The sequence below is a fragment of the Streptomyces sp. NPDC017676 genome, from assembly GCF_044329325.1.
Classification (GTDB): domain Bacteria; phylum Actinomycetota; class Actinomycetes; order Streptomycetales; family Streptomycetaceae; genus Streptomyces.
On record NZ_JBIRJA010000003.1, the window covers coordinates 114,501 to 520,636 of the forward strand.

Sequence of the window (406,136 nt, forward strand, 5' to 3'; positions counted from 1 at the left end):
GCGGGCCGACGCGGGTGACACCCCGTGGAGGCGGGCGGGTCGACGCCGGTGACACCCCTGGGTACGGGCAGGTCGACGCCGGTGACACCCCTCGGCCCAGCCAGCTCGACGCCGGTGACACCCCTCGGCCCAGCCAGCTCGACGCCGGTGACACCCCTCGGCCCAGGCGGGTCAACGCGGGGACACACCCTGGGTACGGGCAGGTCGACGCCGGTGACACCCCTCGGCCCAGCCAGCTCGACGCCGGTGACACACCTCGGCCCAGCCAGCTCGACGCCGGTGACACCCCTCGGCCCAGCCAGCTCGACGCCGGTGACACACCTCGGCCCAGCCAGCTCGACGCCGGTGACACACCCTGGGTACGGGCAGGTCGACGCCGGTGACACCTGGACGCGGGCAGGTCGACGCCGGTGACACCCCTGGGTACGGGCAGGTCGACGCGGTGATACCCCTGAGCACTGGCGGGTTAACGCAGGCAACCCCCCAGGTCGGACCCGTTCTCCCCGGGAAAGCGCATACCGACCGGCCAGTTCGGTGAAAACGCCGCGCGGCCCGCGGCGCGCGAGTAGCGTGCGTGGCTCAGCTCCCCCACCCCCACCTCCCTGCGGTCCGCCGCCACGGACCCGAGCCGCGCAAGGAGCCCCGGGATGTCCTACGACCCGCCGCACCCGTCGTACTCACCGCACCCGCCCGAGCCGCCGTACCCGGCGCGGCCCACCTACCCCTGGCAGCCGCCCGCACCGCCCGAACCGGCGCGTCCGGTCCGCCGGGCGCCGCGCGAACCCCTCGGCCGGCACAGCGACCTGCGCATGCTGCGCAGCGCCTACCGCTGGCAGCGGCGCACCGCCACGCTCACCGCGCTGGGCTACTTCACGCTGTTCCTCGTCCTGTCCGCGTACGCGCCCGGCACCATGACGCGCACGGTCGCCGACGGCATCCCCGCCGGACTGCTGCTCGCCCTCCTGCAACTCCCCGTCACCTGGCTGGCGATCGCCCTGTACGAGCACACCGCGCGCCGGCACGTCGATCCGCTCGCCGACCGCATCCGCAGGCACGCCGAACTCGACGCGCGGCGCGGAGCGACCCGATGACGGCCGCCGCCGGTGCGGCAACCACCGGCTTCAGCGACTCCGCGCAGACCATGTCCCTGGTGGCCTTCTCCACCGCCGCCACCGTGACCCTGCTGCTGTGCGTGATGACCGGCCCCGACCGGGACGACCTGGACGAGTTCTACACCGGCTACCGCTCCCTGTCCCCCCTGCGCAACGGCCTCGCCATCGCCGGCGACTACATCTCCGCCGCCTCCGTCCTCGGCACCGGCGGAGTGATCGCCCTGTGCGGCTACGACGGCGTCGTCCTCGCCCTCAGCACGGCCCTGTCACTGATGCTGATGATGTTCCTGCTGGCCGAACCCCTGCGCAACGCGGGCCGCTTCACCATGGGCGACGCCCTCGCCCGCCGGCTGCCGGGCCGCTGCGTACGCATCACGGCCTGCGCGGTGACCGTCGCCGCGCTGCTGCCGCTGATGCTCGTCCAACTGGCCGGAACCGGGCAGCTGATGGCCTTCATCCTCGGCTTCACCAACGAGTCCCTGAAGACCGGGTGCGTCGTGGGACTCGGCCTGCTCATGATCGCCTACGCCGCGATCGGCGGCATGAAGGGCACCGCGCTCATCCAGATCCTGAAGATCGTGCTGCTGGTCGGCTCGGGCGCCGTGGTCGCCCTCCTGGTCCTGCGCCGCTTCGACTGGGACCCGGGCGCCCTGTTCACCGCCGCCGCGCGGCAGAGCGGCGCCGGGCCGGCCTTCCTGCGCTCCGGGCTGGAGTTCGGCACCACGCCCACGGGCCGCGTCGACATGATCGCCTCACAGCTGACCGTCGTCCTCGGCGTCGCCTGCCTGCCGCACATCACCATGCGCATGTACACCGCCTCCAGCGCCCGCCAGGTGCGCCGCTCGATGTCCTGGGCGGTGTCCCTGGTCGCCCTGTTCGTCCTCGTCATCACGGTGGTGGGGTTCGGCGCCACCGCCCTGCTCGGACGTACGGCGATCGCCACGGCCGACCCGCAGGGCAACACGGCGTACCTGATGGGCTCGCGCGCGGTGTTCGGCGCCGGCGTGTCGACGGCGGAGACCTTCCTGTTCACCCTGGTCACCACCGCGCTCTTCCTGACCCTGCTCGCCTCGGTGGCCGGGATGATCCTCGCGTGCGCCAACTCCCTCGCGCACGACGTGTTCGCCGCCCGGGTGCAGGAGATGCCGGCCCGCCGCGAGATGACCCTGGCCCGCGTCTCGGCGCTCGCCATAGGAGTGCCGACGATCCTGCTGGCCACCCTGGTGCAGCACCACAGCCTGCAGCCCCTGGTCACGCTCTCCTTCTGCCTGGGCGCCTCCGCCCTCGCCCCCGCCCTGGTCTACGGCCTCTTCTGGCGCCGCTACACCCGCAGCGGGCTGCTGGGCACGCTGATCGGGGGCTCGCTGACCGTGCTGCTGCTCATGCCGGGCACCAACCTCGTCTCCGGATCGCCCGTCTCCGCGTTCCCCGGCGCCGACTTCAACTGGTTCCCGTTCACCACCACCGGCATCGTCTCCATCCCGGCCGGCTTCTTCTTCGGCTGGCTCGGCACGGTCCTGTCGGGCCGCGCGAAGGCGGAACGGCAGCGGCACCAGTACGAGGCGGTGGAGGGCTGGATCCTGGCCGGGGCCGTCCGCAAGAGCAGTTGACGGGAGTGCCGGCGCGTTCCCGTGCGCCGGGCCGGACGGCTACTCCAGGACCACCCTGCCGGTCAGCGAGATGAGGGTGTCGCGCACGGAGTCCATGTGCGCCTGCATGTCGTCCCACAGCTCGCCGTGCTCGCGCAGCACCCGTTCCGTCTCCGCTGCGATGCGCTCCTCCTGCGCGCGCGCCTCGGCGATGATCTCCGCGGCACGCGCGCTCGCCTCCTCCGGGGAGCGGCGCTCGTACTCCTCGGCCTCCACGAGGGCACGCTCGGCCTCCGCCAGCGCGGCCTCGGCCCGGCTCGCCCGTTCGGCGTGCCCGGCGTCCAGCTCCGCCATCCGCTCGGCCTCCTCCCGCTCCGCCCGGGCCCAGCGCGCGGCGTGCTCCCGGGACTGCTCGGCGAGCATGCCGTCGGTGCGCCGGCGCGCCTCACGCAACTCCGCGAGCGCCTCCATGCGCCCCGACTTCACCGCGCGCCGGGCGCCCACGCGGATGCCCTCGGCCTCGGCCTGCACGGCGACGAGCCACTGACGGGCGCGTTCGTCGGCCTCCGCGCGGACCGCGTCCGCCGCCTCCCGCGCCTCCTCAAGTACGCGCTGGGCGTCCGCCTCGGCCCGCGCGACCTCCTCCGCGGCCTCACGCCGGGTGCGTTCCAGCAGGTCCGCCGCCTCGTCGAGCACGAACTGGTACAGCTTCCGGGCGCCTTCCCCGAGCGTTTCGTACGTCTGCGGCGGGAGCTCGGCGACGGCCTCGCGCAACAGCGCTGCCTCCGCCCCCATCTCCTTGGCGAGCACGGTCAGCCGGGCGGCACGCTCCCAGGCGGCGTCCCGGTCCTCGGACAGCGCCTCCAGGTACGCCTCGACCTGGTCGGGACGGTAGCCACGCCCCCGTACGGTCGCGAAGCCGTGCGGTGGCATCGATGCGCTGCTCACCCTGGGGACCCCTCTCCACCGGACCTGCACGACAGAATGATTTCGTGCATATCTTGATGGATCGGAAGTAACGGTTCATAACGCGACACTCCGCAGACACGTCGCGCCAACGCTCCGAACGGCCCCCTCACGGACCCGCGCCGGCGCCCCCACGGACAACGCGTCCACGCCCCCGCAGACACGCGCCGGCGCCCCCACGGAGAACGCGTCGGGCCCCGCACGCGCACGTGCGGGGCCCGTATGTTCACACCACCCGGCGGCCGGGCGGCCACCGCGCTACAACAGCCCGTCCCACATCTGCTCCAGCAGCACCGACCACCAGCTCTCCGGCGAACCGAGCGCCGCCGGGTCGAGGGCGGCCAGCTGCGCCTGGAAGTCGACGGTCCAGCGGCCCGCCTGCTCCTGGTTCAGCCCGTACCTGAGCCGCCACATCCGGCCCAGCAGCGCCAGACACCGGGTGAACTCCGGCAGCCCCGTGTTCACGAACTGCGGCGGCACCGGCGCACCGCCCGGTCCCGCCTCCACCGGCACGGCCACGATGTTCGCCGTCCCGTACTGCACACAGATCGCCTTGCCGAAGTCGGTACCCATGACGAGGTACGACCCCGCGTCCGCCGCCGCCCGCACACCGCGCTCCGCCGCCAGCTCCGCCAACGTCGGCACCGGGCGGCCCGGCTGCGCCTGCGCCCAGAAGAACGGGCCCATGTCCAGCGGCAGCCCCGCCACGACCAGGGTGTGCGCCACGATCGGCGGCACGCCCTGCCGGGACACCGCCTGCTGCTCGAACCGGAAGATCCCCGGCCCGAACGCCCCGGCCAGCTCCTGCGCGATCCCCTCCGGGGGCACCGGCGGCGCCGCCTGCACCGGCGGCAGCGGCGCCCGCACCGGCGCGGGCCGTGCGGGACCGTCTGCCACCTGGTGCAACTCGCCCTGGTGCGCCAGCAACTGCCGCATGCCCTGCTGCCGGCTCGCGTGGTCCGTGCCGTACGGCGCGATGCTCGCGATCCTCGCCTGCGGCCACTGCTCCCGGATCATCCGCGCGCAGTACGCCCCCGGCAGCTCGCACGACTCCAGCTCCGTGTGCAGCTCCAGCACCTGGTCCGGCGGCACGTTCATGGCCCGCAGCTCGTGGAAGATCTGCCACTCCGGATGCGGCGTCCCCGGCGCCGAACGCCGGATCAACTGCTGCTCGGACCCGTCCTGCGCGCGGTACCGCAGCACGGCCTGGTAACCCGGACCGACCGTCGGCTGCCCCTGCTGCGGATACCCGTACGCCGACCCCTGCCCGGGCATGGGCACACCCGGCGGCATCCCACCCGGAGGCATGGGGGGCTGGACACCGGGAGCACTGGGGGGCATGCCGGGGCCGCCGGGGGGCATGCCGGGACCCGGCGGCATGGGCGGCTGACCGCCCGGAGCGCCGGGACCCATGCCCGGGGCGCCCGGGGCGCCGGGAGGCGCGGGCGGCCGGGCGCCGGGGGGCGTGCCGGGGGTCCCGGGGCCGCCGGGAGGCATGCCGGGACCCGGCGGCATGGGCGGCTGACCGCCCGGAGCGCCGGGAGGCATGGCTGAGGCGCCCGGAGCCGGGGGCACACCCGGGGCGCCCGGCATGCCGGGGGCGCCGGGAGCGGGCGGCGGGGGCATGCCCGGCCCGGCCACCGGCGGAGCGGCCAGGACGGTCTCCGCGTGGTGCACGGCACCGTGAGCAGAGGAGGTTCCGGGGGTTCCGGGAGCGCTCGGAGGCTGCGGAGGCTGTGGGGCACCGGCGGCGCCCGGACGGACCGGGGCAGCGGCCGGGGGCTGGGGCGCACCGGGGTTCCCCGGGGCGCCGGGTGCTCCCGGAACGTTCGGCGCGCCACCCGGGGCACTGTGCATGCCAGGCGCGCCCGCAGTCCCAGAGGCACCGGACGGGTTCGGCATGCCCGGGACACCGGGAGGCTGCTGCCCCCCCGGAGCCGACGGCACGCCCGGAGCGCCCGGAGCACCCGGAGCCCCAGGGCCGCCGGACGGGTTCGGCGCACCCGGGGCGCCCGGAGGCTGCGGTGCCGGTCCACCCGGTCGGCTCGGGTCGGCCAGGACCGTGGCCGCGTGGTGCACACCGCCCGGCACCTGCGTCCCGTCCGCGTTCCCCTGACCGCCCTGCGCCTCGGGGCCCTCCGGGCCGAGCGACGGCACGAGCCGCGTCGGCACGTACCCGCCCGCGGGCGGGGGCGGTGTCGCCGCGCTCCCCGGGCGCGCACCCGGCGTGCCCGGGGCGCCCGGCGGCGGAGGCGGCGCGCCCACCCCACCGCGTCCCTTCTTCGGCGGAGCCGCCTTGCTCGTCGCGGCGTCCGCGATCTCCCCCGCGTTCGGCGCGAGCCGCCGCCCCGGCCCACCCGGGGCCGCCGCAGGCTGCGGCGTACCGCCCGGTGCCTGCGGATAGCCGTAGCCCGGAGCGCCGGGGCCCTGCGGATAGCCGTACGCCGGGGCGCCCGACGCACCGGCCGGCGCGGGGGGCGGAGGCGCAGTGCCCTGCGCCGGCGGATAGGGCGGCACGCCCGCCGGAGGGGTGCCCGGAGCCGGCGGAACGTGCGGATGACCGTACGCCGGCGTGCCCGGCGGCGGTGGGGGCGTGCTGCCCTGTCCGGCGCCCGGCGGCGGTGGCGGCACGCTGCCCTGCCCAGCGCCCGGAGATGGCGGCGGCACGCTGCCCTGCCCGGCGCCCGGAGGTGGCGGCGGCACGCTGCCCTGCCCAGCGCCCGGAGGTGGCGGCGGCACGCTGCCCTGCCCAGCGCCCGGAGGTGGCGGCGGCACGCTGCCCTGCCCAGCGCCCGGCGCACCCTGCGGGACCGGCGTCCCGGGCGCGCCGCCCTGCGCACCCGGCAGATCGAGCGCCGGCGCGACCGCCGTCGGCGGCAACTGGCTGCCGCCCGACATCAACGCGGTCGGCGCGTCCGGCGCGACCGCGGGCGGACGCGGCGCCTCGTCCGCGTCGCCCAGCGGCGGAGCGAACACCGTCGCGGGCAGCGGCACGGACCGGTCGTCCTCACCGGACCCGGCGTTCGTGTCGGTACCGGCCCACGGCGTGGCCCCCGCGGGCACATCCGCTCCCGTGGGCACCCCGGCCTGCGTCTGCGCCGGTCCGGCCCCACCGGAGGAGGCCGCGACACCCGAAGAAGGCACGCCCGAAGCCGTACCGCCCGCCGGCACACCGTCAGAAACCGAGCCACCGCCAGGCGCCGAACTCTGATCAGCGGACGGACCGGCACCCGGAACCGGCGAACCCGCCCCCTCCGTTCGCCGCTCCCCCAGCCCCAGCTTGTCCGCCGCCTCCTGCAACCACTCCGGAGGGGTCAGCAGGAACGACGTCTGGTTCAGGTCCAACCGCGCCTGGGCGGGCGCCGGCACCGCGTCCCGCGGCTCCTCCGCGCGGCCGTACTCCTCCTCGTACCGGCGGATCACCTCACCCACCGGCAGCGCGGGCCACAGCGTCGCCTCCCCGCTGTCCCGGGCGATGACCAGCCGCTGGCCGCCCGCGTCCGACCGCGGCCCCTCCGCCCGGTCCTCGCCCCACACCACGAACCCCAGCTCGAACTCCCGCACCCGCACCTCACGGTGCTGGTACGCGGGCACGTCACCGTTGATCCACTCCTCGGCGCGCTCCTGCGCCTGCGCGTACGTCACCATCGCTCGCAGCTCACTCCCCCACCGGACCGGAAGACGCCGAGCCGGAAGACACCGGGACGACACGGGCGAAACCGCCGTCCACCATCAGACGGGCCACCGTCTCCAACTCCGGCGGACTACCGGCCAGCCGGGACAGGAACACGTCGAAGTCGTCACCGCACGGCAGCAACAGACGCTCCACCCGCTCCGCCGGCGACCACGACGGATCCACGTCCCGCACATCGTCGTACGCGCAGAACCACACCGAACCGACCCGCTCGCCCTTCACCTTCACCGCGAGCAACCCGCCCTGCACGAAGGTCACCCCGAGGTAGTCCTTCGTCAGATGGTCACGCAGACACTTGTTCACGTACACCAGGTCATTGACCGCTGCCTCGTCCCGCACCGTGAAGAACGGCTGGTCCAGCAGCAGCCCCAACTCGGCGTCCAGCGCCGTGCCGACCGGCGCGCAACCGCCCGCCGCCTTCAGGAACGAGCGGTAGGCACCCGGCAACCGGTAGCCGAGGTCCTCCTCGACGCCCTGCACCTGCGCCTCCGTCACCGCCACACCCGACTTCGGCAGCCCGAAGTGCGCCGGCCGCGACTCCTGCAACGGCCGCGTACCACGCTTGCCGTGGTCCACCGGCGCCGTCGCCACCCCGCCGTGATGCCGCAGCAGCGCCTTCACCTCGACCGGCACCAGCTCCAGCCGCCGCGTACCCGCCACGTGGTGCCACGTCCAGCCGTGCGGCGTCGCCACGTCCGGCACCGTGTCCCACAACTCGTGCCCCGCCGCCGCCAACGCCGCGTTCGCCGACACGTAGTCCGTCAGCCGCAGTTCGTCGACCCCGAAACCCTCCGGCGGCTCGGCGATCTCCACCGCCACGCGCGCGTACGGCGAGAAATCCGGGTAACCCCGCTCATCGACCCGTACCCCTCTCGGGTGACGTGCCGCCCGGACCGGATCCGGAAAGTGCACGACCTGCCCGGCGTAGGCCGCGTTCGGCGGCGCGGCTGGTCCACCGGCCTGGCCGCTGGGCGGTGCACCCAGCCCGAGCCGACCTGTCGTCATGGCGGTTGCCCCCTGCGGCGTTCTCTCTGGCCTGAACGGCGGTGTCGATCGCGGACGGCGACAGCCTATGCGGTACGCCCACCCCGGTCACCGGCCCACCGCACCCCCACCCCCGCACCCGTCGGCCCCCACCGGCACCCCGGCCCCGCACCGTCGTGACCAGCCGTCACCCCACCGTCACGGACCGCCCGGACACGGGCGTGTCGCACCGCCCCAGCTTCCCCACCAGCCACGGCATTTGGCACCCTGTGTCCTTCGGGGGGATGCCCGGGGAGGGAAGAACGATCATGAACGCTCTGCAGACCGGAGGTACCGACGTGCGGGCCGGCGACCCTCGCATCGACTGGAGCAGCACCGACACACCCCCCGCCCCCACCCTCCGGCACCGCCGCGACGGCATCCTGCCCGCCGTCGCCGCCGCCCTCTCCGTCCGCGGCGCCACCCTCACCGGCACCGCCGCCCGCAGCGACCAGCCCCCGGCCCTGCACCCCCTCGTCCAGGACTTCCTCGACACCCTCACCAGCGACCAACGCGACCGCTTCACCGGCCGCTGCGCCGAGGCCATCCTCATCTCCCGGCACATCGCCGCCGCCGACGCCGCCCGCAGCAAACGCGCCGCCCGCAGACCCATGACCAACGGCGAAGCCCGCAAAGCCCTCAAACACGCCAAACTCACCGCCCGCCGCATACGCGAGGACGGCGACCCCCTCCATGGCAGCTTCGCCGCCCCCTGCCGCGCCTGCACCGCCCTCAGCGCCCACTTCGGCGTCCGCATCGTCGACCCCACCGCCACCGACGACTGACCCCCGGCGGCCACCGGCACCACCTGAACCACCAGCACGCACGACGATCGAAGGGCAGATGCACCCCGACCGCACCTCGACCACGCGCTTCCCCGTACCCGTCGACGCCGCCCTGCGCGCCGCCGGCTGGCAACCCGGACGCTGGGACATAAAGCAGGCCGAGATCTGGGCCGACGCCCTGCGCGAACACACCTCACCCGCCGGACACCGGCACACCGTGTTCCCCGCCGCCGTCGAAGCCTGGGCCGAATTCGGCGGCCTGAGCATCACCCCCGCCGGCCCCGGCCGCCAGATCGCCCCCGCCGGCCTCCACGTCGACCCCCTCCACGGCCTCCACCACGCCCGCACCCTCGGCGACCTCGGCCGCGCCCTCGGCACCGAACTCAGCCCCCTCGGCCAGGAGACCGACAACACCGCCCTCCTCGCCATCGACGCCGAAGGCCGCGTCTACACCATCGACCACACCGGCGACTGGTACCTCGGCCCCGACATCGACCACGCCCTCTCCACCCTCGTCACCGGCATCCAACCGGTCCGCCTCACGGCCGGCTGACACCCCGACACCCCCACCGCCGACCAACCCCCGGCGCACACCCCCACCGACCAACGCCCCGGGGCACACCACCGCCGAGCGACACCGCCCCGGCACGCCCCACCACCGAGCCGACGGGCACGCCACCCCGCCGACCGACACCCCGCACCCACCACCACCCACCGACACCGCCCCGGTACGCCGCACCCCGGGCCCCACCCCCGCGGCACCGGCGCCCCTACAGCCCGCCCAGCCCCGGCGGGTCGTCGTAGCCGGGATCGGCCGACCCCGACGAAGGCCACCTCGTCGCGTCCTCCAGACGCCCCAGCTCGTCGTACATCCAGCCACGAGCCGCCTTCCCCAGACGCACGGCCGCCTCCCCGCGCAGCCCGTCGTTCCCCTCCGGCGCCCACACCCCACTCGGCAACCGGGCCTCATGCGCGGCAAGCGCCGCCCGCCCCGCCTCCGACAGCCACCCGGACCCCACACCCTCATGACGATGAGCCCGCGCACCGGCGACCATCACCACCACCACGACCGCCAGGACGACCCACACAGGCCCGTCCTGCGCCGCCGCGACAGCCACCGCCGCCACCCCCAGCAACCCCGACACCCAGTGAGCCACCCACAACAGGAAGTCGGCCGCGTCGAACCCCCGCACCCGCGACGGACTGCCGTCGACCAGGCCACACTCCGCCAGACGGTCACCGACCGCCTCGATCGCCGGACGCCTCACCAACCGGTCCATCCGCCGCCACACCCGGCGCCGCGGCCGCACACCGATCACCCCGATCACAGCCGCCTCCACCGCGTCCCGCGGCACCGCATCAGTGATCGTGACCACCCGGTCCCGCACCGACAACCGCCCGCCCAGCAGCATCGACGCCATCGCCGTCCGCGCGACGTACTGACCCCGGCCCGAGAGGAACGCCACCTCGTACAGACCCAGCTCCACACCCTCCGGCCACACACCCACCGGCGCCTCCACACAGCGCCGGTACGCCCGGCGGAAGAACCAGCCGGCGACCCCCGTCACCACACAGCACAGACCGAGCAGAATCCCCCACGCCACCGCTCCCCCCTCGGCCCCGGACACGGAAACCCGGCGACCCGCCCCCTGTATGCCCCCGCCACGACAAGGTCACCCACCCCTACGCCGGGATCACCGCCGACACCCGGAAACCCCCCGCGTCCGTCGGACCCGACACGAACACCCCGCCCAGCGCCACGACCCGCTCCCGCATCCCCACCAGACCGTTCCCACCCGACGGCAACCCCGCCGCCGACGCCGACGCCGGCTCCGGCGGCGGCTCGTTCTCCACCTGCATCGCGATCTCCGACACCCGGTGCGCCAACCGCACATGCGTCTTCGCACCCGCCGCGTGCTTGTGGACGTTCGTCAACGCCTCCTGCACCACCCGGTACGCCGTCTGCTCGACCTCCGCCGCATACGACCGCACCTCCCCCTCCACCGACAGATCCACCACCATCCCCGCCGCCGCCGACTGCCCGATCAACTCGTCCAGCTCCGACAGACACGGCCCCTCCACCGCCCCCTCCGCCTCGGCCACCCGGGAAGCCGCCGCCGCGGCCGCCTCCCCCACCGCCACCAACGGCGCCGACGCGGCACGCCGGCCCGCGTCCTCCCCCGCCCGCAGCACCCCCAGCATCTCCCGCAACTCGGTCAACGCCTGCCGCCCCATGTCCCCCACCAACGCGGCATTGCGCACCGCCTTCTCCGGGTCCTTCCGCGCCACCGCCTGCAACGCCGCCGCATGCACCACCATCAGACTCACCCGGTGCGCGACCACGTCATGCATCTCCCGAGCGATCCGCGTCCGCTCCTCGTTACGCGCCCACTCCGCCCGCTCCTCCGCCCGCTCCGCGAGCAACTGCAGCTCCCGCTCCAGACTGTCCGCCCGCTCCCGCAAGCTCTCCATCAACCGCCGCCGCGCCCCCACGTACAGCCCCAGCAACACCGGCGGAGCCGTCAGCCCCAACGCCGTCGTCACCGCCGCGAACGGCACGAACCAGTCACCCAGCGTCAGATCCCCGCGCGACATGTCCTGCCGCACCCGCACGAACGTCACCACCGCCGTCCCCAGCAGCGACATCCCCGACAACGCCCCGATCACCCGCCGCGGCAGCTCACACGCGGCCAGCGTGTACAGACCGACCACGCCCATCAGGAAACCCATCTGCGCGGGCGTGATCGCGATCGCCACCAGCACCACCGCGATCGGCCACTTCCGGCGCACCAGCAGCACCGAACCGGCGACCAGACCGAACACGATCCCCACGGACGCCGGAATCCCCGCGTCCCGCGCGAACGGAACCCCCTCCGCCGCGCACTCCACGGCGGACACCAGCGCCAGCGCCCCGTCGAACACCGCACTGCGCCGCCTCACCCACCACCAAGGGCCGGTCAGCGCCCTCTCGTGGTCTTCCCCCGTCATGGTCATGCGTCCAGCCTACGGGCGAGCGGTGCGGCATTTCCGGTGACTTTCGCCTACCACCACACGCCACACTCCGTAACCGAACGACCTCGAAACCACCCGCTATCCCTCGAACTGGTGAACCTCCCCCGTTCGACCCCGGAACCCCCCATTCCGTCCGGACGGTATGCGTATGGCACATTCACCGGGCAAATACGCCGACTTTGAGGGGCTCAGGGAACAGGCCGTGGCACTCCGCCGGGCCGGCCGCAGCCTCCGGCAGATCCGCGACGAGCTGAAGATCTACAACAACGACATCCTCAACCGACTGGTGAAGGGCGAACCACCGCCGGAGTGGACGATGCGCCCGAGGGCCAAGGACGACCTGCGAGCACGGGCACGAGAGCTACGGCTCCAGGGCTGGACGTACGACCAGATCGAGGCGGAACTGGGCTGCTCGCGGAGCTCCGTGTCGCTGTGGGTGCGGGATCTGCCGAAGCCGGAGCGGCGACGAACCCCCGAGGAAGCCGCAGCCATCGCCCGCAAGGGCTGGCAGGAGAAGCTGCGCATCCGGGACCACGAACGGCGGCGGACGAAGGAAGAGGCCAAGCGGTCGGTCGGCGGACTGTCGACGCGCGAGCTGTTCCTGGTGGGCGTGGGCCTTTACTGGGCCGAGGGCGGTAAGGACAAGCCGTACGACCGCCGGGAGAACGTCGCCTTCGTGAACAGCGACCCTGGAATGATCAGGGTCTTCCTGGCGTGGCTCGACCTGCTTCAAGTAGAGCGGAAGCGCCTGCGGTTCACCGTGATGATCCACGAGAATGCCGACGTGGACGGAGCCGAGCACTACTGGGCCGACCTGGTCGGCGCTGACCCCTCCATGTTCAACAAGACGACGCTGAAGAAGCACAACCCGAAGACGGTGCGCAAGAACACCGGCGACGACCACCGCGGCTGCCTCGTGATCAAAGTCCTGAAAGGCGCCGACTTGTACCGTCGCATCGAAGGCTCTTGGTACGGCATAGTGGAGGCCGTGCACGAGGCCGATCAATGAATTCGGACATAGTGCACCAACTATCCCGGATCGTCTAAGGGTAGGACAAACGGTTTTGGTCCGTTGAATGAGGGTTCGAATCCTTCTCCGGGAGCTCACAGCACACAAAACCTAAGTTCGGGTCCTGACCGGTAACACCACCGTCAGGGCCCGCACTCATGTCCCCCTCAACCCACCCCGGTATCCTGCGGCTGTCACCCCCACCCACCCACAGCCGAAGGGCAACCCCGTGAGCGCCATTCGCCCGGCCGCCGTCGTCGTTCTCGCAGCGGGTGAGGGCACCCGTATGAGGTCGGCCACACCGAAGGTCCTGCACGACATCTGCGGCCGTTCCCTGGTCGGACACGTACTGGCCGCCGCACGTGAGCTGGACCCGCAGCACCTCGTCGTCGTGGTGGGCCACGCCCGTGAGCAGGTCGGCGCGCACCTCGCCGAGATCGATCCGGCCACCAGGACCGCCGTGCAGGCGGAGCAGAACGGCACGGGGCACGCCGTGCGGATGGGGCTGGAGGAGCTGGGCGGGTCCGTCGAGGGGACGGTCGTGGTCGTGTGCGGGGACACCCCGCTGCTCACCGCCGGCACGCTTCGGCGGCTGACCGAGACGCACGGCGCCGACGGCAACGCCGTGACCGTGCTGACCGCCGAGGTCCCGGACGCGACCGGTTATGGCCGGATCGTGCGGGACGAGACGACGGGTGCCGTCACGGCGATCGTGGAGCACAAGGACGCGTCCGAGGCGCAGCGGGAGATCCGGGAGATCAACAGCGGTGTGTTCGCGTTCGACGGGCAGCTGCTGGCGGACGCGCTGAAGAAGGTGCGGACGGACAACAGTCAGGGTGAGGAGTACCTCACGGACGTGCTGGGGATCCTGCGGGAGGCCGGGCACCGGGTGGGGGCGTCGGTGGCGGCCGATCACCGTGAGATCGCCGGGATCAACAACCGGGTGCAGCTCGCCGAGGCGCGGCGGATCCTGAACGACCGGCTGCTGGAGCGGGCGATGCTGGAGGGGGTCACGATCGTCGACCCGGCGACCACGTGGGTCGATGTGACGGTGACCTTCGAGCGGGACGTGGTGGTGCATCCGGGGACGCAGCTGACGGGGTCGACGCGGCTGGGTGAGGGTGCCGAGGTGGGGCCCAACAGCCGGCTGAAGGACACCGAGGTGGGTGCGGGGGCGCGGGTGGACAACACGGTGTCGGACGGGGCTGTGGTGGGGCCGCAGGCGTCCGTGGGGCCGTACGCGTATCTGCGGCCGGGGACCCGGCTGGGTGCCAAGGGAAAGATCGGGACGTACGTGGAGACGAAGAACGCGTCCATCGGTGAGGGTACGAAGGTGCCGCATCTGTCGTATGTGGGGGACGCGAGGATCGGTGAGTACACGAACATCGGGGCGGCGAGTGTGTTCGTGAACTACGACGGTCAGGACAAGCATCACACCACGGTGGGGTCGCATTGCCGGACCGGTGCGGACAACATGTTTGTGGCTCCTGTCACGGTCGGGGACGGTGCCTACACCGCTGCCGGGTCGGTGATCACGAAGGATGTGCCGCCTGGTTCGCTGGCCGTGGCCCGTGGTCAGCAGCGGAATATCGAGGGTTGGGTGGCTCGGAAGCGTCCGGGGAGCGCGGCGGCGAAGGCGGCCGAGGCGTCGTCCCGGTCGGGTGGGAACGAGGACTGACCGGAAACGCGTGCGCCGAACACGGCGTAACGTGATAAGTGCACTTCCGCACGTGTGCACCCTGCACCCTTACCAGCTGATTCGGCCTCTCACGCCCAGCCGAGAGGTCGCCGAGCAGCCGGCTGGCTGAGACAACCTCTGAGGAGACTGTGCTGTGACCGGGATCAAGACGACCGGCGAGAAGAAGATGATGTTCTTCTCCGGCCGCGCCCACCCCGAGCTTGCCGAGGAGGTCGCCCAGCAGCTGGGTGTCGGGGTCGTCCCGACGAAGGCCTTCGACTTCGCGAATGGTGAGATCTACGTCCGTTACCAGGAGTCGGCTCGTGGTGCGGATTGCTTCCTGATCCAGAGCCACACGGCTCCGATCAACAAGTGGATCATGGAGCAGTTGATCATGATCGATGCGCTGAAGCGTGCTTCGGCGCGGTCGATCACCGTGATCGTGCCGTTCTACGGTTACGCGCGGCAGGACAAGAAGCACCGGGGTCGTGAACCGATTTCGGCGCGTCTGATCGCGGATCTGATGAAGACGGCGGGTGCGGACCGCATCCTGACGGTGGATCTGCACACGGATCAGATCCAGGGTTTCTTCGACGGCCCTGTGGACCACTTGTTCGCGCTGCCGCTGCTGGCGGACTACGTGGGTGCGAAGGTGGACCGGGAGAAGCTGACGGTGGTGTCGCCGGACGCGGGCCGGGTGCGGGTGGCGGACCGGTGGTGTGACCGGCTCGGTGCGCCGCTGGCCATCGTGCACAAGCGTCGTGACAAGGACGTGGCGAATCAGGTGACCGTCCACGAGGTCGTGGGTGAGGTCAAGGGTCGTGTGTGTGTCCTGGTGGACGACATGATCGACACGGGTGGCACGATCTGTGCGGCTGCGGACGCGTTGTTCGCGCACGGTGCGGAGGATGTCATCGTGACGGCGACGCATGGTGTGCTGTCGGGTCCGGCGGCCGATCGGTTGAAGAACTCGCGGGTGAGTGAGTTCGTGTTCACGAACACGCTGCCGACGCCGGGTGAGCTGGCGGCGGATCTGGACAAGATCAAGGTGTTGTCGATCGCTCCGACGATCGCGAGTGCGGTGCGTGAGGTGTTCGAGGACGGCTCGGTGACCAGCCTCTTCGACGAGCAGTGAGGTTTCTGCACTCACTTCCGCACTCGCTTCCGCACCCCCTTGCGCATCCTCTTGCGCACCGGTAGGTGATCGTTTTGGGTACGGCCTCCCCCTCCGAGTAGACTGCTGCAGTTGCTCGGCGAGGGAGGCCGTACTCGTGTACGGCGGTCCGTTATCGACGCGCTCTTCGTAGCAGGCCGTTCGTGGCCGGGTGACCACGTCCGTTCCGAGTTCCTACGAGGAGTGATCCACATGTCCGAGGTGAAGCTCAGCGCCGAGACCCGCACCGAGTTCGGCAAGGGTGCGGCCCGCCGCATCCGCCGTGACAACAAGGTGCCCGTCGTTCTGTACGGCCACGGCTCCGACCCGCTGCACCTGACCCTGCCGGGCCACGACCTGCTGCTGGCGCTGCGTACGCCGAACGTCCTGATCTCCCTGGACATCGACGGCGAGACCAACGAGCTGGCGATCCCGAAGGCCGTGCAGCGCGACCCGCTGAAGGGCTTCCTGGAGCACGTCGACCTGCTGCTGGTCAAGCGTGGCGAGAAGGTCACGGTCGAGATCCCGGTGCACGTCGAGGGCGAGCTGGCCCCGGGCGGCAACCTGCTGGAGCACGTCCTGGACGCGCTGCCGGTCGAGGCCGAGGCCACGCACATCCCGGAGCAGGTCACCGTCTCCGTCGAGGGTCTGGCGGCCGGTGCCTCCATCCACGCGAAGGACATCACGCTGCCGAACGGCGTGTCCCTGGCCGTGGAGGAGGACGCCGTGGTGATCCAGGTCCTCCAGGCCCAGGCCGAGGAGACCGAGGGCGAGGCCGCCGAGGGCGAGGAGGCGGCGGAGGCCTGATCCTCCCCGTCGTCATCATCTGGTCAGCCGCCGCCTCCCTCGCCGGGGGCGGCGGCTGGCGCGTATCAAGGAGACATGGACGTGACCACCGCCGCCAGTGATCCCTGGCTCATCGTCGGGCTCGGCAATCCCGGGCCGGAGTACGCCATGAACCGGCACAACATCGGGTTCATGGTGGCCGACCTGCTCGCGGAGCGGATCGGGGGGAAGTTCAAGCGGGCGGGCAAGGCGCAGGCGCAGGTGCTGGAGGGGCGGATCGGTCCGGCGGGGCCGGGGAGCCGTCGGGTGGTGCTGGCGAAGCCGATGTCGTACATGAACCTGTCCGGTGGTCCGGTGAACGCGCTGCGGGACTTCTACAAGGTTCCGGTGGGGAACGTCGTCGCGGTCCATGACGAGCTGGACATCGACTACGCGACGCTGCGGCTGAAGCTGGGCGGCGGTGACAACGGGCACAACGGTCTGAAGTCGATGACGAAGGCGATGGGTGCGGACTACCACCGGGTGCGGTGCGGGATCGGCCGGCCGCCGGGCCGGATGCAGGTGGCGGACTTCGTGCTGAAGGACTTCTCGTCGGCGGAGCGCAAGGAGCTGGACTGGTTCGTGGACCGTGCGGCGGACGCGGTGGAGTGTCTGGTGACGGAGGGGCTGGAGCGGGCGCAGAGCGCGTACAACTCCTGACTTGTCCTGGCTTGGTCCCGCCGGGAGTTGACCGGCCGTAGGGGTATGGCCAATGATCCCGGCCATGCCTGCCTCAGCCAGTACCGCTCGTCAGGCGTCCGTGTCCGCGTTGCGGTTCGGGCGGGTGGCGGCGATGGGTGCGCTCGCCGCGCTGATTCTGTTCGCCGGGGTGCGGGGGTCCTGGGGGACCGCCCAGCACGTGATGCTGGCGAAGGGGCGTGAGTCCGGCACGGTGACGGTGACGCGGTGTGCCGGGGAGACCTGTGCGGGGCCGTTCACGCCGACGTCGGCGGGGGCGCGGCCACGCGCGCGCGTGGAGATCGGGAAGTCGGTGGCGGTGCGTACGGGGGCGACCTACGCCGTGGTGCTGAAGCCCGGTACCGCGGAGGCCGTGCGGTCGGGTCCGGCGGGCGTCCTGTACGCGTGGGTGCCGTTGGGCGGGGCGCTGCTGCTGGCCTCGGTGGTGGTGGCGGGCGGGATGCGGCTGGCCCGCGTGGCGTGGGTGCTGGGGCTGTCCGGCGCGGTGCTGCTGACGGCGGCGTTCGCGGCGGTGCAGTGAGACGAGGCGAGAGGGTGCCCCCGGGGTCGTAGGACCTCGGGGGCACCCTCTTCCGCGAGCGGGTCAGCCGGTGTTGCGCAGGCCCGCCGCCACGCCGTTGACGGTGAGGAGCAGGGCTCGGGAGAGCAGCGGGTCGGGGTCGGTGCCGGCCGCGGCGGCGTCGCGCTGCCGCTTGAGCAGGGCGACCTGGAGGTAGGAGATGGGGTCCAGGTAGGCGTCGCGGATGGCGAAGGTCTGCTTGAGGACCGGCTGGGCGTCCAGGAGTTCCTGCTCGCCGGTGACGCGCAGGACTTCGCGGACGGTCAGCTCGTGTTCGGCCTTGATGGTGTCGAAGACGTGCTTGAGCTCGTCGGGGACGAGGGTGTCGACGTAGTGCTGGGCGATCCGCAGGTCCGTCTTGGCGAGGGTCATCTCGACGTTGGAGATGAAGTTGCGGAAGAAGTGCCACTGTTCGTGCATCTCGCCGAGCACGGTGTCCAGTCCGGTTTCCCGCAGCGCCTTGAGGCCGGAGCCGACGCCGAACCAGCCGGGCACGATCTGCCGGGACTGGGTCCAGCCGAACACCCAGGGGATGGCGCGCAGACCGTCGAGCGAGACGCCCGAGCCGGGGCGGCGGGAGGGCCGCGAGCCCAGGTGCAGCTCGGCGAGCTGGTCGACGGGCGTGGAGGCGAGGAAGTACGCCGGGAGGTCGGGGTCCTCGACCAGGCGGCGGTAGGCGGCGTGGGCGGCGTCGGAGACGACGTCCATGGCCGCGTCCCAGCGGGCGAGGGCCTCGTCGGACTGGCGGGGGGCGGTGTGCAGGGCGGAGGCCTGGAGGGTGGCCGCGACGGTCAGTTCCAGGTTCTCCCGGGCGAGGGAGGGGATGAGGTACTTGTCGGAGATGACCTCGCCCTGCTCGGTGACCTTGATCTCGCCCTCCAGGGTGCCCCAGGGCTGGGCGAGGATGGCGTCGTGGGAGGGGCCGCCGCCGCGGCCGACGGTGCCGCCGCGGCCGTGGAAGAGGCGCAGGCGTACGCCGTAGCGGTGGGCGACGTCGCGCAGCCGGCGCTGGGCGCGGTGGATCTCCCACTGGCTGGTGGTGATGCCGCCGAACTTGGAGGAGTCGGAGTAGCCGAGCATGACCTCCTGGACGTCGCCGCGCAGCGCGACCAGGCGCCGGTAGGACGGGTCGGAGAGCATGTCCTCCAGGATGGTGTCGGCGGCCTTCAGTTCGTCGGTGGTCTCCAGGAGGGGGACGATGCCGATCTTGGCCCAGCCGGCGTGCAGGTCGAGCAGTCCGGCCTCGCGGGCGAGGACGGCGGCGGCGAAGACGTCGTCGGCGCCCTGGCACATGGAGATGATGTAGGACTCGACGACCTCGGGGCCGAAGACCTCCAGGGCCCTCTTGACGGTCTCGAAGACGCCGAGGGTCTTGTGCCCGGCGGCGTCGACGGGGGCCGGGGTGGGGGCGAGCGGCCTTCTGGAGCGCAGTTCCTTGGCGAGGAGCCTGGCGCGGTAGTCGCGGGGCATGTCGGCGTAGCGCCAGGACTCCTCGCCGAGCCGGTCGAAGAGCTGGCCGAGGGCGTGGTGGTGGGCGTCGGCGTGTTCACGGACGTCCATGGTGGCGAGCTGGAGGCCGAAGGCGGCGAGGGTGCGGATGGTGCGGGCGAGGCGGCCGTCGGCGAACAGGCCGCCCCGGTGCTCGCGCAGGGAGGCCTGGATGATGCGCAGGTCCTTCAGCAGTTCGCCGGTGCCGAGGTAGTCGCGGCCTTCCTCGTGCGGGGTGCCCTTGGCGAGGCGCTGCTTGGTGTTCTCCAGCTTCTGCCGGATGCAGGTGGCCTTGAGCCGGTAGGGCTCCTCGGCGTTGAGGCGCTTGTAGCGGGGGCTGATCTCGGGGAGCAGCTCCAGGTCGGTCTTGAGGGAGTCGAGGAGTTCCTCGGTGGCGCCGGTGTAGCGGATGGAGTTGGAGAGCAGTCCGCGCAGTTCGTCGATCATCTCCAGGGCGTCGTTGATGCCGTGTTCGTGCTGGAGGATGAGGACGTCCCAGGTGACCTGGGGGGTGACGTTGGGGTTGCCGTCGCGGTCTCCGCCGATCCAGGTGCCGAAGGTGAGGGGGCGGGTGTCGTCGGGGAGCTTGACGCCGACGCGTTCCAGTTCGGCGGTCAGGTCCTCCAGGACGTCTCCGACGGCGTCGGCGTGCAGCTCGTCCAGGTAGTAGATCGCGTTGCGGGCCTCGTCGGCGGGTTCGGGGCGTACGACGCGCAGTTCGTCGGTCTGCCAGACGAGGTCGATGTTCTCGGCGAGGCGGACGTCGTGGCGGCGGCGGTCGGTGTCGAGGACGGGGGTGTCCAGGAGCGCGGCGATGCGCCTCAGCTTGTTGAGGACGGACCGGCGCGCGGCCTCGGTGGGGTGCGCGGTGAAGACCGGGCGGACGTTGAGGTTCTGGACGGTCTGCTTCAGGTGCTCGGGGTCGGCGTCCTTGAGCCGGTCGGCCGTGCGGGCGAGCAGGCCGCCCTCGGCGGCGCGCCGGGCGCGCAGTTCGCGGCCGCGGTGCACCTGTTCGGTGATGTTGGCGAGGTGGAAGTAGGTGGAGAAGGCGCGGACCAGCTTGGCCGCGGTGTCCAGTTCGGTGCCGCGCAGCAGCTCGGCGGCGGCGTCACCGTCTTCGCGGGTGAGGCGGCGGACCTTCTCGACCAGTTCGAGGAGCTCGGGGCCTTCCTGCCGGACGAGGGTCTCCCCCAGGAGATCACCCAGCCGGCGGATGTCGGCGCGCAGCTCGCTGCTGGTCGTGGTGGTCTGGTCGTCGGCACTGCTCACAGGTGCGGCTCCTTGCAGTGTTGAAGCTCGTCTGGGAGGGAACCCGGCCGGCTGCCACACACGGCGGGTGCCGCATACGGGCCGGAGGGTCCGGGAAGGAAACTTCAGCGGACCGCGCTGTCCGACCGAGTCCAAGGATAGGTGGCCATGTGGACGCGCAGGCTCTGGGGCTCTTGCCGCCGCGCGACACGCTGCCATACTTACGATGCCGTAGGTTACGGAACCGTAGGGAAGCACCGTCGCCTCCCGTACGGTCGCCGCGGCCCGGCATCTGCCTCGACCATCGACCCCACAGGGGACGCGCATGACCTCAAGTTCCGATGTGATCGAAGAAGCCCGTAAGGCCACCGACACACCCCCTCCCTCCGCCACGCTGGGCGGCGAGCAGAAGCGTTCGATCGAGCAGATCACGCTGCTCCTGTTCATCACCGTGCCGTTCCTGGCACTGGTGGCGGCCGTGCCGCTGGCCTGGGGATGGGGGGTGAGCTGGCTCGATCTGGGCCTGCTGGTCTTCTTCTACTTCCTGGGGTGCCACGGCATCACGATCGGTTTCCACCGGTACTTCACCCACGGTTCGTTCAAGGCGAAGCGGCCGCTGCGGATCGCGCTCGCGATCATGGGTTCGCTGGCGGTCGAGGGTCCGCTGGTGCGCTGGGTGGCCGATCACCGCAGGCATCACAAGTTCTCCGACGCGGAGGGCGACCCGCACTCCCCGTGGCGGTTCGGCGAGACGCTTCCGGCGCTGATGAAGGGCCTGTGGTGGGCGCACATCGGCTGGATGTTCGACGAGGAGCAGACCCCGCAGGACAAGTACGCGCCGGATCTGATCAAGGACCCGGCGATGCGGGCGATCTCCCGGCAGTTCGTGCTGTGGACGGCCGTGTCCCTGGGGCTGCCGCCGCTGATCGGCGGTCTGGCGACGATGTCCTGGTGGGGCGCGTTCACCGGATTCTTCTGGGGTTCACTCGTCCGGGTGGCGCTGCTGCACCATGTGACCTGGTCGATCAACTCGATCTGCCACGCGGTCGGCAAGCGGCCGTTCAAGTCGCGGGACCGTTCGGGCAACGTGTGGTGGCTGGCGGTGCTGTCGTGCGGCGAGTCCTGGCACAACCTGCACCACGCGGACCCGACGTCGGCGCGGCACGGCGTGATGCGCGGCCAGATCGACTCCTCGGCCCGGTTCATCCGTATCTTCGAGCTGCTCGGCTGGGCGTACGACGTGCGCTGGCCGTCACGCTCGCGTATCGATTCGCGCCGTGACACCGGGGAAGGCGGCTCCCGGCGCCGGGGGGAGACGGCCGAGGCGGCATGATTGACGCCGTGGCGACCGACTCCAGCAGCACCTCAGGCAACGAAAAGCAGCGGCGGACCCGCCGGACCCGTATGACCGGTGCCGAGCGCCGCCAGCAGCTGCTGGAGATCGGTCGCACCCTCTTCGCCGCCAAGGGGTTCGAGGGCACGTCGGTGGAGGAGATCGCGGCGAAGGCCGGGGTGTCCAAGCCGGTGGTGTACGAGCACTTCGGCGGCAAGGAGGGGCTGTACGCGGTGGTCGTGGACCGCGAGATGCGGCGCCTGCTGGACATGGTCACCAGCTCGCTGACGGCCGGCCACCCGCGTGAGCTGTGCGAGCAGGCGGCGTTCGCCCTCCTGGACTACATCGAGGAGTACACGGACGGTTTCCGCATCCTGGTCCGCGACTCCCCGATTCCCCAGTCCACGGGCTCCTTCGCGTCCCTCATCTCGGACATCGCCACCCAGGTGGAGGACATCCTGGGCCGCGAGTTCAAGTCGCGCGGCTTCGACCCCAAGCTCGCTCCCCTGTATGCCCAGGCGCTGGTCGGCATGGTCGCACTGACCGGGCAGTGGTGGCTGGACGTGCGCCGCCCGAAGAAGGCGGAGGTGGCGGCCCATCTGGTGAACCTGGCGTGGCACGGCCTGGACGGCCTGGAGCAGAAGCCGCGCCTGATAGGGCACCGCAAGAGCTGAGCGCCCAGCGCGCCGGCTTCCAGCCGGTTGCCGACGACGGTCCTCGCGCCGGGCGCGGCGAGCCGGAGCGCTCAGCCCTCCTTCACGGCCACGGCGAACAGCCTCCTGAACGGCAGGACCGTGCCGTACGGCGCGCTCGGGTACGCCTTCCGCAGCAGGTCCCGGTACTCGGTGAGGAACGTGTCGCGGGCCTGGGGGTCGTCGGCGAGGGCGGTCAGGGCGGGGCGCAGGCCGGTGCCCTTCACCCAGTCGAGGACGGGGTCCTCGCCCTGGAGGACGTGGAAGTACGTCGTCTCCCACACGTCGGCCGCGCAGCCGAGGCGGGTGAGGCGGTCCAGGTAGGTGGCGGGGGTGTGCACGGAGTCCGTGCGGCGCAGGACGCCGGCGAGGCGGTCGCGCCAGCGGGGCGTGCCGGCGAGGTCGCGCATCAGGGCGTGCAGCGGGGCGTCGATGTTGTGGGGGACCTGGAAGGCGAGGGTGCCGCCGGGGCGCAGGGCGGCGATCCAGTCGGCGAAGCGGTCGGCGTGGCCCGGCACCCACTGGAGGGTGGCGTTGGAGACGATCAGGTCGTACGGCTCCGTGGGCGTCCAGGTCCGCACGTCGGCGTGGGCGAAGTCGAGCCGGCCACCTCCGGCCGTGGGCCCCTCGTGGTCGACGTGGGCCTTGTCGAGCATCTCGGGCGAGTTGTCGTAGCCGGTGATGCGGGCGGTGGGCCAGCGGCCGGCGAGCAGGGCGGTGACGTTGCCGGGGCCGCAGCCGAGGTCGGCGATGCGGGGCCGGTCGCCGGGGAGGGCGGGGATCCGGGCGAGGAGGTCGGCGAAGGGCCGGGCCCGGTGCCCGGCGTGGCGGAGGTACTGGGCGGGGTCCCAGCTCGGCGTCGTCATGCTCCCACTGTCCCCGCCAGTTTCTCTCGATGTCAAGAGACTCGACATCAAGAGACTTCACATCGACACAACCACTACACTGATCTCCATGGAGGACGAGGTCGATCGGCTGGTCGCAGCGTGGCGCCGGGAGCGTCCGGACCTCGACGTGGAGCCGCTGGAAGTGCTCAGCCGGGTGAGCCGACTCGCCCGGCACCTCGACCGTGCCCGCCGGCTCGCCTTCGCCGAGCACCAGCTGGAGCCCTGGGAGTTCGACGTGCTGACCGCGCTGCGGCGCGCGGGCACGCCGTACCAGCTCTCCCCCGGCCAGCTGCTCACCCAGACGCTGGTCACCTCGGGCACGATGACCAACCGCATCGACCGGCTGGCGAAGAAGGGCCTGGTCGAGCGGCTGCCCGATCCCAGCGACCGGCGGGGCGTGCTGGTCCGGCTGACCGACGAGGGCCGCGACCGCGCGGACCAGGCGCTGGCGGGGCTGCTGGAGCAGGAGCGGGCGATCCTCGCCGAGCTGTCCCGCGCCCAGCGCGCCGAGCTGGCCGGCCTGCTACGCCAGCTGACCGCCCCGTTCGACAACATCCCCGGTTAGGTCCACCGGGCCCACCCCGGCCCGCCGGGCCAGCGCGACGGCGGCCAGCGTGGAGTGGACGCCCAGCTTGCCGAGGACGTTCTGCATATGGGTGCGGACGGTGTGCGGGGAGAGGAACAGCCGCTCGGCGACGGCCTTGCGGCCGAGGCCCGCGACCATGCAGCGCAGCACCTCCCGCTCGCGCGGGGTGAGGGACTCCACCAGCCGCTCGCTCTCGGTGCGGTGCCTGCGCGCCGCCGTCAGCTCCTTCAGCACGCCGGTGAGCAGCGCGGGCGGCAGATGCGTCTCCTCACGCAGCACCCCCCGGATCACCGTCAGCAGCCGGGACAGCGAGCAGTCCTTGGCGACCCAGCCGGACGCCCCCGCCTGGAGCGCGAGGGCCGCGCGGCGCGGGTCGTCCTTCTCGGCGAGGACGACGATCCGTACGGCCGGGTGGGTGGCCCGGACCCCGGTGACGAGCGAGATCCCGTCGACCAGGCCCTCCTCGTCGCCCTCCTGCACCGGCACGGCCGGGCGGACGCCGGGCAGCCGGCCGCCCAGGTCGGCGTCGACCAGCAGGACGTCGTAGCGCCGGCCCTCACCGGCCGCGCGCTCCAGGCAGCGCAGCGCGGCCGGGCCGCTGCCGGCGGCGGAGACGTCGACGTCCGGCTCGGCGGCCAGGGCGGCGGCGAGCGACTCGGCGAAGATGCGGTGGTCGTCCACGACCAGGACTCGGATGCGAACCATGTAACCCCCTTCCCCAGGCTCCGCATGGAGCAGGGGATACCCAAGGTCCGGAGAGCTCCGGAATCGGTTGGTCCGGAAAAGCCCGGAAAGGATCCGGAGAACGACGACCGGCGCGGGTACGGCACCCGCGGACCGGGGACGCGCGCCGCACGGCCGCCGCCGTTGCGGACACTGCTACCCCCACCGCGGGCGCCGTACCCGCCTGTCTCGCCCCCTGAGCGGCACCGGCCCCCACCGGTGCTGCTCCACAGAGTACGGATGGGAGCACGCAGCGGAAGGCGAATTGCAGAACTGGCCGTCCGACGCGTTTATGGTGTGCCGCATGTTTCGTATTGAGGCGGAAGTCGACAAAGAGCGACGTGATCTGCTCCGCGCACGGCTGTGGGACACCAACACGGCGGCGTCCCCGGTCCTGGCCGCACTGCGCGGCACGCCCGGCGAACGCGAGGTGCCCCTCCACCTCTGGGCACTGGACACCGCCGGCGACCTGGCGGGCGGCCTGGTCGGTCACACCTGGACGACCTGGCTGCACGTCACCTACCTGTGGGTGGACGCCGCCCACCGCGGCGCGGGCCTCGGCACCCGCCTGCTGGCGGAAGCGGAACGCATCGCCACGACCGACCGCGGCTGCACGGGGTCCCGCCTGGAGACCTGGAACTTCCAGGCCCCGGAGTTCTACCGGAAACAGGGCTACGAGGTGGTGAGCGTGATCCCCGACTACCCGCCGGGGATCACGGAGTACACACTGACGAAGCGACTGGCCTGACGAAGGATCAGACGAGTCGCCGGGCCCCCGCCGAAGGGACCGCCTCGAAGACTCGTGGGGTCTTGAAGGCCGCCGCCGCGAAGGCCTCTTCGATCGCCTTGGTGAGGGTGTCGACGTCGGTCGCCTCCGCCAGGACGATCGCCGAGCCGCCGAAGCCACCGCCGGTCATGCGGGCGCCCAGGGCGCCGGCGGCGAGGGCCGTGTCGACGACCAGGTCGAGCTCCGGGCAGGAGATGCGGAAGTCGTCGCGCAGGGAGGCGTGGCCCTCGGTGAGGACGGGGCCGATGGCGCGGGTGTCGCCGGCGCGCAGCAGGCCGACGGTGCGTTCGACGCGTTCGTCCTCCGTGACCACGTGGCGGACCAGGCGGATGACCTCCTCCTCGTCACCGAGGCGGGCGAGGGCCGCGTCCAGGCCGTCGTAGGGGATGTCCCGCAGGGCGTCGACGCCGAGCAGGGCCGCGCCCTTCTCGCAGCCGGCCCGGCGCTTGCCGTACTCGCCGCCGCTGTGGGCGTGCTTGACCTGGGTGTCGACCACCAGCAGGCGCAGGCCCTCGGCCACGAGGTCGAAGGGGATCTGCTGCTGGGACAGGTCACGGGTGTCCAGGAACAGCGCGTGGCCCTGCTCGCAGCAGGCCGACGCCGTCTGGTCCATGATCCCGGTCGGCGCGCCGACGTAGACGTTCTCGGCGCGCTGGCACAGGCGGGCCAGCCGCCAGCGCTGCAGACCGAGGTCGTACAGGTCGTTCAGCGCCAGGGCGATCACGACCTCCAGCGCGGCGGACGAGGACAGGCCCGCGCCCGTCGGGACCGTGGAGGACAGGTGGATGTCGGCGCCGGTGACCTCGTGACCCGCCTCGCGCAGCGCCCAGACCACGCCCGCCGGGTACGCCGTCCACTCCCGGTCGGTCCCCGGGGCGAGGGCGTCCAGCCGCAGCTCCGTGATCGGCGCGGCCCCGCCCTCGACGTCCTGCGAGTGCAGGCGCAGGAGGCCGTCGTCGCGGCGGGAGACCGCGGCGACCGTCTGGTGCGGCAGCGCGAACGGCATGACGAAGCCGTCGTTGTAGTCGGTGTGCTCACCGATCAGGTTGACCCGGCCGGGCGCCGCCCACACGCCCTCCGGCCCGGCCCCGTACAGCTCGGCGAAGCGCTCCGCGACCTGCTCTGCACCCACTAGTGCTCCTTCGAGATGCTCTGCGCGAACTCCCACGCGTCCGCGACGATGCCCGCGAGATCCGCGCGGGTCGGGTTCCAGCCCAGTTTCTCGCGGGCGGTGTCCGCGGAGGCGACCAGGACCGCCGGGTCGCCGCCCCGGCGCGGGGCCACCACCTCGGGGATCGGGTGGCCGGTGACCTCGCGGACGGTCTCGATGACCTGGCGGACGGAGAAGCCGTTGCCGTTGCCGAGGTTGCAGATCAGGTGCTCGCCCGGGGTGGCGGCCCGGACGGCCAGCAGGTGGGCCTCGGCCAGGTCGGCGACGTGGATGTAGTCGCGGACGCAGGTGCCGTCGGCGGTCGGGTAGTCGTCGCCGAAGACCGAGATCGCCTCGCGGCGGCCCTGGGCGACCTGGAGGACCAGCGGGATCAGGTGCGACTCGGGGTCGTGCCGCTCGCCGTACGCGCCGTACGCGCCCGCCACGTTGAAGTAGCGCAGGGAGACCGCCGCCAGGCCGTGCGCCTGCGCCTCTCCGGTGATCATGTGGTCGACGGCGAGCTTGGAGGCGCCGTAGGGGCTGGTGGGCCGCGTCGGGGCGGTCTCCGGGATCGGGGTCTGCTCCGGCTCGCCGTAGGTGGCGGCGGTGGAGGAGAAGACCAGCTTGCGGACGCCGGCCTCGCGCATCGCGGCGAGCAGGGCCATGCTGCCGCCGACGTTGTTGTCCCAGTACTTCTCCGGCTTCACCACCGACTCGCCGACCTGCGAGAACGCGGCGAAGTGCAGCACGCCGTCGAAGGAGGGGTCGAGCCACTTGCCGGCGTCGCGGATGTCGCCCTCGATGAAGGCCGCGCCGGCCGGGACGCCCGCGCGGAAGCCGGTGGAGAGGTTGTCGAGGACGGTGACCTCGTGGCCGGCCTCCAGCAGGTGCTGGGCCACGACACTGCCGACATATCCCGCGCCACCCGTCACCAGGTACTTCATGAACTCGCTACCTCTCGCAGTCGCTCGGCCGCGCGCTCCGGCGGCACGTCGTTGATGAACACGCTCATGCCGGACTCGGAACCCGCGAGGAACTTCAGCTTGCCGGAAGTACGGCGGATGGTGAAAAGCTCAAGGTGGAGCGCGAAGTCGTCGCGCGTGACACCGTCGAACTCCTCCAGCGCGCCGAACGGGGCCTGGTGCCAGCCCGAGATGTACGGCGTCGGAGGCTCACCCTCGCCGAAGATCCGGTCGAAGCGCCTCAAGAGTTCCAGATAGACCTGGGGGAATTCTGTGCGGGCCGCCTCGTCCAGGGCGAGCAGGTCGGGCACGCGGCGCTTCGGGTACAGGTGGACCTCGTACGGCCAGTGCGCCGCGTACGGCACGAAGGCCACCCAGTGTTCACCCTCAAGGACGACCCGCTCGCCGGCGAGCTCCTCCTCCAGAACCGTGTCGAACAGGTTCGCCCCGCCGGTGGCCTCCTTGTGGGCGGCGAGCGAGCGCAGCATCAGCGCGGTGCGCGGGGTGGTGAAGGGGTAGGCGTAGATCTGTCCGTGCGGGTGGCCGAGGGTCACACCGATCTCGGCACCGCGGTTCTCGAAACAGAACACCTGCTCGACGGAGGGCAGATGCGACAGCTCCGACGTGCGGTCCGTCCACGCGTCCAGCACCAGCCGTGCCTGCTCGGCGCTCAGGTCCGCGAAGGAGGCGTCGTGGTCGGAGGTGAAGCAGACGACCTCGCAGCGCCCGGAGTCGCCGGCGAGGGAGGGGAACCGGTTCTCGAAGACGACGACGTCGTACGAGGAGTCCGGGATCTCGCTGAGCCGGTCGCCGCGGGTGGGGCACAGGGGGCACTCGTCGGCCGGCGGGTGGTAGGTGCGGCCCTGGCGGTGCGAGGCGACGGCGACGGAGTCGCCGAGCAGCGGGTCGCGGCGGATCTCGGACGTGGTGACCGTACGGTCCAGCGGGCGCCGGTCGACCGCGTCGCGCACGGTGTCGTCCCGCAGGTCGTAGTAGATCAGCTCACGACCGTCGGCCAGCCGGGTCGAGGTCTTCTTCACGCCGGACTCCTTGTTCGGGCCCTACGGGTGTGTCCGCACCCAATCACTCAACACAAACAAACATAACAGACCACAAGTCCACAACTCCCCGGTCGATCACAATCAAACAAAGAACACCAGCTGAAGTGTTCAAATATCGAACACGGCGGCGTAGGTTCCGCTCTGGATCAGTTCGCGCAACGAAGCGAGTTCTCATGCAAACCCCCACATACGCCCCCACCTATCTGGCGGCGGAGCTACGACTCCCCACCAACTGGCTGGACTACACGATCCTGGCGATCTACTTCGTCGTCGTCCTGGGCATCGGCTTCGCGGCCCGGCGCTCGGTCAAGACGAGCCTCGACTTCTTCCTCTCCGGACGCTCGCTGCCCGCCTGGATCACCGGCCTCGCCTTCATCTCGGCGAACCTGGCGGCCACCGAGATCCTCGGCATGGCCGCGAACAGCGCGCAGTACGGCGCCTACACCGTCCACTGGTACTGGATCGGCGCCATCCCCGCCATGGTCTTCCTCGGCCTGGTGATGATGCCCTTCTACTACGGCAGCAAGGTCCGCTCGGTCCCCGAGTTCCTGCTGCTGCGCTTCGACCGCGGCGCCCACCTGCTCGCGTCGATCCTGTTCGCATTCGCCGCCATCCTGATCGCGGGCGTCAACCTCTACGCCCTCGCGATCGTCGTCGAGGCCCTGCTCGGCTGGCCGCAGTGGGTCGCCATCGTCGTCGCCGGCGCGTTCGTCCTCGCGTACATCACCCTGGGCGGCCTGTCCTCGGCGATCTACAACGAGGTCCTCCAGTTCTTCGTGATCCTGGCCGCGCTCATCCCGATCACGATCCTCGGTCTGAAGAAGGTCGGCGGCTGGGGCGGCCTGACCGACAAGCTGACCGCGACGCACGGCGCCGACTTCACCACCGCGTGGGGCGGCACCGGCATCGGGCACGCCAACCCGCTCGGCGCCAACTGGCTGACCATCGTCCTCGGCCTCGGTTTCGTGCTCTCCTTCGGCTACTGGACCACCAACTTCGCCGAGGTGCAGCGCGCCCTGTCCGCGAAGAACCTCTCGGCGGGTCAGCGCACGCCGCTCATCGCGGCCTACCCCAAGATCTTCATCGTCTTCCTGGTGATGATCCCGGGCCTGGTCGCCGCCGCGATCGTGCCGAAGTTCGGCACCTCCGGCTCCGGCTACCAGTACAACGACGCCATCCCCTTCCTGATGCAGGAACTGCTGCCCAACGGCGTGCTCGGCATCGCCGTCACCGGTCTGCTGGCCGCCTTCATGGCGGGCATGGCGGCGAACGTGTCGTCCTTCAACACCGTGTTCACCAACGACATCTGGGCCAAGTACGTGGTGCGGGGGCGTGAGGACGGCTACTACGTCCGCTTCGGCCGGCTGATCACCGCGATCGGCGTCTGCGCCTCCGTCGGCACGGCGTTCCTGGCGTCCTCGTTCTCGAACATCATGAGCTACCTCCAGACGCTGTTCTCCTTCTTCAACGTGCCGATGTTCGTCGTCTTCATCGTCGGCATGTTCTGGAAGCGGGCGTCCGCGAAGTCCGGGTTCTGGGGCCTGCTCGCCGGCACCGTCACCGCGATGGTCAACTACTTCGTCCTCTACAAGAAGGGCATCATCTCCATCCCGACCGACCAGGGCGCCAACTTCGTCTCCGCCATCGCGGGCTTCGTCGCCGGCGCGGTGGTGATGGTCGCGGTGTCGCTGTTCACCAAGCCGAAGCCGGCGGAGCAGTTGCAGGGCCTGGTCTACGGCACCCGCTCCCCCGGCATGTCCGAAGCGCCCGCCGAGGGCGACGACGCGTGGTACCGCAAGCCGGCCCTGCTGGGCTGGGGCGCGGTCGTGCTGGCCGCCGTCTGCTACATCCCGTTCTCGTTCTGACGCGGGAGGATCGAGGAACCATGACTGAGCATCCTGACCACTCCGAGCAGCCTCGTCGTCCGCTGCACTACACCGAGCAGGACGTCCTGCGGGAGGTCTCCGAGCTGGAGACCAAGTCGGCGACCGCGGCGCGCATCTTCGACCTGCGGCGCATCATCGGCGGACTCTTCGTGGTCTACGGCGTCATCGTCACGATCACGGGGATCACCGACTCGCAGGCCGCGATCGACAAGGCCGAGGGCGTGAACATCAATCTCTGGACCGGGATCGGCATGCTGCTCCTGGGCATCTTCTTCCTGGCCTGGCTGAAGCTGCGGCCCACCCCTCCGCCGCTTCCTCCGGAAGGTCTGCCGGAAGAGAAGGATTAGGTCCGGGGCCGACAGGCCGTGTCCCGACTGCGGGCGCGTGGGGGCTGGTCGCGCAGTTCCCCGCCGGGTGCCTGTCGGCCGGGGGCCATAGCACCGTAGGGGTGCGGGCCGTCCCCGGCCGCGGGCACGTCGTGGCTGGTCGCGCAGTTCCCCGCGCCCCTTCGGGGCGCTGCCCCGGCAGGGACGCCTAGTCGGCGGGCGCTTCCCGCAGGGGGCCCGCGCGGTCCAGGAGGCCCGTTCGGGCTGCCAGGGCCGCTGCCTCCAGGCGTGAGCCCACGCCCAGTTTCATCAGGACCCGTTGGACGTGCGTACGCGCCGTGCTCGGTGCGATGCCCATGCCCGCCGCGATCCGGCGTGTGTCCTCCCCGTCGGCCACCCGCACCAGCACCTCGACCTCACGGGGCGTCAGCATCTCCAGAAGCCGCTGGGCCTCGTCATCGGGTTGTGCGGCGGGGTTCAGCAGTTCGCTGAAGGCCCCCTGGAGCAGTTGCGGCGCCACCGCCGCCTCCCCGGCCCGGGCCTTCATGATGGCCCGCTCGACGCCCTCGATCCGCTCGTCGTGCCGGACGTACCCCGACGCCCCCGCGGCGAAGGCCGCCGCGATCCCGCGCGGTGACGGCACGGGGCCCAGCACCAGCACCGCCACCTGCGGACGTTCCCGCTTGATCTTGACCACCGGGTCGAAGATCCCCGGCTCGGCCGGTGCCGCCGTGCCCAGCAGGCACACCTCCGGCGCCCGCGCGATCACGAGGTCCGCCGCGCCCGCGGCCGGCGCCGCCGCGGCGAGCACCCGGTGACCGCGCAGCTTAAGCGCGGACGCCAGCGCCTCCGCGAGCAGCCGATGGTCGTCCACGACCATGAGCCGCACTCCCATAGAGCAACCCCCCAGTCCCCCGGGCACCCCCGCCCTTCATGCCCCCGGAAGCTACACGCTTGTTCGACGTCGCGCTGCCCCTCTTCATGAGAAGTGCCCCGGATCGATGAAATCCGGGGCACTTCTCGGCAAGTCACTCATTCGGGTGAGGCCGGCGGATCAGCCGTCCGTGCCGAACGCCATCACGAGGTACTCCTTGCTGTACGACGACATGTCCCGCTCCTTGGCGAACACGGCGGACATGTACAACCGGCCCTTGCCGAAGCGGAGTTCCGCGTACTCCGGCAGCAGGTTGACCTCGGAGTCCCGCACGCTCTTCGTGGACGGGTTCTCCAGCAGCTTGGTCACCTTGAACGAGCCGCTGTCGATGCTGACGACCTGGCCGCCCTTGTTGTACGGCGGCGCGTCGTAGGCGATCAGGTTGCCGCCGTCCATGCGCAGCGGGGAGAGCGTGTAACCGTCGCCGGCCTCGGCGCGCCGGCCGGTCGGCTTGCCGGTCTTCAGGTCGAAGGCGACGATCTCGTTCGTCCGGGTGTACTCGCCCTCGCCGTCGTGCGCCTCCGTCATCAGGTACAGCATGCCGTTGCCCGCCACGACCTGCCGGCAGTCCTCGATGCGGTTGGTGCCGTCGCAGCGGCCCCCGTAGGTGTCGCCGGGCGCGGGGATGCGGGCGAGCAGCTTGCCGGTCTTGTCGTCGATGGAGAAGTAGTCCGAGACACCGCTGCCGTCGCCCGCGCTCTGGCCGACGTCGGCGGCGGCCACCAGCGGGTCGGTGGAGACGATGGACGCGTACAGGACGCCGTCCGGCATCCTGTACTCGGAGATCACCTTGCCGCTGACCGGGTCGATGGTCTGGATGTTGAGCTGCGGGTCGTCGTACTCGCCGCACTTGCGCACCGCGACCAGTCTGGCGCCGCCGCCGTACCCCTCGTCGTAGCAGGTGTCGTCGGGCTTGGGCTGCCACAGCGTCTTGCCGGACTCGATGTCGAACGCGGCGCCGCCGTCGGAGCCGCCGACCGCGACGGTGTGCTGGGCGACCGTCACATTGGCGAACATGACGGGGTGGTCACCGGACTTGACCGACTTCGTCCACAGCTTCTTCCCCGCGGTGAGGTCGATCGCGGCGATCTGGCTGCACCCCGCGGAGGAGCCCTTCTCCGGCATCTTCGGCTGGAAGGCGATCGCCGTCCGGCCCTCGTCGTCCACGTGCTCGCTGGCCGCGCACACCGGGCCGGGCAGCTTGATCGTCCACAGCTCGGTGCCCTTGACCGGGTCGTAGCCGACGACCTTCGCGATGCCGCTCTTGGCGTACACCGTGTCCGTCAGCCACGAGCCTTCCACGCTGACCGTGTCGTCCGCCTTGGGCAGCGGCACCCCGAACAGCAGCCGGGAGGACGGGTCGGCGGGCGCCTTCTCCTTGCCGCCGCCTCCGGTCGTGCCCCCGGAGCCCTTGTCGTCGTTCGAGCCGCCGGTGCCGCCACCGGAGGACGCGGTGTCGTGCCGCTTGCCGTCGTCACCGGAGGACTTGGAGTACCAGATGCCGCCGCCGATGATCAGCGCGATGGCGACGACCGCCGCGACGACGATGAGCAGCACGGCGTTGTTCCGCCCGCCGCCGCCCGCCCCCGGCTGGGGCGCCATCGGCACGGTCGGCGGCTGACCCTGGCCCGGATGACCCGGATAGCCGTAACCCGGCTGCATGCCCTGCATGGGCTGCGTGGGCTGGGCGTAGGGGTTGTGCGGCTGGGCGCCGTAACCGGGAGGCTGCGGGGCGGTGGGGGCCGGAGGCTGCTGGGCGTACGGGTTGTGCTGCGCGCCCGGGTAGCCGTAACCGGGCTGCGGGGGCGGGACCGGCGGATAGCCGTAGCCCGGCTGCGGTGGCTGCGGCTGCGGCTGGGGCTGGGGACCCTGGGCCGGCGGCTGGGAAGGCTGGGCCGGCTGCTGCGGAGGCTGGGCCGGCGGCTGCGGAGGCTGCGTCGGCTGGGGAGGCTGGGCCGGTGGCTGCGGGGGCTGCGCCGGCGGCTGGCTGGGCGGCTGGTTCGGGGGTGGCGGGGGCGGCTGGGTCATGGCGCGGGTACCTCGGTGACGCTCGGAAGGCCGTACGGCGGACGGGACTCGGGAAGGACGGGCCGCGACCGGCACGGGGGCCGGCCGCGGCGGTGCGCCCGGCTCAGTTGCCGAACGCCATCATGAGCTTCTCCTTCGAGTCGTCGTCGCCGGACAGCCGGCCCGAGGAGATGAAGAACCGCCCGTCGGCCCAGTCGACGACCCCGTCGTAGAAGGTGTCCTCGACCTCGGCGGCGCCCTGCGGGTTCTGCAGGAGCCTGGTCGTCCTGTGGGAGGAGCCGGTGACCGGCACCGACACCACCTGGCCTCCCGCGTCGTACGACGGCTGCACATACGCGATGAGCTTGCCGCCCTCGACCTTCACCGGCGCCATCGGCTGGTCCACCGGGGACTTGACCCGCCACTTCGCCTTGCCGTCGGAGAGGCTGATCGCGACGATCTCGTTGGCGCTGACGGTCGAGTCGGTGGGCAGGTAGAGCATGTCGGCGTCGACCGCCACGCCCTGGCAGCCCTGCAACTCGCGTTCGAGGACCGCCCAGCCGCAGCGGGGGGCGAACTTCTCGTTCACCTTCACCTCGGAGCGGAACTTGCCGTCCTTGGTGAACGTGGAGATGTTCCAGGCCTTCTTGTCCCGGTTGGTCAGGTAGACCACGAGCGGGTCGACCGAGTAGGTCCGGGTCACCTCCCAGCCCTTCTTGACCGTCTGGGTCCAGCGCACCTTGCCGGTGGCCGGGTCGAGTTCCTGGATCTCCTCGTGCTCCTTGGCGGTGCCGGCGCCGCAGGAGGCCACCTGGACCAGCCGGCCGGTGCCGCCCGCGAAGGCGGCCGGGAAGCAGGCCGCGCCGTACTTCTTCTTGTCGTACAGCTTCTTGCCGCTGTCGATGTCGTACGCCGTGCCCGACTGCGAACGGCCCACCATCAACGTCTTCCCGCTGACGGTCAGTTCGACGGTGAGCGCACTGTCGAACAGCCCGCCGTCGGCGACCTCGGTGCTCCAGCCCTTCTCGCCGGTGCGCAGGTCGAGCTGCTGGAGCTGGTTGCACTTGGCGCGGTCGCCGCCGCCGCTCATGTAGGCCACGACGATCTTGTCGGCGGCGGACTTCTGCGGGGTGACCGCGCAGATCTTCTGCGGGAGGGCGAGGGGTCCCCAGGCGGTGCCGCCGTCCGCGGTGCGGAACGCGAAGACCTGCTTGTAGGCCGCCTTCACCGCCGTGTCGCCCGTGATCCACATGCCGGGCGCGTCGGCGCCGGAGGCCGGGGCGTCCGGCGCCGGCTTGTACCAGAGCACCTTCGCCTCGCCGGGCTGACGGCCCTCGTTGAGGTTCTCCGGGTCCTCACCGCCGCCGGACGTGGTCGGCGAGGCGGTGGCGGAGTTCTTGGGGTCGTCGCTCTGCTGGGCGACCGGCTTCTTCTCGCCGCCGCCGCTGCCGTCGCCGGTGAGCGCGAACACCGTGCCGCCGATGACGAGCAGCGCGGCCACCGCGGCCCCGATGATCAGCGCGGTCTTCTTCCGCGAGGCCGGCCTGCCGTCGGAGGGCCCGCCGGGCACGGCGCCGGGCACGCCCGGGTACGGCGGCTGCTGCGGAGGGCCGTAGCCGGGCTGCGGGGTGCCGTACGGGCCGGGCTGCTGCGGGAATTGGTGCGGATAGCCGTAGGGACCGGGGGCGGAACCGTACGGGCCCGGCTGCTGGGGCTGCTGCGGATAGCCGTAACCCGGCGGGGGCTGCTGCGGAGGACCGGCGGGCGGCTGGGGCGCGCCGAAACCGCCCTGCGCCGGTGGCGTCTGGGGAGCGGGACCGAATCCGCCCTGCGCCGGTGGCGTCTGGGGGGCGGGACCGAATCCGCCCTGCGCCGGTGGCGTCTGGGGGGCGGGACCGAAGCCGCCCTGAGCCGACGGGTTCTGCGGGGCCGGGCCGAAACCGCCGGGCTGCACAGGCCGGTCCTGCGGAGGCTGGGCCCCCGGAGACTGGTCCTGCGGCGGCTGGTCCTGCGGCGGTCCGAATCCGCCCTGCGGCGGCTGGTTGGGCGGCTGGGTCATCAGCGCTCTTCCCCCTCGTTCACTGATTTTTAGCCACGCCCTGAGGTTCGCGACGGACTCAAGGTCGTTCTCAGACAGTTCTCAGACGGCTCTTTCTATCACCCGGTGCAGACAGCACACGGGGCCGTGTCCTCCCCTGTTCCCAAGGGACGACCGGCCCGTGATGCCCCCGTTACGCGCCTTCACGCCCCCTTCACGCGGCGCTCGCGCCCCCTCCGTGAGCGGGCGTGAAGGATCAGGCGTCCTCCGCCAGTTCCAGCCAGCGCAGCTCCAGTTCCTCGCGCTCCCCGGCGAGATCCCGCAACTGGGCGTCGAGTTCGGCGACCTTCGCGAAGTCGGTGGCGTTGTCGGCGATCTGGGCGTGCAGCTTGGACTCCTTCTCGGAGATCTTGTCCAACTGGCGCTCGATTTTCTGGAGTTCCTTCTTCGCCGCGCGCTGGTCGGCCGCGCTCTTCTCCTGTGTGACCGGCTTGGGTGCCGCGGCGGCGGCCTGCGCGGCGACCGCCTCCTCCATCCGCTGGCGCCGCTCCAGGTACTCGTCGATCCCGCGCGGCAGCATCCGCAGCGTGCCGTCGCCGAGCAGGGCGAACACCCGGTCCGTCGTCCGCTCCACGAAGAACCGGTCGTGGGAGATGACGATCATCGAGCCGGGCCAGCCGTCGAGGAGGTCCTCCAGCTGGGTGAGCGTCTCGATGTCGAGGTCGTTGGTGGGCTCGTCGAGGAAGAGGACGTTGGGCTCGTCCATGAGGAGCCGCAGCAGCTGGAGCCGCCGCCGCTCACCACCGGAGAGGTCCCCGACCGGCGTCCACTGCTTCTCCTTGCTGAAGCCGAACGTCTCGCAGAGCTGCCCGGCCGTCATCTCACGGCCCTTGCCGAGGTCGACGCGCTCGCGGACCCTCTGCACGGCCTCCAGCACCCGCCAGGTCGGGTCGAGTTCGGCGACCTCCTGGGAGAGGTAGGCCAGCCTGACGGTCTTCCCCACGGCGATGCGGCCACCGGCGGGCTGTTCCTCGCCCTCGGTCCGCGCGGCCTCGGCCATGGCCCGCAGCAGCGAGGTCTTCCCGGCGCCGTTGACCCCGACGAGGCCGATCCGGTCGCCCGGGCCGAGCTGCCAGGTGACGTGCTTGAGCAGCACCTTGGGCCCGGCCTGCACGGTGACGTCCTCCAGGTCGAAGACCGTCCTGCCGAGCCGCGAGGAGGCGAACTTCATCAGCTCGCTGCTGTCCCGGGGCGGGGGCACGTCCGCGATCAGCTCGTTGGCGGCCTCGACGCGGAAGCGCGGCTTGGAGGTGCGGGCGGGGGCGCCCCGCCGCAGCCAGGCCAACTCCTTGCGGATCAGGTTCTGCCGCTTGGCCTCCTCGGTCGCGGCGATCCGCTCGCGCTCGGCACGGGCGAAGACGTAGTCGGAGTAGCCGCCCTCGTACTCGTACACGTCACCGCGCTGCACGTCCCACATGCGCGTGCACACCTGGTCCAGGAACCACCGGTCGTGGGTCACGCAGACCAGCGCCGAACGCCGGTTCTGGAGGTGCTTCGCGAGCCAGGCGATGCCCTCGACGTCGAGGTGGTTGGTGGGCTCGTCCAGGACCAGCAGGTCCTGCTCCTCGATGAGCAGCTTGGCCAGCGCGATCCGGCGCCGCTCGCCACCGGACAGCGGGCCGATGACGGTGTCCAGCCCCTTCGGGAAGCCCGGCAGGTCCAGCCCGCCGAACAGCCCGCTCAGTACGTCCCTGACCTTCGCGTTGCCGGCCCACTCGTGGTCGGCCATGTCGCCGATGACCTCGTGGCGGACGGTGGCGGCGGGGTCGAGGGAGTCGTGCTGGGTGAGCACGCCGATCCGCAGCCCGCCGGAGTGCGTGACGCGCCCGGTGTCCGCCTCCTCCAGCTTGGCGAGCATCCGGATGAGGGTGGTCTTGCCGTCGCCGTTGCGTCCGACGACTCCGATCCGGTCCCCTTCCTGCACACCGAGCGAGACACCGTCCAGCAGGGCACGGGTGCCGTACACCTTGCTGACGTTCTCGACATTGACCAGGTTGACGGCCATTTCACTCCTGTGCGCGGGGCTGTTTCGACGCGCGGCTCCGCCGCGGGGGTCAGCCTTCTAGCGTAGGGCCTGCGGGGGTGAGGGCGGGGCGCGAGGGGGTTGTCACTCTTTGTGATGACGTGATCGGGAAAGGGCGGCTACGGTGGGAAGGCAGGCCGCAGGATCCCGTCCATGGGAGGAACCATGACCGCCGAGCCCGCAGAGCACCGCCGTCAGTGGCCGGTGCCACCCCTGGACGGCTACACCGTGGACGACCTGTTCTCGCTGCCGGATCTCCCGCCGCACACCGAGCTGATCGACGGGAGCCTGGTTTTCGTGAGCCCGCAGCGCTACTTCCACTTCGCCGCGATCCACCTGCTGGCGAACGGGCTGCGCAGCACCGTGCCGTCCGACTTGAAGGTCGTATGCGAGATGACGGTGGTATTGGACCGGCGTAACGGTCCGGAGCCCGACATCTCCGTGGTCCGCGCCGAGGCCGTCACCGGTCCGCGCCAGACCCGCTTCGAAGCAGCCGACGTCCTGCTCGCGGTCGAGGTGATCTCACCGGATTCCGAGGCTCGCGACCGCGACACCAAACCGCACAAGTACGCCGCAGCCGGCATTCCCCATTTCTGGCTGGTCGACATGGCGGGCCAGGATGACCACCCTGTCGTCCAGGTGTACGAACGCGGCGAGGCCACCGGTACCTACGCGTTGACAGGCATCTACCACGACCACGTCAAGGTGAGCGTCCCCTACGACATCCTCATCGACCTGACCACCTTCAACCAGTACTGAACCTGCTCAGAGCACCGTCGCCCCCGCCACCGGCCCCACCGCGGTCCGCACCGCCCGGCACGTCCCCGACCCCCGCAGGGCCACGGCCACCTTCTCCGCCGACTCGGCGTCCCGCGTGAGGAACGCCGTCGTAGGACCGGAACCGGAGACCAGCGCGGCGAGCGCACCGGCCCCGCGCCCCGCCTCCAGCGTGTCCGCCAGCTCCGGGAACAGGGACAGCGCGGCCGGCTGAAGATCATTGGAGACGGCCGCCGCCAGCCCCTCCACGTCCCCCTTCGCCAGCGCCTCCAGCAGCTCCGCCGACGCCACCGGCTCCGGGATCTCCCGTCCCTCCGCCAGCCGGTCGAACTCCCGGAACACCGCCGGGGTCGACAGCCCCCGCCCGGCCATCGCGAACACCCAGTGGAAGGTGCCGCCGACCTCCAGCTCGGTCAGCCGCTCACCCCGCCCCACCCCGAGCGCCACGCCACCGACCAGGCTGAACGGCACATCGCTGCCCAGTTCCGCGCAGATGGCGAGCAGCTCGGCGCGCGAGGCACCCGCACCCCACAGCCTGTCGCAGGCGAGCAGCGCGCCCGCGCCGTCCGCGCTGCCGCCCGCCATGCCACCGGCGACCGGGATGTCCTTGGCGATGTGGACGTGCACGTTCGGTTCGATCCCCCGGCGCGCGGCGAGCGCGATCGCGGCGCGCGCGGCGAGGTTGGTGCGGTCCAGCGGGACCTGGGCGGCGTCCGGGCCCTCGCAGGTGATCCGGAGCTCGTCCGCGGGGGTCACCGTGACCTCGTCGTACAGTCCGACGGCGAGGAAGACGTTGGCGAGGTCGTGGAAGCCGTCGGGGCGGGCGGCGCCCACCGCGAGCTGGACGTTGACCTTGGCGGGGACCCGGACCGTGACGCTCACTCGCCGCTCTCCTTGTGTTCCGCGATCCGTGCGAACTCCTCGACGGTCAGCGACTCGCCGCGCGCCTGCGGCGAGACCCCGGCCGCGACCAGGGCCGTCTCGGCCGCCGCCGCGGACCCGGCCCAGCCGGCGAGCGCGGCCCGCAGGGTCTTGCGGCGCTGGGCGAAGGCCGCGTCGACGACGGCGAAGACCTCGGCCTTGGAGGCGGTGGTCCTGATCGGCTCGGCCCGCCGGACGAGCGAGACGAGCCCGCTGTCGACGTTCGGTGCGGGCCAGAAGACGTTGCGCCCGATGGCTCCGGCCCGCTTCACGTCGGCGTACCAGTTGGCCTTCACGGACGGCACGCCGTACACCTTGTTGCCGGGTGCGGCGGCGAGCCGGTCGGCGACCTCGGACTGCACCATCACCAGCGTCCGCTCGATGCTCGGGAAGGTGTCGAGCATGTGCAGCAGCACGGGGACGGCGACGTTGTACGGCAGGTTCGCCACCAGGGCCGTCGGCGCGGGTCCGGGCAGCTCGGTGACGTGCATCGCGTCGGAGTGGACCAGCGCGAAGCGGTCGGCGCGGTCCGGCATGCGCGCGGCGATGGTGGCGGGGAGGGCGGCGGCGAGTACGTCGTCGATCTCCACGGCGGTGACGCGGTCGGCGGTCTCCAGCAGCGCGAGGGTGAGCGAGCCGAGCCCCGGGCCGACCTCGACGACCACGTCGTCGGGGCGGACCTCGGCGGTACGGACGATACGGCGGACCGTGTTGGCGTCGATCACGAAGTTCTGGCCGCGCTGCTTGGTGGGACGGACACCGAGCACCGCCGCGAGCTCGCGGATGTCGGCGGGACCGAGGAGGGAATCGGGGGTGGGGCTGCTCACGGGACAAGGGTACGGGGCCGTACCGGGCCGGATCGCCAGGTGCCCCGCGTCCCTGGGGGCGCGGGGAACTGCGCGGGCGACCACGACGTGCCCGCGGCCGGATGACGGCCTGTGCCGCACGGCGCATCCACACGGCGCATCCACACGGCGCACCCGCACGGCGCACCCGCTCGGACGCGCCGCCCCCTGCCCCCTACCCCCTACCCCCGCAGCCTCGCCCCGCAGTGCGGCCAAGGGCTCGCCCCCCGCCGGATGTACAGCTTCTTCGCCCGGGACGTCTGCTCCTCCGCCGAGGCGTCCTGGGGCCGGCCCTGGCCGCCGAGGCTCTGCCAGGTGCGGGTGTCGAACTGGTACAACCCGCCGTACGTCCCGGAGGGGTCGACCGCGTCGGACCGGCCGCCGGACTCGCAGGCGGCGAGCGCTCGCCAGTTCAGGCGGTCGGCGTCCCGTACGGAGGGCGGCCGGGGCTTGGTGCCCACCTTGATCACCTGCGCGCGCGGCTCCCGCACCACCTCCGACCGCTCGGGGCGCGGCTTCTGCCGTACCCCGTTGACGGTGCGCACGTAGTAGGTGGTCCGGCGCAGTCCCGGCTGTCCGGGCCGCGCGACGACCTCGGTGCCCCGGAAGACCGTGGGGTCCGCGGTCCGCTCCACCGCGAACGGGATCTGCTCCTCGTGGATCTCCCGGGTGCTGCTCACCCGCAGCACGGTCACCGTCTGCCCGTCGCGCGGGAAGCTGTCCGGCGGGACGGAGGTGGTGTCCTGGCCGCGCAGCGTGATCCCGGCCTCCTCGACGGCTTCCCGGACGGTGGCCGCGTTGGTGCGGATGGTGCGGGTCCGGCCGTCCGCCAGGACGGTGACCGCGCGTTCGGTGCGCACGTCGAGCGCGAGCCCGGCGCGTCCGATGGGCCGGGAGCGCGAGGTCGACAGATGCGCGCCCTCGGCGCGCACCCCCAGCTCGTGCAGCGCGCCCTCCACCGTGCGCGCCGTCGTCCACACCTCGCGCCGGCGGCCGTCCAGGGTGAGCCGCACCGGGCGCCCGTACCGCACGGCGACCGCGTCGCCGCTGGCGAGCGCCGTGCCGCGGCCGGGTGCGACCAGGTCGTGGGTCCCCACGCGCACGCCCTCCTCGGCGAGCAGCTCGCTCACGTCGTCGGCGAACGTGTGCAGGCTGCGCTGACTGCCGTCGACGCTCAGCTGGACCGCCTTGTCGTTGGCGACGAAGGCGGTGGTGCCGCCGGCCAGGAAGGCCACGACCAGCGCCTGCGGCAGCAGGCGGCGCACGGTGGAGTCCGGGCGCTCGCCGTAGCGGGCCCTGCGCCGGCGCGGGGCGGGCCCACCGCTCTCCTCGGGCGCCTCGGGAGCCGGCGTCTCGTGGGCCACCGTCCCGGGTGCGCCCGTCGTCCGCCGGGGCAGCGGCGGCGCCGGTTCGGTGACGAAGTACGCCTCTGCCTCGTAGGCGGGCCGGTAGGTGTCCTCATGGATGCCGTAGGGCAGCGTCTCCGCGGTATGGACGGAGGCGTCAGGGCCGTAGGGGTCGTACGTCTCGTACGGCGACGTGCTCACGCCGACACGCTCCAGGGGCCAGAGGGGTCCGGATCGGGCCCCCAGAACCTAGCGGAGCGTCGGTCACTCTCCAAAGCGACTCGACTACGCAGCGTCGTGACACGGACGGGCGGTCAGCACCCCGGGGCGGACGGTCACCCCTCTGACGGACGGTCAGTAACCGAAGGCCCGCGCGGTGTTGGCGGCGAGGGCCGTCGCCAGCGCGTCCTCGTCGGTCCCGCGCACGACGGCCATCGCGCGGACCGTGACCGGAATGAGATACGGGGCGTTGGGCCGTCCGCGGTACGGCGCCGGGGTGAGGAAGGGCGCGTCGGTCTCCACGAGGACCAGCTCCAGGGGGGCGACCGCGAGGGCGTCCCGCAGGTTCTGGGCGTTCTTGAAGGTGACGTTGCCGGCGAAGGACATGAAGTAGCCCTCGCGGGCGCAGATCCGGGCCATCTCGGCGTCGCCGGAGTAGCAGTGGAAGACGGTGCGCTCGGGGGCGCCCTCCTCCTTCAGGATCCTGAGGACGTCGGCGTGGGCGTCACGGTCGTGGATGACGAGCGCCTTGCCGTGCCGCTTCGCGATCTCGATGTGGGCGCGGAAGGACCGCTCCTGGGCGGCCTTGCCCTCGGGGCCGGTGCGGAAGTGGTCCAGGCCCGTCTCACCGACGCCCTTCACCTGCGGCAGCCCGGCCAGCCGGTCGATCTCGGCGAGGGCCTCGTCCAGCGCCGCGTCGCCGCCGGGCTCCCGGGCGCCCTGCCTCGACCACCCGTCCGGGTCGCCGTGGACGATGCGCGGGGCCTCGTTGGGGTGCAGGGCGACGGTGGCGTGGACGTTCTCGTGCGCCGCCGCGGTCTCGGCGGCCCACTGCGAGCCCTTGAGGTCGCAGCCGACCTGGACGACCGTCGTGACGCCCACCGAGGCGGCCTTCGCCAGGCCCTCCTCGACCGTGCCGGACTGCATGTCGAGGTGGGTGTGGGAGTCGGCGACGGGCACCGCCAAGGGCTGGGGCAGCGGCGGTGCCGCGTTCTTGTCGGCGTCCTTGCTGCTCTGACCGGCGTTCGAAGGCATGCTCCGATCCTACGGAAGGCGCACGCCTCCGACGGCCGGTGATCCGCTCAGCCCGCCTTGCGGTGGAACGGGTGCAGGAGGTCGGACAGGTGCCAGTGATGCGGCGCCCTGGCCTGCGCGGCCTGCGTGGGCACCTGCGGCGTCTCGACCGGGCCCGCCTGCGGCACGCGGTGGTGGTGCCGCTCGGCCGGGCCGCGCACCGCGGAGACCTGGCCCGCGCGCATGATCCGCACCACATGGCCGTCGCAGTTGTGGCAGGACGGCCGGCTCAGCGGCGACGGGACGACCTGGTCGTCGGCCACGTACAGCACGAACTCCTCCCCCTGCGCGTTCGTGTGGTGCTCTATCTCGTACGACTGCTCCCAGCCGTGCCCGCAGCGCATGCAGGCGAACGAGTACGACTCGTGAACGACGGCTGTGGCTGTGGCACGGAGGCCGGTCCGCCCTGCTATGTCACTCATGCCAGCTCCCTGTCGGACGGGTGCGTCCCTCTGGACGGGTGCGTCCCTTCGACCAGTGGACGCCTCCACCGGAGCGAATGCAGCAGGTCTGTCGAGTGTTGGAGGCGATTTGGACATCGCTTGCCAAACGGTCGCGAATGAGACGGCTGTGCTTTGCCATCGACGCCAGCCTTTTGCACCCCCATGGGGCGTGCGGAGGCGCTCCGAGGGGCGCGGGGGCCTACATGACGACCCGCCTCACCCGGCGGAGCGCTTGGCCGCCACCACCGCGTCGAACACGACCCTCTTCGGCAGTCCCGCCTCCGCCGCCACCGCCGCGATGGCCTCCTTGCGGCGCTCGCCGGCCTCCTCCCGGACCCGGACGCGGCGCACCAGCTCCTCGGCGTCGAGTTCCTCGGGCCCGGTCTCGGGCGCGCCCTCGACCACCACGGTGATCTCGCCGCGCACGCCCTCCGCGGCCCACCGCGCCAGCTCGGCCAGCGGACCGCGCCGTACCTCCTCGTACGTCTTGGTCAGCTCCCGGCAGACGGCGGCCCGCCGGTCGGCGCCGAAGACCTCGGCCATGGCGGCGAGGGTGTCGTCCAGCCGGTGCGGGGCCTCGAAGTAGACGAGGGTGCGCCGCTCGCCGGCGACCTCGCGCAGCCGGGACAGCCGTTCGCCGGCCTTGCGGGGCAGGAAGCCCTCGAAGCAGAAGCGGTCGACGGGCAGCCCGGACAGGGCGAGCGCGGTGAGCACGGCGGACGGCCCCGGCACGGCGGTGACCCGGACGTCCTGCTCGACGGCGGCGGCGACCAGCCGGTAGCCGGGGTCGGAGACGGAGGGCATGCCGGCGTCGGTCACCAGCAGTACGCGCGCGCCGCCGAGCAGCTCCTGGACCAGTTCCGGGGTGCGGGCGGACTCGTTGCCCTCGAAGTACGACACCACGCGGCCCTTGGGCGTGACGCCCAGTGCCTGGGTGAGCCGGCGCAGCCGCCGGGTGTCCTCGGCGGCGACCACGTCGGCGCCGGCCAGCTCCTCGGCGAGCCGGGGCGGCGCGTCCGCGATGTCGCCGATGGGGGTACCTGCCAGGACAAGGGTTCCAGTCACACCCCCATCCTCCCAGGAGATCCCGGGCCGCTTCCCCGGGATCCGGGGCCGGCCGCGGTGCGGCCGTGAGCGGGACGGAAACCGACCGTGTCCGGACCGGTACCGCGCATGCACGGGACTCGCACAGGACGTTTCCCTACGATGGCGCGGTGACCAGTACCGCGTCCTCCATGGACCTCCGGCAGGACCAGGCACCGCACGACCGCCGGCCGTCGTGGCAGCGTCGGCTGCGCCGATTCGGGTACGCGCCGGCCACGGACGCGCCCTCGGGTGACGTACGCGACCGGCTGGTGCCGCCGTACGCCGAGCCGAGCCCCCGGCTGTGGCGGGGGCTCGGCGTGCCGCCGCTGCTGGCCGAGCGGCTCACGCGCTGGTCGGGCTGGGGCGGGCCGCTGCTGGTGACGTTGATGGCGGGCGTCATGCGGTTCTGGCACCTGGGCAGCCCGCACGCGGTGATATTCGACGAGACGTACTACGCGAAGGACGCGTGGGCGCTCGTCCACCGCGGCTTCGAGGTGAGCTGGGACCGGTACGGCAAGACCGCCAACGACATGGTGCTCCAGCAGCACGGGCACCTGGCGATCCCCACGGACCCGGCGTACGTGGTGCACCCGCCGGTCGGCAAGTACGTCATCGGCCTGGGCGAACTGGTCTTCGGTTTCGACCCGTTCGGCTGGCGGTTCATGACGGCGCTGCTGGGCACGCTCTCCGTCCTGCTGCTGTGCCGGATCGGCCGCCGGATGTTCCGCTCGACGTTCCTCGGCTGTCTGGCGGGCGCGCTGATGGCCGTGGACGGCCTGCACTTCGTGATGAGCCGGACCTCGCTGCTCGACGGCGTGCTGATGTTCTTCGTGGTGGCCGCGTTCGGCTGTCTGGTCGTGGACCGGGACCGGGCCAGGGAGAGACTGGCCGCCGCGCTGCCGGCCGGACCGGACGGGCGGGTACGGCCCGACGAGCGGGTCGCCGACGCCTTCCGCTTCGGGTGGCGCCCGTGGCGCTGGGGCGCCGGTGTCATGCTGGGCCTGGCCGTGGGCACCAAGTGGAACGGGCTGTACATCCTGGCCGCGTTCTGCGTGATGACGGTCCTGTGGGACGTCGGCACCCGCAAGGTGGCGGGCGCGCGCCACCCGTACCTCGCCGTCCTCAAGTACGACACCGGTGCCGCCTTCGTGGCGACGGTCCCGGTGGCGCTGGTGGTCTACCTGGCCTCCTGGACCGGCTGGATCCTCTCCCCGGCCGACGGCACGGGCGGCTACTACCGCAACTGGGCGGCCACCGACGGCAAGGGCGGCACCTGGTCCTTCCTGCCGGACTGGCTGCGCAGCCTGTGGCACTACGAGCACGAGGTGTACAACTTCCACGTCCACCTGGACCAGCCGCACACGTACCAGTCCAACCCGTGGAGCTGGATCGTGCTGGGCCGCCCGGTGTCGTACTTCTACGAGTCCCCCTCCCCCGGCTCCGACGGCTGCCCGGTGGACGCGGGCCAGAAGTGCGCCCGGGAGGTGCTGGCGATCGGCACGCCGCTGCTGTGGTGGGCGGCCTGCTTCGCGATCCTCTACGTGCTGTGGCGCTGGGCGTTCCGCCGCGACTGGCGGGCCGGTGCCATCGCCTGCGGCATCGCGGCCGGGTACCTGCCGTGGTTCCACTACCAGGAGCGGACGATCTTCCTCTTCTACGCGGTCGTCTTCCTGCCGTTCCTGTGTCTGGCGGTGGCGATGATGATCGGCGCGATCGTCGGCCCACGGGGTTCCACCGACACCCGCCGAGTGATCGGCGCCTCGGCGGCGGGCGTCCTGGTCCTGCTGATCGCCTGGAACTTCATCTACTTCTGGCCCCTCTACACGGGCCAGGCCATCCCGATCGACTCGTGGCGGTCGCGGATGTGGCTCGACACCTGGGTCTGAGTCACGGTTTCGACAACTCCGGTCACAGGGGCGGCGCAACCGCTTACAGTGCTCCAACGACCTGTTTTGAACATGTTCAACAGGCTGAACGGGAGGGGAAGCGCGCCATGCGCAACGGGGTCAAGGCGGCCGTCATAGGCGGCGTGTGCGTCACGCTGCTGGGCGGTGCCGGGTACGGGCTGTACAACGTCGCGTCCGCGCTGAACGGCGACGACGGCCCGGGGGGCGCGGCGGCCGTGCGGACCGGTCCGCCCAGTGGCTCCGAGGTGAAGGAGACGACCGGCGCGTTCTTCACCGCCTGGGAGAAGGGCGACGCGACCGCCGCGGCGTCGTACACGAACTTCCCGGAGGCGGCCCAGGAGTTGCTGTCGGCCTACGGCGGCACCGCGCACATCGGCAAGGTGAGGATCACGCCCGGCCGGACCACCGGCGACACGGTGCCGTTCACGGTGCGGGCGACGGTGTCGTACGCCGGCGCCTCCCGGTCGCTCTCCTACCGCAGCGAGCTGACCGTCGTGCGCGGCGAGACCTCGCACCGCGCGCTGGTCGACTGGCAGCCCTCCGTCGTCCACCCGCGCCTGCGCAAGGGGGACACGCTCACCACCGGCGACTCGGCCGCCCCGGAGATCAAGGCCGTGGACCGCGACGGCAAGGTGCTCACCCGGGTGACGTACCCGTCCCTCGGCCCGATCCTGGACGAGCTGCGCCGGCGCTACGGCGACAAGACCGGCGGCCGGCCCGGGGTGGAGCTCGTGATCCGCCATCAGGCGGCGGCGGACGGCAGCCAGGCGGCGGACACCCCGCTGCTCACCCTGGCCAAGGGCAAGCCCGGCAGGCTCCCCACGACGCTCAGCGCGAGCGCCCAGGCGGCGGCCGAGAAGGCCGTGCTGAAGTACCCGAACTCCTCCGTCGTGGCCGTCAGGCCGAGCACCGGCGAGATACTCGCCGTCGCCAACAACCGCGACGACGGCTTCGACGCGGCCCTCCTCGGCGAACGCGCCCCCGGCTCCACCATGAAGATCATCAGCGCGGCGACCCTCATCGACAACGGCCTCACCACGGCGAACGGACCGGCGCCCTGCCCGCCGTCGGCCGTCTGGCAGAGCCAGACCTTCCAGAACCTCAAGGGCATGGTGCCGGACGAGCACGCCACCCTCGCCGACAGCTTCGCCCGCTCCTGCAACACGGCGTTCGTGAAATTCGCGGACGAGGTGAAGGTCGACTCCCTCACCCGGGAGGCCGAGGACCGCTTCGGGCTCGGGCGGAACAACTGGCAGGTCGGCGTGCCCACGTTCGACGGCCGGGTGCCGGCCTCCGGCGGCCCGGACACCGCGGCCAACCTGATCGGCCAGGGCCAGGTCCAGATGAGCCCGCTGAACATGGCGTCCGTCACGGCCACCGCGAAGACCGGCGCCTTCCACCAGCCCCTGATCGTGCCGCTGAAGCTGGACGGCCGCGAACCGGCCCGCGCGCGCGGGCTGTCGCCGGCCACGGCCCAGCAGCTGCGCACCATGATGAACCGCACCGCGCGCAGCGGCACCGCGGCCGGTGTGATGGCCGGGATGGGCGGGGACATCGGCGCGAAGACCGGCTCCGCGGAGGTCGACGGGGAGGCGAAGTCGGACAGCTGGTTCACCGGTTACCGCGACGACGTCGCCGCGGCGGCCATGGTCCAGGACGGCGGGCACGGCATCGACGCGGCCGGACCGATTGTCGCAAGCGTGCTACGGAACGCGGGCTGACGTCACCCGGGAAGACCGGGACTTTAAGGTGATTGCCGTCGTTGGGGAATGTGAGGGCTGCGGGGACCCTGGGAAAGGTGCGGAGGAACTGAGGCTGTGGGCAAGAGAAGGCGCGTCGCCGAGCGACGGAAGACCCGACCCGCCGTACTCGGCGGGATGATCGCCGTGGTGGTCGGCGGTGCCGGGTTCGGCGTCTACGCGCTGTACGACGGCGGTGCCGCGGCCGACGAGCGGTCCGCCGCCACGGCCGGCCACCGGGCCGTCAGGACCGGCCCGCTCGCCGCCACCGAGATCCGCACCGCCTCCACCCGCTTCCTGACCGCCTGGCAGCAGGGCAGGACCGACCGGGCGGCGGACGCCACCGACGACCCCGCCGCCGCCGGGAAGGCCCTCACCGGCTACACCAAGGACGCCCACCTGAAGGACGTCACGCTCACGCCGGGGACGGCGAAGGGCGCCGAGGTGCCGTTCTCCGTGAAGGCGACGGTGGCCTACCGGGGCCTCAGCAAGCCGCTGGCCTACAGCAGTTCGCTCACCGTCGTGCGCCGGGCGAGCGACGGCGAGCCGCTGGTCGACTGGCACTCCGCCGTGGTCCACCCGGAGCTGCGGGACGGCGACACGCTCGTGACCGGCGCGTCCGGCACCCCGCCGGTCAAGGCGCTGGACCGCGACGGCGGCGAGATCACGACCGCCAAGTACCCGTCCCTCGGCACGGTGCTGGACGGGCTGCGGGAGAAGTACGGCAAGAAGGCGGGCGGCACGGCCGGCGTCGAACTGCGCGTGGTGCGCGGCAAGGCGGCCAAGGACGCCAAGCTGTCCGACAAGACGCTGGTCGAGCTGAGCAAGGGCACCCCGGGCACCGTGAGGACGACGCTCAGCCCCGCCCTCCAGGCCGCCGCCGAGCAGCAGGTCGCGGGGCGCGCGCGTGCCTCGGTGGTCGCGCTGCGGCCCTCGACCGGTGAGATCCTGGCGGTCGCCAACAGCGGCCACGGCTTCAACACCGCCTTCCAGGGCTCCCTCGCGCCCGGCTCCACGATGAAGGTCATCACGTCGTCGCTGCTGATCGACAAGGGCCTGGCGTCGGTGGACAAGCCGCACCCCTGCCCCAAGACGTTCACCTACGGCGGCTGGAAGTTCCACAACGACGACGACTTCGAGATCAAGGGCGGCACGTTCAAGGCGAGCTTCGCCCGGTCCTGCAACACGGCCTTCATCAGCCAGGCGAAGAAGCTGAAGAACGACGACCTGACCAAGCAGGCCCAGCAGGTCTTCGGGCTGTCCATGAACAACTGGGCGATCGGCGTGCCCACCTTCGACGGCTCGGTGCCGGTGCAGTCGGCGGCGCAGATGGCGGCCTCGCTGATCGGGCAGGGCGGGGTGCGCATGAACCCGCTGAACATGGCGTCCGTGGCGGCGACCGTGAAGTCGGGCAGCTTCCACCAGCCGTACCTGGTCTCGCCGTCCGTGGACCACCGCACGCTGGCCACCGCCTCGCGCACCCTGTCGCCGAAGACCCTGTCCCAGCTCCGCGAGCTGATGCGGTACACGGCCGCGTACGGCACGGCCGCCGAGGCGATGTCGGGGCTCGGCCCGGACTACGGCGCGAAGACCGGCTCGGCGGAGGTCGACGGGCAGAAGAAGCCGAACGGCTGGTTCACCGCCTACCGGGGCGACCTCGCCGCCGCCGGCGTGGTCCAGGCGGGCGGGCACGGCGGTGACACGGCCGGCCCGATCGTGGCGAAGCTGCTGAAGCTCGGGAGCTGACCGGCCCCGCCCGGCCCCGGTCAGCTCCGTACGGGCTCGACGGTGTAGGTGCGGCGCAGGAACCGCACCAGGGTCTTCGACTCGAACTGCACCACTTCGACCCCGTCGTCGGTGTGGAACTCGACCACCGCCTGGACGCGCCCGCAGGGCCACACGCGGACGTCGCCGCTCTCTGCGGGCGCCCGCAGTCCCCGTTCGAGGAGCGCGCGGGAGAAGGTCCACTCGTGCGGTCCGGGAAGCCCGACCCGGACGGAGCGGGGATCGGTGTCCGGGTCGTACCGCAGCACGACGGGTACGGCCCCCGGGTCCTCCTCGTCCGTGACGATATGAGCGCGCGCGTACTGTTCGACCACAGACATCGGACCGCCCTCTCACGCACCGTGACGTATGCGAAAGCCGTGCATCCGCTTTCTCTCAAGAGTCGCACATTTTCCGGATCGCGCCCCGGTGGGAGACGAGACTCGGTCTCTCTTGCAAAAGGTTCGCAACAAGGGCCTAAAATCGTACGGTGCATGTACCTGACGGATTCATCGACGCCCCGACCTCCGCGGTCACCGGAGTGGTCGCCGCGGGCGCCCTCGCGGTGAGCCTGCGCGGCGCCCGCCGTGAGCTCGACGAGCGGACCGCCCCGCTGGCGGGTCTGGTGGCGGCGTTCATCTTCGCCGTGCAGATGCTCAACTTCCCGGTCGCGGCCGGGACCAGCGGCCACCTCCTGGGCGGAGCACTGGCCGCGATACTCGTCGGGCCCTACACGGCGGTCCTGTGCGTGTCGGTCGTGCTGCTGATGCAGGGCGTGCTGTTCGCCGACGGCGGGCTGACCGCGCTCGGCGTGAACATCACCGACATGGCGATCGTCACCACGGTCGTCTCCTACGCCGTCTTCCGCGGCCTGCTCGCCGTGCTGCCCCGCAAGCGGCGCTCGGTGACCGTGGCCTCCTTCGTCGCCGCGCTGGTCTCCGTGCCGGCCGCCGCGGTCGCCTTCACCCTGATCTACGCGGTGGGTGGCACCACCGACGTCTCCATCGGCAAGGTCGCCACCGCGATGATCGGCGTCCATGTGCTGATCGGCGTCGGCGAGGCGGTCATCACCGCGCTGACGGTCGGCGCGGTCATCGCCGTGCGCCCGGACCTGGTGTACGGCGCCCGCGGCCTGCGGCAGAGGCTCCAGTTGCGGGTGAACGGCGCGCTGGTGGACGCGCCCGCTCCCACGGCGCCCGTGGCGGCGCGCACCTCGCGGCGCACGCTGTGGGTGACCGGTCTCGTCACCTCCCTCGTCCTCGCCGGCTTCGTCAGCTTCTACGCCTCCGCGAACCCCGACGGCCTGGAGAAGGTCGCGCACGACAAGGGGATCGACAAGAAGGCGAAGGAGCACGCCACGGCCGACTCCCCGCTCGCCGACTACGGCGTCAAGGACATCTCCGACGCCCGCCTGTCCGGCGGCCTCGCGGGCGTGATCGGCGTCGGCGTCACGGTCGTCGCCGGCAGCGCGGTGTTCTGGGTGCTGCGCAGGCGCCGCAGCGACGACGTCTCTCCCGTGAACACCGGCGTCTGACGTGGGGGCGGGACACGCGCACCGGCTGTACCGGCACGGGCACTCGCCCGTGCACGGTCTGCCGCCGCACACCAAACTGGCCGCCGCGTTCCTGTTCGTGGTGGTCGTCGTGTCGACCCCGCGCGAGGCGATGTGGGCGTTCGGGGTGTACGCCGTGCTGCTCGCGGTCGTCGCGTACACCGCGCGCGTGCCCGCACGTTTCCTGCTCGGACGGCTGCTGATCGAGGTGCCGTTCGTCGCGTTCGCCGTGCTCATGCCGTTCGTGGCGGAGGGCGAGCGAGTGCACGTGCTCGGGCTCTCGCTCAGCGTGAACGGGCTGTGGGGCGCCTGGAACGTGCTCGCCAAGGGCACCCTGGGTGTCGCCGCCTCCGTGCTGCTGGCGGCCACCACCGAGCTGCGCGAACTCCTGCTCGGGCTGCAACGGCTGAAGCTGCCACCGCTGCTCGTCCAGATCGCCTCCTTCATGATCCGCTACGGCGACGTCATCACCGACGAGATGCGCCGGATGCGGATCGCCCGTGAGTCGCGTGGCTTCGAGGCGAAGGGCGTCCGGCACTGGGGGGTGCTCGCCAAGTCCGCCGGCGCGCTGTTCATCCGTTCCTACGAGCGCGGGGAGCGCGTGCACCTCGCCATGGTGAGCCGGGGGTACGCCGGTTCGATGCCGGTCATCGACGAGGTGACCGCGTCCGGCGCGCAGTGGCGGCACGCCCTGGCACTGCCCTGCGCCGCCCTCGTCGTCTGCCTGCTGGGATGGATGCTGTGATGGTTCCCGTGACTGCTTCTCTGGAGGTCTCCGGCCTCGCCTTCGCCTACCCGGACGGACACCAGGCCCTGTTCGGGGTGGACTTCTCGATCGCGCGCGGCGAGCGGGTCGCGCTCCTCGGCCCGAACGGCGCCGGCAAGACGACCCTGGTGCTGCACCTCAACGGCATCCTGGGGGGCGGCACCGGCACGGTGACCGTGGCCGGGCTTCCGGTGTCCAAGCAGCACATGGCCGCGATCCGGCAGAAGGTCGGCATCGTCTTCCAGGACCCGGACGACCAGCTGTTCATGCCGACCGTGCGGGAGGACGTGGCGTTCGGTCCGGCCGCCGCCGGTATCAAGGGGGCCGCGCTGGAGGATCGGGTGCACACCGCGCTGGAGCGGGTCGGGATGCGGGAGTTCGCCGACCGGCCGCCGCACCACCTCTCCTTCGGGCAGCGCCGCCGGGTCGCGGTGGCCACCGTGCTCGCCATGGAGCCGGAGATCCTGGTCCTGGACGAGCCCTCCTCCAACCTGGACCCGGCCTCGCGCCGCGAACTCGCCGACATCCTGCGCTCCCTGGACGTCACGGTCCTCATGGTCACGCACGACCTGCCGTACGCCCTGGAGCTGTGCCCGCGCTCCCTCATCCTCAGCGACGGCGTGATCGCGGCGGACGGCCCGACCGGCGCGCTGCTGTCCGACGAGGAGCTGATGCGGGCGCACCGGCTGGAGCTGCCGTTCGGCTTCGATCCGAAGTCCGTGACAATGGGCGCGTGACGAACGAGGACCCTGCCGTCGACGGCTCGCTGCTGCTCGACGACCAGTTGTGCTTCGCGCTGTACGCCGCCCAGCGGGCCGTGACCGCCGCGTACCGCCCGCTGCTGGAGGACCTCGGGCTCACCTATCCGCAGTATCTGGTGCTGCTGGTGCTGTGGGAGCGCGGCGAGACCAGCGTGAAGGAGCTGGCGCACGCCCTGCGGCTGGACTACGGCACCGTCTCGCCGTTGCTGAAGCGGCTGGAGGGGGCGGGCCTGGTGCGCAGGGAGCGTGCGGCGGACGACGAGCGCTCGGTGCTGGTCGCGTGCACCGGGCGCGGCGAGGAACTCCGGGAGCGCGCGGCGCGCGTACCCGGCGCGCTGCTCACGACCACGGGGCTCGGCCCCCAGGAGATCGCGCGGTTGCGCGAGGAGTTGTGGAGACTGACCGAGCGCGCCGACGCGGCGGCGGACCGGTACTGATGGCGGCGGCGGGCCGGTATTGATTCCCCGGCGGGCCCGTACTGATTCCCCGGCGGGCCGGCACCGGTCCGGCACCGAGCACGCGTTACCCGCGGTTGCGCACCCCTGCCGGACCCCCCTGACCTACCGGCCAGTACCTTGTGCACGATGTACTTGTGCGCCACTTGTTCCGGGGGAGGCCGGCCATGACCGAGGGCACCGCTGTCGACACGCGTCCGACGAAGATCATGTACGTCGCCGAGGCCACCGCCCACGGCGGCCGGGAGGGCCATGTCACCAGCCAGGACGGGCAGATCGAGCTGAGGGTCGCAATGCCTCCGGCGCTGGGCGGCGACGGCAACGGCACCAACCCGGAGCAGCTGTTCGCGGCCGGGTACAGCTCCTGCTTCCACAACGCGCTGATCATGGTGGGCAACCGCGAGGGCTACGACCTGACCGGCTCCACCGTGGCCGCGAAGGTCGGCATCGGCCCGAACAAGCACCGCGGCTACGGCCTCGCGGTCGCCCTCAGCGTCTCCCTGCCGGTGCTGGACGCCCAGGTGGCGGCCCGGCTGGTGGACGCCGCGCACGAGGTGTGCCCCTACTCGAACGCGACACGCGGCAACATCGACGTAACGATTCTGTTGGGCTGATCCCACCGAGGAATCGCAGGCGTCCACCCCGTGTTCCACCCACTGTCGCAGGAGACGGACGAGCGGAAGGGGCGGCGGGCGTGGACGTGAACGGCACTGTGGCCGAGGGCTTCGAGCCGGTCAGGGAGGCGTTCGCAGCGAACTTCACGCTGCTCGGCGAGCGCGGAGCGGCCGTCGCCGTCTACCGGGACGGACACCGGGTGGTGAACCTGTGGGCCGGCACCCGGGACGTGAACGGGACGGCTCCCTGGCAGCCCGGGACCGCGCAGATCGTGCGCTCCGCCACCAAGGGCGTCGCCGCGGCCGCGCTGCTGCTCCTGCACCAGCGCGGCGAACTGGACCTGGACGCCCCGGTCGGCACGTACTGGCCGGAGTACAAGGCGGCCGGCAAGGAGCACACGCGCGTGCGGGACCTGCTCGCGCACCGCGCGGGCGTGCCCGTGCTGGACCGGCCGCTGACCCCGGCCGAGGCCGCCGACCCCGACCTGGGCGCCGCCGCCGTCGCCGCGCAGGCGCCGGTGTGGGAGCCGGGCACGGACCACGGCTACCACGCCCAGACCTACAGCTGGCTCACCGGCGAACTGCTCCGCCGGGTCACCGGCCGCCCGGCCGGCGACTGGATCGCGGACGAGATAGCCCGGCCGGCCGGCGCGGACCTCTGGCTCGGCCTGTCGGCATCGGAGCAGGCGCGCGTGGGCCGTGTCGGCCCGGTGGACGCGCCCGAGACCGCGGGCGGCCTGAAGACCCGCCCCAAGCGGGCGGTGGCCGAGGCCTACGCCGACCCGGACTCGCTGACCCGCCGCGCGTTCGCCGCGATCACCCCGCTCCCCGACGAGAACGACCCCGGCTACCGCGCCGCCTCCCTGCCCGCCTCCAACGGCATCGCCACGGCCGACGGACTGGCCCGCTTCTACGCCTCGCTCATCGGCGAGGTCGACGGCGGGACCCGGCTGTTCACCCCGCGGACCACGGAGCTGGCCCGCACGGAGCAGTCCGCCGGACCGGACCGGGTCCTGGTGGTGGGCACCCGCTTCGGCCTCGGCCACATGCTGCACGGCGCCGCGTCCCCGCTGCTCACCCCGGGCTCCTTCGGCCATCCCGGACGCGGCGGCGCGCTCGGTTTCGCCGACCCGGACACCGGCATCGCCTTCGGCTACGTCACCAACGGTTTCCGGCAGAGCGTGACGGCGGACCCGAGGGCGCAGGCGCTGGTACGAGCGGTCCGCACGGCGCTCGCCTGAACCGCGCGCCCTCGGCGCACGCCGGCGCGTGTCACACGTGGATCGGGTGCGAGGTCCGTCCGGACGCCTGGTCGATCTCCTCGTGGGCCTTGGTCAGCAGTTGCATGGCGAGTTCGTTGAGGGCGCGGGCACCGGCGATCTCCTCGCCGACCCGGGGCTGGTTCGCGTCGACGTTGTGCCGGCTGGCACGGCCGTGGGCCCGCACCTCGGAACCGTCGGGCAAGCGCACCAGCGCCGCCGCGCGCGTGTGCTGATCGTCCTCCATGAACTCCATCTCGATGTGCCATCCCACAGCGGTGTGCATCATGACGACCACCTCCGAAAACCGCTGCTTCCAGGGTGCGCCACGGCACCCCGGCCCGTCATGTCGGCGCCGCCGCGCTAACCGGCCCGCAGCATCAGCCCGATCCCCAAGACCACCAGGCCCGCCGCCGCGATCCGGGGCGCCCCGAAGCGCTCCTTGAAGAACAGCGCGCCGATGGCCGCGCCGACGATGATGGACGACTCGCGCAGGGCGGCGACAGGGGCGAGCGCGGCCCGGGTCTGGGCCCACAGCACCAGGCCGTACGCGGCGACCGACAGCGCGGCGCCGAGGAACCCCAGGGCGGCGTACGGCCGGAGCAGCCGGACCGTGCCGGCACGCGCGCGTGCGTACAGGAAGGCGGGCAGCACCGCCCCCTGGACGGCCATGAGCCAGGCGATGTAGCCGAGGGACGTGCCCGAGGCCCGTACGCCCATGCCGTCGATGACGGTGTACGCGGCGATGGTCAGGCCGGTCGCGAGGGCCGCGCCGATCGCCGCCCAGTCGGGCCGCTTCCCGCGCAGCCCCCACAGCCCGACCCCGCTCAGCCCCAGGCAGGACACGGCGATGCCGGCGCTCGCCCAGGCGCCGGGCACCTCGTGCGCGAAGACGGCGGCGAGCACGGTGACCACGAGCGGGGCGCTGCCGCGCGCGATGGGGTACGCCTGCCCGAAGTCGCCCAGCCGGAAGGAGGTCATCAGCAGCGCGTAGTAGGCGATGTGCACGGCGGCCGAGGCGAACAGGTACGGCCATGCGGGGCTCGCCGGGAACGCGGTGAACGGTGTCGCCGCGAGCCCGATCAGCAGCCCGCCGCCGGAGATCAGGGCGAAGCCGACGAGCTTGTCGGTGATGCGGTGCGCGATGGCGTTCCAGCTGGCGTGCGTGACGGCGGCGAGCAGCACGGCCGTCGCGACCAGTGGCGTCACGCGCGCTGCTCGCGCACGTCCACCAGGGTGGCGCCCGCGTGGGCGACGAGTTCCTTCGGCTCGATCGGGAAGACGGTGTACGGCGTGCCGGCCGCCGCCCACAGCACGTCGTGGGCGAGCAGCGAACGGTCGGCGAGGACACGCGTGCGCGTGCGGTGTCCGAAGGGCGGCACCCCGCCGATGGCGTACCCGGTGGTCTCGCGCACGAGCCCGGCGTCGGCCCGGGTGACCTTCCCGGCCCCCAGCTCCTGCCGCACCCGCTCGACATCCACCCGCGAGGCCCCGTCCATGAGCACCAGCACCGGCACCCCGTCGGCGGCGAAGACCAGCGACTTGCAGATCTGGCTCAGCTCGCACCCGATGGCGGCGGCGGCCTCGGCGGCGGTCCGGGTCGCCTCGGGGAAGCTCCGGACCCGGGTCAGCAACTCCCCCAGTCCCGACTCCTCCACGGCGGCGGCGAAACGAGGATGAGCGGTCGTCGTCATACGCGCACGCTAGCGGGTCGCCGCGTGCCGGACGAAACGCATTCCGGCCGGGCGGGCGCCGGGCGGTGACGGTGACAGCAGAAAGCCGGTGAGGGTGCAGCCCCGTCCCCACGGGCACCCTCACCGGCGGCTCTGTGTCAGGAGCGGTACGTCAGGCGCGTACCAGCTCCTTCTCCTCCTCGGGGTCGGTGCGGGCGCGCAGGCCCTCGCCCTCCACGTCCACGTTGGGCAGCGCGCGGTCCAGCCACTTCGGCAGCCACCAGGCCCGCTTGCCGAGCAGGGCGAGGACCGCCGGGACGATGGCCATGCGGACGAGGAACGCGTCGAAGAAGACGGCGATGGCGAGGCCGAAGCCGATCATCTTGACCATCGACTCGCTGGAGCCGATGAAGCCGGAGAAGACGGCCATCATGATGACGGCGGCGGCGGTCACGACCCGGGCGCCGTGCTTGAAGCCCGTCACCACCGCCTGGCTGGGCTTCTCGCCGTGGACGTACGCCTCCCGCATGCGGGTCACGAGGAAGACCTCGTAGTCCATCGCGAGGCCGAAGACGACGCCCACCATGAAGATCGGCATCATCGACATGACCGGGCCGGTCTCCTCGACGTTCATCAGGTCCGACAGCCAGCCCCACTGGAAGACCGCGACCACGGCGCCGAGGGCCGCCATCACGCTGAGCAGGAAGCCGAGCGCCGCCTTCAGCGGGACCAGGATCGAGCGGAAGACCACGATCAGCAGGAGGAAGGCCAGGCCGACCACCAGGGCCAGATAGGGCAGGAGCGCGTCGTTCAGCTTCTGCGAGACGTCGATGTTCATCGCCGTCGAGCCGGTGACCAGGACCTTGGAGTCGGTCTCCCGGGCGATGTCCGCGCCCTTGTCGCGGATGGCGTGCACCAGGTCCTCGGTGGTGGTCGAGGACGGCTTGGAGTCGGGGACGACCGTGATCGTCGCGGTGTCGCCGGCCTTGTTGGGCGTGGCCGGGGTGACGGTGACGACGTCCTTCAGGCCCTTGATCTCGTCGCCGACCTCGGCGAACGCGGCCTTGGGGTCGGCGCTGTCCTTGGCGTCGACGACGATCATCAGCGGGCCGTTGAAGCCGGGACCGAAGCCCTCGGAGAGCAGGTCGTAGGCGCGGCGCTGGGTGGTGGAGGTCGGCTGGGAGCCGTCGTCGGGCAGGCCCAGTTCCAGAGAGGCGGCCGGGATCGCCGCCGCGCCGAGGCCGAGCACACCGAGCAGCAGGACGGCGACCGGGCGGCGGACGACGAAGCTGGCCCAGCGGGTGCCCATGTTGGGGCGGCCCGGCTTCTCCGGCGTACGGCCGCCGCCGAGCAGCTTGCTCTTCTGGCCGGCCGGCTTGATCCTGCGGCCGGCGTAGCCGAGCAGTGCCGGGATCATGGTCAGCGCGATGAGGACGGCGATGGCGACCGTGCCCGCCGCGGCGATGCCCATCTTCGTCAGCATCGGGATGTTGACGACGGACAGGCCGACCAGGGCGATGACGACGGTGAGGCCGGCGAAGACGACCGCCGAGCCCGCCGTGCCGACGGCGCGTCCGGCCGCGTCCTCGCGCTCGCGGCCCTCGGCGAGTTCGGCGCGGTAGCGGGAGACGATGAAGAGGGCGTAGTCGATGCCGACGGCGAGGCCGATCATCGAGGCGAGGGTGGAGGTGGTGGAGCCCAGGTCCAGGGCGCTGGCGAGCGCGGTGATCGCCGACACGCCGATGCCGACCCCGATGATGGCGGTGAGCAGCGGGAACCCGGCCGCGAGCAGCGAGCCGAAGGTGATGACCAGGACGACCGCGGCGACCGCGATGCCGATGATCTCGCTGGAGCCGGTCTCGGGGGTCGCGCTCAGCGCGTCACCGCCGATCTCGACGGTGAGGCCGGCGTCCCGTGCGTCCTGAGCCGCGTCCTTCAGGGCGTCCTTCGAGGAGTCCTCCAGCTCCATGCCGGAGACGTCGTACTTCACCGAGGCGTAGGCGATGGTGCCGTTCTTGCTGACGGCGTGCCCGGTGTAGGGGTCGGCGACGGAGGCGACCTCGGAGCCGCTGCGCAGCTCCTTGACGGTCTTCTCGACGGTCGCCTTGTTGACGGCGTCCGTCATCTTCTCGCCCTTGGGGGCCTTGAAGACGACCCGGGCGGTGGCGCCGTCGGCGCTCATCCCGGGGAAGCGCTGTTCCAGCAGGTCGAAGGCCTTCTGGGCCTCGGTACCGGGGATGGAGAAGGACGTGTTGCCGGCGGCCGGCGCGGAGGCGGCGCCCACCCCGGCGAGGGTGAGCAGCGCGACCCATATGAGGGCGACGAAGTGCCGTCGCCGGAAGGCGAGGCGGCCGAGTTTGTAGAGGAACGTGGCCACGGAGGCGTACTCCCGGTCAGTCGTTGGGTTCAGCTGGGCAGGGATGATCAGCCCGACGACGTGAGCGGTGACGTCAGGTGGTGGGCTTGCTGGGGAAGAGCGTCAGCTCGCGGTGACGCCGAAGGCGGGGAGGACCACGGCGTCGATGTACGAGAGGAGGAAGTCCTGCGTCGGCGGCTGCTCGTCGATCATGGTGCGGGCGGCGAACGCGCCGATCATCATGTGCATCGCGAATCTGATCGCGGGGTTGTCCGCACGGATCTCGCCCCGGTCGACCGCCCGTTGCAGCACGCGGCGGAACTCCGCCATCTCCGGCTCGATGAGGTGCTCCCGGAACGCCTTGAGAAGGTCCGGGTTGCCGTGCACCGCCATGGCCAGGCCCCGCATCAGCGCGGAGCTCTGTTCCATCTCGCAGTCGTCCGCACGCAGGGTGAGCGCGTGCAGGTCGCCCTTGAGGGAGCCGGTGTCGACGTCGCCGACCCGGCCCGGCTTGTTGTGACGCACGGCCTTGGCCACCAGTTCGGCCTTGCCGCCCCACTGGCGGTAGAGCGTGGCCTTGCTGGACCGGGTGCGGGCGGCCACGGCGTCCATGGTGAGGGCGTCGTAGCCGACCTCGCGGAGCAGGTCGAGCACGGCCTCGTACAGCTCGGCCTCTCGCTCGGGCGTGATCCGGCTACGACGTGTCGCCGCGACTGCTTCGGTCATGCCCGTCACCTTCCCGCTCCGGAGCTTCTTCTTCGTACATCCACGAAGATACCCCGTGCAGCAGCGAAACGAAACCGTTTCGTACGTGTGTTGGGTCACGGAGGTGAAGGGCCCGTAAGGAACGGGGCGGCGCGGACCCCATAAGTTGCCCGCGCCGTGTGACCGGAAAAGCATGGGGAGGTGAGCTATCTGCGCCTTCCCCACCTCAGCGGTGACCTGCTGTGCTTCGTCGCGGAGGACGACCTCTGGCTGGCCCCCCTCGACGCCCCGGGCCGCGCCTGGCGGCTCACCGCGGACCGCACCAAGACCGGCCACCCGCGCTTCTCTCCCGACGGCCGCCGGATCGCCTACACGACCTGGCACAGCCTCGTCCCCGAGATCCACCTCGTCGATGTCGACGGCGGCCCCGGACGCCAGCTGACGTACTGGGGCAGCGCCGACACCCAGGTCTGCGGCTGGACCCCGGACGGCGACATCCTGGCCGTGGCCTCCCACGGCCAGCCCTTCTCCCACTTCACCTGGGCCTACAAGGTCCCCGCCGACGGCGACCCGGGCGGGCGGCTGCCCTGGGGCCCGGTCGCCGACATCCAGTGCGCCGACCTCGCCGGCGAACACAGGACCCTGCTGCTCACCGGCACCCCGCCGCACGAACCGGCCTCCTGGAAGCGGTACCGCGGCGGCGCCATGGGCCGCCTGTGGCTGCACGGGCAGCGCCTGCTGCCGGACCTCGAAGGCCATCTGGCCTCCCCCATGTTCGTCGCCGGCCGGATCGCCTTCCTCTCCGACCACGAGGGCGTCGGCAACCTCTACTCCTGCGCCTACGACGGCACCGACCTGCGCCGGCACACCGACCACGACGCCTTCTACGCCCGGCACGCCGCCGGCGACGGCGACCGGGTGGTCTACCAGTGCGCGGGCGACCTGTGGCTGGTGGACGACTTCTCGCCGGGCGGCGTGCCGCGCAAGCTCGACATCCGGCTCGCCGGACCGCGCACCGGCCGCCGCCGCTACCAGGTGCCGGCCGCACAGAACATCGACGGCATCTCCGTGGACGAGACCGGCCGGGCCAGCGCGGTCGTCGTCCGCGGCAGCCTGTACTGGCTCACCCACCGCGACGGCCCCGCCCGTACGATCACCGACACGCCCGGCGTCCGGGTACGGCTGCCGGAGATGCTGGGCTCCACCGGGCAGGTCGCGTACGTCACCGACGCCGAGGGCGAGGACGCCGTCGAGATCGCCCAGCTGCCCCGCGCCACCGGCGACCGCGCGCCCCGGCGACTGGCCTCCGGCGCGCTGGGCCGGGTCCTGGAGATCGCCTGCGACCCCGAGGGCGAGCGCCTGGCCGTGGCCTCGCACGACGGGCGGCTGCTGCTGATCGACGTGCCGGAGGAGGGAGCGGCGGCGGAGCCGGAGGAAGGGGCGGCCGGGGCGGGCACCGGGATCACCGAGCTGATCCGGTCCGTCAACGGCCCCGTCCGCGACCTCGCCTTCTCCCCCGACGGCTCCTGGCTCACCTGGTCGCACCCCGGCGTCGGCCGCTCCCTGCGCAAGATCAAGCTGGCCCGCATCAAGGACCGGCTGGTCGTGGACGTGACGAACGGCCGCTTCGAGGACGAGAACCCGGTCTTCACCCGCGACGGCCGCTACCTCGCCTTCCTGTCCTGGCGCGGCTTCGACCCGGTCTACGACGTGCACACCGGCGACCTGTCCTTCCCGCTCGGCTGCCGCCCGTACCTGGTCCCGCTCTCCTCGGCGACCCCCTCCCCGTTCGCCCTGAGCCCCGAGGGCCGCCCGGCCGCCGGCGGGCTCGACCCGCTGGAGGACGAGGAGACCGGCGAGGCCGGCACGGTGACGGTCGAGGTGGAGGGGCTGGCGGACCGGGTCACCCCGTTCCCGGTGATCGCCTCCAAGTACTCCGGGCTGTACCCGGTCGCGGGCGGCGGTCTGGTCTGGCTGCGCTGGCCGATCTCCGGCGCGCTCGGCGAGACCTTCGTCAATCCCGCCGACATCAGCGGACGCCCGACCCTGGAGTACTTCAACATCGCCAAGGCGAAGAAGTCCGAACTCGTCGACCACCTCGACTGGTTCACGGTGAGCGGCGACGGCACCCGGCTGGTCGTCGTGGACGAGGGCGACCTGCGGGCGGTGCCGTCGACGGAGGTCGGCGACGCGGACTCGACCGTCTGGATCGACGTACGCCGCATCCTGCACCAGGCCGACCCGCCCGCCGAATGGCGCCAGGCCTACGACGAGGCGGGCCGTCTGATCCGCGCCTACTTCTGGGAGCCGGGCATGTGCGGCATCGACTGGGGCGCGGTGCTGGACCAGTACCGTCCGCTGGTCGAACGGGTCGCGTCCCCCGACGAGTTCGCCGACCTGCTCCGCGAGGTCCTCGGTGAGCTGGGCACCTCGCACGCCTACGTCACCGCCGCCCGCCGCAACGAGGGCCCGCCGCACTACCAGCGCTGGCAGGGCCTCCTCGGCGCCAACTTCGTCCGCCGGGACGGCCGCTGGGTGGTCAAGCGCATCCTGTCCGGCGACTCCTCCGACTCCAAGGCCCGCTCACCGCTGGCCGGCACGGGCATCCGCGAGGGCGCCGTGCTCACCCATGTCGACGGCCGCCCGGTGCACCCGGTGACGGGCCCGTATCCGCTGCTGGCCGGCTCGGGCGGTACGACGGTGGAGCTGACGTTCATCCCGTCCGAGGACGAGACCGGGCACACCCGCCGGGTCGCGGTCGTCCCGCTCGTCGACGAGCGGCCGCTGCGCTACCAGGACTGGGTGGCCAAACGCCGCGAGGTCGTCCGCGAGTTGAGCGGCGGCAAGTGCGGCTACCTGCACATCCCCGACATGGGCGGCTCCGGCTGGGCCCAGTTCAACCGCGACCTGCGCATGGAGGTGTCGCGGCCCGCGCTGATCGTGGACGTGCGCGGCAACGCGGGCGGGCACATCAGCGAACTCGTCATCGAGAAGCTGACCCGGACGATCCTGGGCTGGGACCTGACCCGGGACGCGGAACCGGTGTCGTACACCTCGAACGCCCCGCGCGGGCCCGTGGTCGCCCTGGCCGACGAGGCGACGTCCTCCGACGGCGACATGATCACCGCCGCCTTCAAGCTGCTGAAGCTCGGCCCGGTCGTCGGCCAGCGCACCTGGGGCGGAGTGGTCGGCATGACCGGCCGGCACCGCCTCGGCGACGGCACGGTCATCACCGTGCCGATGAACGCGGCCTGGTTCGACGCCTACGGCTGGTCCGTGGAGAACCACGGCGTCGCCCCCGACCTGGAGATCCTGCGCACCCCCCTGGACTGGGCGGAGGGCCGCCACGCCCAGCTCGCCGACGCGGTCGAACTCGCCCTGGAGCTCCTGGAGTCCAACCCGGCGGCGATCCCCCCGACCTACAGCGACGTCCCGAACAGGTCCCGCCCGAAACTGCCTCCGAGGGCGACTTGACGCCAGGGGACGCGCCAAGGGACGTGCTGCTCGGGGGCGCGGGGAACTGCGCGACAAGCCGCGACGCCCCGGCAGCCGACGCCACCACCGAACCACCCCGGAGGCCAACGCAGGGTGCCCTCCCGTAAGAAGGGCACCCCACGTCAACAGGCCGAGGCCGAGCAGCGGTCAGGCGTCGTAGTCCCGGTCGAACCGGTCCTCCATCTGCTGCTCCGTGTCCTCGATGTCACGGTGGTTCTGACCGCCCCGCTCCGGCGGCTGCTGGCCCTGACGGCCCTGCTGCTGGCCCTGGCGGCCCTGCTGCGGACCGCGCTGGCCGGCCTTCTCGCGGCCCTGGTCCATCTTCTCCTTGGCCTGGCGGGACTTCTCCTGGAACTGGTCCTTCATACCCATGTGGGTTCACTCCCGTGATGAGTGGGGGTCCGGCCCCGTCGGTGGGGCCTCGACCAGATTCACACGGGCGAACACGCCCTGCATGTCGATCAGTTACGGTGCGTAGCGCGGGCCGCCTCGTCAGCCGCCCCACCTGCGCCGACGAGCCCGGAACGCATGCCCTTCAGGCGGGGCGCGAACCGCTTCATCTCGCGCTGCCCGACCGTCCCGATGAGCCCCGGCAGATATCCGCGCACGCCCTGCATGCCGCGCAGCCACCACTGCCCGTACACGTGCGCCGAGCGCCGCTCGATGCCTTCCACGAGCCGGTCCACGGCGGGACCCAGCGGGTAGGTCTTGTTGGACGGCCACGGCAGCCGCTGCCGCAGCTCCCGCATGACGTCGTCCTGGTCGGCGCCGCGCACCATGTCGGTGTCGGTCCAGGACAGATACCCGACGCCGACGCGGACGCCCTGGTAGCCGACCTCGGCGCGCAGACTGTGCGCGTACGCCTCCACGCCCGACTTCGACGCGCAGTACGCCGTCATCATCGGCGCGGGTGTGATCGCCGCCAGCGAGGCGATCTGGAGCAGATAGCCGCGGCTCTCCACGAGCACCGGCAGGAACGCCCGCGCGGTCACCGCCGAACCGATGAGGTTCACCTCGATCACCCGCCGCCACGCCTGCGGATCGGAGTCGGCGAACGGACCGCCCGTCGCCACACCGGCGTTGGCGACCACGATGTCGACCTTCCCGAACCGCGCCTTCACCTCCTCGGCGACCCGGCTCATCGTCTCGTGGTCGGTGACGTCGGCGTACCAGTGGGCGCTGTCGCTGTGCAGCCGCCCGGAGACCTCCTTCAGCGCCTCCTCCTCCAGCCCGACCAGCGCCACCTTCGCGCCGCGCGCGGACAGTTTGCGCGCCAGCAGCTCACCGACGCCGCGCGCCGCTCCCGTGACGACGGCGACCTGCCCTTCGAGGCTGACCCTGCTCATGCGCCCTCCTTGATCTGCGCGGGGGTGGAACCGTGCTCGGGGACAGCCCCCGTGACATACGTGCCGACGAGTTCCCGGATGCGGGCGGTCACCGGCTCCGGGACCTCGACCGGGGTCATGTGGCCGACGCCGGGCAGCTCGGTGAGGCCGACGCAGTGCGGCAGCGCGGCGACCAGCGCCCGGGCGTGCACCGGAGGCGTGAGCCGGTCGGACGCGCCGTGCAGCACCGCGGTGGGCACGCTCAACCGCCGTACGCCGTGGTCGAGATCGAGCGCGGCGAGAACGGCCGACCACGCGTGGCGCGCGGCGCGCGGGCAGGCGTGCACGATCCGCGCGCACGCCTCCACCATGTGCGGGCCGGAACCGGCGCCCATCGTGGCGTACTTGAGGATGCTCCGCGCGACCGGTGTGACCGGCCCGAGGGGCGCGCGGGAACCGAGCACGCGCCCGGTGATCCAGGTGCGCACGCGCCCCGCGGGCAACGGCACCACGCGCGCCTGCGCGACCAGCCGCGAACTCCCCGTGCTGCACAGCAGGACGGCGGCGGCGTGGTCCCGGAAGCGGGGGCGCTCGGCCGCGGCCATGACCGTCATCCCGCCCATGGAGTGACCGACGACGAGCGCCTTCTCCCCGGGCCTCAGCGTCTGTGCGAGCACCGCTTCGAGATCGTCCGCCAGCGCCTCGGTGGTGCAGGCGGGGTTCGCGGGACTGCGCCCGTGCCCCCTCTGGTCGTAGGCGATCACCCGGTGGTCGGCGGCCAGGTCCCGTATCTGGGCCGCCCAGAACGCCGTCGAGCAGGTCCAGCCGTGGGCGAGGACGACCGGTGGCGCGTCCTCGGGGCCGTGCACCTCGACGTGCAGCCGCGCGCCGTCGGCGGAGACGGCGGTGAGGGTACGGGCCGGGGCGGGCGGGGCGTAGGGGCCGGAGGTGACGTGGACGCTCCGGCTCATGCGGCGGCCCCGCTCTTCCGGCCGGCCGGCCCGGCGCCAGGGCCGGACACCGCCGCGGGCCTGCGCAGGACGTCGTACTCCGCGAGGTCCACCCGCCGGGTGGCGCGCCGGAACTCGGTCGTCGTACCGGGCCAGATGGTGGTGTTGCGGCCGCTCGCGTCCAGGTACCAGCTGGTGCAGCCGCCGGTGCTCCACACGGTCCGCTTCATGCGCTCCTGCACCCTGTCGTTCCAGGCGTCGACGGCGGCGGGCCGGGCGTCGAGGGCGGTACGGCCGCCCAGGACGTCGAGCTGGCGCAGATAGTCCGCCATGTAGTTGAGCTGGGACTCGATCATGAGGATCATGGAGGAGTTCCCGAGGCCGGTGTTGGGGCCGATGATCGTCATCCAGTTCGGGAACCCGGCCGCCGAGGCGCCGCGCAGCGCCCGCATGCCGTTCTTCCAGGACTCCGCGAGCGTGATGCCCTCCGCGCCGACCACGCGCTCGGCGATGGGCATGTCCGTGACGTGGAAGCCGGTGCTGAAGACGATCGCGTCGACCTCGGCCTCGGTGCCGTCGGCCGCGACGAGCGTGGACCCGCGGATCTTGCTCAGCCCGCTGGCGACGACGTCCACGTTCGGCCTGGCCAGCGCCGGGTAGTACGCGCTGGACAGCAGGATCCGCTTGCAGCCGATGCGGTAGTCCGGGGTGAGCTTGGCGCGCAGGGCCGGGTCCTTGATCGCGCGGGCCATGTTCCGCTTGGCGAGCTGTTCGACCAGGCCGAGCTCGTCCGGGCGCTTCGTGAACGCCTGCACCTGCAGCTCCCGGATGCCCCACAGCAGTCCGCGCCGGACCTGGGCGGTGACGGGCAGCCGGCGGTGCAGCCAGCGCTCGGCGCCGCTGATGGCGCGGTCGACGCGGGGCAGCACCCAGGGCGGGGTGCGCTGGAAGAGGGTGAGGCGGCCGACCTGCGACTGGATGGCGGGGACGATCTGGATGGCGGAGGCACCGGTGCCGACCACGGCGACCCGCTTGCCGCGCAGGTCGTAGTCGTGGTCCCAGCGGGCGGAGTGGAACACCTTGCCCGGGAAGGATTCCAGGCCGGGGACGTCGGGGACCTTCGGGTCGGACAGCGGACCGGTGGCGGAGACGACGACATCGGCGGTCAGCGTGCCGCGCGTGGTCTCGATGGTCCACCGCAGGTGCTCGTCGTCCCAGGTCATCAGCTTGACCTCGGAGTCGAGACGGAGGTGCGGGCGCAGCCCGAAGAGATCGGTGACGTGCTCCAGATAGGCGCGGATGTGCCGCTGCCCGGAGAAGGTGCGCGGCCAGTCCGGGTGGGGCGCGAAGGAGAAGGAGTACAGGTGCGAGGGCACGTCACAGGCGCACCCCGGGTAACTGTTGTCCCGCCAGGTGCCCCCGACGCTGTCCGCCCGCTCCAGGACGACGAAGTCGGTGATTCCCTCGCGGCGCAGCCGCACGGCGGCCCCCAGCCCGCCGAACCCGGACCCGATCACCGCCACCCGTACATGCTCGTGCTCGGCCATCCCGAAGCCTCCACGCATCGCCTAGGAACTCTGCCAGTGAACACTGGCGCAATGGGACTGTAGAGCAGCCGCCTACTGAGCGGTAGGGGGCGGGCGAAGGAAAGTTACCGGCGGTACACCATAGGCTGCGGTCGTGGCAGAGGACGCGGAACACCCCACGGTCAGGCGCGAGTACCGCATGGAGGAACTGGCCCGGCAGGCGGGCATCACCGTGCGCACCCTTCGCTTCTACCGCGAACGCAAGCTCATAGGGCCGCCCCGCCGCGAGGGCCGTATCGCCTGGTACGACGACCACCACCTGGCCCGGCTGCGCACCATCGCGGCACTCCTGGAGCGCGGCCACACCCTGAACGGCATCGCGGAACTCGCGGACGCCCTCGACCAGGGCCGCGATGTCGCCGACCTGCTCGGCGTCGGCACCCCCACCGAGGAGGAGCCGGTCCGCCTCACCCCCGAGGAACTCGCCGCCCGCTTCGAGGGCGAGGTCACCCCCGAGAACCTGGCCGCCGCCCTGGAGCTGGGCTACCTCGGCACCGACGGCGACGAGATCGTCCACATCAGCCGGCGCCTGCTGGACGTCTCCTCCGCGCTGGTCCGCGAGGGCATCCCGCTCGCCGAGGTCCTGACGGCCGGCGCCCGCGTCCGCGAGCACGCCGACGCACTGGCCGAACTCTTCACCGACCTGATCCTGCGCCACGGCCCCGAGGAGGACCTGCGCCGCCTGCGCCCGCTGGCGCGCAGCGTGGTGGAGGCGGAACTCTCACTGGCGCTGGACCGGCGGCTGAACAAGCGGGACTGACCGGACGAGCGGTGCCGGCCGGACGAGCGGGCCTACAGGTCGTAGACGACCGTGACCGGCGCGTGGTCCGACCAGCGCTCGGCGTGCGTGGCCGCGCGCTCGACGAATCCCTTGACCGCCTTGCCGGCGAGGCCGGGCGTGGCGGCGTGGTAGTCGATGCGCCAGCCTGAATCGTTGTCGAAAGCCCGCCCCCGGTACGACCACCAGGTGTACGGCCCCTCCGCGTCCGGGTGCAGGGCGCGGACGACGTCGACGTAGCCGCCGTCCTGGGGGGCCAAGACGCGGTCGAGCCAGTCCCGTTCCTCGGGGAGGAAGCCGGAGTTCTTGGTGTTGCCGCGCCAGTTCTTGAGGTCTGCCTGGCGGTGGGCGATGTTCCAGTCGCCGCAGACCAGGACCTCGCGCCCGTCGGCGGCGGCCCGTTCGCGCAGCTCCTTCAGATGGGCCAGGAACTCGCCCATGAAGCGGACCTTCTCGTCCTGCCGCTCGGTGCCGACCTCGCCGGAGGGCAGGTAGAGGGAGGCGACGGTGACACCGGGCAGCTCGGCCTCGACGTACCGCCCGCTGCCGTCGAACTCGGCGGAGCCGAAGCCGACCCGCACCCGGTCCGGCTCGCGCCGGGTGTAGAGGGAGACGCCCGCGCGGCCCTTGGCGGCGGCCGGGGCGTGCACGACGTGCCAGCCGTCGGGCCGGCCGGCCTCCTCGGGCAACTGGTGCGGCTCGGCGCGCACCTCCTGGAGGCAGACGACGTCCGCGTCCGTCCCGGCGAGCCATTCCACGAAGCCCTTCTTCGCGGCGGCCCGCAGCCCGTTCACGTTCACCGAGGTCACAGTCAGCACCCGGGCACGATACCGGCACACTGGTCGGGGTCCGCAAAATCCGGGGGACCTCCGCCGACTGCATAGAAGTACGATACCCAGCATGAATATCCGCCGTGTTCGCTTCGATCACCCCGACGCCGTCAAGCTCAATGACGAGGTCCAGGAGGAATACCACCAGCGCTACGGCGACGGGGGCGATGCAACGGTCCTGGACGCCGCCGACTTCGACCCGCCCCGGGGCGTGTACCTGATCGCGTACGACGAGCGCGACCGCCCCGTGGCCACCGGCGGCTGGCGCAGCCAGGACCGCAACGAGGAGGGCAACGAGGACGGCGACGCGGAACTGAAGCGGATGTTCGTCGTCGCGGAGATGCGCGGCCGGGGCCTGGCCCGCCGCATGCTCGCGGCCCTGGAGGAGGACGCCCGCATGGCCGGCCGGGTCCGCATGGTCCTGGAGACGGGCACCAAGCAGCCGGAGGCCATCGCCCTGTACACCTCCAGCGGCTATGAGCCGTGCGCGAAGTTCGGCTACTACCGGCACCACGAGGAGAGCCTCTGCTACGCCAAGCGGCTCTGACCCCGGGGCGGTGAAGCCGCTGCCCCACGCCGCCGAGGCGGCTGTTCACGTCGCTTGAGCGGCTATCTTGGCGCCGGTGAGCAGCCAGCGCGTATACGCCGATCGCTTCCTTGGCGACTTCCGGGAGCTGGACCATGGCCGCCCGGGTGGGCCTTCCTTGGCCGCCTCGCTGCGGAGTGAAGGTGATCCGCACGAGGAGGACCTCGTGCGCCACCTACGTGCCGGGGCGCTGCTCGCCGCGAGCGGAGCAGCCGTCCGCGACGTTCTGAGCCCGACGAACGAGCTGATAGGCGGCCTTCACCTGCTCACGGATGGCGAGTGGTTCTGGCACACGGACCTCGCCCATTACGTCGAGCGGTACCACGTGCCGGTGGATGACCGTTTCGTCGAGCACGCACGCCTCCGCGGATGGTCCCCACCGCAACTGAGCGAGGCAGAGTTGATCCGGCTCGCAGACGCCTTCCTGGCCGGCATCGGGGAGCCTGGCGTCGAAGAGTGAGAGCAGGGTGATCATGATCACTCGCGCCGAAGCGGCTGCCGCCTGTCGTGCCGAAGCAGCTCCCGCCTCTCGGGCGGGGGCGAAGCGACGACGGGTGCGGTTGCTGTGCTTCGCTGCATCGCGACATGTCAAAGCCCCGGTCGGGAGATCCCTACCGGGGCTTTGAGCTGCGTGGACCTGAGGGGATTTGAACCCCTGGCCCCCTCGATGCGAACGAGGTGCGCTACCGGACTGCGCCACAGGCCCTTGCAACGAGTGAAACTTTAGCATCCCGATCGGGGTGCTTGGAAATCCGCTCCCTGACTGGTCAGGGCGGGGGTTTCCGGGGTGACCCGGGTCACTCGTTGGCCGCGCGCGGGCGGTCGCCGTCCTCGTACTGGTCGAAGAGCGGCGTGCGTCCGCGTTCCCGTGCCCGGCGGGCGGCGGCCGCGGCGGAAGCCCCGCCGCGCGAGCGGGTCCGGGCGTGGGGGCGGCCGTCCGCGGCCTTGTCCCCCTTCTTCTGCCCGGCCGCCGCCTCCGGATCGCGCGCCCCGCTCTCCGGCGCGTGGCCCGCCTCCTGCTCCGGCACGACCGCGCTGGACCGCGCCGAGCTCCAGGTGTCGGGCGCGCCGAGATCCACGTCGGAGGTGGCGCGCGGGGCGACGGGCGCGGTCACGTACGTCGGCAGCGGGACCGGCACCGGGTCCCAGCTGTCCCCGTGGCCGGGCCGCCGCTGCCGCTCGCGCTGCTGGTCGACCCACTCGGCGTGGTCGGTCTGCTCGACGAGGGCGCGCCGGTCGGCGGCGAGCGCGGACAGGCCGGTGCCGGTCTCGGTGGTCTGGCCCTCCTCCGGCTCCTCGGCGCCCGGTTCGGTGTCGAGGGACGCGCGCCGGCGTGGCTGGCGCTCGCGCAGGCGCTGGGCGGCGGCTTCGGCACGGCGCCGGTCCATCTGGTAGGCGAACCGGCGGCGCTCCTGCGCCCGCAGATAGGCGATGTACGCGCTGAGCAGCACGGCGGGCGCGCCGGGCACCCAGAGGAAGGCGAGGCCGCCGACGGCGGCGACGATCGCGCCGAGTGTGAAGGCGAGGAAGAGCACCACGGTGGTGCGCCGACGGCGCGCGAGTACCTTCGTGCGCCGGGCGCGTGCCGCGGCGGACTGCGCCGAGGGCACGCTCCGTGCTGCCGGTTCACGCTGCTGGGCCGGTGGGGTGCCGGACGCGGGCACGGGCTCGGGGGCGGGCCGGGACGCCGGGACGGAGGCGTGATCGCTCGCCGCTTCGGTGCCGCCGGGCGCCTCGGGCGCGTCCTCCGCGGCCACCTGACGGCGGGTCGGAGGCACGGCGAAGGCCCGGACGTCCACCGAGTCGGTGACGGCGTCCGGATCGACGGCGTCCGGCTCCCCCTCCTGGGCGGAGCGCGCCCGCAGGTCCCTGGCGTACCGGCGCTCCATACCCGCCCGTCCGGACAGCAGCCGGATGGCGGTGCTGAAGCGTTCCGTCGGACGGGCCTCGTTCAGCTCGTCCTGCCTACGGAGCCACATCGGCACCAAGTAGGCGGCCCAGGCCCCGACAATGACTGCGTAGATGAGGCCGCTGCTGCTCACGCTCACACCGTAGAGGGGTTTGCGTGAGGCCATCCGCCAATTGGGCCGGTGTGTCGCACGATCTGGCTCATATTTCCAGCATTTTTTGCGACCCTTGCGATCAGCGGACCACCGCAGCCGGGAATTCAGCGCCCCGAGACGGTCAACAGCCGATCATTTTCGAACACATATTCAATTCACTGACTCTCGGTGCGCTGGCTCCCGCGAGAGCGGGCCCGCTTCCACCGCGTGAGCAACCCGTCGGGCACCTCTTCCGCGGTGAGCGCGAAGACGAGATGGTCGCGCCAGGCGCCGTCGATGTGCAGATATCGCGGCCGGAGCCCCTCCTCGCGGAATCCGAGTTTCTCCACGACCCGCCGGCTCGGCCGGTTCTCGGGGCGAATGCAGACCTCGATGCGGTGCAGGCCGACGGTGCGGAAACAGTGGTCCACCACGAGCGCGACGGCCGTCGGCATCACCCCGCGCCCGGCCACCGCCTCGTCCACCCAGTAGCCGACGTGCCCCGAGCACATCGAGCCCCAGGTGATCCCGGCGACCGTCAACTGCCCGACGAGCTGCCCCTGGTACTCGATGACGAACGGCAGCATCCGGCCCGCGTTCGCCTCCGAGCGCAGATGCCGGACCATCTGGCGGTAGGTCGGCCGGTGCGCTATCGGTCCGCTCGGCGTGGGCGGCGGGATGGTCGCCTCCCACGGGCGCAGCCAGTCGCGGTTGCGCCGGTTCACCTCGCGCCAGACCCGCTGGTCGCGCAGCTTTATCGGCCGGAGGACGACATCGCCGTCCGCCAGTACGACGGGCCAGGAAGGGCTGTTCAGCTCGCACCCCCCGTACCGCCGGGTCTCGGGTGGTCACCGCCGCGGATCTGGTCGACGGCGTGGGTCAGCAGGGGCTCCAGCACGGCGAGGCCGTCACGCACCCCGCCGGTCGACCCGGGCAGGTTGACGATCAGCGTGTGCCCGGCCACTCCGGCCAGGCCCCGGGACAGCGCGGCGGTCGGCACCTTCTCCCGGCCGTACGCGCGGACGGCCTCCGCGATGCCCGGCACCTCGTGGTCGATCACCGCGCGGGTCGCCTCGGGGGTGCGGTCGGTGGGCGACAGGCCGGTGCCGCCGGTGGTGACGACGACGTCGTACCCGGAGGCGACGCCCGCGCGCAGGGCCGCTTCCACGGGGTCGCCGTCGGGGACGACCCGCGGGCCGTCGACGTCGAACCCGAGGCTCCTGAGACCGTCGGCGACCAGCGGACCGCCCTTGTCCGCGTAGACGCCCGCGGCGGCCCGGTTGGAAGCGGTGATCACCAGAGCACGGTAGGTCATGCCCTGCTCCAGTCGCCCGACTTGCCGCCCGTCTTCTCCTCCACCCGTACGTCCGTGATGACCGCCCCCTTGTCGACCGCCTTGACCATGTCGATCACGGTGAGCGCGGCGACCGTCACGGCGGTGAGGGCCTCCATCTCGACGCCCGTGCGGTCCGTGGTCTTCACGGTGGCCCGGATCTCCACGGCGTCGTCCGCGACCGACAGGTCCAGTGTCACACCGGACACCGACAACGGGTGGCACAGGGGGATCAGATCCGGGGTGCGCTTGGCGCCCATGATCCCGGCGATCCGCGCGGTGGCCAGGGCGTCCCCCTTGGGCACGCCCTCGCCGCGCAGCAGCTCGACCACGCGTGGTGCGACGAGGACCCGGCCGCTGGCGCGGGCGGTGCGCGCGGTCACGTCCTTCCCGGACACGTCGACCATGCGGGCCGCGCCCGCCTCGTCGATGTGCGTCAGTCGGTCCTGCACAGGGGCTCCGGGGGTCTCCCCCCGGGAAGGCTGGGTCATGGCTGTGGCGCTCCCGGTCCGGGCCCGGCGCGGTGCGGCGCGCGGGCCTGCTGTGCGCGACACGGTACCGCCAACCAGCGGGACTCAGCCGAGCAGGACCACCTCGACCTCGCTGCCGGGCTCGACGGACTCCATGTCCTCGGGCACGACGATCAGCGCGTCGGCCTGCGCCAGCGCGGCGATCAGGTGGGACCCGGCACCGCCCACGGGGACCACCTCACCGTCGGCGTACGTGCCGCGCAGGAACTGGCGGCGCCCCTTCGGCGAGCGCAGCGCCCCGTCGGCCTTGAGGACGGCCCGCGCGCGGGGCCGGTGGAGGTCCGTGACGCCCATCAGCGCGCGGATGGCGGGCCGCACGAACAGCTCGAAGGAGACGTACGACGACACCGGGTTGCCGGGCAGTGCCAGCAGCGGGGTGTGGTCGGGGCCGATGGAACCGAAGCCCTGGGGCTTGCCGGGCTGCATGGCGAGCTTGCGGAACTCCACGCCGCTGCCCGCCTCGTCCGCGTCCCCGGCGTACGACAGCGCCTCCTTGACGACGTCGTAGGCCCCGACGCTCACCCCGCCCGTGGTCACCAGCAGGTCGGCGCGGATGAGCTGGTCCTCGATGGTGGAGCGGAGGGTCTCGGCGTCGTCGGCGACGGCGCCCACCCGGTACGCGATGGCGCCCGCGTCCCGCGCGGCGGCGGTGAGGGCGAAGCTGTTGGAGTCGTAGATCTGCCCGCCGGCCAGTTGCTCGCCGGGCTGGACGAGTTCGCTGCCGGTGGAGACCACGACCACGCGCGGGCGGGGGCGCACGCGTACGGTGCCGCGGCCGATCGCGGCGAGCAGCGCGATCTGCGGCGGGCCGAGGACCGTCCCGGCCTCCAGGGCGAGGTCCCCGGCCTTCACGTCGCTGCCCTTGGCCCGCACGTGCGCGCGTGCCTCGGCGGGGCGGTACACGTGGACGTGGCCCTCGGCGCCCTCGGGGGCCAGGCTGCGCGCCCGCATGCCGCTGACCGGGCCCTCGCCGAGCCCGCCGTCGGTCCACTCGACGGGGACGACGGCCTCGGCGCCGGGCGGCAGCGGTGCGCCGGTCATGATGCGCGCGGCCTGTCCGGGGCCGACCCGCACCGGATCGGCCGCGCCGGCCGCGACGTCCCCGACGACCTCCAGGACGGCCGGGAACTCCTCCCCGGCACCCGCCACGTCCGCGACCCGCACCGCGTACCCGTCCATGGAGCTGTTGTCGAACGGCGGCAGGGACAGCGGCACCGTGACGTCCTCGACCAGGACGCAGCCCTGGGCGTCGAGCAGTTGCAGCTCGATGGGTTCGAGGGGGCGGACGGTCGAGAGGATGTCCTCCAGATGCTCGTCCACCGACCACAGGTCGTCCGGGCCGGCGGGGCGGGTCGCGGCGCTGCTCAAGATTGCTGCATCTCCTCGGCTACGTAACTGCGAAGCCAGGTCCGGAAGTCCGGGCCCAGGTCTTCACGTTCGCACGCGAGTCTGACAATGGCACGCAGGTAGTCGCCACGGTCACCGGTGTCATAGCGGCGGCCCTTGAAGACGACGCCGTGCACCGGGCCGCCGACCTTCTCGTCCTGCGCGAGCTGCTGGAGGGCGTCGGTGAGCTGGATCTCGCCGCCGCGGCCCGGCTCGGTCTTGCGCAGTATGTCGAAGACGTGCGGGTCGAGGACGTAGCGGCCGATGATCGCGTAGTTCGAGGGGGCGTCCGCCGGGTCGGGCTTCTCGACCAGTCCGGTCACCTTGACCACGTCACCGTCGGCGGTGGCCTCCACGGCCGCGCAGCCGTAGAGGTGGATCTGCTCGGGCGCGACCTCCATCAGGGCGACGACGCTGCCGCCGTGCCGCTCCTGGACCTCGATCATGCGCGCGAGCAGCGGGTCCCGCGGGTCGATCAGGTCGTCACCGAGGAGGACGGCGAAGGGCTCGTGGCCGACGTGCGGGGCGGCGCACAGCACGGCGTGCCCGAGGCCCCTGGGGTCGCCCTGGCGCACGTAGTGCATGGTGGCCAGGTCGCTGGACTCCTGCACCTTCGCGAGCCGTTCGGCGTCGCCCTTCTTCTCCAGCGCCGATTCCAGCTCGTAGTTGCGGTCGAAATGGTCCTCAAGGGGACGCTTGTTGCGCCCGGTGATCATCAGGACGTCGTCGAGCCCCGCCGACACGGCCTCCTCGACCACGTACTGGATCGCCGGCTTGTCTACGACCGGCAGCATCTCCTTGGGAGTGGCTTTGGTGGCCGGCAGGAACCGGGTGCCGAGGCCGGCTGCGGGAATGACAGCCTTGCTGATCCTGGGGTGGGACTGAGTCATGCCCGCAACCATATCCGGTGCCTTTGTGGGGAATCTGTGGCTCAGGTTGCTTGACCCTTATATGACCTGCATTAAGAAGGGCGCGAGGACGACCAGTGGAACACGACGGACGTACGGGCCAGCCTGACAAGCGCGCGTTTCGGCGAGAGTTCCTCGGAGTGAGGAACAGGTTGACGGCGGATGACGTCCGCGTGGCGGGCCTCGCGCTGGCGGAGCGCGCCCTGGAGCTGCCCGAGCTGGCGCGTGGCCGCACGGTGGCGGCGTACGTCTCGGTGGGCGGCGAACCCGGCACGCTCGCCCTGATGGAGGCGCTGCGCGCGCGGGGCGTGCGCGTCCTGCTCCCCGCGCTGCTGCCCGACAACGACCTGGACTGGGGCGAGTACGCCGGCCCGGACTCCCTGGCCCGGGTGCAACACGGCGGCAAGATGGCTCTTTTCGAACCCTCCGGTCCGCGTCTCGGCCCGGACGCCGTGACGGACGCGGACGTGGTCCTGCTGCCCGGGCTCGCGGTGGACGCGCGCGGGATGCGTCTGGGGCGCGGCGGCGGGTCGTACGACCGGGTGCTGGCCCGGCTGGAGCGGGCGGGCGCGCGTCCCCGGCTCGTGGTGCTGCTGTACGACACGGAGGTCGTCGCGCGCGTCCCGGCGGAGGCGCACGACAAGCCGGTGCACGCGGTGGTGACGCCGTCGGGAGTGCGCCGCTTCCCACTCGGCTGACCCCCTCCCTGACGCGGAACGGCCCTCCACGCGCGCGTGGGGGGCCGTTCCGTGCTCTGTGCCGGGTGGTCAGGGCTTGAGGACCAGGGTGTCGCTCGTGCTCTTGTCGACCGCCTTGCCGGAGAACGACCAGGGCAGCAGCTCGCCCTTGGCCCACTTGCTCGTCTGGTCCGTGTAGTGCGCGCTGAAGGCGTGCCCGGAGGCTCCGGTCAGGTTGATCCACTTGGACTTGTCGAGGTCGGCGAGGTTGACGACCATCCGCATGGACGGCACCCAGACCACGTTGTAGCCGCCGGCCGCGTTCCAGCCGGTCGCGTTCACCGTCGCCTCGCCGCCGCCGATCTTCCAGGGGCCGCGGTTGAGGAGGTACTGCAGGGCCTTGGGGCCCTCGGTGCCGAGCGTCTGGTTCTTCAGGAACAGCCGGTGCAGACGGCCCCAGCTCCAGGTGTCGATGTCCTTGCCGAGCTTGGCGGTCAGCTCCCAGCGGGCGTCGATCATGGCCCGGGCGAAGAGCTGGTCGCGGTTCTCGGCGGCGGGGCGGGTGCCCGACTTGGGCGTCTTCCACCAGTCGCTGTCCGGCTTGTCCATCAGGGTGCGCACGACCTCGAACCAGCGGTCGCCGCCGTCCGGCTGCGCCTGGTCGGCGTCGCGCTGGCCGCACTCGCGGACCTTGGTGTCGTCGTCCACCGGGCCGGTGCTGTCGATCTTGTCGACCCACAGGCACTGTCCCTTGACGCGCAGCTCCTTGGGGAGCTTGTTGCCGAAGGCGAGCTTGAGGATGTTGCGCCAGACGGCGTTGAAGTACGCGGCCGCCGCGGAGTCGGCGTCCTGGGTGTAGTCCCAGCCCTCCAGCAGCTTCTGCGCCTGGCGGACCTCGGGGTCGTCCAGGTTGATCTTCAGCAGCTTGGGCACCAGGAGCTTGGCGATCTCGCTGCTGTTGTCCAGCTGCATCTGCCGCATGTCGTCGGTGGAGACCTTGCCGCCGTCCTTGATCTTGGACTCGATCAGGTCGGTGATGCGCTGGCTGCGGGTGCCGTAGCCCCAGTCGGTGGTGAGGGTGTAGGGGTACTTGTCCGGGTCGATCACGGCCTGGTTGGCGGTGACGATGTAGCCGCGCTCCGGGTCGTACTCGTAGGGCAGTTCGTCCTGCTTGATGAAGCCCTTCCAGCGGTACTTCGAGTCCCAGCCCGGCACCGGGACGGCGCCGGAGTCCTTGGCGGTGCGGGTGGGGATCCGGCCCGGCAGCGTGTAGCCGATGTGGTTGTCCGTGCTGGCGTAGATCAGGTTCTGCGAGGGCACGTCGAACAGGGCCGCAGCCGCGCGGAAGTCGCTCCAGTCCCCGGCCCTGTCGAGGGCGAACACGGCGTCCATGGTCGTGCCCGGGTCGAGCGCGGTCCACCGCAGGGCGATGCCGTAGCCGTCGCCGCGGTCGGGCGCGGCGGTGTTCACGGTGGCCTTCTTGCCGACCTGGACGAGTTCGTCGTCACGGTCGGACAGCAGCGGCATCCCGTCCTGGGTCTGCCGGACGACGATCGTCTTGGCCGCGCCCCCGGCGACCTTGATGGTCTCCTCGCGGGTCTTGAACGGCCGGACCTTGCCGTCGTAAAGGTAGCCGTTCGCGCTCACCTTCTCCAGGTAGAGGTCGGTGACGTCGACGCCGGAGTTGGTCAGGCCCCAGGCGATCTTCCCGTTGTGGCCGATGATCACACCGGGCATGCCGGCGAACGTGTAGCCGCTGACGTCGTACTGGCACTTGCTGGAGACGGTGCGGCAGTGCAGGCCCATCTGGTACCAGACGGACGGCAGGGACGCCGACAGGTGCGGGTCGTTGGCGAGCAGCGGCTTGCCGGTGATGGTGTACTTCCCGGCCACCACCCAGGAGTTGGAGCCGATGCCCTGGCCGTTCACGCCGACGGCCGTGGGCAGGTCGTCCAGGGCGCTGTAGAGGCCGTCCAGCTGGCTCGTGAGCCCCGAACCGGTACCGGCCGAGGTGGAGGAGCCGGTGGTGCCCGTCGCGCCCTGAGAAGAGCCGGTGGCCCCGCCGGTCGTGCCGGCCGTGCCCTGGGTGCCGGTCGTGCCGGTCGTGCCGGTCGTGCCCTGGGTGCCGCCGGTCGTCCCCTGGGCGGAGCCCGTGCCGCCGCTCTGCTGGAAGGCCTGGGTCACCGCGTCGTACTGGCCCTCCTGGACGATCGGCTTGTTGCGGCCGTAGGGGTACGCCGGGTACAGGTCCTGGATCTGCTGCGGGCCGAGGCGGCTGGTCATGAGGGCGCGGTCGATCTCGTCCTGCATGTTGCCGCGCAGGTCCCAGGCCATCGCCTTCAGCCACGAGACGGAGTCGACCGGGGTCCACTTCTCCGGCTTGTAGTCGTTGGTGAAGCCCAGGGCCGCGTACTCCAGGGAGATGTCCTTGCCGTCCTTGCCCTGGAGGTAGGCGTTGACGCCCTTGGCGTAGGCCTGGAGGTACTTCTTGGCGGACGCCGACAGCTTGGTGTCGTACTCCTGCCGGGCGATCCGGTCCCAGCCGAGGGTGCGCAGGAACTCGTCGTTCTTGACCTGGCTCTTGCCGAACATCTCCGACAGGCGCCCGGAGGTCATGTGCCGGCGCACGTCCATCTCGTAGAACCGGTCCTGCGCCTGGACGTAGCCCTGCGCCATGAACAGGTCCTCGTCCGAGGACGCGTAGATCTGCGGGATGCCGTAGCCGTCCCGCTTGACGTCGACCGGCCCGGACAGGCCGTCGAGCTTGATCGAACCGGTGGTCTGCGGGAAGGAGGCGCGGACGGTGCTGATCGACCAGTACGCCCCGTAGGCGATGCCTCCGATGATGGCCAGGACCAGCACCAGCACGATGAGTCGGGCTTTGCGCCCCTTCTTCCTGCCGGACTTGACGGACGTGGCACCCGCGGTGGCGGTGTCACCCGTGGTGGCGGTGGTGTTGGGGGGCATCGCTGTCCTTGCTGTCCTAACGCGAGCGGCAGGTCGGGCTGTGACTTTGAATGAGCGCTGGAGCAACCATAGGCGCAGGGCCCTGTCCCGCTTGACGCGGAGTCGGGAACCAGCGCGTGCGAGCGTTCGATCTTGCCTCGCGAACGTCAAGAAATCGTCAAGAGTTAGGTAAGGTAACGAAGTAACCGGAGATCCGTGGGCCCGATCTCGGAGGAGGAACGCCCCCTGACTGTTCACCACCTCAACGAGCTCCTGCTCGTCTGCTCCGTCGTCCTGCTCGTCGCCGTCGCGGCCGTCCGGGTCTCCTCGCGCAGCGGGCTCCCCAGCCTGCTCGTGTACCTGGGGATCGGCGTCGTCATGGGCCAGGACGGCATCGCGCACATCCAGTTCGACAGCGCCGCGATGACCCAGGTCATGGGGTACGCCGCCCTGGTCGTGATCCTCGCCGAGGGCGGTCTGGGCACGAAGTGGAAGGAGATCCGGCCGGTCCTGCCGTCCGCCTCCGTCCTGGCGACCGTGGGCGTCGCGATCAGCGTGGGCGTCACCGCGGCGGGCGCGCACTACCTGGTCGGGCTGGAGTGGCGGCAGGCGCTCATCATCGGGGCGGTGGTGTCGTCGACGGACGCGGCGGCGGTCTTCTCGGTCCTGCGGAGAATCCCTCTCCCCGCGCGCGTGACGGGCACGCTGGAGGCCGAGTCCGGCTTCAACGACGCCCCGGTGGTCATCCTGGTCGTCGCCTTCTGCACGGCCGGCCCTGTCGAGCACTGGTACCTGCTGCTCGGCGAGATAGTCCTGGAGCTGGCCATCGGCGCGGCCGTGGGCCTCGCGGTCGGCTGGTTCGGCTCCTGGGGGCTGCGGCACGTCGCGCTGCCCGCCTCCGGTCTCTATCCGATCGCCGTGATGGCCATCGCCGTCACGGCGTACGCCGCCGGAGCCCTGGCGCACGGCAGCGGCTTCCTCGCCGTCTACCTGGCCTCCATGATCCTCGGCAACGCCAGGCTCCCCCACTGGCCCGCCACCCGCGGTTTCGCCGAGGGGCTCGGCTGGATCGCCCAGATCGGCATGTTCGTCGTGCTCGGCCTGCTGGTCACCCCGCACGAGCTGGGCGACGACATCGTGCCCGCGCTGGTCATCGGGCTGGTGCTGACCATGGTGGCCCGCCCGCTGAGCGTGGTGGTCAGCCTGGCGCCGTTCCGGGTGCCGCGGCCGGAGCAGCTCCTGATGTCGTGGGCCGGGCTGCGCGGCGCCGTACCCGTCATCCTGGCGACCATCCCCATGGTGAACGGCGTCGCCGGCAGCCGCCGCATCTTCAACATCGTCTTCGTCCTGGTCGTCGTCTACACCCTGGTCCAGGGGCCGACCCTGCCCTGGCTGGCCCGCACGCTCCGGCTGGGCGAGAAGGGCGAGGCCGCCGACCTCGGCATCGAGTCGGCGCCCCTGGAGCGGCTCCGGGGACACCTGCTGTCCGTCACCGTCCCCGAGGGCTCCCGGATGCACGGCGTGGAGGTCAGCGAGCTGCGGCTGCCGCCCGGCGCGGCCGTCACCCTCGTCGTGCGCGAGGAGAAGTCGTTCGTGCCGCTGCCCTCGACCGTGCTGCGGCACGGCGACGAACTGCTGGTCGTCGCCACCGACCCGGTCCGCGACGCGGCGGAACGGCGACTGCGCGCGGTCGCCCAGGGCGGCAAGCTGGCGGGCTGGCTGGGCACGGACGGCGACCGCGGCTGAGCCCTGCCGCAATCACAGGCGCCCGCTGCGGCGGTGCTCGGTTTCACAGGGACACGGGCCATGATCCCTGTAGTATGAAGGCACCCTGATCGAACCAACTCTGCCTGATGCAGAGCTGGCGCGACCGTATGGCGGCCGGAACATCCTCCGCGGAGGCACCGGTATCTACCGCAGTTCCGCGCAAGAGGACAGCTCTCGGCGCCCCCGCACGGGCGCGCTACCAGGCGGAAGAAAGGCACGGGCCGTGGAGTCCACGGTCACCACCGAGCCGGCGGAGAACCCGTCGACGCCGTCCCGCCCCGGATACGGACAGCTGCTGCGCACCCGCGGCGCCTGGACGTTCCTGCTCCCCGGCTTCGCCGCACGCCAGCCGTTCGCGATGCTCACCCTCTCGATCGTGCTGCTCGTCCAGCACACCACCGGCTCGTACGGCGCCGCGGGCGCCGCCGCGGCGGCCACCGGCGTCTCCATGGCGCTGTTCGCGCCGTACAGCGGCCGCCTCGCCGACCGCTACGGCCAGCGGGCCGTACTGATCCCCGGCGTCCTGGTGCACACGGTCTCCGGCCTGTCCCTGACGGCGCTCGCGCTGGCGCACGCGCCCCTGTGGGCGCTGTTCCTGGCCGCCGTCCCGACCGGCGCCTCCGTACCGCAGGTCGGCCCCATGGTGCGGGCGCGCTGGGGTGTGAAGCTCCAGGACTCGCCCCTGATGACCACGGCGGCGGCCTTCGAGTCGGTCACGGACGAGCTGACCTTCGTCGTCGGCCCCCTGCTGGCGACCGCGCTGTGCACGGCCGTCACACCGGCCGCGGGCCTGGTCACGGAGGCCGGGCTGACCCTCGTCGGCGGTCTGCTGTTCGCCGCGCGGAAGAGCACGCAGCCGCCGGTCTCCCGGGAGAGCGGGCACGCGCGCGTGCGGCACGCCTCCGCCCTGCGCGTCCCGGGCGTGCGCGTGCTGGTCGTCACCTTCCTCGGCATCGGCTCGGTCTTCGGCGGTATGCAGGTGTCGCTCGCGGCCTTCACCGAGTCGATCGGCGAGCCCGGCCTGAACGGCGTCCTGTACGGCGTCTTCGCCGCGGGGAACATGCTGTCCGGCATCGTCTGCGGCGCGGTCGCGTGGAAGACGGCCCCGCAGAAGCGCCTCGTGATCGGTTACACGGCGCTCGCGGTGGCCGCGTCCGCCCTGTGGACGGCGCACTCGGTGGTGCTGCTCGCCGCGCTCGGCCTGCTGGTCGGCATGTGCATCGCCCCGGCGCTGATCACCGGCTACACACTGGTCGAGGGCCTGGTCCCGGCCGGCGCCCGGACCGAGGCCTTCACCTGGCTGACCGGCGCCGTCGCGCTCGGCCAGGCCGCCGCCGTCACGGTCGCGGGACAGCTGGAGGACCGACTGTGGGACGGCGCCGGGTTCCTGGTGCCGATGGGCGGCACCGTGCTCGCGCTGGTCACCCTGCTGACGCTGCGGTCCCGGCTGGCCGCACGGCACGGGAACCGCACGGTCGCGCGTGGCGTCGGTCACCGCGTGCCGGTCACGGTGGACTGATCCCCGGGAATACGTCACTATGGACCGTCGTTAGCACTCATCGAGTGAGAGTGCCAGGAGGAAGACAGTGCCGACCTACCAGTACCAGTGCACCGAGTGCGGCGAGGGCCTTGAGGCGGTGCAGAAGTTCACCGACGATGCCCTGACCGTGTGCCCCAACTGCAACGGCCGCCTGAAGAAGGTGTTCTCCGCGGTCGGCATCGTCTTCAAGGGCTCGGGCTTCTACCGCAACGACTCCCGCGGCTCCACGTCGAGCAGCACCCCGGCGTCGAAGCCGGCCGGCTCGTCGTCCGACGCGAAGGCGTCCTCCTCGACGTCCTCGTCCTCTTCGTCCTCTTCGTCCTCTTCGAGCTCCGGCTCCGCCAGCAGCTCCGCCGCCTGACACCCCTCGTCCGGACCCTGCCGTCGCACGACGGCGGGGTCTTCGGCCTTCCCCGGCACCGGCTCCCCCGCGTCGTCGCGGCCCGCTAGTGTGCTGGTCATGGCCAAAGCAGAGATCGGCGTAATCGGCGGTTCGGGTTTCTACTCCTTCCTGGACGACGTGACCGAGGTCCAGGTGGACACCCCCTACGGGGCGCCCAGCGACTCGCTCTTCCTCGGGGAGATCGCCGGCCGGAAGGTCGCCTTCCTGCCCCGGCACGGCCGTGGCCACCATCTGCCCCCGCACCGCATCAACTTCCGCGCCAACCTGTGGGCCCTGCGCTCGGTCGGAGTACGGCAGGTGCTCGGCCCGTGCGCGGTGGGCGGCCTGCGTCCCGAGTACGGGCCGGGCACCCTGCTCGTGCCCGACCAGTTCGTGGACCGTACGAAGTCCCGGGCACAGACCTACTTCGACGGGCTGCCGCTGCCCGACGGCACCGTGCCGAACGTCGTGCACGTGTCCATGGCCGACCCCTACTGCCCCACCGGGCGTGCCGCCGCGCTGAAGGCCGCCCGCGGCCGGGACTGGGAGCCGGTGGACGGCGGCACGCTGGTCGTGGTCGAGGGCCCACGCTTCTCGACGCGCGCGGAATCGCTGTGGCACCAGGCCCAGGGCTGGTCGGTGGTGGGCATGACCGGCCACCCCGAGGCGGCGCTCGCCCGGGAACTGGAGTTGTGCTACACCTCGCTGACCCTGGTCACCGATCTCGACGCGGGCGCCGAGACCGGTGAGGGCGTCTCGCACGAGGAGGTGCTGCGGGTGTTCGCGGCCAACGTGGACCGACTGCGCGGCGTGCTCTTCGACGCGGTGGCGGCCCTCCCGGAGACCGGGCAGCGGGACTGCCTCTGCGTGAACGCGCTGGGCGGGATGGACCCGGGGTTCGCGTTGCCGTAGCGCGGGGCGCTTGGGGAGGCGTGGCGGGGCGGCCCAGCGGGGGAGGTCGAGCGGGGTAGGCCGAGGGGGCAGGCTGGGTGACGCGGGTGCGTGGCGCGGTTCAACGGGGGCGCGGCGCGCGGCTCAGCGGAGGTGCGGCTCAGCGGTGAGCGCGGCGCGCGGCTCAGCGGCGGGCGTGGGACGCGGCGCGGCTCAGCGATGAGGCCGGCGGCGAGGCGCGACTCAGTGGGTGGGGTGCGGCGGCGCAAAGCGACCTCACGGCGGCGCGGCGCGAACCAGCGGCGGAGCGCGGCGGCGCGGAACTGCTCCTTCGGGTGGGTGAGTTATCCACAATCCGTCCGTGATCCACCGGCCCCGGCGGGATCCGGCGCGAGGCGTCATCGTGGCATCGCAAGCCGAACTCCTCGTCGCAGGCGGTGACTCCCGTGCCCTCCTCATCCCTCCCGCTCCCACCCTCGCCCTCACTCCCGCTCTCGCCCTCCCCCTCACTCCCGCTCTCGCCCTCGTTCTCCCCCGCTCGCCCCTCGTTCCCGCCCCCGCTGCGGCCTCCGCGTCCGCTGGGCACGGAGGCCCCGCCGACCCGTGAGGTGCCCCCGTTCGATCCGGTGCGGGTGCGCGGCGGGCGGTACCGGCTGCAGCGGTTCCTACGGCATCGCGGGCGGGCGGTCGCGGCCGGGCTCGCGGTGACGGCGGTGGCGCTCGTGGCCGCGGGACCCCGGACCGGGGCGGAACCGCACGGCACGGAGCGGGCCCACAGCCATCGGGGAGCAGCGCCCGTACGACCCCGCCCGGCGGTCGAGGTGGTGACCGCGCCGGTCCGGATCGCCGACGCCGCCACGGTGCGCCTGCTGCGCTCGGGTGACCGTGTCGACGTGATCGCCGCGGAGGACCCGTCGGCCGGGGCCGGCGTCCGGGTGCTGGCGCGCGGTGCACGGGTGACGGAGGTGCCGCAACCGCCGGCCGGCGCGGCCGAGAGCGGTGCGCTGGTCGTGCTGTCGGTGCCGCGGCCCACGGCGGCCCGGCTGGTCGGCGCGAGCGCCACCGCGCGACTGGCGGTGACGCTGTGCTGAACCGGCTCGTACGCGCTCTCCGTGCCGTGGCCGGCGTCTGGGCGAGGGCCTCGATCCGGTTACGGCAGTGGACACGACATCCGCACCGTGCCGTAGGTTGCGGAGCGTTTCGTTCCACACCCTGTGCACGCGAGGAGAGTCCCCCAAGTGAGCGTGAAGAAGGATCCGGGCGTCTGGCAGGGCTTCAAGGCCTTCCTGATGCGCGGCAACGTCGTCGATCTGGCGGTCGCGGTGGTCATCGGCGCGGCCTTCACGAACATCGTCAACTCGATCGTGAAGGGGATCATCAACCCGCTGGTCGGGGCGATCGGCACGCAGAGCCTCGACAACTACAGCTCCTGCCTGAAGGACCCGTGCCGGGTGGCCGCGGACGGCACGGTCAAGAGCGGCGTGCCGATCATGTGGGGCTCCGTCCTCGGGTCCACGCTCAGCTTCCTGATCACCGCCGCGGTGGTGTACTTCCTGATGGTCCTGCCGATGTCGAAGTACCTGGCCCGGCAGGCGGCCCGGAAGGCGGCCCGGGAGGGCACGAAGGAAGTGGTCGAGGTGACCGAGCTGGAGGTGCTCAAGGAGATCCGCGACGCGCTGGTGGCGCAGCGCGGGGCCGGGCGCGACGAGCGCTAGCGGCGCCGCCCGCGGACCGCTCAGAGGTGGTGGGGCGGCTTCTCGTCCAGGAAGCGCTTCAGGTCGGCGGCGCTGTCGCCGTCCGGGCGCTCGCCCCACCCACGGTCGGTGTCGTCCGAGGACTGCTGGTCCAGCGGGTCGTCGAAGACGAGCGCGGGCTTCGGGTCGCGCGGCTCGGGTTCACGGGCGGTGCTCATGCGTCCAGGGTACGGCGCCCGCCGGAACCCTCCGGTCAGGGATCGCGCGGGGCCGGAGACCCCTCCTCCACCTGCGAAAGCCCGCACAAGATTTCAGGCCGGTTTTCTGCTGTGCTGGGAACCATGACGTCGAGTTCCCCTCCCACGCCCGCCCCCTCGGGCGCCCCGAAGCCCTCCGGCCCCCTGCGGCGGCTCACCGCCCGCGGACGCGACGAGGCGCACCGCGTCGCCTCCTCGCTGGAGCTCTTCTTCGACCTGTGCTTCGTCGTGGCCGTCGCGCAGGCGGGTGTGCAGCTGGTGCACGCCGTGGCGGCGGGCCACGCGGGCGAGGGAATCCTCACCTACGCGATGCTGTTCTTCGCCATCTGGTGGGCGTGGATGAACTTCAGCTGGTTCGCCTCGGCGTACGACAACGACGACGCCCTCTACCGGGTGGTCACCCTGGTGCAGATCGCCGGCGTCCTGGTGCTGGCCGCGGGGATCTCCCGCGCCGCCACGCAGCACGACTTCTTCCTGGTCTGGCTCGGTTATGTGATCATGCGGCTGGCCATGGTCTGGCAGTGGCTGAGAGCCGCGAGATCGGCGCCGGGCGCGGAACGGACCATGGCGCTCCGGTACGCGGGTGGCGTGCTGCTGTGCCAGATCGGCTGGGCCGGGCTGGTGGTGCTGCCGGAGCCGGCCAGGTCCTGGGTGTTCCTGGTGATGGTGGTCGCGGAACTGTGCGTGCCGCTCTACGCCGAGAGGGCCCAGAACACCTCCTGGCATCCGCATCACATCGCCGAGCGGTACGGCCTGTTCACGATCATCGTGCTCGGCGAGACGATCGCCGCGGCCACGGTGGCGGTGAAGTCGGCCGCGGACGAGCAGAACGCGCTGGGCGAGCTGCTGCCCATCGCGGCGGGCGGACTGCTGGTCGTCTTCTCCGCGTGGTGGATCTACTTCGTGGTGCCCATCCACGGCCACCTGCGCTCCAGCCGGCGGGCGTTCGTCTGGGGCTACGGCCACTACCTGGTCTTCGCCTCGGCGGCGGCGATCGGCGCGGGTCTGGAGGTCGCCGTGGAACAGGCGGTCGGCAAGGCGCACATCTCCACCCTGTCCGCCTCTGCCGCCGTCACCCTGCCGACGGCGCTGTACCTGCTGACCGTGTGGGGGCTGCACGCCCGGCACTTCAAGGCGGGCCTCGCCCAGCAACTGGTGCTGCCGGTCACGGCTCTGCTGGTGATCTGCTGCACCTTCCTGGGCGACTGGGCGGTGCTCGCGGCGGGACTGGTGTCCGCGGCCTCGGTGGCGGCCGGGGTGCTCCTGACGGCACGTACGACCGGCCGGGAGCACGAGGCGAGCACCGCCGCCACGGCCGGCTGACCTCACGGGCGGCGCACCGGACTGGGCCAGACTGGCGTCCATGACAGCTGACGCATTGACGGACGTCGCCGGGCTGCGCGTGGGGCACGCCACCCGGACCGGTGACGGGTGGCTCACCGGCACGACGGTCGTCCTCGCCCCCGAGGGCGGCGCCGTCGCGGCCGTGGACGTGCGCGGCGGCGGCCCCGGCACCAAGGAGACCGACGCGCTCGACCCGCGCAACGTGGTGCGGAAGGTCGACGCCGTCGTGCTGACCGGAGGCAGCGCGTACGGGCTCGACGCGGCCTCCGGGGTGATGGCCTGGCTGGAGGAGAGGGAGCGGGGCGTGCGGGTGGGGACGGATCCCGCGCAGGTCGTGCCGGTGGTGCCCGCCGCGTGCGTCTTCGACCTGGGGCGCGGCGGGGACTTCCGGGCCCGTCCGGACGCGGGGACGGGACGCGCGGCGGTGGAGGCCGCGGCGGCCGCTTCGCCGGGGGCCCGGGTGCCGCAGGGGTGCGTCGGCGCGGGCACGGGCGCCGTCACCGGGCGGCTCAAGGGCGGGGTGGGCACCGCCAGCACGGTGCTCGCATCGGGGATCACGGTGGCGGCACTGGTGGTGGCGAACGCCGCGGGCTCGGTGCTGGACCCGGAAACGGGGGTGCTGTACGGGGAGTTGTTCCAGGGACGGGTGGAGTATCCGGAGGCGGGGGTGCACGAGGCCGCGTGCCGGCGCCTGGACGAGGCCGCCGCCGGGAACGGCCCGGCGCCGCTCAACACGACGCTGGCGGTGGTCGCGACGGACGCGGACCTCTCCAAGGCGCAGGCGCAGAAGCTGGCGGGCACGGCGCACGACGGGATCGCGCGCGCCGTACGGCCGGTGCACCTCCTGCACGACGGGGACACGGTGTTCGCGCTGGCGACCGGCACCCACGCGCTGGACACGCACCCCTTGGCCCTCAACGACATCCTCGCCGCCGGCGCGGACATGGTGACGCGCGCCATCGTCCGGGCCGTACGCGCCGCCGAGTCGGTCGACGGGCCGGGCGGAGTGTGGCCGTCCTACGGGGAGTTGTACGGGAACGCGTAACGGTACGGCCCCGGGGGCGGGGTGGATTGTCGCGGTTCTGTCACGTGAGGGCGTTCAGGGGAGCGGGAGGGAACCTTCCCCGGCGTCGGCGCCCTCTTTCTTCACGCACTGGAACGGATCACGCACATCACACGAACTGGGAGCAGCCCGTGACAACGCCGGACATTGCAGCGCGGCGCGCACTCGGGGCCTGTGCCGCCCTGATGGTCGGCGCCCTCACCCTGACCGCCTGCGGCGGCAGCGCCAACGCGGACAACGGCGACGGCAAGGGGGGCAAGGACTCCCCGAAGACGTCGACGGCGAAGATAGCGATCTCGGCCAAGGACGGTTCGACGGGGGCGTCCATCAACGCGACCGGGGTGAAGGTCAGCGACGGCAAGCTGACCGATGTGAAGATGACCGTGGCGGGGTCGGGTCAGACCGTGCCGGGGGCGATGTCGGGGGACGGCCGAAGCTGGAAGCCGAAGGAGCAGCTGGAGCGCGGGACGAAGTACCAGATATCCGCGACCGCGAAGGACGCCGAGGGGCGCACGGCGGCGGCCAACTCCATCTTCACCACCGTCACCTCGGCGAACAGCTTCATCGGCACCTACACGCCGGACAACGGCACGACGGTCGGGGTGGGCATGCCGGTGTCGTTCACCTTCGACAAGTCGATCACCGACAAGAAGGCCGTGCAGTCGCACATCACGGTCAACACCACCAGCGGCCAGCAGGTGGTCGGGCACTGGTTCGGTGACCGGCGGCTCGACTTCCGGCCGCAGGAGTACTGGAAGGCCGGTTCCAAGGTCACGATGAACATCGACCTGGACGGGGTCCAGGGCGCCCAGGGCGTCTACGGGGTGCAGAAGAAGACCGTCTCCTTCACGATCGGCCGGTCGCAGGTCTCCACGGTCGACGTCCACACGCAGACCATGACGGTCGTACGGGACGGCCGGACCGTCAAGACGGTGCCGATCTCGGCGGGCAGCCCGCAGCACACCACGTACAACGGGCAGATGGTGATCTCCGAGAAGTTCGTGCAGACCCGTATGAACGGCTCGACGGTCGGCTTCGGCGGGGAGTACGACATACCGGACGTGCCGCACGCGATGCGGCTGACGTCGTCGGGGACGTTCATCCACGGCAACTACTGGTACAACAGGGGCAACCCGCCGTTCGGGCGGGAGGGCACCAGCCACGGCTGCGTCGGCCTCGCGGACGTGCAGGGGGCGCAGGGCGCCACGTCGGCCAAGTGGTTCTACGACAACTCGCTCGTCGGCGACGTGGTGATCGTGAAGAACTCCCCCGACACGACGGTCGCCCCGGACAACGGCCTCAACGGCTGGAACATGTCGTGGAGCGCCTGGACCGCCGGAAGTGCCGTCTGAGCGGCGGGTTTTGACAGGACGGCGGGCCGCGCGGGAACTTTTCGCGCGGCCCGCGCGTTTTCCCGGCGTACGTTTTCTCGGTTCCCGGACATGATGTCCGACCGAGGGGCTACGGTATGCACCCACAAGGTGACATGCAGCAACGCCGGGAGAAGCCTTGAGCGTTCCGTACGAGACCGCAGCGTACGAACCAGCCGAGTCGCCCGAGTCTCCTGAGGAGCAACTCGCGCGGCTCCTCGGGCGTGCCCTGAACTCCTTCGAGCTGCCCGACGAGGTGATGAGGCGACTCGACTGCGCGCTGGCGCACGACAGTTCGCTGCACTCCGCGTACCACAGCGCGGGGCTGCACCGGGAGACGTACCGGCACACCTGGCTGCTCGCCGACGGCTCGGCGGTCACGCTGTGGGAGCTGGTGCACAACCCCACGCCGGGCAGCGAGCCGGAGCACGAGGTGTACGTCGACGAGGAGGAGGTGCAGACCGCCACGGCACGGCTCGGTCTGCCCCCGGAGACACGGGACTTCGAGCTGCCCGGGCTGATGCGGCTGTGGGCGATCCCCGAGCCCCGGCACATGTTCGCCGCGGACGACTCGGCGGACCACGCGCGCCGGTTGCTGCGCCGCGCGGAGAACCCGGACCGGCCCGACGCGCGGACGGCGGCGCTGCTGGCGACGGCGACCGCGCACGAGATCACCCAGGCGTTCGGCCGGCCCGGGCGGGCCGGACGGACCGGGCTGAGCTACGCGCTGTACGAGCACGCCTTCCTGCTGCCGGACGGCACCGAGATCTCCCTGTGGGAGGTCGAGCACACGGCGACGCCCGACGGACGGCACATGTGCGAGGTCTACCTGTCGGAGGACGCCGCCCGGGACGCGATGGAGCGGCGCGCGGCCCGGCAGGGCTGAGGGTCAGCCGTTGGCGAGGTGCCGTACCAGGCCCGCGAACGCGTCCTGTTCGGCGGGAGTCAGCTCGACGGACTCCCGGGAGGGGCCGACCCGCGTCTGACTCGGCAGCGCCGGGAGCGGCGCGGTGGAGCGCCGTACGACCGTCCGGCGGCCGGCGCGGCGCAGCAGACGCATCAGAACGACGGCCCAGACGACGGCCGCCACGGCGAGGACGGCCACGCCGATCAGCTGGAGGGTCGGGGCGTGTTCAGGCATGCCTCCCAGTACACACCACGGTCCGGGACTTTGGTCCCGGACCGTGACGTATCTCGCAGGTGCCGTGAACAACTCACAGCGAACCAAAGGGACAAGGGGCAGGAGGGGCGGGGCGCCGCACCGTGGGCGGGGTGCGGCGGTCAGGCCGCTATCGGCTGCTTGGCCTCCTTCGGCGCGGTGGCCGCCGGCGCGGCGGGATCGGTGGCCGTGGCCCCGGGAACCGGCTTGCGCAGCCCCTTCAGGAGGACCACCAGGGCCGTGGTGACACAGACACCGGCCGCGATGGCCACCAGGTACAGGAACGGGTTGCCGATCAGCGGGACCACGAAGATGCCGCCGTGCGGGGCGCGCAGGGTGGCGCCGAAGGCCATCGACAGGGCGCCGGTGAGCGCACCGCCCACCATCGAGGACGGGATGACCCGCAGCGGGTCGGCCGCCGCGAACGGGATCGCGCCCTCGGAGATGAAGGACGCGCCCAGCACCCAGGCGGCCTTGCCGTTCTCCCGCTCGGTCTGCGTGAACAGCCTGCCGCGCACCGTGGTGGCCAGGGCCATCGCCAGCGGCGGGACCATACCGGCCGCCATCACCGCGGCCATGATCTTCATGGCGGAGTCGCTGGGGTCGGAGACGGCGATGCCGGCGGTGGCGAAGGTGTAGGCGACCTTGTTGACCGGGCCGCCGAGGTCGAAGCACATCATCAGGCCGAGCAGGGCGCCCAGCAGGATGGCGTTGGTGCCGGTGAGGCCGTTCAGCCAGTCGGTCAGGCCCTTCTGCGCGGAGGCGATGGGCTTGCCGATCACGACGAACATCAGGAACCCGACGATCGCCGAGGAGATCAGCGGGATCACCACCACCGGCATGATGCCGCGCAACGCCGCCGGGATGTTCAGCTTCTGGATCGCCATCACCACGCCACCGGCGATCAGACCGGCCGCCAGACCGCCGAGGAAGCCGGCGTTGATGGTGAGGGAGATCGCGCCGCCGACGAAGCCGGGGACCAGGCCGGGCCGGTCCGCCATGCCGTAGGCGATGTAGCCGGCCAGGACCGGGACCAGGAAGCCGAAGGCCACGCCGCCGATCTGGAACAGCAGGGCGCCCCAGCTGTCGGCCTGGGTCCACACGAAGTGGTCCATCACCGACGGCGCCTTGTTGATCTTGTAGCCGCCGATCGCGAAGCCCAGGGCGATGAGGAGACCGCCCGCGGCGACGAACGGGACCATGTAGCTGACGCCGGACATCAGCCACTTGCGGAGCTTGGTGCCGTAGCCCTCCGTGGAGTCGCCCGCGCGGTCGACCGGCGTACCGGCCGAGGCGTGCGCCGGGGCGCTCGCCTCGCCGCGCGCCGCCTTCTCGCGGACCTCCGCGAGGAGTTCGGCGGGGCGGTTGATGCCCGCCTTCACACCGACGTCCACGGTCGGCTTGCCCGCGAAGCGGTCCTTGTCGCGCACCGGGACGTCGTGCGCGAAGATCACGCCGTCCGCCGCCGCGATCACCGCCGGGTCCAGCCGGGCGAAGCCGGCCGAGCCCTGTGTCTCGACGACCACCTCGACGCCCGCCTCACGGCCGGCGTTCTCCAGGGACTCGGCCGCCATGTAGGTGTGGGCGATACCGGTCGGGCAGGAGGTGACGGCGACGACACGGAAGGGACGCTCGCCGGAGTCGGCGGGCTCCGCGGTGGGCGGCGCGGTGTCCGCCGCGGGGGCGCCCTCCGGGGTCGCGCCCCCGGTGCCCGCGCCCCCGGTGCCCGCGTCCCCGGTGCCCACGTCCGGGGTGTGCGCCGTCCTGCCCGCTGCGGCGCCGGTGGAGGCCGCCACCGGGGCCGCAGCGGTGTCTTCGGGGGTGTCCTCGGCGGTCTTCGCCGGCGGTGCCTCGTCGCCCCGGATCAGCGCCGCCGCCGTCTCCGGGTCGCCGACCGCCCGCAGCGCGGAGGTGAACTCGGCGTTCATCAGCTGGCGGGCGAGGGAGGAGAGGATCGTGAGGTGGGCGTCGTCGGCGCCGGCGGGCGCCGCGATCAGGAAGATCAGGTCGGCCGGGCCGTCCGCCGCGCCGAAGTCGACGCCGGCGGCGCTGCGGCCGAACGCGAGGGTCGGTTCGGTGACGTGGGCGCTACGGCAGTGCGGGATGCCGATACCGCCGTCCAGGCCGGTCGGCATCTGGGCCTCCCGGGCGGCCACGTCGGCGAGGAAGCCCTCCAGGTCGGTCACCCGGCCCTGGGCCACCATGCGCTCGGCGAGGGCACGGGCCGCCGCTTCCTTGGTGTCGGCGGACAGGTCGAGATCGACCAGGTCCGCGGTGATCATGTCGCTCATCGCGGGCTCCTATGCACGCGTATCGCCCGGGGAGAGGGGTGGGCGGAGGTGGGGACGGGGGTCTTGTGGGGGGCGGTGGGGCGGACGGGGACCGGCGGAACACCGCGAGGGGGGAATCGGTGCGGGCCGGCCGTATCGGGGGCGGGGGGCAGGTGGGGAGCGGTGGAGCGGTACGGGGCCGGCGCGACACGCCTCCCGCGACGGCCGACAGGAACGGGCGCGGGCCGGCAGGCGGACGCGGCGACCGGCGGGGCAGCCGGCCGGGGGCGGCCGAACGGAGCGGACGCACCCGCCGGAACAGATGCACCAGCCGGAACGGAGGCACCAGCCGGAACGGAGGCACCAGCCGGAACGGAGGTCCCCGCCGGAACGCGCGCGGGCCGGCCGGCGGACGCGGCGACCGGCGGGACAGCCGGCCGGGGGCGGCCGAACGGAGCGGACGCACCCGCTGGAACAGATGCACCAGCGGGAACGGAGGCACCAGCCGGAACGGAGGTACCGCGCGTGGTCGGCTCGTGTGCCGGAGCGTTCACTCCGCGCGCCACCGGAGCGGCCGAGGCGCGTGCCCGGGCTTCACGGGTGGCCGGAGCGAGTGTCACGCCGGCCGGAGCGGTCGTGCCCCGCGTGGCGGTCATGACGCCGGCTCCCTCAGTTCGCGGTCCACGGGGATGTCGGTGGTGACGGTCACCGCCGCGGGGTCCAGGTCGGCCGGGGTCGGCATCACGCTGCCGGGGAGCTGGACGGCGGCGGCGCCGTGGGCGACGGCGGAGGCGAGGGCGTCGGGCCCGGTGCCGCCGGCGATGAGGAAGCCGGCCAGGGAGGCGTCACCGGCGCCGACGTTGCTGCGGACCGCGGCCACGCGGGCGCTGCCGAACCAGGCACCCGCGTCCGACACCAGCAACTGGCCGTCGGCGCCCAGGCTCGCCAGCACGACGCGGGCGCCCATCGCGCGCACCTCCTCCGCCGCCTTGAGCGCGTCGCCCACGGTCGTCAGGGGGCGCGCGACGGCTTCCGCCAGCTCCTCGGCGTTCGGCTTGACCACGTCGGGCCGCGCGCGCAGCGCCTCCAGGAGGGCACGCCCGGAGGTGTCCAGCGCGATCCGGGCGCCCCCGGCGTGCGCCCGCGTGACGACATCGGCGTACCAGGAGGGCGCGAGCCCCCGGGGCAGGCTGCCGCAGCAGGCGATCCAGTCGGCGTCGCGGGACTGCGACCGTACGGTGTCCAGGAGCAGTTCCTGCTCGGACTGCGACAGCTCGGGACCCGGCGCGTTGATCTTGGTGAGGACGCCGTCGGCCTCCGCGAGCGCGATGTTGGAGCGGGTGGCTCCGACGACCGGAACCGGCGCGACCTCGATTCCCTGCGCGTGGAGCAGTTCGGCGACGAGCGCCCCCGGCGCACCGCCCAGGGGCAGCACCGCGACCGTGCGCCGACCGGCGGCGGCGACCGCGCGCGAGACGTTCACGCCCTTGCCACCGGGGTCCATGCGCTCGGTCTCGGCGCGGATGACCTCGCCGCGCTTGAGGGCCTGGACCTCGTAGGTGCGGTCCAGAGACGGGTTGGGGGTGACGGTGAGGATCATGCGCGCACTACTTCCGTGCCGCCGCGCTCGATGACGGCGGTGTCTTCGGGGCTCAGCCCGCTGTCGGTGATCAGCAGGTCCACGTCGCTCAGGTCGCCGAAGCGGGCGAAGTGCTCCTGGCCGTGCTTGGAGGAGTCGGCCAGCAGCACCACGCGCCGGGCGGCGGCGACGGCGGCCCGCTTGACCGCGGCCTCGGCGAGGTCGGGGGTGGTCAGACCGTGCTCGGCGGAGAAGCCGTTGGCGGCGACGAACAGCACGTCGGCGCGGATCTCGCCGTAGGCACGCAGCGCCCACGCGTCCACGGCGGCGCGCGTACGGTGCCGTACGCGCCCCCCGATCAGATGGAGCTGGATGCCCGGGTGGTCGGCGAGCCGCGCGGCGATCGGCAGGGAGTGGGTGACGACGGTGAGCCGCGCCTCCAGCGGGATGGCGGCGGCGACGCGGGCCACCGTCGTACCGGCGTCGAGGATCATCGTGCCCTCGGCCGGCAGTTCGGACAGGGCGGCCTTGGCGATGCGGTCCTTCTCGTCGGCGGCGGTGGTCTCGCGCTCGGCGAGGTCCGGCTCGAAGTCGAGGCGGCCGGCCGGGATGGCACCGCCGTGCACCCGGCGGAGCAGACCGGCCCGGTCGAGGGCCTTCAGATCTCGGCGGATCGTCTCCGCGGTGACCTGGAACTCCTCGGCCAGCGACAGCACGTCCACCCGGCCGCCGTCACGGGCGAGCCGGAGGATCTCCTGCTGCCGTTCCGGTGCGTACATGTCCGTTCGCCTCCGCCTCAGTATCCGACCGATGTCCGACCGCTTCCGGGTCATGCCCGAACGTGTGGTTTCAGCGGCAGGCTACGCCCGGATTTCCGGAAAGTAAACAGATTCGGGCTCAGCCTGGGCATGAACGGACTTCCGGATGGCTCCGGGTCGGCGTCCGTGTACCCCCGGCGCGGTCCAGGCAGCGGAAGGGCCCGGTACCGAACCGGTACCGGGCCCCTCGTCCTGCCTGGTCAGCGTGCCAGCGCGGGCTCCTTCCCCACCGCCGGCGCCTTCTCGGCCCCGCCCTCCACATGCTGGGCCGGACGCTTCGGCAGGGCGGACATCAGCAGGAAGATCGCGGCCATGATCCCGGCGACCCACCACAGCGCGTGCTGGAAGGCGTGCACGAAGGCCGGACCCACCTGGGCCGGGGTCAGCCGGTCCCCGATCTCCCCGAAGAAGACCACCGACACCAGCCCGAGCCCGAGCGCGTTGCCCATCTGCTGCACCGTGTTGATCAGCCCGGACGCGGAACCGGCGTGCTCGCGCGGCACCTCCGAGAGCACCGCGTCGGTCAGCGGGGCGACGATCAGGCCCATGCCGAGACCCATCACGACCAGCGGCAGGGCCATCTGCCAGGAGGCGATCGCGAGGCCGTAGTGGCGGGCCTCCCCCAGGTACAGCAGCACGCCCGCGCCCATCACCAGCGCGCCCGCCTGGAGCACCTTCCGCCCGAACCGCGGGACCAGCTGCTGCACCGACAGGCCGGCCGCCGCGGACACGGCGATCGAGAACGGAACGCCGGTGAGCCCGGCGCGCAACGGACTCCAGCCCAGGCCGATCTGCATGTACAGCGTCCAGACCAGGAAGAAGATGCCGAGCGCGACCCCGAAGACAGTCTGTACGGCGATGCCCGCGGCGAAGCTCTTCACCCGGAAGAGGGACAGTTCGACGAGCGGGGAACCGTCCCTGGCGGCCTTCCGTTTCTCGTACGACACCAGTGCCGCGAAGACGACGAGCGCGCCGGCCATGCAGAGGTACCCCCACAGCGGCCAGCCCAGCTCGCGCCCGCGGGTGAGCGGATAGAGCAGCATCAGCAGGCCCAGCGTGACCAGGGCGACGCCGACGAGATCCAGCTTCAGCGCCTTGGGCGCCTTGGACTCGGTGATGAAACGGCGGCCCAGCAGCCAGGCCAGGACGCCGACGGGGAGGTTGATGAGGAAGATGGGCCGCCATTCGAGGCCGAACAGGTTCCACTCCGTCAGGAGTGCGCCGAGCAGCGGGCCGGAGACCGCGCCGAGGCCGACGATCGCGCCGAACAGACCGAAGACCTTGCCGCGTTCGTGGGCCGGGAAGGTGGCGTGCACGATCGACAGCACCTGCGGCACCATCAGCGCCGCCATACCGCCCTGGAGGATGCGGGAGGCGACCAGCATCTCCGGGTTCACGGCGAAGCCGCACAGGGCCGAGGCGAGCGTGAAGCCGCCGATACCGACGAGGAACAGCCGCTTGCGGCCGTGGATGTCGCCGAGCCGCCCGCCGGTGATCAGACCCGCGGCGAAGGCGAGGGCGTAGCCGGCCGTTATCCACTGGATCTGGCTGACCGAAGCGCCAGCGCTGCGCTGGATGGACGGAATGGCGATGTTGACGATCGTCACGTCCACCAGGTCCATGAAGGCCGCGGTCATGACGATGGCCAGGGCGAGCCAGCGGGAGCGGTCGGCGGCCGGTGCGCGCAGCTCTCCGCGCCCCTGTGCGGTAGTGCTGTCCTTCGCGGTGGTGCTGTCGTGTGCGGTAGTGCTGTCGTTCGGGGTCATGGAGTGACCGTAGGACCGCATTAGGTCAGATCGTGTCCTAGTTCTGCGCCATGCTCGGACGCATGACGACGGACACTCCGGCCCGGCTGCTCCAGCTCCTCTCGCTCCTCCAGACCCCCCGTGAGTGGCCCGGCGGTGAGCTGGCCGAGCGGCTCAGGGTGTCGCGGCGGACCGTGCGGCGGGACGTCGACCGGCTGCGGGAGCTGGGGTATCCGGTGCAGGCGACGAAGGGCGCGGACGGCGGGTACCGGCTGGTGGCGGGCAAGGCGATGCCGCCGCTGGTGCTGGACGACGAGGAGGCGGTCGCCATCGCGGTGGGACTGCGGGCCGGCGCCGGGCACGCCGTGGCAGGGGTGGACGAGGCGTCCGTACGGGCCCTGGCGAAGCTGGAGCAGGTGCTGCCCTCCCGGCTGCGCCACCGGGTGTCCACGCTCCAGGCCGCGACCACGCCGCTGACCAGCGGGGACGGGCCGAGCATCGCCCCGGAGACGCTGACCGTGATGGCGTCGACGGTGGCCGGGCGGGAGCGGCTGCGGTTCGCCTACCGCGACAAGGACGGCAGCGAGTCCCGGCGGCTGACCGAGCCGCACCGGCTGGTGTCGACGGGCCGGCGCTGGTACCTGGTCGCGTACGACCTCGACCGGGCGGACTGGCGCACCTTCCGGGTCGACCGGGTGAGCGAACCGTCCGCGACCGGCGTACGGTTCACACCCCGGGAGCTGCCGACGGGGAGCGCCGCCGAGTTCCTGCGGCAGTCGCTCCACGGGCGGCAGGAGACGTACGCGTTCGAGGTGCGGTTCGCCGCCCCGGCGGACCGGGTGTCCAGGCGCCTGCCACGGTGGCTCGGAGTGCCCGAGGACGACGGCGCGGGCGGCTGCGTCCTGCGGGGCGCCACCGGCGATCCCGTGGAGTGGCTCGCGGTGCGGCTGGTGATGGCCGGCTGCGAGTTCGCGGTGCGCGGGCCGGGGGAACTGGTGGAGTGCGTGCGGGAGTTGGGGGGCCGACTGAGCCGAGCGGCCGACCGCGAGGCCGAGGCCGACCCTGACGCCGGCTCCGACTCCGGCTCCGGCTCCGGCTCCGGCTCCGGCTCCGGCTCCGGCTCCGGCTCCGGCTCCGGCTCCGGCTCCGGCTCCGGCTCCGGCTCCGGCTCCGGCGGGAGGGTGTAGGGCCGGCTCACCGGGATCCGAGGCACCTCACCGTTCCCGGCGCGCTCTACCGCTCCCGGCACGCCCGCCACGGTCCGGGACGCCCCCGTTCCCGGCACGCTTCACCGCGCCCGGCACGCCTCGCCGCTCCCCGGACCGTCGGGCCATCCCCGACCGCTCCCGTGCCCTCACCGCCCCCCGCCCGGGCCGGCCCCCTCGCCCCACTCGAAGGTCCGCAGGGCGCGCAGGTTCCGCAGGGCCAGGGCCGCCGGGCCGTCCGGGCCGGTGGGCGGGGTCGTCGTGGCGGCCCAGGACTCCACGGCCACGCGCACGGCGGCACCGGCCACGGCCGCGGCGAAGCGGAGGTGCGGGGTGAGCGAGGCCGCTCTCCCCGCCGCCTCGGCCCGCCTCACCAGGATCTCCGCCAGCGCCCCCTCCGACGTCTGGCACACCTCCGCCCATACCTTGCGCAGGGCCGGGCTGGTGTCGGCGAGGCGGACCAGGGTGCGGAGCCATTCCCAGGACGCGGCCGAGACGCCGAGGCCCGGGGTGAGGGTGTGGTGGACGGCGTGCTCCAGGGCCTCGGGGAGGGTCAGCTGGGCCGGGGCCGTACGGACCGCTTCGGTCCAGCGCTGGGCGCCGGCCGCGTAGAGGGGGGCCACCGCCTCTTCCTTGGTGGCGAAATAGCGGTAGAAGGTGCGCGGTGCGATGCCCGCCGCCTGGGCGATGTCCTCGGCGCGGGTGGCCCGCAGGCCCTGCTGGACGAAGAGGGCCGCCGCCGCCCGGGCGATCTCCATCCGGGTCTCGGCCTTCCTGCGTTCGGTGAGGGACACCGGTGCGGGGGCGGAAAACGGCTGGTGGGCGGTGCTGGGGGTGGTGCTCATCCGGGCAGGCTATGCCTGTGTGGCAGAATCTGCCATCCGGCGGTCCACCCCGGGGTTCAGGTACGGGGTGGGCCGCCTTTCCAGCAGGTCAGAGCCGGACACGACCCCAGTGGCCCCTCGCTTCCCCGCGTGCCCCGCTCTCGTGAGCCCCGCACGAGAAGAATCCGTGAGCCCCGCACGAGAAGAAGAACCCGTGAGCCCCTCATGAGCAGAAGCCGGACTCCGGCGCCCGGGGGGGATGGGCGCCGAAGTCCGGCTCGGGAAGGTCCCGGCGCCGGGGGGGGATTGCGACGGGACGTGGTTCACGTGGGCCGGCCGCGTGGGGTCGGCCGGGGCTGTGCGGTGGGGTGGGGAGTGCGGTTCCCGGGGCCGGCTCCTGGGCCCGGAAGGGTTGTTCCCTCGGGCCCAGCGGTTGAAGCGATGGGACGACGGCATGTTTGCGCCGTCTTTCGCCACCGGGCGTGCGCCCCGTGCACCCCCTGCGTCACGCCGCCGCGTCGAAACCGGTCTGGCGGGCCAGCTTCTTCAGCTCCAGCAGCGCGTGCTTCTCGATCTGCCGGATCCGCTCACGGGTGAGCCCGTGCTCCTTGCCGACCTCGGTCAGGGTGCGCTCGCGGCCGTCCTCGATGCCGTACCGCATCTTGATGATGGAGGCCGTGCGCTGGTCCAGGCGGCCGATCAGGTCGTCCAGTTCCTCGCTGCGCAGCAGGGTCAGGACGGACTGCTCGGGAGAGACCGCCGAGGTGTCCTCCAGCAGGTCGCCGAACTGGGTCTCGCCCTCGTCGTCCACCGACATGTTCAGCGAGACCGGGTCACGGGACCAGTCCAGGACGTCCGTGACACGCTCCGGCGTCGAGCCCAGCTCCGCGGCGATCTCGGCCGGCTCCGGCTCGCGACCGTGCTCGCGGTTGAACTCGCGCTGCACGCGGCGGATGCGGCCCAGCTCCTCCACCAGGTGGACGGGGAGCCGGATCGTGCGGGACTGGTCGGCGATCGAGCGGGTGATGGCCTGCCGGATCCACCAGGTGGCGTACGTCGAGAACTTGAAGCCCTTGCGGTAGTCGAACTTCTCGACGGCGCGCACCAGGCCGGCGTTGCCCTCCTGGATCAGGTCGAGCAGCGGCAGACCGCTGCGCGGGTAGCGCCGGGCGACCGCGACGACCAGGCGGAGGTTGGAGCGGATGAAGACGTCCTTGGCCCGCTCACCGGCGGCCACCAGGGCTTCCAGCTCCTCGCGGGTGGCGTCCGTCTTGGACTCCTCCTCGCCGTCGAGGACCTGCCGCGCGAACACACCCGCCTCGATGGTCTGGGACAGCTCGACCTCCTTGGCGGCGTCGAGCAGCGGCGTACGCGCGATCTCGTCGAGGTACATGCCGACCAGGTCGCGGTCTGCGATCTCGCCGCCATGAGCGCGAACACTGCTTGCCGAGTCGGCCGTCTCGCCGGTGGCGGACTGACGACGGGCGACGGCACGGGTTGCCATGCGTGCTCCCTTGCGATGGTGGGCTGGCGGGTGGTCCTGGCGAACGCTCGGCACTGAGGGGGGAGTCTCCGGGACTCGCTCACTCGCTCTCGCTCCGAGACTCTCACCGAGTGCCCTGCATCCGTGGGAAACAACGACTGGAATCCGGACAGAATTCCCAACCCGCCCCCCAATTTTTCTGATCATGCAGTACCCTGTCCGCCACACTGGGAGGCGAGATGCCGTCGGAACGTACTGAGGCGCAGGTCAGGCCGGGAATCGAGACGGACCTCGACGCCCTCACGGCGATCTACAACCACTATGTGCGTGAGACGGCCATCACATTCGACACCGCGATCTTCACTTCCGAAGAGCGCCGCCCTTGGCTGCTCTCCCACCCGGAAGACGGCCCGCACCGGCTGATGGTTGCCACGGACGCGGACTCACAGCAGATCCTGGGGTACGCCACATCCAGCCCTTACCGGCCGAAGCCGGCGTACGCGACGTCTGTGGAGACCTCGGTGTACGTCGCCCCGGACGCCGGCCGCCGCGGGATCGGTACGCTGCTCTACAGCGCCCTGTTCGACGCCCTGGCCGGGGAGGACGTGCACCGCGCCTACGCGGGCATCGCCCAGCCGAACGAGGCCTCCACCCGGTTCCACGAGCGCTTCGGCTTCGCGTACGTCGGCACGTACCGCGAGGTGGGGCGCAAGTTCGGCCGCTACTGGGACGTGGCCTGGTACGAGAAGAACCTCTAGCCCAACCGGGGCCTCTCCAGCCCGACCGTGGCCCCTGTAGCCCAGCCGGAGCCCCTCCAGCCCAACCGGACCGTCACGGCCCCGGCCGCGCCCTCGTGGCGCAGCGGGACCGTCCTCACCCGGCCGGGTTCCTCACCTGGTTCCCCACCTCATCCGAACTGCACCGACCGCTTCGCCATTCCCATCCAGAACCCGTCGATGACGGACTTCTGCGCGTCCAGCTCGCCGCCCGCCTCCGCCGCGCCCATCGTCACGAAGAGCGGGGCGAAGTGCTCGGTGCGCGGATGGGCGTAGCGGCCGGCCGGGGCCTTGTTCAGGAAGTCGAGCAGCGCGTCCCAGTCGCGGGCCTCCAGGGCCCGCCGCCCCCAGTCGTCGAACTCGGACGACCAGCTCGGCACGCCCCGGCCTGCGTACCGCAGGGCGGCCAGGTTGTGGGTGAAGAAGCCGGAGCCGACGATCAGCACGCCCTCGTCGCGCAGGGGGGCGAGCTTGCGGCCGATGTCCATCAGGCGCACCGGGTCGAGGGTGGGCAGGGAGATCTGCAGGACGGGGATGTCGGCGTCCGGGAACATTTCGACGAGGGGGACGTACGCGCCGTGGTCGAGGCCCCGGTCGGGGATGTCCTGGACGGGGATGCCGGGGGCGCGCAGCAGCTTGCGGACGGACTCGGCGAGCGCGGGGGCGCCGGGGGCGGCGTAGCGGACCCGGTAGTAGTGCTCGGGGAAGCCCCAGAAGTCGTAGACGAGCGGGACGGTCTCGACCGCACCGAGGGCGAGCGGGGCCTCCTCCCAGTGCGCGGAGACCATGAGGATCGCCTTCGGCCGGGGCAGGTCGGCGGACCAGGCGGCGAGCTGGCCGGGCCAGACGGGGTCGTCGGCGAGCGGCGGGGCGCCGTGGCTGAGGTACAGGGCGGGCATGCGCTCCTGGGCGGTGGCGGACATCGCGGCGGCTCCCGGTGCTCCAGATGCTCTGACTCTAGATGCTTTAACTCTCAAGCTCTCACGGAAACTCTACGCGCGACTTGTTCAAGTTTCAAGGAGCTGGCTCGTACAGTGGGACGTATGAACACGGCACCGGACCCCGCCGCCGCGCGGCACCGCTGGCTCACCGACGAGGAACAGCGCATCTGGCGCGCCTATCTGCACGCCACCACCCTGCTGGAGGACCACCTCGACCGGCAGCTCCAGCGCGACGCGGGCATGCCGCACATCTACTACGGCCTCCTCGTCACCCTCGCCGAGGCACCGCGCCGCCGGCTCCGGATGACCGAGCTGGCCATGAAGGCCAAGATCACCCGTTCCCGGCTCTCGCACGCCATCGCCCGGCTGGAGAAGAACGGCTGGGTACGCCGCGAGGACTGCCCCTCCGACAAGCGCGGCCAGTTCGCCGTCCTCACCGACGCGGGCCACGAGGTGCTGCGGCGTACCGCGCCCGGCCATGTCACGGCTGTGCGGCAGGCGCTGTTCGACCGGCTGAGCCCGGAACAGCAGAAGGCCCTCGGCGAGATCATGGAGATCGTCGCCGAGGGCCTCCAGCCCGACGAAGCGGGTGCGGACCTGCCCTGGCTCCGCTAGTTCAGCACGGGCCCGGCCGGACCGTACGGCCGGTCAGTGGGCCACCACCGGCACCGGGACCTCGTCCTCGACGCCCTCGCCCGAGGCCACCGGGGTGGCACCGGGACGACCGGCGTTGACGAAAGTGAAGGCGATCAGGGCGGCGACCGCCAGGATGCCGACGGCGAACCAGATCGCGGCGGTGTAACCGTGCACCATGCCCTGCAGCTGCACCAGCTGCTGCTGCGGCCTGGCGGTGGCGCCGGCGATGTGGTCCTTGATGTACGAGGTGGTCGCCGAGGCGGCGATGGTGTTCAGCAGGGCGGTGCCGATCGCGCCGCCCACCTGCTGCGAGGTGTTGACCATCGCCGAGGCGACACCGGCGTCCCGGGGCTCGACGCCCTGGGTGGCCAGGGACATCGCCGGCATGAACGCCGTACCCATGCCGAGGCCGAGCAGCACCATCGCGGGCAGCAGCAGGGCGGCGTAGGACGAGTCGATCTCCAGCTGGGTCAGCAGCAGCATGCCGATCGCGGCGACCAGGAAGCCGGGGCCCATGAGCAGGCGGGCCGGGACACGGGTCATCAGCCGGGTGCCGATCTGGGTGGAGCCGGTGATCATGCCGGCCACCATCGGCAGGAAGGCGAAGCCGGTCTTGACCGGCGAGTAGCCCTTCACGACCTGGAGGTAGTAGGTCAGGAAGAGGAACAGGCCGAACATGCCGATGATCGCCAGGCCGAGGGAGAGGTAGATACCGCCGCGGTTGCGGTCGGTCACCACGCGCAGCGGCAGCAGTGGGGCCTTGACCTTGGACTCCACGATCGCGAACGCGACCAGCAGCACCACGGAGGCGACGAACATCGACACGGTCACGGCGTCGCCCCAGCCGTCGGACTCGGCGCGGGTGAAGCCGTAGACGAGCGCGACCAGGCCGAGGGTGGACAGCAGGACGCCCGGGATGTCGAGCGGGTTGCGGTTGCGCCCGCCCTCCGGCTCACGGATGACGAAGTAGGCGCCGGCCGCGGCGACCACGGCGAACGGGACGTTCACGAAGAAGGTCCAGCGCCAGTCCAGGTACTCGGTGAGGAAACCGCCGAGGATCAGGCCGACGGCACCGCCGCCACCCGCGATGGCGCCGTAGATGCCGAACGCCTTGGCGCGCTCCTTGGCGTCGGTGAACATCACCGCGAGCAGGGACAGCGCGGCCGGGGCGAGCAGCGCGCCGAAGACGCCCTGGAGGGCGCGGGCGCCGAACATCATCGCGCCGGTGGTGGCGGCACCGCCGAGCGCGGAGGCGGCGGCGAAGCCGGCGAGGCCGAGCACGAAGGCGCGCTTGCGGCCCCACAGGTCGGCGATCCGGCCGCCGAAGAGCAGCAGACCGCCGAAGGCGAGGGCGTAGGCCGTGACGACCCACTGCCGGTTGCCGTCGGATATGCCGAGGTCGGTCTGGGCGGAGGGAAGGGCGATGTTCACGATGGTGGCGTCGAGGACGACCATCAGCTGGGCGAGCGCGATGAACACGAGCGCCTTCCAGCGGTTGGCGTCACCGCTCGCAGCGGCGGCGCCGGGAGCCTTGAGGGCTGCTTCGGACAAGATACCCACTTCGGGACTTCGTGACGGAGAAGTTCGGGACTTCGTGAAGGAGACGGTGACGAAAGGCGTGACGGAAAAATGACGAGAAAACGGAGTAGGACGGAGGGGTGAAGAGGCCGTGCTACGGAAGGTTGAGCGGCCGTTCCACGGAGGGTGGACCGGGTACGGGAGCTGAACTGATCGGTCGGTCGTCGGTCAGCAGTCGCGCAGCTCCCTGATGTTCACGGCCCGCCCCGGCAGGGTGGAGCGGCCGGGGGCCCGCAGACCGTCGAGGAACAGCTGCAGATGGCGGTGGACGAAGCGGTCGCCGCGCATGCAGTCCGTGCCGGCCGGGGGCCGGCTCAGCTGGGCCACGACGATCATAAGATCGCCGACCCCGACGTCCGGCCGGAGCTGTCCGGCCGCCTTGGCCCGGCCCATGACCTCCTCGACCAGCTGCTCGACGCGCTCGCGGGAGGCCTCCAGGTCGGGGTGGTGCTGGTCGAAGGTGCTGGACACCATGGGGCACAGCGCACTGATCCGCTCGTCGGCGGCGGTGTGCACGAAGCGCTCCAGGGCGGCGAAGGCGTCCCCGGTCTCCGCGAGGGCCAGCTCGGCCGCCTCGGCCGTACGGTCCATGACGGAGCAGACGACCTCGCGGACGAGGGCGTCACGGTCGGGGAAGTTGCGGTACACCGTGGCGTTGCCGACGCCGGCCCGGCGGGCGATCTCGTCCAGCGGCACGTCCGGGCCGTGCTCGACGAACATCTCCCGGGCGGCGGTGACGATCCGCTCCCGGTTGCGCAGCGCATCGGCGCGCGGCCGGGGCGCCTTGCGCACGGAGGGGGCGGTCGTGGCGGACACGGTGAACTCCTTGGGTCGGTCGGGGTGCTGCAGGTGGTGCGCCGTGGCGCATCCGATGTCTCGGCGACTCGGTGACGCTGTGTCGCGGTGACTCGGTGTGTCGGTCTCTCGGTGTCTCGGCGACGAACACTCGACGGTGAGCGTTCGCGCGCCGGGCGGGATCCGGGGAACCGGTCCCCGTTTCCGTCGGACACAGGGCTAAACGGGGAAACCATCCCCGGTTATTTCCCGCCCACCGAAAGAACCGGTGTGACCTGAGACACAACACCACCCGGTGGGATTCACCCCGCTGCGGCCCCGCTTTCCCACGATCGGTCTCCTCCAGCGCGCGCCCGCCGCCCCGCCGACACAGGGTGAGCGCAAGGGTGCAGCCGGAGACCGGCGGCTGCCGTGGCGCGAAAGGTCCCTGCATGCAGCCGCAGCCGCAGCCCCGCCCCCGCCGCCGCATACGCCCGCGCCGGGTTGCCGCCCTGTCGATGGTGACCGCACTGACCCTCGCGGTCAGCACCTCGGCCGGGACCGGGAACCTGACGGCGCCCACCTCCGCCGCGGGCCCCGACAACCTGGCCCGCAACTCCGCGCTCATACCCTGCATGATCCGTGGCGGCCTGGACGTGCAGATGACCGAGGGCGTGCCCACCCCGTCCGGCTACTCCCGCTCCACCGGCACCGTCCGCGCCCTGACCCTGATGGTGGACTTCCCCGACGCGCCCGGACCGGGCAGCGCGATGGACCGCTTCCACGAGTTCTTCCCGCAGACCCAGGAGTGGTTCCGCACCGCCTCGTACGGCCGTCTCGACTACCGCCCCGAGACCCCCGTCACCGCCTGGCTGCGCATGCCGAAGGCCTTCCAGGCGTACGGCATAGAGCGCGGCGCGCCCTTCGACCCCGGCTACCGGAACCTGGTCCAGGACATCGTGGCCGCCGCCGACCCGGCGGTGGACTTCCGCGACTACGACCTGCTGAACGTGCTCATCACCCCGAACGCCGGCCCCTCCGCGCTGGACACCGTGCTGTCCGTGACCTTCGCCGGGAACGACGACGCCCCGGTCGCCGACGGCGTCCGCATCTCCAACGCCTCCTTCGTCTACTCCCGCCAGGACGACGGCTCCGGCTCCTACTCCCGCACCGGCTACCGGGTACTGCCGCACGAGAACGGCCACACCTTCGGCCTGCCCGACCTCTACACCCAGGAGGGCGGGGGCGCGGTCGGGCACTGGGACATCATGAGCGAGGACTGGGGCGCCAACAACGACCTGCTCGGCTGGCACAAGTGGAAGCTGGGCTGGCTGGACGGCAGCCAGGTCGGCTGCGCGGCGGCGCGGGGCAGCACCGATTACACCCTGTCCCCCCTGTACAGGCCGGGCGGCGGAAAGCTCGTCCTGGTGCCGGTCACCGCGCGCAGCACCTACGCGCTGGAAGTCCGCGCACAGGGCGGCAACGACGAGGCGGTGTGCCGCCCGGGACTGCTCATCTACAGGGTCGACGGCACCGTCGACACCGGCCGCGGCCCGGTCACCGTCTACGACAGCCACCGCCAGAGCGGCGGCTGCACCCGCAGCCCCAACGTCCACGCCGAACTCTCCGACGCGCCCTTCGCCCCCGGCGAGACCTTCAAGGACCCCCACCACGGCATCACCGTCCAGGTCCTGAGCACGGACGAGGAGGGCAACTACCGGATACGGATCACCAGGGGGGCGGGAGCGGGGGTGGGGGCGTGAGGGGGCGGCCGGGGGTTGGTGATCGATGGTTGCCGGGCAGGCCGCGAGCCGGCTGACGCGGGGCGGGCACGGGACCGGCTCACGGCTGACCGGGAGGGGTTTACCGTAGGCGTGCCCCGATGGGATGCCGTACCGGAGAGACGATGCCCGCCATGACCGCAGTGGATGCCGAAGCCCGCGCCGGGGCCGGGACGCCGGCGGAGGCGGTCGGACCGCTGCTGCGGGGCGTCACGGTGCTACGACGGCTCACCGAGGCGGGCGGCACGCTGAGCCCGAGCGCGCTGGAACGGGCCACCGGCCTCGCCCGCTCCACGGTGGACCGGATCACCGGCACCCTCGGCCGCATGGGCTACGTCCGCATCGACGGCCGGGACGTCGTCCTCACCCCCCGCGTGATGGAGCTCGGCAACGCCTACCTGGCCGCCCTGCGCCTGCCCGCCCTGCTCGACGCGCGCGCCGACGCCCTCGCCGACGAGCTGGACGAGTCGGTGTCGCTCGCGGTCGCCGACCTCGACGGCATCCGCTTCATCCACCAGGCCACCCGCCGCCGCGCGCTGTCCGTCAGCTTCCGCATCGGCGACCTGCTGCCGGCCGAACGGACCGCGCCGGGCGCACTGTTCGCGACCGAGTGGACGGAACCGGACTGGACCCGCTGGCGGGAACGCCGAGCCCAGGACGCACGGGACGCGTCCTTCCCGGCGGTACCCCCCAGAGCGGAACCCACAGGCACCCCTTCCTCGATGGCCTCCTCCACGGCCTCCTCCTCCAGCTCCCCCTCGGACTCCTTCACGGACCGGGTGGAGCGGGCGCGCCGGGACGGCTGGGCCGTGGACGACCAGCTGATCGAGCCGGGCCTGGTCGCGGTGTCCGTACCGGTAAGGGACCCCGACACCGGCCGTGTGGCCTGCGTGGCGAGCGTGGTCAGCCACACCAGCCGGCACTCCGCGGCGGACCTGCGCACCAGCCTGCTGCCACGACTGCGTACGGCGGTGGAGGCGATGGAGACGGACCTGCGCACCGCACCCGCCCCCGAGCCCGGCCCGGCACCCGCCGGCCTGGCGACCTGGACCACGGCGTCCAAGCACGAACTCGGCCGGGACTTCGTGGAGTCGCTGGCCCGGGGTCTGACGGTGCTGACGGCGTTCGGCGAGGGCCGCTCGGCGCTGTCCCTGACGGAGGTGGCCCGCGCGACCGGCCTGTCCCGGGCCACCGCGCGCCGGGCGCTGCTCACCCACGAGCACCTGGGCCTGGTGGCGGCACACCCCGACCGCACCTTCACCCTCACCCCGCGCGTCCTGGACCTTGGCTTCCCGCCCCTGTCCCGGACGACACTCCCCCGCCTCGCCGAACCGCACCTGCGGGCCCTGGCGGACGCGGTACGGGAACCGACGGCACTGGCGGTACTGACGAGCGACGGCAAGGAGATCCAGTACACGGCCGGGGCGGGCACGAGCCGGGTCCTGACCGTACGGATCACCGTGGGCACACGACTGCCGGCCCCCGCGACGTCCCTGGGCCGCGTCCTCCTGGCGGACACCGCCGCCCCCCTGTCCCCCACGCTCACCGAAGTCCGCTCGCAGGGCTACGCCCTGGTCGACGAGGAACTGGAATCGGGCCTGCGGTCCATCGCCGTACCGGTACGGGACCGCACGGGCCGCACGGTGGCCGCCCTGAACGTCTCCACCCACGCGGCCCGCCGCACCCTGCGGGACGTCGTCGCCGATCTCCTCCCCGCCCTCCACGCGACGGCGGCCCACATCCAGCAGGACCTCCACACCGCGTCCCGCTTCACCCACGTCCCCCCGTCCTGATCCGGTACCCTGTGGACCAAGCGCCCACCAGGACGCCCACCCACGCCTTCGTAGCTCAGGGGATAGAGCACCGCTCTCCTAAAGCGGGTGTCGCAGGTTCGAATCCTGCCGGGGGCACAGAAAGAAGGGCCGGCCCAGGAGGGGTTTCCTCCCAGGCTGGCCCTTCGTCGTGTCCGGGGTCGTGCCACAGGCGTGCCACTACGGGCCTGTGGGTTCCTCCTCAGAGGCGCCCGAGGCCGCTCCCCCACCACCACGGATCATGGCGCCAAGCCGGTCGGCGATGGCCCGGTCACGGTCGCTGGTCATGTGCTGGTAGATCAGCGCGGCGCGCGAGCTGCTGTGGCCCATGCGGGTCATCAGCTCGCGGGTCCTGGCCCCAGCCGTGGAGGCGAGCGTATTGCCGGTGTGCCGCAGATCATGGAAATGCAGTTCGGCCGAGACGCCCGCAGCCTTCCGGGCCTTGACCCAGTCGTCCCGGAAGTTGCTCCGCCGCAGTTGCCCTCCCTGGGGGCCGACGAAGACGTGTCCGTCGCGGCCCGGGGCAGCGAAGTCCTCCAGGTGGCGCGTCACGTCGCCGAGCAGTTCGGCCGGGAAGGAAACGGTGCGAACCCCGGCCGCGGACTTCGGCGCCTTGTCGAAGAGCGGCCGTCCTGCAACTCAGCCTGAGCGCGGCGCACAGTGACAGTCAGCGCCTCCAGGTCGATGTCCCGGCGCCGCAAGGCCGCCAGCTCCCCGAACCGTAGCGTCGTGAAGGCTGCCAGGAGCACGAGCAGCCGGTAGCGCGACACGATGGAGTCGGCCACGGCTAAGACCTCCGCCACCGTGAGGACTGGCCGTTCAGGCACGTCGTAGCGGTCCGCGCCCTTGATGCGGCACGGGTTGCGCCGGATCAACTCGTCGTCCACGGCCGTGTTCATCAGGGCCCGCAGCAGCTGGTACGTCTTGACGACGGACGGCTCACCCACGCCGGCCGACGTGAATGTTGAAAAGCTCACCGTTGTGCGGTCCAGCGCTGACGCGGAGGCTCAACGCTACGATCTTGAGTTCACCACGAGGACGGCCGGAAGTTCGGCGCGACGGTAGGTGCCATCGCTGGGATGCCCTCGTGCACACGTGTGTGGGTCCAGGACTTTGAACCCGGGCTACGCCCGATGCCCATACCCCCGGACCATGAAAGCCGATCCGACGAGACCAGCCTGTCAAGCCAACCGCCAGCGTCTGACACCAACGGCTGACACCAACAAGGGCGGACGCCAGCGATCGTGGTCGAACGTTGACGGGCAGTTGGTCGAGGATCAGGCTGAGTTGACAGACGTCCTCGGGCCCCCTGACCGACCTGATAGGGATGAGGGCAGACCTCAAAGCCTGCGCGCCGGGACGACTCAGAGCACTGTGGGAGAACCGAGCGGGGCCCGACCCGGGCGCAGGAGGGCTGAGAGCCATGCATGCCCCTGCGTGCACGATGAGGGGGCCCACACGGGGAACAGGAGGGAAGTTCGCCTAGGCGGCAAGATTTCTGCTTCTCCGGGTGGGACGTAGCCCTGCGGCCACAGCGTCTTCAGAGTGTGGACGACGAACAGGATCTCGGATGAAGCACCGGTACGAAGAGGAATTCATGGCGTTCGCCGCTGCGCGATCCGCACCTCTGTTCCGCTCTGCATGCGTGCTCACCAGCGGTGATGTGCACCTCGCGGAGGACCTGGTGCAGGACACGCTGGGCCGGATGTATGCCAACTGGCGCAAGATCGCGCAGATAGACGACCCAGCGGCGTACACCCACACCGTCCTCGTACGGACCTACCTGTCCTACCGCCGCCGGCGGAGCAGCGCTGAGCAGCCAACCGGCGCCCTTCCGGACTCCGGTGCCGTCACCGAGCACGACACCACGCTGCGGGTCACGTTGCTCGACGCTCTCGGCCGGCTCTCCGCCCGGGACCGGGCCGTGCTGCTCCTGCGCTACTGGGAGGACCGGAGCGTCGAGCAGACCGCCGCGATCCTTCAGGTCCGGCCGGGCGCGGTACGCAACCAGAGCATGCGCGCGCTCGCCCGGATCCGGGACCTGCTGGGCCACGACCTGTCCGAACTCGTCAGCTCCTGACCCGGGTGCCGCGGCACCTACCCCGCCCTCTGCACCGACCCCTGAAACGCGGTGACCCGCCATGCCCATCGAAGAAGATTTCACCGAAGCCCTCCGCGCCACCCTCCTGACCGTCGAGCCTCCCAACACCCCGTCACTTGTACGGGCCGGTGTCCGCAACGGCCGGCGCAGGCGCCGCCGACGCGCCACCGCCGTCGGTGTGAGCGGAGCAGCCGTACTCGCGCTCGTCGGGCTCGGCGCGACGGTCATCCCCGGACTGCTGTCCGGCGGCCGAACAGCCGACCACACGCTCACCGGCCCGGCCGCCTCGGCCACAACCGGCTCGGCCACGGCATCCGCCACCCCGAAGCCGACCTTCACCGGCACACTGCCCGCCGACCGCGCCCTTGCCACCCTGACCACGCTGCTGCCGACCGGCCTGACCCATTCGAGCCCGCCCGGCGGCCGGCAGGCCGGGCAGCTGTGGGTAGACGACGGCCACGGCAAGTCGCTGCTCGAAGTACACGTCTCCCGGCAGGCCTCCACCACCGCGATCCGCAGCCACGTCTTCGCCGGCACTGCACCCCTGGCCGACGGCACCCTGATCAAGACCCGGCAGTCACCCCCCGGAACGGACCCCGGGCATCAGGCGGTGAACGTCCTGCATCCTGACGGGCTCTACGTCACCATCATGGAGTGGCAGGCACCGAGCCAGAGCGCCCCTTCGACCCGTAGCACGCCGATCCTGACACTGGCCCAACTGCAGGCCGTCGCAACCAGCTCACAGTGGCGGTAGCCCCCGCAGTGGCCGTGCGGCGGGCCGACACGATCACGGCCAGGTCACCTCGGTGACTGTCTGGCCGCGTCCACGCCCGCGCTGGCAGTGCTGTTGCGCTTTCAGCGCCGAACGGCATCGGGCCAGCGGCGCGAAGACGGCACTGCGCACGGCTCCCTGGACAGGCGTCCCTCGAAACGAGCCGCACCCATCGCAGCTCATGCCAGACACGTGCCAGATAGGGCGGGGAATCACGGGGTACAGCGGGGAAACCAACCCCGCTGCCGTCGGTCGCCGACACCGCTCGACTACACGCTGAACTACCCACGAACGAGCTGCGCGCCAAGGAGTGCCCCAGCGCCCAGGCGTTGAAAAGTGTTCAAACCGCCTAGCGCTTCGTAGGAAGGGTCAAAGCCCGTGTCGTTCGCTGATCAGGTCCAGGCACTCCGACTCCGCAAGCTCAAGATTCTCGATGATCACCGCAAGAAGACGCAGCAGCTAGAGCGCACTCTCAACATTGGGCTTGTGAAGATCGACAGGGAGATCGCACAGCTAGGAGACGCTAGCGGCAAGCTTCCCTGCCTGGTGCGCATCACTCCGGGTCCCGAACTGACGATCTGCCACTCCACGGACCATCAAGCGCATGCCGCAGGTCGATGCGATGGACGCGTCCCCGTACGCGTACCTGGGACGTTGCTCGGCATGTGACTGGAGGCGAGCCGCCAAGATGCACGGGGAGCGGCTAATCAAGGAGTCATAGGGCTGGCACGTCCCCAGGCTGGGCCCCCTGGGCCGTCCGGCGTCGCTCGCCACTGGCCGATACGACCAACGACGGCCACCAGGCGCAAGGACGTATTTGATGCGCTCCAGGTCAACCACGGAACCATCGTGTCAGCGAGCGTACGCGGTCGCCCTGTTCTGACATCTCTGAAGGCTCGAAGGGCACTCTCCCACGGCCCCGGATCATGGCACCGAGCCGGTCTGCGAGGGCGCGGTCCCGGTTGCCGGTCATGTGCGGTCACGGACAACGGCGGTACGGCCACGGCCCCGAAGATCGAGCACCAGGACCAGGACGCCGAGCACGGCCGGGGACTGGGCATGGTCGCCATATCGAGGCGACCGCTCCCCCGTGCGAGTTGACGGCTGATAACTTGCAGCCTGCCGCGTGTGCGGCGCGGGGAGGCGGCGTGGGTGGGGAGACTGTGCGGGTCGGTGGCCGACACGTGGCCCTGGACCAGGCGAGGCAGTGGATATGGCAGTACTTCGACGCTGAGGCGAACCGCGCGGCTGCGGTCGTCGCGAAGGGCAGGCCGTATGCGTTCCCGGTCTACGACCGGATGGACACCGGAAGCGGGCCGGACGAACTCAACGACGGGGACCTGCTGGCACCGGCGCTGCTGAACGTCGCACCGAAGCTCCATGCCGTCCTGAACCTCCAAGCCGTGCGCCCGGACCTGGAGGCAGTGCTCGCGGCGATCCCGCCGAGGCTCACGCTGCAGGATGCGGTCGCGTCGGGCTCGCACGCGGAGCCATTGCGCCGTATCGGCAGGCTGCTCGACGGCCCGGCACCGCTCCGCGGGGTGGGCGGGACGATTCTGATGAAGATCATGCACCGCAAGCGTCCTCTGTTCCTGCCGCTCTACGACACCCAGGTCTACGCCTGCTACTGCGGGCCCGGTGCTCAGTATCCGATCAAGAAGTCGTCCCAGCGCACCTGGGCGGAGTTCCTCCAGCTCTTCGGCGCCGCCGTGGCGCGCGACCTGGACGAGCAGCCGGATACGTGGAAGACGCTGATGGGATGCGTCCCGGACGACGTGAGCGTGTTGCGCGTTCTGGACGTCGTCGCGTGGAACCTGGGAGGCGGGGTCGGGCCCCATTCCCCTGAGCCCGCCGACACGAGCGACGGCCCGGAGCAGTGAGACGTGACCGACCACCCCGCCCCTGCGACGGAACCGCCGGCCCCGGTCACCGACCAGCAGATCCACGATGCCCTCCGGCAGGCGCTGCTCACGGTGTGGACACGAGAGTCGGACCTGGTGAGCGAGGGTGTGAACGAGCGCGCCGTCATCGCCCGCGTCGCCCTTGCACTGCAGGCGGCCGTCACGTCCTGGGGCGGGCAGTGGCGAGTGGACGTCGAGTACGACCGGTGGCATCACCCCGAGTTCGGGGTGATCAAGAAAGCTCTGTACATTGACGGCTTCGGCGCGGCGGACCGCAGGCCCGTGTATCCCGATCTGATCCTTCATGACCCCCATGGCCGCTTCGAAGAGCGCAACCTGCTCGCTCTGGAGGCCAAGCGCGGGCGACCCCGGCCTCGTGATCGCGACTTCGACCTCGCCAAGCTCCGCGCATACCTGCGTGAGCTGCATTACCGTCAGGCCGCTTACCTGGAGTTCGATGGCTGTGGCGGACCGCCCCGGCTGCAATGGTTCGAGCTGCGAGACGGCCGAGTTCACGCCGTCGCTGTCAAGGATGGTTGGCTGTGGGGCGTGGGCCCGGGATCGGGCGTGGATCCAGGAGCGGGCGTCGATCCAGGATCTCAGGAGGCCCTTCCCGGGTTGTGACGGCCGCTAGGCCGATGCCTGGACAGCGGATTGGCCTGCGCCTGAGTCTGCGCCTGCGCCTGCGCCTGCGCCAAAGGGACCGGTCACCGCCGACGGGGGAATCGTCAGCTGACCCCGTCCAGCATCTCCATGAGCTCGTCGCAGTACAGCTGGAACGTTCGCTGTTCCACCGGCGTCACCACCGACATGCGGTTGTGGACCATGGGGTTGCGGACCTTCGCCAGGAGGGAGAAGCGTTCGTTCCAGTGGTTCTTGTCCTTCTTCAGGAGGGGGCCGAAGAGGTCCCAGTGGGAGGCCATCAGGTCGTACAGGTCCCGTGGGTAGGTGAAGTCCAGGATGCGGGTGGAGCCCTGTGCGCCGAAGGACCGCAGCTCCCGGGCTCTCAGCTCCTCGCAGTGGTCGAGCATGGGGACCAGCTTGGGGCGGACCCTGCGCAGCTCGGCCGGCCAGTCGGTGCCGTACCTGCCCTCGAAGGCCGACTCGACCAGGTCGCGCACGCGCCGCTCGACGGCCATCCAGTTGTCCCAGTGGCCCAGCTTGCGTCCGATGAGCATGAGGTACTGCTGGAAGTGGTCGGAGAAGGCCCGGTACGACCCCTCGTGCACCCTGACCAGCCCCTGCTGGAGCAGGACCTGTGCATCGTCCGGGGTCACGACGAGCTGTGGGCCGAGGACGACCTCCAGCAGCGCTCGGAGCCGGCCGTCCGCGCGCAGCAGTTCTTCCAGGTCGCGGTAGTAGTACTGGAACTCCGCCGGCAGGGCGTGCGCCAGCGCCTCGATCTCGTCCAGGAGGCGGACGGGGCCGCCCCGGACCGCGCTGCACACCCGGTCCAGCAGCACGCTCGCCAGGTACGGGTGGCCACCGGTCAGCTCGGCCAGTCGGGCGACGGCCGCGTCCGGGTCCTCGTCCGGTGCGCGGCCCGGCACCCGGGCGGCGAGCGCGCCGAGTTCGCTCGTGTCGAAGCAGGTCAGGAAGAGGGAGCGGAAGATTCCGGCGAAGGTGGACTCGTCGGGGTCGGCCATGTCCACGATCTCCCTCAGTTCGCGCCGGGAGGTGGTGACGAGGCCGATGTTCCAGTCCAGGTTGTAGGCGATCTCCCGCAGTGCCTGGAAGGTGCCCGGCTGGGACTTGAACACGTCGCGGGCGGCGTCGAACTCGTCCAGGATCAGCACGACCCGCCATCCGCGCCGCCGTACCAGCCGGAGGAACTCCTGGGTCTCGCTCTGCGCCTGCGCCCAGGGCAGGCCGGGCTCCACGGCCCTCTCGTACGCCTGCGTGGTGCGCCGGTCGATCTCGTCCGACCGCTCGGTGAGCAGTTCCCAGACGTCGTCGGAGAGCCTGCGGAACACCTGCTGGATGCCGGCCTGGGTCCGTACGTTCATCCAGACGGGCAGGAGCCGGGGGTACGTCTGGCGGGCTTCGGGGCGCATGAAGACGTGGTAGGCCAGGCTGGACTTGCCGATGCGCGGCGGGCCGATGATGGCGGTGGCGCCGGCGGTGGACTGGGAGAGGACCCGCTCCCGCAGGATCTCCATGGGGCTGGTCCGGCCGACGTGGCTGTCGCCGTGGACGGGGTGGCCGACGGTGGCGAAGGGGTTGCCCGGAGCACCGGCAGCGCGGGTGCCGGTCGTGAGGGTGCCGGTCGTGAGGCTGGCGGGATCACCGGGTGCCGCGGGAACGGCTTCGCCGGCCGTCGCGGCGGCGGAGTCACCGGGGGTCCCGGCCGTCGGGTCTGTCATGGGCCCTACGCCTTCCTCTGCCAGAGCCATTCCGCGAACAGCCCCACCTTGATCCGGTAGCGGTCCTCGGACTCTCGGACGATCACGTCGCGGCGCAGCAGGTCCTCGATGACCCGCGGGCCCTCCGGCAGTTCGCGGGCCTTGCGGCCGTCCAGGTGGAGGTCGCGGCGGTGTCCCGACAGGCTGCCCTTGAGCACTCCCAGCACGGTCTCGTCCGACAGGTCGCTGACGTCCGCGTCACCGGGGGTGAGCAGGTTGTCGAACTGCTCCTGGAGCAGGGCCCGGTCCCCGCTGACCAGCGCGGCAGCGACGTTGTCCACGTCGGCGGGGCCGATCAGCGGCTGGCGTTCGGCGTTCATGTGGTGGACGAGCCGGTTGCAGAACAGCTGGATGTAGTAGGGGCTGCGGGCGGTCAGTTCGATGACGCGCTGCACCGAGTCGCCGCGGTACCGGCTCTCCCCGTTCTCCAGGGCGATCGGTTCGGTGATCAGCGCCTTCGCGGGCCCTTCGTCCAGGTAGGACACCGGCTCCTGCCGGGCCACCTGGAACTCGTTCGGGAACGCCTTGAGGAAGCGCGGCATCAGGTCGTTGCCGACGACCACGCTGCTGAACAGCTTGCTCTCCAGCATGGCCTTCCACGACTTCATGAACTCCCGTGGGAGATCACCGCGTTCGATGGCGCCGTAGAGCACGGTGAACTCGTCCAGCAGCAGCACCATCCGCCAGTTGCGGTAAGCGTCGCTCCGCTGCATCCGCCGCAGGATGTCCCGCACGTAGTCGTCGAAGTGGATCTCCGGTGAGCCGCTGTCGATGAACTCCCTCAGCATCGGCCGGGAGAGGTTCAGGCCCGGCAGTCCTTCGTCCTCCAGCTGTTCAAGACGGCGGAAGAACGCGTTCGCGATCTTGTACAGCAGGTTGGCATGGGTCAGGTTGGTGGCGAGTTCGCCCATGCTGAACTTGGCGGCGAGCACCGGTGGTTTGAGCGCCTGGTGCAGATGGTGCAGGACCGACGACTTGCCGACGCGCTTCTGGCCGTAGATCACCACACACTTGGCGTCGGTCCGCTCCAGGGAGTCCACGAGTATCTGGATCAGCGGCCCGCGGCCGTAGAACATCTCCTCGTCGTAGACGGGAGCGCCCTCGGCGTAGGGGTTGCGGATCGGCTTCCAGTCCTGGGAGTCGTTCAGCCGCAGCGGCAGCGTGCGCGCCTCGGTGACGATGCGCCGGTCGGAGCGCACCATGAACTCCAGGCTGTAGTGCAGCGTGAGGACCTGTTCGGCTATGGCGCGCGGTGTCACCACCAGCGGGAGCGTGCAGGTCTCGGTCTGCTCGTCGCGCAGGCTGTGGGCGACCGGTATCGGCTCGGCCACCGGCTGGTAGTCGTCCGCGTTGTCCAGCACGCGCAGCATCACGTCGACGGCCGGGCTGCGCCGGGGCAGGTTCTTGACGCTGAGCTGCACATGGATGGTGGACGCCGCGCTGGGAGCGTAGCTGGACAGCACCTTGGTCACTTCGAGGTCCGTCGGCTCGGCGGCCCGCTGGACGTCCCGGAAGTGACCGGCGAGCGCCCGGTCCAGCTTGGTCAGCAGCGGTACCAGGTACTCCAGGCTCAGGCGGGTCGGGTACGTCTCGATGGTGGCGACCAGCTCGCGCACGGCGGTGCGGATCTTGGACTCCAGCCGCTCCTGCTCCAGGTACGAGGGCTGGTCCAGGTAGCCGTGGATGTCCGCCAGGGTGGTGGCCACCTTCTTGAGGCGGTCGATGTCGAGCGGCGTGGTGGGCGCGAGGTCCCTCGCGCGCTCCAGCAGCTGCTGGTCCTCGGCGAGGGCCCCCAGGGGTTCGCTGCGGTTCAGGGGCAGCTGGAGCGACTGGCGCTGCGCGTCCAGCTCCTGGCGCAGTTTGCGCAGGGCCTGCTGCCACCGCTCCGCGTAGACGTCGTGGACGCTGGACGAGTTGGCCTCGCCCAGGTAGTCGCAGAGCTGTCCGAGCAGGATGTCCCTGATGTGTGCCACGCGGAAGGTGCGCGAGACGATCTCCCTGCGCACCCGGTCCGAGCCACTGGCCATCAGGCTGAGCAGGCCGAACGTCAGGGGCCGGTGCAGGCTCTCGTCCTCCAGCACCCATTGCAGGCACTTCTCGAACGTCGGGCGGGACTCCGGCTGCGGCGAGTCCGGGTCGAGGTACGACAGGACGTACTGCTTGACCTTCAGCTCGCCCATGTCGTCCCACCCGCCCAGCGCGACCGCTTCGGCGTAGTAGGTGCGCGTGACGTCCCCGGGCCGGCGCTCGGCCGTGCACAGATCGCCCATGGCCGCCCCGAAGCTGCGCAGCGACTTGCGGAAGCGGTCGTCCTCGGACTGGTTGAGGTCCCGCAGGATGCGGGCGGCCGACAGGTTGTAGGCGGCGCGGTCCGCGGACCGCCGCGATCCCAGCGTGCGGATCAGGTCGTCCAGCTCCTGGACGTCCCGCTCGCTGAGAGTGCCTTCCTGCACGCGGGCCGGGTTGACCCCGGCGTGTTCGCAGCGGTCCAGGTGCAGCAGGAGGATGGGGCTGATGGAGCCGGGCTGCTCCGGCTTCCAGTCGCTCTTGGCGAGCAGCTGGTCGATCTTGTCCCAGATGCCTGAGCGTTCGGCCTTCTCGACCTCTTCCCAGAGGCTGCGGAACTCCGGGTTGCGGGGACCGTGGTTGAGCAGGCGCTGCGCCGCGCCCTTCGCCCGCTCGGCGTCCCGGAGCCTGCGGTACAGCACGATCAGGCGCTTGAGCAGGCCGGTCCGGGTCTGCTTGGAGTGCTCCCGCTTCAGCAGGTCCTCCAGCAGGCGGGCGGCCTCGTCCCAGTTGCCCGTGTCGCTCAGGATCGTGATGATCATGTTCTGGTGCGGCAGGGTGTCCTGGACGACGACGCCCGGATCGCGCAGCAGCTCCAGCGCCTCGACGCTGCGCTTGTAGCGGTGCAGGCCCCAGGCGAGACTGCGCCGGGCCCGCTCGTTGTTCGGGTCCTCCGTCAGGGCCTGACGGTAGAGCTGCTCGGCCTTGGGCCAGTCCTTCTCCTGGGTGTCGGCGTGCTGTGCCCGTGCGTAGGCGGAGCGATGGCCCCGGATCAGTTGTGCCTGGGCCGTGCGCCTGGATGCCGGGCCGGCCAGTGTCCGCGCGGCCTTCTCCCGCTGGGCGGTCTCGGTGATCTCCAGCAGTTCGACGTGGCCGGGATGGCTCGCCAGGGCGTTCTGCGCGATTTTCAACGCGGCGTCCAGGTTCCCCTGGTTGAGCTGGTTGCGGGCGGCCGCCACATGCAGCTGGGGCTCTTTGGGGCCGGGTGCGGACCGGCCGGCCGGTGGCCGGGGCCCGGGGGTGTGGGGTACGGCCACGGCCTGAGCGGGTGCCGGCCCGCCGGGGGCCGGGTGCACCGGGTGCGTCCGAGGGGCGCCGGTCGCCGCGGAGGACGACGGCGTCCGCGGTGGGGTGGGGGGGCCGCCGTCCGCGCCCGGTTCGAGGGCCGTCAGGACCTGGCGGAGGTCATCGAGGGTGGGGGCCGGCGCGGACAGCAGCGGTTCCAGCGGTGCGGCCCGCTCCGGGGACACCCGGGACAGGAGGTACAGGCCGGCCCGGGTGGCCACCCACCGCTGCCCCGGGCTCTCCTGCTCCGCGGCGCCGAGCACCGGAGCCGCCGCGCCGACGTCGCCCTCCTGGAGGACCAGGGCGAGGAACAGCCGGAGCAGCAGATCGTCGCTGTGGTCGGCCGGGCTGTGCCGCAGCCCCTCACCGAGCGCCGTGATCGCTTCCCGGACGTGGCCGTTGCGTATCCGCAGCACCGCCAGGTCCCACACGTACCGGTTGCCGCAGTACAGGGCCTCCGTCATCCACGCCTCGGCCTGGCGCCGGGCCGCCTCCGTGCCGACCCGTTCCAGGAGCAGCAGTGCGGCGAGGTGGAACGCCGGTGGGTAGTCGCACGCGTCGGCGGCGGCCGCCAGATCACGTAACGCCCCCGGCACGCGCGACGGTTCGCCTAACTTACGGGCGGAATCCAGGCGGTTCTTGGCCCGGTTGATGTGCCCCTCGATCTGCTTGGCCTCGGTGTACCCCAGCTCGAAGTCCGGGTCGAGGCCGAACACCGGGGTGGTCAGCCGGGCTTGGCCGACATCCGTCGCGAACTCGGCCGCCAGCGCGTCCCAGGCGGCGGACAGCACCACGGGAGCGGGAGGCGGTGGCGGGTCCGGCGCTGCCGGTGGATCCGGCGCGACGGCCCTGGCGCCCGGCACGGCGGGGCTCATGGCCTCCACCTGCTCGATCGCGGTGGCCTGCAACAGGGTGGGTCCCGTTTCGGTGACGAGCACCAGGCTGTCGGGACCGACGGCCTCCAGACGCCCCCGAGCGGACCGTCCCCCGGAAAGATAGACCACGACATGCGTACCCACGGGGTACCACTGCTGGATCATCCCCAAGTCCACATGAGCACCATAGCCCAGCTCACACGTGGAGGAACCAGGAAGAACAGCGGAGAATCCGCGCGTGCACGGGATGCCCTCCCGGTGGCCCGCGACCTGCCGAACCACCCTCACGCAGACGGACGATCACCCGGTACGTCGGTGGGCGGACGCCGTCTCGCATCACCCCGGTTCCCGTACGGGCTCGGCGCTGGACCGGGCCGGGAGCGTGCATCACCCCGGTTCCCGCACGGGCTCCGCGCTGGACCGGGCCGGGACCCGGCCGGCGGCCGTAGCCAGCGCCAGCGTCATGCACAGCGAACCCGCCGCCATCGCGGTCATCGCCGTGGCCGGCGAGGTGAACTGGGCCAGCGCACCGGCCAGCGCAGCGCTCACGCCCTGGAAGGTCAGCATGCCGGCCGAGTGCAGCCCCAGCGCCTGGCCGGCCTGGTCGCCGGGGGTCAGGCTCATCAACCGCTCCTGCTGGACCAGGCTCGCGCCGAAACCGGCGGAGGCCACGGTCACGCAGACCACCGCCACCGGCACCGACGGGTGCGCGAAGAACACCAGGTACGGCGTCGCGAGCAGCAGCAGGAGCGGGGTGGCCAGCCGGCGCCGGACCGCGGGTGGCAACAGCCGGCCCACCGTCACGTCCCCGGCGAACATGCCGAGCGCGGCACACGCGAACAGGGTGCCGGCCGCGTGCGGGGCGTACGACACGTAGAGGGACTCGCAGCCGACGACCATGCCGTTGGGCAGCCACAGGCCCAGGTAGGTGAGGCGGCGCGGGCGGGACGACCACAGCTCGGCGTTGGCGCGCCAGGTCGCCGACGGGGAGGGGCGGCCCGTGGCCCGGGGCGGACGCGCGGTCAGGCCGAGACGCAGGACGAGCGCCGCCGTCAGGTACAGGGCCGCGGCCAACAGCAGACAGGCCCGCGGGGAGAGGGTGGCGAGCAGGGCGCCGCCGGTGGCGAACCCGGCGATCTGCATGAGCCCGCTCATCATGTTGAACAGCGAACGCCCGGGCAGGTAGCCGTCCTTGGCGAGGATCTCGTTCAGCAGGCCCCAGCGGACCCCGCCCCCGAGGGACGCGACCAGACCCAGGACCAGGACCACGGTGAACAGCGCGCCGAGCGGCAGACCGGGCAGCGCCTGCACCGCCGTGCCGGCGGCGAAGGCCAGCGAGATCGCGGCGAGGGTCGTGCGCGGGGGCAGTCGGTCGGCGCCGGAGAGCAGGAAGGTCGCGCCGAGCACCTGGGCGAGGGACGGGCCGAACATGCTCAGCGCCGACAGGAGGGGGGAGCCGGTCGCCCGGTGGACGAGCGTGCCGAGGGCGAGGCCGCCGACGGTCCCGGCGGCGGTCTGGGCGGCGGCGCCGAGGAAGAGCGGGGTGAACTCGGGGATGCGGAACAGGGGGCGGTAGCCGGTCATGTCCCGGAGTCTCGGGCGGGCCGCAGCGGGCTCGTTATTGTTTCGCCGTCGTGCGAAAGGTCCGTGTACGAAGGGTCCGTACACGAAGGATCCGTAGGCGGAAGGTCCGTACGCGGCGTACGAGGAGGCGCTCGTGGGGTGGTGGCAGCTCAACGCGGACACCCTGGCCCGGAGCCGGTTCGTCATCTCGCCGCTCGCCGAGACCTTCGCCGGGCTCAAGCTGCTGCACGCCGGGCGGGGGACGCATCCCGGTGAGCACTCCTGGCTGGGCACGCACCTGCCCGCCTACCGGGACAGGCTCGCGGCCGACCCGGTGACGGCCCGGCTGGTGCGGGCGGGGCTGGGGCGGGAGTGGATCGCCGACTTCCTCACACCCACGCCCCGCGACGGCGAGAGCCTCCGGGACGGGATCGCCCGCGTCCGCGCCACCCGGCCGGCGGACGCCCGCGCGCACCTGCGGCTCTCCCTGGCCGGACCGCTGCCCGTCGAGCTGGACCGGGACGACCTGCCCGAGCGGGCGGCCGTACTGCTGGAGTGGGTGTGGGAGGAGGCCGTACGACCGTACTGGGCGCGGCGCCGGCGGGTGCTGGAGGCGGATGTGGTGGCGCGGACCACGCAGGCGAGCCGGGGCGGCTGGGCGAGCGTGCTGGACTCCCTGCGGCCGGGCGGCACGCGGTGGCTCGGGGAGAACCGGTTCCAGATCAACCTGCACGAGTATCCGCCCCGCGAGATCTCCGGCGCCGAGCTGGTGTTCGTGCCGGTGACCGCGCAGCACACGGGCTGGGTCGCCTGGGAGGACGATGAGCGGTACGCCGTGGTCTACCCCTGTGATGGTGTCCTGGCCGGGGACGGCGACCGGGTGGTGCCCACCGGGCTGAGCGCGCTGCTCGGGCCGGGCCGGGCAGCGGTGCTGGTCCTCCTCGGCTCCCCCCTGAGCACCACCCAGCTGACCGCCGTGACCGGGCAGGGGCTGGGCTCGGTGGGCCGGCACCTCAAGGTGCTCCGGGAGGCGGGCCTGGTGACGCGACGACGGGCCGGGCGGTCGGTGCTGTACGCACGGACGGCGGCCGGCGACGTCCTGGTCGAGGCGGGGCAGGCGGCCGGCGACGTCCTGGTCGAGGCGGGGCGGGGGGCTCGGTGACGTGACGTACGGGGGCCGGTGACGTTTGCACCCGGGAGCCGGGGACGCGCTGGGCGCAGTCAGGCAGAGGAGGGGCCGGGGACGCGCTCGGCGAAGCCAGGCAAGGGAGCCGGGGACGCGCTCGGTGAGGCCGGGCGGGGGTGTGGAGAGGCGGCGGGGCTAGCATCCGGGCATGACGACTACTGAGCACAGCGGCTCCCCGCTGGACGTCGAGATCGAGGCCCTCCAGGGCGGCTCCGCGGATCTGTCGCGGTTCGCGGGCAAGGCCGTCCTCATCGTGAACGTGGCCTCCAAGTGCGGGCTGACCCCGCAGTACACCGGGCTGGAGAAGCTGCAGGAGCGGTACGCCGAGCAGGGCTTCACCGTGCTGGGCGTGCCCTGCAACCAGTTCCTCGGGCAGGAGCCCGGCACCGCCGAGGAGATCGCGGAGTTCTGCTCGGCGACCTACGGCGTGACCTTCCCGCTGACGGAGAAGGTGGAGGTGAACGGGCCGGGCCGGCATCCGCTGTACGAGCGGCTCGTGGGCTTCGCCGACGCCGAGGGGCACAGCGGGGACATCCGCTGGAACTTCGAGAAGTTCTTGATCGGCCGGGACGGTCAGGTCGTCGCGCGGTTCTCGCCGCAGACCGAGCCGGAGTCGGCCGAGGTCGTCTCCGCGATCGAGGCCCAGCTCGGCTGAGCACGGCTCGGGCCTCCCGGTGGCCCGGTGGAAGGCGGTGAGCCCTCTCGGCAAGGACGGCGACTGGTCGAGAGGGCTCTCCTGGTGGTGCGTGTGCAGTTGTTGTCCGGACCAGGGTCAGGGAGAACCCCTCACGCCTTGACCGAGGACACGAAGGCGTTCCACGCGTCGGCGGGGAAGGCCAGGATCGGGCCCTCGGGCGTCTTGGAGTCGCGAACGGCGAGTTCGGCGGCGGTGGGCGACTTGACCTCGACGCAGGCGCCGTTGCCCGCGGAATAGGAAGACTTCATCCACGTCTCCGAAGCGCCCTGAATCAGTGCCATGTCCACTCCTGTTGCGAGTTGCGGTAGTGCGGTTCACGCCAACCATGTCGTCTGACTGGCGTGATCGACGCTACCGGGCAACTGCGCGCCGCGGAGGAGTCGTTCACTCAACCGGATGGCATATTCCAGGTGAGCCTTCCATTGGAGTGGACCGGCGGTGTACGATCCCGCGCCCTGCGTGACAGCGCCTCAGTCCGCGTACAGCTTCGCCACGTCCGCGATGAACTTCCGGGACGCCTCCACGTTGAGGGACTGCGCCCGCAGATGCTCGTACATCACGGCGTACTTCTGCACGTCCTGCGCCTTCTCCAGGTACAGGTCGCTGGTCACGCCCTCCAGGTACACCACGCTGGAGTCGGCCGCGTCGGCGAACTCCAGGATCGCGTACTGGCCGTTGAGCCCCGGATGCGCGCCCACGTCGAAGGGCAGCACCTGCACGGTGACGTGCGGGAGCTGCGACATCTCGATCAGGTGCTCCAGCTGTTCCCGCATCACCAGCCGGCTGCCCACGACCCGCTTCAGCGCGGCCTCGTCGAGCACCACCCACAGCCGCAGCGGGTTGGCCTGGGCGGTGATACGTTCCTGTCGGCGCATCCGCACCTGGACACGCTTCTCGATCTCCGCGGTCGACGTCTCCGGCAACGCGCCCTGCACCAGCGCCTCGGCGTAGGCTCGGGTCTGCAACAGTCCCGTCACCAACTGGGGTTCGTACACCCGCAGCGACTCGGCGTCCGTCTCCAGACCGATGTACACGCTGTACGGGATGTCGCCGAAGGTGTGCCACCAGCCCTGCTGTCTGGAATCCCGGGCCATCTCCATCAGCGAGTCGACGATCCGCTGGTCCTCGACCTCGTACACCCCGCACAGATCGCGCACGTCGCGCTGGCTGATGCTCCTCCGGCCGTTCTCCAGCCGACTGATCTTCGACTGCGACACCAGCAGCCGCTCCGCCACCTCTTCGGCCGTCATGCCCTTGAGCTCACGGAGCCTGCGCAGCTCCTGGCCCAGCCGGCGCCGCCTGACGGTGGGATTGACATTGGACGCCACGGGACGCGCACCTCCGGCTGCCTGCCTGTTGCTTAACACTTTGCGTATCTGCTGTTGAGCAGACTGCCACCAAGGTGCTTTCTACCGCTGGGAAACCGTGGATATGCAGCCGGGGACGCGGTCGAGCGGGGCGGCGAGACCACAAGGGTCTCACCGCCCCGCTCGGACCTGCGGCTCCCGAACCGGGTCTGTAGGGCCGGGGTTGCGGCTCAGTGGGCCACGGCACGCGCCATGGACCCGCGACGCGGCTGCGTCGGGATCCCGCGCGCGGGTTCCGGCGCGGACCTGGCGCCGGGCGCGGCCTGCCGGCCGGCCGGGGCCGGGCCACGACGCGGCTGGGCTGCCGCCGCGCCGTTCTGCACGTCCATGACGGCGTGGGCGACGAGCCCGCCCATGGGGTCGTGCCGGATCAGATCCCGCAACCGGGACCGGGACGACCGGCCCTCGTTCCCGGGATACAGGTGCTTGCCGAGCCCGACGGCGTGCGCCAGGGCGGCGAGCGCCGCGGTCCGCGGGTCCGGCGGCACGCCGGTGCGGATCGCGGAATCCAGCCGGGAGCGGATCTCCCGGCTGATGGCGGTGTCCGTCGCCTGGTAACGCGTCGTCGGCAGGACCCCGCACATCTGGCCGGGTACGGCGGCGACCATGCCGCACCGCTCCAGATGCGAGAGGTAGGTCTGCCTGAGCCCCAGCCGGGGCCCGCCGATCCAGTGGACGGCACGCACGGGAGCGCCACGCCTTCGCAGCAACTCCAACGCGCAGTCCAGAGTCGGATCTCCTGTCGGCCGTGGCACCACCACGGCGATACGATCCCCGTCTGGGGCTATCCGTCCGGCCAGCGCCAGCTCCACTAGCTGTGCACCGGCCAGACCGAGGTCGAGCGACTGCGGCTGCGCAGTGGTACCCGTGGCCGGGTCCAGTGCGAGCAACAGAAGCTCCTCCGGAAGTGTTCTGCGGCTCCTGCCCATCCATGCCTCCCCGCGTGGATGAATGACAGGGTGACCCCTCTCACATTGGTCTGTCGAGGGTGCGTGACCGGTTCGTGAGGGAACCGGTAGGTATGTCGTTCTCGTCTACCGCAGGGGCCAAGCCCTCACACAGGACACTGGTACATGGTTCGGACAGGGCGCGCGCGTAGGCGTGCGGCGCATGGAGGAGGCATCGGTGGCGGGCGAGTCCCCCGACAGGTCGAAGCAGCGCGAGTCGTCGGCGGAACCGACGTCGGGGAGCGCGGGTTCGGTTCCCGAGGCGCGCGATCCGCGTCTCGCGGTGTCCCGCGAACGGAAGTCCTCGGGCGGCGACACGGCGACGAAGGTCCTGACGGTACGACCCGAAACCCCGACCTCGCGGGAGCAGTCCGCCGACCCCGAGGACACCGCCCTCCAGGCGGCGGTGTCGACCTGGGTACGCGAACCGAGCCCGGACGCACCTGCGAACGCCGACGGCACCGACGGCACCGACGACACCCACGAGAAGGGCGCGAAGGCTGACGCTCCGTCCGAGGGGGAGTCGGCCGACGCCGGGAACGAGGCGAAGGCGTCGTCCGGCCCGGAGGGCGAGACCGAGGGACCGTCTGACGCGGATGCGGACGCGGACGCGGATGCGGACACGGACGGGGACGGGGACGGGGAGACCGAGGCGGAGGCCCCTGCCGACGCGAAGGCCAAGTCTGACGCCCCGTCTGCCACGGACCGAGGGGACGAGGCGGACGCGGACGCGGAGAGCGGGGCGGACGCAGACGCAGAGGCGAAGAGCGCGGCGGAGGGCGAGGCGGCTGCGGGCGCGGCGGCTGAGGGCGAGGACGGCCCGGAGGCCGCCGACGGCGGGGACGCCCCACAGGGGCCACCCGCAGGCGACGACGAGAGCCGCACGGGTGGTGCGGGTGGGAACACGGACGCCGAGGGCGGAGCCGAGGCGGCGGACGGCGACGAGCCCCGCACGGAGCCCTCCGTCAAGGACACCGGCGCCAAGGACACCGCCCCCGAGGACACCGGCGCCGAGAACCCCGCCGCCAGGGACACCGGCGTGGACCAGCCCACCACCGTCTTCAAGGCCGTCCACCCCAAGACACCCCCCGTCGACCAGCCGACGACCATGCTCAAGGTCGGCGGCAAGCCGGAAGGCAAGCCGAAGACTCCCGAGTCCGACTCCGGACAGTCCGACCCCGAACGCACCAGCAAGTTCGTCGCGCTCAAGGACGACCTGCGCAAGCCGGCCGCCGGGGCCAAGACCCCGGACGCCACCACGCCCGTCCCGCAGGTCGGCCCCGAGCGCACCACCCAGCAGCCGCTCCCGCCCAAGCCCCCGCTGGACCTGCTGGCGGAGCTGACGAACACGCCCCCGCCCCCGGAGACCCCGGTCCGCACGCTCGTGCGGCGAATCAAGATCTGGACCCCGCTGGTCCTGCTGCTCGCGATCATCTTTGCGGTCGTACAGGCCGTGCGCCCGCTGCCGACGCCCACCCTCGCGCTCACCGGCAAGGACAGCTACACCTTCGCCGGCGACCGCACCCAGTTGCCCTGGCCCGGCGAGGGCCAGGGCTGGATGGACGTGGACGGCGTGGGCACGATGGGGCATTTCGGCAAGCAGACCCCCGTGGCCATCGGCTCGGTCGCCAAGACCATGACGGCGTACATCGTCCTCAAGGACCACCCGCTGAAGCCGGGCCAGGAGGGCCCGAAGATCAAGGTCGACCCGACGGCGGAGAAGGAGGGCGGCTACAACAAGGCCGGCGAGTCGACGCTCGACACCGTCAAGGCCGGTGACACCCTCACCGAGAAGCAGGCCCTGTCGGCCGTCCTGATCCCCTCCGCCAACAACATCGCGCGGCTGCTCGCGCGCTGGGACGCGGGCTCGGAGGCGGCGTTCGTCAAGAAGATGAACGCCACCGCCAAGGAACTGGGGATGACCGGCACGACGTACACCGACCCCTCGGGGCTGAAGGAGACCACCGTCTCCACGGCCGAGGACCAGGTGAAGCTGGGCCGCGCGTTCGTGAAGGTCCCGGCCCTGGTCGCGATCAGCAGCGCGGCGAGCTGGACGGACCCCTCCGGCAAGTTCTGGCCGAACTACAACGAGCTGCCGTACCGCATCGGCGCGATCGGCATCAAGACCGGCAGCACCACCGCGGCCGGCGGCAACCTGCTGTTCGCCTCCCGCAAGCAGGTCGGCGGGCAGACGGTGACGATCGTCGGCGCGATCCTCGGCCAGCACAAGCGGGAGATCCTCCAGACGGTCAACCAGGTCAGCAAGACGGCGCTGCTCGCCGCCCAGGACGCGCTGACCTCGGCGAAGATCGTGAAGAAGGGGGACGTCGTCGGGTACGTGGACGACCGGCTGGGTGGCCGTACCCCGGTCGTGGTGACCAAGGACGTCACGGCGGCCGGCTGGGCCGGGATGAAGGTGGAGCTGTCCTTCGCGTCCGGGACCGTGCCGCACAGCGCGAAGGCCGGCACCCGGGTCGGGACACTCACCGTGGGCGACGGTACGGCCGGTGCGGTGAAGGTCCCGGTGGCCCTCCAGAAGGACCTGACCGAGCCCGGTATCGGCGCCAGGCTGACCCGGCTGGGCTGACCGGCCGGGCCCGGCCGTACGCCCCCGCCCGCCCGGCCGTACGCCCCCGCCCGCCCGGCCCCGTCCCCCCCGCGCACCCCGTCATGGAGCCCCCACCCGGGAGCCCCGTGGCGGGGTGCGTGCTAGCGTCACGAATCGGGGCAGGTCGCCGGTCCCGGGACAGGGCCGCGAACTGGACGGAACGCGGCCGGGTACTCCGAGGGAAGCGGCCGAGAACAGAAGACGGGACACGGGGAGTGCCTTCAGGTGGCCACAGCGGAGCCGACACACGCCGACGACGCGGATCCGGGCCCGGGATCCGGCCCGCGAATACGTCTGTCCACGACTGACCCGGACCGGCGCGTCGCCGGGCCCGACGCCGGGGTGCGCCCCGGCGGACGCGCCCGGTTGCTCGCCGCCCTGGAACCGCTCCGGCAGCGGCTGCTCCGGCACCCCGCGCTGTCGATGACGGCGCTCTCGGGCGTGCTGCACATCATCTGGTTCTTCACGTTCGCGAACAGCGGTGGCGATCTCGCCGCGCAGGACGCGTGGGCGGAGTTCGTCGGCCGGCACCCGGACTCGGCGTACAACCTCGCCTGGTACGGCGGCATGCACCCGGTGTCGTACAGCGTGGTGTCGCCGTATCTGATGTCGGTCCTCGGTGTGCGGACGACGATGATGATCGCCGGGACGGTCTCGGCCGGTCTGCTGACGATGGTGCTGATCCGCAGCCGGGCGGTGAAGAACCCGCTGTGGGCCTCGCTCGCCGGGGTCTTCGCGTTCCTGTGCAACGCGATCTCCGGCCGGGTGACCTTCGGGCTCGGCACGATGTTCGCGCTCGGCGCGGTCGCGGCGGTGTTCTGCTGGCCGTACCGGTGGCGGTTCAAACGCTGGGCGAAGGCCCTGGTCGCCGCCCCGCTGGCGGCGCTCGCCACCATGGCCTCGCCGGTCGCGGGGCTGTTCGTGGGTCTGGTCGCGGTCGCCCTGTTCCTGCAGAAGCGACGGCCGGGCGCGTGGGCGCTGGGGCTGGCACCGGCGGCGGTGGTCGCGGTGTCGGCCTGGCTGTTCCCGTTCTCCGGCACCCAGCCGATGGGGTTCGGCTCGGTGATCATGCCCCTGTTGTACGGCCTGCTGTGCCTGTTCCTGGTGCCGAAGGAGTGGGTGACCGTCCGGCTGACCGCCGCCGTCTACAGCGTCGCCGTGGTCCTGGTGTGGCTGATCAGCTCGCAGATCGGGTCCAACATCTCGCGGCTGCCGATGATGTTCGCGGGCGCGGCCCTGATCGCGGCCCTGCCGTACACCGTGCCGAAGTCCCGCAAGTGGTACGTGACCGTGCTGGCCTTCCTCGGCTTCGCCGGCTGGATCGGCTTCAAGTCGGTGGACGACATCATCCACACCACCCCGGCGGCCTCCTGGGCGCGGGAGCTCGCCCCGCTGGTCAACGAACTGCAGAAGGTCGGCGCGGAGAAGGGCCGGGTCGAGGTGGTCCCGGCCCGCTCGCACCGCGAGGCCTCCGCGCTCGCGCCGTACGTCAACCTGGCCCGCGGCTGGAACCGGCAGGCCGACATGGAGCGCAACCCCCTCTTCTACGACGACACGCTCAACTCGGCGAACTACCACGAGTGGCTCCAGCGGTGGGCCGTGCACTACGTGGTGCTGCCCAAGGACAACCCGGACGGTGACGGCGGCGAGCGCGAGCGGCAGCTGCTGCGGCGCGGGATGCCGTATCTGAAGCAGATCTGGGGCGACGCGAACTGGCAGCTGTTCAAGGTGACCGATCCGGCGCCGCTCGCCGAGCCGAACGCGGTGGTGGACCGGGCCGAGCAGGGCGAGATGACGCTGCGGGTGAGCAAGGCCGGGCGGATCCTGATCCGGATCCCGTACTCGCCGTGGCTGAGCATCGTCGACGAGCACGGCAAGAGCCAGTCCTACGACAAGGTCAAGGCGTGCCTGATGGCGACGCCGGAGGACGTCGACGGGGACAAGTGGACCACGCTGCTCGCGCCGAGGCCGGGCACGTACCGGCTGGCCGCGCCGTACCAGCTGCCGCGCGGTACGCCGTGCCCCGACCAGCTGAAGAAGCCCTGACCGTCGGCGGAGCCGGGCGGCGTACGCGTCGGTGCCCGGCACCGCCGGGATGACCAGCGCCACCAGTTCCGCCCTGCCCGGTCCCGCCGCGGCCATGAGGACGTGGGTGCGTCCGTCGTCGCCGCGGGCGTCCCGGTCGAGCCGTTCGTCGATGGCGACCGTCCACCTCATGCGCTCGTCGTGGCGGCCGGCGCTGAAGGAAAGCGGGGGCGGGTCGGCGGTGTTCGTCGGGACGCGGTCGGCCGTGGCCGCGCCCGCGTCGACCCAACTCCCCCAGCGCGCCTGACCCGTTCACACTGATGAACATGGATCAGCAAGCCGAACAATTTTACCCTGACTTGACCTTACGCTTGCTTGTCGTGTTCACGTGGACGGACCCACGATCGGGCACATGAACAGTCTCGACTGGGCCGTGCTCATCGGCTACTTCGGTGTGATGGTCGCGATCGGCGTCTGGTCGCACAAGCGCGTGGACAACGTTTCCGACTTCTTCACGGCCGGCGGCAAGATGCCCTGGTGGCTCTCCGGCATCTCGCACCACATGTCGGGCTACAGCGCCGTGATGTTCACCGGGTACGCGGGCATCGCCTACACCTACGGCGTCACCTCCTTCATCACCTGGTCCTTCCCCATCGCGCTCGGCATCGCCATCGGGTCGAAGCTGTTCGCGCCCCGCATCAACCGACTGCGTTCCCGGCTCCATGTGGCCTCCCCGCTGGAGTACCTGAAGAACCGTTACAACCTGCCCACGCAGCAGGCGCTCGCCTGGTCCGGCATGCTGCTGAAGATCGTGGACGTGGGCGCCAAGTGGGCGGCCATCGCCACCCTGCTGTCCGTCTTCACCGGCATCTCGCTGAACCAGGGCATCCTCATCACCGGCGCGATCACCGCGGTCTACTGCACGATCGGCGGCCTGTGGGCGGACGCGCTGACCGAACTCGGCCAGTTCGTCATCCAGTTGCTCGCCGGCATCGCGATGTTCGTGGCCGTCGTGCTGAAGCTGAGCGACAAGAACATCGGCTTCTTCGGCGCCTGGGACGAGCCGGCCCTGCACGGGCACGGCAAGCCGCTGGTCGGCCCCTACGGCACGGTGTTCCTCCTCGCGTTCCTCTTCATCAAGCTCTTCGAGTACAACGGCGGCATGCTCAACCAGGCCCAGCGCTACATGGCCACCGGCAGCGCCTACGAGGCCGAGCGCTCGGCCCGGCTGTCCGCGGTGCTGTGGCTCGTCTGGCCGGTGGTGCTGTTCTTCCCGATGTGGATGTCCCCGCTGCTGGTCCACGCGCAGAAGCCGGACGGCTCCGACTCCTACGCCCTGATGACCGAACAGCTCCTGCCGCACGGCCTGTTGGGCCTCGTCATCGTCGGGTTCTTCTCCCACACCATGGCGATGTGCTCCTCCGACGCCAACGCGATCGCCGCCGTGTTCACCCGGGACGTGGCGCCGGTGCTGTCGGCCAGGGCACGGGGCTGGAACGAGCGGTCGGGACTGATCGCGGCCCGCGTCACGACGGTCGTCTTCCTCGGCCTGTCCATGGCGGTCGCGACCCAGGTCAACTCCCCCACCTTCAAGGACATCATCACCGTCGTCATCAAGTGGGTCGCCGGTCTGATGGGCCCGATCGCGATCCCGATGATGCTCGGCCTGCTCCGCCCGTTCCGCCGCTCCGGCCCGACGGCGGCGCTCACCAGCTGGGCGGCGGGTCTGCTGGCCTTCTGGCTGGTCAACTACCCCATCAACTGGAACGTCGACGGTGGCGTCCCGCTCCAGTACCAGGTCTCGATCCCGCTCGCGGTCTCCCTGGTCCTGTACATCCTCATCGGCTACCTCAAGCCGGAGGACACCCCGGCCCGCCTGGCCGTCATCGAGAAGGTCAACACGGACGGCGACGCGGTGGCGGCGGTACCGGTGCCGGCCACGGCGGGCGACGACGTGGTCGGGGCGCCGTAGGGTCCGCCGTCCGGGAGCGCGCTCACGCCCGCGGGTACCGCGCCAGCCACCCCGGTGACGAACCGGCCGGGCCGTGGAGAGCGGGGCCCTGGGTCATCTCCATCGCGAAGTCGTCGGCCAGTTCCAGGATCGTGGGACGGCCCTCCAGCTCGGCCAGCCAGGCCGGCGGGAGGGCCGTTTCGCCGTGCAGGGCGCCGAGCAGGCCGCCGGTGAGGGCGCCCGCCGCGGCGGAGGGGCCGCTCTGGTTCACCGCCAGGCACAGCCCGTGCCGTACGTCCTCCCCCACCAGCGCGCAGTACACGGAGGCGGCCAGCAGCCCGTCCGCCGTACCGTCGCCGGCCAGCTCCTCCACCCGGGCCGGGGTCGGCATCCCCTGCCGTACCGCGCCGAGGGCGTGCTGGAGGGCGTCGGAGACCGGCTGGTGGCCGGGGCGGACGGCGAGCAGCGCGAGGGCCCGCTGCACGGCACCGTCCAGGCTGTCGCCGCGGGCCAGCGCGTGCACGATCACGGCGTACGCGCCCGCCGACAGGTAGGCGATGGGGTGGCCGTGGGTCTGGGCCGCGCACTCCACGGCCAGCTGGACGACCAGTTGGGGTTCCCAGCCGACGAGGAGGCCGAAGGGTGCCGAGCGGGCGACGGCCTCCGGCCCCAGCTCCCCCGGGTTCTTCGGGGACTCCAGCGTGCCCATGGTGTCGTCGCCGAACCCGATGAGCAGCGCGCGGGTGGGGTCCCGGCGGGCGTACAGCCACTCCTCGCGGGCCAGCCAGCCGTCGTCCTTGCGGCGCTCGTCGGGACCCCAGTCCCGTTGGGTGGCCGTCCAGCGCAGATAGGCCCGGTGCAGATCGGTCGGCGGGTGCCAGGCGCCGGTGTCGCGGCGCACCTGGGCGCGTATCAGCCCGTCCACGGTGAACAGGGTCAGCTGGGTGTGATGGGTGACCGTGCCGCGCCGCCCGTGCCCGAAGGCCAGGTCCAGCAGCCCCTCACCGCCGTACGCGGCCCGGATCTCCGCGAGGGACAGGGGATCGGCGGGCCCGCCCAGCGCGTCACCCACCGCGGCCCCGAGCAGCGTGCCCCGCACCCGGCTCCGGAAGTCCTGCTGTTCGGCACGCCCCCAGACGGCACCGGCTGTCGCCCCCACCAGACCTCCCCTGGCACCGTCCGCCTGTACGACGCCCAGCACTTTGGCTTCCCTTCCCTCCCAGAGCAAGAGGGATTCCCGTCCGCCGTCCGGTACCCCGGCACGACTTCGGGAGGGTTCCTGGTTCATCGCCCGCAGCCCCGGCTCGCGGGGTCTTACGTGGGCTCCGCAGGCGTTTCACCTCTCCGCATGCCCTGCGGCGAGTTTACGTCCTTCCCTACGAAGGTTGATTTCAGCATTCTCGTCCCGATCGTGCGTAATCCCGCACGCACTACACGTCCAGGAACGGACATGCAACTGACGACGGCCCCTGGGGCCGGATATTTCCCCGCTGTTCAGGTTGGAGCACATCTGGGTGGAAGGGAACCACCGGGACACCTTGACGAAGCCGCGCCCGTAGCGCCCGCATTTGACTTCCAGGGCGTGTGAGAACATCCCCATGGACTGGTCATGGACAGGCTTTCCCAACCGGCCACGTCGCGTCGCCATGCCCTTCACGTTCAGGTCCTCCAGATACACCGCTTGGCTCTCGCGGACGCTTGTCGGCGATGCGCGCATGAATCCTTGCGACTGCCAGTTTGGCTTTACACCGGTTGCCGCCTCCCTTCTTGCAGCGAGACAAGTGCCGCTGAGCCCGACGAAGCTTCTTCTGCTGCCGTCGGAAGAACTCCGGTGAAGCGATCTTCCTGCCGCGCAGCACCGCGTAGGTGGACAAGCCCAAGTCAACGCCACTGTCCGTGGCTTCCGAATCCAGCGGGGGCAGCGGTTGTTGCTTCACCTCCACTACGAAGCTGGCGAAGTATCGACCGGACGAGTCCTTGAGGATGGTGACCGACGAGGGCTCGGCCGGAAGCGGCCGGGACCACTTCACCCGGACCTCGCCGATCTTGGCCAAGTACAGCGCACCGCCCTCGCGAATCCGGAAGCCGTTTCGGGTCAGTCGAATCGCCTGTCGGCCACTCTTCCCTCTTGTACTTGGGCGGCTGCACCCTGGGGCCCTTGCGATCTCCTCGCCGCCAAGCGAAGAAATTGCGGTAGCTCGCATGCAAGTCGGCGAGTGACTGCACCAGGACTACAGCCGACACTTCGGCCGGCCAAGACCGCTCAGGGGTCTTTTTGGCCAACGTCGTGACCATCTTCTGAAGCTCGTTGTCCGGGATGAACGGCTCACCCCACGCGTGGGCATCCCTCCGTGCACGAAGGCCATCATTGAAGACGACCCGAGCGCACCCGAATGATGCCGCCAGCAAGGGAATCTGGCTTGCCGTCGGGTAGACGCGGAGGTTGTAACGGAGCTTCACGGACGCGACTGTGGAACAGCGGCGACGAGCTGGTTGAGAGAACACCGAAAGAGGCCACTGTGACCGGAATCACGTCACCGGCGGCGGGAGCTGCCGGGTTGAAAGGAGGAGAGCTGGGCGCGCGGAGCTCCTTCGCCTCTCGCCCCGCACGTCGGGCTCTGGCTCAATTCACGTGGGAGAAGCCGGTGTTCGTCGGGAAGAATCCAGCCATGACCACCACCCCCACCCAGCACACCGGCCTCAGACTCGCCGCCGGTGTGCTCACCGGCATACTCGCCCTCTACATCGCCCTGGTCGCGCTCGGGAACATCACGGACTTCGGGACCAACCAGCAGTTCGTGCGGCATGTGCTGGCGATGGACACGACGTTCAAGGACGACGACCTGATGTGGCGGGCCGTCACCAGTACGGCACTTGAGGACACCGCGTACGTCCTCATCATCGTGTGGGAGAGCGTGGCGGCCCTGCTGCTGGTCCGGGGGACGTACCTGTGGGCGCGGCGGAAGGACGACCTCGCCCGGCGCTGGTCCACCTACGGTCTGCTGATGCTCCTGCTGCTCTTCGGCGCCGGGTTCATCGCGATCGGCGGTGAGTGGTTCGCGATGTGGCAGTCGAAGACGTGGAACGGCCTGGACGCGGCGACCCGCGTGTTCCTGCTCAGCGGTGTCGCGTTGATCGTCAACCAGTTGCCGGGACCGGTCCGGCGGGCCGACTCCGCGTGACGCGGGGCACACCCCGGGCGGGGGCGCGGGGCGGACAGCTGCGGCGGATCGCCGAGCGCCGGGCGCGGGCCGGCCGGGCGGCCGGGCAGCGGCCCCGGGCTCCGCTGGGCGCGCGCCGCCCCGGGTACCGCCCCAGGGCCCCGGAGCGGACCGGCGGTGCGGCGGGGGCGGGGACCGGTCCGGCGGCCGGCCCGGAGGGCTGGGGTCAGCGGGCGGGGCTCCTCGCGACGCTGCTCCCCGGGCTGACGGCGGTCGCCACCCTGGTGTTCACCTGGGTGTCCGTCACGCAGGTGTCCGAGGAGCTGACCATCTCGGAGCAGGGACAGATCGCGGACCGGTACGACAAGGCGATCGAGCGGCTGGACGACGACTCCGTCAACATCCGCAGGGGGGCGATCTTCTCCTTGCAGGGCATCATGGAGGACTCGCCGCGGAAGCAGCCGGCGGTGATCGACGACCTGTCCCAGTACATCCGCGCCCACGCGGCCAAGAAGGCGACCTCGGCGCAGAAGGCACCGGACATCCAGGCGGCGCTCTCCGTGCTCGGCCAGCGCGATCCCGCGCACGACGGGGGCCGGGCCATCGATCTGCGGGGCGTCCAGCTCGCCGACGTCGATCTCAAAGGGGCCGATCTGAGCGGTGCGCTGCTCGCCGACGCGGTGTTCTCGCGCGGTGACCTGGGAGGCACGAAGCTGTCCGGCGCGGACCTGCGGGGTGCCGCGCTGAGGCGGACGAACCTCCGCGGTGCCGACCTGTCCCGGGCGAACCTCTACAAGACGGACCTGCGGGAGGCGGACCTGACGGAGGCGGACCTGAGGGGGGCGGATGTGACCGGAGCGGAACTCACCGGGGCCGGCCTGGCGGACGTACGGGTCGACGGCGCCACGGAGTGGACCGGTGCGCACCGGCCGGAAGAGGATCTGCCGACGGCGACCGCGACCCCGGTTCCGCCGGACCGCACCACGCCGACCCCCGCTTCCGGGTGGTCGCGCGGGGACGCTACTTGACCACCGTGACCCGGGTGCCCTGGTCTCCGAAGGCCCACAGGGCGGCTCCGTCCTCCTTGTGGAGGCGGATGCCGCCCAGTTTCTGGCCGTTCGCGGGCGGGGGCGAGGAGCCGTCCAGGGCGTTGGAGAAGGCTATGTTCACGTCGGACACCTTGGTGAAGTACATGATGTGCTCGATCTGCACGCCGTCCGAGCCCTTGAGGGACTGCCTGCGCAGGGTGATCGAGTAGCGGCCGGGCTGCGGGCTCACCGTGCCCGGCCACACCGTGAACGTGCGGGTCGCCTTGCCGGTCGCGTCGACCAGCCAGACCCGCTTCTCGCCGAGCGAGTAGACGATCCGGCGGCCCTCGCCGGACTCGTCCGGCAGGGCGGGGGCGGACGGTGTCCTCGGTGTCAGGGACGCGTGGGGGCTCGCCGACGCCGACGCGGTGGGCCGGGTCACGGCGGCCGTGGGATGCGGCCCGTGGTTCGCCTGCACGGCGAGGGCGACGACGGCAGCGGTCGCCCCCGCCGTCAGGCCGGTGACCCAGGCCCACGAGGGCAGTCGGGCAGCCACGGGACGCATCTCCTCCGCTACGGGTCCCCCTTCTCAGCACAGGGGTCGGATCATCGTACTCAGTCCGTGGAGGGGGATCGGTCCGGGAGGCCGCTCAGTCCAGGACCGGCAGCAGCTCCGGCAGGTGGCCGTCGGACGCCTCGGCCGCCCGCTGCCGTTCTTCCGGTACCTCGCCGTAGAGGGTGGTGCGCGGCTTGGCGGGGCGGCCGGCCGCCTCCGCCACCGCGACCAGGTCGCGGACCGACTTGTACGAGCCGTACGAGGAGCCCGCCATGCGGGAGATCGTCTCCTCCATCAGCGTCCCGCCGAGGTCGTTCGCGCCGGAGCGGAGCATCTCCGCCGCCCCCTCGGTGCCCAGTTTGACCCAGCTCGTCTGGATGTTGGGGATCCAGGGGTGCAGCAGGAGGCGGGCCATCGCCGTCACCGCCCGGTTGTCCCGCAGTGTGGGGCCGGGCCGGGCGATGCCGGCCAGGTACACCGGCGCGTTGGTGTGGATGAACGGGAGCGTCACGAACTCGGTGAAGCCGCCCGTCTCCCGCTGGATCCCGGCCAGTGTGCGCAGATGGCCGAGCCAGTGCCGGGGCTGGTCCACATGCCCGTACATCATCGTGGACGACGAGCGGATGCCCAGCTCGTGCGCGGTGCGGATCACCTCGATCCAGGTGGCCGTGGGCAGCTTGCCCTTGGTCAGCACCCAGCGGACCTCGTCGTCCAGGATCTCCGCCGCCGTGCCGGGGATGGAGTCCAGGCCCGCCTCCTTGGCCGCCGTGAGCCACTCGCGGATCGAAAGGCCGGTCCGGGTCGCGCCGTTGACCACCTCCATCGGGGAGAAGGCGTGCACGTGCATGCCCGGGACGCGCTGCTTCACCGCCTTCGCGATGTCGAAGTACGCGGTGCCCGGCAGGTCCGGGTGGATGCCGCCCTGCATGCACACCTCGACCGCGCCCACCTCCCACGCCTGCTGGGCGCGGTCGGCGACCTGCTCCAGCGAGAGCGTGTAGGCGTCCGCGTCCGTGCGGCGCTGCGCGAAGGCGCAGAACCGGCAGCCGGTGTAGCAGACGTTGGTGAAGTTGATGTTGCGGGTGACGATGTAGGTGACGTCGTCGCCGACCGCCGACCTGCGGACGTCGTCGGCCACCCGGCACAGCGCGTCCAGCGCCGGGCCGTCCGCGTGCAGCAGGGCGAGGGCCTCGGCGTCGGTCAGCCGGGTGGGGTCGTCGGCCGCCGTGCGCAGCGCCTCGCGCACGTCGGCGTCGATGCGTTCCGGGGCCATGCCGGGGGCCGCCGCCTCCCGCAGGGCCTCCCAGTCGCCGTACACCTCGTCGAAGTCGGCCCGCCGGTCGCCGGTGCGTCCCTCGGTGTCGATGGACGCGTGCAGGTCCGTGCGGCCGGTGGCGGTGAACACCTCCTCCGGCTCCTGCCAGGGCCGGCCCGTGACCGGCGCGTCCGGCAGGGCGAGGCCCGTCTCCGGGTCGGCGAGGGCGGACACGTGCGGGCGCAGCCGCGGGTCCAGCCAGGGCTCGCCGCGGCGGACGAACTCCGGGTAGACGCAGAGGCGTTCGCGCAGTTCGAAGCCGGCTGCCCGGGAGCGCTCGGTGAGTTCCTCGATCTGCGGCCAGGGGCGTTCGGGGTTGACGTGGTCGATGGTCAGCGGGGAGACCCCGCCCCAGTCGTCGATGCCGGCGCCGATCAGCCGCTCGTACTCGGCGTCGACCAGGTTCGGCGGGGCCTGGAGGCAGGCCGACGGGCCCATGATGTGCCGGGCGACGGCCACCGTGGCGACCAGGTCGTCCAGTTCGGCGTCCGGCATGCCGCGCATCGCCGTGTCCGGCTTGGCGCGGAAGTTCTGGATGATCAGTTCCTGGATGCCGTGGTAGGCCCGGGAGACCTTCCGGAGCGCGAACAGGGACTCCGCGCGCTCCTCGTAGGTCTCGCCGATGCCGATGAGCAGGCCGGAGGTGAAGGGGACGGAGGAGCGGCCGGCGTCCTCCAGGACGCGCAGCCGGACGGCCGGTTCCTTGTCCGGGGAGCCGTGGTGCGGGCCGCCCGGCTCGGACCACAGGCGGGTGGCGGTCGTCTCCAGCATCATGCCCATGCTGGGCGCGACGGGCTTCAGCCGCTGGAAGTCGGTCCACGTCAGCACACCCGGGTTGAGGTGGGGAAGGAGTCCCGTCTCCTCCAGGATGCGGATGGAGATGGCGCGGACGTAGGCGATGGTGTCGTCGTAGCCGTGCGCGTCGAGCCATTCGCGCGCCTCGGGCCAGCGGTCCTCCGGCTTGTCGCCGAGGGTGATCAGGGCTTCCTTGCAGCCGAGGGCGGCGCCCTTGCGGGCGATGTCCAGCACCTCGTCGGGGGACATGAACATGCCGTGCCCGGCGCGGCGCAGCTTGCCGGGCACGGTGACGAACGTGCAGTAGTGGCACTTGTCCCGGCACAGCCGGGTGAGGGGGATGAAGACGCTCTTCGAGTACGTGATGATGCCGGGCCTGCCCGCCGCCTCCAGGCCCGCGTCCCGCACCCGGGCGGCGGAGGCGGCGAGGTCGGTGAGGTGCTCACCCCGCGCCTGGAGCAGTACCGCCGCCTCGGCGACGTCGAGGGCGACGCCGTCCCGGGCGCGTTTGAGGGCGCGACGCATGGAGTTCTCGGTGGGGCCGGTTCCGGAGGTCGCGGAAGTCGTCATCCCTTGAGCATACGTTCGCTTTGATCACGGTTGCGGGGCACTGTCCGGGAGGAGCGGGCCGTAGGCGTCGAGCGCCCGCAGCACCTCCGCCTCCCGGGCCGGCGGCAGCTGCACCACGACCTCCTCGATGCCCAGTTCGGCGTAGTGGGCGAGCTTGCCGGGGGTGGGCCGGACGGCGTACGGGACGACCTGGAGGGCGGCCGGGTCGCGGCCGGCGTCCGCCCACACCGAGCGCAGCACGGGCAGCGCTTCGGAGAGCCCGCGTCCGCCGATCGGCAGCCAGCCGTCGGCGTACTCGGCGATGTGCGCGAACAGCTTGGGTCCGGCGGCCCCGCCGACGAGCGTGCGGGGGCCGACGACCGGGCCGCGCGGCTTCTGCACGGGCTTGGGGTGGGCGAAGCTGGCCCGTACGGCGCCGAACTCGCCCTCGTACGCGGTCGGCTCCTCGCTCCACAGCGCGCGCATCAGCGCCATCCGGTCCCGGACCAGTTCCCGGCGGGTCCGCCAGGTGACGCCATGGTCGGCGGCCTCCTCCACGTTCCAGCCGTAGCCGAGGCCGAGGGTGAAGCGGCCGCCGGACAGGTGGTCGAGCGAGGCGATCTGCTTGGCGAGGTCGATGGGGTCGTGCTGGGCGACGAGGGTGATGCCGGTGCCGAGCGCCAGCCGCTCGGTCACGGCCGCCGCCTGGGCCAGGGCCACGAAGGGGTCGAGGGTACGGCCGTACTCGCGGGGGAGGTCGCCGCCGGCGGGGTAGGGGGTGGTGCGGTCGGCCGGGATGTGGGTGTGTTCCGGGAGGTAGAGGCCGGAGAACCCGCGCTGTTCCAGTTCGCGGGCGAGGTGGGTGGGGGTGATGGTCTCGTCGGTGAGGAAGATCGTGACGGAGATGCGCATGGGGCATCGTACCGACTGGTCGGTCGCTCGTCAGGGGTGCGCGCGTGTCCGGTGTGGCCGGTCGCGGCCGAGGCGCATATCGATACTGTCCCGCGCCCCTTCAGGCGCCTACCGTGGCCCTTGTGACGACCTTGCGCGGCACCTTGGCACCGGGTTCACCGGACTACGTGTACCTACCCTTCGAAGTGCCGCCCGGCACGGCCGAGTTGAAGGTCTCCTACACGTACGACAGACCCCCCGTCCCGCCCGGCACCCCCGGCAACGCCCTCGACATCGGGCTGTTCGACACGCGCGGTACCGAGCCGGGCGGGCGGGGGTTCCGGGGGTGGTCGGGCGGGGCGCGCGGCGAGTTCTTCGTACGGGCGGACGAGGCCACACCCGGATATCTCCCCGGGCCGCTGTCCCCCGGCACCTGGTACATCGCGCTCGGGCCGTACACCGTGGCACCGCAGGGGCTGTCGTACGAGGTGACCGTCACGCTGACGGAAGGGCCGGCCGGACGGACGCCCGAGGCCGTGTACCCGCCGGACCGGGCCCGGGGGCGGGGCCGGGACTGGTACCGGGGCGACTGCCACCTGCACTCCTGGTACTCCGACGGGCGCCGCACCCCGGCCGAGATCGCGGACCTGGCCCGCGCCGCCGGGCTCGACTTCCTCAACAGCTCCGACCACAACACGCACGCCTCGCACGCCCACTGGGCCGACGCGGCCCGTGACGACCTGCTGGTGCTGCTCGGCGAGGAGGTCACCACCAGGAACGGGCACGTCCTCGCCCTCGGCACCGAACCGGGCACCTTCGTCGACTGGCGCTACCGGGCCCGGGACGGCCGCTGGGCGCACTTCGCGCGGGAGATCCGGCGGGCCGGCGGTCTGGTCGTCCCGGCCCATCCGCACGCCGACTGCGTGGGCTGCGCCTGGAAGTTCGGGTTCGCCCACGCGGACGCCGTCGAGGTGTGGAACGGGCCCTGGACACCCGACGACGAGCTGGCGCTGGCGGCCTGGGACGCGGGGCTGGTGGCGTCGGCGCGGGGCGAGCGGGCGTGGCTGCCGGCGATGGGCAACAGCGACGCCCACCGCGCCCCGGACGTCGTCGGGCTGCCCCAGACGGTCGTCCTCGCCGACGGCCTGACCCGGGAGGCGATCCAGGAAGGGCTGCGGGCCGGGCGGTCGTACGTGGCCGAGTCACGGCACGTCACGCTGGCGTTCTCCGTGACGGCCGAGGGGGGCGGACGGGCCGGGATCGGGGAACGGTTGGCGGTCGCCCACGACACCCCGGTGACCGTCCGGCTGGAGGTGTCCGGGGCACCGCGCTGCTCGGTGCGGCTCGTCACCGACCAGGGCGTGCTGTACACCGGCGGACCGCTGCCGGTGTCCGGCGCGGGCACCGTGGAGTGGCGCACGACCCCGGACCGCGCGGCCTATGTGCGTGCCGAACTGCGCCACGAGACGGCGCTGGGCCCGGTACCGGGAGCGATGACCGCGTTCACCAACCCGGTCTTCCTGGGGCACTGAGGTGTGCCGGCCCGTGCCCCCGTTGCGATCAGTCGTGGCCCGGTGGAGGCTGGCATCCTCGTGCCGGGAGAGAAGAGGGGGGCCGGAGTCATGTCAGGCCGCGCAGACCGCAAGCACCGCGTCGTGACCAGCCTCCAGCGGTACGTCGCCAACCCGCTCAACCGGCGCCTGCCGTTCCAGACCCTGCTGGAGACCACCGGCCGGTCGTCCGGCCTGCCCCGGCGGACCCCGGTCGGCGGGCGCCGCGTCGGCAGCTCCTTCTGGCTGGTCTCCGAGTTCGGCCTGAAGTCCCAGTACGTGCGCAACATCCAGGCCGACCCCACGGTCCGCGTCCGCATCGCCGGCCGCTGGCACCACGGCACCGCCCACCTGCTCCCCGACGACGACCCCGTGGCCCGGCTGCGCACCCTGCCCCGCCTCAACAGCACGGCGGTACGCGCGTTCGGCACGGACCTGCTGACCGTACGGGTGGACCTGACGGACTGAGCCCTGTCACCCGTCGCCCGGCGGTCGACACCGACGCCGCAGGATCGCGGCGATCGCCGCCCCGCGAGGAGCTTGCGGAGAGTGTGTGAGGGCCTTGTGCACCTGGGCCCGACCCGCCCCGGTCGGCCGCGATCGGCTGTGATCGGCGTCTCCCACGGCTGACGCAACCGTCCGGAACAAGGCAAACTGACGGGGTTGTTCGTGATGCCGAGGGGGACGAACGCATGGACGGTGGGCCGCGAGTACCCGAGCAGCGGCGTGCCGGCTCCGCGCCCGTCGCGGAGCCCGGCCCGCTGCGCTTCGGCGTGCTCGGTCCGGTGCGGGCCTGGCACGGCGAGGAGGCGCTCAGCACGGGCTCCCCCCAGCAGCGCGCCCTGCTGGCCGCCCTGCTGCTGCGCGAGGGCCGTACGGCCACGGCGGCGGAGCTCATCGACGCGCTGTGGGGGCCCGAGCCGCCGTCCCAGGCGCTGGCGGCGGTGCGCACGTACGCCTCCCGGCTGCGCAAGGTGCTGAGCCCCGGCGTCCTGATCAGCGAGTCCGGCGGGTACGCGGTACGGGGCCTGCGCGAGGGCGCCCTGGACCTGGCGGTCGCGCAGGACCTGGCGGCGGAGGCGGAGAAGGCGCGGGGGACGGGCGACCTCGGCCGGGCCCGGTCACTGCTGAACCAAGCCCTGTCACTCTGGGACGGCGAAGTCCTGGCCGGCGTCCCCGGCCCGTACGCCGAGGTCCAGCGGGCCCGCCTGGAGGAGTGGCGGCTCGGCCTGCTGGAGGCCCGCCTGGACCTGGACCTGGAACAGGGCTGCCACGCGGAGGCGGTCTCGGAGCTGACGGCCCTGACGGCGGCGCACCCGCTCCGGGAGCGCCTGCGTGAACTCCTGATGCTGGCGCTGTACCGCAGCGGGCGCCAGGCGGAGGCTCTCGCGGTGTACGCCGACACCCGCCGCCTGCTGTCGGAGGAACTGGGGGTCGACCCCCGCCCGGGCCTCAGCGAACTCCAGCAGCGCATCCTCCAGGCGGACCCGGCCCTGGCGGAACCCTCGGCCCCGGTGACGGAACCGGCGGCGACCCCGGTCCGCCCGGCCCAGCTCCCGGCCTCCGTCCCCGACTTCACCGGCCGCTCCTCCTTCGTGTCGGAACTGACGGACGTCCTGTCCTCCGCGTCGGAGGCGGAGGGCCGGGTGATGGCGGTCTCGGCCCTCGCCGGCATCGGCGGCGTGGGCAAGACGACCCTCGCGGTCCACGTGGCCCACCGGGCCCGCCCGGCCTTCCCCGACGGCCAGCTGTACGTGGACCTCCAGGGCGCGGGCCCCCGCCCGGCGGAACCGGAGACGGTCCTCGGCTCCTTCCTGCGGGCCCTGGGCACGCCCGACACCGCGATCCCCGACTCCCTGGAGGAACGCTCCGCGCTCTACCGCTCCGTCCTGGACGGCCGCCGGGTCCTGGTCCTGCTGGACAACGCGAAGGACGCGGCGCAGGTGAGGCCGCTGTTGCCGGGGACGGAAGGCTGCGCGGCGCTGGTCACGTCCCGCGTCCGCATGCTCGACCTCGCCGGCGCCCACCTCGTCGACCTGGACGTCATGTCCCCCGACGAGGCGCTCGCGCTCTTCACGAAGATCGTCGGCGAGGAACGGGTGGCGGCGGAACGCGAAGCCGCGCTGGACGTGGTCGCGGCCTGCGGCTTCCTCCCGCTGGCGATCCGCATCGCGGCGTCCCGCCTGGCGGCCCGCCGCACCTGGACGGTCTCGGTCCTGGCGGCCAAGCTGGCGGACGAGCGGCGCCGCCTGGACGAACTCCAGGCCGGCGACCTGGCGGTCAAGGCCACCTTCGAACTCGGCTACGGCCAACTGGAACCGGCCCAGGCCCGAGCCTTCCGCCTGCTGGGCCTCGCCGACGGCCCGGACATCTCCCTCGCCGCGGCGGCAGCGGTCCTGGACCTCCCCGCGGAGGAGACGGAGGACCTGCTGGAGTCCCTGGTCGACACGTCCCTGCTGGAGTCGGCGGCACCCGGGCGGTACCGGTTCCACGACTTGGTCCGGCTGTACGCGCGGGCTTGCGCGGAGAGGGACGAGTGGCCGCCGGAGGAGCGGGAGGCGGCGATGTCGCGGTTGCTGGACTTTTACTTGGCTACGACGGCTGGTGTGTACGCGATCGAGCAGCCCGGGGACCAACTCATCGACAACCTGGAGCCCACCCGGTACCCGGGGCTGCGCTTCACCGAGGGAGAGGCGGCCCTCGACTGGTTGTACACGGAGGCAGGGTCGCTGCTGGCCTGCGTCCGCCAAGCTGCGGGAACGCAGAGGCTGCGGCGCGCTGTCGATCTGTTGTGGGCCGCCAAGGACTTGACCGAATCGGGAGCCAGCTCCTACCAGTACGAGATGACGGCGAGGGCCACATGTGAGGCCACCCGTGTCATGGGCGACGCCCCTGCAGAGGGCAGAGCACGTACGGTTCTCAGTGATGTGCTGCTGGTCTCCGGCCGTATCCAGCAGTCGGACGAAGAGGCTCGCATCGCCATGGAGCTCGCGGCCGGTGTAGCGGACGCCACCACCGTCAGCTGGGTGGCGAACAATCGGGGACTCATCTGCCTGCACCAGGGACGATTCGCTGACGGCAAGGTTTTCTTCGACCAAGCCCTCGAAGGCCTGAGGGCCGCGGGAAACCGGCCCTTCGAAGCCACCGTTCTCGGCAACCTGTCGCGCGCCTACCTGGGCATGGGCGACACCGTCAAGGCCGTGGAGATCGCACAACGCGGCCTCGCGGCGCACAGCGAGATCGGCCGGTCCGTGCGCCTGGCCAACAGCCACTTCGCACTGGGGGTCGCCCTGAACCAGGCCAACCGCCATGCCGAAGCGCTCCACGAGTTCTCCGAGGCCCTGCGCATCTTCAACGATCACCGGCAGCGCTTGTGGGAAGGAGTGACCAACTTCCGGATCGCGCAGGTGCATCTCGCCACGCAGCAATCCACACAGGCGGCCCAACACGCGGAGCTGGCCCTGAGCCTGGGCTGCATCGGTGGCGACCGGATGCGGGGGAACGTGCTGACGCTCCTCGGGCGAGCGCTCGGCGCACTCGGACAGGCGGACCGGGCCAGAGCATGCTGGCAGGAGGCACTCAACCTCTACGAACAGCACGGCGCGCCGGAGGCCGAGGACGTGCGTCCGCTCCTCACCGCCTCGTGCGACAGGTAATCAGCGCTTCGTCCCTGGCAGGACGTGCGCGTTCAGCGTTTGTTTATCGCTGCCCGGCATCGTCTTAGGCGTCAGACCGCCGCGTCGGGGGGCAGACGGTCTGACCAGGAGCCGAACCAGCTAATCTGCGGCTCCGAACGCCCGTTCGGCAGCCAACGGGGGAGCTCCGGACGGGCGTTCCTCAGTCGTCATCAAGCAGAGGAACTCAGGCCATGAGCGAGCAGAACAAGGACGCAACCGTCACGCCGCAGAACAACGCGATGCCCACGCCGCCGGCCACGGACGAGTCGATCACCACTCTCAACAACGCCATGCCCAGCGAGCCCGCCGCTGACGAGACGATCACCACCCTGAACAACGCCATGCCCGCTGGGCCTGCTTTGGACCTCAACGGTAAGTAACCCCATACGACGGGGGATCGGCCGCGGCGGCGCGGAGGGGGAGCCGCCGCGGCCGAGGCGTGTTCGGGCAAGATCCAGCCGTTCTGCGGCGGGAACTGTTCGAGTCCGTCGAACAACTGCCGACTCAGGAGTTAACGTCGGGTCCGCCGATGCCGGTTCGACAACGGGAGGACGCTATGACGCTCACCAAGAAGGTTGTGGCCACCGTGGCCCTGGTCCTCGGGGCCACCGCCGCTGCGGCGAGCCCTGCGCTGGCCGACAACGCCATGCCCGTGAGCCCGCAGGACAGCCAGGTCACGGTCGTCACGCCGCTGGACCAGCACGCCCCCTGACGAAGCACATGACCGATGAGGGGCCGGGCGAGAGCTCGGCCCCTCATCGTGTCACCCCTCCAACTCGCACCACACGGTCTTCTCCTCCCCCTGCTCCACACCCCACCGCACCGTCACCGCATCGATCAGCGCGAGGCCCCGTCCGGTCTCGTCGTCCTCCGTCGCGGGCAAGAGCACGGGGAGACTCCCCGGTTCGGGGTCGGTGACCTCGACGCGGATGCCCCCGCTGTCCGTCCGGGCCACCCGCAGCCGGACGCACACACCCTCCCCGACATGCCGGATCACGTTGCCCACGAGTTCGGTGACGCAGAGCTGGACGTCGGCGCAGGGCGCGTCCAGGTAGCGGCGGACGGTACGGCGCAGCCCTTGCAGTGCCTTCGGTACGGCGACCACCTCGACGTCCAGCGGCGGCCGGTTCGGCGCGCGTTCCTCACCCCGCAGCGCCCTCGCCAGCTTGCGCGCCGTCGCCGTGTTGCAGTTGCCGAGCGCGACCAGGCCGGCCGGGGGCTGGTACCTGCCCGCGAAGCTCGGCAGGTCCACCCGGAGGGAGGGCAGGGTGATGCCGCGCGCCGACAGCGCGTCACGCAGGTCGTCCACGCAGAGGGTGGTGTCGTAGACGGAGTTGGCCCGCTGGGCGGAGGGGGGATTCGGGGACGACACGGTTGCGTACGCCTTCCTGTGCTGCTCTCTGTGATGAAACGGCTACAGAGTGATGCCCACGCCGGTACCTTCTGAAGAGGTTTCGGCTGCGCAAGTGCATCTGGCAAACGGCGGTGACGAGTCATGCCCCCACGCAAGAACCCTGACGCCTCGGCGAACGTCCCCTCCTTCTACGGCGCCGAGTTGCGCTATCAGCGTGAGCTGGCGGGACTGACCTTGGAGCAGCTGGCGGAGGGCAGCTTCCGGGGCGTGCCGTTCCTCAGCCAGATCGAGCGGGGAGAACGGCGGATGCCGGTGGATCTGGCCCGGCACGTCGACAAGGTGCTGGGGACGGACGGGTTTTTCGAGCGGCGGTGTGAAGACGCGCGCCGGGCCCGGCAGTCAGGGCATGCGGAGTACTTCGCGGATGTGGCGGAGATGGAGCGGCACGCGGAGACGATCGACGACTGGGCTCCCATGCTCGTGCCGGGGTTGCTGCAAACGCAGGCCTACGCGGAAGCCGTCGTCCACACGTCGCTGCCCTGGCTGCCGCCCACGACCGTCGAGAAGCAGGTCAGGGCCCGGCTGGAGCGCGCGAGGATCTGGGACCGGGAGGAGCGGCCGTCGTTCTGGGCGGTGCTGCACGAGTCCCTCGTCCGCAAGCCCCTGCTGCCCCCGACGGAGATGGCTGAGCAGCTGGAGCACATCGCTCAGGTGATCCGCTCCACGCAGGGCGTTCTGCAGATCCTCCCGGAAACGGCGCACGCCCACCCGTTCATGATGGGCATGATGAGGGTGATGACCTTCCCGGACGCCCCGCCGGTGGCCTACACCGAAGGGCTCCACAATGGCCAACTCATCGACTATCCGGCGCTCGTGAAGGACTACCGCAGGTCGTACGATCTGCTCAGGGCCGCGGCACTACCGCCAGAGGCGTCCCTGGCCATGGTCGAACGAGCGGCGGAGGACTATCGAGATGGCAAGCACCGGGACTGACCTGAGCACCGCCGTGTGGCGCAAGAGCAGCTACAGCAACGGCAGCGGCGGCGAGTGCGTCGAAGTGGCCGACGCACACCCCAACCTCATCCCCGTTCGCGACTCCAAGAAGCCCCAGGACAGCCCCGTACTCCTCTTCCGTCCCCTCGCCTGGAGCACTTTCCTGGACTCCCTGAAGGGCTGACCCCGGTTGTCCACAGGGGCAAGCGGCAGGTCACGGTTTCTGTGATCTTGCCTGTGTGGCGTCATCCTCACCTCATGCGCCGTAAGGGCCGGTTGGCCTCCTCGGAGCCTGACACGGGTGCTGCGCGGGGAAGGCTGGACGCGGCTCCGGCACGGCGCCTGGGCCGAGCCGGGGCGCGACCCGGACCTGCTCGCTCACCTCCGGGCCGTCCAGCTCCGCGTACCGCGGCTCGTCGTGAGCCACGGTTCGGCAGCCTCCCTCTGGCGGATCGAGTTGCTCGGCGGTAGCCGCGACGCGCCGCTGGACTTCATCGACCCACACCTCAGTATTCACCGCCTGGGCAGCGGCGTACGCGTGCACCGGATGCCGCTCGGCACAGGTGACGTGGTGGAGAGGCAGGGGCTACGGCTCACCACCCCGACCCGCACGTGCGCCGACCTCCTCCGCCGCGGCCCGAGGGACGACGCGGTCGTCGCCGTGGACTCGGCCATGACGTACCGCAGGGTCGGGCGAGTTCGACGCGCACCGCTGATCAGGAAGGACGAGATCGCGGCCGCGCTGGGGAAGGCCTCGCAGGGGTCGGTCCGGGCCCTCGACTGGCTCAGGCTGACCGACCCGCGCGCCGGCTCCCCCGCCGAGACGATCGCCCGGCTGCGCATGTACGACGCCGACCTGCACCCCGAGAGCCAAGCCGAACTACGCACCCCGGACGGCAATCGCCGCGTCGTCGACTTCCTCTTCCGGGCGGCAGGGCTCGCGGTGGAGATCGAAGGGTACGCCTACCACGGCACCCGTGAAGCCCACCGCCAGGACATCGACCGCTTCAACCAGCTCCTGCGCTGCCCCGAGATTCGCAGCCTCCTCCGCTTCAGCGCCGAGGACGTTTTCCGGCGCCCTGCGTACATGGTCGCGGAGGTCAAGGCCACGCTGGCCTCTCTGACCGGCGATCCCAAGTGACCGTCGGGCCGCTCGCTTCTCAGCCAGCGTCGTGCTTCCACGGCCCGCGTCAGCACGGGGGAGAAGCGAGCGAGCGGCCCGGAAAAGAGGTGGCCCAGCGGTAACGGGCCTCGGGTCAGTTGGGTGGGCGCCGTCGGCAACGAGGCGCGAACGCGCCTCGTCGGCACGCCGGGCCGGTTGAGCGGCTGGCGAGCGGTGGGGTTGGGCGCGGCAGCGCCTCGCATGCACACCGGGTGGACCGGCGGCTGCGGCTTTCCCCGGAAATGCCGGGGAGCTCGGGGACTCCCTGGGGCGGCTCGCCTTGCCCGCTCAGACGGTGAGTGGCGGATTTGGGCCAGGAAGCGGGGCAGATCTGGTGGCGGCAGGGTCGGTGGGGGTGGCCCAAGTCCGCCAATCACCGGTCCCGCGGGACCTGAGGGGCTCGTGGGACGCCAGTCCGTCCCCGCTCCCGCCGCCCCCCAGAAGCCGGCCCGACGGCAAGCGGTCGGCGTCGGTCCAGGTCGTCCCTCCGGATCAGCTCGCCCCTCAGTAGGGGCGCCTGTCACGAGCGGGTCACCGTATGGCGACCGTCGCGGGCCGGGCGTAGCGTCTGCCCTGGGAGTGGTGGACGCCGTGCCGCTCCCCCGCGACGACGGCCGCCGTCCAGGCCCTTCCGTGTAACCGGTACGACGGCCGTCTCCCGCTCACGCGGTGCGCGCGGTGCCCGTGCCCTTCTCCGCGTCCAGCGCGTACACGCACCGGTCCTTGCTGCACGCGTACACCACGCCGTCCTTGACCACCGGGGAGCCGGTGATCTCGCCGCCGGTCGCCAGCTTCCAGCGCAGGCGTCCGTCGTCGGCCTTCAGGGTGTAGAGGAGGTGGTCGGTGGAGCCGAAGTGGATGCGGCCCTCCGCCACCGCGGGCGCGCCGACGACGTCGCCGCCCGCCTGGAAGCGCCACTTGGGGGTGCCGGTGACCGCGTCCAGGGTGTACAGGCCCTTGCCGCTGCCGACGTGCACGTGCCCGGCGGCCACCAGGACCGGTTCGACGGAGGAGCGGGCCTCGGTGGCGATGCGCCAGCGGTCGCGGCCGTCGGCGGCGTCGAGGGCGTAGACCGTGCCGAGGTAGTCGGCGAGGTAGACGCCACCGCCGGTGACGGCCGGGCCCGGGGCGAAGGCCGGCGGGCTCAGGAAGACCGCCGGGGCCTCGAAGTGCCAGCGGACCATGCCGCTCACCGCCTCGACGGCGAGGACGCGGGTGCCCGCAGAGACGTAGACGCAGCCGTCGGGGGCCGGGGTCAGCCGGACCGGGACACCGCCGCAGGAGGCCGCGTCACCGATGGGGTACGACCAGCGCTCCTCGCCGGTGCGGGCCTCCAGGGCGCGCAGCCGGGCGTCCTGCCAGACGTAGACCGTGCCGTCGTGCACGACCGCGCCCGCCTCCGGGGACTCGAAGTCGGTCTGGCAGCCGGTGATCTCCCACAGCTTCTGCCCGCTGGTCGCCTCCCATGCCTGGACGCCGCCGCCGCGGGTGCCGGTGACGACCGTGCCGCGGTCCGCCTTGAGGGAGTACACCCAGGCGTCCGTGGACAGCCGCCACAGGTCGGTGCCCTCGCGGGCGTCCAGGGCGAACAGGGTGGGGCCGTCGGAGGCGTGGATGCGGCCGTCCGCGACCGCCATGGACCAGGCGACGTCCCGGGTCTTGAAGCGGCGGCGGCCGGTGGCCACGTCCAGGGCGTGCACCTCGAAGGAGGTGACGTAGACCAGGTCGCCGTCGACGGCGGGGGTGCCCCACACGTCGTTGGACATGCGGAACCGCCAGGGGCGCCAGCCCGCCGCCGTCTCCGGGGGCTGCGGCGGTACGGGCGGTACGGCGGGGTCGGCGCCGGCCACGCCGGGGCGGGGCCGGGACCAGCTGGCCACCAGGCCGGCCTCGGGCGGGGGCGCCTTGACGGCGGCGGCGCGGGCGTCGGCGACCCGGGGGCCGGGGCCGATGGGCACCGGGGCGCCGGCCAGCCGGACCGGGCCGGTGTCGGGGGCGCCGGCCGGGACGGAGACCGCGGCGCTCGCGGGCGCCGGGACCGGTGGGTCGTACGGCGGGGGCGGGGGCACGGCCTGCCGTCCGCCGCTGCGCGGGCCGCCGGCCGGGGCCGGGGCGGGCTTGGCGGCGGGGCGTCCGCCGCGGCGGGCCTCGATGAGGGCGACCGCCTTCTCCGGCAGCCAGGCGGAGGCGGTGCCGCTGTCGTCGGAGCCGGAGCCGAACAGGTGCGGGGCGAGCTGGGCCTGGAGGTCGGCCGGGGTGGGGCGGCCGGTGGCCTCCATCTGCATGCAGGCCTCGATCAGCGGGCGCAGCTCGTCCGGCAGGCCGGTGAGGTCCGGGCCCTCGCGCAGCAGCATGAAGACGGTCTCGACCGGGTTGGCGCCGTGGAAGGGCGGGTGGCCGGTGGCCGCGAAGACGAGGGTGGAGCCGAGGGAGAAGACGTCGCTGGCGCCGGTGACGCTGCGGGAGTCCTTGGCCTGCTCCGGGGACATGTAGGCGGGGGTGCCGACGGCGACGTTCGTCATCGTCAGACGGGTGTTCGAGACCCCGGAGGCGATACCGAAGTCGATCACCCGGGGGCCGTCCTCGACCACGAGCACGTTGGAGGGCTTGAGGTCGCGGTGGACCAGCCCGGCGCCGTGGATGGACTGCAGGGCCTCCGCCACGCCGGCCGCGAGCCAGCGCACGGCCTGGGCCGGGAGCGGCCCGCACTCGTTCACTATCTCTTCGAGGGAGGGCGCGGGGACGTAGGCGGTGGCCAGCCAGGGCACGGCGGCGCGCGGGTCGGCGTCGACCACGGCCGCGGTGTAGAAGCCGGAGACCGCGCGGGCCGCCTCCACCTCGCGGGTGAAGCGGACGCGGAAGAGCTGGTCCTCGGCCAGCTCGGTGCGCACCGTCTTGATCGCCACGCGCCGGCCGGACGCCGAGCGCGCGAGATAGACCAGCCCCATGCCGCCGGCGCCCAGCCGGCCCAGCACCTCGAACGGCCCGATCCGCCGCGGATCGTGCTGCGTCAGCTGATCCACCACTGCCTGCCACCTCCCCGTACGAGCCGCGCCACTCTCCATATGTACGCGGCCGAAGTGCAGCGTCTCACCACCGCACCGCCATGGCGGCACGCACCCCGATTCTTCCTGGCCGGGCGGCTGGTTGCGAACCCGGTGACAATCAGGGTGTCTCACACTGAAGCATCCCAAAGGGGGCGCATCAGCGCTGGAGCAGTGCGAACGACGCCCCCTGATTGTCGGTGACGACGGCCACCACTCCGTACGACGTCCCGAAGGGTGGCGCCTGCACCCGCCCGCCGAGCCGGTGGACGGCCGCGAGGGAGTCCGCCAGGTCCGCGACCCGGAAGTGGACGAGGAAGTGCGGGGGCATCTCGGCCGGGAAGACGTCGGTGACCTCCGCGCGACCGAAGTCGGGCTCGGCGTCGGTGCCGAACAGGGCGTCGTGGAAGAGACCGCCGTAGAACGTGTTGGCCGCGGCGGTGTCCCGGGTGTACAGCTCGGCCCAGACGAAGGTGTTCGGCTCGCGCCGCCGCCCGAAGCCGCGATGGGTGCCGGCCTGCCACAGGCCGAAGACGGCGCCCTCGGGGTCGGCGGCCAGGGCGGCGACGCCCAGCTCGCCCACCGGGAACGGGGCCATGACCACCTGCCCGCCGGCCGCCGTGATCCGCCGGCCGAGGGCCCCGGCGTCCGAGGTCGCGAAGGAGACGGTCCAGACCGTGGGCATCCGGCCGTCCGTCTTGGGGGCCAGCGAGGCGACGGGGTCGCCGTCCAGCAGGGCCCACACGGAGGAGCCGTACGACTCCTCGAATGTCCACCCGAAAAGATCACCGTAGAACCGCTTGCCCGCCTCGACGTCGGGCAGCTGGGCGTCCACCCAGCACGGGACGCCCTCCCCGTAGGTCTCCTCGTTCGCGGATGCCCTGTTTTCGGCCATGTCGTCAAAGTAACCGGGTCGCGCGCACCGCGCAGACCAGGCACACCACCCCCGTTTCCCCCGTGCACCCCATTTGCAGTCGGCCGAATCGCGCCCAGATCACCCCTCGGTAAGCTGACGACATGACAGGACAAGTGCGTACCGTCGACGGCCGCGTGGCCGGCCGGCGTGGGCAGGCGACCCGGCAGAAGCTGCTCGACTGCCTCAGCGAGATGCTCAGCTCCTCCCCGTACCGGGACGTCAAGGTCATCGATGTCGCCCGGAAGGCGGGCACTTCGCCCGCGACCTTCTACCAGTACTTCCCGGACGTCGAAGGTGCCGTCCTGGAGATCGCCGAGCAGATGGCGACCGAGGGCGCGGAACTGACCGAACTGCTCGAAGGGCGCACCTGGACCGGCAAGTCGGGCTGGCAGACGGCGCAGGAACTCGTCGACGGGTTCCTGGAGTTCTGGCGCAGGCACGACGCGATCCTGCGAGTGGTCGATCTCGGTGCGGCCGAGGGGGACAAACGGTTCTACAAGATCCGCATGAAGATCCTGAACTCGGTCAACAACTCCCTCGCGGACTCCATCGCGGAACTCCAGTCCAAGGGCCGGATCGACAAGGACGTCAACCCGGCCGCGGTGGCCGGTTCGCTGGTCGTGATGCTCGCGGCGGTGGCGTCCCACCAGAAGGGCTTCTCGTCCTGGGGCGTGAAGCCCGCCGAACTCAAGCCGAATCTGGCGCTGTTGGTGCACCTGGGCGTGACGGGCAGGAAGCCCTCCAAGTAAGCGCGCACCCGTTGCCAGGGTCCACGTCCTGGTCCAAGTCCTGTCTGGCAGGCGGTGGTTCACTCGGTGAGCCACCGCCTTCCGTCTACGCCGGCAACGGCCGGTCCCGCACCACGTGCTTCATCACGAGCGTCGACGTCAGCCGCTGCACCCCCGGCAGCGTCGCCAGCCGCTCGTCGTAGAGCCGCTGGAAGGCGGCCAGGTCGGCGGTGGCCACCCGGAGCAGGTAGTCCGGCTCGCCGAACAGCCGCTGGGCGTCCAGCACATGTTCCAGCTCACTGACCGCCCGCTCGAACTCGGCGACCGTGTCCCGGTCCTCCTGCCGCATGGACACGAAGACCAGCGCCTCGAAGTTCAGGCCGAGCGAGGCCGGGTCCACCATCGCGCGGTAGCCCTGGATGGCGCCGGACCGCTCCAGCTCGCGCAGCCGCCGGTGGCAGGGCGAGACGCTGAGCCGCACCCGGGCGGCCAGCTCGGTCACGGTCAGCCGCCCGTCCTGCTGCAGCTCGGCAAGGATTTTCCGGTCCACGTCGTCCATGAAGCAGATCTTTGCGCAGACTACGCGATCATGAGCAAACTTCGGGAACACTTTCGGGACTTTCGCGCCTAATGTCCCCGGTATGGAATCCGGGCTGCTCTTCTCCTTCCTCGTCGTGGACGTGCTGCTGGTGTGCGTACCGGGTGCCGACTGGGCGTACGTCATCGCGACCGCCCTGCGCGGCGGCTCGGTCCCGCGCGCGGTGGCGGGCCTGGTCTGCGGCTACGCCCTGCACACCGCCCTGGCGACGGCGGGCCTGGCGGTGCTGGTGGCGGGCTCGCCCCGGCTGCTGACGGCCCTGACGGTGGCCGGTGCGGGCTACCTGCTGTGGCTGGGCTGGGGCGTCCTGCGCCACCCGGCGGTCCCGGACGCCGGCACCGCGGCGACACCCGACGGCCGCCTGTTCCGGCGCGGCGCGACGATCAGCGGCCTGAACCCCAAGGGCCTGCTGCTCTACCTCTCCGTGCTTCCCCAGTTCCTCACCCTCAGGGGCGCCCACCTCCCCGTGCCCGTGCAGACGGCGGCCCTCGGCCTCCTCCACATGGCCTGCTGCGCGGCCGTCTACCTCACCGTGGGCACGCTCGCCCGCACCCTCCTCAGGGCCCGCCCGGCAGCGGCCCGGGCGGTGACCCGCACCTCGGGCGCGGCCATGCTGGGCATCGGCGCACTGCTCCTGGTGGAACGGCTGGCGACGCTCTAGTCCGGGTCCCGGCCGAGCCGGAACAGCCGGACCTCCCGCTCCGCGCCCGCCCGGTACGGGGCGTACGGCGGCCGGAACGCCGGCAGTGCCCGTCAGACGGTGTCCCGCTCCTCCGGACCGAGGTACGGCCCTGCGCCGCGCGGGGACGCGAGCCGGAACGGGTGATACTCGCCCCATGGCACAGCACGATCTACACGAGCTGCTCCGGTCGCTGCGGGTCTGGGACGCCCAGGTGACCGAGCTGCGGCCCTTCGACCCGGACACCGCCCCGCCCACCCCGCTGACCCTGTTCACGAACTGGTTCGCGGAGGCCGTCGCGGCGGGGCAGCCGGAGCCGCACACCATGTCACTGGCGACCGCGGACGAGGAGGGCAGGCCGGACGTGCGGACCGTGATGCTGCACGGCGCCGACGCGGACGGCTGGTCCTTCGCCACGCACGCCACGAGCCGAAAGGGCCGCGCGCTGACCGCCCGGCCGTACGCCGCCCTCTCCTTCTACTGGCCGGTGCTCGGCCGCCAGGTGCGGGTGCGCGGGCCGGTGACGTCGGCGCCGGCCGAGGAGAGCCAGGCCGATCTGCACGCGCGGTCCACGGGCGCGCTGGCCGCCGCGCTGACCGGCCGGCAGAGCGAGGAGCTGCCCTCCGTGGAGGAGCTGCGGCGGGCCTCGGAGGCGGCCTGGGAGCGGGCCCGGCAGAACCCCGGTGAGCCGTCGCCGACCTGGACCCTGTACCGGCTGCACCCGGAGACGGTGGAGTTCTTCCAGGGGAACGCGGAACGGCGGCACGTGCGCCTGGAGTACCGCAGCACCGGGTTCGGCTGGAGCAGGGTGTTGTTGTGGCCGTGAGGAAACAGGCGACCCGACCACGTACGCCATCGGCTTCGGACGGGGCCGGACCAACGTGGCGAAGCCCGCCCGGACCGGGTTCCGGCAGTGCCTCGCCGCCACCTCCGCCGCCCAGGCGGTGCCGTTGCCCCGCTCCCTCTCGGCCCCTGTGAGTCCGCCCTGAATCACCCGCAGATTGTTGACGATTTCGTCGGCATCAAATTACGTTCGCAGGCACGAGGACCCGAGCGGGCGAGACGAGAGGCAGCAGGGTGAAGCACAGGGCAGTAGGGCGCAGGACCGTCGTCATGGGCATCGGCGCCACGGCCGGCGTCGCCGCAGCGGGGGGCATGGCCCTGAACGCCGAGGCGGCCGGCGGCTCCTCCGCATCCCCCTCCGACGCGCTGGTCTTCGACCCGGACGCGTACACCGAGCTCACCACGACGGTCACGGACACGGCCGGCGCCGAGCACTCCGTGACCTACCACTTCTGGAAGGCGATCACCTATGTCGCCGACCCGGTCGACGCGAAGTACCAGAGCCTGAACGTCAGCGTTCCCGTCGAGATCGACGGCACCGCCGTGGACGCCTCCGACGCGCCGATCCTGTTCGCGAACTCCGTCGGCGGCTACATGCCGTCCTCCGTGGCCGACGCGACGGGGATCGGCGGAGGGGGCACGGGCGGGGGCGTGCCGGGGGGCGTGCCGTCCGGCGGCGCGGCCCCGACCGCGTCCCCCTCCGCCCCGGGTGCCAACGGCGACACCAACGCCACCGGCGGCGCCCTGGCGAGGAACCAGCTCCTGGCCCTCGCCGCCGGGTACGTCGTCGTCGAGCCCGGCGCCCGTGGCCGTACGCTCAAGAACTCCGCCGGCGAGTACTACGGTGTCGCGCCGGCCGCGGTCGTGGACCTGAAGGCCGCCGTGCGGTACGTGCGGTCCAACAAGGGCCGCATCCCCGGTGACACCGACCGGATCGTCTCCGCGGGCACCAGCGCGGGCGGCGCCCTGTCCGCGCTGCTCGGCGCCTCCGGGGACAGCCCCCTGTACGAGAGGTACCTGAAGGAGCTGGGCGCGGCCGACGCCTCCGACGCGGTCTTCGCCACCGGCGCCTGGTGCCCGATCACCGACCTGGAGCACGCCGACGGCGCCTACGAGTGGAACTGGGGCACCAACGCCACCCAGTCCACCGGCGAGACCGTCGACCGGACCGTCTCCGGGCAGCTGCGGGCGCAGTTCGCCGAGTACCAGGCGTCCCTGCGCCTCAAGGGCCTGAACGGCTTCGGTCCGCTCACCGCCCGGAACTACGACACGTACCTGGTACGGCAGTACCTGGAGCCGTCGGCGACCGCCTACCTCGCCGCCCTGTCCGCCGCGGACCGCACGGCGTACCTCGCCGCGAACCCCTTCCTCGGCTGGGACGGCGAGAAGGCCACGCTCTCCTGGGACGACTTCCTCACCCATGTCGGCGCCCGCAAGAAGACCGCCCCGGCCTTCGACGCCTTCGACCTGTCGACCGGCGAGAACAACGAGTTCGGCAAGGGGACGACCCCGGCCCGGCACTTCACCGCGTACGGCCTGGAGCACGACACCACCGGGGTCACCGCCAAGCGCCTGGACGGTGACGTCCCCGGGCTGCTGCGGCTGATGAACCCGATGTACCACCTGGTGGGGAAGGCCAACCCGCACCGTTCGAAGCACTGGTGGATCCGGCTCGGCACCAAGGACTCCGACACCTCCCTGACGGTGTCCGCGAACCTGGCCGCCGCCGCGGCCGGCCTCGGCGACGACGTCGATCACCTCTACTACTGGGACCAGGGCCACGGCGCCAACACCGACCCCGGCGACTTCATCACCTGGATCGCCAGGATCACGGGTCACCGCGCCGGGAAGCGGTAGCACGCAGCGGCAGCGGGCACAGAAGCGGTGACGGGCGTCTTCTTCACGGCCGGAACACCCTTCCCGTACACCCGTGATCAATCCGCAACCAATTCCGGTCTTGACCGAGACCCATCAACCGGGTGTGTGATTACGCTCCCGCTCATGGCCGTCTCCCGTCCCTCCCCCGCGCCCCTCCCGCCGACCCCCGCCGACCGCCCGGTCTATGTGATCGGAGCCGGTCCCGGGGGTCTCGCCGCCGCGTACGCGCTGCGGGCGCGGGGCGTACGGGCCGTGGTCCTGGAGAAGTCCGACCAGGTGGGCGCCTCCTGGCGTCGGCACTACGACCGGTTGCACCTGCACACCACCCGTCGGCTGTCCTCGCTGCCAGGGCTCGCCATGCCGCGGAAGTTCGGCCGCTGGGTCTCCCGGGACGACGTGGTCCGCTACCTGGAGAAGTACGCCGAGCACCACGAACTGGAGATCGTCACCGGGGTGGAGGTCCACCGCGTCGAGCGGAGCGGGGACGGCACCGGTTGGCTGCTGCACGCCTCCGGCGGCCGGGAGCTGACCGGCAGCGCGGTGATCGTCGCCACCGGCTTCAACCACACCCCGCGCATCCCCGACTGGCCGGGCCGGGAGTCGTACGGCGGCGAGTTCCTGCACGCGGCCGAGTACCGCGACGCCGGACCGTACCGTGGCCGTGACGTGCTCGTCGTCGGCATCGGGAACACGGGCGCCGAGATCGCGGTGGACCTGGTGGAGGGCGGGGCCGCGCGGGTACGGCTGGCGGTGCGCACGGCGCCGCACATCCTGCGCCGGTCGACGCTCGGCTGGGCCTCCCAGTACTCGGGCGTGCTGGTCCGGCGGCTGCCGGTGTGGCTCGTGGACCGGCTCGCCGGGCCGGTGGGGCGGCTCAGCACCCCGGACCTGACCGCGCACGGGCTGCCGCGTCCGGACACCGGCCTGTACAGCAGGGTGAAGCAGGGCGCGATCCCGGTCCAGGACGTCGGTCTGATCGACGCCGTGCGCACGGGCAAGGTGGAGATCGTGGCCGCCGTGGAGGCGTTCGAGGACGGCAAGGTGGTCCTCGCCGACGGCAGCCGGGTCTCTCCCGACGCGGTGATCGCGGCGACCGGGTACGTACGGGCGCTGGAGGGGCTGGTCGGGCACCTCGGGGTGCTGGACGGGCGCGGCAGACCGGTGGTGCACGGCGGCCGCACGCCCGCGCAGGCGCCCGGCCTGTACTTCACCGGGTTCACCAATCCCCTCAGCGGGATGCTCCGGGAGCTGTCGATCGACGCGGGGCGGATCGCGAAGGCGGTCGCGAAGAGGCTCTCCCAGCCGCGCGGCGACTCCGCCCCCTCCAACAGCCTCTGACGTCGCGTCGGTGCCGTCAGGACACGGCGAGCGTGCGGGCGGCCGATGGGGTGCGCCGGATGACCAGCGCCATCAGGGCCGCCGCGGCGCACAGGGTGCCGGAGGCGTACCAGACGACGTCGTAGGAGCCGAAGACGTCCCGGGCGACTCCGCCGAGGTAGGCGACGACGGCCGCGCCGACCTGGTGGGAGGCGAGCACCCAGCCGAAGACGATGGCGCTGTCCTCGCCGAACTGCTCGCGGCACAGCGCCAGGGTGGGCGGGACGGTGGCGACCCAGTCGAGGCCGTAGAAGACGATGAAGAAGAGCATCGGCGGGTGGACGGCGGGGCCCAGCAGCATCGGCAGGAACAGCAGGGACAGGCCGCGCAGGGCGTAGTAGACGGCGAGCAGGCGGCGCGGTTCGAAGCGGTCGGTGAACCAGCCGGAGGCGATCGTGCCGACGACGTCGAACACGCCGATCACCGCGAGCAGCGAGGCCGCCGTCGTCACGGGCATGCCGTGGTCGTGCTCGGCGGGCACGAAGTGCGTCTGTATCAGCCCGTTGGTGGAGGCGCCGCAGATCGCGAAAGTGCCGGCGAGCAGCCAGAAGGTGCCGGTGCGGGCGGAGGAGGACAGGACCCCGAGCGTGCGGCGGGCGGCGCCGGTGACGGGCGGCGGCTTGGGCACGAACTCCCGCGCCCCGTACGGCGCCACGCCCACGTCGGCCGGGTGGTCGCGCAGCAGGAGCCAGACGAAGGGGACGACGGCGAACGCGGCCAGGGCGACGGTGACCGCGGCGGGCCGCCAGTCGTGGCGCTCGACGATCCAGGACAGCAGTGGCAGGAAGACCAGCTGGCCGGAGGCCGAGGCGGCGGTGAGGATGCCGGTGACCAGACCGCGCCGTTCGGTGAACCAGCGGTTGGTCACCGTCGCCGCGAAGGCCAGCGCCATGGAGCCGGTGCCGAGCCCCACCAGCAGGCCCCAGCACAGCAGCAGCTGCCAGGCCGCCGTCATCCACACGGTCAGTCCGGAGCCGAGCGCGATCACGGTCAGCGCCGCGGCCACCACCCGGCGGATGCCGAAACGGTCCATCAGCGCGGCGGCGAAGGGCGCGGTGAGGCCGTAGAGCGCGAGGTTGACGGAGACGGCGGCGCCGATCGTGCCGCGCGACCAGCCGAACTCCTGGTGCAGGGGGTCGACGAGCAGGCCGGGCAGGGATCGGAAGGCCGCCGCGCCGGTGATCGTGACGAAGGTGACGGCGGCGACGAACCAGGCACGGTGCACGCGGCCGCGCCGGGCGGGCGGGGCCTGGACGGGAGCGGCGGCTGGAGTTGTCTGAGTCACGTCATCCACCCTCCCGTGCGCATGCTCATGCATCGAGTGGCCCGGTGGACACACTTCGCTACGATCGGGCCATGACGAGCGCAGTCACAGGGGAATTCCGGCCGCACCGGGTCGCCGTCCTCGCCCTGGACGGTCTGCTGCCGTTCGAGCTGGGCATCCCGCACCGGATCTTCGGCCGCCCCCGGGACGCCCAGGGCCGGCACCTGTACGAGGTCGTGACCTGCTCGGCCCGGCCGCCCGGCACGGTCGAGACGGACGCCGACTTCGCCGTGCAGATCGCACACGGCCCGGAGACGCTGGCGACGGCCGACACGGTGATCGTCCCGGCGTCCTACGAACTCGGCCCGCTCTACGACGAGGGCCGGCTCACCGACGAACTGGCCGCCGCCCTCGCCCGCGTCCGCCCCGGCACCCGGCTGGCCTCCATCTGCACCGGCGCCTACGTCCTCGCCGCCGCCGGCTACCTCGACGGACGCCCGGCCACCACGCACTGGGCCGACGCCGAGCGCTTCCAGCGGATGTTCCCGAAGGTCAAGGTGGACGCGGACGTGCTGTTCATCGACGACGGGGACGTGCTCACCTCGGCCGGGGTCGCCGCCGGGATCGACCTGTGCCTGCACATGGTCCGCCGCGACTTCGGCACGGCCGTCGCCAACGACGTGGCCCGCCGCACCGTCGTACCGCCCCACCGCGACGGCGGCCAGGCCCAGTACATCCACCGCCCGGTCCCCGACCCCCAGGTCGCCACGACGACCGCCGCCCGCGCCTGGGCGCTGGGCCGGCTGCACGAACCGATCCAACTGCGGGACCTGGCCGAGCAGGAGGCCATGTCGGTACGCACCTTCACCCGCCGCTTCCGCGAGGAGGTCGGCATCAGCCCCGGCCAGTGGCTCACCCAGCAGCGCGTGGAGCGCGCCCGGCACCTGCTGGAGTCCACGGACCTGTCAATGGACCAGGTGGCGCGGGAGTCGGGCTTCAACACCGCCCAGTCGATGCGCCAGCACCTACAGGCCGCCCTCGGGGTCACGCCCACCGCCTACCGGCGCGCCTTCCGCACCGGCGGCGGCGCCGAGCGGCAGTACGGCGTCGGCACCCGGCGCTGACCGGCCGGCCCGTCTCTCGCCCCACCAGCCGACCGCCGTCAGCAGCAGGGTGAGGGCCACCCCGGCCAGGATCGCCGTGGACGGCGCGGTGCGCGGCAGCAGGGCGCCCGCGAGGGAGCCCGTCGCCGCGTAACCGGCGCCCACGGCGGCGTACATGACCGAGTAGCCGGCGGCCAGGACGTCCGGCGGGAGCACCTCGCGCAGGGACAGGTTCCGGGTGAGCATCGCGCCGGACTGGAGCAGCCCGGCCACGGCCAGCGCCGCCGCGATGCCCGGGGCGCCGGGTATCAGGGCGACCACGGCCACCGCTGCCGACATCCCGGTCATCAGGACCGCGCTGCGGGTGCGGAGCAGCCCCGGCCAGGACCGCGAGCCGTACAGGAAGGCACCGACGGCGGAGGCCACCGCCATCACCGTGAGCAGCGGGCCCGCCCAGCCCACGCCGGTGCCGCGCTGTTCGAGCAGGGCGGGCAGGACGAGTTCGGCGAGGGCCAGCAGGGACAGGCTGGCCGCGCCCGTGACGTACACCGGCCAGGCCCGGACCAGCAGGCGCGGCTTCGACACGCCCTCGCCGTCCCGGTCGCCCCGCTCGGCCGGACCGCCGGGGCCGTCCGCCGCCCAGCCGGCCGGGAGCGCCCACAGGCCCGCGGCGGACGACGCCATCAGGGCGGCGGCGAGCAGCGGCGGCAGGCGGGGGTCGGCGCCGAGGGCGAGTCCCGTGACGGTGGCCGGGGAGACGGCCCACACTGCGAACGTGAGCACCGACTCGGCGGACAGCGCCTGGGCCGCCGCGTGCGCCGGGACCAGGGAGGTGAGCAGGGTGCGCAGCCCGCCGGGCGCGGCGGCGGGCCCGGCCCCGGCGAGGAAGGCGAAGGCGGCGAGTACCGCGGCGGGCGCGCCGGGGAACGCGCCGAGGCCGGCGAATCCGACGGCACCCGCGACGAGCCCGGCGGCCAGGTGCGGGCGGGCCCGCCAGGGGTCCAGGCGCATGCCGAGCACGGGAGCACCGATGATCTCGCCGATGACGTAGGCGGCGGCGAGGGCCGCGCCCAGGGAGTAGCCGCCGGGGCGCTCGCGGACCAGGAAGACCAGGGCCAGCGGGGCCATGGCCACCGGCATGCGGGCGCCGACGGCCACCAGGGCCCAGGTCAGGACCGGCCGGGAGACGACATCGCGGTAGCTCATGCCTCGACGGTAGGCGCCGCCACCGACAACCGCCGCCCCCTTTTCCCGAGCCTGTGGACAACTTCGACCGACATCGGCTGACGGGGACTCAGGACGGCCAGAACGTCAGCACCCGGCGAACAGCGCGGTGTCCCGGCGGAGATCGAGGATCTGCGGCTGCCCGCGCACGCGCCGCACCTGGTGGAGACAGGGGGCTCCAGGGCCGGAACCGGAATCCCGAAGAGTTGTCCACAGCCTGTGGAGAAACGGACGGGTACACGTTCCTGCTGTTGCCGGTGCCCGAGCCGTTCGCGGGCGCGACGGGGTCACCGGTGCCACCGGTGGCATCGGTGGCGGTCCTGTGAGCGACGGCGGCACGACGGCCGTAGAACGCGGCACGCGGCGGCACGACGGCCGTACGACGGCAGCGCGGCCGCGGTCGGCGGCGCGTGGCTCCCCCTCCGTCACGCGCACGCGCCGCCGTCCGACGCGATCCGCACTCGGCGAGGACCGCCGTCACCCAGGGCCCTCGCCGTCCCCTCGCGGCGGATCGACGCACCCCAGCCTGATCAGGCACCCAGGGAACGTCAACGCCGGTACGGGCCTGTGTTGCGGCAGCCCGCTCACGGCACCCGCGCACGGGCGCACCCCCCGGCGCATCACCGCTCCGGGCCGCTACACCACTTCGAAGGCGAGATCCTCGTACGCGGACAGTCCGCCCCCGTACGCCACCGCGGCGCTCTGCCGGGGCGGTGAACAGCGGTCCAGTTCGCACCAGATGCTCTTGCCGGCGTCGTCGTCGGGGCTCCAGCCCCAGCGGTCGGCGAGACAGTCCACGAGGGCCAGACCCCGGCCGCCGGTGGCGTCGTCGTCCGCGCAGCGCGGCACGGGCGCGCGTGAGCTGCGGTCGGTCACCTCGACCCGCACCGTGGCCGACGCGCACTTCTCGGCCGCCGGACCCGGCAGACAGAGCCGCAGCACGGCCGGCCTGCCCGTGTGCACCACGGCATTGGTCACCAGCTCGGAGACGAGCAGGATCAGGGTCTCGGCCAGCGGCTCGTCGGCCGTTATCCCCGATCCCGCGAGCCGCGAGCGGGCCCACCTCCTCGCCCGCCCCACCTCCGCGGGGTCGGGCCGGATCTCCAGCTGCACTTGAAGCACCTGCACCGCTCACACCATCCGAACCGGCGGATCCATGACCCCACGCCAACCGCGCTCCGCGGTCTCAGCCGCGGCGGCGATCACGAGGGCCACGATCCTAGCCATTTTCTGCATGGCCAGAACAACGGCCAGAGCAAGGGTCACGGACCGTGACTCCCTTGCGAGACAGCATGGTTGACGTACAGTCACCCCAACAAGCGCTTCGGGCATATTCCCGCGCGAAGGAGTACGCGTAGGGCATACTGTGCGACGCTCGTGCCGGGGAGTCGAACAGACGGGGACAACGGGCCTGACCACCCCGCGAGCTGCGGCGCGCACCGCACGACCCGGCACCGCCCCAGGGGCACCGCCGGCCCGGCTCGTACGCGCAGCCACTCGCATCTCACACAAGGTACCCGAGCGGACACCCGACTCCGGGCCGTGACGAGTCCGGCGAAGGACACAACCCGGTATCAACGCTCCGTGACTCCAGTAGGCCACGATCCGCTACATCGTGGGCCATGGTTTCCCGGGCACGGCGGGCCGGAACGCCACCGGCGGCTCGGCCGCACATCTCCGCCAAGGGGATCGAGGACCTGCCGGGACGGCGGTGGTTTCAGCCGTCGGGGACCGCGGCCGTTATTCGGGGACCGTGAAGTAGCGCGCGAACGCCGGTACGATCTCCGCCTCGCCGATCCTGCCGTCACCGTCGGTGTCGAGGGCGGCGGTGGCCTGGCGGGCGGTCTCCTCCGGGACGTGGAACACGCGCAGCACGCGCGCGGTGTCGGCGGTGCCGAGCCGGCCGTCGGCGTCCGTGTCGGCCACCGCCAGGGCCGCGTGCAGGAAGGGCCGGGCGATCTCGGCGAAGCGGCCGGGGTTGTCGCGCAGCCGCTTGACCGCGCCGGTGACGAACTCCTCGCGGGTGATGCGCTGGTCGCCGTCCCGGTCGGCGATGCCGGCCATGCCCTGCCAGAACGCCTCCGCGCCGGCGTACAGCGCCTGCCCCTTGTCGGAGCGGGCGGGTACGCCGAACTCGGCGAGCAGTGCCTTGGCCGCCGCGTTGAAGTCCTCCCGGTCGATGTAGCCGTTGCCGTCCTGGTCGAAGGTGGCGAACCGGGCGGCGATCCTGCGCTCGTACTCGGTGCTGACCATGTCTGTTCGGGCCGCCTTACATGAGGGTCGTACGGGTGGTCCTGCCCATGGGTGGGAGTGACCTGGCAGGGAGCGTACGACGCGGATGACCGGCAGACGGCGGGAAACCGGCGGTTGTGCCAAGACCGGGGGAATTCTGCGACAACAGTGTGGCCGTGTCGCGACGCCGTGACGTCCGTTCAGGCGGAGAGCGGCCCGGCCTCGTCCGCGGTCGCGGAGTCCAGGTCGGGGTGGACGTCGAAGAGGCGGCGCACACCGAGCGCGCCGAGCACGCGGTTGACGTGCGAGCCGTCCTCGGCCCCCCGGTCCGGCAGGATCAGCCGCAGCCGGCCCTGGCAGGAGCGGATCAGCCGGCGGGCGGCGATGAGGACGCCGACCCCGCTGGAGTCGCAGAAGAACACGTCGGAGAGGTCCACCACGAGGCTGTGGTGCCCCTCGGCGACGCTGTCGTGCACCCGTTGGCGCAGCACCGGCGAGGTCATCAGGTCCAGTTCCCCGGACACCCGGAGGACGGCCCACTCGCCCTGCTCGACGCCGGTCACGCTGAATGCCACGGCCCTGCCCTCCGCTCGCCGGATCTCCCGGAACCGCCCGGAAACGGAAGCAGTTCCTACGTTTCTTGTCGCGCGGCTGCCCAGCGGCCGTTCCCCGAAACGTGAGGCGACAAACGACAGTCGATCGGCTAAGGGCTTGTTTCGGTCACTATCGGTCCTGTTCGATCAGAGGTGCATGCATCTTGTGTGAAGGATGTGTGAAGGGGGCACTATCACCTGCGGCCCTTCCGGGGGCGCACATTGACACAAAGGGGCGTGCACCGTCTGGCGTGCCGACTACATTCGAGAGGCCGGGACCGACAGGCTGGACGGGCCGGACAGGGTGAGGGGAGGGGACCGCATGGCCAGGAAGGACGTACCGCCCCGCTGGGACCGCAAGATGCAGCAGCGGCTCGCGCGCGGTGAGGCGGCCGCCCTCGGCGAGCTCTACGACCGTTTCGCCTCCCTCGTGCACAACCTCGCCCACCGCGTCCTCGCCGACGAGCAGGACGCCGACGCCGCCACCCGCGAGGTCTTCGCCCACGTCTGGGAACACCCCGAGACCTACGACCCCCAGCAGGGCCCCCTGCGCTCCTGGATCGCCGCCGTCACCCACCGGGTCGCCGTACAGCGGCTGCGCGACCGGGAGGAGCTGGAGCAGCCGCGGCGCGAGGAGCTGGAGAGCAAGGTGCGCCGCGCCTCGGTCGCCGCCCGCGCCGACTACATCGTGCACTCCATGCCGGCCCCGCTGCGCGCCGCCCTCGACCTGGCCTACTTCCAGCGCCGCGACTACCGCCAGACCGCGGCCGACCTCGGCGTCACCGAGGACGAGGCCCGCCGCCGGCTCCGCCTCGGCCTCCAGCTCCTCTCCACCGCCCATGACACCGGCACACCGCCGGGATACCGGGGTGCGGTGTGAAGGGGACGGGCGGCTCCGGGGCGCACGACGAGTACGGCGAGTTCGGCGAGTTCGGTGAGTTCGGTGAGTTCGGTGAGTTCGGCGAACACGCCGGCCACGGGGGAGAAGAGGGCCACGGTGGTGACGCGCGCGGGGAACGGCCCAGGGGGGACGCCGACTTGGGCGGGCGCGGTTCCGGGGTCGACCGGCGTGGTTCCGGCGCCGGGGGATCCGCTGCCGGGGGTTCCGGCGGGCGCGGCGGCGGTGCGGGGGACGTGCCGCCCGGTGCCGGTGGGTCCGGGTCCGCCCCGGCGCCGCGGATACCCACGCCCCGCGCGTCCGTGGAGGACAGCGGGCTCCCGTTGCCCGACCTCGCCGATCCGGGAGACCTCGCACCCGTGCCGCTCGACCTGTCGCACGACGTCCTGAAGTCGCTGCTCGGCGCCTGGGCGCTGGCCGCCTGTTCGGCGGCGGAGACGGCGGCCGTGGAGGAGCACCTGGGCGACTGCGGCTCCTGCGCCGACGAGGCCCGCCGGCTGCGCGAGGCGGTCGGCCTGCTGCACCAGCCGGAGACCCTGGACCTGAACCCGGCGCTGCGCACCCGCGTCCTGGCCTCCTGCCTGAAGCGCCGGCCGCCGCGCATCCCGGTGCCCGACTGGGCGGCGCCGTACGACGCCGAGACCGCGCGGCTGGACGCGCTGCTCCAGGACTTCGGGGACGCGGAGTGGCACGCGCCGGTGCGACTGCGCTGGTTCGATGCCGACGCACCGACGAGCCGTCGTACGACCGTCGCCGGGGTGATCGCGCACCTGCTGTCGGTGGACGGGCTGATCGCGACGGCGCTCGGTCTGGAGGACCCGCTGGCCGAGGTCGCCGGCGCCGACAAGGAGGCCGTGGGTCCGGCGGGCCGCACGGAGGCGTTCTGGCGGGCCTCGCACTTCCCGCCGACGCGCTCGGTGCGGGGGCCGTGGCGGGAGCAGAGCCACAGCCTGGTGCGGACCGTGTCCTTCACCGGCGGCCACGCGGGCGGGCTCACGGTGCCGTACGGCGACTTCGCGCTGCCGCTGCACGACGCGATGCTGGACCGCGCCTTCGAGTGCTGGGTGCACGCCGAGGACATCGCCGAGGCGGTGGACTATCCGTACCAGCCGCCGGCGCCGCGGCACCTCAACAGGATGATCGACCTCGCGGCCCGTCTGCTGCCGACGGCGCTCGCCGCGCGCCGCCGGGCGGGACTGTCCGCGCCGGGTCGCCGGACCCCGCACCTGGTCCCGGCCGGCGCGCCCGGCCGCAGCCTGCGCCTGGAGATCGAGGGCGCGGCCGGCGGCGAGTGGCTGATCCCCCTCGACTCACCGGCGGCGGTGGGCTCCGCCGACTTCGAGGTGGCCCACGTGGCGCTGGACGGCGTGGAGTTCTGCAAGCTGGCGGCGGGGCATGTGCCTCCGGCGGAAGCCGCGGTGGGTCAGGTCGGTGACCGCGAGGCGATCAAGGACGTGCTGTTCGCGGTCGCGTCGTTGAGCCGGATGTAGGGGCGGGCCGGACGCGTCGGCGGCTGCGGGTGACCGGGGGTCGCTCGCGCGGCTCCCCGCGCCCCCGGAAGGGCGCCCAACCGCCCGGCGACGGAAAGTGCCCGCGCGGCTAGGCGAACACCACCGTGCGGCGCCCGTTGAGCAGGATCCTCCGCTCCGCATGCCACTTCACGGCCCGCGCCAGCGCCTGGCACTCCACGTCCCGGCCGATCGCCACGAGCTGGTCCGGTGTCACGTCGTGCCCGACGCGCTCGACCTCCTGCTCGATGATCGGGCCCTCGTCCAGGTCCGCGGTGACGTAGTGCGCCGTCGCGCCGATCAGCTTCACACCCCGCGCGTGCGCCTGGTGGTACGGCTTCGCGCCCTTGAAGCTCGGCAGGAAGGAGTGGTGGATGTTGATGATCCGGCCGCTGAGCTGCTTGCACAGGTCGTCGGAGAGGACCTGCATGTAGCGGGCGAGGACGACCAGCTCGACGTTCTCCTCGCGGACGATCTCCAGCAGCCTCGCCTCGGCCTCCGACTTGGTGTCCTTCGTCACCGGGATGTGGTGGAAGGGAATGTTGTAGGAGCCCACCAGCTCCTCGAAGTCGGTGTGATTGGACACCACACCCACGATCTCCACCGGAAGCGCGCCGATCCGGGCCCGGAACAGCAGGTCGTTGAGGCAGTGCCCGAACTTGCTGACCATCAGCAGGATGCGCATCTTCTCGTCGGCCCGGTGGATCTGCCAGTCCATGTGGAAGGAGTCACCGATCGCGGCGAAGCTCGCCCGCAGTTTGTCCACCGTCACCGGCGCCTCGGCCGAGAAGTGGACGCGCATGAAGAACAGTCCCGTGTCGTGGTCGCCGAACTGCTGGCTGTCCTCGATGTTGCAGCCGGTCATGAACAGATAGCTGGACACGGCGTGCACGATGCCCTTTTTGTCCGGGCAGGAGAGCGTGAGGATGTACTGGTCGGCCGGCGCGGCGGCGGAGGAGGCGGACTGATCGGTCATGCACCACAGGGTCCCACACCGGCCGCCCGCCATGGGGCGGCCGTCCGCCACGCGGACCCCGCCAGGACCCGACCACGAGCGGTCAGGACCCGTCAGGACCTCGTCAGGATCCGCAGCACATCCAGGCTCTTCGGCGGCACGTCCGGGCCCTCCCCGTCGCTCACCGACATCCGCACGTGCGCGTCCCGGGCCGCCCGCACCGCGTCCGGCCAGCCGGAGTGGTCCAGGTAAGCGGCGACGGGCGCGTCCGGGCCGACCTGGTGCATGATCCTGAGCACCCGCAGCACGGCGGTGTCGACGAGCGCCGCCTCCTGCGAGTCCCGGAATATGGTGCCGACGTACTTCTCGGCCGACCAGCTGTCCAGCCAGGTGTCCTCCACCAGCCGGTACACCGCGTCCGTGACGTCACCGTAGCCGTCCACGCCGGCCAGCCAGACGTCCCGCTGGAACACCGGGTCGGAGAGCATGTGCAGCGCCGAGCGCACATTGCTGCGCCACCGCCACCACGGCATGTCGTTCAAGGGCATGCCGCCCATGGTGGAGGAGCGACGGCCGCGACGGGAAGAGTTCTCCGAACCTTGCACGGTCATCGATCGTACGTTCCCCGTCCCCTGCGTCTCACCGGCCCCCGTAATTCACCTCCGTGTCATCCTTCGTTGACCAAGAGTCACTCCGGGGTTGGGTCTGTGAGGGAATCGTGCGTGTGCATGACCGGCAGGCGACGCACGTGCAGTACCCCTCCTCCCGTCCTTCCCCGCCCCGTCAGAGCCACCGCCCTCGCGGCGGGCGCGGTGGCCCTCTGTGCGTCCCTCACCGCCGCGTGCGGGGTCATCCCCGGTGCCACGGGGGGCTCCGGGGATGACCCGGTCAAGGTGATGACCTGGGCCCCGCAGGACACCGACGCGACCAACAAGCCCGGCATGCCCGCGATGGCCCGCGCCTACGCCAAGTGGATCAACTCCCACGGTGGCATCAACGGCCGCAAGCTGGAGGTGCTGACCTGCAACGACCACAACGACGGCGTGGGCGCCGCGCGGTGCGCCCGGCGCGCGGCGACCGAGAACGTGGTCGCCGTCGTCGGCTCCTACAGCCAGTTCGGCGACTCCTACCTCGCCCCGCTTGAGGGCGCCGGCATCCCCTACATCGGCGGCTACGGCGTCACCAACGACGAGTTCACCGGTGCCATGTCCTACCCGGTCAACGGCGGCCAGCCCGCCCTCCTGGCCGGCCTCGGCAGGGCCCTCGCGGAGGGCTGCGGCAACGTCGCCCTGGTCCGCCCGGACAGCATCGCCGGCGACCAGCTGCCCGCCATGCTCGACGCCGGTCTCAAGGCGGGCGGCCACGCCGACGCCGGCGACCAGCTCGCCGCGGAGGACGCCACCGAGTACGGCGGTCAGGCCGAGCAGGCGCTGCGCCACGCGACCAAGGACGTGACCAGGAAGGGCTGTGTGGTGCCCGCCCTCGGGGACCGCACGGACACCTTCATGGACTCCTTCCGGCGGGCCCGCGAGAACTTCCCGGCCGTGCGCACGGCGACCGTGCTCGGCAGCGTGGACCAGACCGTGATCAACGCGACCGGCGGGGCGTCGGGGCCGTACGAGGGGGCGTACATCACCGGCTGGTACCCGGTCGCCTCCGACCACCGCTGGGACCCGATGAAGAAGGTGATCAACGAGGAGGCCTTCGGCGACAACCGCATCGACCCCGCGGACGCCGGTGTGCAGACCACGTGGATCGCCTACACCGTCCTCAAGGCCGTCCTGGAGAAGATCGGCGAGGGTGAGGTGAGCGCCGACACCGTGCGGCGCACCCTCAACGACGGGCTGCGGGTCCCCACCGGCGGCCTCACCCCGACCCTGCACTGGCCCTACGAGAGCAAGCTGGCCGCGGTCGGCTTCCCGCGGCTGGTCAACGCCGACGTCACCCTCCAGGTGGTCCGGGACGGCAAGCTGGTCGCGGCCCACAAGGACATCGGCGGCACCAACGGAATCGCCGACATGACCTCGACCCTGGAGAACGCCGACGTGCCGTGACGGCCGTCCGTCACAGCTGGGTCGGCTGGCGCTGGGTCAGGCCGTACTGCTTGGCGATCGCGTTCCACAGCGCCGCCGCCTTGGTCTTCTGCGCGCTGGCGGTGCCGCTCTCCCGGTTGCCGGCCTGCGTCTCGCCGGTGGTGCGGGCGTGCCCCTTGCGGCAGACCTTGTGCCCCTTGGCCTGGTCGGCCCAGGCCGCGTAGTGGTTGTCGGCCGCGGCGGACGCCTGCCAGGCCTTGGTCAGCGCGGCCGTCAGATCGGCGTTGCCGGGCAGCTTGTCCACGGACAGCTTGCCGAGCCGCGTGACCAGTTGGCCGCGCTGCTGAGCCGCGTCCCGCAGGTTGGAGGCGGCCTGGTCGAGGTTGTCGCACTGCTTGACGTCCGCCACCGCCTGGATCACCGAGGCCCGGCTGCTGCCGCTGTCCGCGAGCAGCTTGTCCAGCTCGACGGCCTGCTGCCGGGCCGGGTCGGCGGCGGGCGAGGCGGAGGAGTCCTGCGTGGCCGGGGAGGCGGCCGCGACCGTCTTGTCGTCCGTGCCCTGGTCCTTGTCGCCCCCGCCGCTGAGCAGCGCGCCGGCGCCGACGCCGAGCACGACGATGCCGACGCCGATCGCGGCGATCAGCGGCACCCGTGACCGGCCCCGGCGCGACCCGCCGTCGCCGTCCGGACCCGCGTCGTACGACGGCTGTGCCGGGCGGTACGACGACTGCGCGGGGCCGGGGTAGGCGTCCTGCTGCACCCGCGGCATCTGCTGGGTGGACCCGGCCGGGCTGTCGCCGCCCCCGGGGCCGCCGCGGAAGAGGTTGTCGAACTCGGCGGGCGGCTGCCGGTCCGCCCCTTGCGCCTGGGCCTGGGCGGCGTACGGCGGGATGTACTGCGTGGCCTCCGCGTCCGAGGGCGCGGGCGCCGCCTGCCGGGGCGTCTGGCCGAGGTAGCGCGTCTCCTCGCCGGCCGACTCCGGCGGCAGCGCGCCGGACGCGACCGGCGGCATGTACTGGGTGGCCGCCTCGTGGACGCCGCCCCCGGCGGGGACCGGCGGTATGTACTGGGTGGCGCCGTCGGCCTGCACGGGCGGTATGTACTGGGTGGCGCCCTCGTCGCCGGGCGCGGCCGGGCCGGCGGGCACCGGCGGGAGGTACTGCGTCGCGCCGTCCGCGCTCGGGGGCAGCGGGGCGCCCGCGGCCGGGTACGCGGACTGCTGCGGCGCGGCGGAGTGCTGACCCGGAGCGGGCTGCGCCGGGTACGGCTGCTGCTGCGCGTGCTGCTGGTAGGGATCGGGCGCGCCGTACGCGGGCTGCTGGGCCGCGCCGTAGGCACCGGGACCGGTCTGACCGCCGCCGTACTGCGCCTCCTGACCGCCGTAGGAAGCCGTCGGCCCGCCGTAGGCAGGGGCCTGGCCGCCGTACGACGGGGCCGGGGCGCCCTCCGGAGGCAGCGGGCCGGGGTTCGCCGCGGACGGGGGCCGCTGGTCGGGGCCGCCGGGGCCGTCCCACTGCGGGGCCGCCGCCGGGGGCCAGCCCTGGTCCGGCTGGGGCGCCTGCTGCTCGGGGCCCCACGAACCGCCCCAGGCCTGTCCGCCGGCCGGGTGGGCGGGGGCGGGCGTCCCGGTCATGCCCGGCAGCAGGGGCTCTCCTCCGTCGGAGGGCAGCACGATGCCTTCGCGCGCGGTCCGCGCCGAGGGCTCCTCGCCCTGTCCACTCTGCGTCACCGGGACTCCTACTAATGGGGGACCTTGTGAATCGTCGGCTCACGCTACCGGCTCCCCCGAGCCCCGTGCCACGCAGTGCGGTTCGCGACCTCCTCCCTGTGACAGCGGTAACACCAGCGCCCCGCCAAGCGCTGTGCACGGCGCCCGGCGCACACCCGGGTGCCGTTTGCCGTTCGTTCACGCGCCGGCGGGGCTGGTGTTCACGCGGCCTGCTGGAGATCGAGCCGCGCCCCGAACTCCCGTACCACCGCCTCCTCCCGGAAGGGCTCCAGCCGCTGCTGGAGGTCGTCCAGGTACTCGGCGCCCCGGTTGGAGCGGAGCGTCTCCAGCAGCTCCACCGCCTTCATGCCCGTGGTGCAGGCCTGCTCGATCTCGCGCTGCTGCACCTGGGCCGTGGCGAGCAGCACATAGCCGATGGCGCGCCGGCGGGCCCGGGACTCCGGGTGCCCGGCCAGCGACTGCTCGGCGTACCGCGCGGCCTGGTCGGCCTGCCCGAGGTCGCGGTGGCAGTGGGCCAACTCGTCGGCCAGGTAGGCCTCGTCGAAGTGCGCGATCCACACCGGGTCGTCCCCGGCCGCGTCGTCCGCCGCCTCCATCGCCGTGATCGCCCGCCCGCCGGCCTCCTGCGCCGCGCGCGCGTCACCGAGCAGGGCGTGCCCGCGCGCCTCGGCGGCGTGGAACATCGCCTCCACGCGCGGGGTCACCTGCCCGCGCGCCCCCTCCTGCGCCGCCCGCGCCAACTGGGCGATCTCGCGCGGGTTCCCGAGCTGCGCGGCGAGGTGGCTCATGGACGCGGCGAGCACGTAACCGCCGTACCCGCGGTCCCCGGCCGCCTGCGCGAGCCGCAGCGACTGGATGTAGTACCGCTGGGCGAGGCCCGGTTGCCCGGTGTCCACGGCCATGTACCCCGCCAGCTCCGTCAACCGGGCTACGGCGGCGAAGAGTTCCCGGCCGACCGCCTCCCGGTAGGAGCCCGCGAGCAGCCCGGAGACGACGCTGTTGAGGTAGTGCACGACGACCGGGCGCACATGCCCGCTGCCGTACTGGTGGTCGAGGTCCACCAGCGCCCGGGTCATGGACCGTACGGCCGCCACGTCGGACTGGCCGACGCGCGGGCCCGCCTGCCGGGCCACCTGGGGGTCCGGCGCCGAGATCAGCCAGTCGCGGCTCGGCTCGACCAGCGCGGAGGCGGCGACGGAGGAGCCGGACAGGAAGTCCCGGCGCCCCACGTCGCTGCGCCACAGCTCGCAGACCTGCTCGATGGCGCCCAGTACCGTCGGCGAGAACTGGAGACCGACCCCCGAGGCGAGGTTCTTGCCGTTGGCCATGCCGATCTCGTCGATCGTGACCGTACGGCCGAGCTTGCGCCCGAGCGCCTCGGCGATGATCGCCGGGGCCCGGCCCCGCGGCTGCTGGCCGCGCAGCCAGCGCGCCACGGACGTCTTGTCGTAGCGCAGGTCGAGACCGTGCTCGGCGCCGCACATGTTGACCCGCCGGGCCAGCCCGGCGTTCGAGCACCCCGCTTCCTGGATGAGTGCCTGCAGCCGTTCGTTCGGCTGCCTCGCCACGAGAGGCCTTGCGGCCATGTGCTACCCCCTGCGTTGCGATCCCCTGGAGCGTGTTGCGATCCTCCGGAGCACAAAGATCCGGCCGGAAGATCACTGCCCAGCTGACATACCGTCAATGCGTGACATATGCGGATTGCCGGGGTAAAGACGGTTCCCCCCGTCCTTGGCTACCCATCTCACGCCCCGCCCCCTCCCGCGCGCCCCCGGCCATGCACCCATGCGCCCCGACTGCCGAATCGATGCTCCTCCCCCGCGCGCGTTACGGCCGTAACTCCAGGTGGGTGCGGGAGTTGAGTGGGACGTGGAAGAGACGATCGCGGGCGCCCAGGACACTCAGACGGCGGGTCACATCCCGCAGCAGCGCGGGGAGTCGCTGCTGGAGACCGCCGTACGCTACGCCGAGGAGCGGCACTGGGACGTGTTCCCGGGCACCTGGCTGGAAGCCGTCGACGGCAGGCAGCGCTGCTCGTGCGGCGACGCCTCCTGCCCTGCGCCGGGTGCGCACCCCGCGCGCCCCGACTGGGCGACCCAGGCGACCGGCAGTGCGACCGTCGCGCGCCGGATGTGGCAGAAGCAGCCGGCGGCGGCGATCCTGCTGCCGACGGGCCGGACGTTCGACGCGCTGTCCGTCCCGGAGAGCGCCGGTTTCCTGGCACTCGCCCGGATGGAGCGGATGCGGCTGACACTCGGACCGGTCACGCTGACCCCGGACCGGCGCATGCAGTTCTTCGTCCTGCCCGGTGCGACCGCGAAGGTGCCGGAGCTGGTGCGCAAGCTCGGCTGGTCGCCGGCGTCACTGGACCTCATGGCTCTCGGCGAGGGCGCGTACGTGGCGGCGCCGCCCACGCGGTTCGGGTCCCGGGGGGCCGCGCAGTGGGCCCGCCGGCCGACGCCGGCGAACCGGTGGCTTCCGGACGCGGAGGAGTTGATCTCGCCGTTGGCCTATGCGTGCGGGAGGGATCGTTAGGCGGTTCGCCCACTCGTCTGCCGGGTGCCGGTGACGTGGCGGCCAACGGTTCGTCGTGGCTGGTCGCGCAGTTCCCCGCGCCCCTCGAAGGGGCGCGGGGAACTGCGCAGGTACGCACCACCGGCCCGCGCCCGCCGACGACCCGAAACCGGCAGACGCGTGGGCACTCAACCCACGGGCAAGCCGTCGAGGAACGGTGAGACGGCCGACCGCCAAGCCGCCGGCAGGTCGTAGTGGGCCAGGTGCCCCGCGTCCGGGACCTCCGCGTACTCCCCGCGCGGCAGCACCCGCACCATCTCCTGGGCCTCCGCCCGCCCCAGCTCGCCGTCCACGCCGCGCACCACCAGCGTCGGGCACCGGACCTGGGCCAGCTCCTCCCAGTGGGCGTCGTAGACCCATGTCTCGCGGGAGCTGAGCATCTGTTCGGGGTCGAAGACGGGCCGCCAGCCGTCCTCGCACTCGTGCATCACCTCGGCGTAGAAGGCCCCGCGCCCGGGACTCGGGCGCTCCACCCAGGGGTCGTCCTCGCCGAACCACTTGCGGACGTCGGCCAGACTGGCGAAGGGGACGGGCCAGGACCGGAACCAGTCGGCCCACTCGCGCTGCGAGGCCGCGCCGAGGGCGGAGGCCCGCATGTCGCAGATGATCAGGCCGCGCACCAGGTCGGGGCGCTTGGCGGCGAGCTGCCAGGCGGTCAGCGCGCCCATGGCGTGGCCGATGAGGAGGACGGGGGCGAGGCCGAGCTGTTCCACGGCGGCCTCCGCGTCCTCGACGTAGGCCTCGCGGGTGTACGCGGCGCGCGGGGGCTTCTCGCTCTGGCCGTGGCCGCGCTGGTCGAGCGCCACGGCGCGGTGGCGGCCGGAGAGCCAGCGGGCGGTGGGCGCCCAGTGGGAGGCGCGGCCCATCAGACCGTGGAGTAAGAGCACGCCCGGAGCGCCGGACTCCGCCTCCCCCTCGGTGTCCGGATCCGCCTCCGGTTTCGGAGGGTCGGCGAACTCCCAGGCGGCCAGGCGCACCCCGCCCGCTCCCGTCACATCGATACGCCGTGCCATCTGACCTGGCCCCCCAGCTCCGCCGTCCTCGTCGTCCAGCCGCTTCAGGCTATCGAATACCTATTCGAAAATTGCGTCTCCGCGTTCAACACCCCTCATTTGAGTGACACCCCTCAGGGAATGATCGTCTCAGCCGAGGGGATGTTTCTGGCGGGAGGCGGACCGCTCGGGGAAAAGCCGGTCCGAGGGGGTGACCCTGAGAGCTCGGGGCTCCGGGTCAGCACAGGGGAGGACAGGCCCCGGCGCGCAAGCGCCGGGGCCCTCTCCGTCTCAGCGCTTGGCGACGAACACATGGGAGGCGGTGTCCGCCTCCAGCTCGGCCGCCTCGCCGCCGCTGCCCACCAGCACGCCACCGGGCGACTCCGTCACGCTCACCACGGAACCGGGCTGCACACCCGCGCGCCGCAGCGTGTACATCAGCTGCGCGTCCGTCTGGATCGGCTCCCCGATACGGCGGACGACGACCGTCTTGCCGTCCGAGCCCGGGTCCAGGTCGGCCAGCGACACCATGCTCTCGTCGAGGAACGGGTCCGCGCCGTCCTTCTCGCCCAGCTCCTCCAGACCGGGGATGGGGTTGCCGTACGGCGACTCGGTGGGGTGCCGCAGCAGCTCCAGCACGCGGCGCTCCACGGCCTCGCTCATCACGTGCTCCCAGCGGCACGCCTCGGCGTGCACCTGCTCCCACTCCAGCCCGATCACGTCGACCAGCAGACACTCGGCCAGACGGTGCTTGCGCATCACCCGCGTCGCCAGCCGACGGCCCTCGTCCGTCAGCTCCAGGTGGCGGTCGCTGGCCACGGAGACCAGGCCGTCGCGCTCCATCCGCGCCACCGTCTGGCTCACCGTCGGCCCGCTCTGGTCCAGCCGCTCCGCGATGCGGGCGCGCATGGGGACGACGCCTTCCTCTTCGAGTTCGAGGATGGTGCGGAGATACATCTCCGTGGTGTCGATCAGTCCGGACATACGTGCCCCTCGATTACCTCTGCCGGCAGCCGGCCGCGTGCGTCGGCCCTGGCATCAATTCTGCCGGATACCACTGACAAGCGGGCGGCACCGGGGAAACGGGGGCCGGCTCGCGGTGCCGGCCGGTCCCTCCTGCGGGGCGCTGCCGCCCGGCCGTATTGACACCGCACTGGTCCAGACCGCACGGTGATCCGCGACACAGACGCTGCGAAGGGGCACCGCATGAGCGACGGCACGCCTGCCGACCTGTTCTTCGACGCCGCCATCGGCCTGCTGCAACGGGTCCGCGACGAGGAGGCCGGGGCGATCACCGCGGCCGGCACCCTGCTCGCCGACACGGTCGCGGCCGGCGGCCGCCTGTTCGCCTTCGGCGCCGGGCACTCCTCCCTGGCCGCCCAGGACGTCGTCTACCGCGCGGGCGGCCTGGCCCTGATGAACCTGCTCGCCGTGCCCGGCGTCGTCGGCGTCGACGTCACCCCGGCCACCCTCGGCTCCGCCCTCGAACGTGTCGACGGCCTCGCGAGCGCCGTGCTGGAGACGTCGCCGCTGCGCGCCGGTGACGCCCTCGTGATCATCTCCCTGTCCGGCCGCAACGCGCTGCCCGTGGAGATGGCCCTCACCGCCCGCTCCCTCGGTGTGAAGGTCATCGGCGTCACCTCGGTGGCGTACGCCTCGGAGACGGCGTCCCGGCACGCCTCCGGCACCTTCCTCAAGGACCACTGCGACGTCGTCCTCGACTCCAAGATCGCCGTCGGGGACGCGGAACTCACCCTCGACACCATCCCGGCGCCCTTCGCCCCCGCGTCCACGGTCGTCACCAGCGCCCTGATGCAGGCCGTCATGGCGACCACCGCCGCCACCCTCGCCGACCGCGGCATCGAGCCCCCGCTGCTGCGCTCCGGCAACGTCGACGGCGGACACGAGTGGAACGGCCGGGTGATGACGGAGTACGGCGACCGGATCTTCTACCGGCACTGACAACGCCCCCCGCCTAGCGGCGGCGATCACACCCCGCGCGGCTGGACGCCCACCGCCGCCGCGTCGAGCACGCCCCACCAGGCGGCCACGGCCGACCCCGGACCGGAAGAACGCCCACGGGAACGCCCCACGCCACTCGGCGATCACGCCCCCGCGCCCGCCGGGCACCCGCCGCCGCGTCGGTGAGCGCGCCCCGCGCTCGTCAGGGTGTCTGCTCGTCCGGCCGCTCGCGCAGCGTCTCCGCGAGGTCCAGTGCCGTCGCGATCCGTACGGCCACGTCCTCCGCGTACGCCGTGTCGGACCGTTCGAAGCGGCTGCGGCCGGAACCGCGCAGGAACGTCACGACGCCCAGCGTCCGGCCCCGGCTGCGCAGCACCGCGCACAGTGCGTGCACCGCGTCGTCGGGCCACTGGCGCTCCCGTGCCCATTCCCGCGCCCGCTGGGCGGAGACCGGTCCGGCGTCCGCGCGCACGGTGCCGCCCCGCTCCACGCACTGGAGCGCCGGGTGGCCCTCCGGGTAGCGCACGGGGAGCCCGGCCGCGCCCGTGAGCAGGCTCGGGCCCGGTGCCCCGGCGGGCGTGGCCGCGAGCCGTACCAGCCGGACCGGAGCCGGGCCGTCCGCGTCCCGCGCGCGCGAGCGGTCCGCCACCCGGTCGACGAGGGCGTGGTCGGCGAAGCCGGCGAGGGCGAAGTCCAGGTGGACGGTGGCCGCCTCCGCCGGGTCCTCGCACTCGGCCGCGGCCCGTGCCGCCCGGTGCAACTGGTTCGTCCGGAACCGCAGCAGGGCCGCCTCCTGCTCCCCCTGCTTGGCCCCGGTGACGTCCTCGAACAGCCACCCCACCCCGAGCGGCACCGGCTCCTCGGCGAGCGGTGAGGACAGCCGCAGGAACCCGCTGCGCCAGCAGCGCCGCTTCTCGCCCTCCGGGGCGCGGACGGTCACCCACATCTCGGCGGGGGCCGGCGGCGCGCCCTCGGCCAGGACGTGGGTCAGCGCGGCCTCCAGCTCCTCCACGCCCTGTGCGAGCAGTTCGCCCAGCGGACGTCCCAGCACGGACGTGCGCCCCACTCCCAGCGCCCGTGCCGCGTGCGCGTTCACCACGGCGGGCCGCAGGTCGGCGTCGACCAGGACGACTCCCCAGGACGCGTCCTCGAACAGCGCCTCGCTCAGCGCGATCGACCGCTCCAGGTCGATCTGCGCATGCACCTCGCTGAACGCGCAGTACACCCCCGCGGGCTTCCCGTCGGGTCCGCGCACGGCGGCCGACTGGGTCCGCACGAGCACCCGCCCACCGTCCTTGGTGACCAGCGCGAACTCGTGCACCTGCCGGCCCGGCGCCCGCATCGCCGACATCAGCCGGGCCTGCACCTCCTCGGCGTCGGCGCTGCGTACCGCCCAGCCGGCGAACCCGTGCCGTCCGACGGCCTCGGCGGCCGTCCAGCCGAGGATCCGCTCGGCCTCCCGGTTCCAGTGGGTCACGACCCCGTCGGCGTCGAAGGCGCACAGCGCCGCGTCCATGCCGTCGAGCAGCGCTGCGAGCAGATCGGAGCCGCCGGACTCACCGGGCTCGTCCGGCCCCAGTTCATCAGTGGTCCCACTCCGCCGCGAAGCACTCACCTGGACCCCCTGGAGACTGCGTCGGCGCACGCACGGCGCTCGGTTCGCTCACTGCCCTTCATTCAACTCGAACGTGACACACCCCACACCCTGTTCCCGCAAGATTGCGGGGATCAATGCACCGGGCCGCCCGGGGAGAGCCGCAGGTCCACCCACTCGTCGCGCTCCCCGTCCAGCACATACCGGTCGATCTCGGCATACCCGTGCCGCGCGGCGAACCGCAGCCCGTCCTCGTTGGCCGCCAGCACACACGTCTCGACGGCTTCGGCGCCCAGCACGCGCGCGTGGGCCAGCGCGTCCTCGTGGATCGCCGTACCGAAGCCCCGCCGCCGGAACTCGGGCAGCACGCGCGCGATGACGGTCGCCACCCTCCCCTGCCCCGCCGGCGGACGCACGGTCGAACACCCGACGAGCACCTCGCCGAGATACGCGTTCGCCAGCCGGTACCGGTCCTGCCGCTCCCGCGCCTCCCCGGCGGACATCGCGGCGGGCGGGACGACCGCGTTGTGGACGTGCCGCCACTGTTCGAGCATCCCGTCGCCGTCGACGCCCGAAATTCGAAGATCCGTCACGCGAGCACCTATACCAGTCACGGCGCCGTTGAAAAAAACAGTTGAGCCCGTCGCGACGGCTTCTTAGGGTGTCGGTTACACGAGAAGGGAGGTGGTTCGGCAGATGTATGAGAACCGGACGCGTGAGGTGGCTGCGGGCTAGCGGCCCGTCACCACACCATGTGCGGTGCCGGACCAGCACGCGAACGGTGCGTGCAGCCGGCCCAATCCCAAGCAGTCACCCGACCCGCGGGCTGCCGGTACGTCCGGCCGGCTCCTCCTTGAGGAACCCAGCCCGCGGGTCGTCTGCGTTTCCCGTCCGCCTCCTCCGGGTCCCGGTCAGGGGCTGAGGCGTTCGACCTTCCAGGTGCCGTCCGGCTGGGCGACGTAGCGCAGGCGGTCGTGGAGGCGGTTCTCGCGGCCCTGCCAGAACTCGACCGTCTCCGGGGTGACGCGGAAGCCGCCCCAGTGCGGGGGGACCGGGACCTGTTCGTCCTCCGGGTAGCGGGCTTCGAGCGCGGCGTAAGTCCTGTCCAGCTCCGTGCGGGAGGCGATCACCGTGGACTGGGCGCTGGCCCAGGCGCCCAGCTGGGAGCCGTGCGGGCGGGTGCGGAAGTAGGCGGCGGTCTCGTCGCGGCCGGTGCGCCGGGCGGTGCCGGTGACGATGACCTGGCGGGCCAGCGGGTGCCAGGGGAAGAGCAGCGAGACGTGCGGGTTCCGTGTCAGGTCACGGCCCTTGCGGGAGTCGTAGTTGGTGAAGAAGACGAAGCCGTCGGTGTCGAACTGCTTCATCAGCACCGTGCGTGAGCTGGGGCGGCCCTCGGCGTCCGCCGTGGAGACGACCATCGCGTTGGGCTCGTAGAGCGTGCCGTGCAGGGCCGCGCGGGCGGCGTCCTCGAACCACCGGGTGAACTGGTCCATCGGATGGGTGGCGAGATCCTGTTCGGCGAGGCCGTCGGCCCGGTACTGCTTGCGCATGGCGGCGGGATCGAGGACGGGATCCAGGAGCGGGTCACGGTCGGTCACGCGGTCATCTTGCCGTATCGAACGGGTATGGCACTGAGTGTCGCTCGGTATCCCCAACTGTGGCACCGGGGGTTATCGTGCTGCTCCCTTTGCGGTTGGGTTGACCACGGGTGACCACCGACGGATCGGGGCATCACCGGGGTGACCGCCGCCCACACATCACGAGGAGCCGCCTGATGTCCGATTTCGTACCCGGGCTCGAAGGGGTCATCGCGTTCGAGACGGAGATCGCCGAACCGGACAAGGAGGGCGGCGCCCTGCGCTACCGGGGCGTCGACATCGAGGACCTGGTCGGCCACGTCTCCTTCGGGAACGTGTGGGGACTGCTGGTCGACGGCGCCTTCAACCCCGGCCTGCCGCCCGCCGAGCCGTTCCCGATCCCCGTCCACTCCGGTGACATCCGTGTGGACGTCCAGTCGGCGCTCGCCATGCTCGCCCCCGTGTGGGGGCTGCGGCCCCTGCTCGACATCGACGAGGCGCAGGCCCGGGAGGACCTGGCGCGGGCCGCGGTCATGGCCCTGTCGTACGTCGCCCAGTCCGCGCGCGGCCAGGGGCTGCCGATGGTGCCGCAGCGCGAGATCGACAAGGCGAACTCGGTGGTGGAACGGTTCATGATCCGGTGGCGGGGCGAGCCGGACCCCAAGCACGTGGCGGCCGTGGACGCCTACTGGACCTCCGCCGCCGAGCACGGCATGAACGCGTCCACCTTCACCGCCCGGGTCATCGCCTCCACCGGCGCGGACGTCGCCGCAGCGCTGTCCGGTGCGGTGGGCGCGATGTCCGGGCCGCTGCACGGCGGTGCGCCCTCGCGCGTGCTCGGGATGATCGAGGAGATCGAGCGCACCGGGGACGCGGAGGCGTACGTCAAGCGGGCGCTCGACCGGGGCGAGCGGCTGATGGGGTTCGGGCACCGGGTCTACCGGGCCGAGGACCCCCGGGCCCGGGTGCTGCGGCGTACGGCACGTGAGCTGGGGGCGCCGCGGTTCGAGGTCGCCGAGGCGCTGGAGAAGGCCGCGCTGGAGGAGCTGCACAACCGGCGGCCGGACCGGGTGCTCGCCACCAACGTGGAGTTCTGGGCCGCGATCATGCTGGACTTCGCCGAGGTGCCGGCGCACATGTTCACGTCGATGTTCACGTGCGCCCGTACGGCCGGGTGGTCGGCGCACATCCTTGAGCAGAAGCGGACGGGGCGGCTGGTGCGGCCTTCCGCCCGCTATGTGGGGCCGGGCCCGCGCCGGCCCCAGGACGTCGCCGGGTACGCGGATATCGCCCACTGAGAGGGGGCCCGGGGCGCGGGTGCGACCGCGGGCCTGTGGTGGCTCGTCGCGCCCGCGCGGCGGGGCCGCACGTCGATACAGCCCCGCGCCCCGGGGAGCTGGTCACGCCGGGGTCAACAAGTTCCCGTGGTGCCGCTGCGCCACCAGCGGGTGGGCCCTCAGCTTGCCCTTCAGCTCGTTGTAGCCGTACTCGGCGTACAGCGGGTTCGTCGGATCCGTCGTGATGCCGGGGGCCCGCGACGCGTGCGGGAACGGCAGCGGCTCGACCCTCGCGTCCAGGCGGGGGTTGTAGAAGAACGGGACCGAGAAGCGCTCGGTGGCGCCGGGCGGGCTGACGACCCGGTGGTTGGTGGCCAGGAGGTAGCCGTTGGTGGCGACCTCCAGGAGTTCGCCGAGGTTGACGACGAACGCGCCCTCGATGGGCGGGACGTCATGGAAGCGGCCGTCCTCGCGCTGGACCTGGAGGCCGCCGACCGTGTCCTGGAGCAGCAGGGTCAGGAAGCCGTAGTCCTTGTGCGCGCCGACGCCCTGGTCGGTGCCGTCGTCCGCGCTGCCGGGGTAGCGGACGAGCTTGAGGTGCGGGTGGGCGCGGTCGCCGAAGATCGGGTCGTAGAAGTCGGCCGGGGCGCCGATGGCGGTCAGCAGTTCCCGCAGGAGCCGGTGGGCGACCCCGCTCAGCCTGTCGATCCAGGCGAGGGCGGCCGTGCGCAGTCCGGGCAGGGCGGCCGGCCACTGGTTGGGGCCCTGGAGCCACCAGTACGGCGGCTCGCCGGGGCCGGGGACACGGGCGGGGCGTTCGGCGCCGATGTCGAGCTGGTCGCGCCAGTCACGGGCGCCGCCGGTGCGTTCGTCGCCGGTGCGGGTGTAGCCCCGGAAGTGCGGGGAGCCGACGTTGTCCAGGGCGAGCCGGTCGGCCTCGGGGAGGGCGAAGAAGGCGCGCATGGCGGTGAGCAGCGCGTCGGTCTCGGCCCGGGTCACGCCGTGGCCGACGAGCTGGAAGAAGCCGACGTCGTGGGCGGCGCTGTGCAACCGGGCGTGGAGCAGGGCGCGGGCCCGCGGGTCGCCGTCGGCGGCCGACAGGTCGATGATCGGGAGCTGGTCGTACGACGTCACTGTGTGCGTGGTCATGATGCGTCCGCGGGTGTACGGGGCACGGGTGACCGCCGAGGGGTGGTGGCGGCCCCCGGGTGCCGGAAAAGGGAGAAAGAGAGAAGGGGGGGCTGGTCAGGCGGAGAGGCGCCGACAGCCCATGCTCGTGACGCGCACGTAGTCCACGTGGCGTCGGCGAACGAGCATCGGAAGCATGGGCCCAAGGGTAACGCGCCCGCACGGTGGCTCCCCCGGGACGCTCCCGGACCCGGCACGGCCGGGTCCGGCCTCAGCCCAGCGCCTCGTCCAGCAGCGCCGCCCACTGGGCGACGACCCGTTCGCGGCGGGCGGTGTCGTCGGTGAGGAGGTTGGCGAGGCCCAGGCCCCGGGCCATGTCGAGGAGGCCCTGGACGGTTTCGCGGACGCCGGGGCGGGACTCGTCGGCGCCCAGGAGGTCGACGGCGATGCGGTGGGTCTCGCGGCCGACGCGGGCCTCCAGCTCGGTCACGCGCGGGCGCAGCTGTTCCTCGTCACAGGCGGCGACCCACAGGTGCAGGGCGGCCCGGAACAGGGGGCCGGTGTAGAGGTCGACCAGGGCCGACACGACGGCCCGGCGGTCGGCGGCGCCGTCCGGGAACAGGGCCCGCAGTGCGAGGGAGCGTTCCTCGGAGACGTACTCGACGGCGGCGGTGAAGAGGTCTTCCCGGGTCGGGAAGTGGTGCTGGGCCGCGCCCCGGGAGACGCCGGCCCGCTCGGCCACGACGGCGACCGTGGAGCCCGCCCAGCCGCGCTCGGCGAGGCAGGCCACGGCGGCTTCCAGGAGCCGCTGCCGGGTGGCCCGGCTGCGGTCCTGCTTGGGAACGCGCTCCCGTTCCGTCGTACTCACACCACCCATGCCGCATCACGTCTTTCCAGGAAGGCCGTCATCCCCTCCCGGGCCTGGGGGGAGGAGAACAGCCGGGCCGAGAGCGCGGTCAGCTCGGCCGCGTCCCGGTCGAATGTCTCCAGCACCCTAGCCGTGAGCAGCCGCTTCGTCTCGGCCAGGGCCTGCGGGGAGGAGCGGCGCAGGCCGTCCAGGACGGGGGCCAGGGCGTCGTCGACGTCGTCCGCCGTCACCGTCAGCAGGCCCAGGCGCGCGGCCTCGGCCGGTCCGAAGCGCTCGCCGGTGAGGTAGTAACGGGCCAGGGTGCGGGGGTCGGCGCGGGGGATCACCGGCAGGGAGATCACGGCGGGGGCCACGCCGATGCGCACCTCGGTGAAGGCGAAGGTGGCGTCGGTGGAGGCGGCGGCGATGTCGCAGGCGGCGAGCAGGCCGAGGCCGCCGGCGCGGACATGGCCGGTGACCCGGGCGACAACGGGTCTGGGCAGCTCCACGATCTGCCGGAGCAGGGCCACCAGGGCGTCGGGGTCGGGCGGGTCACGCAGGTCGGCGCCGGCGCAGAACGTCGTACCGGTGTGGGTGAGCACCACGGCCCGTACGTCCGGGTCCTTGCCGCAGTCGCTCAGGGCCTCGGCGAGTTCCGTGACGAGCGCGGCGGACAGGGCGTTGCGGGTGCCGGTGGAGTCCAGGCTGAGGGTGTCGACGGCACGCGCGCGTGTGCGGCCGATCAGGGCGGTCGGGTGGTGCGTCACGTGTGCTCCCTGAGCTGTCGGCGCAGGATCTTGCCGGAGGTGGCGCGGGGGACGGTGTCGATGAAGGTGATCCGGCGGACGCGCTTGTACGGGGCGACGCGTTCGGCGACGTACAGCAGGACGTCGTTCTCGCTCAGGCCGTCGGCGGTGGGGGCGCGGACGACGAAGGCGTGCGGGATCTCGTTGCCGTCCGCGTCGTACGCGCCGATGACGGCCGCGTCGGCGATGTCCGGGTGGGTGAGCAGGAGCGCCTCCAGTTCGGCGGGGGCCACCTGGAAGCCCTTGTACTTGATGAGTTCCTTCACCCGGTCGACCACGAACAGCCAGCCGTCGGCGTCGACGTACCCGATGTCCCCGGTGTGCAGCCAGCCGTCGGTGTCGATCATCGCGGCGGTGGCGTCGGGGCGGCCGAGGTAGCCCTTCATCACCTGGGGGCCCCGGATCAGGATCTCGCCGGACTCGCCGGTGCCCAGGTCCGTGCCGGGGTCGTCCAGGGAGACGATCCGCATCTCGGTGCCGGCGATGAGCCTGCCGACCGTGCCGGCGGGGGCCTCGCGCAGCCGGTCCAGGGGGACGACATGGGTGCCGGGGGACAGCTCGGTCATGCCGTACGCCTGGCCGATCGGGGGCAGGCCCAGGCGTTCGGCGCACGCGACGGCGAGCCGGGCGTCCAGCGGGGCGGCGGCGCTGATCACGTACTTCAGCGAGGAGAGGTCGTAGCGGCTGACCGCCGGGTGCTTGGCGAGGGCGAGGACGATCGGCGGGGCCACGTACAGGCCGGTGATGCGGTGCTTCTCGATCGCGGCGAGGAACGTCTCCAGTTCGAAGCGCGGCAGGACGACGACCGTGGCGCCCTTGCGCAGGGGCGCGTTCATCAGGGCGGTGAGGCCGTAGATGTGGAAGAACGGCAGGACGGCGAGGATGCGGTCGCCGGGTCCGGCCGGGACGGCGGGTTCGAGCTGGGCGAGGTTGGTGGCGATCTGCCGGTGGGTGAGCATGACGCCCTTGGGGGTGCCGGTGGTGCCGGAGGAGTACGGCAGCGCGGCGATGTCCCCGGCCGGGTCGATGCCGGTCTCCGGCTCGCGGGCGGTGGTGGCGAGCAGGTCGATCAGCGAGCGGTGCCCGGGCGCGCTGTCGCACACGAGGATCTCCCGTACGCCGCCCGCGAGTTCGGCGGCCCGGCGGGCCGTCTCCAGCAGCGGGGAGACGGTGACGATCCAGCGGGCCGCGCTGTCGCCGAGCTGCCCCGCGAACTCCTCGGCGGTGGCCAGCGGGTGCACGGTGGTGACGGCGGCACCCGCGCGCGTGGCCGCGTAGAACGCCATCGGGAACGCGATCGTGTTGGGGCTGTGCAGGGCGAGGACGTCGCCCTTGCGGACGCCCGTCTCGGCGAGGGCGGCGGCCAGGCGCCGGTGGAACCGGTCCACCTGCTCGTACGTGAGGGTGGTGCCGTCCGTGCCGTCGATGAGGGCCGGCTGGTCGCCGAAGTCGGCGGCCCGGCCCAGGACGGCCTCGTGGATGGGGAGTTCTACGGGCGGAACGTCTGCGTACTCGCTGCGGAACACGGTTCCTCCTCGCACGGGGCGCCTAGTACGACTTGGGCAGGCCCAGGGTCTGGTGGGAGACGTAGTTGAGGATCATCTCCCGGCTCACCGGGGCGATACGAGACACGCGCGCGGCCGTTATCAGCGAGGCGAGCCCGAACTCACGCGTGAGCCCGTTGCCGCCGAGGGTGTGCACGGCCTGGTCCACGGCCTTCACGCAGGCCTCGCCCGCCGCGTACTTGGCCATGTTCGCGGCCTCGCCCGCGCCGGCGTCGTCGCCGGTGTCGTAGAGACGGGCCGCCTTCTGCATCATCAGCCGGGCCAGCTCCAGGTCGATGTGCGCCTGCGCCAGGGGGTGGGCGATGGCCTGGTGGGCGCCGATGGGGGCCTTCCACACCGTGCGGTCGCGGGCGTACTCGACGGCCTTGGCGAGCGCGTACCGGCCCATGCCGATGGCGAACGCGGCGGTCATGATCCGCTCGGGGTTGAGCCCCGCGAAGAGCTGGAGGAGCCCCGCGTCCTCGTCGCCGACCAGCGCGTCGGCAGGCAGCCGTACGTCGTCCAGAGTCAGCTCGAACTGCCTCTCGGCCGCGTTGAGTTCCATGTCGATCGGTCGCTTCCGGAAGCCCTGCGCGTCCGTCGGGACGATGAACAGGCAGGGCTTGAGGCGTCCGGTGCGTGCGTCCTCGGTACGGCCGACGATCAGCACGGCGTCGGCCATGTCGACCCCTGAGATGAACACCTTGCGGCCGGTGAGCAGCCAGTCGACGCCGTCCCTGCGGGCCGTGGTGGTGATCCGGTGGCTGTTGGAGCCGGCGTCGGGCTCGGTGATGCCGAAGGCCATGAGGCGGCTTCCCTCGGCGAGTCCGGGGAGCCAGTCCCGCTTCTGCTGCTCCGTGCCGAAGCGGGATATCACCGTGCCGCAGATCGCCGGTGAGACGACGAGCATCAGCAGGGGGGAGCCCGCGGCGCCCAGCTCCTCCAGGACGATGGACAGTTCGGCGATACCGCCGCCGCCTCCGCCGTACTGCTCGGGGAGGTTGACGCCGAGGTAGCCGAGTTTTCCCGCCTCGCTCCACAGCTCGGTGGGGGGCTTGCCCTCGGCGACGGTTCGGGTGAGGTAGTCGCGGCCGTAGCGCTTGCCGAGGGCGGCCACCGCCGAGCGGAGGGCCTTGTGTTCTTCGGATTCGACGAGGGTGGTCATCGGACTCCTTCGGGCTGCGGGTGATCCGTGGCTGGGCGCGCAGTTCCCCGCGCCCCTAGGTGGGTTCGACTACCGCCAGCAACACGCCTGGCTCCACCTGCTGCCCCGGTTCGGCGTGCAGGGTCGTGAGCGTTCCCGCCGCCGGGGCCGAGATCTGGTGCTGCATCTTCATCGCCTCCAACCAGATGAGGCCCTGGCCCGCCCGAACCGTTGCCCCTTCGGTCAGACCGTCGGCGATCCTGACCACCGTGCCCGGCATCGGGGCCACCAGGGACCCCGGCGCGAGCTGGGCCGTCGGGTCGGGGAAGCGGGGCAGGGCGGTGAGGCGGCTGGCGTTGACGTGGACCTGGTCGCCGTACCGGGACACCTCGAACCTCCGGCGTACGCCGTCCACTTCGAGCACCACCAGGCCCGCGTCGGCGTGCACGACCCGGACCCCGTCGGCGGCGAGGCCCTCCCTCGTGTGCCGGTACCGGACCTCGTGCTCCTCCCCGTCCATCTCGTACCGCTTCACCTGCGGCTGGGAGGGGACGTTGCGCCAGCCGCCGAAGCGCGAGCGGCCGTGGGCGTCGGCGAGGGCGGCGGCCAAGGGGGCGCGGGGGTCGGGCGTGGGTTCGGTCAGGGCGGCGAGGTGGCGGTCGTAGAAGCCGGTGTCCATGCGTCCGCTCGTGAACTCCGGGTGGCGCAGGGAGCGGACGAGCAGGGCCCGGTTGGTGACCGGGCCGTGGACCGTGGCGGACTCCAGCGCGCCCGCGAGCCGGCGGACCGCCTCCGCGCGCGTGGGGGCGTGGGCGACGACCTTGGCGAGCATCGGGTCGTAGTGGACGCCGATGGTGTCGCCGTCGGTGTAGCCGGTGTCCAGGCGGACGCCGTCCGGTACGGCGAGGCGGTGCAGGGTGCCGGTCTGGGGGGCCCAGTCGCGGGCGGGGTCCTCGGCGTAGAGGCGGGCCTCGACGGCGTGGCCACGCGCGCGCGGGGGCTCGCCGGCGAGGGCGTGGCCCTCGGCGATCCGGATCTGTTCCGCGACCAGGTCCAGGCCGAAGACCGCCTCGGTGACGGGGTGTTCGACCTGGAGGCGGGTGTTCATCTCCAGGAAGTGGGCGCGGCCGTCGGCGACCAGGAACTCGACGGTGCCCGCGCCGACGTAGGAGACGGCGCGTGCGGCGCGTACGGCCAGCGTGCGCAGCTCCTCCGTGAGCGCCGGGGTGAGTCCGGGCGCCGGGGCCTCCTCGACGACCTTCTGGTGGCGGCGCTGGAGGGAGCAGTCGCGGGTGCCGAGCGGCCAGACCGTGCCGTGGGCGTCGGCGAGGACCTGCACCTCCACATGGCGGCCGTGTTCGAGGTACGGCTCCACGAAGACCTCACCGTCACCGAAGGCGCTCGCGGCCTCGGCGCGCGCGCCCTCCAGCGCGGCCTCCAGCTCGTCCAGGCGGCGCACGATCCGCATCCCGCGCCCCCCGCCGCCCGCGGCGGCCTTCACCAGGACGGGCAGGTCGGCGTCGGTGACGGCGGCCGGGTCGAGCGGGGCGAGGCCCATGAGCCGCTTGGCGCGGGTCTTGGACGCCATGGCCTCGATGGCCTCCGGGGGCGGGCCGATCCAGACCAGGCCGGCGTCGAGGACGGCACGGGCGAAGCCGGGGTTCTCCGAGAGGAAGCCGTAGCCGGGGTGCACGGCGTCGGCGCCGGACGCCAGGGCCGCCTTCACGATCAGGTCGCCGCGCAGGTACGTCTCGGCGGGGGCCGCGCCCGGCAGCCGTACCGCCGTGTCGGCCACGCGCGCGTGGAGCGCGTTCTCGTCGGCGTCGGAGTGCACGGCGACCGTGCGGATTCCCGACGCGCGGCAGGTGCGGAAGACACGGCAGGCGATCTCGCCCCGGTTGGCGACGAGCACACTGGAAATCACGGGATCCCTCACATCCGGAAGACGCCGAAGCCGCCGCGCGCGCCCTCGTAGGGCGCGGTGTGCAGGGCGGAGAGGCACAGGCCGAGGACGGTGCGGGTGTCGCGCGGGTCGATGACCCCGTCGTCGTACAGCCGCCCGGACAGGAACATGGGCAGCGACTCCGACTCGATCTGCTGCTCCACCATGGCGCGCAGGGCCGCGTCCGCGTCCTCGTCGTACGGCTGTCCCTTGGCCGCCGCCGACTGCCGGGCGACGATCGACAGCACACCGGCGAGCTGCTGCGGGCCCATGACGGCGGACTTGGCGCTGGGCCAGGCGAACAGGAAGCGGGGGTCGTAGGCCCGGCCGCACATGCCGTAGTGCCCGGCGCCGTACGACGCGCCCATGAGGACCGACAGGTGCGGGACCCTGCTGTTGCTGACCGCGTTGATCATCATCGCGCCGTGCTTGATGATCCCGCCCTGCTCGTACTCCTTGCCGACCATGTAGCCGGTGGTGTTGTGCAGGAACAGCAGCGGGATGTCGCGCTGGTTGGCGAGCTGGATGAACTGGGCGGCCTTCTGCGACTCGGCGCTGAAGAGGACGCCCCGGGCGTTGGCCAGGATGCCGACGGGGTAGCCGTGCAGGGCCGCCCAGCCGGTGACCAGGCTGGTGCCGTACAGCGGCTTGAACTCGTCGAAGTCGGAGCCGTCCACGATCCGGGCGATGACCTCGCGCGGGTCGAACGGGATCTTCAGGTCGCCGGGGACGATGCCCAGCAGCTCCTCCGGGTCGTACCTGGGCGGCTCGGCCGGGCCGGGGTCCGGGTGGACCTTGCGGTGGTTGAGGCGGGCCACGACCCGGCGGGCCTGGCGCAGCGCGTCCGGCTCGTCCAGGGCGAAGTGGTCGGCGAGGCCGGACACGCGCGCGTGCATCTCGGCGCCGCCCAGCGACTCGTCGTCGCTCTCCTCACCGGTCGCCATCTTCACCAGCGGCGGCCCGCCGAGGAACACCTTCGCGCGCTCCTTGACCATGATCACGTGGTCGGACATGCCGGGGATGTAGGCGCCGCCTGCGGTGGAGTTGCCGAAGACGACGGCGATGGTCGGTATGCCGGCGGCGGAGAGCCGGGTGAGGTCGCGGAAGATGGCGCCGCCGGGGATGAAGATCTCCTTCTGCGAGGGCAGATCGGCACCTCCCGACTCCACCAGGCTGATGCAGGGCAGCCGGTTGGCGAGCGCGATGTCGTTCGCGCGGAGGGCCTTCTTCAGGCTCCACGGATTGCTGGCGCCGCCGCGCACGGTCGGGTCGTTGGCGGTGATCAGGCACTCCACGCCCTCGACCACGCCGATCCCGGTGACGAGGGAGGCGCCGACGGGGTAGTCGCTGCCCCAGGCGGCCAGCGGGGACAGTTCCAGGAACGGGGTGTCGGGGTCCAGCAGCAGCTCGATGCGCTCGCGGGGCAGCAGTTTGCCGCGCTCGCGATGCCGCCGCACGTACTTCTCGCCGCCGCCCGCGAGCGCCTTGGTGTGCTCGGCCTCCAGCTCGGCGAGCTTGGCGAGCATGGCCTCGCGGTGGGCCCGGTGGTCGGGGGCGGTGGGGTCGAGAGCGGTCCGCAGAACCGTCACAGCAGAGTCTCCGGGATGTCCAGGTGGCGGGAGCGCAGCCATTCGCCGAGGGCCTTGGCCTGCGGGTCGAAGCGGGCCTGCGCGGCGACGCCGGCGCCGAGGACGCCCTCGACGACGAAGTTGAGCGCGCGCAGGTTCGGGAGCACGTGCCGGGTGACGGGCAGGTCGCGGGTCTCGGGCAGCAGGTGCCGGAAGGCGTCGGTGGTCAGTGTGTGGGCGAGCCACCGCCAGGCCTCGTCCGACCTCGCCCACACCCCCACGTTGGCGTTCCCGCCCTTGTCCCCGCTGCGCGCCCCCACGACCAGGCCGAGGGGTGCCCGGCGGGTCGGGCCGGCCGGGAGGGGTTCCGGGAGGGGCGGGGGCGGTACGGCGTCCAGGGGCCGGGTGTCCTGGGGCGGCGGCACGGGGACACGGCGTCCGTCATTGAGGACGGCCATATGGTCCACGTCCCCATGGGGCACGTACACATCGTCGAAGACCCCATAGGGGGCGCCGTTTCCGGGTGGGGACAGCACATGGAAGCCCGGGTAGCTGGCGAGGGCCAGCTCCACGGCGGCCCCGCTCAGCGCCCGCCCCACGACCCGCTGGTCCGGGTCCCGCACGACGAGCCGCAGCAGCGCGCTGGCCGTCTCCTCGGTGTCCGCGTCGGCCCGGTCGGTGCGCACCAGTTCCCAGCGCACCTGCTGCGGCGGAGACTTGGCGAGCGCGTCGGCGAGCTGCTCGCGCACCAGGGCCGCCTTGGCCTCGATGTCGAGTCCGGTGAGGACGAAGACGACCTCGTTGCGGAAGCCGCCGAGCCGGTTGACCCCGACCTTGAGCGTGGGCGGCGGCGCCTCCCCGCGCACCCCCTCGATCCGTACCCGGTCCGGCCCGTCCTGGCTCAGCCGTACGGTGTCCAGCCGGGCGGTGACATCGGGTCCGGCGTACCGGGCGCCGCCGGTCTCGTACAGCAGTTGCGCGGTGACCGTGCCCACGTCCACGAAGCCGCTGGTGCCGGGGTGTTTGGTGATCACGCTGGTGCCGTCGGCGTGGATCTCGGCGAGCGGGAAGCCGGGACGCCGTACGTCCCCCTCGCCGAAGAACGCGTAGTTCCCGCCCGTGGCCTGGGTCCCGCACTCCAGCACGTGCCCGGCGACCACGGCACCGCCGAGGGGGTCGTGGTCGGCCGGTCCCCAGCCGAAGTGCGCGGCGGCGGGGCCGGTGACGAGTGCCGCGTCGGTCACCCGGCCGGTGACCACCACGTCGGCGCCGGCCCGCAGGCACGCGGCGATGCCGAAGCCGCCGAGATAGGCGTGGGCGGCGAGGGCGCCCGGGTGGGCGGCGGTCAGGTCGTCGCCCTCGACGTGCGCGACCCGGGCCGGGACGCCTAGCCGGTCCGCCAACCGCCGTATCCCGTCGGCGAGTCCGGCGGGGTTGAGGCCGCCCGCGTTGGTGACGATCCGCACGCCGCGTTCGCGGGCGAGGCCCAGGCAGTCCTCCAACTGGCGCAGGAAGGTGCGGGCGTACCCGGCGGCCGGGTCCTTCAGCCGGTCGCGGCCGAGGATGAGCATGGTGAGTTCGGCGAGGTAGTCACCGGTGAGGACGTCGACCTCGCCACCGGTGAGCATCTCGCGCAGGGCGTCCGCGCGGTCGCCGTAGAAGCCGGAGAAGTTGCCGATGCGCAGTGGGTTCACCGGCCGGCCCCCTTCGGCGGGCGGCCGGTGCCGGGCGGGCCCGCGAAGGCCTGGGCGATGTCCAGCCAGCGGTCGGCGTCCGGGCCGGTGGCCGTCAGCGCGAGGTCGCCCCGGTGGGCGCGCTGGGTGACCAGGAGGCAGAAGTCGAGAGCGGGGCCGGTGACGCGCTGGGCGGCGCGTTCGTCACCGTACGCCCACACCTGGCCGGAGGGTGCGGTCAGCTCCACCCGGAACTCCTCGGCCGGCGGGGTCAGTCCGTGCACTCCGAAGGCGAAGTCACGGGTCCGCACCCCGAGCCGGGCCACATGCCGGAGCCGGTCGGTGGGTGGGCGCACCACACCCAGGGCGTCGGCGACGTCCAGCCCGTGAGCCCAGGTCTCCATAAGGCGGGCCGTGGCCATGGAGGCGGCGGACATGGGCGGGCCGTACCAGGGGAAACGGGCACCGGCCGGTGCGTCGCGCAGGGCCCGGTCGAGGGCGTCGCGCCCGCCGCGCCAGGCCGCCAGCAGTTCGGCGGGCGGGAGTGCGGCGCCCTCCTCCGCCCCCTCGTCCACGAACGACCCGGGTGCGGCGAGCGCCTTCTCCACCAGCGCCCGGAAGGCGTCGGCGTCGGTGACGGCCAGCAGCGCCGAGCGGTCGGTCCAGGCGAGGTGCGCGATCTGGTGGGCGACGGTCCAGCCGGGTGCCGGGGTGGGCAGGGCCCACTGGGCCGGGCTCAACCCGGCCACGAGCTGGTCGAGTTCACCGCTTTCGGCACGCAGGTCGTCGATGACGGGCGTCGGGTCGGCCATGGGGGGAGCATGGCAGCGGACACAGAAACAATCAAGCGTGCTTGCATGAATTGATGAGCCGACAGGGGGCCGGTGCGGGCGGAGGGGGACGGCCCGAGCGGAGGAGGACGGCCCGAGCGGAGGGGGACGGCCTGGGCGGACCGGCTGGCACCGCCCGGACCGGCTCGCCCCGCCCGGACCGGAGGTCACACGGCCGCGCGCTCCAGCCCGCCCGGACCGGAGGTCACACCGCAGCCCGCTCCACCCCGACCGTCGGTCACAGCACCGCGCGCTCCACCCCGACCGCAGGCCACAGCACCGGGCGCCCCGCCCGGACCGGAGGTCACACCGCTTCCACCGGCGGGTAGACCGGCTCCCACCGGGCCGCCCGTACCGCCTCCTCCACGTCGTCCAGGCCGGCCCGGGCGACGCCCTCCTCCGCCGCCGCGCGGGCCACGGCCACGGCGACCGCCTCCGAGGTGGCGCGCAGGTCGCGGATCGGTGGCAGGACCGGCGCGTCGGCGCGGGCGACCTCGGTGTCACCGGTCCGGCAGGCCACCGCGTCGGCCGCCGCGCGGAGCATGCGGTCGGTGATGCGGGAGGCGCGGGCGACGATCACACCGAGGCCGAGGCCGGGGAAGACCAGCGCGTTGTTGGCCTGGCCGATCTCGTACGTCGTACCGTCCCGCTCGACCGGGGCGAAGGGGCTGCCGGTGGCCACCAGCGCCTTGCCGTCGGTCCAGTCGAGCAGGTCGGCGGGGGTGGCCTCGGCGAGGTCGGTCGGGTTGGACATGGGCAGGATGATCGGGCGCTCGGTGTGCCGGGCCATCTCGCGGACGAGCTCCCGCGTGAAGGAGCCGCCCTGGCCGGAGGTGCCGATCAGGATGGTCGGGCGGACCCGGCGGACCACCTCGTCCAGCGGGATGCCGGGCAGGCTCTCGTCCCGGCGCCATCCGTCGACCTCGTCGGCGGGGCGGGCGTACGGCTTCTGCACGTCCCGGAGCTGGTCGCCCTGGTCGGTGGTGAGCAGGCCGTACCGGTCCACGCACCAGAAGCGGGCGGTGGCCTGCTCGGCGGACAGGCCCTCGGCGATCAGGGCGTCGCGCAACTGGTCGGCGACGCCGATGCCGGCGGTCCCGGCGCCGAAGACGACGATCCGGTGCTCGGGCAGGGGCGTGCCGGTGGCGCGGACGCCGGACAGGACGGCGGCGAGGTTGACGGCACCGGTGCCCTGGATGTCGTCGTTGAAGGTGCAGACCCGGTCGCGGTAGCGGTCCAGGATGCGGCGGGCGTTGGCGGTGCCGAAGTCCTCCCAGTGCAGCAGGGCGTGCGGGAAGAGCCGGGTCGCGGTGGTGACGTAGGCGTCGATGAAGGCGTCGTAGGTGTCGCGGTCGGCTCGCGGGTGGCGGTTGCCGAGGTAGAGGGGGTTGTCGAGGAGTTCCTGGCGGTTGGTGCCGACGTCGAGCATGACGGGCAGGGTGCGGCGCGGGTCGATGCCGGCGGCGGCCGTGTAGACGGCGAGCTTGCCGACGGCGATGTCGATGCCGCCGACGCCCCAGTCGCCGATGCCGAGGATGCCCTCGCCGTCGGTGGCCACGATCAGGTCCACGTCGTCGGCGCCGAGGCCGTGCGCGCGCAGGGAGCGTTCGATGTCGCCGGGGGCGTCCACGGAGAGGTAGACACCGCGCGGGCGTCGGTACTCCGTGCTGTAGCGGCGGATCGCCGTGCCCACGGTGGGGGTGTAGACGATGGGCAGCATCTCTTCGAGGTGGTCGCCGACGAGCCGGTAGAACAGCACCTCGTTGCGGTCGTGCAGCGCGGTCAGATAGACGCTCTTGGCCAGGTCGCCCGACTGGTCCCGGAACTGGCCGTAGGCGCGTTCGGCCTGCTCGTCCTGGGTGAGCACGCGGGGTGGGACCAGACCGACGAGGTCGAGGGCGCGGCGCTCCTCCTCGGTGAAGGCGGTACCGCGATTGATCCGGGGATCGGCGAGAACGGCCCGCCCCCGGGCGGTGACCCTCAGCGGGCCGGGCTGGGTGTCACGAGCGTCGGTCACGAGTTTCCGCCTTCCGTCCGTCTTCGCCCCTTCAGGCCCCACTCAGGAGTGTGCGGGAGAGGGGCGGGATGCGCAGGGTGAGCGGGGGGCGGAAGCGGGGGCGGAAGCGGGGAGCGGATCCCGTGGAACCGGGCGTCAGGCCTCCGGTGCCCGGAGGGCGGCCTTCGATCGGGCCGTCTGGGTGCGTACCGCGCCGATCGTCGCCGCTATGACCAGGGCGATCGCGGCGGCCTCGGTGGGGGTGAGGGACTGGCCGAGGATCAGGAAGCCGGCCGTGGCCGCGATGGCCGGTTCCAGGCTCATGAGAATGGCGAAGGTGGGCGCCGGCAGCCGGCGCAGGGCCAGCAGTTCGAGGGTGTAGGGCAGGACCGAGGACAGCAGGGCCACCGCCGATCCGAGGGCGACGGTGGTGGGGTTCAGGAGCCGGCTGCCGGCCTCGGCGATGCCCAGCGGGAGGAAGAGGAGGGCCGCGACCGCCATGGCCAGCGCCAGGCCGTCCGCCTGCGGGAAGCGGCGGCCCGTACGGGCGCTGAAGAGTATGTAGGCCGCCCACATGGCGCCCGCACCCAGGGCGAAGCCGACACCTGTGGGGTCCAGATCGCCGAAGCCTCCGCCGCCGAGCAGGAAGACGCCGGCGAGGGCCAGGCCGGCCCAGAGGGCGTTGATCGCACGGCGGGAGGCCACGACGGACAGGGCCAGGGGACCGAGGACTTCGAGGGTGACCGCCGGGCCCAGCGGGATGCGGGCGACCGCTTCGTAGAAGAGGCCGTTCATCGCACCCATGGTGACACCGAAGACGATCACCGTGCCCCAGTCGGCCCGGGAGTGCCCGCGCAGCCGGGGCCGGCAGACCAGCAGGAGGACGACGGCCGCCGCGAGCAGGCGCAGGGTGACGACGCCCAGGGCGCCGGCCCTCGGCATCAGCGTGACCGCCAGCGCGCCGCCGAACTGCACCGAGACGCCACCGGCGAGCACCAGCCCGACGGGTCCGAGTGAGCGGAGTGAGCGGAGCGGGCCGCGCGGGGCGGAGGGGCGCCTGCCGTCACCAGAGGTGGTCGGGGTCGGCGTGGTGGTGCTGAGCGGGACGGTCACGAGCGGTCCTGGGCTTGATCGGGTGCGTGCATCTCGATGTACTACCAGGTCCAGGGTAATGGACTACGACAGGAGCGTGAACCCTTGACGGAACTGTCCCGGATACTGGGATCAGCCGCCCGGCCACGCCTCCTCGTCACGGAACCACGGTCGGCCGTCCGGGGAAGCCGGGGCGTACGCCTCACGCCCGTACGCGTACCCGTTCCCGTTCCCGTGTCCGGCGTCGTACGCGTACCCGTTCCCGTGCCGGGACCCGCTCCCGTTGCCCTGCCCGTACTCGTACGCGTACACCGGCGCCGGTGTCTGCCGCTCCTCCCACAGCGGCATGCGCAGCTCTCCCGTGTCCAGCAGCGCGTTGTTCTGCGAGCGGTGCAGCCGGGCGTAGGCACCGCCCCGGGCGAGGAGTTCGTCGTGGCGGCCGGTCTCCACGACGCGGCCCCGGTCCACCACGAGGACGCGGTCGGCGTCGGGGGCGAGGTTCAGGTCGTGCGTGATCATGATCGTCGTCCGGCCGGCCATCAGACGGCGGAGGGGTTTGACGACGCGGCGGGCGGCCAACGCGTCCAGGCCGGTGGTCGGTTCGTCCAGGACCAGGACGGGCGCGTCGCGCAGGATGGCGCGGGCGATGGCCAGGCGCTGGAGCTGGCCGCCGGAGAGCCGGGCCGAGTGGGGGTCGACCCGGGTGTCGTAGCCGTCGGGCAGCCCCAGGATGAAGTCGTGGGCGTCGGCCGCCTTCGCCGCCTCCTCGATCGCCTGGTCGCTGGCGCCGGGCCGGCCGCAGGCGATGTTCGCGCGCACCGTGTCGTGCAGCACCAGGGTCTCCTGCGGAAGCAGGGTGACGTACTCACGCAGCCGGGCCAGCGGGAAGTCCCGCACGGGTACGCCGTCCAGGAGGACGTCCCCGCCGTCCGGGTCGTAGAAGCGCAGCAGCAGCTTGGACACCGTGGACTTGCCCGCGCCGCTCGGCCCGGTGATGATCACCAGCTCGCCGGGGCTGACGGAGAAGGAGATCCCTTCGAGGGCGGTCCGTTCGGCGCCGGGGTAGCGGAAGGAGACGTCCCGCACCTCGACCGTGCCGTCCGGGCGGCCCGCCTCCGCGCCCCGCCGGGGGTCCGCGACCGAGGGGCGCACGTCCAGGATCTCGATGAGGCGTTCGGCACCGGCGGTGGCCGCGGTGACCGTCAGGCCGAGCTGGGCGAGGCCGCGGACGGGCGGGTAGAGGTAACCGAGGAAGGCGGCGAAGGCCAGGAGTTGGCCGAGGGTCATCCGGCCGGTGGATATCTCCCAGGCGCCGATGCCGATCACGGCGAGCACACAGACCGTCTCGATGACCTGGACCAGCTGCTCGTACGCCTCGTTGAGGCGGGTGGAGCGGACGGAGGCGCGGAACCAGGCGTTCGCCTCCTCGCGCAGCCGCCGCCGCTCGGCGTCCCGGCGGTCGTACGCCTGGGTGAGCACGATGTTGCCGAGGGACTCCTCCACCACGGAGGTGATCGCGCCGTCGGCGACCCGGCCCGCGCGGGAGACGTCCTTGATGGAACCGGAGAAGCGGCGGGCGGCCAGCCAGAACAGCGGGGCGAGGACGAAGGTGGCGGCGGCCAGGTCCCAGCGCAGCCAGAACGCGGCGACGGCGTAGAAGAGGGCGGAGAAGGCCGCCGAGGCGGCGCCGACCAGGCCGGAGACGACCATCGTCTCGATGGCCTCGACGTCGCTGGTCAGCCGGGAGAGCAGATCACCCTGGCGGTGCCGCTGGAAGAAGTGCGGGGGCAGCTGCTGGACGTGGTCGAAGACGTGCTCGCGCAGCCGCATCACGAAGCGCTCGGTGGCCCACGCGGCCAGCGAGTTGCCCGCGTACGCGACGAGCGCACCGGCCACCGCGACCCCCAGCCACTTCACGGCCGGGCTCCAGAACGCGGCGAGCGAGCCCTGCTGGAGGGCGTGGTCGGTGAGATCACCGAACAGCAGAATGGCCTCGGTCTCCGCGAGCGCGGCGAGCACGGTGCACAGCCAGACGGCCAGCAGCCATTTCCTGAGCCCCTTCGTCAGCGGCCAGAAACGGCGGAACGCGGTACGGGCGGAAATCGTGGGTGTTTCGCAGTCGAATTCGAATTCTTCACCCTCGTCAGCCATCAGAAATCCTTTCCGAATCACCTTCCCGGCAGGAAGAGGAAAAGGGGTCGACGGTGCACCGTCGACCCCTTCCGGCTCAGCGCCCGATCACTGGTCCCGGCCGGCCGGCGGCTTGGGCAGCGGCTTGTGCGCGTGCTTCTTGGGCTTCGGCTGCGGCGGGAGCTGCTTCGTCTTGGGCTTGGGGGGCAGCGGGGCAAGCTTCTTGAAGCTCATTCCGACTCCTAATGTCGCACTGTTCTTGTGGTGCTGAATTCCGCGTCCGGAACCCGACATCGAAGAAGTTACACGCTTCTCCGGCCGCCGAACGGCAAAAATGGCAAAGGGGCGCTGTGAATCCCCTGGGTAAAGCTGGGAGTTCGGCGGAGAACCTGAGAGCGACCTCAGCGGCGGGCCATGTAGATGTGAAACGCCTTGTGCAGCAGCCGGTTCAGCGGGAAGTCCCACTCCCCCACGTACTCCACGGCCTCACCGCCCGCGCCCACCTTGAAGCGGAGCAGGCCGAGCAGGTGGTCCGACTCCTCCAGGGTGTCGGTGATGCCCCGGAAGTCGTAGACGTGCGCGCCGAGTTCATGCGCGTCGCACATCATCCGCCACTGCATGGCGTTGTTGGGCTGCACCTCGCGCTTGCGGCTGGTGGAGGCGCCGTAGGAGTACCAGACGTGGCGGCCGACGATCAGCATGGTGGCCGCGGCGAGGACGTCCCCGTCGTGGTGGGCGAGGTAGAGCCGCATCCGGTCGGGGTGCTCCGCGGTGAGCGCGGTCCACATGCGCTGGAAGTACGGCAGCGGGCGCGGGATGAAGCGGTCCCGTTCGGCGGTCTCGGTGTAGAGGCGGTAGAAGACCGGCAGGTCCTCCGGGCCGCCACGGACGATCTTCACGCCCGCCTTCTCGGCCTTCTTGATGTTGCGCCGCCACTGCTGGTTGAGCCCGCGGTGGATGTCCTCCAGGGACCGGCCCGCGAACGGTACCTGGCACACGTACCGGGGCTGCCCGGCGGCGAACCCCTCCTCCCCGCCGGGCTCGGTCCACTGCCAGCCCATGCGGCGCAGCCGCTCGGCGAGGTCGAGGCCAGGCCCGCTGGACGTCGCCGGTGCGTCGCGCAGCCGGTGCGTGCCGGGGTCGGCGATCGCGGCCTTGACCGCCTCCGGGCTCCACCGCCGGGCCACCACGGGCGGTCCCATCTTCACCGAGAAGGCGCCGCGGGCCTTGAGGTGGGCCAGCATCGGCTCCAGCCAGCGCTCCAGGCCGGGCGCGTCCCAGTCGATGACGGGGCCCTCGGGGAGGTAGGCCAGATACCGCTTCACCTTGGGCAACGGCCGCAGCAGCGCCAGCCCGGCCCCCACGAGCCGCCCGTCCGCCTCGAACCAGCCCAGGCTCTCGGCCCGCCAGTCGGGTTTCACGTCCCCCCACGACGGCACCTGCATATGACTGACCGAGGGCCGCTCCGCCACGAAGGCGAGGTGCTCGGCACGGGTGAGGGGACGGAGGGTGAGCGACATGGGCGGGACTCCTTCGGGGACGGGGCCGGTCCCTGTGGCGAGGCCGGTGCTGGGACGGTGAGTACGCCGGCGTCCGGGACGGTGCCGCTGTCTCCGGGACGGTGCCGCTGTCTCCGTGACGGTGCCGCCGTGTCCCGTGACGGTGCCGCTGTGTCCGTGACGGTGCCGCCGGCGTCCGTGAAGATCGCCGGTGTTCTCACCCTACGAAGCGTTCCGCCCGTCCTTGGGCCCCCACGCCTCCAGCACTTCCGTGTCCGTCGCCCGGGCGTACAGGAAGTAGTCGGCCCACGCGGCGATGTCCGGGTAGGCGCACTCCCGGGTGAGCCGGGCCACCGCCGCCGGTATGTCGTACGGCGTCACGCGCAGGTCGGTGCCGGGGCCGAGGAGGCACCAGTGGGCGCCGGGGCGGCCGTAGGGCATGCCGACGCTGCCGGGGTTGACCACCAGGCGGCCGTGGGCCAGCCGGACGTAGGGCATGTGGGTGTGGCCGCAGACGACCGTACCGATGCCGGGCGGCACGCCGGTGAAGACCTCCGTCCAGCGGGCCGGGCGCGAGTCGACCAGGACCAGTTCCTCGTCGTCGCGCGGTGTGGCGTGGCAGAAGAGGACCGGGCCGAGACCGCGCACCCGCAGGGTCCGGGTGCGGGGAAGGGCGGCCAGGAAGTCGACCTGGTCCGGGCGCAGCGACCGGGCGGCGTACGGGCCGATGGGGTCCGGGATCTCCGTGCGCTCGCCCCGCCGGTACCCCACCAGCTCCCGGTCCGCGTTGCCGCCGATCCACAGCACCCGGTCGCCCTGTTCACGCAGCAGGTCCAGTACCTCGGCCGGCTGCGGGCCGGCCGTGATGTCCCCGGTGAGGACGATCCGGTCGGCGGCGGCCACATCGGGCTCCGCCAGGACGGCCTCCAGGGCGGGCAGCACGCCGTGGATGTCGGAGAGGACCGCCAGGCGGGTGTACTCCTCGTCCTCGTTCACCCGGCGCCCCCCGCCGGGGAGTCCAGCGCGTCCGCCAGTACCTCCGCCAGGTGCCGGCCCCGGACTCCGGCGAGCTGCTCCAGCTGGGTGCGGCAGGAGAAGCCGTCCGCCAGGATCACGGTGTCCGGCGGGGCCTGCCGTACCGAGGGCAGGAGCTGTTCCTCCGCGCAGGCCCGGGAGACCTCGAAGTGTCCCTTCTCGAAGCCGAAGTTGCCCGCCAGGCCGCAGCAGCCTCCGCTCAGCTCGCCGGTGAGGCCGGCGGCGGCGCGCAGCCGGCGGTCGGGGGTGTCGCCGAGCACCGCGTGCTGGTGGCAGTGGGTCTGGCCGGCGACCGGGCGGCCGACGGCGGGCGGGGTCCAGTGCGGGGCGTGCCGTTCCAGGGTCTCCGCGAAGGTGCGGACGGCGGCGGACAGCCGGGCGGCGCGCGCGTCGTCGGGCAGCAGCTCCGGGAGGTCGGTGCGGAGGGCGGCGGCGCAGCTCGGTTCCAGGACGACGACCGGGGCCCCGGCCCGCAGCACCGGTTCCATCAGGTCCAGCGTGCGGCGCAGGACCGTGCGGGCGCGGTCCAGCTGGCCGGTGGAGACGTAGGTCAGTCCGCAGCAGACCCGGGCGCGGCGGGCCGCGAGCAGCGCGGTCGCCGCCCTGGTCCTGCCGTCGGCGATCGCTCCCCGGCGCAGCAGCAGCGTCGGCGGCAGGGCCACGCGCAGCCCGGCGGCCTCCAGCACCCGCACGGCGGCCCGGCCGACGGACGGCGACAGGTACTCGGTGAAGGTGTCCGGCCAGAGAACGACCAGATTCCCGGCGCCCGGCTCGGGCAGATCACCGGCACCGGATGCGGGCTGGTTCCCCGTGCCCGGTGCGGGCAAGTCGCCGACACCGGGCGCAGGCAGGTCCCCTGCGCCCGGGTCGTGCAGATCCTCGGCGCCCGGCGCAGCCGCATCCTCGGCGTCCGGTGCGGGCGGATCTTCAGCGCCTGATGCAGGCAGGTCCCCCGCCCCCGGCGCAGGCAGGACACCGGCACCCGAAGCGGGCAGACCTTCGGCGCCCGGCCCATGCGAGCTGCCCTCACCCCCGCCCGGTACCACTCCGGCAGCCCCCGCCGGGTCCCGCTTGCGCCACCACCCCGTGAACGTCTGTGTCGCCAGTCGCGGGATCTGTCGTTCCGGGGTGATCCCGGCCAGCCGTTTGCCGAGGCCGGCCAATGGGCCCACCCGGGTCAGGGCGTTGACCAGCGGGGCCACCCGTGTGCGGGCGGTCCAGCGGAGCCATTCCGGGAGCCGGCCCATGGTGTGGTGGGCGGCGGGGCGGCGGCGGCCGGCGTAGTGGTGGTGCAGGAACTCCGCTTTGTAGGTGGCCATGTCGACGCCGACCGGGCAGTCCGAGCGGCAGCCCTTGCAGGACAGGCACAGGTCCAGGGCGTCCCGGACCTCCGGGGACCGCCAGCCGTCGGTGATCAGCTCGCCCGCGAGCATCTCGTGCAGCAGCCGGGCCCGGCCGCGGGTGGAGTGCTCCTCCTCGCCGGTGGCCCGATAGGAGGGGCACATCACGGCGGGGCCGGCCGCCGTGGTCGTACGGCACTTGGCGACGCCGACGCAGCGGCGGACGGCCGCGGCGAAGTCGCCCCCGTCCGCCGGGTAGCCGAAGGCGACGTCGACCGGGCGGCTCGGCAGGACGGAGAAGCGGAGGTTGGCGTCCAGCGGGGCCGGGCGGACCAGCATGCCGGGGTTGAGCAGGTCGTCGGGGTCCCACACCGCCTTGGCCCGCTCGAACAGCCGGACCGTCTCCTCGCCGTACATGCGGGGCAGCAGTTCCGCGCGGGCCTGTCCGTCGCCGTGCTCCCCGGACAGGGAGCCGCCGTGGGCCACCACCAGGTCGGCCAGTTCCTCGGAGAAACGGCGGAAGCGGCCGACGCCGGCCTCGGTGAGCAGGTCGAAGTCGACGCGGACGTGGATGCAGCCGTCGCCGAAGTGGCCGTACGGCGTGCCCCGCAGGCCGTGGGCGGTGAGCAGGGCGCGGAAGTCGCGCAGGTAGGCGCCGAGCCGGGCGGGTGGCACCGCGCAGTCCTCCCAGCCGGGCCAGGCCTCCGCGCCGTCCGGCATCCGGGTGGCCGTGCCGGACGCGTCCTCGCGGATGCGCCACAGGGTCCGCTGGTCCGCCGGGTCGGTGACGACCAGCGCGGACACGACGTCGGCGGCCCGGACGATCTCCTCCGCCCGTGCGCGTGCCTCCGCCGCCGTCCGCCCACCGGTCTCCACGAACAGCCAGGCGCCTCCCGCCGGCAGCCCCGCGCCGGCCGGTACCAGGTCGGCGGCCATGCCCTCCACCGTGAGCGGCCGCAGCGGCAGCAGACCGGCGGCGGCCTCGGCGGCGGCGCTCTCGTCGGCGTACGCCAGCACGGCCAGGGCACGCGCGCGCGGGGCCTCGACCAGGCCGACCACGGCCTCGGTGAGGATGCCCAGGGTGCCCTCCGAGCCGCAGAAGGAGCGGGCGACGTCCGCGCCCCTCTCCGGCAGCAGCGCGTCCAGCGCGTACCCGGAGATGCGGCGGGGCAGGTCAGGGAAGCCGGTGCGCAGCCGGGCCAGTTCGCCCTCGGCCAGCTCCCGCAGTCCGTCCGGGGCGCCCGCCCAGCCCGGTCCGAGCCGCAGCCGCTGCCCGCGCGCGGTGAGCACGGACAGCTCCCGCACGTTGTCCGCGGTCGTGCCCCAGGCGACCGAGTGGGAACCGCACGAGTTGTTGCCGATCATCCCGCCGAGCGTGCACCTGCTGTGCGTGGACGGGTCGGGGCCGAACCGCAGCCCGTGCGGTGCGGCGGCCTCCTGGAGCCGGTCGAGCACGAGCCCCGGCTGCACCACGGCCGTGCGGCTGCCCGGGTCCAGTTCGAGCAGGGCGGTCATGTGCCGGGTGAAGTCCAGCACCACGCCGGTGCCGGTCGCCTGCCCGGCGATCGACGTGCCCCCGCCCCGCGCCACCACCGGCACCCCGCGCGCCCGGCACACCTCCAGGACGGCCGCCACGTCGTCCGCGTCCCTGGGGGCCACGACCCCGAGGGGGACGCGCCGGTAGTTGGACGCGTCCATGGTGACCAGCGCCCGGGCGGTGGCGTCGAAACCGACCTCGCCCCGCACGGCCCCGCGCAGCGCCCGGGCCAGCTCGGCGACACCGGCGCCATCGGCCCCGGCACCCCACGCACCCCCGGCCCCGCCTCCGGCCTCAGTCCCGGCCCCGGCCCCGGCTCCCCCGGCCGGCCCCGCACCACCCGCTCGATCCGTCATGCGTCCAGAATGCATCCGCTCACGCACCGTCACCCCACGTTTTCCACAGGCCCGCACGTATCGTCGTACAACCTCACAAGTCCACGTCCCGGTGATCTCGTCTCATCGAACGGACACGTCTCCACCTCGCTCTCCGCCACGGGCTAACCTCGTCCCGTGGCCGACATCCAGATTCCCGCAGACATCAAGCCCGCCGACGGACGTTTCGGCGCCGGCCCCTCCAAGGTGCGCACCGAGGCGCTGGACGCCCTCGCCGCCACCGGTACCTCCCTGCTGGGCACCTCCCACCGGCAGGCGCCGGTGAAGAACCTGGTCGGCAAGGTCCGCGAGGGCATCTCCGAGCTGTTCTCCCTCCCCGAGGGCTACGAGGTCGTCCTCGGCAACGGCGGCTCCACCGCCTTCTGGGACATCGCCACGCACGGCCTGATCGAGAACAAGTCGCAGCACCTGAACTTCGGCGAGTTCTCCTCCAAGTTCGCCAAGGCCGCGAAGCTCGCGCCCTGGCTGGCCGAGCCCACCGTCATCGCCTCCGACCCCGGCACCCACCCCGAGCCGCGGGCCGAGGCGGGCGTGGACGTCTACGCCTTCACGCACAACGAGACCTCCACCGGTGTCGCCATGCCGATCAAGCGCGTGGCCGGCGCCGACGAGGGCGCGCTCGTCCTCGTGGACGCCACCTCCGGCGCGGGCGGCCTCCCGGTCGACATCGCCGAGACCGACGTCTACTACTTCGCCCCGCAGAAGTCCTTCGCCTCCGACGGCGGCCTGTGGATCGGCGTCTTCTCCCCGGCCGCGATCGAGCGCGCCGAGCGGATCCACGCGTCCGGGCGCCACGTCCCGGAGTTCTTCAGCCTGCCGACCGCGATCGACAACTCCCGCAAGAACCAGACGTACAACACCCCGGCCCTCGCCACCCTCTTCCTGCTCAACGAGCAGCTTGAGTGGCTCAACGGCCAGGGCGGCCTCGCCTGGTCCACGGCCCGTACGAAGGACTCCTCGACCCGGCTGTACACCTGGGCGGAGGAGGCCAAGTACGCCACCCCGTTCGTCTCGGACCCGGCCAAGCGCTCGCAGGTCATCGGCACGATCGACTTCTCCGACGAGATCGACGCCGCCGCCGTCGCCAAGGTGCTGCGCGCGAACGGCATCGTGGACACCGAGCCGTACCGCAAGCTCGGCCGCAACCAGCTGCGCATCGCGATGTTCCCGGCGATCGACCCGGCGGACGTCGAGGCGCTGACGAAGTGCGTCGACTACGTGATCGAGAAGCTGTAGCCGTTCCCGGCCGTACGACGCGCAAGGGCGCCCGGTGCTCACCGGGCGCCCTTCACTGTGCGGTCCGACGGCTCACTCTCCGGCGAACAGTTCCTCGGCGCTCTCCACGGTGAGGGAACGGTCGAACCAGGTCCCCAGCAGCTCAAGGTCGGCGCAGGCCATGACGCGCTCCCGGACGGAGTCGGGCACGTCGACGCCCCGCACTTCAAGCACCCGAAGAATGTCCTCCGCCTTGCCCTCCGCCTTGCCCTTCGCCTCACCGTCGGAGTGGACCTGGATCCAGGTTTCCTCCATCACACTGCCGAAGCCGGGGAAGTTCGGGGTGTACACGGCCATCAGTTTCCTCCAGTGATCGCGGGCCGGACCTTCGTCCAGACCGACCTCGATGTATTCCGCCCACTTCGCGTTGGGCCCCAACACCGGTGCCACCGCATCCAGTATCGCGAGGATGCCCGGGTCCTTGGCGTTGATGAGCACGGAGAAGGTGGCGAGCGCCGGGTCCTTCGCCGCCTCTACCGGGTCGGTGATCGGGCGCACACCGATCGGCCCCAGGACCAAGGGAAACACCTCCATGCTCGTGTGGAAACTGGACCCGATGCGGATGGGTTCCTCCGCCCACACCGCCGTTTTCTTGTCTCGGCATACCACGACCAGAATCGGCGGCGAGCCAAGAGATCCGGCGCCTCTCGGAAGATGCGGTGCGTCGCGTCATGCTGTGAGCTGGTCATACGACAGAACGTAGGCACGCGCACGCGGTGCGTACTCGCGTATGGCGACAAGGTCGACCGAACGAGTGAATGTGCCGCTGGAATATGCCAAAGACCATGGTCCGTGGCGACCGCCTCTACCGTCGCCGCGGTCTCAACCCCGCCGCAGGCGTCGCAGGCCGAGCAGGGCCACCGCTCCGAGCGCGACGATCACGGCGCCGACCTTGAGGCTTCCGCCGGCGCTCTTGTCCGTCGAAGTGGCTGGATCGCCCTTCGACGAGGGTGACTCGGCGTCGGGTCGGTCGGGTGCGTCGACGGCTTGTACGGCGCTGTCGGCGCCCTCGCTGCCGTACATCAGCTTGGTGCCGTCGGCGGAGTACGACACGGACTCCCCCTGACCCTGCAACGGGACGTCCAGGCGGCCCTCGCGCTTGATGCGGCCGCCGTTCCAGCGGTAGTGAATGCCGCCGAAGTAGCCGCGTACGGCGAGGTCCCGGCCGTCCGGGGAGAAGGCGGCGTCGGTGGCCCAGAGATCGACGGCGGCGATGGGCTTGAAGACGTTCGCGCCCGAGGTGGAGAGGGTGGCCGGGCCCTCGTACAGGTGCCCGCCGTCCTCCTTCTTGTCGATGATGTAGACGCGCCCGGTCTTCGGGTGGACGAGCAGCGACTCGGCGTCGCGCGGCCCGTCGGAGTACTTCACGACGTACTGCGTGGCCGTGACCGTCTGGTCCGTGAGGTTCTTCGGCTCGGGCAGCCGGTAGATCCACACGTAGGGCCACCTGCCGCCGAAGTTGTCGCCGATGTCACCGACGTAGATCTCGTTGTGCGGGCCGATGGAGATGGCCTCGACGTCACGCGGGGAGCCGATGCCGCGCAGGGTGATCCGGGCGACGGTCTTCCCGGTCGCGCTGTCCACGGCGTAGAGGTACGGGCCGTCGTCGCTGTCGTTGTGCGTCCAGTAGACGCCGGGATGGAGCCGGGAGGCGGCGAGCCCGCTGGACTCGGTGATCCGCGGATCCTTGAGGGTGAACCCCTGGTCGCCCGCCCCGTCGGCGGTTCCCTCGGCGGCGGAGGCGGGCAGCACGCAGGCACCGGCGAGCAAGACCCCGGCGAGGACGGCGAACGATCGACGCATGCCCCAAGCCTGCCATCACCGGCGGGGGTTCAGGGCACACGGCCACCGGGGAGCGGGGGACGTGGTCCGCCTCACAGCCACCACCGGTCCCGTGCGTCACGGAGATCGTCCATCATGACCGGATGCTTAGGTTCATGCCCGTGGGCGACTCCATGACGATCGGGAGCGCGGGCGAACACACATGGCGTTACCGGCTGTGGCAGCACCTGTCCGTGGCGTACGGCGGCTCGTTCACCTTCGTCGGGCCGCGCGAGACGCTGTACGACAAGCAGGCCGACGCCCCGACGTCCCTCGCCTACGCCGACCCCGCCTTCCCGCGCGCCCACCTCGCGGGCTGGGGCGAGGGCTGGCTGCACATGGCCCCGCTGATCGGCGACGCGGTGCGCGCCCACCGCCCCGACGTCCTCCTGGTCTCCCTGGGTCTGATCGACCTCGGCTTCTACACGAACGCCGAGCAGACGGCGGAGAACGTACAGGCGTTCGTGGCGGGCGCCCGGGAGGCGGACCCGCGCATCCGGATGGTGCTGCTGCCGGTCATCCCGAACATCCGGGCGGCGGCCGACGCGTCCTTCGCCGAGCAGGTCGACCGGTTCAACGTGCTGCTCGCCAAGGCGGTCGCCGACCTGGACGAGCCGCGCTCGCCGCTCCTGCTGGCCTCGCCGCCGGAGGAGTACGACATCCACACCGACACCTACGACGGCACGCATCCCAACGCGCGCGGGGAGCACCTGATAGCGGAGGCGTTCGCGGGGGCGATGCGGGAGGCGTGGGGGGTCGGCGGGGCGTACGTGGCCTGATCGGTCCGACCGGATCCCGGCGCCTCCCAGCCGGGGTACTCACGACAACCCCGCTCCGCCTCGCCCTCAGAACCGACGACTTCCCCGCGACTGACCCCGCTCCCACACGTACAGCGCCTCCCCCGAGTCCGCCGGCGTCACCCACCTGCCGTCGCCCAGGGTGGCCATGGGCGGCCGGATGCCGACCGGTACCGGGTAGCCGACCTCCGCCGGTGTGCGCGCGCCCGCCGTGTCGAGGAGCCAGTGCCGGCCCTGGCCCCACTCCTCGTCGGCCTCGACGGTCGAGCAGATCAGGGTCGTCTCGTCCAGGAAGCCGCCCGCCCAGTCCCAGTAGGGAAGCGCCTCGTCGTTGTCCGGCTCGGCCTCGGGATGCCGGGGGAGGGCCGTCGCGGCGTCCCACTCCAGGCCCTCCGGCACGGACCCGCCGGTGTCGCGGACCGCCAGGGTGTCCTGGTCGTGGGTCACCGTCATCAGCCGCTCGCCCGAGGGGCTCACGCCCATCAGGGTCAGATCGGCCGCGAGGTGACGGACGGACAGCTCCGTTCCGTCCCAGCGGCCCCAGCGCAGCGGCGACCCGTCCTGGCCCTCCCCGATGCTCAGCCCCATCTGTCCGGGATCCGTCGGGTGCGGCAGATGGAAGCTGCCCGCCGCCGCGGCCTCGGCGTCGGCCCGCGCGAGCACCCGCCCGTCCCGCGCGTCCAGCAGCAGCCACTCGTCGACGACGTCCGGGCCCAACTCGCCCACCGCCAGCGGCCCGCGTACGTGCGCCCACACGTACGCCCCGTCCACGGAGAACCCGGCCGAGCCGCGCTCCGGGTGACGGTGGTCGGCGCGGTCGCCGTACTCCTCGTACGACGTGTGCTGTTCGCGGCAGGCCCGGTGCCAGCAGCCGTGCCGGACCTCCCAGCGCGTCGCCCCCGACGGCTCCACCGCCCGCACCGCGTGCACGCCCGCGAACACCGCCAGGCTCGCGTCCGGGGCCACCGCCCACGTCCCGCGCCGGCGCGGCCAGGGCGCGGGCAGGCGCACCCGGTCCCCGGCGGGCGCGAAGGCGTCGTCCAGCGGCTGGACCCAGAGCGCGTCGTCGCCGCGCTGGGCCAGCAGGCGGCGGCCCGGCGGGCCGAGCAGTTCGGGGACGTCCGCCTCCGCGGACGGCAGGAGCACGGGGACGACGGCACAGAGCCGGGCACGGACGGACACGGGACTCTCCAGGGGCGATGTGACTGCGCGCACCCTACGGCACCCCTCTGACACCACGTCGGCCGCGGGCGTGGGGCGGCGCGGGTCACCTGCCCGCCGTGGTCACAGCGGCGGCCGGCCGGCATCCCGCGGTCGGCGGGAGAGACCCGGGCCGGGGTGCGCGATCGCTGCGACGAGGAGGGGACCACGGCGCCACCTGGTCGCCATGGTCGACGCGGCCGGCCGGCTGGGCGTGATCGTGCGCCACCGGAGCGGCTCCCTGTCCTCAGCAGGCCTTGCATAGAGCGCACTCGAAGCCGTTGGCTGGTGGACCATGAAGTACACGCAGCTCGGACGCACGGGACTCAAGGTCAGCCGGCTCGTCCTCGGGACGATGAACTTCGGTCCGCAGACCGACGAAGCCGACAGCCACGCGATCATGGACGCGGCGCTGGACGCGGGCATCAACTTCTTCGACACGGCCAATGTGTACGGCTGGGGCGAGAACAAGGGCCGGACCGAGTCCATCATCGGCAACTGGTTCGCCAAGGGCGGCGGCCGGCGCGACAAGACGGTCATCGCCACCAAGGTGTACGGCAACATGGCCGCCGACGGCGATGCCTGGCCCAACCACGACAAGCTCTCCGCGCTGAACATCCGGCGCGCGGTGGACGCCAGCCTCCAGCGGCTGAAGACGGACCACATCGACCTCTACCAGTTCCACCACATCGACCGCAGCACCCCGTTCGAGGAGATCTGGCAGGCGATCGACGTCCTCGTCCAGCAGGGCAAGATCCTGTACGCCGGGTCCAGCAACTTCCCCGGCTACAAGATCGCCCAGGCCAACGAGATCGCCGCCCGCCGCGGCGGCACCATCGGCCTGGTCAGCGAGCAGTGCCTGTACAACCTGGCCGAGCGCCGCGCCGAGATGGAGGTGATCCCGGCCGCGCAGGACTACGGCCTCGGGGTCATCCCCTGGTCGCCGCTGCACGGCGGTCTGCTGGGCGGGGTCATCAAGAAGGAGGTCCAGGGCGGGCGCCGCGCCTCCGGCCGGGCCGCGGACACCCTCAAGGACCCGGCGGCCCGCGCGCAGATCCAGTCCTACGAGGACCTGCTCGACAAGCACGGCCTGGAGCCCGGTGAGGTGGCCCTGGCCTGGCTGCTGACCCGCCCGGGCGTGACGGGCCCGATCGTCGGCCCGCGCACGGCCGACCAGCTTCAGTCGGCCCTCAGGGCGGTCGAGCTGGAGCTCGGCGAGGACCTGCTGGCCGGCCTGGACGAGATCTTCCCGGGCCCTGGCCCGTCCCCGGAGGCGTTCGCCTGGTAGACCCCGGGAAGCGCCCGAAGGGCGGCGGGGCCGCATTCGCCATGCGGCTCCGCCGCGCGGGGCGCGACCGGCCGAAGACAGCCCGCAGCCGCCGGCGCGGCTCGGTCCCCGCCCCCTGGGCGCCTGGACGAACCGCTACCTGACGGCCGACGCCAAGGCCACCACCACGAACATCAACACAAGCGCACCGGCCATGATCCGGTTCCGGGTTTTCGGGTCCACGCATTCGAGACTAACCGGCCCCGCCCAGCGCCCATCGCTCGACCACCTCGTACCGCGGCTGCTCCCCCGGCACCCCGGACGCCGGCAGCCGGCTGCGCACCAGCGCCAGGTCGGCCACGGTCCAGGTGCCGCCTGAGAAGTCCGCGAGGGCCGTCACGTACGGCCGTACGTCCACCGCGTCCCGGCTGCGGGCCAGCGTCAGATGGGCCTTGTAGCGCCGGTGTTCCCCCATCGGCACCCCCGCCTTCCGGGCCGCCGCCTCCGCCCGGTCGGCCAGCAGCCGCAGCGCCTCCACGTCCCCCCGGGCGCCCGTCCACAGTGCCCGCCCCCGGCCGAACTGGCCGCCGCCCGCGAGGGAGAGCGGGAAGGGGGCCGTACGGTGGGCCGCGCGGGCCAGGCGGTCCGACAGGGCGGGTACGACGTCGTCGGCGACCTCGCCGTAGAACGCGAGGGTGAAGTGCCAGCCGGGGCGGGCGGTCCAGCGCAGCCGGCCGGCCCCCGGCAGCCGCCTCAACCGGGCCACCTCCGCGGCGAGTTCCTCCACGGCGTCCCCGGGGGGCAGTACGGCGGCGAAGAGTCTCATGCACCTCACGATCGCAGACCCCGGCGGGCATGATGGGCCCATGGCGATCACCATCCGAGAAGGCGTTCCCGAGGACCTGCCCGCGATACTGGGCATGCTCGACAGCAGCGTGGAGTGGCTCGTCTCACAGGGGCGGACCGGCCAGTGGGGCGCCGAGCCGCTGTCGGAGCACACCAGGACCGTCGAGGCGGTCGTGCGCGCCATGGACGAGGGCACCACGTACATCGCCGAGGTGGACGGCGTACCGGCCGCCACGCTCACCCTCACCGACGGGCCCGGCGCCTACCTGTCCCACCTCCCGCCGCCCGGCGAGCCCGAGCGGTACATCCACTGGCTCGCCTCCGACCGCCGCTTCAAGGGGCGGGGCGTGGGCAGCGCGCTGCTCGCGCACGCCGCCGAGACGACCCGGCGGGCCGGCGTGGGCCTGCTCCGGGTGGACTGCTACGCGGGCGACGACCGCCGGCTCGTCGCCTACTACGAGGCGAACGGCTTCACCCCGACGCACACCTACACCCACGGCCCGGACGACTGGCCGGGACAGGTGCTGGCCCGGAGGGTCGACCAGGACCCTCCGGGCGGACGCTGACGGGGGCGGCCGGGAGGCTCACGCCGCCGTGGCCAGCTGCTCCCGTTCGCGCGGCACGAAGCGGACCCGCGGATGGCCGTGGTGCCAGCCCACCGACAGGCGCAGGCCGCCGATGCGGGCGAGGACCAGGCCGATCGCCCCGGCCGCCGCCGCCGACACCACACCGCCGGCCGCGAAGCCGACCCGGGCGCCGTAGGTGTCGGTGATCCAGCCGACCACCGGCGCGCCCAGCGGCGTACCGCCCATGAAGACCATCATGAACAGGGCCATCACCCGGCCGCGCATGGCCGGGTCGGTGCCCATCTGCACGGCGGTGTTCGCGGTGACGTTCACCGTCAGGCCGAAGATCCCGATCGGGACCATGAGCAGCGCGAACAGCCAGTACGACGGCGCCACCGCGGCCACGGTCTCCAGCGTGCCGAAGGCCAGCGCGGCGGCGATCAGCACGCGCAGCCGGGCCGTGCCGCGCCGGGCGGCCAGCAGGGCGCCGACCAGGGAGCCGACGGCCATCAGGGTGTTGAAGAGGCTGTAGGCGCCGGCTCCGGCGTGGAAGACGTGGTCCGCGTAGGCGGACAGCCACACCGGGAAGTTGAAGCCGAAGGTGCCGATGAAGCCGACCAGGACGATCGGCCAGATCAGCTCCGGCCGCTTCGCCACGTACCGCAGGCCCTCGCGGAGCTGGCCCTTGCCGCGCGGCGCGCGCTCGACCACGTGCAGTTCGCGGGCGCGCATCAGCAGCAGTCCGGCGATCGGCGCGGCGAAGGACAGGCCGTTGGCGAGGAACGCCCAGCCGGTGCCCACACCGGTGATCATCAGGCCGGCGACGGCGGGGCCGACCAGCCGGGCGGACTGGAAGTTCGCCGAGTTCAGGCTGACCGCGTTCTGGAGCTGCTCGGGGCCGACCATCTCGGAGACGAAGGACTGCCGGGCCGGGTTGTCGACCACCGTGGCGAGGCCGACGGCGAAGGCGGCGACGTAGACGTGCCAGACGTGGACGTGCCCGGAGAGGGTCAGTGCGGCGAGCACGAGACCGGTGACGGCCATCGCGGTCTGGGTGACCAGCAGGGCGGGGCGCTTGGGCAGGCGGTCCACGAGGACGCCGCCGTACAGCCCGAACAGCAGCATCGGCAGGAACTGGAGGGCCGTCGTGATGCCGACGGCCGCGGAGGAGCCGGTGAGGCTGAGGACCAGCCAGTCCTGGGCGATGCGCTGCATCCAGGTGCCGGTGTTGGAGACGACCTGGCCGATGAAGAAGAGGCGGTAGTTCCGGATCCTCAGCGAGCTGAACATCGAGGACTTGCGGGAAACGGGGGTGGTGGTAGGGGTGGCCGGTGCGGGGGCGGAAGGTGTTCCGGATCCCGTACTCAAAGGGTTCGCCTCCTCGGATGGCGCGCTTACAGGTGTGCGAGTTTCTCCAGCACGGGGGCGGCGGCGCGCAGGGTCGCCCACTCGTCCTCGTCGAGGCCGTCGGCCAGGCCGGCCAGGAAGGCGTTGCGCTTGCGGCGGCTCTCTTCGAGCATGGCCTCGGCCTGCTCGGTCTGCGTGACGACCTTCTGGCGCCGGTCCTCGGGGTGCGGCTCCAGCCTGACCAGCCCCTTGGCTTCGAGCAGCGCGACGATGCGGGTCATCGACGGCGGCTGGACGTGCTCCTTGCGGGCCAGTTCGCCCGGGGTGGCGGAGCCGCAGCGGGCGAGGGTGCCGAGCACCGACATCTCGGTGGGGCTCAGCGACTCGTCGACCCGCTGGTGCTTGAGCCGACGGGACAGCCGCATCACTGCGGAGCGGAGTGCGTTCACGGCGGCCGCGTCGTCGCCATGGGTAAGGTCCGGCATGTTCTTTAGCGTAACTCATTACTCTCGCTAAAGACCAGTCGGGCGCGCCCAGATGCCCGTGACGCCCGCCACTGAACCCTGAGATCACCCGTACGGGTGAGCCGGGTCCGGAAATCGACGCATCGGGCGGCCGGCTGTGGCGACCCTCGTACGCATGGGGACCAGTGTGCTCAGCCTGCGGATGGACGGGGAGCTGCTCGAACGGCTCCGGCACCACGCGGCGAGAAGAGGAATGAGCGTCCAGGACTATGTCGTCCGGACGCTCATTCGGGATGACTTCGACGAGCGGTTCCAGGCCGCCGTCGAGGAGACGGAGAAGTTCTACGGCGTCACCTGACGCCCGCCGGTCAGGTCAGACCCAGGGCCGGCATCAGGTAGTAGAAGGCGAAGACCGCCGAGACGACGTACATCGCCACCGGGATCTCCCGGGCCCGCCCGGCGACCAGGCGCAGCACCGTGAAGGTGATGAAGCCCATGCCGATGCCGTTCGTGATCGAGTAGGTGAACGGCATCATCAGCATCGTCACGAACGCCGGGATCGCGATGGTGTAGTCCGCCCAGTCGATCTCCTTGATGGAGTTCGACAGGATCAGGAAGCCGACCGCGACCAGCGCCGGGGTGGCCGCCTGGGACGGGACCATCGTGGCGATCGGGGTGAGGAACAGCGCGACGGCGAACAGGCCGCCCGTGACGACGTTCGCGAAGCCGGTACGGGCGCCCTCGCCGACGCCGGCCGTGGACTCCACGAAGGCGGTGGTGGCCGAGGAGGAGCTGGCACCGCCCGCCGCGACCGCGAGGCCGTCCACGAAGAGGACCTTGTTGATGCCCGGCATGTAGCCCTCGGCGTCGGTCAGCTTGGCCTCGTCGCTGATGCCCATGATCGTGCCCATCGCGTCGAAGAAGCACGACAGCAGGACCGTGAAGACGAAGAGGATGCCGGTCAGCACGCCGACCTTGGAGAAGCCGCCGAACAGGCTGACCTGGCCGACCAGGCCGAAGTCGGGGGTGGCGACCGGGTTGCCCGGCCACTTCGGGACCGTCAGGCCCCAGGACGGGATCGTGGCGACCGCGTTGATGATCACCGCGAGGACGGTCATGCCGACGATGGAGATGAGGATCGCGCCCGGCACCTTGCGGACGATCAGCGCGAAGGTGAGCAGCGCGCCCAGGATGAAGATCAGCACCGGCCAGCCGGTGAGGTGACCGCCGGTGCCGAGCTGGACCGGGACGGTGGTCTGGGCGGCGTCCGGCATACGGGTGACGAACCCGGAGTCGACCAGGCCGATCAGCATGATGAACAGGCCGATACCGATGGAGATCGCCTTGCGCAGACCGAACGGCACGGCGTTCATCACGCGCTCGCGCAGCCCGGTGGCGACCAGCAGCATGACCACGAAACCGGCGAGGACGACCATGCCCATGGCGTCCGGCCAGGACATGCGCGGGGCGAGCTGGAGGGCGACGACCGAGTTCACGCCGAGGCCGGCGGCGAGCGCGATCGGCACGTTGCCGATGACGCCCATCAGCAGCGTGGAGAACGCGGCCGTCAGCGCGGTCGCCGTCACCAGCTGGCCGTTGTCCAGGTGGTGCCCGTACATGTCCTTCGCGCTGCTGAGGATGATCGGGTTCAGCACGATGATGTACGCCATCGCGAAGAAGGTGGCGAAACCGCCACGGACCTCACGGGCGAGGTTGCTGCCGCGCTCGGAGATCTTGAAGTAGCGGTCGAGGGCGCCGTAGGCGGGCGCGCCACCCGGCTTCTCGGGGGTGGGGACCTTGGCGGGTGCCGAGGTGGACATGCGGGACCTCATCACCAGCGGGGTTCCCCCGAGCCCCGTTGGAGTTTCCTACGATCAGAAGCGGTCAAAGACAAACGGTTTCAGTATGAACGTATGAGTGGCAGATCGCTATCTCCGCGCGTAGACCCTGGCGGCGCTTAAGCTGTGCGCATGGCTAAGTGGACCCCCAAGCACGAGGCGCCGGAGCCCCTGGAGGGGCCCGTGGTCGCCACGATCACCGGCGGCACCCTCGTGTGGTTCGTCCTCTTCCTGGTCCAGCTCCCCTTCTACGGCTGGTTCGAGGACCACGGGCACCTGTGGTGGCTGTGGACGTGCCTGGCCGGGGGCGGGCTGGGGCTGATCGGCGTCTGGTACGTGCGCAAGCGGGACGCCGCGCTGAGGCGGGCGGCGGCTTCGAGGGCGACGTCGGCCGAATAGCGGGACATCCCCGTCCGCGAACGCTCGATCTCCGGCCCGGCGGGTCCGGTGGGCGGGTGGGCGGCATCGCACGTACCGTCGACTGCATGAGCCATATAGACGCGGGCGCCGACATCGAACCCGTGCGTCCCGTGGCCCTGCCGGGGCGCCCCGCGACCGGCCTGACCGGTGCCGAGGTCGCGGACCGCGTCGGCCGGGGCCTCGTCAACGACATACCGGTGCGCAGCAGCCGGTCGCTCGGGGAGATCGTCCGGGCCAACGTCTTCACCCGGTTCAACGCGATCATCGGCGTCCTGTGGCTGATCACGCTGTTCGTGGCGCCGATCCAGGACAGCCTCTTCGGCTTCGTGATCCTCGCCAACACCGGCATCGGCATCGTGCAGGAGTGGCGGGCCAAACAGACCCTGGACTCGCTCGCGGTGATCGGGGAGGCCCGGCCGACGGTACGGCGGGACGGGGTCGCGACCGAGGTGGCCACCCATGAGATCGTCCTGGACGACCTCATCGAGATCGGCCCCGGCGACAAGGTCGTGGTCGACGGGGTGTGCGCCGAGGCGGACGGGCTGGAGATCGACGAATCGCTGCTCACCGGCGAGGCCGATCCCGTCGTCAAACGCCCCGGTGACCCGGTGCTGTCCGGGAGCTTCGTGGTCGCGGGCGGCGGCGCCTTCACCGCCACCAGGGTCGGCCGCGAGGCCTACGCCGCCCAGCTCGCCGAGGAGGCGTCCCGGTTCACGCTCGTCCACTCCGAGCTGCGCTCCGGCATCTCCACGATCCTGAAGTACGTCACCTGGATGATGGTCCCGGCGGCCGTCGGACTCGTCATCACCCAGCTCGTGGTCAAGAACGACGACCTGAAGGACGCCGTGGCCCGCACGGTCGGCGGGATCGTGCCGATGGTCCCCGAGGGGCTGGTGCTGCTCACCTCCGTGGCCTTCGCGATCGGCGTCATCCGGCTCGGCCGCAAGCAGTGCCTCGTGCAGGAGCTGCCGGCCATCGAGGGCCTGGCCCGCGTCGACACCGTCTGCCTGGACAAGACCGGCACCCTCACCGAGGGTGGCATGGACGTCACCGAGCTGCGGACGCTGGACGGGGCGGACGAGACGTACGTACGCAAGGTGCTCGGCGCGCTCGGCGAGTCCGACCCGCGCCCCAACGCCTCCCTCCAGGCGATCATCGACGCCTACCCGGACAGCGACGACTGGCGCTGCGTCGAGTCGCTGCCCTTCTCCTCCACCCGCAGGTACAGCGGGGCCGCCTTCAGCGAGGGCGACGGCGAGACCAGCACCTGGCTGCTGGGCGCGCCGGACGTGCTCCTCGGCGCCGACGACCCGGCACTGGCCGAGACCGAGCGCCTGAACGAGCAGGGCCTGCGCGTGCTGCTGCTGGCCCGCGCGCACCGCGACCTGGACGACGCCGAGCCGGCCCGGGGCGCCCGCCCCACCGCCCTGGTCGTCCTGGAACAGCGGCTGCGGCCCGACGCCTCCGACACCCTGCGCTACTTCACCGAGCAGGACGTCCGCGCCAAGGTCATCTCGGGTGACAACGCCGTCTCGGTCGGCGCGGTCGCCGCGAAGCTGGGGCTGGAGGGTACGGCGGTGGACGCGCGGCGGCTGCCCGCCGAGCGGCCGGCGATGGCGAAGGCCCTGGACGCGGGCACGGTCTTCGGGCGGGTGACCCCGCAGCAGAAGCGGGACATGGTGGGCGCGCTCCAGTCGCGCGGGCACACGGTCGCGATGACCGGGGACGGCGTGAACGACGTGCTGGCCCTGAAGGACGCGGACATCGGGGTCGCCATGGGCTCCGGTTCGGAGGCCACGCGGGCGGTGGCCCAGATCGTGCTGCTGGACAACAGCTTCGCGGCCCTGCCCTCGGTGGTCGCCGAGGGCCGCCGGGTGATCGGCAACATCACGCGCGTGGCGACGCTGTTCCTGGTGAAGACGGTCTACTCGGTGCTGCTGGCGGTGCTGGTGGTGTGCTGGCAGGTGGAGTACCCGTTCCTGCCCCGGCACCTGACCCTGCTGTCCACGCTCACCATCGGCGTCCCGGCCTTCTTCCTGGCCCTCGCCCCGAACACGGAGCGGGCGAGACCGCACTTCGTGCGCCGGGTGATGCGGTACGCGATCCCCGGCGGGGTGCTGGCCGGCGTCGCGACCTTCGCCACGTACCTGCTGGCGCGGCACCACTACACCGGTCCCGGCGCCCTGGCCGCGGAGACGAGCGCGGCCACCCTGACCCTGTTCCTGATCTCGATGTGGGTCCTGGCGATCATCGCCCGCCCCTACACCTGGTGGCGGGTGGCGCTGGTGGCCGCGATGGCCGTGGCCTTCCTGCTGGTCCTGGCCGTGCCCTCGCTACAGGGCTTCTTCGCGCTGAAGCTGGTGGGGATGACCTTGCCGTGGACGGCGGTCGGCGTGGCCGCGGTGGCGGCGGCCGCCCTGGAGTACCTGTGGAGGTGGGTCGGCCGCCGCTTCCCGGACTGAGTCCGGTTTGGTACCGCTACTGCACGTCGACGTAGTCGGCCGTGGAGGTGACCCCCGACGTGGTGGACGTACCGGCGAAGCTGTAGCGGTAGTAGCCGTCGGAGCCGGCCGTCACCGTGGTCTTCAGGGCACCGGTGGAGGACGAGGTGATGGTCTTGACGGTGGTGTAGGTGGTGCTGCCCGCCTTGCGGAACTGGAGCTTGACGGACTGGCCGCCGAAGCCGATGTAGGTGCCGTGCTGCCAGTCGGCGCGGGTCAGCTTGCCGGTGACGGTCAGGGTCTTGCCCTTCTTGACCGGCTCCGGGGTGGCGTCGGCGGTGAGCTTGGCCGCGCGGCGCACCGGGATGGTGCCGAGGTCGTTCTGCCACTTCTCGGCCCCGGTCTTCTTGTCGACCGCGAGCCCGCCCTCCTTCCAGGTGCCGGCGTCCGAGTTGTACAGCTCGTCGGCGGGGAGGGTGATGTAGGCCGTGCAGTTCGCGGTGGTGCTGTTCACGGTGGTGCAGGTGCCCGGGTCGTCGCTGATGACCTGGGTGTCGGCGTCCTTGGCCGACGCGCCCCGGTAGAGCACCGGGCCGGTCAGGACGTTGGACATCGAGACAGTGGTGGGGTGGGTCACGGTGTAGGTCGCCTTGACCTTGACCGTGGAGGTCGCCCCGAGGGTGATCGCCTTGCCGCCGTTGACCTTCACGTTGGAGAAGGTGACGTTCGGCGCCGCGGTGGCCGCGTGTGCGGCCGGGACGGCGAAGGCGGAGAGGGCCAGGGCGCCGGAGACGGCGGCCACGGTGGCACGTATGCGCATGTGCGTTCCCCTGGAGGGAGAAGTGATCGTGGAGTCGGTCGACTCACGCGATCAGATCCGCGAGGCAGGCGCCCGGTTGTACGGCAAGACCTCGTTCCGGCCGAATTTGGGCCTTGGATTACCAGCGCATGACACAACTGAGAAGGAACGTTCCGCCCCGGGAGCGACGGCAGGCACTCCCGGGGCGGGAACCGTGCCGCTTACTGCACGCCGACGAAGTCACCGGTGGCGTTGACCGCCGAGGTGGTCGGGCCGCCCGCGAAGGAGAAGCGGTAGCAGCCGACGACCGTGGCGGTGGTCGTCGGCTCCAGGTGTGCGGGCGTGTTTCAGCGGTGACCGGCCCCGGCGGAACCGGCCGGGGTCAGTCGAACCACCGGTCCCGCGCCAGCTCCTGAGTCCGCGACGGGTCCTCCAGCAGCGCGGCCACCTCGAACCGCCGGGGCCACTGCCCCGCCGCCCAGGCCAGCCCCGCCGCGACCCCCTCCAGGGTGGCCGCGTGCAGCACGCCGTCGTCGGTGAGCCGCCAGTCGATCTCCACGCCGTCCACGACGAGTTCGTCGTGCTCGACATAGGTGGCCGGCGTACGCGGCCCGAGCAGGACGCGCACCGCGTCCGGCACGTCGTGCTCGGTGCCCTCGGAGTGCACCTCGCCGGTGACGGACTCGCTCAGCCGCCGCACCTGGAACAGCTCGGCCAGCTCGGCGGCCCGCGCCGGCCGGACCGGCAGCAGCGGCACACCCGAGGTGAACGGCAGCAGGTCAGGTGAGTCGACCACGACGGCCGACCCGGCGTCCACGACCTCCACGCGCCCGTCGACCACGGCCCGCAGCTCGTCCGGCAGGGTCACCTGCTCGGGGTCCAGCTCCGCCAGCGCGCTGTACAGCCCGTGCAGTTGGGCGGCGGTGACGGGCCGCTCCGGGTCGGCGAGGCGGTCCAGCAGCTCGGCGGCGCCACCGGGCTCGTCCAGCAGCGCGCCGACGGAGGTGCGCACGCCGAGCGCCCGCAGCACCTGCTCGTCCTCGAACCCGGTGGCGTCGGCCTCGTCGTACAGCCCGCGCAGCAGCGGGTCCCCGCCGGCCGCGAGCAGCCCGGCCGGGCGCCGGCCGTCGAGCACCGGGTGCCCGCGCAGCCACCACGCGGTGTACGGCCGTACGGCCTCGTGGGTGCCGTCGGGCAGCAGGATGCGCACGGGCTCGATGAGGGCGTCCCGCAGCGGCGGCCGGGCCAGCAGGGTGAGCGCCTCGGGCCAGTGGTCGTCGTCCACCAGGTCCAGGTCGCGGACGGCGACGAGTTCGGTGGCGACCGGCGGCACCGGGCTGTCCGGGAACCGGTCGAGGATGTCCTCGCACCACACGTCCACGGCGTCCAGCAGACCGGCGTCGTCGGGCTCGGCGTAGTCGCCCTCCCGGGGCTCCAGCTCGTCCGGGTCGAGGACGACGTCCGTGGCCCGCACGAGCGCGAAGTCGGCGAGCACCCCGCACGCGGCGAGCGGCTGCTCCCCCCACTTCTCCGCCAGGTCGGCGTCCACGGCGGCCAGTTCACCCTCCCGGATGACCCGGGCGAAGGGGCTGCCGGGGAACACCAGCTCACCGGCGGGCGCGAGTTCCCCGTCCTCGTCGGGCAGCGCGAGGGCGCCCAGCCAGGGCTCGTCCCCCGGTTCGAGCCCCGCGTCCCGCACCAGTGCGAGGACCGTGTCGGCCAGCTCCTCGGCGTCCGGCGCGTCCTCCTCCCAGCCGAGGGCGCCGTCCTCCTCCAGCGAGCCCGCGACGGCTGCCCGCACCTGCGGGGTCGTCAGCACCGCGCGCGGGGTCGCGGGCAGCGCGCCGAGCTTCTCCAGCAGCGGGTGCGCGGCGTCCCCGTGGGCCACCTTCAGCCCGAGCCGGCCCAGCACGTCCGCATCGATCCGGGCGGCGTCCGGCGTGGGCAGCAGCACCTGCCGGGGCCCGATCGTCGTCCTGCCGTCGGCCAGCGGTACCGGCAGGCCCGACAGCCGCTCGGGGTCGACCCCGGCGAGGCTGTCGTACAGCCGCCACCACCACTCCGGCTCCTTCTCCAGCCCGGCGAGCCGGTCGACGGCGTCGGCGAGCGGCAGCCGGGCCACCCCGAGGGTGCGCAGCTCGGCGCGCCGCTCCAGCCCCGCCGGGAGCAGGGTGGGCAGCACCTCGGCGAGCACCCGCACGGTGTCGGCGCCGGCGCCCTCCACGATCTCGGCGTCGCGGGGCCGCAGCGCCTGAGGCAGCTCGTCGTCGCCCTTCGCCTCGACGGCCGGGGGCAGGAACGCGGTGCGCGGCAGCCGGTCCAGCACGGCCTGCCGCAGCGCCCCGTCCAGCGCGCCCTTGCCGAGCGGTCCCGGCACGAGGTCGATGATCCCGGCCAGCACCGGCCGCCAGGCGGCGAGCAGTTCGGCGTAGGCGTCGGCGGCGCGCTCCACCAGGAAGTCGGTGAGCGGGCCGGGCGCCGCGTGCCGGCGGGTGGTGTCGAGGGGGAAGGAGGCGATGAGCAGGGCTGGCACGCCGAGGGGCTCGTCGCTCGGCGTCGGCGCGTGCACGACCGGACTGGTACGGGGCCGCACCGGGGCGCCGTAGGCGTCGACGGGCACGGCCCACGTCACCGACCAGTGCGGGCGCAGCCGCTCCTCGACCGGCCGGTCGGCGAGGAGGTCGGGCGTGAGCGCCCCGTTCGCCGTGGCCGTACGCCAGTTGGTGATGCCGTCGCGGGAGTCCTCCACGATGGTGAAGGGACCGTCGGTACGCCGGCTGAGCGTCCGGGGCGTCTCGCCGTCGACCTCGACGACGACCTCCGCCAGCCCGGGCAGGGCGAGGAGCAGGGCGTCGTCGATGCCGTCGAGCAGCCGCTCGGCGAGATCGGCGGCGGCGGCGTCCCGCAGCGGCAGGATGACGGCGGTGTCGTACGGCTCCGGAGCGGTGCCCTCGGCGGCGAAGGGCAGCCGCAGCAGGGGCACGTGCCCGTCCCGCCGCCGCACCTCGTCCCCCAGCCCGGGACTGTGCCGTGCGGTGTCGGCGGCGAGCTCCCTGGCCTCGGCGAGGGACCACCGCACGCCCCCGTGCCGCCCCACGATCGCCGGTTCGTCGGTGACGGCGAGCACGGCGGCGAAGCCGACCCCGAACCGGCCGACGGCACCGGACGTCGCCTCGGCGTCCCGCTTCGCGGAGGCCCGCAGCGTGGACAGCGACTCGACACCGGCCGCGTCCAGCGGGGCCCCGGTGTTGGCGGCCACGAGCACGCCGTCGCGGAGGGTGAGCCGCAGCCGCCCCGGCACGTGCGCCCGCGCGGCGGCGTCGGCGGCGTTCTGGGCCAGCTCGACGACGAGCCGGTCCCGGTACCCCCCGAGGACCAGATCCTCCTCGGCGTTGGCGTCCTCCCGGAACCGGGCGGGGCTGGTCGCCCAGGCGTCGAGGACACCGCGACGCAGACGGGCGGTGCCGAAGGGGTCGGCGCCCTCGGCCGCAGGCCGGACGAACTTGCTCACGTTGACTCTCCTCTACGACGTGAGGACGAAGGTACAGCGCGGAGCGGGGAGGCCATCAACACGGACGGTGAGGGTAGGCGGTAGGGACCCATCCGTTGGCACGGTAGTGCCGTACGTACGAAAGTGGTGTCCGTCCCATGGCCGAGACCCGGGATGTCGTCGAGCTGATCCTCCAGGACCACCGGCGCATGGAGGAGCTGTTCCGCCTCATGCGCAGTGTGGAGGCCGACCGCGCGGCCGCGCTGGAGGAGTTCGCTGATCTGTTGATCGCGCACGCGCTGGCCGAGGAGGCCAAGGTCTATCCCGCCCTGAAGCGGTACAAGAACATCGACGACGAAGAGGTCGAGCACGGCGAGCACGAGCACGACGAGGGCAACCAGGCCCTGCTGGCCCTCCTGGAGGTCGACGAGGTCGGCTCCGAGGAGTGGGACGAGAAGCTGGAGGAGCTGGTGGAGGCCGTCACCCACCACGCCGACGAGGAGGAGCGCACCATCCTCAACGGGGCGCGCGAGAACGTGGCGATGGAGCGGCGGGAGGAGCTGGGCGCGGCGTTCCTGGAGGAGCGCGAGCACCAGCTGAAGGCCGGGTGCGGCTCGGTCGACAACGTGCGCCGGATCGTGGGGTCCTGACGGACGCACCGGTGCCTCAGGGGCCCGGGCCGGGGTCCGGTTCCACGGCCCGGCCCAGGCCGGCGCGGGCCGCTTCGAGCTGCGCGGCGAACGCGATGCCCAGGAACAGGGCGATCCCGGTCAGGTTGGCCCACAGCAGCAGGGCCACGAAGGCGGTGAGCGGCCCGTACACGGCGCCGAAGGAGCCGCTGCGGGAGACGTAGAGGGTCAGCAGCCAGGTCGCGGTGACCCACAGCACCAGGTGGACGGCGGAACCGAACGCCAGCCAGGTGTACCCGGGCTGGTCCCGGCGCGGCGACCAGCGGAAGATGACGGCGGAGGCGATCCAGGCGAGGACCGTTCCCACGGGCACCTCCAGGGCGCCCCACCACGAGGGCGGCCGGGAGGTGCCCAGCGCCTCGGTCGTCGCCGCGCTCACGGCCCCGCCGGCGACCAGCACCAGGAACCCCAGGACCATGGGCACGCCGGCGGCGAAGGCGAGCAGCACGGCCCTGCCGTACTTCCGCGGGAAGGGCCGGTCCCGTTCGATGCCGTAGATCCGGTTGGCGCCCCGCTCCACCTGGCCCATGGCGGAGGCGAGGTTGAGGACGGAGAAGGCAAGTCCCAGGCACAGCGCGACGGTGCTCCACGCGTCGGAGCCGGCGGTACGGCGGGTGCCGCGCAGCGCCTCGCGGACCACGTCGGCGCTGGCGCCCGGCACGATCCTGCCCAGGGTCAGCTCGATGATCCGCCCCACGCTCTCCGTGTGCGCGGCCGTGGCGAGGCCGACGAGCGCGATGGTGAAGGGCACCATGCCCAGCACGATCTGGAAGCCGAGGGCGCGGGCGTTGGTGAACCCGTCGGCGTAGCGGAACCGGGAGAAGGCGTCGAACAGCAGTCTCGCGCCGCCGTAGCGCCGCAGCGCGGTGAAGGCCTCGTCGCCGGAGAGCTCGTCCCCGATCATGTCCCGGGTCTGCGGGACGTGCACCACCGTTCCCATGGTCCGGGTCCCTCCTCACCTGTGGCCGCGGCCGGCCGTCACCGCGGGGTCCGGGTGGTTCCCGGGGCCGCCGCCCGGCCCGGCCAGCGGGGTCGGCGACAGGGCCGTGGGTTCCTCACCCGGTTCGAGCAGGGTGTCCGCCGCACCGACGATCAGCGGGTCGGGGGTGCCGACCGCCGCGTGGTCCTTGGCCGGGTAGTCGAAGCGGTCCAGGAGGCTGCGCATCGCCTCCAGCCGGCCCCGCCGCTTGTCGTTGTTCTTCACGACCGTCCAGGGCGCGTGCGCGGTGTCGGTCGCCCGGAACATGTCGACCTTGGCCGTGGTGTAGTCGTCCCAGCGGTCGAGGGAGGCGAGGTCGGTCGGGGACAGCTTCCAGCGGCGCACCGGGTCGACCTGCCGGATCGCGAACCGGGTCCGCTGCTCGGCCCGGGACACCGAGAACCAGAACTTCACCAGCAGGATGCCGTCGTCGGTGAGCAGCCGCTCGAACAGCGGGGCCTGCCGCAGGAACTGCCGGTGTTCGGCTTCCGTGCAGAATCCCATGACCCGCTCGACGCCGGCCCGGTTGTACCAGGAACGGTCGAAGAAGACCATCTCCCCGCGGGCCGGCAGGTGCGTGACGTACCGCTGGAAGTACCACTGCCCCGCCTCCCGTTCGGTCGGCTTGTCCAGCGCCACCACGCGGGCGCCCCGGGGGTTCAGCCGCTCGGTGAACCGCTTGATGGTGCCGCCCTTGCCGGCCGCGTCCCGCCCCTCGCACACCACGACGATCCGCTGCCCCGTGTCCTTCACCCAGCGCTGGAGCTTGAGCAGTTCGATCTGGAGGATCCGCTTGGTCCGCTCGTACTCGCGCCGGCCGATCCGGTGGTCGTAGGGGTGGTTCTCCCGCCAGGTCTCGACCGGCCGGCCGCCGGCGTCCAGCAGCACCGGCCGCTCCGGCTGCCGGTCGTCCACCGCGAACCCCCGCAGCAGGTCGTCCTCGCGCACCGCGCCGTGGGTCTCCCCCGGCTCCGTCGCCTGCTCGTGCTCGGCCACGACACCTCCGCCTCACCTCTCGCCGGGGCCGCCCCGCCCGGTTCTCCTCACACGTGCCCGCGCAGACGGGTCCCAGACGCCCGCACCGCCGCTGTACCGTCGCTGGGGTCGTTCGATTCCGTACGGATGAGACAGGAAGGCGATCACGTGGCCGAACTGCGTCTGGGACCGCTGCTGCGGTACACCGACGGCTCCCGCGCGACCGTGTGGGTCGAGGCGAGCGAGCCCTGCACCGCGCGGGTGCGCTGTTCCGACGGCGCGGGCGGCACGGCCGCCACCTTCCAGGTGGCCGGGCACCACTACGCGCTGGTCACGGTGACCGGACTGGAACCGGGCACCTCCCCCTCCTACGAGGTGTTCCTGGACGAGGCCCCGGTGTGGCCGCTGCCCGACTCCCGCTTCCCGCCCTCCGTCATCCGCACGCCCGGCGCCGGCGACGCCGTCCGCGTCACCTTCGGGTCGTGCCGCTGGGCCGCGCCCCCGGCGGACGGCAAGGACCGGGTGGGCCCCGACGCCCTCGACACCCTGGCCGTCCGCCTGGCTACCGACCCCGACACCGAGCGCCCCGACGTCCTGCTGCTCCTGGGCGACCAGATATACGCGGACGAGACCTCCGAGGAGACCCGGCGCTGGCTGGCCGGCCGCCGGGACCTGGACGAGCCGCCCGGCGGCCAGGTCGCCGACTACGAGGAGTACTGCCACCTCTACTACGAGTCCTGGCTCGACCCCGAGGTCCGCTGGCTGCTGTCCACCGTGCCCAGCTTCATGATCTTCGACGACCACGACATCGTGGACGACTGGAACACCTCCGCCTCCTGGCTCGCCGACATGCGCGCCACCGACTGGTGGCAGGAACGTCTCATCAGCGGCCTGATGTCGTACTGGGTCCACCAGCACCTCGGCAACCTCTCCCCCGCGGAACTGACCGACGACCCCACCTGGGCCACCGTCCGCGCCACCCCGGACGGTACGAAGGCACTGCGCGCCCTGGCCGAACAGGCCGACGCCGACTCCGCCTCGGTCCGCTTCAGCTACCGGCGCGACTTCGGCCGGGTCCGGGTGGTGATGGTCGACTCCCGGGCCGCGCGCGTCCTCGACGAGGACCACCGCGCCATGCTCGACCCGGCCGAGGCCGACTGGCTGCGCGAACAGGTCCTGGCCGACGAGGGTGCCTACGACCACCTCCTGATCGGCACCTCCCTGCCCTGGCTGCTGCCGCACCTGGTGCACGACGCCGAGGGCTGGGACGCGGCCCTGTGCGCCGGAGAACGCGGCGCCCGGTGGGCCCGCTTCGGCGAGTGGCTGCGGCGCGGGGCCGACCTGGAGCACTGGGCGGCCTTCCCCCGCTCCTTCGCCGACCTCGCCGGCCTCATAGCCGAGGCCGCGGCGGCACCGGGCGCCCCGGCGAGCGTGTGCGTGCTCTCCGGGGACGTGCACCACGGTTACGTCGCCGAAGCGACCTGGCGCTCCGGCGACCTCGGCGTCCCCGTCGTCCAGCTCACCTGCTCACCCGTGCACAACTCCGTACCGGCGGCCATGCGGATCGGCTTCCGCGTCGGCTGGAGCGCGCCGGCCCGCGCGCTGGGCCGCCTCCTCGCCCGGCACGGCCGCACCCCCAGGCCGCCGGTACGGTGGCGCAAGCGGGGCGGGCCGTGGTTCGGCAACCAGCTCATGACGCTGACGCTGCACGGCCGCTCGGCCCACCTGCGCCTGGAACGCACCGGCAAGGAGGCGAGCCTCGACACGGTCCACGAGGCGAGCCTCACCGGCTAGTGCACCGCGTTCAGCCCCGGGCGGCGTAGGAGACGAACTCCGTCCAGGTGGAGGGGGCGACGGTGAGGAGCGGGCCGTTGTCCTGCTTGGAGTCGCGGATGTGGATGGTGGCGGGGGTGGGGGTGGCGGCCCAGTCCAGGCCGACTTCGACGCAGGAGTCGCCTTCGTTGCCATCGCTGTAGCTGCTCTTGAACCAACGGATCATGTCTCTCCCAGCAGTTGCTCGATGAAGGCCAACGACTCCCTCGGGGGGAGAGCCTGAGCCCGGATCGTGCCATACCGCAGTTCCAGGACGCGGACCTGCCTCAGATCAGAGACCAGGCGACCGCTGAAGGCGCCGTCTGAGCGGCCCGTTGCCGTGCCGTCCGCGAACTTCAGTACCTCGATCCTGCCATCCAGTCCGGGATGAACTTCGCTGTGCATCGGCATGACCTGGAGTGAGACGTTGCGCAAGTGCCCCACTTCCAGGAGCCGTTCAAGCTGGCGTCGCCACACCATTCTCCCGCCGAGGGGGCGTCGCACCAAAGCCTCTTCCAGCACGAAACTGAGGGCAGGCGCCGGGTCCCGCTCGAAGATGGACTGTCGGGCCATGCGTGCGGCCACCAGGCGCTCCACCTCGCCCTGCGAGTAAGGAGGCTGCCGTGACTCGAAGGCGACGCGTGCATGCTCGGGCGTCTGCAGCAAGCCGTTGATGCTGTTGCAGACGTACACCCCGATTTCCACCGCCTTCGCCTCCACCTCCGCCAAAGCCCGAACCTTCTTCGGATACCGGACCTTCTCCACGTCCTCCTTCATCGCCGCGAGCAACCCACCCGCGTCCAGGACCTTGTCCGCCTTGTCGAGGTACTCCGGCCGCGGAATCCGCTTGCCCGACTCCACCTTGTAGACCATGTCCTCGCTGTAGCCCACGGCCCTGGCGAAGTCGGCGGCGCGCAGGGCCACCGCTTCCCGGCGCAGCCTCAGTTGGCGGCCCACGGTGGCGATGACGGCGACGCCCCACTCGTCGTCCGGCTCGACCTCCCAGCCCGGCTCCTCTTCCTCGCTCACCGCGGCACCCCCTTCTCGACATGCCCGGACACCACCGGACACGCGCCGGACAGTGACCCTACGCAACCGCTTCGTCACTGTTCAGGGGTAGCATCTGCCGCCACTCTGAGTGATGTGAACCAGGAAATCTCCACCCACATCTCCACCCCCATCCCCAACTTCACGGTGCGGCTGTCCTCCACGCCACGCGGGGCCCGTCTCGCCCGACTGCTCGCCAGGGAGCAACTGCGCTCCTGGGGGCTGCCGTTGGACCCCGCGGAGCTGATCGTGGCCGAGCTGGCCGCCAACGCGGCCGACCACGGCCGGGTGGCCGGCCGGGACTTCCGGCTGACGATGTACGCCGTCGGGGACACGCTCCGTGTCGAGGTGACCGACACGCGCGGTGACCGGCTGCCCGAGCTCATGCACCCCGCACCGGACGCCGACGGCGGGCGGGGGCTGCTGCTGGTGGAGGCGCTGGCGGAGCGCTGGGGTACGGCGCCCGGGCCCGCGCCGCGCAAGACGGTGTGGGCCGAGGTACGGGTGAAGGGTCAGGAGTGGCCGAGCTCCGCCGTCTCGTCGTCGCCGGTCTCCGGGACCGAACCGGAGTCGCGGGCCGGGCGGAGCGGGAAGGGGTCGACCCGGGTCTCGTCGACGACCGGCGGGGACGGCTGCGGGGGCTTCGGCATGACCGCCGCCTCCGAGTGGCCGCCGCAGCCGTAGGCGAGGGAGACCACGCGGCCGTCCGCCGGGGAGAACTCGTTGGCGCAGACGCCGAAGGCCTGGCCGAGGGAGCCGCCGATGGGGGCGAGGAAGCCGCAGCTCACACAGGAGGCGGGGGCCGCCTGGGCCATCGCGGTCTTCGGGCCGAAGGCCTCCTCCCAGCGGTCGGCGGCGGTGTGCAGGCCGTAGCGGGACAGGACGCGCGCACGGCGCAGGCCCAGTTCCTCGGCCACGGACGCGATGGTGCCGCGCGAGGGGGTCGTCGGCTGAACGGCGGGGGTGCCGGGGGTGACGTCGGCATCCTCGGCCTCCGCCAGTTCCCGCATCTCCTCGGAGACCACCGAGTTCGGCGGCGGCTCCTCCTCGCCCGTGTAGCCGGGCTCCAGGCGCAGGTCGTCCTGGTCGGTGGGGAGCAGGTCGCCGGGGCCGAGGTCGCCGGGGCGCAGGCGTTCGCTCCACGGGACCCACTCGGGGGCGAGGAGGGCGTCGGGGCCGGGGAGGAGGACGACCTCGTCGAGCGTGACGACCTTGGCGCGGGAGGCGCGGGCCACCGTCACCGCCCAGCGCCAGCCGCGGTAGCCCAGCTCCTTGCACGCGAAGAAGTGCGTGACAACGCGGTCGCCCTCCGACACCAGGCCGGCGTGCTCGCCGACCACGCCGGGCGCGGCGGCCTCCTCGGCGGCGGCGCGGGCGAGGTCGACGGCCTCGGCGCACAGGCGGTCGGGGGTGCGGCTTCGCGTTGTCGCTGCGCTCACAGGTATCGCTTCTCTCCTACGCCGTCTCGTCGAGTGCGGCTGCCTCCGGCGGTTTCGCCGACGGAGCGGACCTGGGGACCGCATCGACGTCTGCATCCGCGCGCCTGGGCGCACCTCTGCCATCCATTCTGCGTTATGGCTGAGATAGGCACGCTACACCGGACGGGATTCGTGCATATTCCCACCCGCCCCTCTGCCTGCGCCGACCGGGGCCGTGTGCCGCCACACCCGAACGATCCGCACTATCCGGCCGTATCTCGGGGCACTATGAACGTCGTGGCAGCCGCGGACAGGACGAATGGTCGGGGCGGCGGTTCGGGCCGGGTGGGCACGGCCGTCCGCTCGGTCGGCCGTGCCCTGCACCTTCCCGTGACCGGTGCGGCCCGGGGCATCCGCAGGGTCACGCACGCGCACGGAGCGGGCGAGTCGGGTCTGGGCAAGCTGATCGAGTTGCACGCGGTGAACGGCGCGGGGGACGTGATGGTCACCGTGGCGCTCGCGTCCACGGTGTTCTTCTCGGTGCCCACCGACGAGGCGCGCGGCCGGGTCGCCCTCTACCTCGCCATCACCATGGCGCCCTTCACGGTCCTCGCGCCCGTGATCGGCCCCCTCCTGGACCGGCTGCCGCACGGGCGGCGGGCCGCGATGGCCGGGGCGATGCTGGCGCGGGCGCTGCTCTCGCTGATCATCTCGGGGGCGGTGGCGAGCGGCAGCCTGGAGCTGTACCCGGCCGCGCTGGGCGTGCTGGTGGCGTCCAAGGCGTACGGAGTGGTCCGCAGTGCCGTCGTACCGCGGCTGCTGCCGCCGCGGTTCTCGCTCGTGAAGGCCAACTCCCGGGTGACCCTCGCCGGGCTGCTGGCCACCGGTGCCGCCGCGCCGGTCGCGGCGGGGCTGCACGCCCTCGGCGATCCGTGGCCGCTCTACGGCGCCTTCGTGATCTTCGTCGCCGGTACGTTCCTGTCCTTCTCCCTGCCGCCCAAGGTGGACTCGGCCAAGGGCGAGGACGTGGCGCTGCTCGCGGCCGACGAGCAGCATCTGCGCGGGCCGCACCGGGGGCAGGTGAAGCGGCCGGGGCTGCGGACGGTCGGGCCGGCCGTCACGCACGCGCTCGGCGCCAACGCCGCCCTGCGCTGTCTGTCCGGCTTCCTGATCTTCTTCCTCGCCTTCCTGCTGCGCGAGCACCCGCTGACCGGGGAGAGCGCGGCGGTGTCGTTGGGGATAGTGGGCGTCGCGGCCGGCGCGGGCAACGCCCTCGGCACGGCCGTGGGGGCCTGGCTCCGCTCCCGGGCGCCGGAGATCATCATCGTGACCGTGGCCGCGGTGGTGCTCGGTACGGCGGTCGTCGCGGCCCTCTTCTTCGGGGCGTTCCTGGTGGCCTGTCTGGCCGCGGTCGCCGGGTTCGCGCAGGCGCTGGCCAAGCTGGCGCTGGACGCGCTGATCCAGCGGGACGTGCCCGAGCTGGTACGCACCTCGGCGTTCGCGCGCTCGGAGACGCTGCTCCAGATGGCGTGGGTGTTCGGCGGCGCGGTCGGCATCGTGATGCCGCTCAACGGCACGGTCGGGCTGCTGGTGGGCGCCGCGTTCGTGGCCACCGGCTGGCTGAGCACGCTCAAGGGGCTGCTCGCCTCGGCCCGGCACGGCGGCCGGGCCCATACCCGGGTGGCGTGAGGCCGTGGGGGGCGCGGGCACGCGTGGCGTAACGAACCGGGCACGCCGTACCCCACGTGGGCGGACGGCTCGGGGCGCCCGATAGCCTTCGGCCATGACCACGCTGCCCCGCGGCGAAGCCGCTGATGTACACCGCGTTGCGCGACGCCGCCGCGTCGTCGCCGCCGCCGGCGCCGTTTCCGCCGGACTGCTCGTCCTGTCGGCCTGCGACAAGCCGACGCCCGTCGCGACGATCACCGTCGGCGGGCACTCGGTCAACTCCGAGGCCGTCTGCTACAACGACGGCAAGGCGCTGGACGAGACGTCGCTGAAGGAGTGCGTCAAGAACGCCGACGACATCAAGTCGATCAAGGTCGGCCAGGACGAGACCGTCCGGATCGGCGTCGACCCGAAGATCGCCGACGCGGGCTGGATCGTGCTGGTCAACGGCCGCCAGTTCAGCGACTCCAGCAAGGAGACGTACCGCACGATCCCGAGCAGCGCGTTCTTCAACGTCCAGTACGGCACCCAGGGCAACACCAACACCCTGTCGATCCGGATGGGCGAGAACACGAACAAGGGCATGTGGTCCTTCAAGCTGAAGAAGGCCTGATCACGACGTCTCTTCCGGTCCCGGTCCTCGTCGCCACCGCGGTCCCCGCCGAGCGGGACGCGGTGGCCCGGGCGTTGCCCGCGACGGCCGAGGAGGTACGGCTGCCGGGCGCGTCGCTGGTCCGTACGGCCGCGGGCTGGGACCTGCTCGCCGCCGGCGTCGGCCCGGCGCTCGCCGCCGCCACGACCGCCGGCGCCCTCACCGCCGCCGCGCTGGCCGGCCGTCCCTACGGCCTGGTCGTCTCGGCCGGGATCGGCGGCGGTTTCCCGCCCGGGGCGCCCCTCGGCTCGCTCGTCGTCGCGGACGCGATCACCGTCGCCGACCTGGGCGCCGAGACCGCCGACGGCTTCCTCCCGGTCACCGAACTCGGGTTCGGGACCGTCACCCACCGTCCGCCGGAATCACTCGTACGAGTCGTGTCCGAGGCCACCGGTGCACGGACCGGCACGATCCTGACCGTCTCCACGGTGACCGGCACGGCCACCCGCGCCGCCGCCCTGCGCGCCCGGCACCCCGGCGCGCTCGCCGAGGGCATGGAGGGGTTCGGGGTGGCGGAGGCCGCCGCCGCGCACGGTGTGCCCGTGCTGGAGATCCGCGCGGTCTCCAACCCGGTGGGACCCCGCGACCGCGCCGCCTGGCGCATCGGGGACGCCCTCGCCGCCCTCACCGAGGGCTTCGGGAAGCTCGCGCCCGCATTGGAGAGTTGGAACGCACATGACCGCTGAAGCGCTGGAGATCGCGTACTCCCCCTGCCCGAACGACACCTTCGTCTTCGACGCCCTCGCCCACGGCCGTGTCCCCGGCGCCCCGGCGCTGGACGTGACCTTCGCCGACATCGACATCACCAACGGCATGGCCGAGCGCGGTGAGTACGACGTGCTGAAGGTGTCGTACGCCGTCCTGCCGTACGTCCTCGGCGAGTACGCGCTGCTGCCGTGCGGCGGTGCGCTGGGGCGGGGCTGCGGACCGCTGGTGCTCACCCGGGAGGCGGGGGCTGGGGGCACCTCCCACGCTTTCGGCAGTGGGGGACTGACGGGCCGTACGGTCGCGGTGCCCAGCGAGAAGTCGACCGCGTACCTGCTGTTCCGCCTGTGGACGGCGGACACCCTCCCCGGCGGGGTCGGCGAGATCGTGGTCATGCCGTTCCACGAGATCATGCCGGCCGTACGGGACGGCAAGGTGGACGCGGGCCTGGTCATCCACGAGGCCCGGTTCACCTACCAGAACTACGGGCTGCACAAGCTCGCCGACATGGGCGAGCACTGGGAGCGCACCACCGGGCTGCCGATCCCGCTGGGCGCGATCATCGCCAAGCGGTCACTGGGCGCCGAGCGGCTCGGCCGGCTCGCCGACTCCGTCCGGGCCTCCGTACGGGCCGCCTGGGACGACCCCGAGGTCTCCCGGCCGTACGTCATGGAGCACGCGCAGGAGATGGACCCGGCCGTCGCCGACCAGCACATCGGGCTGTACGTCAACGAGTTCACCGCCGACCTCGGCGAGGACGGCTACGCGGCGATCCGGGGACTGCTCACGCGCGCGGCGGCCGAGGGACTGGTTCCGCCCCTCGGCCCCGATGCGCTCGCTTTCCCGTGATGCGGGCCGGGCCTCCGGATACGGCTCAGACGTCCAGCTGATCGGCGACCGCGCGGAGCAGACCGGCGATCTTCTTGCCGGAGGCCTTGTCCGGGTAACGGCCCTTCTCCAGCATCGGCGTGATGTTCTCAAGAAGGGTTGTCAAATCCTGCACGATCGACGCGAGCTCGTCCGGCTTCTTGCGCTGGGCGGCGGCGACGGACGGCGTCGGGTCGAGCACGATCACCGAGAGCGCCTGGTCACCGCGCTGACCGGCGACGACACCGAACTCCACGCGCTGTCCCGGCTTGAGCGCATCGACTCCGGCGGGGAGAACCGAGGAATGGACGAAGACGTCACCGCCGTCGTCGCGGGAGAGAAAGCCGAAGCCCTTCTCGCTGTTGAACCACTTGACCTTGCCGGTAGGCACGTCTGTCCTCGTCCTCGTACTCGTCGGGAAAACTACTTCGGAAACGGCTCTTGATAGCACTGGGGCGGGTCGACCATGACCCGCCGGTACCAAGGCTAATGGTCTTGGGGCGGGTGACAAGACGTCCCCCGGTTGTTCTCTCGCGCAGGGAACTACCCTGGTCCGGTGCGTGACAAAACCCAAACGAATTCCGCCGCGCCCGGTGACCGACTGATCCGCGCCGGTGCCGTCGTGTTCTTCCTCGGGGCCGTGGCCACCCTCGTCACGGTGGCCCCGCTGTTCCTCGGAGCGAAGCCATTTCCGACCTACATGTTCGGTTTGAGCATGCTCATGGCCGTCGGATTCCTCGTGGCCGGCGCGGGTGTCCTGCGCTCCGTCGCCGCCGGACGGCGTCAGGCGAGGGGGGCGGCGCCGGGCGCCTCGCGGTAGCCGCCGAGCCACGCGGGGAACGCGGACAGGTCCGTCAGGACGACGTCCGCGCCGGCCGCGCGCAGCTCGTCCGCCGGGCACGGGCCGGTCGCCACGGCGACCGAGAACGCACCCGCCGCACGGGCGCCGCGGACGTCCCCGACGTGATCGCCGACGTACACGCCGGCGCCGTACTCGCGCAGCGCCGCCGCCTTCTGCTCGGCCCACAGGTCACCGACGACCACGTCCGGCTCGATGCCGAGGTGGGCCAGGTGCAGCTTGGCGTTCGGCTCGTACTTCGCCGTCACCACCATCGTCCGCCCGCCGGCCGCCCGCACCGCGTCGATCGCCTCCCGGGCGCCGGCCATGGCGGGCGTCGCGGCGATGGCTATGGAGGGGTACATCTCCCGGTACAGGTCGGCCACCGCCGGCACCTCGTCGGCCGGGAACCAGTGGATCAGCTCCTCCGCGAGCGGCGGGCCCAGCCGGGTCACCGCCAGGTCGGCGTCGATGAACGTACCCGTCCGCTCCGCCAGGGCCAGGTAGCAGGCACGGATGCCCGGGCGGGAGTCGATGAGGGTCATGTCGAGGTCGAAACCGACGGTCAGCGAGGAGGCCATGCGGGCCATTGTGCCGGGTGCCTCCGGCGGTTGGGCCGGGTGGGGTTCGGGGGGCGAGGGTGCTTTGTCGGGTGCGGGATGTGCGGGGTCGGGGGGTGCGCCGCGGGGGTGCCTGTCGTGTGCCGGGTGCGGGGCGGGTGGGGCCGGTGGGGGCGCGTCGTGGGGGCCCGGGGTCGTCTGCCGGGTGCGGGTCTCGTCGTGGTCGCTCGCGCAGTTCCCCGCGCCCCTGACTTGGCTGCCGCTCGGCCACCCGAAGGATGCGGGGCCGGTGGGGGCGCGCCATGGGGGTGCCTGGTGAGCGCCGGGTGCGGGCTCGTCGTGGTCGCTCGCGCAGTTCCCCGCGCCCCTGACTTGGCTGCCGCTCGGCCACCCGAAGGATGCGGGGCCGGTGGGGGCGCGCCATGGGGGTGCCTGGTGAGCGCCGGGTGCGGGCGCGTCGTGGTCGCTCGCGCAGTTCCCCGCGCCCCTTGGGTGGGTCAGCCGCAGCTTGGTCAAGGGCGCGGGGAACTACCCCTTCCTCTGTGAGCGCCAGACCAGGTATGCCGCCGAGGCGAGCGCCGCGCCCCTGACCACCCACGGCCAGGTGTCGCTCATGGCGTCGTTCATGTGGCCCTGGGCGATCGGGTCGCCCCAGCGGCCCTCGTTGCGGCCCCACAGCCACACCAGGCCGGCCGCGACCGACGTGCCCGGCAGGACCATCACCGCCCACTTGGTCTCCGCGGGCGTCAGCCGCCGGGAGCCGTAGGCGATGGCCCAGCCGAGGAGCAGCGCGAACCAGTTGCCGAGCACGGCACCGGCGACGAGTGCGGCGGCGGCCAGCAGCAGGAGGGGGTTGGACCAGCCGACGGAGGGGGCGGGGAGGAGGCGGCGGCGGCGCTCGGCGGGTGCCGTTTCCGGCGCGGTCTCGGCGGGCTCCGCCACCGGCTCGGCCTTCTCGGCGGGAGCCTCCCGCGGGGGCCGTTTGAGCAGTTCCGGGATCTCCACGCCGCCGACGAACCCCGGCACCGGGTCGGTGTCCCCGAGGGGGCCCGCGGTGCCGAGGCGCCACCAGTCGGGCGGTGCGGTGGCGTCCCCCAGTTCGTGCGCGGGGGCGAGGTGCGGCGGGGCCGGCGCGTCGCGCACGGCGGGCGGCTCCGGCTCGGCGGGGCGCGGGCGCGGCACGACCCGGCGCAGCCTCTTCGGCCGCTCCCGCCCCGCCGGCTCCGGCGGCCGCTCCCCGGAGGAGGGCTGCGCCGGTACGGCGGTGGGCGGGGCCTGCGGGAGGCCGCCGGTGCCGCCCGCCGCCGCGACCACCTCGTCCGGGGTGCCCAGGCGGTCCAGGATGCGGCGGACGGCGACGGGCGAGTCCACCGTCGCCTGTGCCCGGTGCCGGTCGATCTCGTTCCGCAGCTCCGACACGAGCCGCATCCGCGTCGCCGACGGCAGCTGGCGCTGCTGGGCGATGTCTCCGACGCGGCTCAGATACTCGTAGACGACCTGGTCGCTCTCGATCCCCACGGAACCCCTCCGGGGTGACGCCGACTGATACCCCGTGAGGACCGTACCGCTTCTCGCGGATGCCCTCGGCATATGGAAGTCCGCTACCGTTGGCCGGATGAGCCCCGAGGCCCACTCAGCCCCTCGGTCCCTCGCGGAGGCGCTCCGCGCGCGGGACGACGCCTCCCTGGCCGCGCTGCTGCGCAGCCGCCCGGACCTCATCACCCCCGTCCCCACCGACCTCACCCAGCTCGCCACCCGCGCCGGCACCCGCGCCTCGGTGCTGCGCGCCCTGGAGCGGCTGGACCGGTTCGCGTTGCAGACGGCGGAGGCGCTGGCCGTGGCCCCGGACCCGGCGCCGTACGAGACGCTGCTCGGCCTGATGGCGGGGGACGCCGGCGACGAGACGGTCGCCCGCGCGCTGCCCCGGGCCCTCGCCACCCTGCGCGAGCAGGCGCTGGTGTGGGGCGACGACGACCGGCTGCGGCTGGTGCGGACCGCCCGTGAGCTGCTCGCGCCGTCCCCGCAGCACCCGTCCCCGACCGGGCTGGGCCCGACCGTGCAGGAGGCCACCTCGGGCATGTCACCGGGGCGGATCCAGGAGATCGTGACGACGGCCGGGCTGCCGTCCACCCATGACTCGGTGTCCGCCGTGGCCGCGCTGACCGGGCTGTTCACCCACCGCAGGAAGATGGCGAAGCTGCTCGCCGGGGCCCCGGAGGCCGCCCGCGAGGTGCTGTCCCGGCTGGTGTGGGGGCCGCCGTACGGGCAGGTCACCGCCGATCCGGCGGCGCACCTGCGCTGGCTGCTGGACCGCGGTCTGCTGCTGCCGACGGCGCCCGGCACGGTCGTCCTGCCCCGCGAGGTCGCCCTGCACCTGCGCGGGGGCCGCGCCCACCGCGCGCCCGAACCGCTGCCGCCCGCCGTGGCGCCGGCCGCGACCCACAGCCCGCAGGTGGTGGACGCGACGGCGGCCGGGCAGGCGTACACCGCGCTGGCCACCGTGGAGGAGCTGCTGAAGGACTGGGACGAGGGCGGGCCCGCGGTGCTGCGGGCGGGCGGACTGAGCGTACGTGACCTGAAGCGGACGGCCGTGGCGCTGGACGTGTCGGAGCCGGTCGCCGCGTTCTGGGCCGAGCTGGCCTACGCGGCCGGCCTGATCGCCTCCGACGGCGAGGCCGACGAGCGGTACGCGGCCACCCCGGCCTACGACGAGTGGCTGGAGCTGCCCCCGGCCGAGCGCTGGGCCCGGCTCGCCCAGTCCTGGCTGACGGCCACCCGCACGCCGGGGCTGGTCGGCGGGCGGGACGCCAAGGACCGGACGCTGTCGGCGCTCGGTCCGGGCCTCGACCGCTCCGCCGCGCCCGAGGTACGGCACCGGGTGCTGTCCCTGCTGGCCGCGCTGCCGCAGGGCGCGGCGCCGGACGCGGAGTCGGTGCTGGCCCGGCTGCGCTGGGAGCGGCCCCTGCGGGGTGCCCAGCGCGACGGCGCCCGGGACGACGACCTGCGTTCCCGGCTCGCCCGCTGGACCCTGTCGGAGGCGGAACTGCTGGGGGTGACGGGCCGGGGCGCGCTGTCGTCCCAGGGGCGCGCGCTGCTGGGGACACCGGCTGCCGGCGGTGCCCCCGCCACCCCTGGCGCCGGTTCCGCGGAGCCCACCGGCCCCGGTGACAAGCTCCCGGTGCACCACCACCGGGCCCCCGAGCGGTCCGCGCCCCTCTCCCCCGCCGAGCAGGGCGTCGCGGCCGCCGCCGCTGCCCGGCTGCTCGCGCCGCTGCTGCCCGAGCCGCTGGACCACGTGCTGCTCCAGGCCGACCTGACGGCGGTGGCGCCCGGCCCGCTGCGGCGCCCGCTCGCGGACATGCTGGGGGTGCTCGCGGACGTGGAGTCCAAGGGCGGCGCGACCGTGTACCGGTTCACACCGGCGTCCGTCCGCCGTGCCCTGGACGCCGGCCGGACCGCCGCCGACCTGCACGCCTTCCTCGCCGAGCACTCCCGCACCCCGGTCCCGCAGCCGCTCGCCTACCTGATCGACGACGTGGCCCGCCGACACGGTCACCTGCGGGTCGGCGCGGCCTCGGCGTACGTCCGCTGCGACGACGACACCCTGCTGAACGAAATCCTCGCCGACAAGCGCGCCGCCGCCCTGCGCCTGCGCCGCCTCGCGCCGACCGTGCTGGCCGCCCCGGCCGACCCGGCGACACTCCTGGAGGGGCTGCGCGCGATGGGGTACGCGCCCGCCGCCGAGTCCGCCGAGGGCGATGTCCTGATCACCCGCGCGCACGCCCACCGCACTCCGCCGCGCACCGCGCCCGAGCCGGTGCCGGACGGGCCGCCGCCGCCCGACGCCACGCTGCTCGCGGCGGCGATCCGCGCGATCCGGGCCGGTGACCTGGCCGCCACCACCCCGCGCAAGCCCGTCGGCGAGCCCCTGTCGGGCGGCGAGCTGCCCCGCACCTCCGCCGCCGAGACCCTGGCCACCATGCAGGCCGCCGTCCTGACCGGCGACGCGGTGTGGATCGGCTACGTCAACGCCGAGGGTTCCGCCAGCCAGCGGGTCATCGCCCCGATCCGGGTCGAGGGCGGCTTCGTGACGGCGTACGACCACACGGCGGACGAGGTCCGGACGTTCCCGCTGCACCGGATCACCGGGGTCGCGGAGCTGGCGGACGACTGAGACCGGCCGCATCCCGGGCCCGTCGCCAGGGCCTAGCAGTCCCCGACCGGCGCGTCCGCGGGAAGGCCGAAGTGGGCGCGGGCGGCTCGCTCCAGGGCGTCGGACGGGATCGTGTCGTCCAGGGCGGTCCGGGCGAGGAAACCGAAATGGGCCTCGGTCCAGTCCTCGTTCCCGGCGCCGTCCGGCGGTGCCTCGCGCGAGAGGACCCGGTAACCGCCGTGCGGGTCCCGCTCCAGCCGCACCACCTGCGGGCCCCGCCCGCCGCCGCACTCCACCAGGCCGCCGTCACGCACCCCGTACTCCAGGCACAGCGTGTCGACGCCCGCGCGCACCTCGCCGCCGCGCTCCGCCACGTCGAGCGCCTCGGCCCGGCAGAACCAGCGCGCGCGCAGCCCGGGCACGTCCTCGCCGTAGCCGGTGCCGTGGCTGTCCGCCGCGAGCCGGGCCTCGATGACCGGCCGTACCTCGTCCCACAGCCGCGTGTCGACGCTCCCCGGCCGCATCGCCCAGGTGCCGGTGGCCACCAGCACCACCACGGCTCCGCTGCCGACGGCCCATCTGCGTGCCGACATCCCTGAACTCCTCACCCGGCCGCGCGCCCGCGCCGCCTTGTCGTGGATCAGGACTCGCGGCGGGGCGAGGGGGTTGCGCCCGGCGTCCGGTGCCGCCGCCGGTCTCGCGGCCGTGGAGCACCCCGGCCGTATGAGGCACACTGGACGTTTGGCCGTCATGGAAAGGGTGTGCCGCGCGTGAATGGTCCGCTGATCGTCCAGTCCGACAAGACCCTGCTCCTGGAAGTCGACCACGAGCGGGCCGACGACTGCCGGCGGGCCATCGCGCCCTTCGCCGAGCTGGAGCGGGCACCCGAGCACATCCACACCTACCGGGTCACCCCGCTCGGCCTGTGGAACGCGCGCGCCGCCGGGCACGACGCCGAGCAGGTCGTGGACGCCCTGGTGCAGTACAGCCGCTACCCCGTGCCGCACGCGCTGCTCGTGGACATCGCCGAGACGATGGACCGCTACGGCCGCCTCACCCTGACCAAGCACCCCGCGCACGGGCTCGTCCTGACCACCACCGACCGGCCGGTGCTGGAGGAGGTGCTGAAGTCCAAGCGGATCGCCCCGCTGGTCGGCGCCCGGATCGACCCGGACACCGTGGCCGTGCACCCCTCCGAGCGCGGGCAGATCAAGCAGACGCTGCTGAAGCTGGGCTGGCCGGCCGAGGACCTCGCCGGGTACGTCGACGGTGAGGCGCACCCGATCGAGCTGCTGGAGGACGGCTGGGCGCTCAGGCCGTACCAGAAGCAGGCCGTGGAGAACTTCTGGCACGGCGGCAGCGGCGTCGTCGTGCTGCCCTGCGGCGCCGGGAAGACGCTGGTCGGGGCCGGGTCCATGGCCCAGGCGAAGTCGACCACGCTGATCCTCGTCACCAACACCGTCTCCGCCCGGCAGTGGAAGCACGAGCTGGTGAAGCGGACCTCGCTGACCGAGGACGAGATCGGCGAGTACAGCGGGACCAGGAAGGAGATCCGGCCCGTCACCATCGCGACCTACCAGGTGCTGACGACCAAGCGGAAGGGCGTCTACCCGCATCTGGAGCTGTTCGACTCCCGGGACTGGGGCCTGATCGTCTACGACGAGGTGCACCTGCTGCCCGCGCCCGTCTTCAAGTTCACCGCCGATCTCCAGGCGCGGCGGCGGCTCGGGCTCACGGCCACCCTCGTGCGCGAGGACGGCCGCGAGTCGGACGTGTTCTCCCTCATCGGGCCCAAGCGGTTCGACGCGCCCTGGAAGGAGATCGAGGCGCAGGGCTACATCGCGCCCGCCGACTGCGTCGAGGTCCGGGTCAACCTGACCGATTCCGAGCGGCTGGCGTACGCGACGGCCGAGACGGAGGAGAAGTACCGGTTCTGCGCCACGACGGAGACCAAGCGGAAGGTCACCGAGGCGATCGTCCGCCGGTTCGCCGGGCAGCAGATCCTCGTCATCGGGCAGTACATCGACCAGCTCGACGAGCTGGGCGAGCACCTGAACGCCCCGGTGATCAAGGGCGAGACCTCCAACGCGCAGCGCGAGAAGCTCTTCGACGCGTTCCGCGAGGGCGAGATCAGCGTGCTGGTGGTGTCGAAGGTCGCCAACTTCTCCATCGACCTGCCCGAGGCCACGGTCGCCATCCAGGTGTCGGGCACCTTCGGCTCCCGGCAGGAGGAGGCCCAGCGGCTCGGCCGGGTGCTGCGCCCCAAGGCCGACGGCCACCAGGCCCATTTCTACTCGGTCGTCGCCCGCGACACCATCGACCAGGACTTCGCCGCCCACCGGCAGCGCTTCCTGGCCGAGCAGGGGTACGCCTACCGGATCGTGGACGCGGACGAGATCCTGGCCGAGAGCTGATCCGTCAGGCCGTGTGGACCTCCAGGGCGGCGCGCACCGCTGATTCCAGCGCGCCCTCGATCCACGCCGGCTTGACGGAGGTGTGGTCGCCCGCGAAGTGCAGGGGCCCCTCGGGCGCCGGGATGGACGGGAGCAGTTCCGTGTGCTGGCCGGGCAGGAGCACGGACGCCTCGCCGTAGGCGTAGGGGTCGCGCAGCCAGCTCTGGGTGCGGCCGGCGCCGGTGTAGAAGACCTCGATCCGCTGGCCGTAGACCTCCTGGAGGCCGCACAGGGCGTGCGGGTAGCGGGCGTCGTCGTCGAGGGAGTCCCAGCGCAGGGCGTCGTCCGCCCAGCTGTAGGAGGCCAGGACGACCCCGCCCTTGCTGCCGGGGACCGGGTGGGACGGGTGGTACATGAAGCGGTTGGCGTTGTCCGACACCGAGCCGCCGCCGATGACGTGGGCCGCCTCCGGCTGGTCGCGGGTGACGGCGCGGTTGGCGGCGTAGTGCACACGCTGGCCGGGGGTGATGTGTCCGCGCGGCACGGAGGGGTGCGCGCCGAGCAGGCGGCCGTCGCCGGGAGCCCGTCCGGTGCGGTAGGCGTCGTAGAGGCCGGGATCGACGCGGTTCAGCTCCCGCTTCCAGTCGGCCTCGTCGAACTCCCACCAGCGGCGGCTGAACTCCAGCAGCACCTTGGTCGCGCAGTCGTAGTGCAGTTCGGTGATCGCGCGGCGCTTGGTGTACGACATCAGCGGGCTGATCTGCACGTGCCGCAGGCCGGAGAAGGGCACGGTCACCACGGCCGCGTCCGCGGTGAACTGCTCCCGCACGACCCGGCCCCCGCGCCCCTCGGAGACGGTGTCCACCCACACGTGGGGCCCCTTGGCGTGGACGTGCGGCGCCGTGTCGCCGCCGGAGCGGCCGGGGTCGTAGTACTCGATCCGGGTGACCCGCCGGTCGAACCGCACGGTGTCGCGGACCTTGGCCAGCAGGGCGTCCGGCAGGACGGCCGTGCCGCCCTCCAGCTCCCAGAACGCCGTGTCCGGGCTGATCAGGGAGGAGCCGATGAAGCTGTGGACGAAGGACAGGGGCAGCCGTGAGGTGAGGTTCTCTACGGTGCCGATGAGGTCGACCGTCCGCTCGTCCAGGCCCGCGTGCTCGGTCAGGAAGCGGAACATCGACCAGTCGCCGAAGCGCTGGATCACCCTGGCCCAGCCCCGCACCCGTTCGGGCAGCGGCTTGTCGACGCGCTTGCCGTCCGGGCCGACCGTGCTGAACTCGTCGCGCACCGGGTCGAGGACCGAGCGCAGGATGGCGGCGGCCGGTGTGTCCCAGTGGGCGCGCGGGACACCGAAGGAGCGGTTGACGCGCCGGGGTGCGCGGGCGTAGTCGGCGCGCCGCACCCGGATGCCGTTGACGTGGATCCAGGTGTGGGAGGCGGGGCGTCCGTCCGCGTCGACGTCGACGTAGTAGAAGGGCCGCTTCTTCAGGCCCAGTTGGCCGATGAGGTCCATCACCAGCGGGTGGCTGCCGGGCAGCCGCATCGCGCCGGCCTCTGCGTACTGGCGGGGGTCGGCGAAGGGCTGCGCCGCCTTCTCGTGGCCGCCGCGGCGGAAGGTCTTGATGCGTCCGCCCACCCGGTTGCCGTTGGCCTCCAGGACGGTCACGCGGTGTCCGGCCCGCTTCAGCAGCCAGGCCGTGACGAGGCCGGCCGGGCCCGCTCCGATGACGAGGACGCTCTTGGGCCCGCCCGCCCGCTGTCGGGGGAGGCCGTCCTTGAGCACCCGCTGGTAGCCGGGAACGAGGGGCCGGTCGGCGGAGTCCACGACGAGCAGGGCCCGTGCGGCGGCGAGGCAGCGGTCGAAGTCCGGGCCGCGCGCGCCGGCGGGGGCCGCCGGGGCGGGGGCCCGGGGCGGCGCCGGAGCGGGCAGGGCCGCCGCGCTGCCCGCTCCGAGGACGGTGGCCGCGGCGGTCGTGCCGGCGGCGGTGGTGAGCGTACGCCTGGTCAGGCCGCCGTTGCCGGCGTCCACCTGGTGATCTTCGGTCATGGCGAACTTCTACTGGTCCGCCGGACCGACGCGCCCCGGGTCGCGGTGAATTGCCACGGACGAGGGAAAGCCGCCGTTCAAACCGGGGTGACCGGGTGCGCGGAAGCACGCCGAGGGGTCCCGCCGCACCCGGTTACGGCGAAGGGATGAATCACCCGCTGCGCCGCGCGTCGCGGGGCGCCGGGTCAGGACACTGCCCCCTACATGCCCTGTGGCGGAAGGGGAACAAGGTGGAACAGCGGCGTCCCGGGGTGGGTGCCCGAGCGCGGTACTGGTTCGACACGACCCTGGCGCGCGGGACCTCGGCCCTGGTCGGCTGGCTGGTGCTGGTCTGCCTGGCCCTCGTCGTCCCCGCGAGCGCGGCGCTGGTGTGGACGGCACCGCACGCCCCCGCCGGCCTGTCCGGGAAATTGGCGCAGGTCTGGCGCCTGACCGGGGAGACGCTGCGGCTGGGCGGCACCACCGGCACCCCGTTACGGGTGCTGCTGTCGGTGCTGCTGGCCCTCGTCGCCCTGGTGTACGTCTCGACCCTCGTCGGGCTCATCACGACCGGGCTGACCGAACGGCTCATCGCCCTGCGGCGCGGGCGCTCCACGCTGGTTGAGCACGGCCATGTGGTGGTCCTGGGCTGGTCCGAGCAGGTGTTCACGGTGGTGGGCGAACTGGTCGCGGCGGGCGCCAACCAGCGCGGTTCGGCCGTGGCCGTCCTGGCCGACCGGGACAAGACGGCCATGGAGGAGGCCCTGTACAGCAAGGTGGGTCCCACCGGCCGGACCCGGCTGATCTGCCGCAGCGGCCCGCCGGCCGATCCGGCCGTGCTGGCCCTGACCAGCCCGGCCACGGCCGATTCGGTGCTCGTGCTGCCGCCCGACGACGCGCGCGGCGACGCGGAGGTGGTCAAGACCCTGCTGGCGCTGCGGGCGACGGCGTCCGGGGGCGACGCCACCGCGCCCGTCGTGGCCGCGGTCCGGGACAGCGGCTACCTGCTGGCGGCCCGGCTGGCCGCGGGCGAGCGCGGCATCGTCGTGGAGAGCGACACGGTCACCGCCCGGCTCATCGCCCAGGCCGCGCGCCGCCCGGGGCTGTCCCTCGTCCACCGGGAGCTCCTCGACTTCGCCGGGGACGAGTTCTACCCGGCCTCCCACCCGTCGCTGGTCGGCCGGGACTTCGGGGACGTACTGCTCTCCTACGGCAACGCGTGCGCGGTCGGGCTGATCCGCGACGGTGCGCCGTGGCTGAACCCTCCGGCGCGTACGGTGATCACGCCGGAGGACCGGATCATCGTCATCGCCGCCGACGACGACACCGCCGAACTCGCCGACTGCGCGCGGTTCGTCGAGGAACGGCTCATGGCGGACCCCCGGCCGCGGGACACCCGGCCGGAGCGGGTGCTGGTGCTGGGCTGGAACCGCCGGGCGCCGCTCATCCTCCGGGAGTGGGGCCGCAACGCACCACCCGGCTCCGTCGCCGACGTGGTGGCGGACGAGGACGGGGCGGCCGTGCGGACGGCGTGCGACACCGGCGACGCCGACTGGAGGTGTGTGCATCACAGGGGCGACACGACCCGGCCGGAGACGCTGTACGACCTGGACATCGCCTCCTACGACAGCGTCATCGTGCTCGGCCGGGACCCGCGGCCCGGCGAGCCCCCGGAGGAGCCGGACAACCGCACGCTCGTCACCCTGCTCGTGCTGCGCCATCTCGAACAGCGGATCGGCCGGGAACTGCCGGTGGTCACCGAGCTGGCCGACGACGGCAACCGGCCCCTCGCACCGCTTGGCCCCGGAGCGGACGTGATCATCAGCGGCAAGCTCGTCGGGCTGCTGATGGCGCAGATCTCCCAGAACCGCCACCTGGCGGCGGTGTTCGACGAGTTGTTCTCGGCCGGCGGTACGCAGATCCATCTGCGGCCCGCCGCCGACTACGTCCTGCCCGGCCGGGAGGCGGCCTTCGCCACGGTCGTCGCGGCGGCGCGGGACCGGGGCGAGTGCGCCATCGGCTACCGCGGCCACGCCGACGCCGGCCGCGCCCCCGGCTACGGGCTGCGCGTCAACCCGCCCAAGGCCGAACGCCGGCAGTGGACCACCGGTGACGAGGTCGTCGTCATCGCCGGGAACGGCGACGGCGGCGTCCGCGCGGGCGGGAGCGGGCGCGTTCCGCAGAGCCGTGACGCCCGGGACGATCGGCACGACGGTGACGGCGCCGGCCGCTTCGGAGGGGACGCCCGCACCGGGGAGAGCGCGGACCCGCCGACGGGGTGACGCCGGCCGTGTCCGGCCTCCTCACCGGGGACTTGAGGCCGGGGCCGGTGCACAGCGGCGGCCGGTCACGCTGTCGTACGCGATGAGCAGCCCCAGGGCCAGAAGGGGGTACGCGGCCGCCAACGGCTGCTGCCACCAGGGCAGTTCCAGGTCGCGGGTGCCCTCGTGGGGCACCAGCCACATCGTGCGGGCGGTGAAGACCAGGGCCACCAGTACGGCCGTGCGGGTGCGGCCCTCCGCCAGCAGCACGACGAGCAGCGGTACGCACCACACCCAGTGGTGCGTCCAGCTGATCGGGCAGACCAGCAGGGCCGTGCACGCGGCCAGCAGGACGCCGTGGCTCTCCCGGCGGGCCCGTGCGGCCAGCCCCAGGCCCGCCACGGCGACCACCGCCGCCGGGAGCGCCCAGGCCAGGCCCGGCGCGGGGTCGCCCAGCGCCCGGGCGACCAGCCCGCGCAGGGACTGGTTGTCCACGATCCACGCCTTGCCCACCCGCCCGGTCTCGTACAGCCGCCGGGTCCAGAAGTCCGCGCTCGCCTCGGGCAGCAGGGCGGCACCGAGCGCGACCGTCCCCGCGAAGGCCGTCCCCGCCGTCGCCGCCTCCCGCAGCCGGCCGCGCAGGAGCAGGTACGCCATGAACACGGCCGGGGTGAGCTTGACACCGGCCGCCATCCCGAGGGCCAGGCCCTTGGCGCGGGCGCCGGCCGGGCGGGTCAGGTCCCACAGGACGAGGCAGGCGAGGGCCAGGTTGATCTGCCCGAACAGCAGCGTCTGGAAGACCGGTTCCAGCCACAGGGCGAGGGCCGTGGCCGTGCAGAGCGGGGTCGGGGGCAGGGGCCGGGAGGCCAGGCGGCCGGAGAGGGCGACCAGGGTGGCGAGCAGGAGCGCGTTGCCCGCGAGGAAGAGCGCCTTCAGGACCGGGACGGGGAGCCAGACCGCGGGGACGAACAGGATCGCCGCGAAGGGCGGATAGGTCGCCGGGAGGTGCCACTCGGTGACCGTGAAGCCGTACAGGTCGGTGCCGTGGGCCACGGCCGCGCCCTCGGCCCGGTAGACGAGGAGATCGGCCATGGGTGCGCCGCGCAGGACGCACAGCGTGATGAAGGCGGCGAGGGACAGGGCGAGGAGGAGCAGGGCAGGGCAGGAGGGCGTCAACGTCCGTTTCCGCACGGACGCGACCCTATGCCGTCACTTGTGGTGTATGCCCGCTTCCTCGCCGTACTCGCCGAGGATGACGACGCTGAAGGCCGCCTCCAGGAACACCTTCACGGCCCGCAGGGCGTTGCCGAGCAGGTGGTGGTGGGGGCCGTCGACTGCCGTCGCGCCGGACGGGGGGCGGACGGGGGCCGGTGTGATGCTTGCTGCGCTCATGTCTCCATGGTGGAACTTTGGACCCCTCACCCGCATCGGTCCGCGGGTCCAATTCCGGACGCCCTCGCATAGGCCCCCGGGGGGACACGACCCCTGGACCTGAGTCGCCCTGCCCCCTGGGGGACGGGTCCGCGGGGGACGCACCACCGACGAGCTCCGGCGGAACCGGGTCGGAAAATCCATTGGCCCCCGCCCCGCCCCCTCCCCTAAAATCTCCGCTCTTGCCCGCCTCCCCCACGGAGTGCCGTCGCCCGGCCGGAAACCGGGCGGCATCGTCGTAGCCCACGCAGCAGGCCCACCGGAGGCACCCCCTTGTCCACGCCCGCCCACGACCCGCTCGACGACCCCCTCGCCCGAGAGCGCTCCCACCTCGCCGCGTCCCGTTCCGCCCTGCGTGCCATGCGCGAGGACGTGGAGGCACTCGACATCAGCGACGTCACCGCGAACTGGGTCAACGCCGCGGTGCTCTCCCGCCAGATCGACGAGCGCATCAAGGCACTGGCCGACCTCAGCGACACCCCGCTGTTCTTCGGCCGGCTCGACTACCTGCACGAACCGGGCGCGGAGCGGGCCGAGGGCGCCGAGGGAGAGCGGTTCTACATCGGGCGGCGGCACGTCCACGACGCCGACGGCGACCCGATGGTCATCGACTGGCGCGCGCCGGTCTCGCAGCCGTTCTACCGGGCGTCCAAGAAGGACCCCATGGACATCGGGCTGCGCCGCCGCTTCGGGTACACCGGCGGCGACCTGACCGCCTACGAGGACGAGCACCTCTCCGACCCGGCAGAGACCGCCACCACCAGCAAGCTGCTCCAGCAGGAGATCGAGCGGCCCCGCGTCGGCCCGATGCGGGACATCGTCGCCACCATCCAGCCGGAACAGGACGAGATCGTCCGCAGCGGGCTCGGCGGCACGGTCTGCGTGCAGGGGGGTCCGGGCACCGGTAAGACCGCCGTCGGCCTGCACCGGGTCGCGTACCTGCTCTACGCCCACCGGGAACGGCTGGCCCGCACCGGCACGCTGGTCATCGGGCCGAACCGGTCCTTCCTGCACTACATCGAGCAGGTCCTGCCGGCGCTCGGCGAGTTGAGCGTGCGGCAGGCGACCGTGGACGACCTGGTCGCGCAGGTGGAGGTGCGCGGCACGGACGACGCCGCCGCCGCGATCGTCAAGGGCGACGCCCGGATGGCCGAGGTCCTCAGGCGCGCCCTGTACTCCCACGTGACCATGCCCACCGAGCCGGTCGTGGTCGTGCGCGGCTCGCGGCGCTGGCGGGTGCCGGCGTACGAACTGGAGGAGATCGTCCGGGAGTTGCTGGACCGGGACATCCGCTACGGCGCCGCCCGCGAGGCCCTGCCGCAGCGCGTCGCGCACGCGGTGCTGGTGCAGATGGAGCGGGCCGGGGAGGCCCCGGACGACCGGGTGCAGGACGCGGTCGCCCGCAACAGCGCGGTGAAGGCGGCCGTGAAGACCCTCTGGCCGGCCGTCGACCCGGCCAAGCTGGTGCTGCGGCTGCTCACCGACGCCGAGTTCCTCGCCGAGCACGCGGCCGGGCTCCTGGACGAGGACGAGCAGAAGACGATCCTGTGGGCCAGGCCGGTGCGCAGCGTGAAGTCGGCCAAGTGGTCGCCGGCGGACGCCGTGCTGATCGACGAGGCGACCGACCTCATCCAGCGCACGCACTCGCTCGGCCATGTCGTCCTGGACGAGGCGCAGGACCTCTCCCCCATGCAGTACCGGGCCGTCGGCCGCCGCTGCACCACCGGCAGCGCGACCGTGCTGGGCGACCTCGCGCAGGGCACGACCCCGTGGGCGACCCGGAGCTGGGCGGAGGCACTGGCCCACCTCGGCAAGCCCGAAGGGGCCGTCGAGGAGCTGACGGCCGGTTTCCGCGTGCCGACGGACGTCATCGCGTACGCCTCCCGGCTGCTGCCGCACATCGCGCCCGGCCTCACCCCGGTCGCCTCCGTCCGGGAGAACCCCGGGTTCTTCGAGGTCCGTACGTCCACGGGGGCGGCGGACGTCGTCGCCGCGTGCGCGGAGCTGCTGCGCAACGAGGGCTCGACCGGCCTCATCGCCGCCGACGCCCGCGTCCCGGCGCTGGCCGAGGCCCTGACGGCGGCCGGCATCTCTTACCTGGCCCCCGGTGAGGAGACCACCCGCGAGACCCGGCTGACCCTGGTCCCGGCCTCGCTCGCCAAGGGTCTGGAGTACGACTACGTGGTCCTGGACGAGCCGCAGGCCGTGGTGGACGGCGAGCCGGACGAACGCACGGGCCTGCGGCGCCTGTACGTGGCGCTGACCCGTGCGGTGTCGGGCCTGATCGTGACGCACACGGCACCACTGCCGCCGCAGCTCGCCGGGTAGGGCACCGCACCCACTCCGGGCGCACCCTGTACGGGCCCAGGGCCTCTCGTGTGGATCACGCCGGGCTCGCGGACCCTGGCACCGCTCCCTGATCCGGCCTGATCGAGACGAAAGACCCCAGTCCAGGCGGCGTCGCCGTCCAGGGCCGTGCGGTGTCGGGCCTGACCGTGGCGCACACGGCACCACTGCCGCCGCACCCCGTACGGGCCTAGGCGGCGTCGCCGTCCAGGGCCGTGCGCCACTGGGCGACCGCGTCCGCCGAGACCGGGCCCCGCCAGCCGTCGGGGCGGGCCGCGCCGCCGATGTGGAACGCCTCGATCCCGCCCGCGCGCAGCCGCGCGACGTGGTCGAGGCGCAGTCCGCCGCCGACCATGATCTGCTGCTCGTACCCGGGCTCGCCGTCGTGCGCGGCCTCGGCGAGCAGCGTGGGCATGCCGTCGTCCACGCCCGTGGCGGAGCCGGCGGTGAGGTAGGTGTCCAGACCCGGCAGGTCGGCGAGCTGCTTGCGCAGGGCGTCCCGGTCGGCGGCCCGGTCGATCGCCCGGTGGAAGGTCCAGCGGCAGCCGCCGAGCGCGTCGACGACCCGCTCCACCGCGCCCAGGTCGACACCGCCGTCCGTGGCGAGGAACCCGAGCACGAACTGGTCGGCGCCGGCCTGCCGCAGCGCGTCGGCCACGCCGATCAGCCGGTCCAGGTCACCGGCCGCGAAGCCGTCCGCGAGGCGGAGCATCACGCGCAGATCGATGTCGACGGCGGCGCGGATCGCGGCGACGGTGGCGGGCGCGGGGGTGAGCCCGTCGGCCGCCATCTCGGTGACCAGCTCCAGCCGGTCCGCGCCTCCGGCCTGGGCGGCGACCGCGTCCTCGACGTCGAGGGCGATCACCTCCAGGACTGCACGCTTGCTCATGGCACCCCATTCATCGGCGCTACAGGTCTAGTCCAATCCAAGACTACGCCTGCCCGGGGACGCCACTCACCCGAAGATGTTCAGCTCCCCCTCCCGGGCCCCCGCCAGCTCGTAGGACGCCCCGTTCAGCGGTCGCCCGGCGTACAGCCGTACGAGCGTGGCCGCGTCGCCGATGTACCGGGCGGGCGGGCCGTCGGCGGCCACCGCGCCGAGCCGCAGCGGCTCGTCCAGATCGTCCACGTCGGCGTGGAGCGGCACGTGCTCCTTCGCGCGGGTGATCCGCGCCAGCAGCGTCAGCGCGTCGGGCAGCCCCGCCCCGGCGTACGCCCCCGGCGCCCCCAGCACCTCCCGCACGTCCCCGGCGTGCACCCACTCACCGAGCGCGATCATGTCCAGTGAGCCGTCCGTCCCGGCGATCACCGGTCCGGCCTCCGTCATCCCGCGCTCCAGCTCGTCCACGACCCGCGCGTTCGTCCAGCCGGCCCGCTCGGCGATGTCCCGCTCGTTCGACTCCGGCGAGAACACGCCCTTCTCGAACCGGTTCTCCACCACCCGCATCAGCGCGGCGGAACAGTGCGCCAGCACGTCCCTCACCGTCCAGCCCGGACACCCGGCCGACGGCAGCGCGAAGTCGGCGTCGGGCCGCGACCGCAGCAGCGGTACGAGGGCGTCACGCTCGGCGGCCAGCAGCCGCCCGGGGAGCTCGGGATCGCGTACTTCCTGCGTCTCAGTCATGGGGGTCACGCTAGGGGCGCCGGCGGACGGCCGTCACGCGGGAAACGGACGGGCAGCCGCCCGGGGCCCCGGACGGGCCGGGCAGCCGCGCGGGGCGCCCCCACGGGACGACTCGGGCCGCCCCCGGCGACAAGGGCCACCGTGAAGACGGCACCGGACAGCACCGCCGCGAACACGGCACCGGACAGCACGCACCGCCACCCGGTCGGCACCGGACCACCACCCGACAGAATGGGGGACATGGCCGACCTCGACGCCCTGCGCCTCCGTTTCGCCCGCGCCCTGGAAGCAGTCCGCGCCCCCGGCGGCGGTCCCGACCCCGCCCCCTACGCCGACAACCTGCTCGCCCGCTGGCGGGAACCGCAGCGCCGCTACCACACGGTGGCCCACCTCACCGCCGTGCTCGACCACGTCGACGTGCTGGAGGAGTACGCGGCCGACCCGGACGTGGTCCGTCTCGCCGCCTGGTTCCACGACGCCGTCTACCTCCCCGAACGGTCCGAGAACGAGGAGCGGTCCGCACGGCTGGCCGAGCGCGCCCTGTCCGAGGCCGGTGTGCCGGAGGCGAAGACGGCCGAGGTGGCCCGGCTGGTCCGGCTCACCGTCACCCACGACCCGGCAGACGACGACCGCGACGGACAGGTGCTGTGCGACGCCGACCTCGCGATCCTGGCCGCGCCCCCGTCGGCGTACGCCGTCTACACCGCCGAGGTCCGCGAGGAGTACCACTTCGTACCGGGCGACGCCTTCCGGGAGGGCCGTTCGGCGATCCTGCGCCAACTCCTCGCCCTGCCGCGGCTGTACCGCACCCCGTACGGGCAGGAGCACTGGGAGGCCACCGCCCGCTACAACCTCACGTCCGAGCTGGAAATGCTGTCGACCTGAGGACGCCCCCGCCGTACTGTGCGCGCATGCGGACGATGAGCGGGGATCAGGTGGAGGTGGCCGTCGCGAGCTGCGCGGCGGCACTGCGCGAGGCGCTGGACCGGGACTGGGAGGCGGTGAACGCGGCCGGTCTGGAATGGAGTTGCCGCACCACGGCCTTCCACATCGCCGAGGACTTCGCCGCGTACGCGAGCCGTCTCGCCGGCCGCGCCCAGGACCGCCTCCCGCTGCGCATCACCCTCCCCGAGGGCACCGACAACGCCGGCCTGCTCCAGGTGATCGAGGCCACCGGCGCCCTGCTGGCCGCCGCCGTCCGCACCACCCCGCCCGGCGTCCGCGCCTTCCACCCCGTCGACTTCGGCAGCGCCGACCGGGAGGGCTTCGCCGCGATGGGCGTCGCCGAGGCCCTGCTGCACACCCACGACATCGCCCGGGGCCTGGGCCTGCCCTACGAACCGCCCGCCGAGCTCGCCGAATCCGTCCTGACCTGGCTCTTCCCGCACGTCCAGCCCGGCCCCGCGCCCTGGCCGACGCTGTTGTGGGCGACCGGCCGCGGCGAGCTGCCGGGCCGCGCCCCGGTCACCGACTGGACCTGGTACAACAACCTCGTACTGCCGGCCGGACGCGTCACCCTCACCGGCATCCGCCCGGCCGCAGCCCGCGATCTGGCCCTCGGCGGCGACGGCGGCTTCCACTGGCTGGACGACGGCCCGTACGAGGGCACCCGGGAGGCCTGCTCCCACCTGCTCAAGGCGTACGAAGCCGGAGTGCACCGCCCGGAGTTCGGGGTCTTCGCCCTCGTGCGCGCCGAGGACGGCCGGGCGGTGGGCGGCATGGGCTTCCACGGCGCCCCGGACGACGAGCGCCGGGTGGAGATCGGCTACGACCTGGTCGCCAGTGCCCGCGGCCACGGCTACGCCACCGAGGCGCTGCGCGCGCTGACCGAGTGGGCGCTGGCCCGGGACGACGTCGACACGGTCGTCGCCACGATCGAACCGGCCAACCTGCCCTCCCAACGGGTGGTGACCCGGGCGGGCTTCACCCGCGCGACCGTGGAGGAGGAGCGCACCGCCCACGACGAGGACGACACCGAGGCCGGGCTGCGGCTCTACGTCCGCCGGGCCTGACGCCCCTTGCGCCTGCGCAGACCGGCGCAGTGCAGCAGGCGGACCACCTCACGGCTGCTGACCTGCACCGCGCCCGCCGCCACCGCGTCCGCGTAGCGGTGGGAGGGGACGTCGTAGTGGTCGCTGTCGAAGGCCCGGCGGGGCATGCCCAGGCCCTCGGCGAACAGGTGGAGTTCGTCGTACGACACGTCGCTGACCAGGTGCGACCACATGCGCCCGTGGCCGGGCCAGGTCGGCGGGTCGATGTAGAGGGTCACCGGCGCCTCATGAGGACGTCGTCCCGCGCAGGGCCGGGCCCAGCGAGCCCACCGACGCGACCCTCACACCGGCCTTGTGGCACACCCAGTGCGGATCGGGACCCAGTTCCGGCTCCACGTCCAGCGCGTGCGGGTCGCCGGAGCCGCAGACCGGGCACAGCGGCCAGCGGCCGTACCGCTCCAGCAGCGCGTCCTGCACGTCCTGGGCGACCAGCCCGGCCACGAAGGCCGCGCCGTCCGGCCACTGCTCGACCCACCAGCGCCGCTGGGCGATGGAGTCCTCCACCAGCGAGACGACGTCGGCCTCCGCGACCTCTCCCGCGACGAGATCCGCGAGCACGAGGGCGCGGGCCGCGTGCAATGACTGCTCCAGAGGGCTGATGGGGTCCATGCACCCCATTGTGCGCACTCTTGACCGCGACACCGAACCGAAAATATCTTTCACATGTGACCCAGGACGTGAAGGAAATTTTCGGCAGCCCCGGCGGATCGCTCGCCGCCAAGGTGCGCACGCTCGCCCCGTCCATGACCCGGTCCATGCAGCGCGTCGCCGAGGCCGTCGCCGGTGACCCGGCCGGCTGCGCCGCCCTCACGGTCACGGGCCTCGCCGAACTCACCGGCACCAGCGAGGCGACGGTCGTCCGCACCGCCCGGCTGCTCGGCTATCCGGGCTACCGCGACCTGCGGCTCGCCCTCGCCGGGCTCGCCGCCCAGCAGCAGTCCGGGCGCGCGCCCGCGATCACGACGGACATCGCGGTGGACGATCCCATCGCCGACGTCGTCACCAAGCTCGCCTACGAGGAGCAGCAGACCCTCGCCGACACCGCCGCCGGACTCGACACCGGCCAGCTCGGCGCGGCCGTCACCGCGCTCGCCGCCGCCCGCCGCACCGACGTGTACGGCATAGGGGCGTCCGGGCTCGTCGCCCAGGACCTCACCCAGAAGCTGCTGCGGATAGGGCTCATAGCCCACGCGCACAGCGACCCGCACCTCGCGGTGACCAACGCGGTGCAGCTCCGTTCGGGTGACGTGGCCCTCGCGATCACGCACTCCGGGTCGACGGGGGACGTGATCGAACCGCTCCGGGTGGCCTTCGAACGCGGGGCGACGACAGTGGCCATCACCGGGCGGCCGAACTCGCCGGTCACGCAGTACGCCGACCTCGTGCTGACGACGTCGACGTCACGGGAGACGGAGCTGCGGCCCGCCGCGATGTCCTCCCGGACGAGTCAGCTGCTGGTCGTGGACTGTCTGTTCGTGGGAGTGGCGCAGCGGACGTACGAGACGGCGGCACCCGCGCTGGCCGCCTCCTACGAGGCGTTGGCGCACCGGCACCGGAGCGGTTCGCGATAGAGGGTAGGAAGGAACCGCAGGAAGGTTCACCACCCCCCGTCACACGTCACCGGAGAGAGCCACCCCCCTATGACCTCTCACGACCTGCGCGACCAGCTGGCCTCGCTGACCACCGAGGCCTTCCGTCCGGAACTCGCCGAGATCGACCGGTTGCCCACCCTCGACATCGCCCGGCTGATGAACGGCGAGGACGCGGGCGTGCCCGCCGCCGTGGCGACGCAGCTGCCGCGGATCGCCGCCGCCGTCGACGCGGTCGCCGCGCGCATGAGCCGGGGCGGACGGCTCGTCTACGCCGGCGCCGGGACCGCCGGCCGGCTGGGCGTGCTGGACGCCTCCGAGTGCCCGCCCACCTTCAACACCGACCCCGAGCAGGTCGTCGGCCTGATCGCGGGCGGTCCCACGGCCATGGTCACCTCGGTCGAAGGCGCGGAGGACTCCGAGGAGTTGGCCCGCCGGGACCTGGACGCGCTGAAGCTCACCCCGGACGACACCGTGGTCGGCGTCTCCGCCTCCGGCCGCACCCCGTACGCCGTCGGCGCCGTCGAGCACGCCCGGGCGCTCGGCGCGCTGACCATCGGCCTCGCCTGCAACGAGGGCAGCGCGCTGGCCGCCGCCGCCGAGCACGGGATCGAGGTCGTCGTCGGCCCGGAGCTGATCACCGGCTCCACCCGGCTGAAGGCGGGCACGGCCCAGAAGCTGGTGCTCAACATGCTCTCGACGATCACGATGATCCGGCTCGGCAAGACGTACGGGAACCTGATGGTCGACGTGCGCGCCTCCAACGACAAGCTCCGGGCCCGCTCCCACCGGATCGTCTCCCTGGCCACGGGCGCGAGCGACGCCGACATCGCCAGGGCCCTCACGGAGACCGGCGGCGAGGTGAAGCACGCGATCCTGGCCCTCCTCGCCGGCGTCGACGGCCCGACGGCGGCCCGCCTCCTGGAGGAGTCCGGCGGCCATCTGCGCACGGCGCTGGGCCACGCGGCACGCTGACGGACCGTGCGGTCAGGGCACCATGGAGGGGAGGAGGCACCCACCGACATGAATCACGCCCAGCTCACCGCCCTCGGACGGGCTCTCCGGCTGCTCGGGGAGCACGGGGAGGCCCTGACCGCCGACACGCCGGACGCCCGGCTGCACGAGATCAAGGACGACCTGCGGCGCGCCCTCGACCTGCTGGACGACACCGTGACCACCGCCGCGCCCACCACCCGCTGCCCCGAGCACCCGCAGGGACCGGTGGACGAGAGCGCGCCCGACCTGTGCCTGCTGTGCGAGACCAGGCGCCGGGCCGCCCGCCGGTCGGAGTTCCAGGGCGGCCGGCCCCGGCCGGGCGAGCCGGCCCCCTCCGCCCCCTCCCGGTACGGCGTGCGCGGTGACCGGCCGCAGGCGCAGCAGCGGTGGCTGCCGGAGCTGTGGAACGGCCAGGAGTGGCAGCTGTGCGGGACGCCGCGGCGGGACCGGCGCGAGGCGGAGGCGTATCTCGCCGCCCAGCGGCGCGGCTCCCGGCCGGCCATGGCCTACCGGCTGGTGCACGAGTTCACCGACTACGAGGTGCTGCGGGTGTGGGGGACGCCGGTACGGGTCGACATCGAGCCGATGGGCAACCTCTAGCGGCCGGCGCCCCCGGGGGTGACGCCGGTCAGCTCAGGGTCTTCGCGGCCGCCGCGTCGTACGGCTTCAGCTCGTCGAAGCGGCCGGAGAGCACCTTGGCCGCCCACTCGGGGTCCTGGAGCAGCGCGCGGCCGATGGCCACCAGGTCGAACTCGTCGGCCTCCAGGCGGTCCAGGAGGTTGTCGATGCCCTTGACCGGGGAGCCCTCGCCCTGGAAGGCGTTGATGAAGTCACCGTCGAGGCCGACCGAGCCGACGGTGATGACGGGCTTGCCGGTGAGCTTCTTCGTCCAGCCGGCCAGGTTCAGGTCGGAGCCGTCGAACTCGGGCAGCCAGTAGCGGCGGGTGGAGGCGTGGAAGACGTCGACACCGGCCGCCGCGAGCGGGGTGAGGATGGCCTCCAGCTCCTCGGGGGTCTCGGCGAGCCGGGCGGTGTAGTCCTGCTGCTTCCACTGCGAGTAGCGGAAGACGACGGGGAAGTCCGGCGACACCGCCGCACGCACGGCGGCGACGATCTCGGCGGAGAACCTGGTGCGGGCCGCCGCGTCGCTGCCGTACGCGTCGGTGCGGCGGTTGGTGCCCGCCCACAGGAACTGGTCGAGGAGGTAGCCGTGGGCGCCGTGGAGCTCCACGCCGTCGAAGCCGATGCGCTCGGCGGCGGCAGCGGCCTCGGCGAACGCGGCGATGACGTCGTCCACGTCCGTCTGCGTCATCGCCCTGCCGGTGGGCTCGGCGCCGGCGGTCTCCAGACCGGAGGGGCCGACGGCGGGCGCGTCCGGGAAGGGGGCGTCGCCCTGCTTGCGGACCATGCCGATGTGCCACAGCTGCGGGACGATGGTGCCGCCGGCCGCGTGCACGTCCTCGGCGACCTTCGCCCAGCCCGCGAGCTGCTCCTCGCCGTGGAAGCGCGGGACGCGGTCGCTCTGGCCGGCCGACGGGTGGCCCACGTAGGTGCCCTCGGTGACGATGAGGCCGACCCCTGCGGCGGCCCGGCGGGCGTAGTACGAGCGCACGTCCTCGCCCGGGACGCCGCCCGGCGAGAACATGCGGGTCATGGGCGCCATCACGATCCGGTTCGGAACGGTGAGGCCGTTCAGCGTGATCGGGCGGGACAGGACGCGGGCCGCGCGGGAGGCGGGGGGCGTGGTGACGGTCACGTGGGGGGCTCCTCGTGAGTGGGCGGGATGAACCGACTGGTATGTGCGCACGCATTGTTGCAGTGTCTTAAGTAAACACCGCCCACCGGCCCGCGTCCCGGTCCGGTCCCGAGCCCCTCACGTGATACCGGACACCCTCGTCGCACCCCGGGAACGCCCGAGGGCGGCACCCCCAGCCAGAAGCTGGGGGTGCCGCCCTCGGTCCGTAGGACAGGCGATCAACCGTCAGGTCGATCAGAAGTCCATGTCACCGCCCGGCATGCCGCCGCCGGCCGGGGCCGCGGCCTTCTCCGGCTTGTCGGCGATGACGGCCTCGGTGGTGAGGAACAGCGCGGCGATGGAGGCGGCGTTCTGCAGCGCGGAACGGGTCACCTTCGCCGGGTCGATGATGCCCTCGGCGACCAGGTCGACGTACTCGCCGGTCGCGGCGTTCAGGCCGTGACCCGGGGTCAGGTTGCGCACCTTCTCCACCACGACGCCGCCCTCAAGGCCGGCGTTGACGGCGATCTGCTTCAGCGGGGCCTCCAGGGCGATGCGCACGGCGTTGGCACCGGTCGCCTCGTCACCCTCCAGCTCCAGCTTCTCGAAGACCTGGGAGGCCTGGAGCAGGGCCACGCCACCACCGGCGACGATGCCCTCCTCGACGGCCGCCTTCGCGTTGCGGACGGCGTCCTCGATGCGGTGCTTGCGCTCCTTGAGCTCCACCTCGGTGGCGGCACCGGCCTTGATGACCGCGACACCGCCGGCGAGCTTCGCCAGGCGCTCCTGCAGCTTCTCGCGGTCGTAGTCCGAGTCGCTGTTCTCGATCTCGGCGCGGATCTGGTTCACACGGCCGTTGACCTGCTCGGAGGAGCCGGCACCGTCGACGATGGTGGTCTCGTCCTTGGTGATGACGACCTTGCGGGCGCGGCCCAGGAGGTCCAGGGTCGCGTTCTCCAGCTTGAGGCCGACCTCCTCGGAGATGACCTCGCCGCCCGTGAGGATGGCGATGTCGCCGAGCATGGCCTTGCGGCGGTCACCGAAGCCCGGGGCCTTGACGGCGACGGACTTGAAGGTGCCGCGGATCTTGTTGACGACCAGGGTCGACAGGGCCTCGCCCTCGACGTCCTCGGCGATGATCAGCAGCGGCTTGCCCGACTGCATGACCTTCTCCAGCAGCGGGAGCAGGTCCTTGACCGAGGAGATCTTGGAGTTGGCGATGAGGATGTACGGGTCCTCCAGCACCGCCTCCATGCGCTCCATGTCGGTCGCGAAGTAGGCGGAGATGTAGCCCTTGTCGAAGCGCATGCCCTCGGTGAGCTCAAGCTCAAGACCGAAGGTGTTGGACTCCTCGACGGTGATGACGCCTTCCTTGCCGACCTTGTCCATCGCCTCGGCGATCAGCTCGCCGATCTGGGTGTCGGCGGCGGAGATGGACGCGGTGGAGGCGATCTGCTCCTTGGTCTCGACGTCCTTCGCCTGCTCCAGCAGGGCGGCGGAGACGGCCTCGACGGCCTTCTCGATACCGCGCTTCAGAGCCATCGGGTTGGCACCGGCGGCGACGTTGCGCAGGCCCTCCTTGACCAGGGCCTGGGCGAGCACGGTCGCGGTGGTCGTACCGTCACCGGCGACGTCGTCCGTCTTCTTGGCGACTTCCTTGACCAGCTCGGCGCCGATCTTCTCGTACGGGTCCTCCAGCTCGATCTCCTTGGCGATGGACACACCATCGTTGGTGATCGTGGGGGCGCCCCACTTCTTCTCAAGGACGACGTTGCGGCCCTTGGGGCCGAGGGTGACCTTGACGGCGTCGGCGAGCTGGTTCATACCGCGCTCAAGGCCGCGCCGCGCCTCCTCGTCGAACGCGATGATCTTGGCCATGTGAAGTGGTCCCTCCAGGACTGGGGGTGATTCCTTCGGACCGCGCCCGCGCCCGCGACGGACGGCTCGCCGGCCCCGTGGTCCCTTGCACCACATGACCCGCGGGCCTCACCGACCCGGTCCTTCGCTGTCACTCTCACCTTCAGAGTGCTAACGCCAATGATTAGCACTCGGCATGGTCGAGTGCAAGCGCCTGGGCGGGTGGGAGGCCCTCGTCAGCCGCACGCGAACAGCGGAACCGGGGCACGGCGAAGGGCCCGCACCCTCTGCGAGGTGCGGGCCCTTCGGACAAGAAACGTTCAGGCGGTGACGCGAACCATGTCGGCCTGCGGACCCTTCTGGCCCTGCGAGATCTCGAACTCGACCCGCTGGCCCTCTTCCAGGGTGCGGTAGCCGTCCATCTGAATCGCGCTGTAGTGGACGAAGACGTCCGCACCACCGTCGACCGCGATGAAGCCGTACCCCTTCTCCGCGTTGAACCACTTGACGGTGCCCTGAGCCATGCCTAACTCCCCTATTACTGGCCCTTGCACAGATCCACACTTCGCGGACCCGGGTCAGACCTCACCCCCCAACTGGTCGGGGGCGTGCGCCGGAACGCGTCGACCGCGGCTGAATGTATCTGTCCAACTGCCGTCTGCAACAGGTCAATCGGACGAGAATTCTGGACGCGAACGGTCCGGAATCTGGTGAGAATTCATACGAATTCAGGGCAAGTCGGGCTCCACAAAAGCCACAAAAGCCGCAGACAACCCGCACACTTTGGCTACTTCTTGTCGGGCGGGCGGCATGAAATCCAGGGCCCCCGACCCGGAGGCCGGGGCTGTGTTCCCCAACTCTACCGCGCTCAATCACACAGAATTGCCCCCTCCGTTTCTCTCACGGAGGGGGCAATCGGACGAACAGCCGGTAACCGCGGTTACCGAAGGTAATGAGCGCGCCGGTCCGCGGCTCAGCCGCCGGCGACCGCCGGGATGATCGAGACGCCGGCCCCGTCGGGGGTCGCGGTGTCCAGGCCCTGCTCGAAACGGACGTCGTCGTCGTTGACGTACACGTTGACGAACCGGCGCAGCTTGCCCTGGTCGTCCAGCACGCGCGCGGCGATGCCCGTGTGGTTCTTCTCCAGGTCGGCGATGACCTCGCCGAGCGTCGTGCCCTCGGCGGCGACCTCGGCCTGCCCGCCGGTGTAGGTGCGCAGGATGGTGGGGATGCGAACGGTCACGCTCATGCGGTGGGACCTCCGGTCGGGTTCACGGATACGGCGGGGCGGCGCCGAAAGGGCGCGGGGCCGTGGGGCGGGTGCGGGTGCCGCCGCGTGGGCGCGACCGGCCCCGGCCGGCGCGCGGGCCGCGTCCGGCCTCCCCGCGGGACGCCTGTCATGCCAGGCCGGCCTCTCGGAAGGAGTCCAGGGTCGGGCGGATGGTGGCGGTGAGGCCGGTCCCGGCCACCGCGTCCAGGGTCTTCAGGCCGTCGCCGGTGTTGAGGACGACCGTGGTCTTCGCCGGGTCCAGCACGCCCGCCTCCAGCAGCTTGCGGGTGACGCCGACGGTCACGCCGCCGGCGGTCTCCGCGAAGATGCCCTCGGTCCGCGCGAGCAGCTTGATCGCGTCCACGACCTGCTCGTCCGTCACGTCCTCCACGGCACCGCCGGTGCGGCGCGCGATGTCCAGGACGTACGGCCCGTCGGCCGGGTTGCCGATGGCCAGGGACTTGGCGATGGTGTTCGGCTTCTGGGGCCGTACGACGTCGTGGCCGGCCTTGAAGGCGGTGGAGACCGGGGAGCAGCCCTCGGCCTGCGCGCCGAAGATCTTGTACGGCCTGTCCTCGACCAGACCGAGCTTGATCAGCTCCTGGAGCCCCTTGTCGATCTTCGTGAGCTGGGAGCCGGAGGCGATGGGGACCACGATCTGGTCCGGCAGCCGCCAGCCGAGCTGCTCGCAGATCTCGTACGCCAGGGTCTTGGAGCCCTCCGCGTAGTACGGCCGCAGGTTGACGTTGACGAAGCCCCAGCCCTCGCCGGCCGGGTCGCCGATCAGCTCGGAGCAGAAGCGGTTCACGTCGTCGTAGTTGCCCTCGATGCCGACGAGTTCACCGCCGTAGACCGCGGCCATGACGATCTTGCCCTGCTCCAGGTCGTGCGGGATGAACACGCAGGAGCGGAAGCCGGCGCGGGCGGCGGCGGCGCCGACGGCACCGGCCAGGTTGCCGGTGGAGGAGCAGGACAGCGTGGTGAAGCCGAAGGCGCGGGCGGCCTCCAGGGCCTGGGCCACGACCCGGTCCTTGAAGGAGTGGGTCGGGTTGCCGGAGTCGTCCTTCACGTACAGACCGCCGGTCACGCCCAGCTCGCGGGCCAGGTTGTCGGCCTTGACGAGCTTGGTCCAGCCGGGATTGATGTTCGGCTTGCCGGCGACGTCCGCCGGGACCGGCAGCAGGGGCGCGTAGCGCCAGATGTTCGCGGGACCCGCCTCGATGCGGCGGCGCAGTTCCTCGGTGTCGTAGCCGGAGAAGTCGTAGGCGATCTCCAGCGGGCCGAAGCACTCCTCGCAGGCGAAGACCGGGCCGAGCGGCACCCGGTGGCCGCACTCGCGACAGCTCAGGGCCGCGGCCGGGCCGAGGTCGACGGTGGATTCGCTGGTGGTGGCAACTGTCTGCACAGCCATGGAGGCGAGGCCCTTTCTCCTCATCTTCCCCACGACGCATCTCGCCGTGAGACGGAATTGGCACCTTCCCTGGCCGTGAGCCTCGCGCGAACGAGTCCGGTCAGGGGGGTTGCCGGGGCTTCACCGGGCCGTGTCCCTCTGCCCCTCTGGATGAGCGGTATGCGGTTGTGGAACGCACCCGACCCCCGACATGCGATGGTCATCGGCGTTGTTCAAGACTGTAACCGACGGCCGGGACAGTTGAGATAGTCGTCCGAACCGCGAGACACGAGTGAGGAGCCACAGACTGTGCTGGAAGAAGTCGAGCGCTGGCTGACCACCCGGTCCTGGTCCGTGGCCGACCGACCGCTGCACCAGATCCTCGCCGCCAAGCAGCGCACGGGCCAGACCATCAGCGTCGTCCTGCCCGCGCTCAACGAGGAGGAGACCGTCGGCGACATCGTCGCGGTCATCCGGCACGACCTCGTGGAACAGGTGCCGCTCGTCGACGAGATCGTGGTCGTCGACTCGGGCTCCACCGACCGCACCTCCGAGATCGCCGCGCGCGCCGGCGCCCGGGTCGTCCACCGCGACGCCATCCTGCCGCGCATCCCGGCCGTCCCCGGCAAGGGCGAGGTGCTGTGGCGGTCGCTGCTGGTGACCGGCGGGGACATCGTCTGCTTCATCGACGCGGACCTCAGGGAGTTCTCCTCCGACTTCGTCTCCGGGATCGTCGGCCCGCTGCTCACCGACCCGGACATCGACCTGGTCAAGGCGATGTACGACCGCCCGCTCGGCGGCAGTGCCGGGCAGGGCGGCCGGGTCACCGAACTCATGGCCCGCCCGCTGCTGAACATGCACTGGCCGCAGCTCGCCGGGTTCGTGCAGCCGCTGGGCGGCGAGTACGCGGCGCGCCGCACGCTGCTGCAGCAGCTGCCGTTCCCGGTCGGCTACGGCGTGGAGCTGGGCATGCTGGTGGACGCGCTGCACCTGGTGGGCCTGGACGCGCTGGCCCAGGTCGACGTGGGCGTGCGCAGGCACCGGCACCAGGACGGGCAGGCGCTGGGCCGGATGGCCGCCGCGATCTACCGCACCGCCCAGCTCCGGCTGGCCCGCGGCCATCTGATCCGGCCCGCGCTGACCCAGTTCGAGCGGGGCGAGGAAGGGTTCGAGCCGCGCACCTACTCGGTGGACACCGAGGAGCGGCCGCCCATGGTGGAGATCGCGGAGTACGCCGAACGGAAGGTGGCGTGAACGGGCCGTATACGGTCGGCCCGCCGGGCGGGCCGTACGTTTGAGCGGTTGGGGGCCGGGCTAGGTTGAGGCGTATGGCTTCCACGCTCGATGCTGCGCAAAAGGCTCAGGTGCTGGTCGCGTCGAACCGCGGCCCGGTCTCCTACCAGGTGGGCGAGGACGGCTCGCTGCAGGCCCGACGGGGCGGCGGCGGGCTGGTCTCGGGACTGTCCGCCATCGGATCCGACGCGGACTCGGTGTGGGTGTGCGCGGCGCTCGGCGACGGCGACCGGGCGGCCGTCCGGCGCGCGGACGGCGGGCTGCTGCCGGCCGAGGAGACCGGCGGGCAGCGGGTGCGGATGCTCGACATCGACGCGACCGTGCACGCCGAGGCGTACAACGGCATCGCCAACTCGGTGCTCTGGTTCGTCCACCACATGCTGTACCAGACGCCGCTGGAGCCGGTCTTCGACGCCGGCTTCCGGCGGCAGTGGGCGTCGTACGAGGCCTACAACCGGGCGTTCGCCGAGGCGCTGGCCGAGGAGGCGGCCGAGGGCGCGGCCGTGCTGATCCAGGACTACCACCTGGCCCTGGCCCCGCGGATGCTCCGGCAGCTCCGGCCCGACCTGCGCATCGGCCACTTCTCGCACACCCCGTGGGCGCCGCCGGACTACTTCCGGCTCCTTCCCGACGACATCGCGGCCGAGCTGCTCGGCGGCATCCTGGGCGCGGACCGGGCGGCGTTCCTCACCCGGCGGTGGGCGGACGCGTTCACGGACTGCTGTCACGCGGTGCTCGGGCCCGGCATCCCCTCCGGCACCCGGATCGGGGTGCACGGGCTGGGCGCGGACGCGGACTTCCTGCGCGAGCGGGCGCACGAGCCGGACGTGGACGAGCGGATGGCGGCGCTGCGGGCGGAGATCGGAGCGGGCCGGAAGACGATCGTCCGGGTGGACCGGACGGAGCTGTCCAAGAACATCGTGCGCGGGCTGCTGGCGTACGAGCAGCTCCTGGAGGACCACCCGGAGTGGCGGGAGAAGGTCGTCCACGTGGCCTTCGCCTACCCGTCCCGGCAGGACCTCGCCGTGTACCGCGAGTACACCGCCGAGGTGCGGCGGGTCGCGGACGAGATCAACGAGCGGTACGGCACACCGGGCTGGACCCCGGTCGTGCTGCACGTGAAGGACGACTTCGCCCGCTCCCTGGCCGCCTACCGGCTGGCCGACGTGGCCCTGGTGAACCCCATCCGGGACGGCATGAACCTGGTCGCCAAGGAGGTCCCGGTCGTCTCCGACGAGGGCTGCGCGCTGGTGCTGTCGCGGGAGGCGGGGGCGTACGAGGAGCTGGGCGAGGACGCCTTCGTGGTGAACCCGTACGACATCGCGGGGACGGCACGGGCCCTGCACGAGGCGCTGAACCTGCCGGCGGACGCGCGGGCGGAGCGCTCGAAGCGACTGGCCGCCGCCGCGACCGCGCTGCCGCCGGCCCGGTGGTTCCTCGATCAGCTGGCGGCGCTGGACCCCCGGCCGAGCTGAGCGGCCAGCGCCCGCAGCAGGCCCACGACCCCTTCCGGGCCGTCGACCACCAGGTCGGCCCGGTCCGCCAGTTCCGTGACCTCCGTGCTGCCGCTGCACACCAGCAGGCCGGGGACGCCGTTGGTGCGGAGTTTCTCGACCGCGGCGAAGGCGGGGAGGTCGCCCAGGTCGTCACCGGCGTAGACGACACAGCCGGCGTGGACGGCGCGGGCGTGGTCCAGGAGGGCCACGCCCTTGTCCATGCCCGGTGGGCGCAGTTCCAGGACCATGCGGCCGGGCTCGACGATCAGTCCGTGCCGGGTGGCGAGGTCGGCGAGGGGGGCGCGCAGGGCCTCGAAGGCGGCCTGCGGGTCGGGGGCGCGGCGGGTGTGCACCGCCAGCGCCCGGCCCTTCTCCTCGATCCACGTGCCCTCCCCCGCTCCGGCGCGCTCCAGCAGGCCCGGCAGTTCGGCGCGGACGGCGGCCACGCCGGGGTGCGGGGGCGGGGCCGTGAGCTCACCCGTGGCCGCGTCCCAGCGCTCGGCGCCGTAGTGGCCGAGGACGGTGAGGTGCTCCAGGCCGGGGACGCCGGCGAAGCCGCCGTAGCGGACCGCGACCTCGGGCGGGCGGCCGGTGATCACGGCGACGGAGGCGATCGCGGGGGCGAGGGCGGCGAGGGCGGGTACGGCCCCGGGGTGGGCGCGGGCCTGCTCGGGGTCGGCGACGATCGGGGCCAGCGTGCCGTCGAAGTCCAGGCCGATCAGGGCGGTGCGGGGCTGCGCGAGCAGGGCGGCGAGGCCGTCCTGGCCGGCTTGGGTGCGCGGGGTCGGCAGAGCGTCCATGGCGTCCATACCGCGACACTATCCAGCCCGGGGGGTCTCACGCCTCGGCTTCGGCCGCCGCACGCCCGGGACTCCGCCCCGGACCCCTGCCCCGCCCACCCACCACCCGACTCGGTCTGCCGAGAAGGTTCCGCCGGGCCCTCGGTCGGCCGAAGGCACCCCGGGTACCGCCGCATACCCGGTCGGCCGGCGCGGTGTGCGTAGGGGTCAGCGTTCCGCGCGTCTCGTTTCCCGGATGCGGCGCAGGCGGTTGACCGTCACCGGGTCGTGGGCCAGGGCCCGCGCGTCGTCCAGGAGGGCGTTGAGGAGCTGGTAGTAGCGGACGGGGGACAGGTCCAGCTCCTCCCGTATCGCGCGTTCCTTCGCGCCGGGGCCGGGGAAGGTCCGGCGCTCCAGCGCGAGGATCGCCTTCTCGCGGGTGCCCAGTTCCATGCCTGCCACGGTAGCGGCGGGCACTGACAGCGGGCTCAGTTGACGCTGCTGCTGTCGGCCGCCATGGCCGTCGACTGCAGGCGGGTCAGGACGCCGGCGGGGCTGCCGCCGGGGGAGACCGCCTGGCCGATGTTCTGCTTCACGGCCGCGCTGACCGCCGCCCAGGAGGTCTTGCCGACGGGGTACAGCTCCGAGGTCGGCAGCTGCTCCAGGAAGGGGCGCAGGGCCTTGTCGGCGGGGGCGTCCGACGCCGCCATGGTGTTGGACGCGGAGCCGGTGACCGGCAGCAGTCCGTACTTCCGGGAGAAGTCGAGGACGTTCTTCTCGCTGTAGGCGAAGTCGAGGAAGTCGCCGATCTGCTGGGCGTGCCCGTTCTGCTTGAAGCCCATCATCCAGTCGGCGACGCCCATGGAGGCCCTGGCCCTGCCGGTGCGGCCCGGCATCGGCACCATGCCGAACTTCACGCCCTTCTTGGCCGCCTGCTGGATGAGCGTGGGGTGCCCGTTGACCATGCCGACCTGGCCGTCGGCGAACGCGGCGAACGCGGCGGCGCGGTTGAGCTTGCCGGGGGCGACCGGGCCGGTCAGGCCCTTGCCGACCAGCTCGTCCTTGAGCCAGGTGAAGGTCTCGACGTTCGTGGCGGAGTCGATGGTGTAGGTGCCGACGTCGTCGGTGTAGCCGCTGCCGCCGTTGCCGCCGCTGAGCAGCCACTGCATGGTCTCGGCCTGTGCCTCCTCGGGGCCGAGGGGCAGCGCGTACGGGTACTTCACGCCCTCCGCCTTGAGCGCCTTCGCGTCGGCGGCCAGCTCGTCCCAGGTGGTGGGCGCCGTGAGGTTCGCCTTGGCGAAGAGGTCCTTGTTGTAGAAGAGCACGCGCGTGGAGGCGGCGAACGGGATGCCGTACTGCGTGTGCTTCCACTGGCCGGCGTCGGAGAGCTGGGAGAGGAGGTCCGCCTGGGTGCGTATGGAGAGCAGGTCGGAGACCGGGTAGAGCTTGCCGGCGGCGGCGTAGTCGGCGTAGGCGCCGATCTGGGCCATGTCCGGCGCGTGGCCGGCGTCGACCATCTCCTTGACCTTGCGGTCGACGTCGTTCCAGGAGTAGACGCTGACCTCGACCTTCACCCCGGAGTGCTGCTTCTCGTACTCCTTGACCAGGGCGTCCCAGTACTTCTTGGAGCTGTTGGCGGCGGAGTCGCCGTAGTCGGCGGCGACGAGTCTGAGGGTCACGTCGGAGGAGCCCGTACTCCCGCAGCCGCCGAGGACCGCCGTCATGCCCAGTGCGGACACCACCGCGATCGTTCCTGCCGTACGCCGACGCACGCTCAAATCCCCAACCCTGCTGTCTGACGGTTCAATATGTGGACACATAAGGTCTACACCACGTGAGTGGACTAGACCTCTCCCGGGTGGGAGGGTCACACTAGGCCCGTGGTGAGACATGTCATCGCCCTCGACGTGGGCGGTACCGGGATGAAGGCCGCCCTGGTCGGTGACGACGGCGCGCTGCTCCACCGCGCCCGCCGCGCCACCGGCCGCGAGCGCGGCCCCGAGGCGGTGCTCGCGGGCATCCTCGACTTCGCCGCCGAGCTGCGCGCGTACGGCGTCGAGCACTACGGCGAACCCGCCGGCGCGGCCGGCATCGCCGTCCCCGGCATCGTCGACGAGACGACCGGCACCGCCGTCTACGCCGCCAACCTGGGCTGGCGGGACGTACCCCTGCGGGCCCTGCTCACCGACCGGCTCGGGGTGCCCGTCGCCCTCGGCCACGACGTCCGCACCGGCGGCCTCGCGGAGGGCCGGATCGGCGCGGGCCGGGGCGCCGACCGGTTCCTGTTCGTGCCGCTGGGCACCGGGATCGCCGGCGCCATCGGCATCGACGGCCGGGTGGAGGCCGGCGCGCACGGCTTCGCGGGCGAGATCGGCCACATCGTCGTACGCCCCTCGGGCACGGCCTGCCCCTGCGGGCAGCGCGGCTGCCTGGAGCGGTACGCCTCCGCGTCCGCCGTCAGCGCGGCCTGGGCGGCGGCCTGCGGCGACCCCGGCGCGGACGCGGCGGACTGCGCGAAGGCCGTCGCGTCCGGCGACCCGAACGCCGTCCGGGTCTGGCAGGAGGCGGTGGACGCGCTCGCCGACGGGCTGGTCACCGCCCTCACCCTGCTGGACCCCCGCACGCTGATCATCGGTGGCGGCCTGGCCGAGGCGGGGGAAGTGTTGTTCCAGCCCCTGCGGGACGCCGTCCGGCACCGGGTCACCTTCCAGAAACTGCCGACGATCGTCCCGGCCGCGCTGGGCGACACGGCCGGCTGCCTGGGCGCGGGGCTGCTCGCGCAGGACCTGCTGACAGCCACATCCACGACTCCGGAGGTAAGCACCTGATGGCAACCGAGCGGGAAACTCCGGGCACGTACAGCGCCCCGTCTGGGGCGCGGGGAACTGTGCGACAAGCCCCCACCGGCCCGCAGGTGCTCACCGGCGCGAACGTGGTGCTCCCCACCGGCACGGTGAAGGGCGGGCGGCTGGCCGTAGCGGGCAAGCGCATCACCGGCACCCCTCCGGCCGACGCCCAGCTGATCGACGTCACCGGCCACTGGCTGGTCCCCGGCTTCGTGGACATCCACAACCACGGCGGAGGCGGAGCCTCCTTCTCCGGCACCGCCGAGCAGATCCTCACCGCCGTCCACACGCACCGCCTCCACGGCACCACCACCCTCGTCGCCTCCACCGTCACCGACGAGATGGACCTGCTGGTGCGTCAGGCCGGCCTGCTGAGCGAGCTGGCCGAGCAGGGCGACATCGCGGGCGTCCACTTCGAGGGGCCGTTCATCTCGCCGTGCCGCAAGGGCGCGCACTCCGAGAAGCTGCTGCGCGACCCGGACCCGGCCGAGGTCCGCAAGCTGATCGACGCGGCGCGCGGCAAGGCGAAGATGGTCACCCTCGCGACCGAGCTGCCGGGCGGCATCGACTCCGTACGGCTGCTCGCCGACCACGGCGTGATCGCGGCGATCGGGCACACCGACGCCGGCTACGAGCAGACGGTCGAGGCGATCGACGCGGGCGCCACCGTCGCCACCCACCTCTTCAACGCCATGCCGGCCCTGAACCACCGCGCGCCCGGCCCGATCGCCGCCCTGCTGGAGGACGAGCGGGTCACGGTCGAGCTGATCAACGACGGCGTCCATCTGCACCCCGCCGCGCTGGAGCTGGCGTTCCATCACGCGGGCGCGGACCGGGTGGCGTTCATCACCGACGCGATGGACGCGGCCGGCACCGGCGACGGGCGCTACATGCTCGGACCGCTGGAGGTCGAGGTCAGCGAGGGCGTGGCGCGGCTGGTGGAGGGCGGTTCGATCGCGGGCTCCACGCTGACGCTGGACCGCGCGTTCCGGCGGGCGGTGACCGTCGACAGGCTGTCGGTGGAGGACGCCGTGACCGCCCTGTCGGTCAACCCGGCCCGGCTGCTCGGTCTCTTCGACCGCGTCGGCTCGCTGGAGCCCGGCAAGGACGCCGACCTGGTCCTGCTGGACGCGGACTTCGAGCTGAAAGGCGTGATGCGGCAGGGCGAATGGGTGGTAGCGCCCCAACTGCCCTGATCCATACCGGCGTCGAGGAGACGGCGGCCGACCCGCGCACTGGGCCGGCCGCCGTCTCTTTGGCATGATCGAGGCCCCGGAAAACCGAGACAGCCGCACGGACTTCGAGGGAGGTCGGCCCGGGTGATCCTCACGGTCACGCTGAACACCGCTCTCGACCTCACCTATCGCGTACGGTCGCTGCGGCCGCACGCCTCGCACCGCGTCTCCGAAGTGGTGGAGCGGCCCGGCGGCAAGGGCGTGAACGTGGCCCGGGTGCTTGCCGCGCTCGGCCACGAGGTGACGGTCACCGGCTTCGCGGGCGGCGGGACCGGCCGGGCGATACGCGACCGGCTGACCGGCACGCCCGGCCTGACGGACGCGCTGGTGCCGGTCGCCGGGGCGTCCCGGCGCACGGTAGCCGTGGTCGACGAACTCTCGGGGGACACGACCCAGCTGAACGAGCCCGGCCCGCAGATCGAGCCGGCCGAGTGGGGAACCTTCCTCGACCGTTACGAGGAACTGCTGGACGGCGCCTCGGCGGTGGCCCTGTGCGGAAGCCTGCCCCCGGGGGTCCCGGTCGGCGCGTACGCGAACCTGGTCCGCACGGCCCGTGCGCAGGGCGTCCCCGTTCTGCTGGACACCAGCGGCGAACCCCTGCGCCGGGGCGTCGCGGCCCGCCCGGACATCATCAAGCCGAACGCCGACGAACTGGCCGAACTCACCGGCTCCCACGAGCCCCTGCGCGCCACCCAGGACGCCCGACGCCGCGGCGCCCGCGCGGTGGTCGCCTCCCTCGGCCCGGACGGCCTGCTCGCCGTCACCCCCGAAGGCCGCTGGCGCGCCACTCCGCCGGCCCCCGAGTTCGGCAACCCCACCGGCGCGGGCGACGCGGTGGTCGCCGGCCTCCTGTCCGGCCTGCGGGACCAACTCCCCTGGCCTGACCGACTCACCCGCGCGGTCGCCTTGTCGGCGGCCACCGTGCGGTCCCCGACAGCGGGCGACTTCGACCGCGCGGCCTACGAGAAACTCCTGGCGCGAGTATCGGTGACGGTGGCGTGAAGCTGCGCGAACGCTTGCCGGACATGCCCGTCCAGCGGGTTTGGCCGAGAGGCGGCCTGTTCCCTTGTGGCAGCGGCATGATCAGATGATCACCCCGTTCGCTACCTCGACCAGTAGCGATGGACAGAGGGGGAACCTCGTATGAGCATGCTCGGGGGGAGCCTGACGACGGTGGCTGTGACCGGCGCATTGCTGGGCGGCGCTTTCGCCACACCGGCTGCGGCGGCTGATCCCAAGACCTGCCCGCAAGGAAAGGTCTGCGGATGGTCGGGGACGAACAGGACGGGAACCAGGACCGTTCTTTCCGTGACGCCCAGCTGCCTGCCCTTCACCGCAGCCCGGTCCGTCTCGAACCAGACGTCCTACCGCATCGAGTTCTGGCACATCACCACCGGCTGCGGCGTCGGCACCCGGCTGGTCACGCTCCAGCCGCACACCTACTCGGACGACGCCCATGGCACCGTCACGGGGATTGCCGTCCACGGGGGCTAGCGCCGCGGCCTTTGTGCAGGTGGCCGAGCCCGAAACACATTGACGTGCCCCACCCGTCACGGGCGGGCACCGCACTTGAGATCTACTTCTCGCTGGAGGAACACATGCGCGCATTACATGCTGCGAAGCAACTCGCGGTTCTCGGTCTGGCCTCGATGGGGCTCGTCATTTCCATGAGTTCCACGGCGTCGGCCGATCAAGCCGGAGTCTGGATGAAGGATGGCCACTACTTCAGCATCCGAAAGACTGCCAGCACCTCGTCGACCGTAGTCCACTCGGTCACCGACCCAGATGCCAGGATTCCTTGCACGACGACCCCGTGCACGCGGGAGGACAACGGCGGCTCATACAAGTGCTGGTCCGGAGGCCCGTCTGGCAATGACTGGGTGAAGGTGAAGTGGGACGGAAAGACGGGCTGGGTGGCCGTCCTCTGTGTCGAAGGCGGACGCATCTGAGCAGAGACTGTGGTGACCTCGGTGGCCGTCGAGGTCACCGCACCCGCTTCGGGGCTCAGCCGCTGGAATTGACCCAACCCTTCACCAGCCACATCTGGTCGATCAGAGCATCGCACTGATTTCCCTGCGCGCACGAGAGCGCGATGGTGTTCGCTCCCTTGTCGAGCTGGATCCAGCTGTACGTCTTCGTCCAGCCCTTCTTGTAGTCGCCCGCGGCGGCGCCCGCCCAGTTCTTCAGTCCGACAGGCGTGTTGGAAGCCGCGCCGTTGACCGTGAGGGTGGCGGTGGCGTCCTTGCCGGGAACGCTGTAACCGACGTAGACACTGTATTTGCCGGACTCGGGGATGTTGTCGACGTTCCAGGTGATCGAGGCGCCGGTCTGGTTGAAGCCCGTCACATAGGTGCCGCCGGCCGCCCGTGCGCCCTGTACGTCCGTCGCCTTGGTCGCACCGCCGGCCAGCTGGAGCGCGCTCGCGTCCGTCTTCGGCAGCTCCCCCGGCGTCGCCGAGGTGCTCCCCGACGGGCTCGGGCTGCTGGTCTGCGACTGGGTCGCGGTGGCGCCGGCCTCGTTGCCGGACTTGTCGTCGTCCGTGTTGCCGTTGATCATCGCGACGCCGATGCCGATGACGACCGCGGCGACCACCGCGATGGCGCCGATCAGCAGGCCCTTGGTGTTGGGGCCGCGGCGGCCGGGCGCGGGGGGCGCGGGGCGGTGGGAGGCCGGGGCACCGCCGGGGAGCGTCTCCGGGGCCTGGTAGTGGGCGTTCGGCTGGCCGTAGGCGCCCTGCTGGGGAACGCCCTGGCCGTAGGTTGCCTGCGGCGGCTGACCGTGCGGGGCCTGCGGTGCGCCGTAGCTGCGCTCGCCGACCGTGCGCACCCTGCTGACCGAGTTCGGGTAGCCGTAACCGCCGGACGGCGGCTGGGCTCCCCGGGCCTGGCCGTCTGCGTACAGGTAGCCGAACGGGTCGTCGTCCTCGGGCGTGCTCGCGCCGTTGTCGCCGGGCGTCATCCCTTGGTACTCCTCAACAGGTGCGGGCGGATGCGGTACGGGTGTGGAATGGCGAGCCTACCCGCTCTCGCCGGCCCAAACGGGTGACCCGGACCGCATCAACTCGCTGACCTGCGCATCATCCAGCGCGGCGGTGCTGTTTGGGACGAGATCGTTTCTCTACGTACATCCGCTCGTCGGCGGACTTCAGCACCTCGTCCGCCGTCATGCCGCAGTGGGCCCAGCCGATACCGAAACTCGCACCCACCCGGACGGCCCGGCCCTCGGCGCGGATCGGCTGGATGATCTCGTTGCGCAGCCGTACGGCGAGGTCCTGGGCGTCGGCCCGGCCGAGGCCGTCGGCGAGGATCACGAACTCGTCGCCGCCGAGCCGGGCGACCGTGTCACCGTCCCGGACGCCGTTGCTCAGCCGCCGGGCGACCTCGATGAGTACCGCGTCGCCCGCGTTGTGCCCGAACCGGTCGTTGATCGACTTGAAGCCGTCGAGGTCGCAGAAGAGGACCGCGAGGCCCTTGGTGCCGTCGTCACGGCCGTCCTCGGGCGCGACGGTGTGCACATGGTGGTCGTAGGCGTCGAAGCCCTCCGCGCCCGGCGTGAAGTCGAAGCCGTGGCCCGCGGGGGCGTCGAAGGCGGGGTGGCCGTAGGCCGCGTCCAGGGACTCCACTGCGCCGGCGTGGGCGGGGCGACGGCAGAGCCGGGCGGACAGGCGCGAGCGCAGTTCGGCGGAGTTGGGCAGGCCGGTCAGCGAGTCGTGGGAGGCGCGGTGGGCGAGCTGGAGCTCGCGCCGCTTGCGCTCCTCTATGTCCTCGACGTGGGTGAGGAGGAAGCGGGGGCCGTCGGCGGCGTCGGCGACGACGCTGTTGCGCAGGGACACCCAGACGTAGGTGCCGTCGCGGCGGCCCAGGCGCAGTTCCGCACGGCCGCCCTCCGCGGAGGTCCGCAGCAGGGTGCCGACGTCCTCCGGGTGGACCAGGTCGGCGAAGGAGTAGCGGCGCATCGCGGAGGCGGGCCGGCCGAGCAGCCGGCACAGGGCGTCGTTGGTGCGCAGGATGCGGCCGTGCTGGTCACCGCCCATCTCGGCGATGGCCATGCCGGAGGGGGCGTACTCGAAGGCCTGCCGGAAGGATTCCTCGCTGGCGCGCAGGGCCTGCTGCTCGCGTTCCAGACGGACCAGGGCGCGCTGCATGTTGGCGCGCAGGCGCGCGTTGCTGATCGCGATGGCGGCCTGGAAGGCGTACATCTGGAGGGCCTCGCGACCCCAGGCGCCGGGGCGGCGGCCGTTGCGCGGCCGGTCGACGGATATGACGCCGAGCAGTTCGCCGCAGGTGCCGCCCTGCACGCCGGGGGTGTACATGGGCGCGAAGAGCCGGTCGGAGGGGTGCCACTCGTCCTCGAAGCGCGGCGCGGGCCCGTCGGTGTACCACTGGGGGACGTCGTCGTCGTCGAGGACCCAGCCCTCGGTGTGCGGTATGAAGACGAGGTCGCCCCAGCGTTCGCCCATGCTCAGCCGCCGGTCCCAGGACTCGCGTGAGCCGGCCCGGCCGGTGATCAGGGCCTCGGCGGCGGAGTTGCCGGAGAAGGCGGCGACCACGAGATCGCCGTCCTGGCGGACCAGGTTGACGGCCGCCATCTCGTAGCCGAGGGCGGACACGGCGCCGTCGGCGACGGTCTGCAGTGTGTCCGCCAGGCTGCGTGCCGTGTTCATGTCGGCCATGACCTGGTGCAGCTGTCGCAGGGACGCAAGACGGACATACGGCTCCGACTCGGTCTCCATGCTCACCCTCCCCCCGAGACCTCGCAGCGAATCAAGGGTTGTGTCTGAACCTCTTCGTGGCTTCCCCGCCACTGAATCACAGCGCGAAGCCCACTCGGTACACAGGGTCAACAATTACTGCCTCTTGTGACTCAAGTCACAGGAGAACGTGAACAATTGAGTGGAGTTTCTGCGTTTGCCCTGTGCGTTTCCTGAACGCACAGCGTGCGCCCGTGCTCACATGATGCACGCATCTGGCCGTTCGCCGCCTGTGTGCGCCGCTGGTCCTAGGACCGGGTTCGGGCGGAGGGCCGATGCGGGCCGCGCGGGGCGGGGATTAGCGTTTCCGGCGTGCTGAAGACTCCCTCCCCCACGACCCCCCTGCCTTCCGGGCATGCTGAGGGGGTGAGCAACGACGAGTTCCGGGCCGCGATGTCCCGGCTGGCCGCGGGCGTGGTCCTGGTGACCGCGCAGGAACCGCCGCTGGACCCGGACGACCCCGAGGCGCCGGGCGTGGAGGACGTCGGCATGACCGCCACCGCCTTCATGTCCGTCTCCCTCGACCCGCCACTGGTCATGGTCAGCCTGCGCACGGGCGCCCGCATGGACGACCTGCTCGACGAGCAGCCGCTGTGGGCGGTGTCGGTCCTCACCGAGAGCCAGCGGCACATCGCCGGCCGCTTCGCCATGAGGGGCCGCATCAGCGACCGGCTGCTCTTCGAGGACATCCCCTACGTCCGGGGCGAGGTCACCGGCGCCCCGCTGGTCGGCGGCGCGCTGGCCACCCTGGAGTGCCGGACCGAGCAGCGGGTGACCGCCGGGGACCACACCCTGGTCATCGGCCGAGTCCTCACCGCCCGGGTGCCGAGCGCCGAGGGGGGCCCGCTGCTGTACTTCCGGGGCCGGTACCGGCAGTTGGGCTGAGCGGGAATCCGCTGGCGGACGGAGGGGCCGCGTGCCTACGGTGAGCGGATGACACCACGTCTGGAAGAGGTCACGCCGGCCACCTTCGACACCGCCGTCGCCGTCCGCGTCCGCCCCGACCAGGAACACGCCGTCTCGCCGGTCGTGCGGTCCCTGGCCGAGGCCTACGTCCATCCCCCCGGCGTCGCCTGGCCCCGCCTGATCGTCGACGAGGGCCGCGTGGTCGGCTTCCTGATGGCCTTCCTCGACATCGACTGGCACGGCGACGGCAGCGTGCACCGCTCCGGCTTGTGGCGGCTGAACATCGCCGCGGGCGAACAGGGCCGGGGCTACGGCCGCTTCGCCGTGACCGCCGTGGCCGGTGAGATCCGCCGCCGGGGCGGCAAGGAGCTGTACGTCAGCTGGCACCCCGGCCCGGACGGCCCCGAGGAGTTCTACCTCCGCCTCGGCTTCCGGAAGAACGGGGAGACGAGCGGGGGCCAGACGGTGGGGGTGCTGGACCTGTCCTGAGCGGGCCCGTTCCGGGCTAGACCTCCTCGACGGTGAGGTCCGCCAGCCGGTCGGGGTCGGTGATGATGTCGATCACCGCGATGCGGTCGGCGGCGAAGGTGAAGGCCAGGACCCGCTCCGGGCGGCCGTCGGCGAACACGGCCAGGCCGGTGGTGATGCCGTCGACCAGCACCGGACGCGCGACGCGCGCCAGATGGGCGAAGCTCGCCGCGCCGGCGGCGACCCGGCCCGCACCGCTGTTCACACCGGCCTCGGTACGGGCCTCCACCTCGGGGTCGAGCACCTCCAGCAGCCCGTCGAAGTCGCCGTTGCGCGCGGCGGCCAGGAAGGCGTCCACCACCTGACGCTGCCGGGCCAGGTCGGCCTCCGGCGCCTGCCCGCCCCGCACCCGGCGCCGGGCCCGGCTCGCGAGCTGCCGCGCCGCGGCCGGACTGCGGCCGAGGATGCCGCCGATCTCCTCGAAGGGAACCCCGAACAGGTCGTGCAGCACGAAGGCGAGCCGCTCGGCCGGGGAGAGCGTGTCCAGGACGACGAGGAGGGCCGGCCCGACCGCGTCGGCGAGCAGGGCGTCCTGCACGGGGTCCGGCTCGGCGGAGGGCGCCGGCCGCCAGGTCTCCAGCGGCTGCTCGCCCCGGGAGCGGCGGGAGCGGAGCATGTCGAGGCAGACCCGGCCGACGACGGTCGTCAGCCAGCCGCCGAGGTTCTCCACCTCACCGGTGTCGGACCGGCTCAGCCGGAACCACGCCTCCTGGACGGCGTCCTCGGCCTCGGCGGCGGAACCGAGCATCCGGTGGGCGACGGCCCGCAGATGCCCCCGGTGGGCCTCGAAGCGCTGGGCGAGGAAGTCGTGGTCGGTCATGGGTGGCTGCGGCCTCTCCGTCGTCGCCCTCGGCGGTCCCGAGTGCTCCTGCACCACCCTGACGACGGGGAACCGGCAGATGTGACAGGGCGCCCGGCCCCGGCTAGCCCCAGTCCCGGCCCGAGCGGCCCCGCTTGGTCTCCGCGCGCTGCTTCTTCTCGCGCAGCCGGCGTTCGTTGATGCCGCGCGGGATGCGGGTCGGCTTGCGGGGCTTGGGCGGCGGCGCGGTGGCCTCCGCGAGGAGCGCGGCGAGGCGTACGGCGGCGGCCTCCCGGTTGCGCCACTGGGAGCGGTGCTCCGAGGCCCGTACGGACACCACCCCGTCGACGAGGCGGCCGGCCAGCCGTCGCAGTGCCCGCTCCTTCCACACCGGAGGGAGCGCCTCCGTGCGGGCGAGGTCGAAGCGCAGCTCGACCTGCGAGTCGCTGGTGTTGACGTGCTGTCCGCCGGGCCCGGACGACCTGGAGAAACGCCACATCAGCTCGGCCTCGGGAAGCGAGACCGAGCCACGGATGAGGTAGGGCCCGGACATGTCTTTCATGTTCCCGGCCCGGCCCGCCTCACGTCACCTGGATTTCCGATTCGGTAAAAAAGGTAAAGGGATCCGGAACCACGGGGACCCCCCTCGACGTTGTCCCCGGTGACGGTAGCTTCGTCGGCACAGCGTGCACGGATACGCACGGGATATCTAAGGAAGGGACTCCCAACATGGCTGTAAGCCTGTCCAAGGGTGGCAACGTCTCGCTCACCAAGGAGGCTCCGGGCCTGACCGCCGTCACCGTGGGCCTCGGCTGGGACGTCCGCACCACGACCGGCACCGACTTCGACCTGGACGCCTCCGCCATCGCGGTGAACCCCCAGGGCAAGGTCTACTCGGACGCCCACTTCGTCTTCTTCAACAACAAGCAGACCCCGGACAACTCGATCGTCCACACGGGCGACAACCGCACGGGCGAGGGCGCCGGCGACGACGAGGCGATCAACGTCAACCTGGCCGCGCTCCCGGCGGACATCGAGAAGGTCGTCTTCCCGGTCTCCATCTACGACGCCGAGAACCGCGGCCAGAACTTCGGCCAGGTCCGCAACGCCTACATCCGCATCGTCAACCAGGCGGGCGGCGCCGAGATCGCGCGCTACGACCTGTCCGAGGACGCGGCCACCGAGACGGCCATGATCTTCGGCGAGCTGTACCGCAACGGCGCGGAGTGGAAGTTCCGCGCGGTCGGCCAGGGCTACGCCTCGGGCCTGGTGGGCATCGCCCAGGACTTCGGCGTCAACGTCTGACGGCCGAGCCGTGCGAGCAGGCCCCCGGCTCACGGCCGGGGGTCCTCGTCACCGCACCCGGGGGAAGCGGGCCTGAAGGGTCCAGATCGCCGGGTTCTCCGCCAGGTCCTCGTGGAGGTCGATGAGGTCGGCGAGCAGGTCGTGCAGGAAGTCGCGGGCCTCGCGGCGGAGTTCGGCGTGGGAGAAGGTCAGCGGGGACTCCTCGGCCGGCATCCAGTCGGCGGCGATGTCGACCCAGCCGAAGCGGCGCTCGAACAGCATGCGGTCGGTGGACTCGGTGAAGTCCAGTTCCGCCCGCTGCGGGCGGGAGGCGCGGGAGCCCATCGGGTCCCGGTCCAGCCGTTCCACGATGTCGCACAGCGCCCACGCGAAGTCCAGCACCGGCACCCATCCCCAGGCTGTGGACAGCTCCCGGTCGGACTCGGTGTCCGCGAGATAGACGTCCCCGCAGAACAGGTCGTACCGCAGCGCGTGGACGTCCGCGCGGCGGTAGTCGGTCTGCGGGGGGTCCGGGAACCGGTTGGAGAGGGCGTAGCCGATGTCGAGCACGCAGAAGATGGTGTCACGCCGACCGGCCCGGCCTCGCCCACGGTCCACCGGGCCCCACCGGCCCGGACCGCCGCGCCCACGGTCCACCGGGCCCCGCCGGCCGGGACCCGCCTCCGGAACGCCGGACCCCGCCGGGACGGACCCCCGCGCCTAAGATCGCTGACATGTCCAGATCCGTACGCCTTGTCCCAGCCCTCTGCGCGCTCCTCGCCCTCACCGGCACCGCGTGCGACGGCGGCGTGCGGGGCACCCCGGGCGGCTCCGGGGTGCGCGATCCGTACTTCCCGAAGGCCGGCAACGGTGGCTACGACGTCGGCCACTACGCCCTCACCCTGGACTACACCCCGGCCACCCGCCGGCTCACCGGCACGGCCGTCATCACCGCCCGGGCCACCCGGGACATGTCCGCCTTCGACCTCGACCTCGCCGGACTGCGCGTCGACTCGGTCACCGTCGAGGGCGAGGACGCCCGCTGGAACCGCGCCGGACAGGAACTCACCGTCCGCCCGCACGACGACCTCAGCAAGGGCGAGACCTTCCGCACGACCGTCCGCTACTCGGGCACCCCGCGCACCCTCACCGACCCCGACGGCTCCGAGGAGGGCTGGCTGCCCACCGCCGACGGCGCCCTCGCCCTCGGTGAGCCCGTCGGCTCCATGGCCTGGTTCCCGGGCAACCACCACCCCTCCGACAAGGCGACGTACGACATCTCGGTCACCGTCCCGAAGGGGCTCCAGGCGATCTCCAACGGCGAGCTGACGGACCAGAGAACGCAGGGCGGCCGTACCGCCTACCACTGGCACTCCGGCCGGCCCATGGCGAGCTATGTCGCCACCGTCGCCATCGGCCACTACGACATCACCCGCGGCACCGGCCCGCACGGCCTGCCCCTCCTCACCGCCGTCGACCCCACCCAGGCCGGGGCGAGCGCCAAGGTGCTCGCGAAGCTGCCGGAGATCCTCGACTGGGAGGAGTACAACTTCGGGCCGTACCCCTTCTCCTCGGCCGGCGCGATCGTCGACCGCCCGCACGACGCCGGGTACGCCCTGGAGACCCAGAACCGGCCCGTCTTCCCCGCCGACCAGCTGAACACCTCGATCCTCGTGCACGAACTCGCCCACCAGTGGTACGGCGACTCGGTCACCCCCCGGTCCTGGCGGGACATGTGGCTGGGCGAGGGCTTCGCGACGTACGCGGAGTGGCTGTACGACGAGGACCACGGCGGTCCCACCGCCCAGCAGACGTTCACGCGCCTGTACGAGAGCGACCGCGAGGACATCTGGGCGTTCCCGCCGGCGAAGCAGTCCGATGCCGCGCACATCTCCGGCAGCCCGGTCTACGAGCGCGGCGCGATGGTCCTGCAGAAGATCCGGCAGAAGGTCGGCGACGACACGTTCTACGACATCGTCCAGGGCTGGGCCGCCGACCACCGCGACACCACCGTGAGCACCGCCGACTTCACCGCCTACGTCGAGAAGAAGGCCCCGGACCAGGACTTCGGCGGGATCTGGAAGGACTGGCTGTACGGCGACGGCAAGCCGGACCACCCGTGAGGACGGGCGGCCCGGCCACCGTGGCGCCGTACCCTCGCGGCTACTTGACGTTCACGGCCGCCCAGGCCGCCGCCACCGCGTTGTACTCCGCGCTGCCCGGACCGTACAGGTCGGCCGCGGCCTGGAGGGTGCCGGTGCGGGCGCCCGCGTAGTCCGTGGACGAGGTGAAGTACGTGGTCAGGGCCTTGTACCAGATCTGGACCGCCTTGTCCCGGCCGATGCCGGTGACGGTGGAGCCGTCGTACGTCGGGGAGTTGTAGGACACCCCGTTGACCGTCTTCGCGCCGCTGCCCTCGGACAGCAGGTAGAAGAAGTGGTTGGCGACACCGGACGAGTAGTGCACGTCCAGGCGGCCGACGGTGCGCGACCAGTAGTCGGCGGAGGCGCCGTCCTTGCTCGGCTTGTCCATGTAGCGCAGCGGGGTGCCGTCGCCGTTGATGTCGATCTTCTCGCCGATGAGGTAGTCACCGGCGTCGGCTGAGTTGTTCGCGAAGAACTCCACCGAGGTGCCGAAGATGTCGGAGGTGGCCTCGTTCAGGCCGCCCGACTCACGGCTGTACTTCAGTCCGGCGGTGGCCGCGGTCAGGCCGTGGCTCATCTCGTGCCCGGCGACGTCGAGCGAGGTCAGCGGGTCGGCGTTGTTGGCGCCGTCGCCGTACGTCATGCAGAAGCAGCTGTCGTTCCAGAAGGCGTTGACGTAGGCGTTGCCGTAGTGGACGCGGGAGTAGGCGGCCCTGCCGTCGCCCGCGATGCCGTTGCGGTTGAACGCGGACCTGTAGAAGTCCCAGGTGACGGCGGCGCCGTAGGCGGCGTCGACGGCGGCGGTCTGGCGGTTGTTCACGGTGCCGTCGCCCCAGAGGTCGTCGGCGTCGTGGAAGAGGGTGCCGGTGCCGGTGGTGCCGCCGTTCAGGTCGTACGTCTTGTGGCCGCCGCGTCCGCCGTCGGTCAGGTCGTAGCCCCCGGAGGCGGCGGCGGTGGTGCCGAGCGGGACGGTGCCGCTGTACCGGCTGGTGCCCGTGCCGGTGTCGACGGCCTCGAAGGAGTACAGCCGCTCACCGGTGCGCGCGTCCGTGATGACGTGCAGCTCGCTCGGGGTGCCGTCGTGCCGGCGGCCCTTGACGACGGACTCGTAGGCGAGGACCGGCTTGCCGGCCGCGGCCCACACGACCTTGCGGGCGGTGGCGGCGGTGGCCTTCGCGGTACCGGCGGCCTTGAGCGCGGTCTGCTTCGCGGCGGCCGGGGACACGGCCGCGGTGGTGCTCGGCACGGATATCCGGGCCTTGGTCGCCTTGCTGACGCCCTTCAGCGCGCCGTTCCCGGCCGTGTGGACGACCAGGTCGCCGCCGAGCACCGGCAGACCGGCGTACGTGCGCTCGTAGCGGGTGTGGACGGTGCCGTCCGCGTCCTTGACGACATCCCGGACGACCAGCTTCTCCTGGGCGCCGAGCCCGAGTTCACGGGCCGCCGCACCGGCGTGCTGCTGGGCCGACTCCAGCGCGGCGGCACGGGCCGGGGCGCTGAGCGCGACGGCCTTGGCGCCGGAGGGGTGCGGCGCGGGCGCGGCGGTCGCGGCGCCGTTCTGCAGGGCGAGGACGACCATCGCCGCGGAGCCGACCAGTGCGGCGGCGCGCACGGCGGTCTTGCGGGGAGTGCGGGAGGCGCCGGTGTCGTGGGACTGCTGTCTCACTCGATCTCCTTCTGTCCGGTCTCGTGGGGTGGAGACACAGAGGGGCCACAGGGGATGCACAGACTTGCGGCGGGCGAGGAGAGAGTGACACCCGAACCCGTCTGTTTGACAGAGCGCCGTCAAGACTTTACGTGTTCGTATCCGAATGCCGTGCTGCGGAATCCGTTATGCGGACGCGGCACCCAGCCTCAACCTCCGTCCCTTCCAGCGCACTTGAGGCGTGGAACGTCACACCCGGCGCGCCTCCCACGCGTCGAGCAGCCGCGCGAGGCCGGGCGGCCAGACCGGCTCCGCCTCCTCGGCCAGTTCCTGTCTGCTCCACCAGCGCCAGGTGAGGATGCCGTCGGCGGTGTGCGCGGCGGCGAGCCCGGGACCGGACGGTTCGCGGTGCGGTCCGCGGGTGACGTACACGTGCTCGTGTTGGCGGACGGGGGTGCCGGTGTGGGTGAAGTCGTGTTCCCAGGTGCACAGGAGGGGGCCCGGCTCCAGGTCGTCCCAGCCGGTCTCCTCGCGCAGCTCCCGCAGCGCGGCCTCGCGCGGGCCCTCGCCCGCCTCCAGGCCGCCGCCGGGCAGGGCCCAGTGGATGCCGGCCTCGACGTTGTCGTACCGGAAGAGGAGCACCGCGCCGTCGGGGTCCACGACGGCGACCCGAGCCGCCCGCCGGGGTGTCCGCAGCACCTTGCGCAGTACGGCGCAGGGACGGCCGAGAGCACGGTCCCGACGGTGGTCGACGACCTCGTAGCCGAGGGCGGTCCAGAAGGCCAGCCCCTTGGGGTTCGCGTCGAGCACGGCAAGCCGTACCGCCTGCCGCCCGGCGGCCCGGAAACGCTCCTCGACCAGCGTGGCGGCGCGCCGGCCGTACCCCTTGCCGTGCTCGCGGGCGTCGACCATGAGCAGCCCGATCCACGGATCGGGGTCGGCGGGGTCGGGATGGCGGTCCAGCGTGATCGCCACCGCCACCAGCCGCCCTTCGACGCGGGCCAGCAGCACCTCGCTGCCCGCCCCGGCCAGCCCGGCCGCCACCTGCTCGGGCCGGATGTCGTCCGGGTCGGGGAAGTCACCGCTCAGCGCGTGGAACTCCCGGTTGGATGCGTACAGCGCGGTCAGCTCGGTGAGCAACGGGGCCGGGATGCCGCCGTGGGACGGCAGGGGTTCGAGTATCACGCGCCGCGCACCCCGGGGGCCGTCAGGGCGTCGGTGAAGGGCACGCGGCCCGGGGGCGGGAAGGTGGTCACGGCGGTTCTCACAGCTCCTTGGCCACTGTGCGGACGAAGCGGAGTCTATGCCGCGGGTCACATGACCCGGATGCCCATCGCCGCCGCCAGCACCGGGGCCAGGTCCAGCAGTTGGCCCGTGCTGATCACCGCACCGGAGAGCCGGTCCAGGCCCCGGGTGATCTCCAGCGGAGCGGCCCCGCGCAGGTCGACGTCCACCAGGGTCGCCCCGCCGAAGTCGGCCCCCTTCAGGGCGCAGTCGGTGAACTCCACCCGTTCCAGGCGCGCGCCCGCGAAGTCCGGCTCGACCAGGACGCAGGACTCGAAGACGACATCCTTGAGGCGGGCCTCGCGCAGGTTCAGGTAGTCGATCTTGCCGCCCCGGATCACCACTCTCTCCAGCACGGCACCGTGCAACTGTGTGCCGCCCAGTCTTGCGTCGACCAGCTCGACGTCCCTGAGCGTGGCCTCGGCCAGTCGTGTCCCCACCCCGCGCAGTCCGGTCAGCACCGAGTCCAGCACCCGGGCCCGGCCCAGCGCGGTCTCGTCCACCGCGCAGTCCGTCAGCGCGCAGTCCATGAACCGGGCGCCCGCGCCGTCCTGCCCGGCCAGGTCGCGCTCCCGGAACTCCAGCCCGTCGTAGTCACCGTCCGGCTCCAGCTCCCCCTCGGTCCACGGCTCCAGGGGCGGCAGCCGCACCTCCGGCCGCCGCGCGCCCTTCACCCCTGCCGCACCCGCACCCGCCGCTCGTCGCACCATGCCCCCATGCTGCACCCCGCCACTGACAATCCGCCCTGAGCTGGGCAGACACCCGGTATGTCACATGCGGCGGGGCGCCGGCCGTCGTACTCGCGAGCAGGCGCACCGACCCCAGGGAGAACCATGCACAAGCCCGCGCACCACATCACCGTCATCGGCGGCGGCTTCGCCGGACTCACCGCCGCGATCACGGCCGCCGAGGCCGGCGCCCGGGTCACCGTGTACGAGGCCCACGGCACCCTGGGCGGGCGGGCCCGGACGACGGAGGGGCCGTACCGGGCCAACGAGGGCCCGCACGCCCTGTACGCCGGCGGCCCGCACTGGGCCTGGCTCAGGCAGCGGGACCTGATCGGCCCGCTCGCCACGCTGCCGCCCCTGGAGGCCACCCGGCTGCGGCTGCGCCACCACGGCGTGCTGCGCCGCACCCCGCCCTTCGCCATGCTCAAACTGCTGCGGCGCCGGGTCGGCCCGGCCCCCGTCGACGCCGACTTCCTCGGCTGGGCGACCGGGATCGCCGGGGAGGAGGGAGCCCGCGCGGCGGCGCACTACGCGGCGGTGGCGCTGTTCCACCACGACCCGGGCGGCCTGTCCGCCGCCTTCGTGCAGGAGCGGCTGCGCCGGGCCGCCAAGCTGCCGCCGGAGGCGCACTGTCCGCGCGGCGGGTGGGGCGGGGTCGTCGACCGGATGGCCGCGCGGGCCTGGAACATGGGCGTGCGGATCGAGACCGGGGCCCGGGTGGAGGAACTGCCCGAGGACACCCCGGTGGTCGTCGCCACCGGCCTGCCCGCCGCCCGGCGGCTGCTCCGCGACGACTCGCTGGAGTGGCCGAGCGGCCGTACCGTCCTGCTCGACCTCGCCGTGCGCACCCGGCGCGGGGACGCCTTCGCCGTCTCCGACCTGGACGCGCCGGGCTGGATCGAGCGCTTCACCGCACAGGACCCGTCCCTCGCGCCGGCCGGGGAGCAGCTGGTCCAGGGGCAGTTCCCGATCGGGCCCGGCCAGGCCCGGGCCGACGGCGTGGCCCGCGCCGAGCACCTGCTGGACCTGGGGTTCCGGGGGTGGCGGGAGCGGGTGACCTGGCGGCGGGAGGCCGTGGCGGACGGCCGCACGGGCGCCGTGGACCTGCCGGGCCGGACCTGGCGGGACCGGCCCGCCGTGGACCGCGGCGACGGGGTCCACCTCGTGGGCGACCAGGTCGCGGCCCCGGGTGTCCTCGCGGAAGTGTCCTTCAACAGCGCGGTCACGGCGGTGTCCCTGATCCTCGGCCGGCCCGCCCTTGACCTCAAGCGCGCTTGAGGTCCGAAGGTGGGGACCACACCGAGCCACGTCTCCCCGGGGGTCCCGTGCACGCCGTCCGCCTGTACGCCTTCGGCCCGGCCGAGAACCTGACCTACGAGGAGCTCCCGGACCCCGTCCCTGGCCCCGGTCAGGTGCGGATCGCGGTCGCCGCGGCCGGCGTGCACCTGCTCGACGCAGCCCTGCGGGAGGGCCACCAGGGCCCGCTGCCCGAACCGCCCCGCCTGCCGACCGTCCCCGGCCGGGAGGTCGCCGGGGTCGTGGACGCGCTCGGCGACGGCGTGGACGGCCTGTGGCTCGGCCGGCGGGTGGTGGCCCACCTGGGCTTCGCGCCCGGCGGGTACGCCGAACTCGCCGTCACCGAGGTCGAGCGGGTGCACGACGTCCCGGAGAACCTGGACTACGCCGCCGCCGTCGCCATGATCGGCACGGGCCGTACGGCGCTGGGCATCGCGCGGTTCGCCGAGCCGGGACCTGACGACGTGGTGGTCGTACCGGCCGCGGCCGGCGGCATCGGCACACTGCTCGTGCAGCACGCCAGGAACGCCGGGGCGACCGTGATCGGGCTCGCCGGAGGCCCGGAGAAGACCGCCCGGGTGCGCGCGAACGGCGCCGACCTCGCCGTCGACTACACCGACCCCGACTGGCCCGCCAAGGTCCGCGCGCACCTGGGCGGCCGGCCCGCCTCCCTCGTCTACGACGGCGTGGGCGGCCGGGTCGCCCGGGAGGCCGTCGCCCTGCTCGGCCCCGGCGGCCGGCACCTGGTGTTCGGCTGGTCGGCGGAAGGCATCGGGCAGGGGCAGGGGTACCACGTCGAGGGCGTCTCGCAGTCGGTGCTCGGCCCGAGGATGCTGGAGCGCGCCGGCGGCCTGCGCGCACTGGAACTGCGCGCGCTCGCCGAGGCCGCCCGGGACCGCCTGCGCCCGGCCGTCACCCGCTTCCCCCTCGCGCAGGCCGCCGCCGCGCACCGGGCGCTGGAGCAGCGGGACACGATCGGCAAGGTCGTACTCGAACCCTGACGGACGGCCCCGGGCTCCTTGGACGAGCGCCGCTGCCGGTGTCAGCCGGCCGAGCCCAGCGCGGTCAGGGGCTCGTCCGTGAGCCGGTACACCGTCCATTCGTCCTGGGGCCGGGCGCCCAGCGCCTCGTAGAAGCCGATCGCCGGCCGGTTCCAGTTCAGCACGGACCACTCCAGCCGCTCGTACCCGCGCTCCACGCAGATCCGCGCCAGCTCGGCCAGCAGTGCCCGCCCGTGGCCGCCGCCGCGTGCCTCCGGGCGGACGTACAGGTCCTCCAGGTAGATGCCGTGCACCCCGCGCCAGGTGGAGAAGTTGAGGAACCACAGCGCGAACCCGACCGGCTCCCCGCTCGTCTCGTCCACCGCCATGTGCGCGAACGCGGCCGGCCGCTCCCCGAACAGGGCCTCCCGCAACTGGTCCTCGCTCGCCCGGGCCTCCTCGGGCGCCTTCTCGTACTCGGCCAGCTCACGGACCATGGTGTGGATGACGGGGACGTCGTCGGGGGTCGCGGTACGAACCATGCCGCGAGGGTAACCGGCCCGCGCACCGGGCCTCAGTGCCGTCCCGCCACCCGGTCGGCCACCTTCGCCAGGCGCGAGGACTCCGTGCCCGGGTGGAGGCGTTCGCGCTGGTCGGCGGCGCGGTAGGTGGCGTACATGCCCTGGACGCCCAGCCAGCGGAAGGGTTCCGGCTCCCACTTGCGGACCTTGTGGCCGACCCAGGGCAGGTCGGTCAGCTCGGTCCGCCCGCCCTGTCCGGAGTCCCGCTGCACCAGGTCGCGCAGGGTGCGGGCGGCCAGGTTGGTGGTGGCGACGCCGGAGCCGACGTAACCGCCCGCCCAGCCGAGGCCGGTGGAGCGGTCGAGCGTCACCGTGGCGCACCAGTCGCGCGGCACCCCGAGCACGCCCGACCAGGCGTGCTCGATCCGCGCCCCGGCCAGGGACGGGAAGAAGCGGGTCAGGATCTCCCGCAGGGCCTCGACGGTCGCCGCCTGCGTCCGGCCGTCGTTGTCGGTGCGGGAGCCGAAGCGGTACGGCACCCCGCGCCCGCCGAGCGCGATCCGGCCGTCCGCCGTGCGCTGGGCGTACATGTAGGCGTGCGCCATGTCGCCGAGGGTCTCGCGGCCCGCCCAGCCGATCGCCGCCCACTGCTCCTCGGACAGCGGCTCGGTCGCGATCATCGAGGAGTTCATCGGCAGCCAGGTCCGCCGCTGCCCCTTCAGGGACGCGGTGAAGCCCTCGGTGCAGCGCAGGACGTAGGGCGCGCGGACGGTGCCGTAGGGAGTGACCGCGTGCTTGGGGCGGATCTCCGTCACCGGCGTCGACTCGTGGATGGTCACGCCGAGCGCCTCCACGGCCGCCGCGAGCCCCTTGACCAGCTTCACCGGGTGCAGCCGCGCCCCGTGCGGGGTCCAGGTGGAGCCGACCGCGTCCGCGATCCGGATCCGCTCGGCGGTCTCCCGGGCGCCGTACAGCTCCCGGTCCTTCTCGCCGTACGACAGCTCGTGCTGGTGGAACGCCTTCAGCCGGGCCAGCTGCGCCGGGGTGGTGGCCACCTCCAGGACGCCGCCCGCGTGCACGTCGGCGTCGATGCCCTCCGCCTCGGCGACCGCGATCACCTCGGCCACGGTGTCGTTCATCGCCCGCTGGAGCCGTACGGCGGCCTCGTGGCCGTGCAGCTTCGCGTACCGGTCCCGGCCCGCGATCCCGTTGTACAGCCAGCCGCCGTTGCGGCCGGAGGCGCCGTACCCGCAGAACTTCTGCTCCAGGACGGTGATGCGCAGGAAGGGCGCGGCCTTCTTCAGGTAGTACGCGGTCCACAGGCCCGTGTAGCCGCCGCCCACGATCACGACGTCGGCGGACGCGTCCCCGGGCAGCGGCTCCCGCACCGCCGGAAGGCCGTCGTCCGCGTACCAGAAGGAGATGCCACCGTTCACGACACTGCTCGCCGAGCTGCTCATGGCCGGGACGTTAACCCCTGAGCCCGGCCAGTGTCTCCTTCGGATTCCATGCTTTTCCGCGGCCCCTGGCCAGTGGATGGCAGGCCAGACCGATCAGTACGGCGACGATGTGACCGAAGTCGGTGAAGGTCGGCCCGGCGGCCAGCGGCAGCCCGAACACGGCCAGCACCGCCAAGAGGTACCCGTACCGCCAGGGCGCCGCGATCCGGTAGGTGAGCACCGCCATCACCCCGGCCAGCGCGTAACTCACCCCGATGTCCAGGGTGTTCACCGCCGAGTGCGGGGCCATGCCCCGGCGGATCGCCTCCAGCAGCACCCCCTCGCTGATCAGCGAGGCCAGCACGTGCGCCAGCGCGCACACCGCCAGCCAGCGGGCCGTGCCCAGCCAGCGCTCGGCCGGCGCGTGGAACACCGTGTACAGGAGGGCGTACGGCACCCAGTACCCGCTCTCGATCCACATCGCGCTGGCCACCAGCACCCGCACCGGATTGCGGGACAGCTCATGGATGTTCGTCGACCGCCGCCGCAGGAAGTGCTCCTCGAACTCCGGCGACATGTGGTGCAGCGCGACCGTCGTCACGAACAGGATGCCCAGCCACACGTACGTGCCGGGAGCACCGCGGACGTACGCCCACACCCCGCTCAGGCCCCGGAAAATTCGCATGAGCCGATTCACGCACGCCGGTATCGTCCGCTTCGTGATTGACATCCCCGGCGAGCTGGCCCAGGCGCAGGAGACGTACAACGGCGCGGCGGGGCGGGCGTTCGTCGCCGCGCTGCCGGACCTCGCGGCCGGCTTCCTGCACCGCTGGCGGCTCACGCTCGACGGACCGTCGATGAACGGCGTCAGCGCCCTGGTCCTGCCGGTCGTCCGCGCCGACGGCCTCCGCGCGGTCCTCAAGCTCCAGTTGACGGACGAGGAGAGCGTGGGCGAACCGGTCGCGCTGCGCGTGTGGGACGGCGACGGGGCGGTACGGCTCCTGGACCACGACCCGGCCACCGGCACCATGCTCCTGGAGCGCCTGGACGAGTCCCGCATGCTCTCGGGCCTCGGCGACACCCGCGAGGCCGTCCTGGTCATCGCCCGGCTGCTGGCCCACCTCACGTCCTTCCCGGCCCCGCCCGGACTGCGCCGTCTCGGCGACATCGCCGAGGCCATGCTGGAACGGACCCCGCGGGCGCTGCCGCGCATCCCGGACCCCGGGGTCCGCCGGATCCTCGCCGACTGCGCCGCCGCCGTGCGCGAAGTCGTCCACGAGCCCGGCGACCGGCTGCTCCACTGGGACCTGCACGACGAGAACGTCCTCGCCGCCGACCGCGCCGACTGGCTCGCCATCGACCCCAAGCCGCTGGCCGGGGACCCCGGCTTCGAGCTGTGGCCCGCCCTGGACAACCGCTTCGACGCGGCCGAGGTCCGCTGGCGCTTCGACGCGATGACCGACGTCCTCGGCCTGGACCGCGCCCGGGCCCGCGCCTGGACCCTGGGCCGCCTGCTCCAGAACGCCCTGTGGGACGTGGAGGACGGCCGCCCGGTCGAGGACCGGCGACTGGAGATCGCCCGCCTGCTGACATGAGGAGACCCATGCGGGAAGCGGGTCCCCCGGGCTGTCGGTGCCCCTGGTCGGATTCCGACCGACGCGCTGGCCTCACAGGTCAGCGGCGCGGCAGCAGGGCCGTGGTGGGCTCGACGGCCGGGGTCAGCTGAGCGTGGAGCCACTCGCCCACGCAGGGGACTCGGCCGGCACCATCACAGGGGCAGACGATCCGAGCCCATGTCCGCGAGCAGTCGTGCGGTCTGCGGGGACGGGTAGTGCAGCCTCAGGGACGCGTGGGCCCCGGCGGCGCGCCGCGACGCGTCGAGGAAGACGCGCAGGCCGCTGTTGTCGCAGCGGTCGACGGTGGTCATATCGACATCGATGACGGTGATGCCGTCGTGCAGGCACCGCTCCAGAGCGGCGCGCACCTGGGGCGCGGTGGCCGGGTCGATCTCACCGGCCAGGGTGATCAGTGCCCGCCTGCCCCGGTCGTGCCGGTAGATGTTCAACTGCGGAAGACTCATGACGCCTCGGTTCACAGCCTCGGTCCATGGGCCGTGGCCGCTCCTCGCGCGGTCATGGCCCGGGTGTACGCGCCCGGTCGAGCCCCGCTGCGGGCCGAGTCGACGGTCCGTACACGCGGCCGGGCGACCGCCGGGGACACGGGATGGTCACCGGTGGTGAGTGGTGCGACTGCGGCGGCGACGCGGCGGAAAGCGGCCGCGGCCCCCATCGCGGTGGTCCCGTCGTTCTCCGGCGGTCGGCGACTCGATCCGGTCCGGTCCCACCGGGGGCTGCGGCGTGCCGCGGCCACGACGGCCGGGCAGGGGGCGCCATATCGGTATCCGGCGATCCTGTCGGCGTGCTGGATGTCGAGCCGGTGGATCAGGTACGCCGCCGTGCGATGAGGACCATGAAGACGGCGGCTGTCAGGACGGGTTCATGACGGCCACCTGACATAGCGATGATCAGTCGGCTGGGTCCGGCCGGGCGGACCGGTGGGGCGGGGAACAGCTGCGGACACCGCGGAAGCGCCGCCGCCCTCGTACTCCCCTGCCTCGTCCGGGTCCAGTGGCCGGCTGGCCGTTGGGGACGCCGTGCCGGGCCTCGTCCGCGGCGATGAGCGCGCTCGCGGTCAGTGGCGGGCCGTCGTAGTCGGACGCAGCGGCCATCAGCCGGGCCGCCGACTCCGCCCCGGTCCCGGGCGGGACGACCAGGAGATCCCAACGGCCGGTGCCGTAGGAGAGGAGCAGCAGCTTGTGCGGGTCGAGCTCCGGGGTGAACCAGCCGACCTTGACAGTGTGGCCGCCCACGGGAACCTGGCGGGGGATGACCGGCCAGTGCTCCGGGTTGACGGCGATGCGGGTGATGCGGCCCCACAAGGGGTCCAGCACGTCGGTGAGTGCCGGCAGTTCGCTCAGCAGATCCCGGGAGCGGGGCCACCATGCGCCGTCCAGGAGCCCGCGGGAGGTGCCGTCGGTCTTCAATGCGAGACGCGCGGCCGGGGCTGCGACGGGCTCGCGGTGCGGGGTGGGGTGCAAGGTCGCCGACATGACGCGGACCCCTCTCCGGGCCGCGTCTGCGGCGGCCCGGGTTTCATCTTTCGCCGAGAACGACCCGGCGTGGAAGCCGGTGTGCGGAATGCCCTCGGTACTGCCCACACTACTCCGCGTTCCGCCCCGACGCGGAGCAGTGGCCCCGGGGATGTGCAGTACCGGCCGGATGACCTCCCGGCGCTGACTCAGTGCCCGCCGCCGCAGTTCCTCGGACCGTGTTCCGGGGGCCTGGTCCTGCACACCCGGCGCCCGGGAGGCGTCGCCGTTCCGCGCGGGGCGTTCACGAGCCGGGCGGTGGCTCAGCGGGTGCAGGCGGCTTCTATTGCGTCACCGTCGGGCCGGACGGTGCCGGACCACCGCGACCGCTTGCCGGGCGGGACATCGGCCCGCGTTCTTCCGGGCTGTCCGTGCGACCACCCTGCGGGGGTACGGTTCCGAGTCCTGTTCCCTGCCCCGGCGTCGGCACGCTGCATCGCCTGGTGCCGCGCCGAAGGAGGTGAGGCAGGACGGTGTACAGGCGGTCGGGAAGGAACACGGCGTCCGCGATGATCATCGCCCCCGAGAAGAGGGGCAGTCCCAGGACCACCGCGATGCCGGCGTGCATGCCCAGCAGCATGACGAGAACGGGGTACTTGAGCCGGCCGAACAGCACGAAGGGGAAGGCGACCTGGGTGAGCACGGTCAGGTAGCTGACGGCCGCGATCACGATCGGGTACTGGTCCAGGACATGGGAGAGCGCCGGCCAGGGCTGGAAGAGTTCGAGGTTCAGCACGTAGTGGAGAGCGGTGCCGTCACCCCAGAAGGAGCCCTGGACTTTGTACAGACCCGCTGACCCGTACAGGAAGCAGACCTGTGCCGCGATGACGAATACGGCGCAGTTGTGCACCACAGTGACCAACGTCCGGCGGGTCGCACTCAGGTCCTGCGCGACAAGGCTCCGCGCCCGCGCCGGAACGCCGTCCGCACGCGCCGTCTTCATCCGCTTTCTGCGCGCGTCCAGGGACCAGCGCCGACCGCACGCGGTGAGCACGAGGTACAAGGCCATCAGCAGGATCAGGTTGTCGCCCCCGTCCGTCATGAAGATCGCTCTCGCATGGAACGACGTCACCACGACGGCGAACAGGACGGACGTGGCACGGGTCCGCCAGCCCAGCATGAACAGCGCGGACGTCACGAGAGCCAGCGCGTAGCACAGTTCGAAGTAGACACGGCTGTCCGACAGGATCAGGACGCTGTACCAGCCCGTCTGGTCGAAGAGCTGTGCCGCCAGCGTGGGTGTCCACGGGGAGCCGGGGCCCCAGATCTCGTGCCGGTGCGGGAACTCACGCAGGAGGAAGACCAGATAGAGCGAACCGTAACCGATACGCAGAACCGACGTGGCGTAGAGAGAGACCGGTTGACCGGTGACGAGCCCCCAGAAGGCTTCGGCCCGGGTGAGCAGCCGCCCGGAACCCGCGCCCGCCGGCAGGGGCTTCCGGTCCGCAGGGACGCCTGACGTGACTGCCGTGGCGGAGGCCTCGCGGTTGTGTTCACTTCCCATGGGGGGTCACCTTCCACCAGGGCAGGAGCCGGTTCTCGACGGCCGTCTGCGGGCGGTTGCCGACCGACGCGTCGGGCGCGGCCACGGACCGTGTGACGACCCGGAGCTGGATGAAGTCGAACCGGCGGTCCTTGTCCTGGTCGGCGACGCGGTCCGCGGCGATGTTGGTCAGATACGTCTGCATCATCGCGGCCCGTTCCGAGCGCGGCACGTCGTCCGCTCCGTGCGTGTCGACGTAGGAGGACCAGGCGCGGCGCAGGAGGTTCTGAGCCGTGTGGCTCGGGAACACGTGGTGCTCGACCGAGGCACGGTCCACGGCGGTCAGGTCGAGCCACGGGCTCACCCGCGTCGACCCGCCCGAGTCGGTGCGCGCGGTCCTCGCCAGGATCTGCCGGTTGAAGGAGTCGGGGTTGGGGGCGAAGAGCCGCCAGTTCTGTTCGAAGAGGGGGTACACCCATGCGTTGATCTGCTGGCTGTACCGCCGTGAAAGGGCATTGGAGGGTGCCACGGCGAGGAAGACGACGGCGACATGGACCAGAGCCACCACCAGACACAGGCCCACGGCACTGTGCAGCCCGGCTCTCAGCACGCGGGCACCGACGTGCATGGTGGCAGGTGGGTCCGCGTCGTCACGGCCCTCCCCCGGGAGGGGTCCGGAACCGGACTGCCCACGTTTCCTCACAACCGCTGATTCGATTCCGCTCGACACCGTCCACCCTGCCTTCTCACCTGTCGCTGTCCGGCGCCTGGGGTTTCCGTGGACTCGCGCCGGCGACGCGCGGCGGAATCGAGGTCCCGCCGCGCGCCGTCATCCGAGGAAGGAACTTCGCGCAGTCCGTTGCCTAGTCCTCGTGGCTCTTGTCGCCCTCGTGGACCCCGGACCCGTCGGAGCCCTTGGAGCCCTCGTGGCCCTTGGAGTTCCCGTAGTCCATGTAGTCCTCGATCTTCGGCTTACTGCCGTAGCCGTAGCCGTTGTGCACGTCCGGCTTCTCGCCATGGCCGTGGCCGGGCTTGCCGTGCACGCCCGGGTGCTCATCACCCGGCTTGCCCTGGTGGGAGTCGCCACCATGGCCCTGTCCGCCTGACGCGCCACCGGTGGTGTTGCCCGCGGTGTTCCCGGCGCTGTTGCCCGCGGAGTTACCAGCGGTGTTGCCCGCGGTGCCGGCACCGCCGGTGACGAGGGGGCCGCCCAGCAGGCCGCCGCTGATCACACCCCCACCGGTGGCACCGAGGATGGTGCCGTTCGTCAGTCCACCCGTGCTGGTCCCACCGGTCGTTCCGGCAGTGGTGGTGCCGGTCGTGGTGCCGGTGGTGGTACCGGTCGTGGTGCCGATGGTCGTCCCGGCCGTGGTACCGGTGGTCGTCCCGGTCGTGGTGGTGCCGGCCGTGGTACCGGCCGTGGTACCGGTGGTCGTCCCGGCCGTGGTGGTACCGGCCGTGGTACCGGTGGTCGTCCCGGCCGTGGTGGTACCGGTCGTGGTGCCGGTGGTCGTTCCGGCCGTGGTACCGGTGGTCGTCCCGGCCGTGGTACCGGTGGAGCAGGAGTCGAGGAAAATCCGGTTCGTGTCGAGCGTCACGGCGCCATTGCGAGCCAGTGCCCGGCCCTCGATGTTCGTCCCCGTGGTCACATGGATGTCCGTCAGAGCCATGATGGTGCCGACGAAGGTGGAATTTGTGCCGAGGGTGGCCGAACTACCGATCTGCCAGTACACGTTGCACGGCGAGGCGCCGTTCGTCAGGAGCACCCGGCTGGAGGACGCCGTCGTCAAGGCCTCCGGAATCTGGAACACCCAGACGGAATTCGGGTTTCCCCCGGCGTCCAGAATCAGATCACCGGTGAGCCCGACACCGGAGGAAGCGGTGTAGACGCCCGGGAGCAGGGTGGTGCCGTTGCCGATTCCCGCAGCGAGCGCGAAGTCCGTGGCCTGGCCGGCCGCGTTGTTGTACGCCGTGACCAGGTCGGATTTGGCCTGCAGCGCCACCGCGTCAGCGGCGTGCACCGCGCCGAGTACTTCACCGGGCGGGAAACCGGTGATGGCCGGGTTCGGGTGCGTCCCGAGATCGTGACCGATCACCGTGGGGCCGGTGTTGGTGACCCCTGCACCCGCCAGGACGGAGAAGCTCGCGGCGGTGGCCAGCGGTACGGGCGTGGCGATGGCGACTGCCTGCGTGGGCGACAGGACGACCATCGCGGCGGCCACCGTCGCGGCGAGGGCCGAGGCCAGCAAGCCGGGCAAGGTGCGGCGGCGAGCCGTAAGGGGGATCTTCAGCTTCATCAAGAGGCCAATTTCTGTGGGGGCCGTGGCATACCGGGCCCTAACCAAACACCCGGGGAGCCTTGATCTGATGGCGCATATTACGGAGGAATCTTCAGGCATCCACAGAAGGAGAGGGAATTTCGCGATTTCCAAGCGTTAAGCCCTCGAATGCGGGGCAATTATTAGGTAATGCATACTTCCGATTATCCGGCTGATTCACCCGGATGCGCGGGTGAATCCGCTCCGGGGCCGCTTTCGATCGAGTCGGCCCCGAGTGCCCTGGGGGCAGGATCCGCGGCCGTCCCGACCGGGGGCGTCCCGGAGAGGTATGCGTTGCCCTCTGACCACGTCGGCGACCCGGTCATCTCCTCGGACCAGTACCGCCAGGGTCGTTTCCGGTCGCATGGATCGATTTCCCTGCTGGGACCGGGCGGCAGGCAGGGGTGCGCTGCCGGCGGCGCGGGATACGCATCGCGCGACCGCGGAGCAAGGGCTTCGTGGGTGATCAGAGCGGTTTCCCGACCCGCGATGGGGCCGGACCCCAGTAGGCGGGCACTGCCAAGGGTTGCGCATTCCAGGAATTGTCCGGACACGTTGCGACAGGGGGCCGGAAGGGGTCACAGTCGGAGTGGGCACTGGAGGCGACGGTGACGGTTCTCGCGATGTTCCTTCTGACCATCGGGGCGATTTTGATCCTGCTCGGGACGCTCCTGGTCGCCTTCGGGGCAATTGTGATCTTCATGGGGGTTGTCCTGATCGCCATCGCCGCCTTCCTGCTGATCCGGAGAGCGCTGAGGCACCAACAGTAGGAAGGGCGAGGCCGGGGACATGGCGTCGGATCAGGCCGAATGCGTAGGCCTGCCCTGACGCGTGGCCGGCCAGTCCACAGGACACCGGGACCGGGTGCGGAGTGTTCCACGTGCGTCCCGTAGGGCCTGTCCTGCCCCTGGTGGCCGCCCTGTTCTGTCGCCGACCGGGAGGACGTCACCGGCGCATGCCGGAGTCGCAGCAGGGTGGACGCGATCGCCGGCTTCCAGATGCGGCCGGACAGCCTGCACACGCGGCCGGATTCCGGGGAACCGGAGCCCGGCCGGGCAATGGCGCCGCATCCGCTCGCGCGAACGGCCCCGGACGACGAGTCCGAGGCCGCACAGAGCGCCTTTACGGGGAAACCCCAGGTCAGCACGGTATGGAGAGAGCCCCCTGTCGGATTCGAACCGACGACCTTCGCTTTACAAGAGCGGCGCTCTGACCAGCTGAGCTAAGGAGGCGTGCACCTGCGTGCCCGTGCAGTGTACCCAGGTCTCGGGGCCGCCCCGTCGAAAATTTCCGCGAAGTTCACACGGGTCGGGCTACTGACAGATCGAGTGAACGCCAGGTACCGTCCTGACCCAGTTCACTCGCGTGGACTACACCAACCACCTTCCTACAACGGATCGTCCGGCACGTTCCTGCCGGTAGAAGGGGGCCCATTCACCATGGCCACAGTCACGTTCGACAAGGCGACCCGGATCTACCCGGGTTCCACCAAGCCCGCCGTCGACGCACTCGACATCGCGATCGAGGACGGCGAGTTCCTCGTCCTGGTCGGCCCGTCCGGTTGCGGAAAGTCCACCTCCCTGCGGATGCTCGCGGGCCTGGAGGACGTCAACGGCGGCGCCATCCGCATCGGTGACCGCGACGTCACGCACCTGCCGCCCAAGGACCGGGACATCGCCATGGTGTTCCAGAACTACGCCCTCTACCCGCACATGACGGTCGCCGACAACATGGGCTTCGCGCTCAAGATCGCCGGCGTCAACAAGGCGGAGATCCGGCAGAAGGTCGAGGAGGCCGCGAAGATCCTCGACCTCACCGAGTACCTGGACCGCAAGCCGAAGGCGCTCTCCGGCGGTCAGCGCCAGCGTGTCGCCATGGGCCGCGCGATCGTCCGCGAGCCGCAGGTCTTCCTCATGGACGAGCCGCTGTCCAACCTGGACGCCAAGCTCCGCGTCTCCACCCGTACGCAGATCGCGTCCCTCCAGCGCCGCCTCGGCATCACCACCGTCTACGTCACCCACGACCAGGTCGAGGCCATGACGATGGGCGACCGCGTGGCCGTGCTCAAGGACGGCATCCTCCAGCAGGTCGACTCGCCGCGGAACATGTACGACAAGCCCGCGAACCTGTTCGTCGCCGGCTTCATCGGCTCCCCCGCCATGAACCTGATCGAGGTCCCGATCACCGACGGCGGCGTGAAGTTCGGCAACAGCGTCGTCCCGGTCAACCGGGACGCCCTGAAGGCCGCCGCCGACAAGGGCGACCGCACGGTGACCGTGGGCGTGCGCCCCGAGCACTTCGACGTGGTCGAGCACAACGGCTCGGTCGCCGCCTCCCTGTCCAAGGACGCCTCCGACGCCCCGGCCGGCCTCGCCGTGTCCGTGAACGTCGTCGAGGAGACCGGCGCCGACGGCTACGTGTACGGCACCGTCGAGGTCGGCGGCGAGACGAAGGACCTCGTGGTCCGCGTCAGCAGCCGCTCCGTGCCGGAGAAGGGCTCCACGCTGCACGTCGTGCCGCGGCCGGGCGAGACCCACGTGTTCTCCACGTCCACCGGCGAGCGGCTGTCCGACTGACGGCCGACGGCAACGGAAGGGCCCCGCGCGCTCGGCGTGCGGGGCCCTTCGCGTCGGGTCGCGTCACCCGGTCCCGTCGTGGATCTTGTCGTGGGGCGCTTCGTCAACGCCTTACCCGGAAATCAGCGCCTTCTCATCCCCCATAAGAGTGACCGAATGTCTCCAAATCATCACTGGGCGCTACCCTCACACGCGTGAAGCACTCCACCACCCCACAGACACGACGCGGCCACCGGGGCGGCCCTGCCCGCCGGATCGGCCGCACTCTCGCCCTCGTCCTGCCCGTCGTCCTGGTGCTCTCCGGGACCCTCGCGGTCACCCGGGTCAACTGGACGGGGAGCCCCTCCAGCTCGGTGCTGGCCGCCTCCGACGTGTCGTCGGCGGAGGTCTCCGCCAAGAAGGTCACCCGCGCCCCGCAGGACGTGCTCCGCGACCAGCTGATGGCCGAGCTCCAGCAGAAGAACCCGGGCGTGGTCCTCACCCACCTCCAGCAGGCCGTCAACGGCCGCCCGTCGCTGGCCCGGCACTGCTCCTCCATCGCCCGCGCCCTCGGCAGGGCCGCGGTGCACATCTACGGCGCCCCGCGCGCCCAGTCCTACGCCCGCCCGGTGTGCGACACGGCCTTCGCCTCGGGCGTCCTGGCCGCGCACAGCTGAGCACCGCCGGCAGCCGGCTCCCGGTGTGAACCGGGTAACGGCTCCCCAAGGAGCGCGTTGCCCCCGGCGGACAGCGGTGGGGCGCCACGTACAGTGCGGTCATGACCCATCCGAACGCCGCGTCGCGCCCCACTCAAGCCGTGGTCCTGGCCGGTGGCCAGGGCTCCCGGCTGCGTCCGTACACCGACGACCGGCCCAAGCCGATGGTCGAGATCCCCGGCACGGGCACTCCGATCATCGGCCACCAGCTGACCTGGCTGGCCGAGGAAGGTGTGACGGACGTCGTGGTCTCCTGCGGCCACCTCGCCGACGTCCTGGAGAAGTGGTTGGACTCGGCCGACCTTCCCGTCTCCGTCACCACCGTCGTGGAGAGCGAGCCCCTCGGCCGCGGCGGCGGCCTGCGGTACGCCGCGGCCCGTCTGCCCCACCCCGACCGGCCCTGGTACGCCACGAACGGTGACATCTGGACGCGGTTCTCCCTGCGGGACATGGCCGACTTCCACACCGAGCGGGACGCCGTGGCCACGCTGGCGCTCGCCCGGCCGCGGATCCCGTGGGGGGCGGTGAAGACCGACGGCTTCGGGCACATCACCGACTTCATCGAGGCACCGCCGTCGACCTTCGAGATCAACGCGGGTGTCTATGTGTTCTCGCCCGAGTTCGCCTCCCTGCTGCCCGAGCGCGGGGACCACGAGCGGACCACGTTCCCCCGGCTGGCCCGGGAGAAGAAGCTGGCCGGGTTCCCCATTCCGCAGGGGGCGTACTGGCGGGCCATCGACACCGCGAAGGACCTGACGGAGGCGGCCAAGGAACTGGCGGCGCTCGGTCGCTGACAGCTCCGCGGGCCCCTGCGCGGCCACCGGCCCCCAGTCCCCGAGATCGAGAAGGGCCCCGTACCTCTCCCGGTACGGGGCCCTCTCCTGTTGCGTTCCGTCAGCCCAGCAGGCCGCCCACCAGGCCCGGCTGGCCGCCCGTGGACGTGCTGCCGCCGCCCGAGGAGGTGCCGCCGCCCGTCGTCGTGGAGCCACCGGTGCTCGTGCCGCCGCCGCCCGTGCTCGTCGGGCCCGCCGTCGTGCTGGGGGCACCGCCCGTCGTCGGGGACGTCCGGCGGGGCGGGACCTGGCCCGTGGTGCCCTGGGTCTGGGCCGGGGCCGTGGTGGTGCCGCCGGAGGTGGCCCGGCTCGTGCCCGGGGTCGTCGCCGTCCCCGAGGGGCTCGCGCCGGCCGTGGCACCGTCCGTCGGGGAGCTGGACGCCGCCGGAGTCTTCTTGTGCCGTGTGCCGGGCTCCTGCGGGAGCGGGGAGCCGGGGAGCTGGTTGCGGGGAGCCTCGCCGGGGCCGGGGACGACCACGCGGCTGGAGTCGCGGACCGCACCGCCCAGCAGGGAGCCGATGAACAGGGTCAGACCGACCGTCACGGCCGTGATCAGCGCGCCGCGGCGCAGGACGTAGCGGCGCAGCTCCCAGATGTCGGCACGGGGGCCGAGGCGGCGCCAGGCACCGCCCGCGAGACGGCCGTCCACGGAGTAGACGGGAGCGCCGGCGATGATCAGCGGGGACCAGGCGGCGAGGTAGATGATGTCCGGGGCGTCGTAGACCGGGACGGTCTTCCAGCTCACGGTGACGATCAGGGCGGCGGAGAGCATCACGCCGACGACCGCGGCGACGCGCTGCCAGCAGCCCAGGATCGTCAGGACGCCGACGACGACCTGGAGGAAGGCGATGACCAGGCCGGAGCCGACCGGGTGGTGCAGGGCGAACTGGCGCAGCGGCTCGGCGACGTCCCAGGGGTGCAGCGTGTTGAGCCACGTGACCATGGAGCCGCGCTTGCCGCCGTCGAAGTAGACGGGGTCGCACAGCTTGCCCATGCCGGCGTAGATGGAGATGAAGCCGAGGAAGATGCGCAGCGGGAGGAGGACGACGCCGAGGTTGAGCCTGCGGCCGGGGTAGTAGGCGTGCCGGGCCGGGTCGTCGCCCTGGCGCTTGCCGCGGCGCGGGGCGTCGGCGTCGGGACCGGTGTCGGCGTCGGCCGGGTAGGTGTCGTACGGCTCGTGGTCGTCGGGGTGGGCGGGGTCGTCGTAGGCGCCGGTGACCGTGCGCATGTGCGGCAGGAGGCGGGTGCCGCCCGCGTCGGGAGCGGTGCGCTGGTGGCCGACGACGGGGGTCTCGACGGTCAGGTCGCGTTCGTCGTAGGTGTCGGCGTAACCCGTCTGGACGCGCGGGATGACCTGGGTGGCGCCGGCCTCGGGCTCGTCGGCGTGGCGGACGCTGCTGCCCCGCACGGCCTGGAGGAGCCGGTGGGCGCCGGTGTCGTCGGGGGCGGACTTGCCGCTCCACACGACGGGGCGGCGGCGGCCGGTGGCGCCGGCCCGGCCCGCCGTGCCCACGACGGGCATCCGGGCGGTGTCCTGGGCGGCGCTCAGATGCCGGGCGATCCGCGGGGATTGGGTGCGCCGGGCCGCCGCGCCCAGCTGCACGCGGAAGCTGGCGTGATTGACGATGACCTGCGCCGGATCGCTCGGCACCTTCACCATGCTCAGCGCGGGAGCGTCGTCGAATCCCGACGAACGGTCCCCCGTGGGTGTGCGGGGTGTTCTGGTGTCCACACTCATCTAACCGAGTGACGTGGCGTTAGGACACTGCTTTGACCGCCCGGATGTGTCCGGACCCCGTCAAAGCGGCCCCGAGCGCCATATGGCCGCCAGAATTCCCCCGCGAGGGGGAACTTCCGGACGGGTGTTCAGGCCCGCCCGGACGAGTGTTCAGCTCCGTCGGCGTGCGGCCTCGTACAGCACGATCCCGGCCGCCACACCCGCGTTGAGCGACTCGGCGCCGCCCGGCATCGGGATGCGGACACGGAAGTCGCAGGTCTCGCCGACCAGGCGGGACAGGCCCTTGCCCTCGCTGCCGACCACGATGGCGACCGGGCCCTGAAGGGCCTCCAGGTCACCGAGTTCGACCTCGCCGTCCGCCGCCAGGCCGACCACCGTGAGGCCGGCCTTCTTGTAGGCCTCCAGGGTCCGGGTGAGGTTGGTGGCGCGGGCGACCGGCGTACGGGCGGCCGTACCGGCGGAGGTCTTCCAGGCGCCGGCGGTCATACCGGCCGAGCGGCGCTCGGGCACGACCACGCCGTGGCCGCCGAAGGCGGAGACGGAACGGACGACGGCGCCGAGGTTGCGCGGGTCGGTGACCCCGTCCAGGGCCACGACCAGCGGGTCCTCGCCCTCCTCGGCGGCGGCGTCCAGCAGGTCCTCCGGGTGCGCGTACTCGTACGGCGGGACCTGGAGGACCAGGCCCTGGTGGTTGAGGCCGTTCGTCATGCGGTCCAGCTCGGGACGCGGGGCCTCCATGAGGTTGATGCCACCGCGCTCGGCGGCGAGCTGGAGGGCCTCGCGGACGCGCTCGTCGTTGTCGATGAACTGCTGGACGTAGAGGGTGGAGGCCGGGACGCCCTCGCGGAGCGCCTCGACCACCGGGTTGCGGCCCACCACCAGCTCGGAGGTGGACCTGCCGCCACCCCGGCGCTGCGGCGTGCGGCCCTGCGCGCGGCGGGCCTTGGCCGCGGCGGCGCGCTGCTTGGCGTGCCCCTTGCGCATCTCGGCGGGCGGGGTCGGGCCCTTGCCCTCCAGGCCCCGGCGCCGCTGGCCGCCACTGCCGACCTGCGCGCCCTTCTTGCCGGACATGCGACGGTTGTTCGCGGCCATGACCTACCTGTCTTCGTGAGCTTTCGTACGTACGTCTTATGCAGTGTGCCGCCCGGGGGGCCGGGCGGCACAATCGATCAAGCGGGGGCTAGCGCGGGCCGAGGCTCCAGCGCGGGCCCTGCGGGCTGTCCTCGATGGCCAGCCCGGCCTGGCCGAGCTGGTCGCGGATGGCGTCGGCGGTGGCCCAGTCCTTGCGGGCGCGGGCGGACTCGCGCTGGTCGAGGACGAGGCGCACGAGGCTGTCGACCACGCCGTTCAGGTCCTCGCCCCGGTCGCCGCCGTCGCCGGCCCAGTGCGGGTCGAGCGGGTCGAGGCCGAGGACGCCGAGCATGGCCCGCACCTCGGCGAGCCGGGCGACGGCGGCCTCCTTGTCGTCGGCGGCCAGCGCGCTGTTGCCCTGCCGGACGGTGGTGTGCACGACGGCGAGGGCCTGCGGGACGCCCAGGTCGTCGTCCATCGCCTCGGCGAAGGCGGGCGGGACCTCGGCGGCCGGCTCGACCGTCTTCCCGGCCAGCTCGGTGACCCGCTGCACGAAGCCCTCGATCCGCGCGAACGCGGACTCGGCCTCGCGCAGGGACTCCTCGCTGTACTCGATCATCGAGCGGTAGTGCGGGGTGCCCAGGTAGTAGCGCAGCACGACGGGCCGCCACTGCTTGACCATCTCACTGACCAGGACGCTGTTGCCTAGCGACTTGGACATCTTGTCGCCGGCCATGGTCACCCAGGCGTTGTGCACCCAGTACCGGGCGAAGTCGTCGCCGTAGGCCTTGGCCTGGGCGATCTCGTTCTCGTGGTGCGGGAAGATCAGGTCGAGGCCGCCGCCGTGGATGTCGAAGGCGCTGCCCAGGTACTTGTGCGCCATCGCCGAGCACTCCAGGTGCCAGCCGGGGCGGCCCGGTCCCCAGGGGGTCGGCCAGGTCGGCTCGCCCGGCTTCGCCGCCTTCCACATGGCGAAGTCGCGCGGGTCCCGCTTGCCGGTCTCGCCCTCGGCGGACGGCTGGAGCAGGTTGTCCAGCTCCTGCCGGGACAGCTCCAGGTACTGCGGGAAGGACCGTACGTCGAAGTAGACGTTGCCGTCGGCCTCGTAGGCGTGCCCGCGCTCGATGAGGCCCCGCATCATCTCGACCATCTCGGTGATGTGGCCGGTGGCGCGGGGCTCGTAGGTCGGCGGGAGGCAGCCGAGGGCGGTGTAGCCCTCGTTGAACGCGCGCTCGTTCTCGTACCCGATCGACCACCAGGGCCGGTTCTGCTCGCGGCTCTTGGTGATGATCTTGTCGTCGATGTCGGTGACGTTGCGGATGAACGTCACCTCGTAGCCGCGGTACGCGAACCAGCGGCGCATGATGTCGAAGTTCAGGCCCGAGCGGATGTGGCCGATGTGGGGTGCCGCCTGCACGGTGGCGCCACAGAGGTAGATCGAGACACAGCCCGGCTTGAGCGGGGTGAAGTCACGGATCTGCCGGGCGCTGGTGTCGTACAGGCGAATAGTCACCACTCCAGAGTAGTGGGCGCCGGGCAGTGCCATGCGCCTTCCCACCAGGAAGCCGCGTCACCACCCGGACCCGCCCCGGGCCAGGCCCCGCCGCCGCCACAACCACCCCACGACCCTCCGCAGCCGGTGCACTCCTCACCGGCCCCGGCCGGCCCGGGCCGCCGTCACAAACGGCCCACGACCTTCCGCGGCCGGATCCGCACGACCACCCGCTCCGCGTCCTGGCCCGACGCCGGGTTGAAGTCCGCGTAGTCCTTGCCGGTGTACTTGCGGCTGAGTTCGTCGATGAGTTCCTGGCCGCCCTCGGTCGTGGTCTCGACGGTGCCGCGGATCTCGGCGTACTCGTACGGCTCGTCGGGGTTCACGACGACGACCGACACCCGGGGCTCGCGCTCCAGGTTGTGGTACTTGCGGCGGTCGACCGTGGTGGAGATCAGGAGGTCGTCGCCGTCGCGCTTCACCCAGACCGGGGACATCTGCGGGCTGCCGTCGGGCTGGACGGTGCCGACGACGACGAACACCTTGCCGTCGAGCACGGACTTCAGGCGGTCGGACAGTACGGCGGACATGGGCACCCTCCGGAGTACACGATCACTGGTGGACGTGTGGGTACCCTGCCACGCCGTCAGCTCACGCGCACCACGAGGGCCGTGGCCACCGCCATCAACCCCTCCTCGCGGCCGGGGAAGCCGAGCCCGTCGGTCGTGGCGCCGGAGACCGACACGGGCGCGCCGGCCGCCTCGGAGAGGATCTTCTGCGCCTCGTCGCGCCGCTTGCCGATCTTCGGCCGGGGTCCGATCACCTGGACGGCGACGTTGCCGATGGTGAAGCCCGCCGCGCGCACGATCCGGGCGGCCTCGGTGAGCAGGGTGACCCCGGACGCGCCGGACCACTCGGGGCGGCCGGTGCCGAAGTGCTGGCCCAGGTCACCGAGCCCGGCGGCGGAGAAGAGGGCGTTGCAGGCCGCGTGGGCGACGACGTCGGCGTCGGAGTGGCCGGCCAGACCGGGCCCCTCCCCCTCCCACTTCAGGCCCGCGCACCACAGCTCGCGGCCCTCCTCGAAAGCGTGGATGTCGGTGCCGATGCCGACCTGGGGGAGCACGAAGCCGGCCTCAGAAGCCATCGGTCAGCCTCCTGCGCGCCAGGACCGCCTCGGCCAGGATCAGGTCGAGGGGGCGGGTGACCTTGAAGGCCTCCTCATGGCCGGGGACGGCCACGACCGGCAGCCCCAGCTGCTCCACCATGCTCGCGTCGTCGGTGACGTTCTCGGTGACGCTCTCGTGGGCCCTGACCAGGGTCGCCCGGTCGAAGCCCTGTGGGGTCTGGACGGCCCGCAGCCGGGCCCGCTCGGGGGTGGCGACGACCGGCTCCGGGTCGCCGGCCACGGCCGCGGGCGCGACCTCCTTGACCGTGTCGGCCAGTGGCAGCGCGGGCACCACGGCGGGGGCGCCGTCGCGTACGGCCTCGATGACCGCGTCCACCGTGTCGACCGGGACGAGCGGCCGGGCCGCGTCGTGGACCAGGACGATCCGGTAGTGCGGCGGCAGGGCGTCCAGGCCGATGCGGACCGACTCCTGACGGGACTGGCCGCCGGGGACGACCTGGAAGTCCGTCCTCTCCGGCAGCGCGTGCGCGTCGAGCAGGGACTTGACCTCGGCGGCGCCGTCCGGCGGGGCCACGACGACCACCAGCGAGACATGGCGGGACGCGGCGAGGGCGCGGACCGCGTGGATGAGCATGGGTGTGCCGTTCAGCGCGCGGAGCGCCTTGGGGGCGCCCGGGCCGAGCCGTACGCCCCGGCCGGCGGCGGGAATCACGGCGGCGACGGGGGTCTGCGCGGGCGTGGGGCGCGATTCGTCAGACATCGGTTCCTGTCAGGTTTGTGTGCTCGACCTAGGTGGGTATGGCCTGGAGGAGTGCCGGGCGCGACGCCTTGACCGGACCCTTTCCGTGACCCTGGTCGAGCGATCCGCCCGGGCCGGCACATCGAGTACCGGCAGGTGGGGTACCGGGGGATCGCGTATCGACCGGGGATCGATTATCGGGGGATCGCGTGTCGGGGGTTGATCCGCAGGCTTCCCGAGGAGCACCCGCTGCGGGGACGCAACATGCCGCAGCGCCCGGCGACAGGATCAGTGTCATCGGGCACCGCGGCATTTCAGTGTGCTGAGCGTGCCGGAAGCGAAGGTTCGCCGCCGTTGCGCGTCAGGAGGCGAGCACCTCGTCGAGCAGGGCCTCGGCCTTGTCCTCGTTCGTGTTCTCCGCGAGAGCCAGCTCGCTCACCAGGATCTGGCGGGCCTTGGCGAGCATGCGCTTCTCACCGGCGGACAGTCCACGCTCGCGCTCGCGACGCCACAGGTCACGCACGACTTCCGCGACCTTGATGACATCGCCGGAGGCGAGCTTCTCCAGGTTTGCCTTGTAGCGACGGGACCAGTTCGTGGGCTCCTCGGCGTACGGCGCGCGCAGCACCTCGAAGACCCGGTCCAGCCCGTCCTGACCGACCACATCACGCACGCCGACGAACTCCGCATTGTCCGCTGGCACACGCACCGTCAGGTCACCCTGGGCGACCTTCAGCACCAAGTAGGTCTTGTCCACGCCTTTGATCTGGCGAGTTTCGATGGCCTCGATCAGCGCGGCCCCGTGATGGGGATAGACCACGGTGTCGCCAACCTTGAACGTCATGTGACAGGTACCCCTTCCGTGGCTATCCAGGGTAACACGGATACGGCGTCTTCTGAATGGCGTTTTCGCAGGTCAGGGCATATCTCAGGGCTTGACAACAGCAACCGGAACGTGCTGCGGGGAGCCTCCGGAACCGGGTATTCGCAGGTCGGAGGGGCTCTCCGGGCGGGGTGAAACACGTACGTCACACGCCCCGGGAGGCCGTTCCAAGTGGCGGAACATCCCGGTTTGTCCGGTCTCAAGCGTGCGACTTCCGCTACTCCGTTCGGTACCCATGGCCGGATGCGAGACGAATCCAAAATTGATCAACGGCTGCCGGAGGGGTGCTGCGTGATCAATATCGGGGAGGCTCGCGCATTCCTCCACGGAAATTTCGCGAGCGTCGTTGTGAGGGGCCGAGAGGGGGTCACGGTCCCGTTATGTGAATGACAGACCAGCGGCTGCCGCAATGTGACCGCGGAGTCAGGTGCGCCGCCCGGAGTACCCCCAGCCGGAGGGAAGCCCGGGGTCAGGGGGAGGGTCGGGTGCGACGCCGTGGGAACGGCTCGGTAGCCTGAAGCCGCTGACAGACACTTAGGGCGGCTTTACAAGGGGAGCCGCCCGCGCGTTCAAGGAGTTGCCGCCGCCGTGAGCAGCAGCCTTCGACGCGGCGCCCTCGCCGCCTCCGCCATCGTCTTCTCGATCGCCTCGCTCGCCGCCTGCGGCGCCGGAAACAACGCCCAGACCCTGGAGATCAAGCCGGACAACGCGGCGACCAGCGTGGGCGACATCAAGATTCAGAATGCGCTGGTCATCACCCAGCCCGACCTCCAGTCGACGGGCCCCGCGGTGATCTCCGCGACCCTGTTCAACTCCGGGAGCACCGACCAGACCCTCCAGTCGATCACCCTGGACGGCAGCGGGACGTCCGCCGAGCTGAAGCCCGCCAAGGGCCAGAGCCTGACCGTTCCCGCGCACGGCTCGCTGATCCTCGGCGGCAAGGACAACGCGTCCGCGACGCTGCCCAGCGGCCGTGAGGCCGTCCAGGACGGCAACGCCCAGAAGATCACCTTCACCTTCAGCAAGACCGGCAAGGTGAGCCTGCGGGCCTTCGTCGTCCCGGCCACCAGCTACTTCGACAAGTGGGGCCCGAGCCAGGTCCCGTCGGCCCCGGCCGGCGCCGGTGGCGCCACGGCCACCCCGTCCGGCAGCGCGAGCGCGTCCGGCAGCGGCAAGCCGGAGAGCGGCCACGGGACGAGCCCGTCGGCCACCGCTTCCGGCGCGGCCGTCACCCCGCACGACTCGGCGTCGGCGTCGGCCGCCGGCCACTGACCGTACGTATGCCGAAGGGCGGCACCCGCGCGGGTGCCGCCCTTCGGCATACGTACGAGCGCTCACCGGTACGAACGCTCACAAGTCCACGAGCGCTCACCGGTCCACGAGCGCTTACGGTTTACGGCTCGAACTTGTAGCCCAGACCCCGCACCGTCACCAGGTACCGCGGCGCGCCCGGGTCCGGTTCGATCTTGGCGCGCAGGCGCTTGACGTGGACGTCGAGGGTCTTGGTGTCGCCCACGTAGTCGGCGCCCCACACGCGGTCGATGAGCTGCATGCGGGTGAGCACGCGGCCCGCGTTGCGCAGCAGCATCTCCAGGAGGTCGAACTCCTTGAGCGGGAGGTCGACCTTGGAGCCGCCGACGGTGACCACGTGGCGGTCGACGTCCATGCGGACCGGCCCCGCCTCCAGCGCGGCCGGGGTCACCTCCTCCGGCTCGCCGCGCCGGCGCAGCACCGCGCGGATGCGGGCGACCAGCTCACGGGAGGAGAACGGCTTGGTGACGTAGTCGTCCGCTCCTATTTCCAGCCCGACAACCTTGTCGATCTCGCTGTCCTTGGCGGTCACCATGATCACGGGGACGTTGGAACGGCCGCGCAGCTGACGGCAGACCTCGGTGCCGGGCAGGCCCGGCAGCATCAGGTCGAGGAGGACCAGGTCGGCGCCGTTGCGCTCGAACTCGTCCAGGCCGTCAGGGCCGGTCGCCGCGACGGCGACCTCGAAGCCCTCCTTGCGGAGCATGTACGACAGGGCGTCGGAGAAGGACTCCTCGTCCTCGACGACGAGCACACGGGTCACGGAAGGACCTCCGGGGCGGGAAGCGATGCGTACGGGGGTGGATCGGTGGGTCCGGCCTCGTCGTCGAGGTCGGGGTGCTGCAGTGCGCGGTCGCGGGCCGCGCCCGCCTCCGGCAGCCTGAGAGTGAAGGTGGAGCCCTGGCCTTCGGCGCTCCAGACCGTGACCTCCCCGCCGTGCGAGGCGACCACGTGCTTGACGATGGCGAGACCCAGACCGGTGCCGCCGGTGGCCCGGGAGCGGGCCGGGTCGACACGGTAGAAGCGCTCGAAGATGCGCTCCTTGTCCTTGTCCGAGATGCCGATGCCCTGGTCGGTCACCGCCAGCTCGATCATGTCGCCGCCCGGCGCGTTGATCCGGCGTGCGGCTATGCCGACGCGGGTGCGGGCCGGGGAGTAGTTGACCGCGTTCTCGACCAGGTTGCCCAGGGCGGCGGCGAGCTGGCCCCGGTTCCCCCAGACATGCAGGTCGGCGGTGCCCCCGGCGGCCATCGTGATCTGCTTCGTGCCCGCCTGGTGGCGGCAGCGGTCCATGGCCTCGGCGACCAGCTCGTCCACCCGGACGGGCTCGGCGTCCTCCAGCGGGTCGTCGTTCTGCACCCGGGAGAGGTCGATCAGCTCCTGCACCAGGTTGGTCAGGCGGGTCGCCTCGATCTGCATCCGGCCGGCGAAGCGCTGCACGGCCTCGGGGTCGTCGGAGGCGTCCATCACGGCCTCGGAGAGCAGGGACAGCGCGCCGACGGGCGTCTTCAGCTCATGGCTGACGTTCGCCACGAAGTCGCGGCGAACCGCCTCGATCCGGCGGGCCTCCGTCAGGTCCTCGACCAGCAGCAGGACCAGGCGGGAGCCGAGCGGGGCCACGCGCGCGGAGACGGCGAGGGCCTCGCCGCGTCCGGTGCCGCGCCGGGGCAGGTCCAGCTCGACCTGTCTTATCTCCCCGTCCCGTCGGGTGTCCCGGGCCATCTGGAGCATGGGCTCCACGGAGAGCTTGCCGCCGCGGACCAGCCCGAGGGCGTAGGCGGCGGAGCTGGCCTTGACCACGGCGTCGGCCTCGTCGAGGACGACGGCGGAGGAGCGGAGCACGGACAGTACGGTGTCCACGCCGGGCGGGAGTACGGGATCAGTGTGCAAGGAAGTCCTGGTCGGTCGCTTCTGGTCGCGTTCGCTCCAGCGGAACGCCAGCATGGCGATGACACCGGTGAGCACCCCGGCGATCGCTGCCGCTGCGGCGACCGCCGCGTTCACGTCCATGCCTCCAGGTTAGGCACGGGGTACGACATGACCACAGCCGTCACGGTGCGACCTCGAACACTCGTCGCCCAGAGTTCACCTTGCAGCCAGTATTGGTTCATTTGGGGTGGCGGAAACGGACGGGTGCGGGGCACAACGTGGGAGCGTGGGGACCAAGCACACCGATGAGAGGGAACCCTGATGCGGGACGCGTACCACGAGGAACTGGACTCGATCGGCGACGGACTGGTGGAGATGGCCCGGCTGGTCGGATCGGCGATCGGGCGCGCCACGACCGCCATCCTCGACTCCGACCTCAAGCTGGCCGAGAGCGTGATCGAGGCCGACAAGAAGGTCGACGAACTCCAGCACGACCTGGAGGCCCGGGCGATAGCCCTGCTGGCCCGGCAGCAGCCGGTGGCGACGGACCTGCGGATCGTCGTCACGTCGCTGCGGATGTCCGCCGACCTGGAGCGCTCCGGCGACCTCGCCCAGCACGTGGCGAAGCTGGCGCGGCTGCGCTTCCCGGACCGGGCCGTTCCGTACGACCTGCACGCCACCATCCTGGAAATGGGCCAGCTCGCGCAGCGCCTGATGGCCAAGGCGGCCGAAGTGCTCGTGACCAAGGACGTCGACCTCGCCCTCCAGCTGGAGCAGGACGACGACGAGATGGACCTGCTGCACCGCACGCTCTTCCAGCACCTGATCGACGAGCGCTGGAAGCACGGCATCGAGACGGCCGTGGACGTCACCCTGCTGGGCCGCTACTACGAGCGGTACGCCGACCACGCCGTGGCCGTCGCCAAGCGCGTGGTCTACCTGGTGACCGGTGAGCACGCGGACGAGCTGCAGCCGGACATCCAGCCGGTGACGGGCACCGAGGGGGCGTGACACCCTCCGTGCCGGGGGGCGTGATCCGTGCCGGGGGCGTGGCCCCGTCCGTGCCGGGGTGGCCGGGGTCCGCGAACGCCTCCGTGCGCCGTTGATGCGCCCGGCGCGGCGGGCATGAAATGGGCGAGGGCACCCTGCCCCAGGTCTAGGAGGGACCCATGGCCGAATCCCCCAGCACCACGCCCGACCCGACGCAGGAGCGCGAGAGCGGGCAGCCCGCCGAGATCAGGACCCTTCCGCTGTTCGGCGCGTGCGGCTGCGGCTCCGGCTGCGGCTGCGGGTGCCAGTCGGGCAACCCCTGCCAGTGCGGCTGAACGGCACGTCCGGGCCGGTGTGAGCGTTGTTCACACCGGCCCTCGTCGTACCGGATGCCCCTCCCTCCCCTCGGGCGCAGCATGGAAGGTGCGGGTGGGAAGGACGACCGGCGACAGGAGGTGGCGGGCCATGGCCAAGTTCATCGACGTGCACCGTGGCATGGAGGGCATCACGGCCGACCAGTTGATGGAGGCGCACCGGGCCGACCTCGCCATCGAGGCGGACGAGTCCGTGCACTTCCAGCACGCCTGGGCGGACCCGGAGTCCGGCATCGTCTACTGCCTCTCCGAGGCACCCTCGGCGGAGGCCGTCCAGCGCGTCCACGAGCGTGCCGGCCACCGGGCGGACGAGGTGCATCCGGTACCGCTGGAGGTGTGAGGGCGGCGCCGTTCCGCGTCAGCAGGCGGGGGGCGCCGATCCGCGTCAGCGGAAGGGCGGACGCCATTCCACGTCAGCAAGACGGGCGGCGCGGTTCCGCGTCACCGGACGGGGGGCGCCGTTTCGCGTCAGCGGACGTCACGCCCGTCCTCCCAAGGGGGCGCGGGGCCTCCGCCGTACGGACGGGCCGGGTCACCGCCGTCCGTCTCCGGCCGGAAGCTCAGCCGGCGGGTCAGGACCTCCCGGGCCACCTGGCTGACCGTGCGTCCGTCGGCGTACGCGCGGGCCCGCAGCCGGTCCAGGGCCTGCTCGGGGTCCACGTCCAACTGCACCATCACCATGCCGACCGCCTGGTAGACCTCGGTGTGGCCGGCCTCGGAGGCCGCCACCCAGGACGCCACCTCGCCCTCGGTGTCGTCATCGGTGCCTCGGTCCGGGGTGCCGTGACGGGCCGCCTGGAGGTTCATCAGCGCCAGGGTGACCGCGTCCCGCACCCACAGCGCGACCCGCAGGTCCGGTTCGGCGAGCCCGCCGGCCTGTTCGCTGTACAGGTCGAGGGTGCCGATGGCGGCGCCGCTGACGCCGAGCGGCAGCGAGAACACCGCGCGGACGCCGAGACCCACCGCCTCGTGCGCGAAGATCGGCCAGCGGCGGAGGTCGCGACCCTGGGTGAGGTCGCACGCGAGGACGGGGATGCCGCGGTCGAGGGCGGTCTGGCAGGGGCCGTCGCCCACCGTGTACTGCAACTCCGCCAGCCGGGCCGCGACCCGGTCGCTGGCGCACCAGGTCATGCGGACGCCCTTGCCGCCGGAGATCGACACCGACGAACCGGTGACCGGCAGCAGCCGCACACACGCCGCGCACAGCGCGCCGGGCACCTCCCGGGGCTCATCGGCACCCCGCGCGGCGGCGGCCAGCGCCTCACCGACCCGCATCCGCACCTCGGCGTCGGGCGCCCCGCCGCCACCCGCGGACGACCCGGACTTCTCGGGTGGCATGGTCATCACTCCCGCCACGGCACGGTCTGCGCCGGCATGATCCACCGGCATCCGCCTGCCGAGTTCCCAGAAAGGGGAAGGTAACTGCGCGTTTCCGCCGACGTGAGCAGCGGACGCCGGCAGCCTCTCTTCGGGCCCCGCGCTGACGAGTCCGGCACGTCGGTGCACCTGCCCCGAGGCACGTCGGCGAGCCCCGCGCGTCGGCGGCCCTCCCTGCCGGGCTCTCTGCTGACGAGTCGCACACCCCCGGGGAACGTCGGCGAGCCCTGCACGCCGGCGCACCTCCCCTCCGGGCCCCCGCGCCGCAAACCCCACACGCCGGCGCACCTCCCCTCCGGGCCCACGCGCCGCAAACCCCACACGCCGGCGCACCTCCCCTCCGGGCCCCCGCGCCGCAAACCCCACACGCCGGCGGCACCCCCTCCCGGGCCCCCGCGCCACGACCCCCGCACACCGACGGCACCCCCCTCCCAACCCCCGCACCGGTCCTGGGATCGTGGGGCCATGCTGCTGGATCCCGAGAAGACCCTGTTCGTCCGTGGGGCCACGCCCGTGCTGCTGCTGGCCGAGGCGCCTGTCCACGAGGCGCTGCCGGTGCTGAGCGTGCCCGACGGGGCGGTGCCGGTGTGCGAGGGGTGGAGCATTGCGCCCCGGCTCACCCTGTGTGTCGTGGACGGACCCGGGGATCACGGCCTCGTCGTTCCCGCCCTCGCCGCCCCGGTGATCGGAGCGCAGGGAGCCCCCGGCGACATGGGTGACTGGTGCGGGGACGCCGAGGCGGCGGGCGGAGCGGTCGTGCTGTCCGTGGACCGGCTGCCCGAGACCCTCGACTGGTCCGCGCTGCTCTCCTCGGGCACGGCCCGTGGCGGTTTCCTGCCGGCCCTGTGAGGCGTACGTAGCGGCACGAGCGGCGCCCGACTAGGCCGTACGGACCTCCGCCCCCGCGTCCGTCCGCGCCCTGGCCGGCGCCGGCTGCTCCGGGGGCAGGCGGCGCATCAGGACGCCGTAGCCGAGCCCGGCCGCCGTACCCACCACCGCGCACGTCCCCCACAGCCACCCGGCGCCGAGGTGGTCGATGACCATGCCGGACATCAGGGGCGCGATCAGGGCGGCGACGGACCAGGAGAGGGTGTACATGCCCTGGTAGCGCCCGCGGCCGTGGACCGGGGAGAGGCGGACGACGAGGCCCGTCTGGGTCGGGGCGTTGACGATCTCGGCCAGCGTCCACACGCACACCGTGACCATGAAGACGCCGACCGAGCCGGCGAACGCGGTGAGCCCGAAGCCGTATCCCGCGAGGAGCGAGGAGGCGACCAGGAGGGTGCGCGGGTCGCGGTGCTCGATGAACCGGGTGACGGGGATCTGGAGGGCGACGATCAGGGTGCCGTTGACGGCGATGGCGAGGCCGTAGTCGGCCGGGGAGAACCCGGCCCGCCCCATGGCCACCGGCAGTCCGACCGAGCCCTGCTGGAAGACCAGGGCGACCAGGAAGGACAGCCCTACGACGGCCATGTACCGCCCGTCCCGCAGCACCGTGCCCAGGCTGACGCTGTCCGCCGCCTGCCTGGCCGTGGCCGCCGGCCGTGACTCGGGCACCTTGGCGAAGACGACGACCGCGCAGGCCAGGGTCATCCCGGCCTCGATCAGGAACCCGGCGAGATAACTGAACTCCGCGATGAACCCGGCGGCCATGGAGGAGACGGCGAAGCCCAGGTTGATCGCCCAGTAGTTGAGGGAGAAGGCCCGCACCCGGTCCTCGGGGCGGACGATGTCGGCCATCATCGCCTGCACGGCCGGCCGGGAGGCGTTGGAGGCCATGCCGACGAGGAAGGCGACGGCGGCGATGGCGACCGGGTCGGTCATGAAGCCGAGCAGGGCGACCGAGCCGGCGGTGGCGGTCTGCGCGATGAGCAGCGTGGGCCGCCGGCCGAGCCGGTCGGCCATCACCCCGCCGCCCAGCGAGGAGACGACCCCGCCGAGCCCGTGCAGGGAGGCGACCAGACCGGCGTACGAGGCGGAGTAGCCCCGGTCGAGCGTGAGGTAGAGGGCCATGAACGTGGCCACGAAGGCGCCCAGCCGGTTGACGAGGGTGCTGGTCCACAGCCACCAGAAATCTCTGGGGAGCCCGGAGACGGATTCGTGGACGGCACGTCTCATACGGGCTGGTGACATCGAGGATCCCCCACGTCTGTAAGCGGCTCAAGCGGTGAGCACACGTTACGAGCGGGGGCCTCGGAGACGCCAATCAATTAGCAGGTAGCGTCAATCGGGCCACGGCAGACCCGCGCCCCGGCCACCTGGCGTACCACTCCTCCCCCCATGCCCGACACGGCCCCCATTCCCCTTAGGTAGGCTCAAGGCCATGGCCGACGCACCGTACAAGCTGATCCTCCTCCGCCACGGCGAGAGCGAGTGGAACGCGAAGAACCTGTTCACCGGCTGGGTGGACGTGAACCTGAACGAGAAGGGCGAGAAGGAGGCAGTCCGCGGTGGCGAGCTCCTGAAGGACGCCGATCTCCTCCCCGACGTGGTCCACACGTCCCTCCAGAAGCGCGCGATCCGCACGGCCCAGCTGGCGCTGGAGGCCGCGGACCGCCACTGGATCCCGGTCCACCGCTCCTGGCGCCTGAACGAGCGCCACTACGGCGCCCTCCAGGGCAAGGACAAGGCGGCGACGCTGGCCGAGTTCGGCGAGGAGCAGTTCATGCTCTGGCGCCGCTCGTACGACACCCCGCCCCCGCCGCTGTCGGACGACTCGGAGTTCTCCCAGGCGAACGACGCCCGCTACGCCTCCATCCCGCCGGAGCTGCGCCCGCGCACGGAGTGCCTGAAGGACGTCGTCTTCCGGATGCTCCCGTACTGGTACGACGCGATCGTCCCCGACCTGCTGACCGGCCGCACGGTCCTGATCGCCGCCCACGGCAACAGCCTGCGCGCCCTGGTCAAGCACCTGGACGGCATCTCCGACGCGGACATCGCGGGCCTGAACATCCCGACGGGCATCCCCCTCTACTACGAGCTGGACGCCGACTTCAAGCCGGTCACCCCCGGCGGCAAGTACCTCGACCCGGAGGCGGCGGCGGCCGCGATCGAGGCGGTCAAGAACCAGGGCAAGAAGAAGTAACTCCGCACCATCAAGCCCCCGACCTGCGAAGTCCTCGCGGAGCGGGGGCTTTTTGGTGGGGCTGGGCCGCTCCTGGACGGCGAACATCGTGGTGCCCGCCGCTCACTGCGAGATCGTCTACGAGATTCCCATCAACCGTCAGTGCGCCACCTCCTACCTGCGAAAACGCCCCGCAGGGGCTCTTCCCTCCAGGACGTTTCGCGCCGGTCACGTCCAGCGCGCTGCACCCGACGAGGTCCCGGACGATGTGGGGCGGGATTCCGAAGCCGAGAAGCAGCGACACGCAAGTGTGCCGGAGAGCGTGGAAGCAGCACGGACAAATTCGAAGGTCAACACACTCACTGACCGCCCCTGGTCTCGATATGGATGCGCGTCAACGCAAACAGGATCAGGAGGTCGAGTGTCATCACGGGAATGGCCCACAACGGGTAGTACGGAACGAACATGAACTGGGTGATCAGGCTGATCGCCGCCACTGCACCACCGGCCCCGCGACCCCAGCTCTGGCCGGACAGAACTCCCAGACCGGCAATGACGAGTGCCACTCCGATCACGAGGTGGATCCAGCCCCAAGCGGTCAGATCGAACCGGTAGGCATACCGGGATGCGGCGAACAACGTGTCATGCGCGATTCCGGCCGCGCCCATCAGAATGCTGGCGGGCCCGCTGAGCAGCATCATGGCCCCAGCGAACGTGGAGGCGTCATCGACCGTTTCCCTGCCGTCGGGCCCTCCGCGTCCGCGCCGTGTCCTGGTCGGCACCGTTGTCATGGCAGCAGCCTTCCTGTGCAGCGCAATCGCTTCCCCGTTTTCATGATGGATCTTCCCGGGACGCCCCGCCTCCCGGGCGGCCCGCACGGCCGACGTCCGCGAGAAGCAGGCGGCTGCAGAGTGATGATCCAGGCCAGAGCATCACGCTGCGTTGTCGGCAGAGCCGCCGTGACGCCGATGAACGGAGTCCTCGGTGCACCAGCGTCCGAAGGTCCGGGCTCCTCCGTCTCATTCAGCGACAGACGCCACCGTTCAGGGGGCTGGCCGTCGACACTCAAAGAGCCGGCGAACGCGAATGAACCAAGTGAACGCCCGGCACCAGGGCCCAGGGTGGAGGGGCCGTGGGTGAGTGGAGGCGGGGCAAGTGTGGTCGGCCGACGGGCCGAGGCAGCTGCCGCAGCAAGACGGGCGCCGCAAGAAGTGAGCCGGAGTCGCAGGGTGAGTGTCTGACTGCGTGACAACATCTATGGACCCCGGCAGACGAGCGCGAACGTCTGCAAACCATCAGCGCACATGAGAGGGCCACCAGCCCAACTCGGCGCCCCCGCCCAAGTTGCTTCGGGACGAAGAAGTCCCGAGCTAGAGGCCGTCGCCTTCGATGAGTGAGCCGTCAGGGCCGAGAGAGAAGAAGCGCGGTGGGCCCATGGTTTCCATGGCCCTTTGCAACGCCGCTTCCCGCTCCGCGGGATCAGGGCCGTGCGGGTCCCGGACCCGGAAGCCGTGCAGTCGGATGCTGTCCTTGTCGATGTCGTCCGGCTCGGGGCGGCCCTCCAGTACGAAGCCGCAGAGGGCACGCAGTGCGTCTTCGCCCAGTTCCAGGGGGTGGAACGGCAGTGGGTACGGCTCTTCGTCCTCGTCCGGCCAAGGAATGACGTCGGCCGGGCGGTCTCCGGCCCAGTAGGGCAGCTCGAAGGAGAGTGGTTCGCCGATGTTCTCGATGATGCCGCTGTCCGGGGACAGGCTCAGAGAGCGGACGAGTCGGCCGTCCTCCCACACGGCGAACGCGAGCCAGTCCACGACGCTGTGCATGGCGTGCAGCACGAGCCGCCGGCCGATGCTCGCCGCCACGAGGTGTTCCGGGAGCTGGGAAGGAAGGTCGATCATCACCCTCTGGTCGCCGACGACCTCAAGGCCGGGCCAGCTCGCCGCGTACGCCGTTCCCTCCGGGGGGTACACGCCGTCCCGGAGAGCCGAGCCCTCGCTCTCCTCCATCTCCCGGCCCGGGTAGAGCAGCCGCATCATGCTGGCCGTGCGTGCGAGGTCCGCTGGGCCCGCTTCTCGCAGCAGCCCCGGTACATCGCCGTCTGCGTACACCAGAAAGCCCGTCTTGGCTCCCAAAGCCCCTCCCCAGGGTGTGGCTCTCGTTGGCGGGTGCACGGTAGCCGCCCCCACTGACAACACGAGATGACGAGCAAAAGATCTTGCGGACGGAAAGGCGGCTCTCCCGGCCACGCTCGCGCGGAAGCGCCCCGCGGCGCGTGGCTGCGGGGCGCCTGGGCGCCTGTGGGGGTCAGTCGATCTTCTCCCCGTCGTGCGTACCGCCCTTGCAGAGGTTGTCCTTCAGGTCGGCCATGCCGCCGCCCTGCTTGCACTCGGAAGGGGTGACGTAGGAGTGGGCATCCTGTGCGATGGCGGTGGCGGCGCCTGTGAGGCCGAGTCCGGCGAGGGCTGCCGTGGCGATGACGGTGGCGAGGATTCGTCGAATGCGCATGTGGTTCGCCTTTCACGGATTGCCTCGGTTGGGGCACTAGTCAGCTTCACCTTCGCCCATGTGGGTGGCACGTCGTGTTGCGCCATTCGGGTGATATTGCTGTCGGGTGCGGGGCGGAAAACGGGCCCGCCCGAGCCAGGGGAAGAAGGAGCAGCCTTCGTCTTCCGAGTGAATCAAGCCGTTCGCCGAGTGGCGTCCGACATGGCACCGGGTAGGCAATCGTGCTGTCGGACAAGAAGCGGACAGGGAGCAGCCCGATGCCGAAGTTCCTCATCCAGGCCACCTACACGCCAGAGGGCACGAAGGGGCTGCTCAAGGAAGGCGCCAGCGGCCGCCGCGAGGCCGTCGACCGGGTCGTCGCCGACCTCGGCGGGACGGTCGAGGCCATGTACTTCGCCTTCGGGGAGGACGACCTCGTGTGCATCATCGACCTCCCCGACCCGGCGTCGATGGCCGCCGCCAGCCTCACCGTCAAGGCCAGCGGCGCCCTCCGCACCCGGGCCACTCCCCTCCTCACACTCGAAGAGATCGACGAGGCCGCCCGCAGACAGGTCGCCTTCCGGGCTCCCGGCGCGTGATCCGGACACGGCACCTGGCGGGAGGTCGTGCACCGAGGGCGCACGGAGACATGCCTCCTCGCCCTGAAGGGCACTCGGTCAGCGAGCGTGGAGGTACTGAGATGAGCGCCGGAGAGAAGGCCAAGGCGAAGGCCGAACAGGTTGTGGGAAAGGCCGTGCGGACACTGGCTCACGCGGTGCACAAGGATGATCTCGCGGTGAAGGGTGCCGCCCTCGAAGCGCGGGGCAGGATGCGGGGTGCGAAGGAGGGGGCCAAGGGGGCCTTCAAACACTGAGAATGCCACCACCTCCCAGGGTGGTCCGGTGGCGGTGGCCAAACCGTGCGGTGGCCGGACCGTGCGTAGCCAACCCGGCGCCTGCATCTGATGCGCCCGGCACCCGCGTCTGGTGCTTCCGACGCCCGCGCCGGTGCGTCCAGTGGAGCCGACATGGCCCAGCCGGCTCGGCCACCGCCCGCCCCGCGCCTCAGGCAGCCGGCCGCCTTTACGGATTCGCCTCCACCGCCCGCGTCACCGCGTCCCTCATCCCACGCCACCCCCGAGGCCGCTGCGGTGCCAACCGGGTGACCATGCGGCCCAGCCATTCGGGGTCGCCCAGGAGGTGGGCCTGGCCCGCGTCGATGACGTGTGTCGTCAGCAGTTGGAGGAAGACGAGGTGGGCGCCGGGATAGGGGCGGGGGTGCCGGTCGAAGCGGGCGATCCAGTTCTCGTAGGGGTGGCGCAGGGTCATGTGCAGGTAGCCGCTGCCACGCCCCCGCCAGGGGCCGGGCAGGCCACCGAGGAGTCCCCCGAAGCCGTTCGAACCCCTGGCCGGGTACTTGCCGCCCATGGTGAGGTTCATGCCCAGCATGATCCGGGACCACGGGATCAGCTGTCCTTCCGAGTCGGGCTCGTGCTGGTACAGCCCGTCCCCTCGGAACTCCACCCAGTGGCCCTTGCCGCTGTCCCCCACCACCCAGCGGCCGTCGGACAGTTCCAACGGTCCCAAGGTCGCGCTCGTGTCCGTCATCCGACTAAGCCGCGCCGAATCCTGCGCGGAGCAGACGTCGCATGTCGTCGCCCAGCTCGGCGCTCGGATCGTGGATCAGCCGTTGCCGCAGGTCCAGCAGCAGCTCGGCCTCGGTGGTGCGGCCGCTGCGCCGGTGCGCCCTGGCCAGTCGCAGCAGCGCCGAGCGCACGGTGGGCGCATTGACGAAGAGCCCCTCGCCCAGATCGATCGACGGTACGCCCGTGTACGCGACGGACGTTCCGGACGGCGCCACCGGGCCTCGGCCGCGGCCCATGTCCTGGACCGCGGGCGCGACCGGCGGTTCCGCCAGGGCCTTGACCCCCATCCACTTGTTGCCGAAGCTGTGCGCAGTCATCTCGCCCCCTGGTCGCCACCCGGCCTCGGCACAGTGTCAGTGATCAAGCTGTTCGCCGTCCACTGTCCATCCAGGCCGACCACGCCCAGGCTCGGCAATGGCCGCCCGCTGACCAGATGGCCGCCCGCTGATCAAGCCGGTATCCAGTCGGGCCACCCCGGCGGCACGTTGTCCGCGGGGCAGAGGCCCGAGTCGCCGGGGTAGTCGGCCAGCGTTCCCCGGGCAGCGAAGAACCACCAGGCCAGGCACACCGTCGCGACGATCACCAGCACGGTCGGCAGTGCGGCGCGGATCGCCGTCGGCGCGGCCGGTGCCAGTCGTCGGCCTGCGGCCCGTGCCAGAAGCGCCACCACCGCGCCCGCTCCGGGGACCACGGGGAGCAGGACGTTGAGTTCCAGGCGTCCGCCGGCGTCGTACCCCGCGTCGCAGTACGCGCGGGCCCAGACGGTCAGGGACCAGGCGGCGCAGCCCATGGCGGCCCCGAACAGGGCGGAGGCCGCCCAGGGGAGGCAGGAGGCAGAGCTCGGGTCGGCTGTGTTCGCGTCACTCGGCTTGGCTGTGTTCACGTCATGACATGACAGCGCGCCCACCCGGCGCGGTTGCGCCGCGCCGGGTGCGTGTCCGAATGCGCACCTCGTGTCGGGTCCGGTCAGGACAGATCCGGTACGCAGCCGAACCAGTTCACCGCGTGCTTGTCCTCGGTGTAGCCCATGCATCGCATCGTCTTGTCGTGCAGGGTGCTGGTCCCGGCGATGTCCTCGTCCAGGTAGTCCGTCTTGTGGCGCGGCTGGACGAGGGTGTCGATGCCGATGACGTACCAGCGGTGTTTCTGCTCCGGGATGTCGCAGCCGTGCGCGGTGACGTTGCGGCTCGGTCCTTCACTCCATATCGGGCGTTCGGCGCGCTCGCAGTGTGCCTTCTCGGAAGCGGCGGCGGTGCCGGCGCCGGTGCCGAGCAGCGCCGCGGCGCCCATGGCCACCGCCGCGGCGGCGCCCAGCAGGCGGTGCGGGGTGCGGTTCATCAAGTGGTTCTCCCTGGCGATCACGATGACGGAACGGCAATCACGGAACGGCGCTGACGGAACGGCAGCCACGAGACCGCCATCACGGGACGGCAACCACGAGACACCCATCAGGGGACGGCAATCACGAGACGGCGATCACGCACCCACGACCAACCCGTCAGCTTCTGTGATCGTCACACCGGTCCCGGCGCCCGTCCTGGCGAGCACCGCACCCGTCCCACGTCCCGGTGACCGGTGTGGTGCCAATGCAGCAGCGCGAGTGACGCAGGTCACTTTTCGGCGCGTCACATCTCCGGCTCGCCCTCCGTCAATGAGGCGCAAGCAGCCGCAACCCACTGAGGAGCACACCATGGACGCTCGGCTCAACCTCTTCGCCAGCCCCGTCGCCGGCAAGGTGTTCAAGCACTTCAACGCGGCCGGCAAGGCGATCGCGGAATCCACGCTGCCCGCCGCCACGCAGGAGCTGGTGAAGATCCGTGCCAGCCAGATCAACGGGTGCGGGTTCTGCACCGACATGCACACCAAGGACGCCCTGGAGGCCGGGGAGAACCAGACCCGGCTGCACCTGGTCGCGGTCTGGCGTGAGGCCACCGTGTTCAGCGACGCGGAGCGGGCCGCGCTGGAGCTGGTGGAGCAGGGCACCCGGATCGCCGACGCGGCCGGCGGGGTCCCGGACGAGGTCTGGGCGAACGCCGCCAAGCACTACGACGAGGAGCAGCTCGCCGCCCTGGTGTCCCTCATCGCCGTGATCAACGCCTACAACCGCGCCAACGTCATCGTCCGGCAGCCCGCCGGCGACTACGTGCCCGGCATGTTCGGCTGAGACGAGCATCCGTCAGGGGTGCATGCGCGCGCCCTTGAGGACCTTGTCCACTCCGTTCTTCGGGCCGTACACCGCCAGGCCCACCAGGTCCAGCTCGGCGGTCGGGACGGCGCGGACGGCCGCGCGGTTGTCGCGGTCGTTGCCTGTGGTGAACAGGTCCGCTGTGAACACCGCGCACGGCAGGACACGGGTCAGCGCCCTGCCGTGCGCCGCCTTCAGGGTCTCCTTGGTGCCCTCGAAGACCAGCACCGGCTGGCGGAACATGGGCAGGTACGACACGCCGTCCGCGTCCTCGTACGGGTCGCCGACCACCTCGGGGAGCGTCGGGCCCAGGCCGCTGACCAGGAACGCGGTCACGTTCAGGCGCTGCCAGGGTTCGAGGTCCTCGCGCAGCAGCACGGCGATCTTCGTGTCGAAACGGATGGGTTCAGTGTTCATGGACTGAGACTCGCGGCCGGGTCCCCGTCCGGTCTTGTACGTTTTTTGCATGACCGTCGGGCACGAAGTGAGCGCGTGGCGTCCCCGGGTACCGGGCGTCACCGAGGTCTTCCACGCCCGTTTCACCGAGTACGCCTATCCGATGCACGTCCACGACGCCTGGACGCTGCTCATCGTGGACGACGGGGCCGTACGGTACGACCTCGACCGGCATGAGCACGGCACGCCGCTCGACACCGTGTCGCTGCTGCCGCCGCACGTGCCGCACAACGGGTCGCCGGCCACGCCGGGGGGTTTCCGCAAGCGGGTCGTCTATCTGGACAGCAGCCGGCTCGGGGAGGAGTTCATCGGGCCGGCCGTGGACTCCCCCGACCTCCGTGACCCGGTGCTCCGGCTGCGCGTCGGGCAGTTGCACTCCGCCCTCGCGCGGCCCGGTGACGAGCTGGAGGCGGAGAGCAGGCTGACCCTCGTCGCGGAGCAGCTCCGGCACCGGCTGCGGCGGCGGCCCACGGGCGGGGGACGGCACGAGAGTCCCGTACTCGCCCGCCGGCTGCGGGAGTTGCTGGACGCGCGGGTCGTCGAGGGCATCTCGCTGGAGGAGGCCGGCCGGTTGCTGCACGCCCATCCGGCGCACCTCATCCGGGCGTTCAGCGGCGCGTACGGCATCGCCCCGCACCAGTACCTGATGTCGCTGCGGGTCGGGCGGGCCCGGCGGCTGCTGCTGGACGGGGTGCCGCCGGGCGAGGCGGCCCCGGTCGCCGGGTTCTACGACCAGGCCCATCTCACCCGGCACTTCAAGAAGCTGGTCGGGGTGACCCCGGGGCGTTACCGGAGCAGGGCGCGCTGAGCCTCGTACAGGTTGCGCGGGCGTACGGCGTCCGTGGTGCCGTACAGCTCCAGGCGGGAGTGCAGGTCTCCGGTGAAGTCGGGGACGTCGGTCTGGTCGAATTCACGGACCTCGTTGATGCCGACGGTCGCCGAGTACGGGGCGAGGCCGTCGATCTTCACCAGGCCGGCCCGGCCGTTGGTGACCCGGATGTTCCAGTGGGTGAACCGGGCGCCGAAGAGCGGGCCGGCGCTGGCGTCCCCGCCGTGGCGGCCGTTGTTGTTCACGGTGATGTCGGTGCGGACGTTGGCGAAGGGCAGGCCGCGGTGGCTGTCGAAGGTGCCCATCCGCATGTCGCCGCGTGACCAGACGTTGTGGGAGGACAGTCCTTCGACGTTGATGCCGTGCAGTTGGGTGTTCGCGGGGGCGGGGACCGTGCGCTCCTCGATGGTGAAGTCCTCGATCAGGTTGTCGTGGGAGCCCTCGCGGCAGAAGTACGGGTGGTGCGAGCCCCGGCCGGCGACCCGGGTACGGCGCAGGGTGCAGGCGGAGGCGGCGACCAGGCCGAAGCCGTTGTCGACGTGGCGGACCGTGACGTCGTCCACCCAGCAGTCGTAGGCGCACTGGAGGACGACGCCGTTGTAGCCCTTGTCGAGGAGATGGGGGGACTGCGGGGTCTGGACCGCCTCCAGGGTCAGTCCTTCGACGCCCGATCCGGTCAGCTCCGGAACGTGCGTGGTCAGGCGCGGGTCCCACTCCGGGCGGATGTCGAGCGGGAGGGGGCGTTCCAGGGTGACGCGCCGGCCGTGGACGCGGTGGACGCGGACGGGCCATTCGTAGGGGACGTACGACGTCAGTTTCGTCTTGTCGTCCCAGACGTACGCCGCCGGGCCGGGGCCGTCGCCCGCCATGTGCCGGAGGAGGGTGTGGGCGGAGTCGTCGGCGAGGCGGAGGAGGACGAGCCGGCCGGGGTGGAGGGCGGAGGGGTCGGCGACCGTGACCGCCCATGAGCCGCGCTTCGCCGGTGCGACGGTGGTGAGGGTCGTCCACTCGTCGCGCCTGTTGCCGGTCCAGCCCTCGAAGGGCCAGGCCCGGTCCCGGATGGCGGCGGTCAGGGATTCCCAACGGGCTCTCGGCGCCAGCCAGATGAGACCTCCCGCCCAGGACCAGGAGGACTTGTCGCCGCCGTAGCGGGAGCCGTAGACGCCGATCAGCTCGGTGAGGTTCCTCGTCGCGTACAGGGTCGTACGGCCGCTGCCGGCGCCGCGCAGGACGACGTTCGAGTCGCCGAGGCGGATGACGTCGTCGATGCGGTAGGTGCCGGGCGGGATGGTGACCGTGCCACCGCCGGCCCTTCCGGCGGCGGCGATGGCACGGTTGATCGCGGGGGCGCAGTCCGTGGTGCCGTCGGGTACGGCGCCGTACGCGGTGACGTCGGCGACGACCCGGGGGCGGGGGAAGCGGCTCGCCCCGGCCCGGCAGCCCGCCCGGCCGATGTACGGGATCTGCCGGTGGGTGAGCGGGGTGCGGGTGAACTCCCGCCAGAGGGTGGGCGGTTCGGCCGCCCGCGCGGTGCCGGTCGCGGCGCCCAGGGCCACCGCGGTGGCTCCGGCGAGCAGGGTCCGTCTGGTGAGGTGCGCGTTGCTCATGTCCACCCGCCCCTTCATCTTCCCGGTGTACGAGTCATTCATCTATGTGAATGACGTTCAGGAATGCGTTGGCGGTGAGCATGCCACTGTGCCCGGGGAGCGGGAAGGGGTCGTACGGAAGAAAAGCGAGCGTCAGTCCGCGGGGCGGTCGATCAGGTGCATGAACGCCTCCAGGTTGCGTGTGGACTCGCCGCGCGCCACCCGCCAGGCGTACTCCTTGCGGATCGAGGAGGCGAAGCCGAGCTCCAGCAGGGTGTTGAAGGCGCCGTCGGCCGCTTCCAGGACCTGGCCGAGGAGCCGGTCCACCCCGTCCGGGGTGACGGCGGCGAGGGGCAGCCGGGCGGTGACGTAGACGTCGCCGAGGTGGTCCACGGCGTAACTCACGCCGTAGAGCTTGAGGTTGCGCTCCAGCAGCCAGCGGTGGACGCCCGCCTCGTTCTCGTCGGGGTGGCGGATGACGAAGGCGTTGAGGGAGAGGGAGTGGCGGCCGACGAGGAAGGACACCGTGGTGGACAGCTTGCGCGTGCCGGGCAGCTTGACCACGTAGTTCCCCGGCTCGGGGCTCTCCCACTCCAGTTCCGCGTCCTCAAGGACGCTCTCCAGGACCTGTCCTGCCTTCTCGACATCACCCATGGTGGGAGCGTACGCGACGGCGGTGGGACTGGGTCGCGGCCGTGTAGACGTCGGCGGTGGCGGCGGCGGCCGCGTCCCAGCCGAAGGACTGGGCGTGCCGTGCGGCGGCCCGGCCCATGCGCGCGCAGAGCGCCGGTTCGTCGGCGAACCGGCGCAGCACGCGCGCGTAGTCGGCCGGGTCGTGGCCCTGGACCAGGAAGCCGGTCTCGCCGTCCCGCACGGCCACCGGCAGACCGCCGACCGAGGCCGCGAGCACCGGCGTCCCGGACGCCTGCGCCTCGATGGCGACCAGCCCGAAGGACTCGCTGTACGACGGCATGACCAGGACGGACGCGGCCCGGAACCAGTCCGCCAGCTGCTCCTGGCCGACCGGCGGGCGGAACCGCACGACGTCCGCGATGCCCAGCCGGGCCGCGAGCTTCTGCAGCCCCTCCGGCTTGGCGAGCCCGCTGCCGCTGGGGCCGCCGACGACCGGGACGAGGATGCGGGAGCGCAGCTCCGGGCGCTCGTCCAGCAGGACGGCCACGGCGCGCAGCAGGATGTCCGGCGCCTTGAGGGGCTGTATGCGGCCCGCGAAGAGGGGGATCAGGGCGTCCCGCGGGAGACCGAGACGGGCGCGGGCGGCGGCGCGGGCGTCGTCCACGGGGGCGGGCGAGCCGTCCTTCGACGAGCCGTCCGTCGGGGAGCCGCCCTTCAGCGGGCCGTCCACCAGAGAGCGGCCCTCCAGCGAGCCATCCGTCGCGAAGTCGCCCTGCGGGAAGGGGCGGAAGCGGTCCAGGTTCACGCCCGGGTGGACGACGGCGACCTTCGCGGGGTCGGCGGCGTAGTGCTGGACCAGCTCGCCGGCCTCCTCGGCGGTGTTGGCGATCAGCCGGTCGGCGGCGGCCACGATCTGGGTCTCGCCGATGACCCGGGCGGCGGGCTCGGGGGTGTCGCCGTCGGCCAGGTTGGCGTTCTTGACCTTGGCCATGGTGTGCATGGCGTGCACCAGCGGCACGCCCCAGCGCTGGGCGGCGAGCCAGCCGACGTGGCCGGAGAGCCAGTAGTGGGAGTGCACGAGGTCGTAGTAGCCGGGCCGGTGGCCGGCCCAGGCCTGCATCACGCCGTGCGTGAAGGCGCACAGCTGGGCCGGGAGGTCCTCCTTGGCCAGGCCCTCGTAGGGACCCGCGTCGATGTGCCGGACGAGGACGCCGGGGGCCAGCTCGACGACGGGGGGCAGGCCGCCGGCCGTGGCCCGGGTGAAGATCTCGACCTCGATGTTGATCGCGGCCAGCCGCTGGGCCAGCTCCACGATGTAGACGTTCATGCCGCCCGCGTCGCCGGTGCCGGGCTGGTGGAGCGGGGAGGTGTGCACGGAGAGCATGGCGACCCGGCGGGGCCTGCGGTACAGCCGGAGCCGCGTGCCGGCCGCCGGGGAGCGTCGCCCGAGCCTGCTGACGTACTGGCTCACCTGGCGTTCCTCCTTGTTGCGGGCATGCCTGACGAGGGCCCACCTCGCCCTCCAAGCTGGTCCAACAGCGAGCGGGTGCCCGCCCATTTCCCGCTCAGGCGGCTTTGCCGAATCATTACCCGAGATCGATCAACGGTTCGAATGCGGATGGCGTCGGCGCCGGTGCGTCCCGAGAGGCAGGCCCGCGGCGGCGGCCGCTTACCCTCGTACTCATGACAGCCCGCGCAGCCACCCGCCCCGTGGGAACGGTGACGCGCGGGACCACCAACCCCAACCGGCTCCGCCGCATGGACCGCTGGATCGCGGCCACGCACGGTGCCGAGCTGCGCCGCGCGAGCGAGCCGGTGGCGGTCGACCTGGGATACGGCGCCGCTCCCTGGACCGCCGTGGAGCTGCTGACCCGGCTCCGCGCGGCAGCGCCCCGCGCGCGTGTCGTGGGCGTCGAGATCGAACCGGAGCGGGTCGCGGCGGCCCGGCCGTACGAGCGGGAGGGGCTGACCTTCCGGCACGGCGGCTTCGAGATCCCGGTCCCCGGGCGCCCGGTGCTGATCCGGGCCGCCAACGTGCTGCGCCAGTACGACGAGGACGAGGTCGCGGCGGTCTGGGAGCGGCTGCGCGCGCGGCTCGCCCCGGCGGCCGGCGGCTCGCGCGGCGGGCTGCTGGTGGAGGGGACGTGCGACGAGATCGGGCGGCGGCACGTGTGGGTGGCGCTCGGCCCGGAGGGTCCGCGCACGGTCACCTTCGCCACCCGGCTGGGCTCCCTGGACCGCCCCTCCGACCTCGCCGAGCGCCTGCCGAAGGCGCTGATCCACCGCAACGTCCCTGGCGAACCGGTGCACGCCTTCCTGCGTGACTTCGACCGCGCCTGGGCCGCCGCCGCGCCCTACGCCTCCTACGGCGCCCGGCAGCGCTGGCTGCGCGCGGTGCGGGACCTGACCGCCGACTGGCCCGTCACCGACTCACCGGCCCGCTGGCGGCACGGCGAAGTGACGGTCACCTGGGCCGCGTTGGCGCCCCGGTCCTGATCCCGGCGCCCCGGGCCGGACAGTGACGGTCCGCGTCTGACGCCGCGCCGGTATCACCCGTTCGGGGGTATCACAGACGGAACGATCTCCGTGCGTCGTTCGTCACACCGGCGAGGAGATCGTCGTATCCGGTGGCGAGCGGGGGAATTCCGGTTTCCGACGGCCTCTGTCGCTTTGCGCGCGGCCGTGGCACGATCCCTCAGACGCCCGTAAGTTACTGACGGTAAATCAGTTTGGGGGGAAGACGTATGGGACCGGGCAAGCGCGGCCTGCTCACGGCCGCCCTGACCGTGATCTGCGCGGTGACCGTCCTGTCGGCGCCCGGCACCGCGTTCGCGGTGCCCGAGCCCTCCCGCACCCCGTCCGGGACCCCGACACCCACGGCGACTCCCATACCGGCCCCGACTCCCGCGCCCAGCAAGGATCTTGAAGAGGTCCGCGCGAAGCTCGACAAGCTCTACCACGACGCCGCGGTGGCCACCGACGCGTACAACGCGGCCGAGGAGAAGGCCGAGAAGCAGTCCGCCGAGATCGTGGAGCTGGCGAAGAAGATCGTCGCCGGCCGGCGGAAACTGGACGAGCTCAAGGACCAGGCGGGCGCCGCCGCCCGCGACCAGTACCGCACCGGTGGCTTGTCCGACACCGCCCGGTTCCTGCTCAGCGACGACCCGGGCCGGTTCCTGGACGGCGCCGGCCGGGTGCTCCAGGGCCAGCAGGCGGCGAAGAAGCTGATGACGGAAAAGGCCCGCACCCAGCAGGAGTTGCAGAGTTACGCCGACGACGCCTCCGCCCGCTGGAAGGAGCTGGAGGCGAACCGCAAGGTCAAGGACGCCGCCAAGAAGAAGATCGAGAAGCAGATCGACGCGGCCGAGAAGCTCCAGTCCCGGCTGGAGAAGAAGGAGAAGGAGCGGCTCGCCGAGCTGGAGCGGGAGGCCGCGGCCAGGGCGCAGACCGCCTGGCTGGACACCGGCGCCCTCAAGGACGTCCACGGAAAGGCCTCCGCACAGGGCGAGAAGGCCGTGCAGTACGCCACCCGGCAGCTCGGCAAGCCGTACGTGTGGGGTGCCGAGGGCCCGGACTCCTTCGACTGCTCGGGCCTGACCTCCCAGGCCTGGGCGGCGGCCGGCCACCCCGTGCCGCGCACCTCGCAGGAGCAGTGGAAGCAGCTCAAGCACGTCGAGGTGAAGGACATGCGCCCCGGTGACCTCGTCATCTACTTCGACGACGCCAGCCATGTGGGGATGTACATCGGCGACGGCACGATCATCCACGCGCCGCGCCCCGGGCGGACGGTGACGACCGCGGGTGCCGGCTCCATGCCGATCCTGGGGGTCGTACGACCGGACGCGTGACCGGTCGCGCGTGGTGCGGTGCGGGTCATCTCCCCGGTGACGTACGTCATGTGACCCACCGCACGCGCGATCCGCCCCAAACTCCCCCAGGACGTGAGCTTCGTCATCCCGCCGGGGCCGTCGGCGTGTCCAACTGCGGTACGGAAAGCGGCATATGACAGTGGCGGGCACGGGAGCGACGCGGCTCACACCATTCCGTCGGGGCGGTCCCAGCCGCTATGGTCCCGGTCGGTGGGTCGAGACCCCTCGACGCCGCCGTGCCCTCGGGGGGAGGGAAGGAACCCAGGAAATGCCCGTACCCGTACCGCGGCAGAGAGCGATCCCGGCCGTGGAGAGTGGTCAGGCGCAGGCCGCCCGCGCAGTCGGCGGCCCCCTCAAGGAAGAGGCCCACCGCGACGCCACGGCCGTGAACGGCACCGGCGCCACTCTCACCCTGCTGCTGATCGAGGACGATCCGGCCGGCTCGCCGATCGTGCCCGACCTGCTGGACTCGGCCGGCAAGCCGATCCGCGTCCGCACCGCCCGCAACCTCACCGAGGCCGAGCGGCTGCTCACCGACGACGTCCACTGCATCCTGCTGGACCTGGCGCTCCCGGCGCCGGGCGGCAGCGACACCGACGACGAGCTGGCCGTGCTCAGGCACGTCCTCCAGCTCGCGCCCCGGCACGCCGTGCTCGCGCTGACCGCCTCCGGCGACGCCGAGCGCGGCGCCGAGGCCGTGCGCGTGGGCGCCCAGGACTACCTCTTCCGGGACGAGCTGGACGGCCGGCTGCTCAGCCGCGCCATCCGGTACGCGGTGGAGCGCAAGCGGTCCGACACGGCCGAGCGGCGGCTCGCCGAGGGCAAGATGCGCGCGCAGGAGAACCGCCGGCTGGAGCGCGGCCTGCTGCCGACCCCGCTGCTGGAGGGCTCCTCGCTGCGGTTCGCCGCGCGCTACCGCCCCGGCCGGTCCCGGGCGCTGCTCGGCGGCGACTTCTACGACGCCGTCCGCACCCCCGACGGCACCGTGCACGCCATGATCGGCGACGTCTGCGGGCACGGCCCGGACGAGGCCGCGCTCGGCGTGGAGCTGCGCATCGCCTGGCGGGCGCTGACCCTGGCCGGGCTGTGCGGGGACGAGCTGCTGAACACCATGCAGCAGGTGCTGGAGCACGAGCGCGCCGACGAGGAGATCTTCGCGACGCTGTGCACGGTGGACATCGCGCCCGACGGCCGCCGGGCCGGCCTGTGCCTGGCCGGCCATCCGGCCCCGCTGATCGCCCGCCCCGGCCGGCCGGCGCGGCTGCTCCCCTACGAGAACAACGGCCCCGCCCTGGGGCTGCTGCCCGGCGCCCGCTGGCCGCGGATGCAGGTCGAGCTGGGTGCCGAGTGGAGCCTGATGCTCTACACCGACGGGCTGATCGAGGGCCGGGTCGGTGAGGGCGGGGAGCGGCTCGGTCAGGACGGCATGCTGGAGATGATCCGCCGGCAGCTGTCCGAGGGGCTGCGGGGGGAGGCGCTGCTGCGGGCCGCGGTGAGCGAGGTGCGGGACCTCAACGGGGGTGAGCTGACCGACGACGTCGCGGTGGTGCTGCTGGATCGGACGCGGTAGGCGCAATCCCGCCGCAGGCGGTCGCGCGCCGTCGCCGGGTACCGGCAGCTCCTGGCTCGACCCGCACGCACCCGGCGGGCGGCCCCGCGGCGGGATGCCGTCAGCGGCCGCCGTTGTACGGGCCGTACGGGCCGTCGCTGCTGCTTCCGCCCCCGCGGCGGCCCCACCCGCGGCCGCCGCCCACCTGCTGGAGGGCGGGGCGGACGTCGACGAGGTAGACGATGCTCGCCACCGCGCCGGCGATGGGGAGGATGGACAGGAGCGAGAACAGGTAGCTGACCACGAGGGCGATGGCGAGGATGATCAGCCAGAAGACCTTGTTCTGCTTGTCGGCGGCGCGGAAGGCGTCCTCGCGCCGGAACGCGGCGTCGAACAGCCCGAACGCGGCCAGGGCCATCAGAATGATCTTCAAGATGCCCAAGAAACCCGCGAAGCCCAACATCAGCATGCTGCCCACCGCCCGTTGATTGCCGATCCCTGCTACGCCGCCACCGTACCCATAGAACGGGCCGGACACCCCAAAGGTGCCCGGCCCGGAACCGTCTCGTCGGCCATGGTCACTTGGCCGGCGGGGTCGTCTTCTTCGCCGTGGTGGTCGGGGTGGTGGTGGTCTTGCGGGGAGCCGGGGCCTTCTTCGCCACGGGCTTCCTGTCCGCGGCCGGGTCGGCCTTCGCCTCGGCCGGCTTCGGCTGGTCGTCCTTGACCTCGACCGGCTCGGGCTTGCCCTCGACCGCGATCGCCAGCTCCTCGATCTCCTCGGCGGCCTCGCCGCGCCAGGTCTTCACGGCCTGCTCGCCGTGCTCGGCGACCCGCTCGTAGGTCTCGCGGGCCTTGACGGCGTACTCGGCGGCGACGCCGACGCTGCGCAGGGCGAGGTCCTGGGCGGTCTCGCCGAGCTTCTTGAGGTCGACGTCGATGGTCCCGATGAACTCGTTGACCTTGGCCTGAAGGGTCTCCTGCGCCTCCTTGGCGCGGGCGGTGGCCTTCTCCTGCACGGCCTTCGGGTCGGTGTTGCGCACGGCCTCGATGCGCGCCGGGGCCTCGGCACGCAGCTGCTCGACCAGGGCCGGCACCTTCTTGGCCTGCTGAAGCGCCAGGTCGGCGGTGCCGGCGGCGAAGTAGAGCGGGGTCGGGTCGCTGAGGGTCTTGCGCAGGTCGTCGGTGATGGCCATGGTGAGGGTCCTCCCGGATCGGATTCGCGTTCGGCTGGGTTGGTGTGGTCCGCGGCGGGCGTCCGGAGCCCTGGTCCGGCTTTATCCGGCCGTCCGCCGCGGGCCGGCGTCCGTGTCACTTCCGGCGGCATCGCCTGAGCCGGCCGTACGGCTGCCGTCGCCGGTCCCCTGGTCCACGGGTCCGTTCCCGGGGCCGTCGTCCTCGGCGCGCTCGCCGATCCCGAAGCCGTTCTCCTTGCGGAAGGACTCGTAGATCTGGAGCAGCACCTGCTTCTGCCGCTCGTTGAGCGTGGGGTCGGCGAGGATGACGGCGCGCGTCTCGACCTCGTCCCGGTCCCGTTCGGCGTCGAGGATGCCGGCGCGGACGTACAGCGTCTCGGCGGAGATGCGCAGGGCCTTGGCGACCTGCTGGAGCACCTCCGCGCTGGGCTTGCGCAGCCCGCGCTCGATCTGGCTCAGGTACGGATTGGACACCCCGGCGGCGTCGGCGAGCTGCCGCAGCGACAGCTGGGCGTTCCGCCGCTGTTCGCGCAGGTACTCACCGAGGTTGCCGACGTTCAGCGATGCCATGCCTCCACCTTGCCCCACCCACGCTAACAATTGCAAGCACCCCGCTTGCAAGAGTGTGTCGTGTCACCGGTAAGGCGTCAGGAATGGAGAAGCGCCCGCCGTCGGGGCGCCGCTACGGTTGCCGGCATGGACGACGCCATCGCACAGCATGCCGCCGACAGTCATGACCTGATCCGTGTGCACGGGGCACGCGAGAACAACCTCAAGGACGTGAGCGTCGAGATCCCCAAGCGCCGGCTCACGGTGTTCACCGGGGTCTCCGGCTCGGGCAAGAGCTCGCTGGTGTTCGACACCATCGCCGCCGAGTCGCAGCGGCTGATCAACGAGACGTACAGCGCGTTCGTCCAGGGCTTCATGCCCACGCTGGCGCGGCCCGAGGTCGACGTGCTCGACGGGCTGACCACCGCGATCATCGTCGACCAGCAGCGGATGGGCGCCGACCCGCGCTCCACGGTCGGCACCGCGACCGACGCCCACGCGATGCTGCGCATCCTGTTCAGCCGGCTCGGCACCCCGCACATCGGCTCGCCCAAGGCGTTCTCCTTCAACGTCGCCTCGATCAGCGGCGCGGGCGCGGTCACCGTGGAGCGCGGAGGGAAGACGGTGAAGGAGCGCCGCGCGTTCAGCATCACCGGCGGCATGTGCCCGCGCTGCGAGGGCCGGGGCACGGTCACGGACATCGATCTGTCCCAGCTCTACGACGAGGACAAGTCGCTCAGCGAGGGCGCGCTCACCATCCCCGGTTACAAGCCGGGCGGCTGGAACCACCGCCTCTACACCGAGTCGGGCCTCTTCGACCCGGACAAGCCGATCCGCACGTTCAGCCGGCGGCAGCTCGACGACTTCCTGTACCGCGAGCCGGTCCGGATGAAGATCGCGGGCATCAACATGACCTACGAGGGTCTGGTGCCGCGCATCCAGAAGTCGATGCTCGCCAAGGACCGGGAGGCGATGCAGCCGCACATCCGGGAGTTCGTGGACCGCGCGGTCACCTTCACGACCTGCCCCGACTGCGACGGCACCCGGCTCAGCGCGGCGGCCCGGTCCTCGAAGATCAAGGGGATCAGCATCGCCGACGCCTGCGCGATGCAGATCAGCGACCTGGCCGCGTGGGTGCGCGGCCTGGCCGAGCCGTCCGTGGCGCCGCTGCTCACCGCGCTGGGCGAGACCCTGGACTCGTTCGTGGAGATCGGCCTCGGCTACCTCTCCCTGGACCGGCCCGCGGGCACGCTCTCGGGCGGCGAGGCGCAGCGGACGAAGATGATCCGCCACCTCGGCTCCTCGCTGACCGACGTCACGTACGTCTTCGACGAGCCGACCACCGGCCTGCACCCGCATGACATCCGGCGGATGAACGACCTGCTGCTGCGGCTGCGTGACAAGGGCAACACGGTGCTGGTGGTGGAGCACAAGCCGGAGGTCATCGCGATCGCCGACCACGTGGTGGACCTCGGCCCGGGCGCCGGTACGGCGGGCGGCACCGTCTGCTTCGAGGGCACCGTCGCCGGGCTGCGGGCGAGCGGCACGCTCACCGGGCGGCACCTGGACGACCGGGCGGCGCTGAAGAAGACGGTGCGGAAGCCGACCGGGGTCCTGGAGATCCGCGGCGCCAGGACCCACAACCTGCGGAACGTGGACGTCGACATCCCGCTCGGCGTGCTCACCGTCGTCACCGGGGTCGCCGGCTCCGGCAAGAGTTCGCTGGTGCACGGGTCGATCCCGGCCCGTGAGGGGGTGGTGTCGGTGGACCAGGCGCCGATCCGTGGTTCGCGGCGCAGCAACCCGGCGACGTACACCGGTCTGCTGGAGCCCATCCGCAAGGCGTTCGCCAAGGCCAACGGGGTGAAGCCGGCGCTGTTCAGCGCCAACTCCGAGGGCGCCTGCCCCTCCTGCAACGGCGCCGGGGTCGTCTACACCGACCTGGCGATGATGGCCGGGGTGGCCACCACCTGCGAGGAGTGCGAGGGCAAGCGGTTCGACGCCTCGGTGCTGGAGTACCGCCTGGGCGGGCGGGACATCAGCGAGGTGCTGGCGATGCCGGTGACCGAGGCCGAGGAGTTCTTCGGCGACGGCGAGGCCCGCACCCCGGCCGCCCACCGCATCCTGCGGAACATGGCCGACGTGGGCCTCGGCTACCTCACCCTCGGCCAGCCGCTCACCACTCTCTCCGGCGGTGAGCGGCAGCGGCTGAAGCTGGCCACGCACATGGCGGAGAAGGGCGGGGTCTACGTCCTGGACGAGCCGACCACCGGCCTCCATCTCGCCGACGTGGAGCAGCTGCTGGGCCTGCTGGACCGGCTGGTCGACGCCGGCAAGTCGGTGATCGTCATCGAGCACCACCAGGCGGTCATGGCGCACGCCGACTGGATCATCGACCTCGGCCCCGGCGCGGGCCACGACGGCGGCCGCGTCGTCTTCGAGGGCACCCCGGCCGACCTGGTCGCCGCGCGCTCCACCGTCACCGGCGAGCACCTCGCGGAGTACGTGGGCGCCTGACGCGGCGCGGGCCGGGCGTGCGGCGCCGTGTCGCCGGGCCACCGGCCATCGCCGACCGCGGGCGTGCCATGGCCGGACGCGCCCACGGGGCGGAGCCGCGTGTCAGACACGGCCACGCGCCCCTCCAGGGTGTCCCCTCAGCCACTCCTCCAGCACCGCGAAGTCGGCCTCGGTCAGGCCGTACCGGTGGTCGACGCGATGCGCGAGGGCTGGGGCCGGGTGGTGGACGGCGATCCAGGCGCGGTCGGCCCCGGTGATCTCGTCGTCCACCCAGACGAAGGGCCGGCCCGCCGCCCAGCGGGTCAGCGGCCAGGTCTTCCAGTGCTGCGGGGCCGGCCGCTCGTCCGCGTCCGGCCACCGCACGACCGGCAGCGGCGGCAGGCCCAGCCACGGCGCGATGCAGTCGTTGGCGTCGTCCATCCACGTCGTGGCCCACACAAGTTCGCAGCCCAGCGCCGTCAGCCGGGGCCCCAGCGCGGGGTCGAGGCGGGGCAGCAGCGGGTGGCCGGCCGGCACCGGCGGGCCGTCGTACAGCGGGTAGGCGCGGTCCGCCGCCCCGAAGGGGATGAGCGGACCGTCCACGTCGAGGAAGAGCAGCATCACCCTTCAGGTTCGTGCCCGCAGCACCGGTCGTCCAGGACCCCGCCCCCGGTCAGAACGGCAGCGGCCGGCTGTGGACGACGTCCAGCCGGGACACCGCCCGGGTGAGCACCACGTAGAGCCGGTGGGCGCCCCGTTCCTCCGCCTCGGCCACGGCCGCCGGTTCCACGGCGACGACGTGGTCGTACTCCAGGCCCTTGACCACGCTCGCGGGGACCACGGTCAGCCGGGCGGCGGGCGTGTCGGGGCCGGCCGTGTCGAGGCCGGCCCGGCCGAGCGCCGCGCGCACCCGGTCGGCGTCCGCGTCGGCCGTGACCACGCCGACCGAGCCCTCCCGGGCGAGGGCGTCGCGCACGGCGGTCACGGTGGTGCCGAGCAGGTCCTCGGTGGGCCGCAGGGTCAGCTCCCCGTCCGTGCGCAGCGAGGTGGCGGCGGGCACGGCGACGTCGAGGCGGGCGAGCAGCCGGTTGGCGAGCTCCAGCACGGCCGCCGGCACCCGGAACCCGGTGGTCAGCGGCACCACGGCCGCGTCCGGCCGGCCCAGGTGGCGCAGTTGGACGGACCAGTCGCGGGCGGCCCACGGGGTGGTGCCCTGGGCGAGGTCGCCGAGGACGGTCAGGGAGCCGAACTCGGCCCGGCGGGCGATGGCCCGGCACTCCATCGGCGACAGGTCCTGCGCCTCGTCCACGACGAGGTGGCCGTAGCCCTCGGGGTGTTCGACGAGCCCGGCGAGTTCGTCGAGCAGGACCAGGTCGGCGGCCGACCAGCGGGCCGACTTGTACGAGCGCGGCGGGCGGGGCCAGAGCAGTGCCGCCCGCTCGTCCGGGTCCAGCAGGCCGCCGGCCGCCCGGGCCAGCCCATCGGCGTCGGTGAGGAGTTCGGCGAGGACCTCCTCGGGGCGGACCTTCGGCCACACGGCGTCGAGCCGCTCGGTCAGCGGCCGGCAGCGCTCGACGCGGCGCGCCCAGGAGGCGGGCAGCACCCCGGAGCGCCGTTCGGCCCGGTCGCGCAGCCGCCGTACCACCCGGGTGCGCACCCGCTCCCGTCCGACGGCGTACGGCGGTTCCTCGGCGCGCACCTGAGCGACCAGGTCGGCGAGTTCGGCGGCGGGGACCCGCCAGCGGTAGGAGCCGTCGGGCACGACGAGGTCGGCGGCCCCGTCGGTGGTCACGCGCGCGTACAGCGCCCGGCGCAGCACCTCGGCCATGCGCGGGTCGTGCTTGACCGCCGCGGTCTTCAGCGGGTCGGTGCCGGTGACCGGGTGGCGGGCGATCTCGTCCAGCAGGGTGGACTGGCGGACGCCCGTCTCGCCGAGGGAGGGCAGCACCTCGGCGATGTAGCCGAGGAAGGTGCGGTTGGGGCCGAGGATCAGCAGGCCGGAGCGCTGGAGCCGCTTGGGGTGGGTGTAGAGCAGGTACGCGGCCCGGTGCAGGCCGACGGCGGTCTTGCCGGTGCCGGGGGCGCCCTGCACGCACACGGAGTCGGTGAGGGCGGCGCGGACGAGGTCGTCCTGCTCGGGCTGGATGGTCGCGGCGATGTCCCGCATGGGGCCGACGCGGGGCCGTTCGATCTCGCGGGCCACGATGTCGCTGGTCCGGGACTCGCCCCGGCCCAGGTGCTCGTCCTCCAGGCCGGTGAGGTCGGCGGAGTCGCCCCGGCTGCCGGGCGCCCAGCCGAACCGGCGCCGGACCGCCACGCCCTGCGGTTCGCGGGCGCTCGCCTGGTAGAAGGCGCGGGAGACGGGGGCCCGCCAGTCGACCACGAGCGGTGGTGCGGCCGGGTCCTCGGTGATGCGGACCCGGCCGACGTGGTAGCTCTGCCCGCCGTGCCCGGGGTCGCCGTCGGCGAAGTCGAGCCGGCCGAAGAACAGCGGGCCGGGCGGGAGTTCGCGCAGGGCCTTGGCCTGGCTGCGCAGCCGGTGGCCGAGGACTTCGGCGTCGGCTCCGGAGGCGGAGACGTCCTCCCCGATGACGACCTGCTCGGCGGCGCCCTCGACCATCGCGGCGAGGGCCGTACGGCAGGTGTCGTGGTAGGCGCGCTCGGTGTGCAGGGTGTCCTTGAGGGCGGAGTCGGATGACGTCATGGCGCCAGCGTACCGCCATAACGTTACCGAGTTACATTTCTTACCGAGTCACATACGCTGGCCCCGGAGCTCCGGCAGCGCCTCCGCCAGCCGCCGGAACGCCCGCTCCGCCGCCTCCACCGCGTCCGGCGCGACCTCCGCCACCGGCTCCCCCGCCGCGATCCGCCGCCAGTTGTCCAGGGCGAGGACCCGCTGTACGGCGATGATCTGCGCGGCGGCCAGCCGTGCCGCCAGATCACCCCCGAGCGCCTCGGCGAGCGCCGCCTCCGACCGCTCCTGGTGCGCGTACGCCCGCGCCACCAGGGACGGGGTGCCGTAGAGCAGACGGTGGAAGGCGAGCACGCCGGGGTGGTCGTTCAGCCCGGTGACCGGGTCGCGCCGCTCCAGGCCGGCGAGGAAGTGCCGGCGCAGCGCGTCCACCGGGTCGGCCGCCCCGGCGACCACCCGCGCGGCCTCCGTCTCGTGGTCCGCGATCCGGTGCAGGACCAGGTCCTCCTTGGCCGGGAAGTACCGGAAGAGGGTCGGCTTGGAGATCCCGGCCGCGGCGGCGACCTCCGCCACGGACACGGCGTCGAAGCCCCGCTCCAGGAACAGTCGTACGGCGATGTCCGACACGTCCTGGTACATCCGCTGCTTCTTGCGCTCGCGCAGGCCCATCTCACCCATGGGGTGAGCCTACGCAGGGCTGTCCGTACCGGTCCGCAGGCCCAGCGCGCGGGTCAGGTAGGGATTGGACCGGGGCGGGATGGTCAGGCCCAGCGACGCGGTGGCCGCCGCCAGGGTCATCGCGTACGAGTCCAGCGCCCTGCGGACGTTGGGCGCCTCCCGGCTCGCTCCGGTGACCAGCCGGTCGAGATCGACGTACGCCGAGCGGACGGTCTCGATCCACCGGTACACCCGCCAGTCCTGACGCCAGTTCCGGGTGCACTCCCGCGGCAGGCGGCGCTCCCAGCGACGGAACATGCGGTCGCGGATCTCCGGCCGGGTGGGAGTGAGGTGCATGTGCCGGACCAGGTCGTAGAGCGGGTCCCCGACCAGCGCCATCTCCCAGTCGATCAGGGTCAGCGCCAGACCGTCGTCCCGGCGCACCAGGTTCCAGGGGTTGAGGTCGCCGTGCAGCAGGGCCGGGGTACGGCGGGTGAGCCGGTGCCGGCCGAGGATCTCGCGCAGCCGGGACGCGCCGGGCAGCCCGAGGAAGCGGGCCAGTTGCCGTGACTCCTGCGGCAGACCGGCGACGAGCACGACGAGCTGGTCGCTGAGCCAGTCGTAGAAGTCCAGGCCGACGGCGACCGGGTCGAGCTGGGCGTGGTCGACCTCGGTGAGCGCGGCGAGCTGGTCCACGAGTCCGTCCGCCTCCTGCGGAAGCAGCCCGTGGACCGGATGGGCGGGCTTGCGGCCGGGGTCACGCGGGCCCTCGTAGGTGTGGATCGCGAAGCGGTCCCCGGAGTACGCCCGGTTGCCGGAATGGCTCTCTCCCAGCGCGAGGATCCTGGGCGCGGCCACCGCCGCCCGGGACTGCTCGATCGCCCGCAGCACGGCGTGCTCGCTGAGGAAGCTGCGTTCGAGCCGGCGGGCGTCCGCCACCTTGCGCCGCACGATGACGGGGAACTCGGTGCCGGGGGCCCACACCACCGTGTTGAGGTGCACCGTGCCCTTGAACACCCGTTCGGCCGGGGCCGCCCCCTCCAGGAGCAGGGCGTTCCCGACGGCCGAGTGGGGGAAGTCGGGGTGCTCCGAGACACGCCCGTCCGGCTTCCAGTCGATGGCCCGGGTGACCCGGCCGCCGCGGCCCGCGCCGCCGCGCCACACCGCGTCGCTCGCCGCGGCCCGCCAGCGGTAGAGGATGCCCTCGATCTCCCGCTCCCGGGGCGCCTGCCCCAGCCGCAGCGGCTCGGCGGCGAGCTCCAGGGCGCGGTGCACGCGGGCCGTCGCCTCGTCCAGGCTCTTCTGGTCGAAGGAGTCCTGGAGGGACTGCGCCGCCCTCATCACATCGGGGTACACCGACTGGGCCCGCTCGAAGGCTAGGTAGTGGGGCAGGTCCCGGGCCACCCCGTTGACGGCGGCGGGGCGCACCGCCTGCACGGCGTGCGCCCAGGCGTCGACGACCTCCTTCTCCTGGTGGTCCGGGTAGCGCATCCGGACCAGGTGGGTGGCGAGGTCGTGCAGCGGGTCGCCGTAGCTCGCCAGCTCCCAGTCGACGCAGATCAGCGGCGGGTCGCCGCCGTACGACATGATCACGTTGTCGCGGTGCAGATCGGCGTGGAGCAGGCTGTACGGCCGGCGCGCCATGGCCGGGACGCGTTCGGCCAGCCGCACCAGCGCGTCCTCCGGAATGCCCAGGGCGGCGAACAGCCCGCCGAACGCCGTCCAGTTGGGCTGCCGGATCTGCAGGTCGGCCATGCGGGCGAGGGTCTGCAGGAAGCCCTGGCTGTCGGTGTAGTTGCGCGGCCACAACGACGGCAGGGGCGGGAGCGTGGCGCTGCTGCGCACCTGTGCCGTCTCGGCGAGCAGACCCGCCAGCGCTCTTATCAGCAGGCCGTCGACCGGCTTGCCGTCGCCGCACACGCTGGACAGCGGTACGCCGTCCACATAGCTGTGGATGGCGAAGCCGTCGCCCTCGGCGAGGCACTCGGGCACGTTGGGCAGCACGCCGTGGACGGCCCGCAGGATCGCCGACTCGTTCTGCCAGGTGCGGATCACCACCGGCAGCGCGCCCTTGCGCCGCACCCGCACGGTCACGGGGACACCCGGCTCCCGGCCGAGCAGCCGGGCCACCGGCTCGGACAGCGGGACCACGTAGTTCTGGTTGTGGAACCCGCCGCTGGCCGCCCCCTCGGCGGCGGCGTACTCCAGGAACGTCCGGAAGACGGCCTGGCTCCGGGCTCCGTCGGCGCGGCCCCCGGTCGTGTCGAGGGGGACGGGAGGTGCGCCCACTGGCCGCTCCGGGGGTCGATCGCGCGAGAACACGAGAAGGGGAAGGCTGGGGAAAGGTTAAGTCCGCGTGACAGCCGGCACGACCGGGCGCCCAGCCGAGTAGCCCAACGGTGGTCTGCCACTCACCTGTGCGGGGTCGTCCGAGGCCGGCTCGTTCGCCATCCCTCGCGCAGGGACGAGCGGTCGCTCAGTCTGCGTGCGCGGATGCTATCGCATGGGCACGGGCCTCGTCGGTGAGCAACGTCCAGACTCCCTCGAACCAGCCCGTCATCTTGTCCACGAAGGTGGAGCCGGGGGAGTCGGGACGGCCGTCGCGGACGTGGTGGGTGAGCGTGGCACCGAGGCCCAGCACGTCGACGGCCTCGATCTCCTCGCCCGTCTCCAGCATCACCGGGCGTTCCACCGGCGTGTAGGTGCCGTGCAGCACCTCCTCGCCGTTGATGACGTACAGCTTGAACGACGGGGCCAGGGAGACGTGCCGGAACTCGTACTCCACCGACCTCACCAGCTTCTCGGTGCGCAGTTCGCCGAGGACCTTGCGCAGCGAGGCGGTGTGCCGTTCGGTGATGCCGCGCAGCCGGTCCAGCAGCCGGGCGTCGTCCCCGGGGTCCTTGCCCCGCGGGTAGGGCAGCAGCTCGATGACGGACGGGGACGGGAGCACCATGCGCAGGGCGATGCGCTCGGGCGCGATGATGCGGGCCCGGATGCGCTCGGCCTGCGCGTGGATGTGGGTGTCCAGGCTCTCGGAGGTCAGGGTGTAGATGTCCAGCGTGACCTCGTTGCGCTCGAACGCCTCGGCGATCAGCGGGCCCAGGGTCATCGGGTGCCGGGAGCGGCTGGCGCGGGGCGCGGCCGAGTGGATGCGCTGGTTCCTGACGACCCGTGAGCGCTTGCCCTGCTGCGACTCGATCCAGCCCTCGTTGCCCAGCTCGGTCAGCACCCGCTGCACGGTGAACCGCGAGACCCCGAACTCCTGCGCGAGCGCGTTCTGCGAGGGCAGCTCGGTGCCCAGCGGGTAACCGCCGTCGGCGATCCGCACCCGCAGCTCGTCGGAGACCCGGCGGAACGCCTTGCCGCCGGCCTCGTCGTCCTTCCTGCCCGTCCTGCCCGTCCCGCCCGTCACAGCCGGTACGTACCTCCGGCGGGCCCGCGGCAAACACCCGCGACCAGTCAACCAGTCAAGTCAACATGCCGGTTACTGGATCTAGTTGACAGGGAATGCAGCAACAAGCAGTCAACTTCACCAGTCAACAGGCAGGACCTGAGCGGTTGACTGATCAACGGCGGCGCACGGGGGGTGGAAGCCTTGACGGTCCATGTGCTCGGGATGGACGTGCGGATGGACGACCTGGTGCAACTGGCCTTCTGGGGCATCGGCCTGCTGACGCCGCTGACCGCCTGGGTCCGCGGGTGGGCACGGCGCCGGCGGGCGGCCGGGCTCCCGGACCCGGCACGGGCCACGGTCACCGGCGGCGCAGCGCCAGCAGCAGGGGCTCCAGCGACCCGACGACGCACTCGGCTCCGGCCTCCCGCAAAAGCTTCCCCTTCTGTTCGTTACGCGCGTAGCCGAGGAAGGGCACGCCGGCGTCGCGCGCGGCGGTCAGGTCGGAGGGAGAGTCACCGATCATCAGGGCGGCCGAGGGGGCGGCGCCCATCGCGCTCAGGGCCCGGTTCAGACAGTGCGGGTCGGGCTTGAGCAGGTGCAGGTCGGTGGTGCGGCCGTAGATGTGGGGGGTGAAGCAGGCGGTGAGGCCGCGGGTGTCGAGATAGGCGCGGACCACCCGGGGGGAGTTGTTCGTGGTGATGGCCAGGCGGGAGCCGACCGCGGTCCAGGTGCGGATCAGCGGGTCGGCGTAGGCGGTGGGCAGCGCGGAGGCGGCGGCCCGCAGTTCCTCCTTGGTGAGACGTTCCTCCAGTTCGGCGACGAGGTCGCTGCCCGGGTGCCGGCGGTCCACGGCGCGCAGCACCCCGTGCGGGTCCATCGCCTCGCGCTCGGTGTCGTCGAGCAGGCCGTGCAGCCCCCGCCCGGCCAGCCACTCCACCAGTCCGGCCGCCACCCGCTCCGCCTTGTGCCCGGCGAACAGGCGGCAGATGGGCCCGTCGAAGTCCCAGAGAACCACCCGGGCGCGGCGCAGCAGTTCTCGTAGCTGCGTGGCCGTACCGGCCGCTGTACCGGTCGTCGTGTCAGTCGTTGTCTCTGTGGTCACTAGGAGAGTGTCAGGTCCGTGGTGATGGTTTCCCAGAGGGCGTCGAACCACTTCTGGGACTGTTCCACGAACGCGGCGTCCCGGCGCCCGGTCCGCTTCTCGAAGGAGAACAGCAGCGATTCGGAGCCGAGCGTGTCGTACATCTCCAGCGTCCCGCTCTCGGTGGGCTCCGCGCGGCGCGTGACCATGTAGTACGCGTACAGCGCCTCCGCGCCGTTGAGCAGGTACAACTTCGCCGGCGGGGTGAACGGCAGCGCCCGGAAGGCGACGTGGACGTCGATGTCGTGGGTGCCGCGCAGGGCCTGGAGGTTGTACTGGAGCACCTGCCCCTGGGCGTTGCGCATCGCCAGCCACCGCTGGTGGACGGCGTCGTCGTCGCTGCCGGCGTCGACCGAGACCGGGAAGGCGAGGTTGATGTCCCGGGACGGCAGCAGGATGCGGACGTCGATCCGCTCCGGTCGCAGCCGGCCGTCGTGGATCAGGCGCAGCGGTTCGCCGAGGGCGGGGATCAGGCTCTGCGCGGTCAGGCAGACGGCGTCGATGCGCACGTGGGGCGCGGCGAAGGCATCGGTCAGCCGGGGCGCGAGGGCCACCATGGTCGGCTGCGGCTCCTCGCGCGCGGGGCCCGGTTCGGCGACCCGGGGCGGGCTGCCCTTGCTGACGTTGCTGAGCAGGCCGTCCTCCTGGAGCACGCGCAGGGCCTGGCGTACGGCGCCCCGCTCCACGCCGAACTCCTCGGCCAGCTCGGCCTGGGTGGGCAGCCGCTCGCCGACGCGGAGGGCGCCGGTCCGGATGCGTTCGCGCAGGGTGTCGGCGATCTGCTGGGGCGTGAGCCGCCCGCTGCCATTCACTGCCACGTTCTCCTGAGTCACGACCAAACGCTACAACCCTGAACCGTCTACGGGGAGTTGTTGGAAAGTTGTTTGCGGATGGGCGCCAAGTGGGGACAACCTAATCAGAGTTGGCTGCCAACTTGGTCAAGTTGGCAGACCGAAAGGGGGAACGTCCATGCCTGTCCTCGCGCTCCTCTCCGCCCTCTTCGTCGTCGGCTTCGAGCAGCTCGTCCAGTGGCGGTTCGGGGCCGCCGGCCTCGTCGGCCTGCTCCTGCTCACCGTCGGCGTCAAGGCCAAGAGCCCGGCCGTCAGCTCGGCCGGCGCGGTCCTGCTGGCGGTCCTGCTGGCCGGTCCCGCGCTGTAGCGCCGGCCGGCCCCGGCCCGCCGGCCTAGGGCGTCAGCACCAGATCCGAACTGATCGTCTCCCACAGCGCCTCGAACCACAGGCGCGACTGCTCCACGAACGCCGCGTCCCGCTGCCCGGCCCGCCGCTCGAAGGCGAACAGCATGGACCGGGTGCCGTCGGCGTCGTAAAGCTCCACGTGCTCGTGCTCGATCTCCCGCTCCCGGCGCCCCAGCGTGTAGTACGCGAACAGCGCCTCGGAGTCGCCCAGCAGGTAGAGCTTCACCGGCGGGGTGAACGGCAGCGCCCGGAAGGAGACCTGGACGTCGACCCCGTGCGTGGTGCACAGCGCCAGCAGGTTCTGCCGCAGGACCAGGCCCTGGGCGTTGCGCTGGGCCAGCCACCGCCGGTGCAGCAGACCGCCGTCGTCGGCGTCCACCGGCGTCGGGAAGGCCAGGTCGATGTGACGGCTGGGCAGCAGCAGCCGCACGTCGATCTTGGCCGGTTTCAGCCGTCCCGCGTGGATCTGTCGCAGCGGCTCGCCGATCGCCAGGGTGAGCGAGACGGAGGTCAGGCAGAGGGCGTCGATCCGCACGTGCGGGGCGGCGAAGGCGGCGGCGACGCGCGGCGCGAGGCCGACCATGGTGGGCTGCGGCGGCGCGGCGGGGCCCGCCGGGGGGCGCGCCGGCCCCGGGACCGCCGCCACGGTGGCCGGGCTGCCCTTGGAAACGCCGGTGAGCAGATGCTCCGACTGAAGGATGCGCAGGGCCTGCCGCACCGCGCCGCGTTCGACCCCGAACTCGTCGGCCAGCTTGGCCTGCGTGGGCATGCGCTCGCCCGGCCGCAGCACACCGGACCTGATCCGGCTGCGCAGTTCGTCGGCGATCTCGCGGTGGGACGAGCGGTGCCGCTGGGGCCTCGTCCGCCCACTGGAGGAGGCGTGCTCCGGGTCCACGAACAAACACTACAACTTCCCGCCAACTTACGGCAGTTCCCCGGCAGCTGGTTATAAGCCGCATTCCAGCGGACATAAGTAAAGTGAAGTTGGCAACCAACTTGTAGTACATGGTCGAACTTCCCAGTGGTTGGCCGCTCGGGTTCCCTTCCGGAGGGGAGCCGGGAGCCCGGACAGGGGACGGCCACCGGAGCGCACAGTCACAACTGAACAGCGACATCTGAATACCGACATCGCACAGCCACAACTGAACAGCTCGCTACGGATGACCAGCACGCGAAGGGAACCACAGCAGACAGGGCGCCGACCTCGAACGAGGCGGCGCCCTTTCGTCTGCGCTCAGCCGGTCACATCAGCAGATCGTCCACCTGGGCCTCGCCCACCCGGTACCGGCGGGCGATCTCCCCGCTGCAGTCGTCGGCCGTACGCTGCAACCGCTGGCGGCGCCGCGAGACCTCCTGCTCGTAGCGGACCAACCGCCCCATGGCCGCGCTCAGTTCCAGGTCCGTACGTGCCGTCAGGTCCGACAGCTCGACCTCGGCGAGCATCTCGGCGGCCAGCTGCCCGTACTCCTCGTTGTGCGGGGTGCCGAGCGTGACATGGCGGGCCGAGGAGCGCTGCCGGGCCGGGGCGTCCTTCAGGATCTCCGGGAGCCGGTCGACCACGGAGCCGTCCGCCGGCGCCGGCACGGACGCCCGGCCGCGCCGGCCCAGCTCCGCGCGCAGGATGTCGATCCGCCCCTGGAGCAGCCGCCGCACATAGCTGAGGTCCGCCTCGTCGCGCTGGGCGTCGCGGCGCAGGGTCCGCAGCTCGGGCAGGCTCAGCCGCGCCAGGTCGTGCTCGGGAGGCTCGGCGGGCAGCGCCGGGCCCGTGGTGCCGTCGGCGCGCTGGGCGGGCGGCCGGTACGTCCCCTGTGTCCCCAGCCGCCCGCTGGTACTCGGTGTGCTCATCTTGCGTGTGACCGTCCCCTCGACCGGCGTGTGGGAAGCATCGTGCCACCCCAACCAGCCGCAATGTGACCGAGAGCCCCCGAACATCCCCAGATGGGCGGTAAGAGATCCATAGTGGACCCCGTGCGGGCTAGTGCGGGACACCGGGCATGATGGTCCGCATGCGTGCGGTGGTGCAGAGGGTGGACGGCGCGAGCGTCGTCGTGGACGGCGAGACGGTCGGCGCGATCGAGGGCGAGGGGCTGTGCGTCCTCGTCGGGGTGACCCATGAGGACACCAAGGAGAAGGCGGCGCAGCTCGCCCGCAAGCTGTGGACGATCCGGATGCTGCACGACGAGAAGTCGTGCAGCGACATCGCCGCCCCGCTCCTGGTGATCAGCCAGTTCACCCTCTACGGCGACGCCCGCAAGGGCCGCCGCCCCACCTGGAACGCGGCGGCTCCCGGCGACGTCGCCGAGCCCCTGGTCGACGAGGTGGTGGCCCAGCTCCGCGCCCTGGGCGCGACGGTGGCGACGGGCCGCTTCGGCGCGCAGATGAGGGTGTCCCTGACGAACGACGGCCCCTTCACCGTGCTGCTGGAGATCTAGCGGTCCCCCTTGACCCCGCCCACGAACGCCGTCCAGGCCTCCGGCCCGAAGACGAGGGGTTCGCGGGCGGGGGCCTTGCTGTCGCGGACGGGGACGAGGGGGAGGTTGTCGGCGACTTCGACGCAGTTGCCGCCGTCCGAGTTGCTGTAGCTGCTCTTGCGCCACGTCAGCTTGTTCAGGTCGATGGCTCGCACGGCACCCGCGCCCTTCACATCAGGCCGATTGGCGCTTGACCCCGTCCACGAACGCCGTCCAGGCCCTGGCCCGGAAAAGGAGGGTTCCACGGGCGGGGGCCTTGCTGTCCCGGACGGGGACGACGGAGGGAACGTCACCGGAGACCTCTATGCAGGCGCCACCGTCCGAGTTGCTGTAACTGCTCTTGCGCCACGTCACGCTGCTCAGGTCGACGGCTCGCACGGCACTTCCTCCAACATCTGCAAGATGAACTTGCGCGACTCGACCGGGCCCAGAACTAGGTCGCGGATCGCATCATATCGGCGCTGCAAGCCCTCAACCATGCTGATGTCGTCGATCAGTTCGCCGCGCACATCGTTCTCCACGTAGGCAACCGTACGACCGTCCGGCAACCGCAGGAAGGTCACGGCGGTGTCCATCAGGCCGTGCAGTCCGGTACCGAATGGCAACACGTAGAGGGTGATATTCGGGCGCTCCAACACCTCCGCCAGATGCGCCAACTGATCCCTCCACTCACGCGGGTGCCTCAATGAGGCCCGCAGAGCGCCTTCGGAGAGGAGAGCGCGGAACGGCGGCGCTTCCTCCCCCTCCAGCACCTGGCGTCGTCCGATGCGCGCCTCCACCTGACGTTCGAGTTCTCGACCCCTGATGCCGCCCGCGGCGAGCAGCTCTCGTGCGTACTGCGGAGTCTGAAGCAAGCCGTGAAGGGTGCCGCCTCCGTAGTGCCACAGGCTGATGGCCTCGGTCTCCAGCTCCATGTAGCCCCGGTACTGCTCCTTGAACTGTGCGGGATCCATGACCGCCAGCTCCCACAGCGTGACCAGCAGCCCCGGCGTTCCATAGAACTGGTCCAGCGCCTGTACGGCCTCGGGGCCGCCCAGCGTCTGTCCGCTCTCCATCTTGCTGAACTGGGAGGCGTCCCAGCCGACCTCCTTCGCCAAGTCCCGCAGGCTCAGCCCGCGTTCACTCCTCAGGCGCCGTAACTCCTCGCTGAACCGTGCCCTCGGTTCCTGACTCCGTCCCGTGACCACCAACCGCTGTGGCATCGCGCTCCTGTTGAATTTGTTGAATTTGACGGGCCCGGCGTTGAATTTGGCCCGCTCAGCAGCCCGGACGCCGTTTCCGTGCGCCATGCTCTTGGACACCGCCTGAACACGCAGCGTAGCTGCCGCTTCGCGCTGCGCACGCGGGTTCTCGGAAAGGAGCAGCCGTGATGACGACGTCGGAGTCCCACGAGCCGGGACGTCTTCTCTACGACCCCGCCACCGGCAGGGTCGGCGAGTACCGGGACCGGGCCGGCCCCTACGTGATGCTGCGCCCCGTCGGCGGCGGGGTGGAGTGGCAGGCGGATCCGGAGACGGTGCGTCCGGCCACGGACCGGGAGCGGCTCGGGGCGGGCGTGCGGGCCGCCAACCAGCGCGCCAGGAGCCTTCCGGCACTGCCCCCGCCGCTCGACGACGCCGGCCGCCCGCCGCGCCCCGTCCCCGGCTGTGCCGCCTGCCTGGAACTGGCGGAGCGGCGGGAGGCGGCACGGGTGGCGTACGACCGCAGTGCCGAGACCGACGCGAACGTGCTGCTGCGCCAGCACCGGCGGACGGAGCACCGCGCATGACGGACGGGTGGGGCGGTCTGCCGTACGAGGAGTGCAAGCGGCGGCAGCGGGAGGACCCGGCGCCGCGGGACCGGAGCACGACCCCGCCGGCCTACGCGCTCCCGCCGTTCCATCCCGCGTTCCATCCCGGGGTGCGTGCTGTGCCCGGCCCCACCGGCCCTGCTCCCGCCTCGGGTTCCCCGCCCCGCCCCCTGCGCCGTCCCCGGCGCCGCCCGCCCGAGGGCGCGGCCGTCAGCGGCTTCCTCGCCGCGCTCTGCGTCGGCGCGCTGCTCGCGGCGATCGGGCTCGCGGCCGTCCGGCGCTGCTGACGGAACCCCTGGAACAGCCCAAGGGCCGCACCCCCCACTGGCGTCCAACCCAGGGGATGCGGCCCTCAGCCGTCACTGAGCCCGCGCACGGGCGAGGTCGCTCAGACCGCGATGGCGACCTCGGCCAGTCCGCCCTTCTGGGCGACGACCGTGCGGTCGGCGGTCGCACCCGGCACCAGCGCCCGCAGCGTCCACGTGCCCTCGGCCGCGTAGAAGCGGAACTGGCCGGTCGCGGAGGTGGGCACCTCCGCGGTGAACTCGCCGGTCGAGTCGAGCAGTCGGACGTATCCGACCACCGGCTCGCCGTCGCGGGTCACCTGGCCCTGGATCGTGGTCTCACCGGGCTTGATCGTCGAGGCGTCCGGGCCGCCGGCCTTCGCTCCACACATGCATTTCTCCAGAGGGGTCTCGGTCTGACCAGAAGGTCGGTCGAAGTTACTTGTTGGCGCCGAGCTCGATCGGCACGCCGACGAGGGAGCCGTACTCGGTCCAGGAGCCGTCGTAGTTCTTGACGTTCTCCACGCCGAGCAGCTCGTGCAGCACGAACCAGGTCAGGGCCGAGCGCTCACCGATGCGGCAGTAGGCGATCGTGTCCTTGGCGAGGTCCACGTTCTCCTCGGTGTAGAGCTCCTTGAGCTCCTCGTCCGACTTGAAGGTGCCGTCGTCGTTGGCGTTCTTCGACCACGGGATGTTCTTCGCGGTCGGCACGTGGCCCGGGCGCTGCGACTGCTCCTGCGGCAGGTGCGCCGGGGCGAGCAGCTTGCCGGAGAACTCGTCGGGCGAACGGACGTCGACGAGGTTCTGCGAGCCGATGGCCGCCACGACGTCGTCGCGGAAGGCGCGGATCGAGGTGTCCTGCGCCTTGGCCTTGTAGTCGGTCTTCGGGCGCTCGGGGACCTCGTCGCCGGCGACCAGCTCGCGCGCGTCCAGCTCCCACTTCTTCCGGCCGCCGTCGAGGAGCTTGACGTTCTCGTGGCCGTACAGCTTGAAGTACCAGTAGGCGTACGACGCGAACCAGTTGTTGTTGCCGCCGTAGAGGATCACCGTGTGGTCGTTGGCGATGCCCTTCTCCGACAGGAGCTTCTCGAAGCCCTCCTGGTCGATGAAGTCACGGCGGACCGGGTCCTGGAGGTCCTTGGTCCAGTCGATGCGGATCGCGTTCTTGATGTGGTTCTTGTCGTAGGCGGACGTGTCCTCGTCCACCTCGACGATCGCGATGGTCGGGTCGTCCAGGTGCTCCTGGAGCCAGTCGGCGTCGACCAGGACGTCGCTGCGGCTCATGCTCTTTCTCCTCCGGGGCAGTCGCGGCGGGGCGTGCGAGTAGAGAGGGGCGCGCTCGGTGCCGAGCGGCGCACGGATGCCCTGGCAGCAGGGCGGGTGAGACGCGGGAGCCGGGGCTTCCGCTCAGAAGGGGCGACAGAGCATGGCGGCAACGCGGCACAGGTCCACTGCCCGCCGCTTCGTGAGATCCGCCTGTCGCTTCATGGGATCGATCGTAGGGACGTCCGGGCGGGCGTGTCACCGGTGTGTCACATGGCGAGATGGGATCGTCCGAATGGCGGTACATGCACGGCGCCCGGGAGCCGTCCGACGGCTCCCGGGCGCTCGCTCCGGTCATCGCATCTGCGCTACGGACATGATCGTCTCGCCAGCCGGACAGGTCCGGGTCCGGTCCCGTCCCCGGTCCACCGGCGTCCGCTCCGTCCGCGTCCGCTCCCGCCGGCGCTCGTTGCCGCCGGCGCTCGTTGCCGCCGGCGCTCGTTGCCGCCGGCGTCCGACCCCCTACCCCGCCAGCTTGACGTCCGAACCCTTCACGCTGATCTGCACGCCCTTCGGCGCGGCCTCCACCTTGTCCAGCTTGATGCCGCCGGGAAGCTGGTCGATGACCTGCTGGAAGTCGGTGATCTCGCGGATGCGGTCCTCGGCGATCGCGGCGGCGCCCAGCTGCGGCAGGGAGTCCGCGTGCACCTCGACCTTGTTGTTCACCACGGCCACCGAGCTGAGCACGGACACCGTCTGCTTGATCCCGAGGGACGAGACGGTCCCCTCCACCGCGACCTTGATCTTCCCGTTGCCGCCGTCGGAGAGGCCGACGACCCGGGCCGTCACGCCGGGGGCCACCTCGGTCGGCTCGGACTTGGCCGTCTTCAGCAGCTCGGCGTAGGAGATCGACGCCGTGCCGGTCGCGGTGGACGCGGTGGCCGAGCTGTAGTCGCCGGAGAACTCGACGCCCTTCATGTCGGCCTTCAGGTCGTCGATCCGGATGGTCTGGCCGGGCTTGCCGGTGGCCGCCTCGTAGTCCTTGATGCCGACCTCGACGTCGTCGAGCGAACCGCCCGCGACCTGCGTGAGGAACGGGAAGCCCTTGATGTCCACGCTCGGGGTCGAGGACAGGTTCTCGGTCGCCTTCAGCTTGTCCGCGGCCTCGCCCTCGGCGAAGTGCACGGCGACCCGGTCCACGACCACGAAGAGTCCGCCCAGGATCACGACGATGATCAGCAGTATTCGCAGGGCGCGCATGTGGTGGTTCCCCCGGGTCGGCGGCGGTGTTCGTGAGACCGGTACGGAAATCCGGTACGGATACGCCACGGTAACCCCGCCGGGCCCTGTCGCAGGGATTTTGTGGATCAGTTGTGACAGGCCCCGCCGGACCTACAGTGGACGTATGTACGCCCGGCGTCGGCACGTCTACTTCGCCATGATGGGGACCTGCATCGGCCTCTTCGTCCTGGCCTGGGGGGTCATCCGCATCTGGTCGGTGCCGGCTGCCGTCGGGATGTGCGTGGTGGCCATGGTCATCCCGCCGGTCGCCGCGATGATCGCCAACCGCCGTGGCCCGGAGGACCGCTGGTGGGACGACCCCTCGGGCGACCCGCAGTCCGACGAGTGGTGGGACGAGCTGGACGGCAAGAAGCGCCCGCGGCCCTAGAGACGTCGGCGAGGCCGCGGCCGGCCGCCGCTGGGCTCAGTAGACGAGCGCCTGCGTCTCGTCCCCCAGCGCCTCCTGAACGAAGACCTGCGCGCCCGCGATCCGTACGCCCTCGATGACGTCCTTCTCCGTGATCTCCCGGCGGGCGGCGCACTGCGTGCACAGCGTGACGCTTCCCGCGGCGAGGACCGACTCCAGCAGATCGGGCAGCGGCGCGGCGTGCGGCAGCTCGAACTCGGCGGCCCGGCCCGGCAGCGCGAACCAGGACGACTCCCCGGTCAGCCACAGCGAGACCTCGACCCCGCTGGCCACGGCCACCGCGGCCACCGTGAACGCCTGCGAGCACCGCTCGGGGGCGTCCGCCCCGGCCGTCACCTTGATCACGAGCTTCTTCGCCATGCCGGAAGCGTAGCCCTCGGCGGGGCCGCCCCTCACAAGGAGCGCCCCGGCCAGGCCGCGTAAGCTGGGCTGCGGCTCTGTCGTCCGCTCACCCTCGCTCAAGGAGCACCCGTGGAAGCATTCTTCGAAGTCCTGCTGGTCCTGGTCTGCGTCGGCGTGCTCGCCTTCGCCGGTCTGACCGTGAAGAAGCTGTTCCAGGGCCAGCGCTGATCCACACCCACGAAAGCCTCCGCTCATGATCGAGATCCCGTCCGACCTGCACAAGGACCTCGTCCCGCTCGCCTTCCTGCTCGGCAACTGGGCCGGCGCGGGCGTGCATGACTTCCCCGGCTCTGAGAAGTGCAACTTCGGGCAGGAGGTCAGCTTCACCCACGACGGCCGGGACTTCCTGGAGTACCGCTCCCGCACCTGGGTGCTCGACCAGGACGGCAACAAGGTCCGCCCCCTGGAGTCCGAGTCCGGCTTCTGGCGGATCCGCCCCGACCGCAAGGTCGAGGTCACGATGACCCGCGACGACGGCGTGGTCGAGATCTGGTACGGCGAGATGGCCGACAAGAAGCCGCAGATCGACCTGGTGACGGACGCCGTCGCCCGCACCGCCGACGCGCGGCCGTACAGCGGCGGCAAGCGACTCTACGGCTACGTCAAGAGCGACCTGATGTGGGTCGGCGAGAAGCAGACCCCCGAGGTCCCGCTGCGCCCCTACATGTCGGCCCAGCTCAAGAAGGTCGTCACCCCCGAGGACGTCGAACGCTGGGCGAAGGCCCTCCCCGACGACCTCCCGGACGACGGCATCGCCTTCTTCAAGTAGGCCGTCGCCTGTTTCAGGTCTTCCACAGGGCCCCGCGCGCCGCGCCGGGGCCCTGTGCTGTTTCCGGCTCCTCGGGCACATGCCGGTCGAGGGGTCGACACTTTCGATGCGCGGTGCACTGCGGTTGCGCGGAAACCCCCGGCTGCCCCAAAAGGCGGCCGGGGGCTGAATGCCGTGCCCTGGGTGGCGTGCTGAGCAGAGGCGGGCCCAAGGCGTTCATCACCCAACGTATCGCGGTGTGTCCGTTCCTGTGCCGAAACGTGTTCCCGGGCCACAGTGTGCCCGGATCCTCGCGAGCGCGGTCCGTGAAGGCCTGGGCACCGCGCATGAGTCGCTCACCTCTCGCGTCGGGGAGTCGGTGAGTGGCTGGAGCGGCGAGCGGTCGGCACCACCGGCATGCGGTCCATCACCGTGCGCACGCTCCATGACCTGCCGGTGCCGCTGCCTCCCCTCGACCAGCAGAGGGAGATCGGGGCCGCCCTCCACGTGATCGACGAGAAGATCAGAGCACACGAGGAGATCATCCGAGTGACCGTGGATCTGCGTGAGGCCCTCTGTGACCTCTTGATGCCGGGCGACCTGCCCACGGGCTCTTCGGCTCCTTGACGGTCGTCGGCCCTCCTACACTGGACGCCGTGGTGAGCACCGACTGGAAGAGCGACCTCAGGCAGCGCGGCTACCGGCTGACGCCGCAGCGGCAGCTTGTCCTGGAAGCCGTGGACACCCTTGAGCACGCGACCCCCGACGACATCCTCGTGGAAGTGAGGAAGACGGCGTCGGGGGTCAACATTTCCACCGTCTACCGCACGCTGGAGCTGCTGGAGGAACTGGGCCTGGTCAGCCACGCCCACCTCGGGCACGGTGCCCCGACCTACCACCTCGCCGACCGCCACCACCATCTGCACCTGGTGTGCCGGGACTGCGACAACGTCATCGAGGCCGACGTGGACGTGGCCGCGGAGTTCACGGACAAGCTGCGCCGGCAGTTCGGTTTCGACACCGACATGAAGCACTTCGCGATCTTCGGCCGGTGCCAGGACTGTTCCCTGAAGGGTTCAAGTACCACGTCGTAGGCTTGCGGTATGAAGAGCCCCCTGCTGTCCCTGCCCGGCGCCGTCCCCGCCGAGGGTGTGGACGAAGGTGTCGCCGCCCACTACGGCGACCTGTTCCGCGAACAGCGCGCCCTCGCCGACGGCACCGGTTTCGTCGATCTCTCGCACCGCGGTGTCGTCACCGTCAGCGGCGAGGACCGGCTGAGCTGGCTGCACCTTCTGCTCACCCAGCACGTCAGCGAACTGCCCGTGGGAGAGGCCACCGAGGCCCTGATCCTCTCCGCGCACGGGCACATCGAGCACGCGCTGTACCTGGTGGACGACGGCACGACCGTCTGGGCCCATGTGGAGCCCGGCACCCAGGACGCACTGATCGCGTACCTGGAGTCGATGAAGTTCTTCTACCGGGTGGAGGTCGCCGACCGCACCGCCGACATCGCCGTGGTGCACCTGCCCGCCGGTTCGATCGCCGACGTCCCGGACGGGGCCGTCGTACGCGAGACCCCGTACGGCCGTGACGTCTTCCTGCCCCGGGCCGGCCTGGAGGAGTTCGCCGCCTCCCACGGCCCCGCCGCCGGCCTCCTCGCCTACGAGGCGCTGCGCGTCGAGCAGCACCGGCCCCGGCTCGGCTTCGAGACCGACCACCGCACCATCCCGCACGAGCTGGGCTGGATCGGCTCGGCCGTGCACCTCCAGAAGGGCTGCTACCGGGGTCAGGAGACCGTCGCCCGGGTGCAGAACCTGGGCAAGCCGCCGCGTCGGCTGGTCTTCCTGCACCTCGACGGCAGCGACGTCCACCTCCCGGTCCCCGGCACGGAGATCCGCGTCGCGGACGAGGGCCCGGAGGGCCGCAAGATCGGTTTCGTGACGACGTCGGCACGGCACCACGAGCTGGGGCCGGTCGCGCTGGCACTGGTGAAGCGGAACGTCCCGGTCGACGCGCGCCTGCTGGCCGGGGAGACGGCGGCGGCCCAGGAGGTCGTGGTCGAGCCGTAGCCCCGCGCGGGGTGAGGCCGTAGCCCCGCGGGGCTCAGGTGGTGAGCACGCCGACCACCCGGTTGATCATGTCCGCCCCCGCGTTCAGCGCGGTCGGCGTGTAGGACAGCACGAAGCGGGTCGACAGGTCGAGCGTGGCGAACACACGGGTGCGGTAGCCGTAGGTCTCGCCGGTCTTCCCCCAGAACGTCGTGCCGTTCACCGTGGCCGCCTGCAGGCCCATGCCGTAGCGGGCCGGGGTGCCGTCCAGCATGGGCACGGCGGGCAGGGTGACCATCTTCCGCAGGGCCCGCCCCGGCAGGAGCACCCCGCTGAACAGGGCCTCCTGGAACCGGAAGAGGTCGTCCGCGGTGGAGACCAGTTCGCCCTCGCCCCAGGCGGCGGACTGGTCGTAGACCGTGACGTCGCGCAGGCCGCCGTCCGTCATGCGCAGGAAGCCGTGGACGTGCGGGCCGTGCAGGCGGGGATCGTCGCCCGGTATCCGTGTGCCGGCCAGTCCCAGGGGACGCAGGATCCGGGAGGCGATCACCTCGCCGTAGGGGCGCCCTGCCAGTTCCTCGATCAGGAGGGCGAGGAACACGTAGTTGATCCCCCGGTACTCCTGCGCGTGGCCGGGAGGGAACTTGAGGCGGTCCTGCGTCACCGTGGCGACCAGGGCCGGCGCTGTCCAGTGGTCGGAGCGGTGCCGCAGGACCGCCTCCGGTGTGCCGAGGTCCGGCAGGCCCCGGTGGTCGGGCAGTCCGCTGGTGTGCTGGAGCAGGTGCGCCACCTTGACGCGGTCGAAGCGGGAGGGCAGGGCGAGGCCGGGAAGGCAGTTCGTGATCGGGGTGTCGAGGTCCACCCGGCCTTCCGCCCAGAGTTGCAGCACGACCGTGGCCACGAAGGCCTTCGTCACGCTGCCCGCGCGGAAGCGGTCGTCCGCCCGGACGGGCCGGCCGCTCGCCGGGTCGGCCGTGCCCGCGGTGCCGTACCAACGGGTGCCCCGCCGCTCCACCAGAAGCTGGGAGGCGGTCGCCTCCGGATGCGAGAGATCGCCGATCGCGGCGCGTAAGGCGGCGGGGTCCAAAGGCGTGGGGTCCGGGGCGGTTGAGTCCGGGGCGGTGGGGTCGCCCGCGAACGGCGCGGCCGTCGCCGGAGCCGCGAGGCCCGCGGTGGCCAGCGTCAGGGCGGCGGCCGCGCCCATGCCGGTGAAGGCGCGTCGGGAGAGAGAAGTCATGTGAACGATCTTTCTCCCGACCGCGCGCCGGGACATCGGGGATGCCCCCGAAGCAACCCTGGCCCGCCCCCGGCCTCAGCCCAGGGCGCGCCCCAGGACCCACACCACCGGTGCCGCCGCCGACAGCGGCAGGGCCACCCCGGCCGTGAAGTGGACGAAGCGGGACGGGTAGTCGTAGCTGGCCACCCGGTGGCCGATCAGGGCGCACACCCCGGCGGCGGCGCCCAGCAGCGCCCCCTTCGTGCCGAAGCCCGTCATGCCGCCCACGGCGATGCCCGCGCCCGCCGCCGCCAGCAGCGCGACCACGACCGACGCCGGGGTCGGCAGGGGCAGGGCGCGGGCCGGCACGGCCACCGCGACGGCCGCGGCGCCGACCGAGACCGCGTGCGGGTCGACGGCCAGGTACCCGGTGGCCAGGACCGCGAGCGCCGCCGAGGCGACCGTCGCCATCAGGCCGTACATCCGCTCGTCCGGCGAGGCGTGCGAGCGGAGCTGGAGGACGAGGGAGAGCAGCACCCAGAGGCCGAGCGGGCCGAGGATGGCCACCAGGGCGTCGTCGCGGCCGGCCGCGAGGACCGCCACGTCGGAGGTCAGCGCGCCCGCGAAGGCCAGCGCGATGCCCTGCCGGGCGGGCCACATGCCGTTCAGCCGGAACCAGCCCGCGGCCGTCACCGCCTGGAGCACCACCAGCGGGGCGGCCAGGGCGTACGAGGCGACGGGGGCCGCCGCGGCGAGGAGCAGGCCCAGTACGGCGGTGAGCAGCGCCGGCTGCATGCCGGGCTCGATGATCGGCGAACGGCCCTCCAGGCGGGCCCGCTGGGCGTCGGTGATCCGCGCGTTGCCGGCGAGGGTGGCGGGGCCGTAGGCGGGCCCGGACTCCGGGTCGTCCGGGGACGCGGGCGCGGCCGCCGCGGGGGCCGGCGCGGGCGCGGGTGCGGGTGCCGGTTCGGGATCAGGTGCGGGCGCGTACGTTCCCGCCCCCGCGTGCGCCCCGCCGTACGTACCCGCGGGCGCCCCCGTGTGCGTCCCTGCGGGCGCTCCGGTGTGCGTCCCTGCGGGCGCCCCGCCATACGGACCCGCGTGCGCTCCGCCGTACGGACGTGCGGGCGCCCCACCGTGCGCCCCCGCGTGCGCCCCGCCATACGTACCCGCGTACGGCTCGGCGTACGGCTCCGCGTACTGCTGCTGCTGGGGCTGTGAGGGCTGCTGGGGCTGATGCGGCTGCTGGTACTGCGGTTCCTGGTAAGAGGGCTGCTGGTATCCCGGCTGCGGATACCCCGCCGGCTGGTACCCGCCCTGCTGCTGCTCCTGCCGCGGCAGGTACGCCGTCTCCGCCGCCTGCACCGGCGCGTGCGTCTGCGTCTCCCAGGTCTGGCCCTGCCACTGCTGGGTGAGTTCCGGGTCGTGGCCGGGCTGCCCGTGCTGCGGCTCCTGCGCGGGCCACTGCTGCTGGTAGGGGTCGTAGCCCTCGTAGGGGCCGCCCTGATACGGCTGGTTGGTCATCCTCACCCTCCTGCGAACGGCGGGAGCACCTCGACCGTGCCGCCCTCGGCCAGCCGTACCGTCTCATGCGCGCGGGTCCCGACAGGGTCGCCGTCGACGAGGAAGGAGCATCGCTGCAGCACGCGGGTGAGTTCGCCGGGGTGCCGCGTACGCACGGCGGCCAGCGCGTCGGCCAGCGTGTCCGCCTCGTACGGCTCCTCGGCGACCTGGGCCGCGGCCTTGGCGGCGGCCCAGTAGCGCACCGTGACCTTGGGCATCTGAATCCTCAATCGACGGCAGGGACAGAAAAAGACTAAAGACAGTGTGGGTCAGGCTAGCCCGCCGCCGTCACCGACCAGTCCCCGATCCGGGCCATCAGGGCGTCGTCCGCCGCGTTCTCCGCGTGGCCCATGCCCGGTTCGACCCAGAGGTCGCCGTGCTCGCCGGCCGCCTCGGCGAGCATCCGGGGGTGGTCGAGCGGGAAGTAGCCGTCACGGTCGCCGTGGACGATGAGGAGCGGCGTCGGGGCGATCTCCGGGACCGCCTGCACCGGGGAGAGCGGGACCGGGTCCCAGTCCCGGTGGTGGATGCGCGTGCGCAGGCCGTAGCGGCCGACCAGGCGGCCCTCGGGGCGGGTGACCAGCCAGTGCAGGCGGCGCATGGGAGCCGTGCCCCGGTAGTACCAGCGGGCCGGTGCGCTGACGGAGACGACGGCGTCGGTGCCGCCGTGCAGCGCCGCGTGCCGCAGGACCACCGAGCCGCCCATGGAGAAGCCCACGGTCACCACGCGCGCGTGCCCGAGATCCCGGGCCCATTCCACGGCGGCGTCGAGGTCCAGCACCTCCTTGTCGCCCACCGTGGACCGCCCGCCGGAGCGGCCGTGGCCGCGGAAGGAGAAGGTGACGACGGCGCCGTAGCCGCGCAGGACGCCCGCCACCCGGCGCACGTGCGGGCGGTCCACGTCCCCGGTGAAGCCGTGCGCGATCACGAACACCAGGTCACGGGAGGCCGGCCGGGAGGCGTCCGGAAGGGTTTCGTATACGGCCGGGGGCGGATCGTATACGGAATCGATCGGAATTCCGTCGGCCGTGCGCAGAAACGTCCTGATAGGGCCCTGTCTGCCTGTCTCGCAATTCGGACGAACGGTGGAACGTGCCCCATGACCTGCCGGACGGTTGCTCATGTGGGCTATTCTGCTGGGCAGAGGACTCGGGCAGCGTAGCCCCCGGGTCCTTTTGTGCTTTCGGAAGCGTTGTATACAGAGCGGGAAACCTCGGGTGACCGCCGGTGTACGGGGCCTTCGGGATCGCAGAGCAGTACCCGTCCGCACTGTCCTCGCAGGGACCGAGGAGGAACCAGACGTATGAGTTCTCTGCTGCTCCTGACCAACGCCCTCCAGCCGTCGACCGAGGTGCTTCCGGCCCTCGGCCTGCTCCTGCACAACGTGCGGGTCGCCCCGGCGGAAGGGCCCGCCCTCGTCGACACCCCGGGCGCCGACGTCATCCTCGTCGACGGCCGGCGCGATCTGCCCCAGGTGCGCAGCCTCTGCCAGCTCCTGCGGTCGACCGGCCCCGGCTGTCCGCTGCTCCTCGTCGTCACCGAGGGCGGCCTCGCCGCCGTCACGGCCGACTGGGGCATCGACGACGTCCTGCTGGACACCGCCGGCCCGGCGGAGGTCGAGGCGCGGCTGCGGCTCGCCATGGGCCGCCAGCAGATCGTCAACGACGACTCGCCGATGGAGATCCGCAACGGCGATCTCTCGGTGGACGAGGCGACCTACAGCGCCAAGCTCAAGGGGCGGGTCCTGGACCTGACCTTCAAGGAGTTCGAGCTGCTCAAATACCTCGCCCAGCACCCGGGCCGCGTCTTCACGCGCGCCCAGCTCCTCCAGGAGGTGTGGGGCTACGACTACTTCGGCGGCACCCGCACGGTCGACGTGCACGTACGGCGGCTGCGCGCCAAGCTCGGCCCGGAGCACGAGTCGCTGATCGGCACCGTCCGGAACGTCGGTTATCGATTCGTTACGCCGGAGAAGACCGACCGGGCCGCCGAGGAGGCCAAGGCCAAGGCGGACCGGGCAAAGCCGGAGGATGCGGACGCGACCGCCGTCCTGGACGGCGCCGAGGTCCACGCCGAGGCGTAGCCGGCCCGCGGCGGACGCATGAGCGGCGCCCTGGCGGGGCATCGTCCTCGCACAGCCGCCATGTGATACGCCCTGCCCACGGCGGGTCAATCCGCGTAGACTCCGCCCGTGGCGAAGGTGACTCGGGATGACGTGGCACGGCTGGCTGGAACCTCCACGGCCGTCGTCAGTTATGTCATCAACAACGGACCCCGGCCGGTCGCCCCGGCGACGCGCGAGCGTGTCCTCGCCGCGATCAAGGAACTGGGGTACCGGCCCGACCGGGTCGCCCAGGCGATGGCCTCCCGGCGCACCGACCTCATAGGCCTCATCATCCCCGACGCCCGCCAGCCCTTCTTCGGCGAGATGGCGCACGCGGTCGAGCAGGCCGCCTCGGAGCGCGGGAAGATGGTCCTGGTCGGCAACACCGACTACATCGGTGAGCGCGAGGTCCACTATCTGCGCGCCTTCCTCGGCATGCGCGTCTCGGGACTGATCCTCGTCTCGCACGCCCTGAACGACCTGGCCGCCGCCGAGATCGACGCCTGGGACGCCCGGGTGGTGCTGCTGCACGAGCGTCCGGAGGCCATCGACGACGTGGCCGTGGTGACGGACGACCTGGGCGGCGCCCAGCTCGCCGTGCGCCACCTGCTGGAGCACGGCTACGACTACGTCGCCTGTATGGGCGGCACCGCGCAGACGCCGGCCGTCGGCGACCCGGTCTCCGACCACGTCGAGGGCTGGAAGCGGGCCATGGCCGAGGCGGGCCTCGCCACCGAGGGCCGGCTGTTCGAGGCGCCGTACAACCGCTACGACGCCTACCGGGTGGCCCTGGACGTCCTGTCCGGCCCCCACCGGCCGCCCGCGGTCTTCTGCTCCACCGACGACCAGGCCATCGGCCTGCTGCGGGCCGCGCGCGAGCTGCGCATCGACGTACCCGGGCAGCTCGCGGTGGCCGGCTTCGACGACATCAAGGAGGCCGCGCTCGCCGACCCGCCGCTGACCACGGTCGCCTCCGACCGCTCGGCGATGGCGCGGGCGGCGGTCGACCTGGTGCTGGACGACGGGCTGCGGATCGCCGGGTCCCGGCGCGAGCGGCTGAAGACGTTCCCGTCGCGCCTGGTGGTGCGCACGAGCTGCGGCTGCCTGTAGCCGCGCGGGCCCCACCGTCCGGCTCGGCCGTCCAGCCCCGCCGTCGTGCGTCTCACGGCTCGTCGATGGCCGGTCGCGCGGTTCCCCGCGCCCCTTCGGGGGCGCGTCCCCCGAGCCCCTTCATATCGGTCAAACGAGCTTCTGCCGGGCTTCTCAGGCGGCACTCAGGAAGCTCTCATGGTCACGGGGGACTCTTCTGTCATGACCGAGAGCCAGGGCACCTACGAGCAGCCGCACTCCTACTCCGCTCCTGTGAACCCCGAGTGGCCGCCCCCGCCGCCGTACCAGCCGGCGGTCGCGGCCCCCGAGCCCAGGAAGAAGCGCACCCGCGGGCCGATGGGCCTGCTCGCGGCGGTCGCGATCGTCGCGGCGGCGGTCGGCGGCGGTACCGCGTACGCCTTCCAGGAGCTGACCGGCAAGGACACGGTCGCCACCGCCGGCAGCACCACCCCCGTGGTGCCGTCGAGCAAGAAGGGTGACGTGGCCGCCATCGCCGCGGCTGTCAGCCCGAGCGTGGTCGAGATCAAGGCGACGCTCCCGGACGGCTCCGCCACCGGCTCCGGCGTGATCATCACGTCCAAGGGCGAGATCGTCACCAACAACCACGTCGTCTCCGGCGCCACCTCGGTCAAGGTGCGCACCAGCGACGGCAAGAGCTACACCGCCGAGGTCGTCGGCACCGACAGCTCCAAGGACCTCGCGCTGATCAAGCTGCAGGGCGCCTCCGGTCTGAAGCCGGCCGCGCTCGGCAACTCCAGCGGCGTCCAGGTCGGCGACACGGTCGTCGCGATCGGCTCCCCCGAGGGCCTGACCGGCACGGTCACCAGCGGCATCGTCTCCGCCCTGAACCGGGACGTCACCGTCCCCACCGACGAGAACCAGGGGCAGGGCCAGGACGGCGAGGGCCAATGGCCCTTCGAGTTCGGCGGCCGTGAGTTCAACGGCGACACAGGCTCCTCCACCACCACCTACAAGGCCATCCAGACCGACGCGCCCATCAACCCCGGCAACTCCGGCGGCGCGCTGATCGACGCGAGCGGTCGCGTCATAGGCATCAACTCCGCGATGTACTCCTCCGCCTCGTCCTCGTCCTCGGACGCGGGCAGCATCGGCCTCGGCTTCGCCATCCCCGTCGACACGGTGAAGTCCGACCTGGCCAAGCTGCGGGCGGGCTCCGACAGCTAGCAACATCAAGTGCAAGGAGCAGGTCATGATCAAGCACGTCCCCCACCGGTTCAGTGAGCGTGGTCCGGCCGGCCTCACCCTGGCCCTGTCCATCGCGTCCGAGCTGCACGTGCCCGTCCCGGCGCCCCGGGCCCCCGAGGTGGCCGCGCCCGTGACGCCGGTCCCCCAGCTGATGGGCCTGCGCACCTCCGCCGCCCGTCCGCACCGCCGCAAGGTCCCGCTGCACCGCCTGAACACGGTCCGGGTCTGACCGGCGCGCGTGTCCCCGGCCCCCGGACATGGGACGCTGAGAGGCACCGACCCCGGCCGGGAGATCACCGTCCCGGCCGGAAGACCCCGACCACCCCGCACCCCGAGGAAACGCGAGCGATGAGTCCCGCCGAAGGCGACCGTGACCCCCAGCGCATCCTGATCGTCGACGACGAGCCGGCCGTACGCGAGGCCCTCCAGCGCAGCCTCGCCTTCGAGGGGTACGACACCGAGGTCGCCGTCGACGGCGCGGACGCCCTGGAGAAGGCCACGGCCTACCAGCCGGACCTGGTCGTGCTGGACATCCAGATGCCGCGCATGGACGGGCTGACCGCGGCCCGCCGCATCCGGGGTGCGGGGGACACCACCCCGATCCTGATGCTCACCGCCCGCGACACGGTCGGTGACCGGGTCACCGGCCTGGACGCGGGCGCCGACGACTACCTGGTCAAGCCGTTCGAGCTGGACGAGCTCTTCGCCCGCATCCGCGCCCTGCTGCGCCGCAGCTCCTACGCGGCGGCGGTGTCCGCCGAGGCCCAGGCGGACGAGGCCCTCACCTTCGCCGACCTGCGCATGGACCTCGCGACCCGGGAGGTCACGCGCGGCGGCCGGCCGGTCGAGCTGACCCGCACGGAGTTCACCCTGCTGGAGATGTTCATGGCACATCCGCGTCAGGTGCTCACCCGTGAGCAGATCCTGAAGGCGGTGTGGGGCTTCGACTTCGAGCCCTCGTCCAACTCGCTCGACGTCTACGTCATGTACCTGCGCCGCAAGACCGAGGCCGGCGGCGAGCCGCGCCTGGTGCACACCGTGCGCGGGGTGGGCTACGTCCTGCGGCAGGGCGGCGCCGAGTGAGGCAGCTCGCGCGCCGGTACCGGGCGCTGCCGCTGCGGGCGCGACTGGCGATGCTGGTCGCGGCGGCGGTGGCGTTCGCGGTGGCGGCGGTCTCGGTGACCTGCTGGTTCCTCGTCGAGCGGAAGCTGTACGACCAGCTCGACGAGGACCTGCAGAAGTCCCTGCGGAACACGACGCAGACGGACCAGTTGCAGTTCACCCTCGACAACTGCACCGACACCCCGCAGGCCAACAGCTTCCTGCTGCGCGACCGGTACTCCCAGCTCGTCACGGAGGACGGCAAGGTCTGTCTGTTCGGGGCCGCCTCGGGCAAGATCAAGGTCACGCAGGCCGACAAGACCGAGATCAAGAACCTAGACCCCAGCATCCTGTACTTCCGCAACGGGAGCGACGACGAGGGCAACGAGCTGCGGGTGCTCACCAAGCCCATCAGCCCCACGGCGACCGCGAGCGGCGGGCCCGGCCCCAACGTCGGCGTGCTCATCGCCGTACCCCTCAAGAGCACACAGAAGACCCTCAACGACCTCGCCCTGGTCCTCCTGCTCGTCTCCGCCGTCGGTGTCGTCGGCGCCGGTGCGGCCGGTCTCGCCGTCGCGCGGGCCGGGCTGCGCCCCGTCGACAAGCTCACCGAGGCCGTGGAGCACGTGGCCCGGACGGAGGACCTGACCATCCGCATCCCCGTGGAGGACGTCAGCGAGGACGAGGTGGCCCGGCTGTCGAGGTCGTTCAACTCGATGACCGCCTCGCTGGCCAGCTCCCGCGACCTCCAGCAGCAGCTCATCGCGGACGCCGGCCATGAACTGCGCACGCCCCTGACGTCGCTCCGGACGAACATCGAACTGCTCACCCGCAGCGAGGAGACGGGCCGACCGCTCCCGCCGGAGGACCGCAAGGCGCTGCTCGCCTCGGTCAAGGCGCAGGTGACGGAACTGGCCGCGCTGATCGGCGACCTCCAGGAGCTGTCCCGCTCGGAGGGGCAGCACGGCGAGCGCGTGCAGGTGGTCGCCCTCCAGGACACCGTCGAGGCGGCGCTGCGCCGGGCCCGGCTGCGCGGCCCCGAGCTGTCGATCACGGCGGACCTGGAGCCCTGGTTCGTCCGGGCGGAGCCGTCCGCGCTGGAGCGGGCGATCGTCAACGTCCTGGACAACGCGGTGAAGTTCAGCCCCGAGGGCGGCACGGTCGAGGTGCGGCTCAGCGAGGGTGTGCTGACGGTCCGCGATCACGGTCCCGGCATCGCCGAGGACGAACTCCCGCACGTCTTCGACCGGTTCTGGCGCTCCCCCAGCGCCCGTGCGCTGCCGGGCTCGGGCCTCGGGCTGTCCATCGTCGCCCGTACGGTGAAGCAGGCGGGCGGCGAGGTCTCCCTGGCCCCCGCCGAGGGCGGTGGCACGGTGGCGACGGTCCGGCTGCCGGGGGCGCCGACCCCGCCACCGGAGACACCGGCCGTCTGACCCGCGCTCAGTCCGGCCGGGGCATGGCGCGCAGGCGCTCGATCTGGGTGTGGCTGAGGTCGTGGGCCCGGCGCAGGTGCCGGGTGATCGCCCGCAGCTCGTCCTCGCTGTGGTCGTCCAGGAGGGTCTGCCAGGTCCGGCCGAGGTCGTCCCACAGCGCGGTGACACGGGCGAGGCGCTCCGGGACGGGGGTGACCAGCACCCGGCGGCGGTCCTGCCGGTCGGGGGTGCGGGTGACGTAGCCGCCGCGCTCCAGCCGGTCCACCAGACGGGTGGCCGAGCCGGTGGTGAGACCGGTGCGGTCGGCGATCTGCCGGACGGTGAGCGGTTCGGGCTCGGCGGTCAGCAGGCTCAGGCACTGCACGTCGGTCGGGTGCAGGCCGAGGTGGTCGGCGACGGCCTGGTTGAACAGCACGTAGGCGGCCAGGTAGCGCCGGGACTCCAGGGCCAGGTCCTCGTACAGGCGGGCCCGGTCGGGGTCTGTCTCGTCGGTCACTGGCTCTCCTCACGAAATTACTGCGCGGCGCAGTAACCGTTCCTCTAATCTGCTGCGCGGCGCAGCAAATGCGCCACACAGTAATCGTACCGACCAGGGGGACACCCATGCTCACCATCGCCGTCACCGGCGCCACCGGGGCCCAGGGCGGGGCCACCGCCCGCGCCCTGCTGAACGCCGGCCACCACGTCCGCGCGCTGACCCGCCGGCCCGGCTCACCCGCCGCCGAGGCGCTGCGCGGCCTGGGCGCCGAGGTCCGCCACGCCGACTTCGACGACCCCGGCCCGCTCGCCGCCGCCCTCGCCGGCGCCGACGCGCTCTTCGCGGTGACCACCCCGTTCGGCACCGACACCCGCACGGAGATCCGGCAGGGCACGGCCCTCGTGGACGCGGCGGCCGGGGCCCGCCTCGGCCATGTGGTCCTCACCTCCGCCGCCCACGCCGACCGCGGCACCGGCGTCCCGCACTTCGAGAGCAAGTGGGCGGTCGAACAGCACCTGCGCGCCTCCGGTCTGCCCTGGACGGTGATCGCCCCGGCCGCGTTCATGGACAACTACGCGAGCGGCTGGACCCTCGACGGGCTGCGCACCGGCGTCTTCGCCTGGCCCATGCCGGCCGACCGTCCGCTGACGCTCATCCCGGCCACCGACATCGGCGCGTTCGCCGCGCTGGCCCTCCAGCGCCGGGACGACTTCGCGGGCCTGCGCGTCGACATCGCCTCCGACACGTGCACCCCCGCGCAGATCGCGGCCACCCTCAGCACCGCCCTGTCCCGCCCGGTCACCCACGCACAGCCGCCCCTCACCCAGGTCCGCACCCACTCCCCCGACCTGGCGGCGATGTTCGCCTACTTCACCGGCACGGGCCTCGACGTCGACGTCGCCGGCCTGCGCCACGCCCACCCCGGGATCGCCTGGCACACCTTCGCGGACTGGGCGGGCGAGCAGAACTGGGCGGCGCTGCTGGACCGTTAGCGCAAGCAGGTCCGGCAACCTTCTCCCGCTCCATGGCGACTGCGGTGCGGCACCACCCCACCCGGACAACCGACTGGAGTCGTCCATGAGCCCCCACATCCCCCGGAGCGCCCGCCACCGCAGGAGCCGTACGGCGCCGGCCCTCGGGCTGCCGCTCGCGCTCGCCGCCGCCCTCGGCTACGGCCTCCTCGCCCCCGGTGCCCAGCCGCGGGCCTCCGCCGCCACCGCCGACGTCCCGGCCTGGGCCACCGCCACCGCCGACGGGTTCGCCTCGGTCGACGCGCTCGGGCAGAACGGCACGTACGGCGGCCGGGGCGGGGAGACCGTCACCGTGAAGACGCTCGCCGACCTGGAGAAGTACGCCACCGCCGAGAAGCCGTACATCATCGTCGTCGCGGCGGCGATCACGATGGACCCGGTCGGCAGGGAGATCAAGGTCCGGTCGGACAAGACCATCATCGGCTCCGGGACCTCGGGGCAGATCGTCGGCGGCGGCTTCTTCCTCGGCCAGGGCGTCCACAACGTGATCATCCGGAACCTGACCATCCGGGACGCGTACCAGGGAGTCTGGAACGACAAGGAGCACGACTACGACGGCATCCAGATGGACGGCGTCCACCACGTCTGGATCGACCACAACGACATCCGGCACATGGCCGACGGGCTCATCGACAGCCGCAAGGACACCACGTACCTGACGGTCTCCTGGAACCGGCTCGGCCAGGACAACAAGGCGTTCGGCATCGGCTGGACCGAGAACACCACCGCCGACATCACGATCCACCACAACTGGATCCGCGAGACCGAGCAGCGCAACCCGTCCACGGACAACGTCGCCCACGCGCACCTGTACAACAACTACCTCCAGGACGAGCCGGGGACCGCGATCACGTCCTCGTACGGCAACTACGCGCGCGGCAGAACCAACATGCTGCTGGAGAACTCCTCCTTCCAGGGCCTGGACAACCCGGTGATCAGGGACAGCACCGCCACCCTCGTCCAGCGCGGCAACGTCTTCTCCGGCACCAGCGGCCGCAACGAGAGCGGCGGTCCGGGCGCCGCGTGGGACCCGAGGAGCTACTACGGCTACACCCTCGACAAGACCGCCGACGTCCCGTCGGTCGTGAAGTCCGGCGCGGGTCCGCGCAGTTCGCTCGGCACGACGGTCGGTGCCGCCAAGGCCGCCGCCACCACCCTCACCGTGGCCAAGGACGGCTCCGGGCAGTACACGACCGTGCAGGCCGCCGTGAACGCCGTCCCCGCGAACAACCCGTCCCGGGTCGTCATCGCCGTGCGGCCGGGCACGTACCGGGAGACCGTCAAGGTCCCGGCGAACAAGCCGCACATCACCATCCAGGGCACGGGATCCAGCCGCAAGGACACGGTGATCGTCTACGGCAACGCGGCCGGCACGAGGAAGCCCGACGGATCGGGGACGTACGGCACCGGCGGCAGCGCCACCGTCGCCGTGGAGGCCGACGACTTCCAGGCCCGCAACCTCAGCATCTCCAACGACTTCGACGAGGGCGCCCACCAGGACATCGCCCAGCAGGCCGTCGCCCTGCGCACCGCCGCCGACAAGGTGTTCCTGGACGGGGTCATCGTCAGCGGGGACCAGGACACGCTGCTCCTCGACACCGCCGCCAAGGACAAGCTCGGCCGGGTCTACATGACCGACTCCTACATCACCGGCAACGTCGACTTCATCTTCGGGTGGGCCACCGCCGTGCTCGACAGGTCGGTCATCACCCTGAAGAAGCGCTGGGACGGCAGCTCCGCCGGCTATGTCACGGCCCCCAGCACCGCGGCCGGCCGCAAGGGCATCCTGATCACCGACTCGGCCGTCACCGGCAGCGTCTCCGACCGCTCCTTCCACCTCGGCCGGCCCTGGCACGCCGGCGGCGACGCCACCCTCGACCCGCAGACCACCGTCCGGGACACCACCCTGAGCGCCGCGATCAAGTCCGCCCCCTGGACCGACATGAGCGGCTTCTCCTGGAAGGACGACCGCTTCGCCGAGTACCGCAACACCGGCGCCGGCGCGGGCCCGGCGAGCACCGACCGGCCCCAGCTGACCGACACCCAGGCCGCCGACCAGGAGATCGCCGACTGGCTGGGGGGCTGGGGGCCGACCACGTCCTGAGCCGGACGGGATCGCCCCGACCGCCGGACGGGTCCGCCCCGGCCGACGAAAGGAGTCGCCCAGCGGCACCGGCGGCTCCTTTCCACAGCGGTGGACAACGGTCGGGGCGGGGCCGCCGGGGCGACCACCGGCAACGGCGGCCCCGTACGCGCCGTTCGCTTCCGGCGGGGAATCGCCCACCGCTACGATGACGGCACGTCAGACGGACCGTCGGGGGAGGCAACGGTGGAGATCGGGCTCGCGGACGCCCTCAAGGCGCTGCGCGACGAGCTGGCCCAGGCCACGCACGAGGCCGAAGGGCACGCGGTGCGGCTCCACGTCGAGTCGGTCGACCTGAATCTCCAGGTGGCCGTCACCGACAGCCTGGAGGCCGGCGGCGGAGTGAAGTTCTGGGTCGTGTCGGCGAACGGCAAGGCGACCGGCACGACGGCCGTCACCCACACGGTCTCCCTCCGGCTGAAGGCCGAGACGGCCGACGGCAACCGGGTGCTCACCGGCGCCGACCCCACCGAGCGAGTGCGCCTGACGGACGGCTGACCGGGCCGAGGTGACCCATGAACCACCTCGACCGCGTCATACAGGTCGTCGGCCGGGAGACCGGTGACGCCGCCGGCCCGTTCTTCGTGGCATCGGGGGTGCTGCTCGCCGACGACCTGGCCCTGACCGCCGCGCACGCGGTACGGGACACCACCGACGGCGTCCCCGGCCGCGTCCGCTACGAGGTGCGCCCGTCGGCCGGCGCGGGAAAGCCACTGCGGGTGTCCCGTGTCGTCCCCCACGCCGGCCGCGACCTCGCCCTCCTCGTCCTCGATCCGGACGGGGCCGCCCCGCAGCCGCTCGGCCCGCCCCTGCGCTTCGCCGAACTGCCGCACACCATCGGCCAGACGGACGTCCACGCCGTCGGGTTCCCCCGGTTCGCCGTGGAGGACTCCCGGCCCCGCAGCCACCAGATCGACGCCACCGTCCAGCTCGGCTCCGACCGCACCGGCCACCAGCTCCAGCTCTCCGTCCTCAGCAGCGACCCGCCCCCGGCGGCACCGGGCCGCTCCCCGTGGTCCGGGTTCTCGGGCGCGGGCGTCCTCACCAAGGCGGAGGGCCTGCTGGCGGGCATCGTCACCAGCCACCGCCCCTCCGGCGACCGCCGCACCACCACCGCCACCGACCTCACCGGCCTGGACGACCCCGGGTTCCTCTCCGTCCTGGCCGCACACGGTGTCGACGCCACCCCGGTCCCCGTCCACCCGCCCGCCTCCGGCACCCCGCACTGGCTGCCGCACCCGGTGCGGACCGTGCTCGCCCGGCAACGGGCCGAGGCCGACGAGCTCCCCCACCGCTTCCGCCAGGACCGCCGCCCGCGACGGCTCACCGCGGTGTACGTCCGGCAGGTGCTCAGCGCCTGGGAGAACGGCCCCGAGGGACCCGGCGGCAGACCGGAGGGCGCCGAGCACGCGGGACGGGTGACACAGAGCGCGGGCCCGCCGCGCCGGCTCGCCGACATCCTCGGCGACGAGAGCGGCCACGTCCTGGTGGAGGCCGGTCCGGGCGCGGGCAAGTCCACGCTGCTGCACAGGTGTGCCCTGGAGTACGGCCACGCCGCCCTCGCGGCGAGCGGCGGCCAGGGCTGCCTGGTGCCCCTGTGGGTCACGGCCGCCGAGCTCGCCGACCCCGCGCATTCCCTGGAGGCGGCGGTGGCGGCCGCGACCGGCCTCGACACCGGCACCGGGACGCTGCCCCGGCTCCCCGCCGGCACACGCTGGCTCGTCCTGGTCGACGCCCTCGACGAGGTCCACCACGACCGGCGCGACCGCCTCATCCACCGGCTCGCCGACCACGCCGCCCAGAGCGCCGGCCCCCTGCGTCTGCTGGTCACCACACGCCCCGACCCGGAGGCCACGGCGGAGCTGGCCGGGGCCGGTTTCCAGCGCTACCTGCTCGCCCCCTTCGACCGGCAGGGTCTGGAGGAGTTCGCCCGGTCCTGGTTCCGGGACACCGGAACGAACACCCTCGCCGCCGACTTCCTGCGGCAGATCGACGACAGCGGACTCGCCGACCTGCTGCGCAACCCGCTGCTGGCGACCGTCACGGCGGTCGTCTTCGAGAACGCGCCCCACCGGCCCCTGCCCGACAACCGCTGGGGCCTGTACGAGGAGTACCGGCTGCATCTGCGCGCCACCAAGCGGAAGCAGGCGGAGCGGATGTGGCGGGAGCTGGCGGACGGCTGCGCCGGCGCGCGGGCGCGGAGCGCCGTGGCGGCACTGCGGAACCGGCTCGACGAGTTGCTCGGCCACCTCGCCCACGCCCAGCTCACCGAGGACGTGCGCGACCTGCCGGGCGCGGCACACCGCTGGTGGGAGGAGACGGCCGGCGACGACGAAGGACACCGCTTCGGCGCCGTCGCCCCGGTGGACGGCTGGGCGGACGTCATCACGGAAGCCCTGCTGAGCACCGGGCTGTTCGTACGGCAGGGACGGGACCTCGCCTTCCTGCACACGACGTTCGCCGAGCACATGGCGGCGGAGCTGCTCGCGGACGGTTTGCCGGACTCCTTCGATCTTGAGGTGCGGGCCTGGCGCACCGCGGTCATCACGGCGTCCGGCCGGACCGAGCACCCGCTGACCGACCTGTACCGGACCGCCCTGGTCCACTACTGCCACCGCCACCGGCAGGGAGGCCGGGCGCTGCTCGACTGGCTGCAACAGGGCACGCTGACCGACCAGATGCTGGCCGCCGAGCTGCTCGCCGCGCGGTGTCCGGCGGAGGGGGCGCACCACCGGCGCTTCGTGGAGGCGGTGCGCCGGGAGCCGGGCCTCGCTTCCGAGGGGAAGGTGTGGGACCTGCTGGCGCGGATGCGCGATCCGCAGGTGCGGGCTTTCCTGGCCGACACCGCGCACGGGGAAGGCCCATGGCGGGCCGAGGCAGTGCTGGCCCTCATGGGTCACGATGCGGGGAGCGCGGCCCGAGCCCTGACGGAGTACGTGCGCCGTACGGACGCCGAGCCGCTCATGCTGGCCGGCGCCGCCCGGGCGCTGGCCGAGACAGACCCGGCGTACACCTCCACGGCGGCGGACGTGCTGCGCGCCGTGCTGGCACATCCCCGCGCCGACCTCTGGGACAGGGCCGAGACGGCGAACTGCCTCGCGCGGCTGGGTGACGCGTACGCGCACGAGGGAGTCCGGGAACTGGTGAACCTCCTGGACGGGGCGGCGGCGCCGGACGCCCTGGGCTTCGACAATGTCGTGCGCCACCTGCTGGACATGGGCGAAAGCCATTCCGATCAGGTTGCCCGGAGGCTCGCCCGGCTGACCGCCGATCCCCACACCAGCCGGTACCGGCGGGAGAGGTCGGTACAGACCCTGATCGAGCTGGGGGAGCCCTATCATCCCTTGATCGCGGAGCCGCTCGAAGCGGTCATCACAGACCCGCTGTCCCAGGCCTTCGCCCGACGGGAGGCCACCCAGACCCTTGCCGGGCTGGGTCCCGGGTACGCGGAGCGGGCAGCGCGTGCGCTGAGGGACTTCATCGCCGGCACGGTCACCCAGACGTTCGAGCGTTACGACGCCATCGAACAGCTGGCCGGGCTCGGCGGTCCGTTCACGGCGGAGGCCGCACAGACGTATCTCGCCATGGCCACCGATCCGGACATCCCGGATGGCCTGCGGGTCAGATGCGCGGAACGGCTGACCGAACTGGGCAGACGGTTCGCGGAGTCCTCCGAGCGTGCCTGGCGCTCGCTGCTCGACGGTGATCCGAGCCGTGAACTCAGGGAGCGGGCGACCGAAGCCCTGCGTCGGCTGAAAGAACTCCCTCCGGCTCCCGTGACCGATCACGCGACCGGCCCTGCGACGGAGGAAACGGCGCGCGTGGCACGTCATACGCTCGCCAGCCGGCGGTCATCGCCCGCGGGGAAGGTGAAGGCGGCCGGAGATCTCGCGTCCCTGGGTGAACCCTTCGTCGCGGAAGCGGCTGAGGAACTGCTCAAGGTGATCGCCGATCGTGACTGTCCGTGGACGTCGCAGACCCGGGCCGCAGAGGTGCTGCGCACACTGGACGGGCCCCACCTGGATCACGTCGGACAGCAGCTGCGCGAGCGATTCACCGCGGCAGCCGGCAGGGCCACGGTGCGATCGGCGGCAGCGCGTGCCCTGCTGGCCATCGGTCTGCTGGAACTGCCAGGGGACATCGAGCATCTGCACGTGCTTCTCACCGGCACGACCGAGAGTTCGTTCTCCTTGGAGACATTGCGTCCCGTTCTGGCCGGCCCCGACGGTACTCGCGCGGCCGAACTCGTCCCGGTACTGCGTCACATGCTCACCGACGCCGACGCGCTGCGCCGGCACACGGCAGCGGCAACACTACGGCTGATGGGAGAGCCCGTTCTCACGTCGGTCGCCGCCGGCCTGGACAAGGAGGCGGCCGACACCGGCACCCGGCCCGAGCGGCGGCTCAGGGCGGCCCGGGCCCTTCTCGCACTGAACGGGCCGTACATTCCCGTCGACACCGAGCTGCTGCGCAGCGTCGCCACCGATCGCGACAGCGACACGAGCGAGCGCTTGAGGGCCGTCGACATCCTCGTCTGCCTCGACCGGGGCTACGCCGGCATCGCGGCGCGTCTGCTGCGTTCCGTGGTACGACACCGGAGAACGGGCACCCAGGACTTCCTGCTCGCCGCGAGACTGCTGGTGCGGCTCGGTCACCGGCACCTGCACGCAGCGGTGCGTGCCCTCCGCTCCGTCGCGGTGGGCTGGCGCCACGGTCCGGCGGCGGCCCAGACGCTTGCCGCCCTCGGCGCGCCGTACGACGAGATCGCGGCGGACTGCGTCAGACGATCGGCTCGCCGCTGGTGGGTGGCGCCCGAGGACCAGTTGAGCAAGGCCTTCTTCCTGAGCCAGCTCCCCACGCACATCTCCGACGCGGTACGGGTCCTGCGTGGTCTCATACGCCGCCCCTGGACCGGCGTGGCCTTCCGCTCGGTCGCGGTCATGAGAATGGCCGAGCTCCAGGGCTCGTACGGTGCCCTGGCGGCCGACGACCTCACCCTGACACGGTTCACCCGGCTCAGCCCGCCGGGGCGCCGCCTGGAAGTGGCCGAGTGCCTGCTGCTGCTCGGGAAGGAACACCACACCCGAGCCGCCGCCGTGCTGCTCGGCGTGGTCACGAGCCGCTTCGCCGAGAGCGTGACCATGTGCACGGCGGTGGAGCAACTCTGCGGCCTGGGCGACGACCATCGCGAGCCGGCACTCCGGGCGCTGCGCACCGCGTCCACCAGACGCGGTCTGCTGCGGTCCCGCCGGTACGAACAGCGGAAGGCGGCCGAGATGCTCGCCTCACTCGAAGCGTCGCCTCCCGCCGCCCCCGCCCGTGCCACCGGTCCCGCCGGGGCTACTGCACGACCGTGATCCGGTCCGCCTTCGGCGGCGTGATCGGGGACGTGGCCGACGAGTTGGCCGTCAGGTACTTCTCCAGTGCCGTCAGATCGTCCGCGCCGACCAGGTCACCCGTGCCCTGGGCCAGCGTGGGGAAGCCGTCGCCGCCGCCCGCGAGGAAGCTGTTGGTGGCGACCCGGTAGGTGGCCGACGGGTCGATCGGGGCGCCGTTCAGACGGATGGAGCCGGTGACCACACGGTCCGCGCCGGACTTGGTGAGGTCCAGGGTGTAGGTGAGGCCGGCGGACGGCTGGAGGATCTTCGGGGCCGCCGCGTTGGCGCCGCTGACCTGCTCCTTGAGGACCTGGATGAGCTGGGCGCCGGTGAAGTCCTGGAGGTTCACGGTGTTGGCGAACGGCTGGACCGTGAAGCCCTCGGCGTAGGTGACCACGCCGTCGCCCTCGGCACCCTTGGCCGCGTAGGTGAGGCCGGCCCGGACCCCGCCCGGGTTCATCAGCGCGAGGCTGGTCCTCGGGTCCAGCTCCCGGCCGTGGGCGAGCTGCGCGTCGGCGATGAGGTCGCCCATCGGGGACTCGGTGCCGCTGTTGCCCACGTCGGCGGAGATCCAGCCGATGGGGCGGTTGCCGATCGGGGCGGCCAGGGTGTTCCAGCGCGAGATCAGGTCGGTCATGTCCGGCGCCCTGGGGACGTCCCGGGTGACCACGTGGTTCGCGGACTTCACGGCCGTACGCGCGATGTCGCCGGTGCGGCGGTCGTACGTCAGCGTGGTGTCCGTGTAGAGGCGGCCGAAGGAGGACGCCGAGGTGACCATGCGGGGGCGGCCCGACGGGTCCGGGATCGTGCAGACGTACGCCTGGTGGGTGTGGCCCGTGACCAGGGCGTCCACCGCCGGGGTCACGTTCTTGGCGATGTCCACGATCGGGCCGGAGATGCCGCTGCCCGCGCCCGGGGAGTCACAGTCGTAGTTGTAGGAGCCGGAGGCCGGGTAGCCGCCCTCGTGGATCAGGGCCACGATCGACTGCACGCCCTGGCGCTGGAGCACCTTGGCGTACTTGTTGATGGTCTCGGCCTCGTCCTTGAAGGTCAGGCCCTTGACGCCGTCGGCGGAGACGATGCCGGGGGTGCCCTCCAGCGTGACCCCGATGAAGCCGATCCTGACGTCCTTCTTCTTCCAGACCCAGTACGGCTTCAGGACCGGCTTGCCGGTCTTGTCGTCCAGGACGTTCGCGGCCAGGTACGGGAAGTCGGCGCCCTGGAACTCCTGGTCCGTGTAGCAGCCGTCCGTGGGGTGGCAGCCGCCGTTCTGGAGGCGGGCCAGCTCCCTCGCGCCCTCGTCGAACTCGTGGTTGCCGACCGAGGTGACGTCCAGGTCCAGCTTGTTCAGCGCCTCGACGGTGGGCTCGTCGTGGAAGAGGCCCGACAGCAGGGGGGAGGCGCCGACCAGGTCGCCGCCGGCCGCGGTGATCGAGTACGGGTGGCCGGTGCGGGCCTGGCGGAGGTGGGTCGCGAGGTACTCGACACCGCCCGCGTCGATCGTCTTCGTCGTGCCGTCCGGCTGGAGTTCGGTGACCCGGCCGGAGGAGCCGGACGGGGGCTCCAGGTTGCCGTGCAGGTCGTTGAAGGAGAGCAGCTGGACGTCCTGGTAGCGGCCCGGACGGTGGTGGCTCTCGTGCGCGTCCGCCGGGAGCGCGGCGGTCAGCGCCGCGGCCGTGGCGAGAGTGGCTGCGCTCGCGAGAAGGGCGTACGTACGTCGTCCGGTGCGCCGGGGCGCGGCTGGCATGGGACCCCCCTGTGGGTCGGCTGTGGTGGCTCGGCGCAGCCTAGAGTCAACGCGCGTAGCACGACAGGGGGTTCATGGTTACATCCTGGTTTCCCTTTGCCGGTGCCTTTACCGTGGCTCCCGCCGCGGCCGGTGTGCCGGGAATTAGCCCCGACCGCCCCGTACCCTCATACGCATGAGCAGCGACGACACCGTACGGGGCTTCCCCGCCCGCTCCATCGAGACCTACTCCGCGCTCACTCCGGACCGGGCCGAGGCCGTGCTGGGCCTGCTCGGCGAGGCCGCCCGGGTCGACGGGCAGCAGCCGGTGTCCGAGCAGGGCCGGCTGCAACTGCGCGGCGGAGCCCGCGAGGGCGTCTCGCACCTGCTGCTGGCCGTCGACGGCGAACTCGTCGGTTACGCCCAGCTTGAGGACACCGACCCGGTGGAGGCGCCAGCCGCCGAACTGGTCGTGCACCCCGCGCACCGCGGGCACGGTCACGGCCGGGCGCTCGGCGCGGCCCTGCTCGCCGCCTCCGGCAAGCGGCTGCGGGTGTGGGCGCACGGCGGGCACCCCGCCGCCCGGCACCTCGCCCAGGTGCTCGGCCTGACCCTGTTCCGCGAACTGCGCCAGATGCGCCGGTCGTTGACCGATCTTGAGCTGCCCGAGCCGGCGCTGCCCGAGGGCGTCACCGTGCGCGCCTTCGTGCCCGGCAAGGACGACTCCGCCTGGCTCGCCGTGAACGCCGCCGCCTTCGCCCACCACCCGGAGCAGGGCTCGCTCACCCAGCGGGACCTGGACGACCGCAAGGCCGAGTCGTGGTTCGACCCGGCCGGGTTCTTCCTCGCCGAGCGGCGCGGCGAGCTGATCGGCTTCCACTGGACGAAGGTGCACGCCGAGGAGGGGCTGGGCGAGGTGTACGTCCTCGGGGTCCGGCCCGGTGAACAGGGCGGTGGCCTCGGCAAGGCCCTCACCACGATCGGGCTGCGCCACCTGGCCGCCCAGCAGCTGCCGACCGCGATGCTCTACGTCGACGCCGACAACACGGCGGCGGTGTCGGTGTACGAGCGCCTGGGCTTCACGGTCCACGAGACGGACCTCATGTACCGCACGGAGACCTGACATCTCCGCAGGTGAGGGGCGGTCGTCTTGACGGCCGCCCCTCCTGCGCACCACCTCGCAGGGCCCGGGCGGCGCGGCACGGCCCGATCGACACCGCCGAGCCCTGGGAGGACCTGCCCACCTTCTCCACGGGCGGCCCGCTGATCGCCGCTCCCGCACCGGCCGGGCTGCTCCACGGCCGCCGGCTGGTCACGCTGTGCGTCCCGTCGCACTCGGGGGGTGATCGGCCTGCACGTCGGCTCACCCTGGTCCCGCCGCCGGCCCCTCCCTCCGGCCACGACCTGAGCCTCCTCGGCCCCCGCCCGCCCGGCCGGGAACCCCTTCGGGCCGCCCCCCGCTATCCCGCACGTCATGTCGCCGTAACCATTGATTCAGCCAGGCTTGCGACGCTCGGGCAATGAAGCCCGCCGTGCCAGAGCCTTCGCCGCCCCCCGAGGGGCCCGCGGGGAACGGGGCCGTCACGCTCCCGCCCGCACGTTCCGACGCGCTTGTGTCACCCGTTGCGCGGAAGAATGGGTTCATGAGTCAGCAAGACACCCAGGCAGAGGTACAGCACCCCCAGCCCTCCGTGGGCTCCATCGCCGCGCACCGCCAGCACGCCGTGGCCGCCGTGGTCTCCGACCTGGAACCCGATCTCGACGCGGGTCTCGACACCTACGAGGAGGCGCCGACCGACGGCGCGCCCCTGCCCCAGGGCCGCTTCCTCGACCGGGAACGCAGCTGGCTCGCCTTCAACGAGCGCGTCCTGGAGCTGGCCGAGGACCCGAACACGCCGCTGCTGGAGCGCGCGAACTTCCTCGCGATCTTCGCCAGCAACCTGGACGAGTTCTTCATGGTCCGGGTGGCCGGTCTGAAGCGCCGTATCGCCACCGGCGTCGCCACCCGCTCCGCCTCCGGCCTCCAGCCCCGCGAGGTGCTGGAGATGATCTGGGCCCGCTCCCGCGAGCTGATGGCACGGCACGCCGCCTGCTATCACGAGGACGTCGCCCCCGCGCTCGCGGACGAGGGCATCCACCTGGTCCGCTGGACCGAGCTGACCGACAAGGAACAGGCCCGGCTCTTCACGCTCTTCCGGCACCAGATCTTCCCGGTCCTCACGCCCCTGGCCGTCGACCCCGCGCACCCCTTCCCGTACATCTCCGGGCTCTCCCTGAACCTGGCCGTCGTGGTGCGGAACCCGGTCAGCGGCCACAAGCACTTCGCGCGCGTGAAGGTGCCGCCGCTGCTGTCCCGCTTCCTGGAGGCCTCCCCCGGCCGCTACGTCCCCATCGAGGACGTCATCGCGGCCCCCAACCACCTGGAAGAGCTGTTCCCGGGCATGGAGATCCTGGAGCACCACGCCTTCCGGATCACCCGCAACGAGGACCTGGAGGTCGAGGAGGACGACGCCGAGAACCTCCTCCAGGCCCTGGAGAAGGAACTCATGCGGCGCCGCTTCGGGCCGCCGGTGCGCCTGGAGGTCGAGGAGTCCATCGACCGCGAGGTGCTGGACCTGCTGGTGCGCGAGCTGAAGATCTCCGAGGCGGAGGTCTACCCGCTGCCCGGCCCGCTCGACCTCACCGGCCTCTTCCGCATCCACAGCCTCGACCGGCCGGAGCTGAAGTACCCCAAGTTCGTCGCCGGCACCCACCGCGACCTCGCCGAGGTGGAGTCGGCGTCCGCGCCCGACATCTTCGCGGCGCTGCGCGCGCGGGACGTGCTCCTGCACCACCCCTACGACAGCTTCTCCACCTCCGTGCAGGCGTTCCTGGAGCAGGCCGCCGCCGACCCGGACGTCCTCGCCATCAAGCAGACCCTGTACCGCACCTCCGGCGACTCCCCGATAGTCGACGCGCTCATCGATGCCGCCGAGTCCGGCAAGCAGGTCCTCGTCCTGGTCGAGATCAAGGCCCGCTTCGACGAGCACGCCAACATCAAGTGGGCGCGCAAGCTGGAGGAGGCCGGCTGCCACGTCGTCTACGGCCTGGTCGGCCTGAAGACGCACTGCAAGCTGTCGCTGGTGGTCCGCCAGGAGGGCGAGACCCTGCGCCGCTACAGCCACGTCGGCACCGGCAACTACCACCCGAAGACGGCCCGCCTGTACGAGGACCTCGGGCTGCTCACCGCCGACCCGCAGGTCGGCGCGGATCTCTCCGACCTCTTCAACCGGCTGTCCGGCTACTCGCGCCGCGAGACCTACCGCCGCCTGCTGGTCGCCCCCAAGTCCCTGCGGGACGGACTGGTCGCGCGGATCGACAAGGAGGTCCAGCACCACCGTGCGGGCCGTCCGGCCTTCGTCCGCATCAAGGTCAACTCGATGGTGGACGAGGCGGTGATCGACGCCCTCTACCGGGCCTCCCAGGCGGGCGTGCCGGTCGACATCTGGGTGCGGGGCATCTGCGCCGTCCGCCCGGGCGTCACGGGCCTGTCCGAGAACATACGGGTCCGCTCGATCCTCGGCCGCTTCCTCGAACACTCCCGGGTGTTCGCCTTCGGCAACGGCGGCGAGCCCGAGGTGTGGATCGGCAGCGCCGACATGATGCACCGCAACCTCGACCGCCGGATAGAAGCCCTGGTCCGGGTGGTCGACCCCGGCCACCGCGCGGCCCTCAACCGGCTGCTGGACACCGGCATGTCCGACAGCACCGCCTCCTGGCACCTCGGCCCGGACGGCGAGTGGACGCGGCACGCGACCGACGCGGACGGCCAACCCCTGCGCAACGTCCAGGAGATGCTCATAGACGCCCGGAGGCGCCGGCGTGGCACAGCAACACCTTGACCCGACGGACCCCACGGCCGAGGCGGTGACGGGGAACGCCCTGGCGGGCTACCTGCGCGCCCAGGCCACGGAGTTCCTCCGCGCCCTGCGCCTGCACCGGGAGACCGGGGGCCAGGCGGCCGGACCGGAGGAGCCCGTCGACGCGGCCCGCGCCCTGCGCCGCTCGGCCCGCCGCATCAGCGCCAGCCTGCACACCTTCCGCCCCCTCCTGGACCCCGACTGGTCGGAGGAGATGCGCCCGGAACTGGCCTGGCTGTCCGGCACGCTGGGCCTGGAACACGCCTACGAGGCCCGCCTGGAACGCCTGTTGCTGGCGTTGCACCGGCTGTCGGGCGCGGCCGTGTTCCCGGCGCAGGCCGTGACGGCGCCGTCGAACACCGGTGGTCCGGCCACCGCGACGGCGACGGCGGAGCGCGCCAACCTCACGGTCGGCGCGGCGAAGGCGGGCGCCCTGCTCGAACGCCAGCTCACCCTCGCCCGGACGAGGGCCCACTCCACCGCCCTCCAGGCCCTCGGCTCCTCCCGCTTCCACGCCGTGGCCGACAAGGTGGCCGTACTCGCCAGCGAGGTCCCCCTCACCCCCACCGCCCCCGCCACCACCCTGCACCCCTTGGCCGCCGCGGCCGAGGAACGCCTCACGGACGCCGTCACCGCGCTCCCCCTGGTCACCGCCGGCCACCCCTACAACGCGGAGGCCCTGGTCCACGGCCTGTCCCCGGACCCGTCCCCGCACCCCCAGGACAGCCCCTGGCACCAGGTACGCCTGCTGCTGCGCCTGCACCGGTACGCCCGCGAGGTGCTGCACGGCGGCAACGCCCCGGTGGATGTGCGGCTGCTGACGGCGGGCCAGGCACTGAACCGGCACCGGGACGCCTCGGAGGCGGCAGCGGCGGCGGCGCAGGCGGCCCGCACACCCCGGATCACCCCGGCGACGGCGTACGCGCTCGGTGTGCTCCACGCCGACCAGCGGCATGAGGTCGAGGCGGCCCGGTTCGCGTTCCAGCAGGCGTGGCAGAAGCAGACCGTCCCCGCGCCCTGACCCCACGAGGAGGCGGTGTGAACGACACCGTGGTCCAGGCGGCCGGCTGTGTGCTGTGGCGCCGCTCCCCGGTCTCCGGCGACCTGGAGATCTGTCTGGTCCACCGGCCGAAGTACGACGACTGGTCCCACCCCAAGGGCAAGCTGAAGCGGGGCGAGGACCCGCTGGCCGGCGCGCTGCGCGAGGTCGCGGAGGAGACCGGGTACACCGCGGAGCCGGGCGGCGAGCTGCCGACCCTGCAGTATTCGGCCAACGGCCGCCCGAAGCGGGTGCGGTACTGGGCCGCGGAGGCGGTTTCCGGCCACTTCGCGCCGAACGCCGAGGTGGACCGCATCCTCTGGCTGGCCCCGGCGGCGGCCCGGGCCCGGCTGACCCAACCGCGCGACGGGGACCTGGTGGACGCGCTCCTGCGGGCCCTGGAGCGCCGGTGACGGTCAGAGGCCCGTCGTGTGCCCCTCCGCGTCCGTACGGGCCTGGCTGCGGGCCCGGCGGGCGGGGCCGCGCCAGCCGCAACTGCATCTGGCCACACAGAAGGGGCCCTGCTCGGTCGTCGTCGTGAGGTGCTCCTGCCCGGACCGGGCGCGTTCCGACCCGTCCTCCGGTACCGCGGTAACTGCCACACCGTCAAAGGTACCCAGACCCGGTTAAAGAGTTGGTCTGCCTCCCGACGGCACCGGTCTGCCCGACTCCTGCCGACACCGGCCACATCCCCGTCAGCGCCGCACTCGCCCCCGTCGGCACCGCACTCGCCCCCGTCGGCACCGCACTCGCCCCCGTCGGCACCGGACGCGCCCCCGTCGGCACCGCACTCGCCCCCGTCGGCGCCACCCCACCCCCACCCGCGCCGCACTCGCCCCCGTCGGCACCGCACTCGCCCCCGTCGGCGCCACCCCACCCCCACCCGCGCCGCACTCGCGCCCACCGGCGCCAGCCTCGCCCCCTCGGCTTCACTCCCACCCCCCACTGGCACCAGCCCCACCCCCGCCGGCACCGTACTCCCCCCGTCGGCACCGTACTCCCCCCGTCGGCGCCGTACTCCCCCCGTCGGCGCCACCCACCCTCACCCGCGCCGCACTCGCGCCCACCGGCGCCAGCCTCGCCCCCTCGGCTGCAATCCCGCCCCCCGCCGGCGCCGGTCCCGCTCCCCTCGCCCCGGCGCGCCCCCGCCGCCGCTCCCGGCGGCGCGTGACGGCGCCCCCCAGCCGTCGTTATCCGGACGACAGGGGGCCCGTGACGGACACACCGGCTGGGGGTAGGCAGGCGATGGATCGGCGGCAGCACAGGCGCGCGGGCGGCGCGGTCGTCGCGGCGGGTGTCCTCCTCGCCCTCGGGACGGGCGCCACGGGCTGTTCCGGCAGCGGGGCCGCCGCCGAGGACGTCAAGGGCGCGGGCGACCCCGTCGCCACCCTGCACCGGGCCGCCGACGCGCTGCGGGACGCGGGCAGTTCCAAGGCCGGCACCTCGATGGAGATGGCCACCGGCGGCACCCGGGTCACCATCCGCGGCAAGGGCGTCTACGACTACCGGCACCGCCTCGGCCGGCTCACGGTGGTGCTGCCCGAGGACCCGACGGGCGCCTCCGAACACCGACCCATCACCGAACTCCTCGCCCCGGGCGCGCTGTTCATGAAGAACCGGGGCGCCGGCGTGCCCGCCGACAAGTGGGTGCGGGTGGAGACCGCGACGCTGTCCGACGGCAATCTGGTCACCGGCGGAGCGACCGACCCGTACGCGGCGGCCGAGGTGCTGCGCGGCACGCGGGAGGCGGTCTTCGTCGGCCGGACCGAGGTCGCCGGGACGGCGGTGCGGCACTACCGGGGCACCGCCGACCTGCGCCGCGCGGCCCGGTACGCCTCCGCCGCGAACAGGGCGGCCCTGGCCGCGGCGGCAAAGGGGTTCGCCACGGCCGAGGTGCCGTTCGACGCGTACCTGGACGACCAGGGCCGCATCCGCAAGCTGCGGCAGCGCTTCAGCTTCGTCAACGGCCGCCAGAAGGCCACCGTGGCGGTCGCCTCCACCCTGCTGCTGTACGACTTCGGCGCCCCCGCCGACGTACGGCTGCCGGCCCCGGAGGACATCTACGCGGGCCGGATCGCCGAGGAGGGCGGGACCGGCGGCGGGGCCTGAAACCGGCCAGTCACTAGTCCGGGTCGCCACCCCGTAAGTAGCCCGTCCGTGCCATGCGCGGTGCGTGGAGCGCTGCCTACTCTAGGGAGCGGTGACGTCCGAGAAGAGGTGAGGCGGGTGGCTGCGGTCGGCGGCACGGCGGTTCAGGACCACGTGGCCCTCGCCGAGATCGAGCTGTGCGGAGAGCTGATCATCGCGGCCTCCGCCGCCGAGGACCGGCTCAGCCTGGAGAGCATCGACGAGGTGCTGCGGGTCGCCGAGGAGCGGAACGCGGCCTGATCCGCTCAGCTGCGCAGCAGCCGGCCGATCGCCTTCGTCGCCTCGTCCACCTTGGCGTCGATCGCGTCACCGCCCTTGACGGCCGCGTCCGCGACGCAGTGCCGCAGGTGCTCCTCCAGCAGCTGGAGCGCGAAGGACTGCAGGGCCTTCGTGGAGGCGGAGACCTGCGTGAGTATGTCGATGCAGTACGTGTCCTCCTCCACCATCCGCTGCAAGCCGCGGATCTGGCCCTCGATCCGGCGCAGCCGCTTGAGGTGCTCGTCCTTCTGCTTGTGGTAGCCGTGCGTGGCGCCGGCCTCGGTCGTCGTCATCGCGGGCCTCCGTCTCGGGACGAGTCAGGGACAAAAGGGACACATACCCCTACTGGGTATATGGTAACGAACTTTCCGGGGTAGACGGCCCTTCGCACGCCCCCGTGCTGACCACTGTGCTCGATGGGCGACACTGGGATGCGGCCCATTAGCCGTGGCCGGATGATGCGCCTAGCATCAGCCTGACCGAAACCGAAGCACCCCGAGGACCCCACGTGCGCTTTCGTCTGACCCCCAGGGAGACGAGCTTCTACGACATGTTCGCCGCGTCCGCGGACAACATCGTCACCGGCTCGAAACTCCTGATGGAACTGCTCGGGGCGGACTCCTCCGCCCGGGCCGAGATCGCAGAGCGTATGCGGGCCGCGGAACACGCAGGTGACGACGCCACGCACGCGATCTTCCACCAGCTGAACTCCTCGTTCATCACGCCGTTCGACCGGGAGGACATCTACGCCCTCGCCGGTTCCCTGGACGACATCATGGACTTCATGGAGGAGGCGGTCGACCTGGTCGTCCTCTACAACGTCGAGGAACTGCCGAAGGGCGTCGAGCAGCAGATCGAGGTTCTGGCCAGGGCGGCCGAGCTGACCGCGGAGGCCATGCCGAACCTCCGCACCATGGACAACCTCACCGAGTACTGGATCGAGGTCAACCGGCTGGAGAACCAGGCCGACCAGATCCACCGCAAGCTGCTCGCCCACCTCTTCAACGGCAAGTACGACGCGATCGAGGTGCTGAAGCTCAAGCAGATCGTGGACGTCCTGGAAGAGGCGGCGGACGCTTTCGAGCACGTGGCGAACACGGTGGAGACCATCGCCGTCAAGGAGTCCTGAGGCGTCGATGGACACCTTCGCCCTGGTCGTGACCATCGCGGTCGCGCTCTTCTTCACGTACACCAACGGTTTCCACGACTCGGCGAACGCCATCGCGACATCGGTGTCGACGCGGGCGCTGACCCCGCGGGCGGCCCTCGCCATGGCGGCCGTGATGAACCTCGCCGGTGCCTTCCTGGGCTCCGGCGTCGCCAAGACGGTCAGCGAGGGCCTGATCGAGACGCCCCAGGGCTCGACCGGCATGGGGATCCTCTTCGCGGCCCTGCTCGGCGCGATCGTCTGGAACCTGGTCACCTGGTACTTCGGCCTGCCGTCCTCCTCCTCGCACGCCCTGTTCGGCGGCCTGGTGGGCGCGGCGCTGGCGGGCGGTACGACGGTGATCTGGCACGGGGTGGTCGACAAGGTCATCATCCCGATGTTCCTGTCCCCGGTCGTGGGCCTGATCGTCGGCTACCTGGTCATGACGGCGATCCTGTGGATCTTCCGCCGGGCCAACCCGCACAAGGCCAAGCGCGGCTTCCGCATAGCCCAGACCGTCTCGGCGGCCGGCATGGCGCTGGGCCACGGTCTCCAGGACGCCCAGAAGACGATGGGTGTCGTCGTCATGGCACTGGTGATTTCCGGCCATGAGACGTACGGCGACCCGATCCCGGTCTGGGTGAAGATCGTCTGCGCGATCATGCTGTCCCTCGGCACCTACGCGGGCGGCTGGCGGATCATGCGCACGCTGGGCCGCAAGATCATCGAGCTGGACCCGCCGCAGGGCTTCGCCGCCGAGACGACCGGCGCGTCGATCATGTTCACCACGGCGTTCCTCTTCAAGGCGCCGATCTCCACGACCCACGTCATCACGTCGGCCATCATGGGCGTGGGCGCGACCAAGCGCGTCAACGCCGTCCGCTGGGGCGTGGCCAAGAACATCATCCTCGGCTGGTTCATCACGATGCCGGCAGCGGCCCTGGTCGCCGCCCTGGCCTTCGGGGTGGTCAAGCTGGTGGCGCTGTAACCGGGCCCACCCGTTCCCAGCCACCCGAGCCGAACCCCACCTCACTCCCGCCCTCCAGCTGACCGAGTCGGGTGGGCGGGTGGGAAGCACCGGGGCGAGGGGCGTAGCCCCGAAGACCCCCGTCCCGAAGCCGAACGCAGTGACAAGCAGTGACAACGCAGTGGGCCCGCCCCCGGGAGCCAGGGGCGGGCCCTTTGCGTCCTCGCGGTGGCACCGCCATGCAGCACCGCGAGGGGATCGGGGGATCAGCCGAAGCGGCCGGAGATGTAGTCCTCCGTGGCCTGGACCGACGGGTTGGAGAAGATCCGCTCCGTGTCGTCGATCTCGATCAGCCGGCCGGGCTGTCCGACCGCCGCGAGGTTGAAGAACGCCGTACGGTCCGAGACACGCGCCGCCTGCTGCATGTTGTGCGTCACGATGACGATCGTGAACCGCTCCTTCAGCTCACCGATCAGGTCCTCGATGGCGAGGGTGGAGATCGGGTCCAGGGCGGAGCAGGGCTCGTCCATGAGGAGCACATTCGGCTCGACCGCGATGGCACGGGCGATGCACAGACGCTGCTGCTGACCACCGGACAGACCGGAGCCCGGCTTGTTCAGGCGGTCCTTCACCTCGTTCCAGAGGTTCGCGCCCTTGAGGGACTTCTCGACGATGTCGTTCAGTTCCGACTTCTTGTAGTTGCCGTTCAGCCGCAGGCCCGCGGCCACGTTGTCGAAGATCGACATCGTGGGGAACGGGTTCGGACGCTGGAAGACCATGCCCACCTCACGGCGGACGGACACCGGGTCGACCCCGCTGCCGTACAGGTCCTCGTCGTCCAGGAGCACCTTGCCCTCGACGCGGCCGCCGGGGGTGACCTCGTGCATGCGGTTCAGCGTGCGCAGGAACGTCGACTTGCCGCAGCCGGAGGGGCCGATGAACGCCGTCACCGACCGCGGCTCCACGGTCATCGAGATGTCCTCGATCGCCTTGTGGGAGCCGTAGAAGGCGGTGAGGCCGCTTACGTCGATTCGCTTGGCCATGTCTGCTTCACTTCCAGAAATTCAAGCTCGGTCGCTGTGTGGCCCCGCCCCGCGGAGCCGGAGATAGTCGCCTCAGCGACCGGTCTTCGGGGCCTTCCAGCGGGCGATGCCGCGGGCCACCAGGTTGAGGATCATCACGAAGGCGATCAGCGTGAGGGACGCCGCCCACGCGCGGTCGAACGCCGCACCGGAGCCCGCGCTGTTGGCGAACTGCTGGTAGATGTACAGCGGCAGCGACGCCTGCGCGCCCTCGAAGGGGTTGTTGTTGATGAACGGGTTGCCGAACACCAGCAGCAGCACCGGCGCGGTCTCACCGGCGATACGGGCGACCGCCAGCATGATGCCGGTGGTGATGCCTCCGATGGAGGTCGGCAGGACCACCTTCAGGATGGTCCGCCACTTGGGCACGCCCAGCGCCAGGGACGCCTCGCGCAGCTCGTTCGGGACGAGCTTGAGCATCTCCTCGGTGGAGCGGACGACGACCGGCATCATCAGGATGGCCAGGGCCAGCGAACCGGCGAAGCCGAACGGCTGCATCTCGAAGATGAGCATCAGGCTGAGGATGAACAGGCCCGCGACGATCGACGGGATGCCCGTCATGACGTCGACGAAGAACGTGACGGCCTTGGCGAGCCGGCCGCGGCCGTACTCGACCAGGTAGATCGCGGTGAGCACGCCGATCGGGGCGCCGATCAGGGTGGCGAGGCCGACCTGCTCCAGGCTGCCGATGATGGCGTGGTAGATGCCGCCGCCGGGCTCGGTGTCGGCGACGACCCCCATCGAGTGGGTCAGGAAGTAGACGTCGAGGACCTTCACACCGCGCGCGGCGGTCACCCAGATCAGGGAGACCAGCGGCACCACGGCGAGCAGGAAGGCCACCCAGACGAGGCTGGTGGCGACGCGGTCCTTGGCCTGGCGGCGGCCCTCGACCCGCGCGGCGATGCCGAAGGTGCCGAGGACGAAGAGGACCGCGGCGATCAGACCCCACTGGATCTGGCTGTCGAGGCCGGCGGCCAGGCTGATGCCGATGCCCAGGACGAGGGAGCCGGCGGCGATGGCCCACGGCGTCCACCGGGGCAGGCTCGCGGCGCGCAGCGTGCTGGGCCGCTTGTCGGTGACGGCTGCGGTGCTCATGCGTTGGCCCCCGAGTACTCCGCGCGACGGGCGATGATCAGCCGGGCCGCGCCGTTGACCAGCAGGGTGATGACGAACAGGACCAGACCGGAGGCGATGAGCGCGTCCCGGCCGAACTCGTTCGCCTCGCTGAACTTGCTGGCGATGTTCTGGGCGAAGGTGCCGCCGCCCGGGTTGAGCAGGCTGGCCTGGATGTCGAAGGACGGCGAGAGCACGGTGGCGACGGCCATCGTCTCGCCGAGCGCGCGGCCGAGGCCGAGCATGGAGGCGGAGATCACGCCGGAGCGGCCGAAGGGCAGCACGGACATGCGGATGACCTCCCAGCGCGTGGCGCCGAGGGCCAGGGCCGCTTCCTCGTGCATCTGCGGGACCTGGCGGAAGACCTCACGGCTCACGTTGGTGATGATCGGCAGGATCATGATCGCCAGCAGGATGCCGACGGTGAGCATCGAGCGCGGTGGGCCCTGGTCCCAGGAGAGGACGCCGGTCCAGCCGAAGAACTCGTTGAGCCAGCCGAACAGGCCGTTCATGTGCGGGACGAGCACGAGGGCGCCCCACAGGCCGTACACGATGGACGGCACGGCGGCGAGCAGGTCGATCACGTAGGCGACCGGGCCGGACATGCGGCGCGGGGCGTAGTGCGTGATGAACAGCGCGATGGCGACCGCGACCGGGACCGCGATGACCATGGCGATGACCGAGGAGACGATCGTGCCGAAGACCAGGACCGCGATGCCGAACTTCGGTTCGAGGACGCTGGTGTTCCACTCGAACGTGGTCAGGAAGTTCGCGTGGTCCTTGCTGATCGCGAGGGCGGCGCGGTAGGTGAGGAAGACCGCGATGGCGGCCATGATCGCCAGCAGCAGGATGCCGGAGCCTCGGGACAGCCCCAGGAAGATGCGGTCACCGGGGCGGGTGGCGCCACGGGCCGCGCGCTTCTGCTCGGCGAGGGTGGGCTGGGGGGCGGGAGGAGGTACGTCGGTTGTCGTCGATATGTCCATCGGGTTCTCCGGTCTGCGGAGCCGTGCCCCGAGGGGCCGCGGCTCATGGCGGCGGTGCACCGGACGGTGCGGCCCGGCCCTGTCGGGTACCGGGCCGCACTCTCGGATCAGGTCAGCTCAGGCCCTCGATGGTCGTGCGGACCTTGGAGATGATGTCGGCGGGCACGGGCGCGTAGCCGATGCTCGGGAGAATCTTCTGGCCGTCCTCGCTGGCGATGTAGCGCAGGAAGGCCTTGGTGGCGGGCAGGGTGTCCGCCTTGTTGCCCTTGTCACACACGATCTCGTAGGTGACCAGGGTGATCGGGTAGGCGCCCTCGGCCTTGGTCTTGTAGTCCAGCTTCAGCGAGAGGTCCTTGCCGGTGCCGACGACCTTCGCGGCGGCGATGTCGGCGGTGGCGCTCTCGGAGCTGGGCGCGACCGGCTTGCTGGCGCCGGTGTCGATGGACACGGCCTTGAGGCCGTCCTTGACGTAGGACAGCTCGAAGTAGCCGATGGCGCCGGAGGTCTGCTTCACCTGCTGGGCCACACCCGCGGACTGCGGGGCGGACTGGCCGCCCTTGGCCTGCCAGGCCTTGCCGCCGGAGTACTTCCAGTTGTCCGGGGTGGTGGCGATCAGGTACTTGGTGAAGTTGTCCGTGGTGCCGGACTCGTCCGAGCGGTGGAACGCCTGGATCTTCAGGTCGGGGAGCTTCACGCCCTTGTTCAGGGCGGCGATCGCCGGGTCGTTCCACTTGGTGATCTTGCTGTCGAAGATCTTGGCGATGGTCGGGGCGTCCAGGACCAGGTTGTCGACGCCCGGGACGTTGTAACCGAGGGCGATCGGGCCGCCGACCATCGGCAGGTCGATGCCCTGGCCGCCCTTGCAGACCTGCTTGGAGGCGGTGACCTCTTCGGGCTTCAGCGCCGAGTCGGAACCGGCGAAGGCGACCTGGCCCTGCGTGAACGCGGTGACACCGGCGCCGGAGCCGCCGCCCTTGTAGTTGATCTGCACACCGCAGGCCTGGGAGAAGGCCTTCACCCAGGCGTCGATCGCGTTCTTCTGCGCGGAGGAGCCGTCTGCGAGCAGCTGACCCTTGGCGTCGTCGCACTTGATCGAGCTGGCCTTGGCGGACGTGGACGGGTTGCCCGAAGCACTGCCGCCGTCGCCGTTGTCGTCGGAGCCGCACGCCGTCAGGGCCAGGGCGCCGGTGACGGCGACAGCACCGAGAGAAAGGGCGCGCAGCCGGTTCTTGCGCTGAAGCTTCACTTTCGGGAGTTCCTTCCAGGAGCCGCCGCTGTCGGCGGCGCGCGAGGTCATAGAGGTGCGTGAGGGCGTTGATGGCCGCACTCGGCACCCGGTACGGCCGAAATTAGGCAGATCAGGTGAAGCCGCCGATGGCCGGAAGTGAACGAGGGGTGAACCCCTGCCGTCGGCCTGGTGAGGTCACGGAATGCTCACGGGGAGAGCACGCGAAGGTTCCGACGACCGGGTTGCGCGAACGTGCCTTCGATGTTCGTCACCCGGCCGGGGGAACCCCGAGGTGCGGCGCGTCGTCTCGTTCCACGACAGCCGAGGAAAGGCGACGGACATGGAACGGCGTACGTTCATCTCGGGCGGCGCGGCCGCCCTGGCGACGACCGCACTGACCGCGTGCGGTGCGGGCGGAGGCTCGTCCGCCCCTGCGGCGGACCACCCCGGTACGCCGTCGCGCCCATCCTCGCTGACGGCCATCAGGACCACCAGCGCGACCGCCGCCGCGAACTGGGCGGCCCTCGCCCGTGACCTGGACGGCACCCTGGTGCGGCCCGGCGACGCGAGCTGGAAGGCCGCCCACCAGCTGTACAACACCCGCTTCGACGGACTGAAGCCCGCCGCGGTGGCCTATGTCGCCCACACCGCCGACATCCGCACCACCCTCGCCTACGCCCACGCGCACGGCGTGAAGGTGTCCATACGCAACGGCGGCCACTCCTACGCCGGCTACTCCTCCGGCGACAACCGGCTGATCGTCGACGTGTCCCGGCTGAACCGGGTCCGGGCGAGCGGCGGCCAGGCCGTCGTCGGCGCCGGCGCCAAGCTCATCGACGTCTACCGCGCGCTGGCCGCGAAGGGCGTGACCATACCGGCGGGCTCCTGCCCCACCGTCGGCGTCTCCGGCCTGGTGCTCGGCGGCGGCCACGGCGTGGCCTCCCGCGCCTACGGCCTGACCTGCGACAGCCTCACCCAGGCCACCCTGATCACCGCGGACGGCAAACAGCTCACGGCGAACGCGAGCACGAACAAGGACCTGTTCTGGGCGCTGCGCGGCGCCGGCAACGGCAACTTCGGCGTCGTCACCGAGCTGCAGTTCCGGACCCATGCCGCACCGCAGGCCGTGACCGCATACCTGACCTGGCCGTGGTCCAGGGCCGCGAAGGTGCTGAAGGCGTGGCAGGAGTGGGGCCCCGGCCAACCCGACGAGATCTGGTCCTCCCTGCACCTGTCGTGCTCCCCGGGCCGCACCCCGGCCATCTCGGTGGCCTGCTTCTCCCTCGGCACCTACGGCGAGCTCCAGAACGCCGTGGACCGCCTGGCCCACCTGGCGGGCGCCGACGCCTCCTCCGTCTCCCTGCGCCGCCGGGGCTACGAGGAGGCGATGGAGATCTACGCAGGCTGCTCCTCCTTCTCCACCGACGCGCAGTGCCATCTGCCCGGCTCCACCCCGGGCCGCTCCCCGCAGGGCAGGCTGGGCCGCGAGACGTACGCGGCCCGCTCCGACTTCTTCGACCGCTCGCTGTCCGCGGCCGGCATCCAGACCGTGCTCCAGCAGATCGCCGCCGTGCGGGGCGGCGCGGGCAGCATCGCGTTCACCGCGCTCGGCGGCGCGGTCAACCGGGTCTCCCCGACCGCGACGGCGTTCGTCCACCGCCGCTCGCGGATGCTGGCCCAGTACATCGCCTCCTGGGGCGCGGGGGCCTCCGGCTCCACCGCCCAGTCCTGGCTGACCTCGGCGCACCGGGCGATGCAGCCGTACGCGTCGGGAGCCGCCTACCAGAACTACACCGACCCGACGCTGAAGGACTGGAAGAAGGCGTACTACGGGGACGCGGCGGCCCGGCTGGCCAAGGTGAAGCAGCAGTACGACCCACAGCGGTTCTTCTCCTCCCCGCAGGGTCTGTAACGGGCGGGCCCGCCTTCCCGCCGACGGCCCTCGGGGGGCGGCCAGGGTCTTTCGTTCGGATCAGGCCGGATCAGGGAGCGGGGTCTGGTGCCGTGCATCGCAAGGCGGAGGAGGGCGCCATGGCGGAGCCATGGCAACCGACGACAACGCGGCGAGGCGCGGAGCCAGGGCCCGCGAGCCCGGCGTGATCCGAACGAGAGGCCCTAGGCCGCCAGGTCCCGTTCCTCGGTCTCCAGGGGGCTGCGGGCGCCGGGCAGCAGGGTGTTGCCCCGGCCGCCGGCCGCGGCGGACCGCCGGCGCACGAGCCACCCTGCGCGCGGCGAGCGCTCCACGGCCCGCATCAGCGGGGTGAGCAGGGCCGTGGCCGGCGGGGACAGCAGCAGGACGACCGCCGTACCGAGGGCGAAGCCGCCGACGACGTCCGTCGGGTAGTGCACGCCCATGTAGACCCGGCAGAAGCCCTCCAGCAGGGCCAGGCCGATGCCGGCGAGGCCGAAGCGGCGGTGGGCGACGAAGAGCCCCACGCCGAGCGCCATGGTGATCGTCGCGTGGTCGCTGACGAAGGAGAAGTCGGTCTTGCCGGAGACGAGGACGTCCAGGCCCCGGTGGTCCACGAACGGGCGGGGGCGCTCCACGAAGCCCCGTATCGGCACGTTGACCAGCACCGCGAGGCCGGCCGCGAGCGGCGCCCACACCAGCGCGGCCACCGAGGGCGCGGCCTCCTCGCCGCCCCGGCGCCGCACGGACCACCAGCACCACAGGATCAGCAGCACCATGGCGAGCAGCAGTCCGTACTCACCGACGAACTCCATGACCCGGTCGAACCAGTGCGGCGCGTCCTTGGCCAGGCCGTTGATGTCGTAGAGCAGGTCGACGTCGGGGTTCGATCCGGATTCGGCGAGTACAGCCATCGTGCTGCGGCCCCTTCGTCGTCTTCCCGGACGCACCTCGTGTGCGTCGCTCCTGCCCCCCGTGGTTCGTAGATCCGCTTCCGCTGCACTGCCGCACTGACGTCCGCTCGGCTACGTCAACAGGAACGCATGCCCACCGCCTATACGTTCCACTCTCCACTGAATGATCACGCAGACGTTATCGAAGAGAGACTCATCGCCCCAGCTCAGGGGGTGGGTTCACGCTCGGTTCACACCGTCGTGGGCAGTGCTTTTGCGCCATCTTCGGTGACCCGGGTGGCACCGAAGTAGTCGGGGGTGTCGACGGGGTCGAAGCGGATGACGGCACCCGTGCGCGGGGCGTCGATCATGTATCCGCCGCCGACGTAGATGCCGACGTGCCGGATGGCCCGGGAGTCGGTGAGGTCGTCGGAGAAGAACACCAGGTCACCCGGGAGCAACTGGTCCCGTGAGGGGTGCGGCCCGGCGTTGTACTGGTCGTTGGCCACACGCGGCAGGCTGATCCCGACCTTCTCGTACGCGGCCTTGGTCAGCCCCGAGCAGTCGAAGCGCCCGCCCTGGTCGGCGGTGCCGTTGCCGCCCCACAGGTACGGAGTGCCGAGCTTGCTCTGCGCGAAGGCGATGGCGCCGGCGGCCTGCCGGGTGGGGTCGATCCGGGTGACCGGCGCGGCGAAGCTCTTCTCCAGGCTGCGGATGCGCTGGACGTAGTTCCGCGTCTCGCTGATGGCCGGAACCCCACCCGCCCGGATGACGCGGTAGGCGCCCGCGTTGTAGGCGGCGAGCATGTTGTCGGAGACGTTCCCCGGCACGTCCTTCACGTACTTCGCCAGCTCGCAGTCGTACGAGGCGGCCGACGGGATCGCGTCGTCCGGATCCCAGATGTCCCGCTTGCCGTCCCCGTCGCCGTCGATCCCGTGGGTCGCCCAGGTACTCGGGATGAACTGGGCGATCCCGCGGGCGTCGGCCGGGCTGACGACGGTCGGGTTCCAGCCGCTCTCCTGGTAGAGCTGCGCGGCGAGCAGCGCGGGACTGAGCGCCGGGCACAGGTTGCCCCACTTCTGCACCAGTGACTTGTAGGCGGCCGGAACCGCGCCCTTGGCCAGCCCCCGGCCCCCCGAGGTCACCCCGCCCACCAGGTTCCCGGCCACGAGATACACCCCGACGACGAGCAGCATGACGAAGCCCATGCCGAGCCCGACGGCCGCCCCACCGATCACCCATACCTTCCGCACGGTTCAACTTTCCCCCATGCGGGCGCGGTTCAAGGCCATTTGTGCGCGAAGTGGCGTCATTTCACAGGTGGCGCGGCGCAGGTGACGCGCCCTCAGGGCCCTGGCCGGTCCCGCTCAGCGACCGGCCGCGGCGTCCCGGTACAGCTCCGCCGCCTCACTGCCCAGGACCACGCTGTACGACGTGTCCGCCGTCGAGCCGCCCTGCTCATGGCCGCCGAGCACGCCGACGACCTGGCCGTCACCGTTGACCCAGGGGCTGCCGCTGGTGCCGCTGGTGAAGTCCGGGCAGTCGATGCGCTGTTGGGTACGGCTGTGCGGGACCGGCCTGTTGGTGCAGCTGACGGGCACCTCGCGGGAGTCGGGGTAGCCGGTGACGGTGACCGCGGTGGCGCCGGTGGCCGCGCCGGTCGTGAACCGGTTGGCGCCGGCCACGTCCTCCAGTCGCTCGCCGTGCCGCGCGGCGACGGCGGCGAAGGCGACGTCGCTGTCCTCGTCCTGCCCCTTGGCCCACCCGTCCGGCAGGAACCGCCGCGTCACCTTCCACACCCCGTACGGCGCCCGCCCGTCCCGGTAGCCCGGCACGAACACCAGATCGCCGTCGGCGCCGGCCACGCAGTGCGCCGCGGTGACGATCAGATCGCCCCGCGGGCTGTGCACCACGGAGGCGGTGCAGAAGTGGCCGCCGGCGAGCCTGCCCGCCCGGTCCGCGTCGAACAGCGCGCCCACCCGCGCGCTGTGCCGGGTCGCGACGGTGTCGGCGGTGACCCCGAGGGGCCCCCGCCCGTCGTCCGCGGCGGCCACGGAGGCCGACGTCACCGCCAGCAGCACCACAGCGCCGAGCAACGCGGGCCGTGAGGTGACCGAGATGCGTGAGGTGCGCTTCATCAGGCCCCACTCTGTACGACGAAGGTGAGAATCCCCTTCCGTCTTCGCTGAGATTTTCCTGTGAAACCTCCCGTTCCCCCCGTATGGCGGTCAGAACGTCGCCGTCACCCGGTCACCGCACCGTCGCCGTGAGCGGCCACCGAACGCCCGTCAGCTCCTCCGAGAGCGTCCACAGCCGCCGGGCCGCGGCCGGATCGCTCGCCGCCGCACTGCGGCCGACCAGGGCCGGGGCACCGCGCATCTCGGCGGGACCGTCGGGGCCGACGTAGGACGCGCCGGGCAGGTTCTGGGTGGCCGCGTAGAGGGTGGGCAGGGCGCCGGCCTCGTCGTCCTGGGCGAGGAACCGGTTGCCGACCCGCATGAACAGGCGGGCGAACGGGTTGGCGGTGTGGCTCTGGAGGTTGGTCGCCGCCCAGCCGGGATGCGCCGCCAGGGCCCGTACGGCCGACCCGGCCTCCGTCAGACGCCGCTGGAGCTCCAGGGTGAAGAGCAGGTTGGCCAGCTTCGACTGGGCGTAGGCGCGCGCGGGGCTGTAGTTCCCGCGCAGGTTCACGTCCTCGAAGTGGATCACCCGGTCGCCCATGCGGTGCGCGCCGGACGCCACGGTCACCACCCGGTCGGTGATCCGGGGCAGCAGCAGGGTGGTCAGCGCGAAGTGCCCCAGGTGGTTGGTGCCGAACTGCAGCTCGAAGCCCTGCTTGGTGCGCTGTTCCGGCACCATCATCACGCCAGCGTTGTTGATCAGCAGATCCAGCGGGCGGTCCCAGCCGGCGGCGAACTCCCGCACCGAGTCGAGGTCCGCCAGGTCCAGCCGGCGCACCTCGGTGCTGCCGGCCACCCGTGCCGCCGCGGCACCGCCCCGGGCGAGGTCCCGCACCGCGAGCACCACATGCGCCCCGGCGCCGGCCAGCGCCCGGGCGGCGGTGAGGCCGATGCCGCTGTTGGCGCCGGTGACGACGGCCGTACGGCCGGTCAGGTCGGGGAGACGGGTCGCGTTCCACTTGCCGCGCTTGCCGCGCTTGCCGCGCGCTTCGGTCGTATCAGCCATGGCCCACAATGTAGGCACCGCCAACAATGCTGTCAACGACAACAAAGATGCCACCGTCAACAAAGATGGCGATGACAACATCGAGATACGATGATGCGCATGTCCGCACCCCGCCCCTACCACCACGGAGACCTGCGCGCCGCCCTGCTCAAGAGCGCCGAGCGCACTCTGCGCGACAAGGGGGTCGGCGCGCTCTCGCTGCGCGAACTGGCCCGGGACGTCGGCGTGAGCCACGCCGCCCCCGGCCGGCACTTCAGGGACAAGCAGGCCCTGCTCGATGCCCTGGCGCTGGACGGATACGAGCGCCTGAACCAGGCCCTGGCCACCGCCGACCGCCCGGACCGGCCCTTCGAGGAGCGGATCACCGGCCTCGCCCGCGCCTATCTCGGCTTCGCCGTCGACAACCCCGAGCTGCTGGAGCTGATGTTCGCGCGCAAGCACGACCCCGACAGCTCCGCCCAGCTCGCGACGGCCGTCGACCGCTCCCTCGGCACCTTCACCCGGCTGGTCGCGGACGCCCAGGAACAGGGCGAGATCGTCCAGGGCGACCCCGAACGCCTCACCACGGTCGCCGCCGCCAGTCTGCACGGCCTGGCCGCCCTGATCGCCGGCTGCGCGCTCGACGCGGAGGAAACCCTGGCCGGCCTGGACACCCACGTCCACCTGCTACTGCACGGCCTGCGCCCGCGCTGACCGCCGCGCCGACCGACTCCACCACGGCGGCGGCGCCTCCGCCCCGATCATCGCCGGCGTCCCGCCCTGGCCGACACCCCGTCAAGCGGCTGCCACCGGCCCGAGTTCCCGTACGCGGCCGTCGGTACCAGTGGCAGCAACGTCAGTTGCTCCACGGACGGGCGGGCCACGGCAACCAGCCGTGGCCCGCTTTCCCGTCCCCCGTGAGAACATCGACGCGACGCGTCGCCCGACCGGTTCCACTCCGACCTCGTTGCCCAGCGTGACCTGCCGTGATACACAGAGTGACCGATCGGGCTATTCGTACGAAACCCGCCAGTCAATGACGTCAAGTCGACATACGTTGGCGACGTTGTCGGCGACAATGAGGCCTGACCTCTGCACACTGCAGGGGCACTCACGGAACTACCCACCAGGGGCGGTGACTTACATGCTCTTTGCGGCCGACAAGGGAGACATCAACACCATCATCGGCGGGATCGCTCCGGACTGGGGCCCCTTCGGCAGCCTGGGCAACGAGGCCAAGGTGATGATCGAGGTGGTCATGGCCGTGGCCATCCTCCTCTGCCTCGGCATCGCGGTGTGGGGCGCGGCGAAGCAGCGCATCGGCGCCACGGCCCTCCGGGACACCTTCAGCGCCGAACAGGGCAAGGGCCTCATCATCGCCGGTCTCACCGGGGTGTTCATCATCGGGTCCCTCGGCACACTGTTCACGATCGTGTACGGCATGGCGGTCTAGCCCGTCCCCTCCACCCCACCCACCCGTCGTGCCCACCGGCTGAGGTTGCGTCCCCCTGATGTCGAGTCACCACACCGCGCCGCCGCGGGAACCAGCACGGCTACCGTCGTATGCCTACGAGGGTGAGGGAGCGCACACGGTATGAGTCCCGGAGACGAACAGGGCTACGACTACCCCGAGACGGGCCACACCCGCACCCGCCTCCCCGACCCCGACCCCTACGGCGGCGCCCCCCGCCGCCCCCACCGCTCCTCCTCCCGCAGCCTGGTCACGGTGGTAGGCGTAGTAGTCCTCCTCATCGCCGCCATCGCCTTCGCGAACCGGGGGGATGATTCGCCGGGTGACGGTACGACAGCGAAGAAGGACCAGCCGCGGGCTGCGTCGACCGCGGCAAGTGGAACCAAGCCGGTGGACACGAAGACCGGCAACATCCCGACCGGGTTCCCGCACACCGAACAGGGGGCGCAGAGCGCGGCGGCGAACTATGCGGTGGTTCTGTGGTCCGACGGCATGGTCGACACAACCAACAGACACAGCATCATCGAGGCAGTGGCCGACCCGAGCACCGTGAGCCGGCTCCAGTCGGTTTTCGACGCCAATTACTCGGCCGACTTCCTCAAGAACATCGGCCTCAACGCCGACGGCAGCGTTCCCAAGGACGTCACCTTCGTCGACCGCACACTGCCGGCCGGCACGAAGACGACGTCCTACAGCGGCGAGGCGGCGACCGTCGAAGTGTGGTGCAACACGCTCTTCGGCCTGGCTGGTGAAGGCTCGAACAACCCTGTGACCAGTGGCTGGTCGACCGTCACCTTCAAGCTGAAGTGGGACGGCAGCGACTGGAAGGTGCTGGAGACCAGCCAGAAGACGGGCCCCACCCCGATCGCCGGAGACAACCCCGTCTCCGGTGCCGGTGAGATCGGCAAGGCGGTCAAGGAGTTCGGAGGGTTCACATATGCCCGGTAGCTCGCAGCGCGTCCTCAAGCTCGCAGGTCTGGTGGGCGCCGTACAGGCCGCCACCGTGCTCCTGGCCGCGCGAGCCGTGGCGGCACCGTCCCCCACACCCACCCCTAGCAAGAGCGCCGACTGCTCCCTGCTCGCGCCCCCTGCCCGGAAGTTCTGCGAGTCCGGTGACCCCTCCGGCGGATCCTCCGTCGGCACCCCCAGCAACCCCCTCACCGACACCCTCGACCCCCTCGCCTCCCTGGCCAAGGGCTGTGCCGACGCGGCCGCCTGGACCATCGGGAAGCTCAGCAGCGCCGTGAAGGAGACCGCCAACGTCGACTTCACCAATCAGGCGTTCCTGAAGCAGTACGCCGTCGTCTTCGCCGCCTCCACGATCCTCACGCTCCTGCTCTGGCTCCTGGCCGTCGCCAAGCGAGCCGTCCGCGGCGTCCCCCTCACCACCGCCATCTCGGAAGCCGTCGGCTTCCTCTGGCTCACCGTGCTGGCCTCCGCCTTCACCCCCCTGATCCTGTACACCGTCGTATCGGCGACGGACGGTGTCACGGACGTCCTCGCGAAAGCCACCGGCGACCAGGCCGACACCTTCTTCGGCACCTTCTCCGGCGCCCTCAAGAAGGGCAACGACATCGGCGGCGGCCCCATCATGCTGATCGTCGTGTCCCTGGTCAGCATCCTCGCCGCCGGCGTCCTCTGGCTGGAGCTCGTCATCCGCGCCGCCCTGCTCTACGTCGGCGCCCTCCTCGGCACCGTCGTGTACGCCGGCCTTGTCGACAAGAACCTGTGGGGCCACGTCCGCCGCTGGGCCGGCATCATGATCGCCGTCATCCTCGTCAAGCCGGTCATCGTGATCGTCCTCGGCCTGGCCGGCGCCCTCTCCGGCGACAGCGGCCCCGACGCCTTCTCCGCCGTCGTCTCCGGCCTCGCCATCATCCTGCTGGCCATCTTCGCCAGCGCGATGATCTACCGCTTCGTCCCCGGCTTCGGCGACGAACTCGCCGGCTCCCGCAGCAACCGCATCATGCAGGGCGCCGAGAGCAAGGCCGCCGCCGTCATCAGCTCCCCGGCCACCCTCGTCGCCCAGGGCATCAAGACCCACAGCACCCGCGCCGACACCTCCGGCGGACCGTCCGGCAGCACCCCCCGCCCGGCCAACCCGGCCAGCGGCGGCGTCGCCGCCCACAGCAGCCGCACCCCCACCGGCGGCGGAGCCGTCCCCTCCGCCGCGCCCGCGCCCCGCGCGTCCAGCCCGGTCAACACACCGCACGCCAGCAACACCCGCAACAACCGCTCGGGAGGTGAAGGGCGTTGACGACCGAGTCCCACCTGTCCCATCCGGTCACGCCCCGCCGTACGTATCTCATCGGCCGCGCCCGGCCGAACGCGATCGTCGGCCGGAACCGTGAGTCCGGCGAGATCGCCCTGATCATCGCCGGTGCGTTCCTCGGCATGATGTGCGGCCTCCTCGTCCCCGTCCTGCCCCTGCGGATCGTGCTGCTGACCGGCTTCCCGCTGCTCGCGCTCGCCGCGGTCTACGTGCCGTACAAGCGCCGCACGTTCTACAAGTGGTTCGAGATCAACCGCAGCTACAAGCGCACCGTCAAACGGGGCGCCGTCTACCGCTCCACCGCCATGGAGGCCGGGACCCGGCTCGACGGCCGCGAGATCGAGATCGGCCCGCCACCGGGCATCGGCCGCATCACCTGGCTCGCCGCGCCCTTCGGGCCGGACGAGATCGCCGTACTGCTGCACGCCGACCGCAAGACCGTCACCGCCGCCATCGAGATCGAGGGCCCCGGCGTCGGCCTGCGCGACTCGGAGGATCAGGAGGCCCTGGTCGACCGCTTCGGCACCCTGCTCAAGCACGTCGCCAACGGAGACGGCTTCGTCACGCGCCTGCAGATGCTCGCCCGGACCCTGCCCGCCGACCCGGACGCGCACGCCAAGGACGTCGGCCAACGCGGCGACCCCCGCGCCCCCGGCTGGCTCCAGCAGTCGTACGACCAGCTCCAGTCCATGGTGTCCACCAGCAGCGAGCAGCACCGCGCCTACCTCGTCGCCTGCATGCACTACACCCGCGAACTGGCCGCCGAGGCGCACGCCATGGCCCGCGCCGTCCGCGCCCGCGGCGGCAAGGTCGACCGGGACGCCGGGCTCGCCGTCGTCATGGCCCGCGAGCTCACCGACATCTGCTCGCGGCTCCAGGAGGCCGACATCCGGGTACGGCAGCCGCTCGGTCAGGGGCGGCTGGCCTCCCTCATCCACTCCATGTACGACCCCGACCACCCCATCGACCACATCCAGGCGATGACCCAGCGCAACGCCTGGCCGGCCGAGCTGGACGCCACGGAACCCACCTACCTCCAGGCCAAGACCCGCGAGTCCAGCACCCGCGCGCCCTGGTGCCACGCCACCGCCTGGGTGAAGGAGTGGCCGATGACCCCCGTCGGCGTGAACTTCCTCGCGCCGCTCCTCGTCCACACCCCGGACGTCATCCGCACGGTCGCCGTCACCATGGACCTCGAACCCACCGAGGTCGCCATCGAGCGGATGCTCACCGAGAAGACCAACGACGAGGCCGAGGCATCCCGCGCCGCCAAGATGAACCGCACCGTCGACCCCCGGGACATCGCCGCGCACAACCGCCTCGACCAGCGCGGCGAGGACCTCGCCAGCGGCGCCGCCGGCGTCAACCTGGTCGGCTACATCACGGTCTCCTCCCGTTCCCCGGAGGCCCTCGCCCGCGACAAGCGCACGATAAGGGCCTCCGCCGGCAAGTCGTACCTCAAGCTGGAGTGGTGCGACCGAGAGCACCACCGCGCCTTCGTGAACACACTTCCGTTCGCCACCGGCATCCGAAGGTAGGGGCTGATTCGCCGATGCGGGACCCGCTGTCCGTCCTCACCGAGGCCTTCACCTCCTTCCTCTTCGGGAAGGTCGAGACGACCCGGCTGCCGGTGCGCACCTCCACGGGCCAGGCCCAGGCCGTCTACCTGCCCACGGCCGCGCCCGGCCTCGGCGACTCCGGCGTCATCATCGGCCGCGAGGTGTACTCCGGGAAGGGCTACATCTACGACCCCTTCCAGCTCTACGGCCAGCAGTTGCCGGCCCCGCACTGGCTCGTCCTCGGCGAGTCCGGCAACGGCAAGTCGGCCCTGGAGAAGACCTACGTCCTGCGCCAGCTCCGCTTCAGGGACCGCCAGGTCGTCGTGCTGGACGCCCAGGGCGAGGACGGGGTCGGCGAGTGGAATCTCATCGCCGAGGAGCTGGGGATAACGCCGATCCGGCTGGACCCGACGGCCGCCCTGGACCACGGCATCCGCCTGAACCCGCTCGATCCGGCGATCACCACCACCGGTCAGCTGGCACTGCTCCGCACGATCATCGAAGTCGCGATGGGCCACGGCCTGGACGAGCGCTCCGGCTTCGCCCTCAAGGTCGCCCACTCGTACGTCAACGAGACCATCGTGGACCGCCAGCCGGTCCTGTCCGACATCGTGGAGCAGCTACGGCACCCCGAGCCGGAGTCGGCGGAGGCCATGAACGTCGCCATAGACGACGTACGGGCGTGGGGCCTCGACGTCGCCCTGGTCCTGGACCGGCTGGTCGACGGTGACCTGCGGGGCATGTTCGACGGGCCGACGACGGTCGGCATCGACCTGGACGCCCCGCTGATCGTCTTCGACCTCTCCCACATCGACCGCAACTCCATCGCCATGCCGATCCTCATGGCGATCGTCGGCGTGTGGCTGGAGCACACCTGGATCCGCCCCGACCGGAAGAAGCGCATCTTCCTGGTCGAGGAGGCCTGGCACATCATCAACAGCCCGTTCGTGGCCCAGCTCTTCCAGCGGCTGCTGAAGTTCGGCCGCCGTCTCGGCCTCTCCTTCGTGGCGGTGGTCCACCACCTGTCCGACGTCGTCGACGGAGCGGCGGCGAAGGAGGCGGCGGCCATCCTGAAGATGGCGTCGACCAGGACGATCTACGCCCAGAAGGCCGACGAGGCGAGGGCCACGGGCCGGGTCCTCGGCCTGCCCCGCTGGGCGGTCGAGATCATCCCCACGCTCACGCCCGGCATCGCGGTCTGGGACGTCAACGGCAACGTCCAGGTGGTCAAACACCTGATCACGGAGACGGAACGGCCGCTGGTCTTCACCGACCGGGCGATGACCGAGTCCTCCAGCGACCTCGCGGCCGACGACGCCCTGCGGGCGGCCGAACTGGAGGCCGAGCAACGGGCCGCGGCCTTCGTGGAACAGCACGTGGGCGACTCCGAGTCGACGGTGGCGTAAGAGGACACCGGAGCGCGCGAGACGGGCCCAAGGGGACGCGAGGAGATGTAAGGGGACCACAGGGTGAGACCGGACGACCACCGCGAGGACCGCCGGGACAGCCGCCGGGAGGGCCAGGGCGGCATCCCCGACGGCCTGCTGATCGGCATGCTCGCGTTCCTCCTCGGCATGACGGTGCTGGTCTGGACGGCCACGGGCCTGGCGGCCTGGTTCGCCCAGGGCGCCTGGCCCACCGGCGTCACGTTCACCCGCACGCCCCTGGCCATGCGCCACCTCATCGGCCGCCCCCACGACATCACCGGCGCCTGGCCGGACACCCCGCCGTCCCAGCTCTCCGGCTGGGGCCTGTTCTGGGGCCTCTTCATAGCCCAACTGATGATCCTCTTCGTCCTCACGATGTTCGCCCTGGGAACGGTGGCACGGTGGCGAGCCGGGAAGGCCCGCAGGGCTGCGGCTGGAGACGGGGGGACGAAGGAAGCCGGACCGGCGGCGGCTGGGCCGGCGGGGGGCGGCCCCGCAGTGGCTGGGTCGGCGGGGGGCGGATCGGTGTGGGCTGGGCCGCCTGCGGCTGGACCGGGGGCTGCTGCGCCGATGGTGGCCGGAACGGGGGCGGCCGGGTCAGCGGCCGCTGGGCCGACGCCGGTCGGACCGGTGAGTACAGGGTCGGTGGGTGCCGGGGCAGTGGGGGCCGGGGCCGGCGGGCCGGCGGAGCCTGTTCTTGAGGGAACCGCGCACGGGCTCGCGCCTCAGCAGGAGGTGCCGGCACCTCGTAGGGAGGTCGAGCCGCTGGGATGGGGCGACTTCTCGGCCGACGGTGAACGGGTGGTCGGGTGGGAAAGAATCCACATCGCCCCCAGGGAACGCCGCCACACCACCGCGACCCACGCCATCCGGACCGCCCCCGGCCCCACCCTCATCGTCACCTCCAACCCGACCCTCTGGTCGGACACAAAGGACGCGAAGGCAAAACTGGGCCCCACCCTCCTCTACGACCCCACACACCTCTGCGACACCCCGGCCCGCCTCCACTGGTCCCCCACCACCGGCTGCGAAGACAAACAAACGGCGCTGCACAGAGCGACAGCCCTGCTGGCCCCCGTACGCCCCACCGCCAAGATCGACCAAGCGGTGGCGGACACAGCGACCACCCTCCTGCGCAGCTACCTGCACGCCGCCGCCCTGGAGAACCGCACCATCCGTCACGTCCACCGCTGGTCCCAGGGCACCCAGGTCCAGGAGGCGGTCCGCACCCTCCGTACCCACCCCAAGGCCGCCCCGGGCGCCGCCGGCGAGCTGGAGGCGGCCCTCACCGCCCACCCCGAACGCCGCGACATCGCCCAGGAACTGACCGGCAGGGCCCTCGCGGCGCTCTCCACGGTCAACATCCGCGAAGCCTGCACTCCCAACCGAAATGATGCGCTCGCCTTGGATTCCTTCATCCAAGAAGGGGGCACGCTTTATGTGGTCGGTGAATCCATCGAGGACCCGAGGAGCAATCCGGGCGCGATGCCGCTCCTGACGGCCCTCGTCTCCAGCGTGGTCGAGCGCGGCCGGCGCATGGCCGAACGGTCATCCTCCGGTCGGCTCGACCCACCACTCACCCTGGTCCTGGACGACATCGCGGCCGTGGCCCCGTTCCCGGAGCTGCCGACCCTGCTCGCCACCGGAGCCGACCGGGGCCTGCCCACGCTCGCCCTGCTCCGCTCCCGGGAACAGGCCCGCTCCCGCTGGCCCCACGAGGAGCTACCGGTCTAGGCCGGCCGCTCCAGGACGAACTCGCACTCCGTCTCCGCCTCGTTCTTCGAGAAGGACACCACCAGGCCACTGGGAACGAACCCGATCTTCCGGTACGCCGCCTGTGCTCGTGCGTTGTCCTCATGGACGAACAGCCGCACCCGCTCGGCCGCCCGTTCCCACGCCCAGGCGACACCGGCCTCGAACAACGCCTCGATCAGCCCGTTCCCCCGGTGCTCGGGCCGCACGAAGACCCCGGCGACGTGCCCCTGCCGCCGCTCCACCGCATACCCGGCCCAGTCCTTCGTCCCGGCCTCTTCGACGAGTACGGTGACCGAGCCGGCCCAAGTCCCGTCGCCCGTCTCGGCGATGAACTGCCGGGCGGTCGTGGAGCCCTCCCCGGAGGCGACGGCCCGGTCCTGCCAGAAGGAGTCGGGCTTGGCCGCAGCGTTCTCGTAGGTCTCCAGAAACGCGAGGTGCGCGGCAGGATCCCGCAGGGCGTCCAGCCGCAGCTCCTTCACCCGCTCCCAGTCATCGGGCCGTATGGCGCGGACTACGTACTCGTTCCTGGCGACAAGACTCATGCGACCACCCTAAACGCAGAAAACCCCCGCACCGAAGGTGCGGGGGTTTCCTCAAGAATTGTTCGGCGGTGTCCTACTCTCCCACAGGGTCCCCCCTGCAGTAC

371 protein-coding genes, 4 tRNA genes, 5 pseudogenes and 1 riboswitch are annotated in these 406,136 nt (G+C 72.1%); of the genes and pseudogenes, 172 read left to right on the forward strand and 208 right to left on the reverse strand.

Features of this window, described 5'->3' with window-relative positions:
- Positions 1-647: 647 nt before the first annotated feature.
- The gene (locus tag ACH4LD_RS08150; protein WP_132785227.1) at positions 648-1,091 is read left to right on the forward strand and encodes a DUF485 domain-containing protein; all 444 of its coding nucleotides are present in this window, start codon (positions 648-650) and stop codon (positions 1,089-1,091) included.
- Positions 1,088-2,722 (forward strand): cation acetate symporter, encoded by a 1,635-nt coding sequence (locus ACH4LD_RS08155; protein ID WP_398055419.1) that lies wholly within the window; start codon positions 1,088-1,090, stop codon positions 2,720-2,722. The genes ACH4LD_RS08150 and ACH4LD_RS08155 overlap by 4 nt, the downstream gene beginning before the upstream one ends.
- Before the next feature lie 39 nt (positions 2,723-2,761).
- Here ACH4LD_RS08155 and ACH4LD_RS08160 read toward each other — a convergent pair whose 3' ends face one another.
- The 3 genes from ACH4LD_RS08160 to ACH4LD_RS08170 all read right to left on the reverse strand — a co-directional run bounded on the left by ACH4LD_RS08160 (position 2,762) and on the right by ACH4LD_RS08170 (position 8,366).
- Positions 2,762-3,649 (reverse strand): cellulose-binding protein, encoded by an 888-nt coding sequence (locus ACH4LD_RS08160; protein ID WP_165951604.1) that lies wholly within the window; start codon positions 3,647-3,649, stop codon positions 2,762-2,764.
- A gap of 276 nt (positions 3,650-3,925) precedes the next feature.
- Complete coding sequence (locus tag ACH4LD_RS08165; RefSeq protein ID WP_398055658.1) at positions 3,926-6,406, reverse strand: SUKH-4 family immunity protein; 2,481 nt, start codon at positions 6,404-6,406, stop codon at positions 3,926-3,928.
- 919 nt (positions 6,407-7,325) lie between these two features.
- The gene (locus ACH4LD_RS08170) at positions 7,326-8,366 is read right to left on the reverse strand and encodes an SMI1/KNR4 family protein (RefSeq protein ID WP_103809926.1); all 1,041 of its coding nucleotides are present in this window, start codon (positions 8,364-8,366) and stop codon (positions 7,326-7,328) included.
- Between the two features lie 287 nt (positions 8,367-8,653).
- Between ACH4LD_RS08170 and ACH4LD_RS08175 the strand changes: the two genes are divergently transcribed.
- Positions 8,654-9,169, forward strand: a complete 516-nt coding sequence (locus ACH4LD_RS08175) for a YwqJ-related putative deaminase (protein ID WP_398055420.1) — start codon at positions 8,654-8,656, stop codon at positions 9,167-9,169.
- Positions 9,170-9,227: 58 nt separating this feature from the next.
- The gene (locus ACH4LD_RS08180; protein WP_132785232.1) at positions 9,228-9,722 is read left to right on the forward strand and encodes an SUKH-3 domain-containing protein; all 495 of its coding nucleotides are present in this window, start codon (positions 9,228-9,230) and stop codon (positions 9,720-9,722) included.
- Between the two features lie 217 nt (positions 9,723-9,939).
- Here ACH4LD_RS08180 and ACH4LD_RS08185 read toward each other — a convergent pair whose 3' ends face one another.
- Together ACH4LD_RS08185 and ACH4LD_RS08190 are read right to left on the reverse strand one after the other, a co-directional pair.
- A complete protein-coding gene (locus ACH4LD_RS08185; RefSeq protein WP_398055421.1) occupies positions 9,940-10,797 on the reverse strand; it encodes a TIGR04222 domain-containing membrane protein in 858 nt (285 codons plus the stop codon).
- A gap of 55 nt (positions 10,798-10,852) precedes the next feature.
- Positions 10,853-12,163, reverse strand: a complete 1,311-nt coding sequence (locus ACH4LD_RS08190; protein WP_398055422.1) for a sensor histidine kinase — start codon at positions 12,161-12,163, stop codon at positions 10,853-10,855.
- Between the two features lie 166 nt (positions 12,164-12,329).
- On the opposite strand from ACH4LD_RS08190, the gene ACH4LD_RS08195 reads away from it, so the two are divergent.
- From ACH4LD_RS08195 to ACH4LD_RS08225, 7 genes are all read left to right on the forward strand, one after another.
- A complete protein-coding gene (locus ACH4LD_RS08195) occupies positions 12,330-13,190 on the forward strand; it encodes a helix-turn-helix domain-containing protein (RefSeq protein WP_398055423.1) in 861 nt (286 codons plus the stop codon).
- A gap of 23 nt (positions 13,191-13,213) precedes the next feature.
- Positions 13,214-13,284, forward strand: a tRNA-Gln gene (locus ACH4LD_RS08200).
- Between the two features lie 135 nt (positions 13,285-13,419).
- Complete coding sequence (gene glmU / locus ACH4LD_RS08205; RefSeq protein ID WP_398055424.1) at positions 13,420-14,868, forward strand: bifunctional UDP-N-acetylglucosamine diphosphorylase/glucosamine-1-phosphate N-acetyltransferase GlmU; 1,449 nt, start codon at positions 13,420-13,422, stop codon at positions 14,866-14,868.
- Between the two features lie 154 nt (positions 14,869-15,022).
- Positions 15,023-16,003: a ribose-phosphate diphosphokinase gene (locus tag ACH4LD_RS08210; RefSeq protein ID WP_103809919.1), complete on the forward strand. Its 981-nt coding sequence runs from the start codon at positions 15,023-15,025 to the stop codon at positions 16,001-16,003.
- Between the two features lie 231 nt (positions 16,004-16,234).
- Positions 16,235-16,828 (forward strand): 50S ribosomal protein L25/general stress protein Ctc, encoded by a 594-nt coding sequence (locus ACH4LD_RS08215; RefSeq protein WP_398055425.1) that lies wholly within the window; start codon positions 16,235-16,237, stop codon positions 16,826-16,828.
- Positions 16,829-16,903: 75 nt separating this feature from the next.
- The gene (pth, locus tag ACH4LD_RS08220) at positions 16,904-17,506 is read left to right on the forward strand and encodes an aminoacyl-tRNA hydrolase (protein WP_103809917.1); all 603 of its coding nucleotides are present in this window, start codon (positions 16,904-16,906) and stop codon (positions 17,504-17,506) included.
- Positions 17,507-17,558: 52 nt separating this feature from the next.
- Positions 17,559-18,065 carry a hypothetical protein gene (locus tag ACH4LD_RS08225; protein ID WP_398055426.1) on the forward strand — a complete coding sequence of 169 codons (507 nt, stop codon included), beginning with the start codon at positions 17,559-17,561 and terminating at the stop codon, positions 18,063-18,065.
- Positions 18,066-18,128: 63 nt separating this feature from the next.
- Here ACH4LD_RS08225 and ppc read toward each other — a convergent pair whose 3' ends face one another.
- Entirely contained in the window at positions 18,129-20,861 is a 2,733-nt protein-coding gene (ppc, locus tag ACH4LD_RS08230) for a phosphoenolpyruvate carboxylase (protein ID WP_398055427.1), read from the reverse strand.
- A gap of 304 nt (positions 20,862-21,165) precedes the next feature.
- On the opposite strand from ppc, the gene ACH4LD_RS08235 reads away from it, so the two are divergent.
- Positions 21,166-22,173: a fatty acid desaturase gene (locus ACH4LD_RS08235; RefSeq protein WP_132785239.1), complete on the forward strand. Its 1,008-nt coding sequence runs from the start codon at positions 21,166-21,168 to the stop codon at positions 22,171-22,173.
- Positions 22,170-22,847 carry a TetR family transcriptional regulator gene (locus tag ACH4LD_RS08240; RefSeq protein ID WP_398055428.1) on the forward strand — a complete coding sequence of 226 codons (678 nt, stop codon included), beginning with the start codon at positions 22,170-22,172 and terminating at the stop codon, positions 22,845-22,847. Before ACH4LD_RS08235 ends, ACH4LD_RS08240 begins: the two co-directional genes overlap by 4 nt.
- Positions 22,848-22,918: 71 nt before the next feature.
- Here the strand turns inward: ACH4LD_RS08240 and ACH4LD_RS08245 are convergent, their stop codons facing one another.
- Complete coding sequence (locus tag ACH4LD_RS08245) at positions 22,919-23,731, reverse strand: trans-aconitate 2-methyltransferase (RefSeq protein WP_398055429.1); 813 nt, start codon at positions 23,729-23,731, stop codon at positions 22,919-22,921.
- An 88-nt stretch (positions 23,732-23,819) separates the two neighbouring features.
- On the opposite strand from ACH4LD_RS08245, the gene tamR reads away from it, so the two are divergent.
- Positions 23,820-24,317 carry a MarR family transcriptional regulator TamR gene (tamR, locus tag ACH4LD_RS08250; protein ID WP_014673201.1) on the forward strand — a complete coding sequence of 166 codons (498 nt, stop codon included), beginning with the start codon at positions 23,820-23,822 and terminating at the stop codon, positions 24,315-24,317.
- On the opposite strand, the gene ACH4LD_RS08255 is transcribed toward tamR, so the two are convergent.
- Positions 24,276-25,043, reverse strand: coding sequence for a LuxR C-terminal-related transcriptional regulator (locus tag ACH4LD_RS08255; RefSeq protein WP_398055430.1), 768 nt, complete (start codon positions 25,041-25,043; stop codon positions 24,276-24,278). The genes tamR and ACH4LD_RS08255 overlap by 42 nt on opposite strands.
- Positions 25,044-25,353: 310 nt before the next feature.
- Between ACH4LD_RS08255 and ACH4LD_RS08260 the strand changes: the two genes are divergently transcribed.
- Positions 25,354-25,809 (forward strand): GNAT family N-acetyltransferase, encoded by a 456-nt coding sequence (locus tag ACH4LD_RS08260; protein ID WP_398055659.1) that lies wholly within the window; start codon positions 25,354-25,356, stop codon positions 25,807-25,809.
- A gap of 7 nt (positions 25,810-25,816) precedes the next feature.
- Here ACH4LD_RS08260 and galK read toward each other — a convergent pair whose 3' ends face one another.
- Genes galK through galT form a run of 3 tightly spaced genes read right to left on the reverse strand, consistent with a single transcriptional unit; the run spans position 25,817 to position 29,000 of the window.
- Entirely contained in the window at positions 25,817-26,980 is a 1,164-nt protein-coding gene (galK, locus tag ACH4LD_RS08265) for a galactokinase (protein WP_398055431.1), read from the reverse strand.
- Entirely contained in the window at positions 26,980-27,942 is a 963-nt protein-coding gene (gene galE / locus ACH4LD_RS08270) for a UDP-glucose 4-epimerase GalE (RefSeq protein WP_398055432.1), read from the reverse strand. Before galE ends, galK begins: the two co-directional genes overlap by 1 nt.
- Positions 27,939-29,000: a galactose-1-phosphate uridylyltransferase gene (gene galT / locus ACH4LD_RS08275; protein ID WP_132785246.1), complete on the reverse strand. Its 1,062-nt coding sequence runs from the start codon at positions 28,998-29,000 to the stop codon at positions 27,939-27,941. Before galT ends, galE begins: the two co-directional genes overlap by 4 nt.
- Before the next feature lie 194 nt (positions 29,001-29,194).
- Between galT and ACH4LD_RS08280 the strand changes: the two genes are divergently transcribed.
- Together ACH4LD_RS08280 and ACH4LD_RS08285 are read left to right on the forward strand one after the other, a co-directional pair.
- Entirely contained in the window at positions 29,195-30,886 is a 1,692-nt protein-coding gene (locus ACH4LD_RS08280) for a sodium:solute symporter family protein (protein WP_132785247.1), read from the forward strand.
- 20 nt (positions 30,887-30,906) lie between these two features.
- Complete coding sequence (locus tag ACH4LD_RS08285; protein ID WP_398055433.1) at positions 30,907-31,254, forward strand: hypothetical protein; 348 nt, start codon at positions 30,907-30,909, stop codon at positions 31,252-31,254.
- A gap of 187 nt (positions 31,255-31,441) precedes the next feature.
- Here ACH4LD_RS08285 and ACH4LD_RS08290 read toward each other — a convergent pair whose 3' ends face one another.
- The 4 genes from ACH4LD_RS08290 to ACH4LD_RS08305 all read right to left on the reverse strand — a co-directional run bounded on the left by ACH4LD_RS08290 (position 31,442) and on the right by ACH4LD_RS08305 (position 38,277).
- Positions 31,442-32,128: a response regulator transcription factor gene (locus ACH4LD_RS08290; RefSeq protein ID WP_132785249.1), complete on the reverse strand. Its 687-nt coding sequence runs from the start codon at positions 32,126-32,128 to the stop codon at positions 31,442-31,444.
- A gap of 159 nt (positions 32,129-32,287) precedes the next feature.
- A complete protein-coding gene (locus tag ACH4LD_RS08295; protein WP_398055434.1) occupies positions 32,288-34,195 on the reverse strand; it encodes a PQQ-binding-like beta-propeller repeat protein in 1,908 nt (635 codons plus the stop codon).
- Positions 34,196-34,298: 103 nt separating this feature from the next.
- Complete coding sequence (locus ACH4LD_RS08300; RefSeq protein ID WP_398055435.1) at positions 34,299-36,233, reverse strand: PQQ-binding-like beta-propeller repeat protein; 1,935 nt, start codon at positions 36,231-36,233, stop codon at positions 34,299-34,301.
- Between the two features lie 235 nt (positions 36,234-36,468).
- Positions 36,469-38,277 (reverse strand): ABC-F family ATP-binding cassette domain-containing protein, encoded by a 1,809-nt coding sequence (locus ACH4LD_RS08305; RefSeq protein ID WP_398055436.1) that lies wholly within the window; start codon positions 38,275-38,277, stop codon positions 36,469-36,471.
- Positions 38,278-38,460: 183 nt separating this feature from the next.
- Here ACH4LD_RS08305 and ACH4LD_RS08310 point away from each other — a divergent pair, with 183 nt between their 5' ends.
- The gene (locus tag ACH4LD_RS08310; RefSeq protein WP_398055437.1) at positions 38,461-39,054 is read left to right on the forward strand and encodes a Uma2 family endonuclease; all 594 of its coding nucleotides are present in this window, start codon (positions 38,461-38,463) and stop codon (positions 39,052-39,054) included.
- Between the two features lie 6 nt (positions 39,055-39,060).
- On the opposite strand, the gene ACH4LD_RS08315 is transcribed toward ACH4LD_RS08310, so the two are convergent.
- From ACH4LD_RS08315 to rsmI, 6 genes are all read right to left on the reverse strand, one after another.
- Positions 39,061-39,954, reverse strand: a complete 894-nt coding sequence (locus ACH4LD_RS08315) for a 4-(cytidine 5'-diphospho)-2-C-methyl-D-erythritol kinase (protein ID WP_398055438.1) — start codon at positions 39,952-39,954, stop codon at positions 39,061-39,063.
- The gene (gene rsmA / locus ACH4LD_RS08320; RefSeq protein WP_398055439.1) at positions 39,951-40,820 is read right to left on the reverse strand and encodes a 16S rRNA (adenine(1518)-N(6)/adenine(1519)-N(6))-dimethyltransferase RsmA; all 870 of its coding nucleotides are present in this window, start codon (positions 40,818-40,820) and stop codon (positions 39,951-39,953) included. Before rsmA ends, ACH4LD_RS08315 begins: the two co-directional genes overlap by 4 nt.
- 200 nt (positions 40,821-41,020) lie before the next feature.
- Positions 41,021-42,385, reverse strand: coding sequence for a ubiquitin-like domain-containing protein (locus ACH4LD_RS08325; protein WP_398055440.1), 1,365 nt, complete (start codon positions 42,383-42,385; stop codon positions 41,021-41,023).
- A gap of 153 nt (positions 42,386-42,538) precedes the next feature.
- A complete protein-coding gene (locus ACH4LD_RS08330; protein ID WP_398055441.1) occupies positions 42,539-43,438 on the reverse strand; it encodes a TatD family hydrolase in 900 nt (299 codons plus the stop codon).
- Positions 43,439-43,485: 47 nt separating this feature from the next.
- Positions 43,486-43,899, reverse strand: coding sequence for a hypothetical protein (locus tag ACH4LD_RS08335; RefSeq protein ID WP_398055442.1), 414 nt, complete (start codon positions 43,897-43,899; stop codon positions 43,486-43,488).
- A gap of 237 nt (positions 43,900-44,136) precedes the next feature.
- Entirely contained in the window at positions 44,137-44,985 is an 849-nt protein-coding gene (gene rsmI, locus ACH4LD_RS08340; RefSeq protein ID WP_030650478.1) for a 16S rRNA (cytidine(1402)-2'-O)-methyltransferase, read from the reverse strand.
- Positions 44,986-45,134: 149 nt separating this feature from the next.
- Between rsmI and ACH4LD_RS08345 the strand changes: the two genes are divergently transcribed.
- The 3 genes from ACH4LD_RS08345 to ACH4LD_RS08355 all read left to right on the forward strand — a co-directional run bounded on the left by ACH4LD_RS08345 (position 45,135) and on the right by ACH4LD_RS08355 (position 50,398).
- The gene (locus ACH4LD_RS08345; protein ID WP_398055443.1) at positions 45,135-46,892 is read left to right on the forward strand and encodes a dolichyl-phosphate-mannose--protein mannosyltransferase; all 1,758 of its coding nucleotides are present in this window, start codon (positions 45,135-45,137) and stop codon (positions 46,890-46,892) included.
- A 107-nt stretch (positions 46,893-46,999) separates the two neighbouring features.
- On the forward strand, positions 47,000-48,634 hold the full coding sequence (locus ACH4LD_RS08350) for a penicillin-binding transpeptidase domain-containing protein (RefSeq protein WP_398055444.1): 1,635 nt from the start codon (positions 47,000-47,002) through the stop codon (positions 48,632-48,634).
- 96 nt (positions 48,635-48,730) lie between these two features.
- Positions 48,731-50,398 carry a penicillin-binding transpeptidase domain-containing protein gene (locus ACH4LD_RS08355; protein ID WP_398055445.1) on the forward strand — a complete coding sequence of 556 codons (1,668 nt, stop codon included), beginning with the start codon at positions 48,731-48,733 and terminating at the stop codon, positions 50,396-50,398.
- A gap of 20 nt (positions 50,399-50,418) precedes the next feature.
- Here ACH4LD_RS08355 and ACH4LD_RS08360 read toward each other — a convergent pair whose 3' ends face one another.
- Positions 50,419-50,757 carry an SsgA family sporulation/cell division regulator gene (locus tag ACH4LD_RS08360; RefSeq protein WP_103809895.1) on the reverse strand — a complete coding sequence of 113 codons (339 nt, stop codon included), beginning with the start codon at positions 50,755-50,757 and terminating at the stop codon, positions 50,419-50,421.
- 149 nt (positions 50,758-50,906) lie between these two features.
- Here ACH4LD_RS08360 and ACH4LD_RS08365 point away from each other — a divergent pair, with 149 nt between their 5' ends.
- The 6 genes from ACH4LD_RS08365 (at position 50,907) to ACH4LD_RS08390 (ending at position 55,805) form a co-directional block, all read left to right on the forward strand.
- Entirely contained in the window at positions 50,907-51,950 is a 1,044-nt protein-coding gene (locus tag ACH4LD_RS08365) for an energy-coupling factor ABC transporter permease (protein ID WP_132785265.1), read from the forward strand.
- Position 51,951: 1 nt separating this feature from the next.
- A complete protein-coding gene (gene cbiQ / locus ACH4LD_RS08370) occupies positions 51,952-52,713 on the forward strand; it encodes a cobalt ECF transporter T component CbiQ (protein WP_398055446.1) in 762 nt (253 codons plus the stop codon).
- Positions 52,713-53,471, forward strand: coding sequence for an energy-coupling factor ABC transporter ATP-binding protein (locus ACH4LD_RS08375; RefSeq protein ID WP_398055447.1), 759 nt, complete (start codon positions 52,713-52,715; stop codon positions 53,469-53,471). The genes cbiQ and ACH4LD_RS08375 overlap by 1 nt, the downstream gene beginning before the upstream one ends.
- Positions 53,468-53,932: a MarR family transcriptional regulator gene (locus ACH4LD_RS08380; RefSeq protein ID WP_132785267.1), complete on the forward strand. Its 465-nt coding sequence runs from the start codon at positions 53,468-53,470 to the stop codon at positions 53,930-53,932. The genes ACH4LD_RS08375 and ACH4LD_RS08380 overlap by 4 nt, the downstream gene beginning before the upstream one ends.
- A 185-nt stretch (positions 53,933-54,117) precedes the next feature.
- Complete coding sequence (locus ACH4LD_RS08385) at positions 54,118-54,564, forward strand: organic hydroperoxide resistance protein (protein ID WP_132785268.1); 447 nt, start codon at positions 54,118-54,120, stop codon at positions 54,562-54,564.
- Between the two features lie 80 nt (positions 54,565-54,644).
- A complete protein-coding gene (locus ACH4LD_RS08390) occupies positions 54,645-55,805 on the forward strand; it encodes a serine hydrolase domain-containing protein (protein ID WP_398055448.1) in 1,161 nt (386 codons plus the stop codon).
- 31 nt (positions 55,806-55,836) lie between these two features.
- On the opposite strand, the gene ACH4LD_RS08395 is transcribed toward ACH4LD_RS08390, so the two are convergent.
- The 5 genes from ACH4LD_RS08395 to ACH4LD_RS08415 form a co-directional block, all read right to left on the reverse strand.
- Positions 55,837-56,112 (reverse strand): DUF1876 domain-containing protein, encoded by a 276-nt coding sequence (locus ACH4LD_RS08395; protein WP_014673231.1) that lies wholly within the window; start codon positions 56,110-56,112, stop codon positions 55,837-55,839.
- Positions 56,113-56,186: 74 nt separating this feature from the next.
- Positions 56,187-57,032 (reverse strand): EamA family transporter, encoded by an 846-nt coding sequence (locus ACH4LD_RS08400; RefSeq protein WP_398055449.1) that lies wholly within the window; start codon positions 57,030-57,032, stop codon positions 56,187-56,189.
- Complete coding sequence (locus tag ACH4LD_RS08405; protein ID WP_398055450.1) at positions 57,029-57,517, reverse strand: YbaK/EbsC family protein; 489 nt, start codon at positions 57,515-57,517, stop codon at positions 57,029-57,031. The genes ACH4LD_RS08400 and ACH4LD_RS08405 overlap by 4 nt, the downstream gene beginning before the upstream one ends.
- A gap of 151 nt (positions 57,518-57,668) precedes the next feature.
- The gene (locus ACH4LD_RS08410) at positions 57,669-59,873 is read right to left on the reverse strand and encodes an MMPL family transporter (RefSeq protein WP_398055451.1); all 2,205 of its coding nucleotides are present in this window, start codon (positions 59,871-59,873) and stop codon (positions 57,669-57,671) included.
- A 102-nt stretch (positions 59,874-59,975) separates the two neighbouring features.
- A complete protein-coding gene (locus tag ACH4LD_RS08415) occupies positions 59,976-60,578 on the reverse strand; it encodes a TetR/AcrR family transcriptional regulator (RefSeq protein WP_398055452.1) in 603 nt (200 codons plus the stop codon).
- Positions 60,579-60,758: 180 nt separating this feature from the next.
- Between ACH4LD_RS08415 and ACH4LD_RS08420 the strand changes: the two genes are divergently transcribed.
- A complete protein-coding gene (locus ACH4LD_RS08420; protein ID WP_398055453.1) occupies positions 60,759-64,031 on the forward strand; it encodes a S41 family peptidase in 3,273 nt (1,090 codons plus the stop codon).
- A gap of 168 nt (positions 64,032-64,199) precedes the next feature.
- Here ACH4LD_RS08420 and ACH4LD_RS08425 read toward each other — a convergent pair whose 3' ends face one another.
- The 4 genes from ACH4LD_RS08425 to ACH4LD_RS08440 all read right to left on the reverse strand — a co-directional run bounded on the left by ACH4LD_RS08425 (position 64,200) and on the right by ACH4LD_RS08440 (position 67,874).
- A complete protein-coding gene (locus ACH4LD_RS08425) occupies positions 64,200-64,424 on the reverse strand; it encodes a hypothetical protein (protein ID WP_103809884.1) in 225 nt (74 codons plus the stop codon).
- Positions 64,425-64,513: 89 nt separating this feature from the next.
- Positions 64,514-65,398 carry an SDR family oxidoreductase gene (locus ACH4LD_RS08430; RefSeq protein WP_132785275.1) on the reverse strand — a complete coding sequence of 295 codons (885 nt, stop codon included), beginning with the start codon at positions 65,396-65,398 and terminating at the stop codon, positions 64,514-64,516.
- Positions 65,395-66,348, reverse strand: a complete 954-nt coding sequence (locus tag ACH4LD_RS08435; protein ID WP_398055454.1) for an alpha/beta fold hydrolase — start codon at positions 66,346-66,348, stop codon at positions 65,395-65,397. Before ACH4LD_RS08435 ends, ACH4LD_RS08430 begins: the two co-directional genes overlap by 4 nt.
- Complete coding sequence (locus ACH4LD_RS08440) at positions 66,345-67,874, reverse strand: flavin-containing monooxygenase (RefSeq protein WP_398055455.1); 1,530 nt, start codon at positions 67,872-67,874, stop codon at positions 66,345-66,347. Before ACH4LD_RS08440 ends, ACH4LD_RS08435 begins: the two co-directional genes overlap by 4 nt.
- A gap of 178 nt (positions 67,875-68,052) precedes the next feature.
- Between ACH4LD_RS08440 and ACH4LD_RS08445 the strand changes: the two genes are divergently transcribed.
- A complete protein-coding gene (locus tag ACH4LD_RS08445) occupies positions 68,053-68,673 on the forward strand; it encodes a MerR family transcriptional regulator (protein WP_398055660.1) in 621 nt (206 codons plus the stop codon).
- A gap of 32 nt (positions 68,674-68,705) precedes the next feature.
- Here ACH4LD_RS08445 and ACH4LD_RS08450 read toward each other — a convergent pair whose 3' ends face one another.
- On the reverse strand, positions 68,706-69,509 hold the full coding sequence (locus tag ACH4LD_RS08450) for an exodeoxyribonuclease III (RefSeq protein ID WP_398055456.1): 804 nt from the start codon (positions 69,507-69,509) through the stop codon (positions 68,706-68,708).
- An 82-nt stretch (positions 69,510-69,591) separates the two neighbouring features.
- Between ACH4LD_RS08450 and ACH4LD_RS08455 the strand changes: the two genes are divergently transcribed.
- Positions 69,592-70,068, forward strand: a complete 477-nt coding sequence (locus ACH4LD_RS08455; protein WP_103809879.1) for a GNAT family N-acetyltransferase — start codon at positions 69,592-69,594, stop codon at positions 70,066-70,068.
- 76 nt (positions 70,069-70,144) lie between these two features.
- A complete protein-coding gene (locus tag ACH4LD_RS08460; RefSeq protein WP_398055457.1) occupies positions 70,145-70,567 on the forward strand; it encodes a hypothetical protein in 423 nt (140 codons plus the stop codon).
- A gap of 172 nt (positions 70,568-70,739) precedes the next feature.
- Here ACH4LD_RS08460 and ACH4LD_RS08465 read toward each other — a convergent pair.
- The 7 genes from ACH4LD_RS08465 to galU form a co-directional block, all read right to left on the reverse strand.
- A tRNA-Ala gene (locus ACH4LD_RS08465) sits at positions 70,740-70,813 on the reverse strand.
- Positions 70,814-70,904: 91 nt separating this feature from the next.
- Positions 70,905-72,149, reverse strand: coding sequence for a gephyrin-like molybdotransferase receptor GlpR (glpR, locus tag ACH4LD_RS08470; RefSeq protein WP_398055458.1), 1,245 nt, complete (start codon positions 72,147-72,149; stop codon positions 70,905-70,907).
- Positions 72,150-72,325: 176 nt separating this feature from the next.
- Entirely contained in the window at positions 72,326-72,964 is a 639-nt protein-coding gene (locus ACH4LD_RS08475) for a GNAT family N-acetyltransferase (protein WP_132785281.1), read from the reverse strand.
- Positions 72,961-73,464, reverse strand: a complete 504-nt coding sequence (locus ACH4LD_RS08480) for a MogA/MoaB family molybdenum cofactor biosynthesis protein (RefSeq protein ID WP_132785282.1) — start codon at positions 73,462-73,464, stop codon at positions 72,961-72,963. Before ACH4LD_RS08480 ends, ACH4LD_RS08475 begins: the two co-directional genes overlap by 4 nt.
- On the reverse strand, positions 73,461-73,973 hold the full coding sequence (gene moaC / locus ACH4LD_RS08485; RefSeq protein WP_103809876.1) for a cyclic pyranopterin monophosphate synthase MoaC: 513 nt from the start codon (positions 73,971-73,973) through the stop codon (positions 73,461-73,463). The genes ACH4LD_RS08480 and moaC overlap by 4 nt, the downstream gene beginning before the upstream one ends.
- A gap of 84 nt (positions 73,974-74,057) precedes the next feature.
- Positions 74,058-75,380, reverse strand: a complete 1,323-nt coding sequence (gene glp / locus ACH4LD_RS08490) for a gephyrin-like molybdotransferase Glp (RefSeq protein ID WP_398055459.1) — start codon at positions 75,378-75,380, stop codon at positions 74,058-74,060.
- Positions 75,377-76,288 (reverse strand): UTP--glucose-1-phosphate uridylyltransferase GalU, encoded by a 912-nt coding sequence (gene galU / locus ACH4LD_RS08495; protein ID WP_132785284.1) that lies wholly within the window; start codon positions 76,286-76,288, stop codon positions 75,377-75,379. The genes glp and galU overlap by 4 nt, the downstream gene beginning before the upstream one ends.
- Positions 76,289-76,383: 95 nt before the next feature.
- On the opposite strand from galU, the gene ACH4LD_RS08500 reads away from it, so the two are divergent.
- Positions 76,384-77,004: a 5-formyltetrahydrofolate cyclo-ligase gene (locus ACH4LD_RS08500; protein WP_398055460.1), complete on the forward strand. Its 621-nt coding sequence runs from the start codon at positions 76,384-76,386 to the stop codon at positions 77,002-77,004.
- A 69-nt stretch (positions 77,005-77,073) separates the two neighbouring features.
- On the opposite strand, the gene ACH4LD_RS08505 is transcribed toward ACH4LD_RS08500, so the two are convergent.
- Complete coding sequence (locus ACH4LD_RS08505; RefSeq protein ID WP_398055461.1) at positions 77,074-79,950, reverse strand: penicillin acylase family protein; 2,877 nt, start codon at positions 79,948-79,950, stop codon at positions 77,074-77,076.
- A 195-nt stretch (positions 79,951-80,145) separates the two neighbouring features.
- Between ACH4LD_RS08505 and ACH4LD_RS08510 the strand changes: the two genes are divergently transcribed.
- The 6 genes from ACH4LD_RS08510 (at position 80,146) to mscL (ending at position 86,224) form a co-directional block, all read left to right on the forward strand.
- Positions 80,146-81,675 carry a potassium/proton antiporter gene (locus ACH4LD_RS08510; protein WP_398055462.1) on the forward strand — a complete coding sequence of 510 codons (1,530 nt, stop codon included), beginning with the start codon at positions 80,146-80,148 and terminating at the stop codon, positions 81,673-81,675.
- A 244-nt stretch (positions 81,676-81,919) separates the two neighbouring features.
- Positions 81,920-83,215, forward strand: coding sequence for an MFS transporter (locus tag ACH4LD_RS08515; protein WP_398055463.1), 1,296 nt, complete (start codon positions 81,920-81,922; stop codon positions 83,213-83,215).
- A gap of 67 nt (positions 83,216-83,282) precedes the next feature.
- Entirely contained in the window at positions 83,283-83,597 is a 315-nt protein-coding gene (locus ACH4LD_RS08520; protein ID WP_398055464.1) for an FmdB family zinc ribbon protein, read from the forward strand.
- A 99-nt stretch (positions 83,598-83,696) separates the two neighbouring features.
- Entirely contained in the window at positions 83,697-84,530 is an 834-nt protein-coding gene (locus ACH4LD_RS08525; protein ID WP_103809868.1) for an S-methyl-5'-thioadenosine phosphorylase, read from the forward strand.
- A 539-nt stretch (positions 84,531-85,069) separates the two neighbouring features.
- The gene (locus ACH4LD_RS08530) at positions 85,070-85,600 is read left to right on the forward strand and encodes a hypothetical protein (RefSeq protein ID WP_398055661.1); all 531 of its coding nucleotides are present in this window, start codon (positions 85,070-85,072) and stop codon (positions 85,598-85,600) included.
- Positions 85,601-85,747: 147 nt separating this feature from the next.
- Positions 85,748-86,224 carry a large conductance mechanosensitive channel protein MscL gene (mscL, locus tag ACH4LD_RS08535; RefSeq protein WP_398055465.1) on the forward strand — a complete coding sequence of 159 codons (477 nt, stop codon included), beginning with the start codon at positions 85,748-85,750 and terminating at the stop codon, positions 86,222-86,224.
- 20 nt (positions 86,225-86,244) lie between these two features.
- On the opposite strand, the gene ACH4LD_RS08540 is transcribed toward mscL, so the two are convergent.
- Positions 86,245-86,421 carry a hypothetical protein gene (locus tag ACH4LD_RS08540; protein ID WP_014673258.1) on the reverse strand — a complete coding sequence of 59 codons (177 nt, stop codon included), beginning with the start codon at positions 86,419-86,421 and terminating at the stop codon, positions 86,245-86,247.
- 123 nt (positions 86,422-86,544) lie between these two features.
- On the opposite strand from ACH4LD_RS08540, the gene ACH4LD_RS08545 reads away from it, so the two are divergent.
- From ACH4LD_RS08545 to ACH4LD_RS08560, 4 genes are all read left to right on the forward strand, one after another.
- Positions 86,545-87,783, forward strand: a complete 1,239-nt coding sequence (locus tag ACH4LD_RS08545; RefSeq protein ID WP_398055466.1) for a low temperature requirement protein A — start codon at positions 86,545-86,547, stop codon at positions 87,781-87,783.
- A 40-nt stretch (positions 87,784-87,823) separates the two neighbouring features.
- Positions 87,824-88,849 (forward strand): P1 family peptidase, encoded by a 1,026-nt coding sequence (locus ACH4LD_RS08550; protein WP_398055467.1) that lies wholly within the window; start codon positions 87,824-87,826, stop codon positions 88,847-88,849.
- Positions 88,850-88,998: 149 nt separating this feature from the next.
- On the forward strand, positions 88,999-90,219 hold the full coding sequence (locus ACH4LD_RS08555; protein ID WP_398055468.1) for an Ig-like domain-containing protein: 1,221 nt from the start codon (positions 88,999-89,001) through the stop codon (positions 90,217-90,219).
- 157 nt (positions 90,220-90,376) lie between these two features.
- Complete coding sequence (locus ACH4LD_RS08560) at positions 90,377-91,123, forward strand: DUF6227 family protein (protein WP_398055469.1); 747 nt, start codon at positions 90,377-90,379, stop codon at positions 91,121-91,123.
- Between the two features lie 3 nt (positions 91,124-91,126).
- On the opposite strand, the gene ACH4LD_RS08565 is transcribed toward ACH4LD_RS08560, so the two are convergent.
- The 5 genes from ACH4LD_RS08565 to ACH4LD_RS08585 all read right to left on the reverse strand — a co-directional run bounded on the left by ACH4LD_RS08565 (position 91,127) and on the right by ACH4LD_RS08585 (position 97,700).
- Positions 91,127-91,378, reverse strand: coding sequence for a hypothetical protein (locus ACH4LD_RS08565; RefSeq protein ID WP_132785295.1), 252 nt, complete (start codon positions 91,376-91,378; stop codon positions 91,127-91,129).
- 140 nt (positions 91,379-91,518) lie between these two features.
- Positions 91,519-93,687, reverse strand: coding sequence for a fructose-specific PTS transporter subunit EIIC (locus tag ACH4LD_RS08570; RefSeq protein ID WP_398055470.1), 2,169 nt, complete (start codon positions 93,685-93,687; stop codon positions 91,519-91,521).
- 631 nt (positions 93,688-94,318) lie between these two features.
- A complete protein-coding gene (gene pfkB, locus ACH4LD_RS08575; RefSeq protein ID WP_398055471.1) occupies positions 94,319-95,266 on the reverse strand; it encodes a 1-phosphofructokinase in 948 nt (315 codons plus the stop codon).
- Positions 95,263-96,024: a DeoR/GlpR family DNA-binding transcription regulator gene (locus tag ACH4LD_RS08580; protein ID WP_132785298.1), complete on the reverse strand. Its 762-nt coding sequence runs from the start codon at positions 96,022-96,024 to the stop codon at positions 95,263-95,265. Before ACH4LD_RS08580 ends, pfkB begins: the two co-directional genes overlap by 4 nt.
- Positions 96,025-96,263: 239 nt before the next feature.
- Complete coding sequence (locus ACH4LD_RS08585; RefSeq protein WP_398055662.1) at positions 96,264-97,700, reverse strand: MFS transporter; 1,437 nt, start codon at positions 97,698-97,700, stop codon at positions 96,264-96,266.
- Between the two features lie 191 nt (positions 97,701-97,891).
- Between ACH4LD_RS08585 and ACH4LD_RS08590 the strand changes: the two genes are divergently transcribed.
- The gene (locus tag ACH4LD_RS08590; RefSeq protein WP_398055472.1) at positions 97,892-98,995 is read left to right on the forward strand and encodes a helix-turn-helix transcriptional regulator; all 1,104 of its coding nucleotides are present in this window, start codon (positions 97,892-97,894) and stop codon (positions 98,993-98,995) included.
- Between the two features lie 167 nt (positions 98,996-99,162).
- Here the strand turns inward: ACH4LD_RS08590 and ACH4LD_RS08595 are convergent, their stop codons facing one another.
- Together ACH4LD_RS08595 and ACH4LD_RS08600 are read right to left on the reverse strand one after the other, a co-directional pair.
- A complete protein-coding gene (locus ACH4LD_RS08595) occupies positions 99,163-99,771 on the reverse strand; it encodes a TetR/AcrR family transcriptional regulator (protein WP_398055663.1) in 609 nt (202 codons plus the stop codon).
- Positions 99,772-100,342: 571 nt separating this feature from the next.
- Positions 100,343-101,341, reverse strand: a complete 999-nt coding sequence (locus ACH4LD_RS08600) for an RNA polymerase sigma factor RpoD/SigA (protein WP_103809857.1) — start codon at positions 101,339-101,341, stop codon at positions 100,343-100,345.
- Between the two features lie 218 nt (positions 101,342-101,559).
- On the opposite strand from ACH4LD_RS08600, the gene ACH4LD_RS08605 reads away from it, so the two are divergent.
- Positions 101,560-102,078, forward strand: a complete 519-nt coding sequence (locus ACH4LD_RS08605; protein ID WP_398055473.1) for a GNAT family N-acetyltransferase — start codon at positions 101,560-101,562, stop codon at positions 102,076-102,078.
- A gap of 149 nt (positions 102,079-102,227) precedes the next feature.
- Here the strand turns inward: ACH4LD_RS08605 and ACH4LD_RS08610 are convergent, their stop codons facing one another.
- A complete protein-coding gene (locus tag ACH4LD_RS08610; RefSeq protein WP_132785300.1) occupies positions 102,228-103,019 on the reverse strand; it encodes a class III extradiol ring-cleavage dioxygenase in 792 nt (263 codons plus the stop codon).
- 120 nt (positions 103,020-103,139) lie between these two features.
- On the opposite strand from ACH4LD_RS08610, the gene ACH4LD_RS08615 reads away from it, so the two are divergent.
- Positions 103,140-103,652 carry a MarR family transcriptional regulator gene (locus ACH4LD_RS08615; protein ID WP_132785301.1) on the forward strand — a complete coding sequence of 171 codons (513 nt, stop codon included), beginning with the start codon at positions 103,140-103,142 and terminating at the stop codon, positions 103,650-103,652.
- A gap of 33 nt (positions 103,653-103,685) precedes the next feature.
- Here ACH4LD_RS08615 and ACH4LD_RS08620 read toward each other — a convergent pair whose 3' ends face one another.
- Positions 103,686-105,224: an MFS transporter gene (locus ACH4LD_RS08620; protein WP_132785302.1), complete on the reverse strand. Its 1,539-nt coding sequence runs from the start codon at positions 105,222-105,224 to the stop codon at positions 103,686-103,688.
- Positions 105,225-105,419: 195 nt separating this feature from the next.
- On the reverse strand, positions 105,420-106,067 hold the full coding sequence (locus ACH4LD_RS08625; protein WP_103809853.1) for a TetR/AcrR family transcriptional regulator: 648 nt from the start codon (positions 106,065-106,067) through the stop codon (positions 105,420-105,422).
- Between the two features lie 410 nt (positions 106,068-106,477).
- Here ACH4LD_RS08625 and ACH4LD_RS08630 point away from each other — a divergent pair, with 410 nt between their 5' ends.
- From ACH4LD_RS08630 to ACH4LD_RS08640, 3 genes are all read left to right on the forward strand, one after another.
- Positions 106,478-107,788, forward strand: coding sequence for a M6 family metalloprotease domain-containing protein (locus ACH4LD_RS08630; RefSeq protein ID WP_398055474.1), 1,311 nt, complete (start codon positions 106,478-106,480; stop codon positions 107,786-107,788).
- A 143-nt stretch (positions 107,789-107,931) separates the two neighbouring features.
- Positions 107,932-109,599: an IclR family transcriptional regulator C-terminal domain-containing protein gene (locus ACH4LD_RS08635; RefSeq protein WP_398055475.1), complete on the forward strand. Its 1,668-nt coding sequence runs from the start codon at positions 107,932-107,934 to the stop codon at positions 109,597-109,599.
- A 44-nt stretch (positions 109,600-109,643) separates the two neighbouring features.
- Positions 109,644-109,716, forward strand: a tRNA-Arg gene (locus ACH4LD_RS08640).
- A gap of 81 nt (positions 109,717-109,797) precedes the next feature.
- On the opposite strand, the pseudogene ACH4LD_RS08645 reads toward ACH4LD_RS08640, so the two are convergent.
- Positions 109,798-110,573: pseudogene (locus tag ACH4LD_RS08645) on the reverse strand (tyrosine-type recombinase/integrase); the annotation flags it as partial.
- Between the two features lie 614 nt (positions 110,574-111,187).
- Between ACH4LD_RS08645 and ACH4LD_RS08650 the strand changes: the two are divergent.
- The 5 genes and pseudogenes from ACH4LD_RS08650 to ACH4LD_RS08670 all read left to right on the forward strand — a co-directional run bounded on the left by ACH4LD_RS08650 (position 111,188) and on the right by ACH4LD_RS08670 (position 115,015).
- Positions 111,188-111,697, forward strand: a complete 510-nt coding sequence (locus ACH4LD_RS08650) for a SigE family RNA polymerase sigma factor (protein ID WP_398055476.1) — start codon at positions 111,188-111,190, stop codon at positions 111,695-111,697.
- Between the two features lie 61 nt (positions 111,698-111,758).
- Positions 111,759-112,472, forward strand: a complete 714-nt coding sequence (locus ACH4LD_RS08655; RefSeq protein ID WP_398055477.1) for a hypothetical protein — start codon at positions 111,759-111,761, stop codon at positions 112,470-112,472.
- Between the two features lie 993 nt (positions 112,473-113,465).
- Positions 113,466-113,570 (forward strand): annotated as a pseudogene (locus ACH4LD_RS08660) (ATP-binding protein); the annotation flags it as partial.
- Between the two features lie 104 nt (positions 113,571-113,674).
- The gene (locus tag ACH4LD_RS08665) at positions 113,675-114,370 is read left to right on the forward strand and encodes a DUF6308 family protein (protein WP_398055478.1); all 696 of its coding nucleotides are present in this window, start codon (positions 113,675-113,677) and stop codon (positions 114,368-114,370) included.
- A gap of 3 nt (positions 114,371-114,373) precedes the next feature.
- Positions 114,374-115,015, forward strand: a complete 642-nt coding sequence (locus tag ACH4LD_RS08670) for a hypothetical protein (RefSeq protein ID WP_398055479.1) — start codon at positions 114,374-114,376, stop codon at positions 115,013-115,015.
- Positions 115,016-115,119: 104 nt separating this feature from the next.
- Here ACH4LD_RS08670 and ACH4LD_RS08675 read toward each other — a convergent pair whose 3' ends face one another.
- The 3 genes from ACH4LD_RS08675 to ACH4LD_RS08685 all read right to left on the reverse strand — a co-directional run bounded on the left by ACH4LD_RS08675 (position 115,120) and on the right by ACH4LD_RS08685 (position 122,603).
- Entirely contained in the window at positions 115,120-116,754 is a 1,635-nt protein-coding gene (locus ACH4LD_RS08675) for an ATP-binding protein (RefSeq protein ID WP_398055480.1), read from the reverse strand.
- Positions 116,755-116,759: 5 nt separating this feature from the next.
- On the reverse strand, positions 116,760-121,196 hold the full coding sequence (locus ACH4LD_RS08680) for a cold-shock protein (RefSeq protein ID WP_398055481.1): 4,437 nt from the start codon (positions 121,194-121,196) through the stop codon (positions 116,760-116,762).
- A 210-nt stretch (positions 121,197-121,406) separates the two neighbouring features.
- Complete coding sequence (locus ACH4LD_RS08685; protein WP_398055482.1) at positions 121,407-122,603, reverse strand: MFS transporter; 1,197 nt, start codon at positions 122,601-122,603, stop codon at positions 121,407-121,409.
- A 133-nt stretch (positions 122,604-122,736) separates the two neighbouring features.
- Between ACH4LD_RS08685 and ACH4LD_RS08690 the strand changes: the two genes are divergently transcribed.
- Positions 122,737-123,744: an ArsR/SmtB family transcription factor gene (locus tag ACH4LD_RS08690; protein WP_398055483.1), complete on the forward strand. Its 1,008-nt coding sequence runs from the start codon at positions 122,737-122,739 to the stop codon at positions 123,742-123,744.
- Between the two features lie 172 nt (positions 123,745-123,916).
- Complete coding sequence (locus tag ACH4LD_RS08695) at positions 123,917-124,423, forward strand: glutathione peroxidase (protein WP_103809846.1); 507 nt, start codon at positions 123,917-123,919, stop codon at positions 124,421-124,423.
- Between the two features lie 131 nt (positions 124,424-124,554).
- Here ACH4LD_RS08695 and ACH4LD_RS08700 read toward each other — a convergent pair whose 3' ends face one another.
- From ACH4LD_RS08700 to ACH4LD_RS08710, 3 genes are all read right to left on the reverse strand, one after another.
- Positions 124,555-124,746, reverse strand: coding sequence for a DUF397 domain-containing protein (locus ACH4LD_RS08700; protein WP_030642837.1), 192 nt, complete (start codon positions 124,744-124,746; stop codon positions 124,555-124,557).
- 189 nt (positions 124,747-124,935) lie between these two features.
- A complete protein-coding gene (locus ACH4LD_RS08705) occupies positions 124,936-125,793 on the reverse strand; it encodes a helix-turn-helix transcriptional regulator (RefSeq protein WP_015493273.1) in 858 nt (285 codons plus the stop codon).
- 209 nt (positions 125,794-126,002) lie between these two features.
- Positions 126,003-126,761 carry a GPP34 family phosphoprotein gene (locus tag ACH4LD_RS08710; protein ID WP_398055484.1) on the reverse strand — a complete coding sequence of 253 codons (759 nt, stop codon included), beginning with the start codon at positions 126,759-126,761 and terminating at the stop codon, positions 126,003-126,005.
- Positions 126,762-126,942: 181 nt separating this feature from the next.
- On the opposite strand from ACH4LD_RS08710, the gene ACH4LD_RS08715 reads away from it, so the two are divergent.
- From ACH4LD_RS08715 to ACH4LD_RS08725, 3 genes are all read left to right on the forward strand, one after another.
- On the forward strand, positions 126,943-129,366 hold the full coding sequence (locus tag ACH4LD_RS08715; protein WP_398055485.1) for a D-alanyl-D-alanine carboxypeptidase: 2,424 nt from the start codon (positions 126,943-126,945) through the stop codon (positions 129,364-129,366).
- 246 nt (positions 129,367-129,612) lie between these two features.
- Positions 129,613-131,433 carry an MFS transporter gene (locus ACH4LD_RS08720; protein WP_398055486.1) on the forward strand — a complete coding sequence of 607 codons (1,821 nt, stop codon included), beginning with the start codon at positions 129,613-129,615 and terminating at the stop codon, positions 131,431-131,433.
- Between the two features lie 391 nt (positions 131,434-131,824).
- Positions 131,825-133,384 carry a sodium:solute symporter family protein gene (locus ACH4LD_RS08725; RefSeq protein WP_398055487.1) on the forward strand — a complete coding sequence of 520 codons (1,560 nt, stop codon included), beginning with the start codon at positions 131,825-131,827 and terminating at the stop codon, positions 133,382-133,384.
- 22 nt (positions 133,385-133,406) lie between these two features.
- Here ACH4LD_RS08725 and ACH4LD_RS08730 read toward each other — a convergent pair whose 3' ends face one another.
- From ACH4LD_RS08730 to ACH4LD_RS08745, 4 genes and pseudogenes are all read right to left on the reverse strand, one after another.
- The gene (locus ACH4LD_RS08730; RefSeq protein WP_398055488.1) at positions 133,407-134,522 is read right to left on the reverse strand and encodes an ADP-ribosylglycohydrolase family protein; all 1,116 of its coding nucleotides are present in this window, start codon (positions 134,520-134,522) and stop codon (positions 133,407-133,409) included.
- A 177-nt stretch (positions 134,523-134,699) separates the two neighbouring features.
- On the reverse strand, positions 134,700-135,080 hold the full coding sequence (locus tag ACH4LD_RS08735; protein ID WP_398055489.1) for a zinc ribbon domain-containing protein: 381 nt from the start codon (positions 135,078-135,080) through the stop codon (positions 134,700-134,702).
- Positions 134,971-135,417, reverse strand: a complete 447-nt coding sequence (locus tag ACH4LD_RS08740; RefSeq protein ID WP_398055490.1) for an RNA-guided endonuclease InsQ/TnpB family protein — start codon at positions 135,415-135,417, stop codon at positions 134,971-134,973. Before ACH4LD_RS08740 ends, ACH4LD_RS08735 begins: the two co-directional genes overlap by 110 nt.
- Before the next feature lie 340 nt (positions 135,418-135,757).
- Positions 135,758-135,868: pseudogene (locus ACH4LD_RS08745) on the reverse strand (hypothetical protein); the annotation flags it as partial.
- 164 nt (positions 135,869-136,032) lie between these two features.
- Between ACH4LD_RS08745 and ACH4LD_RS08750 the strand changes: the two are divergent.
- Together ACH4LD_RS08750 and ACH4LD_RS08755 are read left to right on the forward strand one after the other, a co-directional pair.
- A complete protein-coding gene (locus ACH4LD_RS08750; RefSeq protein ID WP_132785323.1) occupies positions 136,033-136,545 on the forward strand; it encodes a DUF2165 domain-containing protein in 513 nt (170 codons plus the stop codon).
- Positions 136,542-137,552, forward strand: coding sequence for a pentapeptide repeat-containing protein (locus ACH4LD_RS08755; protein WP_398055491.1), 1,011 nt, complete (start codon positions 136,542-136,544; stop codon positions 137,550-137,552). Before ACH4LD_RS08750 ends, ACH4LD_RS08755 begins: the two co-directional genes overlap by 4 nt.
- On the opposite strand, the gene ACH4LD_RS08760 is transcribed toward ACH4LD_RS08755, so the two are convergent.
- The 3 genes from ACH4LD_RS08760 to ACH4LD_RS08770 all read right to left on the reverse strand — a co-directional run bounded on the left by ACH4LD_RS08760 (position 137,545) and on the right by ACH4LD_RS08770 (position 141,679).
- Positions 137,545-138,117 carry a hypothetical protein gene (locus tag ACH4LD_RS08760; protein ID WP_398055492.1) on the reverse strand — a complete coding sequence of 191 codons (573 nt, stop codon included), beginning with the start codon at positions 138,115-138,117 and terminating at the stop codon, positions 137,545-137,547. The genes ACH4LD_RS08755 and ACH4LD_RS08760 overlap by 8 nt on opposite strands.
- A gap of 85 nt (positions 138,118-138,202) precedes the next feature.
- Positions 138,203-140,788: a bifunctional FO biosynthesis protein CofGH gene (locus ACH4LD_RS08765; RefSeq protein WP_398055493.1), complete on the reverse strand. Its 2,586-nt coding sequence runs from the start codon at positions 140,786-140,788 to the stop codon at positions 138,203-138,205.
- A gap of 24 nt (positions 140,789-140,812) precedes the next feature.
- Positions 140,813-141,679 carry an LLM class F420-dependent oxidoreductase gene (locus ACH4LD_RS08770; protein WP_132785326.1) on the reverse strand — a complete coding sequence of 289 codons (867 nt, stop codon included), beginning with the start codon at positions 141,677-141,679 and terminating at the stop codon, positions 140,813-140,815.
- Between the two features lie 122 nt (positions 141,680-141,801).
- Here ACH4LD_RS08770 and ACH4LD_RS08775 point away from each other — a divergent pair, with 122 nt between their 5' ends.
- The 5 genes from ACH4LD_RS08775 (at position 141,802) to ACH4LD_RS08795 (ending at position 147,597) form a co-directional block, all read left to right on the forward strand.
- Positions 141,802-143,190, forward strand: a complete 1,389-nt coding sequence (locus ACH4LD_RS08775; protein ID WP_398055494.1) for a CehA/McbA family metallohydrolase — start codon at positions 141,802-141,804, stop codon at positions 143,188-143,190.
- Positions 143,191-143,280: 90 nt separating this feature from the next.
- Positions 143,281-143,676 (forward strand): nitroreductase/quinone reductase family protein, encoded by a 396-nt coding sequence (locus ACH4LD_RS08780; protein ID WP_398055495.1) that lies wholly within the window; start codon positions 143,281-143,283, stop codon positions 143,674-143,676.
- 224 nt (positions 143,677-143,900) lie between these two features.
- Positions 143,901-146,864 (forward strand): AfsR/SARP family transcriptional regulator, encoded by a 2,964-nt coding sequence (locus ACH4LD_RS08785; protein ID WP_398055496.1) that lies wholly within the window; start codon positions 143,901-143,903, stop codon positions 146,862-146,864.
- Positions 146,865-147,076: 212 nt separating this feature from the next.
- Positions 147,077-147,265, forward strand: coding sequence for a hypothetical protein (locus ACH4LD_RS08790; protein ID WP_398055497.1), 189 nt, complete (start codon positions 147,077-147,079; stop codon positions 147,263-147,265).
- 176 nt (positions 147,266-147,441) lie between these two features.
- Complete coding sequence (locus ACH4LD_RS08795) at positions 147,442-147,597, forward strand: hypothetical protein (RefSeq protein WP_165951608.1); 156 nt, start codon at positions 147,442-147,444, stop codon at positions 147,595-147,597.
- Between the two features lie 51 nt (positions 147,598-147,648).
- On the opposite strand, the gene ACH4LD_RS08800 is transcribed toward ACH4LD_RS08795, so the two are convergent.
- Positions 147,649-148,257: an ATP-binding protein gene (locus tag ACH4LD_RS08800; RefSeq protein WP_398055498.1), complete on the reverse strand. Its 609-nt coding sequence runs from the start codon at positions 148,255-148,257 to the stop codon at positions 147,649-147,651.
- Between the two features lie 123 nt (positions 148,258-148,380).
- On the opposite strand from ACH4LD_RS08800, the gene ACH4LD_RS08805 reads away from it, so the two are divergent.
- The 3 genes from ACH4LD_RS08805 (at position 148,381) to ACH4LD_RS08815 (ending at position 150,373) form a co-directional block, all read left to right on the forward strand.
- A complete protein-coding gene (locus ACH4LD_RS08805) occupies positions 148,381-149,232 on the forward strand; it encodes a helix-turn-helix domain-containing protein (protein ID WP_398055499.1) in 852 nt (283 codons plus the stop codon).
- A complete protein-coding gene (locus ACH4LD_RS08810) occupies positions 149,213-149,416 on the forward strand; it encodes a DUF397 domain-containing protein (protein WP_398055500.1) in 204 nt (67 codons plus the stop codon). The genes ACH4LD_RS08805 and ACH4LD_RS08810 overlap by 20 nt, the downstream gene beginning before the upstream one ends.
- 117 nt (positions 149,417-149,533) lie before the next feature.
- Positions 149,534-150,373, forward strand: coding sequence for a hypothetical protein (locus tag ACH4LD_RS08815; RefSeq protein WP_398055501.1), 840 nt, complete (start codon positions 149,534-149,536; stop codon positions 150,371-150,373).
- A 683-nt stretch (positions 150,374-151,056) separates the two neighbouring features.
- Here the strand turns inward: ACH4LD_RS08815 and ACH4LD_RS08820 are convergent.
- Positions 151,057-153,420: a PQQ-binding-like beta-propeller repeat protein gene (locus ACH4LD_RS08820; RefSeq protein WP_398055502.1), complete on the reverse strand. Its 2,364-nt coding sequence runs from the start codon at positions 153,418-153,420 to the stop codon at positions 151,057-151,059.
- Positions 153,421-153,598: 178 nt separating this feature from the next.
- The gene (locus tag ACH4LD_RS08825) at positions 153,599-154,333 is read right to left on the reverse strand and encodes a VOC family protein (RefSeq protein ID WP_398055503.1); all 735 of its coding nucleotides are present in this window, start codon (positions 154,331-154,333) and stop codon (positions 153,599-153,601) included.
- A gap of 134 nt (positions 154,334-154,467) precedes the next feature.
- On the opposite strand from ACH4LD_RS08825, the gene ACH4LD_RS08830 reads away from it, so the two are divergent.
- On the forward strand, positions 154,468-155,103 hold the full coding sequence (locus tag ACH4LD_RS08830) for a TetR/AcrR family transcriptional regulator (RefSeq protein ID WP_132785524.1): 636 nt from the start codon (positions 154,468-154,470) through the stop codon (positions 155,101-155,103).
- Between the two features lie 85 nt (positions 155,104-155,188).
- Here ACH4LD_RS08830 and ACH4LD_RS08835 read toward each other — a convergent pair whose 3' ends face one another.
- Positions 155,189-155,641: an Lrp/AsnC family transcriptional regulator gene (locus ACH4LD_RS08835; protein WP_103809828.1), complete on the reverse strand. Its 453-nt coding sequence runs from the start codon at positions 155,639-155,641 to the stop codon at positions 155,189-155,191.
- An 82-nt stretch (positions 155,642-155,723) separates the two neighbouring features.
- Between ACH4LD_RS08835 and ACH4LD_RS08840 the strand changes: the two genes are divergently transcribed.
- From ACH4LD_RS08840 to ACH4LD_RS08855, 4 genes are all read left to right on the forward strand, one after another.
- Positions 155,724-156,341, forward strand: a complete 618-nt coding sequence (locus tag ACH4LD_RS08840; protein WP_132785336.1) for a LysE family translocator — start codon at positions 155,724-155,726, stop codon at positions 156,339-156,341.
- Positions 156,342-156,516: 175 nt separating this feature from the next.
- Complete coding sequence (locus tag ACH4LD_RS08845) at positions 156,517-157,185, forward strand: pyridoxal 5'-phosphate synthase (protein ID WP_398055504.1); 669 nt, start codon at positions 156,517-156,519, stop codon at positions 157,183-157,185.
- A 287-nt stretch (positions 157,186-157,472) separates the two neighbouring features.
- Complete coding sequence (locus tag ACH4LD_RS08850) at positions 157,473-159,059, forward strand: subtype B tannase (protein ID WP_398055505.1); 1,587 nt, start codon at positions 157,473-157,475, stop codon at positions 159,057-159,059.
- A gap of 144 nt (positions 159,060-159,203) precedes the next feature.
- Positions 159,204-160,418, forward strand: a complete 1,215-nt coding sequence (locus tag ACH4LD_RS08855) for a flavin-containing monooxygenase (protein ID WP_398055506.1) — start codon at positions 159,204-159,206, stop codon at positions 160,416-160,418.
- 16 nt (positions 160,419-160,434) lie between these two features.
- On the opposite strand, the gene ACH4LD_RS08860 is transcribed toward ACH4LD_RS08855, so the two are convergent.
- Positions 160,435-161,742 carry an MFS transporter gene (locus ACH4LD_RS08860; RefSeq protein WP_398055507.1) on the reverse strand — a complete coding sequence of 436 codons (1,308 nt, stop codon included), beginning with the start codon at positions 161,740-161,742 and terminating at the stop codon, positions 160,435-160,437.
- Between the two features lie 71 nt (positions 161,743-161,813).
- Between ACH4LD_RS08860 and ACH4LD_RS08865 the strand changes: the two genes are divergently transcribed.
- Positions 161,814-162,845, forward strand: coding sequence for a GlxA family transcriptional regulator (locus tag ACH4LD_RS08865; RefSeq protein WP_398055508.1), 1,032 nt, complete (start codon positions 161,814-161,816; stop codon positions 162,843-162,845).
- On the opposite strand, the gene ACH4LD_RS08870 is transcribed toward ACH4LD_RS08865, so the two are convergent.
- On the reverse strand, positions 162,747-164,030 hold the full coding sequence (locus ACH4LD_RS08870) for an MFS transporter (protein WP_398055509.1): 1,284 nt from the start codon (positions 164,028-164,030) through the stop codon (positions 162,747-162,749). The genes ACH4LD_RS08865 and ACH4LD_RS08870 overlap by 99 nt on opposite strands.
- Before the next feature lie 132 nt (positions 164,031-164,162).
- Here ACH4LD_RS08870 and ACH4LD_RS08875 point away from each other — a divergent pair.
- A pseudogene (locus tag ACH4LD_RS08875) lies at positions 164,163-164,374 on the forward strand (cyclase family protein); the annotation flags it as partial.
- A 310-nt stretch (positions 164,375-164,684) separates the two neighbouring features.
- Here ACH4LD_RS08875 and ACH4LD_RS08880 read toward each other — a convergent pair.
- From ACH4LD_RS08880 to ACH4LD_RS08890, 3 genes are all read right to left on the reverse strand, one after another.
- Positions 164,685-165,161 (reverse strand): ATP-binding protein, encoded by a 477-nt coding sequence (locus tag ACH4LD_RS08880; protein ID WP_132785526.1) that lies wholly within the window; start codon positions 165,159-165,161, stop codon positions 164,685-164,687.
- Between the two features lie 627 nt (positions 165,162-165,788).
- The gene (locus tag ACH4LD_RS08885; protein ID WP_398055510.1) at positions 165,789-166,301 is read right to left on the reverse strand and encodes an EF-hand domain-containing protein; all 513 of its coding nucleotides are present in this window, start codon (positions 166,299-166,301) and stop codon (positions 165,789-165,791) included.
- A gap of 179 nt (positions 166,302-166,480) precedes the next feature.
- Entirely contained in the window at positions 166,481-166,855 is a 375-nt protein-coding gene (locus ACH4LD_RS08890; protein ID WP_398055511.1) for an STAS domain-containing protein, read from the reverse strand.
- Between the two features lie 340 nt (positions 166,856-167,195).
- Here ACH4LD_RS08890 and ACH4LD_RS08895 point away from each other — a divergent pair, with 340 nt between their 5' ends.
- A complete protein-coding gene (locus ACH4LD_RS08895; RefSeq protein WP_398055512.1) occupies positions 167,196-167,753 on the forward strand; it encodes a sigma-70 family RNA polymerase sigma factor in 558 nt (185 codons plus the stop codon).
- A 254-nt stretch (positions 167,754-168,007) separates the two neighbouring features.
- Positions 168,008-169,261, forward strand: a complete 1,254-nt coding sequence (locus ACH4LD_RS08900; RefSeq protein ID WP_398055664.1) for a zf-HC2 domain-containing protein — start codon at positions 168,008-168,010, stop codon at positions 169,259-169,261.
- Between the two features lie 109 nt (positions 169,262-169,370).
- Here the strand turns inward: ACH4LD_RS08900 and purU are convergent, their stop codons facing one another.
- Positions 169,371-170,255, reverse strand: a complete 885-nt coding sequence (gene purU / locus ACH4LD_RS08905; RefSeq protein WP_132785344.1) for a formyltetrahydrofolate deformylase — start codon at positions 170,253-170,255, stop codon at positions 169,371-169,373.
- Between the two features lie 92 nt (positions 170,256-170,347).
- A complete protein-coding gene (locus ACH4LD_RS08910) occupies positions 170,348-170,845 on the reverse strand; it encodes a hypothetical protein (protein WP_398055513.1) in 498 nt (165 codons plus the stop codon).
- 117 nt (positions 170,846-170,962) lie between these two features.
- Between ACH4LD_RS08910 and ACH4LD_RS08915 the strand changes: the two genes are divergently transcribed.
- Positions 170,963-172,288 (forward strand): ABC transporter substrate-binding protein, encoded by a 1,326-nt coding sequence (locus ACH4LD_RS08915; RefSeq protein ID WP_398055514.1) that lies wholly within the window; start codon positions 170,963-170,965, stop codon positions 172,286-172,288.
- A gap of 10 nt (positions 172,289-172,298) precedes the next feature.
- Here the strand turns inward: ACH4LD_RS08915 and ACH4LD_RS08920 are convergent, their stop codons facing one another.
- Together ACH4LD_RS08920 and ACH4LD_RS08925 are read right to left on the reverse strand one after the other, a co-directional pair.
- Positions 172,299-173,996, reverse strand: coding sequence for a hypothetical protein (locus tag ACH4LD_RS08920; protein WP_398055515.1), 1,698 nt, complete (start codon positions 173,994-173,996; stop codon positions 172,299-172,301).
- 200 nt (positions 173,997-174,196) lie between these two features.
- Positions 174,197-175,582 carry a transcriptional regulator gene (locus ACH4LD_RS08925; protein WP_398055516.1) on the reverse strand — a complete coding sequence of 462 codons (1,386 nt, stop codon included), beginning with the start codon at positions 175,580-175,582 and terminating at the stop codon, positions 174,197-174,199.
- Between the two features lie 283 nt (positions 175,583-175,865).
- On the opposite strand from ACH4LD_RS08925, the gene ACH4LD_RS08930 reads away from it, so the two are divergent.
- Entirely contained in the window at positions 175,866-176,531 is a 666-nt protein-coding gene (locus tag ACH4LD_RS08930) for a bifunctional DNA primase/polymerase (RefSeq protein WP_398055517.1), read from the forward strand.
- Positions 176,532-176,698: 167 nt separating this feature from the next.
- On the opposite strand, the gene ACH4LD_RS08935 is transcribed toward ACH4LD_RS08930, so the two are convergent.
- Positions 176,699-177,583: an alpha/beta fold hydrolase gene (locus ACH4LD_RS08935; protein ID WP_398055518.1), complete on the reverse strand. Its 885-nt coding sequence runs from the start codon at positions 177,581-177,583 to the stop codon at positions 176,699-176,701.
- A gap of 270 nt (positions 177,584-177,853) precedes the next feature.
- Entirely contained in the window at positions 177,854-178,546 is a 693-nt protein-coding gene (locus ACH4LD_RS08940; RefSeq protein WP_014673345.1) for a metal-dependent transcriptional regulator, read from the reverse strand.
- A 222-nt stretch (positions 178,547-178,768) separates the two neighbouring features.
- Here ACH4LD_RS08940 and ACH4LD_RS08945 point away from each other — a divergent pair, with 222 nt between their 5' ends.
- Positions 178,769-179,524, forward strand: a complete 756-nt coding sequence (locus ACH4LD_RS08945; RefSeq protein ID WP_132785349.1) for an SIS domain-containing protein — start codon at positions 178,769-178,771, stop codon at positions 179,522-179,524.
- A 202-nt stretch (positions 179,525-179,726) separates the two neighbouring features.
- Here the strand turns inward: ACH4LD_RS08945 and ACH4LD_RS08950 are convergent, their stop codons facing one another.
- The 3 genes from ACH4LD_RS08950 to pdxH form a co-directional block, all read right to left on the reverse strand.
- A complete protein-coding gene (locus ACH4LD_RS08950) occupies positions 179,727-181,139 on the reverse strand; it encodes a PAS domain-containing protein (protein WP_398055519.1) in 1,413 nt (470 codons plus the stop codon).
- A gap of 113 nt (positions 181,140-181,252) precedes the next feature.
- Positions 181,253-181,672 (reverse strand): GNAT family N-acetyltransferase, encoded by a 420-nt coding sequence (locus ACH4LD_RS08955; protein WP_398055665.1) that lies wholly within the window; start codon positions 181,670-181,672, stop codon positions 181,253-181,255.
- Between the two features lie 357 nt (positions 181,673-182,029).
- The gene (pdxH, locus tag ACH4LD_RS08960) at positions 182,030-182,716 is read right to left on the reverse strand and encodes a pyridoxamine 5'-phosphate oxidase (protein WP_132785351.1); all 687 of its coding nucleotides are present in this window, start codon (positions 182,714-182,716) and stop codon (positions 182,030-182,032) included.
- A 176-nt stretch (positions 182,717-182,892) separates the two neighbouring features.
- Here pdxH and ACH4LD_RS08965 point away from each other — a divergent pair, with 176 nt between their 5' ends.
- The gene (locus ACH4LD_RS08965; protein WP_398055520.1) at positions 182,893-183,993 is read left to right on the forward strand and encodes a citrate synthase 2; all 1,101 of its coding nucleotides are present in this window, start codon (positions 182,893-182,895) and stop codon (positions 183,991-183,993) included.
- A 102-nt stretch (positions 183,994-184,095) separates the two neighbouring features.
- Here the strand turns inward: ACH4LD_RS08965 and ACH4LD_RS08970 are convergent, their stop codons facing one another.
- The 16 genes from ACH4LD_RS08970 to ACH4LD_RS09045 form a co-directional block, all read right to left on the reverse strand.
- A complete protein-coding gene (locus ACH4LD_RS08970; protein ID WP_398055521.1) occupies positions 184,096-185,121 on the reverse strand; it encodes an isopenicillin N synthase family dioxygenase in 1,026 nt (341 codons plus the stop codon).
- 250 nt (positions 185,122-185,371) lie between these two features.
- The gene (locus tag ACH4LD_RS08975; RefSeq protein WP_132785353.1) at positions 185,372-185,977 is read right to left on the reverse strand and encodes a TetR/AcrR family transcriptional regulator; all 606 of its coding nucleotides are present in this window, start codon (positions 185,975-185,977) and stop codon (positions 185,372-185,374) included.
- Positions 185,965-186,714, reverse strand: a complete 750-nt coding sequence (locus ACH4LD_RS08980) for an enoyl-CoA hydratase family protein (RefSeq protein WP_398055522.1) — start codon at positions 186,712-186,714, stop codon at positions 185,965-185,967. The genes ACH4LD_RS08975 and ACH4LD_RS08980 overlap by 13 nt, the downstream gene beginning before the upstream one ends.
- Complete coding sequence (locus ACH4LD_RS08985; protein WP_398055523.1) at positions 186,711-188,279, reverse strand: 4-coumarate--CoA ligase family protein; 1,569 nt, start codon at positions 188,277-188,279, stop codon at positions 186,711-186,713. Before ACH4LD_RS08985 ends, ACH4LD_RS08980 begins: the two co-directional genes overlap by 4 nt.
- A 22-nt stretch (positions 188,280-188,301) precedes the next feature.
- Positions 188,302-189,462, reverse strand: a complete 1,161-nt coding sequence (locus tag ACH4LD_RS08990; protein ID WP_398055524.1) for an acyl-CoA dehydrogenase family protein — start codon at positions 189,460-189,462, stop codon at positions 188,302-188,304.
- Positions 189,463-189,517: 55 nt separating this feature from the next.
- Positions 189,518-191,365: a biotin carboxylase N-terminal domain-containing protein gene (locus ACH4LD_RS08995; RefSeq protein ID WP_398055525.1), complete on the reverse strand. Its 1,848-nt coding sequence runs from the start codon at positions 191,363-191,365 to the stop codon at positions 189,518-189,520.
- Positions 191,366-191,373: 8 nt separating this feature from the next.
- Entirely contained in the window at positions 191,374-192,972 is a 1,599-nt protein-coding gene (locus ACH4LD_RS09000) for an acyl-CoA carboxylase subunit beta (protein ID WP_398055526.1), read from the reverse strand.
- Positions 192,969-194,645 carry an acyclic terpene utilization AtuA family protein gene (locus tag ACH4LD_RS09005; RefSeq protein ID WP_398055527.1) on the reverse strand — a complete coding sequence of 559 codons (1,677 nt, stop codon included), beginning with the start codon at positions 194,643-194,645 and terminating at the stop codon, positions 192,969-192,971. The genes ACH4LD_RS09000 and ACH4LD_RS09005 overlap by 4 nt, the downstream gene beginning before the upstream one ends.
- The gene (locus ACH4LD_RS09010) at positions 194,642-195,436 is read right to left on the reverse strand and encodes a TIGR03084 family metal-binding protein (protein ID WP_398055528.1); all 795 of its coding nucleotides are present in this window, start codon (positions 195,434-195,436) and stop codon (positions 194,642-194,644) included. The genes ACH4LD_RS09005 and ACH4LD_RS09010 overlap by 4 nt, the downstream gene beginning before the upstream one ends.
- A 322-nt stretch (positions 195,437-195,758) precedes the next feature.
- Positions 195,759-197,471: an NAD-dependent malic enzyme gene (locus ACH4LD_RS09015; RefSeq protein ID WP_398055529.1), complete on the reverse strand. Its 1,713-nt coding sequence runs from the start codon at positions 197,469-197,471 to the stop codon at positions 195,759-195,761.
- A 135-nt stretch (positions 197,472-197,606) separates the two neighbouring features.
- Positions 197,607-198,563, reverse strand: coding sequence for an EamA family transporter (locus ACH4LD_RS09020; RefSeq protein WP_398055530.1), 957 nt, complete (start codon positions 198,561-198,563; stop codon positions 197,607-197,609).
- 111 nt (positions 198,564-198,674) lie between these two features.
- Complete coding sequence (locus tag ACH4LD_RS09025) at positions 198,675-200,693, reverse strand: ABC transporter ATP-binding protein (protein ID WP_398055531.1); 2,019 nt, start codon at positions 200,691-200,693, stop codon at positions 198,675-198,677.
- An 87-nt stretch (positions 200,694-200,780) separates the two neighbouring features.
- The gene (locus tag ACH4LD_RS09030) at positions 200,781-200,906 is read right to left on the reverse strand and encodes a hypothetical protein (RefSeq protein ID WP_398055532.1); all 126 of its coding nucleotides are present in this window, start codon (positions 200,904-200,906) and stop codon (positions 200,781-200,783) included.
- Positions 200,907-201,073: 167 nt separating this feature from the next.
- Positions 201,074-202,192: a lipid II:glycine glycyltransferase FemX gene (locus tag ACH4LD_RS09035; RefSeq protein ID WP_398055533.1), complete on the reverse strand. Its 1,119-nt coding sequence runs from the start codon at positions 202,190-202,192 to the stop codon at positions 201,074-201,076.
- A gap of 201 nt (positions 202,193-202,393) precedes the next feature.
- On the reverse strand, positions 202,394-203,167 hold the full coding sequence (locus tag ACH4LD_RS09040) for a metallophosphoesterase family protein (RefSeq protein ID WP_398055534.1): 774 nt from the start codon (positions 203,165-203,167) through the stop codon (positions 202,394-202,396).
- On the reverse strand, positions 203,164-206,439 hold the full coding sequence (locus ACH4LD_RS09045) for an FAD-binding and (Fe-S)-binding domain-containing protein (RefSeq protein WP_398055535.1): 3,276 nt from the start codon (positions 206,437-206,439) through the stop codon (positions 203,164-203,166). Before ACH4LD_RS09045 ends, ACH4LD_RS09040 begins: the two co-directional genes overlap by 4 nt.
- 156 nt (positions 206,440-206,595) lie before the next feature.
- Between ACH4LD_RS09045 and serC the strand changes: the two genes are divergently transcribed.
- Positions 206,596-207,714 carry a phosphoserine transaminase gene (gene serC / locus ACH4LD_RS09050; RefSeq protein ID WP_398055536.1) on the forward strand — a complete coding sequence of 373 codons (1,119 nt, stop codon included), beginning with the start codon at positions 206,596-206,598 and terminating at the stop codon, positions 207,712-207,714.
- Positions 207,715-207,786: 72 nt separating this feature from the next.
- Here the strand turns inward: serC and ACH4LD_RS09055 are convergent, their stop codons facing one another.
- Positions 207,787-208,272: a hypothetical protein gene (locus ACH4LD_RS09055; protein WP_398106167.1), complete on the reverse strand. Its 486-nt coding sequence runs from the start codon at positions 208,270-208,272 to the stop codon at positions 207,787-207,789.
- Between the two features lie 303 nt (positions 208,273-208,575).
- Positions 208,576-209,556 carry a WD40 repeat domain-containing protein gene (locus ACH4LD_RS09060; RefSeq protein WP_398055538.1) on the reverse strand — a complete coding sequence of 327 codons (981 nt, stop codon included), beginning with the start codon at positions 209,554-209,556 and terminating at the stop codon, positions 208,576-208,578.
- A 122-nt stretch (positions 209,557-209,678) separates the two neighbouring features.
- On the opposite strand from ACH4LD_RS09060, the gene ACH4LD_RS09065 reads away from it, so the two are divergent.
- A complete protein-coding gene (locus ACH4LD_RS09065; RefSeq protein ID WP_398055539.1) occupies positions 209,679-210,353 on the forward strand; it encodes a GDSL-type esterase/lipase family protein in 675 nt (224 codons plus the stop codon).
- A 66-nt stretch (positions 210,354-210,419) separates the two neighbouring features.
- Here the strand turns inward: ACH4LD_RS09065 and ACH4LD_RS09070 are convergent, their stop codons facing one another.
- Complete coding sequence (locus ACH4LD_RS09070) at positions 210,420-211,553, reverse strand: hypothetical protein (RefSeq protein ID WP_398055540.1); 1,134 nt, start codon at positions 211,551-211,553, stop codon at positions 210,420-210,422.
- 313 nt (positions 211,554-211,866) lie between these two features.
- Here ACH4LD_RS09070 and ACH4LD_RS09075 point away from each other — a divergent pair, with 313 nt between their 5' ends.
- Entirely contained in the window at positions 211,867-212,859 is a 993-nt protein-coding gene (locus tag ACH4LD_RS09075) for an aldo/keto reductase (RefSeq protein WP_132785370.1), read from the forward strand.
- 232 nt (positions 212,860-213,091) lie between these two features.
- Here ACH4LD_RS09075 and thpR read toward each other — a convergent pair whose 3' ends face one another.
- Positions 213,092-213,664 (reverse strand): RNA 2',3'-cyclic phosphodiesterase, encoded by a 573-nt coding sequence (gene thpR / locus ACH4LD_RS09080; protein WP_398055541.1) that lies wholly within the window; start codon positions 213,662-213,664, stop codon positions 213,092-213,094.
- Between the two features lie 40 nt (positions 213,665-213,704).
- Between thpR and ACH4LD_RS09085 the strand changes: the two genes are divergently transcribed.
- Complete coding sequence (locus ACH4LD_RS09085; protein WP_398055542.1) at positions 213,705-214,250, forward strand: GNAT family N-acetyltransferase; 546 nt, start codon at positions 213,705-213,707, stop codon at positions 214,248-214,250.
- 18 nt (positions 214,251-214,268) lie between these two features.
- Here ACH4LD_RS09085 and ACH4LD_RS09090 read toward each other — a convergent pair whose 3' ends face one another.
- Complete coding sequence (locus ACH4LD_RS09090; protein WP_132785532.1) at positions 214,269-215,540, reverse strand: MFS transporter; 1,272 nt, start codon at positions 215,538-215,540, stop codon at positions 214,269-214,271.
- Positions 215,541-215,644: 104 nt separating this feature from the next.
- A complete protein-coding gene (locus ACH4LD_RS09095; RefSeq protein ID WP_103809784.1) occupies positions 215,645-216,082 on the reverse strand; it encodes a MarR family winged helix-turn-helix transcriptional regulator in 438 nt (145 codons plus the stop codon).
- Between the two features lie 154 nt (positions 216,083-216,236).
- Between ACH4LD_RS09095 and ACH4LD_RS09100 the strand changes: the two genes are divergently transcribed.
- On the forward strand, positions 216,237-216,419 hold the full coding sequence (locus ACH4LD_RS09100) for a ribbon-helix-helix protein, CopG family (protein ID WP_103810025.1): 183 nt from the start codon (positions 216,237-216,239) through the stop codon (positions 216,417-216,419).
- Positions 216,420-216,429: 10 nt separating this feature from the next.
- Here ACH4LD_RS09100 and ACH4LD_RS09105 read toward each other — a convergent pair whose 3' ends face one another.
- Complete coding sequence (locus tag ACH4LD_RS09105) at positions 216,430-217,881, reverse strand: NCS2 family permease (protein WP_132785373.1); 1,452 nt, start codon at positions 217,879-217,881, stop codon at positions 216,430-216,432.
- A gap of 150 nt (positions 217,882-218,031) precedes the next feature.
- Here ACH4LD_RS09105 and ACH4LD_RS09110 point away from each other — a divergent pair, with 150 nt between their 5' ends.
- Together ACH4LD_RS09110 and ACH4LD_RS09115 are read left to right on the forward strand one after the other, a co-directional pair.
- A complete protein-coding gene (locus tag ACH4LD_RS09110) occupies positions 218,032-218,298 on the forward strand; it encodes a DUF2530 domain-containing protein (protein WP_103809782.1) in 267 nt (88 codons plus the stop codon).
- 86 nt (positions 218,299-218,384) lie between these two features.
- Positions 218,385-220,781, forward strand: a complete 2,397-nt coding sequence (locus ACH4LD_RS09115) for an HAD-IC family P-type ATPase (RefSeq protein WP_398055544.1) — start codon at positions 218,385-218,387, stop codon at positions 220,779-220,781.
- 16 nt (positions 220,782-220,797) lie between these two features.
- Here ACH4LD_RS09115 and ACH4LD_RS09120 read toward each other — a convergent pair whose 3' ends face one another.
- Together ACH4LD_RS09120 and ACH4LD_RS09125 are read right to left on the reverse strand one after the other, a co-directional pair.
- A complete protein-coding gene (locus tag ACH4LD_RS09120) occupies positions 220,798-221,580 on the reverse strand; it encodes a hypothetical protein (RefSeq protein ID WP_398055545.1) in 783 nt (260 codons plus the stop codon).
- Positions 221,581-221,941: 361 nt separating this feature from the next.
- Positions 221,942-225,070, reverse strand: coding sequence for a sacsin N-terminal ATP-binding-like domain-containing protein (locus ACH4LD_RS09125; protein WP_398055546.1), 3,129 nt, complete (start codon positions 225,068-225,070; stop codon positions 221,942-221,944).
- A gap of 137 nt (positions 225,071-225,207) precedes the next feature.
- Between ACH4LD_RS09125 and ACH4LD_RS09130 the strand changes: the two genes are divergently transcribed.
- The gene (locus ACH4LD_RS09130; RefSeq protein WP_103809778.1) at positions 225,208-225,699 is read left to right on the forward strand and encodes a hemerythrin domain-containing protein; all 492 of its coding nucleotides are present in this window, start codon (positions 225,208-225,210) and stop codon (positions 225,697-225,699) included.
- A 16-nt stretch (positions 225,700-225,715) separates the two neighbouring features.
- On the opposite strand, the gene ACH4LD_RS09135 is transcribed toward ACH4LD_RS09130, so the two are convergent.
- Positions 225,716-226,678, reverse strand: a complete 963-nt coding sequence (locus tag ACH4LD_RS09135; protein WP_398055547.1) for a YihY/virulence factor BrkB family protein — start codon at positions 226,676-226,678, stop codon at positions 225,716-225,718.
- Between the two features lie 15 nt (positions 226,679-226,693).
- Complete coding sequence (gene ppk2 / locus ACH4LD_RS09140) at positions 226,694-227,713, reverse strand: polyphosphate kinase 2 (RefSeq protein WP_398055548.1); 1,020 nt, start codon at positions 227,711-227,713, stop codon at positions 226,694-226,696.
- 147 nt (positions 227,714-227,860) lie between these two features.
- Here ppk2 and ACH4LD_RS09145 point away from each other — a divergent pair, with 147 nt between their 5' ends.
- Positions 227,861-229,486: an alkaline phosphatase D family protein gene (locus ACH4LD_RS09145; RefSeq protein ID WP_398055549.1), complete on the forward strand. Its 1,626-nt coding sequence runs from the start codon at positions 227,861-227,863 to the stop codon at positions 229,484-229,486.
- Between the two features lie 10 nt (positions 229,487-229,496).
- Here ACH4LD_RS09145 and ACH4LD_RS09150 read toward each other — a convergent pair whose 3' ends face one another.
- Together ACH4LD_RS09150 and ACH4LD_RS09155 are read right to left on the reverse strand one after the other, a co-directional pair.
- Positions 229,497-229,691, reverse strand: coding sequence for a DUF397 domain-containing protein (locus tag ACH4LD_RS09150; RefSeq protein ID WP_398055550.1), 195 nt, complete (start codon positions 229,689-229,691; stop codon positions 229,497-229,499).
- A complete protein-coding gene (locus ACH4LD_RS09155; protein ID WP_398055551.1) occupies positions 229,688-230,533 on the reverse strand; it encodes a helix-turn-helix domain-containing protein in 846 nt (281 codons plus the stop codon). The genes ACH4LD_RS09150 and ACH4LD_RS09155 overlap by 4 nt, the downstream gene beginning before the upstream one ends.
- 165 nt (positions 230,534-230,698) lie before the next feature.
- On the opposite strand from ACH4LD_RS09155, the pseudogene ACH4LD_RS09160 reads away from it, so the two are divergent.
- A pseudogene (locus tag ACH4LD_RS09160) lies at positions 230,699-230,941 on the forward strand (ATP-binding protein); the annotation flags it as partial.
- A gap of 122 nt (positions 230,942-231,063) precedes the next feature.
- Here the strand turns inward: ACH4LD_RS09160 and ACH4LD_RS09165 are convergent.
- Complete coding sequence (locus ACH4LD_RS09165; protein WP_398055552.1) at positions 231,064-231,990, reverse strand: DUF3027 domain-containing protein; 927 nt, start codon at positions 231,988-231,990, stop codon at positions 231,064-231,066.
- Between the two features lie 267 nt (positions 231,991-232,257).
- Between ACH4LD_RS09165 and ACH4LD_RS09170 the strand changes: the two genes are divergently transcribed.
- The 4 genes from ACH4LD_RS09170 (at position 232,258) to ACH4LD_RS09185 (ending at position 235,843) form a co-directional block, all read left to right on the forward strand.
- Positions 232,258-233,658 carry an MFS transporter gene (locus ACH4LD_RS09170; RefSeq protein WP_398055553.1) on the forward strand — a complete coding sequence of 467 codons (1,401 nt, stop codon included), beginning with the start codon at positions 232,258-232,260 and terminating at the stop codon, positions 233,656-233,658.
- Positions 233,659-233,752: 94 nt separating this feature from the next.
- Complete coding sequence (locus tag ACH4LD_RS09175) at positions 233,753-234,250, forward strand: DUF2771 family protein (protein ID WP_014673393.1); 498 nt, start codon at positions 233,753-233,755, stop codon at positions 234,248-234,250.
- Positions 234,223-234,975: a futalosine hydrolase gene (locus tag ACH4LD_RS09180; RefSeq protein WP_398055554.1), complete on the forward strand. Its 753-nt coding sequence runs from the start codon at positions 234,223-234,225 to the stop codon at positions 234,973-234,975. The genes ACH4LD_RS09175 and ACH4LD_RS09180 overlap by 28 nt, the downstream gene beginning before the upstream one ends.
- Positions 234,965-235,843, forward strand: coding sequence for a 1,4-dihydroxy-6-naphthoate synthase (locus ACH4LD_RS09185; protein WP_398055555.1), 879 nt, complete (start codon positions 234,965-234,967; stop codon positions 235,841-235,843). Before ACH4LD_RS09180 ends, ACH4LD_RS09185 begins: the two co-directional genes overlap by 11 nt.
- Positions 235,844-235,868: 25 nt before the next feature.
- Here the strand turns inward: ACH4LD_RS09185 and ACH4LD_RS09190 are convergent, their stop codons facing one another.
- Positions 235,869-236,252, reverse strand: coding sequence for a cold-shock protein (locus tag ACH4LD_RS09190; RefSeq protein ID WP_014673396.1), 384 nt, complete (start codon positions 236,250-236,252; stop codon positions 235,869-235,871).
- Between the two features lie 165 nt (positions 236,253-236,417).
- Here ACH4LD_RS09190 and ACH4LD_RS09195 point away from each other — a divergent pair, with 165 nt between their 5' ends.
- Positions 236,418-236,681: a hypothetical protein gene (locus tag ACH4LD_RS09195; RefSeq protein ID WP_030989395.1), complete on the forward strand. Its 264-nt coding sequence runs from the start codon at positions 236,418-236,420 to the stop codon at positions 236,679-236,681.
- Here ACH4LD_RS09195 and ACH4LD_RS09200 read toward each other — a convergent pair.
- Positions 236,645-237,289 carry an HAD family hydrolase gene (locus ACH4LD_RS09200; RefSeq protein ID WP_398055556.1) on the reverse strand — a complete coding sequence of 215 codons (645 nt, stop codon included), beginning with the start codon at positions 237,287-237,289 and terminating at the stop codon, positions 236,645-236,647. The genes ACH4LD_RS09195 and ACH4LD_RS09200 overlap by 37 nt on opposite strands.
- A gap of 498 nt (positions 237,290-237,787) precedes the next feature.
- Positions 237,788-238,777 carry a hypothetical protein gene (locus ACH4LD_RS09205; protein WP_398055557.1) on the reverse strand — a complete coding sequence of 330 codons (990 nt, stop codon included), beginning with the start codon at positions 238,775-238,777 and terminating at the stop codon, positions 237,788-237,790.
- Positions 238,778-238,874: 97 nt separating this feature from the next.
- Here ACH4LD_RS09205 and ACH4LD_RS09210 point away from each other — a divergent pair, with 97 nt between their 5' ends.
- Positions 238,875-241,433, forward strand: coding sequence for a helicase-associated domain-containing protein (locus tag ACH4LD_RS09210; protein ID WP_398055558.1), 2,559 nt, complete (start codon positions 238,875-238,877; stop codon positions 241,431-241,433).
- A gap of 32 nt (positions 241,434-241,465) precedes the next feature.
- Here the strand turns inward: ACH4LD_RS09210 and ACH4LD_RS09215 are convergent, their stop codons facing one another.
- Positions 241,466-242,005, reverse strand: coding sequence for a hypothetical protein (locus ACH4LD_RS09215; RefSeq protein ID WP_398055559.1), 540 nt, complete (start codon positions 242,003-242,005; stop codon positions 241,466-241,468).
- 177 nt (positions 242,006-242,182) lie between these two features.
- On the opposite strand from ACH4LD_RS09215, the gene ACH4LD_RS09220 reads away from it, so the two are divergent.
- Positions 242,183-243,826, forward strand: coding sequence for a DNA repair helicase XPB (locus ACH4LD_RS09220; protein ID WP_398055560.1), 1,644 nt, complete (start codon positions 242,183-242,185; stop codon positions 243,824-243,826).
- Between the two features lie 4 nt (positions 243,827-243,830).
- On the opposite strand, the gene ACH4LD_RS09225 is transcribed toward ACH4LD_RS09220, so the two are convergent.
- The gene (locus ACH4LD_RS09225; protein WP_398055561.1) at positions 243,831-245,852 is read right to left on the reverse strand and encodes a flavin monoamine oxidase family protein; all 2,022 of its coding nucleotides are present in this window, start codon (positions 245,850-245,852) and stop codon (positions 243,831-243,833) included.
- Between the two features lie 230 nt (positions 245,853-246,082).
- Here ACH4LD_RS09225 and ACH4LD_RS09230 point away from each other — a divergent pair, with 230 nt between their 5' ends.
- Complete coding sequence (locus ACH4LD_RS09230; protein ID WP_398055562.1) at positions 246,083-248,113, forward strand: NAD-binding lipoprotein; 2,031 nt, start codon at positions 246,083-246,085, stop codon at positions 248,111-248,113.
- A gap of 21 nt (positions 248,114-248,134) precedes the next feature.
- Here the strand turns inward: ACH4LD_RS09230 and ACH4LD_RS09235 are convergent, their stop codons facing one another.
- Together ACH4LD_RS09235 and ACH4LD_RS09240 are read right to left on the reverse strand one after the other, a co-directional pair.
- Positions 248,135-249,268 (reverse strand): glycosyltransferase 87 family protein, encoded by a 1,134-nt coding sequence (locus ACH4LD_RS09235; RefSeq protein WP_398055666.1) that lies wholly within the window; start codon positions 249,266-249,268, stop codon positions 248,135-248,137.
- 33 nt (positions 249,269-249,301) lie between these two features.
- Entirely contained in the window at positions 249,302-249,484 is a 183-nt protein-coding gene (locus ACH4LD_RS09240; RefSeq protein WP_103809762.1) for a hypothetical protein, read from the reverse strand.
- A 312-nt stretch (positions 249,485-249,796) separates the two neighbouring features.
- On the opposite strand from ACH4LD_RS09240, the gene ACH4LD_RS09245 reads away from it, so the two are divergent.
- Positions 249,797-251,851 (forward strand): HelD family protein, encoded by a 2,055-nt coding sequence (locus ACH4LD_RS09245; RefSeq protein WP_398055563.1) that lies wholly within the window; start codon positions 249,797-249,799, stop codon positions 251,849-251,851.
- A 208-nt stretch (positions 251,852-252,059) separates the two neighbouring features.
- On the opposite strand, the gene ACH4LD_RS09250 is transcribed toward ACH4LD_RS09245, so the two are convergent.
- Together ACH4LD_RS09250 and ACH4LD_RS09255 are read right to left on the reverse strand one after the other, a co-directional pair.
- Complete coding sequence (locus ACH4LD_RS09250) at positions 252,060-252,758, reverse strand: copper homeostasis protein CutC (protein WP_132785396.1); 699 nt, start codon at positions 252,756-252,758, stop codon at positions 252,060-252,062.
- Between the two features lie 66 nt (positions 252,759-252,824).
- Positions 252,825-253,493, reverse strand: coding sequence for a maleylpyruvate isomerase family mycothiol-dependent enzyme (locus ACH4LD_RS09255; RefSeq protein WP_398055564.1), 669 nt, complete (start codon positions 253,491-253,493; stop codon positions 252,825-252,827).
- Between the two features lie 240 nt (positions 253,494-253,733).
- Here ACH4LD_RS09255 and ACH4LD_RS09260 point away from each other — a divergent pair, with 240 nt between their 5' ends.
- Positions 253,734-254,378 carry a hypothetical protein gene (locus ACH4LD_RS09260; RefSeq protein WP_398055565.1) on the forward strand — a complete coding sequence of 215 codons (645 nt, stop codon included), beginning with the start codon at positions 253,734-253,736 and terminating at the stop codon, positions 254,376-254,378.
- A gap of 35 nt (positions 254,379-254,413) precedes the next feature.
- Positions 254,414-255,505 (forward strand): GNAT family N-acetyltransferase, encoded by a 1,092-nt coding sequence (locus ACH4LD_RS09265; protein ID WP_398055667.1) that lies wholly within the window; start codon positions 254,414-254,416, stop codon positions 255,503-255,505.
- On the opposite strand, the gene ACH4LD_RS09270 is transcribed toward ACH4LD_RS09265, so the two are convergent.
- Positions 255,487-255,762, reverse strand: a complete 276-nt coding sequence (locus ACH4LD_RS09270) for a DUF4031 domain-containing protein (protein ID WP_103809756.1) — start codon at positions 255,760-255,762, stop codon at positions 255,487-255,489. The two genes, ACH4LD_RS09265 and ACH4LD_RS09270, sit on opposite strands and share 19 nt — an antisense overlap.
- 7 nt (positions 255,763-255,769) lie before the next feature.
- Complete coding sequence (locus tag ACH4LD_RS09275) at positions 255,770-256,153, reverse strand: hypothetical protein (protein WP_132785400.1); 384 nt, start codon at positions 256,151-256,153, stop codon at positions 255,770-255,772.
- 56 nt (positions 256,154-256,209) lie between these two features.
- Here ACH4LD_RS09275 and ACH4LD_RS09280 point away from each other — a divergent pair, with 56 nt between their 5' ends.
- From ACH4LD_RS09280 to ACH4LD_RS09290, 3 genes are all read left to right on the forward strand, one after another.
- Positions 256,210-257,115: a MurR/RpiR family transcriptional regulator gene (locus tag ACH4LD_RS09280; RefSeq protein WP_132785401.1), complete on the forward strand. Its 906-nt coding sequence runs from the start codon at positions 256,210-256,212 to the stop codon at positions 257,113-257,115.
- Between the two features lie 69 nt (positions 257,116-257,184).
- Positions 257,185-258,108: an N-acetylmuramic acid 6-phosphate etherase gene (gene murQ, locus ACH4LD_RS09285; RefSeq protein WP_132785402.1), complete on the forward strand. Its 924-nt coding sequence runs from the start codon at positions 257,185-257,187 to the stop codon at positions 258,106-258,108.
- A 48-nt stretch (positions 258,109-258,156) separates the two neighbouring features.
- A complete protein-coding gene (locus ACH4LD_RS09290; protein ID WP_103809752.1) occupies positions 258,157-258,729 on the forward strand; it encodes a hypothetical protein in 573 nt (190 codons plus the stop codon).
- Between the two features lie 28 nt (positions 258,730-258,757).
- On the opposite strand, the gene ACH4LD_RS09295 is transcribed toward ACH4LD_RS09290, so the two are convergent.
- From ACH4LD_RS09295 to thrC, 5 genes are all read right to left on the reverse strand, one after another.
- The gene (locus ACH4LD_RS09295) at positions 258,758-259,885 is read right to left on the reverse strand and encodes an NADH:flavin oxidoreductase (protein ID WP_398055566.1); all 1,128 of its coding nucleotides are present in this window, start codon (positions 259,883-259,885) and stop codon (positions 258,758-258,760) included.
- Positions 259,886-260,119: 234 nt separating this feature from the next.
- On the reverse strand, positions 260,120-261,742 hold the full coding sequence (gene groL / locus ACH4LD_RS09300) for a chaperonin GroEL (protein WP_014673417.1): 1,623 nt from the start codon (positions 261,740-261,742) through the stop codon (positions 260,120-260,122).
- A 299-nt stretch (positions 261,743-262,041) separates the two neighbouring features.
- Positions 262,042-262,245: a cold-shock protein gene (locus tag ACH4LD_RS09305; protein WP_004986573.1), complete on the reverse strand. Its 204-nt coding sequence runs from the start codon at positions 262,243-262,245 to the stop codon at positions 262,042-262,044.
- Between the two features lie 449 nt (positions 262,246-262,694).
- Entirely contained in the window at positions 262,695-262,970 is a 276-nt protein-coding gene (locus tag ACH4LD_RS09310) for a MoaD/ThiS family protein (RefSeq protein WP_103809750.1), read from the reverse strand.
- 148 nt (positions 262,971-263,118) lie between these two features.
- Complete coding sequence (gene thrC, locus ACH4LD_RS09315) at positions 263,119-264,402, reverse strand: threonine synthase (RefSeq protein ID WP_398055567.1); 1,284 nt, start codon at positions 264,400-264,402, stop codon at positions 263,119-263,121.
- A gap of 17 nt (positions 264,403-264,419) precedes the next feature.
- A riboswitch (SAM riboswitch) is annotated at positions 264,420-264,559 on the reverse strand.
- Between the two features lie 131 nt (positions 264,560-264,690).
- Between thrC and ACH4LD_RS09320 the strand changes: the two genes are divergently transcribed.
- Both ACH4LD_RS09320 and ACH4LD_RS09325 read left to right on the forward strand, forming a co-directional pair.
- The gene (locus tag ACH4LD_RS09320; protein ID WP_398055568.1) at positions 264,691-265,635 is read left to right on the forward strand and encodes a glucosyl-3-phosphoglycerate synthase; all 945 of its coding nucleotides are present in this window, start codon (positions 264,691-264,693) and stop codon (positions 265,633-265,635) included.
- Positions 265,636-265,709: 74 nt separating this feature from the next.
- Positions 265,710-267,149 carry a trehalose-6-phosphate synthase gene (locus tag ACH4LD_RS09325; protein WP_398055569.1) on the forward strand — a complete coding sequence of 480 codons (1,440 nt, stop codon included), beginning with the start codon at positions 265,710-265,712 and terminating at the stop codon, positions 267,147-267,149.
- Here ACH4LD_RS09325 and otsB read toward each other — a convergent pair.
- From otsB to ACH4LD_RS09340, 3 genes are all read right to left on the reverse strand, one after another.
- Positions 267,116-267,979: a trehalose-phosphatase gene (otsB, locus tag ACH4LD_RS09330; protein WP_398055570.1), complete on the reverse strand. Its 864-nt coding sequence runs from the start codon at positions 267,977-267,979 to the stop codon at positions 267,116-267,118. The genes ACH4LD_RS09325 and otsB overlap by 34 nt on opposite strands.
- Positions 267,980-268,177: 198 nt before the next feature.
- Positions 268,178-268,402 (reverse strand): DUF3263 domain-containing protein, encoded by a 225-nt coding sequence (locus ACH4LD_RS09335; RefSeq protein ID WP_398055571.1) that lies wholly within the window; start codon positions 268,400-268,402, stop codon positions 268,178-268,180.
- A 35-nt stretch (positions 268,403-268,437) separates the two neighbouring features.
- The gene (locus ACH4LD_RS09340; RefSeq protein WP_132785410.1) at positions 268,438-269,691 is read right to left on the reverse strand and encodes an extracellular solute-binding protein; all 1,254 of its coding nucleotides are present in this window, start codon (positions 269,689-269,691) and stop codon (positions 268,438-268,440) included.
- A gap of 141 nt (positions 269,692-269,832) precedes the next feature.
- On the opposite strand from ACH4LD_RS09340, the gene ACH4LD_RS09345 reads away from it, so the two are divergent.
- The 5 genes from ACH4LD_RS09345 to ACH4LD_RS09365 all read left to right on the forward strand — a co-directional run bounded on the left by ACH4LD_RS09345 (position 269,833) and on the right by ACH4LD_RS09365 (position 273,979).
- Positions 269,833-270,777, forward strand: coding sequence for an ROK family protein (locus tag ACH4LD_RS09345; RefSeq protein WP_207928377.1), 945 nt, complete (start codon positions 269,833-269,835; stop codon positions 270,775-270,777).
- Positions 270,778-270,863: 86 nt separating this feature from the next.
- On the forward strand, positions 270,864-271,991 hold the full coding sequence (gene nagA / locus ACH4LD_RS09350; protein WP_398055668.1) for an N-acetylglucosamine-6-phosphate deacetylase: 1,128 nt from the start codon (positions 270,864-270,866) through the stop codon (positions 271,989-271,991).
- Between the two features lie 123 nt (positions 271,992-272,114).
- Positions 272,115-273,032, forward strand: coding sequence for a 1-phosphofructokinase family hexose kinase (locus tag ACH4LD_RS09355; protein WP_398055572.1), 918 nt, complete (start codon positions 272,115-272,117; stop codon positions 273,030-273,032).
- A 147-nt stretch (positions 273,033-273,179) separates the two neighbouring features.
- Positions 273,180-273,524, forward strand: coding sequence for a peptidase inhibitor family I36 protein (locus tag ACH4LD_RS09360; protein WP_398055669.1), 345 nt, complete (start codon positions 273,180-273,182; stop codon positions 273,522-273,524).
- A gap of 44 nt (positions 273,525-273,568) precedes the next feature.
- Positions 273,569-273,979, forward strand: coding sequence for a hypothetical protein (locus ACH4LD_RS09365; protein ID WP_398055573.1), 411 nt, complete (start codon positions 273,569-273,571; stop codon positions 273,977-273,979).
- Between the two features lie 55 nt (positions 273,980-274,034).
- Here the strand turns inward: ACH4LD_RS09365 and ACH4LD_RS09370 are convergent, their stop codons facing one another.
- A complete protein-coding gene (locus tag ACH4LD_RS09370) occupies positions 274,035-274,988 on the reverse strand; it encodes a CBM35 domain-containing protein (RefSeq protein WP_398055574.1) in 954 nt (317 codons plus the stop codon).
- Between the two features lie 118 nt (positions 274,989-275,106).
- Positions 275,107-276,762, reverse strand: coding sequence for a diguanylate cyclase CdgB (gene cdgB / locus ACH4LD_RS09375; protein ID WP_398055575.1), 1,656 nt, complete (start codon positions 276,760-276,762; stop codon positions 275,107-275,109).
- A gap of 330 nt (positions 276,763-277,092) precedes the next feature.
- Here cdgB and ACH4LD_RS09380 point away from each other — a divergent pair, with 330 nt between their 5' ends.
- Together ACH4LD_RS09380 and ACH4LD_RS09385 are read left to right on the forward strand one after the other, a co-directional pair.
- Entirely contained in the window at positions 277,093-277,665 is a 573-nt protein-coding gene (locus ACH4LD_RS09380) for a flavin reductase family protein (RefSeq protein WP_398055576.1), read from the forward strand.
- A gap of 48 nt (positions 277,666-277,713) precedes the next feature.
- Positions 277,714-278,175 (forward strand): GNAT family N-acetyltransferase, encoded by a 462-nt coding sequence (locus tag ACH4LD_RS09385; RefSeq protein WP_398055577.1) that lies wholly within the window; start codon positions 277,714-277,716, stop codon positions 278,173-278,175.
- A gap of 16 nt (positions 278,176-278,191) precedes the next feature.
- Here the strand turns inward: ACH4LD_RS09385 and ACH4LD_RS09390 are convergent, their stop codons facing one another.
- Together ACH4LD_RS09390 and arfB are read right to left on the reverse strand one after the other, a co-directional pair.
- Positions 278,192-279,034 carry a sigma-70 family RNA polymerase sigma factor gene (locus tag ACH4LD_RS09390; protein WP_398055578.1) on the reverse strand — a complete coding sequence of 281 codons (843 nt, stop codon included), beginning with the start codon at positions 279,032-279,034 and terminating at the stop codon, positions 278,192-278,194.
- A gap of 103 nt (positions 279,035-279,137) precedes the next feature.
- Entirely contained in the window at positions 279,138-279,575 is a 438-nt protein-coding gene (gene arfB, locus ACH4LD_RS09395) for an alternative ribosome rescue aminoacyl-tRNA hydrolase ArfB (RefSeq protein ID WP_132785418.1), read from the reverse strand.
- A 167-nt stretch (positions 279,576-279,742) separates the two neighbouring features.
- On the opposite strand from arfB, the gene ACH4LD_RS09400 reads away from it, so the two are divergent.
- On the forward strand, positions 279,743-280,318 hold the full coding sequence (locus tag ACH4LD_RS09400) for a TerD family protein (protein WP_132785419.1): 576 nt from the start codon (positions 279,743-279,745) through the stop codon (positions 280,316-280,318).
- Positions 280,319-280,366: 48 nt separating this feature from the next.
- On the opposite strand, the gene ACH4LD_RS09405 is transcribed toward ACH4LD_RS09400, so the two are convergent.
- Positions 280,367-280,867, reverse strand: coding sequence for a hypothetical protein (locus tag ACH4LD_RS09405; RefSeq protein WP_132785420.1), 501 nt, complete (start codon positions 280,865-280,867; stop codon positions 280,367-280,369).
- Between the two features lie 164 nt (positions 280,868-281,031).
- On the opposite strand from ACH4LD_RS09405, the gene ACH4LD_RS09410 reads away from it, so the two are divergent.
- Positions 281,032-282,420: a M1 family metallopeptidase gene (locus ACH4LD_RS09410; RefSeq protein ID WP_398055579.1), complete on the forward strand. Its 1,389-nt coding sequence runs from the start codon at positions 281,032-281,034 to the stop codon at positions 282,418-282,420.
- A 40-nt stretch (positions 282,421-282,460) separates the two neighbouring features.
- On the opposite strand, the gene ACH4LD_RS09415 is transcribed toward ACH4LD_RS09410, so the two are convergent.
- The 3 genes from ACH4LD_RS09415 to ACH4LD_RS09425 form a co-directional block, all read right to left on the reverse strand.
- On the reverse strand, positions 282,461-284,020 hold the full coding sequence (locus ACH4LD_RS09415; protein WP_398055670.1) for a M4 family metallopeptidase: 1,560 nt from the start codon (positions 284,018-284,020) through the stop codon (positions 282,461-282,463).
- A 315-nt stretch (positions 284,021-284,335) separates the two neighbouring features.
- On the reverse strand, positions 284,336-285,271 hold the full coding sequence (locus ACH4LD_RS09420) for a GNAT family N-acetyltransferase (protein ID WP_398055580.1): 936 nt from the start codon (positions 285,269-285,271) through the stop codon (positions 284,336-284,338).
- 128 nt (positions 285,272-285,399) lie between these two features.
- On the reverse strand, positions 285,400-286,080 hold the full coding sequence (locus ACH4LD_RS09425; protein ID WP_398055581.1) for a pentapeptide repeat-containing protein: 681 nt from the start codon (positions 286,078-286,080) through the stop codon (positions 285,400-285,402).
- 123 nt (positions 286,081-286,203) lie between these two features.
- Here ACH4LD_RS09425 and ACH4LD_RS09430 point away from each other — a divergent pair, with 123 nt between their 5' ends.
- Together ACH4LD_RS09430 and ACH4LD_RS09435 are read left to right on the forward strand one after the other, a co-directional pair.
- The gene (locus ACH4LD_RS09430; protein WP_398055582.1) at positions 286,204-287,376 is read left to right on the forward strand and encodes an FAD-dependent oxidoreductase; all 1,173 of its coding nucleotides are present in this window, start codon (positions 286,204-286,206) and stop codon (positions 287,374-287,376) included.
- 47 nt (positions 287,377-287,423) lie between these two features.
- Positions 287,424-288,395: a zinc-binding dehydrogenase gene (locus ACH4LD_RS09435; protein WP_398055583.1), complete on the forward strand. Its 972-nt coding sequence runs from the start codon at positions 287,424-287,426 to the stop codon at positions 288,393-288,395.
- Between the two features lie 41 nt (positions 288,396-288,436).
- Here the strand turns inward: ACH4LD_RS09435 and ACH4LD_RS09440 are convergent, their stop codons facing one another.
- The 3 genes from ACH4LD_RS09440 to ACH4LD_RS09450 are packed head-to-tail and all read right to left on the reverse strand — an operon-like array spanning position 288,437 to position 291,019.
- The gene (locus ACH4LD_RS09440) at positions 288,437-288,916 is read right to left on the reverse strand and encodes a GNAT family N-acetyltransferase (protein WP_398055584.1); all 480 of its coding nucleotides are present in this window, start codon (positions 288,914-288,916) and stop codon (positions 288,437-288,439) included.
- A gap of 32 nt (positions 288,917-288,948) precedes the next feature.
- Positions 288,949-290,355, reverse strand: a complete 1,407-nt coding sequence (locus tag ACH4LD_RS09445; protein ID WP_398055585.1) for an NAD(P)/FAD-dependent oxidoreductase — start codon at positions 290,353-290,355, stop codon at positions 288,949-288,951.
- A 10-nt stretch (positions 290,356-290,365) separates the two neighbouring features.
- A complete protein-coding gene (locus ACH4LD_RS09450; RefSeq protein WP_398055586.1) occupies positions 290,366-291,019 on the reverse strand; it encodes a rhomboid-like protein in 654 nt (217 codons plus the stop codon).
- Here ACH4LD_RS09450 and ACH4LD_RS09455 point away from each other — a divergent pair.
- On the forward strand, positions 291,018-291,929 hold the full coding sequence (locus tag ACH4LD_RS09455; protein ID WP_398055587.1) for an aminoglycoside phosphotransferase family protein: 912 nt from the start codon (positions 291,018-291,020) through the stop codon (positions 291,927-291,929). The genes ACH4LD_RS09450 and ACH4LD_RS09455 overlap by 2 nt on opposite strands.
- Before the next feature lie 173 nt (positions 291,930-292,102).
- On the opposite strand, the gene ACH4LD_RS09460 is transcribed toward ACH4LD_RS09455, so the two are convergent.
- From ACH4LD_RS09460 to ACH4LD_RS09480, 5 genes are all read right to left on the reverse strand, one after another.
- Positions 292,103-292,414, reverse strand: a complete 312-nt coding sequence (locus tag ACH4LD_RS09460) for an STAS domain-containing protein (protein WP_398055588.1) — start codon at positions 292,412-292,414, stop codon at positions 292,103-292,105.
- Between the two features lie 444 nt (positions 292,415-292,858).
- Entirely contained in the window at positions 292,859-293,443 is a 585-nt protein-coding gene (locus ACH4LD_RS09465) for a DUF5994 family protein (protein ID WP_398055589.1), read from the reverse strand.
- A 322-nt stretch (positions 293,444-293,765) separates the two neighbouring features.
- Positions 293,766-294,986, reverse strand: coding sequence for an HTTM domain-containing protein (locus ACH4LD_RS09470; RefSeq protein ID WP_398055590.1), 1,221 nt, complete (start codon positions 294,984-294,986; stop codon positions 293,766-293,768).
- Positions 294,976-295,593, reverse strand: coding sequence for a DUF5819 family protein (locus tag ACH4LD_RS09475; protein ID WP_398055591.1), 618 nt, complete (start codon positions 295,591-295,593; stop codon positions 294,976-294,978). Before ACH4LD_RS09475 ends, ACH4LD_RS09470 begins: the two co-directional genes overlap by 11 nt.
- Positions 295,594-295,828: 235 nt before the next feature.
- Complete coding sequence (locus ACH4LD_RS09480; protein WP_398055592.1) at positions 295,829-297,262, reverse strand: ice-binding family protein; 1,434 nt, start codon at positions 297,260-297,262, stop codon at positions 295,829-295,831.
- Positions 297,263-297,891: 629 nt separating this feature from the next.
- Between ACH4LD_RS09480 and ACH4LD_RS09485 the strand changes: the two genes are divergently transcribed.
- Positions 297,892-298,053 carry a hypothetical protein gene (locus ACH4LD_RS09485; RefSeq protein WP_398055593.1) on the forward strand — a complete coding sequence of 54 codons (162 nt, stop codon included), beginning with the start codon at positions 297,892-297,894 and terminating at the stop codon, positions 298,051-298,053.
- Between the two features lie 388 nt (positions 298,054-298,441).
- Here ACH4LD_RS09485 and ACH4LD_RS09490 read toward each other — a convergent pair.
- A tRNA-Thr gene (locus ACH4LD_RS09490) sits at positions 298,442-298,515 on the reverse strand.
- Between the two features lie 207 nt (positions 298,516-298,722).
- Here ACH4LD_RS09490 and msiK point away from each other — a divergent pair.
- The 3 genes from msiK (at position 298,723) to ACH4LD_RS09505 (ending at position 301,348) form a co-directional block, all read left to right on the forward strand.
- Positions 298,723-299,859, forward strand: coding sequence for a diacetylchitobiose ABC transporter ATP-binding protein MsiK (msiK, locus tag ACH4LD_RS09495; RefSeq protein WP_030643119.1), 1,137 nt, complete (start codon positions 298,723-298,725; stop codon positions 299,857-299,859).
- A gap of 194 nt (positions 299,860-300,053) precedes the next feature.
- Complete coding sequence (locus ACH4LD_RS09500) at positions 300,054-300,515, forward strand: hypothetical protein (RefSeq protein WP_132785429.1); 462 nt, start codon at positions 300,054-300,056, stop codon at positions 300,513-300,515.
- Between the two features lie 101 nt (positions 300,516-300,616).
- On the forward strand, positions 300,617-301,348 hold the full coding sequence (locus ACH4LD_RS09505) for a nucleotidyltransferase family protein (protein ID WP_132785430.1): 732 nt from the start codon (positions 300,617-300,619) through the stop codon (positions 301,346-301,348).
- A 100-nt stretch (positions 301,349-301,448) separates the two neighbouring features.
- On the opposite strand, the gene ACH4LD_RS09510 is transcribed toward ACH4LD_RS09505, so the two are convergent.
- The 7 genes from ACH4LD_RS09510 to ACH4LD_RS09540 form a co-directional block, all read right to left on the reverse strand.
- Positions 301,449-303,125 carry a DoxX family membrane protein gene (locus tag ACH4LD_RS09510; RefSeq protein WP_398055594.1) on the reverse strand — a complete coding sequence of 559 codons (1,677 nt, stop codon included), beginning with the start codon at positions 303,123-303,125 and terminating at the stop codon, positions 301,449-301,451.
- Between the two features lie 150 nt (positions 303,126-303,275).
- Entirely contained in the window at positions 303,276-304,217 is a 942-nt protein-coding gene (gene rlmB, locus ACH4LD_RS09515; protein WP_132785431.1) for a 23S rRNA (guanosine(2251)-2'-O)-methyltransferase RlmB, read from the reverse strand.
- An 88-nt stretch (positions 304,218-304,305) separates the two neighbouring features.
- On the reverse strand, positions 304,306-305,709 hold the full coding sequence (cysS, locus tag ACH4LD_RS09520; RefSeq protein ID WP_398055595.1) for a cysteine--tRNA ligase: 1,404 nt from the start codon (positions 305,707-305,709) through the stop codon (positions 304,306-304,308).
- Positions 305,710-305,873: 164 nt separating this feature from the next.
- Entirely contained in the window at positions 305,874-306,278 is a 405-nt protein-coding gene (locus ACH4LD_RS09525; RefSeq protein WP_103809719.1) for a PPOX class F420-dependent oxidoreductase, read from the reverse strand.
- A 56-nt stretch (positions 306,279-306,334) separates the two neighbouring features.
- Positions 306,335-306,832, reverse strand: coding sequence for a 2-C-methyl-D-erythritol 2,4-cyclodiphosphate synthase (gene ispF / locus ACH4LD_RS09530; RefSeq protein ID WP_030989328.1), 498 nt, complete (start codon positions 306,830-306,832; stop codon positions 306,335-306,337).
- Positions 306,822-307,574, reverse strand: a complete 753-nt coding sequence (gene ispD / locus ACH4LD_RS09535; protein ID WP_103809717.1) for a 2-C-methyl-D-erythritol 4-phosphate cytidylyltransferase — start codon at positions 307,572-307,574, stop codon at positions 306,822-306,824. The genes ispF and ispD overlap by 11 nt, the downstream gene beginning before the upstream one ends.
- A 340-nt stretch (positions 307,575-307,914) precedes the next feature.
- The gene (locus ACH4LD_RS09540) at positions 307,915-308,397 is read right to left on the reverse strand and encodes a CarD family transcriptional regulator (protein ID WP_003953493.1); all 483 of its coding nucleotides are present in this window, start codon (positions 308,395-308,397) and stop codon (positions 307,915-307,917) included.
- A 627-nt stretch (positions 308,398-309,024) separates the two neighbouring features.
- Between ACH4LD_RS09540 and ACH4LD_RS09545 the strand changes: the two genes are divergently transcribed.
- Positions 309,025-309,708, forward strand: coding sequence for a DUF461 domain-containing protein (locus tag ACH4LD_RS09545; RefSeq protein ID WP_132785433.1), 684 nt, complete (start codon positions 309,025-309,027; stop codon positions 309,706-309,708).
- Between the two features lie 121 nt (positions 309,709-309,829).
- Here the strand turns inward: ACH4LD_RS09545 and ACH4LD_RS09550 are convergent, their stop codons facing one another.
- The gene (locus ACH4LD_RS09550; RefSeq protein ID WP_014673455.1) at positions 309,830-310,510 is read right to left on the reverse strand and encodes a response regulator transcription factor; all 681 of its coding nucleotides are present in this window, start codon (positions 310,508-310,510) and stop codon (positions 309,830-309,832) included.
- Entirely contained in the window at positions 310,507-311,757 is a 1,251-nt protein-coding gene (locus ACH4LD_RS09555; protein WP_132785434.1) for an ATP-binding protein, read from the reverse strand. Before ACH4LD_RS09555 ends, ACH4LD_RS09550 begins: the two co-directional genes overlap by 4 nt.
- A gap of 180 nt (positions 311,758-311,937) precedes the next feature.
- Between ACH4LD_RS09555 and phoU the strand changes: the two genes are divergently transcribed.
- From phoU to ACH4LD_RS09570, 3 genes are all read left to right on the forward strand, one after another.
- Positions 311,938-312,627, forward strand: a complete 690-nt coding sequence (phoU, locus tag ACH4LD_RS09560) for a phosphate signaling complex protein PhoU (RefSeq protein ID WP_103809714.1) — start codon at positions 311,938-311,940, stop codon at positions 312,625-312,627.
- A 158-nt stretch (positions 312,628-312,785) separates the two neighbouring features.
- Positions 312,786-312,941 carry a hypothetical protein gene (locus tag ACH4LD_RS09565; protein WP_165951611.1) on the forward strand — a complete coding sequence of 52 codons (156 nt, stop codon included), beginning with the start codon at positions 312,786-312,788 and terminating at the stop codon, positions 312,939-312,941.
- A gap of 130 nt (positions 312,942-313,071) precedes the next feature.
- Positions 313,072-313,320, forward strand: coding sequence for an SCO4226 family nickel-binding protein (locus ACH4LD_RS09570; protein ID WP_103809713.1), 249 nt, complete (start codon positions 313,072-313,074; stop codon positions 313,318-313,320).
- A 128-nt stretch (positions 313,321-313,448) separates the two neighbouring features.
- On the opposite strand, the gene ACH4LD_RS09575 is transcribed toward ACH4LD_RS09570, so the two are convergent.
- The gene (locus tag ACH4LD_RS09575; RefSeq protein ID WP_398055596.1) at positions 313,449-314,318 is read right to left on the reverse strand and encodes a GAF and ANTAR domain-containing protein; all 870 of its coding nucleotides are present in this window, start codon (positions 314,316-314,318) and stop codon (positions 313,449-313,451) included.
- A 504-nt stretch (positions 314,319-314,822) separates the two neighbouring features.
- Between ACH4LD_RS09575 and ACH4LD_RS09580 the strand changes: the two genes are divergently transcribed.
- On the forward strand, positions 314,823-315,206 hold the full coding sequence (locus ACH4LD_RS09580; RefSeq protein ID WP_398055597.1) for a hypothetical protein: 384 nt from the start codon (positions 314,823-314,825) through the stop codon (positions 315,204-315,206).
- 30 nt (positions 315,207-315,236) lie between these two features.
- Here the strand turns inward: ACH4LD_RS09580 and ACH4LD_RS09585 are convergent, their stop codons facing one another.
- Positions 315,237-316,490 (reverse strand): MDR family MFS transporter, encoded by a 1,254-nt coding sequence (locus ACH4LD_RS09585; protein WP_398055598.1) that lies wholly within the window; start codon positions 316,488-316,490, stop codon positions 315,237-315,239.
- 190 nt (positions 316,491-316,680) lie between these two features.
- Here ACH4LD_RS09585 and ACH4LD_RS09590 point away from each other — a divergent pair, with 190 nt between their 5' ends.
- On the forward strand, positions 316,681-317,442 hold the full coding sequence (locus ACH4LD_RS09590) for a phosphoglyceromutase (protein WP_132785438.1): 762 nt from the start codon (positions 316,681-316,683) through the stop codon (positions 317,440-317,442).
- A 338-nt stretch (positions 317,443-317,780) separates the two neighbouring features.
- Here ACH4LD_RS09590 and ACH4LD_RS09595 read toward each other — a convergent pair whose 3' ends face one another.
- From ACH4LD_RS09595 to ACH4LD_RS09605, 3 genes are all read right to left on the reverse strand, one after another.
- Complete coding sequence (locus ACH4LD_RS09595; RefSeq protein ID WP_398055599.1) at positions 317,781-318,122, reverse strand: hypothetical protein; 342 nt, start codon at positions 318,120-318,122, stop codon at positions 317,781-317,783.
- Positions 318,123-318,791: 669 nt separating this feature from the next.
- Positions 318,792-319,550, reverse strand: coding sequence for a DUF6928 family protein (locus tag ACH4LD_RS09600; protein WP_398055600.1), 759 nt, complete (start codon positions 319,548-319,550; stop codon positions 318,792-318,794).
- Positions 319,551-319,722: 172 nt separating this feature from the next.
- A complete protein-coding gene (locus ACH4LD_RS09605; RefSeq protein WP_132785441.1) occupies positions 319,723-319,923 on the reverse strand; it encodes a hypothetical protein in 201 nt (66 codons plus the stop codon).
- Between the two features lie 257 nt (positions 319,924-320,180).
- Between ACH4LD_RS09605 and ACH4LD_RS09610 the strand changes: the two genes are divergently transcribed.
- Together ACH4LD_RS09610 and ACH4LD_RS09615 are read left to right on the forward strand one after the other, a co-directional pair.
- Complete coding sequence (locus tag ACH4LD_RS09610; RefSeq protein WP_132785442.1) at positions 320,181-320,501, forward strand: GYD domain-containing protein; 321 nt, start codon at positions 320,181-320,183, stop codon at positions 320,499-320,501.
- A gap of 101 nt (positions 320,502-320,602) precedes the next feature.
- A complete protein-coding gene (locus ACH4LD_RS09615; protein ID WP_165951612.1) occupies positions 320,603-320,776 on the forward strand; it encodes a hypothetical protein in 174 nt (57 codons plus the stop codon).
- 208 nt (positions 320,777-320,984) lie between these two features.
- Here the strand turns inward: ACH4LD_RS09615 and ACH4LD_RS09620 are convergent, their stop codons facing one another.
- From ACH4LD_RS09620 to ACH4LD_RS09635, 4 genes are all read right to left on the reverse strand, one after another.
- Positions 320,985-321,479 (reverse strand): hypothetical protein, encoded by a 495-nt coding sequence (locus ACH4LD_RS09620; protein WP_398055601.1) that lies wholly within the window; start codon positions 321,477-321,479, stop codon positions 320,985-320,987.
- Between the two features lie 34 nt (positions 321,480-321,513).
- Positions 321,514-321,864 carry a hypothetical protein gene (locus ACH4LD_RS09625; RefSeq protein WP_398055602.1) on the reverse strand — a complete coding sequence of 117 codons (351 nt, stop codon included), beginning with the start codon at positions 321,862-321,864 and terminating at the stop codon, positions 321,514-321,516.
- Positions 321,865-321,995: 131 nt separating this feature from the next.
- Complete coding sequence (locus tag ACH4LD_RS09630; RefSeq protein WP_398055603.1) at positions 321,996-322,430, reverse strand: hypothetical protein; 435 nt, start codon at positions 322,428-322,430, stop codon at positions 321,996-321,998.
- A gap of 83 nt (positions 322,431-322,513) precedes the next feature.
- Positions 322,514-322,885, reverse strand: coding sequence for a hypothetical protein (locus ACH4LD_RS09635; protein ID WP_398055604.1), 372 nt, complete (start codon positions 322,883-322,885; stop codon positions 322,514-322,516).
- Positions 322,886-323,237: 352 nt separating this feature from the next.
- On the opposite strand from ACH4LD_RS09635, the gene ACH4LD_RS09640 reads away from it, so the two are divergent.
- Positions 323,238-323,711 carry a carboxymuconolactone decarboxylase family protein gene (locus tag ACH4LD_RS09640; RefSeq protein ID WP_398055605.1) on the forward strand — a complete coding sequence of 158 codons (474 nt, stop codon included), beginning with the start codon at positions 323,238-323,240 and terminating at the stop codon, positions 323,709-323,711.
- 12 nt (positions 323,712-323,723) lie between these two features.
- Here ACH4LD_RS09640 and ACH4LD_RS09645 read toward each other — a convergent pair whose 3' ends face one another.
- Complete coding sequence (locus ACH4LD_RS09645) at positions 323,724-324,200, reverse strand: DUF2000 family protein (protein WP_398055606.1); 477 nt, start codon at positions 324,198-324,200, stop codon at positions 323,724-323,726.
- On the opposite strand from ACH4LD_RS09645, the gene ACH4LD_RS09650 reads away from it, so the two are divergent.
- The gene (locus tag ACH4LD_RS09650) at positions 324,199-324,996 is read left to right on the forward strand and encodes an AraC family transcriptional regulator (RefSeq protein WP_132785445.1); all 798 of its coding nucleotides are present in this window, start codon (positions 324,199-324,201) and stop codon (positions 324,994-324,996) included. The two genes, ACH4LD_RS09645 and ACH4LD_RS09650, sit on opposite strands and share 2 nt — an antisense overlap.
- Here the strand turns inward: ACH4LD_RS09650 and ACH4LD_RS09655 are convergent.
- The 3 genes from ACH4LD_RS09655 to ACH4LD_RS09665 form a co-directional block, all read right to left on the reverse strand.
- Positions 324,975-326,624: a glycosyl hydrolase family 28-related protein gene (locus tag ACH4LD_RS09655; RefSeq protein WP_398055607.1), complete on the reverse strand. Its 1,650-nt coding sequence runs from the start codon at positions 326,622-326,624 to the stop codon at positions 324,975-324,977. The genes ACH4LD_RS09650 and ACH4LD_RS09655 overlap by 22 nt on opposite strands.
- Before the next feature lie 132 nt (positions 326,625-326,756).
- A complete protein-coding gene (locus ACH4LD_RS09660; RefSeq protein WP_103809687.1) occupies positions 326,757-327,257 on the reverse strand; it encodes a YbjN domain-containing protein in 501 nt (166 codons plus the stop codon).
- Complete coding sequence (locus ACH4LD_RS09665) at positions 327,250-328,707, reverse strand: glycosyltransferase (protein WP_398055608.1); 1,458 nt, start codon at positions 328,705-328,707, stop codon at positions 327,250-327,252. Before ACH4LD_RS09665 ends, ACH4LD_RS09660 begins: the two co-directional genes overlap by 8 nt.
- Positions 328,708-328,919: 212 nt before the next feature.
- On the opposite strand from ACH4LD_RS09665, the gene ACH4LD_RS09670 reads away from it, so the two are divergent.
- From ACH4LD_RS09670 to ACH4LD_RS09680, 3 genes are all read left to right on the forward strand, one after another.
- Complete coding sequence (locus ACH4LD_RS09670; RefSeq protein WP_398055609.1) at positions 328,920-329,732, forward strand: class I SAM-dependent methyltransferase; 813 nt, start codon at positions 328,920-328,922, stop codon at positions 329,730-329,732.
- A 248-nt stretch (positions 329,733-329,980) separates the two neighbouring features.
- Positions 329,981-331,084 carry an NlpC/P60 family protein gene (locus tag ACH4LD_RS09675; protein WP_398055610.1) on the forward strand — a complete coding sequence of 368 codons (1,104 nt, stop codon included), beginning with the start codon at positions 329,981-329,983 and terminating at the stop codon, positions 331,082-331,084.
- Positions 331,085-331,373: 289 nt separating this feature from the next.
- Positions 331,374-332,675 carry a fused response regulator/phosphatase gene (locus ACH4LD_RS09680; RefSeq protein ID WP_165951613.1) on the forward strand — a complete coding sequence of 434 codons (1,302 nt, stop codon included), beginning with the start codon at positions 331,374-331,376 and terminating at the stop codon, positions 332,673-332,675.
- 100 nt (positions 332,676-332,775) lie between these two features.
- Here ACH4LD_RS09680 and ACH4LD_RS09685 read toward each other — a convergent pair whose 3' ends face one another.
- The 3 genes from ACH4LD_RS09685 to ACH4LD_RS09695 form a co-directional block, all read right to left on the reverse strand.
- The gene (locus ACH4LD_RS09685; protein WP_132785450.1) at positions 332,776-333,132 is read right to left on the reverse strand and encodes a DUF2516 family protein; all 357 of its coding nucleotides are present in this window, start codon (positions 333,130-333,132) and stop codon (positions 332,776-332,778) included.
- A 100-nt stretch (positions 333,133-333,232) separates the two neighbouring features.
- The gene (locus tag ACH4LD_RS09690; RefSeq protein ID WP_398055611.1) at positions 333,233-333,847 is read right to left on the reverse strand and encodes a hypothetical protein; all 615 of its coding nucleotides are present in this window, start codon (positions 333,845-333,847) and stop codon (positions 333,233-333,235) included.
- An 81-nt stretch (positions 333,848-333,928) separates the two neighbouring features.
- The gene (locus ACH4LD_RS09695) at positions 333,929-334,417 is read right to left on the reverse strand and encodes a helix-turn-helix transcriptional regulator (protein WP_132785452.1); all 489 of its coding nucleotides are present in this window, start codon (positions 334,415-334,417) and stop codon (positions 333,929-333,931) included.
- A gap of 126 nt (positions 334,418-334,543) precedes the next feature.
- On the opposite strand from ACH4LD_RS09695, the gene ACH4LD_RS09700 reads away from it, so the two are divergent.
- Positions 334,544-336,913, forward strand: coding sequence for an ATP-binding cassette domain-containing protein (locus ACH4LD_RS09700; RefSeq protein ID WP_398055612.1), 2,370 nt, complete (start codon positions 334,544-334,546; stop codon positions 336,911-336,913).
- A 102-nt stretch (positions 336,914-337,015) separates the two neighbouring features.
- On the opposite strand, the gene ACH4LD_RS09705 is transcribed toward ACH4LD_RS09700, so the two are convergent.
- The 7 genes from ACH4LD_RS09705 to ACH4LD_RS09735 all read right to left on the reverse strand — a co-directional run bounded on the left by ACH4LD_RS09705 (position 337,016) and on the right by ACH4LD_RS09735 (position 345,615).
- Positions 337,016-337,513, reverse strand: a complete 498-nt coding sequence (locus tag ACH4LD_RS09705; protein WP_398055613.1) for an HAD domain-containing protein — start codon at positions 337,511-337,513, stop codon at positions 337,016-337,018.
- A 52-nt stretch (positions 337,514-337,565) separates the two neighbouring features.
- On the reverse strand, positions 337,566-339,596 hold the full coding sequence (locus ACH4LD_RS09710) for a HelD family protein (RefSeq protein ID WP_398055614.1): 2,031 nt from the start codon (positions 339,594-339,596) through the stop codon (positions 337,566-337,568).
- Between the two features lie 48 nt (positions 339,597-339,644).
- The gene (locus ACH4LD_RS09715) at positions 339,645-340,262 is read right to left on the reverse strand and encodes a TetR family transcriptional regulator (protein WP_398055615.1); all 618 of its coding nucleotides are present in this window, start codon (positions 340,260-340,262) and stop codon (positions 339,645-339,647) included.
- 9 nt (positions 340,263-340,271) lie between these two features.
- Positions 340,272-342,530, reverse strand: coding sequence for a phosphotransferase family protein (locus tag ACH4LD_RS09720; protein ID WP_398055616.1), 2,259 nt, complete (start codon positions 342,528-342,530; stop codon positions 340,272-340,274).
- Between the two features lie 187 nt (positions 342,531-342,717).
- Positions 342,718-343,653 carry a winged helix-turn-helix domain-containing protein gene (locus tag ACH4LD_RS09725; RefSeq protein ID WP_132785458.1) on the reverse strand — a complete coding sequence of 312 codons (936 nt, stop codon included), beginning with the start codon at positions 343,651-343,653 and terminating at the stop codon, positions 342,718-342,720.
- A gap of 340 nt (positions 343,654-343,993) precedes the next feature.
- A complete protein-coding gene (locus tag ACH4LD_RS09730) occupies positions 343,994-344,737 on the reverse strand; it encodes an HAD family hydrolase (RefSeq protein WP_398055617.1) in 744 nt (247 codons plus the stop codon).
- Positions 344,737-345,615: a winged helix-turn-helix domain-containing protein gene (locus ACH4LD_RS09735; RefSeq protein WP_207928364.1), complete on the reverse strand. Its 879-nt coding sequence runs from the start codon at positions 345,613-345,615 to the stop codon at positions 344,737-344,739. The genes ACH4LD_RS09730 and ACH4LD_RS09735 overlap by 1 nt, the downstream gene beginning before the upstream one ends.
- Positions 345,616-345,745: 130 nt before the next feature.
- Here ACH4LD_RS09735 and ACH4LD_RS09740 point away from each other — a divergent pair, with 130 nt between their 5' ends.
- Positions 345,746-345,934, forward strand: coding sequence for a hypothetical protein (locus tag ACH4LD_RS09740; protein WP_014673494.1), 189 nt, complete (start codon positions 345,746-345,748; stop codon positions 345,932-345,934).
- Between the two features lie 25 nt (positions 345,935-345,959).
- Here ACH4LD_RS09740 and ACH4LD_RS09745 read toward each other — a convergent pair whose 3' ends face one another.
- Positions 345,960-346,874, reverse strand: a complete 915-nt coding sequence (locus ACH4LD_RS09745; RefSeq protein WP_398055618.1) for a winged helix-turn-helix domain-containing protein — start codon at positions 346,872-346,874, stop codon at positions 345,960-345,962.
- 341 nt (positions 346,875-347,215) lie between these two features.
- Positions 347,216-347,818, reverse strand: a complete 603-nt coding sequence (locus ACH4LD_RS09750; protein WP_103809670.1) for an aerial mycelium formation protein — start codon at positions 347,816-347,818, stop codon at positions 347,216-347,218.
- Positions 347,819-347,979: 161 nt separating this feature from the next.
- On the opposite strand from ACH4LD_RS09750, the gene dtd reads away from it, so the two are divergent.
- A complete protein-coding gene (gene dtd / locus ACH4LD_RS09755) occupies positions 347,980-348,405 on the forward strand; it encodes a D-aminoacyl-tRNA deacylase (protein WP_103810013.1) in 426 nt (141 codons plus the stop codon).
- On the opposite strand, the gene ACH4LD_RS09760 is transcribed toward dtd, so the two are convergent.
- The 3 genes from ACH4LD_RS09760 to ACH4LD_RS09770 are packed head-to-tail and all read right to left on the reverse strand — an operon-like array spanning position 348,402 to position 349,646.
- Positions 348,402-348,599: a DUF397 domain-containing protein gene (locus tag ACH4LD_RS09760; RefSeq protein ID WP_398055619.1), complete on the reverse strand. Its 198-nt coding sequence runs from the start codon at positions 348,597-348,599 to the stop codon at positions 348,402-348,404. The genes dtd and ACH4LD_RS09760 overlap by 4 nt on opposite strands.
- Positions 348,600-348,618: 19 nt before the next feature.
- Entirely contained in the window at positions 348,619-348,822 is a 204-nt protein-coding gene (locus tag ACH4LD_RS09765) for a DUF397 domain-containing protein (protein ID WP_398055620.1), read from the reverse strand.
- Entirely contained in the window at positions 348,804-349,646 is an 843-nt protein-coding gene (locus ACH4LD_RS09770; protein ID WP_398055671.1) for a helix-turn-helix domain-containing protein, read from the reverse strand. Before ACH4LD_RS09770 ends, ACH4LD_RS09765 begins: the two co-directional genes overlap by 19 nt.
- 164 nt (positions 349,647-349,810) lie before the next feature.
- On the opposite strand from ACH4LD_RS09770, the gene ACH4LD_RS09775 reads away from it, so the two are divergent.
- Together ACH4LD_RS09775 and ACH4LD_RS09780 are read left to right on the forward strand one after the other, a co-directional pair.
- Complete coding sequence (locus tag ACH4LD_RS09775) at positions 349,811-350,212, forward strand: hypothetical protein (RefSeq protein ID WP_398055621.1); 402 nt, start codon at positions 349,811-349,813, stop codon at positions 350,210-350,212.
- Positions 350,209-350,520 (forward strand): hypothetical protein, encoded by a 312-nt coding sequence (locus ACH4LD_RS09780; RefSeq protein ID WP_398055622.1) that lies wholly within the window; start codon positions 350,209-350,211, stop codon positions 350,518-350,520. Before ACH4LD_RS09775 ends, ACH4LD_RS09780 begins: the two co-directional genes overlap by 4 nt.
- A 101-nt stretch (positions 350,521-350,621) precedes the next feature.
- Here the strand turns inward: ACH4LD_RS09780 and ACH4LD_RS09785 are convergent, their stop codons facing one another.
- From ACH4LD_RS09785 to ACH4LD_RS09800, 4 genes are all read right to left on the reverse strand, one after another.
- Positions 350,622-350,909 carry a DUF1416 domain-containing protein gene (locus tag ACH4LD_RS09785; RefSeq protein WP_043441578.1) on the reverse strand — a complete coding sequence of 96 codons (288 nt, stop codon included), beginning with the start codon at positions 350,907-350,909 and terminating at the stop codon, positions 350,622-350,624.
- Positions 350,910-350,955: 46 nt separating this feature from the next.
- Positions 350,956-351,801, reverse strand: a complete 846-nt coding sequence (locus tag ACH4LD_RS09790; protein ID WP_398055623.1) for a sulfurtransferase — start codon at positions 351,799-351,801, stop codon at positions 350,956-350,958.
- Between the two features lie 123 nt (positions 351,802-351,924).
- Positions 351,925-352,005 (reverse strand): Ms5788A family Cys-rich leader peptide, encoded by an 81-nt coding sequence (locus ACH4LD_RS09795; protein WP_350751515.1) that lies wholly within the window; start codon positions 352,003-352,005, stop codon positions 351,925-351,927.
- A 297-nt stretch (positions 352,006-352,302) separates the two neighbouring features.
- Positions 352,303-353,040: a DUF2993 domain-containing protein gene (locus ACH4LD_RS09800; protein WP_398055624.1), complete on the reverse strand. Its 738-nt coding sequence runs from the start codon at positions 353,038-353,040 to the stop codon at positions 352,303-352,305.
- A gap of 145 nt (positions 353,041-353,185) precedes the next feature.
- On the opposite strand from ACH4LD_RS09800, the gene ACH4LD_RS09805 reads away from it, so the two are divergent.
- Positions 353,186-353,449, forward strand: a complete 264-nt coding sequence (locus tag ACH4LD_RS09805) for a DUF3099 domain-containing protein (RefSeq protein ID WP_103809665.1) — start codon at positions 353,186-353,188, stop codon at positions 353,447-353,449.
- A gap of 36 nt (positions 353,450-353,485) precedes the next feature.
- Here the strand turns inward: ACH4LD_RS09805 and ACH4LD_RS09810 are convergent, their stop codons facing one another.
- A complete protein-coding gene (locus ACH4LD_RS09810) occupies positions 353,486-353,848 on the reverse strand; it encodes a DsrE family protein (protein WP_103809664.1) in 363 nt (120 codons plus the stop codon).
- 235 nt (positions 353,849-354,083) lie between these two features.
- Between ACH4LD_RS09810 and ACH4LD_RS09815 the strand changes: the two genes are divergently transcribed.
- The 4 genes from ACH4LD_RS09815 (at position 354,084) to ACH4LD_RS09830 (ending at position 356,707) form a co-directional block, all read left to right on the forward strand.
- The gene (locus ACH4LD_RS09815; RefSeq protein ID WP_132785466.1) at positions 354,084-354,659 is read left to right on the forward strand and encodes an FABP family protein; all 576 of its coding nucleotides are present in this window, start codon (positions 354,084-354,086) and stop codon (positions 354,657-354,659) included.
- A 396-nt stretch (positions 354,660-355,055) separates the two neighbouring features.
- Positions 355,056-355,265, forward strand: a complete 210-nt coding sequence (locus ACH4LD_RS09820; protein ID WP_398055625.1) for a restriction endonuclease subunit S — start codon at positions 355,056-355,058, stop codon at positions 355,263-355,265.
- 29 nt (positions 355,266-355,294) lie between these two features.
- Entirely contained in the window at positions 355,295-355,732 is a 438-nt protein-coding gene (locus ACH4LD_RS09825) for a Fur family transcriptional regulator (RefSeq protein ID WP_030653614.1), read from the forward strand.
- A gap of 9 nt (positions 355,733-355,741) precedes the next feature.
- Complete coding sequence (locus ACH4LD_RS09830) at positions 355,742-356,707, forward strand: folate-binding protein YgfZ (RefSeq protein ID WP_103809658.1); 966 nt, start codon at positions 355,742-355,744, stop codon at positions 356,705-356,707.
- A gap of 34 nt (positions 356,708-356,741) precedes the next feature.
- On the opposite strand, the gene ACH4LD_RS09835 is transcribed toward ACH4LD_RS09830, so the two are convergent.
- From ACH4LD_RS09835 to ACH4LD_RS09850, 4 genes are all read right to left on the reverse strand, one after another.
- Complete coding sequence (locus ACH4LD_RS09835; RefSeq protein WP_398055626.1) at positions 356,742-357,923, reverse strand: serine hydrolase domain-containing protein; 1,182 nt, start codon at positions 357,921-357,923, stop codon at positions 356,742-356,744.
- Between the two features lie 75 nt (positions 357,924-357,998).
- The gene (locus ACH4LD_RS09840; protein WP_398055627.1) at positions 357,999-359,426 is read right to left on the reverse strand and encodes a hypothetical protein; all 1,428 of its coding nucleotides are present in this window, start codon (positions 359,424-359,426) and stop codon (positions 357,999-358,001) included.
- A gap of 2 nt (positions 359,427-359,428) precedes the next feature.
- Positions 359,429-359,683, reverse strand: a complete 255-nt coding sequence (locus tag ACH4LD_RS09845) for a MoaD/ThiS family protein (protein WP_030653626.1) — start codon at positions 359,681-359,683, stop codon at positions 359,429-359,431.
- A 56-nt stretch (positions 359,684-359,739) separates the two neighbouring features.
- A complete protein-coding gene (locus tag ACH4LD_RS09850; RefSeq protein ID WP_398055628.1) occupies positions 359,740-360,588 on the reverse strand; it encodes an alpha/beta hydrolase in 849 nt (282 codons plus the stop codon).
- 180 nt (positions 360,589-360,768) lie between these two features.
- On the opposite strand from ACH4LD_RS09850, the gene ACH4LD_RS09855 reads away from it, so the two are divergent.
- The 6 genes from ACH4LD_RS09855 (at position 360,769) to ACH4LD_RS09880 (ending at position 366,419) form a co-directional block, all read left to right on the forward strand.
- Positions 360,769-361,548, forward strand: a complete 780-nt coding sequence (locus ACH4LD_RS09855) for a winged-helix domain-containing protein (RefSeq protein WP_398055629.1) — start codon at positions 360,769-360,771, stop codon at positions 361,546-361,548.
- A gap of 108 nt (positions 361,549-361,656) precedes the next feature.
- Positions 361,657-362,679 (forward strand): LacI family DNA-binding transcriptional regulator, encoded by a 1,023-nt coding sequence (locus ACH4LD_RS09860; protein ID WP_398055630.1) that lies wholly within the window; start codon positions 361,657-361,659, stop codon positions 362,677-362,679.
- Between the two features lie 201 nt (positions 362,680-362,880).
- The gene (locus ACH4LD_RS09865; protein WP_398055631.1) at positions 362,881-363,864 is read left to right on the forward strand and encodes a S1C family serine protease; all 984 of its coding nucleotides are present in this window, start codon (positions 362,881-362,883) and stop codon (positions 363,862-363,864) included.
- 25 nt (positions 363,865-363,889) lie between these two features.
- A complete protein-coding gene (locus ACH4LD_RS09870) occupies positions 363,890-364,114 on the forward strand; it encodes a hypothetical protein (RefSeq protein WP_103809651.1) in 225 nt (74 codons plus the stop codon).
- A gap of 119 nt (positions 364,115-364,233) precedes the next feature.
- Positions 364,234-364,968, forward strand: coding sequence for a response regulator transcription factor (locus tag ACH4LD_RS09875; protein ID WP_103809650.1), 735 nt, complete (start codon positions 364,234-364,236; stop codon positions 364,966-364,968).
- Positions 364,965-366,419, forward strand: a complete 1,455-nt coding sequence (locus ACH4LD_RS09880) for a sensor histidine kinase (protein WP_398055632.1) — start codon at positions 364,965-364,967, stop codon at positions 366,417-366,419. The genes ACH4LD_RS09875 and ACH4LD_RS09880 overlap by 4 nt, the downstream gene beginning before the upstream one ends.
- A gap of 7 nt (positions 366,420-366,426) precedes the next feature.
- On the opposite strand, the gene ACH4LD_RS09885 is transcribed toward ACH4LD_RS09880, so the two are convergent.
- A complete protein-coding gene (locus tag ACH4LD_RS09885; protein ID WP_398055633.1) occupies positions 366,427-366,915 on the reverse strand; it encodes a MarR family winged helix-turn-helix transcriptional regulator in 489 nt (162 codons plus the stop codon).
- Positions 366,916-367,022: 107 nt separating this feature from the next.
- Here ACH4LD_RS09885 and ACH4LD_RS09890 point away from each other — a divergent pair, with 107 nt between their 5' ends.
- The 4 genes from ACH4LD_RS09890 (at position 367,023) to ACH4LD_RS09905 (ending at position 375,428) form a co-directional block, all read left to right on the forward strand.
- A complete protein-coding gene (locus tag ACH4LD_RS09890) occupies positions 367,023-367,889 on the forward strand; it encodes an NmrA/HSCARG family protein (protein WP_398055634.1) in 867 nt (288 codons plus the stop codon).
- 85 nt (positions 367,890-367,974) lie between these two features.
- On the forward strand, positions 367,975-370,032 hold the full coding sequence (locus tag ACH4LD_RS09895) for a pectinesterase family protein (protein WP_398055635.1): 2,058 nt from the start codon (positions 367,975-367,977) through the stop codon (positions 370,030-370,032).
- Between the two features lie 225 nt (positions 370,033-370,257).
- On the forward strand, positions 370,258-370,569 hold the full coding sequence (locus ACH4LD_RS09900) for a trypco2 family protein (protein WP_132785477.1): 312 nt from the start codon (positions 370,258-370,260) through the stop codon (positions 370,567-370,569).
- A 17-nt stretch (positions 370,570-370,586) separates the two neighbouring features.
- A complete protein-coding gene (locus ACH4LD_RS09905; protein WP_398055636.1) occupies positions 370,587-375,428 on the forward strand; it encodes a trypsin-like peptidase domain-containing protein in 4,842 nt (1,613 codons plus the stop codon).
- Here ACH4LD_RS09905 and ACH4LD_RS09910 read toward each other — a convergent pair.
- On the reverse strand, positions 375,412-377,196 hold the full coding sequence (locus ACH4LD_RS09910) for a bifunctional metallophosphatase/5'-nucleotidase (RefSeq protein ID WP_398055637.1): 1,785 nt from the start codon (positions 377,194-377,196) through the stop codon (positions 375,412-375,414). The two genes, ACH4LD_RS09905 and ACH4LD_RS09910, sit on opposite strands and share 17 nt — an antisense overlap.
- Positions 377,197-377,371: 175 nt before the next feature.
- Between ACH4LD_RS09910 and mshD the strand changes: the two genes are divergently transcribed.
- From mshD to ACH4LD_RS09930, 4 genes are all read left to right on the forward strand, one after another.
- Positions 377,372-378,298 carry a mycothiol synthase gene (gene mshD / locus ACH4LD_RS09915; protein WP_132785480.1) on the forward strand — a complete coding sequence of 309 codons (927 nt, stop codon included), beginning with the start codon at positions 377,372-377,374 and terminating at the stop codon, positions 378,296-378,298.
- A gap of 397 nt (positions 378,299-378,695) precedes the next feature.
- Positions 378,696-381,056 carry an RNA degradosome polyphosphate kinase gene (locus ACH4LD_RS09920; RefSeq protein WP_398055638.1) on the forward strand — a complete coding sequence of 787 codons (2,361 nt, stop codon included), beginning with the start codon at positions 378,696-378,698 and terminating at the stop codon, positions 381,054-381,056.
- Positions 381,037-382,095, forward strand: a complete 1,059-nt coding sequence (locus ACH4LD_RS09925; RefSeq protein ID WP_398055639.1) for a CHAD domain-containing protein — start codon at positions 381,037-381,039, stop codon at positions 382,093-382,095. Before ACH4LD_RS09920 ends, ACH4LD_RS09925 begins: the two co-directional genes overlap by 20 nt.
- 17 nt (positions 382,096-382,112) lie before the next feature.
- A complete protein-coding gene (locus tag ACH4LD_RS09930) occupies positions 382,113-382,526 on the forward strand; it encodes an NUDIX hydrolase (RefSeq protein WP_398055640.1) in 414 nt (137 codons plus the stop codon).
- 3 nt (positions 382,527-382,529) lie between these two features.
- Here the strand turns inward: ACH4LD_RS09930 and ACH4LD_RS09935 are convergent, their stop codons facing one another.
- A complete protein-coding gene (locus ACH4LD_RS09935) occupies positions 382,530-382,715 on the reverse strand; it encodes a hypothetical protein (RefSeq protein ID WP_132785484.1) in 186 nt (61 codons plus the stop codon).
- A gap of 643 nt (positions 382,716-383,358) precedes the next feature.
- On the opposite strand from ACH4LD_RS09935, the gene ACH4LD_RS09940 reads away from it, so the two are divergent.
- Both ACH4LD_RS09940 and ACH4LD_RS09945 read left to right on the forward strand, forming a co-directional pair.
- Complete coding sequence (locus ACH4LD_RS09940) at positions 383,359-384,222, forward strand: hypothetical protein (RefSeq protein WP_398055641.1); 864 nt, start codon at positions 383,359-383,361, stop codon at positions 384,220-384,222.
- A 117-nt stretch (positions 384,223-384,339) separates the two neighbouring features.
- Positions 384,340-384,501 carry a hypothetical protein gene (locus ACH4LD_RS09945; RefSeq protein ID WP_014673530.1) on the forward strand — a complete coding sequence of 54 codons (162 nt, stop codon included), beginning with the start codon at positions 384,340-384,342 and terminating at the stop codon, positions 384,499-384,501.
- 5 nt (positions 384,502-384,506) lie between these two features.
- On the opposite strand, the gene ACH4LD_RS09950 is transcribed toward ACH4LD_RS09945, so the two are convergent.
- A complete protein-coding gene (locus tag ACH4LD_RS09950) occupies positions 384,507-384,812 on the reverse strand; it encodes a metal-sensitive transcriptional regulator (RefSeq protein ID WP_103809639.1) in 306 nt (101 codons plus the stop codon).
- Positions 384,813-385,027: 215 nt separating this feature from the next.
- Between ACH4LD_RS09950 and ACH4LD_RS09955 the strand changes: the two genes are divergently transcribed.
- Both ACH4LD_RS09955 and ACH4LD_RS09960 read left to right on the forward strand, forming a co-directional pair.
- Positions 385,028-385,648: a DUF47 domain-containing protein gene (locus ACH4LD_RS09955; RefSeq protein ID WP_015493282.1), complete on the forward strand. Its 621-nt coding sequence runs from the start codon at positions 385,028-385,030 to the stop codon at positions 385,646-385,648.
- 7 nt (positions 385,649-385,655) lie between these two features.
- Entirely contained in the window at positions 385,656-386,654 is a 999-nt protein-coding gene (locus ACH4LD_RS09960) for an anion permease (RefSeq protein ID WP_398055642.1), read from the forward strand.
- Between the two features lie 245 nt (positions 386,655-386,899).
- Here the strand turns inward: ACH4LD_RS09960 and pstB are convergent, their stop codons facing one another.
- The 4 genes from pstB to pstS form a co-directional block, all read right to left on the reverse strand.
- Entirely contained in the window at positions 386,900-387,676 is a 777-nt protein-coding gene (gene pstB / locus ACH4LD_RS09965) for a phosphate ABC transporter ATP-binding protein PstB (protein ID WP_132785488.1), read from the reverse strand.
- A 72-nt stretch (positions 387,677-387,748) separates the two neighbouring features.
- The gene (gene pstA, locus ACH4LD_RS09970; RefSeq protein WP_132785489.1) at positions 387,749-388,810 is read right to left on the reverse strand and encodes a phosphate ABC transporter permease PstA; all 1,062 of its coding nucleotides are present in this window, start codon (positions 388,808-388,810) and stop codon (positions 387,749-387,751) included.
- Entirely contained in the window at positions 388,807-389,811 is a 1,005-nt protein-coding gene (gene pstC, locus ACH4LD_RS09975) for a phosphate ABC transporter permease subunit PstC (RefSeq protein WP_398055643.1), read from the reverse strand. Before pstC ends, pstA begins: the two co-directional genes overlap by 4 nt.
- 112 nt (positions 389,812-389,923) lie before the next feature.
- The gene (pstS, locus tag ACH4LD_RS09980) at positions 389,924-391,057 is read right to left on the reverse strand and encodes a phosphate ABC transporter substrate-binding protein PstS (RefSeq protein WP_398055644.1); all 1,134 of its coding nucleotides are present in this window, start codon (positions 391,055-391,057) and stop codon (positions 389,924-389,926) included.
- A 322-nt stretch (positions 391,058-391,379) separates the two neighbouring features.
- Between pstS and ACH4LD_RS09985 the strand changes: the two genes are divergently transcribed.
- Positions 391,380-392,951 (forward strand): FAD-binding oxidoreductase, encoded by a 1,572-nt coding sequence (locus tag ACH4LD_RS09985; protein WP_398055645.1) that lies wholly within the window; start codon positions 391,380-391,382, stop codon positions 392,949-392,951.
- 203 nt (positions 392,952-393,154) lie between these two features.
- Here ACH4LD_RS09985 and ACH4LD_RS09990 read toward each other — a convergent pair whose 3' ends face one another.
- The 4 genes from ACH4LD_RS09990 to ACH4LD_RS10005 form a co-directional block, all read right to left on the reverse strand.
- Positions 393,155-393,862: a phosphatase PAP2 family protein gene (locus tag ACH4LD_RS09990; protein ID WP_132785493.1), complete on the reverse strand. Its 708-nt coding sequence runs from the start codon at positions 393,860-393,862 to the stop codon at positions 393,155-393,157.
- 230 nt (positions 393,863-394,092) lie between these two features.
- Positions 394,093-395,094, reverse strand: coding sequence for an NlpC/P60 family protein (locus tag ACH4LD_RS09995; protein ID WP_398055646.1), 1,002 nt, complete (start codon positions 395,092-395,094; stop codon positions 394,093-394,095).
- A gap of 114 nt (positions 395,095-395,208) precedes the next feature.
- Complete coding sequence (locus tag ACH4LD_RS10000) at positions 395,209-395,979, reverse strand: trypsin-like serine peptidase (protein ID WP_398055647.1); 771 nt, start codon at positions 395,977-395,979, stop codon at positions 395,209-395,211.
- Between the two features lie 112 nt (positions 395,980-396,091).
- Positions 396,092-397,027 (reverse strand): oxidoreductase, encoded by a 936-nt coding sequence (locus ACH4LD_RS10005; protein ID WP_398055648.1) that lies wholly within the window; start codon positions 397,025-397,027, stop codon positions 396,092-396,094.
- 90 nt (positions 397,028-397,117) lie between these two features.
- On the opposite strand from ACH4LD_RS10005, the gene ACH4LD_RS10010 reads away from it, so the two are divergent.
- The 7 genes from ACH4LD_RS10010 to ACH4LD_RS10040 all read left to right on the forward strand — a co-directional run bounded on the left by ACH4LD_RS10010 (position 397,118) and on the right by ACH4LD_RS10040 (position 405,469).
- On the forward strand, positions 397,118-397,720 hold the full coding sequence (locus tag ACH4LD_RS10010; protein WP_132785496.1) for a TetR/AcrR family transcriptional regulator: 603 nt from the start codon (positions 397,118-397,120) through the stop codon (positions 397,718-397,720).
- A 430-nt stretch (positions 397,721-398,150) separates the two neighbouring features.
- The gene (locus ACH4LD_RS10015) at positions 398,151-398,459 is read left to right on the forward strand and encodes a hypothetical protein (protein ID WP_014673544.1); all 309 of its coding nucleotides are present in this window, start codon (positions 398,151-398,153) and stop codon (positions 398,457-398,459) included.
- Positions 398,460-398,600: 141 nt separating this feature from the next.
- On the forward strand, positions 398,601-399,425 hold the full coding sequence (locus ACH4LD_RS10020) for a hypothetical protein (RefSeq protein WP_398055649.1): 825 nt from the start codon (positions 398,601-398,603) through the stop codon (positions 399,423-399,425).
- Complete coding sequence (locus ACH4LD_RS10025) at positions 399,415-400,734, forward strand: hypothetical protein (protein WP_398055650.1); 1,320 nt, start codon at positions 399,415-399,417, stop codon at positions 400,732-400,734. The genes ACH4LD_RS10020 and ACH4LD_RS10025 overlap by 11 nt, the downstream gene beginning before the upstream one ends.
- A complete protein-coding gene (locus tag ACH4LD_RS10030; protein WP_103809625.1) occupies positions 400,731-402,287 on the forward strand; it encodes an SCO6880 family protein in 1,557 nt (518 codons plus the stop codon). The genes ACH4LD_RS10025 and ACH4LD_RS10030 overlap by 4 nt, the downstream gene beginning before the upstream one ends.
- Before the next feature lie 14 nt (positions 402,288-402,301).
- Positions 402,302-403,714 (forward strand): ATP-binding protein, encoded by a 1,413-nt coding sequence (locus ACH4LD_RS10035; protein ID WP_103809624.1) that lies wholly within the window; start codon positions 402,302-402,304, stop codon positions 403,712-403,714.
- Between the two features lie 63 nt (positions 403,715-403,777).
- Positions 403,778-405,469 carry a type IV secretory system conjugative DNA transfer family protein gene (locus ACH4LD_RS10040; protein ID WP_398055651.1) on the forward strand — a complete coding sequence of 564 codons (1,692 nt, stop codon included), beginning with the start codon at positions 403,778-403,780 and terminating at the stop codon, positions 405,467-405,469.
- Here ACH4LD_RS10040 and ACH4LD_RS10045 read toward each other — a convergent pair.
- Positions 405,466-406,032, reverse strand: coding sequence for a GNAT family N-acetyltransferase (locus tag ACH4LD_RS10045; RefSeq protein ID WP_398055652.1), 567 nt, complete (start codon positions 406,030-406,032; stop codon positions 405,466-405,468). The two genes, ACH4LD_RS10040 and ACH4LD_RS10045, sit on opposite strands and share 4 nt — an antisense overlap.
- Between the last annotated feature and the right edge of the window lie 104 nt (positions 406,033-406,136).

Excerpts from the sequence above, each read along its gene's own strand:
- ACH4LD_RS08150 (WP_132785227.1), top strand. The coding sequence starts at position 648 with ATGTCCTACGACCCGCCGCACCCGTCGTACTCACCGCACCCGCCCGAG.
- ACH4LD_RS08155 (WP_398055419.1), top strand. The coding sequence starts at position 1,088 with ATGACGGCCGCCGCCGGTGCGGCAACCACCGGCTTCAGCGACTCCGCG.
- ACH4LD_RS08170 (WP_103809926.1), bottom strand. The coding sequence starts at position 8,366 with ATGACGACAGGTCGGCTCGGGCTGGGTGCACCGCCCAGCGGCCAGGCC.
- ACH4LD_RS08175 (WP_398055420.1), top strand. The coding sequence starts at position 8,654 with ATGAACGCTCTGCAGACCGGAGGTACCGACGTGCGGGCCGGCGACCCT.
- ACH4LD_RS08180 (WP_132785232.1), top strand. The coding sequence starts at position 9,228 with ATGCACCCCGACCGCACCTCGACCACGCGCTTCCCCGTACCCGTCGAC.
- ACH4LD_RS08190 (WP_398055422.1), bottom strand. The coding sequence starts at position 12,163 with ATGACCATGACGGGGGAAGACCACGAGAGGGCGCTGACCGGCCCTTGG.
- ACH4LD_RS08195 (WP_398055423.1), top strand. The coding sequence starts at position 12,330 with ATGGCACATTCACCGGGCAAATACGCCGACTTTGAGGGGCTCAGGGAA.
- ACH4LD_RS08215 (WP_398055425.1), top strand. The coding sequence starts at position 16,235 with ATGTCCGAGGTGAAGCTCAGCGCCGAGACCCGCACCGAGTTCGGCAAG.
- pth (WP_103809917.1), top strand. The coding sequence starts at position 16,904 with ATGGACGTGACCACCGCCGCCAGTGATCCCTGGCTCATCGTCGGGCTC.
- ACH4LD_RS08225 (WP_398055426.1), top strand. The coding sequence starts at position 17,559 with ATGATCCCGGCCATGCCTGCCTCAGCCAGTACCGCTCGTCAGGCGTCC.
- ACH4LD_RS08235 (WP_132785239.1), top strand. The coding sequence starts at position 21,166 with ATGACCTCAAGTTCCGATGTGATCGAAGAAGCCCGTAAGGCCACCGAC.
- ACH4LD_RS08240 (WP_398055428.1), top strand. The coding sequence starts at position 22,170 with ATGATTGACGCCGTGGCGACCGACTCCAGCAGCACCTCAGGCAACGAA.
- ACH4LD_RS08245 (WP_398055429.1), bottom strand. The coding sequence starts at position 23,731 with ATGACGACGCCGAGCTGGGACCCCGCCCAGTACCTCCGCCACGCCGGG.
- tamR (WP_014673201.1), top strand. The coding sequence starts at position 23,820 with ATGGAGGACGAGGTCGATCGGCTGGTCGCAGCGTGGCGCCGGGAGCGT.
- ACH4LD_RS08255 (WP_398055430.1), bottom strand. The coding sequence starts at position 25,043 with ATGGTTCGCATCCGAGTCCTGGTCGTGGACGACCACCGCATCTTCGCC.
- ACH4LD_RS08260 (WP_398055659.1), top strand. The coding sequence starts at position 25,354 with ATGGTGTGCCGCATGTTTCGTATTGAGGCGGAAGTCGACAAAGAGCGA.
- galE (WP_398055432.1), bottom strand. The coding sequence starts at position 27,942 with ATGAAGTACCTGGTGACGGGTGGCGCGGGATATGTCGGCAGTGTCGTG.
- ACH4LD_RS08280 (WP_132785247.1), top strand. The coding sequence starts at position 29,195 with ATGCAAACCCCCACATACGCCCCCACCTATCTGGCGGCGGAGCTACGA.
- ACH4LD_RS08285 (WP_398055433.1), top strand. The coding sequence starts at position 30,907 with ATGACTGAGCATCCTGACCACTCCGAGCAGCCTCGTCGTCCGCTGCAC.
- ACH4LD_RS08290 (WP_132785249.1), bottom strand. The coding sequence starts at position 32,128 with ATGGGAGTGCGGCTCATGGTCGTGGACGACCATCGGCTGCTCGCGGAG.
- ACH4LD_RS08295 (WP_398055434.1), bottom strand. The coding sequence starts at position 34,195 with ATGACCCAGCCGCCCCCGCCACCCCCGAACCAGCCGCCCAGCCAGCCG.
- ACH4LD_RS08300 (WP_398055435.1), bottom strand. The coding sequence starts at position 36,233 with ATGACCCAGCCGCCCAACCAGCCGCCGCAGGGCGGATTCGGACCGCCG.
- ACH4LD_RS08305 (WP_398055436.1), bottom strand. The coding sequence starts at position 38,277 with ATGGCCGTCAACCTGGTCAATGTCGAGAACGTCAGCAAGGTGTACGGC.
- ACH4LD_RS08310 (WP_398055437.1), top strand. The coding sequence starts at position 38,461 with ATGACCGCCGAGCCCGCAGAGCACCGCCGTCAGTGGCCGGTGCCACCC.
- ACH4LD_RS08330 (WP_398055441.1), bottom strand. The coding sequence starts at position 43,438 with ATGCCTTCGAACGCCGGTCAGAGCAGCAAGGACGCCGACAAGAACGCG.
- ACH4LD_RS08335 (WP_398055442.1), bottom strand. The coding sequence starts at position 43,899 with ATGAGTGACATAGCAGGGCGGACCGGCCTCCGTGCCACAGCCACAGCC.
- ACH4LD_RS08350 (WP_398055444.1), top strand. The coding sequence starts at position 47,000 with ATGCGCAACGGGGTCAAGGCGGCCGTCATAGGCGGCGTGTGCGTCACG.
- ACH4LD_RS08360 (WP_103809895.1), bottom strand. The coding sequence starts at position 50,757 with ATGTCTGTGGTCGAACAGTACGCGCGCGCTCATATCGTCACGGACGAG.
- ACH4LD_RS08375 (WP_398055447.1), top strand. The coding sequence starts at position 52,713 with ATGGTTCCCGTGACTGCTTCTCTGGAGGTCTCCGGCCTCGCCTTCGCC.
- ACH4LD_RS08385 (WP_132785268.1), top strand. The coding sequence starts at position 54,118 with ATGACCGAGGGCACCGCTGTCGACACGCGTCCGACGAAGATCATGTAC.
- ACH4LD_RS08395 (WP_014673231.1), bottom strand. The coding sequence starts at position 56,112 with ATGATGCACACCGCTGTGGGATGGCACATCGAGATGGAGTTCATGGAG.
- ACH4LD_RS08405 (WP_398055450.1), bottom strand. The coding sequence starts at position 57,517 with ATGACGACGACCGCTCATCCTCGTTTCGCCGCCGCCGTGGAGGAGTCG.
- ACH4LD_RS08415 (WP_398055452.1), bottom strand. The coding sequence starts at position 60,578 with ATGACCGAAGCAGTCGCGGCGACACGTCGTAGCCGGATCACGCCCGAG.
- ACH4LD_RS08425 (WP_103809884.1), bottom strand. The coding sequence starts at position 64,424 with ATGGGTATGAAGGACCAGTTCCAGGAGAAGTCCCGCCAGGCCAAGGAG.
- ACH4LD_RS08430 (WP_132785275.1), bottom strand. The coding sequence starts at position 65,398 with ATGAGCAGGGTCAGCCTCGAAGGGCAGGTCGCCGTCGTCACGGGAGCG.
- ACH4LD_RS08435 (WP_398055454.1), bottom strand. The coding sequence starts at position 66,348 with ATGAGCCGGAGCGTCCACGTCACCTCCGGCCCCTACGCCCCGCCCGCC.
- ACH4LD_RS08440 (WP_398055455.1), bottom strand. The coding sequence starts at position 67,874 with ATGGCCGAGCACGAGCATGTACGGGTGGCGGTGATCGGGTCCGGGTTC.
- ACH4LD_RS08445 (WP_398055660.1), top strand. The coding sequence starts at position 68,053 with ATGGAGGAACTGGCCCGGCAGGCGGGCATCACCGTGCGCACCCTTCGC.
- ACH4LD_RS08455 (WP_103809879.1), top strand. The coding sequence starts at position 69,592 with ATGAATATCCGCCGTGTTCGCTTCGATCACCCCGACGCCGTCAAGCTC.
- ACH4LD_RS08480 (WP_132785282.1), bottom strand. The coding sequence starts at position 73,464 with ATGACCTACCGTGCTCTGGTGATCACCGCTTCCAACCGGGCCGCCGCG.
- moaC (WP_103809876.1), bottom strand. The coding sequence starts at position 73,973 with ATGACCCAGCCTTCCCGGGGGGAGACCCCCGGAGCCCCTGTGCAGGAC.
- galU (WP_132785284.1), bottom strand. The coding sequence starts at position 76,288 with ATGACTCAGTCCCACCCCAGGATCAGCAAGGCTGTCATTCCCGCAGCC.
- ACH4LD_RS08505 (WP_398055461.1), bottom strand. The coding sequence starts at position 79,950 with ATGCCCCCCAACACCACCGCCACCACGGGTGACACCGCCACCGCGGGT.
- ACH4LD_RS08525 (WP_103809868.1), top strand. The coding sequence starts at position 83,697 with ATGGCCAAAGCAGAGATCGGCGTAATCGGCGGTTCGGGTTTCTACTCC.
- ACH4LD_RS08540 (WP_014673258.1), bottom strand. The coding sequence starts at position 86,421 with ATGAGCACCGCCCGTGAACCCGAGCCGCGCGACCCGAAGCCCGCGCTC.
- ACH4LD_RS08545 (WP_398055466.1), top strand. The coding sequence starts at position 86,545 with ATGACGTCGAGTTCCCCTCCCACGCCCGCCCCCTCGGGCGCCCCGAAG.
- ACH4LD_RS08550 (WP_398055467.1), top strand. The coding sequence starts at position 87,824 with ATGACAGCTGACGCATTGACGGACGTCGCCGGGCTGCGCGTGGGGCAC.
- ACH4LD_RS08565 (WP_132785295.1), bottom strand. The coding sequence starts at position 91,378 with ATGCCTGAACACGCCCCGACCCTCCAGCTGATCGGCGTGGCCGTCCTC.
- ACH4LD_RS08570 (WP_398055470.1), bottom strand. The coding sequence starts at position 93,687 with ATGAGCGACATGATCACCGCGGACCTGGTCGATCTCGACCTGTCCGCC.
- pfkB (WP_398055471.1), bottom strand. The coding sequence starts at position 95,266 with ATGATCCTCACCGTCACCCCCAACCCGTCTCTGGACCGCACCTACGAG.
- ACH4LD_RS08580 (WP_132785298.1), bottom strand. The coding sequence starts at position 96,024 with ATGTACGCACCGGAACGGCAGCAGGAGATCCTCCGGCTCGCCCGTGAC.
- ACH4LD_RS08585 (WP_398055662.1), bottom strand. The coding sequence starts at position 97,700 with ATGACCGCGGCCTTCATGGACCTGGTGGACGTGACGATCGTCAACATC.
- ACH4LD_RS08590 (WP_398055472.1), top strand. The coding sequence starts at position 97,892 with ATGACGACGGACACTCCGGCCCGGCTGCTCCAGCTCCTCTCGCTCCTC.
- ACH4LD_RS08595 (WP_398055663.1), bottom strand. The coding sequence starts at position 99,771 with ATGGAGATCGCCCGGGCGGCGGCGGCCCTCTTCGTCCAGCAGGGCCTG.
- ACH4LD_RS08600 (WP_103809857.1), bottom strand. The coding sequence starts at position 101,341 with ATGGCAACCCGTGCCGTCGCCCGTCGTCAGTCCGCCACCGGCGAGACG.
- ACH4LD_RS08605 (WP_398055473.1), top strand. The coding sequence starts at position 101,560 with ATGCCGTCGGAACGTACTGAGGCGCAGGTCAGGCCGGGAATCGAGACG.
- ACH4LD_RS08610 (WP_132785300.1), bottom strand. The coding sequence starts at position 103,019 with ATGTCCGCCACCGCCCAGGAGCGCATGCCCGCCCTGTACCTCAGCCAC.
- ACH4LD_RS08615 (WP_132785301.1), top strand. The coding sequence starts at position 103,140 with ATGAACACGGCACCGGACCCCGCCGCCGCGCGGCACCGCTGGCTCACC.
- ACH4LD_RS08630 (WP_398055474.1), top strand. The coding sequence starts at position 106,478 with ATGCAGCCGCAGCCGCAGCCCCGCCCCCGCCGCCGCATACGCCCGCGC.
- ACH4LD_RS08635 (WP_398055475.1), top strand. The coding sequence starts at position 107,932 with ATGCCCGCCATGACCGCAGTGGATGCCGAAGCCCGCGCCGGGGCCGGG.
- ACH4LD_RS08650 (WP_398055476.1), top strand. The coding sequence starts at position 111,188 with ATGAAGCACCGGTACGAAGAGGAATTCATGGCGTTCGCCGCTGCGCGA.
- ACH4LD_RS08655 (WP_398055477.1), top strand. The coding sequence starts at position 111,759 with ATGCCCATCGAAGAAGATTTCACCGAAGCCCTCCGCGCCACCCTCCTG.
- ACH4LD_RS08675 (WP_398055480.1), bottom strand. The coding sequence starts at position 116,754 with ATGACAGACCCGACGGCCGGGACCCCCGGTGACTCCGCCGCCGCGACG.
- ACH4LD_RS08685 (WP_398055482.1), bottom strand. The coding sequence starts at position 122,603 with ATGACCGGCTACCGCCCCCTGTTCCGCATCCCCGAGTTCACCCCGCTC.
- ACH4LD_RS08695 (WP_103809846.1), top strand. The coding sequence starts at position 123,917 with ATGACGACTACTGAGCACAGCGGCTCCCCGCTGGACGTCGAGATCGAG.
- ACH4LD_RS08700 (WP_030642837.1), bottom strand. The coding sequence starts at position 124,746 with ATGGCACTGATTCAGGGCGCTTCGGAGACGTGGATGAAGTCTTCCTAT.
- ACH4LD_RS08710 (WP_398055484.1), bottom strand. The coding sequence starts at position 126,761 with ATGGGCAGGAGCCGCAGAACACTTCCGGAGGAGCTTCTGTTGCTCGCA.
- ACH4LD_RS08715 (WP_398055485.1), top strand. The coding sequence starts at position 126,943 with ATGGAGGAGGCATCGGTGGCGGGCGAGTCCCCCGACAGGTCGAAGCAG.
- ACH4LD_RS08725 (WP_398055487.1), top strand. The coding sequence starts at position 131,825 with ATGAACAGTCTCGACTGGGCCGTGCTCATCGGCTACTTCGGTGTGATG.
- ACH4LD_RS08735 (WP_398055489.1), bottom strand. The coding sequence starts at position 135,080 with ATGCGCGCATCGCCGACAAGCGTCCGCGAGAGCCAAGCGGTGTATCTG.
- ACH4LD_RS08750 (WP_132785323.1), top strand. The coding sequence starts at position 136,033 with ATGACCACCACCCCCACCCAGCACACCGGCCTCAGACTCGCCGCCGGT.
- ACH4LD_RS08760 (WP_398055492.1), bottom strand. The coding sequence starts at position 138,117 with ATGCGTCCCGTGGCTGCCCGACTGCCCTCGTGGGCCTGGGTCACCGGC.
- ACH4LD_RS08765 (WP_398055493.1), bottom strand. The coding sequence starts at position 140,788 with ATGACGACTTCCGCGACCTCCGGAACCGGCCCCACCGAGAACTCCATG.
- ACH4LD_RS08770 (WP_132785326.1), bottom strand. The coding sequence starts at position 141,679 with ATGCGCATCTCCGTCACGATCTTCCTCACCGACGAGACCATCACCCCC.
- ACH4LD_RS08780 (WP_398055495.1), top strand. The coding sequence starts at position 143,281 with ATGTCAGGCCGCGCAGACCGCAAGCACCGCGTCGTGACCAGCCTCCAG.
- ACH4LD_RS08785 (WP_398055496.1), top strand. The coding sequence starts at position 143,901 with ATGGACGGTGGGCCGCGAGTACCCGAGCAGCGGCGTGCCGGCTCCGCG.
- ACH4LD_RS08790 (WP_398055497.1), top strand. The coding sequence starts at position 147,077 with ATGAGCGAGCAGAACAAGGACGCAACCGTCACGCCGCAGAACAACGCG.
- ACH4LD_RS08795 (WP_165951608.1), top strand. The coding sequence starts at position 147,442 with ATGACGCTCACCAAGAAGGTTGTGGCCACCGTGGCCCTGGTCCTCGGG.
- ACH4LD_RS08805 (WP_398055499.1), top strand. The coding sequence starts at position 148,381 with ATGCCCCCACGCAAGAACCCTGACGCCTCGGCGAACGTCCCCTCCTTC.
- ACH4LD_RS08810 (WP_398055500.1), top strand. The coding sequence starts at position 149,213 with ATGGCAAGCACCGGGACTGACCTGAGCACCGCCGTGTGGCGCAAGAGC.
- ACH4LD_RS08825 (WP_398055503.1), bottom strand. The coding sequence starts at position 154,333 with ATGGCCGAAAACAGGGCATCCGCGAACGAGGAGACCTACGGGGAGGGC.
- ACH4LD_RS08835 (WP_103809828.1), bottom strand. The coding sequence starts at position 155,641 with ATGGACGACGTGGACCGGAAAATCCTTGCCGAGCTGCAGCAGGACGGG.
- ACH4LD_RS08840 (WP_132785336.1), top strand. The coding sequence starts at position 155,724 with ATGGAATCCGGGCTGCTCTTCTCCTTCCTCGTCGTGGACGTGCTGCTG.
- ACH4LD_RS08845 (WP_398055504.1), top strand. The coding sequence starts at position 156,517 with ATGGCACAGCACGATCTACACGAGCTGCTCCGGTCGCTGCGGGTCTGG.
- ACH4LD_RS08850 (WP_398055505.1), top strand. The coding sequence starts at position 157,473 with ATGGGCATCGGCGCCACGGCCGGCGTCGCCGCAGCGGGGGGCATGGCC.
- ACH4LD_RS08855 (WP_398055506.1), top strand. The coding sequence starts at position 159,204 with ATGGCCGTCTCCCGTCCCTCCCCCGCGCCCCTCCCGCCGACCCCCGCC.
- ACH4LD_RS08865 (WP_398055508.1), top strand. The coding sequence starts at position 161,814 with ATGACGAGCGCAGTCACAGGGGAATTCCGGCCGCACCGGGTCGCCGTC.
- ACH4LD_RS08870 (WP_398055509.1), bottom strand. The coding sequence starts at position 164,030 with ATGAGCTACCGCGATGTCGTCTCCCGGCCGGTCCTGACCTGGGCCCTG.
- ACH4LD_RS08885 (WP_398055510.1), bottom strand. The coding sequence starts at position 166,301 with ATGGTCAGCACCGAGTACGAGCGCAGGATCGCCGCCCGGTTCGCCACC.
- ACH4LD_RS08895 (WP_398055512.1), top strand. The coding sequence starts at position 167,196 with ATGGCCAGGAAGGACGTACCGCCCCGCTGGGACCGCAAGATGCAGCAG.
- purU (WP_132785344.1), bottom strand. The coding sequence starts at position 170,255 with ATGACCGATCAGTCCGCCTCCTCCGCCGCCGCGCCGGCCGACCAGTAC.
- ACH4LD_RS08910 (WP_398055513.1), bottom strand. The coding sequence starts at position 170,845 with ATGACCGTGCAAGGTTCGGAGAACTCTTCCCGTCGCGGCCGTCGCTCC.
- ACH4LD_RS08915 (WP_398055514.1), top strand. The coding sequence starts at position 170,963 with ATGACCGGCAGGCGACGCACGTGCAGTACCCCTCCTCCCGTCCTTCCC.
- ACH4LD_RS08925 (WP_398055516.1), bottom strand. The coding sequence starts at position 175,582 with ATGGCCGCAAGGCCTCTCGTGGCGAGGCAGCCGAACGAACGGCTGCAG.
- ACH4LD_RS08935 (WP_398055518.1), bottom strand. The coding sequence starts at position 177,583 with ATGGCACGGCGTATCGATGTGACGGGAGCGGGCGGGGTGCGCCTGGCC.
- ACH4LD_RS08940 (WP_014673345.1), bottom strand. The coding sequence starts at position 178,546 with ATGTCCGGACTGATCGACACCACGGAGATGTATCTCCGCACCATCCTC.
- ACH4LD_RS08945 (WP_132785349.1), top strand. The coding sequence starts at position 178,769 with ATGAGCGACGGCACGCCTGCCGACCTGTTCTTCGACGCCGCCATCGGC.
- ACH4LD_RS08955 (WP_398055665.1), bottom strand. The coding sequence starts at position 181,672 with ATGCTCGAACAGTGGCGGCACGTCCACAACGCGGTCGTCCCGCCCGCC.
- ACH4LD_RS08965 (WP_398055520.1), top strand. The coding sequence starts at position 182,893 with ATGTCCGATTTCGTACCCGGGCTCGAAGGGGTCATCGCGTTCGAGACG.
- ACH4LD_RS08970 (WP_398055521.1), bottom strand. The coding sequence starts at position 185,121 with ATGACCACGCACACAGTGACGTCGTACGACCAGCTCCCGATCATCGAC.
- ACH4LD_RS08975 (WP_132785353.1), bottom strand. The coding sequence starts at position 185,977 with ATGGGTGGTGTGAGTACGACGGAACGGGAGCGCGTTCCCAAGCAGGAC.
- ACH4LD_RS08990 (WP_398055524.1), bottom strand. The coding sequence starts at position 189,462 with ATGACCACCCTCGTCGAATCCGAAGAACACAAGGCCCTCCGCTCGGCG.
- ACH4LD_RS09010 (WP_398055528.1), bottom strand. The coding sequence starts at position 195,436 with ATGGCCGACCCGACGCCCGTCATCGACGACCTGCGTGCCGAAAGCGGT.
- ACH4LD_RS09025 (WP_398055531.1), bottom strand. The coding sequence starts at position 200,693 with ATGGCTGACGAGGGTGAAGAATTCGAATTCGACTGCGAAACACCCACG.
- ACH4LD_RS09030 (WP_398055532.1), bottom strand. The coding sequence starts at position 200,906 with ATGAGCTTCAAGAAGCTTGCCCCGCTGCCCCCCAAGCCCAAGACGAAG.
- ACH4LD_RS09035 (WP_398055533.1), bottom strand. The coding sequence starts at position 202,192 with ATGTCGCTCACCCTCCGTCCCCTCACCCGTGCCGAGCACCTCGCCTTC.
- ACH4LD_RS09045 (WP_398055535.1), bottom strand. The coding sequence starts at position 206,439 with ATGACGGATCGAGCGGGTGGTGCGGGGCCGGCCGGGGGAGCCGGGGCC.
- ACH4LD_RS09060 (WP_398055538.1), bottom strand. The coding sequence starts at position 209,556 with ATGCGTCGATCGTTCGCCGTCCTCGCCGGGGTCTTGCTCGCCGGTGCC.
- ACH4LD_RS09065 (WP_398055539.1), top strand. The coding sequence starts at position 209,679 with ATGCTTAGGTTCATGCCCGTGGGCGACTCCATGACGATCGGGAGCGCG.
- ACH4LD_RS09075 (WP_132785370.1), top strand. The coding sequence starts at position 211,867 with ATGAAGTACACGCAGCTCGGACGCACGGGACTCAAGGTCAGCCGGCTC.
- thpR (WP_398055541.1), bottom strand. The coding sequence starts at position 213,664 with ATGAGACTCTTCGCCGCCGTACTGCCCCCCGGGGACGCCGTGGAGGAA.
- ACH4LD_RS09085 (WP_398055542.1), top strand. The coding sequence starts at position 213,705 with ATGGCGATCACCATCCGAGAAGGCGTTCCCGAGGACCTGCCCGCGATA.
- ACH4LD_RS09090 (WP_132785532.1), bottom strand. The coding sequence starts at position 215,540 with ATGTTCAGCTCGCTGAGGATCCGGAACTACCGCCTCTTCTTCATCGGC.
- ACH4LD_RS09095 (WP_103809784.1), bottom strand. The coding sequence starts at position 216,082 with ATGCCGGACCTTACCCATGGCGACGACGCGGCCGCCGTGAACGCACTC.
- ACH4LD_RS09100 (WP_103810025.1), top strand. The coding sequence starts at position 216,237 with ATGGGGACCAGTGTGCTCAGCCTGCGGATGGACGGGGAGCTGCTCGAA.
- ACH4LD_RS09105 (WP_132785373.1), bottom strand. The coding sequence starts at position 217,881 with ATGTCCACCTCGGCACCCGCCAAGGTCCCCACCCCCGAGAAGCCGGGT.
- ACH4LD_RS09110 (WP_103809782.1), top strand. The coding sequence starts at position 218,032 with ATGGCTAAGTGGACCCCCAAGCACGAGGCGCCGGAGCCCCTGGAGGGG.
- ACH4LD_RS09115 (WP_398055544.1), top strand. The coding sequence starts at position 218,385 with ATGAGCCATATAGACGCGGGCGCCGACATCGAACCCGTGCGTCCCGTG.
- ACH4LD_RS09120 (WP_398055545.1), bottom strand. The coding sequence starts at position 221,580 with ATGCGCATACGTGCCACCGTGGCCGCCGTCTCCGGCGCCCTGGCCCTC.
- ACH4LD_RS09130 (WP_103809778.1), top strand. The coding sequence starts at position 225,208 with ATGGCCGAGACCCGGGATGTCGTCGAGCTGATCCTCCAGGACCACCGG.
- ACH4LD_RS09135 (WP_398055547.1), bottom strand. The coding sequence starts at position 226,678 with ATGGGAACGGTGGTGCACGTCCCGCAGACCCGGGACATGATCGGGGAC.
- ACH4LD_RS09150 (WP_398055550.1), bottom strand. The coding sequence starts at position 229,691 with ATGATCCGTTGGTTCAAGAGCAGCTACAGCGATGGCAACGAAGGCGAC.
- ACH4LD_RS09170 (WP_398055553.1), top strand. The coding sequence starts at position 232,258 with ATGAACGTCGTGGCAGCCGCGGACAGGACGAATGGTCGGGGCGGCGGT.
- ACH4LD_RS09175 (WP_014673393.1), top strand. The coding sequence starts at position 233,753 with ATGACCACGCTGCCCCGCGGCGAAGCCGCTGATGTACACCGCGTTGCG.
- ACH4LD_RS09185 (WP_398055555.1), top strand. The coding sequence starts at position 234,965 with ATGACCGCTGAAGCGCTGGAGATCGCGTACTCCCCCTGCCCGAACGAC.
- ACH4LD_RS09200 (WP_398055556.1), bottom strand. The coding sequence starts at position 237,289 with ATGGCCCGCATGGCCTCCTCGCTGACCGTCGGTTTCGACCTCGACATG.
- ACH4LD_RS09210 (WP_398055558.1), top strand. The coding sequence starts at position 238,875 with ATGAGCCCCGAGGCCCACTCAGCCCCTCGGTCCCTCGCGGAGGCGCTC.
- ACH4LD_RS09215 (WP_398055559.1), bottom strand. The coding sequence starts at position 242,005 with ATGTCGGCACGCAGATGGGCCGTCGGCAGCGGAGCCGTGGTGGTGCTG.
- ACH4LD_RS09225 (WP_398055561.1), bottom strand. The coding sequence starts at position 245,852 with ATGACCGAAGATCACCAGGTGGACGCCGGCAACGGCGGCCTGACCAGG.
- ACH4LD_RS09240 (WP_103809762.1), bottom strand. The coding sequence starts at position 249,484 with ATGAGCGCAGCAAGCATCACACCGGCCCCCGTCCGCCCCCCGTCCGGC.
- ACH4LD_RS09250 (WP_132785396.1), bottom strand. The coding sequence starts at position 252,758 with ATGAGCAAGCGTGCAGTCCTGGAGGTGATCGCCCTCGACGTCGAGGAC.
- ACH4LD_RS09255 (WP_398055564.1), bottom strand. The coding sequence starts at position 253,493 with ATGACTGAGACGCAGGAAGTACGCGATCCCGAGCTCCCCGGGCGGCTG.
- ACH4LD_RS09260 (WP_398055565.1), top strand. The coding sequence starts at position 253,734 with ATGGCCGACCTCGACGCCCTGCGCCTCCGTTTCGCCCGCGCCCTGGAA.
- ACH4LD_RS09265 (WP_398055667.1), top strand. The coding sequence starts at position 254,414 with ATGAGCGGGGATCAGGTGGAGGTGGCCGTCGCGAGCTGCGCGGCGGCA.
- ACH4LD_RS09275 (WP_132785400.1), bottom strand. The coding sequence starts at position 256,153 with ATGGACCCCATCAGCCCTCTGGAGCAGTCATTGCACGCGGCCCGCGCC.
- murQ (WP_132785402.1), top strand. The coding sequence starts at position 257,185 with ATGACCTCTCACGACCTGCGCGACCAGCTGGCCTCGCTGACCACCGAG.
- ACH4LD_RS09290 (WP_103809752.1), top strand. The coding sequence starts at position 258,157 with ATGAATCACGCCCAGCTCACCGCCCTCGGACGGGCTCTCCGGCTGCTC.
- groL (WP_014673417.1), bottom strand. The coding sequence starts at position 261,742 with ATGGCCAAGATCATCGCGTTCGACGAGGAGGCGCGGCGCGGCCTTGAG.
- ACH4LD_RS09305 (WP_004986573.1), bottom strand. The coding sequence starts at position 262,245 with ATGGCTCAGGGCACCGTCAAGTGGTTCAACGCGGAGAAGGGGTACGGC.
- ACH4LD_RS09310 (WP_103809750.1), bottom strand. The coding sequence starts at position 262,970 with ATGAGCGTGACCGTTCGCATCCCCACCATCCTGCGCACCTACACCGGC.
- thrC (WP_398055567.1), bottom strand. The coding sequence starts at position 264,402 with ATGGCTGTGCAGACAGTTGCCACCACCAGCGAATCCACCGTCGACCTC.
- ACH4LD_RS09325 (WP_398055569.1), top strand. The coding sequence starts at position 265,710 with ATGGCTTCCACGCTCGATGCTGCGCAAAAGGCTCAGGTGCTGGTCGCG.
- otsB (WP_398055570.1), bottom strand. The coding sequence starts at position 267,979 with ATGGACGCCATGGACGCTCTGCCGACCCCGCGCACCCAAGCCGGCCAG.
- ACH4LD_RS09335 (WP_398055571.1), bottom strand. The coding sequence starts at position 268,402 with ATGGAACTGGGCACCCGCGAGAAGGCGATCCTCGCGCTGGAGCGCCGG.
- ACH4LD_RS09360 (WP_398055669.1), top strand. The coding sequence starts at position 273,180 with ATGCTCGGGGGGAGCCTGACGACGGTGGCTGTGACCGGCGCATTGCTG.
- ACH4LD_RS09370 (WP_398055574.1), bottom strand. The coding sequence starts at position 274,988 with ATGACGCCCGGCGACAACGGCGCGAGCACGCCCGAGGACGACGACCCG.
- cdgB (WP_398055575.1), bottom strand. The coding sequence starts at position 276,762 with ATGGAGACCGAGTCGGAGCCGTATGTCCGTCTTGCGTCCCTGCGACAG.
- ACH4LD_RS09385 (WP_398055577.1), top strand. The coding sequence starts at position 277,714 with ATGACACCACGTCTGGAAGAGGTCACGCCGGCCACCTTCGACACCGCC.
- ACH4LD_RS09390 (WP_398055578.1), bottom strand. The coding sequence starts at position 279,034 with ATGACCGACCACGACTTCCTCGCCCAGCGCTTCGAGGCCCACCGGGGG.
- arfB (WP_132785418.1), bottom strand. The coding sequence starts at position 279,575 with ATGAAAGACATGTCCGGGCCCTACCTCATCCGTGGCTCGGTCTCGCTT.
- ACH4LD_RS09400 (WP_132785419.1), top strand. The coding sequence starts at position 279,743 with ATGGCTGTAAGCCTGTCCAAGGGTGGCAACGTCTCGCTCACCAAGGAG.
- ACH4LD_RS09410 (WP_398055579.1), top strand. The coding sequence starts at position 281,032 with ATGTCCAGATCCGTACGCCTTGTCCCAGCCCTCTGCGCGCTCCTCGCC.
- ACH4LD_RS09415 (WP_398055670.1), bottom strand. The coding sequence starts at position 284,020 with ATGGTCGTCCTCGCCCTGCAGAACGGCGCCGCGACCGCCGCGCCCGCG.
- ACH4LD_RS09425 (WP_398055581.1), bottom strand. The coding sequence starts at position 286,080 with ATGGTGCGACGAGCGGCGGGTGCGGGTGCGGCAGGGGTGAAGGGCGCG.
- ACH4LD_RS09430 (WP_398055582.1), top strand. The coding sequence starts at position 286,204 with ATGCACAAGCCCGCGCACCACATCACCGTCATCGGCGGCGGCTTCGCC.
- ACH4LD_RS09440 (WP_398055584.1), bottom strand. The coding sequence starts at position 288,916 with ATGGTTCGTACCGCGACCCCCGACGACGTCCCCGTCATCCACACCATG.
- ACH4LD_RS09445 (WP_398055585.1), bottom strand. The coding sequence starts at position 290,355 with ATGAGCAGCTCGGCGAGCAGTGTCGTGAACGGTGGCATCTCCTTCTGG.
- ACH4LD_RS09455 (WP_398055587.1), top strand. The coding sequence starts at position 291,018 with ATGAGCCGATTCACGCACGCCGGTATCGTCCGCTTCGTGATTGACATC.
- ACH4LD_RS09450 (WP_398055586.1), bottom strand. The coding sequence starts at position 291,019 with ATGCGAATTTTCCGGGGCCTGAGCGGGGTGTGGGCGTACGTCCGCGGT.
- ACH4LD_RS09460 (WP_398055588.1), bottom strand. The coding sequence starts at position 292,414 with ATGAGTCTTCCGCAGTTGAACATCTACCGGCACGACCGGGGCAGGCGG.
- ACH4LD_RS09465 (WP_398055589.1), bottom strand. The coding sequence starts at position 293,443 with ATGTCGGCGACCTTGCACCCCACCCCGCACCGCGAGCCCGTCGCAGCC.
- ACH4LD_RS09470 (WP_398055590.1), bottom strand. The coding sequence starts at position 294,986 with ATGGGAAGTGAACACAACCGCGAGGCCTCCGCCACGGCAGTCACGTCA.
- ACH4LD_RS09475 (WP_398055591.1), bottom strand. The coding sequence starts at position 295,593 with ATGCACGTCGGTGCCCGCGTGCTGAGAGCCGGGCTGCACAGTGCCGTG.
- ACH4LD_RS09480 (WP_398055592.1), bottom strand. The coding sequence starts at position 297,262 with ATGAAGCTGAAGATCCCCCTTACGGCTCGCCGCCGCACCTTGCCCGGC.
- msiK (WP_030643119.1), top strand. The coding sequence starts at position 298,723 with ATGGCCACAGTCACGTTCGACAAGGCGACCCGGATCTACCCGGGTTCC.
- ACH4LD_RS09505 (WP_132785430.1), top strand. The coding sequence starts at position 300,617 with ATGACCCATCCGAACGCCGCGTCGCGCCCCACTCAAGCCGTGGTCCTG.
- ACH4LD_RS09510 (WP_398055594.1), bottom strand. The coding sequence starts at position 303,125 with ATGAGTGTGGACACCAGAACACCCCGCACACCCACGGGGGACCGTTCG.
- rlmB (WP_132785431.1), bottom strand. The coding sequence starts at position 304,217 with ATGGCCGCGAACAACCGTCGCATGTCCGGCAAGAAGGGCGCGCAGGTC.
- ACH4LD_RS09525 (WP_103809719.1), bottom strand. The coding sequence starts at position 306,278 with ATGTCCGCCGTACTGTCCGACCGCCTGAAGTCCGTGCTCGACGGCAAG.
- ispF (WP_030989328.1), bottom strand. The coding sequence starts at position 306,832 with ATGGCTTCTGAGGCCGGCTTCGTGCTCCCCCAGGTCGGCATCGGCACC.
- ispD (WP_103809717.1), bottom strand. The coding sequence starts at position 307,574 with ATGTCTGACGAATCGCGCCCCACGCCCGCGCAGACCCCCGTCGCCGCC.
- ACH4LD_RS09540 (WP_003953493.1), bottom strand. The coding sequence starts at position 308,397 with ATGACGTTCAAGGTTGGCGACACCGTGGTCTATCCCCATCACGGGGCC.
- ACH4LD_RS09555 (WP_132785434.1), bottom strand. The coding sequence starts at position 311,757 with ATGGACGTGAACGCGGCGGTCGCCGCAGCGGCAGCGATCGCCGGGGTG.
- phoU (WP_103809714.1), top strand. The coding sequence starts at position 311,938 with ATGCGGGACGCGTACCACGAGGAACTGGACTCGATCGGCGACGGACTG.
- ACH4LD_RS09565 (WP_165951611.1), top strand. The coding sequence starts at position 312,786 with ATGGCCGAATCCCCCAGCACCACGCCCGACCCGACGCAGGAGCGCGAG.
- ACH4LD_RS09570 (WP_103809713.1), top strand. The coding sequence starts at position 313,072 with ATGGCCAAGTTCATCGACGTGCACCGTGGCATGGAGGGCATCACGGCC.
- ACH4LD_RS09575 (WP_398055596.1), bottom strand. The coding sequence starts at position 314,318 with ATGCCACCCGAGAAGTCCGGGTCGTCCGCGGGTGGCGGCGGGGCGCCC.
- ACH4LD_RS09580 (WP_398055597.1), top strand. The coding sequence starts at position 314,823 with ATGCTGCTGGATCCCGAGAAGACCCTGTTCGTCCGTGGGGCCACGCCC.
- ACH4LD_RS09585 (WP_398055598.1), bottom strand. The coding sequence starts at position 316,490 with ATGTCACCAGCCCGTATGAGACGTGCCGTCCACGAATCCGTCTCCGGG.
- ACH4LD_RS09590 (WP_132785438.1), top strand. The coding sequence starts at position 316,681 with ATGGCCGACGCACCGTACAAGCTGATCCTCCTCCGCCACGGCGAGAGC.
- ACH4LD_RS09595 (WP_398055599.1), bottom strand. The coding sequence starts at position 318,122 with ATGATGCTGCTCAGCGGGCCCGCCAGCATTCTGATGGGCGCGGCCGGA.
- ACH4LD_RS09605 (WP_132785441.1), bottom strand. The coding sequence starts at position 319,923 with ATGCGCATTCGACGAATCCTCGCCACCGTCATCGCCACGGCAGCCCTC.
- ACH4LD_RS09610 (WP_132785442.1), top strand. The coding sequence starts at position 320,181 with ATGCCGAAGTTCCTCATCCAGGCCACCTACACGCCAGAGGGCACGAAG.
- ACH4LD_RS09615 (WP_165951612.1), top strand. The coding sequence starts at position 320,603 with ATGAGCGCCGGAGAGAAGGCCAAGGCGAAGGCCGAACAGGTTGTGGGA.
- ACH4LD_RS09625 (WP_398055602.1), bottom strand. The coding sequence starts at position 321,864 with ATGACTGCGCACAGCTTCGGCAACAAGTGGATGGGGGTCAAGGCCCTG.
- ACH4LD_RS09635 (WP_398055604.1), bottom strand. The coding sequence starts at position 322,885 with ATGAACCGCACCCCGCACCGCCTGCTGGGCGCCGCCGCGGCGGTGGCC.
- ACH4LD_RS09640 (WP_398055605.1), top strand. The coding sequence starts at position 323,238 with ATGGACGCTCGGCTCAACCTCTTCGCCAGCCCCGTCGCCGGCAAGGTG.
- ACH4LD_RS09650 (WP_132785445.1), top strand. The coding sequence starts at position 324,199 with ATGACCGTCGGGCACGAAGTGAGCGCGTGGCGTCCCCGGGTACCGGGC.
- ACH4LD_RS09645 (WP_398055606.1), bottom strand. The coding sequence starts at position 324,200 with ATGCAAAAAACGTACAAGACCGGACGGGGACCCGGCCGCGAGTCTCAG.
- ACH4LD_RS09655 (WP_398055607.1), bottom strand. The coding sequence starts at position 326,624 with ATGAGCAACGCGCACCTCACCAGACGGACCCTGCTCGCCGGAGCCACC.
- ACH4LD_RS09660 (WP_103809687.1), bottom strand. The coding sequence starts at position 327,257 with ATGGGTGATGTCGAGAAGGCAGGACAGGTCCTGGAGAGCGTCCTTGAG.
- ACH4LD_RS09670 (WP_398055609.1), top strand. The coding sequence starts at position 328,920 with ATGACAGCCCGCGCAGCCACCCGCCCCGTGGGAACGGTGACGCGCGGG.
- ACH4LD_RS09675 (WP_398055610.1), top strand. The coding sequence starts at position 329,981 with ATGGGACCGGGCAAGCGCGGCCTGCTCACGGCCGCCCTGACCGTGATC.
- ACH4LD_RS09680 (WP_165951613.1), top strand. The coding sequence starts at position 331,374 with ATGCCCGTACCCGTACCGCGGCAGAGAGCGATCCCGGCCGTGGAGAGT.
- ACH4LD_RS09690 (WP_398055611.1), bottom strand. The coding sequence starts at position 333,847 with ATGGCCATCACCGACGACCTGCGCAAGACCCTCAGCGACCCGACCCCG.
- ACH4LD_RS09695 (WP_132785452.1), bottom strand. The coding sequence starts at position 334,417 with ATGGCATCGCTGAACGTCGGCAACCTCGGTGAGTACCTGCGCGAACAG.
- ACH4LD_RS09700 (WP_398055612.1), top strand. The coding sequence starts at position 334,544 with ATGGACGACGCCATCGCACAGCATGCCGCCGACAGTCATGACCTGATC.
- ACH4LD_RS09705 (WP_398055613.1), bottom strand. The coding sequence starts at position 337,513 with ATGCTGCTCTTCCTCGACGTGGACGGTCCGCTCATCCCCTTCGGGGCG.
- ACH4LD_RS09710 (WP_398055614.1), bottom strand. The coding sequence starts at position 339,596 with ATGACGTCATCCGACTCCGCCCTCAAGGACACCCTGCACACCGAGCGC.
- ACH4LD_RS09715 (WP_398055615.1), bottom strand. The coding sequence starts at position 340,262 with ATGGGTGAGATGGGCCTGCGCGAGCGCAAGAAGCAGCGGATGTACCAG.
- ACH4LD_RS09740 (WP_014673494.1), top strand. The coding sequence starts at position 345,746 with ATGCCTGTCCTCGCGCTCCTCTCCGCCCTCTTCGTCGTCGGCTTCGAG.
- ACH4LD_RS09750 (WP_103809670.1), bottom strand. The coding sequence starts at position 347,818 with ATGAGCACACCGAGTACCAGCGGGCGGCTGGGGACACAGGGGACGTAC.
- dtd (WP_103810013.1), top strand. The coding sequence starts at position 347,980 with ATGCGTGCGGTGGTGCAGAGGGTGGACGGCGCGAGCGTCGTCGTGGAC.
- ACH4LD_RS09770 (WP_398055671.1), bottom strand. The coding sequence starts at position 349,646 with ATGCCACAGCGGTTGGTGGTCACGGGACGGAGTCAGGAACCGAGGGCA.
- ACH4LD_RS09780 (WP_398055622.1), top strand. The coding sequence starts at position 350,209 with ATGACGGACGGGTGGGGCGGTCTGCCGTACGAGGAGTGCAAGCGGCGG.
- ACH4LD_RS09785 (WP_043441578.1), bottom strand. The coding sequence starts at position 350,909 with ATGTGTGGAGCGAAGGCCGGCGGCCCGGACGCCTCGACGATCAAGCCC.
- ACH4LD_RS09790 (WP_398055623.1), bottom strand. The coding sequence starts at position 351,801 with ATGAGCCGCAGCGACGTCCTGGTCGACGCCGACTGGCTCCAGGAGCAC.
- ACH4LD_RS09795 (WP_350751515.1), bottom strand. The coding sequence starts at position 352,005 with ATGAAGCGACAGGCGGATCTCACGAAGCGGCGGGCAGTGGACCTGTGC.
- ACH4LD_RS09800 (WP_398055624.1), bottom strand. The coding sequence starts at position 353,040 with ATGCGCGCCCTGCGAATACTGCTGATCATCGTCGTGATCCTGGGCGGA.
- ACH4LD_RS09805 (WP_103809665.1), top strand. The coding sequence starts at position 353,186 with ATGTACGCCCGGCGTCGGCACGTCTACTTCGCCATGATGGGGACCTGC.
- ACH4LD_RS09810 (WP_103809664.1), bottom strand. The coding sequence starts at position 353,848 with ATGGCGAAGAAGCTCGTGATCAAGGTGACGGCCGGGGCGGACGCCCCC.
- ACH4LD_RS09815 (WP_132785466.1), top strand. The coding sequence starts at position 354,084 with ATGATCGAGATCCCGTCCGACCTGCACAAGGACCTCGTCCCGCTCGCC.
- ACH4LD_RS09820 (WP_398055625.1), top strand. The coding sequence starts at position 355,056 with ATGCGGTCCATCACCGTGCGCACGCTCCATGACCTGCCGGTGCCGCTG.
- ACH4LD_RS09830 (WP_103809658.1), top strand. The coding sequence starts at position 355,742 with ATGAAGAGCCCCCTGCTGTCCCTGCCCGGCGCCGTCCCCGCCGAGGGT.
- ACH4LD_RS09835 (WP_398055626.1), bottom strand. The coding sequence starts at position 357,923 with ATGACTTCTCTCTCCCGACGCGCCTTCACCGGCATGGGCGCGGCCGCC.
- ACH4LD_RS09840 (WP_398055627.1), bottom strand. The coding sequence starts at position 359,426 with ATGACCAACCAGCCGTATCAGGGCGGCCCCTACGAGGGCTACGACCCC.
- ACH4LD_RS09845 (WP_030653626.1), bottom strand. The coding sequence starts at position 359,683 with ATGCCCAAGGTCACGGTGCGCTACTGGGCCGCCGCCAAGGCCGCGGCC.
- ACH4LD_RS09850 (WP_398055628.1), bottom strand. The coding sequence starts at position 360,588 with ATGAGCAACCGTCCGGCAGGTCATGGGGCACGTTCCACCGTTCGTCCG.
- ACH4LD_RS09855 (WP_398055629.1), top strand. The coding sequence starts at position 360,769 with ATGAGTTCTCTGCTGCTCCTGACCAACGCCCTCCAGCCGTCGACCGAG.
- ACH4LD_RS09865 (WP_398055631.1), top strand. The coding sequence starts at position 362,881 with ATGACCGAGAGCCAGGGCACCTACGAGCAGCCGCACTCCTACTCCGCT.
- ACH4LD_RS09870 (WP_103809651.1), top strand. The coding sequence starts at position 363,890 with ATGATCAAGCACGTCCCCCACCGGTTCAGTGAGCGTGGTCCGGCCGGC.
- ACH4LD_RS09875 (WP_103809650.1), top strand. The coding sequence starts at position 364,234 with ATGAGTCCCGCCGAAGGCGACCGTGACCCCCAGCGCATCCTGATCGTC.
- ACH4LD_RS09890 (WP_398055634.1), top strand. The coding sequence starts at position 367,023 with ATGCTCACCATCGCCGTCACCGGCGCCACCGGGGCCCAGGGCGGGGCC.
- ACH4LD_RS09895 (WP_398055635.1), top strand. The coding sequence starts at position 367,975 with ATGAGCCCCCACATCCCCCGGAGCGCCCGCCACCGCAGGAGCCGTACG.
- ACH4LD_RS09905 (WP_398055636.1), top strand. The coding sequence starts at position 370,587 with ATGAACCACCTCGACCGCGTCATACAGGTCGTCGGCCGGGAGACCGGT.
- ACH4LD_RS09910 (WP_398055637.1), bottom strand. The coding sequence starts at position 377,196 with ATGCCAGCCGCGCCCCGGCGCACCGGACGACGTACGTACGCCCTTCTC.
- mshD (WP_132785480.1), top strand. The coding sequence starts at position 377,372 with ATGAGCAGCGACGACACCGTACGGGGCTTCCCCGCCCGCTCCATCGAG.
- ACH4LD_RS09920 (WP_398055638.1), top strand. The coding sequence starts at position 378,696 with ATGAAGCCCGCCGTGCCAGAGCCTTCGCCGCCCCCCGAGGGGCCCGCG.
- ACH4LD_RS09940 (WP_398055641.1), top strand. The coding sequence starts at position 383,359 with ATGGATCGGCGGCAGCACAGGCGCGCGGGCGGCGCGGTCGTCGCGGCG.
- ACH4LD_RS09950 (WP_103809639.1), bottom strand. The coding sequence starts at position 384,812 with ATGACGACGACCGAGGCCGGCGCCACGCACGGCTACCACAAGCAGAAG.
- ACH4LD_RS09960 (WP_398055642.1), top strand. The coding sequence starts at position 385,656 with ATGGACACCTTCGCCCTGGTCGTGACCATCGCGGTCGCGCTCTTCTTC.
- pstB (WP_132785488.1), bottom strand. The coding sequence starts at position 387,676 with ATGGCCAAGCGAATCGACGTAAGCGGCCTCACCGCCTTCTACGGCTCC.
- pstA (WP_132785489.1), bottom strand. The coding sequence starts at position 388,810 with ATGAGCACCGCAGCCGTCACCGACAAGCGGCCCAGCACGCTGCGCGCC.
- pstC (WP_398055643.1), bottom strand. The coding sequence starts at position 389,811 with ATGGACATATCGACGACAACCGACGTACCTCCTCCCGCCCCCCAGCCC.
- ACH4LD_RS09985 (WP_398055645.1), top strand. The coding sequence starts at position 391,380 with ATGGAACGGCGTACGTTCATCTCGGGCGGCGCGGCCGCCCTGGCGACG.
- ACH4LD_RS09990 (WP_132785493.1), bottom strand. The coding sequence starts at position 393,862 with ATGGCTGTACTCGCCGAATCCGGATCGAACCCCGACGTCGACCTGCTC.
- ACH4LD_RS10000 (WP_398055647.1), bottom strand. The coding sequence starts at position 395,979 with ATGAAGCGCACCTCACGCATCTCGGTCACCTCACGGCCCGCGTTGCTC.
- ACH4LD_RS10005 (WP_398055648.1), bottom strand. The coding sequence starts at position 397,027 with ATGGCTGATACGACCGAAGCGCGCGGCAAGCGCGGCAAGCGCGGCAAG.
- ACH4LD_RS10010 (WP_132785496.1), top strand. The coding sequence starts at position 397,118 with ATGATGCGCATGTCCGCACCCCGCCCCTACCACCACGGAGACCTGCGC.
- ACH4LD_RS10015 (WP_014673544.1), top strand. The coding sequence starts at position 398,151 with ATGCTCTTTGCGGCCGACAAGGGAGACATCAACACCATCATCGGCGGG.
- ACH4LD_RS10020 (WP_398055649.1), top strand. The coding sequence starts at position 398,601 with ATGAGTCCCGGAGACGAACAGGGCTACGACTACCCCGAGACGGGCCAC.
- ACH4LD_RS10025 (WP_398055650.1), top strand. The coding sequence starts at position 399,415 with ATGCCCGGTAGCTCGCAGCGCGTCCTCAAGCTCGCAGGTCTGGTGGGC.
- ACH4LD_RS10035 (WP_103809624.1), top strand. The coding sequence starts at position 402,302 with ATGCGGGACCCGCTGTCCGTCCTCACCGAGGCCTTCACCTCCTTCCTC.
- ACH4LD_RS10045 (WP_398055652.1), bottom strand. The coding sequence starts at position 406,032 with ATGAGTCTTGTCGCCAGGAACGAGTACGTAGTCCGCGCCATACGGCCC.